The organism is Pantoea graminicola, from assembly GCF_048452665.1.
In the GTDB taxonomy this organism is placed as follows: Bacteria; Pseudomonadota; Gammaproteobacteria; order Enterobacterales; family Enterobacteriaceae; genus Pantoea.
The window spans coordinates 167,383-623,023 of sequence record NZ_JBLWSJ010000001.1; the positions used below are offsets into that span (position 1 = coordinate 167,383).

The following is a 455,641-nucleotide window of genomic DNA, read 5'->3' on the forward strand; positions in this document are numbered from 1 at the left end:
AACAAAAAGCTGCCTGAGAGCATCAGGGCGGCCGCCAGAGGCGATAACCCTCTGATTTTATTCATAAATAAACCTCTAGTGTCCGATATCAATTGGTCAATGGATCACAAACTGAAAACCCATTGCTGTGTCAAGTCGCAGGTCATGCTATGGTACATACATTCACAAATGTATGTAAACTTACCTGTTTGTAAAAAAAGCCCCCTATGGCACGAAAAACCAAAGCACAAGCACTTGAAACGCGGCATCAAATTCTTGATGCGGCCATCATTCTGTTTTCACAGCAGGGCGTCTCAGCCACTTCTCTGGCCGATATTGCAACCGCGGCCAGCGTCACGCGAGGCGCAATTTACTGGCACTTTAAAAATAAAGCCGATGTATTACACGAAATATGGCTTCGTTGTGATGCTGGTCTGGACGATGTGGAACTTGAGTATCAGACAAAATACCCGGGGGATCCACTCTCCGTGTTGCGCGCAATGCTGGTCTATATCTTTGATGCGACAGCAAAGGATCCGCAGCGCCGTGCTCTGATGGAGATCATTTTCCACAAATGCGAATTTGTAGGTGAAATGTCAACGCTGAAGAGTATGCAACAAAGTTTACTGCTGGAGTGCTATGACAAAATTGAAGATGTCCTGCGCCAGTGTATTGAAGCAGGACAACTGCCGGGCACTCTCAGTACGCGTCAGGCTGCGCTAATCCTGCGCGGTTATGTTAACGGCATGATGGAGAGCTGGCTGTTTGCGCCAGAGAGCTTTGATCTGGCCGCAGACGCGCCCACGCTGGTCAACGCCTTTATCGATATGCTGCGTCTCAGTCCGACGCTGACCGCCCGTCACTAAGCCGACGGGTGATCGCGCTTGTTCTCGAAATCGCGCTGTACCATCGCCAGCGCGGAGAGCACGGTTTCCACCGGCAGCTGATGCTCTTCCAGAAGCTGAATCAGATCAACGGCCAGTTTGACGTCATCAGGGGCATTTTCCAGGGACATCTTTTCTCCTAAATACGTAATCGGGCCACCACCAGCAGCATCAGCAGGGCGCCAAGTATCGCCATGCCCAGTGCGCCCGCGTGCAGTGTTGCCAGGCTGCCCAGGTCAAAGTAGGTGGCGATATAGCCGCCCAGCAGCGCGCCGATCATCGACAGTGTCAGGGTCGCCACCAGACCGCCGGGCCGTCCCGGCATCAGCCGCCGTTTCAGCCAGCCCAGCAGCAGCCCCGCTATCAGCCAGGTCACTAAACCCATCGTTCTTCTCCACGCAGAATTACACCCAGTATAGAAGCGCTTTTGTCACGCTGCGCTTTATTCGTCCCGGGCGCTGCCGCGCAGCGAGGCGGCCCACTCAACGGCGCGAATCGCCTGACGGCAGCGGGCCAGCCGGCCCTCCAGCGTCTCCAGGTCCTGTTTCAGCTGCTGCTGAACCGCCAGCGTTTCAGCCGCCGCCAGGCGCGCCTCACGCTGGGCGATCATCGTCAGCAGACGACGCTCGAATTCGCGATACTCCTGATATTTTGAGGTGCGCGGTTCCCGCAGCGGCTGTTCGCGTCGGAGGCGCAGCTGCTGGGTCGTCGCCTCACGCTGCAGGGCGGCAATCTGATCGACCAGCCGTTCCGCCAGCCAGGCGCTGCGGGCCAGATCGTGGCTGCTGTCGCGCAGCCGGGCGACATTCTCCTCCACCTCCTGCAGGTAGTCCGCCAGCCGCGTGCCCCGGGTGCGGAACAGCTGCGCATCAAAACGCGGCTGACGGCAGGCGCCATCGGGATGGCGGGCGATCTCCTGACGCAGCGCGGTCAGGAGCTGCGCCAGGCGCGCCTGGGTGACAATCGCACTCATAGCGTAACGCTCCGTTGTGTTAACGTAAGCAGATGAGAGGTGAGCTGGGCAGCATTTATGCAACGCATTCTGTTATTGACCCTCGGCTGGCTGGCGATTGTGCTGGGAACGCTGGGCATTGTATTACCTTTATTACCGACCACGCCATTCATGCTGCTGGCCGCCTGGTGTTTTGCCCGGTCATCGCCGCGTTTTCACCACTGGCTGCTGTGGAAATCGCCCTTTGGCCGCTATCTGCGCCACTGGCAGCAGCATCGTGCGATGCCGCCGGGCGCCAAAGTGCGCGCGGTCTGCCTGATCGTCGCGACCTTCAGCCTCTCCCTGTTTCTGGTTCATCAGTTCTGGGTACGCATTATGCTGCTGATCATGCTGGCGGCGCTGCTGCTGTTTATGTGGCGTATTCCGGTGGTGGCAGAAGCAGCGGACGCACCGCAACCGCCGCGATAAAGTTGCAATTAGCCGGTCATTTGCTTAGATTTGGGCGTCTTCATGCGTGGCTTCCCTCTGTGAATCAACTTCCGCTGAACCTTTTATCAGGTATTAGCGCTTTTGAAGCTGCGCGAAACAGAATTTTTTACCAGGCGTATCATTATGACCGACACTGCGCAGCAGCTTGAATTGATTGAAAACAGCATCAAAAGTATCCCCGATTATCCTAAGCCAGGCATCCTGTTCCGCGATGTCACCAGCCTGCTGGAAGATCCTCACGCCTATGCCACGTCGATTTCGCTGCTGGTTGAGCGCTACCGTAATAAAGGCATCACCAAAGTCGTGGGAACCGAAGCGCGCGGTTTCCTGTTTGGTGCCCCGGTAGCATTAGGACTCGGTGTGGGTTTTGTGCCGGTGCGTAAGCCAGGTAAACTGCCTCGTGCAGTCTACAGCGAATCCTATGAGCTGGAATATGGCACCGACACGCTGGAACTGCACAAAGATGCCATCCAGCCCGGCGACGTGGTGCTGGTGGTGGATGACCTGCTGGCGACCGGTGGAACGATCGAAGCGACCGTTAAACTGATTCGTCGCGCAGGCGGTGAAGTCAAGGATGCGGCTTTCATCATTAACCTGTTCGACCTGACCGGTGAATCCCGTCTTGAGGCGCTGGGCGTCGAGAGCTACAGCCTGGTCAAATTCCCCGGCCACTAAGCCACTCTTTCGGCCTTGCGACCCGGCAAGGCCGTCACGCCCCGGCGTCAAGATAACGAGTGCCAGCCAAAAGCGTAGCTGATAGACTACTGCAATCTTATACAGGGGTTGCAGAGCGTCTGCGCTCATCTTTCCATCCAACTTCGTCGAATCCACATGAGCTATCAGGTACTTGCGCGAAAATGGCGTCCCCAGGCTTTTGCTGATGTTGTCGGTCAGGAACATGTACTGACGGCGCTGGCGAATGGATTGTCTCTGGGACGCATCCATCATGCTTATCTCTTCTCCGGCACCCGTGGCGTCGGGAAGACCACCATTGCGCGTCTGCTGGCCAAAGGCCTAAACTGCGAAACGGGCATCACCGCCACCCCCTGTGGCGTATGTGATAACTGCCGGGAAATCGAGCAGGGCCGCTTTGTCGATCTGATCGAGATCGATGCCGCGTCGCGCACCAAAGTTGAAGATACCCGCGATTTGCTCGACAACGTGCAGTACGCCCCGGCGCGCGGCCGCTTCAAAGTCTATCTGATCGATGAAGTGCACATGCTCTCGCGTCACAGCTTCAATGCGCTGTTAAAGACGCTGGAAGAGCCGCCTGCGCACGTCAAATTCCTGCTGGCGACCACCGATCCGCAGAAGCTGCCGGTCACCATTCTTTCGCGCTGCCTGCAGTTTCACCTTAAAGCCCTTGATGTTGACCAGATTCGTCAGCAGCTTGAGCATGTCCTGAAGCAGGAAGAGATCGAAAGCGAAACACGGGCGCTGCAGCAGCTGGCCCGCGCCGCAGATGGCAGTATGCGCGATGCGCTGAGCCTGACCGACCAGGCGATTGCCATGGGGCAGGGCGCAGTGACCAGCAGCACCGTCAGCGTCATGCTCGGCACCCTGGATGATGAACAGCCGCTGGGGCTGCTTGAGGCGCTGGTGGACGGCGACGGTCAGCAGGTGATGAATCTGCTGAGTCAGGCCGCGTCACGCGGCGTGGAGTGGGAGGCGCTGCTGATCGAGATGCTGCGTCTGCTGCACCAGATTGCGATGGTGCAACTGTTACCGACCTCGCTCAACGACGACGATGAGAGCAATGCGATTCGCCTGCGTGAGCTGGCGCGCGTCGTGCCGCCAGCCGATCTGCAGCTCTACTATCAGACCCTGCTGATGGGCCGCAAGGATCTGCCGATTGCGCCCGATCGCCGCATGGGTGTCGAGATGACGCTGCTGCGGGCGCTGGCGTTTCATCCCAAAGCGGCGGTGGCGGAACCCATTGCGCGTCCTGCGCTGACCCAGCAGATGTCACCCGTTGCGCCTGGCGCGGCGGCCGAAACCGCCTCATCCCCGGTAATATCGACCCCGGCTGCGCGCGCCGCAACGCCGTCATCACAGGCCGCCTCACCGATGGCCCGGCAGGCCGCTCCTCAGCCCGCGCCGCGCCAGGTCGCCGCTCAGCCGCAGATGGCCGCGCCCGATCCGGCGCCGCACAGCGCACCGCCACCGGACGCGCCGCCGCCCGAGACAACCTCCGATTCCGCACTTTCCAGTTCCACCAGTCAGCTCCTGCAGGCGCGCACGCAGTTGTTGCGTCAGGGAGCGAACAAACCAAAAAAGAGTGAGCCGGCGGCGCCAGGTGCGCGGCCGGCCAACTCCGCGCTGGAGCGGCTGGCCTCGGTCACCGAGCGCAGCCAGCAGCGTATCCGCGATCGCGAACCGGCCGCCCCGGTAAAAGAGGAGGCCTATCGCTGGAAAGCGGTGAATCAGCCGGTGGAAGTGGCGGAGCCGGTGGCGACACCAAAGGCCTTGCGTTCTGCGCTGGAGCATGAGAAAACCCCAGAGCTGGCGGCGCGACTGGCGGAAGAGGCGCAGGCGCGCGACCCGTGGGCCGCAGAGATCCCCACGCTGCCGCTGCCGAAACTGGTGCAGCAGCTGGCGCTGAATGCCTGGAAAGAGGTCACCGAAACCGGCGTCTGCCTGCACCTGCGCAGCAGTCAGCGTCACCTCAATTCCCCCTCGGCGCAGCAGGTCTTAAGCGAGGCGCTGAGTCAGCGTGCCGGGCAGAGAGTTGAACTCTCGGTAGTTGAAGACGATAATTCATCGGTGTTGACGCCACTGGAGTGGCGTCAGGCCATTTACGAAGAGAAGCTGGCGCAGGCGCGTCAGTCGATCACCTGTGATACCCACATTCAGATGCTACAGCGCTTTTTTGATGCTGACCTGGATGAGGAGAGTATCCGACCTGTTTAGACACGCTGCGGCTATCTCAACGATAGCGCTGCAGCCTCAGCTGAGAGAGAAGACTATGTTTGGTGGTAAAGGCGGATTGGGCAACCTGATGAAACAGGCCCAGCAGATGCAGGAAAAAATGGCCAAAGCTCAGGAAGAGATCGCCGCAATCGAAGTCACCGGCGAATCGGGTGCGGGCCTGGTCAAAGTGACCATTAACGGCGCGCACAACTGCCGTCGCGTGGAGGTGGATCCGAGCCTTCTGGAAGATGACAAAGATATGCTGGAAGATCTGATCGCGGCCGCGTTCAACGATGCGGCACGTCGCATTGATGAAACCCAGAAAGAGAAAATGGCGTCTGTCTCCTCAGGCATGCAGCTGCCACCAGGCTTTAAGATGCCCTTCTGATGCAAACCAGCCCACTGCTTGAAGCATTGATGGAGTCGCTGCGCTGCCTGCCAGGTGTTGGGCCGAAGTCGGCGCAGCGCATGGCTTTTCAGCTGCTGCAGCGCGATCGCAGCGGAGGCATGCGGCTGGCCCAGGCGCTGACCCGGGCGATGTCGGAGATTGGTCACTGCGCCGATTGCCGGACCTTTACCGAGCAGGAAATCTGCACCATCTGCGCCAATCCACGGCGTCAGCAGAATGGTCAGATCTGCGTGGTGGAAAGTCCGGCGGACATTCACGCCATTGAGCAGACCGGCCAGTTTGGCGGACGCTACTTTGTGCTGATGGGCCACCTCTCGCCGCTCGACGGCATCGGTCCGGCCGATATCGGTCTGGACCGTCTGGAGCAGCGTCTGGAGAGCGAACCGCTGCAGGAGGTGATCCTCGCCACCAACCCGACGGTGGAAGGCGAGGCGACCGCCAACTACATTGCGGAGCTTTGCGGCCAGTATGGCGTCGATGCCAGCCGTATCGCGCACGGCGTGCCGGTGGGCGGTGAGCTGGAGATGGTCGACGGCACCACGCTATCCCACTCACTGGCGGGCCGCCAGAAGTTCAGATTTTAAGCATTTGCCGGTGTTGTGACAGACACCGGCTTGAAATTCTCCCTGTCATCCCCACATCAACCTCAACGTTTGTTCAACCTGTTTTGTTGAGGTAGCAATGACCATGAAAGGACAAGAGACCCGTGGCTTTCAGTCGGAAGTAAAACAACTTCTGCATCTGATGATCCATTCTCTCTATTCAAACAAAGAGATTTTCCTGCGTGAGCTGATCTCCAACGCCTCGGATGCGGCAGACAAGCTGCGCTTCCGCGCGCTGTCAGACTCCAGCCTCTATGAAGGTGATGGCGAGCTGCGCGTTCGTCTCTCTGTTGATAAGGACAACCGTACCCTGACGCTCAGCGACAACGGTATCGGTATGCGTCGCGACGAGGTCATTGAGAACCTCGGGACTATCGCCAAATCGGGCACTAAATCTTTCCTTGAATCCCTGGGCTCCGATCAGGCTAAAGACAGCCAGCTGATCGGTCAGTTCGGTGTAGGTTTCTACTCTGCCTTTATCGTGGCGGACAAAGTCACCGTGCGCACCCGTGCCGCGGGCGCAGCAGCGCATGAAGCGGTATTCTGGGAGTCGGCGGGCGAGGGCGAATATACCCTGGCTGAGATCGAGAAGGCCGATCGCGGTACCGAGATCACCCTGCATCTGCGCGAAGGCGAAGATGAGTTCCTGGATATCTGGCGCGTCCGCAACATCATCAGCAAATACTCCGATCACATCGCGCTGCCGGTGGAGATCGAAGCTAAAGATGAAGAGGGCGAGGGCACGCACTGGGAAAAAATCAACAAAGCCCAGGCGCTGTGGACCCGCAATAAATCTGACATCAGCGACGAAGAGTACAACGAGTTCTACAAGCATATCGCCCACGACTTCAGCGATCCGGTCGCCTGGAGCCACAACCGGGTGGAAGGCAAGCAGGAGTACACCAGCCTGCTCTACATTCCGGCGCGTGCCCCGTTCGATATGTGGAACCGCGATCATAAACATGGCCTGAAGCTCTATGTTCAGCGCGTCTTTATCATGGATGACGCCGAGCAGTTTATGCCGAACTACCTGCGCTTCGTGCGAGGCCTGATTGACTCCAACGATCTGCCGCTGAACGTCTCCCGTGAAATCCTGCAGGACAGCCGGGTGACCCAGAGCCTGCGCGGCGCGCTGACTAAGCGCACCCTGCAGATGCTGGAAAAACTGGCGAAAGATGACAGCGAAAAATATCAGACCTTCTGGAAAGAGTTTGGTCTGGTGCTGAAAGAGGGCCCGGCAGAAGATCACGCCAATCAGGAAGCGATTGCGAAGCTGCTGCGTTTTGCGACCACGCAGAGCGACGGCGCGGCGCAGACCATTTCCCTGGAAGATTACGTCAGCCGCATGGTGGAAGGTCAGGAGAAGATCTACTATATCACCGCTGACAGCTATGCCGCCGCGAAGAGCAGCCCGCATCTGGAGCTGTTCCGCAAAAAAGGCATCGAAGTGCTGCTGCTCTCCGATCGCATCGACGAATGGATGATGAGCTACCTCACCGAGTTCGACGGCAAAGCGTTCCAGTCAGTCAGCAAGGCGGACGAATCGCTGAGCAAGCTGGCGGACGAAGAGACCGAAGAGCAGAAAGAAGCAGAAAAGGCGCTGGAGCCGTTTGTTGAGCGGGTGAAAAACCTGCTGGGCGAGCGCGTGAAAGAGGTGCGTCTGACGCATCGTCTGACCGATACGCCTGCCATCGTGACCACCGATGCCAACGAGATGACCACCCAGATGGCGAAGCTGTTTGCGGCGGCCGGACAGGAGGTGCCGGAGGTGAAATATCTGTTTGAACTCAACCCGGATCACCCGCTGGTGAAACGCGTTGCGGATACCCAGGATGAAGCACGCTTCGGCGAGTGGATCGAGCTGCTGCTCGATCAGGCGCTGCTGGCAGAGCGCGGCACCCTGGACGATCCTAACCAGTTTATCCGTCGCATGAACCAGCTGCTGACGGCATAACGCTAAAAGCCGGTGAGATTCACCGGCTTTTTTTATGGCTGCGCGGCATCCTGCAGCCAGGCGCGAAACAGGCTGATCTCTCTGTCGTGACGCCGGCTCTGCTTCGTCATCATCCAGGTGGCGCGTTCCACCCGCACAAAACCTAATGGGGCGAGCAGCGTTCCCTCTTCCAGCTCCCGGCGCACCAGCAGACGCGGCGCCATCAGGATCCCGAGACCACTTCGCGCAGCCTGAATCCCCAGCGTCAGCGTTTCAAAATGCTGCCCCCCGGTAAACTGTCCCGTGCTTCCCGTTCTTTCTGCCCACTCCGACCAGGCGTGCCGCCGGGTATCTGCATGCAGCAGGGGCATCGTTGCCAGATCCCTGCTCGCCCGCAGCTGCGAGGCAAAGTGTGGGGCGCAGAGCGGGCCAATCTCCTCTTCGCTGATCAGGGTCGCATCAATGTCGGCTTCGGGGCGCTCACTCTGGCTCAGGATCAGCACATCCACATGTTCACTGTGCAGCTGTGCAACCTCTGCCAGCGGCTGAAAGTGAACGTCGATCTCCGGATAGCGCTGATAAAAGGTGGCGATACGGGGGATCAGCCATTGCGATAAAAAGCTGGGGGGACAGGAGATGCGGATCTGCTCCAGCAGGCCGGTCCGGATGTGCTCACAGCTGGTCCGCAGTTCGCTGAACGCCTGCTGACAGCTCAGCAGCAGCCGATCGCCGTGTGAGGTAAGCCTGACGCGGCCATTACTGCGTACAAACAGCGGCTTGCCCATCCAGCTTTCGAGCTGACGGATCTGATGACTGATGGCGCTGTGTGTGACATGCAGATGGACAGCCGCCACGCTAAAACTGCAGTGTAAGGCCGCCTGATGAAAATAGTGCAGCGCCCTCAGTGGCGGCAAACCGTTCATCCTTATCCCCTGTGCAAAAAACTAACAGGGATTGTCAGTTTATATCATTTTAAAGTCCAGCCGCATTGACCTACTCTACAGGGCAAATTCTGGCGGGTTGACTCAGCCTTATATCTGTGATTTTTCACGGATATTCCGCCTCGCTTAACCTGCGCTCACGCCGCACACTGACCAAAGCGAGACAGCCATGGCACACGGTTCTTCACCCTCTGAAACGTCAGCAGAGGCGCGCCATCGGTTACGTCTGGCGCTTTCACGCTTTTACAGTCTGGAGCAGTTCGATCTCTTCTTTGCCCCTTCGCTGCATGTGGCGAAAGTCCTGCTTTCTCAGCTGTTTCTGCGTCAGGAGCAGGCGCGCAACCAGCAGCGTTACGCCTCGCGCTATCCGATAACCGAACTGACGACGTTGCCCGCAGTGCCGCTGATTGCGGGCAGCATTATGCTGGTGCCGCATGTTGAACTGCCCAACGGGCGGGTGCGTCCGCTGCGCGACTGCCAGAATCAGGGGGTGACGGAGGCGAGCGAGAGTTTCGCCAGCGTGCTGCATCAGAAGCTGATCGATGAGGCGCATCTGTTTGTCACCCGACTGGATCGCCACGCCGAGATCTGCAGCGATCTGGTGCTGGTGGCGTTACGCACCCACGACTTCAGCACCCTGGTGCGCAGCGAACTACGCCTGTTTGAACAGGGACTGACCCTGACCGCGACCCAGGACGCCCTTCGCCGCCTCCGCGACCCGCAGTGGCGGCCTTACAACGCCGCGACCGTCGATGCGCTCTCTCTCTCCAGCCCGCTGCCGCTGAACTCCTGTCATCAGCCCGGCCTGCCCTTTGCCAGCTTTAACGTGCCGCCTGCCCTGATTTCGACGCTGTCAGACGCTGACGATGTAGTGAAATGGCCACAGCACTCCCGGCTGCAACTCAATGCGAACGTGCGCGGCAGCGGTAAAAAAAGCGTAAATATGACGCACCAGCTGAGCCGGCGGCTGCAGTTCCTGCTCGGTGCAGGCGGTAAATCTGAAAAAATGGCAGGCAGGCCCGGCGGGCCCGCTTCAGGACACTGAATCCCGTGAGATTGCCCGGTGCAATCCGCGCGCTTCCTTGTGATGCGCGGGTCATAATGGTATGTTCTTCGGCTTCGAAGATAGATCAATGCGATTCGCAAGGGGATTTACGCAATGCGTATTATTCTGCTCGGAGCTCCGGGCGCAGGTAAGGGGACTCAGGCCCAATTCATCATGGAGAAGTATGGCATTCCGCAAATCTCCACCGGCGACATGTTGCGTGCAGCGGTAAAAGCAGGCAGCGAGCTGGGCAACCAGGCGAAAGCCATTATGGATGCTGGCAAACTGGTGACCGATGAGCTGGTGATTGCGCTGGTGAAAGAGCGTATCACCCAGGAAGACTGCAAAAATGGTTTCCTGCTGGACGGTTTCCCACGCACCATTCCTCAGGCGGATGCAATGAAAGAAGCCGGGATCACCGTTGATCACGTTCTGGAGTTCGCTGTTCCGGATGAACTGATCGTTGAGCGTATCGTGGGCCGTCGCGTTCACACGCCATCTGGCCGCGTCTATCACGTCACCTTTAATCCACCGAAAGTGGAAGGCAAAGATGACGTGACCGGCGAAGAGCTGACCACCCGTAAAGACGATCAGGAAGAGACCGTGCGCAAACGCCTGGTGGAGTACCATCAGATGACCGCGCCGCTGATTGCTTACTACAGCAAAGAAGCGGAAGCGGGCAACACCGCCTATCACAAAATCGACGGCACCCGTAAAGTGACCGAAGTGAGTGCCGAACTGGCTAAGATCCTCGGCTAAGCGCAGTGGGGCCGGGATTACCGGCCCCTTTTGCAGTAATTGCTTTTACCTCCCACTAATTCCGCTACAATTTCCCTGTTTTCACGCATCTCCGTAGTCATCAAGGAACTCAAATGAGGCAAGATAAGCCCGGCGTATTACTGGTTAATTTAGGTACACCAGACGCCCCAACCACACCTGCAGTTAAACGTTATCTCAAACAGTTTTTAAGCGATCCGCGCGTGGTCGATGCGCCCCGCTGGCTCTGGTGGCCGGTGCTCAATGCTGTGATTCTGCCGTTTCGCTCGCCGCGCGTGTCGAAGCTCTACGCTTCAGTCTGGATGGAAGGTGGCTCCCCGCTGCTGGTCTACAGCCAGCGTCAGCGCGATGCCCTGGCGGCGCGTGTCGATATGCCCGTCGAACTGGGCATGAGCTACGGTAATCCGAGCCTGAAAAGCGCGGTCGATAAGCTGATGGCGCAGGGGGTTACCCGCCTGATCGTGCTGCCGCTCTATCCGCAATTCTCCTGCTCTACTGTGGCGGCCGTGTGGGATGGTCTGACAACGGTCTTCAGAGGCTACCGTTCGCTGCCCGACGTGCAGTTCATCCGTGACTACGCCGAACATCCGGCCTATATCGCTGCGCTGAAAGCGACGGTAGAGCGATCCTTTGAAAAGCATGGTCAGCCCGACCTGCTGGTTCTGTCGTTCCACGGCATTCCACAGCGGTTTGCCAACGAAGGCGATGACTATCCGCAGCGCTGCGCCGATACGACGGCGGCCCTGGTGAAAGCACTGGGCCTGCGCGACGATCAATATATGATGACTTTCCAGTCGCGCTTTGGCCGTGAGCCCTGGCTGATGCCTTATACCGACAAAACCATGGAGAGTCTGCCGGGTAAAGGGATAAAGCATGTGCAGGTGATGAGTCCGGGCTTCTCCTCCGACTGCCTGGAGACGCTGGAAGAGATCAGCGGTGAAAACTGCGAAATCTTCATGCACGCCGGGGGCGAGAAGTTTGAGTATATCCCTGCGCTGAACGCCGATGAGGCGCATATCGACATGATGGAACAACTGGTTAACGCTCGCCGTTAAAGCCAGGGCGGAGAGTGTGGTATCATTCTCCGCCTGTTTTCCAGACGGCACCTCCCGATGAAATTTCCCGGCAAACGCAAATCCAAACATTACTTTCCTGTCAGCGCACGCGACCCCCTGTTACAGCCTATTCAGCATGACGTTGATGCGGGCAGTTGGGTGGTGGGTATCGATCAGACGCTGGTCGATATTGAAGCTAAAGTCGATGACGCTTTTCTCGCCCGTTATGGCCTGAGCGCCGGGCACTCGCTGGTTATCGATAATGATGTCGCGGAAGCGTTGTACAGTGAGCTGATGCGCGACGCGCTGATTACCCATCAGTTTGCCGGTGGCACCATCGGTAACACGCTGCACAACTTCTCGGTGCTGGCCGATGACCGCTCGGTACTGCTGGGCGTGATGTGCAACAACATCCAGATCGGTGGTTACGCCTATCGCTACCTCTGCAACACCTCCAGCCGGGTCGATCTTAACTATCTGCAGGGTGTCGATGGCGCCATTGGCCGCTGCTTTACGCTGATTGGCGAACATGGCGAGCGAACCTTTGCGATCAGCCCCGGCCAGATGAATCAGCTGCATCCGGATAACGTGCCGGAAGCGGTGATCGCCGGTGCCTCTGCGCTGGTGCTGACCTCTTACCTGGTGCGCTGCGCCGAAGGGGAACCGATGCCGCAGGCGACGCTGAAGGCGATCGAGTACGCCAAACGTCACAACGTGCCGGTCGTTCTGACGCTGGGCACTAAACATGTTATCGCTGACAATCCTCAGTTCTGGCGCGACTTCCTGCGTGAGCACGTCAGCATCGTGGCGATGAATGAAGAGGAGGCGCTGGCGCTGACCGGCGAAGCCGATCCGCTGCTCGCGTCCAACATGGCGCTCGACTGGGTGGATCTGGTGCTCTGCACCGCGGGCCCCATCGGACTCTATATGGCGGGCTACACCGAGGATGAGTTCAAACGCAAAACCAACCATCCGCTGCTGCCTGGCGCGATTGCGGAGTTCAACCAGTATGAGTTCAGCCGGGTGATGCGCCAGCAGGATTGCCAGCAGCCGCTGCGCGTTTTCTCGCACATCGCGCCTTACATGGGCGGGCCGGAAAAGATCATGAACACCAACGGTGCCGGCGATGGTGCGCTGGCAGCGTTACTGCATGACATCACTGCCAATAACTATCACAGCCTCAACGTGCCTAACTCCAGCAAACATGCCCGTCCTTATCTGACCTACTCGTCGCTGGCGCAGGTCTGCAAGTATGCCAATCGCGTCAGCTATCAGGTGCTGAACCAGCACTCGCCGCGTTTAACCCGCGGCCTGCCGGAGCGGGAAGACAGCCTCGAAGAGTCTTACTGGGATCGGTAACGCCGGGCCTTGGGGCGATAAAAAAGGCCCTTCTCAACAGAAGGGCCTCAGAGGAAACCATCAGCAGCCTGCCAGGTTTTACTGAACAGGGATCAGCGCACCACATCGCAGGGCTGTAAATCTTCACCCTGTGTCATCTCATCCTGCAGGATCTGCAGCATACTGCTGGCAATCTCACGCTCACCCATCACCACGCGGGTCGCGCCCCGTTCCATGATGTACTCTACCTCGTCGTCATAGTGCGCCCGGGCGATAATCTCAATATCGGGATGTTTTTCCCGTGCGGCGGTGACCACTTCACCCGCTTCGTAGCCATTCGGGATCGTCAGCAGCAGCCAGCGTGCGCAGTCGAGCCGTGCCAGCTCCATCGTCTCCGCGCGTGCGGCATTACCCAGAACCGCCCGGATACCCCGTTCGCGCAGGGCTTCGACCCGGGTGCGGGAATTTTCCACCACCACCAGCGGGACATTTGCCTCCAGCAGTTTCTGACCAATCAGGCTGCCCACCCGGCCATACCCCACGATCACGGCGTGATTGCAGAAGTCGACCGGGATCTGTTTCTCCTCTTCGATCGCCTCTTCCAGGGTCTGCTCCTCCATGCTCTCCGTTTTCGCCAGGAAACGCTCCAGCAGGGTAAACAGGATCGGGTTAAGCATAATTGACAGGATGGCGGCGGCCAGCACCAGGTTGCGCCCCTCATCGCTCAGCAGCCCCAGCGAGATACCCAGACCGGCCAGGATAAAGGCGAACTCACCAATCTGCGCCAGGCTGACCGAGATGGTCAGGGCGGTACGGCGTGAATGGCCGAGCAGCGACACCAGCAGCCAGGCGGCGACCGACTTACCGACCACAATAATCACCAGCGCGCCCAGCACGGCCAGCGGCTGCGTCACCAGGATCGCCGGGTCGAACAGCATGCCGACCGAAACGAAGAAGAGCACGGCAAAGGCGTCGCGCAGGGGCAGGGTGTCGCGCGCGGCGCGATGGCTCAGCTCTGACTCGTTCAGCACCATACCGGCGAAGAACGCGCCCAGCGCAAAGGAGACATCGAAGAACTCCACCGCTCCGAACGCGATGCCCAGTGCCAGGGCCAGCACCGCCAGCGTAAACAGCTCACGCGAACCGGTGGCGGCGCTGCGGGCGAGGATCCAGGGCACTGCACGGCGTCCCACCACCATCATCAGCACCATAAAGGCCGCCACTTTCCCGATGGTCCACAGCAGATCCCAGGCCAGCAGTCCGGCGCTGGCGTTGCCCTGTTCCATCATGCCGGCAATCGCCGGCAGCAGCACCAGCGTCAGCACCATCACCAGATCTTCAACAATCAGCCAGCCAATCGCAATCTGCCCGCGCTGGCTGTCGATCAGCTGCCGCTCCTCTAACGCGCGCAGCAATACCACGGTACTGGCGGTGGAGAGACAGAGACCAAATACCAGGCCGGTCATCCACGACCAGCCCAGCGTCCATGACAGGCCCATTCCCAGTAACGTCGCGACCGCAATCTGTGCAATGGCACCGGGAATGGCGATCGACTTTACCGACATCAGATCTTTCATCGAGAAGTGCAGACCGACGCCGAACATCAGCAGGATAACGCCCAGTTCTGCCAGTTCAGGGGCCAGATTGGTATCGGCGACAAAGCCGGGGGTAAAGGGCCCCGCCAGTACGCCCGCTATCAGGTAGCCGACCAGCGGCGAAATACGCAGGCGATTCGCCAGCATCCCAAGGAGAAACGCCAGAACCAGTGCCCCGACAATGGTGGTGATCAACGGTGTGGTGTGATGCATGCCTGTCTCCTTGTATGCAAATGTATCCGCTTGTAACAAACGAGTTTAATGCAAAATCAATTCCTTCGCTGTGTAATTTGCGGGAATAGCTGCAAAAAATCGTAAAAAAAAGTGATATATGCAATCGAAAGGGCATTTTAGCGCATTATCCATAATGATGGCCGATTTGACGGTTTCAACCGGCCCAGACAAACAAAAATTATCCCCGTTAAACTCCCTGCCGATGGTCGGTTTAAGCAGAAAATGCGTCAGCCGTAAGGATAAAGCGGGTGAGCCGCCGTTTTACTGGCGTAAACAAACGATTAACATCAGAAATGCCAGCCCGCCCTGATAGTCGTTACAGAAACGGGCGCAGAGAAAAATGGCCTGACTTACAGGGCCAGACGCAGAAAAAACGGGCCAGCGATGAAAAGCGGCGCCTCTCCTGCAGCGCAAATGCGAGTTGGCCTTGAGTTCACCGGGGGAATGTGCGACACAGAGGGGCAAAGAGGCAGAAAATCGGGCCAGACGGTCATTAAGGAGAATCACAGTGTTGTTATCGAAATGGACAGGGGCGGGTGCGGCATTACTGATGGCTCTGATGCCGCTGTTGTCACAGGCCGCCGTGGCCGACCGCACCTATCGCTTCAGCCTGCTGCACACTAACGATGAGCACGGACATTTCTGGTTTAACGAGCAGGGCGAGTATGGCCTCGCGGCGCAGAAAACCCTGATGGATACGCTGCGCTACGATGTGCAGGCCAGAGGCGGGGGCGCACTGATCCTCTCTGCCGGTGATGTGAACACGGGCGTGCCGGAATCTGACGAGCTGGATGCCGAACCCGATTTCCGCGCCATGAACCTGATTGGCTACGATGCCATGACGCTGGGCAATCATGAGTTCGACAAACCGATTGCGGTTCTGCGCAAGCAGGAGAAGTGGGCGCGCTTCCCGCTGCTGGCCGCCAACGTTTATCAGAAAAGCAGCGGCCAGCGTCTGTTTAAGCCGTGGGCCGTTTTCAACCGTCTCGGACTGAAAATTGCGGTTGTCGGGCTGATCACGCCGGACACCGCAAAACTTGCCAATCCTGCGGGCCTTAAAGATACCGAGTTCCGCGATCCTGTCGCCGAAGCGGTGAAGGCGGTGAAGCAGCTGCGTGCGACGGAGAAGCCAGACGTGATTGTCGCGCTGACCCATCTTGGCCACTATGACAATGGCCAGCACGGCAGCAACGGTATTGATGATGTTACCCTGGCGCGCAGCCTGCCAGCCGGCACGATCGATCTGATTGTCGGCGGACATTCACATGACGCGGTCTGCATGGAAAAAGAGAACGTCAGCGTAAAAAATTATCAGCCCGGCCAGCCGTGTCAGCCTGATAAGCAGAACGGGATCTGGATCATGCAGGCCGACAAGTGGGGCAAATATGTCGGACGGGGCGATTTCACGTTCCGCAACGGTGAGGTGACGCTGGAGGCGTATCAGCTGGTGCCGGTCAACCTTAAGCATCCGGTGAAGAATGCGGATGGCAGCGAAACCTGGCTCAACTGGCAGGAGGAGATCCCAAAGAATACCGCCATGATGAAGCTGCTGATGCCGTTCCAGAAACGGGCCGAGGCGAAGTTAACCGAGAGCGTCGGCAGCGCCGATGGCAGCTTCAGCGGTGAAAAAGAGCAGGTCCGCTTTCAGCAGACCAGTCTGGGCCAGCTGATCCTGCGGGCGCAGATGGCACACACCAAAGCCGATTTCGGGGTGATGAGTGGCGGAGGTATTCGCACCTCGCTGAGGTCGGGCAAGCTGAATTGGCGCGATCTGCTGCAGGTTCAGCCGTTTGGTAATCAGGTGGTGTCGGTCAGCCTCACCGGTGCGGAAATTAAACGCTATCTGGCGGTGGTCGCGAACATTCAGCCTGACTCAGGCGGTTATGCGCAGTTTGCCGGCGTCGGCCTGACCGCCGATGGAAAAGGGGTCAGCAACGTCACAATTAACGGTAAGCCGATTGACGACGCGCAGCACTATCGCATGGCGACGAACAGCTTCAATGCGGCGGGCGGTGATGGCTATCCGCGACTGGACGATCATGCCGGTTATCTCAACACCGGCGCCGTCGATGCGCAGGTCCTGCGTGACTGGATCAGGACGCATTCGCCGGTGAAAGCCAGTGACTATCAGCCCAGGGGAGAGATCGTTCATCTGACCGATGAACAGATCCGGGCCAGGGATGAAGCGGCGGAAAAAGCGCGTAAGCGTAACTATCCAAAAATGATTCTGGCGTGGATCTGGCCGTGGGGAAATGAAACGGCCGCCTCGCACTGAACGCACCGGGAGGCGCCTGCGCCTCCCGTTTTTATGACGCCCGGCAGGGGTGACGTCTGATCCAGCGCTCGCGCAGTTTGTCCCAGACCCAGTTGTAGAGCATCGTGTAGGGCAGGAAGAAGAGGAAAAAGACGATTTCCACCAGCAGCGCCTGCCACAGGGAGATGTGCAGCATCGCGGCCGCAATCGGCAGGCCAATCAGGATAAATCCGCCTTCAAACCCCAGCGCATGCAGTATGCGCACGCCCGTGCCGCGCTTCTGGCCTGGCGCGTAGAGACGATCAAATCCGCTGTTATAGATCATGTTCCAGAGCATCGCGACGGTCGAGAGTATGATCGCCAGTGATCCCATCTGAAACAGGGGCTTATTCATAATCCAGGCCGCCAGGGGCGATACGGTCAGAATCGCCAGCGTTTCAAAACAGACAGCGTGCAGAATACGTTCTTTCAGTGAGCGGGTACGCATAACTCTATCTCCTTGCATAATGCGGCGCATTCTTACACGCCGGAATGCTAAGATAAAATGATTACCTATCGGAAAAAGCGATGGATTAAATGCGTTACTCCCCGGAATCTCTTGAGGCGTTTATGCAGACCGTGGCGAGCGGATCGTTCTCCGCTGCGGCGCGCGCGCTGGGTAAAAGTCAGTCCACCATCAGCGCGGCGGTCGCCAGTCTGGAGGACGATCTCGGCTTTGCGCTGTTTGACCGCGCGGGCCGCCAGCCGATGCTCACCGAGCAGGGACGCCGTGTCGTCCCGCAGATCCAGCAGATCCTGTCGGCGAGTGAGCGGCTGGATGCGCTGGCAATACGACTGTCGCAGGGCGTCGAGCCACGGCTCAGTTTTGCCATGTCCGATTTCTGGCAAACCGATCACCACGAACAGCTGCTCAGGCAGTTTGATGCCCGTTACCCGGAGATTGAGCTGGAAGTCATGATTGCTGAGGATGGCGATGTGCTGGATCTGCTGCAGGCCGGGCGGGTTCACCTGGGGGTGGTGCGGGCGCAGCCTGTTCTGCCGGTGGATATCGCAGTGGCACGCCTGCAGGTTGAGGCACAGATGGCGGTTTTTTTACATCGCGATCATCCGCTGGCCCGGCATAACACCCTCAGTGAAAGCGAGCTGGAAGGCGTCCGGCATCTGCGACTCAACACCTGGATAGAGGCCGCTGAACCCGCACCAACGGGGCGTATCTGGTCAGCGCCGACCTATCTGCTGCTGCTGGAGATGGCGGAGCAGGGATTTGGCTGGACGATCCTGCCGCGCTGGCTGGTGAAGCAGTTCGGGCATGGCGTCCTGAAGGAGCTGTCGATGCCGGGCTGGCCACAGCATATCGCGGTGGAGGTGGTCTGGTCACGACGCACGCCACCCGGCCCGGCGGGACGCTGGATGATCGATCAGCTCTGCGCTCAGCCACGGGTTTAGTCGTGGCGGGCAATATCGGCAAACGGCGCATCCAGCAGACGAGCCAGATCGTCAGGTGCCAGTTCGATATCCAGCCCGCGCTTGCCGCCGGAGATAAACATGGCGTTGAATGCGCGGGCGGAGTGATCGATCACCGTCGGCAGCCGTTTTTTCTGGCCGAGCGGGCTAATCCCGCCCACCAGATAGCCAGTCACCCGCTGTGCCAGCTGCGGATCGGCCATCTCTGCTTTTTTCGCGCCCAGGGCCTTAGCCACCTTTTTCAGATCCAGCTGGGTCGGCACGGGCGTCACCGCAACGGCTAACTGTTTCGCCTCACCGTTCAGCGCCACCAGCAGCGTTTTAAACACCTGACGTGCATCCAGATTGAGTTTCCGGACCGCTTCATCACCAAAATGGGTTTCGCTGCTGTCATGTTCATAAGGGTGAAGCGTGAAGCTGACTTTCTGTTTTTCCAGTAGTTTTACGGCGGGCGTCATACAGGTTCCTTACTCAGAAAAATCTTATTGCGCATAAACAGGAAAAAAGGTGGCGAAATTTTGTGCTTTGAGTGAAAATTGGCCGCGCGCCAGCAATCCGATTGCTGAGCGATAACCAGAATCATAAACACATTCCTCTTTGACGGGCCGATAATGTTATCGGCTCTCTTTTTTCAGGGCCGCTTCAGCATCTCCGGCAGATTGTCTTCGCCATAGAGGTGCAGGGCGCCGACCGCCACCACATAGTTTCCTGCCGTCAGCGTCTGCAGACGTTGACACCACTGCGCATTGCGCTGTCCGATCAGCGTCTCGTTCAGCGCCTGGCTGAAGGTGGCGGGCAGGGTGATTTCGGGCTGGCGTGGCGGCGTATCCAGCCACCAGCTCACCATCATCTGCAGCAGTCGCGCGTTGGTATGCCAGTGCTGCAGCGTATCCTGCAACAGCGCCATGCCATCATCCGGTAGCGCGGTCAGCAGGGCGATCTGCGCATCGGCCCCTTCCAGCTCAATTACCGGCTTGTTCAGCCCCTTTGCCGCCTGTAAAAGCTGATAATCGATGCCGTAGTCGGGTCGCAACCCCAGCCGCTGGGCCTGCTGAGCCTGCAGCATCAGCGCAACCTGCCAGGCCGGCAGATGGTCAAACAGGCTCAGATCCAGGCTCATCTCCTGGCACAGCGCCGTCAGGGTCTGCATCGCGTGGCTCTCCAGGCGGGCAGAGAGAGCCGGACGATCGCCGCGATGATCAAAGGGTGAGCCCCCCTGGGTTATATCGGCTTCCACAATCAGCGCATCCGCCTGCTGTAACTGACGCAGCAGACGGGCGGGGAGCGGCTGCATATCGCGCGTGCCCATATGGATGCTGCCAACCAGATGCAGATGACGATCGCCAAGCCGGACATCCATCGCAGGCCAGCGGTAACTGGCGGGAAAAAGTTGGCTGATAAAGCCGCGCAGTGAGCGCCAAACGTTGCCTGACATTCCCGTTCCTTAGCGATTCAAAACCCCATGCTAGCGACTTCAGCGTATGAAAAACAGCGCTGAAGCGGGATTACGGACGCGGCGGCCGGTAGCGCAGCAGCCGGTTGGCGTTGCTGACCACGGTGATGGAGGAGAGCGCCATCGCGGCGCCGGCTACAATCGGGCTGAGCAGGGTGCCGGTCAGCGGATAAAGCACTCCGGCCGCCACCGGAATACCGATACTGTTGTAGATAAATGCGCCAAACAGGTTCTGCCGGATATTGCGCAGCGTGGCAGAGGAGAGGGCTAATGCATCCGCCACGCCGTTGAGATCGGCGCGCATCAGCGTAATGCCCGCGGTTTCGACCGCCACATCACTGCCGCCACCCATCGCAATTCCCACATCGGCCTGCGCCAGCGCAGGCGCATCGTTGATGCCGTCGCCCACCATCGCGACGCGGCGACCCTGCTGCTGTAACTGCGCGATAGCCGCGGCTTTTCCTTCCGGCAGCACCCCCGCAATCACCTCATCAATTCCGGCTTCGTCAGCAATGGCACGCGCGGTCTTCTCATGATCGCCGGTCAGCATAATCAGGCGATAGCCCTGCTGATGCAGGCGTTTCAGCGCCGCACTGCTCTCCGGCCGCAGCGCATCACGTAATGCAATCAGACCAGTAAGCTGACCCTGTTCGGCCAGTAAGACCGGCGTGGCACCCTGTTGCGTCAGGCGCGCTATCTCTGCTTCTGCCATCCGGCAGTCCACGCCGTTGTCCTGCAGCAGCGCCGCGTTGCCCAGCAGCAGCGTTCTGCCTTCCAGCGTACCGCTGACGCCTTTGCCGCGTATTGTACGAAATTGCGTTAATTCGGGAGAGCGGGGCAGTTTCGCCGCCTCCACGATGGCTTTCGCCAGCGGATGACCCGAGGTCAGCTCCAGCGCCGCCGCCCGGTTCAGCACGGCTTCGCGGCGGGCTCCGTTCCAGGTCAGCACCTCCATGACCTGCGGTGTGCCTGCCGTCAGCGTGCCGGTTTTATCAAAGACCAGGGTGTCGATCTCGCTGGCACGCTGCAGGGCGTCCGCATCGCGCACCAGCACGCCCAGCTCGGCCGCGCGGCCCACACCGGCAATAATTGACATGGGAGTCGCCAGGCCCAGCGCGCAGGGGCAGGCGATAATCAGTACGGTTGTGGCAATCACCAGCATGTAGGCGATCTGCGGCTGCGGCCCGAACAGATACCAGACCGCGCCGCTCAGCAGGGCGATCAGCACCACAACGGGCACGAATACGGCAGAGATGCGGTCGGCCAGCCGCCCCACATCCGGTTTGCTGCTTTGCGCCTGACGTACCAGCCGGATAATGCGCGAGAGGGTGGTATCGTTGCCGGTCGCCCGGGCGACGAAGGTGACCGATCCATCCTGCACCAGGGTACCGGCAAAGATCGCCGCACCCGAACCTTTGGTCTGCGGCACCGCTTCGCCGGTCAGCATCGCCTCATCAAACCAGGCTTCACCGGTGCTGATTTCACCATCAACCGGTACCCGATCGCCGGTGACCAGGCGCAGCGTCATGCCGGACGTTACGGCACTGACCGGGATCATCCGGTCACCCCCGGGATCAACCAGACGCGCCTGGGCGGGCGTCAGGTCCAGCAGCCGCTCCAGCGCCTCAGACGATCGCTGACGTGCGCGCTGCTCAAGGGCGTGCCCCAGATTGATCAGACCCAGAATCATCACGCTGGCTTCGAAGTAGAGATGGCGCGCCTGAGGCGGGAAAAAGTCGGGCCACAGCACCACGCTGAATGAGTAGATCCAGGCGGCGCCTGTGCCCAACGCCACCAGCGTATCCATGGTGGCGCTGCCATTGCGCAGACTGCGCCAGGCGCTGCGATAGAAGTGGCTGCCGGTGAGCACCATGATCAGCAGGGTCAGCATCCCCAGTCCGCGCCAGAGGCCCTGATTGCTGTCGGTGAGCATCATGTTATCGCCCACCATGCCCCAGATCATCAGCGGCACCCCGAACGCCAGCGCGACCCCAGCCTGCCAGCTGAACCGGCGCATCGCGCTGCGGGCGCTGTGCTGCTGCTTTTCGCGGCGATCCTGTTCGTTGTCCACCACCTCTGCACCATAGCCCGCGGCATCCACGGCGGCCACCAGCTGCTGCGGGTCGGCGTGCCCCAGCACCAGCGCGCTGCGTTCGCCGAGGTTGACCCGCGCCTGGCTGACGCCTGTAACCTGCTGCAGCGCCTTTTCCACGCGACTGACGCAGCTGGCGCAGCTCATGCCCTCAATCAGCAGCATATAGGTGGACTGTGTGTTGTCTGCCGGATGAGAAGCGGACTCCGTTGTCAGCGCCTCCGGCGGCGGCTCCGATGCTGTCAACGGTTCAGGCTTTGGGGAAGCCGCCGGTTTCAGCGTGGCGTGATAACCCGCCTGCTCGATGGTGGCGATCAGCGCAGCGGCGTCCGCCTGACCGGAGACATGCGCCTCCTGCTGGGTGACATCGGCGTGATCAACATCGTCGCGCTGTTCCAGTGCCTCTTTGACGCGTTTGACACAGTGACCACAGGAGAGGCCATCAAGTGCCAGAGAAAGAGTATGTGACATCATCAACTCCCTGGTTAACAGATTTGACCCGCAGGCCAGTTTCGATTCATGCTTAAGCATAAACCTTCCATCAAGGGGAAGGTCAAGGGGACCAGAATGAACATCAGCGATGTGGCGAAGAAGACCGGACTGACCAGCAAGGCGATCCGTTTTTACGAAGAGAAGGGGGTCGTGACCCCGCCGTTACGCAGTGAAAATGGCTACCGCCGCTACAATGCGCATCATCTTGATGAGCTGAACCTGCTGCGCCAGGCGCGGCAGGTCGGCTTTACGCTGGATGAGTGCCGTGAGCTGGTGGCGCTGTTTAACAATCCGTCACGTCACAGCGCGGATGTGAAAGCCCGCACGCTACAGAAAGCGGATGAAATCGCGGCGCATATTGAAGAGCTGCATATGATGCGGGCGCGACTGCTGGCGCTGGCGGAGGCCTGTCCGGGCGATGAGGGAGCGGAGTGCCCCATCATCAACAATCTGGCCGGATGCGCGCATCAGCGGGGCTGAATACGCAGGGTGATCCCCTCTATGCCCACCACCACGACCGGCGTACCCGCGGGCAGATCCTGCTCCGCCTCTACCCGCCAGCTGCTGTCTCCGATGCGCACATGGCCGGTCCGGTTGTGCAGCGCGCTCTCCAGCGTCAGTTGCAGACCGACCATCTGCCTGCCGCGCGCGTTCAGGGCCGTGGGCGGCTGATGCGCTTCACGCTGGCGCATCCAGCGATACCACAGGAAAACGCAGACCAGCGTCAGTACGGCAAACAGCGAGCCCTGGGTGGTCCAGCTGAGCGGGACGATCCACTCAATGATGCCGACGATCAGCGCGGCCAGCCCGCTCCACAGGAGGTAACCGCTGGTACCCAGCATCTCTGCCGCCAGCAGTAATCCGCCCAGCGTCAGCCAGAACCAGTGTGGATGCGCAATGATCCCGACCAGCATCAGCGTGTCGACTCAGTGCGTGATTCCTTCAGCAGTTCACCAATGCCCGCAATCGAACCAAGCAGACTGCTTGCCTCCAGTGGCATCATCACCACTTTGCTGTTGTTGGCCTCGCCGATTTTCTGCAGCGCATCGGTGTATTTCTGCGCCACAAAGTAGTTGATGGCCTGAATATCACCGGCGGCGATCGCTTCCGAAACCATTTTCGTGGCATTCGCTTCAGCCTCAGCCTGACGTTCACGCGCTTCTGCCTGCAGGAACGCCGAGGTACGTTCACCTTCGGCCTTGAGGATCTGCGACTGCTTATCCCCTTCGGCTCGCAGGATCGCCGCCTGGCGCACCCCCTCGGCCGTCAGAATATCGGCGCGCTTGGTGCGCTCCGCTTTCATCTGTGCATTCATCGCCCCCACCAGCTCCTGCGGCGGACGCACGTCGCGGATCTCAATACGGGTGATCTTGACGCCCCACGGGTTGGTTGCCTCATCCACGATATGCAGCAGGCGCGTATTGATGCTGTCGCGCTGAGAGAGCATCTCATCCAGCTCCATGCTGCCCAGTACGGTGCGCATATTGGTCATGGTGAGGTTCAGGATCGCCTGCTCAAGATTGCTGACCTCATAGGCGGCGCGTGCGGGATCAACCACCTGAATAAAGCAGACGGCATCGATGGTCACATTGGCGTTATCTTTGGAGATAATCTCCTGAGAGGGGATATCCAGCACCTGTTCCATCATGTTGATCTTACGACCGACACGATCCATGAACGGGATCACCAGGCTCAGTCCTGGCGTCAGGGTGCGGGTGTAACGGCCAAAACGCTCAACCGTCCACTGAAAGCCCTGCGGCACAATTTTAACGGTCGCCCAGACCGCCACCAGCGCCAGAATAATCAGGGCGGGAATGACTGTAATCATATAACCTCCACATTGTCAGAGTGACGGGCCGAGTCGCTTCGGCCCGAGGTGATGCCGGTTAGTAGAGCAGGGAGTAGAGCTGACGGCGATAACGGGCGGCAAGTGCATCGCCGGTTCCCAGCGCCGCCAGAATCTCCTGCAGCATTTTACGCGCCTGGCCATCAGCGGCATTGAGATCGGATTTGAGGAAGCTGAACAGCAGTTCCAGGGCTTCTTCGTTCCGGCCAACCTGATGCAGCTGTAACGAGAGTTTAGCAGCCAGTCCAGCGTTAGTCGGATCCGCATCCAGCTCCGATTGCAGTTGCTGAATCTCTGGCGTGTCTGCGGCCTGCTTCAGCAGGTCGATCTGCGCCATCAGGCTCTGATAGCGGGTGTCCTGATCCTGAAGCGGTACGACCTTCAGCACCGCTTCCGCTTCATCACTGCGGCTCAGGGTAATCAGCACTTCAGCCAGCAGGAAACCGATCTCGCTGGCCTGATTGCTCAGCTGCCACGCCTCTTTCAGCAGCGGCAGCGCCTCCAGCGGTTTGCCTTCCTGCATCAGCAGCATCGCCTGCTGCGCCTTCAGCTCCTCTTCACGCGGCAGGACTTTTTCCAGCAGGGCGCGGATCGCCTCTTCCGGCTGCGGCCCCTGGAAGCCGTCAACCGGCTGACCATCCTGGAACAGATAGACGGTCGGGATGGATCGCAGACCAAACTGCGCCGCTACCCGCTGCTCTCTGTCACAATCCAGTTTTGCAAGAATAAACTGCCCCGCGTACTCCTGCGCCAGGCGCTCCAGCACCGGCGTCAGCTCCAGACAGTGCTGGCTGCGCTCAGACCAGAAGTAGAACAGCACCGGCAGCTGCATCGACTGCTCAAGGGTCTGCTGCAGGTTAGATTCGTTGATGTCGACGATCGAAGCTTGTGGTGACATGAATAAGTCTCTTTGCAAAAAGTGTTCTAAGGATATGGGGCCAACTGGCCCGGCTTCAAGCGTAATTGCGCCCGGTGAATCAGTGGCTGCGCAAAATGCGATCCAGCATCCAGCCAGGCAGTAACCGTTTCAGCAGGCTCATGACATGTGCGACCACTGTCACCGGATAGCGTAAACGCGGATGAGGGCTCTCGAGTGCGTGACGCAGTTTAGGCAGAATAGCCTCCGGTGGCAGGGTAAAGCGCGCTGCGATGCCGGGATTGCGCACCGGATTATGCTGTTCGCCCTGGGTCACGTTGTCAGTAAAGCGGGTCTCAATCGGACCGGGTTCAATCAGGCTGACCCGAATCCCGCTGCTGCGCACCTCAAGCCGCAGCGCATCGCTCCAGGCCTCCAGCGCATACTTACTGGCGGCATAGGCGCCACGGCCAGGCGTCGAGATCACTCCCAGCACCGAGCTGGTGTTAACAATGCGGCCATCGCCGCTGGCCTGCAGGGCCGGCAGGAGGCGCAGGGTCAGCTGATGAACGCCAAAGAAATTGCTGGAAAACTGCTGTTCCAGCTGCTGACGGGAAAGCGTCCGCAGCGGGCCATAGAGACCAAATCCGGCGTTGTTAAACAGCGCCGCCAGACGGTTGTCACAGAGCGCGAGCACGGCATCCGCCGCCTGATCCACGCTCTGCGGGTCGTCGAGATCCAGCTGTACGCCCGTAAACCCGAGCGTGTTCATGCGCAGGACATCGTCCGCTTTGCGGCAGGCGGCGATGACCCGGTAACCCCGTGCCAGCAGATCCTGCGCGGCGACCAGGCCAATACCGCTGGAACAACCTGTAATCAGAATGGTTTTTTGCATTTCTTTACCCTTTTTGCGCATCCAGGCGCGCTACGGCTGCTTAACTAAGGGAGCCAGTTCTCTGGCCATCAACCCGGCGATAAACGGCTGGGCATCGGGATTGGGATGAATGCCATCCTGCTGCATCCATTCGGGTTTCAGGTAGACCTGCTCCATGAAGAAGGGCACCAGAGGGATGTTATGCTGCTGCGCTAAGCCGGGATAGATGCCGCTGAACGCCTCGGTATAGCGGCGGCCATAGTTTGCAGGCAGGCGGATCTGCATCAGCAGCGGCTTCGCGCTGGCGGCCTTGATAGCGTCAATGGCCTTGCTCAGCGTCTGCGCAATGGTATCAGGCGGAAAGCCGCGCAGACCATCATTACCGCCCAGTTCGATTAACACCCACTGGGGCTGATGCTGTTTTAATAGCGCAGGCAGACGGGCCAGCCCCTGTGCGGCCGTGTCACCGCTGATGCTGGCGTTGACCACTTTCGGTTTCTGCTGCCACTGTTTATCAAGCAGGCTGGGCCAGGCTGCAGTGGCAGACATGCGATAGCCTGCGCTCAGGCTGTCGCCCAGCACCATCAGCGTATCGGCAGCCGCCAGACGCGACACCAGCAGAAGCATCAATAACAGGAAGGGATAATGCCAGCGGAAAACATTGTTGAAGTTCATCATCTTACTAAGTCCGTCGGTCAGGGAGAGCATCAGTTAACCATCCTTACCGGAGTTGAGTTGGTTGTCAAACCAGCCGAGACCCTTGCGTTGATTGGCGAGTCGGGTTCCGGCAAGTCTACCCTGCTGGGGATTCTGGCCGGGCTGGACGACGGCAGCAGCGGGGAGGTCCATCTGCTGGGGCAGCCGCTGCACCGGATGAATGAGGAGCAGCGCGCGGCCCTGCGCGCTAAACAGGTCGGTTTTGTGTTTCAGTCGTTTATGCTGGTGCCGACCCTGAACGCGCAGGAGAACGTGCAGCTGCCTTCGCTGCTGCGCGGTGACAGCGATCGCCAGAGCCGGGAGCAGGCGCGCGAGCTGCTGACGCTGCTTGGGCTGGGGGAACGTCTGCACCATCTGCCCGCCCAGCTTTCAGGCGGGGAGCAGCAGCGGGTCGCGCTGACCCGCGCCTTCAGCGGCCGTCCGGGCCTGCTGTTTGCCGATGAACCGACCGGCAATCTCGATCGTAAAACCGGTGACCGCATCGCCGATCTGCTGTTTTCCCTGAATCGCGACTTCGCCACGACCCTGATTCTGGTGACGCACGATGAGCAGCTGGCGGCGCGCTGCGACCGTCGCCTGCGGCTGCGTGATGGCAAGCTGTGGGAGGAGCAATGATCTGGCGCTGGTTCTGGCGGGAGTGGCGATCGCCCTCGCTGCTGATTGTCTGGCTGGCCCTGACGCTGGCGGTCGCCTGCGTCCTGGCGCTGGGATCGATCAGCGATCGCATGGAAAAGGGGCTGAATCAGCAGAGCCGTGACTTTATGGCGGGCGACCGTACGCTGCGCAGTAGCGCGGCGGTGCCGGAAGCCTGGCTGGCGAAAGCGCGTGAAACCGGCCTGACGGTCAGCCGTCAGCTGACCTTTATGACCATGACCTTTGCCGGCCAGTCGCCGCAGCTCGCCTCCGTCAAGGCGGTCGATGACGCTTACCCGATGTTCGGCACGCTGCAGACTAAACCGCCAGGTCTGAGGCCGCAGGCGGGCACCGCCCTGGCCGCGCCGCGCCTGATGGCGCTGCTGAATCTGAACGTGGGCGATGTGCTGGACGTCGGAGACACCCGGCTGCGCATCAGCGGCGTGGTAATTCAGGAGCCGGATGGTGGCTTTAACCCCTTTGAGATGGCGCCGCGTCTGCTGATCAACCAGGCCGATGCCGCGAAAACCGGGGCGATCCAGCCTGGCAGCCGAATCACCTGGCGCTACAAATTCGCCGGCAATCCCGACCAGCTGGCCCGCTACGACCGCTGGATTGAGCCGCAGATCAGGGCGGACCAGCGCTGGATCAGCACTGAGAACTCAGAGGATGCCCTGGGGCGTTCGATGCAGCGTGCGCAGCAGTTTCTGCTGCTGTCGGCCCTGCTGACCCTGATGCTGGCAATTGCGGCCGTGGCGGTCGCCATGAGCCACTACTGCCGCAGCCGCTACGATCTGGTGGCGGTGCTGAAAACTCTGGGGGCCACGCACGGCGCCTTGCAGCGTCTGATCATCGGTCAGTGGCTGGCGGTGCTGCTGCTGGCGGCGATAGCCGGTGGCCTGATCGGGCAGGGCGTGGAAGCGATTCTGATGGCGATGCTGAAACCGGTGCTGCCAGCCAGCTTACCGGCGGCCAGCCTCTGGCCGTGGGTCTGGGCGGTGGGCTCGCTGTTTGTGATTTCGCTACTGGTGGGGCTGCGTCCCTATCGTCTGCTGCTGGCGACGCAGCCGTTGCGGGTGCTGCGGCGCGATGCGGTAGCCAGCCTCTGGCCGCTGAAATTCTACATCCCGGTGATGGCCGCGGTTGTCATCACGTTGTTAGCCCTGCTGGTGGGCGGCAGTAAGATGCTCTGGGCGCTGCTGGCCGGTGTGGTGGTGCTGGCGGGCTTACTGGCCATTACCGGCTGGGGCACGCTGCTGCTACTTCGGCGGCTGGTGGTGCGCAGGCTGGCCCTGCGGCTGGCGATCAACCGGCTGCTGCGTCAGCCCGGCATGACGTTAAGCCAGCTCGCGGCCTTTTCGCTCTCGTTTATGCTGCTGGCCCTGCTGCTGGTGATGCGGGGCGATCTGCTGGATCGCTGGCAGCAGCAGTTACCGGCGGACAGCCCGAACTTCTTCCTGCTGAACATCAGTGCGGAGCAGGTGCCGCAGGTGCGGGATTTCCTGCAGGCGCACCAGATTAAGCCCGAAATCTTCTACCCGATTGCACGGGTAAGGCTCAGTGAGCTTAACGGTAAGCCAGCGGATCCTGGTCGGGATAACGCCCTGAACCGCGAACTTAACCTGACGGCGCTGGCCGAGCGTCCGGATCACAATCCGCTGGTGGCCGGTCACTGGCCGCCAGGGGCAGGAGAGGTGTCAATGGAGGTGGAGCTGGCGGAGCGGCTGGGCGTGAAGCTCGGTGACACCCTGACGTTCGAAGGCGATACGCAGACCTTCAGTGCCCGAATCTCCAGCCTGCGTAAAGTGGACTGGGAGAGCCTGAAGCCGAACTTCTTCTTTATTTTCCCGCCGGGGGCGCTGGACAGTCAGCCGCAGACCTGGCTCACCAGCTTCCGTATGGCGGCCGATCCGGTTCTGCTGGCCCAGCTGAACCGCGCCTTTCCGACGCTGAGTCTGCTGGATATCGGCAGCATTATGCGGCAGATCGGTCAGGTGCTGACGCAGGTCAGCCAGGCGCTGGAGATCATGGTGGTGCTGGTCACCGTCTGCGGTCTGCTGTTGCTGCTGGCGCAGATTCAGGTCGGGATGCGTCAGCGTCGGCAGGAGCTGGTCGTCTATCGCACGCTGGGGGCCGGTAAGCGCCTGCTGCGCACCACGCTATGGTACGAGTTTGCTCTGCTCGGCGTAGTCTCCGGCGTTGCGGCGGCGATGGGAGCAGAAGCGGCGCTGTGGGGATTACAGACCCGAATCTTTGACTTCCCGTGGCAGCCCGACTGGACGCTCTGGCTGGCGCTGCCGTTGTGCGGCGCGCTGCTGTTATCCCTCTGCGGCGGCTGGCTGGGAATCCGGTTACTGAAAGGAAAAGCTCTGTTCAGGAAGTTCGATGCGGCGTAGCGGTCAGATTCGGGGCAGGACAGGCCGCATCCCGCCCGTTTTTACCGCTATGCAGATCAACAGGCGGAAAACCGGAGTGAGGCGTTACGCAGGAAGGATGAATTCAATCCGCTAACGGACGCCCCTCAGGGATGAGGAGCGTTATCACGCGTGACGGGCGGGCAGGGGCGTTTTTGCGATCTTTTCCCGATGTCTGCTGCTGACTGAGAGAGAACGGCACCATCATGCTGAGCGGCCCGATCAGGCCGCCCTGCACTGTCGGTGGCGGCAATCAGAGCTTCTCAACTGCCCACGCAATACCGCTGGCGTACTCTGCAGGCAACTGGGGCACCAGCGCGTTCAGCGCCATCTTAAGCCGCTTCGTGTCGCTGTCGGTCAGATTGAGATGGCCCACTTTACGGCCCGGACGCACCTCTTTGTCATACCAGTGCAGATGCACCAGCGGCTGCTGCAGCCAGCTGAGGTTTACGGCGGTGCCAATCAGGTTGACCATCGCCGACGGGGCAAAGACCACCGGCTGCGGCAGCGGCAGGCTGAGAATGGCGCGCAGATGCAGCTCAAACTGGCTGATCGAGGCGCCGTTCTGCGTCCAGTGGCCGCTGTTATGGACACGCGGTGCCAGCTCGTTAATCAGCAGTCCGTCAGGCGTGACAAAGCACTCCATCGCCATCACGCCAACATAGTTCAGCGCATGCATAATCGCACTCAGCATCGCTTCGGCCTGCTGCTGCTGCGCCCGATCCGCCTGGGGCAGGGCGACGCTGGTGCGCAGAATGCCCTCCTGATGCAGGTTATGCGTCAGCGGATAGAACACGACGTTACCATCGTGGCCGCGCGCGCCCACCAGCGAGACTTCACCGGAAAAGTTAATGCCCTGTTCAACGATGCATTCGCCGTAGCAGGCATCCGGCAGCTGGTGCGTATCACCGGCGCGCAGACGCCACTGACCGCGTCCGTCGTAACCGCCGGTGCGGCTTTTCACTATCGCCAGCTCGCCCAGCGAGTCAAACACCGTCGGCCATTCGCTGTTGTCCGACAGCAACTGCCAGGGGGCAGTCGCCAGGCCAAGCTCGTCCAGCAGCTGCTTCTGCGTCAGGCGATCGGCCAGACGCGGAAAAATATCGCGGTTAACAAAGGCCGGATGGCTGGCCAGTTCACGCGTCAGCGCCGTCTCCGGCCAGCGTTCGATCTCGGCGGTGATCACGCTGTCGGCGATCGGCAGAGCGGCAGGATCGGCGTCCAGACCCACCGGGTAAACGGCAATGCCCAGGGGTTCACCCGCCTGACGCAGCATACGGCCTAACTGGCCGTTGCCCAGTACGCAAACCGGCTTCATGCCTCCTCCCGCGGATCGGGGTGGTTAAGCACTTCATCGGTCTGGCTCTGACGCCAGGTGTTGAGACGTGACGCCAGCGCACTGTCATGCAGAGCCAGAATCTGCGCCGCCAGCAGGGCGGCATTGGCGGCACCGGCTTTACCGATCGCCAGCGTGCCAACCGGAATACCGCGCGGCATCTGCACGATCGAGTAGAGGCTATCGACGCCGCTCAGCGCCGCGCTCTGCACCGGTACACCCAGCACCGGCACCAGGGTTTTGGCTGCCAGCATCCCCGGCAGATGGGCTGCGCCACCTGCACCCGCGATAATCACCTGAAAACCGTTGTCCGCCGCGGTTTCGGCGAAGCTGAACAGTTTATCCGGGGTGCGGTGCGCAGAGACCACTTCAACATGAAAAGGGACGTCCAGGCTGGTAAGAATGTCAGCGGCGAACTGCATGGTGGCCCAGTCACTTCTGGAACCCATAACAATGGCGATGCGAGCCGGGGCGTTGGATGACATGCGGTCAACTCCTGTGGATGAACAAACAGACCTGGCCGGGCGGACAGGTTTTGAAGGGCACCGAGAATAGCATGACAGACGCGGAAGGAAAACGGTTGCGTCACGCTTAATGCCGTCGGTTTGACGGCCGATCAGAAGTCAAATTCAGTGAGCTGAATGCCACTGGCGTCGAGCTGAATCATGGAACCCCGTTCGTGCCAGGCACCCAGTACCGCGCGCTGTGCCGTTTCGCCCTGCACCGCCAGCGTATGAATTGCCGGGCGGTGAGTGTGGCCATGGATCAGCAGCGGCACCTGCTGGCGCAGCAGGGTGGCGACGACCGCATCCGGGTTCACATCCATGATGCTCTGAGATTTGTGCTGGTTAGCCTGCTTGCTGTCGGCCCGCATCCGCGCGGCAATCCGCTTGCGGATCCGCAGAGGCAGCGCCAGAAAGAGCCGCTGGATCCAGGGATTATGTACTCTGGCGCGAAAGCGCAGATACCCCGCGTCGTCCGTGCAGAGGGTATCACCGTGCATGATCAGTACGCGCTGACCGTAGAGCGTCAAGACCTGCTCTTCCGGCAGCAGCGTCATGTTGCTGGCCCGTGCAAAGCGGCGGCCCAGCAGGAAATCGCGGTTGCCATGAATAAAGTAAACCGGCACCGGCAGGGCGCGCAGGGCATCGGCAACCTGCTGATGCAGCGGATTGGGATCGTCATCGCCTATCCAGGCTTCAAACAGATCGCCGAGAATATAGAGCGCGTCGCAGTGAGGAGCTTCGCGCGCTAAAAAATGCAGAAAACCGGCGGTAATCGCCGGTTCTTCCTGACACAGATGGAGATCTGCGATAAACAGCGTGCGCGACATTACTCGCTGACGGTCACTTTCTGGATAACGACGTCATCTTTTGGCACATCCTGGTGCATACCGCTGCGGCCGGTAGAGACGGCTTTGATCTTCTCTACCACATCCATGCCTTCAACCACTTCTGCAAACACGCAGTAGCCCCAGCCCTGAACGCTTTCATCACGGAAGTTCAGGAAGTCGTTGTCAGCGACGTTGATGAAGAACTGTGCGGTCGCAGAGTGCGGCGCAGAGGTACGCGCCATAGCCAGCGTACCTTTGGTGTTTTTCAGGCCGTTGTTCGCTTCGTTTTTGATTTCAGCTTTGGTCTCTTTCTGCTTCATGCCGGGTTCGAAACCGCCGCCCTGGATCATAAAGCCGTTGATGACACGGTGGAAAATGGTGTTGTCGTAAAAACCTTCACGGCAGTAATCCAGGAAGTTCTGTACGGTGGCCGGCGCTTTATCATCGAAAGTTTTGATTACGATATCGCCATGGTTCGTCTGGAAAGTTACCATTTTTGTTGTCCTGTAAAGGTTGTGATCAGTAGCTGAGGTCGCTCTGTTAACTGGCGTACCCCTTTTAGTCGACGGTTCTTATATCATAAATTCCGATGACGCGTCAGCAGCGCGGCGCAGTTGGCTTGCTTTGCGTCGCGCGAGCGATAAAAATACGGCACAATGTCTGGATACTTAAAAGTGTCAACCACACGCGAAAACGGAACCGTTCAATGCTTAAGATTTATAACACCCTGAGTCGACAGAAAGAGGAATTCAAACCCATTCATGCCGGTAAAATCGGCATGTATGTTTGCGGCATCACGGTGTATGACCTCTGTCACATTGGTCATGGGCGGACGTTCGTGGCGTTTGATGTGGTGTCGCGCTATCTGCGCTACCTCGGGTATGAGCTTAACTATGTGCGTAATATTACGGACATTGATGACAAGATCATCAAACGTGCCAATGAAAATGGCGAAAGCATCGAAACCCTGACCAATCGTATGATTGGCGAAATGCATAACGATTTTGCCGCCCTGGGGATCCTGCCACCCGATCAGGAGCCACGCGCGACCCGCCATATCGCAGAGATCATTGCGCTGGTTGAAACGCTGATCGCACGCGGGCACGCCTATGTCGCGGAAAATGGCGACGTCATGTTTGATGTGCTCAGCGACACCGACTATGGCGCGCTGTCGCGTCAGGATCTGGAACAGCTGCAGGCGGGCGCGCGGGTTGAAGTGGCCGACGTGAAGCGGAATCCGATGGACTTCGTGCTGTGGAAGATGTCCAAAGCGGATGAGCCCGCCTGGCCATCACCGTGGGGCAATGGTCGCCCGGGCTGGCATATTGAGTGCTCGGCGATGAACTGCAAACAGCTGGGCAGCCACTTCGATATTCACGGCGGCGGCTCCGATCTGATGTTCCCGCATCATGAAAACGAAATCGCCCAGTCGAGCTGCGCGCATGACGGTCCTTACGTCAATTACTGGATGCACTCCGGGATGGTGATGGTCGACCGCGAGAAGATGTCCAAATCGCTTGGCAACTTCTTCACCGTGCGTGACGTGCTGCAGCATTATGATGCGGAGACGGTGCGTTACTTCCTGATGTCCGGTCACTATCGCAGCCAGCTCAACTATGGCGAAGATAACCTGAATCAGGCGCGAGCGGCGCTGGAGCGTCTCTACACGGCGTTGCGTCATACGGACAGCAGCGTCCCTGCCAGCGGGGGTGAAGCGTTTGAAGCGCGATTCCGCGCGGCGATGGATGACGATTTCAATACCCCGGAAGCCTACTCGGTGCTGTTCGACATGGCGCGTGAGGTTAACCGCCTGAAAAGCGAAGAGGGCGCATCGGCCGATGCCCTGGCGTCGAAGCTGCGCGAGATGGCCAACGTGCTGGGCATCCTGCAGCAGGATCCTGAGCTGTTCCTGCAGAGTGGCGCGCAGGTGAATGACGAAGAGGTTGCCGAGATTGAGCACTGGGTGAAGGCCCGTGCCGATGCCCGTGCCGCCAAAAACTGGGCGGATGCAGATATCGCCCGCGACAAGCTCAACGCGCTGGGCGTGATTGTCGAAGATGGGCCACAGGGCTCAAGCTGGCGTCGGAAATAGGGCGGAAGGGGCGAGCAATCGCCCTTTTTTTGCGACTAACGGGCAGGTCGCTCTTTTTCGTACTGGCGGGCTGATACCGCGCAGACGCGCAGGGCTGACGTGGATGCTGCAACGGCGTCCCCGCAGGGACGCCAGCGCATCACTCAACGACCGTGGTGCGGAAACCGGAGAACTCGACGGTCTGACCGGCCACGATTTTGCAGCGCTTACGGGTTTCGACCGCGCCATCGACCTTCACTTCGCCCTCGGCAATCACGATCTTAGCCTGTGCACCGCTCTGAACCCAGCCTTCCAGCTTCAGCAGGTCACACAGATCGACATGCGGGAATTTTCCCAGTGAAAAATTTGCCATTTAAACAACCTCTTTATCGTGAAACTCTTCACACGCCTGCAGCGTGTTCTGGATCAGGGTAGCCACCGTCATCGGGCCAACGCCGCCCGGCACCGGGGTAATATAGGATGCACGCTCTGATGCAGTGTCGAAATCGACATCGCCCACGACTTTGCCGCTCTCCAGTCGGTTAATGCCAACGTCGATGACGATAGCACCGGGTTTGATCCACTCACCCGGAATAAAGCCCGGCTTACCGACCGCCACCACCAGCAGATCGGCGTGCTCAACGTGATGGCGCAGATCTTTGGTAAAGCGGTGCGTTACGGTGGTGGTGCAGCCTGCCAGCAGCAGCTCCATGCTCATCGGACGACCAACGATATTCGATGCCCCGACCACCACAGCGTTCAGGCCGTAGGTGTCGATGTTGTAACGCTCCAGCAGCGTGACAATCCCGCGCGGCGTGCAGGGACGCAGAGTCGGCGCACGCTGACACAGACGGCCAACGTTGTAGGGGTGGAATCCATCGACATCTTTGTCTGGCGTGATGCGCTCCAGCACTTTGACGTTATCGATACCGGCGGGCAGCGGGAGCTGAACCAGGATGCCATCGATCTCATCGTCCTGATTGAGAGTATCAATCAGCTCCAGCAGCTCAGCTTCGCGGGTCGAGGCGGGCAGATCGTAAGAGCGGGAATGGAAACCCACCTCTTCACAGGCGCGGCGTTTGCTGGCCACGTAGATTTGCGAGGCCGGGTTTTCACCCACCAGCACCACAGCCAGACCCGGCGCACGTTTTCCGGCCGCCAGACGCTGCTTCACTTTTTCCGCAACCTCAACGCGCACCTGCTGCGCAATCGTTTTACCGTCAATAATTTTTGCTGCCATCAGAGAGGAAATCCACTGTGTTGTGTTGAATCGGGGAAGGGGGCTATTTTGTCAGAAGCGGGGGCTGCTGTCAGTCACAGTTTCAGCCGCATACGCGCTTTCCGACTTTTCATCGCGACGAGTGGCTGCCTGCATGCGTATGATATCTGCAGAACTATCAGGGGAAGATGTCATGATCTGGATAATGTTTGCCACGCTGGCGGTGGTGTTTGTCGCCGGATTTCAGCTGCTCACCGCAGGCTCACGTCATGCCGTTCAGCGGCTCAGCAAGCGGCTGCAGTTGCCACCGGTTCAGGTGGAGTCGATGACCGCGATGATGGGCAAAGAGGCGGCGAAAGAGTTTACCGACTATCTGAGTCACGATAATGAAACGCATCTGCATAACGGTGCGGCGGTGTTGCTGATCTGGCAGGTGCTGATAGTGGACGGCAGCGAGGAGAACAGCCAGCGCTGGCATGGCATTCTCAGTCGCGCCGGTTTTTCGCCGCTGATCAGCCGCCAGCAACTGCTGCTCGCACTGGGCTTTCTGCGCCAGCTGGAGCCGGACAGCCAGGAGCTGCACGCGCTTCGCGAACAGTATAATGCGCGTTTCACACCGCAAGGGATTGAGCTGGAAGGAGAATCTGCCGCGACTCGCCAGGTCGTGTCGCTCAGCGAATGGCGCAGGCGTCATTGATGCGAATTGGTTAATCCCGCAGCACTTCGCTGCGCAGAAACGGCAAAAACGTTGACGTACCCGCTTCCGGACGTATAATCCGTGCCATCTCCATGCGCCCTTAGCTCAGCTGGATAGAGCACCGGCCTTCTAAGCCGTAGGTCACAGGTTCGAATCCTGTAGGGCGTGCCAAATAAATTCAAAGACTTACCTCCTTCCTCCGGCTGCCAGATTTTCCACATGGGACAGATTTGGGACGCGACTGCCAAAAATCGCATCAATTTGCCGTGCATGCTCCGTTAAGTGGTTAGGTGCAAGGTGAGCGTATCGCTGTACCATTTCAATGCTTTCCCAGCCTCCCATTTCCTGCAGTGCAGATAACGGAACGCCAGCCTGAATTAACCAGCTCGCCCACGTATGCCGAAGGTCATGGAACCGGAAATCTTCTATGCCAGCCCGTTTCAATGCTGCGCGCCATGCAGTGTTTGAGTCGACCCGCATCTTCCTGACGCTTGCCGTAGTGGTGCCGTCATTTCTCTTCACCGATTCGGTGTGAACAAATACCCAGTTGTGATGCCGGCCGATCTGTCGCCTCAAAACAGCTTCCGCCATTTCATTCAGTGCTACGCCAATAGCTCTGCCTGATTTGCTCTCTTCCGGGTATATCCACGCCACCTTTCTCTGCAGGTCAATCTGCTGCCACTTCAGGTCAACGATGTTCGAGCGGCGCAATCCTGTTGCAAGCGCGAACTCTACGGTAGACTTTAGGGGCTGCGGACACTCATCAATCAATCGCTTCGCCTCAGCGGGTTCGAGCCACCGTACCCGCTTATTTCTTTCCTGAGGCACTTTGATAACCGGCGACTTCTCGATCCACTTCCATTCACGTTCCGCTGCGCGCATCAGCGCCTTCATTAATGACAAATGCTTTGCCTTGGTGGAGGTGGAAACGGCCGCCGGTTTGTATTCCCCGATATCCAGCCCTCTCTTCGCCATCGACATGGCGCGCTGCTCCCAGCGCTCCTTTGCTTTGCGGTTGGTCATCCTGCTGACCGCGGCATAAATCTTTGCCTCACTGATATCCTTCAGCAACACACCTTCAAAGTGCATGAGCCAGAATCCGATCCGGCCCTTATCGGCATCGAGTGATTTCTTGTGCGCCTTTTCTTCCAGCCAGCGCAAGCATGCTTCTTCGAATGTCACGTCGGGGAAATCACCCAGCCGCTCTATTCGCCATAACTCAGCCTTTCGCCGGTCGTGAAGCTCCTGTGCTTGCTTTCGGTCCTCTGTGCCAAGAGATTCCTTAATGCGCTTCCCGCCTGGCGTCGTGTAACTCCCGTACCAGACGGAACCTCTGCGGAAGATCGACATGATTTATTCTCCTCATGTGCATCTGCCGCGCTCACGGCGACAGTGTGCATTGGATTGTTAAGAGCGGCAATACAGGCCTGACGGGTGAGGAGGTAGGGAGACTTCGGTTTGGACGGGTCTTTGCGCGTTGCCATGAGCCTGCCGGTCTTAATCCACTGCTGGCAGGTGGGGCGGGAAATCCCGAGGAACGCGCATGCCTCATCCATAGACAGGGCATAGGTTTCCATATCTACTCCTTATTCTGCCAGCCTCAGGCCAGCACGATATAAAAAAGGCGAGCCACAGAGTGAACTCGCCGGGAGGTGTCGGTGGTCGTTATCACTTCGCAGGATCTCTCTCCTGATCCACCTGCCGCACATAGAACGCCAGCCAGAGCTTTGCCGGGAATGTGCCAGGCGGGAGGCATTGAATTGTTTTGGCCTGCTTATCGAGAAGGGTGGTTATGATCTGGTCGTGTTCTGATTTAGGCCTGCCATCAGTCGCAGCTAGAATGTCGGTGCGGCATTTGCGCGCCACCGAGCGAAGCGCGTTTTCTGCTTCAGGAGACATTTGAACTCCGAAGTTTGGGCGTAAAAAAACCTGCCGGAGCAGGTTCCATAAAGTTGATAATTTATGGTCTGGTCGAAAAAATATAACCGACTTCGTCCCTTCCCGTATAATAAAAATCAACGTAAGAGCCTCCGTTTATACTTAGGCTCTGGAATTGGCGATATCCTAAATTACCGAATAAGACATCACTTACAGGACCGCGATCTACTTTAAGTTGATGCTCAACTATTTCGCCGCCTTTGCTGGGGATGATATGTTTATCATACTCAGCTTGCATATCAGTATTGCCGTTTTTTCTTTCAGTTACATTTACCTTCATCATTCTTCCTTTTGATAAACCGGGGTCGTTCCGCACTGCGGCAGCAGCGACGCTTAGCAATGATACAGCAGGCAATCCATTAAATATTAGGTACTAATCAATATCCAGACCTGTTAAGTCTTTTACTTTTTTCTTTGCAAAGCCCAGAGCCAAAGATTTTGACAGCCCCATCAGCGTGCTGATGCCCTCATCCTTAAAGTTGGTTTTGATAGTCTGCCACACATCTTGTTGCCTCAGATCTGCAATAAAATCATGCCCACGGGCAGTCAATCTGAGGGGAATGTCAAGCCAATAGTAACCTACCTCTTCACCTAGATTTTGGAACATTTCGTGACCAATTCCGGGCTTGCCATCAACTCTCATAATCAGACCATTGTCATGGAGTAGGCGCATATGAAAAATAAAATTTGCATCATCGTTTGGAAAACCTGATTTGGACAAATCATTGAGCGTAGTATCCGGCCCAACAGTATCCTCAAACGCAATGAGTAAATCTTTGAGGTATTGCTGATCGATTTTCATAAAAAGCCCCTTAATGGCGCTAAGAATTTTATGCAGTTGTATAAGGCAATTTATGATAATCACATGCTACTTCAATAAATTTTTGTAGCACTTCAGTTGTCATCCATGTTTTTTTGCTGATATGCCATACCCAATGTAAAATTCCTTGATGTGTAGAGCATTCTTCAAGCGGTATATGATATGGGTGATTTACATTGATTATTATTTCATTGCCTACAACCTTCACCTGTTCAGAAAGCTTGTTGGCATGTTCAAAGAAATCTTTCAAATCTTGACCGAAAATATTTGGCATTTTAACTCCATCAACTACCGTGACATGTCACGATAGTTATATCACCAGTTTCGTATCGTGACAGCTATTTGTTAGCCAGCTGGCGAACTCCCCTGGCATGGGCATTTGCTTACCGGCAGGCGATCGCCACACTTCCCGCACTTGCGCTTCGCCAGCGCTTCCAGCTGCTGCGCCAGCTCAGCCGCGTCCTTGCGGATAAGCATGGTGATGTACTCGTTCAGCTCATACGGCTCGCAGCCGGGGTGTCGTGCGGCGCAGTTCTGCGCCAGCATCTCCACTTCCTGACTATCCAGCTTCAGCTCCAGCTTTTTAACGCCGGCAGCGGCCTGGCGGGCACGCTGCGCTGCTTTGCGTTCGGTGGGGGGGTAAGGCATTTACACCTCCAGCACCATTTGCAGCGAAATGCGGTCTCGTTGCTCGCAATAGACGAGTGAGCCGGGGCTGTTATGCGACTCAATGCGCTCAACTAACAAGGCCGCACGTGTCTCTTTGGATGCTGGCGCGTATGCTCCAGACCATGCTTTATCGATACCGATGTTGCGCGCGACGTTTGTACTGTCAGCGCTCGCGAGCGGGAGCTTTGTAAAAATCTGCGGGTTAAGCATGCGCAGACCATGCAGCTTAGCGATTGGCTGTCCGTAAGCGTCGGTCACGTGGCGAATAAGGTCTTTCATCCGCGCAACAGCGAGGTTTGGCCGCTTCACGTCATACTCGCCACAGCTGCCGATCGCTACCCGCGGATACTCGTTGCAAAGCCGAATGAAACGCTCGTCACTTTCGTTCATGTGCCACACTGGAACGCCGTAGAAATCACCGTGCGGCCACTCATCCAGTAGCGCCTCGTTCTCAGCTTCTCCGCCGTCGATTACATCGGGGATGATCGCAAAATCGAAGCCTGGATGATTTTTCCAGCGCGCCACGAACTCGTAATAATCGGCCCAGTCGATTTTATTGCGGCCAGCTGCTTTCCACGCCGTAAACGCGCCGTTATCCAGCGCGAATGACTGGCAAGCTTCAGACGCCAGCCCAAGCTGCTCGGGATGGGCAAACGAGATAAAGGCGTGCCTGCCGCGCCAGGCTTTCAGCGCGGCAAGGTCAGGTGTAATCGGGCCCCCGTGATAGTGGATCATTACTCATTATCCTTGCCGGCGCTGCCGCGCAGCTGCCCGGCGAACTCTTCTGCATTGAGCATCAAACGCTCTAGTGTGATGGTGCTGTCCAGATCGCCGACGGCGGACAGTTGCTTACTGGCGAACATGATGATGCCTTCGGCGCGGATGCAGATACCGATTCACAGTCCCAGCCAGCGATATCACCACAGCAATAACAACAGAGGCGCAGATGAAGCAGGTAACGATGCTCACTGCGCTTATTTTTTGTGGGTGAATACCATCAACAATTACGGCAATGGTCAGCCAGAATGCGGCAATACACGAGCCATAGATAACTGCGTTAAGTTTCTTTTCTCTGAAAGCACATCTAAACCATGCAGTAAGCCTTCTGGCGCACTTCACCACCATGAGCGCCGCAACAATACCCACAAGCCAGTACAGCAATGGTGGCCACATGCGGGTCGCTATCACGACCATCATCACTGCAATCGTCATCTGAATAATCGGGTGCATAGCATTCCTCACAGTAATTAACAGCCATCACGGAGCGCGAAAATGGCCGATATTAACGCCAACGTAGTAATCAGCATGCCTTCGCAGTTATTCACTGCTGCCAGAAGCTTTCAAGCGTTGGCAAATGGTAAAATCTATATCGGCAAGCCAGATACCGATCCATCAATTCCTGATAATCAGATTCAGGTCTACATTGAAGGTGAGGGTGGTGACGCCATTCCGGTTGCTCAGCCGATTGTTATCAACAGCGGTGGATTCCCGGTTTATAACGGAAGCGTCGCCAAATTTGTTACTGTAAAAAATCACTCCATGGCTGTTTATGACAGCTTCGGCGTGCAGCAGTTTTATTTCCCGGACATCCTGAAATATGACCCTGACCAGTTCAAAGACCAGCTTGCAGAAAATAGCGGCGCTTCGGTCATTGGCACGGCGCAGGACGGAACAGTTCAGGACTTCATTGATAAACTCAAAAGTAACCAGGGTGCCGGAGTTATAAATGCCAGCGACGGCCGCGATTTGCAGGAGTGGCTTTTAGCGCTGGACTCTGCCGAGTATCGCCAAAAGAATATTTCAAAAACCGTCGCTTTCAATTTTAAGATTCGCATAAAAAGACCGGTAAGTATTGTATGCCAGGGTGATTCTATCACTGCCGGGTATGATGTTAATTCTACCGATATCACGCCGCCTGACATGGGGGACAGCAGCACACACGCATCAGTGACCTATCCCGCCGCGTTGCAGTCCATACTCTCATCAATAACGGGTTCTGCTGTATCAATCACCAAATACGCAGCCAGCGGACAGACTGCAGCTCAGGGACTGAACCAGTGGACGACTAACCCAAATGCTGACATTGCGGTCATCATGTACGGCATTAACGATGCAAATCAGGGGGTCAGCATTGACTCTTACCTTGCATCGATGGAAAAGCTCATTCGCCGGTATATCGACTGGGGCCATGCCGTCATCGTCATGACGTGCGCATCCAGCGGCTTTGGCTATGACAATCCTCTCTATCAGGTTTACTCACAGCAGGTTAAAACGCTGGCCACCCTGTATGGCTGCGCCCACATGGATGCGCATGAGGTTCAGTACAACGCACAGCTCGGTGTCACCGCTTCGGACTCGATCCACTTTAACTCATGGGGATACTATCGCCTTGGATGTGCGCTGGCCTTTATGATGTGCGCAGGCGGACTGGTAGAAGGTTATCGGCCAGTGAGCACTGAGCACATCATCTGGCCCGGAAAGCAAAGCAGCAGTATCGGGTTCTTTGACCCTAAAAGCTCAATTCAGATGACTTACGGGCCCGCGCTTAACCTGCAAGGAATTGTTGCCCGGGTTCCACCCAGCACGCCATCGCGGGTCACGTACTGTTTCTATCTTGATGCTGAGGCTGCCGAGGTTTATGTGAATGGTCGCTGGGAGGATATGCAGGTTCAGATCGACTTTGATAGCCCGCTTCCCTCTACCACGCTGGTCCGGCCCGCTTACTATGACATGCAGAATGAAGGTACGCTCCTGGCTTACGGACCCAACAAAAAGACCACTCGCCGCTACCTGAGGGAGAGAAGCGCCCATCTGTTTGACGGTAAGCCGCGTCTTGCAGGATGTCTTGTGGGAAGAGGGTGGCACAGCCTGACTATCTTCAATGATCAGACTACCGGATCAAACAATGAGTTCTTTATCCAGAACATAGTTGTGAATCCGGTCAGCTCTTCATTTGGTCAGGGGGATGCTGATGCATCAAGGGTTATTCGCAACACCAAAGAGAGCTATGTCTACAAATACCCTCAGGCAGGCGCGATTGATAATGCCTTCCCTACGGCAGTTGGCCTGGTGACGGCGCAGATTCCTTTGCCGGTAGCTCTCTATGGCTACACCTATAACCACCCAATTGACTCAGTGCCGGTTGAGGTCACAATCACTGCGTGTGGTGGAGACTATGGGGCAACGCCTCTGGTGTTCAAATACATCCTCTCCAGAAATACGCCTGACAATATCCTCCAGATAACCAAGGTTTATTCGACGGCGCAGGCATTTGTGATGAGCAAGGCATCAATCAGCACGGCCTTGAGGAAAACCACGTATGCGAAAGGAAGTCAGGGGAACGCGAATATGCCATTTGCTGACATCTACGCGGAGGATGTGCCAACTTCAGGAATTGCGACGTCACCTTATCGAAAGTACCTTTCTCTGGAGTTTACCGGTTCGCTGAAATCATACTGGGTAATAGAGGTATCTGGAGTGACGATTGGCCAGCAGGGTGCTATAGGCATGGCATCATAAAATAATAAAGGCATCTAAATAAGATGCCTTTGCTTTCGCTAAATAACCAACTTTCGTACATATTTTATTTTATGAAGTGCAGCGTAAAAGACAAGGCAGCATAGATATGTAGAGCATGCAATCATTGCCGCGCTTAGTAATACGCTGTGATTCTTCATTGCTGGCATCATAAGGAATACTTCAAGTGGCATCAGGTGGAACAAGTAAACGCAGAAACTTGATGCGCTAAGGTAGTTAAGCGGCTTGCTGGCGAATGCAATGCTGCTGTCTTTTATTTTACTAAGTAAGGAGAAGAGCAGGGAACTGACAATAAATATACCCACAGAGTTATACCAGGTAAAACCCTCACCATGCTCAAGAGCGCCTATGGATTTCAAATAATGTTGGATATAAAGCATTGCTGCGATTGAAGCGAGCAACATAGTCGCTAATGCCCATGCACTTATGTTTTTGGCTACATCTCTGTTGTGAATTAGGTAGCCTATAACAAAGTAAGCAAGGTAAGTGCCAAGAAATTCCCCATTAAATAGGGTGTAAAAAGGTTGACTTCCAAATATGATCCCTTGAGAAACTGGCAGGTAGTATGCTATCAGGCATAGGGCTAAATAAATGAAGGTCTCTTTAGTTGATAGTACAGAAAGCATCCTTCCTATAAAAGGAGCGACGAAGTATAGCCCAATGATGGTAAACATAAACCATAGCTGATACGCATGTGACATGTCGCCGTGAAATATTTTGTATTCTAGGTCACTAAATTTAAATTCGGCACCGTGAATGAATGATATGAATATATTTGTAGCGTAAAAGTAAAATATAAGAACCAAGAAAAACTGAGGTATGCGTTTTTTATAGAAGTTTAAAACACCAATGCTTCCTATCTTTGGTAGCACCAAGGCGCCAGATATCATTAGAAATATTGGAACTCCTGTTCTACCGATTATCCTGAAAATCTGATAGGCGGACCACTGTAATTCGCTCAAATCCCTGTGAGCCATCATAAGCTGATCAGTGGTATGCAGAGCAACAACAGTTGCCATAGCAAAAAAGCGCGCAAAGTCCATCCATGCGATTCTATTTGAATTCATTTAGTTGCCTTGAGAAATTAATTTACTGTTGCTTTTCTTTTTTTGCTGATCTGTGCCATTGGTACTCACCTGAAAGCCAAGCGATAACCATGATCAGATCCAGGTAGCTATTGTTTGATAGGTGTCGGGTAATGATTATTTGCGAAAGGCAAAAGATACCCATAACTCTAATGAGCAATCTAAGCACGGCCTAGCCTCATGGTGGATGCAGCAGAAAATCTGAAGAAAGGAAGATACATCAAAGAGCAAAGGTTGTGTAAGCCTTTTGTAAGGAATGGTAGAACCCTATTGCTGATTTCTCACGTAAGCGCACAAAAAAGCCCCGGCGACGGGGCAGAGGTATACCGCGCCTCTCTGAGCAGGCTGCGGGGTGGGTGATTTGAGATTAGTATCGACTGAATAAACTGGCTAACAAAAATCCCAGAACCATCAATGGCTTTACAGAACTGTTACCCGTTTCGGCTTGATCAAATCCGCCGAACAATATTACTGTTTATCCATACAGTATTTATCAGGGGGGGATTTGCCATGCCGCGAGATTATGAGATTAAAGACGCATTTATAAGCGCTATGCGACGAGTGCCGGGTGGAGGGGTGACAGTTACCACTCAGGAGTTCGTGCGCCAGCTGGAGCTGCTCAACTGGCACTTTAGCCTGAGAGAGGCCAATCAGTGGATAAATTCGAATACATCGACGTTCCGGGATATCTCTGAGCAGGAGGGTGAAGCTAAGACCTATAAGCAGTTCAACCCGAACGGTGGCATCTGATATGGGATTTCCATCGCCGGCGCAGGATTTTGTCGAGAGCCGCCTCGACCTGAACAAACTTTTTGCCCCGCATCCGGACAACATGATCCGCATTGAGACGCCGACAGGGTTCGCTCTGGTTGACCGGTCACTGACACCGGCGCCGGGCGACACCGTCGCATTCCAGCATGATGACTATCCTCAGCTGGGCAAACTCTTCAGGTCAGGAATTATCACTCAGGACGGCGAGACGATCGACGGGGAAGGGCTGGAGGGGATTATTGTGCTGGGGAAAGTCACTGCCGAGATTCTGGCCTTGTATGAGCCGCGGCGGCCGACGATCTGATGGGACAGATTTGAGACACGCAAAGGTTTGAAGCTCTTTTCAGGCCTTTGCATGTTTTCGCATCATGGGACGTGTGAGCGCGGCAGAATGCGGTAAGTTAATGTGTTAAAAGGTCATTCTAGGAACTTCTAAGCCGTAGGTCACAGGTTCGAATCCTGTAGGGCGTGCCAGATTCTCTTCTCTCTGTTCTTCATCCCTGAATTTTTCACTTTCTGTCGTATTACGATCTGACTGACCTCTCTGCTGAACGTGTCAACGAATTTTCGCGTCCAGATAATGTGACAACTCAACCATCCGGCTGTTCAGGCACTTTTCTGAGGCCCGGTCAGATTAACGTCTGATTAACCGACATCCGGGTGTTCATATCAGGCGAGGGATGACGCCCGCTGTAAAATTCTGGTTTGCTGTTGAGATGAATTATCTGCTGTAAAATGGCCGTTTATATCCGTTTTCGTCTGTCCGGCGACGGGTTAGCACGGGACTCTTACACTGTGCTATATTCCGCTCGTGTCGCAACGTCATTCAGGATGAATCAGATGAACGATTATGAGCAAAGGCTTCTCAGGAATGGTTTCTCAGCTAAAGACGTTGGGAAATTAAAAGCGATTCTTACCAGAGATGAAAATCAATCCGATACTCTGCAATCTCTTGTTCAGGAACTCAGTAAACGTTTCTGGGCGGGCATCATTTGCCTGATAATTTTAAGCGCTGTTTTCATTTATGGTCTGGCGAAGGGACATACTGAAAGCCTGATATCCTATGCTATTGTCCTGATAATGGGCGCTGTTATCGTCTATTTCGTGATACCCATGAATCTTGCCTGGAAAGCCTTCAGGTTTACACGAGAAAGTGGACGCTGATAATATTAAAAATTTCATTAATTATTATCTCTCCCTGTTACGGGTTTATCTGGTTTTATATTAGCCAGGTTGTCCGTCCGGGGAATTATGCGTGATTATCGGTTTTGCGTTTTTCCTTTTAACTGAAGATATTATGTCGTTATCAGGTAAGCGCTTTGATGTTAATGGATGGATGCTCTGATGACAGATTTTGAGGAAAAGCTTCTGGCCAGCGGTTTTTCTCAGAAAGATATACGCAAGCTAAAAAGCATTGTGCAGAAGGATAAATATCAGGAAGAGACACTTCAGCAACTTGTGAATGCGTTAAGTAAGCGATTCCTGGGTAGCCGCAGTCGGGGTTTCTGCCCGGTAATTCTGCCGTAAGCATGGTATTTCAGCCGTTACTTTCTACACCGGGCGCAAGAAGTCTGGCGGCGTGGAACTCTCTGAGATAAAGCGGCAGAAGGAGAACGCCCGTCTCCTGCAGCGCTCACAGTGGAATGGCCCATCTGAACTAACCAGAGCGTCCAGATGTGCCGACGGTGATAGAACGTAAATCCGCTATGCCTGGCCGTTTTAGTGCTGCGCACCACGCGGTATTAAGATCGACGACGCTTGCCGTTGTCGCTTGCTTATCACTCATTTGAAAAGCACAAGCCAGACGAGTCTTCTGCTCAATGACCAACACCAATACCTTATAGTTAGCGACAACCGGCACCATAGGCACCGCGGGTTCAGACCCGGAAGGTACCTCTGAATGCCTGTCGGTGATGAGCTGCTTTAATGTCTCTTAGTTATCTCTGATTAGCTTTGCGATAAAGCCAGACACCAATAAAGGCCAGCAGTAGAGAAAAAACTGCCTTGAGGAGAATCACGGTCAATTCGAAACTATCCATAGCGCTTTCTCCATCACCACTGATATGGCCTTCGACCAGCGATTTGATGAATCCTTCAGGAATAAAAATCCAGGAAGCGGATAGAATTATAATAAATATCAGTATTTTCATCGTGCAACACACTTTGTGAAATCAGGAATGCCACGAACATCAATGCGGCCATATGCTAATAAACCATGACTGCCCGGTACGACGACTTTTTTCCGCCGCAATAATGAATTGCGTAAAGTCTGGAATTCAGATGAGCGATAAAAAGTGATGCAACCCATGATACGCCAGAACCGTCGGTATTAAGTGGGTGAAGCCTGAAGCTGCCGCGCTTTACACCATTAACAAAAACGTAATCACTCATGGTTTTAGCACTGTATAAACCAAACTACTCTGAGTGATGATTTCGGTACATATGGGCCATATCTATCAACTCTGCCCGGGCGCGGTTCAGCAGGCTCCCTTCTGGTCTGTCTACAATCCAGTATGTTCCTGGCGGAATTGCGGCCTTCTCAATGTCCGAACAATCTGGATTATTGATATATCTTTCAATGCCAGACAAAACATCGAACGAGCCCACACCATAGCAGTTTAGCTTTACACGTTTTCCGTCACTGGAAAGTCGGCCATAATCCATCATGCATATTTGCATTGTAAATGCTCCCGTTGTCAATTCTCAGCCAATTTATGCTGTTTCTGGCGGGCGGCTTAAATGTCCCTTGCGACCCCTGATTCGAAAAGCGGTCTGGCTGCGTTTATATTGCCACACCCCGTATCCTGCAGTCACCGTTCACCGGTACCCGCAATATTAAATCATCTAATTTGCCGCTCCCCAATCAGAAGCGACATCCTTTCTCCTCTGCGCCACTTAACCGCAGACACACACTCCCTGAAGGCATAAATACTGTGATCAATCATTCCGGATAAACAAAATTCCACACCCTCCCGGCTCAGAAAATCGTCACACCTTTTTTTCCTCTCGCCGCAATGCCATGATAGCGGTTCTGTCATCATCGCGCTCCGGCCAACCCGCCCCGGAGCTTATAAACAGGACGTCATGACGCATGGAAAGTAAACATCTGGTTGATATTGCGGAAGCCTTTCCGCAGCTGGTCATCGATCTGAAATATGCCACCGCCGACAACATTGCGGGCCGGCCGATCTACCGCGACGCGCGTTGTCTGTTGCACACTGAAGCGGCTGATGCGCTGGCGAAAAGTATCAGCATTGCCAGGGTAGCTGGCTATACCTTACTGGTCCTGGACGCATACCGGCCACCGTCCGCCCAGGCCGTTCTCTGGGAGGCCTGCCCGAACCCGGACTATGTTGTCCCGCTGTCGCGCGGATCAAATCACAGTCGTGGCACGGCGATTGACGTTACGCTGATCGACGAGCATGGCGCGATTGTGGATATGGGCACCGGCTTCGATGAGATGAGTGAGCACTCTCATCCTTATCATCCTGCTGTGGCCCTCAAAGCTCAGCGCAACCGTCTGATGCTGAATGCCATTATGCTGGGGGGCGGCTTTACCAGCATCTCAACCGAATGGTGGCATTTTGAACTGCCCGGCGCAGAACACTATCCAGTGATTGACGGTGTCTTTGACTGCTATTCTTCTGCACAGGCGGAAAATATCGGCGCCTGAAAAGGACCAATTGCAATAAATGGTCGCCGGGATACGTTGAGCGAGCGCTATTTAAAATAACGTCAGTGAACTCAGGCAGATTAATGCGGGGTAGGGATTTCAGATAAAAATAAGCCGTGGCAGGCGCCACGGCTTTCACATCAGGCAGACTGCCACTCGCTTTCAACATCCGCTTTCGCTTTAGAAAGGATAACTTTATTGTCGTCCACTTCTTTCACCCAGCTGAATGGAATAATGTGGTGTTTGCCGCCCGCTTCAGGATCGCTTTTCGCCAGCTTAATTTTGTCGTCGCCTTCAAAATGGTCAACAATCCCGACATGTTCGCCATTCACATCAACAACCTGTGCGTGATCTAAAATCTCTGATTTATCTACCATGGTGGCTTAATCCTTATATTTAATGAGTGCTGTATTTCTCAGACAGAACAAGCCTGGTTGCTAAATGGGGTTTCCGCCAGACGATTAACAAAATGAAATATCTGAGTGTGCCGGATCTGATCGGCAAAGATTTATTTCTGACAGAAAGATCAACGCAAAGTCAGCAACGCCTGAAACAGCGATTTCCCCCTCTGATGTCCCGGCGGGGCAGGGCGCTGATCTGCCCGGCTCACCCGCGTCAGCGCGGTTGTCTGACGCTTTCTGCACAATCAACGCTATGATCATCAGATCGGTCGCTTCGCGGCAGAGCTGTCTGAACGCGCAGGACCTGGTTCACTTAAAGGAGTGTGGATAACAATGGTCAGTTCAATCATGTCTGAAGGCGGTGTCTGGATTAATCAGCCATCCGTTTACCGTCTGGAGGGCGATGTCCTGCAGTTTGAAACGGCCCAGAACAGCGATTTCTGGCAGCGCACCTGGTACGGCTTCGAACGTCACAGCGGCCACGCCTTTGGTTTCCAGGTCGAGGGTGATTTTACCGTGCAGGTGCAGGTGAGGGCGGACTTCAGCCAGCTTTACGATCAGGCGGGCCTGTTTATTCAGGATAACGAGACACACTGGGTAAAAGCGGGTATTGAGTTTAACGATGAGCAGCCAGCCATCGGCTGTGTTGTTACGCGTGAATTTTCCGACTGGTCAACCGGGGTGTTTCCCGGCGATGCGCGCCAGTTCTGGCTGCGCGCAACGCTGATTGATTCTGCATTAAGAATTCAGTACTCCAGCGATGGCGTGACCTGGCCGCTGTTACGGCTCTGCTCATGGCCTGGTCAGGGGCGACGTTTTGTCGGCGTGATGGGCTGCTCACCTGAGCGCGAGGGACTGGCGATCCACTTCAGCGACTTCAGGCTGAGCCCGCCGCTGGGCAAAGCGCTGCACGACCTCTCCTAGCATCGGCCAGATTGCATATCCTCCCGTAATCCGCTTAATTGTCAGCTTCGAATCTGCCGTGCTGCGTTGCCCGCATCGGGCGGCGCTTTTACAGGGAAAGCTATGCGTTCTGTTACCTCGTTTACCTCGCTGCTGGTGGTCGGTTGCTTTGCCGGAGTGCAGCAGGCCGCAGCCGATACCGTCTGGCTGAATAATGGCGACCGCCTGTCGGGCACTATCCGTTACCTCAGCGATGGCCGGCTGGCGATAGAGACAGCCTATGCGGGCACGGTCACGCTCGACTGGAAAGCGGTCAGTACACTTGCCAGCGATAATCCGGTGAATGTCGAAAACAAACAGACCGGCGAGCACTATCAGGTCCGGCTCTCCTCATCTGACCCCGGCTATGTCTGGGTGGAGCGTAATGAGCAGGAGCAGCAGGTTTCGATCAAGCGTATTGATGAGTTTATGAAGGCCAGAGTGCGCAGCGATCGGCTCGCCTGGAGCGGCAACGTGGATGCCGGTGTGAAAGTCAAAAAAGCCTCGACCAAAACCGACGACTACAGTTTTGCGCTTAACACCAAACTGAATCAGGGAAAATGGCGGCAGGATATCGGCGCGACCTACAATCGGGAGCAGGAAAATGAGAGCGTCAACACGGACAACTACAGTCTGCGCTACGCCGTTGACTATCTCTTCAGGGAGCAGTTTTTCTGGCAGGCCCGCGCGACCTACAAGCGCGACTGGGTAGAAAATCTCTCGCGCCAGGCGTTAATCGGCACCGGGCCCGGTTATCAGCTGTGGGATACCGAACTTAGTGCGTTCTCACTCTCCGTGCTGGCCGGTGCGTTTGAATATGGCTACAGCGAAGACAGGGATGAGCGGCACTTCGGTGGTTCACTGCGCTGGAACTACCAGCGCTATCTGCTGGGCAAGTCGGTCACGCTCTACAGCAACGGCGACGCAGGACATTCGCTGGATGACGATGGCGTCTTTATGCTGGATGCGGAAGTCGGCCTGCGCTACAGCCTCACCTCCTGGTCTACCCTGCATCTGGGCTATCACCGCAATCTGGTCAGCGGCATACCGGACACCCTGAACGAGGGCATCTTCTCCACCGGCCTGGGGCTGAAATGGTAACCCGCTGATCGCACAGCGCGGCAGCAAATCCTTACGGTTTTTCTGCGGTTACCGGCCCGCTATTGGCTAAGCTCCATGTAGTCATAAAACGGGAATGCAGATGATGATCGTAAGCAGCAGGGTGTACCGTCCGGGATGCGCGGGCGAAGAGGTCGGGGTTGACGATATCAGCGAAGTGATTAAAGAGCCGGAGGCGTTCATCTGGCTTGGACTATGGCAGCCCGACGCGGAGTTTATGGCGAAGATTAAAGAGGAGTTCGGCCTGCACGAACTGGCGGTTGAAGACGCGCTGAATGCCCATCAGCGACCGAAAATCGAACATTATGGCGAGTCGCTGTTTATCGTGGTCAAGACCGTATGTGTTAAGGATAACAACTGTGAAATGGGCGAAACCCATTTCTTTGTCGGCAAAAACTTTCTGATCAGCATCCGTCACGGCGCCTCTGAAAGCTATACGCCGGTGCGAAAGCAGGCATCTGAAAATCCGTCGCTGCTGAAATATGGCCCCGCCTGGCCGCTCTACTGTCTGCTCGATTTTATTGTCGATCGTTATGCCGAGCTGTCCACCTCGCTGAATGAGCGGGTCGGACAGATGGAGAACGAACTCTTCACCAGCGAATTTGATCGCCAGTCGGTGCAGCAGGTCTACACCATGCGGCGCCATCTGCTGACGCTGCGCAATGCCGCGCTGCCGCTGGAGGAGATCTGTAATCAGCTGATCCACCTGCATGAAGATCTGATCCCGCGTCCGCTGCGCGCCTATATCCGCGACGTGCAGGATCACGCCCGGCATGTGGTCACGGATGCCGAGGATATGCGCGAAATGCTGACCAGCGCCATGCAGGTCAATCTGGCGCTGGTGACGGTGCAGCAGAATGAGGTGGTGAAAAAGCTGGCGGGCTGGGGCGCTATCCTGGTGATCCCGACGGTGGTCTTCAGCATGTACGGCATGAACTTCGAGCATATGCCGGAGCTGAAGTCCCTGTATGGCTATCCGCTGGCGGTGGGACTGACGCTGGTGGCCTGTGGCGGACTCTGGGCCAGGCTGCGTCGCGCCGGCTGGCTGTAAGCGAACCCGTATATTTTCAATGCGAGGAGGAAATTAATTTCGCGCCTCGCTTAATTTTATTTATCCTTATTTAAGCGCAGCGGATAAAGCTGGCGTTAATCATTCTTCCTCCCTCACTTTCCTTTTTTTGATTAACTGCATTTCCGGCTGCGGCCTTATTATTCTTTTCGGATTGCTGGCTGACTGATTATTCTTTCACTACGATAATCCTATTACCTTGTTGAAAGGCTATTGCCTGACGAAATAATCGGAATGCTGAAAAAAGACCTGACTCTCCGGCATAGCCTCTCTTTAACCGGCGATCTCCAGATGGCTGAGGGTTGCGTAGCGGTTCAGGGCAGGCATGGCCCCGGTCCACGCTGTGTTGCCAGGAAAATTACCTATGAATGACAGTGACTGGGTTTTAATGCTCGCCCGTGCCCAGTTTGCCGTGACTATGGGTATGCATATTACGCTGGCGGCGCTGACGCTGGGACTGGCACCGTTTCTGGTCTGGTTTGAAGCGCGCTGGCTATGGGGAAAGCAGCAGGCTGCACGCGATGCCCTTCACTTCTGGCTGATACTTTTTTCTCTGACCGTGGCGATTGGTGCAGCCTCGGGTGTGGTGATGGAGTTTCAGTTTGGCACGCACTGGGCTCCCTTTTCACATCAGGTTGGCGGGGTGATTGGCCCTTTGATGTTTTATGAAGTGCTGATCGCCTTCTTTCTTGAGTCGGCCCTGACAGGGGTGATGCTGTTTGGCTTTAATAAGATCCGGCCCGGCGTCCATTTTGCGGTGACCTGTCTGGTCGCGATCGGTGCGTTATTCAGCGCGTTCTGGATACTGGCTGCCAATTCATGGATGCAGACGCCGGTGGGTTTCAGTCGCAATCCGCAGGGGGTTTTCCTGGCCGAAAGCTGGCGATCGATTCTTCTGGCACCCTCTTTTCCCTGGCGCTTTAGCCACATGGTTGTGGGGTCGCTGATTGCGGTAGCGGTGCTGATCATGGGCGTAGCCGCCTGGCGACTCCGCCGTTTCAGCGGAGAGCCCGCTTCGCGGTTGATGCTTAACAGCGCACTGACCTTTCTGCTGGTTGCCATGCCACTGCAGATCGTACTTGGCGATCTGCAGGGTGAAAATACCCGCGATTATCAGCCCGCTAAGCTGGCTGCGATGGAAGGGAGCTGGCATCGACCAGCGCAGGGCGAGGGGGAACCGCTTCGCCTGTTTGCCATACCGGATCAGCAGGCGCAGCGTAACCATCTGGAGCTTAGCCTGCCCGATCTGGGCTCGCTCTATCTGCGGCACAATCTCTCCGGGCATATCAACAGTCTCAGCGACTTTCCGGCAGATGCCATCCCTCCGGTGCTACCGGTCTTTTTCGCTTTTCGGCTGATGGTGGGGCTGGGAGTACTCATATTACTCACCACGATTGCCGCGAATGTTCAGCGCTGGCGTGGGCGACTGATGAGGTCAGGACGCTTACTGAACGGGCTGGTCTGGCTATCCCCTGCGGGCTTTATCGCGCTCCTGTCCGGCTGGGTCGTTACTGAAGTCGGACGACAACCCTGGACGGTCTATGGTCTGCTTCGCACCGCACAGAGCGTCTCTCCGCTGTCGCTCGGGGCTACGCTGAGTCTCTTTGTGGCGGTGCTGCTGATCTATGTGCTGGTTTTTGGTCTCGGCTTACGCTATCTGCTGCGCCGGGTTAAGGGCGCACTGCCATCGGGAGAACCGGTGGTGATAGTGCTCAAAACCCCGAATTAGGAGCCTGCAATGACCGATCTCTCTGCATTCGTTATCTGTCTCTCTCTGCTGCTCTATCTGCTTCTGGATGGCACGGATCTGGGGGTGGGGATGCTGTTCTGCTGGTTTCACGATGATGAACAGCGTGAGTTGATGACGCACAGCATCCTGCCGGTCTGGGATGCGAATGAGACCTGGCTGGTCCTGATGGCCGGCGGATTACTGGCGCTGTTTCCCCCGGTCTATGCACTTCTGCTGAGCGAGCTGAGTGTGCCGCTGTTCGTTATGCTGCTGGCGCTGCTGATGCGGGCGATGGCACTGGAATATCGCGCCCAGAGCTCCACGCGACTGCGTCCCTGGCTGGATCGCGTCATGGCTGGCTGTTCGGCAATGGCGACCTTTATACAGGGCTGGTGCGCCGGGATGGTAATCGGCGCACAGCCGCATACGGGTCTGCCGGATGGGCTGAGCCTGATACCGCTGATCAGCGGTATGGGCCTGATGGTGATCAATTCACTGCTGGCCTGTTGCTGGATCGGCTGGCGCATCGGTGACAGGGTACAGCCGCTGGCGGCGGCTCAGAGCGGGCTATGGTGGCTGCTGGCGCTGACAATTTTTCTTGCTGAGTGTTATTTCAACGCAGATATCTGGCGGCAAAGCTGGCTGCGGCCCCTGGGTAAGGTCGCAATCGGGGCAATTCTGCTGCTCTGGATTGCCCTGCCACTGGCTTTATGGCGGGCCCGGCCGTTGTGCCAGCTTATCCTGACTTTACTGCTGATCGGCGCAGTATTTACCGGATTGCTCTGTGGTCTTTATCCCTGGCTTGTGCCCTATCAGTTCACGCTCAGTAACAGCGCCTCATCACCCGTGACGCAGGGCTTTGTCCTGACGGGAGCCGTGATTGCCATGCCGCTGACGTTGCTCTACCACAGCTGGTCATTCTGGGTTGAGCGCCGGGCAAAATAATCCACCAGCTTGTCGCGTCAGGCGACCCGATCAGAGATCATCAATACATGAAAAAAGATCGCACAGAGAATCGGGATTACCCGGTAAAAGAGAATATCCTGTGGGTACGTCGCGAATGGCGGATACAGCGTGCCGGAGAGTACCTGTTAATTGTGCTGGTGCTGCTGGGGGCGTGCGGACTCTTCTCCAAAGGTTGGCTGAGTGACAGCCGGGTCCGCTCACCGGATGGCAACCTTGAGGTGGCGTATGAGCGGTTTGGCCGGATCGAAAGCAATATGGCTATGCGGATAGGCTATCGTGCTCCTGCAGGCGATCGTTTTACTCTCACTATCGGCAGCGGGGCACTGGATAGTCTGGAGATCCAGACGCTGCAGCCTCAGCCACGCGAGGCGGAGGCAATCGGTAGCGATCTGCGGCTGACCTTTGCTGTTGCGGATACCGGACCCGATCATGCGGTCTGGATCGGATTGCAGCCACGCCGTGCGGGCCGCATTCACGTTGCAATCTACGGCGATGATGCATCGCCGGTTCGTTTTACACAATGGATCTATCCCTGACAGAGGCGCGTTATGGAAACGGTATTACGGGCTGCGGCCATCTATCTGGTGCTGATGGTTGTGTTCAAAATTGCTGGCAGACGCACACTGCTGCAGATGACATCATTTGATCTGATTCTGCTGCTCATTATCAGCGAAGCGACCCAGCAGGCACTGCTGGGGGATGATTTTTCAGTAACCGGCGCAGCACTGACCATCATAACGCTGGTAACCATCGATATCGTGCTGGGTAAAGTGAAAAACCGTTTTCCGGTGGTAGAGCAGATTATTGATGGCGGCCCGGTGATTCTGGTGGATCATGGCAATCTGCTGACCGATCGCATGAAGATGAGCGGCATCAGTCCTGACGATGTACTGGAAGCGGCGCGCTCCGGTCCGGGACTGGAGCGGTTCGACCAGATTAAATATGCCGTGCTGGAGGTCAACGGTCATATCTCGATTATTCCCCGCACGGAAGCGTAGTCACGTTCCGGATGGCTCTCTGCGGCCATCACCTCGCGGCTGTCATCCTGTTCCTTGTAATTCTGCAGAATTGCGCCATGCTTAACACTTCACCCACGCATCATTATCTGAGCTGGCCTGACACTCAATCAGCGTTATGCTTCATAGTCAGGTTTATGTGAATGAATTCAACCGTTTTACCTTCTATCCCGTCACCGGCTGGCACATCGGGCCATTAAGCGATCATCAGGCGTTGGTACTGAAGCTCGGCTATGTCGATCCGGATGCACCGGATGACCAGGCGATGCAGGAAACGCGCTTTTTTGGCCTGACGATCGAAATGGCCAAATCGCTGGTCAGCCATCTCTCTGAACAGATCGCCAGTGCGGAAAAGGCAGCCAGTAACGTCACGAAGCAGTGACGGTGTGGCGAGGCGTCCGTTATCTGATCGGCGTGTGATCGTCTGTCCTGCATCTCTTCCGATGCGGCAGCGTTAAGCGTGCCGTTGTGACCGATCCTGATCATGGCACGCTTGACCCTACCAGGTTGCCGCAGGCGGGGTGCCGGGTAAAGCCTGCCGATCCAGAGCCACATCCTTCCGGGCCGGTAAAGCAAATTTTTGCGCCATCATGATGTCAAAATCGGTTAACAGAGGGCAGGGAGCAGTGATGCAGGCGGTCAGCCCTCCTGTTGTCTTCCCCGAATAGCTAACCCGATCGTCTACACTGCTAAAAGAGCGATCCATGTTAAGGAGAAGCGATGACAGAACACGACTTCAGAAAATGGTTAGCTGAACAGGGTTTTGACCAGCCACTGCTGGTGGAGCGCGCAGCCGCAACCGAGCTGGACAATCACGTTCACCCCTTTGAGGCGCTGGCACTGATTCTGGATGGCGATATCACCATCAGCACTGAACAGGGCGAAACCACCTATCACGCAGGCGACACCTTTCACCTGCAGCCGAACGAGCTGCATCGTGAGGTGTTCGGCCCCCAGGGGGTTCGCTATCTGGCAGGGCGCAAATATGAGTAACTGGCTTTCAGCATGACAGAGTATGACGACCTTTTTACCCGGCTGGCGCGCTCGCCGTTTCGCCAGCGTTTTCGTCTGGGACGCGCCGAATATGAGTATGCGTCCGGCAGAGGCGAGTCGGTTTTACGCCAGCACGCCAGCGAATTTGTGGCACAGCGCCTGGCTCCCGCCGAGCCGGAAAAGGATGGCAGGCAGACGCCGATGCGTGGCCATCCGGTGTTTATTGCGCAGCACGCCACGGCGACCTGCTGTCGCGGCTGTCTGAGCAAATGGCACCATATCGATCAGCATCAGCCGCTCAGCGCGGAGCAGCAGGCCTATGTGGTCGCGGTGTTGCTGCAGTGGATCCATCAGCAGATGCAGCTACCGGCACCCCCCGCTCGCGTCAGCCGCAGGAAACCGAAACCGGACGACGATCCGCAGCTCGCCCTGTGGTAATCGACAAAAACGCTACGGCCAGCGGCTTTTTCTGGTGAAAACTGGCCCTTTTTCATTCCTGGTTTATTCTTAAATCTTTCCTGGAAATGCTATGCCAGGATTAAAACCTACACGGCAACGATGAATACAGAGGGAATTATGAAGAAATCAATTATTGCACTGTCTGCTATTTTACTGGCTTCGCCAGTTTTTGCTGCTACCACCACAGACAACACCGTTGCGGAAGCGCACAAAGGCGCCGATACCGCAAAAGAAAAACTGCACAAGGCGCAGCATGAAGGCGAAGAGATGAAGCTGAAATCTGAGCACGCTGCCGAAGGCAAAAGCCACACCACCGGAAGCAAGATCACCGAAGGTGCGCAGAAAGGCTGGAACAAAACCAAAGAAGGCACCGAGAAAGGCTGGGATAAAACCAAGCAGGGTGCAGAAGATCTGAAAAACAAAGCGACCAACTGATTCGCGATTGTTTTCAGGAGAAAAAACCCACCCTACGGTGGGTTTTTTTATGGCTGAAGCGGATCAGGCTTTGTTTTCCGCTGCCTTTCTTTCTGTGGCTTCTCTTTCTGCCGCCGCGAGCGCGGAGACTTTGATTTCTGCTTCAGCAGCGGCTTCTGCCGCAGCGGAAGCCGCTTCAGCCGCCGCTTCCGCTGCGGTTTCAGACTGCTTCTTGCCCTCTTCGATCACTTCTTCGTCGATGACTTCGATATTTTCGCGGTTATCGCGGCCGGAGAGCAGATTCCAGCAGGCGATAAACAGCGCCGCTATGACCGGACCAATCACAAAGCCGTTGATGCCGTAGATCTCCATGCCGCCCAGCGTGGCGATCAGGATCATATAGTCAGGCATCTTGGTGTCTTTGCCCACCAGCAGCGGACGCAGAATGTTATCTACCAGCCCCACAATCACCACGAAGAAACCGACCAGGAAGAGCCCTTTCCAGAGTGCGCCGGTGGCGAAGAAGAAGATCGCCGCCGGCACCCAGATGATGGCAGAGCCGACCGCCGGAATCAGTGAGAGGAACGCCATCAGGGCTCCCCACAGCAGGCTGCCATCAATGCCGGTGAACCAGAAGGCCAGCCCGCCGAGAATACCCTGAACGATACCGACCACCACCGTACCTTTCACCGTTGCCCGCGCTACAGCCGCAAACTTCACCAGCAGATGATGCTTCACGTAGGTCGAAAGCGGCAGGGCTTCCAGGATCAGATGCACCAGATAGGAGCCATCTTTCAGCAGGAAAAACAGCAGATAGAGCATCACACCAAAGCCGATGGTGAAGCTGAAGGTCCCTTTACCGATGACAAAGGCGCTGCCCGCCACATACTGACCGCCCTTCAGCGCAAACGAGGAGAGCTTCTGCTGAATCTCTGCGGCGCTATCCAGATTGTTATCGGCCAGATAATGTTTCGCCCAGCGCGGCAGATGCTGCAACAGTTCGGCGAAGACCGCCGGGAACTGCGCCGAGTTGGTCTGCAACTTGTGATAGACCGCATTGGTTTCGACGACCAGTGATGAGGCGATAATCGCCAGCGGCGTGAACACAATCAGGCAGATACAGAGCAGGGTGAGCAGCGCGGCCAGGCCATTGCGGTCGCCCATGCGGTTCCGCAGGTACGTTTTCAGCGGGTGGAAAATGACCGCCAGAATCGCCGCCCACAGGATCGGCGAGAAATAGGGCGAAAGCACATCAAAAAAAGCGATGGTGGCGATCGCCAGAATCAAAAGGAAAAACCCGATGTTCAATCCTTTAAAACGCATTGAAAAACCTCATCTGTAACATGCTCTGATAAACCTGACGCGCGAATGATCGATGTCTGAGCGGGCTTACGCCGCTGCCATCTTATTGCTTATCGCTCAGGCTTAGCGCTAAAAACGCTGCCGGTTGCAGCGTCGTGCTGACTAACAGGTTGAAAGTTCAGGCAGAAAGCGTGAACGGGGCGTGCGCGTTCGCTGCGTGACTTTTGGCTGATAACAGGCTGCGGCAGGCTGCCGAGCGCAGAATCCTACATTAGCGTAGCGGTTTCGACCATTATTGGTAGTTCAGCGCCTCATGATCTCTGCAGGTGCTGCCGATAACCCGGTTAATCGGACAAAAAACAGGCAACAAAAAATGAACACACCACGGATCATCCTGCTGCTGGCGCTGGTCGTCACCGGCTGCGCCACCAAGCACTATCCGCAGGCGGCGGCGGTCACGCCGGAAGAGTCAGCGATGCTGAATTGCAGCGCACTGGATCAGGAGCTGGCTAAAGCGCACAGCGTGCAGAGTGATATTGAGCAGACCGGCCAGTTTGATGCGCTGACCGTGCTCGGTTTTGTCGGTGATTTCGGGCTGGGCAATGGTATCGCGAAATACAGTGCCAGCCAGAAGGCGGAGCGGCGGCTGAACCAGCTGCAGTCGCTGAAAGCCGCGAAATGCAGCCAGCGGCTTTCATAGCAGACTGCATCAGATCAGCCAGGCATCTGTTCGCTGAGATGCTGCTGCCGGACGCTCTCCGCCGCGCGTTTGCCGGCCAGGAAGGCGTGATCTGAATTGTAGTACTCCCACTCACTGTAGCGGCCCGACAGATGAATATCCTGCGTCAGGAGCCACTGACGTATCAGTGCGACGTTATCGCTGCGCGCATGGTCGTAGACCACGTATGCGTAAGGCATATCGACCTCTGAGGCGCAGAGCAGGGGATCCTCTGCGGTAATCATGCCGACGCGGATGCAATCCTGGCGGCAGCGCTCGATCAGGGCATCGCCTGTCAGCGGCAGCGGATGGGCAGCGTTATAGGTGATTTCGCAGGTTAAGCCAAAACCGCCCGGCGGATTGCAGTGCGGGCTGGCGTTGCCCTGCACAAAAATGCGATGAAACAGCGTATCGCCGGGATAGTAGATCCAGTGCTTTTCCGTCAGGTCAGCACGACCAATCCCCAGATTCACGCAGCGCACGGAGACAAACTGAAGCTGTTTTGCCGCCCGTTGCACACTCTCCGGCACCTCGTCGCCCATCAGTTTAATCAGCTCCGGCAGCGGCATGGTGCTGATCAACTGCTCATAGCGGTAGTGGCGGCCATCCGCCAGCAGCGCGACGTGCGCCTGGGGATAGAGGCGGGTCAGGGTGGTGTCTGTTTCCAGAGTACATTTCAGATGGGGTAAAAAGCCGGACATCAGCGCCTGGAAGCCACCGCGAAGCGGATAGCCAAAACGCGCGTTCGGACCCACAGGTTTCGCCAGCGGTTGCAGCGCCCCATCAATGATCTGTGCCAGGTCAGGCAGGGGAACCCGTCCACCCAGCCATGAGGTTTCCATGTCGGTCAGCGGCACTTTCCACAGTTTCTGGTTGTAGGGCAGGGCAAAATGACGCGCGATGCCTTTACCCCAGGTCCGCATAATGAAGTGCTGGAAATCCTCATCGCCAGCCACGTCACCCATGCTGCTGCCCTCATCGGGAATCGCACCATCCGCACAGCAGTCCCGCCGCGTCCGCGCCCGATCCAGCGGTGTGGCGACAGGGGTGGTTTCGCCGTAACGCGCCTCAATCGCCCCCAGCACACACTCTTTAACTATTCCGACCGGCAAGCCATGCAGCGCGGACTGGAAAGGATAGCGGGTATAGACGCCGTTGCTGTAGACCCAGGCTTCACGGGCCTGCCAGTGCAGATTGTCGCCCAGCAGCATCTCATAAAGCGCCAGGACATACGGGTCCTGCGAGAACATGATGTGCCCGGCATAATCGAAGGTAAAACCCCGATCGTCGATGGAGCGGCACCAGCCGCCGGGTGTGCTATTTTTCTCCAGCACCACTGCACCTTCGCCATAGTGATAACCGGCACTCAGCCCGGTCGGGCCTGCGCCGATGATCAGACAGGGCACCGCTTCACTTTCCAGCATCGCGGGCGTTAAGGGCATGACGTTCGCCTGAGCACTGACCCGATCTGCCGGCTCTGCTGCGGGCTGACGCTGCGTCAGCGCCTGCTGGATTAGCGTATGTATCTGCTCCGCCGTGCGATCCCATGAGGTGGCATCCACTTTATCCTGCATCCGTCCCGTCAGGGCCAGCCGGTCTGCGGCACTCATCGTCATTGCCTGTTCACAGGCGGTGATAAAGTCAGCGTGGTTCTCCGCTACCGCCACCTCCTCTGCGTAGTGGCGTGCCACATCGACAATGGCGGTACTCACAATCGGCAGTTGCGCCGCCATATACTCCAGCACCTTGGTGGGTGAGATGTAGCGGGTTGAGGCATTAATCGCAAACGGCATCAGGCAGACATCCCAGCCCGCCAGAAACTGTGGCAGCGCCTGATAGGGCTGCTGACCCATCCAGTGGATATTGGCACGCTGTGGCAGGCTGGCGGGATCGATTTTTACGACCGGCCCGACCATCACAATCTGCCAGTCAGGATGAGTGTCCGCCAGCGCCGCAATCAGGGGCAGGTCGATGCGCTCATCCAGCACGCCGTAATAGCCCAGGCGCCGCGGCGGGATCGCATCCTGCAGCGGATGACGATTGCTGCGATCGCGCGCCTGCTCAAAATGGACCGCATCGACGCTGCTGGGGAAGCAGCAGACATGCGGATGTTTGTCGCGTCTGGCTTCATAGAGGCTGGTGCCGCCGGTGAAGACCAGATCGGCGCGGGTCATCAGTGCCGATTCACGCTGCTGGAGCTGGCGCGGCGCATTCCGGAAGGCGGAAAGCTCATCCATGCAATCATATATCACCAGCGCCGGATCAAACGGCGTCAGCAGCGGCAGCGCCATCGGCGTGTAGAACCAGATCAGCGGCTGCTCATCCTCTTCCAGCAGCGGGGTCAGCAACGGCAGCAGCGGGGCGATCTGGCTGTCGTGAAAACCGGGTGCGTCGCTGTCCGTATGCGGCTGGATCACCGTGATATTGGCGGCAGGCGAACTCTGGTGCAGGCCCGGCGGTCCCGCCTGCCAGACCGGCTCTTCGACAAACACCACGCGATAGTGCTGCGCCAGACGTGTCAGTAGCTGCTGCGGACGCTGGAAAACAAATCCCCAGCGCAGATGGCTGAATACAAGCAGAACAGGTGGCTTCATGGTGTGCTCCTGGCGTTGATATTGTTGGGCGTGAAGGTGCTGCAAAAAGTGCTGTGACTGGCGGAGTGCCTGGGCATAGGGCTGCTGCAACTGGCGGGCGTAAGGATCGGGCCCCAGCCGATCGAGATCCCATAATCCGCTGCGGGTCCAGAAGGTGGTCTCCTCCCATAAGGGGCGATCAAGGATCGGATAGAGGCAGATGCCGAGTAGCTCAACGCCTGCCAGCTGGGCCTGCGCAACCTGCGCGGTGATCTCCTGGATCCAGGCCCCGCGTCCGCTGCCGACGTGGCTGGTTTCTGCCAGCAGCAGCGGGCGCTGGTAACGCTGCCAGACCTGCTGCAGCATCCGATGCAGCGGCTGGCGGCGACGGTCGCCCAGATGCCAGTGGAGTCGCTGGCCTGAGCCCTGCTCCCACTGGTTGTCGTGGTAATAGTTGACGCCCACCAGATCGAGATAGCGCGGGGCACCGCCCAGTTCCGGATTGCGTCGGCCGCTCAGCATATCCCACGCCTGAAACTGGGTGTCGCACATCGCGCGTGCCACGTCTGAGCCCGCAGGATCGGCGGGATCGGCCACGATGTGGATCAGGGGATCGCAGTGCAGCAGACGCGCGCGCGGATCGGCCTGCCAGATCGCTTCGCAGGCGGCCAGGGTCGCGCGTACCAGCTGCTGTTTGGCCGCATCCGCCGGATCCGGGCCCGGCCTGGCGTCACAGGCGAACAGCCCGACCGAGATCCCCCAGCTGACAAACGAGATCTCATTCATCGGTGAATAGACCGGAGGCTGCTGATATAAGGGAGCCAGAAAGCGGGCCAGTGCACCGCAGAACGTGGCGAAACGACTGACAAAATCGTGATCAAACAGCGTGACGCCCGCGGGCCAGCCATAGTGACAGATCGTCCAGCTCAGCTGGATGCCCTGTTGTTCGGCTGCCTGCATCCGGGCGGCGACGGAGGAGAAATCGTAGTGGCCGTCGCGCTCACACAACCGCCAGCCCACGCTTTCGCGCACGGTGCGAAAAGAGAAGGGGGCCAGGGCGGCATAATCCTCTGCTGCACGCGCCTGGTGCTGGTTCAGATCGTTCATCGACAGCGCAACGCCTGACGGATTGATATGATCGGCACCTTCGTAACCGGCCTGCCAGAAACTGGAAAAGGGCGTCATGACATCTCCCGAAAAAAGCCAACACGATCCCCGCTGACGAGCCGTTGCTGAACGGGTCAGGGAGTTGAGTATGCAAAGCAGAGCAGCCGCTCTGAACGGACGGGCGATCCTTGCCATAAGCCACAGTCTGTTCTGTGGAAAATGCATGAGTGAGATAGCAGGTGTTAACGGGTCGCGCTATCGGCAGGAAAAAGCGGATTTCCGGGCTGTTAACCGGTTTTCTGGAACGCTTACCGGAAAGTATAGGTTGGCAGGAATATATGGCAAGGTGTTGAAGAGAAAAGAAAAAAAGCGAAGCGGCAAAAGCATTCCAGCAGGATGCAGTTATATCCAGCTTCTTTTTTCCCAAAAAGCGAAATAAACGCAGCGTGAACCGGCCGGCGGCTATTTTCAGCTTTGTTAACCTTTTCCTCTACATGCGGTCAGGTCAGACTTACCGGCTTTCGCTCTGCTGCTTCGCTTGCCTTTTGCACGGCTGACGCCAGAATTGATTTATTACTGGCCTGAATCGCCGGATTATCAGCAAGCCTGTGAAGAGGCGCTTACTACAGGATGTTTAGCAGACTATGTTCTCATTCGACTGGCACCGATTTTTACTGAATGATCAACCGGCCACCTTTTTATTTGAGGTGATGGCACGGGTCCTGATCGCTTATCTGGTCGTTTTTACCTTTCTGAAAGTGTCAGGCCGTCGCGGTGTGCGTCAGCTGTCGCTGTTTGAACTGGTCGTGATTCTGACGCTGGGTTCGGCATCCGGTGACGTGACGTTTTACGACGATGTGCCGGTGTTGCCGGTCATCATGGTGTTTGTGGTGCTGCTGGCGCTCTATCGGCTGACTACCTGGCTGACGGCACACAGCCCGCGCTTTTCCCGGCTTATTCAGGGCGACGTCATCACTCTGATTCAGGAAGGGGTCTATGTGCTGGAGAGTCTGGATCGGCTCAATATTTCTGAAGATGAGTTTTATATGGAATTGCGTCAGAGCGGCGTTGAGCATCTGGGTCAGATCCGGCTGGCGCTGGTGGAGGTCGATGGTCAGCTCAGCCTCTATTTCTATGACGACGATGAGATGCGCGCCGGGTTAAGTGTGCTGCCTCCTGCGCACCGGCAGGATTACAGCCGCGTGCCAGTCAGTGCGCTCTACGCCTGCACCCATTGCGGTCAGACCCGGATGATTGAGGCGCAGCAGCAGGCCGTCTGTCCACGCTGTCAGCGGCAGCGCTGGTCTGCGGCACTCACCGTGCGCCGTCTGCATTAAGGACCCGTCACTGACCGGTTCATCGCCGCTAAACCGGTCGCAGTCTGTTGCTGCTCCCCACATAACTTTGCCTGTTACTGACAGAAAACGAAAACCTTTCGGGCAGCATAACCGCACCGTTTCTGCTGAGGTGTGCTTATGAAAGCCAGGCTGGCCAGTGCATTACTGTTTTTATTTCTCTCCTGTGGCGCGTTTGCACAACAGGTGATTGGTGAAAGTCATCCGCACTCGCGCAGCGCGCGATGGCTGGAGCAGGGGAGTCAGGTGGATACGGCGGATTCGCCGGATGAACATCTGCTGGAAAGGCGGGAGTGGCGGAGCAGCCTGCAACGCAGGCCGTCCTGACCCCGGTTCCCGGCAGAGAGCTCTGCCGGGAACGCAGGGGCGGCGTTAATCCCTCCGGGCCGGTGACATTTATATCGTCGCCTGCGTGGCTGTCATGCCGGGAACCAGAATGATCTTACGGCACTCCTCTTCGCGTCTGGCGAAGATGTCATAGCCGCGTGCGGCATCTTCCAGCGGCAGATGGTGGGTGACAATCTCTTCCGGCGTCAGATGCCCCTCTTCGATCAGCTTCAGCAGATCAGGCAGATAGGCGTGAACATGCGTCTGTCCCATTTTAAAGGTCAGCCCTTTGTCGAAGGCATCACCAAACAGGAAGCCGTGAATAAATCCGGCGTAGACGCCCGGCACGCTGACGATACCGCCACGACGGACCGCGGCAATACACTGACGCAACGCTTTACCGCTGCTGCCCTCCAGTTTGAGATTGGTGAGCACCGTCTCCGTCATGCTGCCTTTCGCCTCGAAGCCGACGGCGTCGATCACCGCATCCACACCCCGGTTGCCGGTGCTGTGTTCGATAATCCAGCCAGCCGGATCGTCGATATCGTCGAAGTTAATCGGGATGACGCCGTAGCGTTCGCGGGCAAAGTTCAGACGATAGTTATTGTGGTCAATCATGAAGATCTGCTCGGCGCCCTGCTGACGGGCGCAAGCGGCACTCAGCAGCCCCACCGGCCCGGCCCCGAAAATCGCCAGGCTGGAGCCCGGTTTTACTTCGGCATTCTTCACAGCCTGCCAGGCCGTGGGCAGAATGTCGGACAGGAACAGTACCTTCTCATCTGACAGCACCGAGGGCACCTTAAACGGGCCGGTGTTGGCCTTCGGCACCCGCACATACTCCGCCTGGCCGCCGGGCACGCCGCCATAAAGCTTACTGAAGCCAAACAGCGCCGCAGGGGGCGTGATGTTTTTACGGTTCAGGATAGCGCCCCGGCCGCTGTTGGTATTTTCGCAGGCAGCGTACTGGCTCAGCAGACAGAAAAAGCAGTCGCCACAGGCGATAACGAACGGGATCACCACCCGATCGCCTTTGGCGACGGCGGTCACGGCGCTGCCGGTCTCGACCACTTCCCCCATAAACTCATGACCAAAGATATCGCCATGCCCGGTTCCGGGGATCTTGCCACGGTAGAGGTGCAGATCGGAGCCGCAAATCGCGGTGGCCGTCACACGCAGAATGATGTCATCTGCGGCTTCCAGCCCCGGGTCCGGCACGTTGTCCACGCTGACTTTATGCGGACCGTGATAGGTTAATGCTTTCATCTGTTCATCTCCTGCTGATAGGGGAATGGCGGCCAGACCGGAGAGGCTGACAACCGGCGGGGAAGACTCAGGGAACCTGAAATCGAAACCTGCCTGAAGTGTAGTAACCCTTTGAGGAGTAAGCAGAGCGGCAGAGCAGACCGGGCGGTTTCAGCCGGGCTGGCAGGGCGGATGCAGCCGGGTGGAGGTCGCCGTCACGGCAGGGGGGGCGGGCTGCCAGCGCGTCAGGTCGGCCAGCGCCCGGCGGTAGTCCGTGTCGATCTGAGCCGGAACCTGTTCGATATAGTGATACGCGTGCGCCCGTGTCTCTCCCGTGAGCTGCTGCAGATAGCGGCGGGCCTCCTCCAGCGACGGGATCTGGCCTTCCACGCTACCCACACGGGCGGGCAGGCCGGTCCAGATCAGACCTTCAATGCCCTTTGCCTGAGCCCACACCGCCAGCGGCCCAGCGTCGCTATCGGTCACGGTCATCATGCCAATGCCGTCGACGCGGCGGTCCGGAATCGCCTCGCGAATGCGCAGGGCGCGGCAGGCGCTCTCCAGCGAGGCGGTATTCAGCCACGCCCAGAGCACCGGCACCGGACGGGCATTGAGGCAGATGGCTGTTGAGAGTTCGCCGCCGTCTGCGATGCGCACAAATTCAATCGGTACAGCAGGACCATCATGGTGCCACTGGCTGGCTACCGGCAGTGCGCCAGCTTTCCAGATTAGCGATCCCCATCCAAGGCAGGCAATTTTCATTCTCTTCTCCTGAGTACCGGTAAGCGTTATCGCGATACCGCCACTTAAAGCGTAGACCGTTGCGCTAATCCGTTACAGGGATCACCTTTCAGGGCGGTAATTCGTCAGCAAAGATGGCATGATCGCCGCGCAATGGCGTTGCACAACCTGACGGTTTTTTCAGCAATCCATGCGTGTTTGTCGGCATGGCTTGAACTTTTATCGTCAGGTAGTGTAAAAAGTGGCGCACGCAAACGATTACCTGTCCACGGGGCGGGTCAGCAGAATCGCTGATCCCTCCTGCGGCAGCTGAGGCGCAGGGCGGGGAAGATGACCTGCCTGGCGGCTCAGAATACTGGCGGCTTTTAACACGGAATATCTGATGAAAACCACGCAAACTGGCACGCTTGGCGCGCTTGAGAGGGACGTCGATACAGGATGGCGTAAAACCGACACCATGTGGATGCTGGGCCTCTATGGCACCGCGATAGGCGCGGGTGTGCTGTTCCTGCCCATCAATGCTGGCGTCGGCGGGCTGATCCCGTTGATTATCATGGCGATACTGGCCTTTCCGCTGACCTTTTACGCGCATCGCGCCCTGACACGGTTTGTGCTCTCCGGTAAAAACCCCGCTGGCGATATCACGGAGGTGGTCGAGGAGCATTTTGGCGTCGGCGCGGGCAAAGTCATTACGCTGCTCTACTTCTTTGCTATCTATCCGATCCTGCTGATGTACAGCGTGGCGATTACCAACACGGTGGAGAGCCTGATGGTCAATCAGCTCGGCCTGGTGCCACCGCCCCGCGCGCTGCTGTCGCTGCTGCTGATTGTCGGACTGATGACCATTGTGCGCTTCGGCGAAAAGATGATCGTCAAAGCGATGAGCGTGCTGGTTTATCCCTTCGTGGCGGTGCTGATGCTGATGGCCTGCTATCTGATCCCGCACTGGCACGGCGCTGCGTTTTCCACGCTGAGCGTTCAGCCTGCTGGCAGCAGCCTGTGGATGACGCTGTGGCTGGCGATCCCGGTGATGGTCTTTTCATTCAACCATTCGCCAATCATCTCCTCTTTTGCGCTGGCAAAGCGCGAAGAGTATGGCGACGCCGCTGAGAAAAAATGTTCGCGCATCCTGGCCTGCTCACACCTGATGATGGTGGTTACGGTGATGTTCTTTGTCTTCAGCTGCGTGCTGAGCCTGTCGCCGGAAGATCTGCATGCCGCCAAGGCGCAGAACATCACCATCCTCTCCTATCTGGCTAACCATTTTCAGGTGCCGATGATCGCCTGGCTTGGGCCGCTGATTGCTATCGTGGCGATCACCAAATCGTTCCTGGGTCACTATCTGGGCGCGCGCGAAGGGTTTAACGGCATAGTAAGTAAGGCGCTGCGCAGCCGGGGCAAAAGCCTTGCGCCCGCCCGGCTGAATCGCCTGACCTCTCTGTTTATGCTGCTGAGCACCTGGCTGGTGGCGACGCTGGACCCGAATATTCTCGGCATGATTGAGACGCTTGGCGGCCCGGTTATCGCCATGATCCTGTTCCTGATGCCGATGTACGCCATCCAGAAAGTCCCGGCGATGCGGCAGTACAGCGGCAGAATCAGCAACCTGTTTGTCGTGCTGGTTGGGCTGATAGCCATCTCCGCCATCTTCTATTCACTGGTGAAGTAACCCGAAAACAGGCACATCCCACCGCGCGAAGGTGTGCCTGCTGCCTTTCTCCCTTTTCCTGCCTGCAATCTGTCCCTTCACGACCATTATCACTGGCCGTGCACGCCTTTCAGACGCATCTGGTTAGCAATAGTTACATCTGTTACCGGTTCACATGGTAGAGTAAACGCGAATAGTTATTATTTCTTTAAAGGACAGGAGAAACATGAAACTCAGGATTGTTGCTGCCACCACACTTTTACTCTCTGCCGCCTGTGCCGCGACCACCTATCCGGTCACGGTGACCGACATGGATGGTCAGAAAATTACGCTGCAGAAAGAGCCGCAGCATGTGATTTTGCAGGATGGCCGCGACGTAATGGCGCTGGCGTTGCTGGATCGGCAGAACCCGTTTCAGCGGGTCGTGGCCTGGAACAACCTGCCGAAAAAGCAGGACACCCAGACCTGGGATCTGCTGAAGCAGCGCTGGCCACAGGCGACGTCGATTGTGGATATGGGCTTTAACGATCAGGGGCAGGTTAACCTGGAGAGCGTGCTGGCGAAGCAGCCCGATCTGATGATTGCCCAGCTGCGTGCAAAACCGGCGCTGGCCCAGTCGGGCGTCCTTGCCACCCTGAAAAATCTGCACATCCCGGTGCTGTTCCTGGATGATGAGCTGCACCCGAAAGAGAACACGCTGAAAAGTGTGAAAGTGCTGGGCACCGTGCTGAACCGCGAAACGGAGGCGAAAGAGTACGCCGATTTCTATCAGCAGCGCTGGGAGATGCTTCAGCGGAAGATTGCTCAGGTGCCGGAGAAGCCGACGGTCTTTATCGAACCGATCGCCGGTAACAGCGATAACTGCTGCTTTACCCACGGTCACAACGGCTGGGGTGCGCTGGTGGAAGCGGTTGGCGGAAAAAATATCGGCTCTTCGCTGCTGCCCGGCAGCTCAGGCTTTGTGTCGCTGGAGAAGATTATCGCCATGAAGCCGGATGTCTACATCATGACCGGATCGAAGCGCCCGAACAGCAACGTGCTGCCGTTTGGCTATGGCGCGAGTCAGACCGATGTGACCGCTACCTTCAACCGTCTGCAGAGCCGTACGGGTCTGGCGCAGATCGAACCGGTGAAACAGAAACGGGTTTATGGCGTTTACCACCATTTCTATAATCACCCTTACAACATCATCGGCATGGAGATCCTGGCAAAAGATCTCTATCCCGGGAGTTTCCGCGATCTCGATCCTGCAGCCGATTACCATCACATTGTGACGCGCTTTACCGGATTACCGGATGCCCCGGTGATCCTCAGCACGCCCTGAACGGAGCGCGCAGGGGCTGAGGCGTTTCAGCGTGACCAGCCGGATGGAAGTTTCTCTGTCCGGCTGGCCCTGAGAGGCCTGGCTCTGTTAAGAAAGCGATAAGCAAGCGTAATTCTTTGTAAGTTAATGGTTTTTAAGACTATTGCCGATGTTTCCTGCCTCAGTGATTGCCATGATGCCGCTTAACGGTGCCTGAATCGCCGTGATTTCGGAGACAAGATCATGAAAAAAACAACGTTAACGCTTATCGCTTCACTTTTGACATGCAGCACACTCTTCTCGCAGGCCGCACAGGCGGATGACCACGATAACGGACACCGTATGCCGGTACCGCATCAGAACAGCGATCGCGGACCGGACAGTCGCGATCACACGCCGAATCGTGGCCGCGACAATCCGGGTCATGGCGACAGAAACCCGCATGATCAGGGCCGGGATCGCCATGAAGATCACAGCCGTCGCGACAGAGACGATGCGCGCGATCATTTCGCCTGGCAGGGGCACGACTTCCGTCGCGGCCATCCCATCCCGCCGGAATATCGCGGCGACCATTACCGGGTAGACAACTGGCATGAACGCGGTCTGCGTGAGCCGCCGCGCGGTTATCACTGGGCAGACATCGACGGCAACTATGTCTTAATTGCGGCCGCAACCGGTGTCATTACCGCCCTGGTGCTGAACAGTGCCATGAACTGATTCTTCCGGGATGGCATCGGTCATCCCGCTTTCTTTCCGTTTTACGGCCCCAGCGTCTATTCTGAGACTCCATGCTGAACATTCCCTGTGTAAGGAGTCATGATGACGACGGTTAAGATGGTGGCGGTAGATATGGACGGCACCTTTCTGGACGATAGCAAGCAGTATGACCGATCCCGTTTTCTCGCCTGCTATCAGCAACTCATCGCCCGTGACATCAGATTTGTGGTGGCCAGCGGCAATCAGTATTACCAGCTCAAATCGTTCTTCCCGGCGATCGCCAGCGAGATCGCCTTTGTCGCAGAGAACGGCGCCTGGATTATCGACCGTGATGAGGAGCTGTTTTGCGGTGCCTTTGAACGCCGCGATGTGGAAGCTGTGATCGCCACCCTGAAAAACGGGGACTATCCGGGCCTGCGCTACCTGCTGTGCGGCCGGGAAAGCGCTTACTACTTCGAGGGCATGGATGAGACGTGGCTGAAGAAAATGCGGCATTACTGCCACCGGCTGAAGCCGATTAACAGGCTGGATGACGTGCAGGATGACCGGCTGTTCAAGTTCGCGCTGAACCTCTCGGATGACTACATCGAACCCTTAATGGCGGATATTGAGCGGCTGCATCAGGGCCGCATAGCCGCGACCTCAAGCGGTCACGGTTCGGTGGATCTGATCGTGCCCGGAAACCATAAAGCGCACGGTCTGGACCTGCTGGCCCGGCGCTGGAGTATTTCGCACGATCAGGTGCTGGCGTTTGGTGACGGTGGCAACGATCTGGAGATGCTCAGACAGTCGGGCTTCAGTTTTGCGATGGCTAACGCGCCCGAGCGGGTGAAGCAGGCGGCGCGCTATGCGGCCCCCGCCAATAACGAGCAGGGCGTGCTGCAGGTGATTGAGCAGATGCTGGCTGGCAGCGGACCCTTTAGCGCCACATCGGCTTAGCTGAGCGGCGCGGCAAACCGCACCACTCTGCAGCCGGAGATCGGCCTGACCAGCCGATCCCCGGCTATGGGGCGGGTTACTCTGTCACGGGCCAGGCCTGGGCGAGCATCTTCTGCATCTGCTCACGGCTGTAATCAATCAGTGAATTTTTACTGCTGGCGCGCGCCAGAATCCACTCCATCTCCGCATGGCTCAGCGACGGCCCATCCTGCCAGAAAGCCACGATCGCCTGCTGCTGCAGCCACTGCTTAAGGAACCGGGCCGGAGAATCTGTGGTTTCGTTAAAGAGCTCTGCATGCAGCTCGGCCATCAGCTGGCGCTGAAGCGGATGGCCGCTGTCGGCCAGCAGCTCCAGGAACGGAAAGAGCAGACGGCCGCACACTTCACCATGATGGAAGGGTTTAATCGCCCCCAGCTCACCGGCAATGCCGTGGATCACCCCCAGGCCGGCGCTGCTGAGGCTGACGCCGCCCAGCCAGGAGGCCATCATCATCGCGTCCCGTGCCCGATCGCCTGCGTCATCCTCCCGGTTCAGATCGGGCCAGGCCTGAATAAACTGACGCAGGCCGGTCAGGGCCAGCTGGCGAGTGAAGAGATTCCCCTTGCTGGAGAGATAAGCTTCAAACAGATGGGTAAAGGCGTCGATACCGCAGGTCGCCAGCACCCGATCCGGTGCGCCTTTCAGCAGGTCAGGGTCGAGAATCGCGACTTCCGGCACAAAGACCGGATGGCGCAGTGACGCTTTGATCTGAATATCACGCTGATCGGTCACCACCGCATTCTGGGTGACTTCACTGCCGGTTCCGGCGGTGGTCGGAATGGCGATCAGCGGCAGGGTGATGGGCTGAACCGCCGTGTCACCCACTTTTTCCAGATAGCGGGCGACAGGCAACGGATGCTGCACCATCGCGCTGAAAGCTTTCGCCGCATCCAGCACGCTCCCTCCGCCAATCGCGACTACCCGATCGACATGGCCGCGCCAGCGCGCCACCCAGCCATCAATGTCGGCGGGAGAGGCTTCATGGCTGACGATCTCGTAACCGATGATGTGATCGTTGAGTCCGGCTTTCAGCCTGGCGTAGGCCGGGCCCTGCAGAAAAGAGTGCCCGCAAAACAGCAGCGTAGGCTGCGGACGGGCGGCCAGCAGCGGCACCAGTTTATTCAGGCTCCCGCGGCCAAAGAGGGTTCGTTGATTACTGTACAGCTCACTCAGGTTCTCACTCACCAGCGCATCCTTTGTCTGTTTCGCTAAAATCTGAGTGTAACGAAAAGCGCCGGGCGGGCATTGGCAAACTTTCTGATAACGTACCGGCAAAAAGTTGATCACCTTCGCAAAACAGAAATTCACCCCGGCGGAGTGATGCTTTCATGCGGATGTTACCCTTAACATGTTATCGGTAACAGCGTTTGTCGGAATGTGTAAACCTTTTACAGACGCTCTGTTTTGTCGCCTTCAGGGGCTCACGATAATAAACGACACCGGATGCTGTCCGGTGCGCAAGGTGGAGAAAAGCTATGCCATTACTCTATGTGGCGATCGGCGTCGCGCTACTGCTGCTGCTGATGATTCGCTTTAAGCTCAATGGATTTATCGCGCTGATTCTGGTGGCGCTGGCGGTCGGTGTGATGCAGGGCATGCCGGTTAATAAAGTCATCACTTCAATCAAAGCGGGCGTCGGCGGCACGCTGGGCAGCCTGGCGCTGATCATGGGTTTTGGTGCCATGCTCGGGAAACTGCTGGCCGACTGCGGCGGTGCGCAGCGTATTGCGACCACTCTGATTGAAAAATTCGGTACGAAGCATATCCAGTGGGCGCTGGTGCTGACCGGCTTTATCGTCGGGTTCGCGCTGTTCTATGAAGTCGGTTTTGTGCTGATGCTGCCGCTGGTGTTCAGCGTGGCGGCCTCGGCGCGCGTGCCGCTGCTCTACGTTGGGGTGCCGATGGCGGCGGCTCTCTCCGTGACGCACGGCTTCCTGCCGCCACATCCGGGTCCGACCGCGATTGCGACGCTGTTCAACGCCGACATGGGTAAAACGCTGCTGTTCGGCACGCTGCTCGGGATCCCGACGGTGATTCTGGCCGGGCCGGTCTACGCCCGTTTCCTGAAAAACATCGACAAGCCGATTCCTCAGGGCCTCTATAACCCGAAAACCTTTACCGAAGCGGAAATGCCCGGCTTTGGTGTCAGCGTCTGGACGGCGCTGGTTCCGGTGGTGCTGATGGCGCTGCGTGCGGTGGCGGAGATGCTGTTACCTAAGGGCCACGCGCTGCTGCCTTACGCCGAGTTCTTTGGTGACCCGGTGATGGCTACGCTGATTGCCGTGCTGATTGCGATTTTCACTTTTGGCCTCAACCGTGGCCGCACGATGGAACAGGTTATGGATACCCTGACCGACTCCATCAAAATCATCGCCATGATGCTGTTGATCATCGGCGGTGGCGGGGCCTTTAAACAGGTTCTGGTCGACAGCGGCGTGGATAAATATATCGCCAGCATGATGCACTCGACCCAGCTTTCGCCGATCTTTATGGCCTGGTCGATTGCTGCGGTGCTGCGTATCGCACTCGGCTCGGCGACGGTCGCGGCGATCACCGCGGGCGGGATTGTGGCGCCGCTGATTGTCACCAGCGGTGCCAGCCCGGAACTGATGGTGATCGCGGTGGGTTCCGGCAGCGTAATCTTCTCTCACGTTAATGACCCGGGCTTCTGGCTGTTCAAGGAGTACTTTAATCTGACAATTGGCGAAACCATTCGCTCCTGGTCGGCGCTGGAAACCATCATCTCGGTGTGTGGACTGGTGGGCTGCCTGCTGCTCTCCTGGATGATCTAATCGCAGCCTGTCTGCACACGGGCGGGAGAGTGGCCTTTCCGGCCGGGATAAGAATGAGCCGATAACGATCGCAGAGCAGGGCATTGACCTGAAACGGGCCGCAACGTGCGGCCCGACATCTTTATCAGCCTGAATCAGGCGTCTCAGTAAGACGGTCCGAAACCGGCTTTCACCATCTCTTCCCGCAGTGCGCGTGCAATCTCGCGGTTGCCACCGGTGACCGGGTAGATAACGTTGTTCACCACATCATCAAGGTAATGCTCGTCAAATTCCTGCATCGTGAGCTGAGTGCCGCCTTCATCGTTGATGGCGAATGAACCTTTGATGTGATTACCGCTGTTTTTTGCCTTGAGGCTGTAGCGGCCCATGCTGGTATTAATCGTGCTCATAAGATCTCCTCGCAACTCATTTCAATCTGATCACTATTGAGGGCTGCCTTGCCGCCTAAATTTTAGCCAGGAGTCACCTGATTAACGAAAAAAGCGTGCCACTAAAAAGCGGTGTTGCGATCCTAATCTCAGAACTGGAATAAAAGCGAAAGTTGCTGAACTTATGAACAGTCGGCCTCTGAGTGAAGCGGCATAACAATTTTTTCTGTCTATACTGCTTACAGGAAAAGTGTTTAACCGATGAGGGGCAAAGGAAATGAAAATTATTCTGTGGATTATCGCAATCATCTTTATCGTAGGCTTGCTGACCCTGACAGGGGTATTCAAACTGATTTTCTGATGGCAGATGGCCGGAACAGCAGCAGCGGGCACCTAATCAGGTGCCCGCAATGTTTTCTGGCTGGCCAGGAGACACTGGCTGATTGGGTCCATCGGCGTATTGGGTAGCAGATCCTTCAAGCCCAGCGGCTTGTGGCAGCTTGCGCAACAGGCGCCATGAAAATTGCGCTGAGCTTCGCTGAAATCCGTGAAAACAAACCGGGCACTTCCACACTGCGTGCAGCGTATCTTCATTACCATTCTGTTTTACCCTCCTTTTTAATGCGCGTTTCTGCTGCGCGTCCCTGACCGGTTAAGCAGGCGTTATCTATTACCGGACAATATTATTTCGTGCTGCGACCAGAAACGTAATTTTTTCCAGACTGCAATGTTTGCTGTCAAATGCGAATTTGATGCTTAAAATAGTTTTCTTTGATATTGATCAACGCTTACTCATTGATGGATAAAATATCCGCGAATAGCGCGCCAGCACTGGCGTAAATGACGCAACTGGTTCATTTCTGGCCGGGCAGAAGCCGATTTGCGCTGAGATAAATCGGAGGGAGATGGCTGCTTTTTGATCTTTCGTGCTATGCCATACGTTTAACGTGGAAAAAATGGGCCTGCGTCAGGAAAAAGAGGCGCGCATTAACGGTAAAAAACAGCCTGCTGAGGTTCATCAGTGCCGCTAACCACAAAAATTCCTCCGAATAAGAATTTTCTTTTTAACATGCACTCCCCTTCACGCTGAAAACGGAAAAGCTCCGCCTTTCCAGCAGGTTAGCTAACAGAACGATTAACATCTCATCTTCCTCTTCTGGAGGGTTATGCAAGTCGAAAAGCAGGAAAGTGTGATGTGTGCACAGAAAGTCGATATTTATCACTTTTTCATCAAATCGTACTGGACAAATCCCTCCGCAATTGCTGTACTAGACCCCGACACAGTTTAGTGTCCATTTTTCATGTAAAGGTAATATAGATGTCTAAGATCAAAGGTAACGTTAAGTGGTTTAATGAATCTAAAGGATTCGGTTTCATTACTCCTGAAGATGGCAGCAAAGATGTATTCGTACACTTCTCTGCAATCCAGAGCAACGGCTTCAAAACTCTGGCTGAAGGTCAGCGCGTTGAGTTTGAAATCACCGACGGCGCGAAAGGCCCATCTGCTGCTAACGTTATCAGTCTGTAAGTTAACAGTCAGAATTCTAAAAACCCGCCTGATGGCGGGTTTTTTTATGGCTGCCATCCGCGCTTCTCCTCCCCACCTCTCACGCCCGCATCGCTACCACGCCGCACAAACTGCGTGACGCCTCACAATAAATCCTCATAACATATTTATAACAACCTGAAGTGCAGCTTTTTGGCGGGCAACGCTATATAACTGTGCGACAGAACCCGGTGTGAGGAGGCAGGATGAAGATACGACAGGCAGAGTTGAAAGACAGTTTTGCGCTGAGCGCCTTGCTGAGCGAGTTAGGTTATGGGAAAACAGAGGGCTTCATTGAACAGCGCCTGGCGCAATTGTGCAGCGATCCCAGCGAAGCCCTGCTGGTGGCAGAGCATGGCAGCCAGGTGCTTGGCTTTCTCTCCCTGCATTTCATCCCTCAGCTGGCACTGGCCGGTGATTTCGCCCGCATCAGCTATTTCTGCATCGCCGAGGGGGAACGCAGCAAAGGCGTTGGTCAGCAGCTGATTCAGCACGCCGAAACGCTGGCGGCGCAGCGTGGCTGCGATCGTATGGAAGTCCACTGTCATCAGTCGCGTCTCAAAGCCAACCAGTTTTACGCCCGCGAAGGCTACAGTGAGTCTCCCTGTTATCTGATCAAAGCGCTGTAAGCGGGGAGGGGGCACAGACGCGTAGCCCCGGTTTCTCTGTCTGCGCTGAAGGCCGAAGCTGCCGCCGGGTCGCCTCTCAGCCGTTTATGCTTTCCGCAGGGCGCTCAGCCAGCAGAAACCCTCAGCGGCGTTCTGCGGCACGCTTCATTTCCGGCGCTGTCTGTAACTGCCGCCGGGGGATTGGCCCTTCACAGGCCGTCACGGCAGCAGAGCGGTCACAGGCGAGCGGCTGCCGTAGCCGGAGACAGCGTGGAACAGACGGAATGCTGGCTGCGGTAAGCCATTCCCTTTCATCAGAACGGGGTAACAGGAGAAGAGAACAATGAAAGTCGCACTGGGGCAGTTTGCGGTGAGCCGTGAATGGCAGGAGAACGCCACAACCTGTCTGGATTTCATGCAGCGCGCGGCAGAGGCTGATGTTGATCTGCTGGTGCTGCCCGAAGCGGTACTGGCGCGCGATAACAGCGATCCCGATTTTGTGATTCAGGCGGCGCAGCCGCTGGAGGGTCCTTTTCTGAGCCGGTTGCTCGCCGCCAGCCAGCACAGCGCGCTGACTACCATTATGAGCGTGCATGTCCCCACCGGTCAGCAAAAAGTGCTTAACGTACTGGTGGCTATCCGCAACGGAGAAGTCATCGCCGCCTATGAAAAGCTCCATCTTTACGACGCCTTTGCGATGCAGGAGTCCCGGCGCGTCAATCCGGGCCATGCCGTGCCGCCGCTGATTGAGGTGGCAGGGATGAAGGTCGGTTTAATGACCTGCTATGACGTGCGCTTCCCGGAGCTGGCACGGCGGCTGGCGCTGGATGGCGCAGAGGTGCTGGTGCTGCCGGCCGCCTGGGTTAAAGGTCCGCTGAAAGAGATGCACTGGGAGCTGCTGACCCGCGCCCGTGCGCTGGAGAACACCTGCTATATGGTGGCGGTGGGTGAATGTGGCCCACGCAATATCGGCAACAGTCTGGTTGTCGATCCGCTGGGCGTGGCAATAGCGAATGCGGCTGAGTCGCCTGCGCTGCTGTTTGCCGACATCGATCCGGAACGCATTGCCTATGCGCGTCAGGTGTTACCGGTGCTGGAGAACCGGCGCTTTGCGCGTCCTGAACTCAACGGATCGCTATAAAGCCTGCCAGTCGCAGAAACAGGTGGTACACTCTCCACGCCGGACGCCGTTAGTGCGTTCGTCTGAAAGGGGGGCCGTGTCCCGGTCAGTCTGAGACTCCCCGGTCCGGCGCTGGCGATCTTACTCTGTTACAGATTGCAGTTGTCGACACTGGCAAACTGCGCGTAAATAACAGTCACCGTGATTCGATAAAGTTAAAAGGTTAAATATGGAAGGTATCAGTATTGCCAAGCTGCTGATCATCGGTGCGCTTATCGTACTGCTTTTCGGTACTAACAAGCTGCGCTCGCTGGGCGGCGATCTGGGCTCTGCCATCAAGGGCTTCAAAAAAGCCATGAAAGATGAAGACACCAGCGCAACCCGGACAACAGCCGAAGATGTGCCGGCAGAACGCGTCGTTCATAAAGATTAATCGGTTATTGGCTGCAAATAACTGTTACTTTTTATTTCGCGTACACAAAAAAACCAGACCGCAAAGTCTGGTTTTTTGTTTTCTGGCGTCTGAAAGGGCGCTTATTTCACTTCTTCGCCTTTCGCCTGCATGTCGGCATGATAAGAGGAGCGGACAAACGGCCCGCATGCCGCATGGGTAAAGCCCATCGCCATCGCCTCTTCTTTCATTTCATCGAATTCAGCCGGGCTGACATAACGCTGAACCGGCAGATGATGACGGCTGGGCTGCAGATACTGTCCCAGCGTCAGCATGGTGACGCCATGACGACGCAGATCGCGCATCACTTCAATGATTTCGGCGTTGGTTTCGCCCAGACCCACCATGAGACCCGATTTGGTCGGGACATCCGGATGTGCTTCTTTGAAACGCTCAAGCAGCTTCAGTGACCACTCGTAGTTGGCACCCGGACGCACCTGACGATAAACACGCGGAACGTTTTCCAGATTGTGGTTAAACACATCCGGTGGCGTTGCGGTGAGAATCTCCAGCGCACGATCCATACGGCCACGGAAGTCCGGCACCAGCGTTTCAATTTTAATGGTGGGGTTTTTTTCCCGGATGGCGCTGATACAGTCGGCAAAGTGCTGCGCACCGCCGTCTCGCAGATCATCGCGGTCAACCGAAGTGATCACCACGTAACGCAGGCCCATATCGGCAATGGTCTGCGCCAGTTTCGCGGGTTCATTGGCATCCGGTGCATTAGGGCGACCGTGGGCCACATCGCAGAACGGGCAGCGGCGGGTACAGATCGCGCCGAGGATCATAAACGTGGCGGTGCCGTGGTTGAAACATTCTGCGAGGTTCGGGCAGGAGGCCTCTTCACAGACTGAGTGCAGCCCGTTTTTACGCATCGCGGCCTTGATGCCCTGAATACGACTGGAGTCAGCCGGCAGCTTGATTTTCATCCATTCCGGCTTACGCAACATCTCCTGCCGTTCAACAGCCACGGTTTTCACCGGGATCAGCGCCATTTTGTCTGCGTCACGATATTTGACGCCGCGTTCCATCTGAATTGGTTTACTCATAAATCAGCGGGTTCCGGTCGGATTGCGATTTGAAAGCTTTCCCACTCAAACCGGGAAGGGGGCTTTCAACTTTATTTGAAAAAAGTGCAAAAATTATATCATCTCATCGTCTGCGAAGCAGCCACAGTCAGCGCAGATAAGTTACATATTTGTAAATCCGCACGCTGCGTTAAGGCTCAACAGGCAGATCGCCAGCTACCCATTCAACATTTTCATAACCTGCCAGCCGCGCAAAGGCGCTGACCAGCGGTGCCTGAACCTGAGCTGTGGTCACCTCAGGCTGAAAATGTTTAAGCTGAGTCATGCTCATTCCGGCATAGCCGCAGGGATTAATGCGCAGGAAGGGCGTGAGATCCATTGCCACATTGAGCGCCAGACCGTGAAACGAACAGCCTTTACGGATACGCAAGCCCAGAGAGCAGATCTTCTCGTCGCCGACATAGACACCCGGCGCATCGGCACGCGCCCGGGCGCTGACGCCAAAATTGGCCAGGGTGGCGATGACCGTCTCTTCCAGAATGGTCACCAGCTGACGCACGCCGAGCTTACGGCGTTTCACGTCGATCAGCACGTACATCACCTGCTGGCCTGGGCCGTGATAGGTGACCTGGCCGCCACGGTCACTCTGCACCACCGGAATGTCGCCCGGCATCAGCAAGTGCTCTGCTTTTCCCGCCTGGCCCTGGGTAAAGACCGGAGGGTGTTCGACCAGCCAGATTTCATCGCGACTGTGTTCGTCGCGCTGGTCCGTGTAGGCATGCATGGCGTCGGAAGCTGATTGCCAGTCGCACAGACCTGACTGGCGGACGAGAAGAGTTTCAGATGACAAAACAGGAGTCCGTTAAAGGGGATACGTTGAAGAAAATGTCGGCAAAGCGTCAGGCAGAGGCGTCTTGCCGACCCGCTAATTACAGAACCATCCGCACAATTTCGATTTTGCCCAGCTCTTCATACAGGCGTTCAACCTGTTCGATATGGGTGGCGGTGATAGTGATGTTAACGGAGTGATAGTTGCCTTTGCTGCTCGGCTTAACTTCAGGGCTGTAGTCGCCGGGCGCATGACGTTGCACCACTTCAACCACTTGATCAACCAGCTCCGGTTGCGCCAGACCCATCACTTTATAGGTAAAGGGGGTAGGAAATTCGAGCAGTTCATTCAGTTTGGTTTTCATATTTACTCCGGTGCATAAAAAACAGGCTCCCGCCTGAGCGGGAGCATCATAATATCTGGTAATGGGGGCGAAGGGGTGATTTTTCAATCACCCGCCACGCTTAACCGAACCAGTGATGGAACATCAGCTTGATGTAATCCACGATACGGCCAAAGAAGCCCCCTTCCGAAACTTCGTTCAGCACCACCAGCGGACGCTGTTCGATAGTCTTGCCATCCAGCTGGAAGTTGATGCTGCCGACGACCTGATTTTTCTTCAGCGGTGCATGCAGCTCCGTGTTGGTCAGCACATAGCTGGCTTTCAGATCTTTCATCCGGCCACGCGGAATGGTCAGGTAAGCATCTTTCTCCACACCCAGCTGCACACGGTCGTTATCGCCGAACCAGACCGGCTCAGAGGCAAACTCTTTGCCCGCTTTCAGTGGCGCAACGGTTTCGAAGAAGCGGAAGCCCCAGGTAAGCAGTTTCTTACTCTCGGTTTCACGACCTTTAAAGGTATGGCCGCCCATCACGGCAGAAATCAGGCGCATCTGGCCTTCGGTCGCCGACGCCACCAGGTTATAGCCTGCGGAGTTGGTGTGACCGGTTTTAATGCCATCTACGTTCAGACTGGTGTCCCACAGCAGACCATTACGGTTCATCTGACGGATGTTGTTGAAGGTAAATTCCTTCTCTTTGTAGATGGCGTACTCATCCGGCACGTCGCGGATCAGCGCCTGACCAATCAGCGCCATGTCGCGCGCGGAGCTGTACTGACCTTCAGCGTCCAGACCGTGTACGGTGCCGAAGTGGGTATTCTGCAGGCCAATTGCTTTAACGTAGTTGTTCATCAGGTTAACGAACGCATCCTGACTGCCGGCGACATAGTCCGCCATGGCAACACAGGCGTCGTTACCAGACTGCAGCACGATCCCACGGGTCAGCTGAGAGACCGGTACGCGGTCGCCAGGCTTCAGGAACATCAGCGAGGAGCCCTTGAATACCGGGTTACCGGTCGCCCAGGCATCCTGGCCCACGGTGACCATATCGTCCTGATGAATTTTGCCCGCTTTCACGGCCTGGCCAATGACATAGCTGGTCATCATCTTGGTCAGACTGGCAGGATCGCGGCGCGCATCGGCATTTTTCTCAGCCAGCACTTTGCCCGAGTTGTAGTCGATAAGGACATACGCTTCGGCATCAATGTCCGGCACGCCCGGAATCATGGTCTTGAGATTGACGTCATCAGCAATAGCAGCATGGCTGAGAGAGAAGGCGATCAGTGATCCCACTGTCAGGCGTTTCAGCAAACGAGATGATTTCAGCGTGTTCATGTGTAGGACTACAACATCCGTGAGTTTAAGGTTAAAAATGTCACTCATCATACCCAATGCCAGTTCATCTGGCACCGGGCGTGATGATTGGGTTGTTAGCAGACGTAACGTGCAGCGGTCTGATTAACGATTCAGCGACGCGTATTGGTAATAAATGAGGCGGTCTGCCCCTCACTGCTCAGGCGCTGTTGCAGGGCTGCCGCTTCAGCGCGGGAAGCATAGCCGCCAAGCTGGACGCGATAGACATTGTTGCCTGCCTCTTCGACCTTGCCGGGCACGCCGTAACGCTGGCTCAGGCTTTTCATCATCTGACGCGCGCGGGCCGGATCGTTCAGCGCACCCACCTGAACCACATAGCCTGCGGCTTCACCGCTGCTGGCGGCGGGCGCACTGCTGGCGGCGGGGACCACCGCCGGTGCGGCAACGGCGGCAGGGGCCGCAGCAGGCGGTTCACTGCCTTCCAGCACGCCATTCGCTAAGGGCTGAGGGGCGCCAAGGAAGCCGCTGCTCTGAACCGGCGCACCCATGTTGTCGCTGCTCTGCAGGGTACTGTTGCTGATGGCATCGACATTCTGCGCCGGCGGTTCGGCGTTAGCGGCGCTGCCGCCGTTCATCACGTTACCACCGCTCAGATCGGGACGCGCCGGCAGCGAGTAGCTCTGTCTGGCGACCACGGTGCCGATGGTGCCGGGGCCGGAAAGCGTGCCGTCCGGCGCGACGCTGATATAGTCGACCCGCACGCGCGAATTGTTGGAAATGTTCAGACGATCACCCGCCGCCCGCGACAGGTCGATAATGCGGCCCGGCGTGTAGGGGCCACGATCGTTGACGCGCACCACAATCTGACGACCGTTTGCCATGTTCGTGACCCGCACATAACTCGGCAGCGGCAGAGTAGGATGGGCGGCGGTCAGCGCATCGGGATCGTAGGCTTCGCCGGTGGCGGTGCGGCTGCCCTGCGCCTCTTCACCGTACCAGGCGGCGATGCCGATTTCGCTGTAGTTCGACGGATCCTTGATGATGCGGTAATTTTTGCCGTTTACGCTGTAATCCTGGCTGGTACCCGGATTGATCGGCTCATAACGTGGCTCAACGCCTGGGATCTCCACGACCGGCCCATTGTAAGCCGGTTGCGGCGGCGCCGTATTTTGGGGTTCCGGCGTGGTACAGGCCGCCAGAACCAGTGATGCCAGTGCAACGCCAAGCCATTCCTTACGCATCTGCAGCCTCTTAGACACTTTTAGATAACATTTTTCGGTGAGTGTGGATCGACATCACAATGCCGAATCCCGCCATAAGCACGATCAGCGCGGAGCCGCCATAACTGACCAGCGGCAGCGGTACGCCAACCACCGGTAAGATACCACTAACCATGCCGATGTTAACGAAAACATAAACGAATAAAATCAGCATTAAACCCCCGGCCATGACCCGGCCAAAGGTGGTCTGCGCCCGGGCCGCCACCACCAGTCCGCGCATAATCAGCAGCAGATAAAGCAGCAGCAGCAGCAGGACGCCCACCAGACCTAACTCTTCGGCCAGAACCGCAAAGATAAAGTCGGTGTGACGTTCCGGTAAAAACTCCAGCTGAGACTGGGTGCCCTGCAGCCAGCCTTTGCCGCGCAGTCCGCCCGAGCCGATGGCAATTTTCGACTGGATAATGTGATAGCCGGCGCCCAGCGGGTCGGTTTCCGGATCGAGCAGCATCATCACGCGGTCGCGCTGATAATCGTGCATCAGGAAGAACCACAGGATCGGGATAAAGGCCGCAACCAGCAGCACCGCGACGCCGATCAGTTTCCAGCTCATGCCGGAGAGGAAGAGCACAAACAGACCGGAGGCGGCCACCAGAATCGAGGTGCCGAGATCGGGCTGAGCGGCGACCAGCAGGGTAGGGACAAAGATCAGCAGCAACGCAATGCCGGTGTTTTTCAGCGTCGGCGGGCAGACGTCACGGTTAATAAAGCGTGCCACCATCAGCGGCACCGCAATCTTGGCGATTTCCGAAGGCTGGAAACGGACAAAGCCGAGATCCAGCCAGCGCTGCGCACCTTTACTGATCTGCCCGAAGGCATCGACCGCCACCAGCAGGATGACGCAGACGATATAGAGATAGGGCGCCCAGCCTTCATAGACGCGCGGTGGCACCTGCGCCAGCACAATCATGATCACCAGACCCATCGCAATCTGGCCCAGCTTACGCTCCATCATGCCAGGGTCCTGACCACTGGCACTCCAGATCACCACGGCGCTGTAGGTCAGCAGGCCGAGAATGATCAGCATAAACAGCGGATCGATATGGATGCGCATCCAGATCGATCGTTTCTGCGGACTATCTTGCATCGACATGTTTATTCACCTTCATAACCGGGCGGCACAGGTGCTGCGTCCGGCAGGACTGTATTGTTATCACCCAGCATGATGTGATCCAGAATCTGGCGCATCACGGTGCCGACAGCCGGACCGGCGCCACCGTTTTCCAGAATAATGGTCACGGCGACCCGAGGCTTATCAAAGGGGGCAAACGCGGTCATCAGTTTATGGTCGCGTAATCGTTCAGCAATTCTGTGCGCGTTATAGGTTTCGTTCTCTTTCAGGCCAAAGACCTGCGCCGTACCGGACTTGGCGGCGATTTTATAGGGCGCATCAGCAAAACTCTTGTGCGCGGTTCCGTTGGGCCGGTTCGCCACGCCATACATGCCATCTTTGGCGATCTCCCAGAAGCCGGAGTGGATATCGCCGATTGGCGCTTCCGGCGGCTGGCGATAGGGCACCAGGGTGCGCCCTTCGCGGGTCGCCCGCAGCATGTGCGGCACTTTGACCACGCCGTCGTTGATCAGAATCATCATCGCTTTGTTCATCTGCAGCGGGGTAGCTGTCCAGTAACCCTGACCGATCCCCACCGGAATGGTATCACCCTGATACCACGGCTTTTTAAAGCGTCTCATCTTCCAGTCGCGTGTCGGCATGTTACCGGCGCTCTCCTGCGGCAGGTCGATGCCGGTGCGGCTGCCGTAGCCGAATTTATTCATCCACTCCGACAGGCGGTCGATACCCATGTCATAGGCGACCTGATAGAAGAAGGTATCGGCGGACTCTTCGAGCGCCTTGGTGACGTTCAGACGGCCGTGGCCCCATTTCTTCCAGTCGCGGAACCGTTTTTCGGAGCCGGGTAACTGCCACCAGCCGGGATCGAACAGGCTGGTATTGCGGTTAATGACGCCTGCACTCATGGCGGAGACGGCCACATAAGGTTTCACCGTCGAGGCGGGCGGGTAGGCGGCCTGAATCGCACGGTTATAGAGCGGACGGTTTTCATCTTCCAGCAGGCCGCGGTAATCCTTACTGGAGATGCCATCAACAAACAAGTTGGCATCGTAGCTGGGCGTGGAAACCATCGCGAGGATTTCACCGGTGCGCGGATCGCTGACGACCACAGCCGCGCGACTGCCCGCCAGCAGCGTCTCGATATACTGCTGCAGTTTCAGGTCGATAGTCAGATAGATGTCGCGGCCAGCCTGCGGCGACTCCTCGTGCAGCTGACGGATCACCCGACCCCGGTTGTTGACCTCTACCTCTTCAAAGCCGGTTTTGCCGTGCAGCAAATCCTCATAATAGGCTTCGATCCCGAGCTTGCCGATATCGTGGGTATCGGCATAGTTGGCCATCTTGCCCTCTTTGTCGAGGCGGGCCACGTCGCGGTCGTTAATCTTGGAGACGTAGCCGACAACGTGGGTCAGCGTAGCGCCATAAGGGTAGTAGCGGCGCTGATAGCCTCTGACTTCCACGCCGGGAAAGCGGTACTGATTAACCGCAAAGCGCGCCACCTGAACCTCATTCAGACCCGTCTTGATCGGGATCGAGGTAAAGCGCGGCGCACGCTTGCGCTCTTTCTGGAAATTCTCGAGGTCATCATCCGTCAGCTCGAGAATCGGCCGCAGATTTTCCAGCGTCTCCTGCAGGTTATCGACTTTTTGCGGAACCAGCTCGGCCCGATAGATGGTGCGGTTCAGCGCCAGCGGCGTGCCGGTGCGATCGTAGATAATGCCGCGACTGGGCGCGACAGGCACCAGTTTGATGCGGTTCTGGTTGGAGCGGGTGCTGTAATCATCAAAGCGAAGGATCTGCAGATGGTAAAGGTTAACCACCAGGATTGAAGAGAGCAGTAAGATGCCGACGAAGGCGATAAACGCCCGACGGACAAAGAGTTTCTGTTCGGCGCTGTAATCGCGAAAGGCGTTGCTTTGTAATTTCATCCGCTACTTGTCATGTCTGAAGTGGGCTGATCGGTCATTCACGATGATAAGGATGATTTGTCGTCACACTCCAGGCGCGATAGAGACTTTCCGCTACCAGCACGCGCACCAGCGGATGGGGCAACGTCAATGCTGACAGCGACCAGCTCTGCTCTGCCGCGGCTTTGCAGGCAGGGGCCAGGCCTTCAGGCCCGCCAATCAGCAGGCTGACATCGCGACCATCCAGCTTCCAGCGCTCAAGCTGCTGCGCCAGCTGCGGGGTTTCCCACGGATGTCCGGGAATATCCAGCGTCACGATGCGATTGCCTTTGCCGACCGCCGCCAGCATCGCTTCGCCCTCTTTTTCAAGAATGCGTCTGATGTCGGCATTTTTACCGCGTTTTCCCGCGGTCACTTCGGTCAGCTCAAGCGGCATATCTTTCGGGAAGCGGCGCAGATACTCCATGAAACCGGTCTGCACCCAGTCGGGCATTTTTGTGCCGACGGCAACAAGTTGCAGTTTCACCGATTAGCTCCAGAGTTTTTCCAGCTCATACAGCTGGCGACTCTCTTCCTGCATCACATGCACGATCACATCACCGAGATCGACCACCACCCAGTCTGCCGCGCTTTTGCCTTCGATACCCAGTGGCATCAGGCCCGCTAAACGGGATTCCTGCTCAACGTGTTCTGCGATAGAGGTCACATGACGCGTCGAGGTCCCGGTGCAGATGATCATGAAGTCGGTGATGCTGGATTTGCCCTGAACGTCGATGGTGACAATGTCCTGGCCTTTGAGATCATCAATCTTATCAATAACGAACTCTTGGAGTGCTTTACCTTGCAAAAGGTTCCCCTTGAAATCTGGTAGTAACGAGCCGGCTGTAAGCCCGGAGAGTGCAGCCAAAAAATTAAGCGGCGCAGTATAGCATGCCTGGATCAGTCGCGATATAAGCCTTCGCGGTCGATATAATCGATAACCGACGCCGGCAGCAGATCGCCACAGGGCTGGTTCTGATGGCGACGGCGGCGAATTTCGGTCGCCGAAATATCATAGAGTGGGGTGTCCGCCAGCCAGATATGGCCCGCGGGTTGTTCGTGCAGCTGCCGGATATCGCGGGTGACATGGCGATCGAGCCAGTGCTGCATCGCTGGCGTGTCGAACCGGGTCGCGTAGCCGGGACGCTGGCAGACCAGCAGATGGCAGAGTGACAGCAGATCCTGCCAGCGATGCCATTTTGCCAGGCTCAGCAGCGAATCCTGACCGATGATAAATCCCAGGGGCTGTGTGGCACCGCGCTCCGCGCGCCAGCTCTCTAGCGTCGTTACCGTCCAGGAGGGGGTGTCGCGCTGCAGCTCGCGGGTGTCGACGTCAAACAGGGGCAGGTCGCGGATTGCGCAGCGCAGCATCGCCACCCGCTGCGCCGCCGTCGCTTCCGGCTGTGGCCGGTGCGGTGGCACGTTGTTGGGCAGCAGCGTCACGCGCTGCAGGCCGGTCTGCTGAGCCAGCGCCTCGACCGGACGCAGATGACCAAAATGGATGGGATCGAAGGTGCCGCCAAACAGCGCGTGTAGCTCAGACATGGGCGAAGCTCGTCGGGAAAGCACGGCTGCTGAGCAGCAGCGTCAGGGTCTGTAACTGCGGCCAGACCGACTGACCATAATCCTGCTTCAGAGTGATCTCAATCTGACTCAGCAGATGGATAGCCCGTTGCAGGCGCGTCCCCTCCAGTCGCTGCAGGGCATCGGTAAACAGCGTACGGCGGTTCTGCCAGATACGCTGCTGATCCATCAGCGTGCGCAGCGGCTGTTCATGCTGATGGCGCTGCAGATGCAGCAGCGTCAGCAGATCGCGCTGCAGCGTGCGCAGCAGAATCACGACTTCGCTCTCCTCTTTTTCCAGCTGATGCAGGATATGCAGGGCGCGACGGCTCTTGCCCGCCAGAAGGGCATCGACCCAGTGGAACGGCGTGAAGTGCGCCGCATCGCTGACCGCCTCTTCCACCCGGGGCAGGGTCAGTTTGCCGTCGGGCCACTGCAGCGAAAGCCGCTCCAGTGCCTGCGCCAGTGCCAGCAGATTGCCTTCATAGCAGTAACACAGCAGCTGGATAGCCGCATCATCCACCGACAGTTTCTGAGCCTTAGCGCGATTAGCGACCCAGCGCGGCAGTTGCGCCTGTTCCGGCGTCTGGCAGGGCACCAGCACCGCGGAGGCGGACAACGCTTTGAACCAGGCGCTGTTCTCCTGCGCTTTGGTGAGTTTTGGCATCCGGCAGATCAGCAGAATATCGGCGTGCAGCAGCTGAGCGAGCTTTACCAGCTGCTCGGCCATCGCGGCGTTGGGGCCATTATCGGGGAACTGTAGCGTCATGGTCTGACGCTGGGCAAACAGGCTCAGGGACTGGCAGCTGACGAACAGGCTCTCCCAGTCGGTCTGGGCGTCCAGCGTAAAACTGAAATGCTCTTCGAAGCCCTGCGCGGTGGCAGCGCTGCGGATCGCATCTGAACTTTCCTGCAACAGCAGCGGTTCATTGCCCGCTAACAAATAACAGGCGCGCAGCCCCTCACGGAGCTGCGCGCTGAGTTGCTCAGGATAAATCCTGATCATTGCAGGCTGGTAGCCGAGGACGACGGCGCTTCCTGCGAACGCTGACCCGGCACCGGAATCACGGAAGCCGGTAAGGTCTCTTTGCTGTTCATCTGCGCGGCATGCACCGTCAGCAGCTTACGGACCAGCTGTTCGGCAGCACGCTGACGCATCTCCTGCGCGATCAGATCCTGCTCGGCATCTTTCGCCAGCGCCGCGTTCGGGTTATCGAAGAACGAGCGATAAACCGTGGTGCTGATAGGGTAGAGGCCTTTGCCCGGCAGCAGAACCTGCGCCGTCAGGGTCATGACCATCTGGTACTCCGCAGAGGTGCCGCTGATAAAGACCGAGGCGGTGTTTCGTCCCTGCGCCTCAGGGCCCAGACGCAGCGTCGGAATATCGGTGCGATTCTGCTTGCTGTCCTCAACAATGGTGACATTGTTGATACGCAGCTGCTGACGTACCGTGCGCGCCAGCGGACCATAGGGATCGCCGGATGAAACAATCAGCGTCTTCAGTTCGCTGGGCACCTGCGTGGTGCCGCGCGGATGAAAACCACAGCCGGCGGTGATCACCACCGCCAGCATGACAAACAGCCTGATAATCGGATGTCGCACAGTTCCTCCTGAACTTAACCTACGACCAGGTTAAGCAGTTTGCCCGGTACATAAATGACTTTACGGATAGTCACGCCGTCCAGATACTTCGCCACCAGATGCTCCTGGGCAGCGCGTGCCTGAACCTGTTCCTGCGTGGCATCGGCTGGTACGGTAATCTTGCCGCGCACTTTGCCGTTCACCTGCACCACGACCAGCAGTGAATCTTCAACCATAGCGGCTTCATCCGCAACCGGCCAGCTCGCGTCGTCGATGGTGCCTTCACCGCCCAGCGTCTGCCACAGAACATAGCAGGCGTGTGGGGTAAACGGATAGAGCAGACGCACGACCGCCAGCAGCGCTTCCTGCATCAGGGCGCGATCCTGTTCGCTCTCCTGCGGCGCGCGGGTCAGTTTGTTCATCAGCTCCATGATCGCCGCAATCGCGGTGTTGAAGGTCTGACGACGACCAATGTCATCCGCCACCTTGGCGATGGTTTTGTGCAGATCGCGACGCAGCGATTTCTGCTCGTCGTTCAGGCTGTTCACATCCAGCGCCACGGTCGCACCCTGCTGGGTGTGTTCGTAGATCAGTTTCCAGACACGTTTCAGGAAGCGGTTCGCCCCTTCAACGCCTGATTCCTGCCACTCCAGCGTCATATCCGCCGGTGATGCGAACATCATGAACAGACGCACGGTGTCCGCGCCGTAACGCTCAACCATCAGCTGCGGGTCGATGCCGTTGTTTTTCGACTTCGACATTTTGCTCATGCCCGCATACACCACTTCGCGGCCCTGTTTGTCGGTCGCTTTGACAATGCGGCCTTTCTCGTCGCGCTCAACCTCTACGTCAACCGGTGATACCCAGTTGCGTTCGCCGTTGGCGCCAGAGTAGTAGAAGGCATCAGCCAGCACCATGCCCTGACACAGCAGACGTTTAGCCGGCTCATCAGAGTTCACCAGGCCCGCGTCACGCAGCAGCTTGTGGAAGAAGCGGAAGTACATCAGGTGCATGATGGCGTGTTCGATGCCGCCGACATACTGATCGACCGGCAGCCAGTAGTTGGCCGCAGCCGGATCCAGCATGCCCTCTTTATAACTGGCGCAGGTATAACGCGCGTAGTACCAGGAGGACTCCATAAAGGTGTCGAAGGTGTCAGTTTCGCGCAGCGCAGGCTGACCGTTGACCGTGGTCTTCGCCCACTCCGGATCGGCTTTGATCGGGCTGGTAATGCCGTCCATCACCACATCTTCCGGCAGGATCACCGGCAGTTGATCGTCCGGTGCTGGCATCACGGTGCCATCTTCCAGCGTCACCATCGGGATAGGGGCACCCCAGTAGCGCTGACGGGAGACACCCCAGTCGCGCAGGCGATAGTTAACTTTGCGTACGCCCACGCCTTTGGCGGCCAGCGAGTCCGCAATGGCGTTGAAACCTGCCGCGTGATCCAGTCCGTTGAATTCACCGGAGTTGAACAGCGCACCTTTGTCGGTCATCGCCGCGGCGCTGACGTCAGGGATAGAGCCATCCAGATTGAGGACGACCGGCTTAATCGGCAGATCATATTTGGTGGCGAATTCCCAGTCGCGCTGGTCGTGCGCCGGAACGGCCATCACGGCGCCGGTGCCATATTCCATCAGCACAAAGTTAGCCACCCAGACCGGGAGCTGTTCGCCGGTCAGCGGATGCGTCACCGCCAGACCGGTCGCCATGCCTTTCTTCTCCATGGTGGCCATATCGGCTTCGGCCACTTTGGTATTGCGGCATTCAGCGATAAAGTCAGCCAGCGCAGGGTTGTTCACCGACGCCTGGGTGGCCAGCGGATGACCGGCAGCCACGGCCACATAGGTCGCACCGATAAAGGTGTCCGGACGGGTGGTGTAGACGGTGACCTGCTCTTCGCTGTTGGCGACGTCGAAGGTGATCTCAACGCCTTCGGAGCGGCCGATCCAGTTACGCTGCATGGTTTTAACCTGTTCAGGCCACTCTTCCAGCGTATCCAGATCGTTCAGCAGCTCTTCCGCGTAATCGGTGATTTTGATAAACCACTGCGGGATCTCTTTGCGCTCAACTTTGCTGTCGCAGCGCCAGCAGCAGCCATCGATGACCTGCTCGTTCGCCAGCACCGTCTGATCGTTCGGGCACCAGTTCACGGCGGAGGTCTTTTTATAGACCAGGCCTTTTTCATACAGTCTGGCAAAGAACCACTGCTCCCAGCGATAGTATTCTGGCTGGCAGGTCGCGAGTTCACGACTCCAGTCATAGCCAAAGCCCAGCAGCTTGAGCTGGTTCTTCATATAGGCAATGTTGTCGTAGGTCCACGGAGCCGGAGCAGTGTTATTTTTAACCGCCGCGCCCTCTGCAGGCAGGCCGAAAGCATCCCAGCCGATAGGCTGAAGAACGTTTTTGCCGAGCATGCGCTGATAACGCGCGATTACGTCGCCGATGGTGTAGTTACGAACGTGGCCCATGTGCAGGCGGCCAGAAGGATAGGGCAGCATGGAGAGGCAGTAGTACTTCTCTTTCCCTTCCTGCTCAGTCACTTTAAACGTTTCGTTTTCATCCCAGTGCTGCTGCACACGGGATTCAATCTCTTCCGGGCGGTATTGCTCTTGCATGGCTGCCTGTGGTCCTTTGTGAATAACATTTTTCTGGCTCTAAGATCCGCATAGCATACCCATAAGGCCGCATCTCAACAACACTTCCCACTTTGGCTGCGACGATTTCTGCGGAAAGCGTCAGCGCTCTCACTCTTTTGTAATTCACTGTACAGACGACACGGCAACAGCCACATTGCGACTAAACTTACTTCAGCGAGGGTCTGCATAAAGGAGAATAAAATGAATAAAGTGGCTCAGGAATATCGCGAGTCGTTAGCCGTGTTGACCGAGCGTCTTCGTCAGGGCGATCGTAACCTTGATGAACTGATTGCCGGACGGCGACAGCAGCTGATGGCGCGCGAAACGTTAACGGAAGCGGAGATTGATCAGGCGCTGAGTTCCGTGCGCCGCGATCTGGGGGAGTTTGCACGCAGTTATACCGATGTCGAAGAGCCACTGGCGGATTCGCTGTTTATGCGCATTATCCGCGAGAGCGTCTGGAAAGAGCTGGCGGACATCACCGATAAAAGTCAGCTGGAGTGGCGCGAGGTCTTTCAGGATCTGCATCACCACGGGGTGTATCAGAGCGGAGAAGTGGTAGGGCTGGGCAATCTGGTGTGTGAAAAGTGTCAGTTTACCCGCGCTATTTACACGCCTGAAACCCTGTCGCGCTGTCCTGAGTGCGGCCACGACCAGTTCCAGCGTCAGCCATTTGAACCCTGACAGGAATGGGTGACTGAAAGGAAGCGGGTCACGCTGTGTGACCCGCCGGTTACGCAGATTAGTGCAGGATTTTAGCGAGGAACTCTTTCGCGCGGTCAGACTGCGGGTTATTAAAGAAATCATCCTTGTTGGTGTCTTCGATAATTTTCCCCTCATCCATGAAAATGACGCGGTTAGCCACTTTGCGGGCAAAGCCCATCTCATGCGTTACCACCATCATCGTCATGCCCTCCTGGGCCAGCTCAACCATGACATCCAGCACTTCGTTGATCATCTCCGGGTCCAGCGCCGAGGTCGGCTCATCAAACAGCATCGCGATGGGATCCATGCAGAGCGCCCGCGCAATCGCCACGCGCTGCTGCTGACCACCGGAAAGCTGGCCGGGGAACTTCTCCGCATGCGCCGCCAGACCCACGCGCTTCAGCAGTTTCAGCCCCTTTTCGCGGGCCGCCGCCTTGTCGCGCTTCAGCACTTTTACCTGCGCCAGCACCAGGTTATTGATGATGCTCAGATGCGGGAACAGCTCGAAGTGCTGGAAAACCATGCCAACCTGGCTGCGAAGCTGCGCCAGATTGGTTTTTTTGTTGTTCACCTCGGTGCCGTTGACGGCGATCACACCCTGCTGAATCGGCTCAAGGCCGTTCACCGTTTTAATCAGCGTCGATTTACCGGAACCGGACGGTCCGCACACCACTACCACCTCACCGGTTTTGACATCGGTTGAGCAGTCGGTCAGCACCTGAAAGTGACCATACCACTTAGAAACATTTTTCAGGCTAATCATTTAAACCGTCCTTTTTCTTTTGAGATAGCTGACCAGCAACGAGGCGCTCAGGCTGATAACGAAGTAGACCAGACCTGCAAACAGAACCATTTCAACCTGGGTTCCGTCGCGCTCACCGATAGTGGACGCGGTGCGGAAGAAGTCCGCCAGGCTTAAGACATAGACCAGTGAAGTATCCTGGAACAGCACGATACCCTGGGTCAGTAACAGCGGAACCATGGCGCGGAACGCCTGCGGCAGAATGATCAGCCGCATCGACTGCCAGGGTGTCATACCCAGCGCCAGCGCCGCATTACCCTGTCCACGCGAGATACTGATGATGCCCGCACGGATAATTTCCGAGTAGTAGGCCGCTTCAAACAGCGAGAAGGCGACCATAGCGGAAATCAGGCGGATATCGGTCTTCGGCGACAGCCCCAGCACCTGCTGCAGGAAGCTCGGCACCACCAGATAGAACCACAGCAGCACCATGACCAGCGGCACCGAGCGGAACAGGTTGACATAAATTTTAGCGAACCAGCTGACAGGCTTAATGCTCGACAGACGCATCACCGCCAGCAGGGTGCCCCACAGAATGCCGAACACCACGGCGGTCAGGGTGATCTTAAAGGTGATCACCAGGCCGTTAAGCAGATAGGGCATGCTGGGTACAATGGAACTCCAGTCAAACTCGTACATTACTTGCCTCCCGCATTGCCTGGCAGCCGGACTTTGCGTTCGACCAGACTCATCAAGAACATAATCACCAGGTTGATGGCGATATAGGCCAGCGTAATGGCAGTAAAGGATTCATAGGCGTGCGCAGAGTAGTCGAGCAGTTTGCCCGCCTGCGCCGCCATATCGACCAGACCGATGGTGGAGGCGATCGCGGAGTTTTTCACCAGGTTGAGCATCTCCGATGTCATCGGCGGCACAATCACGCGATAGGCATTCGGCAGTAGGACATAGCGATAGGTCTGCGGCAGGGTCAAGCCCATCGCCAGCCCCGCATTCTTCTGTCCCGTCGGCAGTGACTGAATGGCTGCGCGTACCTGCTCGCAGACGCGGGCGGCGGTAAACAGACCCAGACAGATCATCGAGGAGAGGAAGAACTGAATATTCGGGTCCAGCTCAGACTTAAACCACATGCCCAGCTTTTCGCCCACCAGTTCGGGCGCGACCAGATACCAGAAGAAGAACTGGACGATCAGCGGGATGTTACGAAACAGTTCCACATAGCAGGTGCCAAGGGTGGAAAGCAGGCGATTCGGCACCGTGCGCAGAATGCCGAAAAATGAACCTACGCAGAAGGCGATAATCCAGGCACAGCAGGAGACCGCAATAGTCACCTGAAAACCGGACCACAGCCAGCCAAGGTAGGTCGTATTACCGAACGGGGCCTGTTCGAGGAAAATGCCCCAGTTCCAATCGATACCCATAACGAGCTCCGGAAAAAAAGGGTAGCTAAGCTACCCTGAAGATTGATGAACGGCGTTTTATTGCCTGATTCAGGGGAACGACCCGAATCAGTCTGTCTGTCCATGCCGCGGTTTCAGCAATCGAGAGGGCAGCCAGGCCGCCCTTGTTATACCCGTTCTCTTTCAGGCTTCGTCTGGCCCGGTGCACGTATCCGCCGCGCTGACCTGGGTCACGCGCCGGGATACATGCGCCTGCCATAAGGCAACCTGAAATCCATTGGGTATTTTTTTTTGTTAATTCAGTGCCTTGTCGTTCGGCGTCTTGAACAGGGCTTTCATGTCGTCAGACAGCTCAAAGTTCATGTTCAGGTTCTTCGGTGGAATCGGCTGCTTGAACCAGGTATCGAACCATTTTTCGGCCTGACCCGAGGTCTGGGCTTTCGCGATGGTTTCATCGACCAGTGCTTTGAACTGCGGATCGTCTTTACGCAGCATACAGCCGTAAGCTTCTTTCGACTGTGGCGTACCTAAGATCTCCCAGTTGTCCGGCTTTTTAGCCTTGGCGCGTTCGCCGGCCAGCAGGGCATCATCCATCATAAAGGCCACGGCACGACCGGTTTCCAGGGTACGGAAAGAGTCACCGTGATCTTTTGCGCTGATAATGCGCATATCCATTTTCTGTTCGTCATTCAGTTTGTGCAGCAGCACTTCAGAGGTGGTGCCGGACGTCACGACCACGGTCTTGCCTTTCAGGTCGGCGAAATCCTTGATCGGGCCACCTTTCTTAACCAGCAGACGGGTGCCGATGACGAAGATGGTGTCTGAGAACGCGGCCTGTTTCTGGCGCTCAAGGTTATTCGTGGTCGATCCACACTCATAATCGTAGGTGCCGTTTTGCAGCAGCGGGATACGGTTTTGTGAGGTGATCGGGATCATTTTGACCTGCAGGTCAGGCTTGTTCAGCTTCGCTTTGATCGCGTCCACGATAGCATTGGAGTAAGCCTGCGAATAACCCACGACTTTTTGCTGGTTGTCATAATAAGAGAAGGGAACTGATGATTCGCGATGCCCGACCACAATGACGCCATTGTCATTGATCTTCTTCAGAGTGCCGCTGAGATCTTCCGCCTGGGCCGCTCCCGCCGCTGCGCCGATCAGCAGAAGAGATAATGCCACTTTGCGTAGTTGCATGTTCCAACTCCTTAGTATGGAAAAGGCACAGGTTATAACCTGCGCTGATTATGATGTTGTGTCTGTTTTGCTGCGCTTCTGCTCATACTGCGGTTTTCGTCGCCGCAGATGAGTGATTAACATAACGGATTGTTAACGCAATGAAACAAAAAAGTTTCTTTTTTGCGAGGTGATACGCACCAAAAAAAGGCAGTTTTTTCATTCTGCGCGTTTAGGGTGCAGCAGAAGTGACTGTTTTGGTGCAACCGGCCAGGCGACAGCGCCTGCAATCCGCCCGTTAGCGAAAAACAGTGAAATATTTAGCAATCATCGTGCCAGAAAGCGGTGCAGCCGGTGAAAGGCAGCAGCGTCTGCGGCCGGAGGAGAAGGAAATATCGGGAAATCAGTAAAAGTGGCGGGTCGGTAAGCGCGGCACGCATCGGGCAGTAACAGGGCTGTCAGGCGTGCGGGCAGAAGAGAAGCCATTCCGCGCCACAGCAGGCGCGGAATGCAAAAAGCAGTGTCTGAGTGTAAAGCGCCGGCTGCATCGCACAGCCGACCCCGCGGATGAGCGGTTAGCGCCGCCGGCGCAGCAGGGCAACCAGCGCCGCCAGCAGCGTCAGTGACCACACCGGCCAAAGGCCCGCGCGCGCATAAGGGGTAATCCCCTCGGTTGGCGTAACTTTACTGGTCAGCACGTCGCGGGTGAACTGGGGCAGCATCGCCTCGGTATCGCCCTGAGCATTCACCACCGCCGTCACGCCATTGTTGGTGCTGCGCAACAGCGGACGACCCAGTTCCAGCGCCCGCATTCTCGCCATCTGGTAGTGCTGCCAGGGGCCGATCGAGTGGCCAAACCAGGCATCGTTTGAGACGGTCAGCAGGAAACTGGTGTCGGGCCGGAAGTTGGCCCGAACCTGCTCACCCAGCACGATCTCATAACAGATGGCGCTGGTCAGGTTATAACCCGCGACGCGAAGCTGCGGCTGGAGGTAATTACCCCGGCTGAAGGCTGACATCGGCAGATCAAAGAACGGGGCCAGCGGCCGCAGCAGGTCGGCCAGCGGCACAAATTCGCCAAACGGCACCAGATGGTTCTTCTGGTAACGGTTATCGCTGAAGTAGTTGTAAGGCATCTTGCCGCCCAGCACGATAACGGTGTTGTAATCGTGATAGCGGTTCTGCTCCAGCCGGGAATCAACGATACCCGTGACCAGCGAACTGCCGCCCGCGCGCAGTTCATCATCCAGCGAACGCAGGAACGGCTGCTGATTGCTCTCCAGATCGGTAATCGCCGATTCCGGCCAGATGATCATCGGCGCTTTGCCGATCAGCGGCTGGCTCAGACCGGTGTAGATCCGCAGGGTATTGAGCAGCTGCTGCGGGTCCCACTTCATCGACTGCGGGATATTACCCTGGACCAGCGCCACCTCGACGGCACGGCCGGGGATCGGCTGAACCCACTGGATGTAGCGTAATGGCCACGGCAGCGCCAGCAGCAGCAGGGCGGCGACCAGACTTCTGACGTTGCGCTGCTGCAGGGCATACGCCAGCAGGCCCGCAACCACCATCAGCAGAAACGTCAGGGTCTCTACGCCCGCCAGCGGCGCAAGGCCTTTCAGCGGGCCATCGATCTGGCTGTAACCAAACTGCAGCCACGGAAAGCCGGTCAGCACCCAGCCGCGCAGAAACTCAGTGATCTGCCACAGCGCCGGTGCCGCCAGCGCCAGACGCCACAGCGTCGTGCGCGGCCACAGGCGGTTCAGGATGCCGGCAAACAGCGCCGGATAGACCGCCAGATAAGCCGCCAGCAGCGCCACGATAAAGACGTTAACCGGTCCGGGCATGCCGCCGAAAGTGGCGACACTGACGTAGACCCAGTTGATGCCGCTGCCGAACAGTCCCACGCCCCAGAAAAAGCCGATGGCGCTGGCCTGCGGGCTGGAGCGGTTCAGAGTCAGTAACTGTAAACCGCACAGCGAAAGCAGGGCGGCGGGCCAGAAATCGTAGGGGGAGAAGGCAAGGGTGCCTGCGGCACCCGTTAATACAGCCAGCAGCAGGCGAACCCGCTGACGCGGGTAGAGTGAGGCTAAAGCCATAGAGTTATTCGTCTTCCAGTTGAGGTTGTGGCGAATTTTCCGGAATAGTGACGTGAACCTGGATGATGCGGCGGCTGTCCGCCATCGCCACCTTGAACTGATAACCCTCGATCTCGATGCTTTCACCGCGGGCGGGCAGATGGCCGAAGCCCTGCATGACCAGACCACCAATGGTGTCGACCTCATCATCACTGAACTGCGTGCCGAACACCTCATTGAAATCTTCAATAGCGGTCAGGGCGCGCACCGTGAAAGTGTGGCGGTTGAGCTGACGGATATCACGATCTTCTTCATCGTCATACTCATCTTCGATCTCGCCGACGATCAGCTCCAGGATATCCTCAATCGTCACCAGACCGGAGACGCCGCCAAACTCATCAATCACGATCGCCATATGGTAGCGCTGTGAACGAAACTCTTTCAGCATCCGATCAACACGCTTACTTTCCGGCACCACGACGGCGGGACGCAGCACTTTTTCGATGCTGAAAGGCTCAGACTCGCTGCTCATAAATGGCAGCAGATCTTTCGCCATCAGAATGCCTTCCACATGATCTTTGTCTTCGCTGATCACCGGGAAGCGGGAGTGGGCGGAGTCGATGATGACATCCAGGCACTCTTCGAGGTTCTGATTGCGTTTCAGGGTGATCATCTGCGAGCGCGGGATCATGATGTCGCGCACACGCTGCTCCGCAATATCCAGCACCCCTTCAAGCATGTCGCGGGTGTCCTGGTCAATCAGCTCTTTGTGATTCGAGTCGCGGATCAGCTCCAGTAGCTCATCACGGTTTTTGGGTTCACCGTGAAAAAGCTGGTTGATTAACAGGGAAAAAAATCCCTTTTTACTACTGGGTGCATCGCTGTTTTGAGAATGGTCGTCGCTCATGGCGGTTTTTAAAGATCTCTCTGGTGAGGAAAGGGGGGCTGTCAGTCATCGTGACTCACAGCCGGATGGCCTGCGTTCAGCACTCAGGCGTCGTCTTTCTCCGAAATGTACGGATCAGGATAACCGAGAGCAAGCATTATCTCGGTCTCCAGTCCTTCCATCTCGTCGGCTTCATCGTCGTCGATATGGTCGTAACCCAGCAGATGCAGGGTGCCGTGCACCACCATATGCGCCCAGTGGGCTTCGACATGCTTGCCCTGTTCTGCGGCTTCCTGCTCAACCACCTGACGGCAGATGATCAGATCGCCCAGCAGGGGCAGTTCAATGCCGGGCGGTGCCTCAAACGGGAAAGAGAGCACGTTGGTCGGTTTATCTTTGCCACGGTAAGTCAGGTTCAGTTCATGACTCTCCGCTTCATCGACCAGACGCACGGTAACTTCGCTGTCGGGCTGAAATGGGGTGACCGCCGCGGTCAGCCAGCGGTGAAACTGGCTTTCATCTGGCAGGTCAGCGCTGTTTTCACAGGCGACCTGCAGGTCGAGAATGACCTCGCTCATTTGCTCTCCTGCGGGGCGCTCTGGGCAGCCAGCGCGTCGCGTTTACGTTCTTCTGCCTGCTGGTCACGGCGGGTCTGATCGGCCGCTTCCCAGGCTTCATAGGCGTTGACAATACGGGCAACCACCGGGTGACGCACCACGTCTTCGCTGTGGAAGAAGTTGAAGCTGATCTCTTCCACGTCCGCCAGCACCTCGATGGCGTGACGCAGTCCCGATTTAACGTGACGCGGCAGGTCAATCTGGGTGACGTCGCCGGTAATGACCGCTTTGGAGTTAAAGCCGATGCGCGTCAGGAACATCTTCATCTGCTCGATGGTGGTGTTCTGGCTCTCATCCAGGATGATAAACGCATCGTTCAGCGTGCGGCCACGCATGTAGGCCAGCGGCGCCACTTCGATGACGTTACGCTCCATCAGCTTTTCAACCCGCTCAAAGCCCAGCATCTCGAACAGGGCATCGTAGAGCGGACGCAGATAGGGATCGACCTTCTGACTCAGATCGCCTGGCAGGAAGCCGAGCTTTTCGCCCGCCTCTACCGCAGGGCGGGTCAGCAGGATACGACGGATCTCCTGGCGCTCCAGCGCATCCACAGCCGCCGCAACGGCCAGGTAGGTTTTACCGGTGCCCGCCGGGCCGACGCCGAAGGTGATATCGTGGTCGAGCACATTCGCGATGTACTGCGCCTGATTCGGCGTGCGGGGCTTGATTACGCCGCGCTTGGTCCTGATGTTGACCGCTTTGCCATACTCCGGCACGCTCTCGGCGGTCTGCTCCAGCACCCGGCTCTCTTTGATCGCCAGATGGATCTGGTCAGGCTCAATATCCGGAATTTCACCGCGCACAGGGGCGGTGTCGACATACAGGGTTTTCAGAATATCGGCTGCGGCATTGACGCTGAGCGCACGTCCCACCAGCTTAAAGACGTTGTCGCGACGATTGATCTCAATACCCAGACGACGTTCGAGCTGTTTCACATTATCGTCAAACGGTCCGCACAGGCTCATCAGACGACGGTTATCAGCCGGTTCAAGGGCGATTTCACGAGTTTCGATATTCAAACGAATCCTTTGGGTCCCTCAGGGCCAGTTATGGGATGTGTCTGACGCATCACAGGCGTTAACCGGATGCACCATAACGAAATTATTTATGCCGTAACGCCGGGGCGCAAGCTTAAGGAGAGATATTTGGGCAGCACGTCCGGAAACCAAGTGGCGCAGAGTGAAATTGGCGGCAACGCGATGCGCGCTGCCGCACAATAAAGCAGGTTTCACGGCTGGAAGAGGGCGACGCCGATGTCATTCTCTTTGCGGGTACGGGCAATCACCGAGGCCGGGCTCTGTGCCATGCGCAGTCCCATCTCCTCTTCGGTTCTGACCAGCCTGCCGCGCAGCGAGTTGGTGTAGACATCGACGATTTCCACATCCACGAAGCGGCCAATCATCTCAGGCGAGCCTTCGAAGTTGACCACGCGGTTATTTTCGGTGCGGCCGGAGACTTCCATGACGTTCTTGCGGGAGATGCCTTCCACCAGAATGCGCTGCACGGTGCCGAGCATACGGCGACTGATTGCCTGCGCCTGCTGGTTGATCCGCTCCTGCAGGATCCAGAGACGCTGCTTCTTCTCTTCTTCGCTGACATCATCCGGCAGATCAGCGGCGGGCGTGCCGGGACGGGCCGAGTAAACAAAGCTGAAGCTGACGTCGAAATTAATCTCGCCGATGAGCTTCATAGTCTGCTCGAAATCCTGCTGAGTCTCACCCGGGAAACCGATGATGAAGTCGGAGCTGATCTCGATGTCGGGACGCGCCGCGCGCAGCTTGCGGATAATCGCCTTGTACTCCAGCGCGGTGTGCGCACGCTTCATCAGGGTCAGAATGCGGTCTGAACCACTCTGCACCGGCAGATGCAGGAAGCTCACCAGCTCCGGGGTATCGCGATAAACATCGATAATGTCATCGGTGAACTCAATCGGATGGCTGGTGGTGAAACGGATACGGTCGATACCGTCGATGGCGGCGACCAGGCGCAGCAGCTCAGCGAAGGTGCAGATCTCACCGTCGAAGGTGGCGCCGCGATAGGCGTTAACGTTCTGACCCAGCAGGTTGACTTCACGGACGCCCTGCGCCGCCAGCTGCGCGATTTCCAGCAGAATGTCGTCGCTGGGACGGCTCACCTCTTCGCCACGGGTGTAGGGCACCACGCAGAACGTACAGTATTTGTTGCAGCCTTCCATGATCGAGACAAAGGCGGTCGGACCCTCTGCCCGTGGCTCCGGCAGACGGTCAAATTTTTCGATTTCCGGGAAGCTGATATCCACTACCGGACTCTTGCTGCCGCGGACGGTATTGATCATCTCCGGCAGGCGATGAAGTGTCTGCGGACCAAACACAATATCCACGCAGGGCGCGCGCTGGCGAATATGGTCGCCTTCCTGTGACGCGACGCAGCCACCCACGCCGATAATGACATCCGGGTTACGCTCTTTAAGCTTTCTCCAGCGTCCCAGCAGATGGAACACTTTCTCCTGCGCCTTCTCACGAATAGAGCAGGTATTGAGCAGCAGAATATCCGCCTCTTCAGGGACCTCGGTCAGCGTGTAGCCGTGCGTACTGTTCAGCAGATCAGACATCTTGGATGAATCATATTCATTCATCTGACATCCCCAGGTTTTGATATGCAGTTTTTTTGTCATCGCGCTAGCCATTGATTCAGTGCAGTGAAGTGCGGGGCGCACATTGTAATGCTTTGATGCTGTGGTGACCAGCCTGAGGGCTTTTCTGCCAGCCATCGGGTTTTCCGGTACACTTTGCCTTATTCAGACCCGTGTTGCGCTGGCAGTCGGGCTTACGAGAGGGACATTAGCAATGCAGGATAATCAGTTTGATGTAGTGATTGTCGGCGGTGGCATGGTCGGTGCCGCGCTGGCCTGTGGACTGACACAGCACCATTTTCGCGTGGCGGTAATCGAACGTGCCGAACCCGCGCCTTTCGATGCCGACAGCGATCCCGATCTGCGGATTTCGGCGATTGGGTCCGCGTCGGTGGGGCTACTGAAGCAGCTCAACGTCTGGTCACGGGTTGAGGCGATGCGCAGTGCGCCCTATCGTAAACTGGAAACCTGGGAGTGGCAGACGGCGCAGGTGAGCTTTGATGCGGCCTCGCTGGGGCTGCCGGAGCTGGGCTTTATGGTCGAGAACAGCGTGCTGCAGCGGGCGCTGTGGGAGGAGATGCAGTCGCTGGGCGTGACCTGCTACTGCCCGACCACGCTGGAGAACCTGCAGCCCGAAAATGGCGGCTGGCGGGTGGATCTCAGCGACAACGTGGTTCTGCATACCCGGCTGGTGGTGGGGGCCGATGGGGCGAACTCGCAGGTGCGTCAGATGGCCGGCATCGGTATTCACGGCTGGAGCTATGCGCAGTCCTGTTTACTGATCAGCGTCACCTGCGAACACCCGGCGGGCGACGCCACCTGGCAGCACTTCACGCCTCAGGGGCCGCGCGCCTTTTTGCCCCTGTATGGCAACCGGGCCTCGCTGGTCTGGTATGACGCGCCCGCCAGAGTCCGCCAGTTACAGGCGATGCCGCTGGCCCAGCTGGAAAAAGAGGTTGCCAGTCACTTCCCGGCGCGGCTGGGACGCTTCAAAGCGCACGCGGCCGGCGGCTTCCCGCTGGTGCGGCGTCATGCTTCGCAGTATGTTCTGCCGGGGCTGGCGCTGGTCGGTGATGCCGCCCATACCATCAACCCGCTGGCCGGGCAGGGCGTGAATCTGGGCTATCGCGATGTGGATGCTCTGATTGATGTGCTGGTCAGCGCGCGTGGAGCGGCGGAGGATTGGGCCTCCGAACGGGTACTGCAGCGTTATCATCGCCAGCGGCGTAAAGACAACATGCTGATGCAGGGGGGAATGGATCTCTTCTACTTCGCCTTCAGTAACCAGCTCGCACCGCTGCGGTTTGCGCGTAACCTCGGGCTGATCGCGGCAGAACACTCCGGCGTGCTGAAGCGGCAGGTATTGCGTTACGCGCTGGGATTGTAGTCGTGCTCTCAGGCTCGCCGCAGGGCGGGCCTGAATCAGGTATCAGGATAAGCAAAGCACAAAAACAACAAAGCCCGCAAAAGCGGGCTATGTTGTGCAATTTGGCTGGGGTGCAGGGATTCGAACCCCGGAATGCTGGTATCAGAAACCAGTGCCTTACCGCTTGGCGACACCCCAATAGGTGTTAATCAAATTGTCTTTGTATGGCTGGGGTGCAGGGATTCGAACCCCGGAATGCTGGTATCAGAAACCAGTGCCTTACCGCTTGGCGACACCCCAATTATATGGTGGCTACGACGGGAATCGAACCTGTGACCCCAGCATTATGAGTGCTGTGCTCTAACCAGCTGAGCTACGTAGCCAAATTGTACTGCATTTCAATGATGGCTGGGATACCTGGATTCGAACCAGGGAATGCCGGTATCAAAAACCGGTGCCTTACCGCTTGGCGATATCCCATTCGTCCGTTCTCAGCATCGAGAATCATCAAAATTGGCTGGGATACCTGGATTCGAACCAGGGAATGCCGGTATCAAAAACCGGTGCCTTACCGCTTGGCGATATCCCATCCACGCTGCCGAATAATGAAATGGTGCGGGAGGCGAGACTTGAACTCGCACACCTTGCGGCGCCAGAACCTAAATCTGGTGCGTCTACCAATTTCGCCACTCCCGCAAAAAAAAGATGGTGGCTACGACGGGAATCGAACCTGTGACCCCAGCATTATGAGTGCTGTGCTCTAACCAGCTGAGCTACGTAGCCATCTTTTTTTTCGCGTTACCTTCATCGGCGTTGCGGGGCGCATTATGCGGAGTTGACCTGACAGCGTCAACAATTTTTTTACCGATTTTTGCCAGATAATCGCTGTTTGACTGGCTTATAACCAGCCTGGGTGTTTATTCGGCAATTTTTCAGTGAATACAACGCCGATCGTCAAAAAAATGGGCCGCAGCGGGCCCATTCTGACGCTTTTCTGTTGCCTTATTTATAGGCGGATTGATGCACACCGACCGCACGGCCTGATGGGTCATCCATGTTTTTAAATGCTTCATCCCATTCAATCGCTTTGGCAGACGAGCAGGCCACGGATGGACCGCCTGGCACACACTCTGCTGCGCTGGCTAACGGGAACAGCTCTTCGAAGATCTCACGATAGAGATACGCTTCTTTTGAACCCGGCGTGTTGAACGGGAAGCGGAAATGGGCGGTTGCCAGCTGCTGGTCGCTGATTTGCTTCGCGGCCACCTCTTTCAGTGAGTCGATCCAGCTGTAGCCCACACCGTCCGAGAACTGCTCTTTCTGACGCCACGCCACGCTCTCTGGCAGGTAAGAGGAGAAACATTCACGCAGGATGTGCTTCTCCATTTTGCCGTTGCTGCCACACATCTTGTCGGCCGGGTTGATACGCATCGCCACATCCAGGAATTTTTTGTCCAGGAACGGCACTCGCGCTTCGACGCCCCAGGCGGACATCGCCTTGTTGGCACGGGCGCAGTCAAACATATGCAGCGCCTGCAGTTTGCGCACGTTTTCTTCGTGGAACTCTCTGGCGTTGGGGGCTTTATGGAAGTAGAGATAGCCACCAAACACTTCGTCTGCGCCTTCGCCCGACAGCACCATCTTGATGCCCATCGCCTTGATTTTACGCGACATCAGGTACATCGGCGTCGATGCCCGGATGGTGGTAACGTCATAGGTCTCGATGTGGTAGATCACATCGCGGATCGCATCCAGACCTTCCTGAACGGTGAAATGGATCTCATGGTGAACGGTGCCCAGATGCTCCGCTACGGATTTTGCCGCCTTCAGATCGGGTGAACCTTCCAGTCCGACCGCGAAGGAGTGCAGCTGAGGCCACCACGCATCACTTTTATCCTGATCTTCCACGCGCTTAGCGGCGAAACGCTTAGTCACGGCGGAGATGATAGAGGAGTCCAGACCGCCCGACAGCAGGACGCCGTAAGGCACATCGGACATCAGGTGGCTTTTCACTGACTCTTCCAGCGCATGTTTCAGACCGGCGGCGTCGGTGGTGTTGTGCTCAACGTTTTTGTATTCCATCCAGTCACGCTGCCAGTAACGACGGATTTCGCCATCGGTGCTGGAGAGATAGCTTCCCGGCGGGAACTCTTTGATTGAACGGCAGACCGGCACCAGCGCTTTCATTTCTGACGCGACATAGAGGTTGCCGTGCTCATCGTTGCCCATATAGAGCGGGATGATACCGATATGATCGCGACCGATCAGATAGGTCTGTTTCACGCTGTCATAGAGGATAAAGGCGAACATACCCTCCAGTTCGTCGAGGAAATCGACCCCCTTTTCCTGATAAAGCGCCAGGATCACTTCACAGTCAGAACCGGTCTGGAACGCGTAGCGATCGCTGAGTTCAGCGCGCAGCGCCTGATGGTTGTAGATCTCACCGTTGACCGCCAGTACGTGGGTGTGGTCGGCATTATAGAGCGGCTGTGCGCCGTTGTTAACGTCAACAATTGAGAGGCGTTCATGCGCCAGAATTGCATGGTCATCGGCGTAGACACCTGACCAGTCCGGGCCGCGATGACGCATTAAGCGTGAACATTCCAGCGCTTTCTTGCGCAGCTCAACAGGATCGCTTTTCAGATCCAGCACACCAAAGATTGAACACATAACTGACTCCTGATCTCACCTTACGGCGATGTTATCTTTTACTGTTTGTCCGGCAGCCTGACGCTGCGTGATACATAAGAAAATGCGCTATTTGGTGTGATCAATGCAAGAGGAATCGTGATTTACTGATAAAAATATTGCTCACATGGCAATAAAATTGAATAAACGATAATTAAAACGTTTTTTTATTGTTGGATCGGCAATGGATTGACTTTTTTGCGCAAAAAACAGGCGGCAAAGCCGGTGAGGAAAGGATAAAAAAGGGAGACGCATCACAGTACAGCCGGATGCGTCATAAGCAAACGCAATCAGAACAGGTCAATATCCGCCACGGAAGGGTAGATCCAGTCCGGTCGGAATGGCATGGCATCAATATCGCTGAGCGTTGAAACACCCGACAGCACCAGCACCGTCTCCAGACCCGCCTGGAATCCGGCCAGAATATCGGTGCGCAGATTGTCCCCGACGATCACCGTCTCTTCAGAGTGGGCCTGCATTTTGTTCAGGGCGGCGCGCATGATGTAGGGACTGGGCTTGCCGACCACAAACGGGCTGCGACCCGATATCTTCTCAATACCGGCACAGAGTGCGCCACAGGCGGGGATAAACCCGCGCGCGTGGGTGTCTGGATTGGTGGCGATAAAGCGCGCGCCGCTGGCCACAAAGAAAGCGGCTTTATGCATCATGTCCCAGTTGAACGAGCGCGTTTCGCCGACAATCACAAAATCGGGATTGACATCGGTAATGGTAAAACCGGCTTTATAGAGTTCATGAATCAGCGCGCCCTCACCAATCACATACGCCTTTTTGCCCTCCTGACGGCGCAGGAAGTCGGCAGTGGCCATGGCGGAGGTGTAGAAAACGGATTCCGGCACCTCGACGCCCGCCGAGGCAAAGCGGTTAGCTAAATCCTGCTCGGTTTGCGAGGGATAGTTCGTCAGCACCACCAGCGGCATCTCTTTGGCCAGAATACGCTGTAAAAACTCCTGTGCGCCGGGAACGGCCGTGTTGTCGTGCATCAGCACGCCATCAATATCACAAATTACGCTTTTAATGGTCATAGTCAGATCCGATGTGGCCCGCCATAGCAGCGGGATAGCTTAGTCTTCCAGAAGATGTTGCAGCAGAATGCCGTTAAGCATGGCACGTTTTGCCAGCGCAAACGCGCCAATCGCCGAGCGATGATCCAGGGTGGAGCGCACAACCGGCAGATTCTTACGGAACGCCGCCAGGGCCTGCGTATTGATGCAGCCCTCAATGGCGGGCAGCAGTACTTTCTCCGCCTCGGTGATCTCGCCCGCCAGCACCACTTTTTGCGGATTAAACAGGTTGATGGCGATCGCAATCGCTTTACCCAGATAGCGGCCAACGTGCTCAACCACTTCGCAGGCCAGCGCGTCACCCTGATTAGCCGCTTTGCAGATGTGGGCCATCTGACACGCCTCCAGCGTTAGCACGCTGGGGTAGCCCTGATTGAGCAGATGCCGTACCCGGTTCTCAATGGCACCATTGGCCGCAATCGTTTCAAGACAGCCAAAGTTGCCACAGTGACAGCGCTCGCCAAGCGGATCGACCTGAATATGACCGATTTCGCCCACGTTACCGTTGCTGCCGAGAAAAATATGACCATTGGCGATAATGCCTGCGCCGGTGCCGCGGTGTAAGCGCACCAGAATCGAATCCGCACAGTCGCGGCTTGCACCGAAGTAGTGCTCGGCCAGCGCCAGGCTGCGGATATCGTGACCGACAAAACTGGTGACGTTAAACCGCTTCTGCAGGCTGGCAACCAGCGGCCAGTGGCTGACAGAAATATGGGGCATATAGCGGATCACGCCATTCACCGGATCGACCAGCCCCGGCAGGATCACCGAAATTGCGATGAGTTCGCGGATTTTCCGCTGGTGCTGTTCAGTAAAGCTGGCGATGGCGTTGAACAGCGCATGTTCCAGCGTCTCCTGCGTGCGTTCCGGCAGCGCATAATCTTCCTGCGCCAGCGATTTGCCGCTGAGATCGAACAGGGTCAGGGTGGCGTCGTGGCGTCCGAGCCGGACGCCGATGGTGTGGAAGTTGCGGGTTTCAGTGATGATGGAGATGGCGCGGCGACCGCCGGTAGACGCCTGCTGGTCTACCTCTTTTATCAGGCCGCGCTCGATCAACTGGCGGGTAATTTTGGTGACGCTGGCGGGCGCGAGCTGGCTGAGTTCGGCAATCTGAATGCGCGATATCGGCCCCTGCTGGTCAATCAGCCGATAAACCGCTGCGCTATTAAGTTGCTTAACAAGATCGACATTTCCTATTTGTGACTGGCCGCCAGTGGTCATTCAGTGCTTACTCGCTCAGGACGTCGTCTCCGTTGACAAACGTCTTAATGATTTTAAAGTCGCGGGTAAACACAGTCAGGTTCGCGATTTTTCCTGCTTCGATCGAGCCTAACTGCCTTTCCACGCCCATCGCCCGTGCCGGGTAGAGTGTTGCCATGCGTAACGCTTCATCCAGTGCGATACCCACATGCTCAACGCTGTTCTGTACCGCTTCAATCATCGTCAGGGCAGAACCGCTCAATGTGCCATTTTCATCAACACAGAGCCCGTCACGATAGTAGATTGTTTTGCCTGCAAAAATAAACTCGCTGATGGCGGCGCCTGCCGGTGCGGTGGCATCGGTTACCAGCACCAGTTTGTCACCTTTAATCCGTTTTGCATTGCGCACGTTAGCGTAATGTACATGTAAACCATCTGCAATGATGCCGCAGTATACATCAGGCGCATCAAACAGCGCACCGATAAGGCCCGGTTCACGTCCGGCAAAGGCGGGCATCGCATTGTAGAGATGCGTGGCGAACCGGATCCCCGCAGAAAAACCCGCTTTCGCCTCTTCATAGGTCGCATTAGAGTGACCGGCTGAGACGATGATCCCGGCGTTGGTCAGCTGACGAATCACGTCGCTGCCGGCATTCTCGGGAGCCAGGGTTACTTTAGTAATGACGTCCGCATTGGCGCAGAGATACTCCACCATCTCTGTATCGGGCAGGCGAATCAGCGCCGGATCGTGGGTGCCTTTTTTCGCCTTGCTCAGCCAGGGACCTTCCAGATGCAGGCCCAGCGCCTGATGCTGATGTTTCTGCAGGTAGGCCCGCATGGTCTCAATCGCCCGCTTCATCAGGGCGTCACTGCTGGTGATGAGCGTGGGTAAAAAACTGGTGCAGCCCGACTTCTCATTCGCGCGCTGCATCGTTTCCAGCGTTTCCACGCTGAGCGCCTCAAGGCTGTCATTGAACTGCACGCCGCCGCAGCCGTTGAGCTGGAGGTCAATAAAGCCAGGCGCAATCAGCGCGCCCGCCATATCCCGCTGCTCAATGGTGGCCGGGATCGCCTCACGCGGGCAGACGCGCGCAATACGTCCGTCAGCAATCACGACCGCGTGATTATCCAGAACCTCGTAGCCGCTGTAGATTCGGCCGTTTACTAATGCGTACATCTCTCTTCTCCCGTCCAGGCCTGCTGTCACTCAGCGTAACAGCAGGTCACTGTTCTGTTACACGCCTTTCATATTTTCCGCTTCCATTTCGCGGAAATATTTCACGGTTTTCACTTTCAGTTCCATAGTGGCGGGTTCATCGCACACCACCACCGATTTTGCGTGCAGTTGCAGACAGCTGATGGTCCACATGTGGTTGACGTTGCCCTCGACCGCCGCCTGCAGGGCCTGCGCTTTCACATGGCCGGTCACCAGAATCATGACCTCTTCGGCATCCAGCAGGGTGCCGACGCCGACCGTCAGCGCATATTTAGGCACCTGATCAACGTCGCCGTTGAAGAAGCGAGAGTTCGCCACGCGGGTGTCATGGGTCAGCGTTTTAATGCGGGTACGGGAAGCCAGCGATGAAGCCGGTTCGTTAAAGGCGATATGGCCGTCATTACCGACACCGCCCATAAACAGGTGTATTTTACCCAGCGCGCGAATTTTCTCTTCGTACTGGCGACATTCTGCGTCAATATCGGGTGCATTACCATTCAGCAGATTGATATTTTCCGGTTGAATATCAACATGATCGAAGAAATTGCGATACATGAAGCTGTGATAGCTTTCAGGATGCTCTTTTGGCAGACCGACATACTCATCCATATTGAACGTGACAACATATTTAAAACTGACCTGGCCCGCTTTGTGCATAGCAATCAGGTGCTTGTACGCCTCCAGGGGCGTGCCGCCGGTCGGCAGCCCCAGGACAAACGGCCTGTCTGCCGTCGGGTTAAACGCGTTAATGCGGTTAACAATGTGTCGGGCCGCCCACTTGCCTACCTGAGTCGGGGTCGCTAAAGGAATCAGTCTCATGTTTCACCTCATTGAAAACAGAAAGGGGAGTGCTAAGCCGCTGCGTTATTCATCAGCCTGAACCTGGGGCTTATTCTCGCGGCGGCTCGCGCAGAATTCAATATTTCGAATCATAAAATAAGTTTGCGAACATAGCCAGATGTTGCCGTGTGATACGATGTTTTTTAGTGATAAAAATCACATTTACCAGGGTTTTAATTTGCGAGGCGAATTAATTTATCATTACACTTCGCTGCGTGATATGAAGTGTATTAACGATCTTTGCAGCTGACATAACAACATTAAGCGGCGCAAAGCGACAAGTCAGGTTCATAGGGGGAAGGGGTATGTTAGGTTACTTACAGAAGGTAGGGCGCGCACTGATGGTGCCGGTGGCAACCCTGCCAGCAGCAGCAATCCTGATGGGGGTCGGTTACTGGATTGACCCGGACAGCTGGGGGGCGGGCAATGCGCTGGCCGCACTGCTGATCAAGTCAGGTGCCGCTATTATCGAAAACATGTCAGTGCTGTTTGCGATTGGTGTCGCCTACGGTATGTCAAAGGATAAAGATGGTGCAGCCGCGCTGACCGGTTTTGTCGGCTTCCTGGTCGTTACCACGCTCTGCTCACCCGCCGCCGTGGCGATGATACAGAAGATGCCGGTCGATCAGGTGCCTGTGGCCTTTGGCAAGATTAACAACCAGTTTGTCGGTATCCTGGTCGGGATTCTGTCGGCTGAGGTGTATAACCGCTTCAGCCATGTCGAACTGCCCAAAGCACTCTCCTTCTTCAGCGGACGCCGGCTGGTGCCGATTCTGGTCTCGTTCCTGATGATTCTGGTCGCCTTTATCCTGATGTATATCTGGCCGGTGATCTTTAACGGTCTGGTCGGCTTCGGTGAACATATCCAGAAGCTTGGCTCTGTCGGCGCCGGTATCTACGCCTTCTTCAACCGTCTGCTGATCCCGGTGGGTCTGCATCACGCCCTGAACTCCGTGTTCTGGTTCGACGTCGCCGGTATCAACGACATTCCGAAATTCCTCGGCGGCGCGCAGTCACTGGCGGACGGCACGGCTACCGTAGGGATTACCGGTCGTTATCAGGCGGGCTTCTTCCCGATTATGATGTTCGGTCTGCCGGGTGCCGCGCTGGCGATCTACCACTGCGCACGTCCTGAGAACCGCGTCAAAGTGGGCAGTATCATGCTGGCTGCGGCATTTGCTGCCTTCTTTACCGGTATTACCGAACCGCTGGAGTTCTCCTTCATGTTCGTGGCACCGGTGCTCTATCTGATCCATGCGGTGCTGACCGGGCTCTCCGTCTTCATCGCCGCCAGCATGCACTGGATTGCCGGATTTGGTTTCAGCGCCGGGCTGGTGGATATGGTGCTGTCGACCCGTAACCCGCTGGCTACACACTGGTACATGCTGATCCCGCAGGGGCTGGTCTTCTTCGCCATTTACTATGTGGTCTTCCGCTTCACCATCAAAAAATTCAACCTGATGACGCCGGGCCGTGAGCTGGCTGTAGCGGGTGATGAAAGTGATGGTTATGACGTCAACGTGGACAAAACCGGAAACGATGAGACGGCGACTGAATCTCTGGCGCGTCGCTACATCGGTGCAGTAGGGGGCTCGACCAACCTGACCGGCATCGACGCCTGTATCACCCGTCTGCGCCTTAACGTGAATGACTCCGCCCAGGTAAATGAGGGTGTGGCGAAACGTCTCGGTGCCTCCGGCGTGATCCGCCTTAATAAACAGAGCGTGCAGATCATCGTCGGCACCCAGGCTGAAAGCATCGCATCCGCCATGAAAAAAGTGCTGACCAGGGGGCCGGTTGCGGCGACTGCGGCCGGCAGCGCGCCAGCAGAGCCGGACGTTAAGCCTCAGGCGGTACTGAACAGTGAGAAGCGGGTCATTGCGACCCTGCTGGCACCGGTCTCCGGTGAGGTCGTGGCGCTGGAGGCGGTGCCGGATGAAGCCTTTGCCAGCAAAGCCGTAGGCGACGGTCTGGCGATCAAACCCAGCGGCAAGCGGGTCGTGGCACCGATTGCGGGCACCGTAGTGAAAATCTTCAACACCAATCACGCCTTCTGTCTGGAGACGGACAACGGCGTGGAGATTGTAGTGCACATGGGGCTGGATACCGTTGCGCTCGACGGCAAAGGCTTTACGCGTCTGGTGGAAGAGGGGGCCAGCGTAGTCGCAGGTCAGCCTGTGCTGGAGATGGACCTTGATTTCCTTAATGCCAACGCGCGTTCAATGGTGAGTCCGGTCGTGGTCAGCAACAGCGATGATTTCGCCGGTCTGACGCTGCTGGCCCAGGGACAGGTCATCGCGGGCGAAACCCCGCTATACGAAGTGAAAGGCTAATCCCCGCAACAGAACCCCACAGGCAGGAAGCGATTCCTGCCTTTTTTGTTTTAAAGGCTTAACAAACGGTTGTTTCCCTCAGACGCTTTGTGGATCATACTCCGTTACTTCGTGGTACAAATCACCCGTTATTCGTATTGAGGATTTTTGAGATGAGTGAGGCTGAAGCCCGCCCAACTAACTTTATTCGTCAGATCATCGACGAAGATTTGGCGAGCGGTAAGCACAGCAGCGTGCATACCCGTTTTCCGCCAGAGCCCAATGGCTATCTGCATATTGGTCATGCGAAATCGATCTGTCTGAATTTTGGCATCGCCCAGGATTATCAGGGTCAATGCAACCTGCGTTTCGACGATACCAATCCGGTTAAAGAGGATATCGAGTTCGTTGAATCTATCAAGCGTGACGTCCAGTGGCTGGGTTTTGAGTGGAGCGGTGAAGTCCGTTACTCATCAGACTATTTTGATCAGCTCTATCACTACGCCGTTGAGCTGATTTCCAAAGGGCTGGCCTACGTCGATGAACTGAGTCCGGATCAGATCCGTGAATATCGCGGTACCCTGAAAGAGCCGGGTAAAAACAGCCCCTATCGCGATCGCAGCGTGGAAGAGAACCTGGCGCTGTTTGAGAAGATGCGCAACGGTGAGTTCGCCGAAGGCACCGCCTGCCTGCGCGCTAAAATCGATATGGCCTCGAACTTCATCGTAATGCGCGATCCGGTGATCTACCGTATCAAGTTCGCGGAACATCATCAGACGGGCAACAAGTGGTGCATCTACCCGATGTATGACTTTACCCACTGCATCTCCGATGCGCTGGAAGGCATTACGCACTCGCTCTGTACGCTGGAGTTCCAGGACAACCGCCGTCTCTACGACTGGGTACTGGATAACATCACCATTCCGGTGCATCCGCGTCAGTATGAGTTCTCGCGCCTGAACCTGGAGTATGCGGTGATGTCGAAACGCAAACTCACCCAGCTGGTGACAGAAAAGCATGTCGAAGGCTGGGATGACCCGCGTATGCTGACCGTGTCGGGCCTGCGTCGTCGTGGTTATACCGCCGCCTCTATCCGTGAGTTCTGCCGTCGCATTGGCGTCACTAAGCAGGACAACATCGTGGAGATGGCGTCGCTGGAATCGTGCATCCGTGACGATCTCAACGAGAATGCGCCACGCGCCATGGCCGTGCTGGATCCGCTTAAAATCGTCATTGAGAATCTGCCGGCGGGTCATAACGAAATTATCACCATGCCGAATCATCCGGGTAAGCCGGAGATGGGCACGCGTGACGTGCCGTTCAGCCGCGAAATCTGGATCGATCGGGCTGATTTCCGCGAAGAGGCGAACAAGCAGTATAAACGCCTGGTGCTGGGCAAAGAGGTGCGCCTGCGCAACGCCTATGTGATTCGTGCCGAGCGCGTCGCCAAAGATGAAGCGGGTAACATCACCTGCATCTACTGCACCAGCGACGTCGATACGCTGAGCAAAGATCCGGCCGATGGCCGTAAGGTCAAAGGGGTGATTCACTGGGTTTCTGCCGACCATGCGCAGCCTGCTGAGTTCCGCCTGTATGACCGTCTGTTCAGTGTGCCAAACCCGGGCGCGGCCGAGGACTTCCTGGCGGTCATCAATCCTGAATCGCTGAGCATCAAAAATGGCTTTGTCGAGCCGGGCCTGCGCGATGCGCAACCGGGCGAGCCGTTCCAGTTCGAACGCGAAGGCTATTTCTGCGCCGACAGTGTTTACTCGAAGCCGTCGCAGCTGGTGTTTAACCGCACCGTGGGCCTGCGCGATACCTGGGCAAAAACCGGCGAGTAAAACATTTTCGGGCTGACCCCATAAAATGGCAAAAGGGCGATTTATCGCCCTTTTTTATGGCCCCGATTTTCATCATCACCGACGTTTATTCTGCACTAACTGCAACTCCCCCTGCGCCCCCTGTGAGAGTAATCTGAGTTTAAAAAAATTAATCAATTTCAGAGTGTGAATTAGCCGCTTTCAGGTAGGCTATGCGCTCTCAACGGTCGCAAAGCGGGTTACAGAAGGAAAAAAAATGAACGCTCTCGCCCAGGAAGCCAAACACAGTGTCGTCGTTTTACATCAGCTCATTGAACGTATTTTTAATCAGGCAGCAGGCTCTGATGACAGTTTTGAGTTGCTGATGTCCTATTTCCATCCCGAATTTCGCATGGTGACGCCGAAGGGTAAAGAGTACAACCTCAATGACGTTGAGGATCTTTTCCGGCAGTTGCAGGGGCAGCGGGAGGGGATGCGCATCGCCACCTGTGAACATGTGATCCTGTCGCACCATGAAAAAGAGATCACGGTGCAGTATCGCGAAATGCAGATGATGAATGGCAATAATCAGAGCCGCATCTCCCTGGCGATTCTGGATTGCAGCAGTACTATCCCGCGCTGGCGTTATCTGCAGGAGACGCTGGTCGCCTGACCCGGCGGCAGTACGGACGAAAAAAAACCGGTGCATTCACCGGTTTTTTTGTATCCAGCCGCGCCAGAATTACTGGTCGTGCAGCGTTTCGTTTTCCCGGCAGTCGCCCACCGTGCAGTGGCCATAAAGATAGAGACTGTGGTTGGTCAGCTTGATGCCATGACGGGTCGCGATTTCGCGCTGACGCGTTTCGATCGACTCATCGCTGAACTCAATAACCTTGCCGCAATCCAGGCAGATCAGGTGATCGTGGTGATGCTGCTGAGTCAGTTCGAAGACAGATTTGCCGCCTTCAAAGTTATGGCGTGTGACAATGCCCGCGTCATCGAACTGATTCAGAACACGGTAAACGGTAGCCAGGCCAATCTCTTCGCCAATGTCGATCAGGCGTTTGTACAAATCTTCCGCACTGACGTGATGGCACTCAGGTTCCTGAAGCACTTCCAGAATTTTCAGTCTGGGCAGCGTCACTTTCAGGCCAGCCTTCTTTAATGCGGTGTTGTTGTCAGTCATGCGGATTTTGTCCTGTTACTAATATCACTTTTGTGGCTTGTCGCCTTGAATGTCGATCTGCGCTTATTCTCATTTGCGTCTCATTATAGAGCTGAAGCGATGAAATGAAAACCAGAGGGCGTGCCTGAATCATCATGGGCGAGAGGGGATACGTCACCGGGCCGGGGAGGATTCTGGCAGAGTCTGTTTGACCATCACTTCGTCTTACCGCCTGAGAAAATACGCGGAAGATCGATGCGGGTATTCTACAGATTAAACGGAGAAAGTTAAAAAAATGTGGCTATTATTTCTATAGGAATTTCCATTGCCTCAATGTGAGCTGGCGCTCACATTGAGGCATGCAGGATCAGGCTTCCAGAATCTCTTTCAGCTGCAGCTCATCGAAAATCTGCTTAACCCACTGCTCAACACGCTGGCTGGTCAGTTCAGGCTGGCGGTCTTCGTCGATCGCCAGGCCCAAAAAGTGCTTGTCATCTGCCAGACCTTTTGAGGCTTCAAAATGGTAGCCTTCGGTCGGCCAGTGGCCGACGATGACCGCACCGTGGGGTTCGATGATGTCGCGGATGGTGCCCATCGCGTCACAGAAGTACTCTGCGTAATCTTCCTGGTCGCCGCAGCCGAACAGCGCCACCAGTTTGCCGTTGAAGTCGATCTCTTCCAGCGTCGGGAAGAAGTCATCCCAGTCGCACTGCGCTTCACCGTAATACCAGGTCGGAATACCCAGCAGCAGGATATCAAACGCTTCCAGATCTTCTTTTGTGCTTTTTGCGATGTCATGCACTTCTGCAACGTCTTTACCCAGCTGCTTCTGGATCATTTTTGCAATGTTTTCGGTATTGCCGGTATCGCTGCCAAAGAAGATGCCTACGAGTGCCATGAGTAAAATAACCTCTTAAATCCTGATAATAAGATGTGTGCCGCAGCACAATTCAGCGAATAATAGCAGACGAGACAAACCCGCGGAACGGTTAAAGCCTCGACATTTGCTCCTGCGTGCGATTTGCCCGCGTTAATCCAGTTTGAGCTGTGCCAGCAGCATCTGTTCAATCAGTTCGCTGCGGCTGAGATTGCGCTGTTCGGCCAGCGTATTGAGTGCATCGACGGCTTCACTGTTCATTTTCAGCTCGACACGCCGAAGTCCGCGCCCTTTGTCGCGTTTCAGTTGATTGCGCTTGTTGATGCGCAGCTGTTCATCACGCGAAAGCGGACTGGTTTTGGGTCGACCCGGGCGGCGCTCATCAGCAAAGAGATCGAGCGTCGTGCGGTCAGTCTGTTCTTTTGCCATGGCTTAGTAAAACTGAATGGGTGCGGGTGTCAGACACTCACCGCGCAGATTATAAATTATTGGCCGCTGCCGCAGCAAAACTGACCTGCGGCAAAATTTTAGCGCGACATCATACTTCACGCTTACGCCCGACGCCAATCCTAAACCTTTACCGCCATCTGATTGCTTTTAAAGCGCAAAAAATCGACGAACTGCGCGCAAAACGGCATCGGGTTTTTCCGCATGGACCCAGTGTCCTGCGCCACCGATGACGTGCGCCTGCGCCGCCGGAAACTGCTGAAGCAGGGCATCGCGGTAACAATTATCCAGATAGCTGGACTCCCCGCCGCGAATAAACAGCGCCGGATGCGGCCAGGCGGGCACCGGCTGCCAGCCAGAAATCGTCGTGTAGTTGTCCCACAGCACCGGCACGTTAAAGCGCCATTCGCCCTCCTGAAACGACTTCAGCAGAAACTGGATGACCCCCTCTTCGTCGATCAGCGTACGCATAATGCGCGCCGCCTCGCTGCGCAGTGTCACGCCCGCGTCCGTCACGGCACGGATAGCGGCAAAGATGTCGTCGTGGCGGCGGGTCTGATAGTCCACCGGTGCGATGTCAATCATCACCAGCCGATCAATGCGGTCCGGTATCAGTGCACTCATCGTCATGGCAATTTTGCCACCCATCGAGTGACCGATCACCGCAACGCGGTTGATGCCGTGGGCATCCAGGGTATCGACCATATCCTGCGCCATTACAGCGTAGTTCATCTCGTCAGAACGGGGGGAAAGTCCGTGGTTACGGACATCGACCTGCAGCAGCGGACCAGCATCTTTCAGCCCGCGCGCCAGCACGCCAAGGTTATCCAGACTGCCAAACAGACCATGAATAAGCAGGATGGGCAGGGAATCAGCAGGAGATTGTTCAGTTTGCAGACGGGCGTTCAAAATCATAGCAAAGTTCTTAAGTTTGAGACCTGAGCTTAGGTTATCATGGTTTCACCTTTTCAGGCGCGCCGGTTCCGGCGGCATTAGGACATATTCTGACTTTTGCCCGTAAACCGTTTGATTACTAACAACCCGCCTGAATTTAACTTTATAATCCTGATGTTAGAACCCACACATCCTTTGAATCGCCCGACTATACTCAGGGCTTTTCAGGCAACAGGTGGTTCTGTCATGAGAAAGAACCGTACGGAATAAGATGAAAACGATCGAAGTTGACGAAGAGCTCTACCGTTATATCGCCAGCCACACGCAACATATTGGTGAAAGCGCATCCGACATTCTGCGCCGCATGCTGAAGTTCACCGCCGGTCAGACGGCGCCCGCGTCGCCTGCGCAGCCCGTTTCAAAAGATGCAGCGAAAGAGTCTCAGCCTGTGTCTGTAGGATCGCGCCCGCAGGATCGTGTTCGCGCGGTGCGTGAGCTGCTGCTGTCCGATGAATATGCGGAGCAGAAGCGGGCGGTAAATCGTTTTATGCTTATCCTGTCAACGCTCTATCGTCTCGACACCACAGCCTTTGCTGAAGCCACTGCCTCTCTGCAGGGCCGCACCCGCGTCTATTTTGCCGGTGACGAGCATACGCTGTTACAGAATGGCACCCATACTAAGCCGAAGCATGTGCCCGGCACGCCGTACTGGGTCATCACCAATACCAACACGGGTCGTAAATGTAGCATGGTCGAACACATCATGCTCTCGATGCAGTTCCCTGCGGAACTGACCGAGAAAGTTTGCGGCACCATCTAAAACTTAAGCGTCAGGGAGCAGCGCCAATGGCCAATCACCCACGTGCCGGGCAACCCGCCCAGCAGAGCGATTTGATTAATGTTGCACAGTTAACGTCACAATATTATGTCCTGAAGCCCGATGTGGCGAACCCGGAACATGCGGTGAAGTTTGGTACCTCTGGCCATCGCGGCAGCGCAGGGCGTCAGAGCTTCAACGAGATGCACATTCTGGCAATCGCCCAGGCCATTGCCGAAGAGCGCAAAAAGAACGGCATCACCGGACCCTGCTACGTCGGTAAAGACACCCATGCGCTGTCCGAACCGGCGATGCTGTCGGTGCTGGAAGTGCTGGCGGCTAACGGCGTTGATGTGATTGTGCAGCAGGACAACGGCTACACGCCGACCCCTGCGATCTCGAATGCGATTCTTGAGCATAACAAAGCGGGTGGCGCGCTGGCTGACGGTATTGTGATTACGCCGTCGCACAACCCACCGGAAGATGGCGGCATCAAGTACAATCCACCGAATGGCGGCCCGGCTGACACCAACGTCACGAAAGTCGTGGAAGATCGCGCGAATCAGCTGATGCAGGCGGGACTGAAAGAGGTGAAACGTCTGCCTCTGGAGCAGGCGCTGGCCAGCGGTCACGTTGTAGAGAAAGATCTGATCCAGCCTTATGTTGAAGGTCTGGCGGAGATCATCGACTTCCCGGCAATTCAGAAAGCCGGTCTGAAGCTGGGTGTTGATCCACTGGGCGGTTCCGGTATTGCTTACTGGCAGCGTATCGCCGAGCACTACAAGCTGGATCTGACGCTGGTGAATGACGCGGTTGATCAGACCTTCCGCTTTATGCACCTGGATAAAGATGGCGTTGTGCGTATGGACTGCTCCTCCGAGAGCGCCATGGCTGGCCTGCTGGCGTACCGTGACAAATTCGATCTGGCGTTCGGTAACGATCCCGATTATGACCGTCACGGCATTGTGACCCCGGCGGGTCTGATGAATCCAAACCACTACCTGGCCGTAGCGATCAACTACCTGTTCCAGCACCGTCCGCAGTGGGGCCAGGACGTTGCCGTTGGTAAAACGCTGGTGTCCAGCGCCATGATTGACCGCGTGGTCAACGACATCGGCCGTAAGCTGGTCGAAGTTCCGGTGGGCTTCAAGTGGTTTGTTGATGGCCTGTATGACGGCAGCTTCGGTTTCGGCGGCGAAGAGAGCGCAGGTGCTTCATTCCTGCGTTTCGACGGCACACCGTGGTCAACCGACAAAGATGGCATCATCATGTGTCTGCTGGCGGCGGAAATCACTGCCGTGACCGGTAAGAATCCGCAGGAGCACTATGACGAGCTGGCCGCGCGCTTTGGTGCACCGAGCTACAACCGTCTGCAGGCGTCAGCCACCTCCGCGCAGAAAGCCGCGCTGTCGAAGCTGTCACCGGAGATGGTGAGCGCGGATACCCTGGCGGGCGATCCTATCACTGCGCGTCTGACCGCAGCACCGGGTAACGGTGCGTCGATCGGTGGCCTGAAGGTGATGACGGAGAATGGCTGGTTTGCAGCGCGTCCGTCAGGCACCGAAGACGCCTACAAGATCTACTGCGAAAGCTTCCTGGGCGCCGAGCATCGCGCGCAGATCGAGAAAGAAGCGGTAGAGATCGTCAGCGAAGTGCTGAAAAACGCCTGATAAGTCGGGCAGAAAACGAGGCGCCTCTGGCGCCTTTTTTTATGGCATAAAGCGATAGCCAATGCCGGTTTCGGTCAGCAGATGGGCGGGCTGGGTCGGATTCGCTTCCAGCTTCTGCCGCAGATGCCCCATGTAGATCCGCAGATAGTGGCTGTGCTCCACTGCATTCGGTCCCCAGACCTGGCTCAGCAGCTGCCGCTGTGTCAGCACCTTTCCGGCGTTATTGAGCAGAATACTCAGCAGACGGAACTCGATCGGAGTGAGGTGGATCTCGCTGTCACCGCGCTGCACCCGCCGCGCCGCGAGGTCGACGCTGACGTCGGCAAAATGGATGCGGGCATCCGGCTGCGGGCGGCTGTGACGCCGCAGCGCGACCCGGACGCGCGCCAGCAGTTCACCAATACCAAAGGGCTTGGTCAGGTAGTCATCCGCGCCAGCATCCAGCGCGGCGATTTTATCCTGCTCATCGCTGCGCGCCGACAGCACGATGACCGGTATGGCGCTCCACTGGCGCAGGTCGCGAATAAAATCGGTGCCATCCCCATCCGGCAGGCCAAGATCGAGGATCACCAGGTCGGGCTTGCGGGTCGCCGCTTCGATCAGCCCGCGCTGCAGCGTGTCGGCATCCACTACTTTCAGCGCTTCATTTTCCAGCGCCAGCCGGACAAAGCGACGGATCTCTTTCTCATCTTCAACGATTAACACCGTGGTCACGCATTACCTGCCTTAAGTGAGGGCCGAAGCGTTACTTTATCAAGATTTCAGGTCGTCGTCCGCGTGCCTGGCGGGTGAGAATTTTAAACTCAACCGTAACCAGACAATAACCATTTTGTAACTTAGTTACAGGCTGATTCTTGAACAATAAAAAAGGCGGTAAATAAGTGGTCAGATGAGTAGTAAAATTACACAACCTGGCGTAAATTAAGACACAGATCACATTCACAGACTTATCATTGCCGGGAGGAGAAACCATGTATCAGGCTTATCCACGTTACAAAATTATTGCACGACGCACGCTGGTGATTCTTCTCGGCGTGCTGGCTCTGCCTGTTATGCTGTTCCGCCAGGACAGAGCGCGCTTCTACAGCTATCTGCATCGCATCTGGTGTAAAACCAGTGCCAAACCGGTCTGGCTGGCGCAGTCTGAAGCCGGTGGCGGGGCGTTCTGGTAATCTGCCCGCGCGCACGAGAGGCCTGGTCTGCTGACCAGGCTTTTTTTGCGTTTTTTCTGAGAATAAGCAGTTCTGAACTGCGTAATCGGGCTTTATTCCTGTCACTTTTGCGCTACACTTAAACCTCTACAAGATTTTGGAGGTTGTACAAGTATGGGCAAAAAAATCCCCGTTGGAATCAGTGCATGCCTGCTCGGCGACAGTGTCAGGTTTGATGGTGGCCATAAACGTCTTACTTTTGCGACTCAGGATCTTACCCCATTTGTCCGCTTCGAACCGATCTGCCCGGAAATGGCGATCGGCCTGCCTACACCGCGTCCGGCGTTACGGCTGGTAAAACAGGATGATGACGAACTGCATCTCTGTTTCAGCAAAGATGGCGGTGAAGAGGTGACGCAGGAGATGCGTGCCTGGTCTGCCGAACGGGTGAAATCGCTGCACCATCTGTCTGGCTATATCCTGTGCGCGAAATCGCCCAGCTGCGGCATGGAGCGGGTGCGGGTTTACGAGCCTGATAATAATAACAACCGCAAAGTCGGCACCGGTATTTTTGCGGCGTTCCTGCAGCGTGAGATGCCCTGGCTGCCGCTGGAGGAGGATGGTCGTCTGCATGACCCGGCGCTGCGTGAGAATTTTATCGGCCGCATCTGCGCGCTGCATGAGTTCAACGAGATGTGGGAAAACGGCCTGACCCGTCACGGACTGATTGCTTTCCACAGCCGCTATAAGCTGATGATGCTGGCGCACTCGCAGGAAAAATATCGCGAACTGGGTCCGTTTGTTGCATCGATGAGCCAGTGGGAGTCGCTGGATGCCTTCGCTTTTGAGTACCGCAACCGCATGATGGCGCTGATGTCCCGTCCGGCGTCACGTCGTAACCATACTAACGTGCTGATGCATGTGCAGGGCTACTTCCGCCGTCAGCTCAGTTCACCCCAGCGTCAGGAGCTGGCAACGCTGATTGACCGCTATCGTCAGGGGACGCAGCCGCTGCTGGCACCGATTACGATCCTCAAACACTACATGGCAGAGTATCCGCACCCCTGGCTGGCCCAGCAACGCTATTTCGATCCCTATCCCGAAGCCTTGTGCTTACGCTACGGACAGTAATTCAGGAGGCATATGACCACCCATCTGGTCTGGCTGCGTAACGATTTACGCATCAACGATAATCTTGCACTGCATGCCGCCTGCCGGGACAGCAAAGCAAAGGTGATGGCGCTTTTCCTTGCCACACCTGAGCAGTGGCAGCAGCATGATATGTCGCCAAAGCAGGCGGCATTTATTCATGCCAGCCTGACCGCGGTTCAGGATGCGCTGGCCGAACGCGGTATCGAACTGCACTACAAAGCGTGTAAAGCTTTTGGCGACAGCGTCGATGCGCTGGTGACGTTCTGCGACGAGCACAAGGTCGATCAGCTTTTCTACAACTATCAGTATGAAGTGAATGAGCGCGAGCGCGACGCCGAGGCTGAAAAGCGGCTTAACGACGCCGGTGTCACCTGTCAGGGCTTTGATGACAGCCTGCTGCTGCCACCAGGCAGCGTGCAGAGCGGCGATCGCTCGATGTACAAGGTCTTTACGCCGTTCAGCAAAGCCTTCGTCCGCCGTCTGCAGCAGGGATTACCGGAGTGCGTACCCGCACCGAAAGCGCGCGAGGGTGCGCCGCTGAAGACCACCCGGATCCCTGCCTTTGATTGCCCCTGTGAAGCGTTCGACGAAGAACGCTTTCCGGCAGGCGAAGAGGCCGCGCTGAAACGGCTGCGCCACTTCGCGGGCAAGCCGGTGGTCGATTATCCGGCTCAGCGCGACCTGCCGGCGCTGGATGCGACCAGCCGCCTGTCGGTCTATCTGTCGACTGGCGTGCTGTCGCCCCGTCAGTGTCTGCATCGTCTCCTGCACGAACATCCCGATGCGCTGGAAAATGGCCGTGCGTTCACCTGGCTGAATGAGCTGATCTGGCGCGAGTTTTACCGTCATCTGCTGGTCGCCTACCCGGCGCTGTGCCGCCATCAGCCGTTTATTGACTGGACGCGCAACGTCGAATGGCAGAAAAACCCGGCCCATTTTGAGGCCTGGAAAGCGGGCAGGACCGGTTTCCCGATTGTTGATGCGGCCATGCGTCAGATGAATCAGCTGGGCTGGATGCACAATCGTCTGCGGATGATTACCGCCAGTTTCCTGGTCAAAGATCTGCTGATTGACTGGCGCGAAGGTGAACGCTACTTCATGCAGCAGCTGATTGATGGGGATCTGGCGGCCAATAATGGTGGCTGGCAGTGGGCGGCCTCGACCGGCACGGACGCGGCTCCCTATTTCCGCATCTTTAATCCGACCACTCAGGGCGAACGCTTTGATCCGCAGGGAGAGTTTATCCGTCACTACCTGCCGGAGCTGGCCGAGGTTCCCGACAGCGATATTCATCAGCCGCATCAGTGGGCGGAGAAGCACAAGAAGAAACTCGATTATCCGGCACCAATCGTGGATCATAAGGCAGCCCGTAAAAAGACATTAGACGCCTTTGAGCGCGCGAAAAGCGCCGCCTGAGGCTTCGAAGGAGCCTGAATGAACCATTACGAACTGGAGACGCTGATCAATCAGCATCTCGACAGCCACAGCTTCAGCGATTATGCGCCCAACGGACTGCAGGTCGAGGGACGCAGCGAGATCAAAACCGTCGTCACCGGTGTGACCGCCTGTCAGGCGCTGCTGGATGAGGCGGTGGCCCGCCAGGCCGATGCGATCATCGTGCATCACGGCTATTTCTGGAAGAGCGAGCCGGCGGTGATCAAAGGCATGAAGCGTCGTCGTCTGCGGACCCTGCTGGCTAACGACATCAATCTTTATGGCTGGCACCTGCCACTCGATGCGCACCCTGAACTGGGGAATAACACTCAGCTGGCGAAGCTGCTGGAGATTGAGGTGCAGGGGGAAGTGATGCCGCTGGTGTTCCACGGTGAGCTGAGTGAGCCGCTTTCCGGCGATCAGCTGGCCCGCCGCATCGCTGAACGGCTGGGCCGCGAACCGCTGCATTGTGGTGACAACGCGCCTGCGCTAATCCGTCGCATCGCCTGGTGCAGCGGTGGGGGACAGGGCTTTATTGACCAGGCTGCCGCTGCGGGCGTCGATGCTTTTATCACCGGCGAAGTCTCCGAGCAGACCATCCATAGCGCCCGCGAGCAGGGGGTGCATTTCTTTGCCGCAGGCCACCACGCCACCGAGCGGGGCGGCGTAAAAGCACTGGGCGACTGGCTGGCGCAGCATCACGGCCTGGACGTCACCTTCATCGACATCCCTAATCCTGCCTGACCCTCTTCCCCGGTCCTGCGCGCCTGCGCAGGACTGAAATCGGTTGACACATCTCTGTCACTTTCGCATAACTATTTGCTTTAAGTCGATAAGCAAGGGGTCGATCCGGGCATCGGATCCGATCGGCCTGGCGCGATTTTAACCAGGCGGGAGGTGGCTGTTGCAACGAGCACGATGTTATTTATTGGGTGAACGCGCTGTCGTGCTGGAGCTGGAACCGCCGGTCTCGCTGGAAAGCCAGCAGCGTATCTGGGGGCTGACCCAGCGGCTGCACGCCTACGACAGCGTGCTGGAGGTGATCCCCGGCATGAACAACATCACCCTGCTCCTGCGTGACCCCCAGCAGAATGCGCTGGATGCCATCGAGCGGCTGCAGCGCTGGTGGGAAGAGAGCGAGGCGCAGCTGCCCGAGTCACGGCAGGTCGCAATCCCGGTGATCTACGGCGGCGAGGCGGGGCCCGATCTCGCGGTCGTGGCGGACCAGGCCGGGCTGACGCCCCCTCAGGTTGTTGAGCTGCACAGCAGCAGCGAGTATGTGGTCTTCTTTATCGGCTTCCAGCCCGGATTTCCCTATCTTGGCGGGCTGGATCCGCGTCTTCACACGCCGCGCCGGGCGGAACCCAGAGTCACTGTCCCCGCCGGATCGGTGGGTATCGGCGGCAGCCAGACCGGCGTCTATCCGCTCGCCTCGCCGGGTGGCTGGCAGCTGATTGGCCAGACGCGCACGGCACTGTTTGATCCGCAACGGCAACCGCCCGTTCTGCTCCGTCCCGGCGACCGGGTCCGCTTTGTGCCACAGCAGGAGGGCGTATGTTAAACATTCTGCGAGCCGGTCTGGCCGCCACCCTTCAGGATGCGGGACGATACGGCTGGCGCCAGTTCGGGATCAGTCCGTGCGGCGTTCTCGATCAGCCTGCGATGCTGACCGCCAACATGCTGGTGGGCAATGCCCCGGACAGCGCCGTGCTGGAGATCGTGCTCGGCCAGTTCAAAGCGGAGTTTACCCGCGACGGCTGGTTTGCGCTGACGGGCGCAGGGTGCCAGGCGCAGCTTGACGACAAGCCGGTCTGGACGGGCTGGCGCACCCCGGTGAAACGGGGTCAGGTCCTGTCGCTGGCGATGCCGCTGCGCGGGATGCGCAGCTATCTGGCGGTGCATGGCGGTTTTGCTATCCCGGCGATGCTGGATTCGGCCAGCACCGACCTGAAAGCGCAGTTTGGCGGGTTTCACGGACGCACCCTGCGGGATGGCGATCAGATCCCGCTGGGGAAACCGACGCGTCAGTTCGACCGTCAGGCTGGGGTGCGGCAACTGCTGTGGGGCAACCGCATCCGCGCACTGCCTGGCCCGGAGTATCACGAATTCAGCCGCGAGGCGCAGCAGGCGTTCTGGCGTACCGGCTGGAAGCTCAGCCCGCAGAGTAACCGCATGGGTTACCGGCTGGAGGGGCGTAAGCTGAAACGCGAAAGCCCGCGTGAACTGCTGTCGCACGGCGTGATGCCGGGTGTGGTTCAGGTGCCGCCTAACGGGCAGCCCATCGTGCTGATGGCCGATGCGCAGACCACCGGCGGCTATCCGCGCATCGCCTCGGTTATCGAAGCCGATCTCTATCACCTGGCGCAAATCCGGCTGGGTGAGCCGATTCACTTTATTCACTGCACCCTGCCGGAAGCGATGCTGGCCCGTCAGCATCAGCAGCGCGCACTGGATCAGATGATGTGGGGACTCAATGAAGATTGATTTAAATGCTGATCTGGGCGAGGGCTGCGCCAGCGATCAGGCACTGCTGCAGCGGGTCAGTTCGGCCAATATCGCCTGCGGCTTTCACGCCGGGGATGCGCAGACCATGCTGCAGTCGGTGCGCTGGGCACAGGCTGCCGGTGTCGCGATTGGTGCGCATCCCGCCTTTCCCGATCGGGAGAACTTTGGCCGAAGCGCCATGCAGCTCCCGCCGGAAACAGTCTACGGCCAGATGATCTACCAGATCGGGGCGCTGAAAACGCTGGCGGAAAGCGAGGGTGCGCAGCTGATCCATGTGAAGCCGCACGGGATGCTGTATAACCAGGCCGCGGCCGATCCGGTGCTGGCTGACGCCATCGCCCGAGCCATCCGCGCGGTCGACAGCCAGCTGATCCTGGTAGGGCTGGCCAACAGCGAATCGATTCGGGCCGCGGCGCATTACGGTTTACGCACCCGGGAAGAGGTCTTTGCCGACCGGGGCTATCTCCGTTCCGGCGCACTGGTGCCACGCAGTGAACCCGGTGCGCTGATTGAAGATGAGCAGCAGGCGATCGAGCAGACGCTGACGATGGTGCAGCAGGGCAGGGTAAAAAGCATCACAGGAGAATGGGTAGCGGTGAAGGCGCAGACCGTCTGCCTGCACGGTGACGGTGCGCATGCCCTGCGGTTTGCGCAGCGGTTATGTGAGGCGTTTGCCCGTCAGCAGATTCGCGTCACCAGTGACTGAATAACAACCTTTAACCCGGCCCGTGCCGGGTTTTTCACTCTGAGGGAAAATCATGGAGAGTGCCGTAAATCTCTGGCCATTACTGGGCATTGCCGCCATCGTGATCGGCTTCGTTCTGCGTTTTAATCCGGTGCTGGTGGTGATCATCGCCGGGTTCGTGACCGGGCTGGCCGCGCTGATGCCGCTGGCAGATATTCTGGAAAAGCTGGGCGCGGGCTTTCTGAACACCCGCAATCTGCCGCTGATCCTGCTGCTGCCGCTGGCGGTGATTGGCCTGCTGGAGCGTCACGGGCTGAAAGAGCGGGCTCAGGCGTGGATTGCGCAGATTAAAACGGCCACCGCAGGCCGTCTGCTGATCGTCTATCTGTTTGTACGCGAAATCACCGCCGCGCTGGGGCTGACCAGCCTCGGCGGCCATCCGCAGATGGTGCGTCCGCTGCTGGCGCCGATGGCGGAAGGGGCAACAGAGAATCGCTATGGCGAGATCACACCTGAGTTGCGCCACCGTCTGCGCGCGATGTCGGCGGCGACCGACAACGTCGGCCTGTTCTTTGGCGAGGATATCTTCGTCGCCTTTGGTGCGATTATCTTTATGCATAACTTCATGCAGGAGTCCGCCGGGATCCAGACCGAACCGTTGCACATCGCGTTGTGGGGGATCCCGACCGCGGTGGCCGCGTTCCTGATCCACTCGGCTCGTCTGGTGCGACTGGACCGCCAGCTGGCGCGTGAGCTGCAGCGGCTGAACAGCCAGGCGATGAAGACCAAAGGAGGCGCATAATGTTCCAGCAACAGTATCTGATGTGGCTGGCAGGCATCATGCTGCTGGTGGTGGCGATCCTCTCCTGGCGCGATCGCGCGAATCCGCGCCGCCTGACGACCGGCCTGTTCTGGGCGCTGTATGGCCTGATATTCCTGATCGGTGACTGGACGGCAGATCTGCTGGGCCAGGGGCTGGGGTCGGCAGCGGCGGGCACCCGCACGCTGCACATCGCTGTCGGGGTCGTGGTGGTCATCATGGCGCTGATTGCGGGCCTGGGCGGCGTCCGGCTGGGACGCTATCATCAGCGCAGCGAAGAGGAGAAGCAGGCCAGCGCACAAAGTCTGCGCAATAAACTCTTCCTGCCCGCGCTGGCGATCCCGGTGGTCACCGTGGTCGGCGTGCTGGTGTTTAACCATATTCCCGGCCTGCAGGATTCGGTATTCGGACCCGGTAATCATGCAACGCTGGTGACGCTCTTTTCGATGATGGTCGGCTGTGTAGCGGGCTGGCTGGTGGCCCTGAAACTGACCCATGAAAAACCGGTGCAGTCGATGCAGGAGACCCGCCGCCTGCTGGATTCGATAGGCTGGGCCTTTATCCTGCCGCAGATCCTCGCCACCCTGGGGCTGCTGTTTACCAGCGCCGGTGTTGGCAGCGCGATTTCACATCTGACCCAGACCTGGCTGGCGGTGGACAATCGCCTGATTGCGGTCATCGTCTATGCCGTGGGCATGGCGCTGTTAACCATGATCATGGGCAACGCCTTCGCCGCCTTTCCGATTATCACCGCCGGCGTCGGCATCCCGATTCTGGTACTGCAGCACGGCGGCAACCCGGCGGTGATGGCGGCGATCGGCATGTTCTCCGGCTACTGTGGCACGCTGATGACGCCGATGGCGGCCAACTTCAATATTGTCCCGGCGGCGCTGCTGGAACTGCCCAACCGAAACGCGGTGATCAGGGCTCAGATTCCGACCGGTGTGCTACTGTTAATCGTTAACATTTTTCTGCTCTATTTCCTGATGTTTCTGTGAGGCAGCATGAAAACGGTCCTGATAACAGCCTTTGAACCTTTTGGCGGTGAAACGATTAATCCTTCATGGGAAGCGGTGCGGACGCTGGAGGGCAAAGCGATCGGCGGGGCGAAGATCGTCATCCGCCAGTTGCCCGTGATCTTCCGTGAGGTCCTCGGCGTGCTGAACCAGGCGCTGGAGGAGATCAGACCGGATGCGGTGCTGTCGGTAGGGCAGGCGGGCGGTCGCAGCGACATTACCGTCGAGCGTATCGGTATTAATGTCGACGACGCCCGTATCCCGGATAACGCCGGGCATCAGCCCGTCGATGAACCCGTGGTTGCCGGCGGTCCGGCAGCCTATTTTTCGCGGCTGCCGATCAAAGCGATTGTCGCCGCGGTGCGGGAGGCGGGCATTCCGGCGTCGGTGTCGCAGACGGCGGGCACCTTTACCTGTAACCGGGTGATGTATGGCCTGCTGCACTGGCTTCAGCAGCAGGAGAGCCCGGCGCGGGGCGGCTTTATCCATATCCCTTATCTGCCTGAACAGGCGGCGCAGCACCCCGGCGCGCCGAGTATGGCGCTGGCGACCATTGTTCAGGCGCTGGAGATTGCTGTTCGGGTCACGCTGGAGACCGGTGACGATATTAAACAGGCTGGCGGTGCCACCCACTAAGAGGATGAAGGATGCCTGAAGGACCGGAAATCCGCCGCGTGGCGGATAAACTCGAAGCTGCCATTGTGGGGCAGCCGTTAACGGAAGCGTGGTTTGCGTTTCCACAGCTCAAAACCTATGAACCGGCATTAATTGGTGAGCAGGTGCAGGCCATTGAAACGCGGGGCAAGGCGCTGCTGACACATTTCAGCAACGGCCTGACGCTCTACAGCCATAACCAGCTTTATGGCATCTGGCGCATTGTAAAACCCGACACCGAACTCAATACCACCCGTCAGTTACGGGTACGGCTGGCGACAGCAGATAAAGCGATTCTGCTCTACAGCGCCTCCGATATTGAACTGCTTAACGCCGATACCCTGGGGGCGCACCCGTTCCTGAATCGCATCGGGCCGGATGTGCTGAGCAGTGCCCTGACCGTTGAAGAGGTGCGGGAGCGGCTGCTGTCGCCCCGTTTCCGGCGTCGTCAGTTCAGCGGTCTGCTGCTGGACCAGGCGTTTCTGGCCGGGCTGGGTAACTACCTGCGCGCCGAAATTCTCTGGCTGGCGCAGCTGCTGCCGCACCACCGGGCACAGGATCTGAGTGAAGATCAGCTGACTGCATTCAGCGAGGCGCTGCTGTCGGTGCCGCGGCACGCCTACCGGATGCGCGGCACCATGAAGAAATATCATGAGGAAGCGGCATTTCAGTTTGAGGTGTTTCATCGGCAGGGCAAAAAATGCCGGCGCTGTGGCACGGTCGTCGAGAAGGGCACGCTGTCGTCCCGGCCGTTCTACTGGTGTCCGGGGTGTCAGCGATAAGAAGAGGGATAAAGCGAGACGCGCAGGATCAGACGGTGGCAAAACGGGCGAAGTCTGCCGCGCGGGGAAGGGGGGCCGCTGAGAAAACCGTTCCGCGCCCGGAATAACACGCCGGGCGCGTTTTCAGATCGCGCAACGGACGCCCCTCTGGGCGGTGCGTAGCCCTGCGGAACGGGCGTGTCCGGGATAAGGGCTTTCACCCCTTTCCGAACTGCCCGTTCTCAGCGCAGGCGTACCGCGAAGCGTCCGGGTATGACAAACCCATCAGGCGGAGATCGCTCTCCGCCCTGGATCTTACTTCTTCAGCTGTGAGGTAAACTCGCGCTCGGTATAACCGGTGTAGAGCTGGCGCGGACGGGCAATCTTCATGCCTTCGTCGTGCATCTCTTTCCAGTGCGCAATCCAGCCAACGGTACGGGCCATCGCGAAGATCACCGTAAACATGGAGGAAGGAATACCCATCGCTTTCAGGATAATACCGGAGTAGAAGTCCACGTTTGGATAGAGTTTACGCTCGATGAAGTAGGGGTCGTTCAGCGCAATGTGTTCCAGCTCCATCGCCACTTCCAGCAGGTCATCCTTCATCCCCAGCTCATTCAGCACTTCATGGCAGGTATCGCGCATCACGGTCGCACGCGGATCGTAGTTTTTGTAAACGCGGTGACCAAAGCCCATCAGACGGAAGGAGTCATTCTTATCTTTGGCGCGCTTAATAAACTCAGGAATATGCTCAACGTTGCTGATCTCTTCCAGCATACGCAGGGTCGCTTCGTTGGCACCCCCGTGCGCCGGTCCCCACAGGGAGGCGATACCCGCGGCAATACAGGCAAACGGATTCGCGCCGCTGGAACCGGCGGTACGGACGGTTGAGGTGGAGGCGTTCTGCTCATGGTCCGCGTGCAGGATCAGGATACGGTCCATTGCGCGTTCCAGCACCGGGTTCACCTTGTACTCTTCGCACGGCGTGGCGAACATCATATGCAGGAAGTTACCTGCGTAAGAGAGGTCGTTGCGCGGATAGACAAAAGGCTGGCCGATAGAATATTTGTAACACATCGCCGCCATGGTCGGCATTTTCGACAGCAGACGGAATGCCGCGATTTCGCGGTGGCGCTCAATGTTTACATCCAGTGAATCGTGATAAAACGCTGCCAGTGCGCCGGTCACACCACACATGACGGCCATCGGGTGAGAGTCACGACGAAAACCGTGGAACAGACGGGTAATCTGCTCATGGATCATGGTGTGACGGGTAACGGTGGTACGGAACTCGTCGAACTGCTTCTGGTTCGGCGCTTCGCCATTCAGCAGGATGTAACAGACTTCCAGATAGTTAGAGTGGGTAGCCAGCTCAGAAATCGGGAAACCACGGTGCAGCAGGATGCCTTCATCACCATCGATGAAAGTGATTTTAGATTCGCAGGACGCTGTAGAAGTGAAACCGGGATCGAAGGTGAACAGGCCACTTGAACCCAGAGCGCGGACATCAACCACATCCTGGCCCAGCGTGCCCTTCAGCACGTCCAGCTCCACCGATGTTCCATCTTGCAGGGTTAGCGTTACTTTTTTATCTGTCATTTTCGTCTCCATAGCGCCTTATGTAGGTAAGGATCTTTAGACACCTGAAACGCGTTCATGTTGCGGTTGGCAAAACTACACAGTATCACTCTGCGGGGGTAAAGCGGGTGCAGGGTACAGAGTGAGCGGCGCGTTCCACGGGAGGAACCGGTGAGCCATGGACATGCTGCATATCGCGGTTGTTAAAGATCCGGTCAGGATATAACTTCTTGGTAACCAATAACCTGATGCTTTTTAATGCTCATTATCGCAATGTTACATAACTTGCGCTTAGGGGAAAGTGTATCCCCATAACTTTTGTGCATCATAGGAATTTACAGGCTTAGTTTGTAACTGAATTGTTGAACTATTGTCAAATCAGATAATTAAAATTGTATCAATTGTGAAAATCGTGAGTCTGATCACTGTTCTACCCAAAATATACCAAAGAGTTTGTAGGGGAATTGTAATCAGAATGTGATCCTCCTATACTTCCGCCAGGTCTCCGGAACACCCTGACACCAGGAGCCACCCAGCGTTTACTACCGCGTCACTTAACACTGGATGTTGCTTTTTTGGTGACGGTTAAAGTCTGCCACGCGTTGTGAATAGACTCCGCCTCAGGTCCGGAGGAAGCAAAATAAAAAAAGGCTGTGTGGGCAAAACCGTGAAAAAACAAAGACCTGTCAACTTGGATCTCTCGACGATCCGGTTTCCCGTTACTGCAATATCGTCCATTCTTCACCGCGTCTCCGGCGTCATCACCCTGGTTGCTATTGGCATCCTGCTGTGGCTGCTCGGTCTCTCTCTCTCCTCTCCTGAAGGTTTCCAGCATGCTGCGTCCATTATGGATGGCTTCTTCGCGAAGTTCATCATGTGGGGCATCCTGACTGCGCTGGCCTATCACGCGGTGAGCGGGATTCGTCATATGTTGATGGATTTTGGTTATCTGGCTGAAACGCTGCAGGCTGGTAAGCGCTCAGCGCATATATCTTTTGTGATCACTGTCGTGCTGGCAATTCTGGCGGGAGTCCTCGTATGGTAAGCAATGCATCCGCGTTGGGTCGCAACGGCATTCAGGACTGGCTGCTGCTGCGGGCAACTGCAATTCTCATTACACTCTACATCGTCTACATCCTCGGTTTCGTGGTGATGACAGACACGCTGACCTATGACCTGTGGCGTGGCTTCTTCGCTTCTGCCTTCACCAAAGTGTTCACGCTGCTGACGCTGTTTTCTATCCTGATCCACGGCTGGATTGGAATGTGGCAGGTGTTAACAGACTACGTTAAATCGCTGCCAACCCGTCTGTTGTTGCAGTTTGTGATTGTCGTGGCGCTGTTGTGGTATGCGATTTATGGCTTTGTTGTGGTGTGGGGTGTGTAAATGAGTTTGCCAATCAGAGAGTTTGATGCCGTGGTGATCGGCGCAGGTGGCGCAGGCATGCGTGCCGCACTGCAAATCTCCCAGGGCGGCCAGAGTTGTGCGCTGCTGTCTAAAGTTTTCCCGACCCGTTCCCACACCGTTTCTGCGCAGGGCGGTATCACCGTTGCGCTGGGTAACACCCATGAAGATAACTGGGAATGGCACATGTACGACACCGTCAAAGGTTCCGACTATATCGGTGACCAGGACGCGATCGAATATATGTGTAAAACCGGCCCGGAAGCGATTCTGGAGCTGGAGCACATGGGCCTGCCGTTTTCCCGTCTGGAAGATGGTCGCGTCTATCAGCGTCCGTTTGGTGGCCAGTCGAAGAACTTCGGTGGCGAGCAGGCAGCGCGTACCGCGGCCGCCGCTGACCGCACGGGTCATGCCCTGCTGCACACCCTCTATCAGCAGAACCTGAAGAACAAAACCACTATCTTCTCGGAGTGGTATGCGCTGGATCTGGTGAAAAACGCCGATGGCGCGGTGGTCGGCTGTACGGCTATCTGCATCGAAACCGGCGAAACGGTCTACTTCAAAGCGAAAGCAACCATTCTGGCGACCGGCGGCGCTGGCCGTATCTATCAGTCCACCACCAATGCCCACATCAACACCGGAGACGGCGTGGGTATGGCGCTGCGTGCAGGTGTGCCGGTGCAGGATATGGAGATGTGGCAGTTCCACCCGACCGGCATCGCGGGCGCGGGCGTCCTGGTGACCGAAGGCTGCCGTGGTGAAGGTGGCTATCTGCTGAACAAACATGGCGAACGCTTCATGGAGCGTTATGCGCCAAACGCTAAAGACCTGGCGGGCCGCGACGTGGTTGCGCGCTCGATGATGATCGAAATCCGTGAAGGTCGCGGCTGTGACGGTCCGTGGGGGCCGCACATCAAACTGAAACTCGACCACCTGGGTAAAGAGGTGCTGGAATCCCGTCTGCCGGGCATCCTTGAGCTGTCGCGCACCTTTGCGCACGCCGACCCGATTAAAGAGCCGATTCCGGTGATCCCGACCTGCCACTACATGATGGGCGGTATTCCGACCAAAGTGACCGGCCAGGCGCTGCGCGTCAATGAGCAGGGCGAAGATGTGGTGATCCCGGGCCTGTTCGCCGTCGGCGAAATCGCCTGTGTGTCGGTGCACGGTGCTAACCGTCTGGGTGGTAACTCACTGCTCGACCTGGTGGTCTTTGGCCGTGCGGCCGGCCTGCATCTGCTGGAGAGTATTCAGGAGCAGGGCGAACTGCGCGATGCCACCCAGGATGAGATTGATGTGGCGATGGCACGCTTCAACCGCTGGGAAAACAACACCACCGGTGAAGACCCGGTTGAAATTCGTAAAGCGCTGCAGCGCTGCATGCAGAACAACTTCTCAGTGTTCCGCGAAGGCGAGGCGATGGCCCAGGGACTGGAAGAGCTGAAAGAGATTCGTCAGCGCCTGAAATCCGCCCGTCTGGATGACCGCTCACCGGATTTCAACACCCAGCGTATTGAGTGTCTGGAGCTGGACAACCTGATGGAGACGGCGTATGCCACGGCGGTGGCGGCGAACTACCGCACCGAGAGCCGCGGTGCCCATAGTCGCTTCGACTTCCCGGATCGTGATGATGAAAACTGGCTGTGCCACAGTCTTTATGTCCCGGAAACCGAAAGCATGACGCGCCGTGAGGTGAACATGCAGCCGAAACTGCGCGCGGCCTTCCCGCCGAAAGTGCGTACCTACTAATTTCGGAGACGATCATGAGACTTGAGTTTTCAATTTATCGCTACAATCCGGACGTTGACGACAAGCCACGGATGCAGGATTACACCCTGGAATCGGAAGATGGCCGCGACATGATGCTGCTGGACGCGCTGATTCGCCTGAAAGAGAAAGATCCAACGCTGGCCTTTCGTCGCTCCTGCCGTGAAGGCGTCTGCGGCTCTGATGGCCTCAACATGAACGGCAAAAACGGCCTGGCCTGTATCACGCCGGTTTCGGCCCTGGGCAACGGCAAACAGAAAATTGTTATCCGTCCTTTACCCGGTCTGCCGGTGGTACGCGACCTGGTCGTGGACATGAGCCAGTTTTATGCTCAATATGAGAAAATTAAGCCTTTCCTGTTGAATAATGGGGAAAATCCGCCAGCACGCGAGCATCTGCAGTCACCGGATGAGCGTGAGCACCTGGATGGCCTGTATGAATGTATTCTCTGTGCCTGCTGCTCTACCTCATGCCCGTCATTCTGGTGGAACCCTGAGAAGTTCATCGGTCCGGCCGGTCTGCTGGCCGCGTATCGCTTCCTGATTGACAGCCGCGACACCGAAACTGAGTCGCGTCTCGACAATCTGAACGATGCGTTCAGCGTATTCCGCTGCCATAGCATCATGAACTGTGTGAGCGTCTGTCCGAAAGGGCTGAACCCGACGCGCGCCATCGGCCATATCAAGTCGATGCTGCTGCAGCGCGGCGCATAGTTACTCTCTGCCGGGAACCTCAGGTTCCCGGTGTTTTACGGAAGCCTCTGTAAGCGCGGTGATGACCACGTTTACAAAGGTTCCCTTACGGGCCACGCGCGCTGCGCAGAGTGCTCGTATCGCTGAACTCACTACGGCAAACCGCGAAAGCGGCAACAAATGAAACCTCAAAAAAGCATAGCAATGCTTAAGGGATCACAATGCAGAACAGCGCGATGAAGCCCTGGCTGGACTCTTCCTGGCTGGCCGGCGCGAATCAGTCTTACATAGAGCAGCTCTATGAGGATTTCCTGACCGATCCTGACTCTGTCGATGCAGTGTGGCGCTCGATGTTCCAACAGTTACCGGGCACCGGAATGAAACCTGAGCAGTTTCACTCCACCACACGTGAGTACTTCCGTCGCCTGGCGAAAGACGCATCTCGTTACACCTCATCTCTCTCCGATCCGGAAACCAACTCCAAGCAAGTGAAAGTGCTGCAGCTGATTAACGCGTTTCGTTTCCGCGGCCATCAGCATGCCAATCTTGATCCGCTCGGCCTGTGGAAACAGGATCGGGTCGCCGATCTCGATCCCGCTTTTCACGATCTGACTGAGGCCGATTTTCAGGAAAGCTTTAACGTCGGCTCTTTCGCCATCGGCAAAGAGACCATGAAGCTGGCCGATCTCTTCGAGGCGCTGACTCAGACTTACTGCGGCTCAATCGGTGCGGAGTATATGCACATCAACAACACGGACGAGAAACGCTGGATCCAGCAGCGTCTTGAATCCGTCGCAGGCCGTGCAGCGTTCAGCAACGAAGAGAAGAAAGGTTTCCTGAAAGAGCTGACCGCAGCAGAAGGGCTGGAGAAATACCTGGGCGCGAAATTCCCGGGTGCCAAACGCTTCTCGCTGGAAGGCGGCGATGCGTTAGTGCCAATGCTGCGCGAGATGATCCGTCACGCCGGTAAAAGCGGCACCCGTGAAGTCGTACTGGGGATGGCACACCGTGGCCGTCTCAACGTGCTGATCAACGTGCTGGGCAAAAAACCGCAGGATCTGTTCGACGAGTTCGCCGGTAAGCATAAAGAGCATCTTGGCACCGGTGACGTGAAGTATCACATGGGCTTCTCCTCAGACGTGGAAACCGAAGGCGGCCTGGTTCACCTGGCGCTGGCGTTTAACCCGTCGCACCTGGAGATCGTCAGCCCGGTGGTCATGGGATCTGTCCGCGCCCGTCTGGATCGTCTGGATGAGCCTGCCAGCAATAAAGTCTTACCGATCACCATTCACGGTGATGCGGCCGTGATCGGCCAGGGCGTGGTGCAGGAAACCCTGAACATGTCTCAGGCGCGCGGTTATGAAGTGGGCGGCACCGTTCGCATCGTCATCAACAACCAGGTTGGCTTCACCACCTCCAACCCGAAAGATGCGCGTTCGACCCCTTACTGCACCGACATCGGCAAAATGGTGCTGGCCCCGATCTTCCACGTCAACGCGGACGACCCGGAAGCGGTGGCGTTTGTCACCCGTCTGGCGCTCGACTACCGCAACACCTTCAAGCGTGATGTATTTATCGACCTGGTCTGCTATCGCCGTCATGGTCACAACGAGGCGGATGAGCCAAGTGCGACTCAGCCGCTGATGTACCAGAAAATCAAAAAGCATCCGACGCCGCGCAAAATCTACGCCGACCGTCTGGAAAGCGAAGCCGTTGCCACGCAGGAAGATGCGACCGAGATGGTCAATCTTTATCGCGATGCGCTGGATGCGGGCGAGTGTGTGGTGCCGGAATGGCGTCCGATGAGCCTGCACTCCTTTACCTGGTCGCCTTATCTCAACCATGAGTGGGACGAGCCTTATCCGGCCCAGGTTGAGTTAAAACGTCTGAAGGAGCTGGCGCTGCGTATCAGCCATGTGCCTGAAGAGGTGGAAGTGCAGTCGCGTGTCGCCAAAATCTATAACGACCGTCGTCTGATGGCTGAAGGTGAGAAAGCCTTTGACTGGGGCGGCGCGGAAAACCTGGCCTACGCCACCCTGGTGGATGAGGGCATTCCGGTACGCCTGTCGGGCGAAGATAGCGGTCGCGGCACCTTCTTCCATCGCCATGCAGTGATCCACAACCAGTCAAACGGTTCGACCTATACCCCTCTGCACCATGTGCACAGCGGCCAGGGTCAGTTCAAAGTCTGGGACTCCGTGCTCTCTGAAGAGGCGGTACTGGCGTTCGAATATGGCTACGCCACCGCAGAGCCGCGCATCCTGACCATCTGGGAAGCGCAGTTTGGTGACTTTGCCAACGGTGCTCAGGTTGTTATCGATCAGTTCATCAGCTCCGGCGAGCAGAAGTGGGGCCGGATGTGTGGCCTGGTTATGCTGCTGCCGCACGGTTATGAAGGTCAGGGCCCGGAGCACTCCTCGGCGCGTCTGGAGCGTTATCTGCAGCTTTGTGCAGAGCAGAACATGCAGGTCTGCGTGCCATCCACGCCAGCGCAGGTTTACCATATGCTGCGTCGTCAGGCGCTGCGCGGTATGCGTCGCCCGCTGATCGTGATGTCACCGAAATCGCTGCTGCGTCACCCGCTGGCAATCTCCACACTGGATGAGCTGGCGAATGGCAGCTTCCAGCCAGCCATTGGTGAGATCGACGATCTGGATCCACAGGGCGTGAAACGTGTCGTGCTCTGTTCCGGTAAAGTCTATTACGATCTGCTGGAGCAGCGTCGTAAAAACGAGCAGACCGATGTGGCTATCGTCCGCATCGAGCAGCTTTATCCGTTCCCGCACCAGGCGGTGCAGGAAGCATTAAAAGCGTATTCTCACGTACAGGACTTTGTCTGGTGCCAGGAAGAGCCGCTGAATCAGGGCGCCTGGTATTGCAGTCAGCATCACTTCCGTGAAGTTGTGCCGTTTGGTGCCACTTTACGTTATGCCGGCCGCCCGGCCTCGGCCTCACCGGCCGTGGGTTACATGTCCGTACACCAACAACAGCAGCAAGACCTGGTTAATGACGCGCTGAACGTTAATTAATTAAAAGGAAAGATAATGAGTAGCGTAGATATTCTCGTTCCCGACCTGCCTGAATCGGTTGCCGATGCCTCAGTGGCAACCTGGCACAAAAAACCAGGCGATGCCGTCACGCGCGATGAAGTGCTGGTTGAAATCGAAACCGATAAAGTGGTGCTGGAAGTGCCAGCCGCTGCTGACGGTATCCTGGAAGCCGTTCTGGAAGAAGAGGGCGCCACCGTCACTTCCCGCCAGATCCTGGGTCGCCTGAAAGAGGGCAACAGTGCCGGTAAAGAGACCAGCGCGAAGTCTGAAAGCAAAGAGTCTACCCCGGCTCAGCGTCAGACCGCGTCTCTGGAAGAAGAGAGCAACGATGCGCTCAGCCCGGCGATTCGCCGCCTGATTGCCGAGCACAACCTGGATGCCTCGCAGATCAAAGGCAGCGGTGTGGGCGGACGTCTGACCCGCGAAGATGTTGAAAAACATCTGGCGAACGCGCCAAAGGCCAGCAGCGCCGCACCGGCAGCGGATAGCGCCGCGGTCCAGCAGCCTGTTGCGAATCGCAGCGAAAAACGCGTGCCGATGACGCGTCTGCGCAAGCGCGTGGCCGAGCGTCTGCTGGAAGCGAAAAACAGCACCGCGATGCTGACGACCTTCAATGAAATCAACATGAAGCCGATCATGGACCTGCGTAAGCAGTATGGCGAGGCGTTTGAGAAGCGCCACGGCGTACGTCTGGGCTTTATGTCTTTCTACCTGAAAGCGGTAGTTGAAGCGCTGAAACGCTATCCGGAAGTGAATGCGTCTATCGATGGCGAAGATGTGGTCTACCACAACTACTTCGATGTCAGCATCGCCGTATCCACGCCGCGTGGCCTGGTGACACCGGTTCTGCGCGATGTGGATGCGCTGAGCATGGCGGACATTGAGAAGAAAATCAAAGAGCTGGCTGTGAAAGGCCGTGATGGCAAGCTGACCGTTGAAGATCTCACCGGCGGTAACTTCACCATCACCAACGGCGGCGTCTTTGGTTCACTGATGTCCACCCCGATCATCAACCCACCGCAGAGCGCCATCCTGGGTATGCACGCTATCAAAGATCGCCCGATGGCGGTCAATGGTCAGGTTGTCGTGCTGCCAATGATGTACCTGGCACTCTCTTATGACCACCGTCTGATCGATGGCCGCGAATCAGTGGGTTATCTGGTTGCAGTGAAAGAGATGCTGGAAGATCCGGCGCGCCTGCTGCTGGATGTCTGATTTTCACCGGGCGCGCCTCGCGCGCCCAACCTCATTACTCTTTTCAGACCTGAATGGATAGAACATCATGAACTTACACGAATACCAGGCGAAACAGCTGTTTGCACGGTATGGCATGCCGGCACCAACGGGTTACGCCTGTACTACACCACGCGAAGCGGAAGAAGCAGCCTCTAAAATTGGCGCAGGCCCGTGGGTAGTTAAATGTCAGGTTCATGCCGGTGGCCGCGGTAAAGCGGGCGGTGTGAAAGTGGTTAACAGCAAAGAAGAGATCCGTGCTTTTGCTGAGAACTGGCTGGGCAAGCGCCTGGTAACCTATCAGACAGATGCAAACGGTCAGCCGGTTAACCAGATTCTGGTGGAAGCGGCGACAGATATCGATCAGGAGCTCTACCTGGGCGCCGTGGTCGATCGCGCGACGCGTCGCGTCATTTTCATGGCCTCTACTGAAGGTGGCGTGGAAATTGAGAAAGTCGCGGAAGAGACCCCGCACCTGATCCACAAAATGGCGCTGGACCCGCTGACCGGGCCACAGCCATATCAGGGCCGCGAACTGGCCTTCAAACTGGGCCTGACCGGTAAGCTGGTTGGTCAGTTCACCAAGATCTTCATGGGTCTGGCGACGCTGTTCCTGGAGCGCGACCTGGCGATGGTTGAAATCAACCCGCTGGTCATCACTAAACAGGGCGATCTGATCTGTCTGGATGGCAAACTGGGTGCCGATGGCAATGCGCTGTTCCGTCAGCCAGAGCTGCGCGAAATGCGCGATCCAAGCCAGGAAGACCCGCGTGAAGCCCATGCTACGCAGTGGGAACTGAACTATGTTGCGCTGGAAGGCAACATCGGTTGTATGGTTAACGGCGCAGGCCTGGCGATGGGCACCATGGACATCGTTAAGCACCACGGCGGTCAGCCAGCCAACTTCCTGGATGTCGGCGGCGGCGCAACCAAAGAGCGCGTAACCGAAGCCTTCAAAATCATCCTGTCTGACGATGCGGTGAAAGCCGTCTTCGTAAACATCTTCGGCGGCATCGTACGCTGCGACCTGATTGCCGACGGCATCATCGGCGCCGTCGCTGAAGTGGGTGTGAACGTGCCGGTAGTGGTACGTCTGGAAGGTAACAACGCCGAGCTGGGCGCCCAGAAACTGGCGGACAGCGGTCTGAACATCATTGCAGCAACCAGCCTGACAGACGCCGCACAGCGTGTTGTTGCTGCCGCGGAGGGTAAATAATGTCCATTCTGATCGACAAAAACACCAAAGTCATCTGCCAGGGTTTCACTGGCGGCCAGGGGACTTTCCACTCTGAGCAGGCGCTGGCCTATGGTACGCAACTGGTTGGCGGCGTGACCCCAGGTAAAGGCGGCACCACCCATCTCGGCCTGCCGGTGTTCAACACCGTGCGCGAAGCGGTAGAAGCCACCGGCGCCACCGCCACCGTGATCTACGTTCCGGCGCCTTTCTGCAAAGATGGCATCCTGGAAGCGATCGAAGCGGGCATCAAACTGATCATCACCATCACCGAAGGCATCCCGACGCTGGATATGCTGACCGTGAAAATGAAGCTGGATGAAGCGGGCGTGCGGATGATCGGTCCAAACTGCCCGGGCGTCATTACTCCAGGCGAATGCAAAATCGGCATCATGCCGGGCCACATTCACCAGCCGGGCCGCGTCGGCATCGTTTCCCGTTCCGGTACCCTGACGTATGAAGCGGTTAAGCAGACCACCGATATCGGTTACGGTCAGTCCACCTGCGTCGGCATCGGCGGTGACCCGATTCCGGGCTCTAACTTCATCGACATCCTGAAAATGTTCCAGGACGATCCGCAGACGGAAGCGATCGTGATGATCGGTGAGATCGGCGGCAGCGCAGAAGAAGAAGCGGCTGCTTTCATCAAAGAGCATGTGACCAAGCCAGTGGTTGGCTACATCGCAGGTGTGACTGCGCCGAAAGGCAAGCGTATGGGTCACGCCGGTGCGATCATCGCCGGTGGTAAAGGCACCGCAGATGAGAAGTTTGCTGCGCTGGAAGCCGCAGGCGTGAAAACCGTTCGCAGCCTGGCGGACATTGGTGACGCGGTGAAAGCCGTTTTACCTGCTCGCTGAGTCTGATCGGCAGAGTGTAAGAAGCCACCTTCGGGTGGCTTTTTTTATGGGCGAAATGAACAGAACGACCGCCGTCAGCGGCGAGGGGAGGGGATGTCAGCTGACCATCACGCCCTCTGTTACGTTAACAGATAGTGACAATAGTAAATTATTATTCCACTCCATAGTTCATTAATGACATCTCATTAACAAGAAACCTACCCGACTCTATCTGGAAACTTATTGCGTTAATCCAGATCAATTAATCGCGATTTATATCCAACTATTCCGCTGGCAAAGCGCAGCGTTAAGGGCGTAAATTGCGCTGCATCAATCCAGCCTTTTACATACATTTTCAAACGTCTGCTCATCCCGGGATGACACCCGCTTTCTCCTGTTTAAGCACGCGTTAATGAAAGCGTGGATTGACAATTCTCAGAGCTGCTTTATTCGCGACTCCCCTGGTCGGGCAGCTCACAGCCCTGTTCTGCGGGTAATAAAAACTGGAATTAATAAACAGCTGTTCCTGACTCTGATTACGTCCGAATGTAACGCGCGCGTGACGGAGGCAAAAGCGAGGAGCAAGGAGTCCTTATGTTAGATATCGTCGAGCTGTCGCGGTTACAGTTTGCCTTAACGGCGATGTACCATTTTCTGTTCGTCCCTTTAACGCTGGGTATGGCGTTTTTGCTGGCGATCATGGAAACGGTCTATGTCCTGAGCGGCAAACAGATTTATAAAGATATGACCAAATTCTGGGGCAAGTTATTTGGCATTAACTTTGCGCTGGGTGTGGCCACCGGACTGACCATGGAATTTCAGTTCGGGACAAACTGGTCCTATTACTCTCACTACGTCGGCGATATCTTTGGCGCGCCGCTCGCTATCGAAGGGCTGATGGCGTTCTTCCTGGAGTCCACCTTCGTCGGCTTGTTCTTCTTTGGCTGGGATCGGCTGGGTAAAGTGCAGCACATGGCGGTCACCTGGCTGGTGGCGCTGGGTTCAAACATGTCTGCCCTGTGGATTCTGGTCGCCAACGGCTGGATGCAGAACCCCATCGCCTCTGAATTCAATTTCGAAACCATGCGCATGGAGATGGTGAGCTTTTCCCAGCTGGTACTTAATCCGGTGGCGCAAGTGAAATTCGTTCACACCGTGGCGGCGGGTTACACCACCGGGGCGATGTTTATTCTCGGCATCAGTGCCTGGTACATGCTGAAAGGCCGCGACCTCGCCTTCGCGAAACGCTCCTTCGCTATCGCGGCCAGCTTTGGCATGGCAGCAGTGCTCTCCGTGATTCTGCTGGGCGACGAATCGGGCTATGAGATGGGCGACGTGCAGAAAACCAAGCTGGCCGCTATCGAAGCGGAGTGGGATACCCAGCCAGCACCCGCCTCCTTCACCCTGTTTGGCCTGCCCGATCAGGCAACGCAGGAGAACCGCTATGCCGTGCAGATCCCCTGGCTGCTGGGTCTGATCGCCACCCGTTCTGTCGATAAGCCGGTGACCGGCCTGAAAGATCTGATGGCGCAGCATGAAGTCCGCATCCGTAACGGTATGAAAGCCTACACCCTGCTGAATGAACTGCGCAGTGGCAGCCAGGATCCGGCGGTGCGTGACGCCTTTAACCAGCACAAACAGGATCTCGGCTACGGCCTGCTGCTGAAACGCTATACCGACAACGTGGCGGATGCGACAGAAGCGCAGATCAAACAGGCAACGCAGGACTCCATCCCGCGCGTTGCGCCGCTCTACTTCGCGTTCCGCATCATGGTGCTGTGTGGCGTGCTGCTGCTGGGCATTATCACCCTCTCATTCTGGAGCGTAATACGTAATCGCGTAGGCAAAAACCGCCTGTTACTCAAGGCGGCGCTGTTCGGGATCCCGCTTCCCTGGATTGCCGTGGAGTCGGGCTGGTTCGTGGCGGAATATGGTCGTCAGCCCTGGGCAATCGGTGAGATCCTGCCGACCGCGGTAGCCAACTCCTCGCTGACCACCGGCGATCTGCTGTTCTCGATGATCCTGATCTGCGGACTCTACACGCTGTTCCTGGTGGCTGAGATGTATCTGATGTTTAAATTCGCCCGTCTGGGGCCGAGCAGCCTGAAAACCGGGCGTTATCACCATGAGCAGATCACGGCAACCCCCCGGCCGGTGCAGGGATAAGGAGAGCGACCATGTTTGATTATGAAGTTCTGCGCTTTGTCTGGTGGCTGTTGATTGGCGTGCTGCTGATCGGTTTCGCGGTCGCCGATGGGTTTGATATGGGCGTCGGGATGCTGACGCGTATCCTGGGACGCACCGACACCGAACGGCGCGTCATGATTAACAGCATCGCCCCTCACTGGGACGGTAACCAGGTCTGGCTGATCACCGCGGGCGGTGCGCTGTTTGCGGCCTGGCCGATGGTCTACGCGGCGGCCTTCTCCGGCTTCTATGTGGCGATGATTCTGGTGCTGGCGTCGCTGTTCTTCCGCCCGGTCGGCTTTGATTATCGTTCGAAGATTGAAGACACCCGCTGGCGCGCGGCCTGGGACTGGGGCATCTTCATTGGCAGTTTTGTGCCGCCGCTGGTGATCGGTGTGGCGTTCGGCAACCTGCTGCAGGGGGTCCCCTTCCATGCCGATGAGTATCTGCGTCTGTTCTACACCGGCAACTTCTTCCAGCTGCTGAATCCGTTCGGGCTGCTGGCGGGTGTGGTGAGCGTCGCGATGATTCTGGCGCAGGGCGCAACATATCTGCAGATGCGCACCACGGGTGAGCTGCATCTGCGCGCACGCACCGCCGCGCAGCTTGCCGCGCTGGTGATGATGGTCTGCTTTATTCTGGCGGGCGTCTGGGTCAACTATGGCATTCCGGGCTATGTCGTCACCAGCACAATGGATCACTTCGCGGCCTCGAACCCGTTGGGTAAAACCGTGGTGCGCGAAGCGGGGGCCTGGATGGTCAACTTCCGCCAGCATCCTGCGCTGTGGCTGTTCCCGCTGCTGGGCGTGGTGCTTCCGCTGCTGACGATTCTCTGCTCACGGATGGAGAAGGGCGCCTGGGCGTTCCTGTTCTCCTCACTGACGCTGGCCTGCGTCATCATGACCGCGGGCATTGCAATGTTTCCGTTTATTATGCCCTCCAGCACCGTGCCGGGCGTCAGTCTGACGATGTGGGATGCGACCTCCAGCCTGCTGACGCTGCAGACCATGACTGTGGCCGCCGTGATCTTCGTGCCGATCATTCTGGCTTACACCACCTGGTGCTACTGGAAGATGTTTGGCCGTATCACCAAAGAGCATATTGAAAGCAACAGTCACTCACTCTATTAATTAAGGAGATGTCGCATGTGGTATTTTGCCTGGATTCTTGGCACCCTGCTGGCCTGTGCTTTTGGTATTGTGACCGCGCTGGCGATTGAGCAGGCTGATGCACAGGATGAGCCGCGCTGATGCGTAAGCCCATCCGGATGCTCTACGACCTGATGGACAGGGGCCCGCTGCGGGCCCTTTCACTGCTGCTGGCGCTGGTCATGGCGGGGGCGGTGATGTGGGACCCGACGCGCTCTGGCAGCCAGGCGGGACCGTTGCCGGCGCTGCAGGGGCTGGTGCTGATCTGGGCGGTCTGCACCGGCGTGATCCACGGCGTGGGTTTCCGGCCACAGAAAAGCCGATGGCAGGCGCTCTTCACGCCGTTACCCGCCATGCTGGTATTGGGCCTGGCGCTTTACCGTTTTTACCTCTGAATCCCCGTCTCACCGGCGCTGACAGTGAATTTATGTCAGCGTCTGGTCAATAAATCTCCCTGAAATCGTTCCGTTTGTTACGGAGCGATAATTATTTTCGTCTGGCTCTGGCGACCCATTCCCAACCCCAATTCTCTTGCGTATAGTAGCAACGTTTAAAACGAGGCCGGGATGTAGAGTGAGTACAACGCTGTTTCGCTGGCCGGTTCGGGTCTATTACGAAGACACTGATGCCGGTGGTGTGGTTTATCACGCCAGCTATATCGCTTTTTATGAACGAGCACGTACCGAAATGTTGCGCCAGCACCATTTCAGTCAGCAGACGCTGTTAGAGCAGCAGGTCGCTTTTGTGGTGCGGCGTATAACGGTGGACTATCTGGCGGCGGCGCGTCTTGATGACCTTCTGGAGATCCAGAGCGAAGTGACATCAATGACACGGGCTACCATGACGTTCACGCAACGTATCGTGAATACTGAAGGCAAAGTGCTCAATGAGGCAGAAGTCCTGATTGCCTGCATTAACCCACATCTGATGAAGCCGATTGCGCTTCCCAAGTCTATTGTCGCGGAGTTCAAGCAGTGACTGACATGAACATTCTTGATTTGTTCCTGAAGGCGAGCCTTCTGGTCAAACTTATCATGTTGATTTTGATCGGCTTTTCTATTGCCTCCTGGGCCATCATTATTCAGCGCACACGCATTCTGAATGCGGCAGGCAGAGAAGCGGAGGCGTTTGAAGACAAGTTCTGGTCCGGCATCGAGCTTTCCCGTCTTTATCATGAGAGCCAGGAGCGTCGGGATGAGCTGGCAGGCTCTGAACAGATCTTCTACTCCGGCTTTAAAGAGTTTGCCCGACTGCATCGCGCCAACAATCATGCGCCGGAAGCCGTCATCGAAGGGGCCAGCCGTGCGATGCGCATCTCCATGAACCGCGAGCTGGAAGCGCTGGAAAGCCATATCCCGTTCCTCGGCACCGTGGGCTCCATCAGTCCCTATATCGGGCTGTTCGGTACGGTCTGGGGGATCATGCACGCCTTTATCGCGCTGGGCGCGGTAAAACAGGCGACGCTGCAGATGGTGGCACCCGGCATCGCCGAAGCACTGATTGCGACTGCGATCGGCCTGTTTGCCGCGATTCCGGCGGTCATGGCGTACAACCGTCTGAACCAGCGCGTCAACAAACTGGAGCAGGGCTACGACAACTTCATGGAAGAGTTCACTGCCATCCTGCATCGCCAGGCTTTCTCCAGCGATAGCGCTAAGTAAATAGAGGTTAATGATGGCCAGAGTACGTGGTCGCAAAAGCCGCGACCTGAAGTCGGAAATCAACATCGTTCCGCTCCTGGACGTCCTGTTGGTGCTGTTGCTGATCTTCATGGCAACGGCGCCCATTATTACCCAGAGCGTGGAAGTGGATCTGCCCGATGCGACCGACTCGAAAACCGTTTCCAGCGATGATAATCCGCCGGTGATTGTTGAAGTCGCGGGCGTAGGGCAATACAGCCTGGTCGTGGATCATGACCGCATGGATCAACTTCCGCCAGAGCAGGTGATCAGCGAAGCGCAGCGTCGGCTGGAGGCGAATCCTAAGACGGTCTTTTTAATCGGGGGCGCGAAAGAGGTGCCTTACGATGAAATTATTAAAGCGCTGAACCTGCTGCACCAGGCGGGTGTTAAATCTGTCGGTTTGATGACGCAGCCGATTTAAAATCGAACCGTTTTTTGGGAACCGAGTGTGTCGAAGGCAACCGAGCAAAACGAGAAGTTAAAGCGCGCGATAATCATTTCGGTGATTCTGCATATCGTGCTGATCGCGCTGCTGATATGGAGCTCGTTTAATGAGCACATTGACCCCAGCAGTGCGGGGGGCGGCGGCGGGGATATTGATGCGGTCATGGTCGATCCCGGTGCCGTTGTCAGTCAATACAATCGTCAGCAGAACCAGCAGAGCGACAGTCAGCGTGCTGAGCAGCAGCGTAAAAAGCAGGCGCAGCAGCAGGCTGAAGAGCTGCAGCAGAAACAGGCTGCTGAACAGCAGCGTCTGAAAGCGCTGGAGAAAGAGCGCTTAGCGGCGCAGGAAACGGCGAAAGAAGAGGCTAAGCAGCAGGCGGCCCAGCAGAAAGCGGCAGAAGAGGCGGCGAAGCAGGCGCAGGAGCAGCAGAAAACGGCTGAAGCGGCGGCGGCGAAAGCCAAAGCCGAGGCAAAAGCTCAGGCGGATGCCCAGGCCAAAGCCGCTGCCGAAGAGGCGAAGCAGGCGGCAGCCGAAGCAAAAAAGCAGGCTGATCAGCAGGCCAAAGCCGCCGCAGCGGCGGTGGCCAAAGAGAAAGCCGTAGCCGAAGCGAAGGCTAAATCGGAAGCGGATGCCAAAGCGGCCGCCGAAGCCAAAGCAAAAGCCGCTGCCGACGCGAAAGCCAAAGCGGCGGAAGAGGCCAAAGCGAAGGCCGCCGAAGCCAAAGCCAAAGCGGCGGAAGAGGCGAAAGAAAAAGCTGCCGAGGCAGCCAAAGAGAAAGCCGCCGAAGCGGCCAAAGCGAAAGCCGAAGCGGCGAAAGAGGCCGCGAAAGAGAAGGCCGAAGCCGCAGCGAAAGCCAAAGCGGATGCGGCCGCAAAAGCCAAAGCGGATGCCGCGGCAAAAGCCAAAGCTGACGCGAAAGCGAAAGCGGCCGCCGATGCGGCGAATGACAGCGACGTCGATGATTTACTGGGCGGCCTGACGTCCGGTAAAAATGCACCGAAAAGCGGTGCCTCCGGTGGCGCAGCAGGGCAGGGAAACCAGAAGAAAGCCGGTGCAACAGGCGCGGAAATCAACTCCTACATGGGACAGGTGGTCAGTGCGATTCAGAGCCGGTTCTATGATGCGGATCTCTATCGCGGAAAAACCTGTGATTTGCGGATTAAACTTGCGCCTGATGGATTGTTGATTGATGTTAAGGCAGAGGGGGGCGATCCTGCGCTCTGCCAGGCCGCGATTGCAGCCGCCAGACAGGCACGAATTCCGAAGCCGCCTTCGCAGGCGGTCTACGAAGTGTTTAAAAACGCCCCGATGCGTTTTAAACCGCAATAATGCAGTAACGGGCGGCAAGTTGATCTATGGTTAGCTTGCCGTACTAAGTCTTACTCGTGGTTTCCAGGAACAGTGCCAATTATCGTGGACTGAGGTTCAGATAAGGGAGATAAAATGAAGCAAGCTCTTCGCGTTACGTTAGGCTTTTTTATCCTGCTGTGGGCAGCCGTGCTGCATGCAGAGGTCCGGATTGAGATCACCCAGGGCGTGAACACCGCACGTCCGATTGGTGTGGTGCCGTTTAAATGGGCCGGCGCTGGCGCCGCGCCGGAAGATGTGGGCGGCATCGTGGCCGCTGACCTGCGCAACAGCGGCAAATTCAATCCGCTGGATCGCTCACGTCTGCCACAGCAGCCCACCAGCGCGCAGGAAGTGCAGCCTGCCGCCTGGAGCGCGCTCGGCATCGATGCAGTCGTGGTAGGTCAGGTCGCCGCTAACCCGGATGGCAGCTATCAGGTCTCTTACCAGCTGGTGGATACCGGCGGCGCGCCAGGGACCGTACTGGCTCAGAACTCCTACAAAGTGACGAAGCAGTGGCTGCGTTATGCGGCGCACACTGCCAGTGATGAAACTTTCCAGAAGCTGACCGGCATCAAGGGCGCTTTCCGCACCCGTATCGCCTATGTCGTACAGACTAACGGCGGGCAGTTCCCGTATGAGCTCCGCGTGGCCGATTACGATGGTTACAACCAGTTCGTCGTGCACCGTTCACCCCAGCCGCTGATGTCACCGGCCTGGTCTCCGGACGGCAGCAAAGTTGCCTATGTAACCTTTGAAAGTGGCAAGTCGGCACTGGTGGTTCAGACACTCTCTAACGGTGCGATCCGTCAGGTGGCTTCGTATCCACGCCACAACGGTGCCCCGGCGTTCTCGCCGGACGGTTCTAAGCTGGCGTTCGCGCTCTCTAAAACCGGCAGCCTGAACCTTTATGTGATGGATCTGGCCTCTGGTCAGACGCGTCAGGTGACCGATGGTCGCTATAACAGCACTGAACCGACCTGGTTCCCGGACAGCCAGACACTGGCGTATACCTCCGACCAGGCCGGTGCGCCTCAGATCTACAAAATTGGCGTTAATGGCGGCACGCCACAGCGTATTACCTGGGAAGGCGGTCAGAACCAGGACGCGGATGTCGCTACAGACGGTAAATCAATGGTGATGATCAGCACCAGCGGTGGTGCGCAACACGTCGCCAAACAGGATCTGGAAACGGGAGCCGTTCAAACGTTAACGGACACGTTCCTGGATGAAACGCCGAGCCTGGCACCAAACGGCACAATGGTAATCTACAGCTCTACTCAGGGTATGGGTTCCGTGCTGCATCTGGTTTCAACCGACGGCCGTTTCAAAGCGCGTCTTCCGGCAACCGATGGACAGGTAAAATTTCCTGCCTGGTCGCCGTATCTGTAATGTCTGATCCGTCAGACATCGCAAACAATAAACAATAATGGGATTTTTGAAATGCAACTGAACAAAGTGCTGAAGGGTTTGATGCTGGCTCTGCCGGTTCTGGCAGTAGCGGCTTGTAGCTCACACAAAAACAACAACAATGACCAGACTGGCATGGGCGCTGATGGCGCTTACGGTGCAAACTCTGGCATGAACGGCAACGGCGGCAACATGTCTTCTGACGAGCAGGCTCGTCTGCAGATGCAGCAGCTGCAGCAGAACAACATCGTGTACTTCGGTCTGGACAAATATGATGTCCAGTCTGATTACGCACAGATGCTGGATCAGCACGCAAGCTTCCTGCGCAGCAACCCGTCTTACAAAGTGACCATCGAAGGTCATGCGGATGAGCGCGGTACGCCGGAATACAACATCGCCCTGGGCGAACGTCGTGCTAACGCTGTGAAAATGTACCTGCAGGGTAAAGGCGTGTCGGCTGATCAGATGTCTATCGTTTCTTACGGTAAAGAGAAGCCAGCCGTTCTGGGTCATGACGAAGCAGCGTACTCTAAAAACCGTCGTGCCGTACTGGTCTACTAAGAGAATCACATGGTTAGTAACTTCAGACGTCATCTGTTGAGTCTGTCGTTACTGATTGGCGTAGCGGCCCCCTGGGCCGCTAATGCCCAAGCGTCAATCAGTAGCGTTGGCTCCGGCTCGGTCGAAGACCGTGTCACCACTCTTGAACGAATCTCCAATGCCCAGGCTCAGCTGATGCAACAACTGCAGCAGCAGATGAGCGATAACCAGCGTGATATCGATGCGCTGCGTGGGCAAATCCAGCAAAATACGTATCAGCTGAATCAGGTGGTCGAGCGGCAGAAGCAGCTTTACCAGCAGATCGACAGCCTGAGCAGCGCCAGCAGCAGCGGTGGTCAGCAGGCGGCCGGCGGCGATGCTGCAGCAGATACCGGCGCAGCAGCCACCGCAGGCGCGGCCGCATCGGCGCAGAGTGCTCCGGCGCAGACCGGTGACGCTAACAGCGATTACAATGCGGCTGTGGCGCTGATTCTGGAGAAGAAGCAGTATGACCAGGCGATCAGCGCGCTTCAGGCGTGGGTAAAACGTTACCCGGATTCGACCTATCAGCCGAATGCGAATTACTGGCTGGGTCAGCTGAACTACAACAAAGGTAAAAAGGACGACGCGGCTTACTATTACGCCACGGTAGTGAAGAACTATCCGAAGTCGCCGAAAGCCGCAGAAGCGCTGTTTAAAGTGGGCGTCATCATGCAGGAGAAAAAAGACACGGCGAAAGCCAAAGCGGTCTTCCAGCAGGTGATCAAACTTTATCCGGATAGCGATTCTGCGAAACAGGCTCAGAAACGTCTGGCAAGCCTGTAATCTGACCGGTTTTGACCAGATATCGTGTGATTTCTGGTCTTGCCGTATGAAAGGTAAGCAGTTGACGCCTCTGGCAGAAATAAGAGTTGCGCTACCTCGCTAAATCAGTAATATATGCCGCCGTTGCCGGGACACATTGCAGATGTGTCTGGTAAGCCTGAAGATGGGTCGTTAGCTCAGTTGGTAGAGCAGTTGACTTTTAATCAATTGGTCGCAGGTTCGAATCCTGCACGACCCACCATCTTCTTCAGACCCGCGTTAATCGCGCCGTGTTACGAAGAAGCCTTCAGCATCGCTTCACTGTCATAAGATGGGTCGTTAGCTCAGTTGGTAGAGCAGTTGACTTTTAATCAATTGGTCGCAGGTTCGAATCCTGCACGACCCACCATCTTATCTCAGCCGCCCGGCGTGCTGAACGATTGTAAGCCCCCCAGCGGGTCGTTAGCTCAGTTGGTAGAGCAGTTGACTTTTAATCAATTGGTCGCAGGTTCGAATCCTGCACGACCCACCAATTCAGAAAAAAGCGCCTTTAAGGCGCTTTTTTCGTTTCTGACGCACGGTGATAATCGTGCAGGATGAGAACCTGCCGCAGGTCCGACTGAATCGCCTGCGATTCAGGCTGATGCGTGAGCATCACCCGGAGGGCGAGGCCCGTAAGGGCCGATGGCAATCCTGCACGACCCACCCATTCAGAAGAAAGCGCCTTTAAGGCGCTTTTTTCGTTTCTGACGCACGGTGATAATCGTGCAGGATGAGAACCTGCCGCAGGTCCGACTGAATCGCCTGCCCGCCTCCTCACTGCCACCGTTACAGCTTTTTCTTCGTCTTCGCCACCGCCAGGCTCTCCCAGATATGCATCACCGCATAGCTGCGCCAGGGACGCCAGGCGAGTGAGCGCGCCTCGGCCTGTGAGGCCGTCATGCCGCCCAGATTATTGCGGATGGCGATATCCTCTTTAGGAAAGGCATCCGGCCAGCGCAGGGCGCGCATCGCAATATAGTGTGCGGTCCAGGGACCAATACCCGGCAGGCTGACCAGCTTCTTTATCACCTCGTCTGGTGACTGAGCGGCACTGAGCCGCAGATCGCCGCTGGCACAGGCCGTAGCAAAGGCGATGATGGCGCGGGAGCGCGCGGCGCTGACGATGCCGAGCGGCGCCACATCATCCACCGACGACGCAGCGATGCGTTCAGGCAGCGCCGTGTAGCGGGTCAGATCGGGAAAAGGCGTCTCACAGGGCTCGCCAAACGCGGCGGCAAAACGGCTGCTGACGGTGGTCGCCGCTTTAACCGTGACCTGCTGGCCGATAATGGCACGCACGCCCAGCTCAAAGGCGTCAAACGCGCCAGGCACGCGCAGCCCGGGATGAGCAAGCAGGCTGGGGGCCAGCAGCGGATCCTGAGACAGGCAGGCCGCGATACGCTGCGGCTGAGCATCCAGATCGAACAGATCGCGCAGGCGACGCAACAGCAGCGGCAGCACCGGTGTCAGCGAGGCAGAGAGCGTCACCTGCAGCGCATTCTTCTGCGGCAGATGCGACACGCTGACCCAGCCCCGACAGCGGCCCAGCGCCACAGTGCGCCGCCAGCTGCCATCCTCCACCGCTTCAACCTCTTTCATCAGGTGCGTCTGCAAAAACCAGAGCATCGCCGCCCAGTCATAGGGCGGGCGATAAGTCAGCCGCAGCGTAATGCGGTCGCCTGGCTGCGTAGCCTGAACTGCGGGCTCATCCCGGCGCAGCGCGCTGGGCGTCATCCGATAGCGCGCCTGAAAGACATCGTTAAAACGCCGCAGGCTGCGGAAACCGCTGGCGTAGGCGACCTCCGTGATCGGCAACCGGGTCTCCGTCAGCAGCTGTTTTGCCAGCAGCATACGCCGCGTCTGTTTCAGCTCCAGCGGCGATACCCCCAGCTCCTGCTGCACGATGCGCCGCAGCTGGCGCAGACTGAGTCCGAACTCCGCCGCAATCGCATCCAGCCCTTCGCGCTCCTCCAGCATCCCCTCCTCAATGCGCTGAACCAGCCGCTCCGCCACGCGATGAGGCTGATCGACCGGTGCGTTACCCGGCGCCAGCTCAGGGCGACAGCGCAGACAGGGGCGAAAGCGGGCTTTCTCCGCCGCCTCGGCGCTGCTGAAGAACAGACAGTTTTTAAGCATCGGGGCTTTCACCGGACAGACCGGACGGCAGTAGATGCCGGTGGAGGTGACGCCCACAAAGAAAACGCCGTCGAAGCGGGTATCGCGGGAGGTCAGTGCCTGGTAGGCAATGTCGGGACTGAGCATGGCATTTCTCCGGTAAAGAGCCGCAGTCTATACCGGCAAACGCCGTCAGACTGGCTGTTTTCGGACAGCACAATAGTTTAGCGCCATGACCGGAAACAGCCAGTCAGTCCACGGAAAAGTGCGATAATGGGCGACAGAATCGCGACGGGAGAATCACCATGTACTACTTCAGAATGATAGCCACCCCGGTGGGTGAGCTTAAACTGGTCGCCAGCGACAGCGGCCTGGCGGGTATCCTGTGGGAAAATGACGATCCGAAACGCACCCGATTTCTGCCGCAGGTGCAGGATGACGACCATCCTGTTCTGCGTGAAACCGGGCGTCAGCTTAAGGCATATTTTGCCGGAGAGCGGCGCGACTTCGAGCTGCCGCTTGATTTTGTCGGCACCGATTTCCAGAAAAAAGTCTGGCAGGCGCTGATAGCGATCCCGTTTGGCGAAACGCGCAGCTACAGCCAGATTGCGCAGGAGATCGGCCATCCGCTGGCCGTGCGTGCGGTCGGCGCGGCCAACGGGCGTAATCCGCTCTCGATTGTCGCGCCGTGCCATCGGGTTATCGGATCCAACGGCAAGCTCACCGGCTTTGCGGGCGGGCTGGAGATCAAAGCCTTCCTGCTGTCGCTGGAAAGCGCGCAGCCATCGCTGGCGCTGGCCGGGGAAACACCGCCGGCGGGACAGGCCTTATGACCCGCCAGGAATAAAAAGCTCACGACAGGGCCGTTTTTTTCCGCTATCGTGTTTAGCATACAAAACAAGATGGCGTTATCAACGTCATAAGTTGCCTGATAAGGCGATTTTCGTTAACTAGATAAAACGAGAGCTGTGTCATGAGTGTGATGTTCGATCCTGAAAGCGCCGTTTACCCCTTTCCGCCGAAACCTGCCCGTTTAGGTGACGATGAGAAGGCGTTCTATCGTGAGAAAATCAAAGCGTTGCTGAAAGCACGCAACGCGGTAATGGTGGCGCATTACTACACGGATCCGGAGATTCAGGCGCTGGCAGAGGAGACGGGCGGCTGCGTTTCCGACTCCCTGGAGATGGCACGCTTTGGCAGCAATCACGCCGCAACCACGCTGCTGGTGGCGGGTGTACGCTTTATGGGGGAAACTGCCAAAATTCTCAGCCCGGAAAAAACCGTGCTGATGCCTACCCTGCAGGCGGAGTGCTCGCTGGATCTCGGCTGCCCGATTGAGGAGTTCAATGCCTTCTGCGATGCGCATCCCGATCGCACCGTCGTGGTCTATGCCAATACCTCTGCCGCCGTGAAAGCGCGTGCCGACTGGGTCGTGACCTCCAGTATTGCGGTCGAGCTGATTGAGCACCTCGACAGTCTGGGCGAAAAGATCATCTGGGCACCAGATCGCCATCTTGGCCGTTACGTTACCCAAAAATCGGGCGCGGATGTGCTGTGCTGGCAGGGCGCCTGTATCGTGCATGACGAATTCAAAACCCAGGCCCTGCAGCGGATGAAGGCGCTCTATCCTGACGCGGCGGTGCTGGTACATCCGGAGTCGCCACAGGCGATTGTCGATCTGGCGGACGCGATTGGCTCGACCAGTCAGCTGATTCAGGCCGCGAAGTCGCTGCCGCATCCGCAGATGATTGTGGCTACCGATCGTGGCATCTTCTACAAAATGCAGCAGGCTGTGCCGGATAAAGAGCTGCTGGAGGCGCCGACGGCGGGTGAGGGGGCGACCTGCCGCAGCTGTGCACACTGTCCGTGGATGGCGATGAACGGCCTGAAAGCCATCGCAGAGGCGCTGGAGTCGGGTGGGGTGGAACATGAGATTCAGGTGGATGAGACGCTGCGTGAGGCGGCGTTACTGCCGCTTAATCGCATGCTATCCTTTGCAGCAGACCTTAAACTTAACGTGAAGGGCAACGCGTAAGCGTTTCCCGGACAGGTGCTCTGCATGGACTTCTTCAGCACACACAATATTCTGGTTCATATCCCCCTGGGGGCTGGCGGCTACGATCTCTCATGGATTGAGGCTATCGGCACCCTGGCGGGCTTACTCTGCATCTGGTTTGCCAGCCTGGAAAAAATCATCAACTACCCATTCGGCCTGCTTAACGTCACGCTGTTTGCGGTGATTTTCTTTCAGATCCAGCTCTACGCCAGCCTGCTGCTGCAACTCTTCTTCTTTGCCGCCAACCTCTACGGCTGGTACGCCTGGAGTCGTCAGACGGCCGATAACGAGGCGGCGCTGAAAATCCGCTGGCTGCCGCTGCCCAGGGCGCTGGCCTGGGGGGCGGGTTGTGTGATCGCGATTGCGCTGATGACCCGCTATATCGACCCGGTATTCGCGCTGCTGACCCGCGCGGCCGTTGCACTGATGAACGCGCTAGGTCTGGCGGTGGCGATGCCCGAACTGCAGCCGGACGCCTTCCCGTTCTGGGATGCCTGCATGATGGTGCTGTCGATTGCGGCGATGGTGCTGATGACGCGCAAATATGTTGAGAACTGGCTGCTGTGGGTGATCATCAATGTGATCAGCGTGATGATATTCGCCCGTCAGGGCGTGTATGCGATGTCGCTGGAGTATGCGATTCTGACGCTGATCGCGCTGAATGGTTCACGTATCTGGATCCGCAGCGCGCGGCAACAGGGTTCCCGCGCGCTGTCGGCTCAGTGAGTGTGCGCCTTGCCGCTGGCGTGAGCAGCATCATGCCTGTGGTCATGATCGTGCGCATGGTGATGGCCGCTGGCCGCCGCGCTGCTTAAGCCCAGTTCACAGTCGGCTCCGGTGCAGGGCTGATACTCCATCTGCACCGTGGCATGTTCAATCTGATAGTGCTTCCGCAGATAGTCGTGAATACGGTGCAGCAGCGCATCATGATCGTAAGGCGGGATCACCTGTGCGTGCAGCGTCAGCAGCGGCTTTTCCCCCACCTGCCACAAATGCACATGGTGAACATTGCGCACCTCGGCGATGTTCAGTGTAAGATCGCGCATCAGCCGGTTCACATCCAGCGAATGCGGGGCGCCTTCCAGTAACTCCTGCAGACTCTCCCGCAGCAGCGACCAGGCGCTGCGCAGCACCAGCAGCGAAACCAGCAGTGACAGAATCGGGTCGATAGGCATCCAGCCGGTCAGCAGAATGATCACCGCCGCGACAATCGCCCCCACCGAACCCAGCAGATCCCCCATCACATGCAGCGCGGCGGCGCGCACGTTGAGGTTTTTCTCTTCGCTGCCGTGATGCAGCAGCCAGAACGACAGAATATTGGCGACCAGGCCACCAATCGCAATCCCCAGCATCAGGCCGCCGGTCACCGGCTGCGGATCGGCAAAGCGGCGCACCGCCTCCCAGACGATCAGCGCGGTGATGCCCAGCAGCGCGATGGCGTTCACAAAGGCCGCCAGGGTGGTCAGCCGCAGCAGACCAAAGGTGTGGCGTGCGTTGGGTTTGCGCCGTGAAAACTGCACGGCCAGCAGCGCCATCAGCAGCGCGGCGGCATCGGTCAGCATATGCCCGGCATCGGCCAGCAGCGCCAGCGAGCCGGAGATCCAGCCGCCGATGACTTCGGCAACCATAAAGAGAACGGTCACCCCGAAGGCGGCCGCCAGACGCGTGCGATTACTGTCCTGCCCGCTATGAGTGTGGGTGTGTGCCATAAGATTCCAGTTTTTTGAGTAACCTGTCTGTTAATAATATCAGTGATTGCCATGTCTCAGAGGGATCCTGACGCGCGCCTGCCTGTTCCACCAGTTGCTGGCTGAGCTGTGCGCCCTGTTCCAGCCCCGCCAGCAGCCAGCTTCCTTTCATGCGGTGCGCCGCTGCGGCGAACGCGGGCCAGTCTGCCCGGGCATACGCCTCATGCATGGCTGCCAGGTCCTGTGTCAGTGTGCTATGCAGTGTACGGCTCAGGCGAGTGAGAAAGGTCTCATTCTGCTGTGCCAGCTGCCACAGATTGTCATCCAGCGCCGCCAGTGGATCGCGCTGAAACGCCGCCAGCAGTGCGCGAAGATCGGCTGACTGGACCGGTTTGATCAGTACCTGCTCCCGCGCCTCCAGGGTGCGCGTCAGCAGCTGCGCATCGGCCGAGCAGAGCACCCGCATCGCCTGCCGTCCCCGCTGGCGGTCACGCCGTCGCAGCAGGCGCAGCAGCAGCGTGCCGTCGGGCCGTGGCATCATCTGGTCGATAAACAGCAGGTCATACGGCTGCTGTGCATCGGCCCGCAACAGCGCACGTCCCTCTTCAAAAATATCAGCCTGAATCGCGAAGCGCGCCAGTTGCTGCTGCATTACCAGCAGGTTGGTCGGATGATCATCCACAATCGCCACCCGCAGTTCAGGAAAGGCGGGCAGGGCGGTCTCCTCTCTATGACCGGGCGGCGAAGCAGGTTCCAGCGGCAGCGTGACAGTCACCTGCGTTCCCTGTCCGGGTTCAGAGGCGAGCCGGATGTCGCCGCCCATCCGCAATACCATCTCACGACAGATAAACAGCCCCAGCCCGCTGCCCTGCACCGAAACAGATTTGCCGGACGGTGCCTGATACCAGGGATCAAACAGCTTCTGCTGCTCATCCGGCGGGATCCCGCTGCCGCTGTCGCTGACCGTCAGGATCAGCTGCTGCTCTGCGGCCAGGGTCAGGCGGATGGTACCGTGACGGGTAAATTTCAGCGCATTGGTCATCAGATTATTGACTACCTGCTGCAGGCGATCGGCATCGATCATTATCAGGTCAGGCAGCGGCGTCAGGGCCTCAACGATCAGGCGTGGCCCCTCTGCGCGCATTAACGGATGATAGAAGTGCTGCTGCTGATTAAGCCACTGCGCCAGCGCCAGCGGACGCGGCGCCAGGGTAAAACTGTTGCTCTCGATACGCGCGTGATCCTGCAGGTCATTCAGCAGGGTCAGTAACGACTGTGCGCTGCTGTGCAGCAGCGTCAGGTTCTGGCTGCTGCGCTGCTGCTTCTCCAGCTCCAGCAGCCCAAGAATTGCCTGCATCGGCGTACGCAGCTCATGGCTGACGGTTGCCAGAAACTGGCTCTTCATCGCGTTGGCGTGCTCGGCCTGTTCGCGCTGCTGTCGCTCCCGGCGCTGCTGCCAGTAGCGGCGGGCCAGCAGCAGCAGCAGCAGCACAATCGCCGCCCCCGCCACCGCCAGCACCATCATCGGCAGCGAACGCATCACCCTCACGCTGCCGGGCTGCGGCGGGGTAGACCAGCTGTCGCGCATCCGGCTCTGGGTGTCGGCCGGAATCTGCTGTAAGGCGCGATCGAGCAGGGTTCGCAGCACCGGCTCGTCAGGCGTTACGCCCAGCGCGACAGGCCAGGCGATGTCGCTGGCGGCAAAGGCGAGATGAATGCGCGCATCGTCGCGGCTGGCGATGCGCCAGCGGGCGGAGAGCACGTTATCAACCAGCGCATCGATCTCGCCCTTTGCCAGTGCGTCATAAAGGCTGTTGCGGTCGGCAAACGGCTGTGCCTGCAGATCCGCAGGCAGCAGCCTCAGTGCGAGATCCCCCTGCAACACGCCGATCCGCCTGCCGTGCAGATCGCGCCAGTGTGCGGGCGTATCGGTGCGGATGCTGTAGATCCCCCACAGCGCACGCCATACCGGCAGCGAGGTGCTCTGCATCGCATCACCGTCCAGCGGCTGCATCAGTTGCAGCATCGCCTGATGCTGCGCCATCAGCGCGCTGGCCTGGCGGGGATTACTGACCCAGACCGGTTCAAACTGCAAGCCGGTGCTCTGGGCCACTGCCTTCAGCAAATCGACGCTGTAGCCCCGGGCGATGCCGCTGGCGTCACGATAACTCCAGGGATAGTTGTCCGGTTCGGCGGCGTAGGTGATGCGCGGATGATTGGCTATCCAGGCGCGTTCCGTCGGACTGAGCATCAGGGTCTGCGTATCCTGATAGCGCGGCAGGCTGCTGCTCCAGCGCGCCTGCAGCGTGTTCATCAGTTCCGCAGGGAGCTGACGCAGGCTCTGATTAATCCAGTCGATCAGCTGAGGGTCGCGCGCAATCGCCCGCAGATTGAGTTGTCCGGCGTCGATGTGGGAGGCGATCTGGTAGATCTGCCCCTGCTGCAGCTGGCTCAGCAGGAAACCGGCGCTGGTCTCATCCGCCACCACATAATCATTCTGCTGATTTATCAGGGTATAGATCGCCTGCAGATCGCTGCTGTAGTGACGCCAGCTGTGACGGGCCGCCAGCCCGGGCGGGAGCTGCGCCAGGGTGCTGTCGCTGATCGCCAGCGAGGCGTTGTGGCTGTTGAACATCACGGCACGCTGGTTCTGCTGATTGCGATAGACCCGCAGCGGGCTGCTGTACCAGTTGTCACTGCTCAGGATGGCATCGGGCAGCGGCGAAACCCACATGCCCAGCGCAAAATCGAGCTGGCCGCTGTTCAGCGCCTCCAGCAGATGTGGCTGATCGCGGTAGAGGCTGAGCGTGAACTGTGCGCCGGTCAGCTGTCGCAGCGCAGAGAGGTAGTCGGCGTTGATGCCGTAGAGATCGTTGCCGACGCGCATCGTCCAGGGCGCATGGTTCTCTTCCAGCAGGCCGACACGCAGAATTTTACCCTGCATGGTGTCGGCATGCGTTACCGGCAGCATCATCGGCAGGTTCACGCTGCTCACCGGCCGCACCTCCGCCAGCGCCGGACCGCACAGCAGCAACAGGATCAGCAGGAGTGTTCTCACTGCTGCGCCTTCCACAGGTCAGCCAGCTCCACCACCGAGCGGGCACCGGTTTTTTCCAGAATGTTCTTTTTATGCGTGCTGACCGTTTTATTGCTGATATGGAGCTGATCGGCGATCTGCAGATTGGACAGGCCGCTGGCCAGCAGCGCCAGAATCTGCCGCTCTTTCTGCGTCAGCGGCAGTTCAGGTTCATCCTCCTCCATCGGCGGAAAAGCCGTCTGCCCGCCCAGCACTGCCAGGATGGCACTGAGCAGCTGCGCCATGCGCTGGCTTTTCACCACATAACCCGCCGCGCCCAGCGCCTGCGCGCGGCGCACATAGTGCCGCGTCTGTTGCGCAGAGTAGATCAGAACCGGGCAGTCGGGCCGGTGGATCTTCAGGCGGCGCAGGATCTCCAGCCCATCGCCATCCGGCAGGCCGATATCCAGTACGATGATATCCAGCGGCTGCTGAAGCAGAGGACGGGCGGCTTTTTCACTGCTGGCAGAGAGGAGCTGAACCGGAATGGGGGACTGGCTCAGCGCGGCTTCAAGTGCCACTTCGACCAGCGGGTGATCGTCAATCAAAAGCAAAACGGCCATGAAGGATTCCCTGTCAATTTAACAGGATTAGCATAGCGGAAGAGTCGGGCGGAAGGGAGAGAAACCAGGAGAGCGTGCGCTCTCCTGGATAAAACAGGATTACTGAGTGGTACCGTCGGTTTTCTTGTTCACGTCACCGCCGCCCACTTTGGTTTCAACCTTGCGGTTGATATTCGGACACTTGCCATCTTTACACTGGCTGTTCTGGTCGATCTCATCAGCCGTCATATTGCCCATGCTGGTGCTGCTGCCAGAGGTGGCCGGGTTCATATCCTGACCGGTGTTATTAATTTTGCTGTTATCAACCTTATTTGGCGGCAGATTTTCTTTTGCTCCGCCGGCTGCTGCGCCTGCACTGGCAGCCTGGTTCGCTGTCCCGTTGTTGCTGCCCTCAGCCAGGACCGCGCCACTGCTCAGTGTCATTGCTGCTGTCAAAAAGAGTAAGGCAAACTTTTTCATCATTATGCTCCCGTTAATCAATGAAGAGGCTTTAAGCCCAGAGGTGCAATTTCGGGTAAGAAAATCCCTGACGAAATAATATCCGCCAGTTTGCTTAAACAGGGTGATTAAATTGTGTAAGCGGGACGTTCCTCAGTGCTTACCATTAAAAAGTCTAGTCGGTAACCTGATTATTGCAAATATCACCCGCACAACTGTTCCGCTGCGGGAATTTACACCCCTGGCGCTTCGGGCTACATTGGGCGGGTTGTGTCCGGCGGGCGCCGGGCCAGAAATAATATGGAATCAGTATGAATTACCAGAACGATGACTTACGCATCAAAGAGATTAAAGAGCTGTTACCTCCGGTTGCGCTGCTCGAAAAATTCCCGGCGACCGATCGTGCTGCACAGACCGTTTCACAGGCCCGTCAGGCGATTCATCAGATTCTGCAGGGTCAGGACGATCGCCTGCTGGTGGTGATTGGACCCTGCTCCATTCACGATCCTGAAGCGGCGAAAGAGTATGCCGGTCGCCTGCTGACGCTGCGCGAGGAGCTAAAGGGCGAACTGGAAGTGGTGATGCGCGTCTATTTCGAGAAGCCACGCACCACGGTGGGCTGGAAAGGGCTGATCAACGACCCCTATATGGACAACAGCTACCAGCTCAACGACGGCCTGCGTCTGGCGCGCAAACTGCTGCTGGACATCAACGACAGCGGCTTACCGGCGGCGGGTGAGTTCCTGGATATGATTACCCCGCAGTATGTGGCTGACCTGATGAGCTGGGGCGCGATTGGCGCGCGGACCACCGAATCTCAGGTTCACCGCGAGCTGGCTTCCGGGCTCTCCTGCCCGGTCGGTTTCAAGAACGGCACCGATGGCACTATTAAGGTGGCAATCGATGCGATTAACGCGGCGGGTTCACCGCACTGTTTCCTCTCCGTGACGAAATATGGCCACTCGGCGATTGTCGAAACCAGCGGCAACGGCGACTGCCACATTATCCTGCGCGGCGGCAAAGAGCCGAACTACAGTGCGCAGCATGTGGCCGCGGTGAAAGAGGGGCTGGCGAAAGCGGGTCTGCCACAGCAGGTGATGATCGACTTCAGCCATGCCAACAGCAGCAAGCAGTTCCAGCGTCAGCTGGTCGTGGCAGATGATGTCGCGCAGCAGCTGAGCGGCGGAGAGCAGGCGATTGTCGGCGTGATGATCGAGAGCCATCTGGTGGAAGGCAATCAGAGCCTGGAGAGCGGTGAGCCGCTGGTCTATGGCAAAAGCGTCACCGACGCCTGCATCGGCTGGGAAGATACGGACAAAGTGCTGCGTCAGCTGGCGGCAGCGGTGAAACAGCGTCGCGGCTGATCGCAGAGGCTGAGAAGAGCCAATAAAAAAGGCCAGACGGACGTCTGGCCTTTTTGCCTTTCAGCGCGGAATTACTTCGCTTTACCCTGATTCGCAACGGCTGCGGCTTTCGCAGCAATCTCGTCCTGGTCGCCCAGGTAGTAGCGTTTCAGCGGCTTGAAGTTTTCATCGAACTCATACACCAGCGGTACGCCGGTCGGGATGTTCAGTTCGAGGATCTCATCTTCGCTCAGGTTATCCAGATATTTTACCAGCGCGCGCAGGGAGTTACCGTGTGCGGCGATGATCACTTTCTCACCGCTTTTGATGCGCGGCAGAATGGTGTCGTTCCAGTAAGGGATAACGCGGTCGATGGTCAGTGCCAGGCTTTCGGTGGTTGGCAGCTGCTCCGGGGTCAGTTTTGCGTAACGCGGGTCGTGGCCAGGGAAACGCTCATCGGCACGATCCAGCTCTGGTGGGGTGACGGCAAAGCCACGACGCCACTGTTTAACCTGCTCGTCGCCATATTTGGCAGCGGTTTCCGCTTTGTCCAGACCCTGCAGCGCACCGTAGTGACGCTCGTTCAGACGCCAGGTTTTCTCAACCGGCAGCCAGGCCTGATCCAGCTCATCCAGCACGTTCCACAGCGTGTGAATCGCACGCTTCAGTACGGAGGTGTAAGCGAAATCAAAAACAAAGCCCTCTTTCTTCAGCAGCTGTCCCGCTGATTTGGCTTCGCCACGACCTTTCTCAGAAAGGTCAACATCATACCAACCGGTAAAGCGGTTTTCGTTGTTCCACTGGCTTTCGCCGTGTCGCACCAGAACCAGCTTAGTTACAGCCATAGCTTAACTCCTTAATACTGTGATGTTTCTGTGAGATTGAAACCTGCTGCTGCCCGCCTGACACACGAGCTGATAGCGCCATACCATAACGGAAAAGCGGGCAGCGCGTAAGCCTGTGTGTGACGCACTGCGCGTTTTTCAGCCGGAGGCTCAGCGCGGCGTGAAGCGATAACGCGTTACGGCTTCCCAGCGGTCTCCCGGCTGCAGCCAGCAATCGGGCTGAGGCCACTCAGTGTGATTAGGTGAATCCGGTAAAAATTCACTCTCCAGCGCGATGCCCTGAAAGGCAGTATAGCTCCCCTGTTCGCGGGCACGGGTGCCAGCCAGATAGTTACCGGAGTAGAACTGCAGCGCCGGTGCTGAGGTGGTCACGCTGAGCTGAAGTTTGCCATCCGCCGACCAGAGTTCCGCTGCGGGCTGACTGTCGTCGCCTGCGCTGTTAAGCAGGAAGGCGTGGTCATAGCCCTTCACCGCCCGCTGATCCTCGTCTGCCAGGAAATCCTGCGCCACGACTTTGGCATGGCGGAAATCGAAGCTGCTGCCCGCCACGGCTTTCAGCGGCGCATTCGGAATGCCTTCGCTGTCGACCGGCAGATAGTGGTCAGCGTGCAGTTGTAAGCGATGCTGGCGGGCATCGCCATGATGCGCATCAAGGTTAAAGTAGGCGTGGTTAGTCAGGTTGACCGGGCAGGGCCGATCGCAGCGCGCCTCAAAATGGATGCTCAGGCAGTTCTGGTCATCCAGCTGATAGCGCAGATCGGCAATCAGATTGCCGGGAAAGCCCTGATCGCCATCCGGCGAGTCGATGCGGTAGTGCACCTCGCTGTCGCTCTGGCTGACGATCTGCCAGCGGCGCTTGTCAAAGCCTTCCGGTCCGCCATGCAGCTGATGCGCCCCCTGGTTCGCCACCAGCTGGCGATTCAGTTTATTGAGTTTTGCCCCGGCGATACGGTTGGCGTAACGGCCCACCGTTGCGCCCAGATAGGCATCCTGATGCAGATAGTCAGAGGGCGTGGCGCAGCCGAGCAGCGCCTCACGTACCGTGCCATCCTGCATCGGCACGCGGGCGGAGAGCCAGGTCGCGCCCCAGTCCATAAAGGTCACCAGCATACCGCTGGCATTGCGCAGCACGGTGATACGCCACGGCTGACCGTCGGGCGCGTGAGAGTTGACGTCATTCAGCATGGGCCCGCTCCTTCAGAGGCTTTGCAGACGTAGAAGGTCTCTTTGATGCCGGTCGCGGCTTCATACTGCTCCGCCACGGCCGCCTTCACCTGCTCAACGCGATCCTGCGGCATCAGGGCGACGATACAGCCGCCGAAGCCGCCGCCGGTCATGCGCACGCCACCGTGCCCGCCGATCTGCGCCTTAACGATCTCCACCAGCGTATCGATTGGCGGCACGGTGATTTCAAAATCGTCACGCATTGAGGCGTGCGATTCGGCCATCAGCTCGCCCATGCGCGTCAGGTCGCCCCGGGTCAGCGCATCGGCCGCTTCCAGCGTACGGGCATTTTCGGTCAGAACGTGACGCACACGTTTTGCCACCTGCGGGTCGAGCTGCGATTCTGCCGCTTCGAACTCCGCCAGCTCCACGTCACGCAACGCTTTTTTATTGAAGAAACGCGCGCCCGCTTCGCACTGCTCACGGCGGGTGTTGTATTCGCTGCCGACCAGGGTACGACGGAAGTTGGAGTTGATGATCACCACCGCAACATCGTCGGGCATCGAAACCGGACGGGTACCCAGCGTGCGGCAGTCAAGCAGCATCGCATGATCTTTCTGGCCCAGCGCCGAGATCAGCTGGTCCATGATGCCGCAGTTGCAGCCCACGAACTGGTTCTCCGCTTCCTGGCCATTAACCGCGATGGCCGCGCCATCCAGCGGCAGGTTATAGAGCTGCTGCACCACGGTGCCAACGGCCACTTCCAGCGAGGCGGAGGAGCTGAGACCCGCGCCCTGCGGCACGTTGCCGCTGATCACCATATCGATACCACCAAAATCGGCATGACGCTGCTGCAGATGCTTCACCACGCCGCGCACATAGTTGGCCCACATTGGCTCCTGTACGCTGACGATCGCCTCATCCAGCGAGAACGTGTCCTGCGCATTGTCATAGTCTGCGGCGATGACGCGGATCTGACGGTCGTCACGGCGGGCGCAGGCGATCACGGTCTGATAATCGATGGCGCACGGCAGCACAAAGCCATCATTGTAGTCGGTATGTTCGCCAATCAGGTTAACGCGGCCTGGCGCCTGAATAGTGTGCGTGGCGGCGTAACCGAAGGTGTCAGAGAAAAGCTGCTGCGTGATGGTTTTTAAGCTCATTGTTGTGCCTCACGGAAGTGAACGTCGCTGACAGAACGCAGACGTTCCGCCGCCTGTTCCGCCGTTAAATCGCGTTGGGTTTCGGCCAGCATCTCATAGCCAACCATGAATTTTCGTACCGTTGCTGAGCGCAGCAGGGGCGGATAGAAGTGCGCATGCAGCTGCCAGTGATCGTTGGCTTCGCCGTTGAACGGCGCGCCGTGCCAGCCCATGGAGTAGGGGAAGGAGCACTGGAACAGGTTGTCATAGCGGCTGGTCAGCTTCTTCATCGCCAGAGCCAGGTCCGTGCGCTGCGCCCCATTCAGGTCGGTCAGACGTCTGACGTGCGCTTTGGGCAACAGCAGCGTCTCAAACGGCCAGGCGGCCCACCACGGCACCACGGCCAGCCAGTGATCGGTTTCCACCACCGTCCGGCTGCCATCCTGCTGCTCGCGTGCGAGGTAATCGACCAGCATCGGTACGCCTTTTTTAGCGAAGTAGTCGCGCTGGTGGTCATCTTCGCGCTGCGCTTCGTTCGGCAGGAAGCTGTTGGCCCAGACCTGACCGTGCGGATGCGGGTTAGAGCAGCCCATCGCCGCGCCTTTGTTCTCGAAAACCTGCACCCAGGGGTAGTGCTGACCCAGATCGGCGGTCTGCGCCTGCCAGGTGCGCACGACCTCTTCCAGCGCGCTCAGTGACATCTCCGGCAGGGTTTTGCTGTGATCGGGTGAGAAGCAGATGACCCGGCTGGTGCCGCGGGCGCTTTCACAACGCATCAGCAGATCATCGCTCTCTGGCGCGTCGGGCGTGTCAGTCATCAGCGCCGCAAAGTCATTGGTGAAGACGTAGGTGCCGGGATAGTCCGGGTTTTTGTCGCCGGTAATGCGGGTGTTGCCGGCACACAGGAAGCAGTCGGGATCGTGGCTCGGCAATGTATTCACCGCCGGAGTTTCCTGTGCGCCCTGCCACGGACGTTTGGCCCGATGAGGTGAAACTAAAATCCATTGATCAATCAGTGGATTGTAACGGCGATGCGGATGATCGACCGGGTTAAATTTGTCCATGTGAGATCCTGGTAAGCGTCAAAAGCCAGAAAGGCATCTGTAAAAAATAACATATCAGCGCGACTGAAAGCGTGATCAAGTCTGGATAAATGGTATCGTTTACACAAGCTGACTAATCTTATTTTATGGCATTGCGTGAGGTAAAAGCAGAGTAAAAGAGAGCCGGCATGGTAACGCTTACATTCGGAGGCGACAGAACGCCGCCGCTGCGGCGTCTGCGCGGCAGGGCGCTAGCGCAGCGTCTCCTGCCGGTAGTGATAGCCCGTTTCGTACGGGACAAAGCTCAGGCGATGGGTAATGCAGCCGGGCGCATCTTCGGCATGATGGGAAACAAACAGCAGTTGAGTATGTCCCTCACCGATCAGCACATCGACAAAACGTCGCACCAGCTGGCGGTTAATCGGGTCCAGCCCCTGCAGCGGCTCATCCAGAATCAGCAGCGTCGGATGTTTCACCAGGGCGCGCGCAATCAGCACCAGCCGCTGCTGGCCCCATGACAGAGAATGGAAGGGCGCATCGCCCAGCCGGTCATCCATTCCCAGCAGCGTCAGCCACTGCCGCGCCAGTGCCTTCTGCCGGTCAGAGGCGGCCTGATAGAGGCCGATCGAGTCAAAAAAGCCTGACAGAATCACGGTCCGCACGTTGGTGCTGACGCGATAATCAAGATGCAGGCTGCTGCTGACATAGCCAATATGCTGCTTGATCTCCCAGATGGTTTCGCCACTGCCGCGACGGCGGCCAAACAGCGTGAGATCGTTGCTGTAGCCCTGCGGATGATCGCCGGTGATCAGGCTTAACAGGGTCGATTTCCCGGCACCGTTCGGGCCGACAATCTGCCAGTGTTCACCTGCGCTGACCTGCCAGTTCAGCCCCTTAATGACCGATGTATCGTGATAGGAGACGGTGCCGTCGCGCAGGATCACGCGCGGCGCGTCATCTGCCAGACGGGGAAGCTGGTCCGGCGCGTCCGCCTCCGGCAACGCCATCCCCATCAGCTGTTCACTGTGCGCCAGTTGTGCCACCAGCGCCTCGGTGAGAATGGCCCGGCGCGGCCCGCTGTGGGTCAGCGTACACTCTGCCAGCACGCCCACCTGCTGAATGAAATCGGGAATGTCATCAAAGCGATTGAGCACCAGCACCAGGGTAAAGTCCGGCTGTTGCAGGCTGCGCAGCGTATCGGCCAGGCTGGTGCGCGACGCCACATCCAGACCGTCGAACGGCTCATCGAGGATCAGCAGATCGGGCTGCTTCATCAGCGCCTGACAGAGCAGGGTCTTGCGGGTTTCGCCGGTTGAGAGGTACTTAAAGCGACGCGATAACAGCGGCACGATGCCAAACTGGCGCGCGAGCTGTTCGCACCGGCCAGGGTCGCTGACCTCCGCCTGGATCACCTCTGCCACCGTCAGCCCGGTATCCTCTTCTCCTTCGCTGAGCATATCGGTGTTATTGCGCTGCCACTCCTGCGCCACCAGCGTCTGCAACTGCTCCAGCGACAGCCGGACCGGCCGGCTGAACGTGCTGCGGACCGAACCGCTCAGCGGCGGAAGTTCACCGGAGAGCGCGCGCGCCAGTGAGGATTTGCCGCTGCCGTTGGCACCAACAAACGCCCAGCTCTCTCCGCGCTGCAGGTTCAGCGTATCCAGACGCAGAACCCGGGTATCACTCAGACGAAACGTGCCTTGCGAAATGTGCAATGAAGCCATGATCTGTTCCATTTTTTGCATCGTATGAGTGAGTTGTAACCATTGCCCGTGGTGAAGTCAAATCAGGCGCTAGAGCAGGCTGGCGACGATGGCCTCCTCCGCATTGAAACTGGCGAACACGGCATCGCCAGGCTGTAGCGCAAGCTGATGAAGCCGATCGTTGCTCAGGGTCGCGCACAGGGTTTCGCCGCTGGCGAGCTGCATCAGCAGTTCACTTCTCTGCTCACCGGGCTCAATGGCCGTCAGGGTGGCCGCCAGATGATTGTCCTGCTCAGTCGTGTCGCGACTGACGCGGATCCACGGCGCCTTGATCAGCACCAGCACCTCTTTACCGGCGGCCAGTTGCAGGCGATCGGCGCTGCGCTGGGTCAGCGCCACGCTGAGCCGGGTGACGCCATCGGCCAGCTGAATAATCAGATGCTGCACCACCTGGCGGGCATCGTTGCTGATCACGGTGCCAAAGAGCTGATTGCGGGCGCTGGTCTGCAGCGAGAAACGGGCGATGGCGGCCAGCAGACTGTCGAGCGGCAGCGTGTCCTGCTGCAGGGCATCAAAGGCTTTCTGCTGAATCTGCTCCATTAGCTGGAAAAGCTGAATCAGACGCTCTCCATAGCGGGTCAGGGTGGCACCGCCGCCGCCTTTACCGCCGGTGGCCCGCTCGACCAGGGTTTCATCCGCCATCTGGTTCATCTCATTGATCGCATCCCAGGCACTTTTGTAGCTGATGCCGGCCAGCTTCGCGCCCTGACTAATCGATCCGGTCTGCTGAATCTGTTTGAGCAGCGCAATACGTCGCGGATCGGCAAAAAGTTTCTGATGTAAACGGATGTGAAGGGACAGTTCGGCTTCCATGACAGCTCCGGCAAAGGGTAAAGGCAGAGGCCGATGATAGCGGCGTTTTGTGACCAAAGTAAAAGCACGAAAAGGGCTGCGCAAAATTTTACTGACCCGTTACAATCACTTCTTTGTTCGCAGAGTGAGACTCTCCATGCTGGAATTACTGAAAAGCCTCGCCGTGGCGATCCTGATGGTCCCTGTGGTGATGGCACTGATGCTGGGTATGATTTATGGCCTGGGTGAAGTGTTCAACATCTTCTCGAAAGTGGGGCACCGCGAAAAATCTTCCGCCCGTTCGCATAATTAATCTCTGCCACGCCCGCCGTCTGTGCGGGCGTGGTCGTTTCTTCCCCTCGCTTCTGCTCAATCTTCTCTCTCTTCTGCCGATAATTTCATGACGCTGCCCGAACCGGCGTTGTATCATCCGCTACACAACGAATAGCTGGAGAGCATCATGTCATTATCTTTTCATCGCTGGGGCCTTGCGGCGCTGGTGACCGTTTCGCTGGCCGGGCAGGCTGTGGCAGCCGATAACATTACCCTGTTTGCGGCGGCTTCCCTGACCAACGCCGTTCGGGACATTGCCAGCCGCTATCAGCAGGAAAAAGGGGTGAAAGTCGTCACCTCTTTCGCCTCCTCGTCAACGCTGGCGCGCCAGATTGAGCAGGGTGCGCCTGCCGATCTCTTTATCTCTGCCGATCAGCAGTGGATGGACGATGCGGTGGCGAAAAAAAGCGTGATTACCCGCAGTCGCTTTACCCTGCTGGGCAACGATCTGGTGCTGGTTGCCCCTCGCCGTGCCGCCGCCCGCGCGGTCACGCTGGACGCACAGACCGACTGGAAAACCCTGCTGCACGGCGAACGTCTGGCGGTCGGCGATCCGGACCACGTTCCGGCGGGGATCTATGCGAAAGAGGCGCTGCAGACGCTGGGGGCCTGGCCGGTGGTGGCACCCCTGTTAGCGCCTGCAAACAATGTGCGGGCGGCGCTGGCGCTGGTCGAGCGTAATGAAACCCCTTACGGCATCGTCTACGGCTCCGACGCGATCGCCAGTGATAAGGTGGCGGTGGTGGGGCATTTTCCGGCCTCCAGCCACAAGCCCGTGGAATATCCGCTGGCGATTGTGAACGATCGCGACACGGCCAGCGTAAAAGCGTTTTATGATTACCTGAAAGGGCCGCAGGCCGCGGCGATCTTCAAACATTACGGATTTACACCGACGAAATGATACTCAGCGATCCCGAATGGCAGGCGGTAGTGCTTAGCCTTAAAGTCTCTGGCATAGCCGTGCTTGGCAGTCTGCCGTTTGGCATCCTGATGGCGTGGATTCTGGTGCGCTGCCGTTTTCCCGGTAAGGCGCTGCTCGACAGCCTGATCCACCTGCCGCTGGTGCTGCCGCCGGTGGTGGTGGGCTATCTGCTGCTGATTACCCTGGGCCGCCGCGGCATCATCGGAGAAAAGCTCTACGACTGGTTCGGGTTCAGCTTTGCGTTCAGCTGGCGCGGAGCCGCACTGGCGTCGGCCGTGATTGCGTTTCCGTTGATGGTGCGCGCCATCCGTCTGGCGCTGGAGGCGGTGGATAGCCGGCTGGAGCAGGCGGCACGCACGCTGGGCGCCGGCCGCTGGCGGGTCTTCCTGACCATCACGCTGCCGCTGACTCTGCCGGGCGTGATCGTCGGCACGGTGCTGGCTTTTGCCCGATCGCTGGGCGAGTTCGGCGCCACCATCACCTTTGTCTCGAATATTCCCGGCGAGACGCGCACGCTGCCGCTGGCGATGTATACCCTGATCGAAACGCCCGGCGCGGAAGGGGCGGCGGCGCGGCTCTGCGTTATCGCTATCGTGCTGGCGCTCGCCTCGCTGCTGGCGTCGGAATGGCTGGCACGGCAGAGCCGCAAGCGGATGGGGAACTGATGCTATCACTTAACTTTACTCAGCAGCAGGGCGAACACCAGCTGGCGGTAGACCTGCAGATCCCGGCCAGGGGGATCACCGCCATCTTTGGTGTCTCCGGCGCCGGGAAAACCTCGCTGATCAACGCCATCAGCGGCCTGACGCAGCCGCAGCACGGACGCATCCAGCTGAAAGATCGTCTGCTGTTCGACGCGGAGCAGCAGATCTCGCTGCCACCGGAGAAGCGGCGCATCGGCTATGTGTTCCAGGATGCGCGGCTGTTTCCGCACTATCGGGTGCGGGGCAACCTGCAATATGGCATGGCATCGGGGATGAAAGCGCAGTTCGATAATCTGGTGTCGCTGCTGGGCCTGGAGGCGCTGCTGGCTCGCTTTCCCCGGTCGCTGTCGGGCGGGGAAAAACAGCGGGTGGCGATTGGCCGTGCACTGCTGACCGCCCCGGATATGTTGCTGCTGGATGAGCCGCTGGCGTCGCTGGATCTGCCGCGTAAACGGGAACTGATGCCCTATCTGCAGAAGCTGGCGAAGCAGGTCGACATCCCCATGCTCTACGTTTCGCACAGCCTGGAGGAGATCCTGCAGCTGGCCGATAACGTGCTGGTGCTGGATGCGGGCAAAGTCAAAGCTTTTGGTCCGCTGGAGCGGGTCTGGAGCAGCAGCGCGATGCGGCCGTGGCTGCCGGTGAGCGAGCTGACCAGCGTGCTGCGGGTGCAGGTGCTGGAACAGCATCCCGACTATCCGATGACAGCACTGTCGCTGGGCGATCAGCACATCTGGGTCAGCCGGGTGAACCAGCCGGTCAAAACGCCGCTGCGTATCCGCATCGCATCAGCCGACGTTTCGCTGGCGCTGCAACCGCCGCAGCACAGCTCGATCCGTAACATCTTACCGGCGCAGGTGGTGGAGCTGCTGGAGGTCGGGGATCAGGTCGAGGTGAAGCTGCGCATCGGCATCAGTGAACTCTGGGCGCGCATCACGCCGTGGGCGCGTGATGAGCTGGGCATCCGGCCCGATCAGTGGCTGTATGCCCAGATAAAGAGCGTCTCGGTGACGCCCTGATTACAGCACGTACCGATAGAGGGTATCGGCAATACCGGGTTCCAGGTTGGTGCCTATCACCACTTTCGCCCGCGCCCGGATCGCCTCATCGGCATTGCCCATCGCTACGCCGAGCCCGGCCGTTTCCAGCATGCTGAGATCGTTATAGTTATCGCCGAACGCAATCACATCATCCATGGTAAGGCCCAGTGATTCGACCCACTGCGCCAGCCGTCTGCCTTTGCTGTTACCCCCCTTCGCGATATCCACCTGATCGTGCCAGGACCACTCACACGCCAGGCCCAGCTCCGCTTCAACCGTGCGGGCGAACTGCTGCAGTTCGGGGATGTTTTCGTGCGACAGGGCAAACTTCCAGATCGCACCGGCGTCACGCGCGGCCTGCGCCAGGTCGGGCACCTGACGGAACAGCGGGCGCTGGTGGGGCGGCAGGGATTCGGCCCATTTCAGGGTGCGCGTCACATGACCGGTCGGGGTCTGATAGAGCATCGCGTCATCCACATAGAGCAGCCCGTGAATCTGCTGACGATCCAGCATCTCAATCACCTGTAAAGCCTGCGCCGGTTCCAGCGGATCGGCGGCCAGCACCTTTTTCGCCTGGTAATCATACAGGTAGGTGCCATTACAGCAGATTGCGGGTGTATCCAGTTGTAATGCCTGGTAAAAAGGGTGAATGGCGCAGTGATGGCGTCCGGTTACGATGGCGACATGCACGCCTGCCTGGCGTGCCTGGTGCAGGGCGTCAACAGACTGCGGCAGAATCGTTTTAGCTGGGGTCAGCAGCGTGCCGTCGAGGTCGAGGGCAATGACACGGTAGCGCATTAATCCTTCCATTTTTCCGGGTTTGCAGGGGGTAAAGTCTACACCTGACCACGGCCCGGAGACAAAAAACCGGACACAAATGATTTCAGCGTAGGGCCGTAAAACGCGCTACAGTGAGTCACAGATCATGAACAGGCAGCAAAAAAGGAGAATGCATGAAACAGGTTGTCTACACCGCCAGTCCCGAGAGCCAGCAGATTCACGTCTGGCAGATGAATGATGAGGGCGGGCTGACGTTGCTTCAGGTGACAGATGTCGCCGGCCAGGTTCAGCCGATGGTGGTGAGTCCGAAACGCGATTTTCTCTATGTCGGTGTGCGTCCCAATTTCCGCGTGCTGGCGTTTCGTATCGCCGCCGATGGCACGCTGACCGAGGCGGGCCAGGCGCCGCTGCCCGGCAGCCCGACTCACATCTCCACCGATCATCAGGGCCGGTTTCTGTTCTGCGGCTCTTACAATGATGCCTGCGTCAGCGTCAGCCCGATCGATGAAGAGGGCATTCCGCAGGCACCGCTGCAGGTTATTAACGGCCTTGACGGCTGTCACTCCGCCAATATCGATAACGACAACACGACGCTCTATGTTCCGGCACTGAAGCAGGATCGCATCTGCCTGTTTGCGCTGAATGAGGCGGGTCAGCTGACACCGCGCCCGCAGGCGCAGGTGACGACGGTGGAAGGTGCCGGTCCGCGCCATATGCAGTTCCATCCGGGCGGCCACTACGCCTACTGCGTTAACGAACTCGACAGCACGGTTGAGGTCTGGGCATTGAATAATGGTGAAGGCGAAGCCGAAAGCGTGCAGACGCTGGATATGATGCCGCCGGACTTTAGCGGCACGCGCTGGGCCGCCGATATTCATCTGACGCCCGATGGCCGCTTCCTCTACGCCTGCGATCGCACCAGCAGCACGCTGGCGATCTTCAGCGTCAGCGAAGCGGGCGATGAGCTGACCCTGGAAGGGTTCCAGCCGACCGAAACCCAGCCGCGCGGCTTTAATATCGATCACAGAGGACGTTTTCTGGTGGCCGCCGGGCAGAAATCTCATCACATCGAAGTCTATGCGATTAGCGAACCCAAAGGGCTGTTGCAGCCGCTGGGCCGTTATGCGGTAGGGCAGGGGCCGATGTGGGTGGTGATCCACGCACTGCAGGCGTAACCCGCCACGAAAGACGCCTCTCCCGGGCGGGAGAGGCGTACTGCACTACTGATAGTTCACGGTCAGCGAGGCACTTGCCAGCGCGTGGAAATGCACGTTAAAGCCGACCATCGCGCCGCTGGCGCCCTCATCTACCTCAATTGTCTCCACATCCAGCGCATGCACGGTGAAGATGTAGCGATGGGTTTCGCCCTGTGGCGGCGCGGCGCCACCGTAGCCCGCCTGACCGAAATCGGTACGGGTCTGGATCGCGCCTGCGGGCAGTGAGGCTTTGCCGGAACCGGCACCCTGCGGCAGTGACGTGGTGCTGGCCGGAATGTTTGCTACCACCCAGTGCCACCAGCCGGAGCCGGTCGGCGCGTCAGGATCGTAGCAGGTCACGACAAAACTTCGGGTGCCTTCGGGGGCCTCTTCCCAGGCCAGATGGGGAGAGATATTCTCGCCCTGATACCCCATGCCGTTGAAAACATGCTTTTCAGGCATCTTCTCGCCGTCATTAAAATCCTGACTCACAATGCGCATCACATCTCCTCGATTGTCGATGAATAGTCTTTCATCATAACCAAAAGCGCCACCTATGCCAGGGGGCCACCCGCCTCAGCCGCTAAAATGTTGCGGATGCGCCAGCGCGCCGCCAATCGCCTGCAGCAGCTGACTCAGCGCCTGCGGCGTAATGATATAGGGCGGCATCAGGTAGATGAGCCGGCCAAACGGCCGGATCCAGACACCCTGCTCCACAAAGAACTGCTGCAGCGCCGCCATATTGACCGGCTGATGCGTCTCTACCACGCCAATCGCGCCCAGCACGCGCACATCCGCCACCTGCGGTGAGCTGCGCAGCGGCAGCAGTTCGGCCCGCAGCTGCTGTTCGATACCCGCCACCTGCTGCTGCCAGTGCCCCTCGGCCAGCATCGTCAGGCTCTCTGCCGCCACCGCGCAGGCCAGCGGATTGCCCATAAAGGTCGGGCCATGCATAAAGCACCCGGCTGCGCTGCGGCTGATGGTGTCGGCCACCTCGCGGGTGGTCAGGGTAGCGGAGAGCGTCATCATGCCGCCGGTCAGCGCTTTGCCAACACAGAGGATATCCGGCGTGATGCCCGCATGTTCACAGGCAAACAGTTTGCCGGTGCGGCCAAAACCGGTGGCGATCTCATCGGCAATCAGCAGCACGCCATAGCGGTCACACGCCTCACGCACCTGCTGCAGGTAGCGCGGATGATAGAGACGCATGCCGCCTGCGCCCTGCACGATCGGCTCCAGGATCACCGCCGCCAGCTGCCGGTGATGCGTTTCGATAAGCCGGGCGAAATCGTCGAAATCGGCCGGGTTCCACGCCTCATCAAAGCCGCAGGCCGGTGCCGCCGCAAAGTGATGTTCGGGCAGATAGCCGCGCCACAGACTGTGCATCGAGTTCTCAGGATCGCACACTGACATCGCGGCAAAGGTATCGCCGTGATAGCCGCGTTTCAGCGTCAGAAACTGCTGGCGGGTTTCGCCCCGTCCCAGCCAGTACTGCAGCGCCATCTTCATCGAGACTTCCACCGCCACCGAGCCGGAATCAGCCAGAAAGACGCACTCCAGCGGATCGGCCGTCATCGCCACCAGCTGACGACAGAGCGCCACCGCCGCCGGGTGGGTAATGCCGCCAAACATGACGTGCGACATCTGTGAAGCCTGCTCCGTCAGCGCCCGGTTCAGACGCGGATGGTTGTAGCCGTGGATCGCCGCCCACCACGAGGACATACCGTCCACCAGTTCGCGCCCATCGGCCAGCTGCAGCTGAAAACCGTGTGCAGCGACCACCGGATAGCAGGGCAGCGGATCCTGCATTGAGGTGTAAGGATGCCAGATATGCTGGCGGTCAAAACGGGCATCGTCTGCGGAAAAAACGGCGGTAGTCATCGGAGTTGTAAACCAAAATAAAAAAATATAGTTTACAAGTATAACCCTGCTTTTCGTCGGGATGACACCCTTTTCTGGAGTAAGTAATGGCTCAACGCTGGACAATTGCACAGGCGCAAGCCCTGTTTGATGCACCTTTTCTTGAACTGATGTTTAAAGCGCAGCAGGTGCATCGTGAGCACTTCGATCCGCGCCAGGTGCAGGTCAGTACCCTGTTGTCGATCAAAACCGGCGCCTGTCCGGAAGACTGCAAATATTGCCCGCAGAGCGCGCGTTACAAGACCGGCCTGGAGTCGGAACGTCTGATGGAGGTGGAGGAGGTCCTGGCCTCTGCGCGTCAGGCGAAAGCCGCCGGATCGACCCGTTTCTGCATGGGGGCGGCGTGGAAAAATCCTCACGAGCGCGACATGCCCTTTCTGGAAAAGATGGTGGAAGGCGTAAAAGCGATGGGGATGGAAACCTGTATGACGCTGGGCACGCTCAGCGAGCAGCAGGCGCAGCGACTGGCGGGCGCGGGCCTGGATTTTTACAACCATAATCTCGACACCTCGCCGGAGTTCTATGGCTCCATCATCACCACCCGCAGCTATCAGGAGCGTCTGGATACGCTGGGCAAAGTGCGCGACGCCGGGATTAAGGTCTGTTCAGGCGGCATTGTCGGCCTGGGCGAAACCGTAAACGACCGCGCCGGGCTGCTGGTGCAGTTAGCCAATCTGCCGACGCCGCCGGAGAGCGTGCCGATCAACATGCTGGTCAAGGTCAAAGGCACGCCGCTGGCCGATAACGAGGATGTGGAGCCGTTCGATTTTATCCGCACTATTGCGGTGGCGCGCATCATGATGCCGACCTCGCACGTCCGTCTGTCGGCGGGCCGTGAGCAGATGAGCGAGCAGACCCAGGCGATGTGCTTTATGGCCGGGGCCAACTCGATTTTCTACGGCTGCAAACTGCTGACCACGCCGAACCCGGAAGAGGATAAAGACCGCGTGCTGTTCCGCAAGCTGGGACTTAACCCGGAACATACGCACACCCATCATGGCGATCAGCAGCAGGCGCAGGCACTCAGCGAGCAGCTTTTCCATGCCGACACTGAACAGTTCTACAACGCGGCGCTGTAATGAGCTGGCAGCAACGACTCCGGCAGGCGCTGGAGCAGCGCCGTGCGGCCGACGGCTGGCGGCAGCGTCGGATCATTGATCAGCAGTCTACCCGCACGCTGCGGAGCGGTGGCCGCGACTATCTCCACTTCTCCAGCAATGACTACCTCGGTTTAACCCGGCATCCGGCGGTGATCGCCGCCTGGCAGCAGGGCGCGGCGCTGGCGGGCGCGGGCGCGGGCGCCTCGGGGCATGTCACCGGTTATCACCGCCAGCACGCCGATCTGGAGGCGGAGCTGGCGGCGTGGCTCGGCTATGACCGGGCGCTGCTGTTCATCTCCGGTTTTGCGGCAAATCAGGCGGTAATCCATCTGCTGGGGGAGAAGGACGACCGTATTCTGGCGGACAGGCTCAGCCACGCCTCGCTGCTCGACGCCGCCAGCCACAGCCCGGCTCAGCTGCGACGTTTCACTCATAACGCGCCGGAGAGCCTGGCGGCCCGACTCGCCGCCCCCTGCGCCGGGGAAACGCTGGTGGTGACGGAAGGCATCTTCAGCATGGATGGCGACAGCGCGCCGCTGGCCGCCCTGGCGCAACAGACGCAGCAGGCCAGAGGCTGGCTGCTGGTGGATGATGCGCATGGCATCGGCGTGGTGGGCGAGCAGGGGCGCGGCAGCTGCTGGCAGCAGGGCGTTAAACCGGAACTGCTGGTGATCACCTTTGGCAAAGCGTTTGGCGTCAGCGGGGCCGCGCTGCTCTGCGATGGTGACACCGCCGACTACTTTTTACAGTTCAGCCGCCATCTCATCTACTCAACGGCGATGCCCGCAGCCCAGGCGGTCGCGTTGCAGGCGGCGCTGCGCGAAATTCAGCAGGGCGAGGCGCTGCGCCAGCAGTTACAGCAGAACATTGCACATTTCCGGCGCGGGGCGGCGTCGCTGCCGTGGCAACTGATGGCGTCAGCCAGTGCGATTCAGCCACTGCTGGTAGGGGAAAACAGCGAGGCGCTGGCGCTCTCACAGCGGCTGGCGGAGGCGGGCTGCTGGGTCAGTGCGATCCGGCCGCCTACCGTGCCGCCGGGCACCGCGCGGCTTCGCATCACCCTGACGGCGGCGCATCGCCCGGACGATATCGATCGTTTACTGGAGGCACTGCATGACGCTGCGGGTTGATAAACAGGCGGTGGCGCGCGCCTTTGGCCGGGCGGCAGGAGGATACGATGCTCACGCCGCGCTGCAGCGTCTCAGCGGAGATGCGCTGCTGGCGCGTGCGCCCGCGCAGAGCGGCCTGCAGCTGCTGGATGCCGGCTGCGGCACCGGCTGGTATAGCCAGCTGTGGCGTGAACGCGGCAAACAGGTGACGGCGCTGGATCTCTCTGTACAGATGCTGCAACAGGCACGGGATAACGATGCCGCGCAGCACTATCTGGTCGGGGACATCGACGCGCTGCCGCTGGCGGATAACTCGACGGACCTGGTGTGGAGCAATCTGGCGGTGCAGTGGAGTGACGATCTGCCCGGCGCACTGCGCCAGTTCCGGCGGGTACTCCGGCCCGGCGGCACGCTGCTGTTCTCCACCCTGGGCGATGGTTCGCTGCAGGAGGTGCATGAGGCCTGGTCACATCTGGATGCCATGCCGCACGCCAACCGCTTTCTCAGCGAGTCGCAGATTGCCGCGGCCTGTCATGCTCAGCAACTCGGCTGTTCCTCGGAGCGGGTGACGCTGCACTTTCCCGACGCGCTCAGCGCGATGCGCTCCCTGAAGGGGATCGGGGCAACCCATCTGCATCAGGGGCGCGACGGACAGATCCTGACCCGGCAACGGCTCAGCCAGCTGGAGGCGCACTGGCCGCGCGATCGGCACGGCTATCGCCTGAGTTACCATTTAATCTATGGAGTAAGTGCATCATGAAACGCCTGTTTATCACCGGGACTGACACCGAAGTCGGCAAAACGGTCGCCAGCGGCGCGTTGCTGCAGGCCGCCGCCGCCGCAGGCTACCGCTGTGCGGGCTATAAGCCGGTGGCCTCGGGCTGTGAGCTGACGCCGGAAGGGATCCGCAACAGCGATGCGCTGGCGCTGCAGCGCTACAGCAACGTGCCGCTGACCTATCAGCAGGTCAATCCTCTGGCGTTTATGGAGCCGACCTCGCCGCACATCGTCAGCGCCGAAGAGGGCAGGCCGATCACCCATCTGGCTCTCTCGGCGGGGCTGGCGGCGCTGGAGCCGCTGGCGGACTGGATTCTGGTCGAGGGGGCAGGCGGCTGGTACACCCCGCTGTCCGAAACGCACACCTATGCCGACTGGGTGGTCAGCGAACGGCTGCCGGTCATCCTGGTGGTGGGGATTAAGCTGGGCTGCATCAACCACGCCCTGCTGACCGCAGAGGCGATACAGGCGTGCGGCCTGCCGCTGGTGGGCTGGATCGCCAACACCGTCGAGCCACCGGGCAGGCGCTATGAGGAGTATCTCACCAGCCTGAAAAACCGTCTGCCTGCACCCTGCCTGGGCACACTTCCCTGGTTTACCGAGGCGGCGCAGCAGGCTGACTGTGGTCACTATCTGACGCTGCCGGAATAAGCGCCGGGCCAGGGCTTCATCGTCATCCTTACCGCGCAGCACAGCCTGTATGTCAGGCTGTGCTGCGCGGTCCGGCTCCCGCCCGTCAGGCCACGGTCAGCCACTTATCGACAGTGTAATCGTCAAGCTGCGCCATGCTGCCCTGCGCCACATTGCGGCCACGGTGCAGCAGCAGAAAATAGTCGGCTACCCGCCGGATCAGCGACAGACGCTGTTCCAGTAGCAGGATGGTCAGCCCGTAATCGAGGTTAAGCCGACGGATCAGGTTACCCATCTCCTCTTCCAGCCACGGCGACATGCCGTCGGTCGGCTCATCCAGAATCAGCAGCTTGGGTTGCAGCACCAGCGCGCGCGCCAGGGCCAGCTGCTGCTGCTGATCGATGGGCAGATCGCCGCTGCGCTGCTGACGCAGTGAGTAGAGCGCCGGAAAGAGATCGAAGACCATTTCGGGTATGGCGCGGTGGCGATCCTGCTGGCTGGCACCGGCCAGCAGCGCAATCAGCAGGTTATCTTCCACGCTCATCTGGGTAAAAATATGACGCCCCTGCGGAACATAACCAATGCCCATCTGGGCCCGCTGTTCAGCCGGTTGCAGCAGCAGATCTTCCGGCGGCGAACCATCCTCTTTCCAGGAGATGGAGCCGCTGTTAATCGGCAGTCTGCCCATGATGCAGTTCACCAGCGTGGTTTTACCCATGCCGGGCCGGCCCAGAATGCCGGTGCAGGTGCCAGGCGACAGATCCAGGTCCACATCCCATAGAATATGGTTCTGACCGTAAAATTGATTGACCGAACGTAAACTCAGCATCTGACACTCTCCTTCCCGATCATTAGCCTGATTGCTTCCGCTCTCTGTCGTCTGGCAACCCAGTCATCAGCAACGGTGGTCTCGCCATTGCCACTCAGTGCGCACAACATCCGGTGACGCGATGGAGTGCTGCAATTACCAGGCCAGGTCTGAAAATGGCCCTGTTTTGTGGCTGCGCTGGCCTGCCTGCGGGAGAAAATATGAGAAAAACTTATCAATTCCCCACGGCAATCACGCGCCTGCACTTTTGCAGTGCTGCGAAGCACTGTTTCTGGTGCAGACGGGCGGTAAAGAAGCAGGACATCTGATTAAGAATCTTAGTGGATCGGCGAAATTTTGCGTGACGGGCCGCGCGACAGCGTAAAATTGCAGAATTATCCGTCACTGCCTGGTGCGAAATTTAACGCAAAAAAAATTATTTTCGGGGTGACGGGAGGAGAGGGAAAAATTATACACAGCTGATGGCGGCGGGGCTGCCATCACTTATCCACCATTCCTGTGGATAACCTTGTGCATTAGGTCATGAAAACCAGTTGGAAGCGAGGAAATACGGGGCCTGGTAACATAATGACGAGAATCTGGCCTTATAAGCTTAATCTAATAAAATCAGTTGCTTATCAAAAAACAAGCCTGCGAATTTTCTGTCAGTTAACCGAACTGTAATTTTGTGACGCTCTATTGACAAATGTTAAATCTGATCCTCGCCTGGGGATAACATTGCGCAACACCCTTTACGCCGGTTCAGGTTGGGTATCGAAGCGGCAGAAATTGTGCCTCTCGCCTCTACACTGCATTATTACTGTTTTTATATCCAGTATTTTTTTCTGGCAAAATCACCATAGCAGAGTAAAATAAGTGCCTGCCCGCCGACTTCTCCAGCAGGAACTGCATTCATGAGTAAAGCCTTTAAATTGAATTCCGCCTTTAAACCTTCGGGCGATCAGCCCGAGGCGATCCGTCGCCTGGAAGAGGGGCTGGAGGATGGACTGGCCCATCAGACCCTGTTGGGGGTGACCGGCTCCGGTAAGACCTTCACCGTCGCCAACGTGATTGCCGATCTTAACCGGCCGACGATGGTGCTGGCGCCTAACAAGACACTGGCGGCCCAGCTCTATGGCGAGATGAAAGAGTTTTTCCCGGAAAATGCCGTGGAGTTTTTCGTTTCCTACTACGACTACTATCAGCCGGAAGCCTACGTGCCCAGCTCCGACACCTTCATCGAAAAAGATGCGTCGGTGAACGAGCACATCGAACAGATGCGTCTCTCGGCGACCAAGGCGCTGCTGGAGCGGCGCGATGTCATCGTAGTAGCCTCGGTTTCAGCGATTTATGGTCTGGGCGATCCCGATCTCTATCTGAAAATGATGCTGCACCTGACCCGCGGCATGATCATCGACCAGCGCAGCATCCTGCGTCGCCTCTCCGAGCTGCAGTACACCCGCAACGACCAGGCGTTCCAGCGCGGCACCTTCCGGGTGCGGGGCGAAGTGATCGACATCTTCCCGGCGGAATCGGACGATATCGCCCTGCGGGTTGAGCTGTTCGACGAGGAGGTGGAGCGGCTGTCGCTGTTTGATCCGCTGACCGGCCAGGTCGATTCGGTGGTTCCCCGCTTCACGATCTACCCCAAGACGCACTACGTGACGCCGCGCGAACGTATCCTGCAGGCGATGGAGGAGATCAAAGTGGAACTGGCGGATCGTCGCCGGGTGCTGCTGGAGAACAACAAACTGCTGGAAGAGCAGCGGATTACGCAGCGAACCCAGTTTGACCTGGAGATGATGAGCGAGCTGGGTTACTGCTCAGGCATCGAAAACTATTCGCGCTACCTGTCCGCGCGCGGGCCGGGCGAAGCGCCCCCGACGCTGTTTGACTACCTGCCTGCCGATGGCCTGCTGGTGGTGGATGAGTCCCACGTCACCATCCCGCAGATTGGCGGCATGTACAAAGGCGACCGGGCGCGTAAAGAGACGCTGGTGGAGTATGGTTTCCGCCTGCCGTCGGCGCTGGATAACCGTCCGATGAAGTTTGAAGAGTTTGAGGCGCTGGCCCCGCAGACCATCTATGTTTCGGCGACGCCCGGCAAATATGAGCTGGAGAAGTCGGGTAACGAGGTGGTGGATCAGGTAGTGCGTCCGACCGGCCTGCTGGATCCGATCATCGAAGTGCGCCCGGTAGGCACGCAGGTTGACGATCTGCTGTCGGAGATCCGCCAGCGTGTGGCGATCAACGAGCGTATTCTGGTGACGGTGCTGACCAAGCGCATGGCGGAAGATCTCACCGAGTATCTGACCGAGCACGGCGAGAAAGTGCGCTATCTGCACTCCGATATCGACACCGTCGAGCGTATGGAGATTATCCGCGACCTTCGCCTGGGAGAGTTTGATGTGCTGGTGGGCATCAACTTACTGCGTGAGGGGCTGGATATGCCGGAAGTGTCGCTGGTGGCGATTCTGGACGCGGACAAAGAGGGCTTCCTGCGCTCTGAGCGCTCGCTGATCCAGACCATTGGTCGTGCGGCGCGTAACATCAACGGTAAGGCGATTCTCTACGGTGATAAAATTACGCCGTCGATGGCGCGTGCGATTGAAGAAACCGAACGCCGCCGTGAGAAACAGCAGCTGCACAATGAGAAGCATAGTATCGTTCCGCAGGGCCTGAACAAGAAGATCACCGATATTCTGGAACTCGGCAACAACGTAGTGAAAACCCGGGGTAAAGCGAAGCCGGCCCGTCCTGGCGAAGCACAGGCCCAGGCCGATCTGCTGACGTTAACGCCGCAGGCGTTGCAGAAGAAGATCCACGAACTGGAAGGGCAGATGCAGCAGCATGCGCAGAACCTGGAGTTCGAGCAGGCGGCCAGCGTGCGCGATCAGCTGCATGAGCTGCGCACGCTGTTTATTGCGGCCTCGTAGTGCTGTCAAAACCCCTGAATGGCGTGTTCCAGCGCCACCCGTAACAGCTGGCGGTCGTGACGATAGCGGATGTCGGCGGCCTCCAGCGGTTCACGGACAATCAGGCGGTTTTCAATGCCCTGAGTTGCCACCGAGGGACCGACCACCACGGCATCAATCACCCGCTTGCCGATATAACGCTCCATCATCTGCAGCTTGTCAGCGACCGTCAGGCTGGCGGCGGCCGGGCTGAGTTCGCGGCCCAGATTGCCGATGAACACCATGGTCGCGGGCGTGCGGCGCAGCGCCTGCGCCATCTCCTCCATCAGCAGGATCGGCATCAGGCTGGTATAAAAGCTCCCTGGCCCGATCAGGATCAGATCCGCTTCACCGATGGCCTGCAGCGCCTCCCGTGTGGGCTGCACAGTGGGATGCAGCATCAGCTCCTGCGGCGGCTGCTTCATCTCGTCAATCGCCGTCTCGCCGTAAACCATATTGCCTTCGGCATCCATCGCCACCAGGTCTACCGGCTGCTCCGACATCGGGATTAAAAAAGCATCCACCTTCAGCAGATTACGGATGATGTTAATCGCCTCCAGCGGACGCACGCTCAGCTGATCCAGCGCCCGCAGCATCAGGTTGCCGAGGTTGTGTCCGGCCAGCTCGCCATTCCCGGAAAAGCGATACTCGAACATCGCCGACGCGACGCTGGGTTCGGCGATCAGCTGATTGAGACAGTTGCGCATGTCGCCCCAGGCGATGCCGCCCTCGGAGCGTCGGATACGGCCGGTTGAACCGCCGTTGTCGGTAGTGGTAACGATACCGGTCAGACGCGAGCCCAGCGGGGAAAGGGCAGACATCACGCGGCCTAAACCGTGTCCGCCACCCAGCGCCACAACGCGATCAAGATCGGCCAGTGTGCGATTCATACTTCTCCTTAAAATCTGTTCGCGTGGCGAGGCTCTAAACGCTAAGCCCGCGCGCATGACTTGCGTCAAAATCTGGCGGGTATTTTAACGTATCCTGTCGCGAAAATGCGGTGAAAATTCGCTATGTATAAGATTATATAGCGAAAACAGCACATGGAAGAGTGGCGTAAATCACGCTACCATCATGATTACCGCGCTGATCAAGGGGTCAGCGTACACTCAAGCCTGAATGCCTACGTCTGCGGATAGGGGATTCAGGCCGTAGCCTTAGAGCTGCCAGGGTGCAGGAAGAAATGACTGCATCTCCCAATCTGGAAAGGTGTTCTGGTGTCACAATTTACTGATGCATACGCGCGTAAGTTCTATTACCTGCGCCTGTCGGTCACGGATGTCTGTAATTTCCGCTGTACCTACTGTCTCCCTGACGGCTATAAACCGCAGGGAATTCGTAACAAAAGCTTTCTCTCACTGGATGAAATCCGTCGTGTCACGCGCGCCTTTGCCGCCGCCGGCACGGAAAAAGTGCGGCTGACCGGCGGTGAGCCGTCGCTGCGTCGCGACTTCACCGACATCATTGCGGCCGTACGTGAAAACGCCGCGATTCGTCAGATTGCGGTCACTACCAACGGTTACCGGCTGGCGCGTGATGTGAAGCAGTGGCGCGAGGCGGGGCTGACCGCGCTCAACGTCAGCGTCGACAGTCTGGACGCCCGTCAGTTTCACGCCATCACCGGTCAGGATAAGTTCCATCAGGTAATGAGCGGTATTGATGCGGCGCTGGACGCTGGCTTCCGCCAGGTCAAAGTCAACAGCGTGCTGATGCGTGATCTCAACAGCCGTAATCTCGCCACTTTCCTTGACTGGATCCGCACCCGGCCGATCCAGCTGCGCTTTATCGAGCTGATGGAGACCGGCGACGGCGGCACGCTGTTCCGCGATCAGCACGTTTCCGGCACCGTGATCCGCGATCAGCTGATCGCGCAGGGCTGGCAGCGTCGCGAAAGCGGCCGCAGTGACGGCCCGGCGCAGGTCTTTTATCACCCCGACTATGTCGGCGAAATCGGCCTGATCATGCCTTACGCCAAAGATTTCTGTGCCAGCTGCAATCGCCTGCGCGTGTCGGCGCAGGGCAATCTCCACCTTTGCCTGTTTGGCGATGGCGGCGTGCCGCTGCGCGATCTGCTGGCATCTGACGATCAGCAGGCCGAACTGCAGGCGCGGATCACCAGCAGCCTGGGGCAGAAAAAGCAGACGCACTTCCTGCATCAGGGCAACACCGGCATCACACAGAATCTCTCTTATATTGGTGGCTAATTTCAGGAGGAAGTATGGGTAAATCCGCCAGCGAATTTCAGACCGTACAGATTGCGGTGATGACGGTGTCCGATCGACGTGACGCCAGTAACGACACCTCCGGCGACTATCTGCGCGCCGCCGCCGCAGAAGCGGGCCATGAGGTGGTCGACCACGCCATCGTGCCGGAAAATCTCTATCGCATTCGCGCCACGGTGTCGCGCTGGATCGCCAGTGAAGATGTGCAGGTGGTGATCATCAATGGCGGAACCGGCTTTAACCTGAAAAACAGCACGCCGGAAGCGCTGCAGCCGCTGTTTGATCGCGAAATTGACGGGTTCGGCGAACTCTTTCGGATGATCTCCTATGAGGAGATTGGCGGTTCGACGCTGCAGTCACGCGCCGTTGCCGGTCTGGCTAACGGGACGCTGATCCTGGCCGTGCCGGGCTCCACCAGCGCCTGCCGCACAGCCTGGGAGCGGATTATCGCGGATCAGCTCGATGCGCGCACTGCGCCCTGCAACTTTGTCTCCCATCTGAAGAAACGGTAAGAACGGTAAGCATGTCTCAACTCACACACATTAACGCGGCGGGCGAAGCGCATATGGTGGATGTCTCCGCCAAAGCCGAAACCGTCCGCGAAGCGCGGGCCGAAGTGCTGGTGCTGATGCAGCCGGACACGCTGCAGATGATTATCGAAGGCAGTCATCACAAAGGGGATGTCTTTGCCACCGCGCGCATCGCCGGTATCCAGGCCGCGAAGCGCACCTGGGAGCTGATCCCGCTCTGCCATCCGCTGATGCTGAGCAAGGTGGAGGTCAATCTGGAAGCGGAACCGGTTCACAACCGGGTGCGCATCACCTCCCTCTGCCGTCTGACCGGCAAGACCGGCGTGGAGATGGAAGCGCTGACGGCCGCCTCGGTGGCCGCACTGACCATCTACGACATGTGCAAAGCGGTGCAGAAGGACATCGTTATCGACCAGCTGCGTTTAATCAGCAAAAGCGGCGGCAAAAGCGGCGATTTTCAGGCGGTGACGCATGATTAACGTACTGTTTTTTGCCCAGGTGCGTGAGCTGACCGGCACCGCGTCGCTTGAGGTGGCTGCGGACTATCCGGATGTGGCCACGCTGCGCGCGGCACTGGCCGATCGGGACGACCGCTGGGCGCTGGCACTGGAGCCGGGCAAACTGCTGGCTGCCGTGAATCAGACGCTGGTGCCGATGACCCATCCGCTGCATGACGGGGATGAAGTCGCCTTTTTCCCGCCCGTGACCGGAGGCTGAGATGGAGACGCAGATTCGGGTTGGCCCCGCGCCTTTCGAGATGGCAGAAGCCTATCGCTGGCTGGCGGCCTGTGATGAGGATGGGGCGGTCGTGACCTTCACCGGTAAAGTCCGCAATCATAATCTGGGCGATAACGTCGCCGCGCTGACCCTGGAGCACTATCCCGGCATGACCGAGAAAGCGCTGCAGGAGATCGTCGACGCGGCGCGTGAACGCTGGCCGTTGCAGCGCGTGACGGTGATCCATCGCGTTGGCGAGCTGTTTCCCGGCGATGAAATCGTGCTGGTGGGCGTCACCAGCGCCCATCGCGGCAGCGCCTTTTCTGCCGCAGAGTTCATCATGGATTACCTGAAGACCCGCGCGCCGTTCTGGAAGCGCGAAGCCACAGAGCAGGGCGACCGCTGGGTGGACGCCCGCGACAGCGATCACCAGGCCGCACGGCGCTGGGAGTAGGCTGTCAGGCTCAGCGGGACGCGCGTGCGGCCCGCTGACGATCCCGCCAGCCTGTTTAAGGCTGTTTCAGCTGCTCCGCCGGGCCAAATCCGGTCTGGCCGTGGCTGTGCTCACCGCCGCCCTCTGTGCGCTTAAGCTGAATCACCTGACCCTGCTGCCAGGCGTTGGCGCCCGCTGCCGCCGGATGCGCGACGATATCCGCCCGCCCGGCTCGGATCTGTTTAGTATCAACGTCAAACCGGCGATCGCGATCGGCCAGCAGTCGCGAGTCCATCTGCCCATCCGCGGTAAAGCCCATCATCAGCGCCGGAATGCCGATTGGCAGCGTTTTGTCGCGATCGGTGTGCCAGGTGTGCCAGGTTTTGCCGTAAGTGTTCACGATGCGCGTCATCAGGGCGTGGTCGGCGGCCTGCGGTAAGCCGGGTGCAATCAGCGTGCCCGATTTCACCTCATACTGGTGGCTGTGCCACAGCTTCTTCTCGTCGGGCGGCAGCGTGTTAAACAGCCGTTCGCTGATGATGTATTCGACCCCCATCAGCCGCGCGTCGCGCGTGTTGCCGTCATAGATCACCGCCTGCATCACGTCGTCGTTCAGGACGGTAACATAGTGGTGCGCCTCCATCTGACCGTTCTTATCGCCGTTGTAAAAATGGAAGCCGTCGAGGTAGGTATTGATAGCGTCAATCGGCGGGCGCGACTGCAGCACGCTGGCACCGCTTTCCAGCACCTTCAGCGAGGAGGAGGTGGGCGCACCCGGTGAGTGCACCTGCGCGGGCGTATTATTGGCGCCACAGCCGGTTAATATCAGGCTGAACGCCGCAACTGGCCAGAGTTTAAACATCGTAAGTTCCTTTACCGTTAAAAAAGCTAACCTTAGTTCAGTTCTCTCCTGCCTGCGCAGTGCGGGCGATGATAGAGTAGGGCTTTCGTCAATTCTGAGGACAGGTATGTCATTCACTCCGATACTGCAACGTCTGACGCTGGTCGCCGCACTGGTGCTGGCAGGCTGTAGCAGCAAAAAAACGCCTGAGGCCCCGGTCCGGCAGCCCGACGATGTCAAAGCGCAGATCCAGCGGCTGCTGCCACCGCACGTCAGCAATAAAGCGGCGTGGCGCGACGACATCTACACCACCTTCCGCACGCAGCAGATCGATCCCAGCGTCAGCAATCTCTGTGCGGTGATCGCCGTCGCGGATCAGGAGAGCAACTTCAGCGCCGAAGCCGCCGTGCCGGGCCTGTCAAAGATCGCCTGGGGTGAGATCGACCGCCGGGCGGCAAAAGTACACGTCCCCGCCTTCCTGGTGCGCACCGCGCTGCAGATTAAATCGCCGACCGGCGAGAGCTATGCCACCCGGCTGGATAACGTGCGCAGTGAAAAAGAGCTGAGCGCGATTTTTGACGACCTGATCGATATGGTGCCGATGGGCCAGACGCTGTTTGGTCATCTCAACCCGATCCACACTGGCGGGCCGATGCAGGTCAGCATTGCCTTTGCCGAAGCACATGCCAGAGGCTATCCGTGGCCCGTCGATGGCACCATCCGGCGGGAAGTCTTTACCCGCCACGGCGGGATCTACTTCGGCACGATGCATCTGCTTGGCTACCCGGCGGACTATACTCAGCCGCTCTATCGCTTCGCTGATTTCAACGCGGGCTGGTATGCAAGCCGCAACGCGGCGTTTCAGGCAGCGGTGGCGCGCGCGACCGGGATGAAGCTGGCGCTGGATGGCGATCTGATCCTCTATGGATCGGACGCGGCGGGCAGCACGGAGCTGGCGGTGCGGACGCTGTCGAAGCAGATTGATATGAGCAACAGCGCGATCCGACGCGATCTGGAAAAAGGGGATAAGGAAAGTTTCAGCGACAGCACGCTGTGGAAACAGGTCTTTACCCTGGCGGATAAGATGGCCGGCCGCCGGTTACCGCGCGAAATGCTGCCGGGCATTAAGCTCGAAAGCCCGAAAATCACCCGTAACCTCACCACGGCGTGGTTTGCGCAGCGCGTCGACAGTCGTTATCAGCAGTGTCTGTCGCGGCGCTAAGCGGCAGGTTGTGGCGCAGTTGAGCTGAGCTGTGCCACACTTAGAGATGGTGCCGGCAGGCGCGGCAGATGGCCGCCGTTCTGTTCCGCGCTCAGCCGCTTCCGGTCGTACAGACCGTGGAGGCTGACCCTGGCGGCCCCGCATTAAACCGGCTTCCTGCGGGAAGCGCGTTCCCATTTTAACAAGAGGTGCATCATGGACCGATATCCACGAAATGATTCTATCGTTCAACCCGCCTCGCGCGGGCTGCAGGCCTATATGGCTCAGGTCTATGGCTGGATGACATGCGGCCTGTTACTGACGGCATTTGTCTCCTGGTTTGCGGCCCGTACGCCAGCGGTGATGGAGCTGGTGTTCGCTAACCGCATCACCTTTTTCGGGCTGATTATCGCGCAGCTGGCGCTGGTGTTTGTCCTTTCCGGCATGGTGCATCGTCTGAGCGGGGCAGTGGCCACCGGACTGTTTATGCTCTATTCGGCGCTGACCGGCCTGACGATGGCGAGCATCTTCCTGGTTTACACCTACTCCTCTATCGCCAGCACCTTCTTCGTCACGGCGGGGATGTTTGGTGCGATGACCTTCTACGGCTACACCACTAAACGCGACCTGACCCGTCTGGGCAGCCTGCTGTTTATGGCGCTGATTGGTATCCTGCTGGCGTCGCTGGTGAACTTCTGGCTGAAAAGCCCGGCGCTGATGTGGGCGATTACCTATATCGGAGTGGTGGTGTTTGTGGGCCTGACCGCCTATGACACGCAGAAGCTGAAAAATATCGGTGAGCAGATCGATGCCCGCGACACGGAAAACCTGCGTCGCTACTCGATTATGGGCGCGCTGACGCTCTATCTCGACTTCATCAACCTGTTCCTGATGCTGCTGCGGATCTTCGGCAACCGCCGCTAAGCGGATAATGCACAAAAGGAGGCGCAGCGGCTGCGCCTCCTTTTTTTATTACGACTTCTGCAGCTTCTGCTCGTTCTTCTGACGCAGATGTTTTGCCCGACTCTCCAGCCCCAGATAGAGCACCAGCGCCAGCAGCAGCGGCAGAATAAAGTAGAGCACGCGATAGGCCAGCAGCGCCGCAATAATGGTGCCGTGCGAGGCGTGCTGACCGCTGAGCAGGGCGAGGAAGACCGCTTCCAGTACGCCGATGCCGGCCGGAATATGAATGATCACCCCCGCAATACTGCTGATCAGCAGCACGCCCAGCACCATCGGATACCCGACGTCACGCCCCAGCAGCAGCCAGATAATCGCGCCCATCACCATCCAGTTGGCACAGGAGACGGCGAACTGCAGCAGCGCCATGCGCAGCGAGGGCAGCTGCAGCGTCTGGCCTTTTATCGTCCAGCGGCGCTGCTTCGAGAAGGCGCAGGCCCAGAGATAGACCGCCACCAGCACCAGCAGGATGACGCCGATAAGACGCAGCGTGGTTTCGCCGATGAACCAGCCGCCGGGGATCGACACCATACCCGCGCTGAACACCACGCCCGCCAGCAGAATATAGCCGAGCCAGTTAGTGGCGATACTCAGGGAGAAGATGCGGGTGATGGTGCCGCTGTCGAGCCCCAGCCGGGAGTAGAGCCGGTAGCGCATGGCGACGCCGCCCACCCAGGTACTCAGCGTCAGGTTAAAGGCGTAACAGATAAACGACACCAGCATCACCTGTCGCTTCGCCAGTTTGTGACCGCAGTAGGCGCGGCCAATCAGGTCATAGCAGCCATAAACCAGGTAACTCAGCACTACCAGTCCGGCGGCTGTCAGTACCACAAAGCGGTTGTAGTTTACGATGACGTCATAAACATCTTCCCAGTTCACTTTGCGGGCGTAGACCACCAGCAGTACCACGACCGCGATGAAGAACAGCACGGTGAGGATTTTTTTGGCGAGTTGCCAGCGTGGATGTTTTTTTGCCATCAGGATTTCGCTCCCGGGTTGTCAGCTTCAATGCGATCCTGAGTTTCTATTTCAGGCTGAACCGGCGCGGCGACCTGCGCCAGACGCGGGGTATGCGCAGGCAGCCAGCCCGCGATGGCCGGGAAATGACGCAGAAAGTGGAACACCACCACGCTTTTACTCAGTTGCCACCAGTTACGTGGCGGCAGGCGATCTTCCTGCACACGCTGACAGTCGTGGGTTATCAGCGCATCCAGATTGTCACGCAGCGTCTGGTTAAAGAGGCGATCGTGGATGATCAGGTTAGCCTCCAGGTTCAGCGACAGGCTGAGCGGATCGAGGTTGCTGGAGCCAACGGTGGCCCAGTGATCGTCGCAGACCGCCACTTTGCCGTGCAGCGGACGACGGATATATTCATAGACCTCCACGCCGCCATCCACCAGATAGTTGTAGAGCAGTTCTGCGCCCACCTTTACAATCGGCATATCCGGCTCGCCCTGAACGATCAGCTTCACGCGGACGCCGCGCTGCGCGGCATTGCGCATCTCCCTCAGCAGCCGGTAGCCGGGGAAAAAGTAGGCGTTGGCGATAATCACCTCCCGTTTCGCCTTGCGCAGCATCTCCATGTAATGCTTTTCGATGTCATCGCGATGCTCGTCGTTGTCGCGATAGACGTAGAGCACCTGCGCATCGCCGGGTGTGGCGTTCACCGCCGGACGATGAGAGCGCCCGCCCCACCAGCGGCGGGTAGGCTGTTCGCTGCCGATCGCCTGCTGCAGATAGCGGGCGATATCGCCCACCACCGGTCCTTTGACCTGCACCGCGTAATCCTGCTTCGCCTCCGGGCCATAATCGGTGTTGTGCTCGGCGGAGAAGTTGATGCCGCCGACAAAGGCCACCACGTCATCCACCACCACGGTTTTGCGGTGCAGACGGCGAAACACGTTGGTGCGCATCCCCATCACCAGCGGACGTGGATCGTAATAGATAAAGCGCACGCCCACGCTGGTCAGGCTGTTCACGAACTGATCGGAGAGCTCGGCGGAGCCGTAACCGTCGACCATCACCTCGACCCGGACACCCCGCTGGGCCGCCGCCAGCAGTTCACGGTGCAGGGCGTTGCCCACCTCATCCTCGAACAGGATAAAGGTTTCGATGAGCACCGTACGCTCCGCCCGCTGGATCGCACCAAAGACCCGTGGGAAAAACGCTTCGCCATTCTCCAGCAACAGCAGCCGGTTGCCGTCCTGCCAGTTAAAATTCATAGGTGAATCTCCACCGCCAGCGGCGCGTGATCGGAAAGGTGTGACCAGGGTTTACGCGGCAGCGCCCACGGATGACTGACGGTGGCGTTGCGGACATAGATGCGGTCGAGCCGCAGGATAGGGAAGCGTGCCGGGAAGGTGCGCGCCGGGCGTCCGGTCTTCATGCTGAATACCTCTTTCAGGCCTGCGCCCTGTTTTAAAATGGCGTTAGCACGTCGCTGCCAGTCGTTGAAATCGCCCGCCACAACGACCGGGGCATCGGGCGGCAGAGAGGTCACCATTTCACAGATTTTTTTCATCTGCGCGTGACGATGGGCCTCCTTCAGACCCAGATGCACGCAGATAACGTGCAGCGTGCCGTGCGGCTCGGGCAGGGCGATCTGACAGTGCAGCATGCCGCGATTCTCGCTGCCCGCGACCGAAATATCGCGGTTCTCATACTCAGTAATCGGGAAGCGCGACAGCACCGCATTGCCGTGATGGCCCTCGGGATAGACGGCATTGCGCCCGTAGGCATAGTCGTTCCACATGGTGTCAGCCAGAAACTCGTAATGGGAGGAGGCGGGCCACGCTTCATGATTAAGCGAATGAATAGCGTGGGTGCCCATCACCTCCTGCAGAAAGACCACATCCGCCGCCGTGGCGCGAACGGCTTCGCGTAATTCCGGCAGGATGAAGCGGCGATTAAAAGGGGTGAAACCCTTGTGTGTATTGATCGTCAGGACTTTTATTGAAAATCCTTGCTGGTTTTGTGGCATACTCGCGACGCGCTCCTTTTCATCATCAACAGAAACAAAGTGTAGTCTTTGTCACAAATGGAGGGGGAAGGCGCGCGATATTTAGGGCGTTATCCGAAAATTGTTTTACATTGAGGAAACCGTTTCCGGCTTGTGCCGGTAGCACTTGGGCGACCTGTTGGGTCTGCCAGGAGAAATGAATGAAATGGTCTAATCGTATTCAAATCATTACGGGTCAGACGTTGATGCATATCGTGATGCATCTGCTGGTCGTCGCGGCACTCATCTGGGGCTGGCAGCATAAAGCGCTGGTGGATGTCTGCAGTGTGCTGGTGGCGATGTATGCAGTGGTGTTTGTTGCCATGCTGGTAACACAGCGCATCGCACGTTTACGGACGCTGGGTGATTATTTTGAAGAAGCGACCACCACTTACTACTTTGGCGCCGCCATGATGACACTGTTTCTGGTGTCGCGGATCTACCACAACAACCTGCTGCTGGCGTCTCTCGGGGTGGTGATGTTGCTGGGCCCGGCGCTGGTCTCGCTGCTGGCGAAAGAGCCGGCGCGGCGAATCGAAAACAAACGTAGCTAAGCTGAAGGCCACCGCGAGGTGGCCTTCCTGTTTTCAGCGCCTTAAGTTGTCAGTAAATGTGAGCTATCTCGCACACTTCATTTAAAGCTGCTACACTCGGCCGCTTACGCATCGTAGTTTGTGCCCTTTTCACGCGTCAGCCCCAGCTGCCGTCACTATCCCTCTGAAAACTACACCGTGAATCACGGTCAGAGCGGACCGGAGTAAACCACGTAATGTCTTTTGACTCTCTCGGCCTGAGTGCCGATATTTTGCGCGCGGTTGCCGAACAAGGCTACAGCGAACCGACACCTATCCAGCGCCAGGCGATTCCTGTGGTGCTGGCTGGCCGCGATCTGCTGGCGAGTGCCCAGACCGGCACCGGTAAAACAGCCGGTTTTACCTTACCCCTTTTACAGAAACTCTCTGCCAGCGCGAAACCCGTGCGCGGCCGTCGTCCGGTGCGTGCCCTGATCCTGACCCCGACCCGTGAGCTGGCCGCGCAGGTTGGCGAAAACGTCAGCGATTACAGCAAATACCTCACACTGCGCTCAATGGTGGTGTTTGGCGGCGTCAGCATCAACCCGCAGATGGTAAAACTGCGCGGCGGCGTTGATGTGCTGGTGGCGACCCCAGGCCGTCTGCTGGATCTGGCCCACCAGAATGCGGTTGACCTGTCGCAGGTCGAAGTGCTGGTGCTGGATGAAGCGGACCGGATGCTCGATATGGGCTTCATCCACGACATCCGCCGCGTGCTGGCGCGCCTGCCAGCCAAACGTCAGAACCTGCTGTTCTCTGCTACCTTCTCCGACGAGATCAAAGGTCTGGCGGAAAAACTGCTGACTAACCCGGAGATGGTGGAAGTGGCTCGTCGCAACACCGCCTCTGAGCAGGTGGCCCAGCAGGTACACTTCGTGGATAAGAAGCGTAAGCGGGAACTGCTGTCGCAACTGATTGGCGAAGGCAACTGGCAGCAGGTACTGGTCTTTACCCGTACCAAACATGGCGCTAACCACCTTGCCGAGCAGCTGGGCAAAGATGGTATTACCGCCGCCGCCATCCACGGCAACAAAAGCCAGGGTGCCCGTACCCGCGCGCTGGCCGACTTTAAGTCAGGCGCCATTCGCGTCCTGGTCGCCACCGATATCGCCGCGCGCGGCCTGGATATCGAAGAGCTGCCGCACGTCGTGAACTACGAGCTGCCGAACGTGGCCGAAGATTACGTTCACCGTATTGGCCGTACCGGCCGTGCGGCGGCCACCGGTTCAGCACTGTCGCTGGTCTGCGTGGATGAGCACAAACTGCTGCGTGATATCGAGCGTCTGCTGAAGCGCGAGATCCCACGCCTGGCGATTGCCGGTTTTGAGCCGGATCCGAGCATTAAAGCGGAACCGATCATCAACGGCCGTCAGCAGCAGTCACGCGGTGGTGCAGGCGGCGGCCGGGGTCGCGGCCAGGGCGGGCAGGGGGCAGGCGCACCACGCTCATCCGGCGAACGCCGCCCACAGGCGCGTCGTCAGGGTCAGCCTGCTCCGCAGGGCGATAAGCCCGCGTCCCGTCCGCGTCGTCCCGCTCCGAAGCGCACCGGGAACGTCTGATAATGCGGGTTTTACTGGCTCCGATGGAGGGCGTACTGGATTCACTGGTACGCCAGCTGTTGTCGGAAGTGAATGACTACGATCTCTGTATCACAGAGTTTCTGCGCGTGGTCGATCAGCTGCTGCCGGTAAAATCCTTTTATCGCCTCTGCCCCGAACTGCATCACGCCAGCCGCACGCCCTCCGGCACGCGGGTGCGTATGCAGTTACTGGGGCAGCATCCCGACTGGCTGGCCGAGAACGCCGCACGCGCGGTGGCGCTGGGCTCCTGGGGTGTCGACCTCAACTGCGGCTGTCCCTCTAAGCTGGTCAACGGCAGCGGAGGCGGCGCAACGCTGCTGAAAGATCCCGATCTGATTTATCGCGGCGCGAAAGCGATGCGCGAAGCGGTGCCTGCGGATTTGCCGGTGACGGTAAAAGTGCGGCTCGGCTGGGACTCCAGCGCCCGCAGTCTGGAGATTGCCGATGCGGTTCAGCAGGCCGGTGCCAGCGAACTGACGGTACACGGACGAACCAAAGAAGAGGGCTATCGCGCAGAGGCGATCAACTGGCAGGCGATTGGCGAAATTCGTCAGCGGCTGCGGATTCCGGTGATTGCCAACGGCGAGATATGGGACTGGCAAAGCGCGCAAAACTGTATGGCGGTGACCGGCTGCGATGCGGTGATGATTGGCCGTGGCGCACTGAACATCCCGAACCTGAGCCGGGTGGTGAAATATAACGAACCGCCGATGGCCTGGCCTGACGTGGTGCGTCTGTTGCAGAAATACAGCCGCCTGGAGAAGCAGGGCGACACCGGCCTCTATCATGTGGCACGCATCAAGCAGTGGCTTGGCTATCTGCGCAAAGCTTATGGCGAAGCAGACGGCTTATTCAGTGAAATCCGGGCGTTAAAGAACTCGGGCGACATCGCGCAGGCGATCGATCGTCACGCGAACGTTCACGGTTTGTGAAAAAAAATCTGGCGACCCACCGATCGCCTGACGGTATAGTGGGCCAAACTTCCTGACCCTCCAGGGCTGCTATGTCTGACACTGCCGGGTTGAGCAACAGCCAGCTCAACAAACGTATCCTTTCTGTCATCATCTTCACCTTCTTCTGTTATCTCTCTGTAGGGCTGCCGCTGGCGGTGCTGCCGGGCTTCGTTAAAAATCACCTGGGCTTCAGCTCTTTCATCGCCGGGCTGATTATCAGCATTCAGTATTTTGCCACGCTGCTCAGTCGTCCTCAGTCGGGTCGCCTGGCCGATCGCCTGGGGCCGAAGCGGGTGGTGATGCTGGGGCTGCTCTGCTGCGGTATGAGCGGGGTGCTGACCATTCTGGCCGCGCTGATGAGCAGCTGGCCGTGGCTGAGTCTGGCGCTGCTGGCCATTGGCCGGCTGTTTCTCGGGGTGGGGGAGAGCTTCAGCAGCACCGGCTCCACGCTGTGGGGGATGAATATTGTCGGGCCGCTGCAGACGGCGCGCGTCATCTCCTGGAATGGTGTCGCAACCTATCTGGCGATGGCCGTGGGCGCGCCGCTGGGCGTGCTGCTGAACAGCGCCGCAGGCATGAGCGGGTTTGCCGGGCTGATTGCGCTGATGGGGCTGGGCGGCTATCTGATGGCCAGCCGCAAACCGGCAGTCACGGTCAGCGTCGGTGAGCGCATCCCGTTTCATCGCGTCTTCTCCCGCGTCTGGCTTTATGGCCTGGCGCTGGGGTTTGGCACGATTGGCTTTGGCGTGATCGCGACCTTTATTACGCTCTATTTCGCCAGTCGCGGCTGGCAGGGGGCCGCCTATGCGCTGACGCTCTTCAGTCTGGGCTTTGTGCTGGTGCGACTGGGGTTTGGTCGCTTTATCATCCGCTTTGGTGGCCTGCGCGTTTCGCTCTGCTCTTTCCTGCTGGAGGCGCTGGGGCTGATGCTGATCTGGCAGGCGGACAGCGTCTGGCTGGTGGGCGCAGGCGCGTTTCTCACCGGTAGCGGGTTTTCGCTTGTCTTTCCTGCGCTGGGCGTGGAGGCGGTTAAGCGGGTCGAACGGCAGGACCAGGGCTCGGCGCTGGGCACCTATTCCGCCTTTCTCGATCTGGGTCTGGGATTAACCGGCCCGGTGGCGGGCGTGCTGATCGGGCACTGGGGGATGCAGTCGGTCTATCTGGCCGCCGCCATGATGGTGCTGGGCGCGCTGCTGATCACGCTGCGGCTCTGGCAGCAGCAGCGGCTCGCCGCCGGCTGAGCGGCGAGCCAGCGGCCGGTCAGAAATGGGTAAAGAGCCAGTAGAGCAGGGCGGAGAGCAGCACAGATACCGGCAGCGTTAAGACCCAGGCGACGGCCAGGTTACGCAGCGTCGAAAACTGCAGGCCGGAGCGGTTCGCCGCCATCGTTCCCGCCACGCCGGATGAGAGCACATGGGTGGTGGAGACTGGCAGGCCAAAGCCATCGGCTGCACCAATGGTAGCCATCGCCACCAGCTCGGCGCTGGCACCCTGGGCATAGCTCAGATGCGTTTTCCCGATCCGTTCTCCCACCGTCACTACAATCCGGCGCCAGCCCACCATTGTTCCCAGCCCCAGCGCAATCGCCACCACCACTTTCACCCACATCGGGATAAAGCGGGTGGCGCTGTCGAGTTCCGTTTTCACCGCTTTGAGGTTCCGCGCCGTCTCCGGCGGCAGAGCCACCTTCGCCGTCTGCAGATGTTTGATCGACTCTGAGGCGAGATACATCTGGTTGCGGGTGTTGGTCACCGCCTGCGCCGGAATATTGTCCATAGAGCCGTAGCGACGGATCTGATCGCCCACCTCGCTGAGCGTCTCCGCCAGCGCCGGTAGCACGCTGGCATTCATCCGGTTACTGCCGACAAAACCGGTCAGCACGTCACGGGCCACCGGCGACGGCGTGGCAGCCGGTTGCAGCTGCAGCAGCTGGTGGGCCGTTACTTCCGTCAGCGCGGCCACGCGCGGGATCTGATCGGCGGGCAGCGATCGGTTCAGGGCGTAGGCGATCGGCATGGTGCCGACCAGGATCAGCATAATCAGCCCCATCCCTTTCTGCCCGTCGTTGGAGCCGTGCGCAAATGAGACCCCGGTACAGGTCAGGATCAGCAGCCCGCGGATCCAGACCGGCGGTGGCTGATCGCTTTCCGGTGCCTGATAGAGCTGGCGATTGCGGATAAAGAGCTTCATGACCCAGAGCAGCAGTCCGGCGCAGACAAAACCGACCACCGGCGACAGTAGCAGCGCATAGCCGACCTTGAGGGCCTGATCCCAGTCCACACCGCTCACTCCGCTGCGCCCGTGCAGCATCGCGTTGGCGACGCCGACGCCGATAATTGAGCCAATCAGCGTATGGGAGGAGGAGGAGGGCAGGCCGAAATACCAGGTGCCGAGGTTCCAGATAATGGCGGAAAAGAGCAAGGCATAGACCATCGCGAAGCCATTGCCGCTGCTGGCCTGCAGGATCAGCTCAACCGGCAGCAGCGAGATGATGCCGAACGCCACCACGCCGCTGGAGAGCAGTACCCCCATAAAGTTACAGAAGCCGGACCAGATCACCGCCGCGCCCGGCGTCAGCGAATGGGTGTAGATCACCGTGGCGACCGCGTTAGCGGTGTCGTGAAAACCGTTGACGAACTCGAAGCCGAGCGCAATCAGCAGCGCCAGCCCCAGCAGAAAAAAGGGCAGGTAGCTGGTCACCGGCATATTGGTCTCTTCCACGTCATTGACCAGGTTCAGTCCGGCAAAGGCCAGTCCGGCGATCAGCAGAAGGAAAAACAGCGGTTTGCTGAAGCGGCTGTTTTTGCCGCTGAAGTCGGGGCGGCCGCGGGCGGATGAGGAGGAGAGACTGTTTTCGCTCATGGTGTACCTCAGGTCACTGATGCCGGATGCCGATTGCACCCGATCAAAGCAGTGTGATACGCGCTTTATATGACAGAAAAATGATGGGCGGGCGGAGAAAATACGCAGAAATTGCCTTAATTCAGGCAAAAAAAAGCCAGCGACGGGCGCTGGCTTCCGGAGGCAGAGAGGCTATTACGAGTTGCTGTTCGCCGGGGTTGCCGGTGCGGCCTGGGTGACCGGTGCCGCCGGTGCCGCGGTGTCGGCTGGCTGCTGCGGCTGGGCCGCATCGCTGTTCGCACCCTGTGGTGTCACCGGGGTCATCGGCTCTTCCTGTGGCTGCGCCTGTGAGTTTTCCGGTACCTGAACCGGCGCGGTCTGGATGTTGTTTTCCACACCGTTCACTTTCACTGGCATACCGGTACGGCTCTGAATCGCGCCATTGACCTGATCCTGGTTGACGCTGGCATCAACCAGCACTTTGCTCACGGCCTGGGTCAGCGTAATCGGCACCAGCTCACGGGAGTTAAACTGCTCTTCGGTGGTCGACAGCGGGTTGTGCACTTCGAGATAACGCGAACCGTCTGGCTCTACGGTCGCTTTCACCGGCTGGTCGACGAACTGAACGCGCGTGCCAACCGGCACGTTCTGGAACAGCCATTTGATGTCGTCGGCGCGCAGACGCACACAGCCGTGGCTGACGCGCAGGCCGATACCGAAGTTGGCGTTGGTGCCGTGAATCGCATAGAGGCGGCCGATGTAGAGGGCGTAGAGGCCCATCGGGTTATCCGGGCCGGCCGGGAAGACCGCTGGCAGCGTTTCACCGCGTGCCGCGTAGTCCGCATGCATGCCTTTGGTTGGTGTCCAGGTCGGGCCATCTTTCTTGCGTTCTACGGTAGTGGTCCAGTTGATCGGGGTATCTTTACCCAGCTCACCGATACCAATCGGCAGGACCACAACGGTTTTGCTGCCTTTCGGATAGTAATAAAGACGCATCTCCGCGCTGTTAATCACGATGCCTTCGCGCGGTGCGTCGGGCAGGATCAGCTGCTGTGGGATGATCATTTTACTGCCAGCCTTAGGCAGATAAACGTCAACGCCCGGATTGGCTTCCAGCATGTTGCTGAGGCCCATCTGGTATTGCGCCGCAAAAGCTTCCAGCGGCAGCTTGCTGTCTTCAGGGACAGTAATTTCAATATTTTCCCCGATCAGACGGCTGTTGGCCGGCGGTAACGGGTAAACCACAGCAAAGGCGGACTGGCTGAACGCCGCCAGAGCCAGTGCGATTGAAGCGAAAGCGCGAATGATTTTCATATTTTACAATTCTTTATCGCCATATTTCAGGCTGTTCAGTGTGTCGAATCTATGCCGGCCAATGTGACCTGCTGCGCATTATATGTTCATTAATCTGACGTTGTGAATCGGGATTTTAACCTGCCTGCAATACTTTACGTAAATTCACGGCGGATGTTAGCCCATTTCCGGAAAACCGGACGCATAAAATGGGGCTTTCCGGCGTGGCCGGGGGGGCTAAGGTTGCCACTGCGTCTGTTCACCGCTGAGTTTCCGGTTCAGGAAAAAGGCGGCACTGATCAGCGCCAGATGGGTCAGCGCCTGCGGGGTATTTCCCAGCGCATGACCGTGACTGTCGAACTCCTCTGCGTAAAGGCCCAGCGGATTGGCGTAACTCAGCAGTTTCTCAAATTCGAAATGCGCCTCCTGCACCCGGCCCGCGCGCGCCAGGCACTCGACATACCAGAAGGAGCAGGCACCAAAGGAGCCTTCGGTGCCATTCAGGCCATCGGCGGGCGTCTCATGGATATTGTAGCGTCGCACCATGCCGTCGCTGACCAGCTGGGTTTTGATCGCATCCAGGGTAGCAATCCAGTCCGGATCGGTGGCGCCGACGAAGCGCACCAGCGGCATCAGCAGCATCGAGGCGTCGAGGTAGTCCCCGTGCCGGGTCGAAACGAAGTGGCCGCGTTCGGCGTTCCAGAAGTTCGCCCAGATATCTTCCCGGATCGCCCGGCGGGCCCGATCCCAGCGCTCATAAGGCATCGGCAGCGATCGCTTCATGCCCAGGCGCAGCGCGCGGTCCATCGCCACCCAGCACATCAGGCGTGAATGAAGGAAATGCTGCGGCTCGCCGCGCATCTCCCAGATCCCGGCATCGGGCTGATCCCAGTTTTCGCTCAGCCAGTCGATCATGCTAACGACATACTCCCAGCCGCGCTGGGAGATCGCCTCGCCATATTTGTTCGCCAGATAGACCGCATCCATCAGCTCGCCATAGATATCCAGCTGGGTCTGCTGCCAGGCGTCATTGCCGATGCGCACCGGCCGTGAGTCGGCATAGCCAGAGAGATTGAGCAGCTCCATCTCATGCAGCTCCGTGCCGCTGTCCAGCCGGTACATCACCTGCAGACGCATCTCATCATGATGGCTGTTAGCGACGCAACGGCCCACCCATTCGGTAAAATGTTTGGCTTCATCGACGTAGCCCAGACGCATCAGGGCATACATGCTGAAGGAGGCGTCACGGATCCAGGAGGCGCGATAGTCCCAGTTGCGCTCACCGCCCAGCTCCTCCGGCAGGCCAAAGGTCGCCGCGGCTGCAATAGAGCCATGCTGATGTGAGGTCAGGAGTTTCAGCACCAGCGCCGAACGCTGCACCATCTCGCGCCAGCGGCCCTGATAAGTACTCTGTCCGCTCCAGTGTCGCCAGTATCTGAGCGTCTCTTCAAAGCAGTGTTCGGTGGCCAGCGCCTCGATATGCGCATCGTCCACGCTGCCAAATTCAAACTGCGCATGTTCACCCGCCTGCAGCGTGAACAGGGCTGACGCGCCATCCTCCTCCAGCGTCATCACCACGCTGGCCGCCAGCCGCAGCGACGGCTGCCCCTCGGCGTGAAAATCGATACAGCCGTTGTGCGCTTCCGCCCGTGTCTCTGCGCGGGCGTAGTCGTGGCGGGGAGAACAGCGCAGGCGAAAGGTTGCACTGCCGCGAACCATCTTCACCCGGCGGATGAGGCGCGGCAGCTTACTCCTGTCATCGCAAATCGGCATGTAATCGGTGATCTCAGCCACGCCTTTTTCATCAAGCCAGCGGGTCTGCAGAATATTGGTATCGGGCAGGTAGAGCTGCTGGCGCCGCGCATCGGGCCAGTCGGGTGCCAGGGAGAAAAGTCCGGCATCCTCGCCGTCGAGCAGCGCAGCGAAGACCGAGGGGCTGTCCAGTTCCGGCCAGCAGAGGTAATCAATGGTGCCATCACTGGCAACCAGCGCACAGGTGCGCAGATCGCCGATTACACCGTGCTCTTCAATCTTACGTTTTACCTTACTCATCCTAATCTCCCTGTCAGTGTCCCTTTAACTATAGCCGAGGCCGTCGATGCGGCTTCGTTTGCGCACAGAGGGTTAACGCCGGGGGCTGCAAAGGAAGAGGGGAAAGCAGGCCGGACGCCTGAAACGTCCGGCCCTGTGGCGGATTCTGCAGGAATGAGGAGGGAAGGCCGCAGCCGCGGTTACTGGTCGGCGCGACGGGTATGCCAGCGGCGGATCACCCAGCGCAAGACAAAGGCAAACACCACCGCCGCAATCAGCCAGAGCAGATGCTTGAAGTGCTGGTCGAGCTTGTGCAGCCACGGCGCGATAATGCCGCCCGCGAAATAGCCCAGCGTCACGAAGATCAGCGCCCAGATTGCCGCACCGATGACGTTAAGAATAAAAAACTTCATCGGGTTGAGGCGGCTGGCGCCGATAATGACCGGTCCAATCAGCCGGAAGCCATACATAAAGCGCACGCCAATCACAAACAGGCTGGGGCGGCGTTTAATCAGGCGGTTAGCTTTCACCACTTTATCCTGATGCTTTTTAAACCGGCGCAGGATCCGGGTGCCCCAGCGACGGCCGATCCAGTAGAGCAGCTGATCGCCGATGATTCCGCCGCCCATCGCCGCCAGCACGACGCCCGTGTAGTGCAGTAATCCCTCGTGCGCGGCAACGCCGCCCAGCAGGGTGAATGTCTCCCCCTCGGCGATACAGCCAATCAAAAGTGCCAGATAACCGTACTGCGTAATTAATGCGTTGATGTCCAGATGCAAAATGACACTCCCTGTTCAGTGGCTGTTTGTTCAAGTCTATACGCGATTTCGTTTCGCTTCCGCCCGCACCCACGGCTGCGTTTATTTATGCTGTTTTTTTGTCCGGTCGCCACGAAAATTTTGCTGCCGATTATACTTGAGAAGACGCTGCCCTTAAGACGCATGCTTCATCGGGCGGCCCACTGCATCAGAGGAGTGACTGTATGAACCATGTCTGGGGACTTCTGGCGCATCCGAACCTGGAAATGCGTCATATCAAGCAAGAGAACGAAAGCGTTTCGCATCACTACACCCACCATGTCCTGCTGATGGCGGCGATCCCGGTGATCTGCGCCTTTATCGGAACCACGCAGCTGGGCTGGAATCTGGGCGATGGGCAATATGTGCAACTGAATCTGGCCACCGGGATCGGGCTGGGCATCCTGTTCTATCTGATTATTCTGGGCGGCGTGGCTGTGATGGGACGCGTGATCCACTGGATGGCACGCGACTATCCGCAGCGGCCTGGCGTGCCGCGCTGTACGGTATTTGCGGGCTATGTGGCCACACCGCTGTTTCTCAGCGGGCTGGTGGCGCTTTATCCGCTGGTCTGGCTCTGTGTGCTGGCGGGTGCACTGGCACTGCTCTACACCGGCTATCTGCTCTATATCGGCATCCCGCTGTTCCTCAATATCGACCGTGAAGAGAGCCTGCGTTTCTCCGGCTCGACGCTGGCGATCGGCGTGCTGGTATTTGAGGTGTTGCTGGCACTGACCGTCGTGCTGTGGGGCTATGGACCGCATCTGTTCTGACCGACCGCTGCCGCCCTCTGGCGGCAGCGTGCTTTTTACGCCCGGAAACAATCTCGCCAGGAAATTTCTTAACCTTAAGCGTATGATACCGCAGCCAGCCCGCGCACTGACGTGACGGGAGCGGGCGGCCTGTGTCGGACTGACACAGTACATAATCATAACCGGGTTTTTTTCTACGATGCCTGCAAAAATTCGTTCCACCCTGCTTTCGCTGGCGCTGCTCGCTTCAGGGCAGATTGTGTCACTTCCGGCGCAGGCGACCACGTCGCTGTCGCAACTTGCGCCTATTGCTCAGCCGCAGATCGCTTCTGGCAGTGCGATGATTGTCGACCTCACCACCAATAAAGTGCTCTTTTCCAGCCACCCGGACCGGGTCAGGCCCATTGCGTCGATCACCAAACTGATGACGGCGATGGTGGTGCTGGATGCGCATCTGCCGATGAATGAGATGTTAACCGTCGATATCAGCCAGACGCCGGAAATGCGGGGCATCTTTTCACGCGTGAAGCTCAACAGCCAGATCAGCCGCCGCAATATGCTGCTGCTGGCGCTGATGTCCTCTGAAAACCGCGCCGCCGCCAGCCTGGCGCACGCCTATCCGGGCGGCTACAACGCCTTTATCCGGGCGATGAACGCTAAGGCACGCGCACTGGGCATGAAGCAGACCCACTATGTCGAACCGACCGGCCTGTCGACGCAGAACGTCTCCAGTGCCCAGGATCTGGTTAAACTGCTCAAGGCGACGCGGGAGTATCCGCTGCTCGGCGCGCTCAGCACCACCAAAGAGGAGACGGCGGTGTTTGCCCATCCGAACTATGCGCTGCCGTTCCGCAACACCAACCATCTGGTCTATAAAAATGACTGGCACATTCAGCTGACCAAGACCGGCTACACCGATCAGGCGGGCCACTGTCTGGTGATGCGCACGATGATCAACAATCGTCCGGTGGCGCTGGTGGTGCTGGACGCGTTTGGCAAATATACCCACTTCGCTGACGCCAGCCGTCTGCGCAGCTGGCTGGAAACCGGCAAAGCGGCACCGGTGCCTGCCGCCGCGCTGGCGTATAAAAAACAGAAGTCGGGCTAGGTGGCCAGCAACGGTGGCGGCACGACTGACGTAGAATAACAGCCGGATTGCGGCGCCACGCGCGCCGCTTTGACTGGCGGCGCTAACCAGCCGCCAGACCCGGCCGGGCCGCAGCCGATGTTCCGCTTCAGGCCGCTGTCCGCCCGGAATGCGCCTGAAAAATACCCGTTATTCCTATATTGCCATCCCTTGTAAAGCCCTAAACTACGCGCGAATGGCGAGGGACGATCGCCTGATTTAAGCTGCCGGAATCTTACTCATATGTTTATACGATCCCTTTTTGCATTGTTGATGCTGGTGCTGGTGGCGTTCACCCCGGCGCTGACGCTGGCCGCGGATGATACGGCCACTGCTGCTCAGGAACAGGATGCTGCGCCGAAGCTGAATGCCGCCGTAGAACTGCCGAAAATGCAGAAAATCCTCGATAAAATCAAAAGCCAGGTGTCGGGTGATGCCGGTGAAAACAAGCTGACTCAGCTGAATGAAATGGCGCTGGAGCTGTCGGGTAATGCTGATACGCTGGGTCAGGCGCTGGTGCCGGATCGGCAGCAGGTGGAGGCGCAATTGCAGGTGCTGGGCCCCGCGCCTAAAGCCGACAGCGGCGTCAAAGAGACGCCGGAAGTGACGCGTAAGCGTAATGCGCTGGAGAGTCAGAAAAGTAAGCTCGACGACCAGATTAAGCAGGCCGAAGGCATCAAAAATGGGGCGCTGACGCTCTCTTCGCAGATTGTCAACCTGCGTCGTGATCAGCTGAAAAGCCAGCTGGCGCTGAACTCCGGTACGATCCTGGGCGCGCGCTTCTGGTCACCGCTGCTCAACAGTCAGGATCTCGACGGCGAAAAAATCGCTGAATTCCTGCAGGAGCTGCAGGACACCGCCGCGCTCTCCTGGGAGCCAGGCTGGCGCGTGGGCAGCGTCATGTGGCTGCTGGCGGCGCTGCTGGTGATGACGGTGGGCCGCCGCTACGGGGAGGAGTTTCTCGCCTGGGTCAGCATTCACAAACTGCCGGAGGGCAAACTGCGCCGCAGCTTCCTGGCGGCCGCGATAGCCCTGACCACGCTGGCGGCGGTGGTGCTGACCTTTAACTTTATCGCGCTGGCCTTTACGCGCCGCGATGAGGTTTCTGAAAACGTGCAGGATTTTGTCGATCGGCTGGTGCAGCTCAGCGTCTTCTGCGGCCTGATCGCCGGACTGGGCCGCGCTTTTCTCTCTACGCGTCGCCCCAGCTGGCGGCTGCCGACCATCTCCAATGAGGTGGCGATGGCGTTAAAGCCCTTTCCACCGATTACCGCCGTGCTGGTCTTTATCTTCCAGACGGTGGAAGCCTTTAACTACAGTGTCGGCACCAGCCTGAACACCACGATTTTTGCCAACGGCCTGACCGCGCTGCTAATTGGCACTACTGCGCTGGCGATCAGTGTGCGGGTTAACCGCGTGCGCCGTCGTATGACGCTGGCGGGCACCCCGCCAGAGGCGCGCTCTACGCTGGTCGGGCTGATTCAGATGGGCCTGACGCTGACGGCAATCGCTATTCTGGTGTCGCTGCTGATCGGCTACGTGACCCTGGCGCGCTTCCTGAGTTACGAGGTGATCTGGTGCGGCCTGCTGTTTGGCTCGTTCTACTTCCTCAGCCACCTGCTGAATGATGGCTGTGAGAGTTTCTTCTCGACCAGTAATGCGACCGGTCGTCGCATTCAGAATTCGCTGAACATCAATGAACGTCACCTTCAGCAGGCGGCGACGCTGCTGACAGCCATCGGGAAAACGTTCCTGGTGCTGGTCGTGGCGCTGGCGCTGGTTAACGGGACCTTTGCCTCCTCCACGCCGATTGAGCTGCTGCAGAAAGTGATTGAATTCTGGGGCGGTAAAGGCCTGGAGTCGATGAATATCGTGCCGGCGCACATGGTCAATGCGCTGATCTGCCTGATCGTCGGCATCTATGTGCTGCGTTCGGTGCGCCGCTGGCTCGATACTGATTTTCTGCCGAAAACCACGATGGATGTGGGTATGCGGGTGTCGCTGGTAACGCTATTCAGCAACATCGGCTATGTACTGATCATCCTGCTGACCCTGTCGATTATGGGACTGCAGTGGAACAAGCTGGCCTGGATCGTCAGTGCATTGTCAGTCGGTATCGGTTTTGGTTTACAGGAGATTGTGAAGAACTTTATCTCGGGGCTGATCCTGTTAACCGAGCGGCCGGTAAAGGTGGGCGATCTGGTCAGCATCAGCGGTATCGAAGGGGATATTCGCCGGATTAACGTGCGCGCCACGGAAATTCAGCTGGGCGATAAATCCACGGTGATCGTGCCGAACTCACAGTTTATTTCGCAGAACGTGCGCAATGCGACGATGGGTAACGCACAGGGGGTGGTAACGATTACGCTGACCTTCCCGCTTAACACCGATCCGGGCAAGGTGCGCGATATTCTGCTGGAAGTGTATAACGAAAACGAACGTATTCTGGAGACGCCGGAACCCTCTGTGTCGTTTAAAGATCTGACACAGCAGGGGATTGTACTGAGCGTCACCGGCAACGTGGCGGGTCAGCGGCAGATCTCCGGTGCCAAAAGCGACCTGCTGTTCGACATTCTGACGCGACTGCGCAAGGAGGGCATCCTGCTCTCGACTCCGCAGACGATGATTATTGAGCGTCGTCAGATGCCGGGTGCGGAACCCGAAGAGAAGCTGGTTTAGCAGTAACATGGCCGACGTCTGTCGGCCATGTTATTTTTCAGGCAGAGGCTTCTTAGCCGCCTGCCTCCTGGCTCTCTAGAGCGTTTCGACGCGGCTGCTACGCTGGCCGTCGCGGCTTACCGAACGAACGGATACGCTCCCGCTGACCTGGGGGGGCTGGCGGGCATCGTAACGCTGCCAGTTAACGCCGTTGTCCAGGCTGTACTCCAGCGTCACGCCAGGTAAGGCCACGTTCATCGACAGAATGCCATCGACGATTTTTGCACCCGGCAACGGCAGGCGATAATCGATGCCCGCTTTGTCCAGTTTCATCAGTTCGCGCTGCCCCAGCAGATTGGCAAATCGCTGCCAGTCACGCAGACGTGCCTGCTGATCGACGAGATGCGTACTGCCGCCCGTGTACTCCTGACCCACCTGATAATCCCGCTCCCAGCTGGCCCGATGCCAGCTACGTTCTGCGACCGCAAAAAGGCGAGGGTAGAGCATATATTCCATCTGGGCATCCGTACGCACGGTTTCGCTCCACAGCTGCGCCGAGACCCCATAGGCCCCGCTCCAGGGCTTTACCGATTTGGCGCTGAACGCGTTGCCGTCACGGTCGACAGAAGTTTCCGCATTCTGCGGCAGGTTGTCGGGCGCGAAGCCAAAGATTTTGCGTTCATCGTTGAAGCGGGTGCCCCAGTAGTAGCCGCGCTCAAGCGGATTCACCTCATACGGAAAATCCAGATAGAGGTAATCAGGGCTGGAGATCACCACGTCATAGCCTTTCTGAGACCAGTCACTGGCACTGTCATAACCGCCCCAGTAGAGCGTATCCCAGAAATTGACCGCCACACGCGGCGTTGCAAAGGCGGCGGCATGGCTGACCTCTTTTAAGCCATCCTGCCAGGCCTGCATTTTGCCAATGCCGTGCCGGTTCACGATATCGCTGACGGCCAGGGCAAAATAGCCCGGCAGATGGGCCAGATTTTCCACTTTGCCGCTTTTCACAAGGGCCTGGCAGACCTGTGATTTCTGCCACGGCAGATCTTCGTGACGCTGGTCGCGCAGGCCGGTGCCCGGTTTCGGATCGTTTTTGTCCGAGTAGCCCGCACCCAGCCGGATATTCTTCGCCTCATCCCCGCCAAAATGCCAGACGGTGAGCGGTTGTCCCGCCTCCTGGTGCATGGCCTGGATTTCACCGATCACTTTATCGACGAAACGCTGTGAACTCTCAAGACAGGGATTCAGGTAGCTGGTGCGGTCATAGAACTGAACAGAGGTGGTCTGCGAATCATCGGTCGGGTCCATCAGACGATAGCGTGTGGCCTCTTCAGGTTTGCCCTCTGCCGTCAGCCGCTGGTAGCGGGCTTCCATGGCGATCACGGCGGCGCGGGCATGGGCGGGCATATCAATTTCCGGGATCACCTCAATATGCCGGGCCTGCGCATACTTCACTATCGCGATGTAGTCGTCACGACTGAAATAGCCGCTGCCACTGTTATCGCTGAACGGACCGGAACCGAGCTGCGGCAGCAGACAGCGCTGTTCGGTCAGGTCATGACAGCGTTTTGCACCCACCCCGGTCAGTTCGGGTAAGCCAGGAATGTCAATCCGCCAGCCCTCATCATCACTCAGGTGAAAATGAAAGCGGTTCATCTTCCATGCCGCCATCTGATCCAGCAGCCGCATGACCGCCTGTTTACTGTGAAAATGCCGGGCAACATCCAGCAATGCGCCGCGATAAGCAAAGCGCGGCGCATCGTGCGCTTCCAGGCTGGCAATACGGGGTGCATCTTCACCGGGTATCAGCGAAAACAGTGACATCAGGCCATAGAAAGCACCGGCCGCATCGTAGCCCGTTATGCTGGCACGACGGGGGGTAATATCCAGATCGTAGGCGCCCGATTTCGCCAGCACGCCGCTGAAATGCCCTGGCTTAACCTGCGTTGTGATGGCGAACCCCTCTGGCGACGTTTTCAGCCCGAGCAGCGTCAGGCGCTGTTTTACCGCCTCCACAGTTTCGCTGCTTAGTCCGCTCAGCGACAGCCTGACGCCCCGGCTGAGATCGGCATTCTGCGGGCGCAGTTTCACATCGAGCGGGGTGGGGGTTATTTGACCGCGCAGCGCGGAAGCGGGAAGGGTAACGACATCGTTGTTGCGATCAAAACGGCTGGCAGGCTGCATCAGGATATTGTGATCATCGGCGCTGCGCCGCCAGTGATCGCCCAGCGGCAAGACAAAACGACTGAGATCCTCATGATCGGTGCTGGCAATAATTTTTGGCGTGGCCTCGCCAGCCGTGACATACCAGCGCGGCATGACATCGGTTATGAAAAGCTGCCAGTACTCGTTAACGATGGGGATCTGCACCGATTCGCCCGCGCCGATGCCGGTGAACTTCTCTGTCGGCTCCAGCCGGGTTAAGTCGCCGACCAGATGGGTCATTTTAAACTGCTCGTTGTCGACCCGCAGCGTCTGATGAACGTTGCTCATGTAGATCGCCCAGTGCCGACTGTTCAGCGCGGGGCCATGATTGGTGAGGGTGATCGTGGCGCGGTTACAGGCGGCGTAGTCGGCGCCCAGGGCGGCACAGTCGGTGCCATGCAGGGCGGCCTGGTTGTCAGTGACCTGATAGGTCACGCCAAATTTGCTGATCTGATCCACCACCTGCTGATCGGACGGGCTGGCGTGGCCTGTCGTGGCCACGCCGAGCAGGGTAAACGCGATAAGGCTTAACTTAAACATAGTGATTCATCCTTGCTGCTGAAAAAGGTCCGTGTATGCAGGGCGTCAGAACACCGTAAACGGCGCAATAACCATAAACTTGATGTCCTTTTCGTCCTGGAACATATTGCCGTAACCGCCACTGTAACTGGGCAGGTCGCTGTGATTGTCGTAGCGGGTGTAGTGGAGTCTGAACTGTGTATCCTTCGCGCGGCCCTGCTGAATTTGATAGATCAGATCGAGGTTCCAGGCGGACTCCTTCAGCCGCTGGCTCTGATCAACGGTGGGCAGCGTAGAGGGTCTGGCATCCCAGCCCCAGACATAAGATGTTCCCACTTTCCAGCCAGCCAGCTGCCAGGGAGTGAGATCGAGCATCGCCCCGGCAAAGATCGCTTTCTCGCCATTGGCGTTCCAGTCTGAGCGGGCATCCCACCAGATATCCAGTCGTCCATTCGAGCTGGCATAGGCAGGCGTCATGCGCTGCAGAAAGAAACCCTGATTGCCTTCGGCTTTGACCCAGGTGCCTTCGAGGCGCAGATCAACCGGGCCGACGTTATAACCGAACGTAAGCGCCTGCAGCCAGGCCAGACCATCATAGACATCGCGGACATTCGCTGCCCCACCGGTAACGTGGTCATGTGCACCATAAAACTGATAGCTGGTATTAAGGGCATGGCCGCCCGGTGTGGCTGACCAGGACGCTTTAGCGAAATATTGATCCATATAATCTGCAGCCTGACCAAATGCCCCTTCCAGAACAAGACTATTTTTGAAGTCATATTTCATGCCGAACGAATGCAGGTAGCGAATACCCGTTTTACCATCTGCCTCGCGGAAATCATATAAATCCCGATACCAGGGGGCTTTATATTTGTCGCTCCATATCCAGGAGAGCGATAATTCTCCCGCCGCCTGAAAATCATACCGCGCACCTGTTTCGACGCCCCGATAAGTGCCGGGTAAAAAACTCCAGTGCGACGCAATCAGTGACTGACCGGTTGGCTGAATATAACCGGCACGTAACCAGTAGTCGTGATAGTTTAATTTGAGCGCCGCTTTATAAATGGCGGCGCCGCTGCTGTCGCCATTCCATTTCTCTTCCCAGCGCGTTCGTGCCTTGCTGAAGCCAATTTCGTTGGGTGCTGCGGGGCCGCTGCTGGAGAGCTCTGCGGCACCAAACAGGGCAAAGTCCAGTCCGATCCAGCCGCCGGCATAGCCGGACGTATAGTCGAGATTACTGTTGAGCGAGGCGTGATGCAGATTGGCCCGATATTCCCCGTGTGCATCGCTGGCGGGGTCGGTCTCTTTGCGATCCCGCTGTCGCTGCCAGTAAAAAACATTGCCTTTCAGCGACGCATCTTCAATAAATCCGGAAGCATAAGCCGGTAAAGCATTTATTGCGGTCAGCGCAAGCGTTGCCGCCGTTATTTCCATTAACGCGAGCGCGTAATTAATTTTACGCATCTTTATCCCTCCCTGGAAAAATTCATAATTAACATGCTGTGGCTATTTTCTGTCGGTAATTTATTTTTCGCGGCGCGAATTATCAATTGCGGGGGTGATGTTTTGTGAGGGGTTGCGCAGAACACGATCAGAGAAAATAAAGCAGGTGCAATCTGGGAAGGAAAATTAATTTTTTGATGAAAATTATGGCCATTAACGACGACAATAATAACATCGGAGGAACCCGATGCCCGGACGATCAGCCTGCTCAGAAAAGCAGGCTGACCGGAAACGCAGTTAACCCTGTTTCACCGCCCAGCCTTTCTGTTTGCTGGTTTTGCCGATGCCAGGATTGAAACTGTTGGTCGGATCGAGCTGGCGATAGAAGGCGGCCAGTTGCGGTTTAGCCTGATAGAGATGACCGACGTTGTGTTCAGCGGGATACTCCGCGCCGCGCGCCTGCAGAATCGCCAGCATCTGCGCTTTCAGCGCAGGCACATCGACCCCTTTTCTGACGATATAATCCTGATGGAATACGTGACAGAAGAAGTGACCATAGTAGAGTCGATGGCTGAGCGAGGCGCGGATCGCGTCAGGCAGATTTTCAAACCAGTCAGGGTCATTTCGACGCAGGGCGATATCCAGCGCCAGAATATCCTCCACCTCATCGGCATGCACGGCGTGGTAGCGTACTGCCGCGCCCGCCGCCGCAAATCGATGCAGAAAGGCGTGCGCGCCCTCTTTGCCTTCACACTCAAAGAACTCGCCACCGCCCTCACGGAAGTAGTCACGCAGATAGTTACGCGCTTCCGCCACACCCTCGCCAGACATCTTCAGCATCAGATGGTGTTCATATTTGTCGCGATACTGCTTCATGCGTCTGGGCAGATGGGCCGGGAACATCCTGCTCAGCCGCTGCAGCAGCCGGTCGCTGAAGTGGGGCTTAATGAAGGCGAATTTACTCAGCCAGGCATCGACCCGTCCCTTCAGCGTGAAAAACAGCGGCATTTTGTCGGTGCCCAGCTTGTCGATCATCAGGAAGGTATCTTTTCCGTAAACCTCCGCAATATCGTAGATGTCACGATGCATATATTCGCCAGCCACGGGCAGATGGGTAAAATGGGCCAGTATGTGACGGCGAAGCTCGGTAAGAACGCCGGGATCATTGGTGCCGATGTAGAAGACCTGCTGTTGGGGTTCGCTGGCGAAGGTATCAAGTCGCACGGCAAAGACCGCCAGCTTTCCGGCACAGCCGGACGCCTCGAACAGACGCCGCGCATCCGCGTTGTAGCGGGCGGGCGTGTCGGCATCGACCTCACGCACCCGATCGGCGTAGTCGTGATCGGAGGCGTGACGGCCATCATGCTGAACGTCGCCAGGCTGCCAGCGATCGTCATCCAGCCGCCCCAGAATCTCCTCCGGCGAGCTGCCCAGATCGATGCCGAGATGGTTCACCAGCTTCAGTTTTCCACTGGCGTCAATCTGCGCAAACAGCGCCATTTCGCTGTAGGCCGGACCGCGCTTAATCAGCGAGCCACCGGAGTTGTTGCAGATGCCACCCAGCACCGAGGCGCCGATGCAGGAGGAGCCAATGACCGAATGCGGTTCGCGTCCCAGCGGCTTGAGCGTTTTTTCCAGCTGATAGAGGGTACTGCCGGGGAACGCCAGCACCTGCTGGCCATTGTCGATCAGCTGCAGTTTGTCGAGCCGCAGGGTGCTGATAATCACCAGCGGGCGATCGTAGTCGTTGCCGTGCGGTGTGGAACCTTCGGTGAGGCCGGTGTTCGCCGCCTGCATCAGAATGATAACATCGGCTTTCACCAGCGTTTGCAGCACCCGCCAGAGCTCCAGCAGGGTACCAGGAAACACCACGGCCAGCGCCTCGCCGTCGCCAGAGCGAAAGCCTTTGCGATAACGGGCGGTCTGTTCAGGTTCAGTCAGGAGATGGGCCGGGCCGACGAGGCGGCGCAGATCAGAAAGCAGGGCAGAGGTTGGTATCATGAGCAATTCCCTTGTCTTATCAGTGCGACTTAACTGTAGCACGGCTGCTCACCTGAACGCAGTGTGACAGCAGCAGCTACCTGCTATTCTCATCTTGTGGCACACTGCCGCCTGTTTATTCGATATTGCGCAGTTACTTAAGAGAACCCAACCTGATGAAATGGATTTACTCTGTTAGTCTCGCTGTCTCCCTCGCGATGCAACCCGCACTGGCTGAGACAGTGCCAGGTAACCACCCGATGACCGAACAGGCGCGGGATGCCTTTGTCACTCAACTGCTTAAAAAAATGACGCTGGACGAGAAGATCGGCCAGCTGCGTTTAATCAGTGTCGGACCTGATAATCCGAAAGAAGCCATTCGCGACATGATTCAGAAGAGTCAGGTTGGCGCGATCTTTAATACCGTAACCCGTCAGGATATCCGGGCCATGCAGGATCAGGCGATGCAGCTCAGCCGCCTGAAGATCCCACTCTTTTTCGCTTTCGATGTCATTCACGGTCAGCGCACCATTTTTCCGATCCCGTTAGCCCTGGCCTCCAGCTGGGATCTGGATGCCGTAAAAGAGGTGGGGCGCGTGTCTGCCTATGAGGCGGCCGATGATGGCCTGAACATGACCTGGGCACCGATGGTGGATGTCAGCCGTGAACCGCGCTGGGGCCGTGGCTCCGAAGGCTTCGGTGAGGATACCTGGCTCACCAGCGAAATGGGGCGCAGCATGGTGCAGGCGATGCAGGGTAAGAGCGCCGCCGATCGCTACAGCGTGATGACCAGCGTAAAACACTTCGCCCTCTATGGTGCGGTGGAAGGTGGCCGCGACTACAACACGGTGGATATGAGTCCGCAGCGCATGTTTCAGGACTATCTGCCGCCTTATAAAGCCTCGCTGGATGCGGGCAGCGGCGGGGTAATGGTGGCGCTCAACTCCATCAACGGGGTGCCAGCCACCGCAGATAGCTGGTTACTGAAAGATCTGCTGCGCGATAAGTGGAAGTTCAAAGGCATTACCATCAGCGATCATGGCGCGATTAAAGAGCTGATCAAGCATGGCGTCGCCAGCGATCCGCAGGAAGCGGTGCGGATCGCCCTGAAGTCGGGCGTCGATATGAGCATGAGCGACGAATATTACAGTAAATATCTGCCGGATCTGGTGAAGCGCGGCGACGTCAGCATGGCGGAAATCGATGACGCGGCGCGCCATGTGCTTAACGTCAAATATGACATGGGCCTGTTCAACGATCCTTACAGCCACTTAGGGCCGAAAGAGAGCGACCCGCAGGACACCAACGCGGAAAGCCGCCTGCACCGGGCTGAAGCGCGCGACGTGGCGCGTAAGAGCATCGTGCTGCTGAAAAACCGGCTGGAGACGCTGCCGCTGAAAAAATCGGGCACCATTGCGCTGATCGGCCCACTGGCAGACAGCCAGCGTGACATCATGGGCAGCTGGTCCGCCGCGGGCGTGGCGAAGCAGTCCGTTTCGCTGCTGCAGGGGATGCGCAACGCCACCGAAGGCAAAGCGACGCTGCTCTATGAGAAAGGGGCTAACGTCTCTGACAATAAGGGGATTCAGGATTTCCTGAACCTGTATGAACCGGCGGTGTCGATCGACACCCGTTCACCGCAGCAGATGATCGATGAGGCGGTTGCCAAAGCGAAGCAGGCCGACGTCATCGTGGCTGCCGTGGGCGAAGCGCAGGGCATGGCGCATGAGGCCTCCAGCCGCAGCGATCTGATCATTCCGCCGAATCAGCAGAAGCTGTTAGCCGCGCTGAAAGCCACCGGTAAACCGCTGGTGATTGTGCTGATGAACGGACGCCCACTGTCGATAGTGAATGAGGACCGGATGGCCGATGCCGTGCTGGAAACCTGGTTCAGCGGCACCGAGGGCGGTAACGCCATCGCCGATGTGCTGTTCGGCGACTACAACCCATCGGGCAAGCTGCCGGTCTCCTTCCCGCGTTCGGTGGGTCAGATTCCGATCTATTACAACCATCTGCCAACCGGCCGCCCTTATAACTTTGCGAAGCCGAACAAATATACGTCGCACTACTATGACGCGGTCAATGGCCCGCTCTATCCATTTGGTTACGGCCTGAGCTACACCCGCTTCACCGTGTCACCGGTTAAAATGTCCTCCCCGACGATGGCGCACGACGGCAGCATTGAGGCCAGCGTGACGGTGACCAACAGCGGTCAGCGCGACGGGGCGACGGTGGTGCAGATGTACCTCAACGATCCGGTTGCTTCAATGAGCCGCCCGGTGCAGGAGCTGCGTGGCTTTAAACGCATCATGCTGAAAGCCGGTGAATCACAGACGGTGACCTTTAAGATCGATGTCGATGCGCTGAAGTTCTGGAATCAGCAGATGCAGCACGTTGCAGAACCCGGCCGGTTTAACGTGATGATTGGGCTCGACTCCGTTCGTACCCAGAATGGGCAGTTCAACTATCTCTAACCGTCAGCCCTTTCCCTGAATCCGGGGAGAGGGGGATGCGGCGTGTTGTCAGCGTCCTGCTGCCGCGCGCCGCATCCTATCCACTATCAGAGCCACCATTATGAATCTGCGTGACCGCATTCAGCAGCAGGTCTTCCGCCTTAATGGCCTGTCGATGAATGAATTTGACCTTTCTCAGCCGCCTGGCGATCCCGGCCTGTTTGGCCCGGACAGCGTGATCTGGCGCGTCCACGGCGATTTCACCGCCATGATGTGCGGGGGGATCAGCGCGCTGCTGCTGCAGATGCTGCATCCGGCGGCGCTGGCGGGCGTCTGGGATCACTCCAACTTCCGCGAAGATATGATGGGCCGTCTGCGCCGCACCAGTCAGTTTATTGCGGTGACGACCTACGGTAACCAACAGGATGCGCAGACGCTGATCGCGCGGGTAAAACGCATCCACCTTAAAGTCAGCGGCGTGGACAGTATGGGGAAGCCCTATGCGGCCAGCGATCCCCATCTGCTGACCTGGGTTCATGTCGCGGAGACCAGCCGTTTTCTGGCGGCCCATCTGCGCTATAAAAATCCGCACCTCACCCGTGCTGAGCAGGATCGCTATTATCAGGAAGCGGCGCTGATTGCCGAAGCCCTGGGAGCGGAGCGGGTGCCCAAAAGCGTCGTCGATGTGGCGGACTATCTGCAACAGATGCGGCCTGAGCTGCGCTTTGACGAGCGCACCGCAGAAGTCACGCGGCTGCTGATGAACGCTCCTGCGCCGAGCTGGCAGGCGAAACCGGTGATGAAAATCATGCTGAAGTCAGGTTTCGGGCTGATGCCCGCCTGGGCGCAGGCGATGTCCGGACGCGAGATCGGTCGTCTGCAGCAGACGCTCATCGATCAGAAGATTAATGCGATCGCGGTGGGATTGCGCTGGTCGATTCAGCGCGGGGCCTGGTATCGCGCGATGGTGAGGATGGGGCGCAACCCTGCATAGCCGAGCCGGGCATCCGGCGTGTCAGATGACGGCCTCTCTCCGGCGCGCGATGCGTGACCGCATCACCCTGCGCCGATGCGGATCGGCGCCTGAGCGGCGACATGGCGGGGACGTATCGCCCTGCCAGTGCTGCGCAGGGCGATCAGGCCATAGTGTAATCCCGTCAGGGCTTTAGCGGCGTGTTTCCATGGCCGTTTCTTCCCCGTTCTGCCCGGCGCTTAGCCGACAGAGCATTTCGCTGAGCGGCAGGGCGAGCGCATAAAAACCGATCAGGCTCTTACAGCCGGACTTCATCAGAATATTGTAGAGATGCGCATAGACCGTCTTCACATGTATTCGGAGCGTCAGGGCGATTTTCCGGGTGCTCATCCCGGACAGCCGCAGGGTCAGGATTTCACTCTCCCGTAAGGTCAGCGGTTTACAGGCACAGGGTGGCTGAGGCAGCGAATCTGCGGCAAATAATCGGCTGATCTCGCCCGGCGTGCTTTTCCTCTCCAGTTTAAAACAGCCCTCGCAGATTAAATCCATGATGTTTTTCTGTCCCGGACAGGAGATGATAAATCCGGCATCGGGAGGATAGTTACCGGGCCAGGCCAGCGAGGATGATTCAACACGGCCGGACCTGCACCATGAAACAAGGTCGATTAGCACGGTGCCTGTAAAAACCAGGCCCGCGGCATACTGTTCAGTGGTCACCTGCTGACACGCTATCCCTTCCCGTTCTGCGAGTGCAGTAAAACCCGAAGTAAAATAGATGTCATCGCAAATCAGCATGATTTTTTTTTAACGGATTGACGTTCTTCATAGGTTTCTCCTTATCGCGCCGGCATTGACGCTGTTTTCAACGCTAAAACGGAGAATCTCTGAAATCGAGCAGGTTATTATTAAGTTAAATTAAATTTTATCGCAGATAAAATGCACGGATTCTGTTTGTTCTGGTGAGGAATGATTAATTAACTTAAATTCTATTGAACGGATTTTTTTGCTGAGGAAATTCAACGGCTATCAGCAGGATCAATAAATACACGCTTTTTAAACAGTTATTTTTTCCAGGCTGGCATACGTGTCAGCTTATTCGGCCGCACGTCAGAGGCCGCAGATTTCAGGTTTACCGCCGGGAGGATGCGCGACCGGCCGACAAAAAAGATGCCGGAGATTTAAGAAACCTTGAGCTGGAGAGTCGTGCCGACGCGCGCTGAACAGCCGCGGAATCTTTTCAGAAAGTTATCCGGCAGGCCGGGGAATTACCAGACACACTCAGAGCGCGCCCTGAACTTTTCTTAACGCATAATCTCTGTATATCCTCGAGCGGTATCTCGCGTGACGTATGATCGACAGATAACCGGGATCGCAGGTGATCACAATCAGCTTCCTGAGTTCAGCCTCCATCTTTGTCCAGATATAAAGGCTGAGAGGGGAGGAGATATTTATCGTTTTCCGGAGTTTTTTCAGCAGCAGATCGATCTCTTTCTTTCCGGCACCGACATCAGCACCCTGCTGATGGGCCAGGGCAATCTTTTTAACAGAGAGGATATAATCGCAGGCTAACGCTTTCGCACTGCCGGGATAGAGTTCATTCATTTATTCAGTCTTCCGCCTCTCAGATAAAAAGCGCGTTGATTCTTTTCAATCCCATTTTTTGCAGGGCACTTGAACGGTGGTAATAAAACACCTTTTTTCGCGTTCTTTCCGTCTGTCTGCACAGGCTTTTTTCGCTCAGCGTCAGCGTCAGCGCGCGATATTCGCCCGGTGTAATGGAGGTGACCTCTTTCAGATGAGTGATAGAGGTTGTAAAGCCGGCCGAAGCGCGCTCCTCTGACTGGTTCTCATCCCGGCTTAAAATCGAAACCTTGCCGGGATGGGCATTCAGATAATAGAGCGCCAGCGGCATAAATTTTTCGCAGGTCAGGATAAACACTCTGTAGTAAGGGGTGTTTTCAATCACTCTGTTGACGATGATTTCACTGATGCTGTTTTTATTCAGCAATAAAAAAAGAGACTCCTCTAACCGGTTTTTCCGGACGGGAAGGCTATTCAGGTAAGAGCGGATGCCCTCTTCGAGAAAACTGTTTTCAGGCGGGTAAGCGTGAATTGTCATGTAAGGCTCCATGCCAGCGGGAGAGTGATTAAATTAAACAGGCCTTCCTGTCAGTATCCACCATAGGTTCATCGATTCTGGTTGTAAATAAAATCGCCATTACTTTTTATTTAATTTTTTTAAATAAAATTTTCCGATAAATTTATCTTTCTCATCGTGGGGCTGAGCGTCTGTGATGGTTGAAAATAAAACCTGGTTGGTTTTTAACTCTCTGATTTTGTTGTTTTTATAATGATGTGGCTCCGCTGGGGGCCGTGGCCTTTGCCATCACGGTTATCGTTTATCTCTCCGGGGTAGCGCTCTGCTTTTCTTAAAGGCTGCGTGCTTTTTTAACGAAAATAAAATCACGACGATCAATATCAGAATGAATAATAAAAGCATTGCGGTTCCTTTTTATTTAATGGGTGGGGCCATTATAGGAACCTGCTTTCCGAAGTCTCCTGGTAATTGTCTGTGTTTGGACGCAGGCGATAAAAAAATGCACGCCTGAATTTTTGTGAATATTTCCGTTTTAAAAAGCAGCTCGCGTGATCCCGATAAATAAAGGCCCGAGGTCAGGGACAGCCAGACCCGTCTCTTGATCCTCATTCTTTTTCTGATGATGTCAGCATTCGTTTCCTGCGTCATTACACCTGCGGCGATCAATAAATGCTGCTCTGCTTTTGATCATCGTCTGAATAGGGGTGAGGATGTACTGATGATTTTCAATCACAGAGGGTTGCCGTTTCGTCGCGCAGGGGCAGAACATCGGAGAACGCGGCTTTGGCCGGGCCGATCCCCGTGGGTTACCCCTAACCGCCCACACTTTGAGATTTTTACCCTTGTCTCAGATAGCGCCAGCCAGGATCCTGCTCTAATCTCGGGGAAAATGGATTCCTCCAGGCTTTGTCGAGGCACTATGACGTACAAATCCCTGATTGCTGAAGTCCACAATCAGCAGCGCACCCTGACCGCTATCGTTGAGCAGGATGCGCGCACCGCCTATTTCTATATCTGGCCAACCGACCTGTTCCGCAGTCAGTATGCGGTGCGGGGCTGCTGGCTGCGCAATCTGCTGCCGGCGCCGGCGCAGGAAGATCGTGAGGCGATGGAGCAGGGCATTGCGCCGCTGCTCAGCGCCGAATATTGCCGTAATCTGGAAGCGGAACCCGAGCTGGACCCGGCCGGTCTGCAGGTGCTGTGGGAGCCCAGCGATGATGGTGCGGCGCTGTGGTATTACGGCCAGCTACTGGCGGTGATCCCAGGCTGGAGCCTCTACCAGGAGAAGCAGGTGAGCTTCTCCGCAGGCTGCATTAAAAAGAATCGCCTCACGGCGCCGCTGGGTTCGGCCTCCACCAATGACTACTACGCCCGTGCGGAACATCAGCGCCAGTTCTGGCGCGAGTGGCACGACGGCAGCGAGTGGGACAGGGTCCAGCAGGATCTGATGGCCTGCTATCAGGCCCGATTCGGCGAGTCGGTGAAGTATTACGCGATCGACCAGGGGAGCTGGCCACCGATGGCGATCTCCCAGCACTGGCATCAGGGCGTCTGGTATTTCCTGACGATCGGCATGAGCATCCGCCCCATGCCACAGGTCGACTTTCTGTTTGATGAGCTGGCCCCGCAGTATCGTCGCATCGAGCTGGGCATGGCGGTGGACGGCGAGGTTATGACCGAAAGCAACGCGGTGCAGATGGCGAGTGCGCTGGCGGAGTTTGTGCATCTGCCGTGGGCACGGCTGACATGGCTTGGCGAGGGTCACACGCTGGCATCGGAAGTGGCGCCCGTTGGCTTTGAAAGCTTCCTGCTGGCGAATGAACTGGCCAGCGAACAGGCGCAGTTTGCCCTGCCCAAGCGCGAGGGTGATCGACCCACCTTACTCTGGACCACGCCGATTACGGAAGCGGAACGGCAGTTTGCGCAGGCCGACGAGCATGGTGGTCAGAAGTTACGGGAACGGTTAACCGCCGAGGGCAGTAATCATATTTTCCGCCCGCGCCATCAGGTCGTCAATCCGGAAGAGTAGGCCGGTTATTGCGCGACGTTTCACCTTACCCCTGCGCCTGCCAGGTGGTGATAGTCGCGCAATGAAATTAAATCCTCATGCAGATCAATTGTTTCTCAAATATGTGATCCCGCTCATCTCAAGTTCCTCTTTAACAAGCCGTTAACCCGGATCAGGCAATCGCGCCACACCAGGTTCAGGGGAACATAGATGTTTAAAACAACACAATCCCGCTTTACCGCAACAATGATCGCATTCTTTGTTGCGCTTTTACTCGTTACAGTTTGGGTCATCAATCAGTTCGTCGCGCCGCAGCTGGTCGACAGCGAAAGCCGTCTGGTTCGCTATCAGGTTGATTCGCTCGCCTCCGGCATCGTCGAACAGATGAACCGCGTTCAGGCGCAGCAAAGGGCCATCACCGAAGCTGCAGCGGTGATGGACAGCGCCACTATCGATACCCTGTTACCGACGCTGGTAAACCAGTATCAGGACAGCAACGTGTTTGGTGGCGGTATCTGGCCACTGCCGAATCGTCGCGATCCGGCTAAAGAGAAAGACAGCAGCTTCTTTGCCCGTAATGCCAGCAACGAACTGCAGGTTAACACCTACTGGAACTCCGATGCCGCCGACAAATACTGGGAACAACCCTGGTATAAAGATGGTCTGGCAGCGGCCAAAGGGCAGTGCGCCTGGGCTAAAGCCTATCAGGATGCCGCCAGCCCGCAGCCCCGCACCAACTGCGCTATGGCCATTTACCGCAATGGCTCAGCATGGGGTGTGGCAACCATCGACGTGACCCTGGGTTTCTTTAACCAGCTGGCGAAACAGATGGGCGAAACGATTCATGGCAACGTGCTGATCGTTGAGGCGGATGGCAAAGTCGTGGGTAACGGCGCGCTGGTGAATGCTGCACCGAAGCTGGAAAATCTGGCTGACGTGCAGATGCCTATGGCGGCCCCACTGAAAGCCCTGCTGAATGGCGTTGGCAGCCAGCCGCTGGAAACCACCTTTGACAGCAGCGAAGGCGAGCAGACGCTGTTTGTACAGGCTATCCCTGGCAGCCCCTGGTATCTCGCCAGTAGTCTGCCGACCAGCCTGCTGAAAGCGCAGTCGCACAACATGCTGACCCGCCTGGGACTGGTGCAGATCCCGCTGGCGGTGATCCTGCTGCTGGTATCACTGGGCTTTGTCCGGGCGATGATGAAACGTCTTGGCGTGCTGAATCGCAATATTGAAGCACTCTCGACCGGCGGGGCCGATCTGACCCAGCGTCTGCCCGCCAGCAACAGCCCGGAATTTAACGCCGTGGCGCAGAGTTTTAACCAGTTCATCAGCTACCTGCAGGGGCTGATGCAGCAGGTGGGTGACAGCGCACTGGCGATCACTGCGGCTTCGCGTGAGATAGCCAGCGGCAACGCTAATCTCTCCTCCCGTACGGAAGATCAGGCCAGTTCGATTGTAGAAACGGCCGCCTCAATGGAGCAGCTGACCGGCACCGTGCGTCAGAACGCCGACAACGCGACTCACGCTAACCAGCTGGCAGGCGATGCCTCACAGGTGGCGGCGCGTGGCACCGAAGTGGTTCGTCAGGTCGTCAGCACGATGGGTGAAATTCATCACTCGTCACGCAAAGTGGTCGATATCATCAGCGTCATCGACAGCATCGCGTTCCAGACCAACATCCTGGCCCTGAACGCTGCGGTTGAAGCCGCCCGGGCCGGTGAACAGGGGCGCGGTTTTGCCGTCGTGGCATCGGAAGTGCGCAACCTGGCGCAGCGCTCAGCCAATTCGGCGCGTGAGATTAAAAAGTTAATCGAGGAATCGGTGGCCAACATCGACACCGGCAGCGCGCTGGTTGAGCAGGCGGGGCAGACCATGGATGAGCTGATGCAGGGCGTGAGCAGCGTCACGACGCTGATGAGCGAAATCATGTCCGCCAGCCGTGAGCAGAGCATGGGTATCGAACAGGTTAACGTGGCGATTACGCAGCTTGATGGCACCACCCAGCAGAACGCCGTGCTGGTGGAGCAGGTTTCCGCCGCGGCGCAGGCGATGGAAGCGCAGAGCACTCAGCTGGAGCGGGTCGTTCAGAGTTTCCGGTTGTAATCCCTCTTCAGGCCAGCCTCGCTGGCCTGATTTTCTCTCTGCTTCATCTGCTTACCATCGTCCGACCCAGGCAAAAAATCCTCTGCAGAGCGCCCAAACCGCTAATCTTGTGCCAGAATAGATGGGATTAATCTCAAGGAAACGCCATGTCTGCTATTGAAGTTATCCTCGTTGACCACCTCGATCGTCCCACCGGCAAAATGGAAAAGCTGGAAGTGCATGAAAAAGGATTACTGCACCGTGCGGTGACGGTCTACGTCTTCAATTCCCGGCAGGAGCTCCTGCTGCAGCGGCGCGCCAGTGATAAATATCACTGTGGCGGGCTATGGAGTAATACCTGCTGCGGCCATCCCTATCCGCATGAGTCGACCCGTGACGCCGCCGAGCGCCGTCTGCGGGAGGAGATGGGGATGGTGCTGACGCTGACGCCGGTATTTGAACTGAGCTACAACCTGAAGCTGAGCAATGGCCTGACCGAACATGAATATGGTCACGTCTTTTTTGCCGTCTGCGACAGCCTGCCTGAGCTGAATCCGCAGGAGGCGGATGCCTGGGACTATCGCCCGATGGCGCTGATTGAGCAGCAGATGCAGCAGCAGCCACAGCAGTTTACGCCGTGGTTTATCCATACGTTTCCGCGCATCCCGGACTATCTGGCGCAGTTTCCTTTTCCGGCCGTGACGGCATAAAAAAACCGCACTGCGGTGCGGTTTCTCTGTCTGCGCGGGATCCTGCTTTCTCCGCGACGTTGCCATCCCTGGCCCGCGACGCTTAACAACGTACCGGGATGCCCCTCACGTTAAAGCCGCTAAGTGTCCTGACTGCCTTTCCGCCCTGACCATCACAACGGCCTGAAATCTTCCGCATCCACATCGTAGCCCGAGGGTTCCCAGCGGATCGCCAGCAGGGCCAGCAGACCGGCCAGCGGTGCCAGGAAGATCACCCAGAAGACGCCGGTGCCGAGCGCCGCAACCAGCACGGGAAACAGAAACAGTGAAACGGTCGAACTGCCGCGCATCAGCGTCTGATTGAAGCCGACGCCCACGCCGCGCAGCGAGGTCGGGTAGCTCAGCGAAGCAAAGGTCATGGTGTGTGACCCCGGTCCGAATCCCTGACCAAACAGGAACAGCGCCAGCATCGCGATAGCCAGCGCCGCCTCCTGTCCCCCTTCCGGGCGGCCAATCAGCGCCAGCCCGAGCAGCGCCACACACTGACAGCCATAACCTGCCACCGACATTTTCCACGCCCCCAGGCGCGGCACCAGCCGCACGGCCAGAATGCCGCCGACAAAGGCAAACAGCAGGTTCAGCGCCAGCGAGACCAGAATTGTGGTCAGCATCGACTGCGCAAGGAAACTGGAGATGATCACCGGCAGGCCAAAAGCGACGGCGTTATAGGCAAACGAGGAGGCGACAGAGGTGATGGTCGCCAGCAGTGTCCGGCGGCGATAAACCCCCTTCAGGAGCGCGCCATAGTTGCGCCAGCCTGCCTTGCGCACCGGCGTAGCAGGCGTCAGCCCGGCGTCGGTGGCCACCTGCGCGTTGATGTTCCAGGCACTGCGCAGAATCGCCGCCGCGCCGTTCAGGTCGCCCTGGTTCGCGGCCCAGACCGGCGATTCGCTCATGTAACGGCTGCGGATGGCGATGATGATAATCGCCGGGACGGCACCAAACCCCAGGATCAGCCGCCAGAGCCAGTCGGTGTGGCTTTCCGGCAGCACGGCATAGAGCAGCAGCACCAGCAGGTAGGAGATGCTGATCGCCGCATACCAGGTGGGACACCACATCGCCACGCTGGCCGCTTTGTTCCCCTTGCCGCGCAGTCTTGAAAACTCCGCCAGAAAGGCCATCGCCACCGGCAGATCGATGCCGACGCCCAGCCCCATGACAAAACGCGCAGCCGCCAGCACATACTCGTTGGGCGCGAACGCACAGGCGAAAGCCGCCACGACAAAAAAGAACATATCGGTCATAAACACCCGATAACGGCCAATTTTATCCGTGAGATAGCCGCCGATCAGGGCGCCGATGATGGCGCCGAAGGTAATGGCCGAGGCGACCATGCCGGTGCCGGAGGGCGTCAGGTTAAATTCGCGCGTAATGTCTTTCATGCCAAAGGCCAGCGCACCCAGGTCGTAGGCATCGAGAAACACGCCCCCCAGCGCAATCGCGATAACGATACGGGCGTTATTACGGGCGCTGTCGCCGCTGTTCACCAAACGGGAGACATCTGCTGCATTGCGGATCCACTGCGTTTCACCCGCAGGCGCACGGCCTGCCGTCGCCACATGGGCGGAAGAGATCAGGTCTGACATGATGTTCTGCATCTTTGATTATTTATACCAGGTCTGGAAGGATAGCCATTCAGACGTCCAGAAGTAAATTCATTTCAGCTATATGAAATAAGATTCTCATCTCAGAATGCTGTTCTGCTTCGAGAAAGTCCGCCGCATCACCCACAGGCCAGGCTACGCTTTTAAGGCAGAAACTCTCCGCTGCCGGGTCTGTCAGCCTGCGGCTGCGCGGCAGAAGAGCAGCCTGAACGCATAACGCCCTGCGCGGCGCAAAAACGACACACGAAAACGCGATAAGGAAAAGATCATGATCAGAACCCGGGGCTGGATCGGCGTCAGCGCTTTGCTGCTCAGTATGGGAATGGCACAGGCGGCAGATCCTGTGCGGGTCGGCTCAAAAATTGATACCGAAGGGTCGCTGCTGGGCAATGTGATCCTGCAGGTGCTGGAAAAGCATGGGGTCAAAACCGTCAATAAAATCCAGCTCGGTTCGACACAGGTGGTACGCGGTGCCATAACGGCGGGCGAACTTGATATCTATCCGGAATATACCGGCAACGGCGCCTTCTTCTTCAACGACGAGAAAGACAGCGCCTGGAAGAGTGCTACCGCCGGCTACGAGAAAGTGAAGAAGCTCGATGCAGAGAAGAATCACCTGGTGTGGCTGACCCCGGCACCGGCCAATAACACCTGGACCATCGCCGTGCGCAAAGAACTGGCGGAAAAAAATCAGCTCTCCTCGCTGGCCGATCTCAGTGCCTGGCTGAAAAAAGGTGGCACCTTTAAGCTGGCGGCGTCGGCAGAATTTATTGAGCGCAGTGATGCTCTACCCGCCTTTGAAAAAGCGTACGGCTTTAACCTGAAACAGGATCAGCTGCTGTCGCTGGCGGGCGGTGACACCGCAGTCACCATCAGCGCGGCGGCGCAGCAGACATCCGGGGTCAATGCGGCGATGGCCTATGGGACAGACGGGCCGGTAGCGGCGCTGGGCCTGCAGACGCTCAGCGATCCCAAAGGCGTTCAGCCGATCTATGCGCCGACGCCGGTTATCCGTGAATCGGTGCTGAAAGCCTATCCCGGCATTGAGGGGTGGCTGAAGCCGGTGTTCAGCGCGCTGGATGAGAAGACGCTGCAACAGCTCAACGCGAAAATCGCGGTCGACGGCCAGGATGCCAGCAGCGTTGCGACTGAGTGGCTGCAGCAGCAGAAGATCCTGTAACCGATGCCGATAGCGCGGGAAGCGATACGCCGTCCGGTGCAGCAGCCGGTGGCCTGGCTGCTGCTGACCCTGCTGAGTCTGGCGCTGATCGTGCTGCCGTTTCTCAACGTTGCCCCGAACCGGCTGGTGGCGGGCGAACCGCTGAGGCTCTGGCAGATCAGCCGCTTCGGGCTACTGCTGTTGCCGCTGGCGGCGCTCTGGCTGCTGCTGTGGCGTCGGCCCGGTCGCAGTACGCTGATGCTGGCGCTGCTGGCCGCAGAGGTGATGCTGGCACTCCTTATCTGGCTGGGCGGTCATCAGGCCACGCTGCTCAGTCAGCAGGGCAGTCGCCTGGCGCGCACCAGCTTCGCCAGCGGCCTGTGGTGCAGCGCCGCCACGCTATTGCTGCTGATCACCGATCTGGTGCGGCAATTAACCCGTCACCGGCTGGCTCAGCTGCTGCTTAATCTGCAGGTCTGGCTGCTGCCGCTGCTGTTGCTGTTCAGCGGTCAGCTGGCCGATCTCTCTTTGCTCAGGGAGTACACCAATCGCCAGGCCGTGTTTGATGCGGCCCTCAGCCGCCATCTCACTCTGCTGGCGGGTACGGTGCTGCCTGCGCTGCTGATCGCGCTGCCGCTGGGCGTGGCGCTGTTCCGGCGTCCGGGCTGGCAGGGCAGCGTGTTTGGCGTCCTGAATGTGATTCAGACGGTGCCCTCAGTTGCGCTGTTTGGCCTGCTGATCGCGCCACTGGCCGGACTGGCTCAGCACTTTCCCTGGCTGGGCGCGTGGGGCATCAGTGGCATCGGCATGGCTCCGGCGCTGATCGCGCTGGTGCTCTACGCGCTGTTGCCGCTGGTGCGCAGCGTGGTTGTCGGCCTGCAGCAGGTGCCGCAGCAGGTGCGCGAGAGCGCGCGTGGCATGGGGATGAGCGGCTGGCAGCAGTTCCGTGCGGTGGATGTACCGCTGGCGCTGCCGGTCTGGCTGGCGGGGCTGCGGGTAGTGGTAGTGCAGACGCTGGGGATGGCCGTGGTGGCGGCGCTGATTGGCGCAGGCGGCTTCGGTGCGATTATTTTTCAGGGGCTGCTAAGCAGTGCGCTGGATCTGGTGCTGCTGGGCGTAATCCCTGTGATTGCGCTGGCGGTGACAGTCGATGCGCTGTTCCGCCTGCTGATCTCACTGCTGGAGAGAAGAGATGATTGAATTCAGGGGCGTATCACGCGCGTTTAACGGCAAAGCGGCGGTGAAAGATCTGACATTGCAGGTGGCCGCCGGTGAGTTCTGCGTACTGCTCGGCACCTCCGGCTCCGGCAAATCGACCACCCTGAAGATGATTAACCGGCTGGTGGAGTTTGACAGCGGAGATATCCGCTTTGCCGGTGAGTCGATTCGCCAGCTGGATGCCCGCGCGCTGCGTCGCCGCATGGGCTACGCCATCCAGTCGACCGGCCTGTTTCCGCACTGGACGGTGCGGAAGAATATCGCCACGGTGCCGGTTCTGCTGGGCTGGCCGGCTGCGCAGATCAATGCGCGCATCGCGACGCTGCTGGGCCTGCTGAACCTGGACACACAACTGCTCGACCGCTATCCGCATCAGCTCTCCGGCGGACAGCAGCAGCGGGTTGGGGTAGCGCGTGCGCTGGCGGCGGACCCGGAAGTCCTGCTGATGGATGAGCCGTTCGGGGCGCTCGACCCGGTCACCCGCGGCATGCTGCAACAGGAGATGCTGCGCATTCACCGGCTTTCGGGCCGCACGATTGTGCTGGTGACCCATGATATCGACGAAGCGCTGACGCTGGCTGATCGCCTGGTGCTGATGGATAACGGCGAGATCGTTCAGCAGGGCAGGCCGGTGGAGCTGCTGACGCAGCCCATAAATGCGTTTGTGCGTGACTTCTTTGGCCGCAGCGAAATCGGGGTGCGGCTGCTGTCGCTGGAGCAGGTCAGCCAGGCTGTGCGTCACGGGGAGTGGCTGGCGGGCGAACCGATTGCGGCCGGGCTGACGCTGCGGGAGGCCCTTTCACAGTTTATCGCCCGGCGAACCGACCAGCTGCCGGTGGTCGACGCGCAGCAGCAACCGCTGGGCGTTCTCCACTTCAGCGATCTGCTGCAACGGCACGGGGCAGCCCCATGCGCAGGTTAAGGGATCCGCTGCTGTGGCTGGTGCTGCTCTATGTCGCGCTGCTGAGCCTGATGCCCTGGAGCGGGCCGCTGTTTCACCGCTGGTTTCCCGATCTGGCGCGGCCGCTCTATCAGCAGGAGAGCTTCTGGCAGCTCACCCTGGCGCATCTGTTTCTGGTGATCGCCGCCAGCCTGCTGGCGATCGTGACTGGCGTCGGCAGCGGCGTACTGGTGACGCGACGGGCAGGGCGCGCCTTCCGGCCGCTGACAGAGACGATTGTGGCCGCCGGACAGACGATTCCGCCGGTGGCGGTGCTGGCGATTGCGGTACCGGTGATGGGCTTTGGCGCGTGGCCTGCGGTGGTGGCACTGCTGCTCTATGGCCTGCTGCCGATTTTACAGGGCACGCTGGCGGGCATCGACAGTGTGCCGGAGAGCAGCCGGGAGATCGCAACCGGGGTCGGGATGAGTGCCTGGCAGCGGTTGTGGCAGGTTGAACTGGCGCTGGCTGCGCCGGTGATCATCGCCGGTATACGCACGTCGGTGATCATTAACATCGGAACCGCGGCCATCGCCTCGACGGTGGGGGCCAAAAGTCTCGGCTCACCGGTGATTATCGGGTTAAGCGGGTTTAACACGGCCTACGTGATTCAGGGGGCGCTGCTGGTGGCGCTGCTGGCTATCGTCAGCGATCGTCTGTTTGAACGCCTGCAACGCTGGCTTAGCGTGAGTGAACGATAAGGGAGTATCCCACCAGCATCAGACCGCTGGTGCCGCCGACGGCCATGATAAAAAAGAGCGTGGCGAAAAAGGCTTTTTTGACATTCATGGTTAAAACCTGAGCTTGTGAACAGTGAGGCGGGGATAATAGCGCGCGCAAGGCAGCAGGCAAAGCGCCCGGCGTGCGTTTTTGTTATCAGGCAGGTTCGTGCAGACGTACAGCGTAACCCTGTTCCTGCCAGTGTGTCAGCTGTTCCTGCTGGCGTCGGGTCAGTTTTTTACCGGTAAAGACAAACATATTCATGCCAGGAAAGAGTTCAGGACGCGGCACATCCAGCGGTTCAGCCAGCACATCAATCCGCCAGCCGTGCTGGGAGAGACGCCACCCTTCCAGCCAGATACGGGTCCGATCTTCGATACCCCAGCCGATTATCAGCGCATCTTTGCCTGACTTTTTGCGGCTGCCGGTCAGGCAGAAGGCCACATAGTCAATCAGTAACCCATCCAGCAGACTGCACATGGTGCGGGCGGTGTTCTGGTCCAGACTCAGCTTCTGGCGCACCGGCATAAAAACGTGGTCGATCAGCGCATCAATCGGATGTTCGCGGCCAATCGCGGCAATTTTGTTACGAAGTTTAGCGGGCCTGACGTGACGCAGGACGCTGATGAGCTCATCCTGTAATGTCGTCCAGCCATCATGCGCATCCACATCGCCACCTTCCAGCAGTGCCTTGACCTTGCCGACGGGCACGCCGCTTTCAATCCAGCGCATGATCTCTTCAATGCGCTGAACATCTTCTTCATCAAACTGACGATGTCCGCCTTCGGTGCGCTGCGGCTTCAGTAAGCCATAACGACGCTGCCAGGCGCGTAAGGTGACTGGGTTTATGCCACAGCGCTCGGCGACGTCACCGATACTGTATAAGGTCATAAAATCCTCTTTCGATTGGTCTGAGTGCAATTACCATAACGAAGCAATTTAAGTTGTACAATACATTTCGCTATGTACAACTTGACTGATACGGCATTTCCAGGCTACATCTCAAATATGAGAATATTTCCCACCTATGAGAATAACCCATGTCGGAGCTGAATACTGAGCAGCGACTGGCGGTGAGGCTGTCAGAATTACGACTGCAACGCGGCTGGTCATTAGATGAACTTTCTGTCGCCACGGGCATCAGCCGCGCGTCATTATCGCGTATTGAGCGAAGCGAGACCAGCCCCACGGCGGCACTGCTTAACCGGCTGTGTGCGGCTTATGGACTCACGATGTCGCGTCTGCTGAGTGAAGTCGAGGAGGAGTCCACTCTGCTGGTCAGAGCGGAACAGCAGCCGGTGTGGCAGGATGCCGCCAGCGGATTTGTCCGCCGCGATGTTTCACCGCCTGCCCTCTATTTTAGATGCGAACTGGTAGAGGGCAAGTTACGGCCCGGCGCGCGGATCGATTATGACACGCCGCCCGTTCAGGGACTGGAGCAGCATATCTGGCTGCGCGAGGGCGGCCTGACCATCTCGATGGGGCTGCAGCAGTGGACGCTGCAGCCCGGTGACTGCCTGCGGTTTCACCTGACGGGAAAATCCGCCTTTGAGGCGCACCTCACCGACGGGGCTCGTTATCTGCTGGTGGTGGCCAGACCATGATCGATTACACCCGCTTCAGCGCCACGCAGGCGCAGCAGCAGCTCAGTGACCTCAGTGCGCTCCTGCAGGCGTGCGTGGCGGAGGGTGCCAGCGTGGGGTTTACGGATGCCGCCGACCAGGAGGCGATCAGACACTTCTGGCAGCAGCGCATCCCCGCCCTGGCCGCCGGAGAGAGTCAGCTATTCGTCGCCCGTCAGCAGGAGACGCTCCTGGGCACGGTGATGATAAACCACAGTGCCATGCCGAATGGCCGCCACCGGGCGGAGATCGGCAAACTGCTGGTGCACCCGCAGGCGCGCCGTCAGGGCATTGCCCGGGCGCTGATGCAGCGTGCCGAACAGCAGGCGCGCGCAGAGGGCAAAACGCTGCTGGTGCTCGACACCCGCAGCGGCGATGTGGCCAGCGATCTCTATCGCTCGCTGGGCTGGCAGGTGGCGGGATCGATTCCGTTTTATGCGGAATCCACCGCGGGTGTGCTGGACGCTACTACCCTGATGTATAAAGTACTGACATAGCACGGCGGGAGCGCGCTGCGGCTCCCTGACTTCCGCTGAAATTTCCGACAGCGCACGAAAAATCCGGCCCGAAAGCTGACGCCGCCAGGATACTGTGTAAAAATACAGGCCATTTTTTCCGGTGTGGTAACGCTAATCATGGCCCTGACAGCCGCAATAAAAAGCCAGATAGCGGAGTGGTATAAAGCGCTTCAGCAGCAGGTGCCTGACTTCATTCCGCGTGCGCCGCAACGGCAGATGATCGCCGAAGTGGCGAAATGCCTGTCAGGTGACGACGCGCGCCATCTGGCGATTGAAGCGCCGACTGGCGTGGGAAAAACCCTCTCTTACCTGATCCCGGGCATTGCGGCCAGCCGCGCCCAGGAGAAGCGGCTGGTCATCAGCACCGCTAACGTGGCGCTGCAGGATCAGATCTTCACCAAAGATCTGCCGCTGCTGAAAAAAATTATCCCTGACCTGACTTTTACCGCCGCCTTTGGTCGCCGGCGCTACGTCTGTCCGCGCAATCTGGCCGCGCTGGCGGCAGATGATGACCAGCAGGGCGATCTGCTGCTCTGGCTGGACGATGACGCCGTCAGCAGCACCAAAGAGGAGCAGACCCAGTGTGGCCGGCTGCAGAAATCGCTGGATCGCTATCAGTGGGATGGCCTGCGCGATCACAGCGACGAGAACGTCAGCGACAGCCTGTGGCAGCGGCTCTCGACCGATAAAGCGAGCTGCCTCGGCGCGCACTGTCGCTGGTATCGCGAATGCCCGTTTTTCGTGGCGCGGCGCGAGATCGAGCAGGTGGATGTGGTGGTGGCGAACCATGCGCTGGTGATGGCGGCAATGGAAAATGAGTCGGTGCTGCCGCCCGCTAAAAATCTGATGCTGGTGCTGGATGAAGGACATCATCTGCCCGAGGTGGCCCGCGATGCGCTGGAGATAAGCGCCGATATCACCCCCGGCTGGAGCAGCCTGCAGCTCGACCTCTTCGTGAAGCTGGTGGAGAGCATTATGACGCAGATGCGGCCCAAATCCCCGCCGCCGCTGGCCAACCCGGAGCGGCTGAAAGCCCACTGCGACGAGCTGCGCGAACTGATGACGCTTACCGCCCAGGCGCTGAACCCCTTGCTGCCGCCGCATAACCAGCCGGGGGAGTTCCGCTTCGTGCTGGGCGCGCTGCCGCAGGAGCTGCTCGATCTCTGCGCCCGGCTGTTCAAACTCAGCGACGCGCTGCGTGGCCTGAGCGAAGGGCTGATCAATGCGCTGAGCGAGCAGACGGGTAAGGTGGATATGGTGCGGCTGCATCGTAATCTGCTGCAGCTCAACCGTCAGTATGGCTGGTTCGAATCCGTCAGTAAGCTGTGGCGGCTGGCGTCGATGGAGAAAGCCTCCGGTGCGCCGGTGTCGAAATGGATCACCCGCGAACTGCGCGAAGGCCAGGCGCATCTGCTGTTTCACTGCGCCGGTATCCGCGTCAGCGACCAGCTGGAGAAGATGCTGTGGCGCAAAATCGCCCATGTCGTGGTCACATCCGCCACGCTGCGTTCGCTCAACAGTTTTAACCGGTTGCAGGAGATGTCGGGCCTCAGCGAAAAGGCGGGCGACCGTTTTGTGGCGCTGGACTCCCCGTTTAATCACGTAGAGCAGGGCAGGCTGGTGATCCCGCAGATGCGCTATGAGCCGCTGATGAGCCATGAAGCCGAACATATCGCCGAGATGGCCGCCTTCTTCCGCCAGCAGATGGCAGAGAAAAAGCATAAAGGGGTGCTGGTGCTGTTTGCCAGCAACCGGGCGATGCAGCAGTTTGTCACCTGCCTGACCGATCTGCGGCTCTCGATGCTGGTGCAGGGCGATCAGCCGCGCAGCCGCCTGGTTGAGCTGCACCGTCAGCGCGTTGCCGGGGGAGAAACCAGCATTCTGATTGGCCTGCAGTCCTTTGCGGAAGGGCTGGATCTGAAAGGCGATCTGCTGAGTCAGGTACATATCCATAAAATCGCTTTTCCCCCGGTGGACAGTCCGGTAATTTTGACCGAAGGCGAGTGGCTGAAGAGCCTGAAGCGCTATCCGTTTGAGGTGCAGAGCTTACCCAGCGCCTCATTTACCCTGATCCAGCAGGTCGGACGCCTGATCCGCAGCCATCAATGCTATGGTGAGATCGTGATTTATGACCGCCGGTTGCTGAGCAAACCCTACGGCAGCCGGTTGTTGGCCGCGCTGCCGGTCTTTCCGATTGAGCAGCCGGCAACGCCGGAGCCGGCCGCGATACCGGCCAGTGTGGTGCCAAAAAATACCGTGCGTAAACGACGCCCCACGCGGCGCTGAGCGCACTTAACCGGAAGCGAGAGATGGAACTGAATAAAATTATTAAAGAGGTGGGCCGCGGTAAAAATCATGCCCGCGACATCGACTTTGATACTGCTGTGGCGCTCTATAGCGCGATGCTGGCGGGCGACGTGCCGGACCTGGAGCTGGGCGCTATTTTGATTGCGCTGCGCATTAAAGGCGAAGGCGAAGCGGAGATGCGCGGCTTTTACCAGGCGATGCAGGCGCAGATGATGTCGCTGCGGGCGCCGGAAAACCGGCCGATGCCGATTGTCATTCCCAGCTACAACGGCGCGCGCCGACAGGGCAACCTGACGCCGCTGCTGGCGCTGCTGCTGGCGAAACTCGGGTTTCCGGTGCTGGTGCACGGCGTCAGCGACGATGCAACGCGCATCACCAGCGAAGCGGTCTTTGCGGCGCTGGGGATCGCCCCGGTGACGACGGCGGCGGCAGCGCAGGCGAAACTGGAGCAGGGGCTGGCCTTTATCACCATCGATCACCTCTGCCCGCCGATGGCGAAACAGCTGTCGCTGCGCTGGCGGATGGGGGTGCGCAACAGCGCGCATACGCTGGCAAAGCTGGCGACCCCGTTTGCGGAGCGTGCGGCGCTGCGCCTGTCGAGCGTTTCGCATCCGGAGTATGTGCCGCGCGTGGCGAAATTCTTCAGTGACATCGATGCCCCGGCGCTGTTACTCAACGGCACCGAAGGGGAAGTCTATGCTAATCCGCTGCGCTGCCCGGCGATCAGCATGATCCAGGGCGCAGGCGCGGAAGCGGAAGTGTGGGTGGAGCGTCAGCCGGAGGTGGCCGTGGAGCTGCCGGCCGATAAATCGGCGGCGGTGACCGCGCGCTGGATCGAAGAGGTGCTGAACCAGCAGCGTCCGGTGCCTGCGTCGCTGCGACTGCAGCTCGCCTGCTGTCTGCGCGCCAGCGGTGAGTGTGACTCGCTGGACGCGGCAGAGCAGCGGATTCGCGCCGCCGGTTACTGAATCAGGCGACGGGCAGCGCCTGCTCGACCAGGTTCTGCCAGAAGCGGATGCCGATCGGCAGCAGCGCATCGTTGAAGTCATAGCGGGCGTTGTGCAGCGGTGCGGAGGGCGTGTCACCATCCGCACCCAGCCAGAAGTAGGCACCGGGACAGGCTTCCATCATGCAGGCAAAATCTTCAGACGCCATCGACGGATTTACCTGCCAGTGAACCTGCTCCGCGCCCAGCGTCGCCAGCGCCACGTCGCGCACCTGTTCCGCCGGGGCAACATGGTTGGCGGTGACCGGATAACCCGGCAGCCAGTGAATGTCACCCCTGACGCCAAACGGGCACGGCAGGGTCCCCACGAACTCATCAATCAGCCCGCGCACCTTTTCCCGTACGCTGGTCTGCAGACAGCGCACCGTGCCGCGCAGCACAATCTGTTCCGGGATCACGTTAATCGCTTCGCCACCGTGGATCTGCGTCACGCTGACCACCGCCGAGGCGAGCGGCGACAGACGGCGGGACGGGATGGTCTGCAGCGCCAGAATCAGCTCGGCTGCCACCACCATCGGGTCGGCTCCACTCTCCGGCATCGCCGCGTGGCAGCTTTTGCCGTGCAGGGTGATTTCAAACGAATCCAGCGACGCCATCATCGCGCCAGGATTGACCGCCAGCGATCCCAGCGGCAGCCCCGGCCAGTTGTGCATTGCATAGATGGCATCCATCGGGAAGCGCTGAAACAGGCCCTCTTCCACCATTTTGCGTGCGCCGCCCAGATTCTCTTCGGCGGGCTGAAAGATGAAATGCACCGTGCCGCTGAAGCGGCGCGTGGCGGCCAGCTGCCGGGCGGCAGCCAGCAGAATCGCGCTGTGGCCGTCGTGTCCGCAGGCGTGCATCACGCCCGGCGTCGCGGAGCGCCATCCGGCGTCCCCTTTTTCCGTAATCGGCAGCGCATCCATATCCGCACGCAGCCCGATCACCGGGCCGGGGCCGTTTTCCAGCGTGCCGATCACCCCGGTGCCCGCCAGACCACGAAACACCTGCAATCCGGCCCGCGCCAGCTCTTCTGCAATAAACTGGCTGGTGCCATGTTCCTGGTAACCGAGTTCAGGCTGGCGATGAAAATCACGGCGCCAGCGCAGGGCATCTTCAAGCAGGGCAGGGGAAAGGGTCATGCAGAGTCGCGCTCCATACAGAATGAGAAGATTTCACTTTAGAGATCGGGTGGCGCGGCGTCTATCGCCGTCGGGATGAAATCGGGCTATAGGCTAAACCAAAATGGAATAAGTAATAAGAAAGCGATGTCAGAGGCGGGCGAAACGGCGACGGGGATCAGAAGCGGGGTAAGCGGCTGCTTACCCCGTAAACAGCTATTTCAGCATCGGCAGGTTCAGGCCATGCTCTGACGCGCACTGCTGCGCCAGTTCATAGCCGGCATCGGCGTGACGCATTACCCCGGTGGCCGGGTCGTTCCACAGCACCCGACTCAGACGCGCATCTGCCTCTTTGCTGCCGTCGCAGACGATCACCACCCCGGCGTGCTGCGAGAAGCCCATGCCGACCCCGCCACCATGATGCAGGCTGACCCAGGTCGCGCCACCAGCGGTGTTCAGCAGCGCATTCAGCAGCGGCCAGTCAGAGACCGCATCCGAGCCATCTTTCATCGCTTCGGTTTCGCGGTTCGGTGAGGCGACAGAACCACAGTCGAGATGGTCGCGGCCAATCACCACCGGCGCTTTGAGTTCGCCGTTGCGCACCATTTCGTTGAAGGCCAGACCGGCCAGATGCCGCTCACCCAGCCCCAGCCAGCAGATACGGGCAGGCAGCCCCTGGAAAGCGATGCGCTCCTGCGCCATATCGAGCCAGCGATGCAGCGTTTTGTGGTGCGGGAACAGCTCTTTGAGTTTTGCATCGGTCTTGTAGATATCTTCCGGGTCGCCCGACAGTGCGACCCAGCGGAACGGGCCTTTACCTTCACAGAACAGCGGACGGATATAGGCCGGAACAAAGCCAGGAAAATCGAAGGCGTTGCTGACACCCTCATCCAGCGCCACCTGACGGATATTGTTGCCGTAATCCACGGTCGGGATGCCCATATGACAGAAGTCGAGCATCGCCTGAACGTGGACCGCCATCGAGGCGCGCGCCGCCTTCTCGACCGCTTTCGGCTGAGAAACGCGCTCCTGCTGCCAGCGCGCCAGATCCCAGCCAATCGGCAGATAGCCGTTGATCGGGTCATGCGCCGAGGTCTGGTCGGTCACGATGTCCGGCTTCGGCCCGCCCGCCTGCGCGCGTTTCACCAGCTCCGGCAGGATCTCCGCCGCGTTCCCCAGCAGGCCGACCGAGATGGCTTTCTTCGCCGCGGTCGCCTCGCCGATCATCGCCAGCGCCTCGTCCAGCGTCGTGGCCTTGTAGTCGACATAGCGGGTTCGCAGGCGGAAATCGATGCGCGACTCCTGACATTCGATCGCCAGCACACAGGCCCCGGCCAGCACGCCCGCCAGCGGCTGCGCGCCACCCATGCCGCCCAGTCCGGCGGTGAGGATCCAGCGTCCGCTGAGGTCGTTGTTGTAGTGCTGACGTCCCGCCTCGACAAAGGTTTCATAGGTGCCCTGCACGATGCCCTGCGCGCCGATGTAGATCCAGGAGCCGGCCGTCATCTGGCCATACATCATCAGGCCCGCTTTATCGAGCGCATGGAAGTGATCCCAGGTTGCCCAGTGGGGCACCAGGTTGGAGTTGGCCAGCAGCACGCGCGGGGCATCCGCATGGGTGCGGAAGATGCCGACCGGCTTGCCGCTCTGGATCAGCAGCGTCTCGTCGGGCTGCAGAACCTGCAGCGAGCGCAGGATCTGTTTGAAACAGGCCTGGTTACGCGCGGCCTTACCGATGCCGCCATAAACCACCAGATCTTCCGGCCGCTCGGCGACGTCGGGATCGAGGTTGTTCTGAATCATGCGGTAAGCCGCTTCGATCAGCCAGTTGGCGCAGTGCAGCGTGGTGCCGTGCGGCGCACGAATCTCGCGCGCTACAGCCTGAGAAAGGGTTTCGCTCATGAAAGATTCCTTTAATTAAGAAGTCGTGCGCATGCTCGGCAGCAGCGCGGTCAGTGCCTGAGGCCAGTCAGCGCGGCTTGCCCACTGACGCATCGCCTCAATATCGGGTGCCATCAGGCGGTCCGCCTCCAGAAAAGCGACCTGCTCGCGGAGGGTGGCCAGCGCCTGCTCAATCAGCGAGGAGCTTTGCAGCGGCCGGTTAAATTCAATGCCCTGTGCGGCGGCCATCGCCTCGATGCCGACAACCGCCGCACTGTTGAAGCACATGCTGCCGAGACGGCGCGCGGCGTAGGTGGCCATCGAAACGTGGTCCTCCTGGTTCGCGGAGGTGGGCAGGCTGTCGACGCTGCCGGGATGCGCCAGCGATTTGTTTTCCGAGGCCAGCGCGGCGGCGGTCACCTGCGCGATCATAAAGCCGGAGTTGACGCCGCCATCCCGCACCAGGAAGGGCGGCAGGCCTGACAGGCCGCTATCCAGCAGCAGCGCCAGTCGCCGCTCAGAGATGGCGCCCACTTCAGCAATTGCCAGCGCCAGGATATCTGCGGCAAAGGCCACCGGCTCGGCATGGAAGTTGCCGCCGGAGATCACATCGCCGCTGTCGCTGAAGACCAGGGGATTGTCAGAGGCGGCGTTGGCCTCAATTTCCAGGATCCGCGCCGCGTGGCATATATTGTCCAGGCAGGCACCCATCACCTGCGGCACGCAACGGATGGAGTAGGGATCCTGAACCCGGCCGCAATGGGTATGTGAAGAGAGGATCTCGCTGCCTTCGATCAGGGCGCTGACCGCCGCCGCCACGGCAATCTGCCCCTGCTGACCGCGCGCCTGATGGATGCGGGCGTCGAACGGTTTCAGCGAACCTTTAATCGCTTCCAGCGACAGGGCACCGGCCATCAGGCCCGCGGCAAACAGATTCTCGCCCTCAAACAGGCCGCGCAGCGCCAGCGCGGTCGAGACCTGGGTGCCGTTGAGCAGGGCCAGTCCCTCTTTCGGGCCGAGCACAAATGGCGACAGCCCGACGCTGGCCAGCCCCTGGGTTGCCGGGATCAGTTCGCCATTGTGGCGGACCTGACCTTCCCCCAGCAGCATCAGCGACATGTGCGCCAGCGGTGCCAGATCGCCAGACGCGCCCACCGATCCCTTCTCCGGGATGCAGGGCATCACACCCGCGTTAAACAGCGCCAGCAGCGCCTCGACCAGCTCGATGCGCACGCCAGAGTGGCCGCGCGCCAGGCTGATAATTTTGGTCGCCACCACCAGTCGGGTGACATTGTCGGGCAGCAGGTCGCCCAGGCCGACGCTGTGTGACAGCACCAGATTACGCTGCAGCTCCGCCAGACGACTGGCCGGGATCTGCGTCTGCGCCAGTTTGCCAAAACCCGTGTTGATGCCATACACCACGTTGCCGGAGGCAACAATCGTCTCTACGGTCTGCTGGGCTGCGGCAATCGCCTGACGCGCGCCCTCATCGAGTGTCAGTGTGACCTGACCCTGATAGATAGCGCGTAATGTGGCGAGATCCACCTCGCCTGGCACCAGGCGTAATGCCTGAAACGAACCTGACATAGTCTGCTCCTGTCTGTACGTGTGTGCTGGCGTGGCTGAGCTGCTCTCCTTGCCCTGACCAGCGGGATAATGCGAGTGAATCATAAGCCGTCATTCCTGTCTATGCTTGTCTATACAATTAAACAGATGAAGCAAGAGGCATGCCAGACCGATCACAAAAATGGATCGCCCGGCAGCGGCGGGGAAAGGGAGGATCGCCTTGCTGGCGCTGCACGATAAGGAGGCAGACGCTGCCCTGAAAAAGGCACAGCGCCCGCTACTGGATGTATATACATTCATGCTATGAGACAGTAAACTGAACGTATTATCAGCATAAGGAACAGCACATGGTTGAGCAGACGGCACTGGCACAACTGGCGGCGGCGATGAGCGACGAACCCGCGCCGATCTATCAGCGGGTCAAGCAGGCGATTATCAGTCAGATCCGCGAAGGATTATGGAAGGCGAATCAGCGCGTGCCGTCAGAGAGCGAACTGGTCAATGAGCTGGGCGTCAGCCGGATGACCATTAACCGGGCGCTGCGGGAACTCACCAGCGAAGGCTTTCTGGTGCGGATGCAGGGCGTCGGGACCTTTGTGGCGGAGATGAAGGGATATACCGCGATGCTGGAGGTGCACAATATCGCCGATGAGATCGCCCAGCGTGGTCACCAGCACAGCTGTAAAATTCTCGCTATCGGCCAGACCAAAGCCGATCCTGAGCAGGCCGCCGTGCTGGGCATGACCACCGGGCAGATGCTCTATCACTCGCTGATTGTGCACTATGAAAACGATCTGCCGGTGCAACTGGAGGATCGTCTGGTCAATCCGCTGGTCGCCCCCGACTACCTGACGCAGGATTATCAGCAGATGACCCCTTACACCTATCTGATGCGGGTCGCCCCCCTGACCGCAGGCGAGCACATTGTTGAAGCCGTATTGCCCGATGCGCGTCAGCGTAAACACCTGTCGCTGGATGAGCACGAACCCTGCCTGCTGATCCGGCGTCAGACGTGGAGCGACACCCGCATCGTGACCTATGCGCGGCTGCTCTATCCCGGCTCACGCTACAAGCTGCTGGGGCGCTTCAGGGGACACGGCTGAGGCGGGTAAACAGCAGTCTGGCATCCGCTTCGCACGGGCTGAGGCGGGTCTCTTCATCCACCCACCACAGGCCCTGCTGCGCGGTCAGCTTTTCCCCAGCCGCCGTCTGCCATCTGCCAGCCAGCACCCAGGCGACCCCGTGGAGACTGTGTACGGAGGTGGTGACCACCTCCACGCTGGCCTGCCACGCATCCCGCCGCGTCATGATATTAAAATCTTCGCTGACGCCGCCCTGCAGCTGAGCCGTTAAAGCCAGTTCACCGGCAAACGCCCAGGGCTGGTGAGGGAGCAGCAGCTGCTGCACATCGGGTGCGGTCAGTAACACCGGGTCGCCGTGCAGCAGGGTAATGACCCGATCGATGCCCGGAAAGGCGGAGAAGGGGCCATCCTGCGCGAGGGTGGCGATGCTGGCGCGCCAGCCGAAGCGTTCCTCACCTGGCGGAAAAGTGACGATTTCGCGGGTCTCGCCGCCGCCGTTACGCCAGCGGCTGACCTTCAGCGCCGGATAGGCAAAGCGGGCGATCATCGCAGCACCGCCATTGCCTGAGCAAAGCGCGCCGCACATGCCGCCTGCTGCGGATGAACCCCCTCTTTGATCACCGCCTTGCCCGCCACATAGACATCCCGAATCTGGTCGCGCTGCCCGGCAAAAAGCCAGCGGTTCAGCACCGCCCGGGAATCCACGCTGCCGAGCCAGGCCGCATCCCGCAGCACCAGCCAGTCGGCGCGCTGTCCCACCGCCAGCGTGCCCTGCCGGATCCCGCACGCCTGCGCACCGCCTGCGGCCGCCTGCTGCCACAGCAGATCACCTACCGACGGCTGGCCGGGCAGGGTAATCCGGTTGCGGCGCTGGTCGCGCAGCCGCTGGGCATACTCCAGCCAGCGCAGCTCCTCCTGCGCACTCAGCGAGACGTGGCTGTCGGAACCGATGCCCCAGCGTCCGCCCTGCGCGATATAGGCCACCGCCGGAAAGATGCCGTCACCGAGGTTGGCTTCGGTGGTCGGACAGAGACCCGCCACCGCGCCGCTGCGGGCGAGGCGGGTGCGTTCATCCTCATCCAGATGGGTGGCGTGGATCAGGCACCAGCGCGCATCCACCGCAAAGCGGTTCAGCAGCCAGGCGACCGGACGCTCGCCGCTCCACGCCAGCGAATCGTTGACCTCTTTCTGTTGCTCAGCCACATGAATATGCACCGGCAGCGCGGGATCGCTGGCCGCCAGCACCTCCCGCATCTGACTTTCACTTACCGCGCGCAGCGAATGGAAACAGAGGCCGCGATTCAGCAGCGGTCGCTGCTGCTGCCACTTCTCCAGCCTCGCCTGCTGTTGCAGATAACGATCGGTCTGCTGGATAAAGCGTTTCTGACCGGCCGTCGCGGGCTGGCTGCCAAAACCGCTGTAGCTGTAGAGCACCGGCAGCAGCGTCTGACCGATGCCGGCGATCCCGGCCGCGTCGATCAGCTGTTGCAGCATCCTGTCGTCGCTGTAAGGCGTCCCCTCGGGGTCGTGATGCAGATAGTGAAACTCCGCCACCTGGGTGTAGCCGCCTTTCAGCATTTCGATGTAGAGCAGGGCGGCAATGTCCCCCACCTGCGCTGGCGTCAGGCGCTCTACCATGCGGTACATCCGATCCCGCCAGGTCCAGAAGCTGTCCTGTGGATCGCCCGCGACTTCCGCCAGGCCCGCCATAGCGCGCTGGAAGGCGTGAGAGTGCAGGTTGGCGATCGCCGGGATCACTTCGCCGTCGAGCCGGATCGCCTGGTCCGCGTGGCTGTCCGGCGTGATCGCGTCGATAAAACCGGTCTCACTGACCGTGATCCGTACCTGCTGCTGCCATCCCGTCGCCAGCAGGGCGCGGGAAGCAAAAAAAGTCGCCATGGTTGATCCTCACTGGATGTGGTTGTATATACATATACATACTTTGAGGCAGCCTGTAAACGGCGGAGGCGGGAGCGCGCGATGGGAAATGAGATGCACGTAGAGACGGTGTGGACCGGGGCCGACCTGGTTACCATGCGTGACGGGAAGTACCATCTGATACCAGCGGGGGCGCTGGCGGTGCGGGCGGGCAGGCTGGTGTGGGTCGGGCCGGAGGCGGAGATGCCCGCCTTCGTCGCCGAGCGGCACCATCGTCTGCCGGGCGGCATCGTGACGCCGGGGCTGGTGGATTGCCACACTCACCTGGTCTTTGGCGGTGACCGCAGCCAGGAGTTTGAGCAGCGCCTGAATGGCGTCAGCTATGCGGAGATCGCCGCACAGGGCGGCGGCATCCTCTCGACCGTGCGCGCCACCCGTGCCGCCACCGAAGAGGCGCTGGTGGCGTCGGCCCGCTGGCGTCTCGATCGCCTGCTGGCAGAAGGGGTCACTACCGTTGAGATCAAATCCGGCTACGGGCTGGATGAAGAGAGCGAACTGCGGATGCTGCGGGCGATTCGTCAGCTCGGCGAGAGCGTGCCCGCCGATGTCCGGGCCTCCTGTCTGGCGGCCCACGCCTTTCCGCCGGAGTTCAGGCACGATCCGGAGGGCTGGGTCGATATTATCTGCGACACTCTGCTGCCCAGGGTGCAGGCGCTGGGGCTGGCGGACGCGGTAGATGCGTTCTGCGAGCACCTCGCTTTTTCGCCGCAGCAGGTGGCGCGGGTGTTTGATCGGGCAGTGGCGCTGGGGATGCCGGTGAAGCTCCATGCGGAACAGCTCTCCGCTCTGGGCGGGGCGGCGCTGGCGGCCCGCTATGGTGCACTCTCGGCGGACCATCTTGAATATGCCACCGAAGAGGACGCGCGGGCGATGGCGCAGCATGGCACTGTCGCGGTGCTGCTGCCCGGTGCCTTTTATCTGCTGCGCGAGACGCAGCGTCCGCCGGTCGATCTCTTCCGGCGCCACGGCGTGCCGATGGCGCTGGCCAGCGATGCCAACCCCGGAACCTCACCTGCGCTGTCGCTGCGCCTGATGCTGAACATGGGCTGCACCCTGTTTGGCATGACGCCGGAAGAGGCGCTGGCGGGCGTGACCCTGTGGGGCGCAAAGGCGCTGGGGCTCGCAGAGAGTCACGGCTCGCTGGAAAGGGGCAAGGTGGCAAACTTCGTTCACTGGCCGCTGGCCCGTCCGGCGGAACTGGTTTACTGGCTGGGCGGTGAACTGCCCTGTACCGTTGTCTATCGTGGAGAAATGCAATGAATCCCTTTGATTTTACCCAGGGCACGCTGCCGCTGCTGGTCAGTATCCCCCACGCCGGCACCCGGCTGACGCCGGAGGTGGAGGCGGGATTAAGTGAGGCCGCGCGCGGCTTACCCGACACCGACTGGCATATTCCGCTGCTCTACGATTTTGTCCGCGATCTGGGCGCCAGCGTCTTGATCGGTCACTACTCCCGCTTTGTGGTCGACCTTAACCGTCCGCCCGACAACCAGCCGCTCTACAGCAGCGCCACCACCGGCCTGTTTCCGGAGACGCTGTTCGACGGCACGCCGACCTTTGCGCCAGGCAAAACGCCGGATGCCACCACGCGGCAGGGCTACATCGACGGGATCTGGCAGCCTTACCATCAGCAGATTCAGCAGGAGCTGGCGCGGCTTAAGGCGCAGCACGGCTACGCGCTGCTGTTTGACGCGCACTCTATCGCCAGCGAAATTCCCCGGCTGTTTGAGGGACGGCTGCCCGACCTCAACATGGGCACCAACGATGGCGCCAGTTGCAAGCCTGAAATGAGCGCGGCCATTGAGGCAGTATGTGCAGCGCAGCAGGCGTACAGCTGGGTGATCAACGGACGCTTTAAGGGCGGCTATATCACCCGCGCTTACGGCCAGCCGCAACAGCGGATCGAGGCCGTACAGCTGGAGCTGGCGCAGCTCAACTACATGGATGAGAGGCCGCCTTACGCCTGGCAGCAGGCACGGGCGGCGCAACTCCAGAAAGTGCTGAAGGCGCTGATCCACGCCATGCTGGCACAGGCGGAATCGCGCTGAATCGTGGGCGGTCCACGTTCAGGATAAGCATGCTGACTGGCAGCCGGAAGCGGGGCCGCCAGTGTCAGACATCACTGGAAAGAGGGCAGGAGAAGCGCATCGGGCCGATGCGCTTGTGGCACGAGGATTACTTAGGGCGCGCGTCCGGGCGGACCAGATCAAAGCGCTGCGCCTCGCTGATGCCGTAATAGGCGCTGGGGCCGCCCGCGCGCAGAACCGGCTCGGCTCTGGCCGTCTGGTAGATCCCCTCTTCCAGCAGCGACTCATCGATGTGGATCGCCACCGCTTCACCCAGCACCAGCCAGCTGTCGAGCGGATTGCCGCTGGCATCCTGCAGCTGAATCAGCTGTGTCAGGCGGCACTCGAAGTTCACGGGGCTTTCGGCTACCAGGCTGGCAGCGACCTGAGAAGCCGCCAGCGGCGTTAAGCCGGCAAAGGCAAACTCATCCTGGTCGGCAGGCAGTGACGCTGAGGTTTCATTCATCGCTTCAGCCAGCGAGCGGGTCGCCAGGTTCCAGACAAACTCTTTCGTTTCTGCGATATTCCTGACGCTATCCTTCCAGCCGCTGCTGGCGAAACCGATAATCGGCGGCTGATAATTAAAGCAGTTAAAGAAGCTGTAAGGGGCCAGATTGCGCTGGCCGCTGGCACTGATCGAACTGATCCAGCCTATCGGTCGTGGCCCGATAATCGCATTCAGGGGATCGTGCGGCAGACCGTGCCCGGCACGGGGTTGATAGGAATAGCGCTTGGTGGTCATAACGTCTCCGGCAGAGGATTTTATTTATCTTAGCCCGACAGCATCGCCCACGAAAACAGAAAGCGGTTAGCGGATGGTGCGGGTTTATTTTCCGTCGCCTACAGCGTATTGTACGCGCGCCTGAATAACTGAGAGAACGTATGAAAAAGTCAGCCCGCACGTCGCCTTTCCACGCCCGCAATCGCCATCAGGGTGAATACGATTTTGCCGCGTTAACCGCTGCTCATCCGCCGCTGGCGGCGAAAGTGCGGCCTAACGGTTACGGCGTGCAGTCCGTGGATTTTGCGGATCCGGACGCGGTGATGCTGCTGAATCAGGCGCTGATTAAGCTTTTTTACGATATCGACTGGCAGCTCGCACCCGGTTCACTCTGTCCGCCGGTGCCAGGCCGTGCCGACTATCTGCACTATCTTGCCGATCTGCTGGCGCTGGACAATAACGGGGTGATCCCTGCCGCAGACATACTGGATATCGGCTGCGGGGCCAACTGCATCTATCCGCTGATCGGCGCGGCGGAATATGGCTGGCGCTTCACCGGCACCGATATTGACGAGGCCGCCATTAAAGCCGCAAACCGCATTGTCGCGGCCAATCCGCGCCTGACACGGCAGATCCGCTTGCGCCGGCAGAAAAACAGCGACGCGATTCTGGCCGGGGTGGTCAGTAAGAATGAATTTTTCAGCGCGGTAATGTGTAACCCGCCGTTCCATGCGTCGGCAGAAGAGGCGGCGATGGGGACGCAGCGTAAGGTGCGCAATCTCGGTCTGGATAAGAGCGCGCCGCTGAACTTTGGCGGGCAGCACAATGAGCTGTGGTATCCCGGTGGCGAAAAGGCGTTTATCGGTAAGATGATTGCCGAGAGCGTTGCGCTGGGTCGCCAGATTGGCTGGTTTACCTCGCTGGTGTCGCGCAAAGAGAACTTAGCGGCGCTGGAGAAACAACTACAGGCGCACGATGTGGCTGAACTGCGGGTAGTGAATATGGCGCAGGGACAGAAGCAGAGCCGCTTCCTGGCGTGGAGTTTTATGCCTGCCGCCGCGCGCAGCAAACTGCTGCGTCGCCAGTGAAGGCAGGGCGGGTAGCCGGTGCAGGCCCGGTATAAGTGCCGTGCCGGGCAATTGAGCCACTCAACAAAACGGGCCGCTAAGCGGCCCGTTATGATCAGGAGACGTGCTGCAGGAATTCGCGCAGACGTTCGCTGGGCGGATTACTGATCAGGCTGTCGGGGTCGCCATCTTCCGCAATCCGTCCTTTGTCGATGAAGAGCAGGCGCGAGGCTACTTTCTGTGCAAAGCCCACTTCGTGCGTCACAATCACCATCGTCATGCCTTCTTCCGCCAGATCCTGCATCACCTTCAGTACTTCATGGCGCAGCTCCGGGTCCAGCGCAGAGGTCGGCTCATCGAACAGCATCATCTTCGGCTTTACCGCCAGCGCACGGGCAATCGCCACACGCTGCTGCTGACCGCCAGAAAGTTCAGACGGGAAGTGGTGCGCCCGCTCGGCGAGACCCACTTTGCCCAGCAGCTCACGCGCCAGCTGGCGTGCCGCCTCTTTGCTGGCGCCGCGCACCCGAATCGGGCCAAACGCGACGTTATCCAGGGCGCTCATCTGAGGGAACAGGTGAAACTGCTGGAACACCATGCCCGCTTCCTGACGGATCAGGCGATCGTCTACCTTCGGATCGTTAACGTGCAGACCATCAACAATCAGGTCACCGCTGGTGATCTCTTCCAGCTTATTGATGCAGCGCAGCAGGGTTGATTTACCGGAACCGGATGGGCCGATAATCACCACCACTTCGCCCTGGTTAATCTTCAGATCGATATTGTGCAGCACCTGGGTCTGGCCAAAGTGCTTGGAAACGTTTTTAAACTCAATCACAGGATTTTCACCCTTTTCTCAATGCGGCGCAGCACAAAGCTCAGCACCAGCGTAATCACCAGATAGATAATCGCTACGGCGCTCCAGATCTCCAGTGCGCGGAAGTTGCCGGCAATGATCTCCTGACCCTGACGCGTCAGTTCAGCCACACCGATAACGATGAACAGCGAGGTATCTTTGATGCTGACAATCCACTGGTTGCCCAGCGGCGGCAGCATACGGCGCAGCGCCAGCGGCATAATCACGTAACGCAGCGTTTCGCGGCCCGACAGGCCCAGCGCCAGTCCGGCTTCACGGAAGCCCTTATTGATCGACAGCACCGCACCACGGGTAATCTCGGCAATATAGGCGCCGGAGTTGATCATGATAGTCACCACGGCCGCGGTGAAGGGGTCGATACGCAGGTCGGGGAACGCCATCGGCAGCGCAAAGTAGATGAACATTACCTGCACCACGATAGGCGTACCGCGGATAATTTCGATAAAGACCAGGGCGATATTGTTGGCAATCCAGCCACCGTAAGCGCGCGCAAAACCGGCGATCAGTCCGATGATCAGTCCACCAATCAGGCCAATGATTGAGATAATTAAGGTCAGTTTGGCGCCTTCAAGCAGCGCTGGCATGGCGGGCCAGATGACGCTCCAGTCAAACTCCATGGTGTCACTCCAGATAGGTTGCAATGGAAAAAAGCAGGGAAAAACTTTCCCTGCCGAAAGCCGGATACAGACATTTATTATTTAGGTTCGGTGCCGAACCATTTTTTATAAAGCGTGTTGTAGGTACCGTTCTCTTTCAGGGTCTTCAGCGCGCCGTTGACCTTTTCACGTAAATCGTCGCTGCCTTTCGGGAAGGCGATGCCGTACTGCTGTGCTTCGATCGAGTCGCCTACTGCTTTAAAGCGACCTTTACCGGCGGTGTGGATGAAGTAAAGGATGTTAGGCGTATCGTGCAGCACGGCGTCGGCACGGTTTGTACCCAGCTCCATGTAGGCGCTGTCGATGTTCGGGAACTGACGCAGATCTTTAGATTTGATATGGGCTTTCGCGTATTCCACCGAGCCGGTGCCGCTTTTCACTGCCACTACTTTGCCGTCGAGATCGCTGATGCCTTTAATATCGTTTTCGTTGTTACGCACCATCACCTGCAGACCACTTTTGTAGTAGCCGTCAGAGAACGCGATTGCTTTTTTACGCTCTTCGGTGATGGTGATGCCCGCCAGCGCCAGATCGACATTGCGCGTCTGCAGTGCAGGGATGATGCCGCTGAAATCCATCGGCTTCAGGGTGTAATCGAGCTTCAGCTCTTTCGCAATGGCATCCCACAGATCCACATCGAAACCGACATATTTGTCACCCTGTTTAAATTCAAACGGAACAAAAGCGGTATCTGTTGCAACAACCAGCTTCTTTTCTGCTGCAGTCGAAGAGAGGGAGAAGGCCAGCGCCAGCGCGGCCACAGAAACGTTAAACAGTGACTTCATCATTTTTTCCTTATAAGGATCAGGCGGCAGGGCCTGCGTTTGCGGCTTGTCATATGAAAGAATTATGCCAACTTTGCAAAATCCGCGAAATCAGAGAGTTAAACAACACAGCTGACACGATTTTGCAGTTAATTCTGCCTTTGCACCATTATGGTGATCAAGTTTGGTGCAGGTGACTGTTTTGGTGCAAGCGGTAGTTTGCCTGAGATGTTAAGGCTGTGAAGCAGAGGAGGGAAAAACTGTTAACAGGGTCATAAAATGCGGTAACGCAGACGTAAAAAAGGCGGATTTCCCCGCCTGATAGCTTCTGCTTACGCTTATTCAATGTTGGCTTCGATGAACCACAGGAATTTATCCAGGTCACGTGATGCCGCGGTGAAGATGTCAGCGGTATCTTCATCTTTGACTTCGTCGATCGCTTTGCGGGTGTCGTTAGCCACGACGCTGTAGCGGTCGGCCAGCGCTTTCAGGTGATCCTGAACGCTGTGAATATTCAGCGGATAGCTTTTCAGCGGGGTCTGGTCGTTAACCACCTGAGTCGTACCCAGTGCCACGCCGCCCAGCTGAACAACACGTTCTGCAATGGTATCCTGGTGATCGGTGATGGTGGTGCGGAAACCATCCAGCATCTCATGCACACCGATAAAGTTGGCACCGCGCATGTTCCAGTGCGCCTGCTTAGTGATCAATGACAGATCGATAAATTCGACAACCAGACGGTTCAGCACCGCAATCGTGGCTTTCTTTTCTTCATCGCTCACGTCGTTGCGGGTGTAAATCAGGTCGGAAGATTTAGTTTTAACCAATTTAGCGGTACTCATCGTTTCAGTCCTCTCTTTGATGGTTGTCCTAATCAAGTACCGGATAAGTATAGCAGCGCTTTTCGGTTTTGCAGGAACGGCTTCAACGATGACTGAAATAGCGTATTTCTTTACTCAGGACGCCGCGGAATCCGTAAGGTTAACTATTTGTTAAAATATAATAGCCTGTTTTATGTAATCAAATCAAAGCGTTATATTTAGTTGTCGCGTAAGAGTAAATGTCTGTTTCAAATAGAAAAAGTCGTTGAGGATGCAGAGGCGGGAATAATTCTCATGATAATCATGATTGTTATTCAGCCCATCGGCGGGATGGGCTGAAAGGCGTTATTGAGGTTTATCGTCTGATAATTCAACGCTGTTTAACTGGCTCTTTTTGGGTCGCATCGTCAGCGTTGATCCGGCCGACGCGGCAATGATCGCCAGCAGGGCAAGCCACTGCAGCGCAGTCAGGGTCTCACCCAGAAAGAGCATACCTGAAAAGGCGGCCATCGCCGGCTCCAGGCTCATCAGCGTGCCAAAGATACGCGCCGGTAAGCGGGTCAGTGCAATCATCTCCAGAGAGTAGGGGATGGCACTGGAGAGCAGAGCAATCAGCAGGGCGAGCGGCATGACTTCCCACTGCCAGAGGCCACTTTCTGCGAAAAACACGCCCAGCGGCACAAAAATCACCGAAGCGATCAGTGAACCGAGGGCGACCGTGGCCGGGCCATGCTCTGCGCCCGCCCGCTGACCTGCCAGAATATAAACCGCCCAGCAGGCACCGGCGCCGACGGCCAGCGCCGCGCCCAGCGGATCGATTGCCGTCATGTCGGAGCCAAACGGCAGCAGAAACCATAAACCCGCCACAGCGAGCAGCACCCAGATGAAATCCAGCGGCCGGCGCGACCCAAACAGCGCCAGCGCCAGCGGGCCGGTAAATTCCAGCCCGACGGCAACACCCAGCGGCACGGTGCGGATCGCCAGATAGAACATAAAGTTCATTCCACCTAATGCCACGCCATACATCAGCAGCGGCAGACGCTGTTCCCGCCGGAAGTGCAGACGCCAGGGTTTGAAGATGACGCAGAGAATCAGGGTGCCAAAGGTCAGACGCAGCGCGGTAATGCCGGTGGCCCCGACGGCGGGAAAGAGGCTTTTCGCCAGCGACGCGCCACCCTGAAGCGACAGCATCGCGATCAGCAGTACGGCCACAGGCATCACTATCGGGGTAAGATTTTTAGAAGCGGGAGAGGCAGACATCCTGTGTACTTTTCCTGGTCATCGACATAGTGAGAGAGCCAGTGTAAAGGAAATAACGAACAAAAAATCACAGTTTTGCGTTTTAAATTTGCGTTAACTGTACGATTTTTAGTCAGGATCAGGGCCATCAAGGTAAAGAAATGTCAGGATTTTTTAGGAATTTACTTAAAGCACGAAATGAGCACAAAATGATTGTTGCAGGAAGATGACGGATTTTATAAGAAAAATGAATGACATAGGATGTCGCATTAACTTCCTGTTACACCAAACATTCTATTAGACAACAAAATCCGGGCAGAGTTTCTCGCTATTTTTTGTTATATTTTTAGCGTTGTCAGGAGAGAAGTACTTTCACATTTGAGGTGGTTATGAAAAAAATTGCATGTCTTTCAGCATTAGCCTGTGTACTGGCAGTATCTGCAGGTTCAGCAATGGCACAGAGCACCGTAACTGGTGGTTATGCTCAGAGCGACTATCAGGGCGTGGCTAACAAAGCTAACGGCTTCAACCTGAAATACCGCTACGAAGACGGTTCTAACCCACTGGGCTGGATCGGTTCATTCACCTACACCGAAAAAGATCGCACTGACGCTGGCGTATACAACAAAGGTCAGTACTACGGTGTGACGGGTGGTCCTGCTTACCGTCTGAACGACTGGGCAAGCATCTACGGTGTTGTAGGTATCGGCTACGGTAAATTCCAGCAGAACGATACTGCATCACGCGCTAAAACTGATTCAAGCGACGTAGGCTTCTCTTACGGCGCAGGCCTGCAGTTCAACCCAATCGAAAACGTTGCACTGGATGTGGGCTACGAGCAGAGCCGTATCCGCAGCGTCGACGTGGGTACCTGGATTGCTGGCGTAGGTTACAGCTTCTAATCTTAGCTGACCTGCCAGAAAACGGCCCCTTGCGGGCCGTTTTTTATTGCCTGCAATTTATGTCCGCCTCTGGCGCGCACCGCTTTTTCCCTGTGCTACCTCAACGTACTTTTTGGACGTGACTGTGCCGCCGCTGAACGCGTTACCTTGTGCACTGAGAAAGAAATCTGAGAATGAGAAAGAAGAGGGGCCTCTCAGCCAGGGGCTGAAAGGCGCTGAATCATGCTTAGCCGCGCCAGATCAGATTCTGACAGCGGGGGTCGGCAGGCTTATGGCCCAGCAGTTTTTCAATCAACATCAGACGCAGTGTAAAGGGGGAACGCGTCAGCAGGCAGAGCCAGGATTTCATCTCTGTGGATGTTTTCTTCTCCATCTGGAAGCATTTGCTGCAATCCAGGCAACATTTCAGGGTGCTCATAGAATCACCTCCCAATCATTGTCGACGCAATCGTCAGCAGCCGGGGTGAGAGACATGCTCAACACCATTGTTACCGGGGATCCCGCAGGATCGTCGTTTTGCTGCTTACATTATCATCAAATATAGCACTGGCTATATCCCTTAGCCAAGGCTAATGACGAAAAATTTGAGCTTCTTTGCGGCTGGTTTACAATAAGCGCAGCTAAATCCGTACAGCCGCAGTCGTACGGAAAATAATAATGAGGAAACTTAATGAGTCGTCGTGCTAAGAGCGTGGTTTCTGCGCCGAAAGGACCACTGAAAGATATTGAAGAGCATGTCGAAGGGTTTCGGCAGGTGCGCGAAGCGCATCGTCGCGAGTTAATTGATGACTACGTTGAGTTAATCTCTGATTTAATTGGCGAATTTGGCGAAGCGCGTCAGGTTGATATGGCGGCCCGTCTGGGCGTTTCGCAGCCTACCGTAGCAAAAATGCTGAAACGGCTTGGCAGCGCCGGGCTGGTTGAGCAGGTGCCTTACCGCGGCGTCTTTCTGACCAGTGAAGGCGAAAAGCTGGCGGAAGAGAGTCGCGCCCGTCACCATATTGTGGAAAGTTTTCTGCTGGCGTTGGGCATCAGCCCTGAAACGGCCCGACGCGATTCAGAAGGTATTGAACATCACGTCAGTGATGAAACTCTGGCTGTATTTAAGAAATTCTCCGAAACCCGCTAACGCTAAGGCGTACCCTCATCATGCCTCAACTGCTTCGATCTTTTTTGCATGACTCAATTTTGCATTTATTAATCGTGATTGGTGTTGTTCTGGCATGTCTGGCGGATTTTCGCTGGGCTGATCTGCCGGGCGCCGTAGACTGGCACACCATTATTACGCTCACCGGCCTGTTAATTCTGACTAAGGGGCTGGAAACCAGCGGCTATTTTGATGTGCTGGGAAGCCGGCTGATTGCACGTTTCCGTCACGAACGGGCGCTGGCACTGTTTATGGTGCTGGCGGCGGCGCTGCTCTCTACCTTTCTGACCAACGACGTGGCGCTGTTTATCCTGGTGCCGTTAACGCTGACGCTGCGCAAGTTTTCGCATCTGCCGATTTCGCGTCTGATCATCTTTGAAGCGCTGGCGGTGAATGCCGGATCGCTGCTGACACCGGTCGGCAATCCGCAGAATATCCTGTTATGGAGCCACGGCAAACTCAGCGTGATCGCGTTTATCGTGCAGATGCTGCCGCTGGCCGTCTGGCTGCTGCTGAGTCTGGTGGTGTTGACCTGGTTCAGCTTTTCAAAGCGTTCGATTGATAAACATGACAACCCGGAACAGCCCCAGTGGCAGAAACCGCTATTTATCGTCAGCGTGGCTCTCTATCTGCTGTTTATCGCCGGACTGGAGCTCGAAATCACAGGCTGGATCCTGCTGCTGATTCTGGCCACTTTCCTTGTGATGGCCCGTCCGGTGCTGATGCGCATCGACTGGAGTCTGCTGGCGGTGTTTATCGCCATGTTTATCGATGTCTTCCTGCTGACGCGCCTGCCGGTGATGCAGGCTCATTTTGATGCGGTGTCACACTTTGGTCAGGGACAACTCTACCTGCTGGCGATTGGCCTGTCGCAGGTGATCAGTAATGTGCCCGCGACCATTCTGCTACTGCAAAAAGTGCCGCCAACGGATCTGCTTGCCTGGGCGGTTAACATTGGTGGTTTCGGTCTGCTACCGGGATCGCTCGCGAATCTGATCGCCCTGCGAATGGCGAAAGATCGGGCCGTCTGGTGGCACTTCCATCTCTTTTCCCTTCCTCTGCTGGCCTGGTCAATGGCCAGCGGCTGGCTGCTGCTGCGGCTGCTCAATTAGCACTGACACGTCCTGCCACCCCGCACAGGTGGCAGGATGTGCGCCATTTCTCAAGTTTCGTAAAGTTGCGCTGGATTTTGTCAGTTTCCGATATAAGGTTAACAGGACCTTTATGCCCGGAATCAGGGCCTTAGCCAGTGATGGAAACTATGAGCGAGAACAAGCAACGCGATCCACACCAGCAGGACGCAGATAACGAGACGGAGAACAACTCTCAGTCAGACGATAATCAGGACAACGACCAGCAGCCGGAGCGTAAACGCCCCGGTAAAAAGCCGCTGATTATTCTGGCGGTAGTGGTGGTGATTATGCTGATTGTCGGCTTCTGGTTCTGGTTTGCTAACCGGAATCTGGAAACCACCGATGATGCTTTCACTGAGGGCGATGCGGTGACCATTGCGCCTAAAGCGTCTGGCTACGTCGTGAAGTTACTGGTGAACGATAACCAGCGGGTGAAGAAGGGCGATCTGCTGGTAGAGATCGATCCCAGCGACAACCGTGCCCAGCGTGAACAGGCGCAGGCGCAGCTCGGTCTGGCCGTGGCGCAACTGCATCAGGCGCAGGCGCAACTGGCCCTGTCGCGGGTTCAGTATCCGGCGCAGCGCGATCAGGCGCTGGCTGAGCAGGCGAAAGCTGAGGCTAACCTGCTTAACGCGCAGGCGGATTACCGTCGCCAGCGCGGTGTTGATCCCCGGGCCACAAGCCAGCGCAATATCGACAGCGCCTCTGCGCAGTTACGTTCGGCGCAGGCGCAGCTCCAGAGCGCCAAAGCGCAGGTCGAAGTCGCCTCTCAGGTTGCCCTGCAGATTCGTCAGCAGCAGACCAATGTTGAAGCGCGTCAGCAGCAGGTTGAGCAGGCGAAAGCCCAGCTGAGCACCGCCGATCTCAATCTCTCTTACACCCAGGTGCGTGCGCCCTATGATGGGTTCATCACCAAACGTAACGTCCAGCTGGGTACGCTGGTGCAGGCGGGCTCCTCGCTGTTTTCACTGGTTTCACCCGATATCTGGATCACCGCGAATTTTAAAGAGTCGCAGCTGGAGCGCATGAATCCGGGCGACAAAGTGGAAATCAGCGTGGATGCCTGGCCGGACATGAAGCTGGAAGGGCATGTCGACAGCATCCAGATGGGGTCCGGTTCACGCTTCTCCACCTTCCCGTCTGAAAACGCTACCGGCAACTACGTGAAGATCGTACAGCGCGTGCCGGTCAAGATCGTCATCGACAAAGGTCTGGACCCGAACCATCCGCTGCCGCTGGGCCTCTCTGTCGAACCTAAGGTCACAGTGGAATGAGTACGGCGCAGAGCTGGAAACCCGCCAGCAATCCGTGGTTAGTGGCGATCACGGTGACGCTGGCGGTGTTTATGGAGATCCTCGACACCACCATCGTTAACGTGGCGCTGCCGCACATCGCCGGTTCACTCTCCTCCAGTTACGATGAGTCAACCTGGGTGCTGACCTCCTATCTGGTGGCGAACGGCATCGTCCTGCCTATCTCTGCGTTTTTCAGCCGACTGTTTGGCCGGAAACAGTTTTTCCTGATCTGCATCGTGATGTTCACCATCTGCTCTTTCCTGTGCGGTATCGCCACCGAACTGTGGCAGATCATTCTGTTCCGTGTGCTGCAGGGCTTCTTCGGCGGCGGTCTGCAGCCGGTTCAGCAGTCCGTGCTGCTGGACTACTTTAAGGCGGAGGATCGCGGCAAGGCCTTTGGTCTCTCCTCTATCGCCATTATCGTTGCGCCGGTCATCGGCCCGACATTAGGCGGCTGGATCACCGACAACTACAGCTGGCGCTGGGTATTCTTTATTAACATTCCGGTGGGCGTGCTGACGGTGCTGGCGATTTATCAGCTGCTGGAAGATCCGCCGTGGGAGCGTAAATGGGCCAAAGGCAAACTGAATATCGATTATATCGGTATCGGTCTGATTACCCTGGGGCTGGGCTGTCTGCAGGTGATGCTGGATCGCGGCGAGGATGAGGACTGGTTCGGCTCACACTTTATCGTTCTGTTTGCGGTGCTGGCGCTGGTCGGTATCGTCGGTGCGATCTACTGGCTGATGTATGCCCGCAAACCGGTGGTTGATATCCTGGTGATGAAGGACCGCAACTTCTGGGTCGCCGGGCTGCTGATGGCGGGTATGGCGATGATTCTTTATGGCAGCTCCGTGGTGCTGCCCCAGCTGGCGCAGCAGGATCTGGGGTATACCGCTACCTGGTCAGGTCTGGTGCTCTCGCCGGGTGCGATACTGATCGTTCTGACCATCCCGCTGGTCCTGAAACTGATGCCAGTCGTGCAGACGCGCTACATCATCGCCTTTGGTTTCAGCTGTCTGGCAATGGCGTTTTTCTACTCCTCGACCCTGACGCCGGATGTGGATTTCACTACGCTGGTGATGATGCGCAGCGCGCAGTCTATCGGACTGGGCTTCCTGTTTGTGCCGCTGACGACCATCGCCTTTATCACCATCCCGCAGCGGCTCAACGCTGACGCCTCGGCGCTGTTCACCATGTTCCGTAACGTGGCAGGATCCATCGGGATCTCGCTCTCAACGGCGGCAATTACAGAGCGCGAACAGGTACGGTCGGCTCACATGGTGCACAACATGACGCCACTGAACGAGCCGTTCAACATTACGCTGCAGCACTGGGCACAGGCGATCCGTGACTTTACTTCAGCGGTGGGCGATCCGATTACGCTGGCCACCGGTCAGCTCTATAAGGAGATGATCGTCCAGTCGCGCATTCTCGCTTATATCGATGTCTTCTCAGGCCTGAGTATTGTCGCCCTGATTTTGATTCCATTTTGTTGGCTGCTGTCGCCGATTAAGAGCGAAGGCAGTGCAGGAGCACATTAACATGAAGGTTTTTTACTCTCATCGCCTGAAACCCCTGAGCCTTCTGCTCGCCCTGGTGCTGGCGGGGTGCGCCGTCGGACCGGACTATCAGGCGCCGAAACCGGTGGTGCCGGGAAGCTATCACGGCTTGGATTCACAGGAGGGGTCGAAGCCGCAGACCCGCGCGATCAACACCCGCTGGTGGCGCAGCTTCAACGATCCGCAGCTCGACAGCCTGATCGAACGGGCAATAGCGGGCAACCTGAGCCTGCAACAGACGGTACTGCGCATTGCCGGTGCGCGTGAACAGCTGACACAGGCGCAGGGCAGCCTGTTCCCCAGCCTGGGCGGCTCAGCGAAGGTGACGCGTCAGCAGCTCGGGCTGAAAGGATTACTGGAGGCCAATGGTGCAACCGACCAGCTGGACAGCAGTGTGGCCAGCCAGCTTAACGGATTAACCCAGCCGGTTAACCTTTACCAGGGCAGTTTCGATGCCAGCTGGGAGCTCGATCTGTGGGGCAAAGTACGCCGCCAGGTTGAGGCTGCCAATGCTCAGCAGCAGGCGGCGATTGAGCAGCGTAACGACGCGCTGGTTTCACTGGAGGCGGAAGTGGCGCGCGCCTGGCTACAGCTGCGCGGCGCGCAGAGCACCATTCAGACGCTGCAGCAGCAGATTGATGTGGCACAGCAGACGACCGAGCTGACCCGGAGTCAGCAGCAGAATGGTCTGGCTCCGCTGACTGATGTAGAAAATGCGCGTGCCCAGCTCAGTTCGCTGCAGGCGCAACTGCCGCAGTATCAGTCACAGGCGCGGCAGGCGATGAATGGATTAGCGGTATTGCTCGGGAAAACGCCCGGAGCGCTGGATGCAGAGCTCGCGACCCCGAAAGCCCTGCCGACGCTGCCACAGTTTGTGCCGGTGGGCATTCCCGCCACGCTGGCCCGGCGTCGGCCCGATATTCGTCAGGCTGAAGCGACCTTGCATGCACAAACCGCGGAGATCGGGGTTTCTGTGGCGCAGCTTTTCCCGAGCCTGTCGCTGACCGGGCAGCTTGGGGTCCGCAACACCGACGTCAGTTATCTGGATAACTGGAGCAGCCATTTCTACAGTTACGGTCCATCGTTATCGATACCCATCTTCCAGGGGGGACAGCTGGTATCGAGCGTGAAGCTGGCGCGGGCGCAGCAGGCCAGCGCCGCGCTGGAATATCGGCAGACGGTTCTGACGGCGTTGCAGGATGTGGAGAACGCGCTGGTGAGCTACCGCGCCGATCAGCAGCGTGTTACGGCGCTGGATGAGACTACCGGCGCCCTGCAGCGCACCTTCGATCTTGCCAGCGACAGTTATCGTCAGGGGCTCTCCACCTTCCTGGAGGTGCTGGATGCGCAAAGGCAACTCGCCCAGGCGCAGGAGCAGGCGACACAGGCACGGATGCAGAGCGCGCTCGACCTTGTGGCGCTCTATAAAGCCCTGGGTGGCGGCTGGGAAACCTATCAGAACGTTGATATGCCGCAGTTCCCGGTCTTTGGCCCGGCCACGCAGGCGAATTAATCTTCTGGCGGTCGCGGCTGACAGGCCCTGACCGCCCGACCTCCTTCGCTTCACTCTCCCCGCTGATTTTCCAGGTTATTCTTACGCGAGTATTGATCTAACCTGTTGAATAAAGGGCCATCTCAGTGCAACTGCCCCGGCAGGTGACGAAAAATAACGCCGTGTAACGCACCCGTTTATTATCCGTCTCTGCCGCCCGGATTTATTTTTAAGTCACCGGCCTGTGTCGATTCAGGATTTTGAACCCTGTCACTTTTCTGAATTTATTTGCCTGAAGATTTGTTCAGTGCGCCTTAAGACTCCGTGAAGAGGAAGCCTGGCGCTATTCGTTCTGCGGCACCGGATGCGACTGTTATTGTCCTGCTTAGCAAACTGCGAATAATCTGACCCTGCCGGAAACCGCAGCGGCAGGAAAAAGTTAACAGGCGGTAAGTCGTATTATAAAAAAACCGCACAGCGTTAATTCTTTTGCGCTATTTACCGGCAGCGGGGGCGGTTTTTTAAGCATAATATGTAAGGTATTGTGACTGAGATCGCGTTTGCTACGCTTTTTTTATCGGTGCAGGCCGGGCCGTTGCACGAAATATTCTGGCTGCGCAGCCCGCTTTTTGCCACGCCGTTTTAAGACCCACAGGCGGGATAAAGAGGCTGAAATCGTTTTCAATCCCGGAGCAGAAACGCAGTTCGTTGTTAATTAGCCGTTAATAAAACGTCAGGCCAGCGCGATTTTAATAGTCCTGTTTCAGCGCAATTAATAGTTAAGAATTATCTGTAGCGTAAAAATAATTTATTTTTTTATTTGAATTAGGTAGTCTTGGCGCTACAGTTTTATTAACCCCCCTTAATCAAGGACATTGTGATGAGTGACGCATTTAAGGTTCTGAACAATATTCGCACATTACGTGCCCAGGCTCGTGAACTTCCACTTACCGATCTCGAAGAGATCCTGGAAAAATTAACCGTCGTTGTTACTGAACGCCGTGAAGAAGCAGAAGCGGAAGAGACGCAGAATCGCGAAAAAGAAGAAAAGCTGTCGAAATATCGCGAAATGCTGCTGGCTGACGGCATCGACCCTAATGAATTATTAGGCGCGCTGGAAAGCGGAAAAAAACGTACCAAGCGTGCGCCGCGTCCGGCTAAATATTCTTACACCGACGAAAACGGTGAGCAGAAATCCTGGACGGGTCAGGGCCGTACCCCGGCAGCGATTAAAAAAGCGCTGGATTCCGGCAAAACCCTGGAAAGTTTCCTGATCGATTGATCGACACAATCCTTGTAAGCGGGAGCCGGGGGGCCACAATGGCCTCCCGGCTTTTTTATTTCTGCCGGGATATCAATCGCCCCGCGAGGAATCCACGCCTGGCGCTGGCGTGCGCTGCGTCACATCTGGCATAATAGCCGCCGTTTTTTCATCCATTTCTTCACAAAGGTCAATGCCGTGTTAGTTAGCAGCAATATCACCATGCAGTTTGGCAGCAAGCCACTGTTCGAAAATATCTCCGTTAAATTTGGCGGCGGTAATCGTTACGGTTTAATCGGTGCGAACGGCAGCGGAAAATCCACCTTCATGAAGATTTTGGGTGGCGATCTGGTGCCGACAGGCGGCAACGTCTCTTACGATCCCAATGAACGCATTGGTAAGCTGCGTCAGGATCAGTTCGCCTTCGAAGAGTTCAGCGTTCTCGACACCGTTATCATGGGTCACCATGAATTATGGGAAGTGAAGCAGGAGCGCGACCGTATCTATTCTCTGCCGGAGATGAGCGAAGAAGAGGGATATAAGGTTGGCGATCTGGAGGCGCTTTACGGTGAGATGGATGGCTACAGTGCCGAGTCTCGCGCCGGTGAGTTATTACTCGGCGTGGGCATTCCGGTTGAGCAGCATTATGGCCCGATGAGTGAAATTGCGCCGGGCTTTAAATTACGTGTGCTTCTGGCGCAGGCGCTGTTTTCGAATCCCGATATTTTGTTACTCGATGAACCGACGAACAACCTGGATATCGATACCATTCGCTGGCTGGAGCAGGTGCTGAACGAGCGTGACAGCACCATGATTATCATTTCGCATGACCGTCACTTCCTTAATATGGTCTGCACGCACATGGCCGATTTGGATTATGGCGAGCTGCGCGTCTATTCCGGTAATTATGACGAATATATGACCGCGGCGACCCAGGCGCGTGAACGTCTGTTAGCCGATAACGCCAAGAAAAAAGCGCAGATTGCCGACCTGCAATCGTTTGTCAGCCGCTTTAGCGCCAACGCCTCTAAATCACGTCAGGCGACATCACGCGCTAAACAGATGGATAAAATTAAGCTGGATGAAGTCAAAGCCTCCAGTCGTCAGAACCCGTTTATCCGCTTTGAGCAGGACAAAAAATTGTTCCGTAATGCGCTGGAAGTGGAAGGAATAACCAAAGGGTTTGATAACGGTCCGCTGTTTAAAAATTTAAATCTGCTGCTGGAAGTGGGTGAAAAGCTGGCGATCATCGGGGCGAACGGTATTGGTAAATCGACACTGCTGAAAACGCTGGTGGGTCAGCTTACGCCGGAGAGCGGCAGCATTAAATGGTCAGAGAATGCGCGTATTGGTTATTACGCTCAGGATCACGCCGACGATTTTGCTAATGACCTGACGGTATTTGACTGGATGAGTCAGTGGAAGCAGCCCGGCGATGATGAGCAGACCATTCGCGGTATTCTGGGGCGTCTGCTGTTTTCCCAGGACGATATTAAGAAGCCGGCGAAAGTGCTGTCGGGTGGTGAAAAGGGTCGTATGCTGTTCGGTAAGCTGATGATGGAAAAACCGAACATCCTGATTATGGATGAGCCGACCAACCACCTCGATATGGAGTCGATTGAATCGCTCAATATGGCGCTGGAGATGTATGAAGGCACGCTGATCTTTGTTTCGCACGACCGTGAGTTTGTCAGCTCGCTGGCAACCCGCGTGATCGAGCTGAAAGAGGATCGTGTGATCGACTTCACCGGTAATTATGAGGATTACCTGCGGAGTCAGGGCATCGTCTGATGAAAACGGGGTGGCGCGGGCCACCCCGTTTTTTTTGGCTGATGAGTGGGGCAGCACAGGCTTTTCCCGGTTTAGTTGACCCAGGCTGAGCAATCGGCTGCTCCTGTGCGGGCTTCAGGAAGCATACGCCTTCCGCAAAGACGCAGTAGCGCCATCCCTGGCCCGCTATGCTTTTCTTCAGGCGTATGCTTCCCTGGCTTTGGACATTGAGCTGGCTGAAAAGGGCAGTGCGGGCGATGACATATCCCATCCCTGAGTTGCGCCTGTGGCCGGGCCCACGCAGGTTAAGCCCCATTGCCACAGACTTCACAGTGCGCGTCCTGCGCCACCTTCATGCTGCGGAATTCCGCGCTCATGGCATCGTACATCAGCAACCGGCTGGTGGCGGGTGAGCCAAAGTCGGTCAGCACCTTAATCGCCTCCATCGCCTGCATCGCGCCGACGACACCCACCAGCGGCGCCATGACCCCCGCTTCCACGCAGCTCAGCGTTTGCTCGCCAAACAGGCGGCTGATGCAGCGATAGCAGGGGGTGCCGGGCTGCCAGCTGAATACGCTAATCTGACCTTCCATCCTGATCGCCGCACCGGACACCAGCGGAACCTGCTGCTGACGACAGAGCCGGTTAAGCTGTTCGCGCACCGTAACGTTGTCGGTGCAGTCCAGCACCACCTGCTGTCGGGCAACCAGCGCCAGCAGAGCCGCATCGTCCAGCTGCCCGTTGATCGGATTGAGCTGGCAGTGGGGATTGATGGCGGCCAGACTCTGCGCGGCTGAATCCACTTTGGCACGGCCGATATCGGCATCATGATGCAGGATCTGCCGTTGCAGGTTAGAGTGCGAGACGGTGTCAAAGTCGAGCAGCGTCAGGTTGCCGACACCGGCCGCCGCCAGATAGGGCGCAGCGGCACAGCCCAGTCCACCCAGTCCGACGATAAGGGCATGACTCGCTTTCAGCCGCTCCTGCCCGTCAAAATCGAAGCCGCGCAGGACAATCTGCCGGTTATAGCGCAGCATCTCCTCATCGCTTAATTCGGGCAGCATTTACGCCTCCAGCAGGGTGTTGAACGGTTCCACCTCTACCCACTCACCCGGTTCCACGTTGCCGCGTTCCCGTTCCAGCACAATGAAGCAGTTTGCCTGAGCGAACGAGCTGAAGACGTGGGAACCCTGCATGCCGGTGGTTTCCACTTCCGGTTCACCCCGGGCGTTCTGCCGCAGGATGCCGCGCTGGAAGTCGAGCCGGCCCGGTGATTTTTTCAGGCGCGAGATGCACCGTACTTTCTGACGCGGCGGCAGAGCCGGTTTCTGCTGGCCGGTGAGGGTGGCAAGCAGCGGCTGCACCAGCTGATAGAAGGTGACGGCGGCAGAGACCGGATTGCCCGGCAGACCGCAGAACCAGCTGCTGCTGAGGCGGCCAAAGGCAAAGGGCTTACCGGGTTTGATCGCCAGTTTCCAGAAGCTGATGGCGCCCAGCTCTTCCAGCATACTTTTAGTGAAATCCGCTTCACCGACGGAGACGCCGCCGGTGCTGATCACCACATCCGCCTGCCGATCCGCCTCTTTAAACGCGGCGCGAAGCGCGGCGGGATCGTCTTTGATGATGCCCATGTCGATCACGTCGCAACCCAGCTTCTGCAGCATCAGCGACACCGCAAAGCGGTTGGTGTCGTAAATCTGGCCTTCCGCCAGCGGTTCACCGACCGGCCGGAGTTCATCACCGGTGGAGAAAATCGCGACCCGCAGTTTTCGCAGCACGCTGACCTGGGCGATGCCGAGCGAGGCGAGCAGCGGCAGCTCTGCTGCGCCCAGGCGCGTTCCCGCCGCCAGCACCACGTTGCCGGGCTGAATATCGTCACCCGTCAGGCGGATATTCTGTCCCGGACGCACCGGGGCGGTAATCACAATCGCGTTGCCCTCGGTTTCGGTCTGCTCCTGCATCACCACCGCTTCACAGCCTGCGGGAACCGGCGCGCCGGTCATAATGCGGATCACGCTGCCCGCTGGCCATTCACCGCTGAACGGAGCGCCGGCAAAGGCTTTTCCTGCCACGGGGAGCGGCTGACCGCTGCTGGCGTCGGCCAGCCGGACGGCGTAACCATCCATCGCGGAGTTATCAAAGGGTGGCACAGCAATCGGGGAGGTGACGGCACTGGCCGTAATACGGCCGGCGGCCTCCGCCAGCGTCACGCTGAGCGAGTCAGTGATGGGCGTCAGCTGTGACAGCATTTTTTGTTGCGCCTCCTCAAGGGAGATTAAACCTGCGGTAAAACTTTCCATGAACAGTCCAGCCTGGTGGTTTCAGATGCTGCCTATTATGGTGGGAATTGGCCGCTGAGTCACATCGGTGTCGGCCTGATGCCGCTGTTGTTATGGCAAAAATAACCGGGATGGTAAGAAAAGGTTATAACCCCGGGGAGAGTTTCCGCTTTACAACACTTAGCAGGCTTCCTATAGTCAAAATCCACCCAAAAAAGATGAAACTCATTTTAAATCAGTGTTTTTCGTCCGGATGCAACCACAGGACAGAGCCTTATGGTCAATGCAGTGATCGCCATTCATGGGGGCGCAGGTGCCATCACGCGCTCAGCAATGAGCGCCGAAAAGGAGCAGGCATTTCGTCAGGCGTTACAGGATATCGTCACCCAGGGGCAGCAGATCCTGGCGCAGGGCGGCAGCGCACTTGATGCGGTGACTGAGGCGGTGCGTCTGCTTGAAGAGTGTCCGCTGTTTAACGCCGGAAAAGGCGCGGTGTTCACGCATCAGGGCACGCATGAACTGGATGCCTGCGTGATGGATGGCCGGACGCAGAATGCGGGCGCGGTCGCGGGCGTCACGCGGGTGCGTAACCCGGTGCTGGCGGCGCGCGCGGTGCTGGAACACAGCGAGCATGTGCTGTTTATCGGCGAAGGCGCTGAGCAGTTCGCCCTGGCACAGGGACTGGAGCCGGTGGCGACTGACTTTTTCTCGACGCCGGCGCGCCGGGAGCAGTTACAGCGCGCTCTGAACAGTGATGCTGCGGTGCTGGATCACGATGGCGTCGCGCACAGCGATGACCCACTCGACCCGGACCGCAAGTTTGGCACCGTCGGCGCGGTGGCGCTGGATCTGGCGGGCAATCTCGCCGCAGCCACCTCGACGGGCGGCATGACCAATAAGCAGGCCGGACGGGTCGGCGACTCGCCCCTGCCGGGTGCGGGTTGCTATGCCAGCAACGACAGCGTGGCCGTCTCCTGTACCGGCACGGGCGAAGTCTTTATGCGTACGCTGGCCGCCTACGATGTTGCCGCGCAGATGCGCTACGCCGGACGCTCGCTGCAGCAGGCCAGCGTCAATGTCATTCATGACAGCGTGCTGGAACTGGGCGGCAGCGGCGGGCTGATAGCCGTGGATCGCGCTGGCAACGTGGCGCTGCCGTTTAACAGTGAAGGCATGTACCGGGCCGTGGCGCGGGTCGGCGAAGCGGCGGACGTCGCTATCTATCGCGAAAATTAAGGAGCTGAGATGAGCGACAGGCAAACGTTACCGCCGCTGGCACCGGATCAGGTGCTGGCAGTGCGCGATCTCAGTGTGCGCTTCCGGCACGAAAGCAGCGTGACGGACGCGGTGCGTCACCTGTCGCTCGATCTGTTTCGCGGCGAAACGCTGGCGCTGGTGGGGGAGTCCGGTTCCGGGAAATCAGTGACCTCGCTGGCGCTGATGCGCCTGATTGAGCAGGCGGGCGGAAGCGTCAGCGGCGATGTCCGGCTGCGCCGTCGCAACGGCGAGGTGCTGGATCTGATGCGGGCTTCTACCGCTCAGATGCGGCGGGTGCGTGGCGCAGACATGGCGATGATTTTTCAGGAGCCGATGACCTCGCTGAATCCGGTCTTCTCTGTGGGCGAGCAGATCGCCGAATCAATCCGGCTGCATCAGGGGCTGAGTCACGCCGGGGCGCTGGCGGAGGCGCGCCGGATGCTGGACCTGGTGCGCATTCCCGATGCGCAGCGTGTCCTGTCCCGTTTTCCGCATCAGCTGTCGGGCGGGATGCGCCAGCGCGTGATGATCGCGATGGCGCTCTGCTGCAAACCGGCGCTGCTGATTGCCGACGAGCCGACGACCGCGCTCGACGTGACGATTCAGGCGCAGATTCTGCAACTTATTCGCGTACTGCAGAAAGAGATGCAGATGGGCGTGATTTTCATCACGCACGATATGGGCGTGGTGGCCGAAATGGCGGATCGGGTGCAGGTGATGTATCGCGGCAACGTAGTCGAAAGTGCCCCGGTCGCCGATCTGTTCAGCGCCCCGCAGCAGCCCTATACCCGGGCGCTGCTGGCGGCGGTGCCAAAGCTTGGCTCAATGCAGGGCCAGCCTCTGCCAGCCCGATTCCCGCTGCTGCACGGCAACGCGGCGGATGAGCCCCCTCAGGACACCGTCCGTCGCCAGCAACCGCCCATCCTGCAGGTGCGCGATCTGGTCACCCGTTTTGATATTCGCGGCGGCCTGCTGAATCGAGTAAAAAGCCGGGTTCACGCCGTGGAAAAAGTCAGTTTTGATCTCTATGCCGGTGAGACGCTGGCGCTGGTGGGGGAGTCGGGCTGTGGTAAATCGACCACCGGACGATCGCTGCTGAAGCTGGTGGCCAGCCAGGGCGGCACCCTGACATTTGATGGACAGCGGATAGACCACCTCTCAGGGGCGGCGCTGGCACACCTGCGGCGCGATATTCAGTTTATTTTTCAGGATCCCTACGCCTCGCTCGATCCGCGGCTGACGGTTGGCTTTTCGATTATGGAGCCGCTGCTGGTACACAAGGTGATGCCGCGCCGCGAGGCCGAACAGCGTGTCGCCGCGCTGCTGGAGAAGGTCGGACTGCTGCCGGAGCACGCTCAGCGCTATCCGCATGAATTTTCCGGCGGACAGCGTCAGCGCATCTGTATTGCCCGCGCGCTGGCGCTGAACCCGAAAGTGGTGATCGCTGATGAGTCTGTTTCCGCGCTGGACGTGTCGATTCAGGCGCAGATTATTAATCTGATGCTCGATTTGCAGCGTGAGCTGGGCATCGCCTTCCTGTTTATTTCTCACGATATGGCGGTGGTGGAGCGTATCAGCCATCGCGTGGCGGTGATGTATCTCGGTCAGATTGTCGAGATGGGGCCGCGTCAGGCGGTGTTTGAGCGGCCTCAGCACCCCTATACCCGAAAACTCATGGCGGCCGTGCCGGTAGCCGATCCGGCTCACCGGCGTCGTGAACGAGCCTTACTGGTCGATGAGATCCCCAGCCCGATCCATGCGTTAGGGGATGAACCTGAAGTGGCGCCGCTGATAGAGGTGGCTCCGGGCCATTTCGTCGCCCGCCATGTTATCAGCGCGACCTGAACAGTGACGATGTCGCCCCGGCGACCAACCCGACAGGGATTACAGGAGAACAAGATGCAGATGACGATGCGTAAAGGGGTAGTGGCGGCTGGCGTGTTGAGCGCAATGACCCTGCCCGCCTGGGCAGCACAGGATGCGGTGATTGCCGTGGCCTCCAGCTTCACCACCCTCGACCCCTATGATGCCAACGACACGCTGTCGCAGGCGGTGGCGAAATCTTTCTATCAGGGACTGTTTGGCTTCGATAAAGAGATGAAGCTGACCAATGTGCTGGCAGAGAGTTATCAGGCGAGCCCTGATGGCCTGACCTACACCATAAAATTGCGCCCGGGCGTGAAATTCCAGGATGGCACCGACTTCAACGCGGAGGCGGTGAAGGTCAACCTCGACCGCGCCAGCAACCCGGACAATCACCTCAAGCGCTATAACCTGTTTAAAAATATCGCCAGCACGGAAGTGGTGGATCCGACCACGGTGAAGGTGACGCTGAAGACGCCATTCTCTGCCTTTATCAACAACCTGGCGCATCCGGCGGCGGCGATGATTTCGCCTGCCGCGCTGAAGAAATATGGCAAAGAGATCGGTTTCCACCCGGTGGGCACCGGCCCGTTTATTTTCGACACCTGGAACCAGACCGATTTCGTTAAGGTGAAGAAGTGGGATGGCTACTGGAAGAAAGGCTATCCGAAGCTGGACAGCATCACCTGGCGTCCGGTGGTGGACAACAACACCCGTGCCGCGATGCTGCAGACTGGTGAGGCGAACTTTGCTTTCCCGGTGCCCTATGAGCAGGCGAAGCGTCTGGAGAGCAACAGCAAGCTCGATGTGGTGACCACGCCGTCCATTATGCAGCGCTACATCAGCCTGAACGTGACGCAGAAACCGTTCGACAATCCAAAGGTCCGTGAAGCGCTGGAGTACGCCATCAACCGTCAGGCGCTGGCGAAAGTGGCCTTCTCCGGTTACGCCACGCCGGCCACCGGCATCGTGCCGCCCGCCATCGATTTTGCCCAGACCTATCCGGCCATCAGCTACGATCCGGCCAAAGCCCGGGCGCTGCTGAAAGAGGCGGGCTATCCGAATGGCTTTGAAACGACGCTCTGGTCGTCCCATAACCACAGCACCGCGCAGAAAGTGTTGCAGTTCACCCAGCAGCAGCTGGCGCAGATTGGTGTGAAGGTAAAAGTTACGGCGATGGATGCAGGTCAGCGTGCCGCCGAAGTGGAAGGCAAAGGCCAGAAAGAGAGCGGGGTGCGGATGTTCTACACCGGCTGGTCTGCATCCACCGGTGAGGCGGACTGGGCCCTGACGCCGCTGTTTGCGACCGCGGCCTGGCCACCGGCGATCTTTAATACCGCGTTTTACAGCAATCCAAAGGTCGACAAAGATCTGGCCGATGCGCTGAAGACCACCGACCGGGCAGAGAAAGCGCGCCTCTATAAAGACGCACAGGACACCATCTGGCAGGACCATCCGTGGATCCCGCTGGTGGTCGAACAGCTGGTTTCTGCCAACAGTAAAAACCTCAGTGGTTTTTATGTGATGCCCGATACCTCATTCAATTTCGATGAGGCCACTCTGAAGTAACGGAGCCGGCCAGCCCGTGTGGCTGGCCGCAGCTGCAGGATGTTACATGCTTAACTATTTTCTCAAACGGCTCTTAGGGCTGATCCCCACGCTGCTGATTGTGGCGGTGCTGGTGTTCCTGTTTGTCCATCTGCTGCCGGGCGATCCGGCACGTCTGATTGCCGGACCGGAAGCCGATGCCTCGGTGGTGGCGCTGGTGCGTCAGGAGCTGGGGCTGGATCTGCCGCTGCCGCAGCAGTTCGGGCACTTTATGCTGAACGCGCTGCAGGGCGATTTTGGTCAGTCGATGGTTTCGAAGCGGCCGGTTGCCGAAGAGATCGCCACACGCTTTATGCCGACTCTGTGGCTGACGCTGGCCAGCATGGTCTGGGCTGTGATCCTGGGTATGGCTATCGGCATCATCTCCGCCGTCTGGCGTAACCGCTGGCCTGACCGGCTGGGCATGACGCTGGCGGTGTCGGGCATCTCCTTTCCCGCCTTTGCGCTGGGGATGCTGCTGATGCAGGTCTTCTCAGTGGAGCTGGGCTGGCTGCCCACCGTCGGGGCGGAGAGCTGGCAGCACTACATCCTGCCCTCCATTACCCTGGGTGCGGCGGTGGCGGCCGTGATGGCGCGCTTTACCCGCGCCGCCTTTGTCGAGGTGATGCAGGAAGATTATATGCGTACCGCCCGGGCCAAAGGGGTCCGGGAGTCGCTGGTGGTTGTGAAACATGGCCTGCGCAACGCCATGATCCCGGTGGTGACGATGATGGGGCTGCAGTTCGGCTTTCTGCTGGGCGGCTCGATCGTCGTCGAAGTGGTGTTTAACTGGCCGGGTCTGGGGCGTCTGCTGGTGGACTCGGTGGCGATGCGCGACTATCCGGTGATTCAGGCCGAAGTGCTGCTCTTTTCGCTGGAGTTTATTCTGATCAATCTGTTTGTCGACATGCTCTATGCGGTGATCAACCCCGCTATTCGCTTTAAGGAGTCGCGATGAAAAACTGGCGACGTGAAGCGGCACTGAAAACGATGCCGCCCATCGCGGAGAACCGGGTGCGTACGCCGTGGCGTGAGTTCTGGCGGCGCTTCAGGCGTCAGCCGGTGGCGATGCTGGCGGGAGCCTTTGTCCTGCTGCTGATTGTCCTGGCAGTGATCGCGCCGTGGATTGCCCCTTATGATGCAGAAAACTACTTCGATTATGACCGGCTTAATGACGGGCCGTCGCTGATGCATCTGTTTGGCGTCGATTCACTGGGGCGCGATATCTTCAGCCGGGTGCTGGTGGGTACGCGCATCTCCCTGATTGCCGGCTTCTTCTCGGTGGTGATCGGCGCGCTGATTGGCACGCTGTTCGGGCTGCTGGCAGGCTATTACGAAGGCTGGTGGGATCGCATCACCATGCGCATCTGCGACGTGCTGTTTGCCTTTCCCGGCATCCTGCTGGCGATTGCGGTGGTGGCAATCATGGGCAGCGGCATGAGCAACGTGATTGTGGCGGTCGCGATTTTCAGTATCCCGGCCTTTGCCCGTCTGGTGCGCGGCAATACGCTGGTGCTGAAGCATCAGACCTATATCGAGTCGGCGCGCAGTATCGGGGCCTCAGACTGGACCATTCTGATGCGCCATATCCTGCCCGGCACCGTCTCGCCGATCGTGGTCTATTTCACCATGCGGGTCGGCACCTCGATTATTACGGCGGCCAGCCTGTCGTTTCTCGGCCTGGGGGCGCAGCCGCCCACGCCGGAGTGGGGCGCGATGCTCAATGAGGCGCGGGCCGACATGGTGATCGCCCCGCACGTCGCCATTTTCCCCAGCCTGGCGATCTTCCTCACTGTTCTGGCATTTAATTTACTCGGCGACGGGCTGCGCGACGCGCTTGATCCTAAACTGAAACGATGACAATAAAACCTTTTGATTATGACCAGGACTTCAGCACGATCGACTTCCGCCAGCATCCCGAACGTTATCAGGTCGGGCGTGGCGAGCAGGGTGTGCTGATGGTCGAGCCCTATAAGAGCGAAATCCTGCCGCACTGGCGATTTCGTACCGTTCCCATTGCTGAAGCGTCGGCAGAAAAGATCATGGCGCTGTTTGAGGCGTACCGGCGTCAGGATGATTTTGTTGGCATGGATATGGCCCGCAAATTTATCCAGATGGGCTACACCCGAGCGCGCCGCTACAGCAACCATAAAGGGGGACGAAAATATGATGCCGACGGCAGGGAGCTGCCGCGCGGCGTCAACGAAGAGAAGGCGGCGGCGGCGGCGATTTTCAAAAGCTACTGGGACAGACTGCGTGAGGATGAGGACTACCTGCGCCGCAAGAAGGCGCACCAGCAGCGGTATGGCTAACGGCGGAACCGGCAGGCTCTTTTCCTCCGTGCACGCGACGCCTCTGGCCGTGCGTCTCTGCATTCTCCTCTTTTCGCAGCCCCCCATGACCGTCTGAGCCAGCCACGCTGTCAGGGCCAGGGTGGCGCATAAAACGTTCCCCTGCGACCCTCCACGGCGTAAAGTAGTGAAAAAACGCGTAAAAGCCCGTCACCTGACCGGGAGAGCGATGAGGCAGGATTGCATCCCCTCATGTCCAGTAACCTGCGGTGCTGTAAAAAGAAATTGGCGCGAAAGCCTCTGAACGGCGGATAAGCGAAACGCTGACCGCCGTGGCGTTTTCGCGCTTACTGAAAAACGCGGGTTGATATTCACTTGTTTTCATTAATAATAAACCGGCTAACCCCACTGAGGGGGCTATGCCCCTCAGGTAATGAAATGGATAATGTGAGAGCTAAATAATGAAAGAGATCATCAACGGATTTCTGAATTTCCAGCAGAATGTGTTTCCTGAAAGGAAGGATCTTTTCAAAAGCCTGGCGTCAAATCAAAATCCGAAAGCGCTGTTCATCTCCTGTTCAGACAGCCGTCTGGTGCCTGAACTGGTCACGCAGCAGGAGCCAGGAGAGCTGTTCGTTATCCGCAATGCGGGCAACATCGTTCCCTCTTTTGGTCCCGAGCCAGGCGGTGTCTCGGCCACGATCGAATATGCCGTGGTGGCGCTGGGCGTGTCTGACATCATCATCTGCGGTCACTCCAACTGCGGCGCGATGAACGCTATCGCCTCCTGCGCCTGCATGGATACCATGCCTGCCGTTGAGCACTGGCTGCGCTACGCTGATGCGGCGAAAGCCGTGGTCGAGCAGCGTGAGTATGACTCGCCAGAGAAGAAGCTGAACGAGATGGTTAAAGAGAACGTTATCGCTCAGCTCAACAACATGAAAACCCATCCTTCGGTTTCCGTTGCGCTGCGTAACGGCAAGCTACGTCTGCACGGCTGGGTTTACGATATCGAAAGCGGCACCATTATGGCGCTGACCCAGGGCGGCAAGCAGTTCATCACCCTGTCTGACAACCCTGACACCTGCTTCGAATAGTGCCTCTTGCCCGCTGCAACCGGCAGCGGGCTTCCTGTTTAATCTTTTGTAAATCCTCAGGTTCACTGCACGGCGCGTGACTACGCTTAAGGGCACGCTATCCCGTCAGGAGAACCCTATGTCCCGTCTTTCAACTATCCTGCTGCTAGGCAGCACGCTGTTCTGCGTCTCGCCGCTGTTTGCTGCTGACGTCAACGTGGAGGTATTGCAGGATAAGTTACAACATCCATGGTCGGTTGCCTTCCTGCCCGATAATAAGACCCTGCTGATTACTGAACGCAGCGGCCAGCTGCGCAGCTGGAACCCGCAGGAGGGGCTGTCGCAGCCGATCGGGGGCGTGCCTGCGGTCTGGGCAGAGCGGCAGAGTGGCCTGCTGGATGTGGTGCTGGCACCCGATTTCGCCACCAGTCGTCACGTCTGGCTGAGCTACACCGAAGCGAACAGCAACGGCAAAGCGGGCGCGGTGGTCGGCGTGGGCACGCTGAGCCAGGATAACCGCAGGCTTAACGATTTCCGCGAGGTGATCCGTCAGACGCCACAGCTCTCCAGCGGCAATAACATCGGCACCCGGCTGGCATTTGATACCCAGGGCTACCTCTGGATCGCCTTTGGCGACAACTTCGTCAGCAGCGCAGCGCAGGATCTCGATAAGCTGCAGGGCAAACTACTGCGGCTTAACGCGGATGGCAGCGTGCCGGACGATAATCCGTTTGTGAAACAGCGTGGTGCGCGGCCAGAGATCTGGGCGTATGGCCTGCGTAATCCGCAGGGGCTGGCGCTTAATCCCTGGACCGGGATGATATGGGAGAGTGAGCATGGCCCGCGCGGCGGCGATGAAGTGAATATCATGGGCCGGGGAAAAAATTATGGCTGGCCACTGGCAACCTACGGCATCGATTACAGCGGTGATAAGGTGCCGGAGTCGCAGGGCACTCACGTTGCGGGCACCGAACAGCCTCTCTGGCACTGGAAGGTGTCGCCCGCGATCAGCGGCATGGCCTTCTACAACAGCGCCCGTTTTCCGCAGTGGAAAAACTCGCTGTTTATCGGCGCGTTAAAAGAGAAAAACCTGATCAGGCTGACGCTCAACGGCGAAAAAGTGGTAGAGGAGCAGCGCCTGCTGGACGATCAGAAGGCGCGGATCCGCGATGTGCGACAGGGGCCGGATGGGTATCTCTATGTGCTGACCGATGAGGCCAATGGTAAGCTGCTGAAGGTGGGTTTAGCGCAGGATGCTGGCGCGTCACGCGGCTAATCGCCTGTTTTATCTGTCAGTCCGGGCCGGACAGTGTTCACCCTCCCTGCGTGCAGGACGGGCTGTTTTGCGCGCTTCCTGCCCGGACCGTTTGCCAGTGCAGACTTCAGGTCAGCGCGACCAGTGGCAGACCTGCCATCCGCGGTTAACGGCTTCCTGATGCAGTTGTTCATCCGGGTTGATGACATGGGCGTGGTCGGCCTGCTCCAGCAGCGGCAGATCGTTCATCGAATCGCTGTAGGCCCAGGTGCGATCGAAGATCTCATCCTGCTGCAGCGCTTTCCAGTCGCCCAGCCGCGTCACTTTGCCCTGTTTGTAGGTCATAGTGCCGTAAGTGTTGCCGCTGTAGCGTTCGTCGACGATCTCCACGCCAATCGCCAGCGCGCCGCAGGCACCCAGTTTCTCCGCAATCGGCACCACCAGATGTTCACCGCTGGCGGAGATGATCATCACTCTGTCACCGCGCGCGCGATGCCACTCAATCCGTTCACGGGCGGCAGGGAAGACGCGGGGCAGGATGTCACGATGGATAAAGCGGCGCACCCAGCCTTCGACGGTCAGCGTTGCCATACCGGCCAGCGGGGAGAGGGTTGTGTTCATATACTCTTCAATCGACAGCGTACCGGCATAATAGTGACTCATTAATGCCTGTTCCTGATCGATCAGTTCGCTGGGGGCGAAACCCTGTGAGACCAGCCAGCGCAGCCACAGACTGGTGCTGTCTTCACAAATCAGGGTTTCATCGAGATCAAAAAGGGCTAAGTCCATGGTCGGTCTCCTCGGCTGAGTGGCTTTCAGGTTAGCCGAAAATTGTGACGGGCTTAACTCTTCTGCGAAAAATCGGAATTTCACGCAGTTCTGATGGCGCTACTATGGTGGCTGAGTACCCTGCAGCGGCGACCCTGTCAGGCTGATTCGACCGAACTTTAAAAAACTTTACGATTCGACGGTTTTTTTCGCCGCCGCCAACGGTTAGCGTTTGAGTGAGAATTTTCTGCCTCGGGAATTTCGTTTCAACAAGGACAATCCGGCCAAACCCATGACAAACACTCGCTTTACATCTCGCCTCCGGCACCTCGCTGCCACCTCCATACTGATCCTTGCCCCCGTCAGCGTATTTGCTGAGCAGGCCCCCGCCGCGCCAGGCATCGACGCGAAGGCGTGGATCCTGATGGACTACGCCAGCGGCAAAGTGTTAACCGAATCGAGCGCCGATCAGCGCCTCGACCCCGCCAGCCTGACGAAAATGATGACCAGCTACGTCGTCGGTCAGGCGATCAAGGCGGGCAAAATCAAGCCGGATGATATGGTCACCGTCGGTCAGGATGCCTGGGCTACCGGCAACCCTAAGCTGCGCGGCTCTTCGCTGATGTTCCTCAAGCCGGGCGATCGCATCCCGGTACACGAGCTGAATAAAGGTATCGTGATCCAGTCCGGCAATGACGCCTGTATCGCGCTGGCGGACTATGTGGCGGGCAGCCAGGACTCCTTTATCGGCCTGATGAATAACTACGTGAAGGCGATGGGGCTGCAGAATACCCACTTTATGACGGTGCACGGTCTGGATGCCGAGGGGCAATACAGCACCGCGCGCGACATGGCGCTGATTGCGCAGGCCCTGATCCGCGATGTGCCCGAAGAGTATGCGCTGAACAAAGAGAAAGAGTTTACTTTCAACAAAATCCGCCAGATTAACCGTAACCGCCTGCTGTGGAGCACCAACCTCAACGTGGATGGTGTCAAAACCGGGCATACTTCCGGCGCGGGCAATAACCTGGTGGCGTCGGCCACCGAAGGCGACATGCGTCTGATCTCGGTGGTGCTGGGCACCGCCAGCGATGCAATCCGCTTCCGGGAGAGCGAAAAGCTGCTGACGTGGGGCTTCCGTTTCTATGAAACCGTGACGCCGATTAAGGCCGATGCGCCTTTTGCGCAGCAGCGGGTCTGGTTCGGCGATCGCAGCCAGGTCAATCTGGGCGTGGCGAAAGATGCCGCGCTGACCATCCCGAAAGGGCAGATGAAGAACCTCAAGGCAAGCTACAAACTCACTACGCCGCAGCTGGAAGCGCCGCTGAAGAAAAATCAGGTGGTCGGCACCATCGATTTCCAGCTGGATGGGAAGACGATCGAACAGCGGCCGCTGGTGGTGATGCAGGATGTGCAGGAAGGGGGGTTCTTCAGCCGGATGTTTGACTTCGTGATGATGAAGTTCAACGGCTGGTTCGGGAAGTGGTTCTCATAAGTGAACAGGGACGCTGAGGCGTCCCTGCACCGGTGTAATTTCCCGATCAGAATCTGGTAACAGCGCAGGCGTTTATTATGCAGGTAATCGGGTCAGATGAGGAAAGCGGCCTGCGACAGTAACAGCACTTTCGCCTCCTTCCAGCCTGATCCCATTTCCGGTGCGGGCGTCACCTTACCGCCAGATGACGCCCCTTTTCCCGACAATCCAGGGGGACGCTATCGCGTCCCTTTCTTAATTCTGCGTCCAGCCTTTGCGAATCGGCACGGCAAACAGCGCCCGATAGAGCGGGTTGATCACCGCCAGCAGGCGTTCGCCGTAGAACTGCCACGCCAGATGCGAAGCCAGACAGCTCAGCAGACCCACCAGGAAGCCGCCCAGCATATCCATTGGCCAGTGCACGCCCAGATAGACCCGCGACCAGGCGATCGCGCAACCCACCACCATCAGCACTACACCTGACCAGAGGCGATGCCAGAAGATAAAGGCCAGCGCAAAGGTAAAGATGGTGGTGCCGTGATCGCTGGGATAGGAGTCATCGGCAGCGTGATGCAGGAACTGATAACCGAAACCAATGGCGAAAGGGCGGGGATGCGGTAACAGCTGGCCGACACACCAGGAGATTGCCAGCGCATAGATCAGCGCCATACCGGTTTTCAGGACCAGCACCCGCTGTGAAGAGACCTGATCGCGCGGGCCCCAGAGCCACATCGCCACGATTAACAGCGGAACGATAGCGATCAGATCTTTGGCAATAAAGGTCGCCAGGTGCAGTAACCAGGCAGGCGATGCTGGTGTGGCGTTGATGGCAGTAAACAGGGCGTGATTCAGCTCTTCCATTTCGGGATAAATTCCTCAGCAGGCAGTGCGGTTAACGACAGCGGACGACATGGCGTCGGCCCGCCCGATAACCACGGCAAAAACGATCGGCGACAGCGCGCTCCCCCAATTAATCAGCACAAATTGCTAATCAAACAGCGATCCATCCTGCTTTTAACGGCGCAGTTCGTCCATAGAAAGGCTCTTAATCTGGGGGGAAGTTGTGGAATGGTTTAAGTTTTATGACGGTTCAGAGACAGTAAGATGAGGAGCAGGCGGCGTCAGCGCAGGCTGGCGGCGAAAAAAAGCCATAAAAAAACCCGCCGGGAAAAAGACCAGCGGGCTCCACAATTTGGGGATTTTCAAAGAAAAGCAGTGGCACTTATTATGACTGCGGCTTAACAATAAAGTTCTGGACGCCGTCAAAATAATTTTATAAGGGCAATATCGGCCAGATAATCACAATCAGCGTGCCTGCCAGCGTCAGTAACACGTTGGCGATGGCATAGGTTCCGGCATAGCCCAGCGCCGGAATATTACTGCGCGCCGTGTCGCTGATGATCTCCATAGCGGGCGCGCAGGTGCGTGCGCCCATGATAGCGCCGAACAGCAGGGCGCGGTTCATCCGCAGCACGTAGGCCCCAAACAGATAGCAGATGATCACCGGCACCAGGCTGACCAGCAGCCCGCACAGCAGCATCAGCGCACCGTCGCTGCTGATGCCGTGATTAATGCCGCTGCCGGCACTCAGGCCGACGCCCGCCATAAATACCATCAGGCCGAACTCTTTAACCATCGTCAGGGCGCCCTGCGGAATATAGCCAAAGGTCGGATGGTTGGCGCGCAGGAAGCCGAGCATGATCCCGGCGAACAGCAGGCCCGCCGCGTTGCCGATACCAAAACTGAAGTTGCTGAACTGGAACGTAATCAGCCCAATCATCAGCCCGACAATAAAGAAGGCGCAGAAGGCCAGCAGATCGGTCATCTGACTGTGAATGGCGATAAAGCCGATGCGATCGGCCACGCTTTTCACCCGTCGCGCCTCGCCGCTGACCTGCAGCACATCCCCTTTGTTGAGCATGATGCTGTCGTCAATCGGCATCTCAATCTGACTGCGGATAACCCGGTTCAGGAAGCAGCCGTGATCGGTGAGATTTAACTTGCTCAGGCGCTTGTTCACCGCATTGTGGTTCTTCACCACGATCTCTTCGGTGACGATGCGCATATCCAGCAGGTCGCGGTCGAACACCTCTTTGCCGTTGCGGAAGCTGGGGTCAAGCCGGGCGTGGGCATCGGGATAACCGACCAGCGAAATATCATCGCCGAGCTGCAACACCGCATCTCCGTCGGGGCTGGCAAGAATCCCGTTGCGGCGGATGCGCTCAATGTAGCAGCCGGTCTGACGATAGATACCCAGCTCGCGCAGGTTTTTGCCGCCGCTCCACGCCACCAGCTCCGGGCCGACACGATAAGCGCGGATCACCGGCAGGAAGACTTTGCGCTGGCTGTCGGCATCCAGGCCACGCTCACGGGCAATCTGCTGGGCGCAGGTCGGGAGATCCTGATGTTGCAGGCGGGGCAGGTAGCGCGCGCCGAATATCAGGCTAACCAGCCCGATCAGATAGGTCACGGCATAGCCGAGACTCAGCTGATCCTGCATCATGCCGAGCTGTTTCGGATCGCCGATGCTCTGTCGCAGGGTGTCGCCCGCCCCGACCAGCACCGGCGTAGAGGTCATCGACCCGGCCAGCATCCCCGCGGTGAGGCCGATATCCCAGCCAAAAAGTTTGCCCAGTCCCAGCGCCAGTAATAGCGCGCTGACCACCATGACGATGGCGAGCATGAAATAGTTTTTGCCGTCGCGAAAGAAAATAGAAAAAAAGTTAGGGCCGGCTTCCACACCTACACAAAAAATAAACAGCATAAAGCCCAGACTCAGGGCATCCGTATTGATGGTGAAGTGCTGCTGGCCTAATAACAGGGAAACCACTAATACCCCAATTGAATTTCCCAGCTGAACCGAACCAAGGCGCAACTTACCCAGACAGAGGCCGAGCGCTAAAACGACAAATAATAACAAAATGTCGTTTCCGCTTAACAATCCTGCGACGTTAATATTCACTGTTTAACTTCTTGTTTACATGTAACCTGTTGAAGAGTGGCCTGTTTTTCGCTATCGTGAGCAGGCCGTTGAGGAACCGTTGTATCAGCACTGCAAAGGGAACCTTGAGTGCGGCGCTATTCTAATCACAAATATCATCCTCAGCCATTGGCTCTTTCTTTTCGTTGCCACGGCGAACTGTTTCTTTTTATTTCCATCTGAACGCATCAGGGTTAACAAGCAGGTTATTGTCAGAATTACTTTTACTCAGTGGGGTGATATGCCGCAGCGTTCTTATCTCTGGACTACCCGCCTGTGCGGCGTGGTGCTGTACAGTCTGGTGTTTGTCTTTACCTGTCATTTCTGGCAGGTCGGTCCCGGCCCGCTTCGGGGTCAGCCCGAACTTCTGCTTTTTATGTTACCCGGCATTGTAATGGCCCTGCTGCAGGTGGAAAGCCCGTTAAAAAGCACGCTGATGATGGGGTTGTGGGGAACGTTGCTGGGCGCACTGCTGTTAAATAACAGCCTGTTTGTTCACAGCAGCCCACTCTTTGTGCTCGCCTGGTGCCTGAGTGCACTCTTCTGGGCGGGCTGCGGTGCTCTGCTGGTACGGCTGATGCAGATCGTGATGGCGTCACTGCATTAATCGCTGCCGCTCATTTCCGGCGGCCAAAGAAAAAGGCGAGACAGGATTTCCTGCCTCGCCTTTTCTGTTTCTGAGATCACGGCTTACGCGACAAAGCCCAGATTTTCTTTGGTCCAGGCGGCAAACTCGGTATAGCCACCGATATGCTTCTCATCCACAAAAATCTGCGGCACGGTGCTGACCGGTTTACCGGCGCTTGCTTCCAGATCGGCTTTGGTGATGCCTTCCGCCTGAATATCAACATACTGGTAGCTGAAATCATCACGTTCAGCCGTCAGTTTATCGGCCAGTTCATGAGCACGGACACAGTAGGGACAGCCGGGACGGCCAAAAATTACAGCAATCATTGAGAACTCCTTACAGCGGCTATTATGTGATGGGTATCACACAACAAAACAGAGAATGGCAACCATGATGCCCGCTCGTATCGCTTAAAGAAAGCAGGAATTGCCTGTTAGTCTGATGCCCGCTCGCTATGACCGTGCGATCAGGAAGCGTCTGAATCTGATGCTTTTTCGTCCCGCGGCGCGGCGTATCCCGCGCAATTTTTGGGTTGTTGACCATAATTGACGCTCAGTCACCCGCGAAGGCAGGAGGTTGTGATGCAGAGTGTAGCCCGATTACCGCGTGTTGTGCTGCTGCTGGAGGCGGCTGGCGGCCTGCTCATCCTGGGCGCGCTGCTGCTGATCAATCACTGGCTGCCGCTGCCCGGTCAGATGGATGCCGGAACGCTGGCCACCGTGCTGTTTATGGCTGGCGTGCTCCTGATGCTGCCCGCGGCCTGGCTGTTAATGTGGCGCACCGCGAAAGCGATCGCTCCACAGCTGTTCAATCAGATTGATAAAAAAAGATAATATTGCTGGAGATTTTATGACACCGACCATCGATTTACTGTGTAGCCACCGTTCTATTCGTGCGTTTACTGACCAGCCGGTCAGCGACGCGCAGCGTGAGGCGATCATTACTGCGGCGCAATCGGCCTCCACCTCCAGTTTTTTACAGTGTTCTTCCATCGTCCGTATCACCGATAAGGCCCTGCGCGACAAGCTGGTGCCCCTGACCGGCGGCCAGACCTGGGTGGCGGACGCGGCGGAGTTCTGGATCTTCTGCGCTGACTTCAATCGTCACCTGCAGATCTGTCCGGATGCGCAGCTGGGCCGTGCCGAGCAGCTGCTGCTGGGCTGCGTGGACACCGCGCTGATGGCGCAGAATGCGATGGTCGCCGCCGAATCCCTGGAGCTGGGTGGCGTCTTTATCGGCGGGATCCGCAACAGTATCGCGGAAGTAACCGAACTGCTGGGTCTGCCAAAATTTGTTCTGCCGCTGTTTGGCTTCTGCCTGGGTCATCCGGAGTCAAAACCGGACGTCAAACCGCGTATGCCGCACGCGATGCTGGTGCATGAGAACCGCTATCATCCGCTGGATCCGGCGGTGCTGGCAGAATACGATAGCCGCACCGAACTCTACTATCAGCAGCGCGACAGTAACCAGCGTAGCGAAACCTGGAGCGAGCTGATCCAGCGCCTGATTATCAAAGAGACGCGCCCGTTCATGCTGGATTATCTGCATCAGCAAGGCTGGGCCACACGTTAAGTCTGAAACGGAGAGCGGAGATGAAGATAGCCATTCTGTCACGCGATGAGACGCTCTACTCCAGTCGGCGACTGCGTGACGAGGCGGCGGCGCGCGGCCATGCTGTGCAGATCATTGATCCGCTCTCCTGTTATATGAATATCAACCCGGCCTCTCCGGCGGTTCACTACCGGGGTGAACCGCTGGCCCATTTTGATGCGGTGATCCCGCGTATCGGTAACGCCATTACCTTTTATGGTGCGGCGGTGCTGCGGCAGTTTGAGATGTGCGGCAGCTATCCGCTTAATGAGTCCGCCGCCATTACCCGTACCCGCGATAAGCTGCGCTCGCTTCAGCTGCTGGCGCGGGAGGGGATCGACATGCCGGTCACCGGCTTTGCCTCTTCACCCGATGACACCCACGATCTGATCGCGATGGTGGGCGGGGCGCCGCTGGTGGTTAAACTGGTCGAAGGCACGCAGGGCATCGGCGTCGTACTGGCGGAAACCCGCCAGGCGGCGGAGAGCGTAATCGATGCCTTTCGCGGCCTGAATGCGCATATCCTGGTGCAGGAATTTATCAAAGAAGCTGAAGGGCGCGATATCCGCTGTCTGGTGATCGGCAATCAGGTGGTGGCCGCCATCGAACGGGTGGCGAAAGAGGGCGATTTTCGCTCAAACCTGCATCGTGGTGGCACGGCGCATCCGGTAACGATCACGCAGCAGGAGCGGCAGATCGCCGTGCAGGCGGCGGCAACGCTCGGGCTGGAAGTGGCGGGCGTCGATATTCTGCGCGCCCGTCGTGGCCCGCTGGTGATGGAAGTTAACGCTTCGCCTGGTCTGGAAGGCATTGAGCACTGCTGTGAGCTGAACATCGCCGGCCTGATGATTGCGCATATTGAGCAGCAGGCCATCCCCGGGCTCCGTCCTAAAACCGCTGGCTGACACGCGCTTTTCAGTAGTTTTCGTGGCATCGTCGTGCATTTTTCCGTAAGCTAAGTCGCCTGTTTATCACCCCACTGAGATTTTACGATGGATTCTCTTGTCGTTCCGGATATCGACCTGTTGCGTCGCTGGCTGGATCAGCAAAATATCACCTGGTTCGAATGCGATGCCTGTCAGGCACTTCATCTGCCACACATGCAAAACTTCGATGGGGTGTTTGACGCCAAAATCGATCTGGTCGACAACGTCATTCTCTTTTCGGCGCTGGCGGAAGTGAAACCGACGGCGCTGATCCCGCTGGTCGGCGATTTGTCGCAAATCAACGCCAGTTCACTGACGGTAAAAGCGTTTATCGACATTCAGGATGACAATCTGCCGAAGCTCATTGTCTGTCAGTCTATGGTCACGACTGCCGGATTGACCTTTGGTCAGTTCTCGCACTTTATGAAACAGAGCGAAGAGCAGATCTCTATGGTGATCCTGGAAGCCTTTGCCAACAATCTGCTGATTGTCGGCGAAGAAGAGGAGCACGTTCCGGTGACCAGCGTCCATTCCGTGCTGCACTAAGCCTGACACTGTCATCCACTCAGCCGTCCACGAGACGGCTTTTTTATACCCGCCGCCCGCCGTCGCCTTTTTTTATTCTGCATTTTGCCCTTTAATGCCAGATATTTGTCGTGGTTTATGCCATCAAAGCCGAACCTCATAGCTCAAACATGCATAAAATATCGGTTTCAGGCGTTTTTTACGCTGGGGTCTGGTACAGCCAGACCGGGGGGGCTATGCTTGCGGGGCTGTAACAGGCGCGTAACTTCGCCCCGGCTATAGGTTTTTGCTATTAAACTCCCGCTGAATAATGATTCATTGTGTCACTGACGTCTTGTACAGAACGCAATGCAGGGATCTCTGATTTGCAGCGTTGTAATGACCCGCTCAGGAGGATGGAAAATATGTTCAACTCACGTCAGAAATGGCTGTCAGCTGTGGTAGCTGCTGCGCTGATGGCCACCTCGGCCAGCAGCATGGCGGAAGATAAAACGCTGCATGTCTACAACTGGTCCGACTATATCTCGCCAGACACGGTGCCGAACTTCGAAAAGCAGTCCGGTATTAAAGTGGTCTACGATGTGTTTGACTCCAACGAAGTGCTGGAAGGCAAACTCATGGCGGGCAGCACCGGCTACGATGTGGTGGTGCCATCCTCCAGCTTCCTGGCGCGTCAGCTGCAGTCTGGCGTCTTCCAGCCGCTGGATAAGAGCAAACTGCCGAACTACAAAAACCTCGATCCGGCGCTGATGGAAAAAGTCGCGCAGCACGATCCGGGTAACAAATATGCCATTCCTTATCTGTGGGGCACCACCGGCATCGGCTACAACATCGACAAGGTGAAAGCCGCGCTGGGCGCGGATGCACCGGTCAACAGCTGGGATCTGGTGCTGAAGCCGGAAAACCTGGAGAAGCTGAAAAGCTGTGGTGTCTCCTTCCTGGATGCGCCAGAGGAGATCTTTGCTACGGTGCTCAACTATCTCGGCAAAGATCCGAACACTTCCGATGCGAAAGAGTATTCTGGTGCGGCCACGGATCTGCTGCTGAAGCTGCGTCCGAATATCCGCTATTTCCATTCGTCGCAGTACATTAACGATCTGGCGAACGGCAACATCTGCGTAGCGATCGGCTGGTCAGGCGATATTCTGCAGGCGAAAAACCGTGCCGATGCCGCGAAAAACGGTGTGCATCTGGGTTACAGCGTGCCGAAAGAGGGGGCGCTGGCCTTCTTCGACATGATGGCGATCCCGAAAGATGCGAAAAATCTGGACGGTGCCTACGCCTGGCTCAACTACATCATGGATCCGAAAGTGATCGCTGATGTCTCTAACAAAATGAACTATGCCAACGGCAACAAAGCCTCGCTGCCGCTGATCAACGCCGACATCCGCAACAATCCGGGTATCTTCCCGACGCCGGAAGCGATGTCGAAATTGTTTGTGCTGAAAGTCCAGGATCCAAAACTGGATCGTGTGCGTACGCGCGCATGGACTAAAGTAAAAAGTGGTAAGTAGTTCGTCCCGAGCGGATTGACCTGTCACGCATCAGCAACAGAGGCGCAGTGTCGGCCTCTGTTGTGCCATTTTTAGCGGCGGATTTTGCCGCCATGTTCCGCCTGGCTCCGGAGAGAACCCTTTGTGAACGATGCTATTCCCCGTCCTCACCATAAAACCGCAAAGGCATTAACGCCCCTGCTGGAAATTCGCAACCTGACCAAATCCTTTGACGGCCAGCACGCTGTGGATGATGTCAGCCTGACCATCTACAAAGGTGAGATTTTCGCGCTGCTGGGTGCCTCGGGCTGCGGAAAATCGACCCTGCTGCGCATGCTGGCCGGTTTTGAACCGCCCACCAGCGGTCAGATTGTGCTGGATGGTCAGGATCTGTCGCATGTGGCGCCCTATCAGCGCCCGATTAACATGATGTTTCAGTCCTACGCCCTGTTTCCCCACATGACCGTGGAGCAGAATATCGCCTTTGGTCTGAAGCAGGATCGGCTGCCGAAAGGGGAGATCGCCAGCCGCGTCGCCGAAATGCTGGCGCTGGTGCACATGCAGGAGTATGCGAAACGTAAACCGCATCAGCTCTCCGGCGGACAGCGTCAGCGTGTGGCGCTGGCCCGCAGCCTGGCGAAACGCCCTAAGCTGCTGCTGCTGGATGAACCCATGGGCGCGCTGGATAAAAAACTGCGTGACCGGATGCAGCTCGAAGTGGTCGATATTCTGGAGCGCGTCGGCGCTACCTGCGTGATGGTGACCCATGACCAGGAAGAGGCGATGACGATGGCAGGCCGCATCGCGATTATGAATCGCGGTAAGTTCGTGCAGATTGGCGAGCCGGAGGAGATCTATGAGCATCCGACCAGCCGCTACAGTGCGGAGTTCATCGGCTCCGTGAACGTCTTCGAAGGCTTACTGCGCGAACGTCAGGCGGATGGCCTGGTGATCGACAGTCCCGGCCTGATGCATCCGCTGAAGGTCGATTCCGATGTCTCCGTGGTGGATAACGTGCCGGTGCATGTCGCACTGCGGCCGGAAAAAGTGATGCTGTGCGAAGAGGTGCCTGCCGACGGCTGTAACTTTGCGGTGGGTGAAGTGGTGCATATCGCCTATCTCGGCGATCTTTCCATCTACCATGTTCGTCTGCACAGCGGACAGATGATCAGCGCACAGTTGCAGAACGCGCATCGCTATCGCAAAGGGTTGCCGACCTGGGGAGATGAAGTACGTCTCTGCTGGGAAAGCGACAGCTGCGTGGTGTTGACGGTTTAAGGAGCGGCTATGAGCCAGATTTTTCAACGCGCCAAAGCGCCTGCCCGCCTGGTTGGCACGCCGCTGCAGCGCTGGGCCACGCGGGTTAAAATGCAGCATGGCCGCAAACTGGTCATCGCCCTGCCTTATGTCTGGCTGGTGCTGCTGTTTCTGCTGCCGTTTCTGACGGTGCTGAAAATCAGCTTCGCCGACATTGCGCGAGCGATTCCCCCGTACACCGAGCTGGTGAGCTGGGCCGACGACCAGTTCAGCATCGTGCTGAATTTCGGCAACTATCTGACGCTGACTGACGATCCGCTCTATATCGACGCCTATCTGCAGTCGCTGAAAGTGGCGGCGATCTCCACGGTAATCTGCCTGCTGATTGGCTATCCGCTCGCCTGGGCGGTGGCGCACAGCAAGCCGTCGATGCGTACCATTCTGCTGCTGCTGGTGATCCTGCCGTCGTGGACCTCCTTTCTGGTGCGCGTCTACGCCTGGATGGGGCTGCTGAATAACAACGGGATTCTGAACCGCTTCCTGATGTGGCTTGGCGTGATCGACCATCCGCTGGTGATCCTCTACACCAACACCGCAGTCTACATCGGTATCGTCTACTGCTATCTGCCGTTTATGGTGCTGCCGATCTACACCGCGCTGACCCGCATCGACTACTCGCTGGTGGAGGCGTCGCTGGATCTGGGTGCGCGCCCGCTGAAGACCTTCTTCAGCGTGATCGTGCCGCTGACCAAAGGCGGTATTATTGCCGGCTCGATGCTGGTGTTTATTCCAGCGGTGGGGGAGTACGTGATCCCGGAACTGCTGGGCGGGCCGGACAGTATCATGATTGGCCGTATCCTGTGGCAGGAGTTCTTTAACAACCGCGACTGGCCGGTGGCCTCGGCGCTGGCGGTGATCATTCTGCTCATCCTGATTCTGCCGATTATCTGGTTCCACAAGCATCAAAACCGTGAAATGGGAGAGAAGGCATGACTAATCTGCCCACCATCCGCTCACCCTGGCGGACCGCCATCCTGGCCTGCTGTTTTCTGTTTCTCTATGCGCCGATGCTGCTGCTGGTGGTCTACTCCTTCAACAGCTCACCGCTGGTGACCGTGTGGGAGAGCTTCTCGTTCCACTGGTATAAGGTGCTGTTCCAGGACAGCGCGATGATCGATGCGGTGCTGCTGAGCCTGAGCATCGCCGGGCTTTCCGCGACGATGGCGGTGGTGCTCGGCACACTGGCGGCGGTGATCATCGTGCGCTTTGGCCGCTTTCGCGGGCACAACGGCTTTGCCTTTATGCTGACCGCGCCGCTGGTGATGCCCGACGTCATCACCGGCCTGTCGCTGCTGCTGCTGTTTGTCGCGATGGGTAACGCTTTTGGCTGGCCGTCTGAACGCGGTATGCTGACCATCTGGCTGGCGCACGTCACCTTCTGTACGGCGTATGTGGCGGTGGTGATCAACTCGCGTCTGCGTGAGCTGGACCGCTCAATTGAGGAGGCGGCGATGGATCTGGGTGCCACCCCGCTGAAGGTCTTTTTCGTGATAACGGTGCCCATGATTGCCCCGGCGATTGTCACCGGCTGGCTGCTGGCGTTTACCCTGTCGCTCGACGATCTGGTTATCGCCAGCTTTGTCACCGGGCCGGGGGCGACCACGCTGCCGATGGCAATCTTCGCCACCGTGCGACGCGGCGTTAACCCGGAAATCAATGCCCTGGCTTCCCTGATCCTGTTTGTGGTCGGCCTTGTCGGTTTTATCGCCTGGCGGTTTATGGCACACGAAGAAAAGCAACGTTTAAGCGATATTCAGAAAGCTAAACGTGGCTGAAATGGCTAACCTTTGCCACTATATGAACGGGCCGGTTTAACCGGCCCGTTTTTTGATCCGGTGGAGCCAGGGACTATGTCAGACATCTTCAAAAGCAGCGTTACGCTGGACAGCGCGCCGGTGCCGGTGACGGTAGCGGGCATTGCGATTATTGCGACCCGCTGCCTGAGCGTTCTGATGCTGGCAAACGAGCTGGGCTACAGCGAACTCGCCAACTTTGTGCACCGCAGCGCCCAGTCCTGGGACGCAACCCTGATCTTTATTGCCAGCCAGCTGATCTTCCTGTTTGAGCTGCGCTGCGCCTTTACCCTGATGCGCGGCAGTAACCGTGGACGCTGGGGCTATGTGGCGACCCAGGTGATTGTGCTGATCTACATGCTGTTTGCCTCGCTGGGTGGGATCTATCCGGAGATATTCAGTATTCATGGCGACAATAACGTCCAGATCATCCACCACACGCTGGCGCAGAAAATCCCCGATCTGCTGGTGCTGATGCTGCTGTTTCTGCCCGCCAGCAGCCGCGCATTTTTCGGAAAGCGGTGATAGAATCGCGCTCCGCCCGACCCGATCTTTAAGGCTTTACCATGCACTGCGCACTTTATGACGCTAACCGTTGCCGCTCCTGTCAGTGGCTGGAAAAACCCTATCCCACGCAGCTGAGCGACAAACAGGCAATCCTGGCGCAGCTACTGGCCGGGCAGCCGGTCGCGGCCTGGCTGCCGCCGGTGGCGTCCCCGCAGCAGGCGTTTCGCAATAAAGCCAAGATGGTGGTCAGCGGCAGCGTCGAGCGGCCGGTGCTGGGTCTGGTCCGGCCCGATGGCGAGGCCGTTGACCTCTGCGAATGTCCGCTCTATCCCGCCTCCTTTCAGCCACTTTTTGCGGCGCTGAAGCCGTTTATCGCCCGGGCCGGGCTGACACCCTATAACGTGGCACGCAGACGCGGCGAACTGAAGTTCCTGCTGATCACCGAAAGTCAGCAGGGGGGCGTGATGCTGCGCTTCGTTCTGCGTTCGGCCGCCAAACTGGACCAGCTGCGCGCCGCGCTGCCGTGGCTGCAGCAGCAGCTGCCACAGCTGACGGTGATCTCGGCCAATATTCAGCCGGTGCATATGGCGATTCTGGAAGGGGATGAGGAGATTGCGCTGACGCCCGCTCAGGCGCTGCCGGAGAACTTCAACGGCGTGCCGCTCTGGATCCGGCCGCAGAGCTTCTTTCAGACCAACCCGCAGGTGGCGAGCGCCCTCTATGCCACCGCGCGTGACTGGGTGCGGGCGCTGCCGGTCAGCAGCATGTGGGATCTCTTCTGCGGCGTGGGCGGTTTCGGTCTGCACTGTGCGACACCGGAGATGACGCTGACCGGTATTGAGATTAGCGCCGAGGCGATCAAATGCGCCCGGCGTTCCGCTGAGATGCTGGGGCTGGAAAAGGTGCAGTTTGCGGCGCTGGACTCCACAGCGTTTGCGACCACGCGTGATGCGGTGCCTGAGCTGGTGCTGGTGAATCCGCCTCGTCGCGGGATTGGTGAGGCGCTGTGTCACTATCTGAGCCAGATGGCCCCGGATTATCTGCTCTATTCGAGCTGCAATCCGCAGACGATGGCGCAGGACATTGCCCGGCTGGACGCCTATGAGATAACCAGGGTGCAGCTGTTCGATATGTTTCCGCATACCGCCCATTTTGAAGTGCTGACGCTGTTAACCCGCCGTCAGCACTGAGCCGGCCATGCGCCCGCATGGGGCGCGGCCTGACATTACTCCGGGAACCACTTCTGATTAAGCTGCTGCCAGCGACCGCTGGTTTTCAGCTCAGCCAGCGCCTGATTGAACTCATTAAGCAGCGCGGTGTTGCCTTTGCGCACGGCGATACCCAGGCCGGTGCCGAAATAGTCTGCATCGGTCACATGATCGCCGACTGTGGCAAGCTCCGGGTTGCTCTTCAGCCACTGATTCACGACTGCGCTGTCGCCAAATACGCCATCCAGCCGGCCACTCTTCATATCCAGAATCGCATTCTGATAGCTGTCATACGCCACGACTTTCACTTCAGGATGCTTATCCTGCAGGTACTTCTGGTGGGTAGTACCGTTCTCAACGCCGATACGCTTGCCTTTCAGGTCAGCGAAGCTGCTGAATTTATCTTTGGGGGCAATCACGATGGCGGAGTTCGCGTAATAGGGCTGGGTAAAATCGACCTGCTTGCTGCGCTCGGCGGTAATATCCATGCCGGAGATCACCGCGTCATAACGGCGGAACTTGAGTGACGGGATCAGGCTGTCGAAGGCGTTGTTGGTAAAGGAGCACTCCGCCTTCATCTGCTGACACAGGGCTTTGGCCAGATCGATGTCGAATCCCACCAGGTTATTCTCCTGGTCCAGCGATTCAAAAGGCGGATAGGTCGCTGAAGCGGCAAAGCGAATTTTTTCGGCGGCCTGGGCGCTGATAGCAAGGGAAACCAGTGCGGCGGCGATAATCCATTTTTTCATTTTATGAGTCCTGTGATGAGGTCAGCCAGAGAAGGCGATACCCTGCCATAAAATGAATTTCTATGCAATTGGTGTGATTTTTCAGGCGAAAAGGGCGGGGGATCCCGCCCGCCTGTCAGTGACGACGTTCAAACGCCAGGGCGCGCTTCTCGATCAGTCGCATCATCAGCGTCAGCAAGCCGTTAACGCAGAGATAGATCAGACCTGCTGCGGCATAGACCGTGATGTCATAGGTGCGGCCATAGAGCAGCTGACCGTGGCCCATGACTTCCATCAGTGTGATGGTGTAGGCCAGCGAGGTGCCCTTAAACACCAGCACCACCTCATTGGAGTAGGAGGAGAGGGCGCGTTTAAATGCATAGGGCAGCAGAATGCGCAGCGTATCTTTGCGGCTCATGCCGAGCGCCGCGCACGACTGCCACTGTCCGGCCGGAATGGCGCGCACGGCTCCGTAAAAGAGCTGCGTGGTGTAGGCGGCACTGTTGAGCGACAGTGCCAGCATGGCACAGAGCCACGGCTGCGACAGTAAGTGCCACAGCCACGGCACCTGCTGCAGCGAGGGGAATTGTCCCGGCCCGTAGTAGATCAGGAAGATCTGCACCAGCAGCGGCGTGCCGGTAAACAGCGTGATAAAGCCTTTGACCAGCGGCGAAAACAGCGGCGTTTTCAGGGACAGTACCACGGTGAAAAGCAGCGCAAGCAGCAGGGCGACGATCAGCGAGGCGGCTGTCAGCGTCAGACTGGTGTGCAGGCCTTTCAGGAGTTCGGGCAGATAGGCGAGCATCAGCTGTTCCCCCGTTCAAAGCGCGTCGTGCGCAGTTCGATGCGACGCAGCACCGCCTGGCTTAACAGGGTAATCACTAAATAGATCGCAGCGGCCACCAGAAACCAGGTAAAGGGCTCCTGGGTGCGGGTCGCGATACTTTTGGTCTGCAGCATCAGGTCATTCACGCTGATCAGCGACACCAGCGCGGTATCCTTGAGCAGCACCAGCCACTGATTGCCCAGACCGGGCAGGGCGTGACGCCACATCTGCGGCATAATCAGTCGCATAAAGATGGCCGACTTCTTCATGCCCAGCGCCTGACCCGACTCCCACTGTCCCACCGGCACCGCTTTCAGGGCACCGCGCAGGGTCTGCGAAGCATAGGCCGCATAGAGCATCGCCAGCGCAATCACACCGCACAGGAAGGGACTGACATCGAAGTTTTCGATCTGCATCTGAACCGGCAGCTGAAACAGCCCGAAGTTGAGCGTGAAGCCGTCGGAGAGCGTGAGCAGAAGCTGCGAGGCACCGAAATAGATAAACAGCACCACCAGGATTTCCGGCAGGCCGCGGATCAGCGTCACCAGTCCGGTGCCTGCCCACGCCAGCGGTTTCAGGCGCAGCGACTCCCAGCCAGCGAAAATCATCGCCAGCACCAGGCCAGCGATGAGAGCACAAACAGCAAGGCCGACGGTCATACCGGCGGCGCTTGCGAGGGTCATCATTTCATTCATCAGGAATTACTGCTGGAACCATTTGCTGTAGATGGTTTTGTAGGTTCCGTCGGCTTTGATCTTATCCAGCGCGCCATTGAATTTCGTCTGCAGATCGGTGTTACCGGTACGGACCGCAATACCCAGGCCGGTGCCAAAGTAGGCTTTATCCGTCACTTTGTCGCCAACGGCGGCCAGCGCAGGGTTCTTCTTCAGCCACTCGTTGACCACGGCGGTGTCACCAAATACCGCGTCGATACGGCCATTTTTCAGATCCAGCACCGCATTCTGATAGCTGTCGTAAGGAACGATGGTGATCTCGCTGTGTTTGTCCGTCAGGTATTTCTGATGCGTGGTGCCGTTCTGCACACCGACACGCTTGCCTTTCAGCGCGTCAACGCTGGCGACTTTGCCTTTCTGTGCCACAAACAGCGCCGAGTTGTCGTAATAAGGTTTAGTGAACAGCACCTGCTTTTCGCGATCCGGGGTGATATCCATGCCCGCCATCACCGCATCGAAGCGGCGGAATTTCAGGCTTGGGATCAGGCTGTCGAACGCCTGGTTGGTGAAGGTACAGGTGGCGTCGATCTCTTTACAGAGCGCATTGGCCAGATCGACATCAAAACCCTGAATCTTGTTGTCAGCGTCCACGAACTCAAAAGGAGGATAGGAGGCTTCGGTCGCAAAACGAATCGTCTGCGCCGCTGTGGCGCTCAGGCTGAAACCAGCAAGCAGTGCAGCAAGTACCATTTTTTTCATTTTTAGCATCCTGACTTAGTGCGAAAGATAGTGAGCAAACGCCTCGGTTTGCGGCTGTGTAAAACGGCTGGCATCGCCCTGTTCCACAATATGACCGTTCTCCATATAGACGACGCGGCTGGCCGTTTTGCGGGCCACTTCCACCTCATGGGTTACGATCACCTGGGTAATACGGGTCTGGGCCAGCTCGCGAATGATACTGACAATCTGTGCGGTAATTTCAGGGTCCAGCGCGGCGGTCGGCTCGTCGAACAGCAGCACCTGCGGCTCCATCATCAGTGCGCGGGCAATCGCCACACGCTGCTGCTGACCACCCGAGAGGTGCAGCGGAAAACGATCGCTGTAAGGGGTCAGACGCAGACGATCGAGCAGCTTGTCGGCGCGGGCGCGGGCCTCACCTTTACTGAGACCCAGGACCCGGCAGGGCGCTTCGATCAGGTTCTGCAGCACGGTGAGGTGCGGCCAGAGATTGTATTGCTGAAACACCATGCCGACATTCTGCCGCAGTTCGCGGATCGCGGCGTCAGAGGGTTTCTGGCTGAAATCAAACTGATTGCCGGCAATCTGCAACTGACCTGAACGGGGCTGCTCCAGCAGGTTAAGCACCCGTAACAGGGAGCTCTTCCCGGCACCGCTGGGACCCAGCAGCACAAGCGTTTCGCCTTGCGGACACTCAAGGTTGATGTCGAACAGCGCCTGATGAGCACCGTAGAAGCAGTTTATTGCGTTTAGTTGAATACTCATGCGCCAGATTTGAATAGCTATTAGTGTCGCGGATTTTAACGTCACCAGAATAGTTATGCAAATAAGGTGGGTTAAAATTTGTAAAACAGTCCTGAACACCTAAAGTTTAGCACAATATCGTGCGCTGTCTGACGCCATGGCGGGGCCGCCGACGGATGACAGACACAAAAAAAGCGCAGTGCCGGAGGGCAGCTGCGCTTTTCTGAGCGTCAGGCCGGAGATTATTTTTTCGCCTGCTCAAGCATCTGGCTCAGGCTGCCGCCGGTGGCGTGAGCAGGATTAGCCATATAGCGCACGTCATCCACGACCCAGCAACTGCCCTGGTGGATCATCAGCACTTCATCCTGCCACTTTTTACCGTCACGGCTCAGATCGACCCGCAACAGGATATTGCGCGCATCGCGGTTCGGGATCGTAGAGGCGTCAGCCACACTGGCCGCCGTCGGACCCTGTGACAGGCTGGAGAAGAGATCGCCGTTGCGCCACTGTGCGCCCACGGTGCCACTGCTGGCGGTCTGCAGCGAGTGGTAGAGCGCATCACTCAGGTAAGGGCGATATTTTGCCAGGGTGTTGCTGTCAGGCACCCCCTGGACAGGCTGCGCGATACGCAGATCGTAAAACTGCTGGGCCACCTGGTCAGGACCGCCTTCGATGCAGGGTGCGGTACGCGGGCCATTATCCTTTGTCACGGGCTCAACGGTCGTACAGGCGCTGAGCAGCAGCGCCGCTGGGATCAGGAGCGCAAACGCATTGTTTCTCATCTCGATTTCCTTATGGTTCTCTGGCAAGGTGCCCTTTTTAGCATAGAGTATAGTCGTGCTTTTTAGTCGAAAGAGCCCTGGTCCGGTTTTCAACGAGGAGAATAGGATGAAATTTTCAACAACCCCCACGCTGGAAGGTCACAGCATCAGCGAATATTGCGGTGTGGTCACCGGTGAAGCGATTCTGGGTGCCAATATCTTCCGCGATTTCTTTGCGGGCATCCGCGACGTGGTCGGTGGCCGTTCCGGTGCCTATGAGAAGGAGCTGCGCAAAGCGCGGGAGATCGCCTTTGAGGAGCTGGAGCAGCAGGCTAAATCGCTGGGCGCAAATGCGGTGGTCGGTATTGATATCGACTACGAAACGGTGGGCAAAGAGGGCAGCATGCTGATGGTCAGCGTTACCGGAACGGCGGTGATTATCCGTTGAAACGCGGCCTGCTGCTGATACTGGCGCTGCTGCTGGCAGGCTGCCACGCCGGAATGGAATCCCGTGAAGGCTACTGGGCCGATCAGCGTTATCCGGCCCAGGGGGCGCGGCCGCGGGTGAAAGTGATTGTGGTTCACTATACCGCTGAGGATTTCTCCTCATCGCTGGCAACTCTCACCGATCGTGAGGTCAGCGCCCACTATCTTATCCCGCGTAATCCGCCGCAGCGCGCCGGAAAAGGGATCATCTGGCAGCTGGTGCCGGAGCAGCAGCTCGCGTGGCACGCCGGTCCCAGCTTCTGGCGCGGGGCCACCCGCATCAATGACACCTCGATTGGCATTGAGCTGGTCAACCGGGGCTATCGCCGGACCCTGACGGGTCTGGAGTGGCAGCCCTTTACCGCTGCGCAGATCGCCGCGCTGGAGGCGCTGCTGCGCGACATTACGCAGCGCTACGGTATCGGGGCGGAAAACATTGTCGGCCACAGTGATATAGCGCCGCAGCGCAAGCAGGATCCGGGACCGCTGTTTCCCTGGCAGCAGCTGGCGCAGCACGGCATCGGTGCCTGGCCCGACGCCAGCCGGGTCGCCTTTTATCTGGCCGGGCAGGATCCGCATGCCGCGGTGCCGGCTGACGCCTTACTGGCGCGCCTGCAACGCTATGGCTATCCGGCTTCCGCCGGGATGAGCGCGCGTGAGGCGCAGAAGGTGATCGCCGCGTTTCAGATGCATTTCCGGCCTGCGGATTATCGCGGTCTGCCGGACGCAGAAACTGCTGCGATCGCCGCCGCGCTGCTGGAGAAGTTTGGCGCGGCGGAGTAGTGCGGTTAGCGCTGCTGCAGGAAAGCCTTCCAGTGGGCGACAACCTGCGTCAGCGCCGCCCGGTCCACATCCAGATGAGTGACCAGCCGGGTGCGGGTGCCGACACTGATTAACACGCCGTGCGCTTTCATCCAGTCACCCAGGGCGCTGACCTGATCTTCCGGCACCGCTACAAACAGCATGTTGGTCTGCTGATCGATGACGCTGACACCCAGCGCCTGTAACTGCTCGCCCAGCCAGGCGGCATTGTCATGATCCTCCTGCAGACGCGCCACATTGTGCCCGAACGCGTAGAGACCGGCGGCCGCCAGGATACCCGCCTGGCGCATGCCGCCACCGGTCATTTTGCGCCAGCGACGGGCGCGCTCAATCAGCGCCGTGTCGCCACACAGCAGGGAGCCAGCCGGTGTGCCGAGCCCCTTGGAGAGACAGATGGTCAGGGTGTCGCAGTAACGCGCGATCGCCGCCAGCGTAGTCTGCTGAGCGACCACCGCGTTGAAAATGCGCGCGCCATCAATATGCAGCGCCAGCTGATGCTGGCGGGTAAAAGCCCACGCCTGCTCCAGATAGGCCAGCGGCAGGACCTTGCCGTGATGGGTGTTCTCCAGGCTCAGCAGACGGGTGCGGGCAAAGTGAATATCGTCCGGCTTGATGGCAGCCGCCACCACGTCGAGCGGCAGTGTGCCATCCTCCGCGGCCAGCACAGGCTGTGGCTGAATGCTGCCCAGCACCGCCGCACCGCCCGCCTCATATTTGTAGTTGTGCGCCTGCTGGCCCACGATATATTCATCGCCCCGTTCGCAGTGACTCAGCAGCGCCACCAGGTTGGCCTGGGTGCCGGTCGGAAAAAACAGCGCGGCAGCTTTGCCGCTCAGCCGTGCCGCTTCCGCCTCCAGCGCATTCACGGTAGGGTCGTCACGATAGACGTCATCACCGGTTTCGGCAGACATCATGGCGCTTAACATGGCGGCGCTGGGCCGGGTCACGGTATCACTGCGTAAATCGATCACCTTATGCTCCTGAACGTGGCGGAAAAAAAAGGCGGGCCTCGCGCCCGCCCTGATGGCCTCTCTGTTTTACCGCAGCCAGTTGGTTTTCGCCAGTTCTACCACCTCGTCGCCACGGCCATTCATAATGGCGCGCAGCATATAGAGGCTGAAGCCTTTGGCCTGCTCCAGCTTGATCTGCGGCGGCATCGCCAGCTCCTCTTTGGCGGTGATGACATCCACCAGCACCGGGCCGTCATGGGCAAAGGCCTCTTCCAGCGCGCCGTTGAGATCCGACGCTTTTTCCACGCGGATCCCCCGGATGCCACAGGCCCTGGCGATAGCGGCGAAATCGGGATTACTTAGCTCCGTGCCGTCGGTCAGATAGCCGCCCGCCTTCATCTCCATCGCCACGAAGCCCAGCACGCTGTTGTTGAAGATCACGATCTTCACCGGCATGTTCAGCTGCGCCAGCGAGATAAAATCGCCCATCAGCATACTGAAGCCGCCGTCGCCGCACAGCGCGACGACCTGACGATCGCGATCGATCGACTGCGCCCCCAGCGCCTGCGGCATCGCATTCGCCATCGAGCCGTGGTTAAACGAACCCAGTAGGCGGCGTCTGCCGTTCATCTTCAGATAGCGCGCCGCCCAGACGGTCGGGGTGCCGACGTCGCAGGTAAAAATGGCGTCGTCGCTGGCGTAGTGGCTGATCTGCTGGGCCAGATATTGCGGATGGATCGCCTGCTTATCGTTGGGCTGCGCCAGCTCGTCCAGACTTTTACGCGCCTCGCCGTAGTGCTTCACCGCGCTGTCGAGATGGCGGCTGTCGCTTTTCGGCGTCAGCTGAGGGAGCAGCGCCTGCAGCGTGCTTTTCACATCGCCGACATAGGCCTGGTCGACGTGACAGTGCGACCCCAGGCTGCCAGGGTTGATGTCGATCTGGATAATCCGCGCCTTTTCCGGATAGAAGGCGCGATAGGGAAACTGGGTGCCCAGCAGCACCAGCGTGCTGGCGTTCATCATGGCGTGAAAGCCGGATGAGAAGCCGATCAGGCCGGTCATGCCCACATCATAGGGGTTGTCATATTCGATATGCTCTTTCCCGCGCAGCGCATGAACGATCGGTGCCTGCAGCGCCTCAGCCAGCGCGACCACTTCCTGATGCGCTCCGGCACAGCCACTGCCGCACAGGAGAGTAATCTCTGAGGCTTCGTTCAGCGTCTTGGCCAGCTGCGCCAGTTCGGCGGGCTGGGGCAGGACCTGCGGCAATTGCGGCGGATACCACTCCGCGCGGGCGCTTTCCGGCGCCAGCTGCAGGGCGATATCCCCTGGCAGTACCACCACAGAGACCCCGCGATTCAGGATCGCCTTTCGCATCGCGATACCCAGCACCTGCGGTAGCTGCTCCGGGTTCGACACCAGTTCACAGTAGTGGCTGCACTCACGGAACAGCTCCTGAGGATGCGTTTCCTGGAAATAGCCGCTGCCGATCTCGCTGGAGGGGATGTGTGCCGCGATCGCCAGGACCGGCACGCGATTGCGGTGGCAGTCGAACAAACCGTTGATCAGATGCAGGTTACCCGGCCCGCAGGAGCCGGCACAGACCGCCAGTTCTCCGCTGATATGCGCTTCCGCACCGGCCGCAAAGGCGGCGACCTCTTCATGACGTGTAGGCATCCATTCGATGGTGCCCATGCGATTCAGGCTGTCGCTCAGGCCGTTCAGGGAGTCCCCGGTGACGCCCCAGATGCGTTTTACACCTGCGCTTTCCAGCGTTTTAGCGACCAGTGCCGCTACGGTTTGTTTCATGCGCTTCTCCTTTATCGAGCCGTCCGGCAACGTGACGTGACCAGAACTGAAAAAAGAAGCGTAGACGACACGGCAGAAAAGCAGGCGTGAAAAAATGCGCTGGCAGGGCTGGCCGGATAACCGCAGGCGCTACTGGCAATCAGCCGCCGGACGCCAGAAGAAAGCGGAGCGGCTGATCCCGACCGCCCGATGACGCCCCCGGGTTTAAGGAGCGTCCGTAGCGGGGCTGGCTTGCGGTCAGGCGGAGAAGAGAGCGATAAGAATCGGCGCCAGCAGGCTCATCACAAAGCCATGCACGATGGCGGCCGGGACAATCTCATTGCCGCCCGCCCGCTGCAGCACCGGCAGGGTAAAGTCCATGGAGGTGGCACCGCACAGGCCCAGCGCGCTGGAGCGATGACGGCCAATCAGCGCCGGAATCAGCATGATCGCCACCAGCTCCCGAATCAGATCGTTAAAGAAAGCGGCGCTGCCGGTGACCGGGCCAAAGGCTTCGGTCATCAGGATCCCGGAGAGCGAGTACCAGCCAAAGCCGCTGGATAAGGCCAGCCCGGTTTTCACCGGCATCCCCAGTAGCAGCGCCGCGATCACGCCGCCGATAAGCGCACTGACCAGCACCACGCTGGCCACCAGCATACCGCGGCGATTGAGGATAATCTGGCGCAGCGTCATGCCGCTGCCGCGCAGCTGAATGCCCACCAGGAACAGCAGGAAAATCAGCGCATATTCGCTGGCCGTTGCGGCGTGATGCAGGAGGGGCCACTGGGTCAGGCCAAGCAGAAAACCGATGACCACGACGCCGCAGAGTTTCAGGGAGTCCAGCGCCATATTGAGCCGCGAGGGCAGCTTCTCCTGTCGGTGAAGATGCTGCCAGGGGACAAACTTTTCCAGACCGCGCAGCGCCAGCAGGTTGCAAAGCAGAATGCAGAAGGCCGCCACCAGCGCGGTGTGAAAGATCGCCAGCAGATTGCTGCCGAGGTTATCGAGAAACGCCAGGCTGATGCCCATAAAGAACAGGATGACATAGACCATCCAGCCCAGCAGCTGATTGACGCGGCGCAGCATCGCCGTCTGACGGAAGGGTAACAGCCAGCCCGCGATCAGGGGCAGCAGAATAATCAGAAGTCCGGAATACATAGCAGAAGCCATCCGTGGAGGAAAGAGGCCACACGCTAGCGAAAAAGCGTAACGGAGTAAACCCCGTTACTGCTTGACCGGCTGGCTGACGGCAACCATGCTCTTTATAACCGGAGGAAGGACGCCTATGATTCTGGAACATATCGACATTCGCGGTTTCCGCGGCATCAATAAGCTCTCACTGCCCCTGACCCGGACCAACCTGCTGATTGGTGAAAACGCCTGGGGGAAATCCAGCCTGCTGGATGCCCTGAGCCTGCTGCTTTCGCCCCATGAACCGGCCTACATCTTTACTCAGGGCGACTTTCACTTCACACCGGGCGACGTCACCGACGCCATGCGCCGCCTGTCGGTGGTGTTTCACTACCGGGACGATGGCCGCGATCCCGACGCGATCTTCTCCCCCTTCTGGCAGCAGGATGCGCAGGGCCAGCGCTGGCTCTGTTACAGCGTCAGTGCGACCTGGCGGGAGAGCGGCATCGAATCCCGTCGCCGTTTCGTGGACGTGAAGGGTCAGCGCTTACCGGAGCAGAACTGCGCGGCGGCGATTGCGCTGTTGCTGAAGCGCTATCCGGTGCTGCGTCTGCGCGACGCCCGCTTCAGTAAACGGACGCGGAATCGTGCGCCTGTCACCGCCGCCCATCCCGAGTTGCTGGCGGGCATGGAGCGTCTGGCGCGTGACCTGGAGCGCCATCCGCAACAGCTCAGCGATGAGGTGCTGCGGCAGGGGCTGAAAACCATGCAGCAGCTGATGCAGCACTACTTTCTGGTGCAGTCGCCGGAGGCCGTTAACGCGCCGCGCGACCGGGAATCGCACACGCGCGATGGCATGCACGGCTGGCGGGCGCTGGATCATCTGAATCAGCTGATTGCCGGCACCGATTCCCGCAGCCGTCAGCTGATCCTGCTGCAGATGTTTACCCTGTTGATAGCGGCGCGGGGAGAGGTGCCGCTGGCCGCCGATGCCCGGCCGCTGCTGCTGATTGAAGATCCGGAAACCCGGCTGCATCCGATTATGCTGTCAGTGGCCTGGAACCTGCTGAGGCTGTTACCCCTGCAGAAAATCGCCACTACCAATTCCGCCGAACTGCTGTCGCAGGTGCCGGTGGAGCACGTCTGCCGGCTGGTGCGCGGTCCGTCGCGCGTCGCGGCCTGGCGCATCGGCCCGGAAGGGCTGAGTGCAGAGGAGAGCCGTCGCATCGGTTTTCATATCCGGGTGAACCGGCCAGCCGCGCTTTTTGCCCGCTGCTGGTTGCTGGTCGAGGGCGAAACCGAGGTCTGGATCATGCATGAGCTGGCACAGCAGTGCGGCTACAACTTCGCCGCTGAAGGGGTGAAAGTGATCGAGTTTGCGCAGTCGGGCCTGAAGCCGCTGCTGAAATTTGCCCGGCGAATGGGCATAGCCTGGCATGTCCTGACGGATGGCGATCAGGCGGGTAATAAGTATGCCAGCACGGCGCGTGCGCAGCTGCAGCCCGGTGAGCCCGAACCCCGCTTTCTCACACAACTGCCCGCCCTGGATATGGAGAACTTTCTTTATCACCAGGGGTTTCAGGCTGTCTATCATCAGATGGCGCACCTGCCGTTAAACGTTCCGATGAGTTCCCGGCGTATTATTACTAAAGCTATCCATCGCAGTTCGAAGCCAGAACTGGCGATCGCCGTCGCCAGCGCCGCCGCAGAACGGGGCTCGCAGGCTATTCCGGCGCTGCTGCGGCAGATGTTTGAACGGGTCGTGGGGCTGGCGCAGGGGCAGGCAGACTAATGTCTGGTGCACAGGAAAATGCCAGCGGCACTGGCTGGCATTTGTGGATCGGGTTCAGCGACGGGCGGCGGTCAGGCGACGGCCTGTGCCTCAACCGGGACGATGAGGCTGGCGTGATTGCCTTTCGGGCCTTCATGCACATCGAACTGAACCTGCTGGCCTGCCTTCAGCGTTCGGTAGCCCTCCATCTGAATGGTGGAGTAGTGCGCAAAAATATCTTCGCCACCGCCGACCGGACAGATAAAGCCAAAGCCTTTGGAATTGTTGAACCATTTAACTGTGCCCGTTTCCATGCTTTTACTTCCCTCGCAAGACATTTTATAAGTAGGTGAGGTCTTTAGCGCTGTGAGTCGCATTTGATTAAAACTCAATCAGCCTGTGCAGGTAGAATGTAGAGTAAGCGCCGCTGGCGTCAAGCAAACCACCGGGCCAGGTGGGGAAAAATTCATCAAAATTTGAGGCAGTTAACGCTATTACGAATTTTGTGATGCAGGTCGCGCAGGGAAATTTCTGAATAAATTTTCAGCAGCGATCTGCCGCTTGACAGGCATGTTAAACTTGCAACATGAAGCCTCAGAAAGGCTAAAGCACAATCTCAACGGAACACTATGGCAAACACAAACGACTGGCTTAACTTTGAACATCTGGCCGAAGATAAAGTACGCGAAGGATTAAAGCCACCTTCAATGTATAAAGTCATTCTGAATAATGACGATTATACACCTATGGAATTTGTTATTGACGTTGTACAAAAGTTCTTTTCTTATGATGTTGAACGTGCAACGCAACTGATGTTGAAAGTTCACTATCACGGCAAAGCGATCTGTGGTGTATTTACTGCAGAAGTCGCGGAAACAAAAGCGGCCCAGGTGAACAACTATGCGCGGGAAAACCATCATCCGTTGCTGTGTACGCTGGAAAAAGCCTGAACCCGTCTCCATATAGGAAGCTGGTAAGGGCGATAATTGGGGGAGGTGCCTAATGCTCAATCAAGAACTGGAACTCAGTTTAAATATGGCTTTCGCCAGAGCGCGTGAGCACCGTCATGAGTTTATGACCGTCGAGCATCTGTTACTGGCGTTGCTCAGTAACCCGTCGGCCAGAGAGGCACTGGAAGCCTGTACGGTGGACATGGTGGCTCTGCGGCAGGAACTCGAAGCCTTCATCGAACAGACCACACCGGTGCTGCCCGCCAGCGAAGAGGAGCGCGATACCCAACCCACGCTCAGCTTCCAGCGCGTCCTGCAGCGTGCGGTTTTCCATGTCCAGTCATCCGGTCGCAGCGAAGTGTCCGGGGCAAACGTGCTGGTCGCCATCTTCAGCGAGCAGGAGTCGCAAGCGGCTTATCTGTTACGCAAACATGAAGTGAGCCGCCTTGATGTGGTGAACTTTATCTCTCACGGTACACGCAAAGATGAACCGGGCCAGGCGCCAGGCGCTGAAAATCCGGTTAACGAAGAGCAAGCAGGCGGGGAGGAGCGTATGGAAAACTTCACCACCAATCTTAATCAGCTTGCTCGCGTCGGTGGGATCGATCCACTGATTGGTCGCGATAAAGAGCTGGAACGTACCATTCAGGTCCTGTGCCGTCGTCGTAAAAATAACCCCCTGCTGGTAGGCGAATCGGGTGTGGGTAAAACCGCTATCGCAGAGGGTCTCGCCTGGCGTATCGAGCAGGGCGACGTTCCGGAAGTGATGAAAGAGTGCACCATCTACTCGCTGGATATTGGTTCCCTGCTGGCGGGCACCAAGTACCGTGGTGACTTTGAAAAACGTTTCAAAGCGCTGCTGAAGCAGCTGGAGCAGGACGAGCACAGCATCCTGTTTATCGATGAGATCCATACTATCATCGGTGCGGGTGCGGCATCAGGCGGCCAGGTCGATGCGGCTAACCTGATCAAACCGCTGCTCTCGTCGGGCAAGATCCGGGTAATGGGCTCCACCACCTATCAGGAGTTCAGCAACATCTTCGAAAAAGATCGTGCGCTGGCCCGTCGTTTCCAGAAGATCGACATCACGGAACCTTCTGTCGAAGAGACCGTGCAGATCCTGAACGGCCTGAAAACCAAGTACGAAGCGCATCACGATGTGCGTTATACCGCGAAAGCGGTGCGCGCCGCCGTGGAGCTGGCGGTGAAGTATATCAACGATCGTCATCTGCCCGACAAGGCGATTGACGTGATTGATGAGGCGGGTGCCCGTGCGCGCCTGATGCCAGCCAGCAAGCGTAAGAAAACCATCAACGTCTCTGACATTGAAACGGTCGTGGCGCGTATTGCCCGTATTCCGGAGCAGAGCGTGTCGGCAACCGACCGCGATACGCTGAAAAATCTGGGCGAGCGCCTGAAAATGCTGGTGTTTGGCCAGGACAACGCTATCGAGGCGCTGACCGAAGCGATCAAGATGAGCCGCGCCGGTCTGGGTCAGGATCGCAAGCCGGTCGGTTCCTTCCTGTTCGCCGGTCCGACCGGTGTGGGTAAAACGGAAGTCACCGTGCAGCTGGCGAAAGCACTGGGCATTGAGCTGCTGCGTTTCGACATGTCCGAGTACATGGAGCGTCACACCGTCAGCCGCCTGATCGGTGCGCCTCCGGGCTACGTCGGTTTTGATCAGGGCGGTCTGCTGACCGATGCCGTGATTAAGCATCCGCACGCGGTCGTGCTGCTGGATGAGATCGAGAAAGCGCATCCGGATGTCTTTAACCTGCTGCTGCAGGTGATGGATAACGGTATGCTGACCGATAACAACGGTCGCAAAGCGGACTTCCGTAACGTGGTGCTGGTCATGACCACCAACGCCGGTGTGCGCGAGACCGAACGTAAATCGATCGGCCTGATTCATCAGGACAACAGCAGCGACGCGATGGAAGAGATCAAAAAGATCTTTACGCCAGAGTTCCGCAACCGTCTCGACAACATCATCTGGTTCAGTCACCTGTCACCAGAGGTGATCCATCAGGTGGTCGACAAGTTTATTGTCGAACTGCAGGCGCAGCTGGATGCGAAAGGCGTGTCGCTGGAAGTCAGCGATGAAGCGCGCGACTGGCTGGCTGAGAAGGGCTATGACAAAGCGATGGGCGCCCGTCCGATGGCACGCACCGTTCAGGACAGCCTGAAAAAACCGTTAGCCAACGAACTGCTGTTTGGTTCACTGGTGGATGGTGGCTCAGTGTCAGTGGCGCTGGATCGTGAGAAGGGTGAACTGACCTATCACTTCCTGAGCGCAGAAAAACGTAAAACGGAAGGCACTGTGCACTAAGCCCCGCTGCAGAGATGAAAAAGGCCGGATGATTATCCGGCCTTTTTTTCGCTGCTTAACGCAAAGCGATGAGATTAATGCAAATTAGCGACTACGGAAGACAATGCGGCCTTTGCTCAGGTCGTACGGGGTCAGCTCAACGGTCACTTTGTCACCCGTCAGGATGCGGATGTAGTTTTTGCGCATTTTACCGGAGATGTGAGCAGTAACCACGTGTCCGTTCTCAAGTTCTACGCGGAACATGGTGTTAGGTAACGTATCCAGTACGGTACCTTGCATTTCAATATTGTCTTCTTTGGCCATCGAATCCTCTGGGTGTACTACCTTTCAGTTGAACCGGCAAGATAATGCCCAATCCAACGATTTATGTAAAGAACCGTCGGCGATTTTGCCAACGCTTTGCTGGGGTGCACGCCAGGGCGCGCATCCGGTAAAATTAGGGTGTTTATGTGACGTCTGCAGGGGATTAGCGGGCTAAGAATCTGTATCAACCGTTACACGCGCACGATTGAAAACAGTTCCGAGAGTGCGTTGAGATTCCCAGCCTGGCAATTCCGGCTCAGGAATGCGAAGCGCGGACGACATACCAAACTTGACCATTATACCACTTAACCGCCTTTATGTGTGCAAAACATCTCGACACGGCTAAAAAAGGGTTTGTGTCTGCCAGCAGCCTTCGCTGACCGGCTGGCTCGCAAGGCGTTGTACATACTGCAGATAGTCAGCCCGCGGGATCTCCTGTGCGCCCAGCGAGGCCGTATGAGGATTGAGCACCTGGCAGTCGATCAGCTGTCCCTGGTGTCGGATAAAATGCTGACAAAAGACCCAGAGTGCGGTTTTAGAAGCATTCTGCTGACGGCTGAACATCGATTCGCCGCAGAAGATTTGTCCCAGCGCAAGGCCATACAGGCCGCCGACCAGCTGCTGCTCATCCCAGACCTCGATGGAGTGTGCGTGGCCCAGTTCATAGAGTCGTAACCAGGCGCGTTTCATCTCAAAGGTAATCCAGGTGCCTTCATCGCGACCGCTGGCACAGCCCTCAATCACGGCGGCAAACGACTGATTCATGGTGACGCGATAGGGTGATCGGCTGTGAAACCGTTTCATGCTGCGGCTGAGATGAAACTGATCAGGCAGCAGCACCGCGCGGGGATCGGGTGACCACCAGAGAATTGGATCGCCGGACGAAAACCAAGGAAAGATGCCGTGCTGATAGGCGTTAAGTAACCGGGCAGGGGAGAGATCGCCCCCCATAGCCAGCAGACCATTCGGCTCGCGCAGGGCCATTTCAGGAGGGGGGAAGTGCAGAGATTCCCGTGACAGTTGAACCAGTCTCATTGCGTTATGTTACCCATCAGCGTTTCGCTATGACTATAACGCAATACGCTGCCGGAAACGCCAGTAGCGACCTGCTTTTGAGATTAATTCGGCATGGCTGCCCTGTTCGATAATTTCGCCATTATCCATCACGCAGATACGATCCATCTGTTCCAGACCGCTGAGCCGATGGGAAACCATTACCACAGTCTTACCTGCCGTTAACTGCTGCAGAAGCGCGAGGATGTGCTGCTCGGTAGTAGCATCCAGGCCTTCGGTCGGTTCATCCAGCAGCCAGAGATCGCCATCATGCAGCAGCGCGCGTGCCAGCGCGAGACGACGCAGTTCGCCGCCGGAAAGCGGGCGACCGCCTTCGCCCATCCAGGCGTTCAGCCCTTCCGGGGTCTCATGCAGACGCTGCAGGCCGACATCATTCAGGGCGCGGATAAGCCGGTCGTCGCTGGCGTCCGGGCAGGCCAGCAGGAGGTTATCGCGCAGGCTCTGACTGAAAAGGTGAACCCGCTGCGTGACCACGCTGATACGCTGACGCAGTTCAGACTCTGACCAGGTTGCAACGGGCCGATCGTTAAGGCTGATTACGCCGTGCTGACTCTCCCAGCCACGGGTTAACAGCGCCAGCAGCGTAGATTTCCCGCATCCGGTCGGCCCCAGAAGCGCAATGCGTTCGCCTGCACCCACCTCAAGGCTACAGCGGTTCAGCACCTTCTCCGGACGGCCGGGGTAGCTGAAGTCAACCTGGTCGATGTGGACGGTCAGGCTGCCGGGCCCGGCCGTTGAGTCTGCCGGAAAAGCGATCGTGGGGGGCTGATCGATCACCTCACTGACCCGCTGCGCGGCCGCGATCACCTGCGACATCGGCAAAAACGCCCCGGCGATCGGGGCCAGTGCTTCGAAGGCTGCCAGCGAACAAAACACCACCAGCGCAATCAGCGAACCGGGTAGCTGCTGGTCGCTGATGGTCGCGGCGCTGAGCCAGAGCAGCAGAGTGACCGTCACGCCGCTGATCAGCAGCAGCAAACTCTGTGCCGCCGCCTGCAGATGCTGTTGCTGGCGCTGAGCCTGCTGCCAGCGCTGTTCATCCTCATCGAGCTGCTGACGCCACGGCTGCGAAGCGCCATACAGCGTCAGTTCCGCCTGCGCCGACAGCCACTGCGTCAGCTGTAAACGCCAGCGGGCGCGGCCACGGGCAATTGCCGTGCCGGCAGGTGAGCCGAAGTGATAAAACAGCGCGGGCATCAGCACCAGGGTGGCGAGCATGATCCCGCCCAGCGTCAGTGCCAGCGGAACAGCGATCAGGCTCAGCCCGAGCGTCACCACCACAATCACCACAAAGGCGCCCGTCAGCGGCGAGATGACACGCAGATAGAGATGATCCAGCGTATCGACATCGGCCACAAAGCGGTTAAGCAGATCGGCCTGGCGGAACAGCGACAGCTGGCCCGGCGAGAGCGCCATCAGACGACCGAACGTATGAACACGCAGATGCTGCAGAACCCGGAATGTCGCGTCGTGGCTGACCAGGCGTTCGGCATAGCGTGCGGCCGTGCGAATGATCGCGGCTCCGCGTACGCCCGCCGCAGGCAGCATATAGTTAAAGGTATAGAGTCCGGCAACGCCCGCCACGGATGAGGCGGCAAGAAACCAGCCGGAAAGGGTCAGCAGGCTGATGCTGGCCAGCAGGGTCACCATCGCCAGCACGATACCCAGCGCCAGGCGGAACGGGTGGCGCTGCCAGAGACGAAGAAAAGGACGCAGGGCGGACATCACTGGAGCTCCTGTTGACGATGCTTCAGCATCTCGCTGAAGGCACCCGGCTGTTGCGAGAGTTGCTGCCAGCTTCCCTGCTGCACCAGTTTACCTGCTTCCATGACCCAGAGGGTCTGCCCGTGGCTCAGCGTGTCGATCTGATGGGTAATCATCAGCGTGGTCTGACGGGCTGCGGCCTGGTTCAGCGCCATCATCACATGACGTTCACTCAGCGCATCCAGGCTGGCGGCAGGTTCATCCAGCAGTAAAAGATGGGCGGACTTATAGAGTGCGCGCGCAACCGCGATGCGCTGCGCCTGGCCCACAGAGAGCTGATGGCTCCCTTCGCCTGGCGGCGTGTCGATGCCCTGCGGGAGACGGGGCAGAAACTCGGTAATGCCGCATGATTCAAGCAGTGCGTCAAAACGGTCGGGCTCACAGGCGGCACCCATCAGAATGTTGTCGCGCAGGGTGGCGGCCGGTAACTGAGGATTCTGCCCCACCCAGCTAAGCTGCTGATGCCAGTCCGTTCGCCGTATTTCACGCAGTTCCGTGCCATTGACCCTCAGGGATCCCTGATAGGGCAGGAAACCCAGCAGGGCGTTCATCAGGGCGGTTTTACCGGCCCCGCTCTGGCCAACCAGCGCAATCTGTTCATACGGGGCGATGGAGAAGGTGAGGGGACCACACAGCAGCTGGCCATCGGGGGCGCAGACGCGCAGATCCGTGGCGATCACCGAGACAGCGTCACTGGCGGAAAAGGGCTGCTGGCCCTCCTGCGGGGCGGCGTCGGGTGTGGCCTGCATAAAAGCTTCAAGCGCATCGGCACCGCCGACCGCCTGCGCTTTAGCATGATAGAACGTGCCAAGATCGCGCAACGGCTGGAAAAACTCCGGGGCGAGGATCAGTACCAGAAAACCGGCGAACAGAGTGACGCCCTGGCCGTAATCGCCGAAATGGAGTTCGCCCAGATAGGAGAAGCCAAAGTAGACGGCCACCACCGCAATCGCTAACGAGGCAAAGAACTCCAGCACCGCAGAGGAGAGAAAGGCGAGGCGCAGCACCTCCATCGTCCGCTGACGAAAATCGGTGGTCGCCGTGGCAACGGCCGCCTGCTCGGCTGCGCCGCGATTAAAGAGCCGCAGCGTTTCGCGGCCGCGCAGGCGATCGAGAAAGTTTCCGCTCAGCCGGGCCAGCACCAGGAAGTTGCGGCGGTTCGCCTCGGCTGCGCCCATTCCCACCAGCGCCATGAAGAGCGGAATCAGCGGCGCGGTAACAAACAGGATCAGACCGGCTGTCCAGTTCAGCGGAAAAACAGTCAGAAGAATGCAGCAGGGGATCAGCGCCGCCAGGGTCATCTGCGGCAGATAACGCGCGTAGTACTCCTGCATCTCTTCAATCTGCTCCAGCAGCAGCGTTGCCCAGCTTCCGGCGGGTTTTCCCTGAATCCATGCCGGGCCCAGCTCAGTCAGCCGATCCAGTACCTGCTGGCGTAACGCCTGGCGGATGGCCTGTCCGGCCCGGAATCCGGTCAGTTCGCGGGCATAGTTGATCAGGGCGCGCAGCACAAAGCAGAGCAGCAGCAGCAGGATGCTGAACGTCAGGGTTTCGCGCGGTTGCCCGTCGATAATCAGGGCCTGCAGCAGCGAGGCCAGCAGGGCCGACTGGGCGATAATCAGCAGGGCTCCTGCCATGCCCAGCAGCGTATTAAGCCGCAACCAGCGACCGGCGAAACGACGTTGCTGACGAAGCCAGCGGGTAAGATGCTGCTGCCGCGATTTGTCCATGCAAGACCATGATAAATGTCGATGAGGGGGAAAACAGCAAGCGCGTCTCGCGCGCTTCAGAGGCAAGAATCTAGCATGAGGGCAATAAAAAAGGCGACTGAAAAACCGTCGCCTGGAACATTTGAGATCAGAGAGTTAACAACTTACTGATCGTTTTTAACCAGTCCGTCAAGAAAACGCTCAGCGTCTAACGCAGCCATACAGCCAGTGCCCGCTGACGTGATCGCCTGGCGATAAATATGGTCCATTACATCGCCTGCCGCAAAGACGCCGGGGATGCTGGTCTGGGTGGCATTGCCGTGCAGACCTGACTGTACTTTGATGTAACCGTTCTCCAGCGCCAGCTGGCCCTCAAAGATGGCCGTGTTCGGGCTGTGTCCGATAGCGACAAAGAGACCAGCTACTTCCAGTGCTTCCGTCTCATCGCTGTTCTGGGTAGAACGCAGCGTCAGGCCGGTTACACCCATCTGATCGCCGGTTACCTCTTCCAGCGTGCGATGGGTGTGCAGCACGATATTGCCGTTACGCACTTTTTCCATCAGACGGTCGATCAGGATCTTCTCGGCGCGGAAGCTGTCGCGACGGTGAATCAGATGCACTTCAGCGGCGATGTTCGCCAGATAAAGGGCCTCTTCAACCGCCGTGTTACCCCCACCGATGACCGCCACTTTCTGATTGCGGTAGAAGAAACCGTCACAGGTTGCACAGGCGGAGACGCCTTTGCCTTTGAACGCCTCTTCAGAAGGCAGGCCCAGATAGCGCGCTGACGCACCGGTCGCGATGATCAGGGCGTCTGCGGTGTACTCGCCGCTGTCGCCCGTCAGGCGGAACGGACGGTTCTGCAGATCCACGGTGTGGATATGATCAAAAATGATCTCAGTATTAAATTTTTCGGCATGCTCGTGCATACGCTCCATCAGCGATGGACCTGTCAGATCGTGCGGGTCGCCCGGCCAGTTTTCCACCTCAGTGGTGGTGGTCAGCTGTCCGCCTTTCTCCAGACCCGTGATCAAGACCGGATTCAGGTTGGCGCGTGCAGCATAAACGGCTGCGGTATAACCCGCTGGGCCGGAGCCCAGAATGAGTAACTTACTGTGTTTGGCCGTACTCATGCGTTCCTCAGTTTCATTCGGCTGACATAGCCTGCGATTGTAGGGAATATCCGGCGGCAATGACAAGGCTTAGCCAATTTTGTTAACGATAGCTGCAAACGGCGTAGACGATGAGTGACCTTTTTGCCTGGCCAATGCGCCAATAGGGGGCAAAACTCGGGTTAAAGCGGTGCAGGAGTGGAAAAATACTCATTTAAAAACAGATACCCAGCGGTCTGTCTGGCATCTTGTCCTGAATTTGGTGATTTTACTTTGACAATCGCCTGCGCATTTGCGAAAACATTATCAGAAGTGAATAACATTTATCGGCACAAAACAGGTTTTCCTCGCCTGTTTTGCACGTAACGCCGGATAAAAGCAGCCTGATATGGATAATGACGCATGATGTGGACAGACAACATGCGTCATATCGATAGGTCTCACCACACAGGTTCTGTTAGCTCACTTCAGAAATGCCCCGAACAATGAGCGTTTTCAGGGCGTGGCAGGTAAAGGGAAGGAATTAAGAGAGACAATAATAATGGTAGACAATAAGAAACGCCCCGGGAAAGACCTCGACAGAATTGACAGGAACATTCTGAACGAACTTCAGAAAGATGGTCGCATTTCAAACGTAGAGCTTTCCAAACGCGTAGGCTTATCGCCTACGCCATGCCTTGAGCGCGTGCGCCGCCTCGAACGTCAGGGATTTATTCTTGGCTATACTGCGCAGTTGAACCCGCACTATCTGGATGCCTCTCTGCTGGTATTCGTTGAGATTACTCTGAATCGTGGCGCGCCGGATGTGTTTGAACAATTTAACGCCGCTGTGCAAAAACTTGAGGAAACTCAAGAGTGTCACCTCGTTTCTGGTGATTTCGACTACCTGCTGAAAACGCGCGTACCTGATATGTCTGCCTATCGTAAGCTGCTGGGTGAAACCCTGCTGCGCCTGCCGGGCGTAAACGACACGCGAACCTATGTGGTGATGGAAGAGGTCAAACAGAGCAATCGGCTGGTGATCAAAACCCGCTGATGCGGCGCAGGTGCAAAACCTGCGAGATTTCGGTACACTCCTGTGAATTCATACAGGATCAGCGTCGGGCTTGCCCGACGCTGTTGCTTCTTACTTTACAGGCACCTGGAGAGTCCTCTTGAGCCAGGAATATACAGAAGATAAAGACGTTTCGTTACAGTCGCTGAGCAGTGGACGCCGTCTGCTGGAAGCGATGCTCATTCTGGTGGCGCTGTTTGCCATCTACCTGATGGTTTCTCTGGTCAGTTTTAATCCTTCCGACCCGAGCTGGTCGCAGACGGCCTGGCATGAACCCATTCACAATCTCGGCGGCAGCCCCGGTGCCTGGCTGGCCGACACCTTACTCTTCATCTTTGGTGTGATGGCGTATGCCATTCCGCCCGTTATCCTGGGGCTGTGCTGGATTGCTTTCCGGCAGCGCGATAACCAGGACTATTTCGACTACTTTGCGGTCGGACTTCGCTTAATTGGAGTGCTTGCGCTGGTGGTGACAACCTGTGGTATGGCGGCGCTGAATGCCGATGATATCTGGTACTTCGCCTCCGGCGGCGTGATTGGCAGTCTGGTCAGTAATGCCATCGCCCCGTGGTTCAGCCCGGCGGGCGGCACGCTGATGCTGCTCTGCGTCTGGGCGGCGGGCATCACGCTCTATACCGGCTGGTCATGGCTTACCATTGCCGAGCGGATTGGTGGCGTGGTGATGGGCGTACTGACGTTTGCCAGTAACCGCTCACGTCACGATGAGCCGTGGCAGGAAGAGGATGACGAGCGCGATACGCGTGAATATGCCGATCTGCCTGAGATGAGCGGGGCGGATCAGGACGACGATGTCCTGCTCTCTGCGCCGCGCGCGGCGTCACAGCCCGATCCGCTGCTGGCGAAAGCCGCCGCAGCAACCAGCGCCGCCGTCGCAGCGACCACCGAAGCGGCTGGCGTCGCACCTGCCGTCGCCGCTCCGGCTGCTGCGGGCACACCTGCGCCTGCGGCTGTGGATACCGCGCCAGCGCCGGTTGCGGCAACCACACCAGCCCCGGTTGCCCCTGCTGCCGCTATTCCTGCCTCGCAGCCTGTGACTGCCGCCGGGCAGAGTGCGCCTGCGTCTTACAGTGCTCCAGCGGCTGCACCGAGCGCACCCGAACCTTACACTGCGCCAGTGGCTGCGGAAGCACCCGAACCTTACCGCGCGCCGTCAGCAGCGCAGACTGCATCTGCTCCGGCAACCTCTCCGCCGCTTTATCATTTCGAAATGCCGGACGAGGCACCCGCCGCGCCAGCGTTCAGTGCTTATGACGATGATGAGCCCCGGATGGGCAACTGGCGGGATGCGACTGCGGTCCCTGCCGCCGCGACCGCAACAGCGGCCGCAGCCGCAGCCGCATCGGCCACACGAACTGCGCCTGTGTTTGACTTAGCCCCTGAAACCCCGGTTAATCCGCAGGTTAAACAGGGCATCGGTCCAGCATTACCACGCCCTAACCCGGTCAAACTGCCTACCCGCCGCGAACTGGCTTCGTACGGTATCAAGCTGCCGTCTCAGCGCATGGCAGAAGAGAAAGCCCGGGCGGAAGAGCGTGAATCAGCACCGGCAGAGAGTCAGACTTCGGTTGCTGAGGCTGAAGAGGCGCAGCAGCAGGCTGAACTGCGCCAGGCCTTCCAGTCTGAACAGCAGCAGCGTTACGGCACCAGCTGGCAGCAGGATGAGGAAGAGGAGCAGGATGCACAGCAGCAGGATGCGCTGGCGCGTCAGTTTGCTGAGCAGCAACAGCAGCGCTATCAGCCTGACGTGAAGAAAGAGCCGGTACTCAATATCGATACCGCCTCTGCGTTTGATTTTTCACCGATGAAAGATCTGGTGGATGATGGCCCGACCGAACCGCTGTTTACAATCGCGGCGACACCGGAACCGGAAGCGCCAGCGGTTTCACATGAGCCCTGGCAGCAGGTGAGCGAGGTTGCAGAACCTCAGGCTGCGGCTCAGGTGCCTGCGCCGACCCGTTTAGCCCCTGCGGAGCCCGCTTACAGTGCCCCGGCTGAACCCGCTTACCGGGCACCGGTCGCGCCCGCTGCAGCGGACTATACGACGCCTGCGTCTTCGTCTGCGTATGGTGCACCTGCCGCGCCTGCGGCACCGGCATACCCGTCACCGGCTTATGGCACGCCAGCCGCGCCTGAACCTGTTGAAGAAGCGAAGCCGTCACTGCATGACAGCCTGATTCACCCGTTCCTGATGCGTCATGAACAGCCGCTGGAGAAACCCTCTACACCACTGCCTTCGCTGGATCTGCTGACCGCGCCTCCGGCAGAGGAAGAGCCGGTGGATATGTTCTCGCTGGAGCAGACTGCCCGTCTGGTCGAAGCGCGACTGGGCGATTATCGCGTGAAGGCGGAAGTCGTCGGTATCTCGCCCGGCCCGGTCATCACCCGGTTCGAGCTGGATCTGGCACCCGGTGTGAAAGCCGCGCGTATCTCCAATCTGTCGCGTGACCTGGCGCGTTCACTCTCCACCGTCGCCGTGCGCGTGGTAGAGGTGATCCCCGGAAAACCTTATGTGGGTCTGGAACTGCCGAACAAACATCGTCAGACCGTCTACCTGCGTGAAGTGCTGGACTGCCCTAAATTCCGCGATAACCCGTCACCGCTCTCTGTGGTGCTGGGTAAAGATATTGCCGGGCAGCCGGTCGTCGCCGATCTGGCCAAAATGCCGCACCTGCTCGTCGCCGGTACTACTGGTTCCGGTAAGTCTGTCGGCGTCAACGCTATGATTATCAGCATGCTCTACAAGGCGACGCCTGAAGAAGTGCGCTTCATCATGATCGACCCGAAAATGCTGGAGCTGTCGGTCTATGAAGGCATTCCGCATCTGCTGACCGAAGTCGTCACGGACATGAAGGATGCGGCCAATGCGCTGCGCTGGAGTGTGGGTGAGATGGAGCGTCGTTATAAGCTGATGTCAGCCCTGGGCGTGCGTAATCTGGCGGGCTACAACGAAAAAGTAGAGCAGGCAGAGGCGATGGGTCGTCCGATTCCCGATCCGTTCTGGAAGCCGGGCGACAGCATGGATATGACGCCGCCGGTGCTGGAAAAACTGCCTTACATCGTGGTGATGGTCGATGAGTTTGCTGACCTGATCATGGCCGTGGGCAAAAAGGTTGAAGAGCTGATTGCGCGTCTGGCACAGAAAGCCCGAGCCGCCGGTATCCACCTTGTGCTGGCGACCCAGCGTCCTTCGGTGGATGTGATTACCGGGTTGATCAAAGCGAACATCCCGACGCGTATCGCCTTTACCGTCTCCAGCAAAATTGACTCCCGTACCATTCTCGATCAGGGCGGTGCCGAATCTCTGCTGGGCATGGGTGACATGCTCTATATGCCGCCGAACTCCTCCCTGCCGATTCGCGTTCACGGTGCATTTGTGCGTGACCAGGAAGTGCATGCCGTGGTGCAGGACTGGAAAGCCCGTGGCCGACCACAATATATCGACAGCATTACCGCAGGCGAAGAGAGCGAAAGCGCGGGGGGGATGGACAGTGATGAAGAGCTGGATCCGCTGTTTGATCAGGCCGTCAGCTTTGTGATCGATAAACGCCGGGCGTCGATTTCAGGCGTTCAGCGTCAGTTCCGCATCGGTTACAACCGCGCGGCGCGTATCATTGAGCAGATGGAAGCGCAGGGTATCGTCTCTGCACCTGGCCACAACGGCAACCGTGAAGTGCTGTCGCCTCCGCCGCACGATATGTAGCAGGCGATATATTTTGAAACATGATTCAATGAGCCAGTTTCGACTGGCTCATTGTTTTCAGGGGGCTAACCCCCATATTTTAATCAGCTTTCGGTTTTTTCCTCTGTTCTGATGGCGGAACGGCGACCAGGCTTAATGCAGTAATCGATGGGAACGTTTAAATAAGGAATTGCAGCAGATGAAACTACGCGTAATCGCTCTGGGCCTGTTGGCCACCTTTTCTTCAGCCAGCGTTCTGGCTGATGCTTCCAGTGACCTGCAACAGCGTCTTAACAAGGTCAGCAGCTTCCATGCCAGCTTCACGCAAAAAGTGACCGACAGCAGCGGCGCTAACGTTCAGGATGGCGAAGGCGAACTGTGGGTGAAACGTCCCAGCCTGTTTAACTGGCATATGACTGCACCAGATGAAAGCATCATCATCTCCGACGGCAAATCGCTGTGGTTCTACAATCCGTTTGTTGAGCAGGCGACCGTCAGCCTGTTGCAGAATGCGACCAGCAACACGCCGTTTATGCTGATTGCCCGCAACCAGTCAAACGACTGGAAGCAGTACAACATCAAACAGCAGGGGGACAACTTCGAGCTGACGCCGAAAAACAGCGACGGCAATCTGAAGCAGTTCACTATCCAGGTTACGCCTGGCGGCACCATTAATCGCTTCAGCGCGATTGAACAGGATGGTCAGCGCAGCGACTACCAGCTGAAGAGCCAGCAGAACGGGGCTATCAGCCCGGATAAATTTACGTTCACACCGCCTAAAGGCGTCACGGTGGACGACCAACGTCAGTGAGGTCACGGTGAGTAACCTGTCCCTGGATTTTTCCACCGAAAATTTCAAACCTCTGGCCGCGCGGATGCGGCCAGAAACATTGAAACAGTACATTGGTCAGCAGCATCTGCTGGGCGCGGGCAAACCTCTGCCGCGCGCGATTGAAGCAGGGCACCTGCACTCAATGATCCTGTGGGGACCGCCCGGGACCGGCAAGACCACGCTGGCCGAGATCATCGCGCATTACGGTAACGCCGATGTGGAGCGCATCTCGGCGGTGACTTCTGGCGTAAAAGAGATCCGTGAGGCGATCGAACGCGCCCGGCAGAACAAACATGCCGGGCGGCGCACCATCCTGTTTGTGGACGAGGTGCATCGTTTTAACAAAAGCCAGCAGGATGCCTTTTTACCGCACATCGAAGATGGCACAATCACCTTTATTGGTGCGACCACCGAAAACCCCTCGTTTGAACTCAACTCGGCTTTGCTGTCGCGCGCTCGCGTCTACCTGCTTAAATCCCTGACGCAGGCGGATATTGAGCAGGTGCTGGATCAGGCGATGCAGGACAAAACCCGTGGGTATGGCGACAGTGACATCGTGCTGCCGGAGAATACGCGCCGGATGATCGCTGAACTGGTCAACGGCGATGCCCGCCGGGCGCTGAATACGCTGGAGATGATGGCGGACATGGCGGAAGCCGACGCCACCGGCCAGCGACAGCTGACGCCGCAGTTGCTCAATGAAGTGTCGGGTGAGCGCGCTGCGCGCTTTGATAACAAGGGCGACCGTTTCTACGATCTCATCTCGGCGCTGCACAAATCGGTGCGTGGCTCCGCACCCGACGCGGCGCTTTACTGGTATGCACGAATCATTACCGCAGGCGGCGACCCGCTCTATGTCGCGCGACGGTTGCTGGCTATTGCTTCAGAAGATGTTGGCAATGCCGATCCCCGCGGGATGCAGGTGGCGATTGCGGCCTGGGATTGCTTCACGCGCGTGGGACCGGCAGAAGGGGAGCGCGCGATTGCGCAGGCGATTGTTTATCTGGCCTGCGCACCGAAAAGTAACGCCGTCTACACCGCCTTCAAGGCCGCGATGCGCGATGCGCGCGACCATCCCGATTACGATGTGCCGGAACATCTGCGCAATGCGCCGACGAAGCTCATGAAAGAGATGGGGCTGGGTAAAGAGTACCGTTACGCGCATGATGAAACCCATGCCTACGCCGCGGGCGAAGTCTATTTTCCCCAGGAGCTGGCCGGTGCGCGCTATTACACCCCGACCACGCGCGGACTGGAGGGTAAGATTGGCGAAAAGCTAAGCTGGCTGGCTGAGCAGGATCAAAATAGCCCGACAAAACGCTACCGCTGAAACAGACGTTACGGTAATGTGAGCAATGTTTTCAACGCATTCCACGGAGTGCGCGCCTTCTTTTAACCAACTTTTAATACACAGGATAAGCATGCTCGATCCCAATCTGCTGCGTAATGAGCCAGACGCAGTCGCAGAAAAACTGGCACGCCGGGGATACAAACTGGATGTAGACACGCTGCGCTCGCTCGAAGAGCGTCGTAAGGTGTTGCAGGTGGAAACAGAAAATCTGCAGGCAGAGCGTAATGCCCGATCCAAATCCATCGGTCAGGCCAAAGCGCGTGGGGAAGACATCGAGCCGCTGCGTCAGGAAGTGAACGCACTGGGCGAACGCCTGGATAGCGCAAAAGCAGAACTGGACGAACTGCAGAATCAAATCCGTGACTTCGCGCTGGCGCTGCCGAACATTCCGGCAGATGAAGTGCCGCTGGGCAAAGATGACAGTGAAAACCAGGAAGTGAGCCGCTGGGGTACCCCGCGCGAATTCAGCTTCCCGGTTAAAGATCATGTTGAACTGGGCGAAGCAGCCAAAGGTCTGGATTTTGCGGCAGCCGTGAAGCTGACCGGCTCGCGCTTTGTGGTGATGCAGGGTCAGATTGCCCGTCTGCATCGCGCACTGAGCCAGTTCATGATCGACCTGCACACTGAGCAGCATGGCTACCTCGAAACCTACGTGCCTTATCTGGTAAACCATGAAACGCTCTATGGTACCGGCCAGCTGCCGAAGTTTGGCGAAGACCTGTTCCACACCCGTCCGCTGGAAGAAGAGTCAGACAGCAGCCACTATGCGCTGATCCCTACCGCAGAAGTGCCGCTGACTAACCTGGCGCGTGACGAGATCCTCGAAGAGGAGAGCCTGCCGGTTAAACTGACCGCGCATACGCCATGCTTCCGTTCTGAAGCGGGATCCTACGGTCGCGACACGCGCGGCCTGATCCGTATGCATCAGTTCGACAAAGTGGAAATGGTGCAAATTGTCAGCCCGGAGTACTCTATGGAGGCGCTGGAAGAGCTGACCGGTCACGCTGAGAAAGTGCTGCAGCTGCTGAACCTGCCGTATCGTAAGGTGCTGCTCTGCACCGGTGACATGGGCTTCGGGTCAACCAAAACCTACGATCTGGAAGTCTGGCTTCCGGCGCAGAATACCTACCGTGAAATCTCATCCTGCTCAAACATGGGCGATTTCCAGGCGCGTCGCATGCAGGCGCGTTGCCGCAGCAAGCAGGATAAGAAGCCACGCCTGGTGCATACCCTGAACGGTTCAGGCCTGGCTGTCGGCCGTACGCTGGTCGCGGTGCTGGAAAACTATCAGCAGGAAGATGGCCGCATTGCGGTGCCAGAGGTTTTACGCCCCTATATGAACGGCGTCGACATGATCGGCTAAGCGATACCGACACGCTAAACCCGGCTCCGGCCGGGTTTTTTTATGCGGACGGAACGCTGTGACCCGTCGAGCCAGACCAGAATTTATCACAAATAAACGTTATCGATATCAGACCCGCCCAAACGCTTAAAAATCTCATTTTTCATAGAGATAGCAATTAACCTCCCAATAGTTATAACGTTTGTAACCCACTGAAGATTAGTAAATTAAATTGTCGGGCAGCAAAATGTGCTGCGTTTAAATGTCGCCCATTGACTTTAAATAAGCGGATGGCAAACTGCGCGCAATTTCCTTTATCTGCTCTGGTTTTTATCCTCTATGTCAACCTGGTCACGCCCCGTGATATTTCTGCTTTGCGGCCTGATGTTAATGACCGTCGCCATCGCCGTGCTGAATACGCTGGTTCCTCTGTGGCTGACCCATGATCTTCTGACAACCTGGCAGGTCGGCATCGTCAGTTCCGCCTATTACACCGGAAATCTTGCCGGTACGCTGCTGGCGGGGTGGCTGATCAGTCGGTACGGTTTTAATCGCAGCTACTACCTGGCGACCGGGCTTTTTGCGCTGGCAACGGTGTGTCTGGCGATGATGCAGGGGTTCTGGATATGGAGCACGCTGCGTTTTATGGCGGGCGCAGGCTGTGCGCTGATGTGGGTGGTGGTGGAGAGCGCACTGCTTTGCAGCGGTACCGTCCGTAATCGTGGACGGCTGCTGGCAGCTTATATGATTGTTTATTACCTGGGCACCGTTGCCGGTCAGCTGCTGGTCAGCAGGCTTTCTACTGAGCTGTTGAGCGTGATCCCCTGGGTCACTGCGCTGGTGCTGTGCGCGGTATTACCGCTGGTCTTTACCCGGGTTTCCGCCAGTGGTGAAGCGGCGGAAGCGGCCCCGACGCGTATCTGGCCGATGCTTCGTCGCCGCAGTTCACGCCTGGGTATCAATGGCTGCATTATTTCCGGCATCGTTTTAGGCTCACTCTATGGCCTGATGCCGCTCTACCTGTCACATCAGGGCATGAGCGATGCGAATGTTGGTTACTGGATGGCACTGCTGGTGAGTTCAGGGATTGTCGGACAGTGGCCGGTAGGACGTCTGGCCGATCGCTTTGGCCGTATGCTGGTGCTGCGTGTGCAGGTCTTTGTGGTCATCCTCGGCGCGATGGCGATGTTAAGCAATGCCGCCATGGCTCCGGCCCTGTTTGTTCTGGGGCTGGCGGGCTTTACGCTCTATCCGGTGGCGATGTCCTGGGCGTGTGAAACCGTGGCACATCACGAGCTGGTCGCAATGAACCAGGCGTTACTGATGAGTTATACCGTGGGCAGCCTGCTCGGCCCGGCCATGACCTCGGTGCTGATGCAGAACTATTCTGATCGCCTGCTGTTTGTGATGATCGCCGCGGTGTCGCTGATCTATCTGGTGATGCTGCTGCGCAAAGCGGATCAGCATGCTACACCGGTGGCGCATGCCTGAGGGCTGAAACATAAAAAGGGAGCTCAGGCTCCCTTTTTGCGGTTAAGACGTCAATACATCACTTCATGGCCATAGCTGGCGAGAATATTTTTTACCCGCTCCATGGTCTCTTTGTTCGGTGGTTTGACCCCCTCCAGTTTGTACTCTTCACCCATCGCGATCCATTTGTGTTTACCCAGTTCGTGGTAGGGCAGCAGCTCAATTTTCTCTACGTTTTCCATATCCCGCGTGAACTCGCCCAGACGGTGCGCCGTGTCATCATCATCGGAATAACCTGGCACCACGACAAAACGGATCCAGGTGCGTTTTCCCTTTTTCTGCAGGTAGCGGGCAAAGTCCAGCGTACGGTGATTGGAGACGCCAACCAGAATCTGATGGACATCATCATTCATCTGCTTCAGGTCGAGCATCACTAAATCTGTCACGTCGAGCAGTTCATCGATCACCGGGTCGTAACGGCGGACAAAGCCGTTGGTGTCAAGGCAGGTATGGATGCCTTCTGCTTTACAGGCGCGGAACCAGTCGCGGACAAATTCAGCCTGAAGAATCGCTTCTCCTCCTGATGCCGTTACGCCGCCACCCGAGGCGTTCATAAAGTGGCGATAGGAGAGCACGTCGGCCATCAGCGCGTCGACGCTGATCTCTTTGCCGCCGTGGGTATCCCAGGTATCGCGATTGTGGCAGTAGAGGCAGCGCATCAGGCAGCCCTGGAAGAAGGTGATGAAACGGATGCCGGGACCATCGACGGTTCCGCAGGATTCAAATGAGTGGATACGACCGTTAACTGACATTGCGATGTTTTCTCCAGTAGGTCTGCCGGGACAGACGGCGCAATCTCTGTTGCGCTCAGGGCAGGAAATCGATTCTGGTAGGCACCCCGAAAAGATGACGACCAGAACAGACTTTTTAAATAAAAGGCTCCGCGAGGAGCCTTTTATCACTCAGAACGGTGATTACAGGGACTGTGTGAAGGTACGGGTAATCACATCCTGCTGCTGCTCTTTGGTCAGCGAGTTAAAGCGTACAGCGTAACCGGAGACGCGAATGGTCAGCTGTGGATATTTTTCCGGATGCTCCATCGCGTCCAGCAGCATCTCACGGTTCATCACGTTGACGTTAAGGTGCTGACCGCCTTCGATGCTGGCTTCGTGATGGAAGTAACCATCCATCAGACCGGCAAGGTTGGTTTTACGCACGTTGTCATCTTTACCCAGCGCGTTTGGCACGATAGAGAAGGTGTAGGAGATACCATCTTTCGCATAAGCAAACGGCAGTCTGGCAACGGATGTCAGCGAGGCTACGGCGCCTTTCTGGTCGCGGCCATGCATCGGGTTAGCACCGGGTCCAAATGGCGCACCCGCGCGGCGTCCGTCCGGGGTATTACCGGTTTTCTTACCATAAACCACGTTGGAGGTAATGGTCAGAACAGACTGTGTTGGAACAGCATTGCGATAGGTGGTCAGCTGCTGAATTTTCTTCATGAAGCGTTCAACCAGATCACAGGCCAGGTCATCCACCCGTGGGTCGTTGTTACCGAACTGCGGATATTCGCCTTCGATATCAAAGTCGATAGCCAGGCCATCTTCGTCACGTACTGGTTTCACTTTGGCATATTTAATGGCAGAGAGTGAGTCTGCAGCCACGGAGAGACCGGCGATACCGCAGGCCATGGTGCGGTAAACATCGCGATCGTGTAAGGCCATCAGTGACGCTTCATAGCTGTATTTATCATGCATGTAGTGAATGATGTTCAGTGAAGTCACATACTGCTTGGCCAGCCAGTCCATGAAGTGGTCCATACGCGCCATGACGGTATCGAAATCCAGCACGTCGTCGCTGATTTTGTCACCTTTTGGTCCAACCTGCATTTTCAGCTTCTCATCCACGCCGCCGTTGATTGCGTAGAGCAGGGTTTTTGCCAGGTTGGCGCGGGCGCCAAAGAACTGCATCTGTTTGCCGACGACCATCGGGCTTACGCAGCAGGCGATGGCGTAGTCATCGTTATCGAAATCAGGGCGCATCAGGTCATCGTTCTCATACTGCAGGGATGAGGTGTCGATAGAGACCTTAGCGGCATATTTTTTGAAATTAACCGGCAGTTTTTCAGACCACAGAATGGTCATGTTCGGCTCAGGTGAAGGCCCCATGGTGTAGAGGGTGTTCAGGAAGCGGAACGTGCTTTTTGAGACCAGGGTACGGCCATCGACGCCCATACCGGCCAGGGATTCTGTCGCCCAGATAGGGTCGCCTGAGAACAGCTCATCATATTCCGGCGTACGCAGGAAACGCACCATACGCAGTTTCATGACCAGATGGTCAATCAGTTCCTGTGCCTGCTCTTCTGTCAGCTTACCGGCTTTGAGGTCACGTTCGATGTAAACATCGAGGAAAGTCGAGACGCGGCCGAAGGACATCGCCGCACCGTTCTGTGATTTCACTGCGGCCAGGTAGCCGTAGTAAGTCCACTGCACGGCTTCCATCGCATTGGTTGCCGGGCCGGAAATATCGTGACCATATTTTGCCGCCATCTCTTTGATCTGCGCCAGCGCACGATGCTGATCGGAGATCTCTTCACGCAGACGGATAGTGGCTTCCAGATTGACGCCGTTCTCTAAATCCTGCTGCAGTGAGGTGAACTGAGCGAATTTATCGGCCATCAGGAAGTCGATGCCGTATAACGCCACACGACGATAGTCGCCGATGATACGGCCACGGCCATAGGCGTCAGGCAGACCGGTCAGAATACCTGATTTACGGCAGCGCAGAATTTCAGGAGTGTAGACATCGAAGACGCCCTGGTTGTGGGTTTTACGGTACTCGGTGAAGATTTTTTTGAGTGAAGGATCAAGTTCACGGCCATAGACTTTGCAGGAGCCTTCAACCATCTTGATGCCACCAAAAGGAATGATGGCACGTTTCAATGGTGCTTCAGTCTGCAGACCAACGATTTTTTCCAATGACTTGTTGATGTAACCGGCGTCGTGGGAAGTGATCGTTGAGGCGAGGTCGGTGTCAAAATCGACAGGAGCGTGAGTGCGGTTCTCAATTTTGATGCCTTCCAGCACGCTTTCCCACAGTCGGGTGGTCGCTTCAGTCGCGCCCGCCAGGAATGATTCATCACCTTCATAAGGGGTGTAGTTTTTCTGAATGAAGTCGCGCACGTTGACGCTATTCTGCCATTCGCCTTCAGCAAATCCTTCCCATGCTGAAGCCAGTTTTGCATTAAGTTCGGTCATAATATACCTGCCTTATATGAGGAGACTTTACGGTCGGGCACAGCTCTCGTTCTGTGCCGTCAGATTCAGAATCAGTGTGTCTGGCTGCCTTTGCGGAGATAGATAACCCAGTAGGTCAGCCCAACCAGCACGCCGCCGCCGATGATGTTGCCGATCGTCACAGGAATCAGATTGTCGAGAATAAAGTGACTGACGGTAAGCGATGGAAACTGTGCTGCCGATGAGCCAGCAGCCTGCCAGAACTCCGGTGTCGCGAAGTCGCGGATGGTAATGGCGTAAGGGATAAGAAACATATTGGCGATGCTGTGTTCGAACCCGCTGGCGACAAACATGCCAACAGGCAGAATCATCACAACCAGCTTATCGGTCAGAGTCCGGCCTGAATAACTCATCCAGACGGCGAGGCAGACCAGCAGATTAGCCAGCGTGCCTAAACAGACCGCTTCCAGAAACGTGTGATGCATCTTGTGATCGGCGGTTTGCAGGACGTTCAGACCCCATGCGCCGTTTGCCACCATGTGCTGACCGGCGAACCACATCAGCGCCACAAAGAAGAGGGCGCCTGCAAGGTTACCGGCGTAGACGTTAATCCAGTTGCGGGCCAGCTGGCCCCAGCTGATGCGTCCACTGGCTTTGGCGACCACGATTAGCACCGTAGAGGTGAAGAGGTCGGCACCGCAGACCACCACCAGCATCAGGCCGAGGGAGAAACAGACACCCCCAATCAGTTTGGCCAGGCCATAGGGCATCGCGCCACTGCCGGTGGTCGCTGTAATGTAAAATACGAACGCGATTGAGATAAATACGCCGGCGTTTATTGCCAGAAAGAAGGTGGTGAAGGGGGACTTGGTGGCTTTATAGATACCGGCCTCTTCGGCCACTTTCGCCATTGCGGCGGGTAATAAAAGATTAAAAGGGTTGTCAGTTTTCACACTAACTTACTCCTGAAGTTGTCTGAAAAAATACTAACAAAGGCGTAGTGGGTGGTAATTGATATAGATCATGTTTGCCGAAATGATCGACAGCGGAAAGCGGAGATGAAAAAGCAATAACTATCTAATTTATTGAAAATAATGAATTAAATAAATTTTAAAAATACAAAAAATATTTTAAAGGCTGGAGGCGGAACCTTTTACTGAAAGAGGGGGCGTCAGGATTGAAACGATTGCATGTTAAATAAAATGATGCACTGTAATAAATAAGAATTTTAATGACGCTAATGTTTCAGTAAAAAAAGAGGCGGGAATAATGGCACCAGATAAATCCGGTGCCATGTCGTGCTGATGGTGTCAGGTTGCCCTGTCAGGCATTACGCGTTTTTCCAGAACTGACGTTTAGCCGCTTGCAGTTTTTCGTAGGCGGCAAGCAGGGACTGATGCGCAGGGAATGCCTGCAGCGTGTCATCAACTGGCTGAAGGCCATAGAATGGACTCTCACCACTGATAGCCGCTGAAGCCGCCTCCATTGCACTTTCACCATACATCCGCAGGAAAGCGTGATGATACTGCAGCGGATCGCGCTCATCTTCCATCGCCAGTAACAGCAGCGTCTGCAGGCAACGATAATAGTTTGCCCGCTCAGGCGTGAAGATTGAGCTGTTGAATTCCATTGTCCATTCAGTCCAGATCAGCGCCTGATCCAGATCGCCGCCTGCCAGCGCCAGCATCGCTTTTAACTCGCCCACGCGCAGCGTGTACCAGCCATTGTCTTTACCGGTCGCCAGACCCAGCAGCTCACGCACGCGCGTGAAGTCGTCAAAGCCTTCATCGTCAAGCTGACCGATCAGGTCCAGATACTCTTCCGGATTCCAGTTGCTGTCAGGCAGGGAGAGCAGGGTTTCACGGATACCCGCGCCCATGCTGTTGTTCGCCAGCACCAGATCTTCCGCCGGATAGATGTCTGACATGCCCGGTACGATGATACGGCAGGCGTATACGCCCAGATGCTCGTAATCGGCGATGTAGACTTCCTGATCTTCAGCGGCAAAGATCGCCATCAGTGTGGCAAATTCCTGCTCGGTGCTGCCCGCAAATGACCAGTCAACAAAGTCGTAATCGGCCGTCTCTTTGAACAGATCCCAGGAGATCAGACCGCTTGAATCGATGAAGTGCGTTTCGAGGTTGGCATGTTCAGCGACCTCCTCGTCGTCAAAAGTCGGTGGCGTAAACACGTCCAGATCTTTGAGGCTGCGGCCCTGCAGCAGTTCGGTCACGGTACGCTCCAGCGCCACACCAAAATCCGGGTGCGCGCCAAAGGAGGCAAAACAGGTGCCATTGGCAGGGTTGAACAGCACCACGCAGATGACCGGGTATTTTCCGCCCAGCGAGGCGTCATAGGCGAAAATCGGGAAGCCTTCTGCTTCCAGACGGGCAATCGCTTCTGTCACGTCAGGATAACGCTGCATGACGGCATCCGGGATGGCAGGCAGACTGATGGCTTCAGCAATAATGCGATTTTTAATGTAGCGTTCAAACACTTCCGACAGGCCCTGAACACGCGCTTCATTCGCCGTGTTACCTGCTGACATGCCGTTTGAAACATAGAGGTTGCCGATAATGTTCATCGGGATGTAGACGGTCTGCTGGTCGGACTGACGGGTAAAGGGCAGGGCACAGATCCCCCGCTCGGTATGACCAGACTGCAGATCAATCAGGCCGGACGCCGTCAGCGCCTGGTCAGGATCGTAAAACGCCCGCAGGCGCGGGTCCAGAATCCCTTCAGGCAGTGACTCATCGTCAGGGACGGCGAACCATTTCTCATTGGGATAGTGCACGAAATCGCCGTTAGCGATCTCTTTTCCCAGCCAGAAGTCAGCAAAAAAGTAGTTGGTTGAGAGACGCTCAAAATATTCGCCCAGCGCAGACGCCAGCGCCGCTTTTTTGCTGGCCCCTTTGCCGTTGGTAAAACAGAGCGGGCAATCGCGGTCGCGGATATGCACTGACCAGACATGGGGAACAGGATTAAGCCAGGATGCTTCTTCAATATTAAAGCCAAGATCCTGCAGCTTGTTCTGGAAACGCGCAATGGAGTCTTCCAGTGCGGCATCTTTGCCCGGGATAAATGTTTGCGTCATTGTGGCGCTCTCTCAGTTGTCATAGGGTGCGTAAAGCGCGCCATGATACGGACTTTGCTGACTGACCGCTATCAGGGCGGATAATTTTACCGGCTTAGTTTTCATCAGGCCCGCCTGCCAGCCAAATGCGGATTCACGGGGCCGGATGACGCCTCACAAAATTCCGTGCCGGTTTGCATTGGTAACATAACCTCCGGCGAGCCGGATTCAGAAAATGTGACCGCGCCCTGATTTATGATTGCAGCTATCAGAATGCAGTGATAAAACCGGATGATTATTCATAACCGTTCGATATGACAGTGGTGAGGGGAAATGACGCAGGTTTATAATTTTAGCTCTGGCCCGGCGATGCTACCGGTTGAAGTCCTTCGTCGTGCAGAACAGGAGCTGACGAACTGGCGCGGTCTGGGTACCTCTGTAATGGAGATCAGTCACCGCAGCAAAGAGTTTATTCAGGTGGCTGAAGAGGCAGAACAGGACTTCCGTGATCTGCTAAAAATACCGTCGAATTACAAAGTTTTATTCTGTCATGGCGGGGCGCGTGCGCAGTTTGCCGCCGTGCCGGGGAACCTGCTGGGAAGTGCGACCCGCGCCGACTATGCCGACGGCGGCTACTGGGCGCATAGCGCAATTAAAGAAGCGGAAAAATATTGTTCTCCACGCACGCTGGATGTCAAAACGACCCGCGACGGCAAACGTGCCATTCTGCCGATGCGCGAGTGGGCGGTCAGTGAAGACGCCGCTTACCTGCATTTCTGCCCGAATGAAACCATTGATGGCATCGCCATTGATGAACAGCCCGACTTTGGCAGCAAAACAGTCGTTGCTGATTTCTCTTCGACCATTCTGTCACGCCCTATCGACGTCAGCCGCTATGGCGTCATCTACGCAGGTGCACAGAAAAATGTAGGGCCAGCCGGCTTAACCCTGGTGATTGTGCGCGAAGACCTGCTGGGCCAGGCGCACGCCTCCGTGCCTTCTATTCTCGATTACAAAGTGCTGGCCGATAACGATTCAATGTTTAACACCCCGCCCACTTTTGCATGGTATCTCTCCGGGCTGGTGTTTAAGTGGCTGAAAGAGAAGGGCGGTGTAGCCGAAATTGATCGCATCAACCAGGCAAAATCTGACCTGCTGTATGGGGTTATCGACCACAGCGGCTTCTATCGCAATGATGTGGCGGCGGAGAACCGTTCCCGCATGAATATTCCTTTCCAGCTGGCTGATGCTTCTCTGGATGCGCTCTTCCTGGAAGAGTCGTTCAGGGCGGGCCTGCATGCGCTGAAAGGGCACCGTGTCGTAGGCGGTATGCGCGCCTCTATTTATAATGCGATGCCGCTGGAAGGCGTAAAAGCGCTGACGGATTTCATGGTTGATTTCGAACGCCGTCACGGCTGATTATTAAGATCTCAGCAATTATGCTGATGCCAGACCTCGTCATACGGCGAGGTCTCTGTATTTTTTGAGGATTTCGTTTCACATGCAGGACTCCCTGACTCTCCAGCCCATTGCCCGCGTCAATGGCACCGTAAATCTGCCAGGCTCAAAGAGCGTTTCCAATCGTGCTTTGCTGCTGGCTGCGCTGGCTAACGGCACCACGCGTCTCACCAACTTACTCGACAGCGATGATGTCCGGCACATGCTGAATGCGCTGACCGCGCTGGGCGTGAGCTATACGCTTTCCAGCGATCGCACGGTGTGTGAAGTCACAGGTAATGCCGGGCCGCTGCATGCTGCACAGCCGCTGTCACTGTTCCTGGGGAATGCCGGCACCGCAATGCGTCCGCTGGCTGCGGCGCTCTGTCTGGGCGAGCACGATCTGGAGCTGACCGGCGAACCGCGCATGAAAGAGCGTCCTATCGGCCATCTGGTGGATGCCCTGCGTCAGGGCGGCGCGACCATCGAGTACCTGGAAAACGAAAACTATCCGCCGCTGCGTTTACGGGGTGGGTTCACCGGCGGTGACGTCAGTGTGGATGGCAGTGTCTCCAGCCAGTTCCTGACCGCACTGCTGATGACCGCACCGCTGGCGCAGCAGGATACCTGTATCACCATTAAAGGCGATCTGGTTTCCAAACCTTACATTGATATCACCCTGAACCTGATGCAGTGCTTCGGCGTCACTGTGGAGAATCAGAACTATCAGCGCTTCCTGATCAAGGGACAGCAGCAGTACCAGTCGCCAGGTGACTATCTGGTTGAAGGCGACGCCTCTTCCGCCTCCTATTTTCTGGCTGCAGCCGCCATCAAAGGTGGCACGGTGCGGGTCACCGGGATTGGTCGCCAGAGCGTGCAGGGCGATATCCGGTTTGCAGACGTGCTGGAAAAAATGGGCGCAACCATCGAGTGGGGCGATGATTACATTGCCTGTACTGCGGGGAAACTGCAGGCGATCGATATGGACATGAACCATATTCCGGATGCCGCCATGACCATTGCGACTACCGCCCTGTTTGCTGAAGGCACAACCCAGTTGCGTAACATCTATAACTGGCGGGTTAAAGAGACCGATCGACTGAGCGCCATGGCCACTGAGCTGCGCAAAGTGGGGGCAGAGGTTGAAGAGGGACATGACTACATTCGTATCACGCCGCCGGCCACGCTGATCCATGCCGATATCGGTACCTACAACGATCACCGTATGGCGATGTGCTTCTCTCTGGTGGCGCTCTCCGATACGCCGGTGACCATTCTGGATCCCGGCTGCACCGCTAAAACCTTCCCGGACTATTTTATTCAGCTGGCAAAAATCAGCCAGCCTGCCTGATATCTCCTCTCCGGTGCGGTTTCGCACCGGATCCCCCCGGTTTGATCTGGCTGTCATTCCGCAGAGATCCTCTGAATTAACTAAGATTTCGAACCCTGTCAGTGCGAAAGGGTAACCAAGCCATGCTATGCAGCGTATAATGCTATGCATTATTGGTGACCAGATGGTCATAAGGCACGCAGCAACAGGAGGGAATAATGACAGTAACTGCCCCGGTCATAACTATTGATGGGCCAAGTGGAGCGGGAAAAGGAACCCTGTGCAAAGCCATGGCGGAATCGCTGCAGTGGCATCTGCTGGACTCCGGTGCGATTTACCGCGTGCTGGCGTTAGCCGCACTGCATCATCAGGTGGATATCGAGTCTGAAGAAGCACTGGTGCCGATTGCAGCGCATCTTGATGTGCGTTTCGTGTCACAAAACGGTGAAATGCAGGTTATCCTCGAAGGCGAAGATGTTACCGGTGAAATCCGCACGCAGGAGGTGAGCAATACCGCTTCCCGCGTAGCTGCTTTTCCGCGGGTGCGTGAGGCGCTGTTGCGCCGTCAGCGTGGTTTCCGTGAAATGCCGGGCCTGATTGCAGATGGTCGTGACATGGGCACCGTGGTTTTTCCGGATGCGCCGGTGAAAATTTTCCTCGATGCCAGCCCGGAAGAGCGTGCTCAGCGCCGTATGCTACAGTTGCAGGATAATGGCTTTAATGTTAACTTTGACCGCCTTTTAGCCGAGATAAAAGAGCGCGACGACCGCGATCGCAATCGCGCAATTGCCCCTTTAGTGGCTGCTGCTGATGCACTGGTGCTGGACTCTACCGCGATGTCTATCGACCAGGTCATTGAAAAAGCACTACATTATGCCCGCGAAAAGCTGGGCATTCCGGCTTAACTGAATTTATCACCCCGTACCACGGACCCGGTGCAGGGCATGTGAAACAACCCCATCCGACATGAAGTCAGATGGACGTTAAATTGAAGAATCCTGAAGATTATCAATATGACTGAATCTTTTGCTCAACTATTTGAAGAATCCTTAAAAACAATCGAAACCCGCCCGGGTTCTATCGTTCGTGGCATCGTCGTTTCTATTGACAAAGATGTCGTTCTGGTTGATGCGGGTCTGAAATCTGAATCTGCAATTCCTGCAGAGCAGTTCAAGAACGCAGCCGGCGAACTGGAAATCCAGGTAGGCGACGAAGTTGATGTTGCTCTGGATGCAGTGGAAGACGGCTTCGGTGAAACCCTGCTGTCCCGTGAGAAAGCGAAGCGCCATGAAGCATGGATCACGCTGGAGAAAGCTTACGAAGACGCTGAAACTGTTACCGGTGTTATCAACGGCAAAGTTAAAGGCGGCTTCACAGTTGAGCTCAACGGTATCCGTGCGTTCCTGCCAGGTTCACTGGTAGATGTGCGCCCGGTGCGCGATACGCTGCACCTGGAAGGCAAAGAGCTTGAGTTCAAAGTGATCAAGCTGGATCAGAAACGCAACAACGTCGTGGTTTCACGTCGTGCGGTTATCGAATCCGAAAACAGCGCAGAGCGCGATCAGCTGCTGGAAAACCTGCAGGAAGGCATGGAAGTTAAAGGTATCGTTAAGAACCTCACTGACTACGGTGCATTCGTTGATCTGGGCGGCGTTGATGGCCTGCTGCACATCACTGACATGGCATGGAAGCGCGTTAAGCATCCTAGCGAAATCGTCAACGTGGGCGACGAAATCACCGTTAAGGTGCTGAAGTTCGACCGCGAGCGTACCCGTGTTTCTCTGGGTCTGAAGCAGCTGGGCGAAGATCCATGGGTGGCTATCGCTAAACGCTATCCGGAAGGCACCCGCCTGACCGGTCGTGTGACCAACCTGACTGATTACGGCTGCTTCGTAGAAATCGAAGAAGGCGTTGAAGGTCTGGTACACGTTTCTGAAATGGACTGGACCAACAAAAACATCCATCCGTCTAAAGTTGTTAACGTAGGCGACGTGGTTGAAGTTATGGTTCTGGACATCGACGAAGAGCGTCGTCGTATCTCCCTGGGTCTGAAGCAGTGCAAATCTAACCCATGGCAGCTGTTCGCTGAGACGCACAACAAAGGCGATCGTGTTGAAGGTAAAATCAAGTCAATCACTGACTTCGGTATCTTCATCGGCCTGGACGGCGGCATCGACGGTCTGGTTCACCTGTCTGACATCTCCTGGAACGCGACTGGCGAAGAAGCCGTTCGTGAGTACAAAAAAGGCGACGAAATCGCTGCCGTTGTACTGCAGGTCGATGCAGAGCGTGAGCGTATCTCTCTGGGCGTTAAACAGCTGGCAGAAGATCCGTTCAACAACTACATCACTCTGAACAAGAAAGGTGCCATCGTCACCGGTAAAGTGACTGCAGTTGACGCTAAAGGTGCTACAGTTGAATTAGCAGACGGCGTTGAGGGTTACCTGCGCGCTTCTGAAGCTTCACTGGATCGCATTGAAGATGCAACTCTGGTTCTGAACGTTGGCGACGACGTTGAAGCTAAGTTCACCGGCGTTGATCGTAAAAACCGTGTCGTAAGCCTGTCTGTCCGTGCGAAAGACCAGGCTGATGAGAAAGAAGCTATCAATACTGTTAACACCAAACAGGAAGAAGGCAATTTCTCCAGCGCCATGGCTGAAGCGTTCAAAGCGGCTAAAGGCGAGTAATCGACCTGAAGCACCGGGTGGGCAACCACCCGGTTTCGGTAAAAGCTGTCATTCATTCCAACAGGGATAAACCGGAGGTTACATGACCAAGTCAGAACTGATTGAAAGACTGGCGGGACAGCATACTCATATACCGGCGAAAGTCGTTGAGGATGCAGTAAAAGAGATGCTGGAGCACATGGCCACTACGCTGGCACAGGGCGAACGTATCGAAATCCGGGGATTCGGCAGTTTTTCTTTGCACTATCGTGCTCCGCGTACTGGACGTAACCCGAAAACGGGTGACAAAGTGGATCTGGAAGGTAAATACGTTCCCCACTTTAAGCCAGGCAAAGAGCTGCGCGATCGCGCAAACATCTACGGCTAAGCTGATACCGAACCAGATAAACGACATCTCCGGATGTCGTTTTTTTTTGCCTGCGATCCACCCTGTGGCCTGATAGCCGTCGCGCGGTCATCCGCAACCTCACTTTTTTTGCGAGGCATCCCGAACCTCCCCGATCCTCTCCTGTTTCTTTTCTGGCCTTTGCGCACAATAGCCGGAGTGAATGATGGGACGCGATTATGCTGACATGGACCGTTCTGGCGCGACTGGCAATCGCTGCCACACTCCCTTTACTGCTGATGCCCAGCCTGCCTTCGGGAGAGGTGATTGGGGCGCTGCTGCTTACAGGCCTGCTATTGCAGCATTCTCCTTATCCATCTATTCGTCTGGTCGCTATCACGCTGCTGTTGGTGGCATGGGCCTGCAACGATGCCCGCCTGATGGTGCGGGATATTGAGCGGCTCTCCGCACGTCCAGCAGCCTTTACGGTTCAGGTCAGTGAGGTTCGCACGGAGCGTAAACAGATTCGGGTTCGTCTGTTAACTGAACAGGAGAAGATGATCTTTCCGCCTCGCTTTGCCTGGATCGGGTTCGACGCTGACCTGGAAAATTACTGCCCGGGTCAGCGCTGGAAGATGCGGCTCACTCTGCGACCGATTCATGCCCGACTTAACGAGGGCGATTTCGATGCGCAGCGTTTTGCACTGGCTAACAATACGCCGCTACAGGGCCGCATTCTCAGCCAGCTTGCGGTCGATGAGCGTTGTGATGGCCGCTGGCGTTTCATTCTGAAGCAGCGTGAGAGAAATCGCGCTACCTCCACACAGGCGACGCTGGAGGCGCTGGCGTTTGGCATCAGGGATGGGATGAGCCCGCAGACGCGCCAGCTTCTGCGGGAAACCGGCACCGCGCATCTGATGGCGATATCCGGCATGCATATCGCGCTGGCCGCCAGCACCGGCTGGCTGATGGCGCGCGGCGTACAATTTTTTCTGCCCGCCCGCTGCATCGGCTATCTCTTTCCTCTTGTCGTGAGCTGGCTGATTGCGGCTCTCTATACCTGGCTTTCAGGTGCACAGCCTCCCGCTGAACGCTCGCTGCTGGCTCTGTCGCTGTGGGCGCTCACCCGGTTTGCCGGCGTTCAGCTGAACAGCTGGCAGGTCTGGACGTTCTGTATTGCGCTGCTGCTGGTGACGGATCCTTTAACGGTACTCTCCGACAGCTTCTGGCTCTCGGTGCTGGCTGTCGGCATGCTGCTGATCTGGTATCAATGGTTTCCGCTGCCGGCAGCGTTCCGTTTTCAGCGGCGCTGGCTGCCCCTGCAACTGCTGCATCTGCAGGCAGGCATGATGATTTTGATGGTGCCGCTGCAGGTGGCGATTTTTAACGGCATCAGCCTGACCGCGCTGGTGGCGAATGTTGTTGCGATTCCGATTGTCTCATTTCTCACCATGCCGCTGGTCACGCTCGCCATACTGATGCCGCTTGCTTCTCTGTCGGCTTTCTTCTGGCAGGCCGCCGATTACTCGCTGCGCGCCCTGTTTTATTGTCTGACACTACTGCCCGACGGATGGTGGCCCCTGAATGGCACCACCTGGTTTGCGGTGATGGTATGGGGCGGGCTGATTCTCTGGCGTGCGCAGCTCTTCTTTTCTCTGCCGTTCAGCAGTGGTGCGCTGGCGCTGTCAATGATACTGAGCCGCCAGCCCACGGCAGAGCAGGGCTGGCGAATCGACATGCTGGATATCGGCCACGGCCTGAGCCTGGTGATCAGCCAGGGCAATGAGGCCGTGATGTATGACACCGGCCCACGCTGGGAGAATGATAATGCGGGCAGCCGGATTATCGTTCCGTGGCTGGATCGCAGGCAGTTACGGTTAAAGCAGATCATCCTGAGTCATAAACATCTGGATCATACCGGCGGGCTGGCGGCGATCACGCAACGCTGGCCAGGCGCGCAGATCAGAAGTGCATTGGGAGAAAAGACGCATCTGCCCTGTGTGCGCGGCACCCGGTGGCAGTGGCAGCAGCTCAGTTTCCGGGTGGTCTGGCCGCTGACGGCTGCCGGGGCGGGCGATAATAACGACTCCTGTGTCATCATTGTCGATGATGGCCGGGTCCGGCTGATGCTGACCGGGGATATTGAGGCGAAAGCGGAGCGTCAGCTGGTCGCGCTGGAGAAGCAGGCGCTGAAGGTCGATATTCTGCAGGTCCCGCACCACGGCAGCCGCACTTCATCCACTTCGCTGCTGCTGCGTAAGACGGCAGGCCACACCGCTCTTGCCTCTCTGGCGCGCTACAATGCCTGGCGAATGCCAGCGAAAGGGGTGCTGGAAAACTACAGAAGGGCCGGTTTTCGCTGGCTGGATACCGGGCAGTCCGGGCAAATCACGCTCCGGATAGCGCAGGGCAGAGTGCAGATTTTTAGCCTGCGGGAACAATTAATGCCCCGCTGGTATCATCAGTGGTTTGGCGTCAAACGCGAATCCAGGTAGAATGGCCGGCTATTTCCAACAGCGTGAATAAATAATGCATCAAGATAAAGATCTCTCTACGTGGCAGACGTTTCGCCGACTCTGGCCGATGATCGCGCCTAATAAAGCGGGATTGATTGTGGCCTCGGTCGCCCTGATTATTAATGCTGCGGGCGACGCCTTAATGCTCTCCCTGTTGAAACCGTTACTGGACGATGGCTTTGGTAAAGCAGACAGGTCGGTGATGCTGTGGATGCCGTTAGTGGTAATTGGCCTGATGCTGGTTCGCGGCGTAACCAGTTATGTCTCCAGCTACTGCATCTCCTGGGTCTCTGGCAATGTCGTGATGAACATCCGCCGTCGGCTGTTCAGCCATATGATGGGCATGCCGGTGTCGTTTTTTGACCAGCAGTCCACCGGGACCCTGCTGTCACGCATTACTTACGACTCTGAGCAGGTCGCCTCATCCTCTTCCGGCGCACTGGTCACCGTAGTGCGTGAAGGGGCCTCCATCATTGGCCTGTTTATCATGATGTTCTACTACAGCTGGCAGCTGTCGTTAATCCTGATTGTTCTGGCGCCCATCGTCTCATTTGCCATCCGCACCGTCTCTAAACGCTTCCGCTCAATCAGCAAAAGCATGCAGAACACCATGGGACAGGTCACGACCAGCGCCGAACAGATGCTGAAAGGGCATAAAGAGGTGCTGATCTTTGGCGGTCAGGAGATTGAAACGGAACGTTTCTCCCGCGTCAGTAACCGTATGCGTCAGCAGGGTATGAAGCTGGTTTCGGCATCCTCCATCTCCGATCCGGTTATTCAGCTGATTGCTTCGCTGGCGCTGGCGTTCGTACTCTACGCCGCCAGCTTCCCCAGCGTCATGGATACCCTGACCGCCGGTACGATCACCGTCGTCTTCTCCTCAATGATCGCGCTGATGCGACCACTGAAATCCCTGACCAACGTCAATGCGCAGTTCCAGCGTGGCATGGCGGCCTGTCAGACCCTGTTCTCGATTCTGGACAGCGAGCAGGAAGTGGACAACGGTACGCGCGAAATAACCCGTGCGAAAGGGGATATCGAATTCCGCGATGTGACCTTTACCTATCCGGGCCGCGACATACCGGCGCTGCGCAATATTAACCTGTCGCTGCCGGCAGGCAAGACGGTGGCGCTGGTGGGCCGTTCCGGTTCCGGTAAATCGACGATGGCAAGCCTGCTGACCCGTTTTTATGACATTCAGGCGGGAGAGATCCTGCTGGACGGTCACGATCTGCGTGAGTACAGCCTGCGCTCGCTGCGTAATCAGGTCGCCCTGGTGTCGCAGAATGTCCATCTCTTCAACGATACCATCGCCAATAACATCGCGTATGCGCGCAGTGAGCAATACAGCCGTGAAGAGATCGAGCGGGCGGCCACTATGGCGCATGCCATGGACTTCATCAACAAGATGGACAAAGGTCTGGACACCGTGATCGGTGAGAATGGCGTGCTGTTGTCCGGCGGTCAGCGTCAGCGTATTGCGATTGCCCGTGCGCTGCTGCGTGATTGCCCTATCCTGATCCTGGATGAAGCTACCTCTGCGCTGGATACGGAGTCGGAACGTGCCATCCAGTCGGCACTGGATGAGTTGCAGAAGAACCGCACCTCCCTGGTGATTGCGCACCGGCTCTCCACGATTGAAAAAGCGGATGAGATCGTGGTGATCGAAGATGGTCAGATTGTCGAACGTGGCACGCATCAGGCGCTGCTGGAAGAGCGCGGTGCTTATGCCCAGCTGCACAAGATGCAATTCGGCCAATGATTGAACGTATCTGGAGCGGTCGCTCACCGCTGTGGCTGCTGCTGTGGCCCTTCAGCCTGCTCTATGGGGCGATCACGGCTCTGATACGGCTTAGTTACCGGCGCGGCTGGCGTAAAAGCTGGCGCGCGCCGCTGCCGGTGGTGGTGGTAGGAAACTTAACGGCAGGGGGCAATGGCAAAACGCCGGTCGTGATCTGGCTGGTCGACGCGTTGCAACAGCGCGGTCTGCGCGTGGGCGTCGTCTCACGAGGCTATGGCGGCAGGGCAGAACACTATCCTTTACTGGTCACCGCGCAGACCAGCACGAAACAGGCCGGGGACGAACCGGTCCTGATCGCCCAGCGCACTGCGGCCCCGGTTGCGGTTGCCCCGAAACGGCGACAGGCGATAGAGGCATTACTGGCGCAGGGCCCGCTGGATTTGATTATTACGGACGACGGCCTGCAGCATTATGCTTTGCAGCGCGATCGGGAAATTGTGGTGGTGGACGGTGTGCGTCGCTTCGGGAACGGCTGGTGGTTGCCTGCCGGTCCGATGCGCGAACGTGCCGACCGACTGCGGCAGGTCGATGCTGTGATCGTCAACGGAGGCGAAGCGCAGCCTGGCGAGATCACCATGCAGCTTCAGCCCGGCCTGGCCACCAACCTGCTGACCGGTGAAACCCGTCCGCCTGAAGAACTCGGAGAAGTGGTGGCAATGGCCGGGATCGGTCATCCTCCCCGTTTCTTCACCACGCTGAAACAGCAGGGCATAACGCCGGTGGCCGAGATCGCCTTTGCCGATCATCACGCCTACAGTAAAGAAGAGCTGACCCGACTGGTGCAGCCCAGCCAGCAGTTGCTGATGACTGAAAAAGATGCGGTGAAATGCCGCGACTTTGCTCAGCCAGAGTGGTGGTATCTGCCGGTCGATGCCCGTTTAACCGGCAACGCCGTCACACCGCTGCTGGACGATATCGAACAACTCTGCCGCCGTCAGCCCTGACGGCGTCACCCATTCAGGTAACGCCTGATAAGGAAGAGGATGAACACCCCGCATTCACTTTCGTTACAACAGGCACGTCACCTTCATCTCGCCGCGCAGGGCCTGCTGCGTCCGCCGGCAAAGCGTGCGGTTTATCAGGATCTGATTGACTGCATCTCCCGCATGTCGCTGCTGCAAATTGACACGATTCATGTGGTGGCCCGCAGCCCCTATCTGGTCCTCTTCAGTCGTCTGGGAGACTATCCTCAGGCCTGGCTCGAACAGGCGCTGGCCCAGGGTGAGATTTTTGAGTACTGGGCACACGAAGCCTGTTTTATTCCCCGGTCTGATTACAGGCTGCTGCGTCATCGTATGTTGTCACCGGAACGTCTGGGGTGGAAATATAATGCGCAGTGGGTTGCCGAACATCAACAGGAGATAGCGGAATTACTGCAACAGATCAGGGATAACGGCCCGGTGCGCGCCGCCGACTTCACCCGGACGGTTAAGACGCCAGCGGGATGGTGGGCATGGAAACCGCACAAGCGTCATCTGGAAAACCTCTTCAGCGCCGGTGAACTGATGGTCGCCGAACGCCGCAATTTCCAGCGCGTCTACGATCTGCGCAGCCGCGTAATGCCAGAGTGGCAGGATGCGAAACATGGCATCAGCGAGGCCGAAGCAACCCGTCAGATGCTGCTGAACAGTGCCCGCAGCTTAGGGGTTTTCCGCGCGGCCTGGCTGGCCGATTACTATCGCCTGAAACGGACCCCCGTGAACGCTTTTATCGCGGAGGCCGAAGCGGCGGGCGAGCTGGTCGCCGTTAATACCCAGAAGCTGGGTGCGATGTGGCTGCATCGTGACCTTGTGCCGCTGCTGGAAACGCCTCTGCAGGCGACGCACAGTGCGCTGCTGTCGCCGTTTGATCCGGTCGTATGGGATCGGAAACGCGCGCTGGAACTGTTTGGCTTTGACTACCGTATCGAGTGTTACACCCCGGCTGAAAAGCGCAAATTTGGCTATTTCGTTTTGCCTCTCCTTCATCGCGGCGAGATAAAAGGGCGGCTCGATGCCCGCATGGTGCGCCAGGCCAGACAGCTGGAGATTAAAAACATCTGGCTTGAAGAGGAGACGCGCGTTACGGCACGCTTTGGCACCGACATCCGGCGGGCCATTGAACGCTTTGCGGCCTGGCAGGGGGCGGAGAGCGTCACGCTCCTGCAGATGCCCGATTCACTAAAAGAACACTGGCCCGCGCACTGGACGCTGAGGTGAGCGTTTTTACGGCGGCCGCCGCCGAAGACGTTTTCCCCCATCCCGCCTGCGTCACGCTATGGTATGCTTGAGCTCTCAAGCATTCGGTCCCTGATGGAGGACATATGGATCATCGTTTACTCGAAATCGTTGCCTGCCCGGTTTGTAATGGCAAACTCTACTTCAACAATGCTCAGCAGGAGCTGATCTGCAAACCTGACGGCCTGGCCTTCCCGGTCAGAGAGGGCATTCCGGTGCTGCTGGAAACGGAAGCGCGCACCCTCTCTGTTGAAGAGATTCATCCATGAGTTTTACCGCCATCATCCCGGCGCGTTATGCCTCAACCCGCCTGCCTGGCAAGCCCCTGCTCGACATTCACGGTAAACCGATGGTGGTGCATGTGATGGAGCGTGCCCGCGAATCGGGCGCCAGCCGGGTCATTGTCGCGACCGATCATCCTGACGTGGCGCAGGCAGTGGAAGCGGCAGGCGGCGAAGTCTGCATGACGCGCGTCGATCACCAGTCCGGCACAGAGCGGCTGGCCGAAGTGGTCGAAAAATATCAGTTTGCCGACGATGAAATCATCGTCAACGTTCAGGGCGACGAGCCGATGATCCCGGCTGAGATTGTGCGGCAGGTGGCCACCAACCTGGCGGGATCGTCGGCCGGCATGGCGACGCTGGCCGTACCGATCACCGATGCCGAAGAGGCCTTTAATCCTAACGCGGTGAAAGTCGTGATGGATGAGAAAGGTTACGCGCTCTACTTCTCACGGGCGACCATTCCCTGGGATCGTGAGCGTTACGCCGCCTCGCGCGAACAGATCGGCGATACGCTGCTGCGCCACATTGGCATCTACGCCTATCGTGCCGGTTTTATCCGGCGCTACGTCGCCTGGGCGCCCTGTCCTCTGGAGCAGATTGAGCTGCTGGAGCAGCTGCGTGTGCTGTGGTATGGCGAAAAAATCCATGTTGCCGTAGCGAAAGCGATCCCCAGCGTCGGCGTTGATACGCCAGAGGATCTGCAACGCGTCCGCGAGGCGATGCAATCCTGAAAACCGGGGAGCCCGTCTCCCCGCTTCAGTGCAGAATTTTTGATCCGCCGCTAAACGCCCGACCTTCCTTCAGGATAGTGTGATCTTCATCTGAGGAGGATGCCGTATGGAACAACTCAAAACGGAACTCACGCTGGCGCTGGGTGAAACCATCAGCCGCCTCGAAGTTATCAGCGAACATCCGCCAACCCGGCTTTATGCGCTCTACGATCGGGAAGGGCGTCCGATGCCCGTGGTGGCCAGATATTTTCGTCATCAGGGCCGGGCGGCGATGGAAGCCAGAAAGCTGGCGCTGCTGGGGCAGGCCGGGCTGATCGCCGTGCCCGCCGTCTATGGTCTGGTGATGAGCCAGCGGCCACCCGTTCATGAAATGCTTCTGCTGGCGCGGCTGGATGGCGTGACGGCGGAAGCGCCTGCGCGGAATGCCGGACGCTGGGATCAGTTCTGCGAACAGGTGGTCGAGGGGCTGCTGGCCTGGCACCGCCTCGACAGTCACGGCCTGGTGGGAACGGTAGACAGCACGCAGCAGAATCGCTGGCCCGCCTGGTATGCGCAGCGGGTGGAGGTATTGTGGGCCACGCTGGGCTACCTGCGGCCGCCCGCCTTCACGCTGGAGGATCGGCAGGTGCTGTTTCGCTGCCGGGCACGGCTGGCGCATCTGTTCCGCGACTTCGACGATCCCTGCGTGATGGTGCACGGCAACGTACGGCTGCAGAGTATGCTGAAAAGCAGCCGCAGCGATCAGTTAATTGCAATGACGCAGCCGGGCACGATCCTCTGGGCGCCGCGTGAATATGATCTGATTCACCTGGGCGGCTCGCCCGCCGAAACGGCGCTGCTGCACGCTTATTTGCAGCGGGCACCGGTTTCCGAGGGCTTTCTCTGGCGGCGATGGCTCTATCAGCTCTGGGACTGCATCGATCAGATGATTCAGACCGGTCTTTTCGATCGTGCCCGTTTCGACCACGCGCGGGCGCAGCTACTGCCCTGGCTCGGTTGAGCCGACGTTTTCGCCTCTGAGCCGCTGCAGCAGCGTGCCCAGTGTTTCATAGACGGCCCGTTCACTGTGACTCAGCCAGATTGACGAGGGAATAGCCCGTTCCCATCCATTCAGGGGGGACGTAATCGCCAGCTGATTGGCGGGCGCGGCGATTGGCTGCAGCCCGACCGCGTGGAAAAAGCGGATGGCCCGCGGCATATGGTTCGCGGAGGTGACCAGCAGGAATGGGCGTCCACCCACCACCTCTTTTACCGCCCGGGCTTCATCCGCCGTGTCGCGCGGCTGATCGAGAATCTGAATATGTTCGCGGGCAACGCCCAGACTCTCCGCCACCTGCGCGGCCACCCAGGCGCTGCTTCTGGGATTGGTGCCACCGGCGGCGCCGGTAAAGATCAGGGTGGCCTGCGGATTTCGCTGCCACTGGCGGATGCCCTCCGCCACGCGCGGCAGGCTGTTATTGAGCAGGTTCGAGCTGGGTGCCCAGGCCGGGTTAAACGTATAGCCCCCGCCGAGCACCACAATGTAATCGACCTTCGCTGTACCATTCCAGGTCGGATAGCGGCTGTCCAGCGGCAGCAGCAGACGATCGGCCAGCGGTTGCAGGCTCAGCAGCAGCATGAGCAGCCAGCTGACGGAGATCACGGTTTTGCCGCTTTTCTGCCAGCCAGTAAACCAAAGCAGTAAAATGCCCAGCGCCATCAGCGAAAGCAGCAGCGGCAGGGGTAAAAGCAGCCCGCCAATGACTTTTTTCAGGGTAAATAACATCAAAAACGCGTCCTGTTGTCCGAAAATAGAGCACCCGGAAGGGAAGATGGGGATGAAAGGTTCATTCTTCTGGTGCCTGTGACAAAATAGCACAAGTCTCACCGCAGCATACCGGAGCGCATGCCATGCAGGATCGTAACTTTGACGATCTCGCGGATAAATTTTCGCAAAATATTTACGGCACCACGAAAGGGCGAATACGCCAGGCCATCCTCTGGGACGAGCTGGAAAAGATCGTGCCCAGCCTCTCTTCATCCCCGCTCACCGTGCTGGATGCAGGCGGCGGTGTGGGGCAGGTCTCCAGTGGCCTCGCCGCGCAGGGGCATCAGGTTCTGTTGTGCGATCTCTCTGGCGAAATGCTGCGCCGGGCCGAAGAAAATGCCGCAGCACAGGGTGTGAGCCACAACATGCAATTCAGACAAATCAGCGCTCAGCAGGTGGGCGAACATTTGGATAAGCCGGTGGATCTGGTATTGTTCCACGCTGTGCTTGAGTGGGTCGCTGAACCGGAGGCAGTGCTGAAGGCGCTGTTTGATTCGCTGCGTCCGGGCGGCGTTATGTCGCTGATGTTTTACAATCTGCACGGCCTGACACTGCGCACCCTGACGCTGGGAAACTTCGGCTATCTGCGCACGAATCTGACCAAACGCAAAAAGCGCACGCTGTCGCCTGATTATCCGCGCGACCCCGAACAGGTCTACCGCTGGCTTGAAGCGTGTGGCTTTGTGATTGAGCAGCGCGCCGGTATCCGGGTGTTCAGCGACTATATGAAGCCGCCCAAAGGCGAGCCGAAAAGCGACGATGAAATCATTGAGATGGAGCGGCGTTACTGCCGTCAGGAACCCTTTTTGAGCTTAGGGCGTTACATTCACGTAACCGCGCGTAAACCCGGGCAGAAGGACGAATTATGAGTGAATTTTCCCAGACGGTACCTGAACTGGTCTCCTGGGCGCGCAAAAATGACTTTTCTCTTGCGCTGCCGGTGGAACGTCTGGCCTTTTTGCTGGCTATCGCCACCCTCAACGGTGAGCGAATGGATGGCGAAATGAGCGAGGGCGATCTGATCGATGCTTTTCGCCACGTCAGTAAAGCTTTCGAACAAACCCATGAAACTGTGCTGGTCCGTGCCAACAACGCCATCAACGACATGGTGCGACAGCGTCTGCTCAACCGTTTTACCAGCGAGCTGACCGAAGGCAACGCCATCTATCGTCTGACGCCACTGGCAATCGGCATCACTGACTACTACATCCGCCAGCGTGAGTTTTCAACGCTGCGCCTGTCGATGCAGCTTTCGATTGTCGCCAGTGAGCTGAAACGGGCCGCCGATGCCGCTCAGGAAAATGGTGATGAGTTTCACTGGCACCGCAACGTTTTCGCGCCGCTGAAATATTCGGTGGCGGAGATCTTCGACAGCATTGATATGACCCAGCGTCTGATGGATGAACAGCAGCAGGCGGTGAAAAACGACATCGCCGAACTGCTGAACAAAGACTGGCGCGCGGCTATCTCCAGCTGCGAAATGCTGCTCTCTGAAACGTCCGGCACGCTGCGTGAACTGCAGGATACGCTGGAAGCGGCAGGGGACAAACTTCAGGAAAATCTGCTGCGCATTCAGGATGCCACGCTGGACAGTCCCGATCTGGGCTTCGTCGATAAGCTGGTGTTTGATCTGCAAAGCAAGCTCGACCGTATCACCAGCTGGGGCCAGCAGGCGATCGACCTGTGGATCGGCTATGACCGTCATGTCCATAAATTTATCCGTACCGCCATCGACATGGATAAAAACCGCGTCTTTGCGCAGCGTCTGCGGGTCTCGGTGCAGAACTACTTCGATTCCCCCTGGGCACTGACCTACGCCAACGCCGACCGCCTGTATGACATGCGTGACGAGGCGCTGACGCTGCGGAATGATGAAGTCATGGGCGAACTGCCGCCGGAGATGGAGTACGAAGAGATCAATGAAATTCGCGAACAGCTGGCAGCGATGATCGAAGAGGCGCTGCAGGTCTATAAAGCGCAACAGAAACCGCTCAACCTCGCGTCAGTGATGCGTGACTACCTGGCTCAGTACCCACGCGCCCGCCATTTCGATCTGGCGCGGATTGTGGTCGACCAGGCGGTGCGTCTCGGCGTAGCGGAAGCTGATTTAGCCGGTTTGCCTGTGGAATGGCAAGCCATCAATGATTACGGAGCCAAGGTGCAGGCACATGTCATCGACAAATATTGAACAAGTGATGCCGGTTAAACTGGCACAGGCACTGGCCAACCCGATTTTCCCAGCGCTGGACAGTCAGTTACGCGCCGGACGTCATATCGGTATCGAAGAGCTGGATAACCACGCTTTTCTGATGGATTACCAGTCATACCTCGAAGAGTTTTACACCCGCTATCACGTTGAGTTAATTCGTGCTCCGGAAGGGTTTTTCTATCTGCGTCCGCGTTCAACCACGCTGATCCCGCGTTCGGTACTCTCTGAGCTGGATATGATGGTCGGCAAGATCCTCTGCTACCTCTATCTCAGCCCGGAAAGGCTGGCCAATGAGGGGATCTTCACCCAGCAGGAGCTGTATGACGAACTGCTCTCTCTGGCCGACGAGAACCGTCTGCTGAAGCTGGTCAATCAGCGTTCGACCGGCTCCGATCTGGACCGCACCAAACTGCAGGAGAAAGTGCGCGCTTCCCTGAGCCGCCTGCGTCGCCTGGGCATGGTGTGGTTTTTCGGCAACGACAGCAGCAAATTCCGCATCACCGAATCGGTGTTTCGTTTTGGTGCCGACGTGCGCGGCGGCGATGACGCGCGTGAAGCGCAGCTTCGCCTGATTCGGGATGGCGAAGCCATGCTACTGGAAAACGCGACAGCAGCGGTCGACACCGACGAAGGTGAAGGGCAGGAAAGCGACGCGAGTGAGAACGCAGAGGAAGAACAGGCATGATTGAGCGCGGAAAATTTCGTTCGCTTACGCTGATCAACTGGAACGGCTTTTTTGCCCGTACCTTTGATCTTGATGAATTAGTCACCACGCTGTCCGGCGGTAACGGTGCAGGCAAGTCCACCACGATGGCCGCCTTCGTGACGGCGCTGATCCCCGATTTGACGCTGCTGCACTTCCGTAATACCACCGAAGCGGGCGCCACCTCCGGCTCCCGCGACAAAGGTCTGCACGGTAAACTGCGCGCCGGGGTCTGCTACTCGATGCTGGATGTGGTTAACTCACGTCATCAGCGTGTGGTGGTCGGCGTCCGCCTGCAGCAGGTGGCGGGACGCGATAAAAAGGTCGATATCAAGCCCTTCAGTATTCACGGCCTGCCCACCGACACCAATCCGACCGACATGCTGACGGAGGTGCTTAACAGCCGTCAGGCGCGCGTACTGCCGCTGAACGAGGTCAAAGAGCGCGTCGAGGCGCAGGAGGGCGTGCAGTTCCGCGCCTATAACTCAGTCACTGACTATCACGCCATGATGTTTGATCTCGGCGTGGTGCCGCGTCGTCTGCGCTCTGCCAGCGATCGCAGCAAGTTCTATCGCCTGATTGAAGCCTCGCTCTATGGCGGGATCTCCAGCGCCATCACTCGATCGCTGCGTGACTACCTGCTGCCTGAAAACAGCGGGGTGCGCAAAGCGTTCCAGGATATGGAAGCCGCGCTGCGCGAGAACCGCATGACGCTGGAAGCGATTCGCGTGACGCAGTCTGACCGCGATCTTTTCAAGCACCTGATCTCCGAGGCGACCAGCTACGTCTCAGCGGACTATATGCGTCACGCCAACGAGCGACGGGGGCACCTCGACAGCGCGCTGCAGCTGCGCAACGAGCTGTTCAGCAGCCGCAAGCAGCTGGCAACCGAACAGTATCGTCACGTTGAGATGGCGCGCGAACTGGCTGAGCACAGCGGCGCAGAAAACGATCTTGAAGTCGATTATCAGGCCGCCAGCGACCACCTGAACCTGGTGCAGACCGCGATGCGTCAGCAGGAGAAGATTGAACGTTACGACGCGGATATCGAAGATCTGACCCTGCGGCTGGAAGAGCAGACCGAAGTGGTCGCCGAAGCGCGCGAAATTCAGGAAGAGAACGAAGCCCGCGCCGAAGCAGCCGAGCTGGAAGTGGATGAGCTGAAAAGCCAGCTGGCCGATTTCCAGCAGGCGCTCGATGTGCAGCAGACCCGTGCTATCCAGTATCAGCAGGCCTTGCAGGCGCTGGAGCGCGCCCGGACGCTCTGTCAGCTGCCCGAACTGAACATTGATAATGCGGCAGAGTGGCAGGAGAGCTTCCAGGCTAAAGAGGAAGAGGCGACAGAACGTCTGCTCCATCTGGAACAGAAGCTGAGCGTGGCGGAAGCGGCGCACAGTCAGTTTGAGCAGGCGCTGGCGCTGGTCACCAGCATCGCCGGTGACGTGACGCGACAGGATGCGTGGCAGATCGGCCGCGAACTGCTGCGCGATGCGAGCAATCAGCGTCACCACGCCGAGCAGCTCTCGTCGCTGCGTCTGCGTCTTAATGAACTGGAACAGCGTCTGCGCGAGCAGCATGAGGCGGAGCGTCTGCTGGCCGAGTTCTGCAAGCGTCAGGGACAGCACTACGAACCCGATGCGCTGGCGGATCTGCAGCAGGAGCTGGAAGCCCGGATCGAGCAGCTGAACAGCAGCGTGTCGGACGCCGGTGAACAGCGCATGAAGATGCGTCAGGAGCTGGAGCAGCTGCGTGAGCGCATCACCAGCCTGACCGCCCGTGCCCCTCACTGGCTGGCGGCGCAGGAGATCCTGACGCAGCTCAGTGAGCAGACCGGTCAGGCGCTCAGCAGCAGCCAGGATGTCACCGAATATATGCAGCAGCTGCTGGAGCGTGAGCGTGAAACCACCGTCGAACGCGACGAAGTGGCTGCCAGCAAACGCGATATTGAGCAGCAGATTGAGCGACTGAGCCAGCCAGGCGGTGCGGAAGATGCGCGTCTGACCCAGCTGGCCGAACGGTTTGGCGGCGTTCTGCTCTCTGAAATTTATGATGATGTGACACTGGATGATGCGCCTTACTTCTCGGCGCTTTACGGTCCGTCGCGTCATGCGATTGTGGTGCCCGATCTCTCGCAGGTGCGCGAGATGCTGGACGGGCTGGAAGAGTGCCCGGAAGATCTCTATCTGATCGAAGGGGATCCGCAGTCGTTCGATGACAGCGTTTTCAGCGTCGATGAGCTGCAGAATGCCGTTGTCGTGAAGGTCGCGGATCGTCAGTGGCGCTACTCGCGCTTCCCGAAAATACCGCTGTTTGGCCGCGCAGCGCGTGAGAATCAGCTTGAGCAGCTGCACCTTGAGCGCGACAAACTGGCTGAACGCTACGCTACGCTGTCGTTTGATGTGCAGAAAACCCAGCGTCTGCATCAATCCTTCAGCCGCTTTATCGGTTCACATCTGGCTGTCGCCTTTGATGACGATCCGGAAGCGCAGATCCGTCAGCTGGGCGCGCGGCGGGGCGAGCTGGAGCGGGCGCTGAATCAGCATGAAAGCAACAACCAGCAGCAGCGTCAGCAGTATGAGCAGGCGAAAGAGGGCGTGTCGCAGTTAAACCGTCTGCTGCCTCGCGTTAATCTGCTGCTGGACGATACCCTGGCCGACCGCTGCGAAGAGATCCGTGAGCAGGTCGATGCCGCGCAGGACGCGGCGCGCTTCCTGCATCAGCATGGCGCTAAGCTGGCGAAACTTGAACCGATCCTCGCCGTATTGCAGAGCGATCCGGAGCAGCATGAGCAGCTTCAGGCCGATTATCAGCAGGCGCAGCAGCAGCAGCGCAGCGCACGTCAGCAGGCCTTTGCCCTGACCGAAGTGGTACAGCGCCGAGCACACTTCAGCTATGAAGACTCTGCGGGCATGCTCAACGGCAACAACGATCTCAGCGATAAGCTGCGCCAGCGTCTGGAACAGGCGGAAAGCGAACGCAGCCGCTGTCGCGATCGCCTGCGGGAACATCAGGCCCAGCTGACGCAGTTCACTCAGGTGCTCGCCTCGCTGAAGAGCGCCTGGGATGCCAAACGCGACATGCTGAAGGAGTTGCAGCAGGAGATGCAGGATATCGGCGTTCAGGCCGATAGCAGCGCAGAAGCCCGTGCACGCGTACGTCGTGATGAGCTTTACACGGCCCTGAGCCACAACCGTGCCCGCCGCAATCAGCTGGAAAAACAGCTGACCTTCTGTGAAGCGGAGATGGACAACCTGCAGAAGCGACTGCGTCAGCTGGAGCGAAATTATCATCAGGTACGTGAGCAGGTGGTCAGCGCGAAAGCGGGCTGGTGTACCGTGCTGCGTCTGGTCAAAGAGAATGGGGTGGAGCGCCGTCTGCATCGACGCGAACTGGCCTATCTGAGCGGCGATGAGCTGCGTTCGATGTCCGATAAAGCACTGGGTGCGCTGCGTCTGGCGGTGGCGGACAACGAACATCTGCGGGATGTGCTGCGGCTGTCGGAAGATCCCAAACGTCCGGAACGTAAAATTCAGTTCTTTATTGCGGTCTACCAGCATCTGCGCGAGCGTATCCGTCAGGATATTATTCGCACGGACGATCCGGTGGAAGCGATCGAACAGATGGAAATCGAGCTGAACCGGCTGACGGAAGAGCTGACTGCGCGTGAGCAGACGCTGGCGATCAGCTCCCGCAGTGCGGCGAATATCATCCGTAAGACCATCCAGCGTGAGCAGAACCGTATCCGCCAGCTTAACCAGGGCCTGCAGACCGTCAGCTTTGGTCAGGTTCGCAGCGTGCGGCTCAACGTGAACGTGCGTGAAACCCATTCAATGCTGCTGGACACCCTCTCGGAAGAGCATGAACAGCATCAGGATCTGTTTAACAGCAACCGCCTGACCTTCTCGGAGGCGCTGGCGAAACTTTATCAGCGCCTGAATCCGCATATCGACATGGGACAGCGCACGCCGCAGACCATCGGTGAAGAGCTGCTGGACTACCGCAACTATCTGGAGATGGAAGTGGAAGTGAACCGTGGGTCGGATGGCTGGCTGCGGGCAGAGAGCGGCGCGCTGTCAACCGGTGAGGCGATCGGTACCGGTATGTCTATCCTGGTGATGGTAGTACAGAGCTGGGAGGAGGAGTCACGTCGTCTGCGCGGCAAAGATATATCGCCATGCCGTCTGCTGTTCCTCGATGAGGCAGCCCGTCTGGATGCCCGCTCCATCGCCACGCTGTTCGAGCTGTGCGAGCGACTGGAGATGCAGCTGGTGATTGCCGCGCCAGAAAACATCAGCCCGGAGAAAGGCACGACCTATAAGCTGGTGCGTAAAGTGTTCAATAATACCGAGCACGTCCATGTGGTCGGGCTGCGCGGTTTTGCCGCCGATCCCTCACCGGTGCGGCCGGGCAGCGACGCGGATGCGCTGCCTGATTTAACTGCTGAAAATTCCCAGGCAGAGACGTAGTCAAAAACTGAACCATTGGTTAATCTGGTTACGGCATTTGTCACAGAAGGCAAATGCCGTTTTTGTTTGTATACTCAACATTATGAGTAGCAGCCCGAACGCAGTCGTTACAGGGAACGCTGCGTAGTTGAGAAGATAAGGGGGCAGGGATGTTGCTGGTAAAAAAGGTTAATCATCATCGCGTTGTATCATTGTTAGCGCTGGCGCTAACCGCTGTTCCATTTACGCTACCACAAGCCGCGATTATCGCTGCACTGCCCGGCAAAACGCATGCGGCACTCTCCGTCACTGAAAGTCAGCAACGTATCCGCCAGGCTTTTTCCGGCGCCGATCAGCCATTCTATCAGGCGCCGCTGGCGGCGCTCTATGCGTCCCGCAATATGCAGCCGCTCTGGCAGGATGCCCAGGCAGTAGAAAAATTTCAGCAGCAGCTGGCTGAGGTGGCGCTGTCTGGCGTTCAGCCGCAGTTCACGCGCTGGATTGAGCGTCTGACTAACCCGGCTATTACCGGCTTTGCGCGGGATGTAACCCTTTCCGATGCGATGCTGGGTTATCTGCAGTTCGTCTCCAGTGTTCCGACCCAGGGGGAAACCTGGCTCTACAGCAATGTTCCTTACCGGCTGACGCAGCCGTCGGTCGCGGTAGTCAATCAGTGGCAGAATGCGGTCAATGCCGGAGCGGCCAGCCACTTTATAACCTCACTGCAGCCGCAGCATCCCCAGTATAAGCTGATGCACGCTGCGCTGAAGACGCTGCTCAGCGACAGACAGCCCTGGCCACAGCTGAAAAGCAGTGAAACGCTGCGTCCGGGTCAGGTCAGCGATGATGTACCGGCACTGCGTGAAATATTGCAGCGCAGCGGCATGTTAACGGCGCAGGTAAATGCACCGGCACCCGATGACGATGCGGTGCCCGTCGCACCCTCGCCGGTAACGCATAGCGACCAGCCGGTGGCGGTCAGCCCTTCTGCTGCGCCGATCAGCAATCTGATTTCCCCTGCACCGCAGTCGCCAGGTAACGTCCGCAGCCAGACACTCGAAGGCAACACGGCCAATATTTACGATGAGACGCTGGTAGCGGCGGTGAAACGTTTTCAGCAGTGGCAGGGACTGGATGGCGATGGCGCTATCGGGGCCAGAACGCGGCAGTGGCTCAACGTCTCTCCGCAGATGCGCGCGTCGTTGCTGGCGCTGAATATTCAGCGACTGCGTCTGCTGCCGGACGATATGCATAACGGCATCATGGTCAACATCCCCAACTATTCGCTGATCTATTACAACAACGGCAATAAAATTCTCTCATCGCGGGTTATCGTCGGTCGTCCCGATCGCAAAACGCCGTTGATGCGCAGCGCGCTGAACAATGTGGTGCTCAATCCGCCGTGGAACGTGCCGACGACGCTGGTGCGCAAAGATATCATTCCTAAAGTGAAGCAGGATCCAACTTACCTCTACAAGCATGGTTATACCCTGCTGTCGGGCTGGAGTGCGGATGCTGAAGTCATCGACCCCAGCATGATCGACTGGCGCATGGTAACCGCCTCCTCGTTTCCTTACCGGCTGATTCAGGCACCGGGTGAAGCCAATGCGCTGGGGCGTTATAAATTCAATATGCCCAGCTCGGATGCGATCTATCTGCACGACACGCCTAACCACAACCTCTTCCAGCGCGATATTCGTGCGCTGAGCTCAGGCTGTGTCCGGGTCAATAAAGCCTCTGAACTGGCGGGTCTGTTGCTGCAGGATGCAGGCTGGAATGATTCCCGCATTTCCAGCACCCTGAAAGAGGGCGATACCCGCTATGTGCCGATTCGCCATCGCATTCCCGTCAATCTTTACTATCTGACAGCGTGGGTCGCAGATGACGGCAAACCCCAGTTCCGTACAGATATTTACAATTATGATGACACGGCGCGTTCGGGCAGCCAGGCGCTGAGCCGGGCAGAGAAATTGCTGCTCTAGTGATTGATTTTGCATCGTTAGCGGTGCAGGGAGAAGAGGCAGCCAGAGGCGATCCTGGTGCGGGTCGCCTCGCAAACTGCTGGTGGATGGGTTGACGCTCCACTGAGAGAAAGTTATGGTTCGGCCTGTGCGCTTTTTGCACATGACTATGGCTTGACTCTCAGGTAATCCGCTACATGTCTACTATTGATTCTTTTCGTCGCAAACTACTGTTATGCGGTAGCGCCGCCGCCGGACTGGCACTCCTGCCAGCTTCTGCCAGGGCCTCACTTTCAACGTCTCGTCCGCGTGTGTTGATGCTCAATAACCTTCACACCGGTGAAACCCTTAAAACTGAATTTTTTAATGGTAAGAGTTACGACAAGGATGAGTTGTCACGATTAAATCACTTCTTCCGGGACTATCGCGCCAACAAAGTAAAAAGTATTGACCCCCATCTGTTTGACCAAATCTTTCGCCTGCAGGCCCTGCTGGGGACGCGTAAACCCATTCAGCTGGTGTCGGGTTATCGCTCTCTGGCCACCAATAATATGCTGCGGGAAAGTGGTCCCGGGGTAGCCAAGCATAGCTATCACACCAAAGGTCAGGCGATGGATTTTCATATTGAAGGGATTTCGTTAGCGAATGTACGCAAAGCGGCGTTATCTCTGCGCGCCGGTGGTGTAGGATATTATCCCCGCAGTAACTTTGTGCACATTGACACCGGGCCGATCAGGCACTGGTAACGACACCGGCAACGCTGCGTGAGCCGGTCATGGAGCGTTATGAATTACCACATTATTCCTGTTACAGCGTTTGCTCAGAACTGTTCCGTTATCTGGTGCGAGACCACGCGTGAAGCCGCGCTGGTCGACCCCGGCGGCGATGCTGAACTGATTAAGCAAACGCTGGAACAGCTTAGTCTTAAACCCGCTCAGATCCTCCTGACGCATGGCCATCTGGATCATGTCGGGGCCGCCGTGGAGCTGGCCGCCTTCTATGATGTTCAGATTGTGGGGCCGCAAAAGCGCGATGCTTTCTGGCTGGAGGCGTTGCCCACGCAGAGCCGGATGTTCGGACTGGAAGAGTGCGCGCCTTTTACCCCCGATCGCTGGCTGGAAGAGGGCGAGAGCGTGCAGGTCGGTCTGACCACGCTGGAGGTGCTGCACTGTCCGGGACACTCGCCCGGGCATGTTGTGTTCTTTGATCGTCCGGGGCGCTTGCTGATCTCCGGTGACGTCATTTTCAATGGCGGCATCGGGCGCACTGACTTCCCGCAGGGCGATCACCAGCAGTTAATCGCGGCTATCCGCAGCAAACTGCTGCCGCTGGGCGATGACGTGACGTTCCTGCCTGGTCACGGCCCAGTCTCTACGCTGGGACATGAACGCATCAGCAACCCTTTCCTGCAGTAAAGCGTCAGCGGTTTTCCTGCCATAAAAAAATGGGCCATCCGGCCCATTTTTTCGTTACGTCGTCTGCGTTACAGCACAGCGACAATCGCTTCACACAGCGCCGACATATTGTCTGGCGTCATGCCCGCCACGTTCACGCGGCCTGAGTTGACGGCATAAACCCCGAACTCTTCCCGCAGGCGGATCACCTGATCTTTGGTTAGGCCGCTGAACGAGAACATACCGTTCTGTCTGATGATAAAGCTGAAGTCGCGCTGTGCACCTTTTTCCGCCAGGGTGTTCACAAACAGCTGGCGCATGCGCTGGATGCGCTGACGCATATCCGACAGCTCCTGCTCCCAGATCGTGCGCAGCGTGTCATTGCCCAGGATCGTGGCGACCACCGCCGCACCATGCGCTGGTGGGTTAGAGTAGTTGGAGCGGATCGTATATTTCACCTGGCTGAACGCGGTATCGGCTACGCCCGCCTCCGCGGCCACCAGCGTGATGGCACCCACACGCTCGTTGTAGAGACCAAAGTTCTTGGAATAAGAGCTGGCGACAATCAGCTCCTGATGTGAGGCGGCAAAGATGCGCAGGCCTTCAGCATCTTCCTCCAGACCACGGGCAAAGCCCTGGTAGGCGAAGTCGAATAACGGCAGCCAGCCCCTGGCCTGTGAAAGCTGCGCCAGCTGTTGCCACTGCTCCGCCGTCGGGTCAATCCCGGTCGGGTTATGGCAGCAGCCGTGGAACAGCACCACATCACCCGGCTGAACCTGCTGCAGCGACGCGATCATCCCTTCAAAGTCCAGCGAATGGGTCTCTGCGTCGTAATAGTGATAGTCGCAGACTTCAAGACCGGCAGCGTGAAACACGTTGTGATGATTCGGCCAGGTCGGATTGCTGATCCAGACCCGCTTCACCGTGGTCTGCGTAGCAAGAAAATCGGCTGCAACACGCAGTGCGCCTGTACCGCCCGGCGTCTGCGCGGTGCGCGCGCGGCTGGCGGTAATCAGGGGGCTCTGGTTGCCGAACAGCAGGGCCTGCGTGCAGCGGGCGAAATCCGCCAGACCATCAATGCTGAGATAGTTTTTTGTGGTTTCGTTTTCCAGCAGGTATTGCTCAGCCTTTTTAACACTGGTCAGCACCGGGGTCTTGCCGGTTTCGTCTTTATAAACGCCGATACCCAGATTGATTTTTTCAGGGCGGTCGTCGGCACGAAACAGATCGGCCAGCCCAAGAATAGGATCGGCGGGTGCAGCAGAGATCGATTCAAACATGTGTCAGGTCCATTAGCGTGAACTTAAGCAAGAGGACTCTCAGGTTAGCGCCCGGCCGGGCAAATGCCAACCGTTTGCGAGACAAATTCCTGCATTTTGCGCTGCAGATGACGAGAGGGTCAAACCAGCGTGAAGAAGCACGGGGGAAGGTGGTGTAAAACGCGGATATCTCAAATCGCAGCCATAAAAAAACGGGGCCAGAGCCCCGTTTTTCAACATGCTGAAGCAGGATTAGAACTGGTAAACGATACCAACACCCACCACGTCGTCTGTGTTCAGATTCAGGCGGTTGTTATCATCCAGCTGGTTGATTTTGTAATCAACGTAGGTAGACATGTTTTTGTTGAAGTAGTAAGTCGCGCCAACGTCGAAGTATTTGTACAGGTCAGCATCGCCGATACCTTCGATATCTTTGCCTTTCTGCTGTACGTAAGCCAGGGATGGACGCAGACCGAAGTCGAACTGGTACTGAGCAACTAACTCAATAGTCTGAGTTTTGTTAATGGTGGCATTCGCTGAAGCAGTAGTGTTAGGTGTGGTACCAGGAATGGTAGCGGTAAAGTATGAAGAGTTACGGCCTTCACCATACATTGCTGCCAGGTAAACGTTGTTCGCATCATATTTCAGCGCGGTTGCCCAGTTCTCAGCACGTTTGCCCTGTCCGATTACGTTACCATTGACATCAGTAACACCTGCTGCCTGTGAATCAGTACGGTCGCTGCTGCTGTAAGCACCTACGATACCAACACCGATTGGTGAGGTGTAGCTGGTTGATACGCCCCAGCCGTCGCCGTTAGCACGAGTAGTATCAGTACGGTCATTTTTACCCTGATACTGAACTGCGAAGTCCCAGCCATCAACCAGGCCGAAGAAGTTGGTGTTGCGGTAGGTCAGCAGACCGGTGCTGCGGCCGTTCATGAAGTTGTCTGAGCTGCCCCAGTCACCACCGAACACTGGCAGCATATCGGTCCAGCCGATTGCATCGTAAACCAGACCGTAGTTACGGCCGTAGTCGATTGAGCCGGCATCGCCGAATTTCAGACCGGCAAAGCCCAGACGGGTTTTAGTACCGTCAGTTGCGTCATCACCTTCAGATTTGTTGGCCTGAAGGTTGTATTCCCACTGGCCGTAACCGGTCAGCTGGTCGTTGATCTGGGTTTCGCCTTTGAAGCCAAAGCGAACATAAGAGTTATCGCCGTCATCGCCCGCGTTGTCCGAGAATGTGTGACGTGCGTCGACTTTACCGTACAGGTCCAGTTTGTTGCCGTCTTTGTTATAGATTTCGGCAGCATTGGCGGCGCCGGCGGCTAACAGAGCAGGGATAACCACTGCAAGAATATTGCGCTTCATCATTATTCATTACCCTCATTGGAGTTATTTGTACACCTGCCACTGCCGTCAGGAAATCTTTACGGAACCCTGAGCGAAGTTTGGTGTCTTCCTGTGTCTGCACGCATCTTTCCATCCCCCCCGCCGTAATTCTAGCGCGAAAATGCTACTAAACTCGTAATCTGGTTTCAAAAGGAAAATATGTATTACAAAATGTAAAAAATACGGAACTTTGTGAGACAACTCAAAATTTACAAAAATAAAAAAAGGCCGGCAGTGCCGACCTCTTTATATATATGAATTTCTTATATTTAATGCCGAATCTTAGAAGCTCGCGTTGCGTGGGGTACGCGGGAAGGGGATAACGTCCCTGACATTTTGTACGCCGGTAACATAGGCGATTAAACGTTCAAAGCCCAAGCCGAAACCAGAATGTGGCACGGTGCCATAGCGACGCAGGTCACGATACCACCAGTAATCTTCTTTATTCAGGCCCATCTCTTCCAGACGCGCATCCAGCACATCCAGACGCTCTTCACGCTGTGAACCGCCGATGATCTCACCGATGCCTGGTGCCAGAACATCCATCGCTGCCACGGTTTTGCCATCGTCGTTCAAACGCATATAGAACGCCTTGATGTCTTTCGGATAGTTTTTCACCACTACCGGTGCTTTGAAGTGTTTCTCAGCCAGATAGCGTTCATGCTCAGACGAGAGGTCGATGCCCCAGGAAACCGGGTTTTCGAAGCTCTGGCCGCAGTTCATCAGGATCTCGACCGCATCGGTGTAGTCGACCTGCGCGAAATCGGTGGTGATGAAGCGCTGCAGGCGTTCTACCGCCTCCTTGTCTACGCGCTCTGCAAAGAAGGCCATATCATCGGCGCGCTCTTCCAGAACCGCATTAAAGACATACTTCAGCATGGCTTCCGCCAGGTCAGCCGCATCATCCAGTGAGGCAAACGCAATTTCCGGCTCCAGCATCCAGAATTCCGCCAGGTGACGGCTGGTGTTGGAGTTCTCTGCACGGAACGTCGGGCCGAAAGTGTAGATTTTCGACAGGGCGCTGGCGTAGGTTTCGCCATTGAGCTGACCCGACACGGTCAGGAACGCCTCTTTACCAAAGAAATCTTCGCTGAAGTCAACATGGCCCTGATCGTTACGCGGCAGGTTTTCCAGATCCAGCGTGGAAACACGGAACATTTCGCCGGCGCCTTCGGTATCGGAGGCAGTAATCAGCGGGGTAGAGACCCAGAAATAGCCGTTCTCATGGAAGAAGCGATGCAGCGCCTGCGCCAGCGTATGACGAACGCGGGCGACCGCACCGATCAGGTTGGTGCGCGGACGCAGGTGCGCCACTTCGCGCAGGTATTCGATGCTGTGGCGTTTCGCCGCCATCGGATAGCTGTCGGGATCTTCGACCCAGCCCACCACCTCCAGGCTGGTCGCCTGAATCTCAAAAGCCTGGCCCTGACCCGGCGAGGCCACCACTTTACCGGTGACGATAACGGAACAGCCCGTGGTCAGACGCAGCACTTCATCCTGATAATTATTCAGAGAATTATTGACGACAGCCTGAACGGGATTAAAGCAGGAGCCATCATAGACGGCGATGAAGGAAAGACCGGCTTTTGAATCTCTTCGGGTACGCACCCAACCACGTACGGTGACTTCACTGTCAACCGCGACGCGACCGTGCAGTACATCCGCTACAGGCACTACGCTCATAAATATCTCTCTATATAGAAGAAGTGAGTAAAAAGTTGCCCCATCCGGGGTTTTGCTATGTTACTTGCGAGTCTTCAGGAAACAAGCAAAATTCAGGGGGAAAGCGGATTTATTACAGCAGAGGCGGGGCGCATCAACGCCCCGATTAAGAGGGATTCAGCTCGCTTTTTTCACCAGTGGCAGATCAAAGGCTTTGCGCAGGGCGCGGACAAAGGCTTTATCCTGGCAGATCGTTTTACCCGGACTGTCTGAGAGTTTCGCGACCGGCTTGCCGTTGCACTGCACCAGTTTGATCACGATATTCAGCGGCGTCACGCCCGGAATGTCGCAGGTCAGGCGGGTGCCGATGCCGAACACCACGTTGGTTCGCTGACCAAAATGACGATAGAGCGCCAGCGCTTTGTCGAGGTTCAGGTTGTCTGAAAAAACCAGGTTTTTGCTGAGAGGATCGATACCGAGTTTCTGATAGTGGGCGAGCGCTTTCTCTCCCCATTCGACCGGATCGCCGGAGTCGTGGCGCAGGCCCTGATAGCGACGGGCGAAGTGCGGCCCGAAATCACGCAGGAAGGCATCCATCGCAATACAGTCCGTCAGGGCGATACCCAGCTGGTCATCATACTCATCCAGCCAGGCCTGCAGCGCCGCACGCTGGCTGTTGGCCAGCACCGGGCTGATCTGCTGAAACGCCTGAAACCACTCATGCGCCTGGGTGCCCACCGGCGTCAGCGACAGACGACGGGCCAGATCATAGTTACTGGTGCCAATCAGCCACGGAAAATCCTGCTTCAGCGTGGAGACGATCGCCTCCTGCACATCCTGCGAATAGCGGCGACGGGTGCCGAAATCCATCAGGCGGAAGCGTGACATATCGAGATCAGCGACCTCGGTTTTAAAGGCGCTGAGTTTCTGGTGCAGATGGTCGACAGCCTGCTGAGTAGTGACCTGCGGCGTGCGATGACGATGCACAATCTCGCTGATCAGCGCCAGTAACGGCACCTCCCACATAATCACTTCACGCCACGGCCCCTGGATGCGGATATCCAGCATGCCGTGGTGATTGCGTACTTCAACCTGCTCCGGGTTATAACGAAACTGGCGCAGCCAGTGAAGATAATCCTGACGGAAAAAGGGAAGATGAGACAGCCAGGTCGCTTCTTCGTCAGTCAGCGCCAGGTCTTGCATTGTGGTGATCGCGTCACGAATGTCGTCAGCGTAGAGACCCAGCTGTTCGTCGCCGCGGCAGCGAAACTCCGCCTTCACCGTGACGTCATGATAACGGTGAAAAACGGCCTGCTGCATATGGAGCTTGTAGGCATCCGTATCCAGCAGCGAGGTCAGTATCGGGGAAGCATGTCCTGTCATGGCGCGTTTCAGCATCCTGTTCGGTGGCGCAGAGCCCGGTGTTGTACACAGTCATAAAGACGCGGAAGTATAATTCACTATCTGAAGCCGATCACAGCATATTTCAGTCGGAGAGGTCGAGGCCAATCTGTGCCTTTGTTAACAAACTGTAGCCATTTAGTCATTCCGGTGCTTTGTGCGTGGCAAGCTTGTAGTAACAAGCTTAGACTTTGCCGGTAAACTTATAACAACGCGAGACGCAATATGACGCAACAGCCCCAAATTAAGTATCGCCACGACTATCGTGCGCCCGATTACACCATTACTGACATCGATTTAACCTTTGAGCTGGATGCGTCGACCACGCTGGTCACGGCCATCAGCCAGGTTAAACGACTGGGCGACAGCCAGGCTGAGCTGCGTCTGGACGGCGAAGATTTAACGCTGATTGCGCTGGAGATCGACGGGCAGCCCTGGACCGCCTTCCGGGAAGAAGAGGGCGCGCTGATCATCAGCCAGCTGCCGGACAGCTTCACCCTGAAAATCGTCAACGAAATTCACCCGGACCAGAACACCGCGCTGGAAGGGCTCTATAAATCGGGCGAGGCGCTCTGCACCCAGTGCGAGGCGGAGGGCTTCCGTCATATTACCTGGTATCTCGATCGGCCGGACGTCCTGGCCCGCTTCACCACCACGATTTATGCCGACGGTAAGCGCTATCCGTTCCTGCTCTCCAACGGCAACCGGATCGACAGCGGCCGCGATGAGCAGGGCCGCAGCTGGGTGAAGTGGGAAGATCCGTTCCCGAAACCCTGCTACCTGTTTGCGCTGGTGGCCGGCGATTTCGACGTACTGCGCGACAGCTTCACCACCCGTTCAGGCCGTGATGTGGCCCTGGAGATCTTCGTCGATCGCGGCAACCTGGATCGTGCGGACTGGGCGATGACCTCACTGAAAAACAGCATGAAGTGGGATGAAGAGCGTTTCGGCCTGGAGTATGACCTCGACATCTTTATGATTGTGGCGGTCGACTTCTTCAATATGGGCGCAATGGAGAACAAAGGGCTGAACGTCTTCAATGCCAAATATGTGCTGGCGAAAGCGGAGACGGCGACGGATAAAGATTATCTGGGGATCGAAGCGGTCATCGGCCACGAATATTTCCACAACTGGACCGGCAACCGCGTGACCTGCCGTGACTGGTTCCAGCTCAGCCTGAAAGAGGGGCTGACGGTGTTCCGCGATCAGGAATTCAGTTCCGACCTGGGTTCACGCGCGGTCAACCGCATCGACAACGTGCGTATCGTGCGCGGTGCGCAGTTCGCCGAAGATGCCAGCCCGATGGCGCACCCGATCCGTCCGGATCAGGTTATGGAGATGAACAACTTCTACACCCTGACGGTGTATGAGAAAGGATCGGAAGTGATCCGCATGATGCATACCCTGCTGGGCGAAGCGAACTTCCAGAAGGGCATGAAGCTCTACTTTGATCGTCATGACGGCAGTGCCGCCACCTGTGATGATTTCGTGCAGGCGATGGAAGATGCCTCTAACGTTGACCTGTCACAGTTCCGCCGCTGGTACAGCCAGTCCGGGACGCCTGTGCTGACGGTGCGCGACGACTATAACCCGGAGCTGGAGCAGTATACGCTGCACGTCACGCAGCACACCCCGGCGACCGCCGATCAGAAAGAGAAGCTGCCGCTGCATATTCCACTGGATATCGAACTCTATGACGGCGAAGGCAAGGTGATCCCGCTGCAGAATAACGGGCATCCGGTCTCTTCGGTGCTGAATGTCACCGAGGAGTTCCAGACCTTTATCTTCGACAACGTCTACTTCCAGCCGGTGCCATCGCTGCTGCGTGAATTCTCTGCGCCGGTGAAGCTCGACTATAAATGGAGTGATGCGCAGCTGACCTTCCTGATGCGCCACGCCCGCAACGACTTCTCCCGCTGGGATGCGGCGCAGAGCCTGCTGGCAACCTATATCCGGCTGAATGTCGCCCGCTATCAGCAGGGCCAGCATCTGTCGCTGCCGCTACATGTGGCCGACGCCTTCCGGGCGGTGCTCCTCGATGCCGACAGCGACCCGGCGCTGACCGCGCTGATCCTGACGCTGCCGTCAGAGAACGAAATTGCCGAACTGTTCGATACCATCGATCCGCAGGCAATTGCCCTGGTGCGTGATGCGCTGCAGCGTACGCTGGCCCGCGAACTGGCCGATGAGTTCTATGCTATCTACAACGCCTGTCAGCAGCCTGAATACCGTGTGGAACATCAGGCGATCGGCCAGCGCAGCCTGAAAAATGTCTGCCTGACCTATCTGGCTTTCAGCGATGCGCAGCTGGCGGATAAGCTGGTGCAGACGCAGTATGAGCAGGCAACTAACATGACTGATGCGCTGGCGGCGCTTTCCACGGCTGTGGCGGCACAGCTGCCGTGTCGTGACGCGCTGCTGGCGGCGTATGATGAGCGCTGGCATCAGGATGGTCTGGTGATGGATAAGTGGTTTGTGCTGCAGGCGACCAGCCCGGCCGCGAACGTGATGCGTAACGTGCGTAATCTGCTGAACCATCGCTCCTTTACCATGAGCAATCCAAACCGCGTTCGCTCGCTGATTGGTGCGTTTGCCTCCGCTAACCCGGCCGCGTTCCATGCCCGGGATGGCAGCGGCTATAAGTTCCTGGTCGAGATGCTCACCGATCTCAACAGCCGCAACCCGCAGGTCGCGGCGCGGATGGTGGAGCCGCTGATCCGTCTGAAACGTTACGATGAAGAGCGTCAGGCGCTGATGCGTCAGGCGCTGGAGCAGCTGCTGGCGCTGGATAAGCTCTCCGGTGACCTCTACGAGAAAATCAGCCGGGCTCTGAACGCCTGATAGCAGAAAGGCGGAGCGTCTGAGACGGCCTCCGCCTTTTTTTAGCGCTGCTGCGCGTAACGTACCGGCGATACCGGCGCCGTACGCTGCATCACCCGTTCCAGCACCTCCGCCTCCAGCTCGGCCAGCCGCGCCGACCCACGTCGCCGTGGGCGTGGCAGATCCACCTGCAGATCCAGCCCGATCTCACCCTCTTCGATCAACAGGACACGATCCGCCATCATGACGGCTTCGCTGACATCGTGCGTGACCAGCAGCACGGTGAAGTGGTGCTGCTGCCACAGTGACTCGATCAGCCCCTGCATTTCAATGCGCGTCAGGGCATCCAGTGCCCCCAGCGGTTCATCCAGCAGCAAGAGACCCGGCCGATGGATCAGGGCTCTGGCCAGGGCCACGCGCTGTTTCTGGCCGCCGGAGAGCGCGGCGGGCCACTCGTCGGCCCGATCCGCCAGTCCTACCGCCGACAGCGCCGCCATCGCCGCGCTGCGCCATTCGCGTCCGCGCAGGCCAAGCCCGACATTGTCGATCACCTTTTTCCACGGCAGCAGTCGCGCATCCTGAAACATCAGACGGGTATCGTCACGCGCCGACGCCAGCGGCGCATTGCCCGCCAGCAGTTCACCGCCCGTACTCTGCTCCAGCCCGGCCAGCAGGCGCAGCAGGGTACTTTTGCCGCAGCCACTGCGACCCACCACCGCCACAAACTGACCGGAAGGAATATGCAGGTCGATGCTGTTGAGAATGGTGCGATTGCCGTAGCGTTTACTGACGCCGTTCACGCCAACCGGCGTGCCGCTGTTCAGGCGGGCCGGTGAGAAAGTCTGGCTCATGCGTTCTCCTCCTTCAGTTGATAAGCGGGATGCCAGCGCAGCCAGACACGTTCCAGCAGCAGTGCGGCGACATCTGCCAGTTTGCCGAGCAGGGCATAAAGAATAATGGCGACGACGACCACGTCGGTCTGCAGAAACTCACGGGCGTTCATGGCCAGATAGCCGATCCCCGCATTCGCCGAGATCGTCTCGGCGACAATCAGCGTCAGCCACATCAGCCCCAGCGCAAAACGCACCCCCACCATGATGTTGGGCAGCGCACCGGGCAGGATCACCTGAATAAACAGGCTCCAGCCGGAAAGCCCGTAGCTGCGCGCCATCTCGACCAGCCCGCGATCGATATTACGGATGCCGTGATAGGTGTTGAGATAGATGGGGAACAGCGTACCCAGCGCCACCAGAAAAATTTTGGCCGACTCATCAATGCCGAACCAGAGGATCACCAGCGGGATCAGGGCCAGGTGCGGCACATTGCGCAGCATCTGTACCGAGGTGTCCAGCAGGCGCTCACCGGTTCTGGAGGTGCCGGTAATCAGGCCGAGCACCAGACCAATCGAACCGCCGATGCTGAAGCCAATCAGCGCCCGCCAGCTGCTGATGGCCAGATGCTGCCAGAGCTCACCGCTGGCAGTCAGTTGCCAGAAGGTGGTCACGATTTTCTCCGGCGCGGGCAGAATACGGTTCGATAACCAGCCGGTCTGCGAAGCGATCTGCCACACCACGACCAGCACTATCGGCAGCAGCCACGGCACCAGCGTATCGGCAAGGCGTTTTCGGGTTCTGGCCATTCTCCTCTCCTTAGCCGCGGGCGACTTTTTTCTCAGGGGTGAAATCGTTGGCGACCGCTTCACCGTGCGCCTGAACCACGCGCGGCTGTGGCACCAGCGGAACCTGCAGATCAAGATGCGGGAACAGCAGTTCGCCGACGCGGTAAGCCTCTTCCAGATGCGGATAGCCGGAGAGGATAAAGGTTTCGATGCCCAGTGCTTCATACTCCTTAATGCGGGCGGCGACGGTCGGGCCATCGCCAACCAGTGCCGTGCCGGCGCCGCTGCGCACCAGTCCCACGCCTGCCCAGAGGTTCGGGCTGATCTCCAGTTTGTCGCGGCGGCCGCCATGCAGCGCGGCCATCCGGCGCTGACCCACAGAGTCTGCCCGCTGGAACGCCGCCTGCGCCTTCGCGATAGTGGCGTCATCGACATTGGCAATCAGCCGGTCGGCGGCCTGCCAGGCCTCTTCATTGGTTTCCCGCACAATCACATGCAGCCGGATACCGAAGCGTACCGTCCGGCCCTGCGCCGCCGCTTTAGCACGCACCTGATCAATCTTCTCTTTGACCTGGGCAGGGGGTTCGCCCCAGGTGAGGTAGACATCCACCTGTTCCGCCGCCAGCTCCTGCGCCGGTTCAGACGATCCGCCGAACCAGAGCGGCGGCCGAGGCTGCTGAACAGGCCTGAACATCAGGCGCGCGCCGCGAACCTTCACATGTTTGCCTTCGTAATCGACGGTTTCGCCTTCCAGCACCCGGCGCCAGACGCGGGTAAATTCTGCCGACTCCGCATAACGCTCGCGGTGATCGAGGAACACCCCGTCACCGGCCAGCTCTTCCGGATCGCCGCCGGTGACCAGATTGAACAACGCCCGGCCGTTCGAGAGGCGATCCAGGGTCGCGGCCTGGCGCGCCGCCTGGGTCGGTGAAATTACGCCAGGGCGCAGCGCCACCAGGAAGCGCAGACGCTGCGTCACCGGGATCAGCGAGGCGGCAACCAGCCACGCATCTTCGCAGGAGCGGCCGGTGGGGATCAGGACGCCACCAAAGCCAAGACGGTCAGCGGCCTGGGCCACCTGTTGCAGATAGGCGTGGTCAACCGGACGTGCGCCTTCGGCGGTGCCAAGATAGTGGCCGTCGCCATGCGTCGGCAGAAACCAGAAAATGGATACGCTCATTGTTGCTCCTTATTTCGTCAGGGTATGCGGTTGCCAGAGTCGATCCTGGATCGTCACTTTTACGGGCAACAGATGATTGGCATAGAAAAGGTCAGCGGTGCGCTGCTGCGCCGCGGCGGTTTCGGCACTGACCGGTGAAATCCGGGTCGGCGGCCGGTGGCTGAGATAGCTGGCGATGACCGGTTCAGGCAGGCCCATCGCCTGCGCCAGCAGCGTGATGCTCTGCTGCGGCTGGCTGATTGTCAGCGCGTCGGCCTCGCTGAAGGTGTTGAGCACCTTCTGGATAAATGCACCGTGCGCCTCGGCATAGCTGCGGGTCGCCAGATAGAAGGAGCCGGTCAGGTTGAGTGAGCTGCCATCCGTCAGCAGGCGCGAATTGCCCTGCAGCAGGACTGAAGAGTAGTAGGGGTCCCAGATCGCCCAGGCATCCACGTTACCCTGCTGGAAGGCGGCGCGGGCATCGGCTGGCGTCAGATAGACCGGCGTGATGTCTTTAAAGCTCAGACCCGCCTGCTGCAGGGCGCGCAGCAGTAAGTTGTGAGAGCTGGAGCCCTTCTGGAATGCCACTTTCTTCCCTTTCAGGTCGGCGACCTGTTTCAGGGGGCTGCTTTTCGGCACCAGAATCACTTCAGCTTTGGGTTTGGGCGGCTCCGAGCCGACATAGAGCAGATCCGCGCCTGCGGCCTGCGCAAACAGCGGCGGCAGATCGCCGGTACTGCCGAGATCGATGCTGTTAACGTTCAGCGCTTCCAGCATCTGCGGCCCCGCCGGGAACTCAATCCACTTAATCTGCGTATGGGGGAAACGTGTCTCCAGCAGATGGTGCGACTTTGCCAGCACCATGCTGACAGACCCCTTCTGATAACCGATGCGAATCTCTGCCGGATCGGATTCGGCGGCCTGAACCTGAAGGCCAGCCAGTAACAGCCCCGCGACCAGCCACTTTCCTAATCTCTGCTTCATGACGCTCTTCCTTATACCGCCTGCGCGACGGGGTAGTGGTGACGGGTCAGTGCCTGCCAGAAATCGGCGACGGCTTCATCCAGCCGCTGGGACAGCGCTTCCTGCAGCTCGGGCTGACGGTCGTAGTGATGAATCTGGTGATCCCCGGCGTAGACGCCATGCAGGATCTCCTGTGCCTTTAATGCGTTAAGTACCGGCTTCAGGGCATAGTCCATCGCCAGCATATGGCCGGCACTGCCGCCGCTGGCCAGCGGTAACACCACTTTATGTTCCAGGGCGCGCTCAGGCAGCAGGTCGAGCAGCGTCTTCAGCGCACCTGAAAATGAGGCTTTGTAGATTGGGGTTGCCACGATCAGACCCTCGGCCGACGCCAGGTCTTCACGCAGCGCCAGCAGCGCAGGGGCATCGAAGCGCGCATTGATCAGATCGTCCGGCTGGAAGTTATGAATATTCCAGGGAATGACCTCAACGCCCAGGGCCTCAAGCCTGTGCTGACAGATTGTCAGTAGCGAGGTTGAGCGGGAAGGGAATCGTGGGCTGCCTGCCAGCGTAATAACTCGCATCATTACTCCTTATAACTAAAAGTTATTGATTATCAAATGTTGAGAACTAATGTCCTCATACTGTCAGAGCTGTGGAGTGGGCTTAAATGATTTATCCGGCAAAGCAAGGGTGAAATGTGGAAATAGAGGCGGCAGGGTCTGAAAGGCAATTTTTCGCTTCCGATTATTCTTAAATCAGGCACAGGCAGGCGGGGGATTCATTAAAAGCATTGATATGAGATGCTTTTAATCAGCCCCGGGTGAAAAAAACGCGTTTTTGTCTGATTGCTTAATGCTTTATTTCGGATGCAGAAAGCGAATAAAACGAAGCGGCTGAAAAAAAGAGGCCAGTCAGGCAGCCGGAAATCAGCAACGGTGTGAAGATAACGAGAGAATATTGAGATAAATCGCAGAACGCATACTGTAATAAAAATGAAGGAATAGTGAATTTTTTCACCTTTTCAGATGTTCGCTTACGCTTTTCGCCATCTGGTTACAACTGCCTTGTCAGGCTATTTTAAATCGAACCTCAACGCTTTTAACATTATTTTGAGTTATAGATGCACTTTGGTTAACAGTGATCCGCCTGTGACGGGTTAAAAGATTTTTTACGGCTGGTCTTTTTTTGGATAACCGGTTTAAGATAATCAGGCTCAATTCAGTCAGTCATAATAACAGAGCCGTACTCTTTTCGACGTTTCGCCTCGGGTCAGGTCCTGCATCTGGCAGGTGAATCGTATTGTCATTTTCTAACAGCAGAGAATTGCACATGTCTGACATCCTGTTATCCGTTATTATTCCCACTTACAACGTTGAGAAATATATTGTTGAGTGTGTCGATTCATTATTACGCCAGGTTAAAGCGCCCAATGAAATCCTCATTGTGAATGACGGTTCCACCGACAGCACGCTGGCTCTGCTTGAACAGAATTATGCACATCTGCCTCAGGTGAAAATAATTACAACGGAAAACGCCGGTGCCGGTCATGCCCGTGATGTGGGGATTGAGGCGGCCAGCGGTCAGTTCCTGTTCTTCTGCGACCCGGATGATGTGGTAACGGACGGCCTGGTCACTGAACTGGCGATTGTTGCGGAAAAGCACCCTGAAACGGACCTGTTCTGCTTCAACTCCTCTGTCTATCGTGACGGTCAGATCGATGTCACTTCGCCAAAAGTGCGGCACGATATCTTTGGTCAGCAAAAGCCGCAGGAGGTCCTGTTACACCTGCTGCGAAACGGCAGATACACGTCGGCGGCCTGGAGTTATATCGTCAGTAAGCGGGTTGTTGAACAGCACAAATTACGCTTTGTGAAACGCGTGCATGAAGATCATAATTTTACCCTGTCCGCGTTTATCAAAAGTCAGCAGGCCTGGGTCAGTCGCCATGTCTATTATAAGCAGCGCATTCGTCACGGCTCACTCACCAACAGTACCAAAAGTAATGAGTTTTTTTACCAGCGTTATGATGCTTTTATGCACGCCTGGAATACCTTAACCGGTTCGCAGGTGAAATCTGCGTGGCGCAGTCAGCTGGAAAAAGCCTATTTAGTGCACTCATTTCGCCTGATGATCTATTTATCGCTCTATAACGGCACGCCGGTACCGGAATATGTGATTAACGCCATCCGCTTTATGGGGCAGAATGTGAAAACAGAGAACTTCAAAGAGTGGCTACTGTTCAACCGCCCTGAACTGTTTATTACACTGCAGCACTATAAAGTCAAAAAAGAGCTGAAACGCGCCGCCTGATTCTGAAAATCAGCCTGATTCTGAAAAGTGTGAAGCAATATTGTTTATGCCTTTGCGAAATGAGAAGGTGAGACATGCAATGTGTATAAGGTTGTTGCGTCATGGCAAAAGTTCTTGATAAAAGTCTGGTAATTAATATTTTCTCGCTGCTGGCTTATCGCGGCGCGTCGTTCCTGTTTCCGCTGGCCACGCTGCCTTATCTTGCCCGCGTTCTGGGGGTTGAGCAGATGGGTACGCTGGCGCTGGCCATCGCCTGTGTGCTCTATTGCAGTACCATCTCAGACTGGGGATTCAATGTCTTTACAACCAAAGATATTGCTCACCATCGTGATGATAAAGAGCGGGTCAGTCAGCTCTTCTGGTCAACGTTCAACGCCAAGCTGATGCTGCTGGTGCTCACCAGCGGCACGCTGCTGACCGCGACCTGGTTCAATCCTGCCTGGCATCCGCTGTTCTTTATTATCCTGGCGAACTGCACCACGCTGATTGGTTCTCTCTTCTCCTTCGGCTGGCTGATGCAGGGTTTTGAGAAGCTGGGCAAGACGGCAATGATCGCCACCTTCGGCAACTTCTGCGCCATTCCTCTGACCTTTCTGCTGGTTAAATCGCCGCAGGATACGTGGCTGGCCGCGCTGATCCCGGGCACGGTTTCGATCATCAGCGCCGCAATTACCCTGAAATTCGTGCTGGAGATGAAGGTCATTGGCCGCTATCGCTTCGAACCGCGCGAAATTAAGCAGCGTATCACCGACAGCCTGGATGTCTTTATCGCCATTGCCGGTGCAAACCTGTTCAACAGCGTCAACGTGGTGATCCTCGCTTCCTTTACATCGACCTATATGGTCGGGATCTATAACGGTGCAGACCGTCTGCGTAAAGCAGCGAACTCGGTACCCGAGCAGATCGGCAGCGCCTTCTTCCCGCGCGTCAGCCACCTCTTCGGCCGGGATAAACGTGCTGCGATAGCGGCGACCCGAAAAAGCCTGATGCTCTCGTTCGGGCTGAGTCTGTCGATCGTGATCTTCACCTGGGTCTTTGCCGACCTTGTGGTCTCTATCCTGCTGGGTAAAGACTTTATTCCGTCGGCAGATGTGCTGCGCGTCTTTGTGCTCTGCTTCCTGTTCGGCAACGTCGCTTATCCGGCTGGCTTACAGATCCTGATCCCTCATGGCCTGGCTCGCCAGCGTATGTGGGTCATGATGGCCGCAGGCGTGATTAACGTGCCGCTATGCTGTTTCCTGGCGTGGAAGTTCGGGGCGATCGGTGCGGCATGGTCGATGGTCGGCGCGGAAGCCTTTGTCTGCTTCGGTATCTTTGCCATCATGCATCGTCACGGCATCCTGCGGGAATACCTGTTTCCCTCTGAGGTGAAAAGCCAGCCGGTAAACGATTCCGCCGCGTAAGATCAAAGCAATTTACGTTAAGTTTCACTATCCCCGCAGTTCGATTTACTTTTGCGCCAGAGCACTTTACCATTCTGGCGCACAATTTCCCGTGCACCGACTTTAACGATTGCTTCCGTCTTTCAGGAGAGTGCATGTTTTATCCTATCGTCCGACCGGCGCTGTTTAAACTCGACCCTGAGCGCGCGCACGAACTCACCTTTCAGCAGCTGCGTTTCATGAACGGCACGCCGCTGGAACTGTTCTATCGCCAGAATCTTCCGTCACGTCCCGTCACCTGCATGGGGCTGACCTTTAAAAATGCGCTTGGCCTGGCCGCGGGTCTGGATAAGAACGCCGAATGCATTGATGCCTTTGCGGCGATGGGCTTTGGTTTCATCGAAGTCGGCACCGTGACACCCCGTGCGCAGGCGGGGAATGATAAGCCGCGAATGTTCCGGCTGGTTGAAGCTGGCGGCATTATTAACCGGATGGGATTCAATAATCTGGGCGTTGATCATCTGGTTGAGAATGTGAAGAAAGCGCGTTTTAACGGTGTGCTGGGAATCAATATCGGCAAAAATAAAGATACGCCGGTCGAGCAGGGAAAAGAGGATTATCTGATCTGCATGGAAAAGGTCTATGCCCATGCTGGTTATATCGCCATCAATATCTCCTCACCCAACACCCCGGGCCTGCGTTCACTGCAATATGGTGAGGCGCTCGACGATCTGCTCGCGTCCATTAAGCAGAAACAAAAAGAGCTGGAGCAGCGTCATCTTAAATATGTTCCGGTGGCCGTAAAAATCGCGCCCGATCTCTCGGAAGAGGAGTTAATTCAGGTCGCGGACAGTTTAGTTCGCCATCAGATTGACGGCGTGATTGCCTGCAACACCACGCTGGATCGTTCGCTGGTGAGCGGTCTCAGGCATGCGCAGGAAGAGGGTGGGCTGAGCGGGCGGCCAGTCCACTCGCGCAGCACCGCGGTCATTCAGCGCCTCTCTCAGGAATTGCAGGACCGTCTGCCGATCATCGGCGTGGGCGGCATTGACTCACTGACCGCCGCACGGGAAAAAATTGCCGCAGGCGCAACGCTGGTTCAGATTTATTCGGGCTTTATTTATCAGGGGCCAGGATTAATTAAAGACATCGTCACCCACCTCTAAGACAATTCTCACAATGACGGGCCGGGGGGTTTATTTCTCCTCCTGGCTCGTTTATATTTTGTCCTGTTGCACGCTTTTTCAGCTTTTTCCTTATATTTCTTTTTCGCTGAATTCTGCGCGATGTCTGGCGCAGCGGTAAATACAGGGCACAGGATGAACATTAAACCCGACGATAACTGGCGCTGGTATTTCGACAGCAGCCACGACCGAATGATGCTCGATCTGGCAGACGGTATGCTTTTTCGTTCCCGCTATTCCCGCAAGATGCTGACGCCGGATGCTTTCAGCGACACCGGCTTTTGTGTCGATGATGCCGCCCTCTATTACACCTTTGACGAAACCTGCCGGCAGTGCAGACTCAGCGGCAGCCATCGTGCGGAGCTGGTGCTGAATGCGCTGGTCGCCGCCCGCTTCCTGAAACCGCTGATGCCAAAAAGCTGGCACTTTGCCGCCTACGCCCCGGCGATGCAGCCGCGCGCCGGTGAAATGGTGCAGGTCACGCTGGCCGACGAGGGCGAGCAGGCCCGGTTGCTGGTGGTGGAGAGTGGTCATAACGCCGCGCTCTGCCTGCTGGCGCAGCCGGAGTTAATGCTGGCCGGTAAAAATATGGTGCTCGGCGACGCCATCAAGGTGATGAACGATCGCCTGCAGCCCTGGTATGAGGATGCCGCGCCGCGCTATGCCCGGGCGGTCTGATTATCGCCGTTTGATTTATCGCAGTTCGATGTCGCCCGCCGGGATACAGCTGCAGCTCAGCAGCGTGCCGTCCTGACGCACCACGCCCTGCTTCAGTGCTTTTACCTCACCGGCAACCAGATTCAGCCTGCAACTGCCGCAGAGTCCCGCCCGACAGGAGTAGGGGATGCGGAAACCCTGCATCTCCAGCTGATCCAGCAGCACCTGCTGATTATCGCCGGTAAACGTCTGACCCTTGTAAGTGATGGTCACGGCGTGGGGCGCCTGACGTTCGGTATGTAACTTTTCCACCACTACGCCTGCGCCATACGCGCGCGCTGTATGACGCTTCAGGATCTGCAGCTCATCACCGGCCCGCACCACCCCGCTGTTACGCGCGATCAGGTTCAGACCAAAATCGATATCCCCGCTCTCATCCTGCGCCGTGCGGAACGTCTGCAGCGTCGCCAGCGGATGACCATCGTGATGTTTGCGCCCGCTCTCAGGACTCACCGTCGTCAGCACGCAGCGGCTGCAGGGTTTCGTCACCTCAAAGATCACGTCGCCAATCTGAATCTCCGCCCAGCTGTCTTCGTCCCAGGCGGCCGCGCCGCTGACGACCAGATTCGGGCGGAACTGTTCAACGCGCACGCTGGCAGGGCAGCGCTGCTGCAGATCGTGCAGTGAGGCGCTGTTGACCAGCAAAAACGGGAAGCCATCGGCGAAGCTGAGCGGAATATGATCCCAGGCTTTTACCCGGCGGGTGGGCTGTGGGCCGATCCAGCGCAGCTCGACCGCGCGCGGAAAGAACTGACTCAGCCACTGATTAATCGCCGCAGGGGCGATGCGCGCGGTAAAACGGTTGCCCCAGACTTCGGTGGGGTGCGCTTCATCGGCGAAATCGCTGAAGCGGATCAGGGCGTGACTGCCATCGGGAGCGGTCAGCGACAGGCCATCCGGTAACAGCGCAGGCGTAAAGCGCACCATCTCCGGATACTGTCGCGCGGTAATAAAGGTGCCGTCGGTTTCCGTCACCATAAACAGTCGATCAAAGGCCAGCCCGCTGTCAGAGACCTGCGCATGCGACAGCGCCAGTCCCCGCATCGACTTTACCGGATGAATAAATAAGCGGGAAAGCGTGATCATGGTGTTCTCCTTGAAACCCGACGCGCAACACAAAAGAAGCTAACTTTATGACATAGGTCTCCGATTCGCTATAATGCGCGACAATTTTCTCAAGAGTTAAAAAGTGACGATATGAATTCTCTGTTTGCCAGCACGGCGCGTGGGCTCGAAGAGCTGTTAAAAAGTGAGCTGGACGCGCTGGGCGCGCAGGATTTGCAAGTGGTGCAGGGAGGCGTTCACTACGAAGCCGACGATCGCGTCATGTACCAGAGCCTGATGTGGAGCCGTTTAGCATCACGCATCCTGTTGCCGCTGGGGGAGTTCGGTGTCTACAGCGACCTGGATCTCTATCTGGGTGTGCAGAGCGTGGACTGGCCGGCCCTGTTCAGCAACGACAAAACCTTTGTCGTGCATTTCAGCGGCACCAACGAATCCATCCGTAACAGCCAGTTCGGTGCGCTGAAAGTGAAAGATGCCATCGTGGACAGCTTTACACGGCAGAATCTGAAGCGCCCCGATGTCGATCGCGAGCAGGCCGATATCCGTATCAACGTCTGGCTGAACGGCGACCGCGCCAGCCTTGCGCTGGATCTCAGCGGCAGTTCACTGCATCAGCGTGGCTATCGTCAGCAGACCGGCCAGGCGCCGCTGAAAGAGAATCTGGCGGCGGCGATCGTCCTGCGTTCCGGCTGGGAGCCTTCCACACCGCTGATCGACCCGATGTGCGGTTCGGGTACGCTGCTGATTGAAGCTGCGCTGATCGCCAGCGATCGCGCACCGGGCCTGCTGCGCACACACTGGGGCTTTACCGCCTGGAATCGCTTCGATGCGGCGTTGTGGCAGGCGGTCAAAACCGAGGCGCAGAGCCGTGCGCGGGCTGGCACCGCCGCCACCCAGGCGCGCTTCTTCGGCTATGATAACAATGGCCGGGTACTGGAGTGGGCACAGGCGAACGCCCGCCGGGCTGGTGTCTTTGAGCTGTTTACGTTTGCCCGGCAGGATCTGCTGAAACTGACCAATCCGGTCGATGCGGCCGTTCACGGCACGGTGCTGAGCAACCCGCCTTACGGTGAACGTCTGGAGAGCGAGCCCGCGCTGATTGCCCTGCACAGCCAGCTCGGACGTCTGATGAAGCAGCACTTCGGCGGCTGGAATCTCTCGCTGTTCAGCGCCTCGCCAGAACTGCTGAGCTGCCTGCAGCTGCGTGCCGATCGCCAGTTTAAAGCGAAGAACGGCCCGCTGGATTGCGTACAGAAAAACTATCAGCTGGCGGTTAACAGCAGCGAAAATGCCGGACAGATTGCGGAAGATTACGCTAACCGTCTGCGTAAAAACGTTAAGAAGCTGGAGAAGTGGGCGCGTCAGGAAGGCATTGAGTGCTACCGTATTTACGATGCCGATCTGCCAGACTACAACGTTGCGGTCGATCGCTATGCAGACTGGGTGGTGATCCAGGAGTACGCGCCACCGAAAACCATCGACCCCAACAAAGCCCGTCAGCGTCTGTTCGACGTGATCAGCGCGACGCTGAGCGTGCTGCAGCTGCCTGCCGATCGTCTGATTATGAAAACGCGTGAACGTCAGAAAGGCAAAGCGCAGTATCAGAAGCTCAATGAGAAAGGTGACTACTTCGAAGTCAAAGAGTTTAATGCGCGCTTCTGGGTGAATCTGACCGACTATCTTGACACCGGTCTGTTCCTTGATCACCGCATCGCCCGTAAAATGCTCGGTCAGATGAGCCAGGGCAAAGATTTCCTCAACCTGTTTGCCTATACCGGCTCTGCCAGCGTACACGCCGGTCTGGGGGGCGCACGTTCGACGACGACTGTTGATATGTCGCGCACCTATCTGGAGTGGGCGGAGCGCAACCTGCGCCTCAACGGCCTGACCGGGCGTCAGCACCGTCTGATGCAGGCAGACTGTCTGAGCTGGCTGAACGAGAGTGACGAGAACTTTGACCTGATCTTTATTGATCCCCCAACTTTCTCCAACTCAAAACGTATGGAAGAGAGCTTCGACGTTCAGCGCGATCATATGATGCTGATGCGTAACCTGAAGCGCCTGCTGCGTCGCGGCGGCACCATCATGTTCTCCAACAACAAACGCGGTTTTAAAATGGACATGGATGGCCTGAAAGCACTGGGCCTGCAGGCGCAGGATATTACCCAGAAAACACAGTCGCAGGACTTCGCACGTAACCGTCAGATTCACAACTGCTGGCTCATCACTCATGCCGGTAAGGAATAAGATTACATGTCATTAATCAGTATCCACGGTGCCTATCTCTCTTTCAGCGATGCACCGCTGTTAGATAATACCGAACTGCATATCGAAGAGAACGAGCGCGTCTGTCTGGTGGGCCGCAACGGTGCGGGCAAATCCACGCTGATGAAAATCATCAATGGCGAACAGCCGCTGGATGATGGTCGCATTATCTATGAAACCGATCTGGTGGTGGCGCGTCTGCAGCAGGATCCGCCGCGCAATATTACCGGTTCCGTCTATGACTTCGTGGCCGAGGGCGTGGAAGAGCAGGCCGAGCATCTGAAAGCCTATCACGCCATCTCCCATGTGGTGATGGAGGATCCCAGCGATAAGAACCTCAATGAGATGGCGCGCCTGCAGAGCATCCTTGACCATCAGAACCTGTGGCAGCTGGAGAGTCGCATCAATGATGTGCTGGAGCAGATTGGCCTAAAGCCTGATACCGAGCTCTCCTCGCTCTCGGGTGGCTGGCTGCGTAAAGCGGCGCTGGGCCGGGCGCTGGTGAGCAACCCGCGCGTCCTGATGCTGGATGAACCGACCAACCACCTGGATATCGAAACCATCGACTGGCTGGAGACGTTCCTTAAGAACTTCAGCGGCAGCATCGTCTTTATTTCGCATGACCGTTCATTCATTCGCAATATGGCAACGCGCATCGTCGATCTCGACCGAGGCAAGCTGGTCTCCTGGCCAGGGAATTACGATCTCTACCTGGAAGGTAAAGAGGAAGCGCTGCGCGTTGAAGAGATGCAGAATGCGGAGTTTGACCGCAAACTGGCGCAGGAAGAGGTCTGGATCCGTCAGGGCATCAAAGCGCGTCGTACCCGTAATGAGGGCCGTGTGCGTGCGCTGAAAGCGCTGCGTCGCGAGCACTCAGAACGCCGCGAAGTGATGGGCAAAGCCAACATGCAGGTGGGTGAAGCCTCCCGCTCCGGTAAGATCGTCTTTGAGCTGGAAAATGTCGGCTACGCGGTGGACGGCAAAACGCTGGTAAAAGATTTCTCTGCGCAGGTGCTGCGTGGCGACAAGATTGCGCTGATCGGTCCCAACGGCTGCGGTAAAACCACGCTGCTGCGGCTGATGCTGCAGCAGCTGAAAGCCGATCATGGACGTGTGCACTCCGGCACCAGGCTGGAAGTGGCTTACTTCGACCAGCATCGCGCCGAGCTGGACCCGGATCGCACCGTGATGGATAACCTGGCAGAAGGCAAGCAGGAGGTGATGGTCAACGGTAAACCGCGGCATGTGCTGGGCTATCTGCAGGACTTCCTGTTCCATCCCAAGCGTGCCATGACGCCGGTGCGTGCCCTTTCAGGCGGTGAACGTAACCGCCTGCTGCTGGCGCGCCTGTTCCTGCGTCCCAGCAACCTGATGATTCTGGATGAACCGACCAACGACCTCGACGTTGAAACGCTGGAGCTGCTGGAAGAGCTGATCGCCGGCTATCAGGGCACCGTATTACTGGTCAGCCACGACCGTCAGTTTGTCGACAACACGGTCACTGAGTGCTGGATTTTTGAAGGCAACGGTGAGATTGGTACCTTCGTCGGCGGCTATCACGATGCTCAGCAGCAGCGCGCGGCCTACCGACAGCACCGCGCTGCGGCACCGGCAAAAGCCGCCACGCCTTCCGCTAAGCCTGCTGCGGAAAAAAACGATGTTAAGCGTAGCGTGAATAAACTCAGCTACAATCTGACGCGTGAGCTGGAGCAGTTGCCGCAAAAACTGGAGCAGCTGGAAGCCCGCATCGGTGAGTTGCAGACGAAGATGAGTCATCCGGACTTCTTCAGTCAGGCACACGACCAGACACAACCGGTGCTGGATGAGCTGGCTCAGACCGAGCAGGAGCTGGAAACCGCTTTTGCGCGCTGGGAAGAGCTTGAATCGCTGAAAAATGGCGCGTAAGGCGGGGTGATCGGATGTGTTCAGCAGTGAAAAGTAACGCGTGGATGCTCTGTCCACAATGCGATTTAATGATTAAGCTGCCGGATATTCCCGTCGGCAGCCGAGCCTCATGCCCGCGCTGCCACACCACGCTGACGGCCAACTGGCACGAACCGCGTAAACGGCCAACGGGGTATGCGCTGGCAGCCCTCTTTATGCTGCTGCTGGCCAATCTGTTTCCTTTCGTCTCCATGAAAGTGGCCGGGCTGACCAGCCAGATTACGCTGGCTCAGATCCCGAAAGTGATGGTATCTGAGGATTACAGCAGCCTGGCGACGTTGTTCCTGCTGTTTGTACAGGCGGTCCCGGCCTTCTGCATGATCACCATTCTGCTGCTGGTCAATTCGATCCCTTTGCCTGTCTCACTCAGAGTCGGCCTGGCCCGCATTCTGTTCTGGCTCCGAAACTGGGGCATGGCAGAAATCTTTATGGCTGGCGTACTGGTCAGTTTCGTTAAGCTGATGGCCTATGGCGAGATCGGCCTTGAGACCAGTTTCTGGCCCTGGGTGTTATTCTGTCTGCTACAGCTGCGCGCTTTCCAGTGCGTTGACCGCCGCGAATTGTGGGACAGGATTTTACCCCAGCCCGCTTTGCCCCATCTGCCTGAAGCGGGCATCAGCGGATTAGAGCAGGGGCTGCGATCCTGTCCCTGTTGTATGGCTATCCTGCCCGCAGCGGATCATACCTGCCCGCGCTGCGGTGTCACCGCCCAGGCGCGCCGGAAGCACAGCCTGCAGTGGACGCTGGCGCTGCTGATGACTTCAGTGCTGATCTACATTCCGGCCAACCTGATGCCGATCATGGTGACGGAAACACTCGGCACCGCCTATCCTTCCAATATCATGGCGGGCGTCATTCTGCTGTGGGGGGAGGGTTCCTATCCGGTGGCGCTGGTTATCTTTATCGCCAGCATTATGGTGCCTTCACTGAAAATGGTGGCGATTGGCTGGCTCTGCTGGGATGCCAGCGGACGCGGCCAGCGCGACAGCCACAGGATGCACAAAATCTATGAGGTGGTGGAGTTTGTTGGCCGCTGGTCAATGATCGACGTGTTTGTGATTGCTGTGCTCTCTGCGCTGGTGCGCATGGGGCAGTTAATGAATGTTTATCCCGCGTGGGGAGCGGTACTGTTTGCGATGGTGGTGATTATTACCATGATTGCGGCCATGACCTTTGACCCGCGATTAACCTGGGATCGTGTACGCGAAAATAACAGGAAGGAGTCGCGCCTTGACGGAAACTAATCACGGCCATGCAAAGGTGGAGCAGATCAAGCGCTGGTCGCCGGTCTGGATTGTCCCCATCGTTACCCTATTGATTGGCGGATGGATCCTCTTCTATCACTTCAGCCATCAGGGCCCGGAAGTCACCTTAATCACCGAAAACGCTGAGGGCATCGTGGCGGGTAAAACCACGATCAAAAGCCGTAGCGTCGATGTCGGTGTGGTGGAGAGCGCGGTGTTAAGCGACGATCTTCACCATGTGGAAATTAAAGCGCGCCTGAATGCGGGCATGGAAAAGCTGCTGCACAGCGACAGTGTTTTCTGGGTGGTCAAACCGCAGGTCGGGCGTGAAGGCATCAGTGGTCTTGGCACCCTGTTGTCAGGTGCCTATATCGAATTACAGCCGGGCACCAAAGATCAGGCTCCGGAGCAGTTCAAGCTGCTGGATGCGCCGCCGTTAGCGCCACCGGATGCCAAAGGGATCCGTATCGTGCTGGACAGTAAGAAAGCTGGTCAGCTTAATCCGGGCGATCCGGTGCTGTTCCGCGGCTATCGCGTCGGCACGGTCGAAACCAGCGTTTTCGACACTGAGAAACGCATGATGACCTATCAGCTGTTTGTGGCAGCGCCTTACGATCGTCTGATCACCACTAACGTGCGCTTCTGGAAGGACAGCGGCATTGCCGTAGATATGTCCGCTTCGGGCATGCGGGTGGAAATGGGGTCGCTGACCACGCTGTTCAGTGGTGGTGTCAGTTTTGATGTGCCAGACGGCTGGGAGCTGGGTGAGCCGGCGAAGAATAAGTCGGACTACCATCTGTTTGACGATCAGCGCAGCATCCAGGATTCGCTCTATACCAACCATGTCGACTACGTGATGTTCTTCTCTGACTCCATCCGTGGCCTGCAGGCGGGCGCGCCGGTTGAGTTCCGTGGCATTCGTCTGGGGACGGTCGCAGAGGCGCCGCTGAGAAAAGCGGGGCTGGATCAGGCGCTCAACAACGACTATCGCGTGCCGGTGCTGATCCGTATCGAGCCGGATCGTTTTATCAACCGACTGGGTGAGAATTTCGATCTGGAACAGCATCTGCAGGATGGTAAGAAACGCGGCCTGCGTGCCACGCTGAAAACCGGCAACCTGCTCTCGGGCGCGCTCTATGTTGACCTCGACTTCTATGACAATGCGCCAGCCTACAAAGGACCGCAGAAAGTCTCGGGCTATGAGGTGATCCCAACGGTCAGCGGTGGTCTGAGCCAGATTCAGCAGAAACTGATGGCGGCGCTGGATAAGATCAACAGCCTGCCGCTGAATGGCATGGTCAATGAAGCCACCGGCACGCTGAAAGAGAGCCAGAAGACGATGCGTGATCTGCAGCGCACCATCGACAACATCAATAAAGTGACCGGCAGTCCGGCGATGAAAACGCTGCCTGAGGATCTGCAGCAGACGCTGCGTGAACTGAATCGCAGTATGAAAGGTCTGCAACCCGGTTCACCGGCCTACACTAAGCTGGTCGGCGATATGCAGCGACTGGATCAGGTACTGCGTGAGCTGCAGCCGGTGTTGAGAACGCTTAACACCAAGAGCAACGCGCTGGTATTCGAGGCGAAACCGGGACAGGATCCCCAGCCGAAGAGGGCGAAACAGTGAAGAAAGGATTGATACTTTCTGCCGCGCTGGTGTTGAGCGCGTGCAGCAGCAGCGTTAAAGACACCTGGTATCAGCTGCCCTCCGGGGCAGCCTCCATGCAGGTCAGCAGCAGTCAGCTGACCGAAGCACAGCCGATGCTGTGGGTGCAGCAGGTGACGGTGCCGGACTATCTGGCGGGCAACGGTCTGGTTTATCAGACCAGCGATGTCAAATATGTCATCGCCGCCAACAATCTCTGGGCCAGCCCGCTCGACCAGCAGCTGCAGCAGACGCTGATCACCAACCTCAGTAAGGCGCTGCCGGGTCGGCTGGTGGCCGGGTCACCGTTAGGCGCGCAGCACGACACGCTGAACGTGACCGTGACCGGTTTCCAGGGTCGCTACGATGGCAAAGCGATCGTCAGCGGCGAATGGACGCTGGAACATCAGGGCAAACTGACCAAACAGGCCTTTAACGTGGTACTGCCGCAGACCGAAGATGGCTATGACGCGATGGTCAGAACGCTGTCCGTCGGCTGGCAGCAGACGGCACAGAAAATCGCCAACAGTGTGGTTGCGTTAAATTAAGATTAATGTGAATAAATAAGCTAAGCTCCTGAGCAAAGGTCGCGATTTACCGACCAGGCCCAGGGGCTTTTTTATTAGCTGAATCAGAAGGATAGTGTTGTATTACGCATCACAATTCGGCATTAATTTTACCGATTAAGGTCACATTTATGACATGTGTATGAAGATTGGGCATTGATCTTTGCGGGCGCAGGGGGTAGAACATTAAAGGTGGTTGAACATTAATTCACCACTTTTCTTTCCACCAGATTCCACAGACCTTACATGAGGGACACGGAGTATGAAGAGACAGAAACGAGACCGCCTCGAACGCGCCCATTCACGTGGTTATCAGGCAGGCATTACTGGACGCTCAAAAGAGATGTGTCCGTATCAGTTGATTGACGCTAAGTCTCACTGGTTGGGAGGTTGGCGACAGGCCATGGAGGACAGGTCGGTCGCTGCATAACCGGCTGTCACTGAAAAGGGAAATAACCTCCGCCATGCGCGGAGGTTTTTGTTTCCGGGGAAACGTTTAGAAAGCGGCCGTATCTTTAAACAGACCGACTTTAAGATCGCTGGCGGTGTAGATCAGGTTGCCGTCAACCAGCACTTCACCATCTGCCACGCCCATCACCAGTTTACGGTTAATCACGCGTTTGAAATGAATGCGATAGGTCACTTTCTTCGCGTCCGGCAGAACCTGACCGGTGAATTTCACTTCGCCGACGCCCAGCGCACGGCCTTTGCCTTCGCCGCCCAGCCAGCCGAGATAGAAACCGACCAGCTGCCACATCGCATCCAGGCCCAGGCAGCCTGGCATGACCGGGTCGCCGATAAAGTGGCAGCCGAAGAACCAGAGATCAGGATTGATATCCAGCTCCGCTTCAACAAAGCCTTTGTCATATTTGCCGCCGTCTTCGGTCATTTTGACCACGCGGTCCATCATCAGCATGTTGCCAGATGGAAGCGGCGGACCATTTTCGCCAAACAGTTCACCACGACCTGACAGGATCAGATCTTCTTTGGTATAGGATTCGCGTTTATCTACCATGTTTTCAATAAGCCTTGTTTTAGTGAATCACGAATATTAGCGAACAGTTGTACGCTGAGCAAATCGGATTAACGGTGGTTGAACCAGTTAAGCCAGCGCAGCGCCCAGGGACGTGGTGGAACATCCGGCTGATTGAACTGGCTGATGCGCTCCTGGATGGTATTCAGCAGGCAATCGCCCAGGCCATCTTCGGTGCTCCAGATTTTACCGGTCAGCAGCGGCAGCGCCTCATCGGCGCGATCGATCGCCCAGATATGGAAACGGCCCTGTTCCACTGCACTCACCACCGCCTGGTTCAGGCTGAGATGGCGCACATTGCAGGCGGGAATAATCACACCCTGCTGACCCGTCAGCTCCCGCTGGTGGCAGATATCGAAGAAGCCTTCGATCTTCTCGTTCAGTCCGCCGACCGGCTGGACATTACCAAACTGATCGACGGAACCCGTCACGGCAATCTGCTGATTGATCGGCTGGTTAGCCAGCGCGCTGATCAGGGCACAGAGTTCGGCCAGCGAGGCGCTGTCACCATCCACCTCGGAGTAGGACTGCTCGAAAACCATCGAGGCGGAGAAGGGGAGTTGCTGATCGAGTTCCAGCTCGGCGATCAGGTATGCCTGCATAATCATCATGCCTTTGGCGTGGATGTTGCCGCCCAGCTCCGCTTTTCGCTCAATATCCATGAACTCACCATCGCCGGGATGCACCACGCAGGTAATCCGCGAAGGATCGCCCCAGGCACGGGGATGGCCAGGATATTCGACAACCGACAGACCATTAATCTGGCCGACCACTTCGCCTTCAGTTTCAATCAGGATCTGGCGCAGCAGGATTTCGTCACGCATCCGCTCGTTGAGGTAGTTCTCGCGCCACAGGCGCGCTTCCAGCGCATCACGCAGCGCTTCCCCATTCAGAGCATCACCCATCAGCGCTGACTCACGCATCTGCCGCTGCAGCCAGCGGGGACAGAGTGGCAGCGTTTCCTGGTCGCCGCTGTAGCGGACACCTTCTTTTATCAGCTCTGGCCAGAAGTCCTCTTCGGGCTGGGGCAGACCCGCCTGCTGCGCCAGATCGCTATTCCAGCGACACCAGGCCAGCATGTCATCCTCATCAAGAATCTGAATGTTCTCTTCAAATTCAGTATAGATGGCCATCTCGTGCGCTTCAGGGTCGAGTTCCTGAAACGCGGCCAGCGTCTCACGCTCGCCGCACAGGACCAGATTCAGTTTGAGTGGCAAAGGCGGAATCGATACAGGCAGCGGCCGGCGTTCATCCTGAGAGGTCCACTCCACATAGCCCTGCTCAATACACCTTTTCAGGCGTAACCAGAGAATCGGCTGCGCGACCAGACTGTGCAGTGACAGCAGCAGTGTGCCGCCGTTCGCCTGATGAATCAGCCCGGGCTCCAGCTGGATCCGGTCTTTATACTGGCGTACGCAGCCAAACAGCTGCTCCATCTCAACCCACTCGGCAAAGTGAATACCACCCTGGCTGGTGAAAGGACGCTGAGGATCGGAAGGGGGCTGAAGCGTGACGTTGTCAGCCATGATATGGTAATCGCCGCCCCATAGCGTAGTGCTATCGGACATGACCCGCTGTGCAGCCTGAGCAATCAGTGCCAGATAATCGCGATTCTCCTGGCTACGCACCAGCAGTAAGGGAAATCCCTGCGTCTGGTGATGCAGATGCGCCAGCGCATTCAGCAACCTGGGCTGCACCGTTGCCAGAGCATCAGTTTCTTCATCTGCAATTCGGGAGAAAATGGATTGGTATTGCGCGCTATCCGGCTGTAAGGTCTGCCACGTAAGTTGAGTGCTGGTCAAAATAATCGCATTTGTCAGTTTGAAGAAAAGCGAGATTATACAGGATTCACCTTTGTTAAGCACTGCAGACTTCCCGTCGAAGATGTGATGACGACAGCATGTTTTTCGTTGCTGCATCCGGGAAAAAAGCTGTTATTCTTAGCTCGTTACGTGATCACGATGAGATTCCGATGAAATACCAGCAACTCGAAAATCTTGAAAGTGGATGGAAGTGGAAATACCTGGTGAAGAAACATCGGGAAGGTGAACTGATCACGCGTCACCTTGAATTAAGCGCGGCGCAGGCAGCGGTCGATAAACTGCTGGCGATGGAGAACAATCCGGTGACGGTAAACGACTGGATTGCGGAGCATATTCATGCCGATCTTGATAACCGACTCAAGCAGACCATTCGTGCGCGGCGCAAACGTCATTTTAATGCTGAACACCAGCATACCCGTAAAAAGTCGATCGACCTGGAGTATCTGGTCTGGCAGCGACTGGCGGGTCTGGCACAACGGCGCGGCTGCACCCTTTCAGACACTATCGTTCAGCTCATTGAAGATGCCGAACGTAAAGAGAAATATGCGACGCAGATGTCGAGTCTGAAGCAGGATTTGCAGGCCATTCTGGGCAAGTCGGAAACAGAAAACGACTGACCGGGCAGGGCATCAGCCTGAGCGCTGAATAACATAGATAACAGCCATAAAAAAACCCCGCCGTAGCGGGGTTTTTTATTACGTTTTAACTTAAGCCTGTGGCTGAGTTACAACGTCTTTGATGCCTTTAACATCGATTTCTACGCGACGGTCCGGAGACAGGCAGTCGATCAGGGCGTTACGGCCTTTCACGCTGTCACAGGTGTTGCCGGTAACTGGGTTAGATTTACCCATACCACGTGCAGAGATCTTGTTAGAAGGGATACCTTTAGAAACCAGGTAATCTACGACTGACTGAGCACGTTTCTCAGACAGTTTCTGGTTGTACTGCTCTGAACCGATGCGGTCAGTGAAGCCCAGTACGACAACGGAACCATCTTTAGGATCCATTGAGCTCAGCTGGCTGTACAGCTGATCCAGAGCCTGCTGGCCTTCTGGCTTCAGGGTAGATTTGTTGAAGGTGAACAGAACGTCAGACTTCAGAGTGAAACGCTTGGTTTCAACAACTGGAGCTGGCGCTGGAGCTGGAGCCGGAGCCGGAGCAGCGACGTCATCCTGACCGAAGCGGTATGAAACGCCTACGCTCAGCATGCCGTTGTCTGGACGTGCACCAACAGTCTGCGCATCACCGATGTTGTTAACCCACTGGTAGTCCAGACGGGTAGCCCAGTTTTTGGTCAGTGCATATTCAACACCCACTGCTGCCAGCGGAGAAACGCCGGTGTCGTGGTCGCTGATGCGGCCAGTAGTTGGGTTAGTCTGCGTTGAATCTGCACGCCATACCATGCCGCCCAGACGGGTATAAACGTCCAGATCGTCATAAATTGGGTAGCTCAGTTTAGCAGCCAGCTGGATGCCCTGTGCTTTGAACGCGCCGTTGGTCACAGTACCTTTGTTAGGCATGCGGCCCAGCCAGTCATAGCCCATCTCGAAGCCCAGGTATGGGTTTGCCTGATAACCAACGAACGCACCTGCGCCCAGCTGGCTTTCATGAGTTGGACCGTTGTTGTTTTCGTAACCGTGACCGTAGTAGCCAGTGTCGTGATACTGAGACCAGCCCAGTTTAGCACCAGTGTACCAGGTGTCATCTTTAGGGGCGGCCTGCGCTACGGTAGCGAAGCCAGCCAGTGCCACTGCAATTGCGATAGCTGTCTTTTTCATTTTGCGCCTCGTTATCATCCAAATAGGCAATGAGCAAAAAGGTTGCTCTTGGTTTAAATCCTTCGCCGGGTCAAAACGCTCGCTTATGACTCTACCGCAAAAAACGGAGGTTATTGAGCACCCTGGCGAGATAAAGTCTACAACGAGATTGGAAACTTACAAGTATGATGTGAGACGCGACTGTAAAAAAACAGCGGTTTATACACAATTTCTAACAATTAGCCTGGCAGTATTGTCGCGGCAAAAAGCCCTGAAAACATGCTAAACCATTGTCAATACTCGAACTAACAGAATCAGTGGTTTAGCGACGACAGATAAGAAAAATAGCTTGGGAAACTTCTGATTTTTACTTAATGAAACAAATCCGACTGAATTTTTATGGCAGTTTGCGGTCTGAGTGGCGCTTCAGGCGTTCCACTTGCACGCAAAATCAACCCCATCGCCTCACCTTCAGCCGCTGCATTTTCGAGTTGACGCCGCTCATCTTCATCAAGCTCGTAAGGAATCCAGGCCAGAACGACACTGTAATTTCCGGTACGCAGTGCCTTGACCATCGCTTCCACAGCATTCAGACGTTCAGAATCAGCAATATGCATGCTTTTATCCAGAGGCAACCCCGACGCCTGCAGCCAGCTGCGATTCAGCTTGTGTGCCGGTGTTAACCATAGCTGCCAGCGCGATTGCTGACTCAGTTGCTGTAACAGAGGCAACAGTAACATCTGCATCATTCCGGGCTGCTCGCTGTAACGTAGCTCAGTAATTCCCCCTGGCTGCGAAGCCGGCAGAGATGAGGACGCATAATGATGAGCATAGCGTGCATTATCAGGATGTTGTGTTCGCATAAGTTAATCACCAGCAGTGGACTGTATGAATATACAGTACTGTCATCCTGAATAAAGATCAACCCAAATTTCTGAAAACGCCTCGCAAAAACGCGACAAGATTAGTAGAAGACCTATTTATTCGTTGAACCCACTGGCGCTTTTTTTTATCTTCTAATTGACTGATACCCAAGGCAATTTACAAGATAGTTCTTACAAGGAGGTGGTGTTGTGAAAAAGGTAAATCCGGTGGTGGAGCGCTCCAGAGCGTGCCTGGCCCCGTTAGGCCCGATAGAGTCCCGCACCCAGTTTGGGGGATATGCCCTGGCGGTGGAAAGTGTGGTTTTTGCCCTGATCAATAAAGACGAGCTTTATCTGCGCGCCAGTGAACCCCTGCGACAATATATTACCGAGCGTCCGCTTCAGCCGCTGATCTTCCGCAAGCGGGGCAAGCTCGTGAGCCTCAACTATTTTCGGGTTGATGAAACGTTGTGGCGCGACGCAGAACATCTGCTGGCGCTCTCGGCCGCCTCGTTGGAGACGGCACAGCTGGAGCTGGAAGATCGACACGCCTCGCCGCGATTAAAAGATTTGCCTAATCTCAGCGTGCGTATGGAGATGATGCTCTACGAAGCGGGAGTCCTGAGTGTTAACCATCTCTATCAGATGGGGGCCAAACGCTGCTGGCTGAAGCTAAAAGCAATCAACCAGCACGTTGGTTTTCAGACCCTGCTGGCGCTGCAGGGCGCGATCACCGGTCACCATGCCGCCGCGCTGCCACAGGCCACCCGGGCTGAACTTAATGCCTGGTTTCAGCGCACACTGTTATCCAGTGCCGATCCCAGAGGCGGCGAGGGCTGATCGGTAATCAGCGTGCGGCGCAGGCGCGCGATCTCGGGCATTAGCGCCACCAGCAAACCGAGCTGCTGGAGCACCAGCGGCGCACGCGTATCCGCATCTGCGGCCAGCTGGCTGATTCGATGAGCCAACTGATGACGCATCGTTTCAGCCTGTTCATCGCTGACCACATCCGTCTGAAGCACATCCTCGACATAGCAGACGGTATCGTCCAGCAAGGCCAGCAGCTCCGGCGCGGTAATCTTATCGCGGTGTGCGCCCAGCGCCGAGATGTAACTCAGGAATGAGTGGTTAGAGCAGAGCAGCTGGAAGGCTGATTCGCGCAGCTTCTGACTGGTGCGACTCTCACTGCTCATATTGGATACGACCGACGCCAGTTCGGCATCCGCATTGTGGGCGTCACGACGGGCAATGCGATAGGCCAGCCGATTATCTTTGCCCTGATGATATTGCTCCATGATCGCATCCAGATAGCGGCAGTTGGCCTTCAGCGTCCGTTCGGCCACCGCCGGTAGCTGACGAAAACGCCAGTCCGGCCAGATAAACGCGACGGCCAGCCAGGCCAGGCCACAGCCAAGTAATGTGTCCACGACCCGGGGCAGGGCAACCTCAAATCCTTCGCCCAGCAGGTTAAAGCAGAGCAGGACCAGCAGAGTAATAAAGAGGGTAGCCTGAGCATACTGAACCTGGCGGAAAGCGAAAAACAGCACGCCGGCAATAACAATCAGGATCAACTGACCTTCTGTAGAGGGCACCAGCCATAAAACCGGCAGGCCAATGGCAATCCCGGCCAGCGTCCCGCCAATACGCAGGGCCAGCCGTCGCTGCGTGGCGTTGTAGTTAGGCTGGCAGACGAACAGGCTGGTCAGCAAAATCCAGTACCCCCGCTCCAGCCCGGTAATCTGAATAAAACCGTAGCCGATGCAGAGCACTATCGACATGCGTACCGCATGCCGGAACAGGGGGGATGAGGGCGAGAGGTGACGGCTGAAGCGTAGCCGGATATCACTCCAGCCGCTCAATCCCTCCCGGGACAGCAGATTATCGCTGTGCTGAGGATCGTCACCGGCCAGCGTCTGCTCTGATTCAATGGACGCCAGCTGGGCGTCGATGGCGCGCAGATTGCGTAACAGCCAGAACAGCGCACCCGTATGCGCCGCTTCAGGTTCATGTCGTGCCAGACGTTCAATTGCTTTCTGCAGACGCTCAAAGGCGCGCTCAAACCGGCTGTCGTGAACCCATCGTTCGCGCATCAGAATGCAGTGCGACAGCTGACGACAGGCCTGAGCCTGCATATTGAGCAGGCGCTGAAAGCGAAACAGAATTTCGTTGTAGCGCCAGTCGCCGCGCAGCAGATGGTACTGCAGATGAGAAGAGCTGGCCCGCTCGTGAATATCCTGCGCGACAAAGTAGTAGTGCAGACTGCGTCGGGTGCCGCGCGAACCGCGATCGCCGCGAAGACGACTCTGCAGTGTGGTTTTGGTCAGATTAAGCTGGGCCACCAGCTGACTGTTGACCATTGCCGCATCAATAAACGCCGCATCATCATGATCGCCCGCATCCGGGTCGAACAAGTTGGCCTTGGCATCCAGATAACGGGCCAGCTGTGAAAAACTGCCCGCCAGCTGCTCCTGCACCGGCCGGACCGGAAACATCAGGTGCCCCAGTAACGTCAGCAGGTTGTACCACAGCGCGCCCACCAGCAGCAGCACTGGCTGCATATACCACTGGCTGAACAGGCCGATCCCGAGCATGGTGTAGACCGCAATCAGCAGCGCACCAAAGGCAATCGTGGCGTAGCGCTGGCCCAGCGCACCCAGCAGAATAAAGCCCCAGGTGGAGATCGCCAGTCCGGCCATAAACGCCAGCGGGTAGGGGAAAAGTAACTCGACAGACACCGAGGCGATGCAGAAGCAGAGCAGCGTAATCAGCAGATTCTTCAGGCGGCCGGTCAGCCGATCGTCGAGATCGGCCAGCGCAGCGGCCACCACACCCAGCGTCAGCGGAATCGTCCATTCGATCTGCTGCAGCCACCAGGGAATAGCCGCGCAGCCGCTCAGCGCAAACAGGATCCGCAGCAGATACCGCCAGGTACTGTTAAACAGGTATTTCCGCCAGCCTGGCAGACTCTGTGACATCATATTAATAGCGACGGGCATTGGCTTCGCGCGCCGCACGCGCCTCTTCCACCGACACGACACGACGACCCACCGGCCACAGAGCGATCGCGGCGATCTTAAAGTTGGCAATCCCGACCGGAATGCCGATGATGCTGAGACACTGCACAATGCCTACGGAGATATGGGAGAGGCAGAGCCACCAGCCGAAGAAAATCAGCCAGAAGATATTCAGGAAGGTGCCGCCAGTATTCATGATGGCGCTCTTACTTTCGGGCCGCAGCACATCGACATGCACCGCCTCATTGCCAAACGGCAGCAGCGAGATTTTAGTGATTTCCCAGCAGGATCGCGTCAGCGGCAGGGTAAAAATCAGCACGATGCTGATCAGGGTGGCAAACAGCCAGCTCAGGGTGGTGAAAAAGCCGCCCAGAACAAAATTGAGGATATTTAAAACGGTGCGCATGATCTTTTTTTCCTTTTGCATTCCGCAAGATGTGACGCCAAGTTTAGCCTGTTTTAAGGCTGGAGCGCCAAGGGTCTGACAGGTAAACTCCCCCTAATCCTATTCTCTGACGTTGGTGTCGGCGTGGAACTGAAAGCAACTTCGATGGGCAAACGGCTTGCCCAGCATCCTTATAATCGTGTTCGTCTTCTGACGGCGGGCGTCGAAGTCAGTGGCGATAAGCACGAGTATCTGATCCCTTTTAACCAGTTACTGGACATCGCCTGCAAACGCGGGCTGGTGTGGGGCGAGCTGGAGTTTTTACTGGCAGATGAAAAAGTGGTTCGCCTGCACGGAACGGAATGGCAGGAGACGCAGCGCTTTCACCACTATCTGATGCAGGTCTGGCAGCGCTGGAGCCTGGAGATGAGCGCGGTGTGCTGCGAGGTGCTGCAGACGTTGAGCGATGAGATCCGGACCTTCAGCGAGCAGGATCGCTGGCTGAACCGCCACGAGTTACAGGCGCTGAAAAGCCGCATCCTCAATCAGTTCGATGCCTTGCCTCTGCCGCTTGCCCGTTTAGATGCTTTTGCTGACTGCCGTGAGAACCTGGCGTTCTGTCAGCACTGGCTGGAGCAGGGCGAGGCGGCACTGCGGCAGCGCAATCGCGACTGGACGGCGGCCATGCTGACCCGCTATCAGGCCTTCTTCGCCAGCGTCGAAAGTACGCCGCTCAATCCTTCGCAGTGTGAGGCGGTGGTGAATGGCGAGGATTCTCTGCTGGTACTGGCCGGCGCAGGCAGCGGGAAAACCTCGGTGCTGGTCGCGCGGGCGGGCTGGCTGATGCAGCGTAATCTGGCCAGCGCCGGACAGATCCTGCTGCTGGCCTTTGGCCGGGAAGCCGCCGAAGAGATGAATGCGCGTATTCAGTCGCGACTGTCGGCCAGCGACATCCAGGCACGCACCTTTCACTCGCTGGCGTTGCATATTATCCGCGAAGGCAGCAGTAAACAGCCGGTCGTCAGCCGGCTGGAGAGTGATGCCGAGGCGCGGCGCACGCTGCTGATTCAGACGTGGCGGCAGCAGTGCCAGGAGAAAAAATCTCAGGCCAACGGCTGGCGGCAATGGTTACGCGATGAACTGGCGTGGGAAGTCCCGGAGGGGCCTTTCTGGGATGATGACAGGCTGGCAAAACGCCTGGCGTCACGGCTGGAGCGCTGGCTCGGTCTGATGCGCATGCATGGTGGCGCCCAGGCCGGGATGATTGCCGAAGTGCCGGAGGCGATCCGGGATGGCTTCAGCAAACGAATTAAGCTGATGGCACCCCTGCTGAAAGCCTGGAAGAGCGCGCTGAAAGAGGAAGGGGCGGTCGATTTTTCGGGTCTGATCCACCAGGCGATCGCCATTCTGGAAAAAGGCCGATTCATCAGTCCGTGGAAACATATTCTGGTGGATGAGTTTCAGGATATCTCACCCCAGCGTGCCGCACTGCTCAGCGCCCTGCGCCAGCAGAATAAGCGCACTGCGCTGTTTGCGGTGGGTGATGACTGGCAGGCGATCTACCGCTTCAGCGGTGCAGAGATGACGCTGACTACGGCGTTTCATCACTACTTCGGTGAGGGCGACCGTTGCGTACTGGACACCACCTACCGGTTTAACGATCGCATCGGCGACATCGCCAACCGGTTTATTCAGCAGAATCCACAGCAGCTGGCAAAACCGCTCAACAGCATCACCAAAGGCAATAAAAAGTCGATTGCGCTGCTGGCAGAGGATCAGCTGGAAGCCCTGCTGAACAAACTCAGTGGCTATGCGAAGCCGGATGAACGGATCCTGTTACTGGCCCGCTATCACTACCTGCGGCCCGACTTACTGGATAAAGCCCGGACCCGCTGGCCGAAGCTCAATCTGGAGTTTATGACGATTCATGCCAGCAAAGGCCAGCAGGCGGACTACGTCATTCTGCTGGGACTGCAGCAGGGAAAAGAGGGGTTTCCGGCGGAAGTCCGCGAATCAGTCATCGAACAGGGACTGTTACCGCAGCCAGAGCCGTTCCCCGATGCGGAAGAGCGCCGTCTGGCCTATGTGGCGCTGACGCGCGCGCGCCAGCAGGTTTTTCTGATGTTCGATAAAGCTGCACCTTCCCCTTTTGTTGACCATTTCCGCGAGCTGGGCGTGCCGGTGCTGCGAAAAGCCTGATTTATTTCAGGCGATCGGCCAGATAGCGCGCATAGTCCGGGATCTGAATATCCACGGGTTGTGCGAACAGGGGGGAGTGAATAATAAAGTCAGCCGTGGAGCGGTTCGTGGCGACCGGAATATTCCAGACGGTCGCCAGACGCAGCAATGCTTTCACGTCCGGATCGTGAGGCACCGCATTCAGCGGGTCCCAGAAAAAAATCAGCGCATCGATCTTTCCTTCTGAAATCAACGCGCCCACCTGCTGGTCGCCGCCCATCGGGCCGCTCAGCATCGCGGTCACGTTCAGGCCAGTATCACGATTGATCAGATTGCCGGTGGTGCCGGTAGCGTAGAGGATATGAGGTTCCAGCGCAGGCTGATTCTGTTTTACCCAGTCGAGCAGGGCGGCTTTGCAGTGGTCATGGGCGACCAGTGCGATATGTTTTTTTATGCCAAGGGTGCGGATAGTCTGTTCCATCGAAGCTTCCTCATTACGCCTGTCTGCTGGCGGAAAATCATGAGTTTACCTCTGGCGTTTCTGCGCTATCAACTTGTACGTAACATTTTGACCAGCGCCAGGAGCTGCTGACGGGTAGCTTCATCAAAGCGCTGGAACCAGCGCTGCAGCGAAGGCATTTCCGCCTGGGTTGTCCAGTCCAGATCGGCGGTGAACTGTACGGAAGAGGGAGTATCAGCGGCGGTGCGCGCAAAGCGGGGCACCGAGGCGATCTGACGGGTGCGATTGTAGTTCAGCATCGCCTTTTCCATATCGGCGAGCGTGGTGGCAGCCAGATGATCCCGCACGCTGCTGATCTCCTGCCCGTTTTCATCCACCAGCTGAAAGTTCAGGCTGCGATCAAAATGAACACGCTCACGCTTTGTCTCCAGCGCAGGCAGCCGGATAGTCAGCGTTCTGGCGGTGGCAGTGAAGGTGACGATCATCGGCAGGGACTGGTAGGCGATCACCCGGTCTTTATGGCCCTGGCGCTGCTGCTCTACCCGGAACAGAAACTGATGCTGACCGCGCTCCAGCTCCAGGCTGTCTGCGGCTTTAAGCAGCGAACCTGAAATCTTTCGACCATCCAGCACCAGCAGATCGATCTGTGGATCGAGCTTCAATGTGATGGCAGAACAGGACGCCGACACGAGGAGAGCCAGTAACCCCGTGACAGCCAGCGACAGCTTCATTTCAACTCCGGTAACCAGTGACAGAAAGGATATGTGTAGCAAATTTTTACATTGTGGCAGTTAATTTACATTTAAACATATTTATTCGTGCGCGGGCTCAATTAATTTCGCCAGAGGCTTACCCGGCAGCGGGCGCACGCATCTACACTCAACACTGGCCTGAAAGGAGATAAACATGAACGACCAGACAATTCGTGATGTGCTGACGCGCACCCAACGTATCGCCTTAGTCGGGGCAAGCGATCGTCCCGAGCGTCCCAGCTTTGGTGTGATGAAATATCTGCTCGATCAGGGCTATGACGTGATCCCGGTCAGCCCGAAACTGGCAGGCAAAACGCTGCTGGGGCAGCAGGCTTATGCCACGCTGGCGGAGGTGCCGGGCGAGATTGATATGGTGGATGTCTTTCGCAATTCTGAAGCCGCGTGGGGCGTGGCGCAGGATGCAATCGCGGCCGGGGCTAAAACCTTGTGGCTGCAATTAGGTGTGATCAATGAACAGGCGGCGGTACTGGCTCAGGATGCGGGACTGACGGTGATTATGGATCGCTGTCCGAAAATAGAGATCCCGCGTCTGGGGATCACGCGCTAAAAAGTGAATCGTGGCGGCAGAGCGTGCCGCCACAGATTAGTGCCGCAGATGCGGGGCCTGAAGCTGCTGACGCACTGATGCAGCCAGCTCATCCATTGAAGGCTGCTCGGGATGTTCCACGCTGGTTTCACCTGAAAGCTGGATCTCGGCAACGTAGGTGTGCACCTGATCGCCTTCTTCATCTTCCATTACGACGTGATACCAGGGCGCAGCGCGCATCTTCTCTTCCGCGCCCACGTCTTCGATTTTTGGCTCATCCAGTGAATATTCCGGATCGACATCGACAATAACGCCCAGTACGCCGGACAGACGATGACGAACCTGCTGACCAATACCAAACTTGCTGGCAATCATAGTGACCTCCGAAAAAAACGCTCTCCTTTCAATATGGGGGCAGGCGCCGATTTTTCAAGTCACATTACGCGGCAGGCGAAACCTTTCAGGTAGAGACCTTCCGGATAGCTGGCGATCACCGGGTGATCCGCCGCCTGACGGAACTGTTCGATGAACTGCACGTCACGACCGGCATCCAGCGCGGCATCGGCAATAATTTTCTGGAACAGTTCGGTCGCCATCAAACCCGAGCAGGAGAAGGTCATCAGGATCCCGCCCGGATTCAGCAGCTGAATGGCCAGCATGTTGATATCTTTATAGCCGCGACAGGCACCCATTAACTGGCTTTTATTCTCGACGAACTTGGGCGGATCCATAATGATCAGGTCAAATTTCTCGCCGCTGTCACGGTAACGGCGCAGCAGTTTGAATACGTCATCACGCTCAAAGCGCGCGCGGGAGAGATCCAGCTCGTTCAGCTCTACGTTCTGGCGCGCAACGTCCAGCGCCTCCTGCGAAGTATCGACGCTGATCACTTCCTGACAGCCGCCCATCAGGGCAGAAACAGCGAAGCCCCCGGTGTAAGAGAAGCAGTTAAGCACACGGGCGTCCTGCGCATAGCGACGCGTGGCCAGACGGCTGTCACGCTGATCCAGATAGTAGCCGGTTTTATGACCGCCCTGGATATCGACCAGCAGCTTCATACCGTGTTCGGTAATCGGCAGCAGCGGCGGCGGCAGTTCACCGGTCACGGTACCCTGTGCCAGCGCCAGACCCTCTTTCTTGCGCACGGCGACATCAGAACGGTCATAGATGGCGCAGGTCGGGAAGCACTGCTGCAGGGCGGTGACGATCGCCGCACGCTGATATTCTGCGCCTGCCGAGAGCAGTTGCAGCACTAAAAAGTTGCCAAAGCGGTCGATCGTGACGCCCGGTAAACCGTCAGACTCCCCGGCGATCAGGCGATAGCTGTCCAGACCATCGCGGGCTGCCAGCCATTGACGCCACTGCTGCGCCTGCTCAAAACGGCGGACAAAGAAGGCGATATCGATGGATTCATCGGCCTGCCAGCTCCAGACGCGGGCGCGAATCTGCGACGCGGGTGAATACGCGGCGCGTGCCAGCCACTTACCGTTGCTGTCACAGACGTCGATGGTTTCACCCTGTTGCGCTTTGCCTTCCAGACGCGCAACGGCACCGGAAAAGACCCATGGATGGCGACGGAGCAGGGACTTTTCACGTCCCTTTGCGAGAATCAATCTGACTGTCATAGTTTGCTATGCTTACCTGAAAAAATGAGGTGCCATTGTCCGGTGGATAACGGGAAATTGCAACGAACAGCAGCAGGAGAGAATCATGTCAGCAACCGGTTTTAAGGCCTGGGTGCATGGCCGCGTGCAGGGCGTCGGGTTTCGTTACAGCACGCAGGCGGAAGCCAGAACGCTGGGGGTGCTGGGCTATGCCCGGAATCTGGACGATGGCAGCGTGGAGGTTTTTGCCTGGGGCGAGGCGGAGCAGGTTGATGCGCTGCTCGCCTGGCTTAAAGCGGGCGGGCCCCGCAGTGCCCGGGTTGATCAGGTGCTGGTGGAGCCGCATCAGCCTGCTGAGCCGCCGCGCGATTTCCGCATCGGGTAATTACAGACACTTCGCGGGTTTAGGCAGGCCGGCGATTTTGGTTGCCTGCTTAGCCGGCCCCTCCGGAAACAAGCGGAACAGATAGCGACTGTTGCCTTTCTCCTCGCCATATTTCTGCGCCATCGCCTTTACCAGCATTCGCACGGCCGGGGAGGTGTTATATTCCAGATAAAATGCGCGCACAAAATGGACCACTTCCCAATGCGCCTCCGTCATGGCCAGGCCTTCCTGTTGGGCGATCTGCACCGCCAGAGCTTCACTCCAGTCGCCGGGGTGCTTCAGGTAGCCTTCGGCATCGACGGCGATTTCGTTACCGTTAAAATTCACGCGACATCCTCTTTATTAATGATGGTGCAGTTTATCAAACCTGGCAGTCAGAAAAAGCAAAAACCCCGCCGGAGCGGGGTTTTGACATGGAACCCGAGCGCACATCAGTTGCTGCGGGCAAATCCCAGCAGGCTGAGCAGGCTGACAAAGATGTTGTAGAGCGAAACATAGAGGCTGACCGTCGCCCGGATGTAGTTAGTTTCGCCGCCGTGAATGATGTTGCTGGTTTCCCACAGAATCGCACCGGCTGAGAAGAGAATAAACAGCGCGCTGATCGCCAGATGTAACGCGGGCAGCTGCAGGAAGATATTCGCGACGACCGCCACCAGCAGGACCACAAAACCGGCCATCATCATGCCGCCCAGGAAGGACATATCACGGCGGGTCGTCAGCACATAGGCTGAACAGCAGAAGAAGACCAGGGCGGTTCCGCCCAGCGCCAGCGCGATCACATCACCCATGCCTGCGGTTAAGAACGAGCTGAGGATAGGGCCCAGGCAGTATCCCAGGAAGCCGGTGAAAGCAAAGGCGGCCAGAATCCCAATCGGGCTGTTAGCCATACGGTACGTTAAGAACATCAATCCATAAAAGCCGACCAGCATCAGGATTAAACCCGGCGCAGGCAGGGCGAGCAGGGTGCTGGCGGTCGCCGTCACGGCCGAAAAGGCCAGCGTCAGGCCAAGCAGAAAATAGGTATTGCGCAGAACCCGGTGCGTTGACAGTAATGAGGACTGCGATGAGGTGACAATTCTTTCCATGTTGCGCTCCTTTAAGCAGAACACTAAATATGCGACGAGAATACGCAGGCTGTTAAAGAGGGAAAAGGCGTTTTACCCTTCTTTACGCGTTAATCTGCTAATTGTTTGAGCAGAGTGGCGATTTTCACAGCGAAAAATCACAATCTGACTGTTTTTCAGGCGAATAGACAGAATCATGCTTTACATCGCGAAACGGGGTGTTTATAGTGCGCGTCATTGCGGAGGGGTGGCCGAGTGGCTTAAGGCAGCGGTCTTGAAAACCGCCGATGGGAAACCATCCGAGAGTTCGAATCTCTCCTCCTCCGCCACTTTATCTTCCCTGTGTTAACAGCAGCGAGTAAAGCGGCAGGATCTGACGATTTTGCCGATGCAGTAAAGTTTTAAAACGGAGGGGTGGCCGAGTGGCTTAAGGCAGCGGTCTTGAAAACCGCCGATGGGAAACCATCCGAGAGTTCGAATCTCTCCTCCTCCGCCAGATTTTACAGGCCAGCACTCAGTGCTGGCCTGTTTCGTTTCTCTCCTCCCCTGATTAATTCCGCGTTAATAACCCTGCGGGTCTCCCGGTTACGCCACAGCGCACGCCTTTCTCCGTTCCATCTCTGCTATAGTCCACTCACTGTTTTTGCAAACATCTGGCGCTTTTCTGAGGCGAGCTGAGTTACACTGTTAATTACATCGCTCTGAGGCGAGCTAATCGGTTGATAGCCAGAGTGTTTCTTTACTGAATGAATGGAATAGGCACAATGATCAATAAACTGAGTCTTTGCGCATTGTCAGTACTCGCTGCATTGCCGGTCGGTACGGTAGCCCTGGCGGCTGACAGTGATATGCAGCTCCAGCAGGTGCTGATGTTAAGTCGTCACAATCTGCGTGCGCCGCTGGCTGATAATGGCAGCGTGCTGGAACAGTCGACGAAAAAAAGCTGGCCGCAGTGGGATGTTCCCGGCGGACAGCTGACCACCAAAGGTGGCGTGCTGGAAGTCTATATGGGTAACTATACCCGCCAGTGGCTGGCACAGCAGGGGCTGGTGAAAAACGGCAGCTGTCCTGACAGCAACAACGTTTTTGTTTACGCCAACAGCCTGCAGCGCACTGTGGCAACCGCCCAGTTCTTTGTTAATGGTGCTTTCCCTGGCTGTGACGTCGCTGTCACCCATCAGGATGAAATGGGCACCATGGATCCTATCTTCAATCCGGTCATCACCGATGGCAGTGAAGCATTCAATAAAAAAGCGCTGGCTGCGATGGCTGCCGCGAATGAGAAACTGTCGCTGAAGCCCGCCTTCCAGCGCCTGGAAAAGATTGTTGACTACAAGGCCTCACCGGCCTGCAACAATAAAAAGCAGTGCGATCTGAGCAGCGGCCAGAACACCTTCAGTGCAGAAAATGGCAAAGAGCCGAACGTCAGTGGCCCGCTGAAAGTGGGTAACTCACTGATGGATGCGTTCACCCTGCAGTACTATGAAGGTTTCCCGCTGGAGCAGGTGGCATGGGGCCAGATCAAGACGCCTGAACAGTGGAAAGAGCTGTCGGCCATCAAAAATGGCTATCAGGATGCGCTGTTCACCAGCCCGGATGTCTCCCGTGAAGTCGCGGCGCCGCTGGTGGATTACATCCGCAGTCAGTTAGTGGATCAGGACAAAGCCAACGCGCCGAAAGTGACGCTGATGGTGGGGCACGATTCCAACATCGCTTCGCTGCTGAGTGCGTTACAGGTCAAACCTTATGAACTGCCGGATACCTACGAAAAAACGCCGATTGGTGGTCAGGTTGTGTTTGAGCGCTGGCATGACGCGAAAAATGACAAGGATTTGCTGAAGGTAGAGTATGTCTATCAGAGCGCCGATCAGCTGCGTAATGCCGATGTGCTGAGCCTGAAGAATCCGCCGAAGCGTGTCACGCTGCAACTGGCGGGGTGTGAAACCGATGCAAACGGCTATTGCAGCTGGGAGCAGTTCTCGCAGGCGCTGAACAGCGCGCTGCAGGGAACGCCAATGCAGCCTGCGGCGGCGCCACAACCGGCAGCGGCTGCGCAGTCTGACGACAGCGCAGAGGCGGCAGCGACCCAGGATGCGGCGGCGGATAAAGCGCAGACGGATAAAGCCGCAGCGGCGAAAGCGAAGTCTGATGCCGATAAAGCGGCCGCTGAGAAAGCCAAAGCGGATAAAGCGGCGGCTGATAAGGCTAATGCAGACAAGGCAGCGGCGGATAAAGCGGCAGCCGAGAAGGCTAAAGCAGACAAAGCTGCGGCTGAAAAAGCGAAAGCGGACAAAGCCGCTGCCGAAAAGGCAGATGCAGCAGAAAAAGCCAAAGCCGATAAGTCACCGGCGGAAGCCGCAGGCAGTGATAAAGCGGACAACGCCGCGAACGCGCCTGCAGCCGCGAACAAGGACGAAACTAAGTCGGCAGCCGTGGCGACACAGTAAGCTCCCGCACCTGCTGATAATAAAAAACCCCGTCGAGACGGGGTTTTTTTATGGCGCCGGAACGGTTATCCCGCCACGACCACCAGCTTCTGGTTGGCAAACTCTTTGATGCCCAGGTCGGACAGCTCACGACCATAGCCCGAACGTTTCACCCCACCGAAAGGCAGTTCCGCAGAGGTATCGCTCTGCGAGTTGATGAAGACCATGCCGGTTTCGATGGCGGAGGCCAGCTGGCGGCCGCGTGCAATGTCGCGGGTCCAGACCGATCCCCCCAGGCCATAGTGGGAGTCATTCGCCAGCGCGATGGCAGCCTGATCGTCACCGACCACATAAACCTGCGCAACCGGGCCAAAGAACTCCTGATAGTAGGCCGGATTATCCGGGGTGATGCCGGTGAGGATCGTCGGCTGATAGAAGCAGCCTTCTCCTTCAACGGCTTTGCCGCCGATCAGCAGTTTTGCGCCGCTGGCGACCGCGTCATCGACCTGTTTTACCAGACGGTCACGCGCATCGGCAGAGGAGAGCGGCCCCAGTGTGGTTTTCTCATCCAGCGGATCGCCCAGCGTGGCAGCGCTCAGCGCGGCGCTGAACTGGCTGATAAACTGGTCAGCAATTTTTTCATGCAGGATAAAGCGTTTGGCGGCAGTACAGACCTGACCGCAGTTGCTGAGGCGCGCCTGCACCCCCTGCCGCACCGCTTCATCCAGATCCGCATCATCCAGTACCACAAACACATCGTTGCCGCCCAGTTCCAGCGTCGACTTTTTAAGATGCTTGCCTGCCTGCTCCGCGACGGCGCTGCCGGCACGTTCTGATCCGGTCAGGGCTACACCCTGCACGCGATCGTCGGCGATCAGATCGGCAACCTGCTCGTTAGAAATAAACAGGTTGGTCCAGGCCCCTTCCGGCGCCCCGGCTTCGCGAACCAGTTTCTCAAAGAGATCGGCGCAGTGCGGCACGATGTTGGCATGTTTGGCCAGCACCGGGTTACCCAGCGCCAGGTTTGGTGCCAGCACGCGCATCAGCTGATAGTAAGGGAAGTTCCACGGCTCGACGGCCACCAGCACGCCGATCGGATGATATTCGACCCAGGCTTCGCCCAGTGCACTGGGATAGGCTTCCGGCTGCAGAATGCGTTCGGCGTTCTCGGCGTAGTAGCGGGCGATCTGCGAGCAGATTTTCACTTCACCGCGGCTCTGACCGATCAGCTTGCCCATCTCTTTGCTGGCAATCGTCGCCAGCTCTTCCTCACGGCTATCAATCAGATCAGCCAGTTTTTTCAGGACCTGCAGACGCGGCTGGATCTCCCCCTTGCTCCAGGCGGAGTGGAACAGGCGGTCGGCCACCTCCAGCGCATGACTCACGGCGTCGGCGTCGTGTGACGGCCAGCTTTTCAGCAACTGGTTGTTCGCGGGATTAATGCTTTGATAGGAAGACATCGCGTACTCCTTGGTGAGCTAAAAAGAGGAGGGCGGGAAAGTCCCGCCCCTGAATCAGACGTTTTTGCGTTCGACAGGCTTGTCATCCCAGGTCAGCAGATCTTTATCGGTCTTTTCAAATGCGCGGATCAGGACATCATCGCTGCCCTGCTGACGCCAGATCTCTTCGGCCAGGCGTTCATCATAATCGGCCACTTCAAAAATGGCCTCAGCAATTTCAGGGGAGGTATGACGCAGACTGGCCCATTCGCCGACGTGATGTGCTTTCGATTGTTCAGTAGACATACTTTTCTCCTTTAATGAAATCAGCCCTTCAGTTTGACGGTCACACCGGCAACATGTTCACCCTGGAAACGGGCGATGTTAAGTTCCGCTTCGGTCGGCTGGCGCGAGCCATCGCCGCCCGCCAGCGTCGTCGCGCCGTAAGGCGTACCGCCGCGAACTTCAGAGATATCGAACAGCTCTTTAGTGCCGTAGCCGATGGGCACGATCACCATGCCGTGGTGCGCCAGGGTGGTCCAGACGGACGTAATGGTCTGTTCCTGCCCGCCGCCGGTGCCGGTAGAGGTAAAGACGCTGGCGACCTTGCCGTAGAGCGCACCTGACGCCCAGAGACCGCCCGTGCGATCCCAGAACGTACGCATCTGCCCGGACATGTTGCCAAAGCGGGTCGGGGTGCCGACGATAATCGCGTCGTAGTCTGGCAGAACGTCAGGCGTTGCTTCTGCTGCCCGCTGATCGGTTTTGCCGCCCACCTGTGCGAAGCGATCGGCCTCCATGGTTTCTGGTACCCGCAGGATATCCACTTCCGCGCCGGGAACCCGACGAGCACCTTCTGCAACCGCGTTCGCCATCGTTTCAACATGTCCATACATCGAGTAGTAAAGCACCAGAATCTTGGCCATAGATCTCTCCAGGTGGTTTTAACGTGCAAAAAAAGTATAGAAGAGCTTTTGTAATGTGGGGGCGAAGCGAAAGCGGAGGCAGAAAGGGTGGACAATAATTCAGCAGCTAATCGGTTGTTCAGCCACAGAATATGCGATTTTTAGTCAAATATATGGCGATTAATCTGTTGCTGAATGTGACTGTCAGCGGGATAAAAGCAGAATCTGGCTATTCTTTAAGCATGGGTGAGTGTGTAACCGGCACTTCAGCCCTCTGCGTTTTATTCTTATTTATCGCACTACGCGACAGGAGCAGATCATGGCCACACATCGTGGAGGTTCAGGCAATTTTGCTGAAAACCGTGAACGGGCCGCAGAAGCAGGACGCAAAGGCGGAAAAAACAGCGGCGGCAATTTTAAAAACGATCCGGAGCGCGCCGCGCGTGCCGGGGAGAAGGGCGGTCGCAGCAGTCCTAAAAAAGCGGACGCCTGACCTCACTCCGCCGCCGGGTGAGACCGGCGGTGAACGTCATTGCTTTTACCCCTGGCTCTCCTCACAATACTGTCCGGATACCCTATCAGGTGAATTATGTCGGACACATCCCGCGCGCTAACCCTGCGCCTGACGCGGCAGGAGCTGGTACTTCTTTTTATCACGATGATCTGGGGCGGAACCTTTCTGGTGGTGCATCGCGCGATGCAGCATTCGGGGCCGTTTTTCTTTGTCGGCCTCCGTTTCGCCACCGCCGCACTGCTGCTGGCGCTCTTTTTCCGGCGCTATCTGGCTGGCATCACCTGGCTGGAGGTAAAGGCGGGGGCGCTGATTGGTCTGTCGATTGCGGGCGGCTATGGCCTGCAGACCTGGGGGATGCAGACCATATCCAGCAGCCAGTCCGCGTTTCTTACGGCGCTCTATGTGCCGGTGGTGCCGCTGTTGCAGTGGCTGTTTCTGCGTCGTCCGCCCGGCCTGATGTCATGGCTGGGGATCGCGCTGGCCTTTACCGGCCTGCTGCTGGTGGCCGGGCCGCAGGATGGGCGCATCAGCCTGAACCAGGGTGAACTGGCGACGCTGCTGAGCACCCTGGCGATCGCCGCCGAGATCATCTTAATCAGCCGCTACGCCGGTAAGGTAGATGTCCGCCGCGTGACGCTGATCCAGCTGGCGGTGGCCTCACTGTGCGCCTTTGGGCTGATGATCCCCAACGGGGAAGGGGTGCCTGCACTCTCCACGCCGCTGCTGCTGAGCGCTCTGGGGCTGGGAGCCGCCAGCGCGCTGATTCAGGTCACCATGAACTGGGCGCAGCGCAGCGTTTCACCGACCCGCGCAACGGTGATCTATGCCGGGGAGCCGGTCTGGGCGGGCGTGGTGGGACGCATCGCGGGTGAACGTCTGCCCGGGCTGGCCTTGCTGGGCGGGGCGCTGATCGTCTGCGGGGTGATCGTCAGCGAACTGCGTCTGAAGCGAAAAAAAGCGGTGCAGCCTGCGGCCACACCGCTGGAGTAGCTAGCTCTGCTGTCGCGCCAGCGGCTCATCCTGCTGCTGCGCGGTGCGACGGTGCAGCAGCGCGTTAAGGATAATCGCGCCGAAGGTGGCCGTGCCGATCCCGCCCAGAGTGAAAGAGCCGATTTTCAGCGCGAAGTCGCCCGCGCCGAGCACCAGCGTCGTCGCCACCATAATCAGATTACTGTTCTGACCCAGATCGACATGGTTCTGCACCCAGATGCGTGCGCCTGCCACCGCAATCAGTCCGAACACCACAATAGAGGCACCGCCAATGACCGGTGCCGGAATGGTGTGGATCAGCGCACCAAACTTCGGCGAGAAACCGGCCAGAATGGCGATGACGGCGGCGGCGACAAACGCCAGCGTCGAGTAGACTTTGGTCACCGCCATCACCCCGATATTCTCAGCATAGGTGGTGACGCCGCTGCCGCCGACCGAACCGGAAAGCAGCGTGGCCAGACCGTCGCCCACAAAGGCGCGGCCCATCCAGGGATCGAGATTGCGGCCGGTCATGCCCGCCACCGCCTTTAAGTGGCCGAGGTTTTCCGCTACCAGAATGATCGCCACCGGCGCGATCAGCACCATCGCCTGCAGATCAAAGGTCGGGGCGGTGGTGTGCGGCAGGCCAAACCATGCGGCCTGTGAGAGCAGGGCAAAGTCGACCGGCTTGCCCAGCCCCAGAACGTTGGTCAGCAGCGCATAGAGTGCCCAGGCCAGGATCAGCCCGACCAGAATCAGCAGACGCTGTACCATCCCGCGGGTAAACACCGCCACCAGCCCGATGCAGAGCACGGTCATCACCGCCACCCAGCTGTCGAACGCCGAGGCGGAGACGCTGTGCACCGCAATCGGCGCCAGATTCAGGCCAATCGCCATCACCACCGCGCCAGTCACCACCGGCGGCATCAGGTTTTCGATCCAGCGCGTGCCGGACTTCATCACCACCAGCCCGATCAGCGTGTAGAGCAGGCCGCAGGCGATCACCCCGCCCAGCGCGACGCTGAGATGGGGATTCAACCCCTGACCGCTGAAACCGGTGACCGCAATCACCACACCGACAAAGGCGGCGCTCGACCCCAGATAGCTGGGCACCCGGCCGCCGGTAATAAAGAAGAACAGCAGCGTACCTGTACCCGAAACCAGAATCGCCAGATTCGGGTCCAGCCCCATCAGCAGCGGCATCAGCACCGTTGCGCCAAACATCGCCACCGCATGCTGCAAACCCAGCACCAGCGTCTGCCCCAGCGGCAGCGTCTCATCCGGGGCGATAATACCGTTTTCAGTTAATGCCGACTTCTTCTGCCATTGTGGAAACCAGGATTGTGCCATCGTCTACTCCAGAGCATCATGACTGCCGGTGGGGGGGCGAAAAAAACGTTAACGGGCTTCCTGCCGCTTCAGGGGATGGTATCCCCGGTCAAACCACGCCAGTCCGTGGTTGTCCTCACTGTGAACCACGTCCACGACTTCGCAGAACAGGGTGTCATGTGTGCCGACGCTGACAATCTGGGTAATGCGGCAGTCGAAAGAGGCGACCGCGCCGCGCAGCACGGGTGAGCCGGTGACGGCCGCTGACCACTCTGCGGCGCTGAAACGGTCAGCCATCGGGGTTTTGCCGCCGAACAGGCTGGAGAGATCTTCATGACCCGCCGCCAGCGTGTTGACGCAGAGCTGCATATTTTCGCGGAACACCGGATAAACCGAGGCGGCGCGGTTCAGGCAGACCAGCAGCGTCGGCGGCGAGTCCGTCACGCTGCACACGGCGGAGGCGGTAAACCCTGCGCGTCCGGCCGGGCCTTCGGTGGTAATGATGTTGACCGCGGCACCCAGCCGCGACATCGCATTGCGGAACGCCATCTTCTCAACGGTGGGGGTAAGGGTATCCAGGCTCATAATCTTCTCCGTAAAAGGTGAGAGCGACGCGCTCCAGCGGCTGCACGTCATCCGTCTGATCCAGCCACTGCAGCAGCAGGGCATTGAAGTGTTCGGCGTCGGTAACGCTCATGGCATGTCCGCCCCAGGCCATCCTCTCTTCGGTGGCGGCGGGCAGCGCCCGGGCCAGCGCGGCCGAGCAGCTCCACGGCACCAGCAGGTCGTCCTGACTGGCGATGACCAGCACCGGCTGGGTGATGGCCTCAGCCTGTTCGCTGAAGTCGGCATGCATCAGCGCCTGCAGCCGACACATCAGATTCTGCTGGCCCTGAAAGTGGGTGACGTGATGACGATCCTCCTCCTCCATCCGCGCCTGATGCTGCGCCATCCATTCCGCAGGATAGAGAAACAGCGGCTGCGCGCGGACAAAGGCTGCCACACCGCTGTTGAGCAACAGCGCCTGCCGCGCCTCAAAGCAGCGCCGGGTATGAGGATGCAGCGTCAGCCAGCCATTAATGACTACGATCCGTTCGATGCGCGTCGGGAAATCCAGCGCCAGCTGCAGTCCGATCAGACCGCCCAGCGCATGACCGACCAGGCTGAAGCGCAGGATGCCCCGCTGCGCCAGCGCGTCGGCCAGTTCGGCCGCCATCATCGCCATGCTGTACGCTTGCGGCAGACAGTCAGCACTGCGCCCGGTGCCGCGCTGGTCATAAAGCACCACCCGATAGCGCGCCGTCAGGGCCGCCAGTTGTGGCTGCCAGAACCCCGCCACGCCGCCCAGACCGGAGGCGAGCACCAGCGTCGGCGCATCGGGATCCTGCAGACCCAGAATATCCAGTTGCATCAGACCTCCGCGTGGCCGATGTGTGCCACAGAGGCGATCTCAATCAGCGCATCCGGCTTAACCAGTCCGCACTGAATGCAGAAGCGGGCGGGCTTGTCGCCGGGAAAATAGTCGGCATAGACCTGATTAACCGCCGTGTAGTTGGCCCAGTCGGTGATAAAGATCGAGTTGAAAGTCACATCCGCCAGGCTCCCGCCTGCGGTTTCGATGACCTTTTTAATGGTCTCCAGCACATGGCGGGTCTGCGCTGCGGCATCCCCGACGTGCACCACGTTGTTCTCCGCGTCAAACGGCAGGGTGCCGGAGACGTAGACCACCCCATCCGCCAGCGTGCCCGGCACAAAGGGGGCGATAGGCGTCGTGGTGCCTGGCGGTACAATAATCGTTTTCGGCATAGCGTCATCCTCGGGTTGAATTAGCGGGCATTCAGGCTTTCGCAGAAGGTGTCGACATCCGACACCCAGCCAAAAAAGGTTTCGATGTTGAACAGCGCGGCCTGCTGAGCCGACGGCGGGCCCGCCTGATACGTGGCGTCTTCCAGCACCACGCCGAAATATTCAAGGAAGAAGCCGTCGCGCAGTGTCGACTCCACGCAGACGTTGGTGGCAATGCCGGTAAAGATCAGATGTCGGATGCCGCGGCTGCGCAGCATGCTGTCGAGCGGGGTATTGTAGAAGCCACTGTAGCGCGATTTTGGCAGCACGATGTCGCCTGGCTGCGGCACCAGTTCATCGACCAGCGCATAATCCCAGCTGCCCTTCGACAGCAGCGAACCCTGCAGCTCGGGCCGTTTACGCATGGTTTTCAGCGCATTGGATTTGTGGAAGTTGGGCGAACCGGCGTCGCCCGCCTCGACATAATCACTGTCCCAGCCGTTCTGGAACCAGATGATCTGTACGCCTGCCGCGCGGGCTGCCGTTACCGCCTGATGGATCTTCGCGATGACCGGCCTGGTGGCGGAGACATCAAAACCCGCCAGATCGAGATAGCCGCCTTCCGTGGCGTAAGCATTTTGCATATCCACCACAATCAGCGCCGACTGCGCGGGGGGAAAGGCGATCGGTTCGGGACGCGCCGGCAGTTCGACCTGAGGAATATCCCGGATGTGAGCGCAGTAAACGGTCTTCATCACGCCACCTCCTGCTGTGCGTCCAGCAGGGCGCTGCGGCAGGCCATCAGCGGCTGAATATGCTGGCCGAAGTTCTCGATCCCCTGCAGGAAATCATCAAACGTCAGCAGCACGCCGTGAGTGCCTTCCACCTGCGCCACCTCATCCAGCATCTTCGCCACGCTGGCCCAGGAGCCGACCAGTGTCCCCATGTTAATGTTGACGGCTGAAACGGGATCCGCCATCTGGCGCACGTTGGTATCGCTGCCCGATTTGGTGTCCTGCTGGCTCTGGGTGGTGAGCCATGAGAGCGCCTCTTCATCCGCACCGGCTTTGTAATGTTCCCATTTCGCCCGCGCCTCTTCGTCGGTTTCTGCCGCGATGATCATAAACAGCACGTAGGAACCCACATCGCGGCCCGCTTTCTCCGCCGCCTGCTTCATACGCACCGATGTTGCGCTGAACGCCGCTGGTGTGTTGACGCCTTTGCCGAAGCAGAAGTTGTAGTCTGCATGCTGCGCCGAGAAGGCCATACCGGCGTCGCTCTGTCCGGCGCAGATCACCTTCATCGGGCGCTGCGGCTGCGGACTGACACGGCAGTCGTTCATGGTGAAAAATTCACCTTTGAAGTCTGAGCGGCCGGTGCCCCACAGGTCACGCAGCACGGTGACATATTCGGTGAGATAGGCGTAGCGGCTGCTGAAGTACTCATCGCCGGGCCACATATCCATCTGCTCATATTCCGGTTTCTGCCAGCCGGTCACCAGATTGACGCCGAAACGTCCGCCCGAAATTGAGTCGATGGTCGAGGCCATGCGCGCCACGATCGCCGGAGGCAGCGTCAGAGTGGCGGCGGTGGCATAGATCTCAATGCGCGAGGTGACGGCGGCCAGGCCAGCCATCAGGGTGAAGGACTCCAGGTTGTGATCCCAGAATTCGGTCTTTCCGCCGAAGCCACGCAGCTTGATCATCGAGAGCGCAAAGTCGAAATGGTAATGCTCTGCTTTCAGCACGATCGCTTTGTTCAGTTCAAAGGTCGGCATGTACTGCGGTGCGTTGGACGAAATCAGCCAGCCATTGTTACCAATCGGAATAAAGACGCCTATCTTCATGTGAAACCTCGTTGCGATGGGGGAAAGGTGTTTCACGCGCGGCACTGCATCCTGCTACGTCCCTGTGGGCTGCGCTCAGTCACAATTTTGCAAACTGTGTGCCACATTTTTTATTGTGATAAATAACAATGAGTTAAAATTAACCCGAAAGAGGTAAGTGGACTGCCGGGTCCATTTCAGACCGTTTGGTCAAAAATCACTGCACGTTTTGCATGCAGGCTGAACAAAAAAGGTGCAGGTGGGCCGTTAGGCAGCTCTCCCGGCCTTTGCTATGATGCGCTGACACCAGATGGATGAGGTAAACCTGTGAAAACCGATGAAAAAAAGCCAACACGCCGTTCGCGCGCCGTCGCGGCGAAGCGGGCCGCCATCCTGGAAGCGGCACTGACCTTCTTCTCACAATTTGGCATTCACGGCACCAGTCTCGACAGGGTGGCCGAGCTGGCCGACGTCTCCAAGACTAATCTGCTCTACTATTTTCCCTCTAAAGAAGCGCTTTATGTGGCGGTGCTGAAGGAGATTCTGGATGTCTGGCTGGCTCCGCTGCGTGCGCTGACCCATGACCAGGATCCGCTGATGGCCATCCGGCACTACATCCGGCTGAAACTGGAGGTCTCGCGCGACCATCCGCAGGCGTCCCGGCTGTTCTGCCTGGAGATGCTGCAGGGCGCGCCGCTGCTGAAAGGCGAGCTGGCCGGGGATCTCAAGCAGCTGGTGGATGACAAAGCGGCGATTATCGAACGCTGGATAGCGGAAGGGCGTCTGGCGGGCGTTCAGCCGCAGCACCTGATCTTTATGCTGTGGGCCACCACGCAACACTACGCCGATTTTGCCACTCAGGTCGAGGCGGTAACCGGTCAGACGCTCAGCGATCCGGCGTTTTTCGACCAGACCGTTGAGAATGTACAGCGCATGATCATCGAAGGTATTCGCGTGCGCTGAAACAGGAGCGCCCGACGACAGGGTAACGGGAGAAAGTAATGGATTCTGTGTCGCAGTTTGTGCTGGGTTCCGCTGTCAGTGTCGCGGTGATGGGGCGTCGGGTGCCGGTCTGGCAGGCCGCGCTGGCGGGCGGGATCTGCGGAACCCTGCCGGATCTGGATGTCTTTCTCGACCACGGTGATGCGATTCGCAATATGACCCTGCATCGCACCGACAGCCATGCGCTGCTCTGGCTCACGCTCGCCTCGCCGGTGATTGCCTGGCTGATGGCGGGGCTGTTTCGTCGCGGGGTGCGATGGCCGCAGTGGTGGCCCGCAATCTGGCTGGCGCTGATTACGCATCCGCTGCTGGATCTGATGACGGTCTATGGCACCCAGCTGGGGCTGCCGCTGACCGACTACCCTTATGCGGTCGGCAGTATCTATATTGTCGATCCGCTCTATACGCTGCCGCTGCTGGCCGGTCTGGGGGTGGCGCTCTGGCGGCGCAGCGACAGCGGGCTGCGCGCCAACCGGGCTGGACTCGCGCTGAGCACCCTTTATCTGGCGTGGAGTATGGTGATTCAGGCTGTTGCAGGCGGGCAGATTCACGATTCGCTGGTGCAGCAGGGGATCCCGACGGACAGGGTGCTGGTCACGCCCACGCCCTTTAACACCCTGGTCTGGCGCAGCGTGGTGATAACGCCCGACCGCTATGGCGAAGCCTGGTGGTCGCTGTTATCGCCGTCCCGCCCGCTGCAGGTGAGGTGGTATCCGCGCCATCCTGAACTGTTCGACCGTTTCCGGGGCAACTGGTACGCAGAACGCGTTGCCTGGTTCAGCCACGGTTTCTATGCCCTGCGCGAACAGGATGGGCAGACGACGATCGCCGATCTGCGCATGGGGGAAGGGGAGGCGTATACCTTTACCTTCGGACTCGGCATGCCTGAGCAGCCCGATCCGCGACCACAGCGTCTGCCTTACGCACGTCCGGCGCTCTCCGCCATTTTCTCAGCGCTGGCTGAACGGCTGTAAAAAAAAGCCCGGTCAGATGACCGGGCTTGTTGAGTGCGCTGACGATCAGCGGCTGCGACGACGGCGCAGCATCCAGCCTGCACCCAGCAGGGCAAACCAGAGCGGCGTTACCATCAGCGCCTGACGCGTATCCTCCTGCAGCGTCAGCAGCACCAGCACAAAGGCGAAGAAGGCCATGCAGACCCAGCACATGAATTTGCCCAGCGGCATCTTAAACGCTGACTCCGCGTGGCGCTGCGGATGCTTTTTCCGGTAGGCCAGGTAGCTGCACAGAATGATGGTCCAGACGAACATAAACAGAATGGCCGACACGGTTGTCACCAGGGTAAAGACCTTCATCACATCCGGGATCAGGTAGATCAACGCCACGCCCACCAGCAGGCAGAGGCAGGAGAAGAAGAGGCCGGTCGTAGGCACCGAACGGGCCGAGAGTCTGCCAAAGGCGCGGCTCGCCACACCCTGCTGTGACAGACCATAGAGCATACGGCTGGTCGAGAAGATGCCGCTGTTGGCCGAAGAGGCTGCCGAGGTCAGCACCACAAAGTTAACGATACTCGCCGCCGCAGGCAGGCCAATCAGAACGAACATCTCCACAAACGGGCTGCGATCGGCCATCACCTGGGTCCACGGCGTCACCGCCATAATGACCATCAGCGCCAGCACATAGAACATGATGACGCGCAACGGAATCGCATTAATCGCACGCGGTAAGACTTTATGTGGATCGTGCGTTTCTGCCGCGGCAGTGCCCACCAGTTCGATACCGACAAAAGCAAATACTGCAATCTGGAACCCGGCGAAGAAGCCGCTGATGCCTTTCGGGAACAGACCACCCTGATCCCAGATGTTGCTCAGCGCCGCCGTACCGCCACCAGGCGAGGGGTAGTGAAGACAAATCAGCACAACGCCGGTCACAATCAGCGCCACGATGGCGACGATTTTAATGATCGCGAACCAGAACTCCATTTCACCAAACAGTCTGACCGTGGCAATGTTCAGCGCCAGGAACACCACGACGCAGAGCAGGGCGCTCATCCAGATCGAGAAGCCCGGAAACCAGAGCTGAAAATAGGCGCTGATCGCCACTACGTCGGCGATGCCAGTCACGACCCAGCAGAACCAGTAGGTCCAGCCCGTAAAATAGCCCGCCCACGGGCCGAGCAGATCAGCGGCAAAATCACTGAAAGATTTGTATTCGAGGTTGGAGAGCAGCAGCTCCCCCATGGCGCGCATCACAAAGAACAGCATAAAACCGATGATCATATAAACGAAGATGATCGAGGGACCGGCCAGGCTGATCGTCTTCCCCGAGCCCATAAAGAGGCCGGTACCGATCGCACCCCCAATGGCGATAAGCTGGATGTGACGATTATGCAGATTACGCTGGAGCTTGTCGGACGCATCAGGTGCGCGCGTGGTTTCTTTAGATTGATCAACCATAGAATTGTCTTTCCTGTCTTGATGTTGTGTCAGCTCTGCTGGCTGTTAGTAAACGCGTCTGCCCGGAGGCAAGTCGGCATAAGATAGAGGAAGAGGGCCTGAATCGGGTAACGCTTTTTTATCAATTGTGAAGCCTCTGGTCCCGTGAGCGGTAATAACGCACAGTTTCGGTTACTCTTGCGTCAGTCTGGGTAATTATTCATCACGTTATGTCAGCCTCAGGGCAGAAACGGGGTTCTGCCTCTACACTTTTTATTTGTTAATCATCATGCTGCGAAGGGATCTATGCGCACGCTTATCCTGTTTTTGCTGTTAATCGCGCTGGGGTGGGGCAGCTTACCCTGGCTTAAGCAGCATCTGCCGCAGCAGTTCAATCCCTTTACCCCGCTCTCTGTGACCGATCCGCCCGGATGGATGACACAGCTTAAGATGAAACGCCTCGCCAGTGACGCCGGTGCCTGTCTGGACGTCATGCGCCGGGCGCAACAGGCGGGCTGGGTCAGCTTTACCGAGCGCCCGCCAGTCACCGGAACCTGCCCGATCAGCCAGCCGCTGCGGATTCAGAAACTGGGCCCGGTCAGCCTGAGCAGCAGTTTTCTGGCGAGCTGCCCGATGGCAGTGGCCAGCACCATGTATGCGCTGCGCAGCCGCCAGCAGACGCTCCGCGATATGCACAGTCCCCTGGTCCGGATCACCCATGTGGGCAGCTATGCCTGCCGTAATATCTACCATCGCGCGCAGGGACGACGCAGCGAACATGCCACCGCCGATGCCGTGGATATCACTGGCTTTCAGCTGGCGGATGGTCAGCGGCTGGAGGTCGGTCGTCACTGGCAGCAGCCGGCAGAGAAAGCGGCGATGCTGCATACGCTCTGGCGCGGAGGCTGTGAGGTCTTTGGTAATGCGCTGGGGCCAGACTATAACTCTGCGCACGCCTCACATTTTCATCTGGGCATGCGTGGTACAGGCTACTGCCGCTGAATCATCAGAAAGGATAAAGAACGGCGCTGATTTAATATTGACCGGACCAGCAGAAATAAAACCTCTGAATGATGGCCGTTCATCCTGCCTGACTTCATTCTCATCGGGGCAATGAGAAGGGGGAGCATGAAGAAGGTTATTTTTAGTGCCAGTTAATTTAACAGGAAAGTGCTGGCGGGCTAAACAAATTGATCAGATTTTCTGCATATTCCGATTGCGCCTGCGGCCAGCCGGATGAAATTATTTCAGAACAGCAGACGCGTGAATTAAGCTAAATTAATTGTTTATTTAAAAGGAATCGCTAAGAAATAAAAGGCGGTGTTTCCTGTGGAAAAATTATTCGCAAATGTGCCCGTAATGTGACTATCTTTAAAGTACTTTCTTTGACCGGAATAGCGCCAGTAAAGGCGTTGCTACCGTCGTGAATTGTGATCTCAGGCACATATTGCGGGCGGCAAGCTGAATTAAGTCAAATCAGGATGGGCGTGGCACTTTTCTGCAAATCAGATTATCCGTAGAGTAAAAAAAAGTATGGGTGCAGCTGGAGAGACAGGATGATACGCACTGGCGCAAAGAATAGCCTGTCACGCAGCCTGATTAAATAGCCAGCGATAACGCCAGCCATTCACTGCGGAAGCTGAGTCACTGGCGTCGTGCAAAACCGCCGGGGGCGCGGGCGGACAGCTATTCTCTCTCTGCCCGACGGAACGCTGCCCCGGCTGCAAAACAGAATGCGCTCACTGTCATCTGACTTAAGTCTTATTTCCTGATAAAAAATAGGTGGGTCATTCCCGTTACCGTTTCGCTTATCACGCCATAATTAACGCTTTGTTTACTCTTTATTTACGCAACAGGCGCATCCTTATACGCTATTTTCACAGGTAGTTTCAGGCTCAGGATTTTTTAAACAGCACTGGCAGGGATTGAAATCCTATCAGAAAAATCTTATTCTTTTAGGGTCATTGAAATTGCTGTGATCGGCCTCACATTGTACTGGCAGGGGCGGGTTTTCACTTCCTTATCACGGTGAAAGGTTAAATGTGCTGCAGAAGCGACGGCTTTGCGCCAGGAATAATTTAATCTTCTTCTGGTCATTTATTTTAACGGATGAATTCAACTGAATAACCCTGTAAGGGCGAGTGAAAAAAAACGCTGAGGCAATATGAGCACTGAAAACTATTTCGCCTGGCGAAGTGAGGTGAAAAAACAATTTCAGGCAGTAACGCTTTCTTCTGAACTGAAAACGTTACTGCAACACTTTACTGAATCTTTAGGCTTCGACTATTTTGCCTTTCTGATTCAGCATCCGGTGCCTTTTACCCGGCCGCGTATTCATTTGCATAGCACCTATCCCCGGCTCTGGGTAAAGCGTTATGAAAAGCAGAATTACTACGCTGTCGACCCGGTGCTCACATTATGTCAGCAGCCGGGCAGGGGGATGGCCTGGTCGAAAGAGCAGTTTGCTGACGCTGGCAACCTGTGGGATGAGGCGAGAGAATATGGGCTGCTGAGCGGTTTTTCGTGCTCTGCAATGGCACCAAATCGCGTCATTGGTATATTATCTATATCATCGAAACAGTCCATTCCTCTCCAGCTCTGTCATGCTGAGCTTGAGGTAAAACTACATCTTTTAGCGGAACTAAGCCTGGATACGCTGGAACGCATCCGCGATGATGCCATGATGGTATTGAAGAACGAGTTTAGTCAGCGTGAGCTGGAAATTCTGAAATGGACAGCCGAAGGGAAAACGGCGGCCGAAATTTCACTGATTTTATCTATCTCCGAACATACCGTTAACTTTCATCAGAAAAATATGCAAAAGCGTTTCAATGTTTCCAATAAAACGCAAATTGCCTGCTATGCAGCGGCAATCGGACTGATTTGAACTTAAACAACTGCCACTTTTAGCAGTTCCTTTGTTTGGATCAGTTGTCTACCCTGCGCCGGGACTTTGCCGGGCTGGCGCAAAGAATTCACAGCAACATGGGGATGTCAGAGGCGCATAATGAAAATAGTGCAAACGCAGTTAAAGGATATGCCATCCTCATTACTGGCCGAACTGGGCAGCTACCGTTACAGCGTCTTTGCGCGCGGCGAGGGGTGGTCTATTCCTCCCCGCCTCAGTACGCCAGGCCAGGAGTATGACCGGTACGATCGTTCAGACGTCACCTGGCTGATCGCCTGGAATGCCCGCTTCGGGATCAGTGGCTGTGCGCGTCTGATGCCGTGGTTCGAACCTGAACAGAGCGAAGGCATCGTATTGCCGTTCAGCCATGAGAAAGTGTGGGAGATGTCGCGCTTCTCAGCCCGGCTGGAAGTGGATGCTGAGCTGCCGCTCAATATTCTCTGGCACGCAGTACAGCTGGCAGAACTGAACGGCATGGAATATATCATCAGTTCGGCCACGCCGATGCTGGAGAAGATGTTTGAGCAGCATCAGGTGGTTTACGAACCGCTGACGCCGGGGCTCATTCTGTCGGAAGATAATCTGTTTGCGATCCGGATTCCGGTGGTCCAGCCTGCGCTGGCCGAGAAGTATCGTGGAACACGGCGTTTCAGCCCGGAAGAGGTGCTGCCGACGCTGGGTGTGTCGGTAAACTGGCAGGCACATAACTGACGAATTTGCCCCCGTCGCGGGGGGCAACATGCTTACTCTTACTGGCGGTAAGCGGTTTTAATCTGTTTGATGGTATTGCTGAACACTTCCGCCTGCGGCTTATCGCCCAGCGTCTGCACATAGCGTTCCATGTTAATAATGACTTTTCCGGCATCAGCCTGACCCATACCTTTGAGGATAAGGGTGATCATCATCTTCAGACCCGCGATTTCATCCGATAATTTCTGGGCTTCCTGCGAAGTGGCAAAATCTTCATCGCTCATGAGTTTCTCCTTGGTGAATGACAACGTAGCGGCTCACTGTCCGTACAGCAAAGCGTGAGTATATCACAGGGGCATGAAGTTGCTGACGCAACGGCTTCGCTTTGCCTTAAATAGCTGGTTTGTCCAGTGCAATTAATCAATCTCTGAAAGTAATTACTGCCGCCTCAGGCTGAGTGACTGCACCGACTTATCCGACCAGCGTCCGTTATAGAATATGATTAATCTGCTGATATACAGCAGGTTATCATTTTATTAAGCGGGCTGATTAGTTGTAAGAAAAGTCTGTTCAGGCGCCTGACGCCTGTTCGCCGTTAATCATGTAAAGCGTCCACTGTTTTACTTTGTTGATGTGCTTTTAAGGGAAAAGCGGGTATGATTACCTCTTGCAATCGTGAATTGCTTCCTCTTTTTTGGCCTCTGGAGTTTCCCCGTTGATCAGTGTGCTTCTTGTTGATGACCATGAACTTGTCCGTGCTGGTATCCGTCGCATCCTTGAGGATGTTAAAGGTCTGGCCGTGGTCGGAGAGGTGAATTGTGGCGAGGATGCGGCAAAGTGGTGCCGGACCAACCAGGTCGATGTGATCCTGATGGACATGAACATGCCGGGTATCGGTGGGCTGGAAGCGACGCGCAAAATTGTGCGCTATAACCCCGATATCAAAATCATCATGCTGACCATTCACACGGAAAATCCGCTGCCTGCTAAAGTAATGCAGGCGGGTGCCGCAGGCTACCTGAGTAAAGGGGCCGCGCCGCAGGAGGTGATCAACGCCATCCGCTCAGTGAATGCCGGGCAGCGTTACATCGCATCGGACATCGCTCAGCAGATGGCGCTGAGTCAGATTGAGCCGCAAAAAGCGGAATCCCCCTTCAGCTGTTTGTCGGAAAGGGAATTGCAGATTATGCTGATGATCACCCGTGGACAAAAGGTGACGGAAATTTCCGAGCAGTTAAATCTCAGTCCTAAAACCGTTAACAGTTACCGCTACCGGATGTTCAGTAAGCTGAATATCAGTGGCGACGTCGAGTTAACGCATCTGGCCATTCGACATGGCCTCTTCAATGCGGAGCCGTTAATCAGTAGTGAATGACGTTTTTGATTCTAAAGCCTTTCTGAGTACGGTAACCAGCAAGCCCGGTGTTTACCGCATGTATGACGCCTCAGGCACTGTCATCTATGTGGGTAAAGCCAAAGACCTGAAGAAGCGTCTGACCAGCTACTTCCGCACCCAGGTCGGCAGCCGCAAAACCGAAGCGCTGGTCAGCAATATCCAGCACATCGATGTCACCGTTACCCATACCGAAACCGAAGCGCTGCTGCTTGAGCATAACTACATCAAGCTCTATCAGCCGCGCTATAACGTGCTGCTGCGCGACGATAAATCTTACCCCTACATCTTTCTGAGCAGCGATACCCATCCGCGGCTGGCGATGCACCGTGGCGCAAAACATGCCAAAGGGGAGTACTTTGGTCCGTTTCCCAACGGCTATGCGGTGCGCGAAACCCTGGGGCTGCTGCAAAAAGTCTTTCCTATCCGTCAGTGTGAAAACAGCGTCTACCGCAATCGCTCCCGGCCCTGTCTGCAGTATCAGATAGGCCGCTGTCTGGGGCCCTGTGTGGCGGGTCTGGTCAGCGAAGAGGAGTATGCGCAGCAAACCGATTACGTGCGGCTGTTCCTGGCCGGTAAGGACGATCAGGTCCTGAACCAGCTGGTGAAACGCATGGAAGAGGCCAGCGTTGGCCTGCGCTTTGAAGAGGCGGCGCGACTGCGCGATCAGATTCAGGCGGTGCGCCGCATCACCGAGAAGCAGTTTGTCTCGAATCAGGGCGATGACCTGGATGTGATGGGCGTAGCCTATGAGGCAGGCATGGCCTGTCTGCATGTACTGTTTATCCGTCAGGGCAAGGTGCTGGGCAGCCGCAGTTACTTCCCGAAGGTGCCGGTGGATACCGACCTGGCCGAAGTCGTGCAGACCTTTGTCGGGCAGTTCTACCTGCAGGGCAGCGAGGCACGCACGCTGCCGGGTGATATCCTGCTGGACTTCACGCTGCCGGAGCGCGAGCTGCTGGCCGAGTCGCTCAGTGAACTGGCGGGGCGGCGGGTAAACATTCAGAGCAAGCCGCGCGGCGACCGCGCCCGTTACCTGAAGCTGGCGCGCACCAACGCTGCGACGGCGCTGACTACCCGGCTGTCACAGCACTCGACTATCCATCAGCGGCTGATGGCACTGGCGGAGTTTCTTGAGCTCGACAAAATCAAGCGCATGGAGTGTTTCGATATCAGTCACACCATGGGTGAGCAGACTATCGCCTCCTGTGTGGTGTTTGATCAGAACGGACCGCTGCGCGCCGATTATCGCCGCTACAACATCACCGGTATCACGCCGGGCGATGACTACGCTGCTATGAATCAGGTGCTGCGACGCCGTTATGGTAAGGCGATTGAAGAAGATAAGATCCCGGATGTGATTCTGATCGATGGCGGTAAAGGCCAGCTGGCCCAGGCACTGCAGGTTTTCGCCGAACTGGATGTGCCCTGGGACAAGAGCCGGCCCATTCTGCTGGGCGTTGCCAAAGGCAGCGATCGTAAAGCGGGACTGGAGACGCTGTTCTTCGAAGCGGAAGGTGAGGGCGTTTCCTTGCCGCCTGATGCCCCGGCGCTGCATGTGATTCAGCATATTCGTGACGACGCTCACAACCATGCAATTTCGGGCCACCGTAAAAAACGGGCCAAAGTGAAGAACACCAGCGCACTGGAAAGCATCGAAGGGGTGGGGCCAAAACGGCGTCAGCAACTGCTTAAGTACATGGGGGGCCTGCAACCGCTGCTGAATGCGTCGGTGGAGGAGATCGCCAATGTGCCCGGTATCTCGCACGCGCTGGCAGAAAAAATATACTACTCCCTGAAACACTAGCATTGAAACAGGGGGGGCAATGTAGGAACATAGGACAAATTCTACCTATATCCAGACAGTTACCGGCATATGCAATTAAACATCCCGACGTGTCTCACCCTGTTTCGAGTCGTGCTCATTCCGTTCTTTGTGCTGGCTTTCTATCTGCCGTTTTACTGGGCGCCGCTCGCGACCGCCTTAATCTTTGTTTTTGCAGCCATCACTGACTGGTTTGATGGCTTTCTGGCGCGCCGCTGGAAGCAGACGACACGCTTTGGGGCCTTTCTGGATCCGGTTGCCGATAAAGTGATGGTGGCGATTGCGCTGGTGCTGGTGGCCGAATACTTCCACGCCTGGTGGATTACGCTGCCCGCCGCGACCATGATTGCGCGCGAGATTATCATTTCTGCACTGCGTGAGTGGATGGCGGAGATTGGCAAACGCAGCAGCGTATCGGTTTCCTGGATTGGTAAAGTCAAAACCACTGCGCAGATGTTCTCCCTGTTTGCGCTGTTGTGGCGTCCTGATGCCACCGTTGTGGCCGTCGGCGTCGTCGCATTGTACATTGCTGCCGTGCTGACATTCTGGTCGATGTTCCAGTATCTGAGTGCCGCGCGTGGCGATTTGCTCGAACCGTGATCGATACGATTTAAAAAGCAGCAAACGGACGGATTGTGAGGATAATTTTATTGACTCAATCCGTCAGGTCAGTAGAATGCAACGCATCGAAAGGCAGCGAGTCTGCCAGAAGATAAGTAAAATCAGCAGGTTCGAAGAAAGTGCTGAAATTTGCGGGAATAGCTCAGTTGGTAGAGCACGACCTTGCCAAGGTCGGGGTCGCGAGTTCGAGTCTCGTTTCCCGCTCCAGATTCGCAGGTCAGGTTAGCCTGGCGGCACATCAGTTTAAGGCGCGTTGGCAGAGTGGCTATGCAGCGGATTGCAAATCCGTGTACCTCGGTTCGACTCCGGGACGCGCCTCCAGTTACACCCTGCCCGGGTGGTGAAATCGGTAGACACAAGGGATTTAAAATCCCTCGATCGTAAGGTCGTGCGGGTTCAAGTCCCGCCCCGGGCACCATATCGATTTACCAATAAAATCAATGATAAGCAGTGTCGTAAGCCGCCCCATAAGAGGCGGTTTTTTTGTGCCTGTTGTCAGATACCGCAATCCCTCTCAACGGCATTCTGTTCAGCCGCGCGAACTGAATACCAGCTCTTCATCTGTCTCACTCACCAGCACCATCTTTTGCGCCTCGCCGCTGGAGGAGACAAACGTCACTTCATTACCGATGCTGAGCGTATCGAACGCCTCCGTAGACTGTATCTGCTTCTGGATCTCCAGCACCATCCGTGATGTGAAGGGTTTTTCATTTACCTTATCAATATGATAGCTGGCGGTAAAATTGAGCTCAGGCTGATCAACGACGTAAAATTGTCCTGAAGGCATAGTTTGTACCTCGCGATAAAAGTGGCCTGACATTCTGGCCGGAACAGGTTGCCTTAAACGTAAGGTTAGCTGAATTATCACGCTGCACGGCTACCGCATATGATTTTTGCTTCCGGGTGCAGGGGGAAAAATAGCTGCCGCTTGCGCTTGCCTGTCCGGGGAGTAGCGCTACCCTAAACAGTAACGGCTGCCTTTTCAGGCACGCTGACTGGGCATGGTATAAAGGTATTACTGCAACTCAGAATGAGTTGACGATGCGGGTTCAATTCCTGCTGCCCGGTCCACTTCCTGCCTCCGGTCTCGAAGTGCACCCACTGGCATCCGGTTGTGTGTGCATTGCGGTTCAGACCGGCTTCGGCGACCCGAAACAGGGCTGAAAACGGCAACTTTTCCCTGATCGTCAGGCTTTGGGTTGCTGTCATACAGCATGTGAATCTTTATATTCCGATTTATCAGCGGCATTACCCTTCCAGGCCAGCCTGACATGCAGGCTGGCTGAGGTACATCAGGCCTGCGGTTGTCCTGACGGGGTCATGGTGCCGGGTGCGCCAGGCGGTGGTGGTGGTGCGTCTTTACCTGGCGGTGGCGGCGGGGGAGCGTCTCTCCCTGGTGGAGGCGGCGCACAGGCGGTGAGGGTTGCAAGAATAGCCAGTGTGGATAACAGATAAGCCGTAGGTTTCATCATATTTCCCTGATCGGTTAAGCGGAGCGTTAAGTATAGATAAGCGCCATAAAATCGCCTGAAACCGATGTGACCGCTGACAATCAGGAAAATCAGTCACGAATATTTTGAAACGCCTCGCAACTCACACACATTACCCATGCGTTTCACGATGGCCCGCGTTAAGGTAGCGCTTCATTTTAGAGGAGACGTTATGAATGGCATGATGAAGTTCGTCCGCGGCTGGCTGGTGTTCTCTGTTCTGTGGGGCGTATTCATGTGGTTTATGTCATGGCAGGCGCAGGGCAAAGAGCCCGGTCTGGCTGTTCTGAGCAGTCTCTACGCCGGCTTAATCTATCAGGCGTTGATCACGATGGTGGGCCGCTACCGGGCACGGCGGCAACAGGCGTAATCTGTTCTGCTGCCGGACCGGCAGCAGAACAGCCTCATTTAACCAAAGTTACCGGTCAGACGCTGATGAAAGTCGGTGCTGCGCGGATCCAGACCCTCAATCACCACTTCTGCACCATAACGCTGATAGCGATACTCAATGCCATCAAGCGCCGCGACACTGGAGGCATCCCAGATCTGCGCATGAGTCAGATCGATCGTCACCTTTTTTGGATCGTGGGCATAATCGAAATGCTCGAACAGATCGTTGCTGCTGGCAAAAAAGAGCGGGCCGCGCACCACATAGCGCACCGATTTGCCATCTGCGCTCAGCTCGCGTTCCGCATGGATAACATGGGCAATGCGGCGGGCAAACAGCAGCATGGCGAGAATCACGCCAGCCAGCACGCCCAGCGCGAGGTTCCCGGTCCAGACCGTCACCGCGACCGTCAGCACCATAATCAGCGTTTCGGACCACGGCATACGCTTCAGGGTAGCGGGCTGCAGGCTGTGCCAGTTTACGGTTTTCACGGCCACAACCATCATAATCCCGGCCAGCACCACCATCGGGATCTGCGCCATAATCTGGCTCAGCCCGGTCACCAGCAGCAGCAGAACCAGGCCAGCCGCAACCGTCGACACCCGACTGCGCGCCCGACCCAGCTCCACATTGACGATGGTCTGACCGATCATCGCGCAGCCGGCGATCCCGCCATAGAAGCCCGCCAGAATATTGGCGATCCCCAGCCCCCAGGATTCGCGACGCTTGCTGGATGGGGTGTCGGTCAGATCGTCCACCAGTTTAGCGGTCAGCAGAGACTCCATCAGGCCGACAAAGGCGATACTCAGCGCGGTGGGCCAGATAATCAGCAGCGTCTGAAGATTCAGGGGCACCAGCAGGCTATTGAAGCCCGGCAGACCCGGACTCATCGATCCCTCATCGCCGACATTCGGCATACGATAGCCCATCAGCAGGGCCACGGCCGTCACCACCACAATAGCGACCAGCGGAGAGGGAATACTCTTTATCAGCCGTGGTAGCAACAGCACGATAGCCAGCGTGACGGCAAAGAAAATCCAGACCAGTGAGGATTGCCCCCAGACGTGCGGCACCTGAGCAAAGAAGATCAGCACGCCGAGCGCATTCACAAACCCCAGCATCACGGAGCGGGGAATATAGCGCATCATGCGCGCCAGGCCTGCCACGCCAAACAGGATCTGAATCACGCCGCCCAGTACCACGGCGGGCAGAATATATTCCACGCCGTGCTGATGCACCATCGGGCCGATAACCAGCGCCACCGATCCGGCGGCCGCCGTCACCATCGCCGGACGGCCACCCAGAATCGACAGTGTCAGGCAGAGCACGACAGAGGCGATCAGGCTGACTTTCGGGTCCACGCCCGCGATGACGGAAAAGGAGATGACTTCAGGGATGAGGGCCAGCGCCGTAATCACCCCGGCCAGGCATTCGCGCGTCAGCAGCGCAGGCGAACGCAGAACGCGCCCCACGCTGATATCACCAGCCACAACCTCAGTTGCGGCCTTATCATTGGATTGAGTCATAAAGATTGCAGGCTCTTGAGTTATTTTGCTCCCGCGCGAGGGGCGGGAAAATAGTAATAGCAGGTGAGAGGCAGATATTACCGGGCGTGCAGGAAAGATACCAGAAAAAGGCGAACGACTCCCTCCGTGGAATCACTGTTATTACAATGAAAAATCGTCCGGCGTTTTGTGAACCACCAGGTCGAGCAGCTGCCGGTAGACATCCAGTAACGCCCGGTCACTTTCCAGCTCCAGCCGGTGAATCAGCTTTGAAATAATGGCTTTGTTATTCACGGGCATGCCGGACTGCAGGATTTCTGCAATCACAATACCCAGGGTTTCCATCTCGCTGGCAGGCCGGCTGGCCGCAGCATTAAAATAATCGGAAATTTCTTTTTCAGTCCGGGGAAGACTATCTTGCATGTGTAATCCCTTCAGAACAGCCCGATTCCGGTTCGGATGTCAGGACAAAAGCGATCAAAAAAACCATCACATGGACAGATGCGATGGTGCCAGCCCGGAAAGCGAGCAGATAAAAATAGCCTCTGAAGGTGGAAATCCACTGACACCTTCAGAGGCGACGCAAGTGCATCATTCGTTACAGAGTCGCATAACAACTCGTGGTAATAAAGTTATACAATGAACCCCAATCTGTACAATCGGATCCTTTGGCTAAACGTGCTATTTTTCACTTTTCAGCAGCTTATAAAGATTATTCCGAAACAAAATCTGTACAAATAACCTATACAAGCGGCCTGGCTGAATGGGCAGACGGGGAAAAAACGGGAAACCCTGTCCTGTTTCACGCCGGCAATATCAGCTGAAAAGTGCCAGTCTGGCCGTCAGCTTACGCAGGGCTTTTTTCTCACCGACAAGGGCTATACCCAGCAGACGCCATTGCTCCCGCGGCTGCGTCCGCAGCACGTCGCGTAAGGCCTGATAGTCGGTGGTGGTCTGACCCGCTTGCGGAAACAGCACCAGATCATAATCAGCCTGTTCGCAGGCTGCCCGCAGGGCATCCAGCTGCGGGTCGCTGGCGACCAGTACCGGAATACCGGTGGTGATCAGGCCGGGAGAGGAGCGAATCGCCGCATCCTCCAGAGGCTGGCCCACCAGCGACGGGTGTCGCTGTCCCAGGGTTAAGGCCATCACGGCTGCCGCGTTGGCGGCTTTACCGGGTGTCAGTATGCTGTTGAGTATCATCACACATCTGAGGTCCTGCACTACGCATCTCCTGTCCGAAAGGAAAAAACGTAGTGTGTCAGGAGGCTTAACCGGGGTCTGGAAGATTTGTGCAGGCGTGCTGATAACGCGCAGGCGACAGCTGGCAGGCACGCTTAAACCAGCGGCCCAGGTGACTCTGATCGGCAAAGCCCAGCGCGGCGGCTACATCGGCAACGGGCTCGCCCTGTGCCAGCCGACGACGCGCCTGACTCAGCCGCCACTGCACCAGCCAGGCGTGCGGGGGCAGTCCCCAGTGCGCCCGGAACAGGCGTGACAGCCGGAAACGATCCACCTGCAGGTGATGCGCCATCTGCGCCAGACCGGGGTTATCCGCATGATAAGCAATCAGCCAGTCACGCGCCTGCAGCGCCAGCCGGATATCCTGATCCTCAGGCTGGACCGGCTGGAACGCCTGGCGGTGCGGGGAGAGCAGTGCCGCGAGCCGATCGAGCGCCGCCTCTTTGATCAGGGCAGGGTGGTTGTGCCACAGGGCATCGAACGCATGCCAGACCGCATAAGCCAGCGGACGGTCGTCGCGCAATGTAGTGGCAAAATGCAGCTCAGGGTCGGCGACCCCGTCGGACGTGAGCGGAGGCAGGTGCTGCGCGATCTGCTGGGGCGAGAGATAGAGCATCCGGTAGGTGAAACCACTGTCATTGATGGCATCCCCGTCATGCAGCTCTTCCGGCTCCAGCATAAAGACCGTGCCGGGCCGACTCTGATGCTGTTTGCGTCGCGAATGAAACTGCTGTACACCTTGTTCGGTCACGCCAATCAGGTAGCTGTCGTGCCAGTGAGGATCGTAGGCGTGGCCGGTAAAATGGGCACGCAGCGCCTCGATACCGCTCGCGGCATCCCGGCGCAGGTCAACCCAGTTTGCTGATGGCTTTGGCATGGTATCCGGCTCCCGGTTGCGGTCTCTGGACATTCTGACGCGATACACTAATTTTTAACAGATCGGACGCTTTTCATTCGCGGATCGCTTTGCGTATAATAACGTCCATACTCAATTAGATATCTTACTATTAGGCTGCTAACATTTGTCTCAGCATACACGTACCTTTACCCACTTACTGCATCTGACCGCGCACGCCTGGCGCCTGGCGGTCGATCGTCACCTTAAAGATAGCGGCCTGAGCATGAGCAGCTGGATGGCTATCGGACTGATCGCCAGCGAACCACAACGGATGACCCAGACCGAACTGGCGCAGATGCTGGGGCTGGAAGATGCCAGCATGGTGCCGCTGGTCGATCGGCTGGTGAAACAATCTCTGCTGATGCGGGTCCAGCCGCCAGAGGATCGCCGCAAACGTCATCTGGTGCTGACTGAAAAGGGCAACGAAGCGTTCGCCAGAGTGAAAACAGAGGCTGATGCACTGCGAACCGAAATGCTGGCGGATATCGACCCTGAAGATCTGGCCGTCACCGAGCGCGTTCTGCAACAACTGCTGAGTCGTATGGGAAGCATGTAACAGTGGCAAAGCGAAATCCCTACGCTGCACGCGAGTGGTTGCCGCACGAAAAACCGATGCTGCCAGGTTCACCTTCGACCCCGCTGCATCCGATGCCAAAACGACTGGCATTTGGCCTGATTGGCCTGCTGATTTCGCTGACCGGTGCGCTGAGTAACGCGCTGGTCACGGCCAATCTGGTCAATCTGCAGGGGACGTTCGCGGCCTGGTCAAATGAGATTGCCTGGCTGCCCGCGGTTTACGTGATGGGCAATATCTCCATCAACCTGCTGCTGGTGAAGTTCCGTCAGCAGTTTGGCCTGCGGGTCTTTACCGAAGCGTTTCTGGTGCTCTATGTGCTGGTGGCGTTTTTCCATCTGTTTGCCAACGACCTTAGCTCCGCAATTATCGTGCGCACCGCCCACGGCATGGTGGCGGCGGCGCTCAGTTCGCTGGGGATCTACTATCAGGTGCAGGCGTGGCCCGCGAAACATCGTCTGAAAGCGCTGGTCATTGGCCTGACAGTGTCGCAGCTGGCGATCCCGCTGGCTCGCCTGTTCTCCTCCGAACTGCTGCAGCTCAACGAGTGGCGCGGTCTCTACCTGTTTGAACTCGGTCTGGCGCTGATTGCGCTGGGCGGGGTGCTGCTCGTCAAGCTGCCGCCCGGCGATCGCATCAAAACCTTTGAAAAGATGGATTTCGTCACCTTTGTTCTGCTGGCTCCCGGTATGGCGTTGCTGTGCGGCGTCCTGACGCTGGGGCGTATTGAGTGGTGGTTTACCACGCCGTGGCTGGGGATCTGTACCGCCATCGCCCTGACGCTGATCGTCGCGGCTATCGTCATTGAGCACAACCGGCGCAACCCGCTGATCAACACCCGCTGGCTCAGCAGCGGCATGATGGTGCGGCTCGGCATCGTAATGATTATGATCCGTATCGTACTGGCCGAGCAGAACACCGGCGCGGTCGGTTTTCTGCAGCAGATCGGCCTGCAGAACGATCAGATGCGCGGCCTGGCGCTGGCGATCATTGCCGGGGTGATCGTGGGTATCGCCGCCAGTGCGCTGACCATCAAACCTGACCGCCTTAACTGGCCGATTGTTGTCTCGCTGGTGGTGATGATTATTGCGTCGCTGATGGATGCGCAGTCCAGCCCGCTGACCCGCGCCACTGAGATGTATTTCAGTCAGTTTTTGCTGGGGTTCAGCAGCGCCTTTTTTATGGCGCCCGCCATGCTGATGGGGATCGGCAGCGTGGTGACGCAGCCAAAAAATCTGGTGAGCTTCGTGGTGCTGTTTGGCATGAGCCAGAACCTCGGCGGGCTGATTGGCTCGGCGATCCTCGGCACGTTTCAGGTCTGGCGTGAGAAGTATCACTCCAGCCTGCTGGGCGATCAGCTTTCACTGCTCGACCCCAACGTCACCGAACGCCTCAGCCAGTACAATGCCCTGTTTCATTCGCAGGTGGGTGACGACGTACTGCGCGGCGCGCAGAGCACCAGCCAGTTGCAGACGGTGGCCACGCTGCAGGCCAACGTCCTCGCCTATAACGACACTTACCTGTTAACCGCCGCGCTGGCACTCATTACCCTGATGTGGGTGATCTGGCGTTTAACCCGGCGTCGTTACCTCGACTGGCGTCAGGCACAATTTAACCTGCGTGAGCAGCAGATGGCCGCATTACAGGAATCAACGGAGAAACAATGAGTCAGCAGGATGAGCTTCAGGCGGCCGAACGCGAACGCGCCAATCGCCGCCGTATTCTTTCCATCGCCGCAGGCAGCGGCATCGTCGTCATTGGCGTACTGGTCATTCTCTATGCTTGGCAGCTCTGGCCTTTTACCAGCGCCATACAGAGCACCGAGAACGCCTATGTGCGCGGTCAGGTGACGTTTATCAGTCCGCAGGTCAATGGCTATCTCACGTCGGTAGAGGTGATCGATCTGCAGCCGGTGAAAAAAGGGCAACTGCTGATGACGATTGATGACCGTATCTATCGCCAGCGGGTGCATCAGGCGCAGGCGCAGCTGGCGATGAAGCAGGCGGCACTCAACAATAACCTGCAACAGCGTCGCAGCGCAGAAGCCACTATTCAGAGCAACAAGGCGGCGCTGGAGAATGCCAGAGCGCAGGCGCTGAAGAGCGGCTTTGACCTGAAGCGCGTCGAAAACCTTGCGGCAGATGGCTCGCTGTCGGTGCGCGAGCGCGATGCAGCCCGCGCCGCCAGCGCCCAGGCGCAGGCGCAGGTGCGTCAGGCCGCCGCCCAGATCGCTGTGGCTGAGCAGAACCTGCAAACCGTCATCGTCAACCGTGGTGCGCTGGAAGGTGATGTCGCCAGCGCCCGTGCCGCGCTGGAGCTGGCGGAGATCGATCTGGCGAATACCCGGATCACCGCGCCCGATGACGGGCAGCTCGGCCAGCTGTCGGTGCGCACCGGCGCCTACGTCACCGCCGGAACACGTCTGACCTCCGTGGTGCCGAATAACAAATGGATCATCGCCAATCTGAAAGAGACCCAGCTCGCGCATATTCGCCCCGGCCTGCCGGTAAGCATCCGGGTCGACGCCCTGGATGGCAAACGCTTTAACGGTCAGGTGGAATTTATCTCGCCAGCGGCCGGATCAGAATTCAGCGCCATCTCACCGGACAACGCCACCGGTAACTTCGTCAAAATCGCCCAGCGAATCCCGGTTCGTATCCGCATCCATGATCAGGATATGTCGCAGCTGCGTCCCGGGATGTCGGTGGAAGTGGATATCGACACCGCCGCGCAGCCCGCCGCAGAGGGGGCGCCATGAGGCATCGCACGCTTATCGCCGTGGTTACTCTCCTGCTGTCGGGCTGCGCGACCCAGGTTGAGAAGGCACCCGCCTCGCTGCTGATCCCTGAGGCCTGGCGCGGTCAGGTCGGGCCGTCAGCCGCGCCCGAGGCGGAGTGGTGGCGCGCGTTTCATGATGAGAATCTCAACCGTCTGGTCACTCAGGCGCTGCGCAACAATCCCGATATTCTCACGGCGCGATCGCGGGTGGATCAATACCGCGCCCAGCTGCGCGCAGCAGAGGGCGATAACTTTCCCAGCCTGAGCGCCGGGGTGGCCGCAACCCGTGAGCGCACACTCTCCTCGGTAACAGGCCAGCCGTATGAAACTGATATTTTTCAGGGGCTGCTGAAGGCGAACTACGATGTCGATCTCTGGGGCGCACGCAGCAGCAGCATCACGGCGGCGCAGGCAACCCTGGCGGCACAGCAGGCGGCCGCCTCTGCTGCCGAGCTGACGATCGCCAGTTCGGTGGCGTCCGGCTATTTCAACCTCTGCGCGCTGGATGAGCAGCTGCGGGTCACCGAGGCGACGCTGGCCAGCCGCAGTAATTCACTGAAGCTGGCCCGGCGTCAGTTTGAAACCGGCTACACCTCCCGGCTGGAGTGGATGCAGGCGGCATCGGAGTACCAGTCGGCCAGCGCCCAGCTGCCGCTGCTGCAGCATCAGATCGCCCGGCAGGAGAATGCCCTCAGCATCCTGGCGGGTATGAATCCGCGTAGCATCGCCCGCCGTCAGCAGTTTGACCTGATCTCACCGCAGCCGATGCCGTCGCTGCTGCCCTCTGCGCTGCTTAATCGTCGTCCGGATATCGTTCAGGCGCAGCGCCAGCTGCTGGCGGCTGATGCCAGCCTCGCCTCGTCGCAGGCGAAACTGCTGCCGGGCCTGAATCTCACTGCCACCGGCACCCTGCAGAGTTCAGTGCTGCATCAGCTCGCGGACAATCCGTTCCGGCTCTGGAGCGTGGGGGGAAGCATCCTTGCGCCGCTGCTGAACCGTGAAGCGCTGACGGCGCAGGTCGATGTTTCTATGGCGACGCGAAATCAGGCGCTCTATGGCTATGAAAAAGTGGTGCGAAACGCTTTCTCTGAGGTCAGTGATGCCGTGGACGCCATCAGGCAGCGTGAAGTGCAGCTGAAGGCGTTGCAACAGCAGGAAAATTATGTGAAGGAGGCGCTGCGCATTGCCCGTAACCGCTATCAGAACGGCTACGCCTCCTACCTGGATGAACTGGACGCGCAGCGCACCCTGTTTTCGACCCAGCTGAACCTGGTGACGGTGAAAAGCGATCTGCTGCTGGCGCAGATTGACCTCTACCGCGCGCTGGGCGGTGGCTGGAAAGCCACGCCAGCGTCATAACCTTTCAGGCCGTTCCAGCCGCAACCAGAGTACCGGAGGCGGGAGCGGCCTCCACGCTGTCGCGACGATGGCGCAGCTTCCCCGATTCCGATCCCCTGAATAAGCCCCAAAAACCCACGCAGACTTCTGCTTACCTGTCTTTACATTCGATGGTATCATGCGCGGGTTTTTTACCAGCCAGACGGAAAAGCGCACAAAAAGCTAAAGTTGCGCGCGGCGAGATATCCGTTTAACTCACTGATATTTTTGATAAAAGAAGGGAATCACGATGAACAAAAAAATGTTTCTGACGCTGGCAACGGTCGCGGTGTTACTGACTGGCTGTGCGCGTACTGCGCCGATTCATAATGTGAATCAGACCCTGACGCAGCGCTACAGCGACAATCAGATGAAAACGGCCATTATCGAAGCGGGTGTAGGCCGCAAATGGGTGATGACACCGGTTTCACCCGGCGTTATTAATGGCCGACTGGCTCAGCGTGATTTCGTGGCGACAATCCGGGTTTCGTACACCAGCCAGAACTACCGCATCGATTATGTCAGCAGCGAAAACCTGAAAGCCGGACAGGGTCAGATCCACAACAACTACAACCGCTGGATCGCCAATCTGGACCAGGATATTCAGCTGCGTCTGTCCGCACTGGCGGCCCGATAACGGCGTTACCGTCACGCTGTGTTGCCGTCAGGGCCCCGGCGTATAACGTTCGCCGCGCACCGGCCGATAAATCAGATGAGCTGCTATTGCTGAACCTTCGGGTAACCCTCTACCGTGAAGCCCGAGGCGGCCGCCGGTCGGGCAGCGCAGATCTGACGGGCTGAGCCGGGCGATCACCCGATGAACGCCGCCACCACATGCATGACGAAAAGAGTGTTGAGATGAGACTCACTTACTCGCTGGTCGACTGGCAGGCGCTGGCTCCCGGATTACACGGAAGCCAGGCCTGGCAGGACTGGGCGCAACAGGGCGCTGCGATCGATCCCGCAGGGGCGATCGCGAAGCCGCAGTTTTTACCGATGATGACGGCGCGTCGTCTGAGCGGTGGCAGTCGTGCGGCGGTAGAGTGCGGGCTGGCGCTGCTGGCGCGTCAGCAGGTTGACGCGATCGTGTTTACCAGTCGTCACGGTGAACTGGAGCGTAATCTGCGCATCCTCACCAGCCTGGCGGATCAGCAGCCGATGTCACCTACGGATTTCGCGATGTCGGTCCACAATTCTGCGGTCGGCAGCCTCACCATTGCGGCGAAAGCGCCGCTGGTCTCGACCTCCATCGCCGCAGGCATTGATTCCTTTCAGCAGGGGCTGGTTGAAGTCAGCGCCCTGCACCAGGCGGGCTATCAGCAGGTGCTGCTGGTCGATTTTGACGGCATCGTACCTGACTACTATCTGCCGTGGCTGGCGGATCACTCTGTGAACGTTCCCTATGCGGTGGCGCTGCTGCTGCGAGCGGGGGATGAGCTGCACTGCACGGGCCAGGCGGCAGCCGACACGGTGCCGTCGCAGGGATTGCCGCAGAGCCTGGCGTTTCTGCAGCAGTGGCTGGCGGGTTCGCCCGCCTTTTCTCTGTCGGGCGAACGCCTGACCTGGCACTGGAGGAGGCACGATGGCTGACTGTTCATCCTCTGCAGCGGGCAGGGGCAGCCGCCTGAACTACGCCTGGCGACTGGTGATGACGGCGGTAAGTTTTACGCTGTTTGGCCTCGGCGGACTGCTGCTGTCGCTGCTGGGTTTTAACCTGTTGTTGCTGGTTCAGCGCAATTCGCTGCGTCGCCGCCTGCTGGCGCGTCGTGCCATCGCCTTCAGCTTTCGCTGCTTTCTGCGTTTCTGCCGCATGACCGGGGTCTTTGACTACCGCATTGAAGGCGTCGGAGCGTTGCAGCAGGATCGCGGCTGTCTGATCGTCGCCAATCATCCGTCATTGATCGACTATGTGATGATCGCCTCCGTATTGCCGGAGATGGATTGTCTGGTCAAAGCCGATCTGCAAAAGAATCCGTTTGTGCGTGGGGTGATCCGTGCCGCGGACTACCTCATCAACAGTGAGGCTGAGACGCTGCTGCCGGACAGTCAGCGGCGACTGGCGCGCGGCGACACCATCCTGATCTTTCCGGAAGGGACCCGCACCCGCTATGGCCAGCCGCTGACGCTGCAGCGCGGAGCCGCCAATATTGCGGTGCGCGCCGGATGCGATCTGCGCGTGGTACACATTACCTGCAGCCAGCGTATGCTCGACAAACAGAGCCGCTGGTTTCAGATCCCGCCGGTTAAACCGCTGTTTACCGTGCGGGTACAGCATAAGATCGACAGTCAGTCGTTTTTTGAAAGTAACCCCGATGCGCAGCCGCTGGCCGCGCGTCGCCTGACCCGCCATTTACAGCAGGCGCTGGTCCCCGAGAACAGGTAAGACGAAAACCGGTATGGATGTATTAATTAACGATATCAAACAGATGATTATCGACACGCTGAATCTTGAAGATCTCAGCCCCGACGATATTGAAACCGACGCCGCGCTCTTTGGCGACGGGCTGGGGCTCGACTCGATTGATGCCCTGGAACTTGGCCTGGCCGTGAAAAACCGTTACGGCGTGGCGCTGTCTGCGGAGAGTGAAACCCTGCGTGCTCACTTCTTCTCTGTTGCGACGCTGGCCGCGTTCGTCAACCAACAGCGAGGCTGAAAGCGGAGATAACATTATGATGAATAAAGATGAAATCTATCAGGAAGTGGCCTCGCTGCTGACCAGCCTGTTTGAGATCGCGCCCGAGGATATTCAGCCTGAGGCACGTCTCTATGAAGATCTGGAACTCGACAGCATCGATGCCGTCGATATGATCGTTCACCTGCAAAAACGGACCGGCCGCAAAATCAAGCCGGAAACCTTCCGCGCGGTACGTACCGTGCAGGATGTGGTGGATGCGGTTGAACAACTGATGCGCGACGAAGCCTGATCCTGCCGTGCCTGCCGCCATACTTCGCCTGCTGAATCTGCTTACGCTGCTGGTCTGGCCGCTGCTGGTCTGGCTGGCCCTGACGCAGCCGCACTGGCAGGGACTCTTCTGGCTGCTGGCGCTGCTGTTTGGTCTGCGCTGGCTGCAGCTGCGTCGTCAGCACCATGCGATGGGGGCCGTGATGGGCTGGCTGGCGCTGCTTGGCGCGCTGCTCTGCGCCAGCAGCCAGCTACTGCGCGCACAGCATCTGCTGCTCTGGTATCCGGTCGCCGTTAATCTGGCGCTGCTGCTGGTCTCTGGCGGCTCCCTCTGGCGCGGAATGCCGCTGGTGGAGCGCATTGCACGGCTGCGTGAGCCCGATCTGCCTGCGGCGGCCGTGCGCTATACCCGCCGCGTGACACAAATCTGGTGTCTCTTTTTCATGGCCAACGGCAGCATGGCGCTGTTCACCTGCCTGTGGGGCGATCTGCGGCTCTGGACGCTGTGGAACGGCGGCATCAGTTACCTGTTAATCGGCCTGCTGATGGGCGCGGAATGGTGTGTCCGGCAGCGCGTGAGGCGCAAAGAGTGAGGGTAGCGACGTGGCTGACCGGCTCCGATCGCGAGGTCGCCTGGCGCGGCGATCGGCCTCTGATGCTGAGCAGCATGCACCGTCAGGTCGTGGCGCTCAGTCAGCGGCTGGCGGCCCGGCCCGGCACGCACTGGGCGCTCTGTTTTGATGACAGCTACCGCTTCTGCGTGGCGCTGTTAGCCTGCTGGTATGCCGGTAAAACGCCGGTGATGCCGGGCCACTGTCGCGCCGCCCTGCTGGAGGAGATGCAGGAGCAGCTTGATGGGGTGGTGTGCGATATGCCGCTGGCGGTGACCCTGCCGCAACTGGCGTGGGACGACGCCGAAGCGTCGGGGGCGCTGCCGCCGCTGCCTGAACGCGCAGAGCTGGTACTGTTTACCTCGGGATCGACCGGCACGCCGCGGCAGGTGGTCAGAACGCTGGCGGCGATGGAGCAGGAGAGCCACTGGCTCAGCACACTGTGGGGCGCGCGATTACCGGGCTGCCGGGTCATCGCCTCGGTCAGCCATCAGCATCTCTACGGCTTATCCTTCCGGCTGTTTCTGCCCATGATGCTCAGGCTGCCGTTTGCCGCCCAGCCGATCTTCTATGGCGAACAGCTGGCCGAGCTGCCGCGTGACGGGCGTTATCTCTTCGTCAGCAGCCCGGCCTTTTTGTCGCGGCTGGATGATGCGCTCGCCGCGCCCGTCTGTGAACGGATTATCTCTGCCGGCGGTGTGCTGCCCTGCGCCGATGCGCAACAGGTCTGGCAGCGTTTTGGCTGCCCGGTCAGTGAGATCTACGGCAGCACCGAAACCGGCGTGCTGGCCTGGCGTGTCTGCGATCGGCCGGCGCCGTCCTGGCGTGCGTTTCCTGAGGTCAGACTGGCGCAGACCGCCCCCGATCGCTGGCAGGTCTGGTCGCCGCTGATCGGCAAGGCCAGCGGGCTGCCGCTGGATGACCGCATCCAAATGGAGCCGGACGGCGGTTTCCGGCTGGCAGGTCGGCACGATCGCATCGTCAAAATCGGTGATAAGCGCCTCTCACTGAGTGAGATAGAGCGCCGTCTGCTCAGCCTGCCGGAGGTCACCGATGCGGCGGCGCTGGTGGTCACCCGTCATGAACGTCAGGCGATAGGCGTGGTGCTGTCGCTGAACACACCGCTGGATGATGCGGCACTGCACCGGCGCAGGCAGGAGTGGAAGCGGCAGCTTCAGCACTGGCTGGAACCGCTGGCGATGCCGCGTTACTGGCGGGTTGTCCCGGCCATTCCGGTGACGGCGCAGAGCAAACGCGCCTGGCCGCAAATAGAGGAACTTTTTCATGTTACCGATTGAACGCAGCCGACAGCAGCAGGGTGACAGCGTGATGCTGACCCTGCAGGTGGAGGCCGGACTGTTCTGGTTCCAGGGCCACTTCACGGACCTGCCAATTCTGCCTGGCGTGGCCCAGCTCAACTGGGTGATGCACTATGGGGTGTCGCTGCTGGCACCCGGTAAACACTTTTCCGTGATGGATAACATCAAATTTCAGCAGCCGGTGCTGCCCGACTCGCTGCTGCAACTGCGTCTCGACTGGGATGCAGAGAAATCCCGGCTGAGCTTCCGCTACAGCCTGCTGAAGGCGGAGGGCGAGCAGATCGCCAGCAGCGGGAAGATCCAGCTGTGTTAAACACGACCTTCTCGCCCTGCGTGGTGATCCCCTGCTACAACCACGGCGCGATGATGGCGTCGGTGATAGCGCGGCTGGCTCCTTTTAATCTGCCGGTGATCGTCGTGGATGACGGCAGCGATGCGGCCACCCAGCTTCAGCTGGCGACGCTGCACGCGCCGCAGCTCAGCCTGCTGCGGCTGGAACGCAATCAGGGCAAGGGCGCGGCGGTGATCCACGGTCTGCGGGCGGCGGCGGCGCGCGGCTTTACCCATGCGGTGCAGCTGGATGCTGATGGCCAGCATCAGGCAGAGGATCTGCCGCTGATGCTGGCGGAAGCGGCACGCTATCCTGACGCGCTGATCTCCGGCCAGCCGCTCTATGACGACTCGATCCCGAAATCCCGCCTGTATGGTCGCTATATCACTCACTTCTGGGTCTGGATCGAAACCTTGTCGCTGTCGATCCGTGACAGCATGTGCGGCTTCCGGGTCTATCCGCTGGCGGCGACGCTGGCGCTGTGTGACCGCCGGGCCATCGGCCAGCGCATGGATTTCGACACCGAGATCATGGTGCGGCTCTACTGGCAGGGCACCCGCAGCCGCTTTATCCCGACCCGCGTCACCTATCCGGCGACCGGCCTGTCGCACTTCGATGCGCTCTACGACAATCTGCGGATCTCCTGGATGCACACCCGGCTCTTTTTCGGCATGCTGCCACGCCTTCCCCGTCTGCTGGCGATGCGTAAGCCGCCCGCGCACTGGTCGGTGGAAAGTGAACGTCGCGGGCAGGGGGGATTGCGCTTTATGCTGGCGGTCTATCGCTACGGCGGGCGGCTGCCCTTTACGCTGCTGCTCTGGCCGGTGGTGGCGGTCTACTGGCTCAGCGGGCAGCGTGCACGGCGCGCCTCCCGGCAGTGGCTGGCGCAGGTCACCACGGCCGCGCAGCAGCAACAGGTTTCACTGCCGCCCCGGCTCAACAGCTACCGTCATTTTCTGCGCTTCGCCGGGGCGATGCTGGATAAAGTCGCCAGCTGGCGGGGCGATCTGCGCTGGGGCCGGGATATCGACTTTGCACCGGGCGCAGAAGCGGTGATCCGCGCACCCTCGCCACAGGGTAAGCTGATCCTCGCCTCCCATCTCGGCGACATCGAAGCCTGCCGGGCCATGGCGCAGCAGGTCAGCGGGCTGGTGATTAACGCCCTGGTCTTCACCGACAACGCCCGGCGTTTCCGGGAAGTGCTGGAAACGATCGCGCCACAGGCGGGCGTCAATCTGATGCCGGTCAGCGATATCGGGCCGGAAACGGCGATCCTGCTGCAGCAGAAGCTGGAGGCGGGGGAGTGGGTAGCGATCGTCGGCGATCGCACCGCGGTCAATCCGCAGCGGGGCGGTGAACGCCGGGTCATCTGGAGCGAGTTTCTGGGCCGTGCCGCGCCCTTTCCGCAAGGGCCCTTTGTGCTGGCGGCTGCCTTACGCTGTCCGGTGCTGCTGATGTTCGCACTGCGTCAACAGGGTAAACTGCGGGTTCACTGTGAGCCGTTCGCCGACCCGCTGCTGCTGCCCCGCGCGCAGCGTCAGCAGGCGCTGCAGGAGGCGGTCGATCGCTACGCGGCGCGACTGGCCCATTACGCACTGCTGGCGCCGCTCGACTGGTTTAACTTTTTCGATTTCTGGACGCTGCCTGATCCACAGGCATCTCACAAGGGGACTGACCATGACTGAACATCATGCTGAGGTTGTGCTGACTGTCTCATTCCACGACTGCGATCCCATGGGCGTGGTCTGGCACGGCAACTATTTCCGCTTTTTCGAAGTGGCGCGTGAGGCCCTGCTGCGCAGCATTAACTACAGTTACGGCGAGATGGCCGCCAGCGGCTATGTCTGGCCGGTGGTCGATACCCGGGTAAAATATCGCCAGCCCCTGCGCTGTGAAGAGACCATTCGCGTCAGTGCCCGGATTACAGAGTATGAGAACCGTCTGCGCATCGATTATGAGGTCCGCAACGCAGCCGGAGAGGTCACCACCAAAGCCCATACCCTGCAGGTGGCCGTTGAGCAGGCGACGCAGGCGTTGTGCTTCGTGTCGCCCGATATTTTACTGGAACGTTTAGGAGTGAAAGGATGCTGAAAATCGTGCTTACCGGCCTGCTGCTGTGGGCCAGTGCCGCCAGCGCGGTCACGCTGGACCAGCTGCAGCAGCGCTTTGCCAGCCAGCCGGTGATCCGGGCCGACTTTACCCAGACGCGCACCATCGCCGGGATGCGCCAGCCGCTGGTATCGCATGGACAGATGCTGATCGCTCGCGAGCAGGGATTATGGTGGCATCAGCAGACGCCGTTTGTGATGACGCTGCTGCTGGATGATAAACGCATGGTGCAGAGCCTCAGTGGTCAGAAGCCGCAGGTGATCACCGCAGAGAGCAACCCGCAGATGTTCCAGTTCAACCATCTGCTGCGGGCGCTGTTCCAGGCCGATCAAAAAGTCCTCAATGAAAACTTCAGCGTGGCGTTCAGCGATCGCGGCAACGGCGCCTGGACGCTGGATCTGACACCAAAGGCCGCGCCGCTCAACAAAATCTTTAACCGCATCTCGCTGGCGGGCAGCACCTTCCTGGACAGCATTAACCTGGATGACCGGCAGGGGGATAAAACCCGGATTGAGCTGAGTCAGACCCGAACCGAACCGCCGCAGCTGAGCGACGAAGAGAAGGCGCGTTTTGCCGGGCTGTAACGATCGCAGGCTGGCCCTCCTGTGGCTGCTGCTCTGTCTGCTGCTGGCGGCGGCGCTCGCTTTTCTGCTGCCGCGCAGCCAGCTTAACAGCAGCGTGCTGGCGCTGCTGCCGCAGCAGAATCTGGGTGCAGCGCCACCTGCGCTTCAGCAGGGCTTTATGCAGCGGCTGGATCGCCAGCTGGTCTGGCTGGTTTCGCCCGGTGAACAGGACGATCCTCAGATTGCAGCCTGGTGGCTGGCGCAATTGCGCGCGCTGCCTGACCTGAAACAGGTTGAAGGCGATCTCGATGCACAGCAGCAGCAGCAGTGGGGCCGTTTTGCCTGGCAGCACCGCAATGGATTACTTGATGAGGCGACCCGCAGCCGGTTGCAGAACGGCGGCGAGGCGCAGGCGACGTGGCTGCTGGGGCAGCTCTTTTCGGCCTTCTCTGGCGTCAGCAGTCAGGAGCTGCAGGGCGACCCGCTGATGCTGGTGCGGGGTTCGCAGCTGGCACTGGCCGGGAATGCCGGCCGTATGTCGCTGCATGACGGCTGGCTGACGGTCAGGGATGCGCAGGGAAAGCAGTGGTATTTTCTGCACGGTGAACTGGCCAGCAACGCTTTCAGCATTGAGCAGAGTCATGCGCTGGTGACCCGGCTCAGCGCGCTGGAGCAGCAGCTGAAACAGCGCTGGCCGCAGGCGTTACTGCTGACGCGCGGCACGGTGCTGTTCAGCGACAGCGCCAGCCAGCGGGCGCAGCATGATGTGAAGACGCTGGGCAGCGTGACGCTGGGCGGCGTGCTGCTGCTGGTGCTGCTGGTCTTCCGCTCGCTGCGGCCGCTGCTGCTGACGGTGACCTCCGTGGCGATCGGCGCGCTGGCGGGTACGGTGGTCACGCTGCTCTGCTTCGGTGAACTGCATCTGATGACGCTGGTGATGAGCCTGAGTATTGTGGGCATCTCGGCGGATTACACGCTCTACTATCTTACCGAGCGGATGGTGCATGGCGATCAGCAGACGCCGTGGCAGAGTCTGCGCAAAGTGCGCGGCACGCTGCTGCTGGCGCTTGCCACTACCGCCATCGCCTGGCTGCTGATGCTGCTGGCACCGTTTCCGGGACTGCGTCAGCTGGCGGTCTTTGCCGCCAGCGGATTAACCGCCTCCTGCCTGACGGTGATCCTGATTTATCCGTGGCTGGTTCGCGGCCTGCCGGTCCGCCCGGTGCCGCTGATGGTGACGCTGGCCCGCTGGCTGGCCGCCTGGCGTCGCCAGCGCGGGCTGCGCGTGGGGCTGCCGCTGGCGATGGCGATCGTTGCCCTGGCCGGGATCGCCCAGCTGAAGGTGGATGATGATATCGCGCATCTGCAAAGTGCCCCGGCCCGCCTGCTGGAGCAGGATCGCCAGCTGGCCAGCCTGACCGGACAGCGCGCCGATCAGACCTGGTTTGTCGTCTGGGGTCAGGATGCGCAGCAGACGCTGCAGCGGCTGGAAACCCTGGCCCCGGATCTGCAGCAGGCTCAGCAGCAGGGCTGGCTGCAGCACTATCGCCTGTTGCCGCTGTCGTCACTCGCCCGGCAGCAGCAGGATCTCCGGCTGCTTAACCAGGCCGCGCCGCACATCCGGGCCCGTCTGCAGCAGGCGGGGATGGCGCTGGCTGAACCGGATCTGAGCCCGATGCCGGTGACGCCAGCGGCCTGGCTGGCGAGCCCCCTGAGCGAAGGCTGGCGGCTGCTCTGGCTGACGCTGCCGGATGGACGCAGCGGGGTGCTGGTGCCCGTCAGCGGTGTCCGGGACAGCGCAGCTCTCGCGGCACTGGCGGCGCAGCATCCGGGCGTCAGCTGGATCGACCGCAAGGCGAGCTACGATGCGCTGTTCAGCTTCTGGCGCACTCTGCTCGGCGGATTACTGGCACTGGCGCTGGCGCTGATAACGCTGAGCTTTGTGCTGCGGCTGGGGCTCAGAGCGGGCCTGCGCAGCGCGCTGCCGTCGGTGCTGTCGCTGGCGATGGCGCTGTCGACCCTGGGCTGGACAGGCGCCTCGCTGAACCTGTTTGCCCTGCTGGCGCTGATTCTGGTGCTGGGCATTGGCATTAACTACACGCTCTTTTTCAGCAATCCGCAGGGCACGCCGCTGACCTCGCTGCTGGCGGTATCGCTGGCGATGATCACTACCTTACTGACGCTGGGAATGCTGGTGTTCAGCAGCACCAGCGCAATTGCCAGTTTCGGCACCGTTTTATGCAGCGGCATCTTCAGCGCGTTCCTGCTGTCGCCGCTGGCGATGCGACCCACCCGATCAAGGAGTAAACGATGATCCGTGCCGCCTCTGTTCTGCTGACGGCGCTGCTGCTCAGCGCCTGTGCCGGACCGGCCCCCGACAGCAGTCGTCCCACCGCCTGGCTGAAGCCGGGCGTGAAAGTGACCCTGCCGTCGCCGGGGATTGAACCCGCTTTTCAGCAGCAGCAGTTACTTACCGGGCAGGTGAAAGGGCGGAGCCAGTCGCTGCTGGTGCTGCTCAGCGCCGATAAGCAGCAGATCGATTTGGCGGGACTCTCCTCGGTGGGCATCCGGCTGTTCAGCCTGCGCTACGACGCCAGCGGTATCCACACAGAGCAGCTGATGCCGCTGCCGCAGATGCCGCCTGCCAGTCAGGTCCTGGCGGATATCATGCTCAGCTACTGGCCAGTGGCTCGCTGGCAGGCCGTGCTGCCGGCAGGCTGGACGCTGCAGGATCAGGGGTTAAAGCGAAAACTGATCGATGCCGATAACCATCTGGTGACCGAAATTGACTATCTGCAACGCGGTCATCAGCGCCAGCCGATCAGCATCCGGCAGCATGCTTTTGGCTATCAGATCCATATTCAACAGCTGGACGCCTCATGATCTATATTGCTGCCACCGGCATGCTGAATGCCCTGGGAAATAACAGCCAGCAGATTGCCGCGCATCTGAAAAAAGGGGAGGCGCCTGGCATGCAGCGCAGCCAGGGCTGGCTGAGCAGCGGCCGTGCCTGCTGGCTTGGCCGGGTCGAAGGGGCGTTACCGCCGATCCCTGCCGCCCTGCGCGCGCACAACACCCGCAACAATCAGCTGCTGCTGGCCGCGCTGGCGCAGATCCGTCCGGCGCTGGACGCGGCGATTGCCCGCTATGGTGCCAGCCGGGTCGCGATCGTGCTGGGCACCAGCACCTCGGGCGTGGATGAGGGCGACGAGCAGATCCGCGGCAGGCAGCCCGATTATCACTATCAGATGCAGGAGTTAGGCGATCCTTCCCGCTTTCTGGCGCACTATCTGCGTCTGGATGGCCCGGCTTATACTATTTCGACCGCCTGCTCCTCCAGCGCACGCGCCATCATGAGTGGCGAGCGGCTGATCGCGGCAGGGCTGGCCGATGTGGCGCTGGTGGGCGGGGCAGACTCGCTGAGCCGGATGCCGATCAACGGATTTGACAGCCTGGCTTCGCTCTCTGAACGACGCTGCGCACCCTTCAGCCGCGATCGCGACGGCATCTCGATTGGGGAAGGGGCGGCGCTGATGCTGCTGACGCGTGAGCCGCAGCCGCTGGCGCTGCTGGGCGCGGGGGAATCCTCTGACGCCTGGCATATGTCCGCGCCTCATCCCGAAGGCGAGGGCGCAGAACGGGCGATGCGCATGGCACTGCAGCGGGCCAGCCTGCTGCCGGAACAGATTGGCTATATCAATCTGCACGGCACCGCCACACCGCTCAACGACCAGATGGAAGCCGGGGTGATCCAGCGGCTGTTCGGCAACCGCATACCCTGCAGTTCAACCAAACATCTGACCGGCCATACGCTTGGCGCGGCGGGCGTGTGCGAAGCCGCTCTCAGCGCGCTGATCCTGCAGGAGAACCTGCTGCTGCCTGCGCAGGATTTCAGCGAGGCGGCGCAGGATGAGAGCCTGCCGGATTTCGGCCTGCTGTTACGGCCGCAGGCGCTGCAGCGGCCCGTCATCGCCTCTAACTCATTCGCCTTTGGCGGCAACAATACCTGTCTGATTCTGGGACGTGTTTCATGATTTTTCCTTCTCCTGCGGCACACTGGCTGCCGCACGCTGCGCCGATGCTGCTGCTAGACCAGCTGATCGCCGTCGATGATGTGCAGGTTCACTGCCAGGTTTCGACCGCTGCGGATGGCGTACTGGCGCCGTTTCTGACGGCGCAGGGTAAACTGCCTGCGTGGTTTGGCGTTGAGATGATGGCGCAGACCGTGGGCGTCTGGTCGGGCTGGCACGCCCGGCAGGGCGGCGCAACGCTGATCCCGCCCGGTATGCTGCTGGGCGGACGCGGCTGGCGGGCAGAGCAGCCGCTGTTTCCCGCGGCGGTCACACTGGATATCCGCATGACGCTGCTGATGCGCGACGATCGCATGGGCAGTTTTGAAGGTGAGATTCGCGCGGGCACGCAACTGCTTGCCAGCGGCCGCCTGAATACCTATCAACCCAATGAAGCAGAATTACAGCAATTAATGTTACAAGGAAAACAGCCATGACAGAGTCGGTATTAGTCACGGGCGCCAGTAAAGGCATTGGCCGCGCGATTGCGCTGCGTCTTGCTCAGGATGGCTTTCAGATTATCGTGCATTTCAATCGCGATCGCGCCGGAGCTGAGCAGTGCCTGCAGCAGATCGAAGCCGCAGGCGGCAGCGGCCGTCTGCTGGGCTTTGATGTCGCCGATCGGGCCGCAACCCGCGCCGCGCTTGAGGCGGATATCGAAGAGCATGGGGCCTATTACGGTGTGGTCAGCAATGCGGGCATTACCCGCGATGCGGCCTTTCCGGCCCTGACGGATCAGGAGTGGGACAGCGTCATCCACACCAATCTCGACAGCTTCTACAACGTCATTCAGCCCTGCGTGATGCCGATGATCGGCCTGCGACGCGGTGGCCGGATCATTACCCTCTCTTCGGTCTCCGGGATAATGGGAAATCGCGGGCAGGTCAACTACAGCGCAGCCAAGGCGGGCATTATCGGTGCCACTAAGGCGCTGGCGATTGAGCTGGCCAAACGTAAGATCACCGTTAACTGCATCGCGCCCGGCCTGATCGATACCGGCATGGAAGGGCTGGCACCGCAGGTGGTCGACGAGGCGATGAAACTTGTGCCGATGAAACGCATGGGCGCAGCCGAAGAGGTGGCGGGCCTGGCGAGCTATCTGATGTCCGATATCGCAGGCTACGTCACGCGTCAGGTCATTTCGATTAACGGAGGCATGTTGTGATGCAGCGCGTCGTTGTCACCGGAATGGGAGGCGTGACTGCCTTTGGTGAATCCTGGGCTGAGATCGCGGCCCGCATCCGTGCAGGACGCAACGCGGTGCGCTTTATGCCAGAGTGGCAGGTCTATGACGGGCTGCACACCCTGCTGGGCGCACCGGTGGATGATTTTACGCTGCCCGCTCACTACACCCGCAAGCGCATCCGGGCGATGGGCCGCGTGTCGCTGCTGGCGACCCGTGCAACCGAACTGGCGCTGACCCAGGCGGGCCTGATTGACCACCCGGTGCTGACCAGCGGCGAAACCGGCATCGCCTACGGTTCATCGACCGGCAGTACCGGGCCGGTCAGCGAGTTCTCCACTATGCTGACCGAGAAACACACCAACAATATTACCGGCACCACCTACGTGCAGATGATGCCGCATACCACCGCCGTCAACGCCGGGCTCTTTTTTGGCCTGCGCGGACGGGTCATCCCCACCTCCAGCGCCTGCACCTCCGGCAGCCAGGCGATTGGCTATGCCTGGGAAGCGATCCGTCACGGCTATCAGACGGTGATGGTGGCTGGCGGGGCGGAAGAGCTCTGTCCGTCGGAAGCGGCGGTGTTCGATACCCTGTTTGCCACCAGCCAGCGTAACGACGCGCCGCACACCACGCCAGCGCCGTTCGACCAGCAGCGCGATGGGCTGGTGATTGGCGAGGGGGCGGGTACGCTGATTCTGGAGTCGCTGGAGCATGCACAGGCGCGTGGTGCCACGATCTACGCCGAACTGACCGGCTTCCACACCAACTGCGATGCTGCGCATATTACCCAGCCGCAGCGGGAAACCATGCAGATCTGTATCGAACGGGCGTTGCAGAGCGCCGGGATCACGGCAGCAGAGATCGGTTATGTCAATGCGCACGGCACGGCGACCGAACGGGGTGACATGGCGGAAAGTCTGGCGACGGCTGCCGTGTTCGGTGAATCCACGCCCATCTCCTCGCTGAAATCTTACTTCGGGCATACCCTGGGTGCCTGCGGGGCGCTGGAAGCCTGGATGAGCATCGAGATGATGCGGGAAGGGTGGTTTGCGCCGACGCTTAACCTGACTCAGCCGGCCGCTGACGGCGGCGCGCTCGACTTCATCATGGGTGCGCCTCGCGAGATCGAGACTGACTATATCCAGAGTAACAACTTTGCCTTTGGCGGGATCAACACGTCACTGATCTTCAGACGCTGGCGCGGCAGCTGATCGCAGGCCCGTGCCACCCGGCACGGGCCCGTTTATTTTCATGGCGAAAGAAACAGACGGTTAACGCCCTTTCCTCTACACTGTCTCTCACCGCCCGGCGGACCCTTTTTTCACAGGACAGTTATGTCGTTACCCTTGCCGCCCGACGATCAGGACGAGCCGATCCGCCAGTCCCTTGATGATGCACACTTCGCGATTGTGGTGCTTGCGGTGACCTCCGTAACGCTTATAATCTTTGTGCTCATGATTACGCTCTGGATGAGCTGACACGCACAGCTTCAACGGATTGAATGAGGAGAAGGCGATGGACTCCGGAGATGATAAACTGATCGCAATTATTGGTTTACTGGCGGCCTGTCTGATCGGGGTAACGTTCCTGCTGACGATGGTCTGGCTGACCGACATTCGTCATCCTGTCGATCCCTCCCTGGACGTTCACTCCTGTACTCCCAAAACAAACCGGGCTCAGCACGCCTGATTTCGGGTGGTAAATTTAATCTGCTGACTGCGCAGTACCAGCGCTAACGCCTCATGCAGGTTGCGATTGCCGTTGGGATCGGCGAGTCCCAGCAGCGGACCGGGCGAACGCCGATCGTCGGCCCAGGCGGGATACTCCACTACCGGATAGAGCGAAATGCCCTCCACCGCGATGCCCTGATCCAGCGCCACCGTCACATTCTCTGCAACCTCCTGCAGCCAGGGCGCGCGTGCGTCACCCTCTGCGCCGGTTTCGGCGATCAGCATCGGGCGCTGATAACGCTCCCAGCAGCGGGCCAGCAGAATATGCAGCGGCACCCGCTCCGGGTCGGTCAGTGACATCGGCTGATCGGGGAAAAACCAGTGATTATCGGGATAGTAGTTCAGGCCGAGAATATCCAGACACGCTTCACTGCCGCCCAGCTCCTTATCGATCCGGCCCGCCAGCATATCCCAGGCTTCAAACTGCGCCTGATGCTGCGCATCGGCCCGGGGTTTACTGTCCGGGTTGTCAGGATGATGGGCAATCTGCACCAGTGGATCGGTCAGAACAAAGCGCGCATCGGGGTAAACCTCACGGATGGCATGAATCGCGGCAAGTGAGGCGCGGACCAGCTGACGTTTCAGCTCCCTGCCACGCCGGGCGGCATGAGGATTAAACCAGGCGACCTCCGCCCCGGCCCATGACCAGAAGGAGATCTGATTGATTGGGGTAAAGAAGGGGCGCTCAATGCCGCGGTCACGCATCAGCAGGGCCATCGCGCGGGCGAAACGGCAGAAGTGATCAACGAACTCCGCCTTCCAGATGTTCAGGTGGTCGGGGTAGCCGAAGTGGGCCAGCTCCCAGATGATCTCTATCTGCTGACGCTGTGCGGCATCCACCATCGGCAGAAAGCTCTGCCAGTCATACTGACCCGGGATCTTCTCGATCAGATGCCAGCGGGCGCCGTCGCGCGCGGTAAGCAGATGCTGGGTGGCCAGGGCGGCGTAATCTTTTTCCAGCAGCATGTCGTGTCCGCTGCTGATGACCATGTCGAGCCGTTTGCCGGGTGTGCGACAGGCGGCAGAGCAGGGAAAACTGCCCTGAAAAAAGCTGCGGAACAGGCTGGGATGGTAACGCGGGCCGGTATCTGTAAGGGGGTGATGAGACATATTCCTCTCCTGCCGGCCATTGCCGGTCACAGATCGTCCGGTTAAGTCTAGACTAAAAAACGCCCGCAACTTTCGCGCATTCGGAACAGCGGTATAGCGCCAGCGGTCGGACCGGGGAATAATAAAATAACAGCATCTTACAGGGAATTGTCATGACCGAAGCGTTTGAGCTCTCCCAGTCATCGGAACGTGCCAGCTGGCTGCAAAACCGGCTGGAACCCGTGTGTCAGCGCCATCCTGGGCTGAGCGGCATTCATCAACTCAGCGACGGACTGGATGCGTTTGCCGCCCGCTACCTGCTGATACAGAAAGCAGAGCGATCTCTCGATATTCAGTACTACATCTGGCAGAACGATCTTTCGGGCCGGTTGCTGTTCAGCGCCGTGCTGGAGGCCGCCCGGCGCGGGGTAAAGGTGAGGCTGCTGCTGGATGATAATAATACGCCGGGCCTGGACGACACGCTGGCGCAGCTTAACCGTCATCCCGGTATTGAAGTGCGTCTGTTTAATCCGTTCTCTTTCCGCACCCTGCGCGCGCTGGGTTATCTCACCGACTTCGCCCGGCTGAATCGCCGGATGCACAATAAAAGTTTTACCGTTGATGGGGTGACAACCGTGGTAGGCGGTCGCAACATTGGCGACGAATATTTCGGCACCGGCAATGAACCGCTGTTTGCCGATCTCGACGTGATGGCGATTGGTCCGGTAGTGAACGAAGTGGCCGACGATTTTGAACGCTACTGGCACAGCAAGCCAGTGTCGCCGCTACAGCAGGTGCTGGATGCCGGGGAGCCGGAGGAGGACAGCGTCAGTCTGCCTGCCGCGTGGCGTCACAGTGAACCGGTGCAGCGCTATCTGAAGCGTCTGGAAAACGCGTCGCTTCTGCAGGAGCTGGAGACGGGTACGCTGCCCCTGACCTGGGCCCGCGCACGTCTGCTGAGCGACGATCCGCGCAAGGGGCTGGGCAAGGCGCGCGCGCGGACGCTGCTGCCGCAGCGGATGCTGGAGGTGATCGGCACGCCGCAACAGCAGTTCGACATCATTTCCGCCTATTTTGTGCCGACCCGCGCGGGCGTGGCCCAGCTGCTGGCGCTGAAGCGCAAAGGGGTCAAAATTGCCATTCTGACCAACTCGCTGGCGGCTAACGATGTCTCGATTGTCCACGCCGGATACGCCAAGTGGCGTAAAAAATTGCTGCGTCACGGGATTGCACTGTATGAGCTGAAACCGCAGGCGACCCTGCAGGATGCCCCGCACGACCGGGGATTAACCGGTAATTCCGGCTCCAGCCTGCATGCCAAAACCTTTTCGGTGGATCAGCAGACGCTGTTTATCGGCTCGTTTAACTTCGACCCGCGATCGGCGATGCTGAATACCGAAATGGGGCTGGTAATCGAGAGTGCGGCGCTGGCCGGAGAGACGCATCAGCGTTTCAGTCAGTCGATGCGTGACCGGGCCTGGACGCTGCGGCTGGATAAGTGGGGGCGGGTTAACTGGCTGGAGTATCCGGGCGAAGCGCAGCAGATTGTGCACAAACATGAACCGGGCTGCTCCTGGTGGCAGCGGCTGCAGGTGCGATTAGTGTGGCGGCTGCCGATTGAGTGGCTGCTGTAAGCGCCTCGCGGCCTCAGTGAGCCTGCATCCCGGCAAAAAACGCAGAACCTGCCATCCTGGGCAGGCTCAGTAAGGGCGATTGCGCCCCTCATCCCTGAGAGGCGGCTGGCGCGAGCGCCCGGCACGTTAAGTCTCTGCACGCTTTGCCTTAAGGCCGGAAGTCACGGCTCGCGCTTATTGCGCCTGTTTACGTTCAGATTTCCCCGAGAACAGGAAGCGCAGCAGCGGGATGCGCAGATGGATCTCATAGAGCAGAAACGCGATGCCAAATACCATCAGCAGACCCATGAAAAAGCCCAGCGTGTTATTTTCAATCCGTGGCGTGACATAGATGCCATACAGCAGCGTCAGCGGATGGTGCACCAGATAGATAAACAGCGACGCGTTGACCAGATACAGGATGCGCGGCGAATGGGAATTGAGCAGCTTGTGACCCAGGCAGAAGCAGACGTTCAGCATACAGAGCCCCATCAGCGTCGTGATAATGGCATCCGTCTCATATAACCAGCCGTCGCCGCTGCCCAGACGCTGATTGGTGCAGTAGGCGACAAACAGCAGCAGCGCGCCGAACCACATCACCGGATTAAACCGCACAAACAGCGCCTTCAGCGGTGGATGCTTCCACGCCAGCGCCCCCAGCATAAAGAACGGCAGATAGAAGAGGGTCTGCATCACCACGATGTTGAACAGGCCATCCATCAGCCAGTTGGGCTGGAAGATAAACACCAGACGACGGAACAGACACCACACCAGCGCCCACGCCAGCACGCTGCCCGCCAGGGCACCCCAGCCGACCCGTGAGTAGTCGATTGTACGGTGCTGATCGCGCAGCCAGCGAAACGTCACCATGCCCAGGGTGGTGAGCATCACCAGCACGACCAGGAACCACAGGTGTGAGATCAGCTCCCACATCAGGTTGTTAAACTTCTGATAGGGGGTGAAGCGGGGCCAGTCAACCAGTTTATCGGTCCAGGCCTTGAGCATGAAAAACTGCGGCAGGGTGATGAGTGGAACCGCCGTCAGCATCGGGATCCCGACCCGCTCCAGCCGCACCTTCAGGAAACGCCGTGGCTGATAGCGCAGATAGAGCATGTAGGAGAAGTAGCCCGAGATGACAAAAAAGACCTGCATGCGGAAGGAATGAATAAAATCATTCAGCAGCGTCAGCCACAGTGACGCCTCCTGGCTGTTCACTGCCCATTTCTGCGCAGAGTAGATGAGGGAAACGTGAAACGGAACCCCCAGTAACATCAGACAGGCGCGAATGGAGTCGAGGAAGTATTCACGTTCAGGTTTTACAGTACTCATAAAGTTCCAGTTCGTTAGTACGGTTGGCCGGTTTCACCCTGAAACCGGATTATCATCGGATGAAATTCTAGCTGCGATAAAGCGGGTATACTATCAGTAGAATCCGGAGTGTCTAATTGTCCTAAACTGGCGTTAAGCCTGCTGAAATGCAGGAACAATCTTGCGCATAAGCTGTCGGAAAACCGAATAATCCTTTAAGATAAACGGGTTTGATTTAAGCACACGAAAGGGGGGGATGTGCTGACTAAAGAAAAAAATAAAGCCGGACTGATGAAGGTACGCTGGATGGGTACTGCGGTTCTGCTGGCGTTGTATGCCAACAACAGTTGGGCGTTTAATATTGATGATGTCGCAGTTCAAGCCAAAGCGTTGGCAGGGAAAAGCTTCGAAGCGCCTAAAAGCAATTTACCCTCTCAGTTTCGTGAAATGAAATTTGCTGACTATCAGCAAATCCAGTTTAACCACGATAAAGCGTACTGGGGCAAACTGCGCACGCCATTCAAGCTGGAGTTCTATCATCAGGGGATGTACTTCGATACCCCGGTGCAGATCAACGAGGTGACCGCCAGCGCGGTGCGCGAGATTAAATACAACCCCGATTATTTCAATTTCGGTAACGTAAAACATGACGCCGATGCGGTGAAAAACCTCGGTTTTGCCGGTTTCAAAGTGCTTTACCCGCTGAACAACAAGGGTAAAAGCGATGAGATCGCCAGCTTCCTGGGTGCCAGCTACTTCCGCGTCATCGGTGCCGGTCAGGTCTATGGCCTGTCTGCGCGTGGACTGGCCATCGACACGGCATTGCCGTCCGGTGAAGAGTTCCCGCGCTTTAAAACGTTCTGGATTGAACGGCCGAAGCCGCAGGATAAACAGCTGGTGATCTATGCGCTGCTCGACTCGCCGCGTGCGACCGGCGCGTATCGCTTTGTGCTGCGTCCGGGTGAGGCGTCAACCGTAGACGTACAGTCGAAGGTTTACCTGCGTGACAACGTCGGCAAGCTGGGGATCGCCCCGCTGACCAGTATGTTCCTGTTTGGTCAGAATCAGCCGTCTGCGGTGAACAATTTCCGTCCGGCGCTGCACGATTCAGACGGTCTCTCCATCCACAACGGCAATGGAGAGTGGATCTGGCGTCCGCTGAACAACCCGCGTCATCTGGCGGTCAGCACCTATACCATCGAAAATCCAAAAGGCTTTGGTCTTCTGCAGCGCGGACGTGACTTCAGCAACTATCAGGATCTGGATGATCGTTACGACCTGCGTCCAAGCGGCTGGGTTGAACCGTTAGGCGACTGGGGTAAAGGCCGGGTGGAACTGGTTGAGATCCCGACGGCGGATGAAACCAACGACAACATCGTTGCATTCTGGACGCCGGAGAAACTGCCAGAGCCTGGCAAAGAGATGAACTTCAAATATCGTCTGCACTTTTCGCGCGACGAAAATCAGCTGCACTCTGACGATATCGCCTGGGTCAAAAATACCCTGCGTTCGGCAGGCGATGTGAAGCAGTCTAATCTGGTGCGTCAGCCGGATGGCACTGTGGCTTTCACCATCGACTTCGTGGGTAAAGACATGAGTAAGATGGCTGAAAACAGTCAGGTTGCGCCACAGGTCAGCGTTGGCAAGAATGCCGATGTGGTTGAGCAGAGCGTACGTTATAACCCGGTCACCAAAGGCTGGCGTCTGGTGTTGCGTCTGCGCGTGAAAGATGCCAAACAGTCCACCGAAATGCGGGCGGCGCTGGTCAGCGGCGACAAGACATTGACGGAAACCTGGAGCTATCAGTTACCTGCCAATGAATAAATCGACTTTTACACCTCAACGTTATGTGGACTCTCTGCCGCTGGATGCGGCAGGGAAGGCACGTCTCAGCGGTTCTTTACAGAATGCCGGGGCGTTCCACTTCATCCATGATGCGCTGGGCAGGGATGTCGCCGCCAGCGATCGCCCCGACGATGCACCGTTAAAATCGGTCTCATCGCGGGTTGAAATGGCCTGGCCGGATTCACTGGCCGACGGCCAGCAGCTGGGCAAGGATGATCTCGATCGCACCACGCTGAAGGCGATGCCGAAAGTCAAACGCTCCCTGATGTTCCCGGAAGCCTGGCGAACCAACCCGGTCGCCCGTGCCTGGGACTCACTGCGTGGACACAAAACGGTACCGCGTTACGCCAATGCGGAAGAGCAGCGTGCAGAAGAGAAGTGGCGTCATGTCGGTTCGATTCGCCGCTATATCCTGCTGATCCTGACCCTTTTCCAGACCGTGGTCGCCACCTGGTACATGAAGAGTATTCTGCCGTACCAGGGCTGGACGCTGCTGGATCCGATGGAGATGATCAACCAGAACTGGCAGCAGTCTGTGATGCAGATTCTGCCGTATGTGTTGCAGACCGGTATTCTGTTCCTGTTTGCGATCCTGTTCTGCTGGGTCTCTGCCGGTTTCTGGACGGCTCTGATGGGCTTCCTGCAGCTGCTGATCGGACGGGATAAATACAGTATCTCCTACTCGACCGTCGGGGATGAGCCGCTGAATCCGGCGCATCGGACCGCGTTGATCATGCCTATCTGTAACGAAGATGTGGAGCGTGTTTACGCGGGTCTGCGTGCGACCTGGGAATCCGTGGTTCGCACCGGTAACGCCGATCACTTCGATGTCTACATCCTGAGCGACAGCTACGATGCGGATATCGCCATCGCCGAACAGAAAGCCTGGATGGAGCTGGTGCGCGATGTCGGTGGCGCAGGCCGGATCTTCTATCGCCGCCGCCGTCGTCGTGTGAAGCGTAAAAGCGGCAACATCGATGACTTCTGCCGTCGCTGGGGCAGCAACTACAGCTATATGGTCGTGCTGGACGCCGACAGCGTCATGAGCGGTGAGTGTCTCACCGGCCTGGTGCGCATGATGGAAGCCAACCCGAACGCCGGGATCATCCAGTCGTCGCCGAAAGCTTCCGGTATGGACACGCTCTATGCGCGCTGTCAGCAGTTTGCGACCCGCGTCTACGGTCCGCTGTTCACCGCCGGTCTGCACTTCTGGCAACTGGGCGAGTCGCACTACTGGGGTCACAACGCCATTATCCGCGTGAAACCCTTTATCGAGCACTGCGCACTGGCGCCGCTGCCGGGTGAAGGCTCGTTTGCCGGTTCCATCATGTCGCATGACTTCGTAGAGGCTGCGCTGATGCGTCGTGCCGGCTGGGGCGTCTGGATTGCCTACGATCTGCCAGGCTCCTATGAGGAGCTGCCGCCGAACCTGCTGGATGAGCTGAAACGTGACCGCCGCTGGTGTCACGGTAACCTGATGAACTTCCGCCTGTTCCTGGTGAAAGGGATGCACCCGGTTCACCGCGCGGTGTTCCTGACCGGTGTGATGTCCTATCTCTCGGCGCCGCTCTGGTTTATGTTCCTGGCGCTGTCTACCGCCCTGCAGGTGGTGCACACGCTGATGGAACCGACCTACTTCCTGCAACCGCGGCAGCTGTTCCCGGTCTGGCCGCAGTGGCGTCCGGAGCTGGCCATCGCGCTCTTCTCGACCACGATGGTGCTGCTGTTCCTGCCGAAGATGCTGAGCGTGGTATTGATCTGGTTTAAAGGATCGAAAGCCTATGGCGGCCCGCTGCGCCTGCTGGCGTCGCTGGTGCTGGAAACGCTGTTCTCGGTGCTGCTGGCACCGGTGCGCATGCTGTTCCATACGGTCTTCGTGGTCAGCGCCTTCCTGGGCTGGGAAGTGGTGTGGAACTCGCCACAGCGTGATGATGATGCGACGCCGTGGAGAGAGGCATTTAAACGTCACGGTTCACAGATGGCACTGGGTCTGGTGTGGGCGATTGGTATGGGCCTGCTGGATCTCAATTTCCTCTGGTGGCTGGCACCGATTGTCTTCTCACTGATCCTGTCGCCGTTTGTTTCGGTGATGTCGAGTCGCGCCACGCTGGGGCTTAAGAGCAAGCGCGCGAAGCTGTTCCTGATCCCGGAAGAGTACGCACCGCCGCAGGAGCTGGTGGACACGGACCGCTATCTGGAGCTGAACCGTGAACGCGCACTGGAAAATGGCTTTATGCACGCTGTGTTCCACCCTGCGTTCAACGCGCTGGCCACGGCGCTGGCGACCTCACGTCACAAGCAGAGTCAGTTACTGGACTATGCCCGTGACCGTCGTGTGGACCAGGCGCTGAGCGATACGCCGGAGAAACTGAGCCGCGACCAGCGTCTGCAGCTGATCAGCGACCCGGTGGTACTGGCCCGCGTTCACACCCGGCTGTGGGAAGAGGCGGACAAGTATCATCAGTGGGTGGAGAGTTATCAGAAACTCTCCCTTAACCCTCACGCGCTGAAAAACGCGTAACCTGAAAAAGCGGCAGCGATGCCGCTTTTTTTTCGGATAAAAACCGGCACACAGTGGTAGATTGAGGTCTTACCGTCACCGCAACGCGTGTGACGACGTTAACGGCTGTCCGGGGCGGGTATCAGTGGTGAAAGGGTTTTTGAAGGCGGGCCTTATCGGTGTAGCCGTGCTGTGCTTAAGCGGCTGCGGCAGTATTATCAGCCGCACTTTTCCGGGGCAGGGGCACGGTAATCAATACTATCCCGGCGTGCAGTGGGATATCCGCGACAGCGGATGGCGGATCCTGACGATCCTCGACCTGCCGCTGTCGCTGGTGGTGGATACCCTGTTGCTACCCGTGGATGCCCGGCACGGGCCTTACGAGTAGCTGCGATCGGAATCGCTGTTGTCGTCTTCCCACTCCTGGGCCGCAGCTTCACCCTCTTCGGTGTCCAGCGGCGGTTCCAGCTGGAATTCTCCATCATCCCACTCATGCAGGGTGTTTTCCGCTAACCACTCCTGACGCAGTTCCACTTCGTCAAAGTCAGCATCAAAAATGGCCTGAGCGGCTTCACCGCTGCGGTATGGCATGCACTCCCCGGTATCCCCTTCATCTTCCAGGAACTCAGCCTGCCACATGATATCGCCATCCTGCATTACATACTTTTGCAGACCAAACTGGCTGATCGATGCATCCTCTTCCTCAAGCTCCGGATGATTCGCGAGGAACTCTTCTCGTGCAGCATCAATGGCTTCCTCTAACGTACTGTACATGCTCATTGCGCTTCTCCTTTACGGGTTCATTGACTGCGGGTTGATTTGATTTCAGTGAAGGATAGACGAAATTCAGGGGAGGGAAAGGCGCGGGCAGTGCAACTGGCGGGAAATAAGTCATTTCTCGCCAGTGAGCATCAGATCATCTTTTGCGGAAAGTGCAGAACCGGCTGAACAGACTCATGGATCACTGGCGCTGAGTAGCGGATACAACATTTTATACAGGGCTTCACCTTCTTAAAATTAATTCTGGCGATGGAAAGCGCCTGACTCAGATTATATAACGTACCGATAAAGATCACCGAATCCTTATCCGGCATCCGTTTGCACCCTTTACGATGGAGGAAGTGATAATTTTCCTGATCGGTGCCGATAGTAACGTAATAGTAGAGACCTTTATTCATATTATCTGTCCCGTTAGAGGTTTGCTGTGTGTGCTTTTTTTATAATTTTGTCAGAACCGTTAAAGGTCTGACGGTTAACCCCGAAATTACCGGGAACGATGAATTTCTTCAAATGCCATAACGGTCTATCGGGCTGTTAAAAAAATGTAAAATGGAATATAAGCCAAATCAGGTCAGCAATTCACTGTAAAATAAGTTAATTTTCATCAATTCATAAGAGGCGGGATACCATTAAGCGCGGCTAAATAGGATTAGGCCTGGCACGGGAAATAATCAGCACCAGAGTAAATTAAATATATTCTGCAGCAGGCGTAATGAATTAAAAGCCGAAAGGCACACATGCCGCCTGCGCTATTCTGAATTGATAAGACGATGTTATTTTAAACCCGCAGTGGGGCGGTTAATTATGCGTATGTGTATTTATGACTGGCTCTGCTGATGAATGAGAAAAAGGGCGGGACTGATTTATCTGGCAGGGAATGGCAACAGAAGCGCGCCAGATGCCTGTCAGACATCTGGCGCGAAAAGACTAATAACGCGAAGGTTCGCCTTCCGGGCGCGTTTTGAAACGGCGATGGAGCCACATGTACTGTTCCGGCGCCAGCAGCACGCCTTCCTCAACCACTTTGTTCATTCTGGCTGCGGTGACTTCGTCGCTTTCCAGGGTAAATTCACCGCTGATATCAGGCAGAATCATCAATTCATAGCCGCGACCGTCAGGCAGACGACGAGGCACGAAAGGAATGACGGCGGGCTTACCGGTACGGATCAGCAGATGCGTACCCACCGTGGTGGCGGCCTTTTCGACGGCAAAGAAGGGCACAAAGACGCTGCTGCGCGGACCATAGTCGTGATCGGGTGCGTACCAGATAATTTCACCCTGCTTCAGAGCGCGGATCATCCCCTTGAGATCTTTACGATCGATCATGCTCTTATTCGACCGCATCCTGCCTTTAACCTGCAGCCAGTCGATCAGCTTATTGTCATTCGGACGGTAAACGCCAATCCCGGGATTGTGGATACCAAACATGCGTGCACCAATTTCCAGCGTCAGAAAGTGCATGCCGATAAGCAGAATGCCGCGCTGGCTGTCGTGAGCCTGCTGAATATGCTCCAGACCTGAAGGCTTGTGCCATTTATTGATCCGCCAGTCGGGCCAGAACCACGCCATACCGGTTTCAATCAGGCCCATGCCGACCGATTCAAAATTGTGCTTGATCATCGCTTCGCGTTCATTCACCGGCATATCCGGGAAGGTTAATTCCAGATTCCGGCGGGCGATGCTGACGCGGCGCTTCATAAAACGCATCCCGATGCGGCCAATATTGCAGCCGAGAACATAGAGCAGGGGATAAGGAAGTAGCACCAAAAGATAAAGAGAAGCGACACCCAGCCAGGCCAGCCAATAGCGCGGGTGAAGCAGTTCTCGTGAAAACTGAGGCAACTGAGTCATATGAAGGTTAATTTTCCTGCGTCGCGCACCGTGCGGTGCTGATATTTCATTAATTTCTGCCATTGTGCCAGTTTTTATCGTGCGCATAAATATCGGTGACAGCACAGCCGACTGCGTAATCAATGCCAACGGCCCGGCTGTGATGATAAAAACAGCAACTGACGATCATTCCCGACACCGGCCTTTGCATCTTAGTGAAATCAGGTATCATGTTGCCGCTAAATTTCACCTATTGATAACAGGAAAGAACACCATGCCAGTGTTACATAACCTCGTTTCCAATAAAGAGCTGAAGGCGCGCATGCTGGCTGAAACGGAGCCGCGCACGACAGTCTCTTTTTATAAGTATTTTCAGATCGCCGATCCTAAAGCCTTTCGCGACGCGCTTTATGTTGGTCTGACCGCGCTCAAAGTTTTTGGCCGAGTCTACGTGGCGCACGAAGGGATCAATGCGCAGATCAGCGTGCCCGCCAGTCAGTACGAAAAGATGAAAGCGTGGCTCTATGCGTTCGACCCGGCGCTGGATAATCTGCGGATGAACATCGCCCTGGATGATGATGGGAAATCGTTCTGGGTACTGCGTCTGAAAGTGCGCGATCGCATCGTTGCCGATGGGATTGAGGATGAGACGTTTGATGCCAGCGATGTGGGCCACTACCTGAAAGCGGCCGACGTTAACGCCATGCTGGACGATCCTGACGCGCTGTTTGTGGATATGCGCAACCACTACGAATATGAAGTGGGCCGCTTCGACAACGCGCTGGAAGTGCCAGCCGATACGTTTCGCGATCAGCTGCCGATGGCGGTTGATATGCTGAAGGATAAGAAAGACAAGAAGATCGTCATGTACTGCACCGGCGGTATCCGCTGTGAAAAGGCGAGTGCCTGGATGCGCCATAACGGCTTTGAGGATGTTTACCACATTGAAGGCGGTATTATCGAGTATGCCCGCCGTGCCCGTGAGCAGGGATTACCGGTTCGCTTCAAAGGCAAAAACTTCGTGTTCGATGAGCGTATGGGTGAGCGGATCTCCGATGATGTGCTGTCGAACTGCCATCAGTGCGGTGAACCCTGCGATACCCACGTTAACTGCGTGAATGACGGCTGTCATCTGCTGTTTATCCAGTGTAAAGCGTGTGCAGAGAAGTTTGAAAACTGCTGTAGCCCGCTCTGTCAGGAAGAGGCAAAACTCTCGCCGGAAGAGCAGCGTGCCCGCCGGGCAGGACGTGAGAATGGTAATAAGATTTTTAACAAGTCCCGTGGCCTGTTAAACATGACGATTCCCGCGCCGCAGAAGAAATAAGCGTGGCCGCCTGAAGTGCGCTTCAGGCGGCTTGCCGTTTTACTGACGAATTCCTTCAACCGAGATCATCAGCTGAACCTTCTGTGAAGCAGGCCCCAGATCTTTGGTGATATTAAAATCCTTCAGGGCAATTTCGCCTTCCGCTTCAAAGCCTGCGCGATAGCCGCCCCACGGATCTTTTCCTTCGCCCAGCATTTTCGCCTCCAGCGTCACCGGTTTCGTCACGCCGTTCAGCGTCAGATCGCCGGTAATCTGCAGTTCATCGCCCTCTTTTTTCACCGCTGTCGATTTGAACGTCGCCTGCGGGTTTTTGCTGCTGTTCAGAAAGTCCGCGCTGCGCAGATGCTTGTCACGCTCGGCGTGATTGGTATCGACGCTGGCAGTATCAATCGTCACCTCGACCTTGTCTGCCGCCGGGTTCTTCTCATCAAAGGTAAAGCGGCCATCAAAGGTTTTAAAGGTGCCATACAGCCAGCTGTAACCCAGGTGCT

At 57.8% G+C, this 455,641-nt stretch carries 431 protein-coding genes, 17 tRNA genes, 1 other RNA gene, 2 pseudogenes, 1 riboswitch and 1 other annotated feature (2 of these 453 running past the window's edge); of the genes and pseudogenes, 256 read left to right on the forward strand and 195 right to left on the reverse strand.

Features of this window, described 5'->3' with window-relative positions:
* A protein-coding gene (locus tag ACNY69_RS00845) for an efflux RND transporter periplasmic adaptor subunit (RefSeq protein WP_111140305.1) crosses the window boundary here: on the reverse strand, positions 1-65 show its start. It extends 1,132 nt beyond the left edge of the window; only the first 65 of its 1,197 coding nucleotides appear in the window; the start codon lies at positions 63-65; its stop codon lies off the left edge, out of view.
* Between the two features lie 141 nt (positions 66-206).
* On the opposite strand from ACNY69_RS00845, the gene acrR reads away from it, so the two are divergent.
* Entirely contained in the window at positions 207-845 is a 639-nt protein-coding gene (gene acrR / locus ACNY69_RS00850) for a multidrug efflux transporter transcriptional repressor AcrR (protein ID WP_111140306.1), read from the forward strand.
* On the opposite strand, the gene rsmS is transcribed toward acrR, so the two are convergent.
* From rsmS to priC, 3 genes are read right to left on the reverse strand one after another with little or no spacing between them, the layout of a single operon-like run.
* The gene (gene rsmS / locus ACNY69_RS00855) at positions 842-994 is read right to left on the reverse strand and encodes a pleiotropic regulatory protein RsmS (RefSeq protein WP_111140307.1); all 153 of its coding nucleotides are present in this window, start codon (positions 992-994) and stop codon (positions 842-844) included. The two genes, acrR and rsmS, sit on opposite strands and share 4 nt — an antisense overlap.
* An 8-nt stretch (positions 995-1,002) precedes the next feature.
* Positions 1,003-1,248 (reverse strand): GlsB/YeaQ/YmgE family stress response membrane protein, encoded by a 246-nt coding sequence (locus ACNY69_RS00860; RefSeq protein ID WP_111140308.1) that lies wholly within the window; start codon positions 1,246-1,248, stop codon positions 1,003-1,005.
* A 57-nt stretch (positions 1,249-1,305) separates the two neighbouring features.
* A complete protein-coding gene (priC, locus tag ACNY69_RS00865; protein WP_418797146.1) occupies positions 1,306-1,836 on the reverse strand; it encodes a primosomal replication protein PriC in 531 nt (176 codons plus the stop codon).
* A gap of 57 nt (positions 1,837-1,893) precedes the next feature.
* Between priC and ACNY69_RS00870 the strand changes: the two genes are divergently transcribed.
* The 6 genes from ACNY69_RS00870 to htpG all read left to right on the forward strand — a co-directional run bounded on the left by ACNY69_RS00870 (position 1,894) and on the right by htpG (position 8,179).
* Complete coding sequence (locus tag ACNY69_RS00870) at positions 1,894-2,283, forward strand: DUF454 family protein (RefSeq protein WP_111140325.1); 390 nt, start codon at positions 1,894-1,896, stop codon at positions 2,281-2,283.
* Positions 2,284-2,427: 144 nt separating this feature from the next.
* Complete coding sequence (apt, locus tag ACNY69_RS00875) at positions 2,428-2,979, forward strand: adenine phosphoribosyltransferase (RefSeq protein WP_111140326.1); 552 nt, start codon at positions 2,428-2,430, stop codon at positions 2,977-2,979.
* A 156-nt stretch (positions 2,980-3,135) separates the two neighbouring features.
* Positions 3,136-5,214, forward strand: a complete 2,079-nt coding sequence (gene dnaX, locus ACNY69_RS00880; protein ID WP_111140310.1) for a DNA polymerase III subunit gamma/tau — start codon at positions 3,136-3,138, stop codon at positions 5,212-5,214.
* Positions 4,556-4,617: a sequence feature (DnaX frameshifting element), on the forward strand. It overlaps the preceding gene by 62 nt.
* Positions 5,215-5,269: 55 nt before the next feature.
* On the forward strand, positions 5,270-5,602 hold the full coding sequence (locus tag ACNY69_RS00885) for a YbaB/EbfC family nucleoid-associated protein (protein ID WP_111140311.1): 333 nt from the start codon (positions 5,270-5,272) through the stop codon (positions 5,600-5,602).
* On the forward strand, positions 5,602-6,207 hold the full coding sequence (gene recR, locus ACNY69_RS00890) for a recombination mediator RecR (protein WP_111140312.1): 606 nt from the start codon (positions 5,602-5,604) through the stop codon (positions 6,205-6,207). The genes ACNY69_RS00885 and recR overlap by 1 nt, the downstream gene beginning before the upstream one ends.
* Positions 6,208-6,304: 97 nt before the next feature.
* On the forward strand, positions 6,305-8,179 hold the full coding sequence (htpG, locus tag ACNY69_RS00895) for a molecular chaperone HtpG (RefSeq protein ID WP_111140313.1): 1,875 nt from the start codon (positions 6,305-6,307) through the stop codon (positions 8,177-8,179).
* 32 nt (positions 8,180-8,211) lie between these two features.
* Here the strand turns inward: htpG and ACNY69_RS00900 are convergent, their stop codons facing one another.
* Positions 8,212-9,081, reverse strand: coding sequence for a LysR substrate-binding domain-containing protein (locus ACNY69_RS00900; protein WP_111140314.1), 870 nt, complete (start codon positions 9,079-9,081; stop codon positions 8,212-8,214).
* A gap of 187 nt (positions 9,082-9,268) precedes the next feature.
* Here ACNY69_RS00900 and ACNY69_RS00905 point away from each other — a divergent pair, with 187 nt between their 5' ends.
* The 4 genes from ACNY69_RS00905 to ACNY69_RS00920 all read left to right on the forward strand — a co-directional run bounded on the left by ACNY69_RS00905 (position 9,269) and on the right by ACNY69_RS00920 (position 13,335).
* Positions 9,269-10,144 carry a DUF6024 family protein gene (locus ACNY69_RS00905; RefSeq protein WP_293770829.1) on the forward strand — a complete coding sequence of 292 codons (876 nt, stop codon included), beginning with the start codon at positions 9,269-9,271 and terminating at the stop codon, positions 10,142-10,144.
* A gap of 114 nt (positions 10,145-10,258) precedes the next feature.
* Positions 10,259-10,903: an adenylate kinase gene (gene adk, locus ACNY69_RS00910; RefSeq protein ID WP_111140316.1), complete on the forward strand. Its 645-nt coding sequence runs from the start codon at positions 10,259-10,261 to the stop codon at positions 10,901-10,903.
* A gap of 113 nt (positions 10,904-11,016) precedes the next feature.
* Positions 11,017-11,976 (forward strand): ferrochelatase, encoded by a 960-nt coding sequence (gene hemH, locus ACNY69_RS00915; protein WP_111140317.1) that lies wholly within the window; start codon positions 11,017-11,019, stop codon positions 11,974-11,976.
* A 57-nt stretch (positions 11,977-12,033) separates the two neighbouring features.
* Positions 12,034-13,335: an inosine/guanosine kinase gene (locus tag ACNY69_RS00920; RefSeq protein ID WP_111140318.1), complete on the forward strand. Its 1,302-nt coding sequence runs from the start codon at positions 12,034-12,036 to the stop codon at positions 13,333-13,335.
* Positions 13,336-13,427: 92 nt separating this feature from the next.
* Here the strand turns inward: ACNY69_RS00920 and ybaL are convergent, their stop codons facing one another.
* A complete protein-coding gene (gene ybaL / locus ACNY69_RS00925) occupies positions 13,428-15,122 on the reverse strand; it encodes a YbaL family putative K(+) efflux transporter (protein WP_111140319.1) in 1,695 nt (564 codons plus the stop codon).
* A 571-nt stretch (positions 15,123-15,693) separates the two neighbouring features.
* Between ybaL and ushA the strand changes: the two genes are divergently transcribed.
* Entirely contained in the window at positions 15,694-17,418 is a 1,725-nt protein-coding gene (gene ushA, locus ACNY69_RS00930) for a bifunctional UDP-sugar hydrolase/5'-nucleotidase UshA (protein ID WP_418797357.1), read from the forward strand.
* Between the two features lie 31 nt (positions 17,419-17,449).
* On the opposite strand, the gene ACNY69_RS00935 is transcribed toward ushA, so the two are convergent.
* Entirely contained in the window at positions 17,450-17,884 is a 435-nt protein-coding gene (locus ACNY69_RS00935; protein ID WP_111140321.1) for a multidrug/biocide efflux PACE transporter, read from the reverse strand.
* 89 nt (positions 17,885-17,973) lie between these two features.
* Here ACNY69_RS00935 and ACNY69_RS00940 point away from each other — a divergent pair, with 89 nt between their 5' ends.
* On the forward strand, positions 17,974-18,843 hold the full coding sequence (locus ACNY69_RS00940) for a LysR family transcriptional regulator (protein WP_111140322.1): 870 nt from the start codon (positions 17,974-17,976) through the stop codon (positions 18,841-18,843).
* On the opposite strand, the gene ybaK is transcribed toward ACNY69_RS00940, so the two are convergent.
* The 3 genes from ybaK to copA form a co-directional block, all read right to left on the reverse strand.
* Positions 18,840-19,319: a Cys-tRNA(Pro)/Cys-tRNA(Cys) deacylase YbaK gene (ybaK, locus tag ACNY69_RS00945; protein WP_111140323.1), complete on the reverse strand. Its 480-nt coding sequence runs from the start codon at positions 19,317-19,319 to the stop codon at positions 18,840-18,842. The genes ACNY69_RS00940 and ybaK overlap by 4 nt on opposite strands.
* Before the next feature lie 173 nt (positions 19,320-19,492).
* On the reverse strand, positions 19,493-20,296 hold the full coding sequence (locus ACNY69_RS00950; RefSeq protein ID WP_111140324.1) for a TraB/GumN family protein: 804 nt from the start codon (positions 20,294-20,296) through the stop codon (positions 19,493-19,495).
* Between the two features lie 70 nt (positions 20,297-20,366).
* Positions 20,367-22,877: a copper-exporting P-type ATPase CopA gene (gene copA, locus ACNY69_RS00955; RefSeq protein ID WP_418797358.1), complete on the reverse strand. Its 2,511-nt coding sequence runs from the start codon at positions 22,875-22,877 to the stop codon at positions 20,367-20,369.
* A gap of 96 nt (positions 22,878-22,973) precedes the next feature.
* On the opposite strand from copA, the gene cueR reads away from it, so the two are divergent.
* Entirely contained in the window at positions 22,974-23,378 is a 405-nt protein-coding gene (cueR, locus tag ACNY69_RS00960) for a Cu(I)-responsive transcriptional regulator (RefSeq protein WP_293770819.1), read from the forward strand.
* On the opposite strand, the gene ACNY69_RS00965 is transcribed toward cueR, so the two are convergent.
* From ACNY69_RS00965 to tesA, 5 genes are all read right to left on the reverse strand, one after another.
* The gene (locus ACNY69_RS00965; protein ID WP_111138978.1) at positions 23,366-23,812 is read right to left on the reverse strand and encodes an NfeD family protein; all 447 of its coding nucleotides are present in this window, start codon (positions 23,810-23,812) and stop codon (positions 23,366-23,368) included. The two genes, cueR and ACNY69_RS00965, sit on opposite strands and share 13 nt — an antisense overlap.
* Entirely contained in the window at positions 23,812-24,726 is a 915-nt protein-coding gene (locus tag ACNY69_RS00970) for an SPFH domain-containing protein (RefSeq protein ID WP_111138979.1), read from the reverse strand. Before ACNY69_RS00970 ends, ACNY69_RS00965 begins: the two co-directional genes overlap by 1 nt.
* Before the next feature lie 58 nt (positions 24,727-24,784).
* Entirely contained in the window at positions 24,785-25,642 is an 858-nt protein-coding gene (locus ACNY69_RS00975; protein ID WP_111138980.1) for a co-chaperone YbbN, read from the reverse strand.
* Between the two features lie 79 nt (positions 25,643-25,721).
* The gene (locus ACNY69_RS00980) at positions 25,722-26,495 is read right to left on the reverse strand and encodes an SDR family oxidoreductase (protein WP_111139036.1); all 774 of its coding nucleotides are present in this window, start codon (positions 26,493-26,495) and stop codon (positions 25,722-25,724) included.
* A gap of 30 nt (positions 26,496-26,525) precedes the next feature.
* Complete coding sequence (tesA, locus tag ACNY69_RS00985; RefSeq protein WP_367396146.1) at positions 26,526-27,152, reverse strand: multifunctional acyl-CoA thioesterase I/protease I/lysophospholipase L1; 627 nt, start codon at positions 27,150-27,152, stop codon at positions 26,526-26,528.
* Here tesA and ybbA point away from each other — a divergent pair.
* Entirely contained in the window at positions 27,120-27,806 is a 687-nt protein-coding gene (gene ybbA / locus ACNY69_RS00990) for a putative ABC transporter ATP-binding protein YbbA (RefSeq protein ID WP_418797148.1), read from the forward strand. The genes tesA and ybbA overlap by 33 nt on opposite strands.
* Positions 27,803-30,220 (forward strand): putative ABC transporter permease subunit YbbP, encoded by a 2,418-nt coding sequence (gene ybbP, locus ACNY69_RS00995; RefSeq protein ID WP_111138983.1) that lies wholly within the window; start codon positions 27,803-27,805, stop codon positions 30,218-30,220. Before ybbA ends, ybbP begins: the two co-directional genes overlap by 4 nt.
* A 271-nt stretch (positions 30,221-30,491) precedes the next feature.
* Here ybbP and purK read toward each other — a convergent pair whose 3' ends face one another.
* The 4 genes from purK to ppiB all read right to left on the reverse strand — a co-directional run bounded on the left by purK (position 30,492) and on the right by ppiB (position 33,401).
* Positions 30,492-31,556, reverse strand: coding sequence for a 5-(carboxyamino)imidazole ribonucleotide synthase (gene purK, locus ACNY69_RS01000; RefSeq protein ID WP_418797150.1), 1,065 nt, complete (start codon positions 31,554-31,556; stop codon positions 30,492-30,494).
* Complete coding sequence (gene purE / locus ACNY69_RS01005; RefSeq protein WP_293770807.1) at positions 31,553-32,059, reverse strand: 5-(carboxyamino)imidazole ribonucleotide mutase; 507 nt, start codon at positions 32,057-32,059, stop codon at positions 31,553-31,555. The genes purK and purE overlap by 4 nt, the downstream gene beginning before the upstream one ends.
* A 131-nt stretch (positions 32,060-32,190) precedes the next feature.
* Positions 32,191-32,907 (reverse strand): UDP-2,3-diacylglucosamine diphosphatase, encoded by a 717-nt coding sequence (gene lpxH, locus ACNY69_RS01010; RefSeq protein WP_418797151.1) that lies wholly within the window; start codon positions 32,905-32,907, stop codon positions 32,191-32,193.
* Positions 32,907-33,401 carry a peptidylprolyl isomerase B gene (gene ppiB / locus ACNY69_RS01015; protein ID WP_111138987.1) on the reverse strand — a complete coding sequence of 165 codons (495 nt, stop codon included), beginning with the start codon at positions 33,399-33,401 and terminating at the stop codon, positions 32,907-32,909. The genes lpxH and ppiB overlap by 1 nt, the downstream gene beginning before the upstream one ends.
* Positions 33,402-33,613: 212 nt before the next feature.
* Here ppiB and cysS point away from each other — a divergent pair, with 212 nt between their 5' ends.
* Positions 33,614-34,999, forward strand: coding sequence for a cysteine--tRNA ligase (cysS, locus tag ACNY69_RS01020; RefSeq protein ID WP_288475745.1), 1,386 nt, complete (start codon positions 33,614-33,616; stop codon positions 34,997-34,999).
* A 139-nt stretch (positions 35,000-35,138) separates the two neighbouring features.
* Here cysS and ybcJ read toward each other — a convergent pair whose 3' ends face one another.
* Together ybcJ and folD are read right to left on the reverse strand one after the other, a co-directional pair.
* Positions 35,139-35,351 carry a ribosome-associated protein YbcJ gene (ybcJ, locus tag ACNY69_RS01025; protein WP_111138989.1) on the reverse strand — a complete coding sequence of 71 codons (213 nt, stop codon included), beginning with the start codon at positions 35,349-35,351 and terminating at the stop codon, positions 35,139-35,141.
* A complete protein-coding gene (gene folD / locus ACNY69_RS01030; RefSeq protein WP_111138990.1) occupies positions 35,352-36,218 on the reverse strand; it encodes a bifunctional methylenetetrahydrofolate dehydrogenase/methenyltetrahydrofolate cyclohydrolase FolD in 867 nt (288 codons plus the stop codon). It abuts the gene before it with no gap.
* Positions 36,219-36,390: 172 nt separating this feature from the next.
* Between folD and ACNY69_RS01035 the strand changes: the two genes are divergently transcribed.
* Together ACNY69_RS01035 and ACNY69_RS01040 are read left to right on the forward strand one after the other, a co-directional pair.
* A complete protein-coding gene (locus tag ACNY69_RS01035; protein ID WP_111138991.1) occupies positions 36,391-36,894 on the forward strand; it encodes a DUF1198 family protein in 504 nt (167 codons plus the stop codon).
* 94 nt (positions 36,895-36,988) lie between these two features.
* Positions 36,989-37,065 (forward strand) — tRNA-Arg (locus ACNY69_RS01040).
* Positions 37,066-37,080: 15 nt separating this feature from the next.
* On the opposite strand, the gene ACNY69_RS01045 is transcribed toward ACNY69_RS01040, so the two are convergent.
* The 10 genes and pseudogenes from ACNY69_RS01045 to ACNY69_RS01090 all read right to left on the reverse strand — a co-directional run bounded on the left by ACNY69_RS01045 (position 37,081) and on the right by ACNY69_RS01090 (position 41,551).
* A complete protein-coding gene (locus ACNY69_RS01045; RefSeq protein WP_418797152.1) occupies positions 37,081-38,244 on the reverse strand; it encodes a tyrosine-type recombinase/integrase in 1,164 nt (387 codons plus the stop codon).
* A 137-nt stretch (positions 38,245-38,381) separates the two neighbouring features.
* Positions 38,382-38,471: pseudogene (locus ACNY69_RS01050) on the reverse strand (helix-turn-helix domain-containing protein); the annotation flags it as partial.
* Positions 38,472-38,562: 91 nt separating this feature from the next.
* Positions 38,563-38,793: a hypothetical protein gene (locus ACNY69_RS01055; RefSeq protein WP_418797153.1), complete on the reverse strand. Its 231-nt coding sequence runs from the start codon at positions 38,791-38,793 to the stop codon at positions 38,563-38,565.
* Between the two features lie 61 nt (positions 38,794-38,854).
* Complete coding sequence (locus ACNY69_RS01060) at positions 38,855-39,115, reverse strand: hypothetical protein (protein ID WP_418797154.1); 261 nt, start codon at positions 39,113-39,115, stop codon at positions 38,855-38,857.
* 90 nt (positions 39,116-39,205) lie between these two features.
* Positions 39,206-39,634 (reverse strand): DUF2513 domain-containing protein, encoded by a 429-nt coding sequence (locus tag ACNY69_RS01065; RefSeq protein WP_418797155.1) that lies wholly within the window; start codon positions 39,632-39,634, stop codon positions 39,206-39,208.
* A 28-nt stretch (positions 39,635-39,662) separates the two neighbouring features.
* A complete protein-coding gene (locus tag ACNY69_RS01070; RefSeq protein WP_418797156.1) occupies positions 39,663-39,926 on the reverse strand; it encodes a hypothetical protein in 264 nt (87 codons plus the stop codon).
* A gap of 36 nt (positions 39,927-39,962) precedes the next feature.
* Positions 39,963-40,300 (reverse strand): annotated as a pseudogene (locus tag ACNY69_RS01075) (hypothetical protein).
* A complete protein-coding gene (locus tag ACNY69_RS01080) occupies positions 40,301-41,056 on the reverse strand; it encodes a hypothetical protein (RefSeq protein ID WP_418797157.1) in 756 nt (251 codons plus the stop codon).
* Complete coding sequence (locus ACNY69_RS01085; protein ID WP_418797158.1) at positions 41,056-41,184, reverse strand: hypothetical protein; 129 nt, start codon at positions 41,182-41,184, stop codon at positions 41,056-41,058. Before ACNY69_RS01085 ends, ACNY69_RS01080 begins: the two co-directional genes overlap by 1 nt.
* A complete protein-coding gene (locus ACNY69_RS01090; RefSeq protein WP_418797159.1) occupies positions 41,171-41,551 on the reverse strand; it encodes a hypothetical protein in 381 nt (126 codons plus the stop codon). The genes ACNY69_RS01085 and ACNY69_RS01090 overlap by 14 nt, the downstream gene beginning before the upstream one ends.
* A gap of 42 nt (positions 41,552-41,593) precedes the next feature.
* Here ACNY69_RS01090 and ACNY69_RS01095 point away from each other — a divergent pair, with 42 nt between their 5' ends.
* Positions 41,594-43,840, forward strand: coding sequence for an SGNH/GDSL hydrolase family protein (locus ACNY69_RS01095; RefSeq protein WP_418797161.1), 2,247 nt, complete (start codon positions 41,594-41,596; stop codon positions 43,838-43,840).
* Between the two features lie 38 nt (positions 43,841-43,878).
* Here the strand turns inward: ACNY69_RS01095 and ACNY69_RS01100 are convergent, their stop codons facing one another.
* Positions 43,879-44,925: an acyltransferase gene (locus tag ACNY69_RS01100; RefSeq protein ID WP_418797162.1), complete on the reverse strand. Its 1,047-nt coding sequence runs from the start codon at positions 44,923-44,925 to the stop codon at positions 43,879-43,881.
* A gap of 594 nt (positions 44,926-45,519) precedes the next feature.
* Here ACNY69_RS01100 and ACNY69_RS01105 point away from each other — a divergent pair.
* The 4 genes from ACNY69_RS01105 to ACNY69_RS01120 all read left to right on the forward strand — a co-directional run bounded on the left by ACNY69_RS01105 (position 45,520) and on the right by ACNY69_RS01120 (position 47,241).
* Positions 45,520-45,693: a DNA polymerase V gene (locus ACNY69_RS01105; RefSeq protein WP_418797163.1), complete on the forward strand. Its 174-nt coding sequence runs from the start codon at positions 45,520-45,522 to the stop codon at positions 45,691-45,693.
* 1 nt (position 45,694) lies between these two features.
* Entirely contained in the window at positions 45,695-46,018 is a 324-nt protein-coding gene (locus ACNY69_RS01110) for a S24/S26 family peptidase (RefSeq protein ID WP_418797164.1), read from the forward strand.
* 536 nt (positions 46,019-46,554) lie between these two features.
* Positions 46,555-46,878, forward strand: a complete 324-nt coding sequence (locus tag ACNY69_RS01115) for a hypothetical protein (protein ID WP_367396149.1) — start codon at positions 46,555-46,557, stop codon at positions 46,876-46,878.
* A 180-nt stretch (positions 46,879-47,058) separates the two neighbouring features.
* Positions 47,059-47,241, forward strand: coding sequence for a hypothetical protein (locus ACNY69_RS01120; protein ID WP_146240828.1), 183 nt, complete (start codon positions 47,059-47,061; stop codon positions 47,239-47,241).
* Positions 47,242-47,651: 410 nt separating this feature from the next.
* Here the strand turns inward: ACNY69_RS01120 and ACNY69_RS01125 are convergent, their stop codons facing one another.
* Positions 47,652-47,864: a hypothetical protein gene (locus tag ACNY69_RS01125; protein WP_111138994.1), complete on the reverse strand. Its 213-nt coding sequence runs from the start codon at positions 47,862-47,864 to the stop codon at positions 47,652-47,654.
* Between the two features lie 265 nt (positions 47,865-48,129).
* A complete protein-coding gene (locus ACNY69_RS01130; protein WP_418797165.1) occupies positions 48,130-48,393 on the reverse strand; it encodes a tlde1 domain-containing protein in 264 nt (87 codons plus the stop codon).
* A gap of 412 nt (positions 48,394-48,805) precedes the next feature.
* On the opposite strand from ACNY69_RS01130, the gene ddpX reads away from it, so the two are divergent.
* The gene (ddpX, locus tag ACNY69_RS01135) at positions 48,806-49,387 is read left to right on the forward strand and encodes a D-alanyl-D-alanine dipeptidase (protein WP_128084138.1); all 582 of its coding nucleotides are present in this window, start codon (positions 48,806-48,808) and stop codon (positions 49,385-49,387) included.
* Positions 49,388-49,527: 140 nt separating this feature from the next.
* On the opposite strand, the gene ACNY69_RS01140 is transcribed toward ddpX, so the two are convergent.
* On the reverse strand, positions 49,528-49,764 hold the full coding sequence (locus tag ACNY69_RS01140) for a DUF2171 domain-containing protein (RefSeq protein WP_003854080.1): 237 nt from the start codon (positions 49,762-49,764) through the stop codon (positions 49,528-49,530).
* 357 nt (positions 49,765-50,121) lie between these two features.
* Between ACNY69_RS01140 and ACNY69_RS01145 the strand changes: the two genes are divergently transcribed.
* The 11 genes from ACNY69_RS01145 to ACNY69_RS01195 all read left to right on the forward strand — a co-directional run bounded on the left by ACNY69_RS01145 (position 50,122) and on the right by ACNY69_RS01195 (position 58,516).
* Positions 50,122-50,712, forward strand: a complete 591-nt coding sequence (locus tag ACNY69_RS01145; protein ID WP_418797166.1) for a DUF1349 domain-containing protein — start codon at positions 50,122-50,124, stop codon at positions 50,710-50,712.
* A 102-nt stretch (positions 50,713-50,814) separates the two neighbouring features.
* Positions 50,815-51,831 (forward strand): DUF481 domain-containing protein, encoded by a 1,017-nt coding sequence (locus ACNY69_RS01150; RefSeq protein WP_293770733.1) that lies wholly within the window; start codon positions 50,815-50,817, stop codon positions 51,829-51,831.
* Between the two features lie 103 nt (positions 51,832-51,934).
* Positions 51,935-52,900: a magnesium and cobalt transport protein CorA gene (locus tag ACNY69_RS01155; RefSeq protein WP_418797359.1), complete on the forward strand. Its 966-nt coding sequence runs from the start codon at positions 51,935-51,937 to the stop codon at positions 52,898-52,900.
* A 382-nt stretch (positions 52,901-53,282) separates the two neighbouring features.
* Positions 53,283-54,647, forward strand: coding sequence for a cytochrome ubiquinol oxidase subunit I (locus ACNY69_RS01160; protein ID WP_418797167.1), 1,365 nt, complete (start codon positions 53,283-53,285; stop codon positions 54,645-54,647).
* 9 nt (positions 54,648-54,656) lie between these two features.
* The gene (locus tag ACNY69_RS01165) at positions 54,657-55,592 is read left to right on the forward strand and encodes a cytochrome d ubiquinol oxidase subunit II (protein ID WP_111138998.1); all 936 of its coding nucleotides are present in this window, start codon (positions 54,657-54,659) and stop codon (positions 55,590-55,592) included.
* A gap of 47 nt (positions 55,593-55,639) precedes the next feature.
* Positions 55,640-56,149 (forward strand): hypothetical protein, encoded by a 510-nt coding sequence (locus ACNY69_RS01170; RefSeq protein WP_111138999.1) that lies wholly within the window; start codon positions 55,640-55,642, stop codon positions 56,147-56,149.
* A 12-nt stretch (positions 56,150-56,161) separates the two neighbouring features.
* A complete protein-coding gene (locus ACNY69_RS01175) occupies positions 56,162-56,611 on the forward strand; it encodes a DUF421 domain-containing protein (protein ID WP_111139000.1) in 450 nt (149 codons plus the stop codon).
* A gap of 157 nt (positions 56,612-56,768) precedes the next feature.
* Positions 56,769-57,011, forward strand: a complete 243-nt coding sequence (locus tag ACNY69_RS01180; protein ID WP_111139039.1) for a hypothetical protein — start codon at positions 56,769-56,771, stop codon at positions 57,009-57,011.
* Positions 57,012-57,349: 338 nt separating this feature from the next.
* Positions 57,350-57,622: a cupin domain-containing protein gene (locus tag ACNY69_RS01185; RefSeq protein WP_418797168.1), complete on the forward strand. Its 273-nt coding sequence runs from the start codon at positions 57,350-57,352 to the stop codon at positions 57,620-57,622.
* A gap of 12 nt (positions 57,623-57,634) precedes the next feature.
* A complete protein-coding gene (locus ACNY69_RS01190; RefSeq protein WP_111139002.1) occupies positions 57,635-58,060 on the forward strand; it encodes a DUF4186 domain-containing protein in 426 nt (141 codons plus the stop codon).
* 138 nt (positions 58,061-58,198) lie between these two features.
* Positions 58,199-58,516: a hypothetical protein gene (locus tag ACNY69_RS01195; RefSeq protein ID WP_111139003.1), complete on the forward strand. Its 318-nt coding sequence runs from the start codon at positions 58,199-58,201 to the stop codon at positions 58,514-58,516.
* Between the two features lie 63 nt (positions 58,517-58,579).
* On the opposite strand, the gene ACNY69_RS01200 is transcribed toward ACNY69_RS01195, so the two are convergent.
* Positions 58,580-59,818, reverse strand: a complete 1,239-nt coding sequence (locus ACNY69_RS01200) for an AI-2E family transporter (protein WP_293773599.1) — start codon at positions 59,816-59,818, stop codon at positions 58,580-58,582.
* Positions 59,819-60,170: 352 nt separating this feature from the next.
* Here ACNY69_RS01200 and ACNY69_RS01205 point away from each other — a divergent pair, with 352 nt between their 5' ends.
* Positions 60,171-60,497 carry a hypothetical protein gene (locus ACNY69_RS01205; protein ID WP_111139005.1) on the forward strand — a complete coding sequence of 109 codons (327 nt, stop codon included), beginning with the start codon at positions 60,171-60,173 and terminating at the stop codon, positions 60,495-60,497.
* Between the two features lie 14 nt (positions 60,498-60,511).
* On the opposite strand, the gene ACNY69_RS01210 is transcribed toward ACNY69_RS01205, so the two are convergent.
* Positions 60,512-64,273: an NAD(P)-binding protein gene (locus ACNY69_RS01210; protein WP_418797169.1), complete on the reverse strand. Its 3,762-nt coding sequence runs from the start codon at positions 64,271-64,273 to the stop codon at positions 60,512-60,514.
* Between the two features lie 70 nt (positions 64,274-64,343).
* Here ACNY69_RS01210 and ACNY69_RS01215 point away from each other — a divergent pair, with 70 nt between their 5' ends.
* From ACNY69_RS01215 to ACNY69_RS01225, 3 genes are all read left to right on the forward strand, one after another.
* Positions 64,344-64,634, forward strand: coding sequence for a hypothetical protein (locus tag ACNY69_RS01215; RefSeq protein ID WP_418797170.1), 291 nt, complete (start codon positions 64,344-64,346; stop codon positions 64,632-64,634).
* Between the two features lie 205 nt (positions 64,635-64,839).
* Complete coding sequence (locus tag ACNY69_RS01220; protein WP_111139007.1) at positions 64,840-65,532, forward strand: DUF421 domain-containing protein; 693 nt, start codon at positions 64,840-64,842, stop codon at positions 65,530-65,532.
* 138 nt (positions 65,533-65,670) lie between these two features.
* Positions 65,671-65,877, forward strand: coding sequence for a hypothetical protein (locus ACNY69_RS01225; protein WP_111139008.1), 207 nt, complete (start codon positions 65,671-65,673; stop codon positions 65,875-65,877).
* A 69-nt stretch (positions 65,878-65,946) separates the two neighbouring features.
* Here the strand turns inward: ACNY69_RS01225 and ACNY69_RS01230 are convergent, their stop codons facing one another.
* Both ACNY69_RS01230 and ACNY69_RS01235 read right to left on the reverse strand, forming a co-directional pair.
* Complete coding sequence (locus ACNY69_RS01230) at positions 65,947-67,140, reverse strand: zinc-dependent alcohol dehydrogenase (RefSeq protein WP_111139009.1); 1,194 nt, start codon at positions 67,138-67,140, stop codon at positions 65,947-65,949.
* A 150-nt stretch (positions 67,141-67,290) separates the two neighbouring features.
* The gene (locus tag ACNY69_RS01235; RefSeq protein WP_418797172.1) at positions 67,291-67,881 is read right to left on the reverse strand and encodes a hypothetical protein; all 591 of its coding nucleotides are present in this window, start codon (positions 67,879-67,881) and stop codon (positions 67,291-67,293) included.
* A gap of 361 nt (positions 67,882-68,242) precedes the next feature.
* Between ACNY69_RS01235 and ACNY69_RS01240 the strand changes: the two genes are divergently transcribed.
* The 4 genes from ACNY69_RS01240 to ACNY69_RS01255 all read left to right on the forward strand — a co-directional run bounded on the left by ACNY69_RS01240 (position 68,243) and on the right by ACNY69_RS01255 (position 72,467).
* Positions 68,243-69,529, forward strand: coding sequence for an HAAAP family serine/threonine permease (locus ACNY69_RS01240; RefSeq protein WP_111139011.1), 1,287 nt, complete (start codon positions 68,243-68,245; stop codon positions 69,527-69,529).
* 205 nt (positions 69,530-69,734) lie between these two features.
* Positions 69,735-70,832, forward strand: coding sequence for an ABC transporter substrate-binding protein (locus ACNY69_RS01245; protein WP_367396155.1), 1,098 nt, complete (start codon positions 69,735-69,737; stop codon positions 70,830-70,832).
* A 222-nt stretch (positions 70,833-71,054) separates the two neighbouring features.
* The gene (locus ACNY69_RS01250; RefSeq protein ID WP_111139013.1) at positions 71,055-71,528 is read left to right on the forward strand and encodes an RcnB family protein; all 474 of its coding nucleotides are present in this window, start codon (positions 71,055-71,057) and stop codon (positions 71,526-71,528) included.
* Between the two features lie 102 nt (positions 71,529-71,630).
* Positions 71,631-72,467 (forward strand): Cof-type HAD-IIB family hydrolase, encoded by an 837-nt coding sequence (locus ACNY69_RS01255; protein WP_418797360.1) that lies wholly within the window; start codon positions 71,631-71,633, stop codon positions 72,465-72,467.
* A 76-nt stretch (positions 72,468-72,543) separates the two neighbouring features.
* Here ACNY69_RS01255 and ACNY69_RS01260 read toward each other — a convergent pair whose 3' ends face one another.
* The gene (locus ACNY69_RS01260; protein ID WP_418797173.1) at positions 72,544-73,692 is read right to left on the reverse strand and encodes an iron-containing alcohol dehydrogenase; all 1,149 of its coding nucleotides are present in this window, start codon (positions 73,690-73,692) and stop codon (positions 72,544-72,546) included.
* Positions 73,693-73,982: 290 nt separating this feature from the next.
* Between ACNY69_RS01260 and gntT the strand changes: the two genes are divergently transcribed.
* Entirely contained in the window at positions 73,983-75,299 is a 1,317-nt protein-coding gene (gene gntT, locus ACNY69_RS01265) for a gluconate transporter (protein WP_111139015.1), read from the forward strand.
* Positions 75,300-75,442: 143 nt separating this feature from the next.
* On the opposite strand, the gene ACNY69_RS01270 is transcribed toward gntT, so the two are convergent.
* On the reverse strand, positions 75,443-75,688 hold the full coding sequence (locus ACNY69_RS01270) for a hypothetical protein (protein ID WP_111139016.1): 246 nt from the start codon (positions 75,686-75,688) through the stop codon (positions 75,443-75,445).
* A 256-nt stretch (positions 75,689-75,944) separates the two neighbouring features.
* Between ACNY69_RS01270 and ACNY69_RS21665 the strand changes: the two genes are divergently transcribed.
* The 5 genes from ACNY69_RS21665 to tatE all read left to right on the forward strand — a co-directional run bounded on the left by ACNY69_RS21665 (position 75,945) and on the right by tatE (position 79,374).
* A complete protein-coding gene (locus tag ACNY69_RS21665; protein WP_019105993.1) occupies positions 75,945-76,028 on the forward strand; it encodes a small membrane protein YohP in 84 nt (27 codons plus the stop codon).
* Positions 76,029-76,985: 957 nt separating this feature from the next.
* Complete coding sequence (gene cspE / locus ACNY69_RS01275) at positions 76,986-77,195, forward strand: transcription antiterminator/RNA stability regulator CspE (RefSeq protein ID WP_006118399.1); 210 nt, start codon at positions 76,986-76,988, stop codon at positions 77,193-77,195.
* A 224-nt stretch (positions 77,196-77,419) separates the two neighbouring features.
* The gene (locus ACNY69_RS01280) at positions 77,420-77,842 is read left to right on the forward strand and encodes a GNAT family N-acetyltransferase (RefSeq protein WP_111139019.1); all 423 of its coding nucleotides are present in this window, start codon (positions 77,420-77,422) and stop codon (positions 77,840-77,842) included.
* A 322-nt stretch (positions 77,843-78,164) separates the two neighbouring features.
* Positions 78,165-78,962, forward strand: coding sequence for a deaminated glutathione amidase (locus ACNY69_RS01285; protein ID WP_111139020.1), 798 nt, complete (start codon positions 78,165-78,167; stop codon positions 78,960-78,962).
* A 208-nt stretch (positions 78,963-79,170) separates the two neighbouring features.
* On the forward strand, positions 79,171-79,374 hold the full coding sequence (tatE, locus tag ACNY69_RS01290) for a twin-arginine translocase subunit TatE (protein ID WP_003854033.1): 204 nt from the start codon (positions 79,171-79,173) through the stop codon (positions 79,372-79,374).
* 101 nt (positions 79,375-79,475) lie between these two features.
* Here the strand turns inward: tatE and lipA are convergent, their stop codons facing one another.
* The 13 genes from lipA to leuS all read right to left on the reverse strand — a co-directional run bounded on the left by lipA (position 79,476) and on the right by leuS (position 92,961).
* Positions 79,476-80,441, reverse strand: coding sequence for a lipoyl synthase (gene lipA, locus ACNY69_RS01295; RefSeq protein WP_111139021.1), 966 nt, complete (start codon positions 80,439-80,441; stop codon positions 79,476-79,478).
* Between the two features lie 169 nt (positions 80,442-80,610).
* Positions 80,611-81,270 carry a lipoyl(octanoyl) transferase LipB gene (gene lipB, locus ACNY69_RS01300; protein WP_418797176.1) on the reverse strand — a complete coding sequence of 220 codons (660 nt, stop codon included), beginning with the start codon at positions 81,268-81,270 and terminating at the stop codon, positions 80,611-80,613.
* 79 nt (positions 81,271-81,349) lie between these two features.
* Positions 81,350-81,613 (reverse strand): DUF493 family protein YbeD, encoded by a 264-nt coding sequence (gene ybeD / locus ACNY69_RS01305; protein WP_031377758.1) that lies wholly within the window; start codon positions 81,611-81,613, stop codon positions 81,350-81,352.
* Positions 81,614-81,713: 100 nt separating this feature from the next.
* A complete protein-coding gene (dacA, locus tag ACNY69_RS01310) occupies positions 81,714-82,925 on the reverse strand; it encodes a D-alanyl-D-alanine carboxypeptidase DacA (protein ID WP_418797177.1) in 1,212 nt (403 codons plus the stop codon).
* A 131-nt stretch (positions 82,926-83,056) separates the two neighbouring features.
* Positions 83,057-84,145, reverse strand: a complete 1,089-nt coding sequence (rlpA, locus tag ACNY69_RS01315; protein ID WP_111139024.1) for an endolytic peptidoglycan transglycosylase RlpA — start codon at positions 84,143-84,145, stop codon at positions 83,057-83,059.
* Positions 84,146-84,155: 10 nt separating this feature from the next.
* Complete coding sequence (mrdB, locus tag ACNY69_RS01320; protein ID WP_111139041.1) at positions 84,156-85,268, reverse strand: peptidoglycan glycosyltransferase MrdB; 1,113 nt, start codon at positions 85,266-85,268, stop codon at positions 84,156-84,158.
* Between the two features lie 8 nt (positions 85,269-85,276).
* Entirely contained in the window at positions 85,277-87,181 is a 1,905-nt protein-coding gene (gene mrdA / locus ACNY69_RS01325; protein ID WP_111139025.1) for a peptidoglycan DD-transpeptidase MrdA, read from the reverse strand.
* Positions 87,182-87,215: 34 nt separating this feature from the next.
* Positions 87,216-87,686 carry a 23S rRNA (pseudouridine(1915)-N(3))-methyltransferase RlmH gene (gene rlmH / locus ACNY69_RS01330; RefSeq protein ID WP_111139026.1) on the reverse strand — a complete coding sequence of 157 codons (471 nt, stop codon included), beginning with the start codon at positions 87,684-87,686 and terminating at the stop codon, positions 87,216-87,218.
* 3 nt (positions 87,687-87,689) lie between these two features.
* Complete coding sequence (rsfS, locus tag ACNY69_RS01335) at positions 87,690-88,007, reverse strand: ribosome silencing factor (RefSeq protein WP_111139027.1); 318 nt, start codon at positions 88,005-88,007, stop codon at positions 87,690-87,692.
* Between the two features lie 92 nt (positions 88,008-88,099).
* Positions 88,100-88,744 carry a nicotinate-nucleotide adenylyltransferase gene (nadD, locus tag ACNY69_RS01340; RefSeq protein WP_111139028.1) on the reverse strand — a complete coding sequence of 215 codons (645 nt, stop codon included), beginning with the start codon at positions 88,742-88,744 and terminating at the stop codon, positions 88,100-88,102.
* Entirely contained in the window at positions 88,737-89,768 is a 1,032-nt protein-coding gene (gene holA / locus ACNY69_RS01345; protein ID WP_111139029.1) for a DNA polymerase III subunit delta, read from the reverse strand. Before holA ends, nadD begins: the two co-directional genes overlap by 8 nt.
* Positions 89,765-90,364, reverse strand: a complete 600-nt coding sequence (gene lptE, locus ACNY69_RS01350) for an LPS assembly lipoprotein LptE (RefSeq protein WP_111139030.1) — start codon at positions 90,362-90,364, stop codon at positions 89,765-89,767. The genes holA and lptE overlap by 4 nt, the downstream gene beginning before the upstream one ends.
* A gap of 14 nt (positions 90,365-90,378) precedes the next feature.
* Positions 90,379-92,961, reverse strand: a complete 2,583-nt coding sequence (gene leuS / locus ACNY69_RS01355) for a leucine--tRNA ligase (protein ID WP_288475783.1) — start codon at positions 92,959-92,961, stop codon at positions 90,379-90,381.
* Positions 92,962-93,183: 222 nt separating this feature from the next.
* Here leuS and ACNY69_RS01360 point away from each other — a divergent pair, with 222 nt between their 5' ends.
* Positions 93,184-93,666: a zinc ribbon-containing protein gene (locus ACNY69_RS01360; protein WP_111139032.1), complete on the forward strand. Its 483-nt coding sequence runs from the start codon at positions 93,184-93,186 to the stop codon at positions 93,664-93,666.
* 58 nt (positions 93,667-93,724) lie between these two features.
* Here the strand turns inward: ACNY69_RS01360 and ACNY69_RS01365 are convergent, their stop codons facing one another.
* The 9 genes from ACNY69_RS01365 to miaB all read right to left on the reverse strand — a co-directional run bounded on the left by ACNY69_RS01365 (position 93,725) and on the right by miaB (position 103,251).
* On the reverse strand, positions 93,725-94,450 hold the full coding sequence (locus tag ACNY69_RS01365; RefSeq protein WP_111139033.1) for an amino acid ABC transporter ATP-binding protein: 726 nt from the start codon (positions 94,448-94,450) through the stop codon (positions 93,725-93,727).
* Positions 94,451-95,128: a glutamate/aspartate ABC transporter permease GltK gene (gene gltK / locus ACNY69_RS01370; protein WP_111139034.1), complete on the reverse strand. Its 678-nt coding sequence runs from the start codon at positions 95,126-95,128 to the stop codon at positions 94,451-94,453.
* The gene (locus ACNY69_RS01375) at positions 95,128-95,868 is read right to left on the reverse strand and encodes an amino acid ABC transporter permease (protein WP_111139035.1); all 741 of its coding nucleotides are present in this window, start codon (positions 95,866-95,868) and stop codon (positions 95,128-95,130) included. The genes gltK and ACNY69_RS01375 overlap by 1 nt, the downstream gene beginning before the upstream one ends.
* 273 nt (positions 95,869-96,141) lie before the next feature.
* Positions 96,142-97,038, reverse strand: a complete 897-nt coding sequence (locus ACNY69_RS01380) for an amino acid ABC transporter substrate-binding protein (RefSeq protein ID WP_128086250.1) — start codon at positions 97,036-97,038, stop codon at positions 96,142-96,144.
* A gap of 554 nt (positions 97,039-97,592) precedes the next feature.
* Positions 97,593-99,116, reverse strand: coding sequence for an apolipoprotein N-acyltransferase (lnt, locus tag ACNY69_RS01385; RefSeq protein WP_293773637.1), 1,524 nt, complete (start codon positions 99,114-99,116; stop codon positions 97,593-97,595).
* Between the two features lie 4 nt (positions 99,117-99,120).
* Positions 99,121-100,002 (reverse strand): CNNM family magnesium/cobalt transport protein CorC, encoded by an 882-nt coding sequence (gene corC / locus ACNY69_RS01390; protein ID WP_111142186.1) that lies wholly within the window; start codon positions 100,000-100,002, stop codon positions 99,121-99,123.
* An 83-nt stretch (positions 100,003-100,085) separates the two neighbouring features.
* Complete coding sequence (gene ybeY / locus ACNY69_RS01395) at positions 100,086-100,559, reverse strand: rRNA maturation RNase YbeY (protein WP_111142185.1); 474 nt, start codon at positions 100,557-100,559, stop codon at positions 100,086-100,088.
* A complete protein-coding gene (locus ACNY69_RS01400) occupies positions 100,556-101,617 on the reverse strand; it encodes a PhoH family protein (protein ID WP_111142184.1) in 1,062 nt (353 codons plus the stop codon). Before ACNY69_RS01400 ends, ybeY begins: the two co-directional genes overlap by 4 nt.
* Before the next feature lie 209 nt (positions 101,618-101,826).
* On the reverse strand, positions 101,827-103,251 hold the full coding sequence (miaB, locus tag ACNY69_RS01405; protein ID WP_128085766.1) for a tRNA (N6-isopentenyl adenosine(37)-C2)-methylthiotransferase MiaB: 1,425 nt from the start codon (positions 103,249-103,251) through the stop codon (positions 101,827-101,829).
* 172 nt (positions 103,252-103,423) lie between these two features.
* Here miaB and ubiF point away from each other — a divergent pair, with 172 nt between their 5' ends.
* Positions 103,424-104,596 carry a 3-demethoxyubiquinol 3-hydroxylase gene (gene ubiF / locus ACNY69_RS01410; RefSeq protein WP_418797178.1) on the forward strand — a complete coding sequence of 391 codons (1,173 nt, stop codon included), beginning with the start codon at positions 103,424-103,426 and terminating at the stop codon, positions 104,594-104,596.
* Positions 104,597-104,698: 102 nt separating this feature from the next.
* Here the strand turns inward: ubiF and ACNY69_RS01415 are convergent.
* The 12 genes from ACNY69_RS01415 to nagB form a co-directional block, all read right to left on the reverse strand.
* Positions 104,699-104,773, reverse strand: a tRNA-Gln gene (locus ACNY69_RS01415).
* A gap of 27 nt (positions 104,774-104,800) precedes the next feature.
* A tRNA-Gln gene (locus tag ACNY69_RS01420) sits at positions 104,801-104,875 on the reverse strand.
* 6 nt (positions 104,876-104,881) lie between these two features.
* Positions 104,882-104,958, reverse strand: a tRNA-Met gene (locus ACNY69_RS01425).
* A 22-nt stretch (positions 104,959-104,980) separates the two neighbouring features.
* Positions 104,981-105,055 (reverse strand) — tRNA-Gln (locus ACNY69_RS01430).
* A 34-nt stretch (positions 105,056-105,089) separates the two neighbouring features.
* Positions 105,090-105,164, reverse strand: a tRNA-Gln gene (locus tag ACNY69_RS01435).
* 22 nt (positions 105,165-105,186) lie between these two features.
* Positions 105,187-105,271: transfer RNA gene (locus ACNY69_RS01440), tRNA-Leu, on the reverse strand.
* A 10-nt stretch (positions 105,272-105,281) separates the two neighbouring features.
* Positions 105,282-105,358, reverse strand: a tRNA-Met gene (locus ACNY69_RS01445).
* A 219-nt stretch (positions 105,359-105,577) separates the two neighbouring features.
* Positions 105,578-107,245, reverse strand: a complete 1,668-nt coding sequence (gene asnB, locus ACNY69_RS01450) for an asparagine synthase B (RefSeq protein ID WP_293773651.1) — start codon at positions 107,243-107,245, stop codon at positions 105,578-105,580.
* A gap of 308 nt (positions 107,246-107,553) precedes the next feature.
* A complete protein-coding gene (locus ACNY69_RS01455) occupies positions 107,554-108,306 on the reverse strand; it encodes an HAD-IIA family hydrolase (RefSeq protein WP_111141045.1) in 753 nt (250 codons plus the stop codon).
* A gap of 39 nt (positions 108,307-108,345) precedes the next feature.
* Positions 108,346-109,566, reverse strand: coding sequence for a DNA-binding transcriptional regulator NagC (nagC, locus tag ACNY69_RS01460; protein WP_111141043.1), 1,221 nt, complete (start codon positions 109,564-109,566; stop codon positions 108,346-108,348).
* Between the two features lie 7 nt (positions 109,567-109,573).
* Positions 109,574-110,722 carry an N-acetylglucosamine-6-phosphate deacetylase gene (gene nagA, locus ACNY69_RS01465; protein WP_367396161.1) on the reverse strand — a complete coding sequence of 383 codons (1,149 nt, stop codon included), beginning with the start codon at positions 110,720-110,722 and terminating at the stop codon, positions 109,574-109,576.
* A gap of 57 nt (positions 110,723-110,779) precedes the next feature.
* Entirely contained in the window at positions 110,780-111,580 is an 801-nt protein-coding gene (nagB, locus tag ACNY69_RS01470; RefSeq protein WP_418797180.1) for a glucosamine-6-phosphate deaminase, read from the reverse strand.
* A gap of 326 nt (positions 111,581-111,906) precedes the next feature.
* Between nagB and nagE the strand changes: the two genes are divergently transcribed.
* The 3 genes from nagE to ACNY69_RS01485 all read left to right on the forward strand — a co-directional run bounded on the left by nagE (position 111,907) and on the right by ACNY69_RS01485 (position 116,385).
* Complete coding sequence (gene nagE, locus ACNY69_RS01475; RefSeq protein WP_418797181.1) at positions 111,907-113,934, forward strand: N-acetylglucosamine-specific PTS transporter subunit IIBC; 2,028 nt, start codon at positions 111,907-111,909, stop codon at positions 113,932-113,934.
* Between the two features lie 152 nt (positions 113,935-114,086).
* A complete protein-coding gene (gene glnS / locus ACNY69_RS01480; RefSeq protein ID WP_111141035.1) occupies positions 114,087-115,754 on the forward strand; it encodes a glutamine--tRNA ligase in 1,668 nt (555 codons plus the stop codon).
* Between the two features lie 235 nt (positions 115,755-115,989).
* The gene (locus ACNY69_RS01485) at positions 115,990-116,385 is read left to right on the forward strand and encodes a hypothetical protein (protein ID WP_111141033.1); all 396 of its coding nucleotides are present in this window, start codon (positions 115,990-115,992) and stop codon (positions 116,383-116,385) included.
* Between the two features lie 69 nt (positions 116,386-116,454).
* Here the strand turns inward: ACNY69_RS01485 and fur are convergent, their stop codons facing one another.
* From fur to ybfF, 4 genes are all read right to left on the reverse strand, one after another.
* A complete protein-coding gene (gene fur, locus ACNY69_RS01490) occupies positions 116,455-116,898 on the reverse strand; it encodes a ferric iron uptake transcriptional regulator (RefSeq protein WP_111141031.1) in 444 nt (147 codons plus the stop codon).
* Between the two features lie 346 nt (positions 116,899-117,244).
* On the reverse strand, positions 117,245-117,775 hold the full coding sequence (fldA, locus tag ACNY69_RS01495) for a flavodoxin FldA (protein ID WP_111141029.1): 531 nt from the start codon (positions 117,773-117,775) through the stop codon (positions 117,245-117,247).
* 132 nt (positions 117,776-117,907) lie between these two features.
* Positions 117,908-118,183, reverse strand: coding sequence for a LexA regulated protein (ybfE, locus tag ACNY69_RS01500; protein ID WP_003852811.1), 276 nt, complete (start codon positions 118,181-118,183; stop codon positions 117,908-117,910).
* Between the two features lie 168 nt (positions 118,184-118,351).
* The gene (gene ybfF / locus ACNY69_RS01505) at positions 118,352-119,116 is read right to left on the reverse strand and encodes an esterase (protein WP_111141027.1); all 765 of its coding nucleotides are present in this window, start codon (positions 119,114-119,116) and stop codon (positions 118,352-118,354) included.
* 250 nt (positions 119,117-119,366) lie between these two features.
* Between ybfF and seqA the strand changes: the two genes are divergently transcribed.
* Together seqA and pgm are read left to right on the forward strand one after the other, a co-directional pair.
* Positions 119,367-119,915, forward strand: a complete 549-nt coding sequence (seqA, locus tag ACNY69_RS01510) for a replication initiation negative regulator SeqA (protein ID WP_111141026.1) — start codon at positions 119,367-119,369, stop codon at positions 119,913-119,915.
* A gap of 26 nt (positions 119,916-119,941) precedes the next feature.
* Positions 119,942-121,582: a phosphoglucomutase (alpha-D-glucose-1,6-bisphosphate-dependent) gene (gene pgm, locus ACNY69_RS01515; RefSeq protein ID WP_111141025.1), complete on the forward strand. Its 1,641-nt coding sequence runs from the start codon at positions 119,942-119,944 to the stop codon at positions 121,580-121,582.
* 39 nt (positions 121,583-121,621) lie between these two features.
* Here pgm and kdpE read toward each other — a convergent pair whose 3' ends face one another.
* A complete protein-coding gene (kdpE, locus tag ACNY69_RS01520) occupies positions 121,622-122,296 on the reverse strand; it encodes a two-component system response regulator KdpE (RefSeq protein WP_111141024.1) in 675 nt (224 codons plus the stop codon).
* 257 nt (positions 122,297-122,553) lie between these two features.
* Between kdpE and ACNY69_RS01525 the strand changes: the two genes are divergently transcribed.
* The 11 genes from ACNY69_RS01525 to nei all read left to right on the forward strand — a co-directional run bounded on the left by ACNY69_RS01525 (position 122,554) and on the right by nei (position 131,781).
* On the forward strand, positions 122,554-122,754 hold the full coding sequence (locus ACNY69_RS01525; RefSeq protein WP_111141023.1) for a YbfA family protein: 201 nt from the start codon (positions 122,554-122,556) through the stop codon (positions 122,752-122,754).
* 153 nt (positions 122,755-122,907) lie between these two features.
* Complete coding sequence (locus tag ACNY69_RS01530) at positions 122,908-123,864, forward strand: YbgA family protein (RefSeq protein WP_111141021.1); 957 nt, start codon at positions 122,908-122,910, stop codon at positions 123,862-123,864.
* Positions 123,865-123,876: 12 nt separating this feature from the next.
* Entirely contained in the window at positions 123,877-125,301 is a 1,425-nt protein-coding gene (phrB, locus tag ACNY69_RS01535; RefSeq protein WP_418797184.1) for a deoxyribodipyrimidine photo-lyase, read from the forward strand.
* 18 nt (positions 125,302-125,319) lie between these two features.
* A complete protein-coding gene (locus ACNY69_RS01540) occupies positions 125,320-126,063 on the forward strand; it encodes a type 2 GTP cyclohydrolase I (RefSeq protein ID WP_367396164.1) in 744 nt (247 codons plus the stop codon).
* A 160-nt stretch (positions 126,064-126,223) separates the two neighbouring features.
* Complete coding sequence (gene pxpB, locus ACNY69_RS01545; protein WP_111141015.1) at positions 126,224-126,880, forward strand: 5-oxoprolinase subunit PxpB; 657 nt, start codon at positions 126,224-126,226, stop codon at positions 126,878-126,880.
* Positions 126,874-127,803, forward strand: a complete 930-nt coding sequence (gene pxpC / locus ACNY69_RS01550) for a 5-oxoprolinase subunit PxpC (RefSeq protein ID WP_111141013.1) — start codon at positions 126,874-126,876, stop codon at positions 127,801-127,803. Before pxpB ends, pxpC begins: the two co-directional genes overlap by 7 nt.
* The gene (gene pxpA, locus ACNY69_RS01555; RefSeq protein WP_418797186.1) at positions 127,793-128,530 is read left to right on the forward strand and encodes a 5-oxoprolinase subunit PxpA; all 738 of its coding nucleotides are present in this window, start codon (positions 127,793-127,795) and stop codon (positions 128,528-128,530) included. Before pxpC ends, pxpA begins: the two co-directional genes overlap by 11 nt.
* Before the next feature lie 52 nt (positions 128,531-128,582).
* Entirely contained in the window at positions 128,583-129,311 is a 729-nt protein-coding gene (locus tag ACNY69_RS01560; RefSeq protein ID WP_111141009.1) for a DUF969 domain-containing protein, read from the forward strand.
* Positions 129,311-130,327, forward strand: a complete 1,017-nt coding sequence (locus tag ACNY69_RS01565) for a DUF979 domain-containing protein (RefSeq protein WP_293773691.1) — start codon at positions 129,311-129,313, stop codon at positions 130,325-130,327. The genes ACNY69_RS01560 and ACNY69_RS01565 overlap by 1 nt, the downstream gene beginning before the upstream one ends.
* Before the next feature lie 6 nt (positions 130,328-130,333).
* The gene (gene pcp, locus ACNY69_RS01570) at positions 130,334-130,981 is read left to right on the forward strand and encodes a pyroglutamyl-peptidase I (protein WP_111141005.1); all 648 of its coding nucleotides are present in this window, start codon (positions 130,334-130,336) and stop codon (positions 130,979-130,981) included.
* Between the two features lie 11 nt (positions 130,982-130,992).
* Positions 130,993-131,781, forward strand: coding sequence for an endonuclease VIII (nei, locus tag ACNY69_RS01575; protein WP_293773695.1), 789 nt, complete (start codon positions 130,993-130,995; stop codon positions 131,779-131,781).
* A 294-nt stretch (positions 131,782-132,075) separates the two neighbouring features.
* Here the strand turns inward: nei and ACNY69_RS01580 are convergent, their stop codons facing one another.
* Positions 132,076-133,359: a citrate synthase gene (locus ACNY69_RS01580; protein ID WP_111141768.1), complete on the reverse strand. Its 1,284-nt coding sequence runs from the start codon at positions 133,357-133,359 to the stop codon at positions 132,076-132,078.
* Between the two features lie 634 nt (positions 133,360-133,993).
* Here ACNY69_RS01580 and sdhC point away from each other — a divergent pair.
* The 23 genes from sdhC to ACNY69_RS01695 all read left to right on the forward strand — a co-directional run bounded on the left by sdhC (position 133,994) and on the right by ACNY69_RS01695 (position 153,825).
* Entirely contained in the window at positions 133,994-134,383 is a 390-nt protein-coding gene (gene sdhC / locus ACNY69_RS01585) for a succinate dehydrogenase cytochrome b556 subunit (protein WP_111141770.1), read from the forward strand.
* The gene (sdhD, locus tag ACNY69_RS01590; protein ID WP_009091417.1) at positions 134,377-134,724 is read left to right on the forward strand and encodes a succinate dehydrogenase membrane anchor subunit; all 348 of its coding nucleotides are present in this window, start codon (positions 134,377-134,379) and stop codon (positions 134,722-134,724) included. Before sdhC ends, sdhD begins: the two co-directional genes overlap by 7 nt.
* Complete coding sequence (gene sdhA, locus ACNY69_RS01595; RefSeq protein ID WP_111141772.1) at positions 134,725-136,491, forward strand: succinate dehydrogenase flavoprotein subunit; 1,767 nt, start codon at positions 134,725-134,727, stop codon at positions 136,489-136,491.
* A 14-nt stretch (positions 136,492-136,505) separates the two neighbouring features.
* Complete coding sequence (locus ACNY69_RS01600; RefSeq protein WP_009091413.1) at positions 136,506-137,222, forward strand: succinate dehydrogenase iron-sulfur subunit; 717 nt, start codon at positions 136,506-136,508, stop codon at positions 137,220-137,222.
* A gap of 200 nt (positions 137,223-137,422) precedes the next feature.
* A complete protein-coding gene (gene sucA, locus ACNY69_RS01605; RefSeq protein ID WP_418797189.1) occupies positions 137,423-140,230 on the forward strand; it encodes a 2-oxoglutarate dehydrogenase E1 component in 2,808 nt (935 codons plus the stop codon).
* A gap of 15 nt (positions 140,231-140,245) precedes the next feature.
* Positions 140,246-141,466 carry a 2-oxoglutarate dehydrogenase complex dihydrolipoyllysine-residue succinyltransferase gene (gene odhB / locus ACNY69_RS01610; RefSeq protein ID WP_111141776.1) on the forward strand — a complete coding sequence of 407 codons (1,221 nt, stop codon included), beginning with the start codon at positions 140,246-140,248 and terminating at the stop codon, positions 141,464-141,466.
* 67 nt (positions 141,467-141,533) lie between these two features.
* Positions 141,534-142,700, forward strand: coding sequence for an ADP-forming succinate--CoA ligase subunit beta (gene sucC, locus ACNY69_RS01615; protein ID WP_003853151.1), 1,167 nt, complete (start codon positions 141,534-141,536; stop codon positions 142,698-142,700).
* A complete protein-coding gene (gene sucD, locus ACNY69_RS01620) occupies positions 142,700-143,575 on the forward strand; it encodes a succinate--CoA ligase subunit alpha (RefSeq protein WP_111141778.1) in 876 nt (291 codons plus the stop codon). Before sucC ends, sucD begins: the two co-directional genes overlap by 1 nt.
* Before the next feature lie 573 nt (positions 143,576-144,148).
* The gene (gene cydA / locus ACNY69_RS01625) at positions 144,149-145,720 is read left to right on the forward strand and encodes a cytochrome ubiquinol oxidase subunit I (RefSeq protein ID WP_293773711.1); all 1,572 of its coding nucleotides are present in this window, start codon (positions 144,149-144,151) and stop codon (positions 145,718-145,720) included.
* 11 nt (positions 145,721-145,731) lie between these two features.
* On the forward strand, positions 145,732-146,871 hold the full coding sequence (gene cydB, locus ACNY69_RS01630; protein WP_293773714.1) for a cytochrome d ubiquinol oxidase subunit II: 1,140 nt from the start codon (positions 145,732-145,734) through the stop codon (positions 146,869-146,871).
* Between the two features lie 15 nt (positions 146,872-146,886).
* Complete coding sequence (cydX, locus tag ACNY69_RS01635; RefSeq protein WP_111141599.1) at positions 146,887-146,991, forward strand: cytochrome bd-I oxidase subunit CydX; 105 nt, start codon at positions 146,887-146,889, stop codon at positions 146,989-146,991.
* Complete coding sequence (ybgE, locus tag ACNY69_RS01640; RefSeq protein WP_293773717.1) at positions 146,991-147,284, forward strand: cyd operon protein YbgE; 294 nt, start codon at positions 146,991-146,993, stop codon at positions 147,282-147,284. The genes cydX and ybgE overlap by 1 nt, the downstream gene beginning before the upstream one ends.
* Positions 147,285-147,462: 178 nt before the next feature.
* The gene (gene ybgC, locus ACNY69_RS01645) at positions 147,463-147,867 is read left to right on the forward strand and encodes a tol-pal system-associated acyl-CoA thioesterase (RefSeq protein WP_111141603.1); all 405 of its coding nucleotides are present in this window, start codon (positions 147,463-147,465) and stop codon (positions 147,865-147,867) included.
* Positions 147,864-148,550 carry a Tol-Pal system protein TolQ gene (gene tolQ, locus ACNY69_RS01650; RefSeq protein WP_111141605.1) on the forward strand — a complete coding sequence of 229 codons (687 nt, stop codon included), beginning with the start codon at positions 147,864-147,866 and terminating at the stop codon, positions 148,548-148,550. Before ybgC ends, tolQ begins: the two co-directional genes overlap by 4 nt.
* Before the next feature lie 13 nt (positions 148,551-148,563).
* Positions 148,564-148,992, forward strand: coding sequence for a colicin uptake protein TolR (tolR, locus tag ACNY69_RS01655; protein ID WP_013357153.1), 429 nt, complete (start codon positions 148,564-148,566; stop codon positions 148,990-148,992).
* 27 nt (positions 148,993-149,019) lie between these two features.
* A complete protein-coding gene (gene tolA, locus ACNY69_RS01660; protein ID WP_418797190.1) occupies positions 149,020-150,345 on the forward strand; it encodes a cell envelope integrity protein TolA in 1,326 nt (441 codons plus the stop codon).
* Positions 150,346-150,459: 114 nt separating this feature from the next.
* On the forward strand, positions 150,460-151,755 hold the full coding sequence (tolB, locus tag ACNY69_RS01665; protein ID WP_111141609.1) for a Tol-Pal system beta propeller repeat protein TolB: 1,296 nt from the start codon (positions 150,460-150,462) through the stop codon (positions 151,753-151,755).
* 51 nt (positions 151,756-151,806) lie between these two features.
* Positions 151,807-152,334 carry a peptidoglycan-associated lipoprotein Pal gene (gene pal / locus ACNY69_RS01670; RefSeq protein WP_111141611.1) on the forward strand — a complete coding sequence of 176 codons (528 nt, stop codon included), beginning with the start codon at positions 151,807-151,809 and terminating at the stop codon, positions 152,332-152,334.
* A 9-nt stretch (positions 152,335-152,343) separates the two neighbouring features.
* A complete protein-coding gene (cpoB, locus tag ACNY69_RS01675; protein WP_111141613.1) occupies positions 152,344-153,138 on the forward strand; it encodes a cell division protein CpoB in 795 nt (264 codons plus the stop codon).
* Between the two features lie 165 nt (positions 153,139-153,303).
* Positions 153,304-153,379 (forward strand) — tRNA-Lys (locus ACNY69_RS01680).
* Between the two features lie 71 nt (positions 153,380-153,450).
* Positions 153,451-153,526 (forward strand) — tRNA-Lys (locus ACNY69_RS01685).
* 47 nt (positions 153,527-153,573) lie between these two features.
* Positions 153,574-153,649, forward strand: a tRNA-Lys gene (locus ACNY69_RS01690).
* Positions 153,650-153,692: 43 nt separating this feature from the next.
* Positions 153,693-153,825: non-coding RNA, RtT sRNA (locus ACNY69_RS01695), on the forward strand.
* A gap of 120 nt (positions 153,826-153,945) precedes the next feature.
* On the opposite strand, the gene ACNY69_RS01700 is transcribed toward ACNY69_RS01695, so the two are convergent.
* Complete coding sequence (locus tag ACNY69_RS01700; protein ID WP_293773728.1) at positions 153,946-155,421, reverse strand: AlkA N-terminal domain-containing protein; 1,476 nt, start codon at positions 155,419-155,421, stop codon at positions 153,946-153,948.
* 158 nt (positions 155,422-155,579) lie between these two features.
* Between ACNY69_RS01700 and ACNY69_RS01705 the strand changes: the two genes are divergently transcribed.
* From ACNY69_RS01705 to pnuC, 3 genes are all read left to right on the forward strand, one after another.
* The gene (locus ACNY69_RS01705; protein WP_418797192.1) at positions 155,580-156,107 is read left to right on the forward strand and encodes a methylated-DNA--[protein]-cysteine S-methyltransferase; all 528 of its coding nucleotides are present in this window, start codon (positions 155,580-155,582) and stop codon (positions 156,105-156,107) included.
* A 140-nt stretch (positions 156,108-156,247) separates the two neighbouring features.
* On the forward strand, positions 156,248-157,309 hold the full coding sequence (gene nadA / locus ACNY69_RS01710) for a quinolinate synthase NadA (RefSeq protein WP_418797193.1): 1,062 nt from the start codon (positions 156,248-156,250) through the stop codon (positions 157,307-157,309).
* A 24-nt stretch (positions 157,310-157,333) separates the two neighbouring features.
* Positions 157,334-158,056, forward strand: coding sequence for a nicotinamide riboside transporter PnuC (gene pnuC / locus ACNY69_RS01715; RefSeq protein ID WP_111141621.1), 723 nt, complete (start codon positions 157,334-157,336; stop codon positions 158,054-158,056).
* Here the strand turns inward: pnuC and zitB are convergent.
* The 4 genes from zitB to ACNY69_RS01735 all read right to left on the reverse strand — a co-directional run bounded on the left by zitB (position 158,050) and on the right by ACNY69_RS01735 (position 163,119).
* Positions 158,050-159,039 carry a CDF family zinc transporter ZitB gene (gene zitB, locus ACNY69_RS01720; protein ID WP_367396171.1) on the reverse strand — a complete coding sequence of 330 codons (990 nt, stop codon included), beginning with the start codon at positions 159,037-159,039 and terminating at the stop codon, positions 158,050-158,052. The two genes, pnuC and zitB, sit on opposite strands and share 7 nt — an antisense overlap.
* Complete coding sequence (locus ACNY69_RS01725; protein ID WP_418797194.1) at positions 159,017-162,091, reverse strand: ATP-binding protein; 3,075 nt, start codon at positions 162,089-162,091, stop codon at positions 159,017-159,019. Before ACNY69_RS01725 ends, zitB begins: the two co-directional genes overlap by 23 nt.
* Positions 162,073-162,657: a response regulator gene (locus ACNY69_RS01730; RefSeq protein WP_367396173.1), complete on the reverse strand. Its 585-nt coding sequence runs from the start codon at positions 162,655-162,657 to the stop codon at positions 162,073-162,075. Before ACNY69_RS01730 ends, ACNY69_RS01725 begins: the two co-directional genes overlap by 19 nt.
* 99 nt (positions 162,658-162,756) lie before the next feature.
* Complete coding sequence (locus ACNY69_RS01735; RefSeq protein WP_199560045.1) at positions 162,757-163,119, reverse strand: YbgS-like family protein; 363 nt, start codon at positions 163,117-163,119, stop codon at positions 162,757-162,759.
* Between the two features lie 287 nt (positions 163,120-163,406).
* Between ACNY69_RS01735 and aroG the strand changes: the two genes are divergently transcribed.
* On the forward strand, positions 163,407-164,459 hold the full coding sequence (gene aroG / locus ACNY69_RS01740; protein WP_111141954.1) for a 3-deoxy-7-phosphoheptulonate synthase AroG: 1,053 nt from the start codon (positions 163,407-163,409) through the stop codon (positions 164,457-164,459).
* Positions 164,460-164,530: 71 nt separating this feature from the next.
* On the opposite strand, the gene gpmA is transcribed toward aroG, so the two are convergent.
* The 6 genes from gpmA to modE all read right to left on the reverse strand — a co-directional run bounded on the left by gpmA (position 164,531) and on the right by modE (position 171,208).
* The gene (gpmA, locus tag ACNY69_RS01745; protein ID WP_009091367.1) at positions 164,531-165,283 is read right to left on the reverse strand and encodes a 2,3-diphosphoglycerate-dependent phosphoglycerate mutase; all 753 of its coding nucleotides are present in this window, start codon (positions 165,281-165,283) and stop codon (positions 164,531-164,533) included.
* Positions 165,284-165,433: 150 nt separating this feature from the next.
* Entirely contained in the window at positions 165,434-166,468 is a 1,035-nt protein-coding gene (galM, locus tag ACNY69_RS01750) for a galactose-1-epimerase (RefSeq protein WP_111141955.1), read from the reverse strand.
* Positions 166,462-167,610, reverse strand: a complete 1,149-nt coding sequence (gene galK / locus ACNY69_RS01755; RefSeq protein ID WP_367396175.1) for a galactokinase — start codon at positions 167,608-167,610, stop codon at positions 166,462-166,464. The genes galM and galK overlap by 7 nt, the downstream gene beginning before the upstream one ends.
* A complete protein-coding gene (gene galT, locus ACNY69_RS01760; RefSeq protein WP_418797195.1) occupies positions 167,607-168,653 on the reverse strand; it encodes a galactose-1-phosphate uridylyltransferase in 1,047 nt (348 codons plus the stop codon). Before galT ends, galK begins: the two co-directional genes overlap by 4 nt.
* 230 nt (positions 168,654-168,883) lie before the next feature.
* Positions 168,884-170,356, reverse strand: coding sequence for a molybdate ABC transporter ATP-binding protein ModF (modF, locus tag ACNY69_RS01765; protein WP_418797196.1), 1,473 nt, complete (start codon positions 170,354-170,356; stop codon positions 168,884-168,886).
* Between the two features lie 69 nt (positions 170,357-170,425).
* On the reverse strand, positions 170,426-171,208 hold the full coding sequence (modE, locus tag ACNY69_RS01770; protein ID WP_111141959.1) for a molybdenum-dependent transcriptional regulator: 783 nt from the start codon (positions 171,206-171,208) through the stop codon (positions 170,426-170,428).
* 136 nt (positions 171,209-171,344) lie between these two features.
* On the opposite strand from modE, the gene ACNY69_RS01775 reads away from it, so the two are divergent.
* From ACNY69_RS01775 to modC, 4 genes are all read left to right on the forward strand, one after another.
* Positions 171,345-171,500, forward strand: a complete 156-nt coding sequence (locus ACNY69_RS01775; protein ID WP_098051177.1) for an AcrZ family multidrug efflux pump-associated protein — start codon at positions 171,345-171,347, stop codon at positions 171,498-171,500.
* 147 nt (positions 171,501-171,647) lie between these two features.
* On the forward strand, positions 171,648-172,421 hold the full coding sequence (gene modA, locus ACNY69_RS01780; protein WP_418797197.1) for a molybdate ABC transporter substrate-binding protein: 774 nt from the start codon (positions 171,648-171,650) through the stop codon (positions 172,419-172,421).
* Positions 172,418-173,107, forward strand: a complete 690-nt coding sequence (gene modB, locus ACNY69_RS01785) for a molybdate ABC transporter permease subunit (protein WP_293773750.1) — start codon at positions 172,418-172,420, stop codon at positions 173,105-173,107. The genes modA and modB overlap by 4 nt, the downstream gene beginning before the upstream one ends.
* On the forward strand, positions 173,107-174,165 hold the full coding sequence (modC, locus tag ACNY69_RS01790; RefSeq protein ID WP_418797198.1) for a molybdenum ABC transporter ATP-binding protein ModC: 1,059 nt from the start codon (positions 173,107-173,109) through the stop codon (positions 174,163-174,165). The genes modB and modC overlap by 1 nt, the downstream gene beginning before the upstream one ends.
* Here the strand turns inward: modC and ACNY69_RS01795 are convergent, their stop codons facing one another.
* Complete coding sequence (locus ACNY69_RS01795) at positions 174,166-174,984, reverse strand: pyridoxal phosphatase (protein ID WP_418797199.1); 819 nt, start codon at positions 174,982-174,984, stop codon at positions 174,166-174,168.
* A 155-nt stretch (positions 174,985-175,139) separates the two neighbouring features.
* On the opposite strand from ACNY69_RS01795, the gene pgl reads away from it, so the two are divergent.
* Positions 175,140-176,141: a 6-phosphogluconolactonase gene (gene pgl, locus ACNY69_RS01800; RefSeq protein WP_418797201.1), complete on the forward strand. Its 1,002-nt coding sequence runs from the start codon at positions 175,140-175,142 to the stop codon at positions 176,139-176,141.
* Positions 176,142-176,186: 45 nt separating this feature from the next.
* On the opposite strand, the gene ACNY69_RS01805 is transcribed toward pgl, so the two are convergent.
* Both ACNY69_RS01805 and bioA read right to left on the reverse strand, forming a co-directional pair.
* Positions 176,187-176,663, reverse strand: coding sequence for a kinase inhibitor (locus ACNY69_RS01805; RefSeq protein ID WP_111139815.1), 477 nt, complete (start codon positions 176,661-176,663; stop codon positions 176,187-176,189).
* Positions 176,664-176,738: 75 nt separating this feature from the next.
* Positions 176,739-178,043, reverse strand: a complete 1,305-nt coding sequence (bioA, locus tag ACNY69_RS01810) for an adenosylmethionine--8-amino-7-oxononanoate transaminase (protein ID WP_418797203.1) — start codon at positions 178,041-178,043, stop codon at positions 176,739-176,741.
* Positions 178,044-178,129: 86 nt separating this feature from the next.
* Here bioA and bioB point away from each other — a divergent pair, with 86 nt between their 5' ends.
* Genes bioB through bioD form a run of 4 tightly spaced genes read left to right on the forward strand, consistent with a single transcriptional unit; the run spans position 178,130 to position 181,719 of the window.
* Positions 178,130-179,161 carry a biotin synthase BioB gene (gene bioB, locus ACNY69_RS01815; RefSeq protein ID WP_418797204.1) on the forward strand — a complete coding sequence of 344 codons (1,032 nt, stop codon included), beginning with the start codon at positions 178,130-178,132 and terminating at the stop codon, positions 179,159-179,161.
* On the forward strand, positions 179,161-180,312 hold the full coding sequence (bioF, locus tag ACNY69_RS01820) for an 8-amino-7-oxononanoate synthase (RefSeq protein WP_293773760.1): 1,152 nt from the start codon (positions 179,161-179,163) through the stop codon (positions 180,310-180,312). The genes bioB and bioF overlap by 1 nt, the downstream gene beginning before the upstream one ends.
* Positions 180,296-181,051, forward strand: coding sequence for a malonyl-ACP O-methyltransferase BioC (bioC, locus tag ACNY69_RS01825; RefSeq protein WP_418797205.1), 756 nt, complete (start codon positions 180,296-180,298; stop codon positions 181,049-181,051). The genes bioF and bioC overlap by 17 nt, the downstream gene beginning before the upstream one ends.
* Positions 181,048-181,719 carry a dethiobiotin synthase gene (gene bioD, locus ACNY69_RS01830; protein WP_111139820.1) on the forward strand — a complete coding sequence of 224 codons (672 nt, stop codon included), beginning with the start codon at positions 181,048-181,050 and terminating at the stop codon, positions 181,717-181,719. The genes bioC and bioD overlap by 4 nt, the downstream gene beginning before the upstream one ends.
* A gap of 85 nt (positions 181,720-181,804) precedes the next feature.
* Here bioD and ACNY69_RS01835 read toward each other — a convergent pair whose 3' ends face one another.
* Positions 181,805-182,527, reverse strand: a complete 723-nt coding sequence (locus ACNY69_RS01835) for an ABC transporter ATP-binding protein (protein ID WP_111139821.1) — start codon at positions 182,525-182,527, stop codon at positions 181,805-181,807.
* A gap of 893 nt (positions 182,528-183,420) precedes the next feature.
* Between ACNY69_RS01835 and uvrB the strand changes: the two genes are divergently transcribed.
* Entirely contained in the window at positions 183,421-185,442 is a 2,022-nt protein-coding gene (gene uvrB / locus ACNY69_RS01840) for an excinuclease ABC subunit UvrB (protein WP_418797206.1), read from the forward strand.
* A gap of 5 nt (positions 185,443-185,447) precedes the next feature.
* Here the strand turns inward: uvrB and ACNY69_RS01845 are convergent, their stop codons facing one another.
* Positions 185,448-186,350, reverse strand: coding sequence for a gluconeogenesis factor YvcK family protein (locus ACNY69_RS01845; protein WP_111139823.1), 903 nt, complete (start codon positions 186,348-186,350; stop codon positions 185,448-185,450).
* 204 nt (positions 186,351-186,554) lie between these two features.
* Positions 186,555-186,688, forward strand: a riboswitch (molybdenum cofactor riboswitch).
* On the opposite strand from ACNY69_RS01845, the gene moaA reads away from it, so the two are divergent.
* From moaA to moaE, 5 genes are all read left to right on the forward strand, one after another.
* Positions 186,678-187,664, forward strand: a complete 987-nt coding sequence (gene moaA, locus ACNY69_RS01850) for a GTP 3',8-cyclase MoaA (RefSeq protein ID WP_418797207.1) — start codon at positions 186,678-186,680, stop codon at positions 187,662-187,664. Its footprint overlaps the riboswitch before it by 11 nt.
* A 14-nt stretch (positions 187,665-187,678) precedes the next feature.
* Complete coding sequence (gene moaB / locus ACNY69_RS01855) at positions 187,679-188,194, forward strand: molybdenum cofactor biosynthesis protein B (RefSeq protein WP_111139825.1); 516 nt, start codon at positions 187,679-187,681, stop codon at positions 188,192-188,194.
* Between the two features lie 11 nt (positions 188,195-188,205).
* The gene (moaC, locus tag ACNY69_RS01860; RefSeq protein WP_111139826.1) at positions 188,206-188,691 is read left to right on the forward strand and encodes a cyclic pyranopterin monophosphate synthase MoaC; all 486 of its coding nucleotides are present in this window, start codon (positions 188,206-188,208) and stop codon (positions 188,689-188,691) included.
* The gene (gene moaD, locus ACNY69_RS01865; protein WP_111139827.1) at positions 188,684-188,929 is read left to right on the forward strand and encodes a molybdopterin synthase sulfur carrier subunit; all 246 of its coding nucleotides are present in this window, start codon (positions 188,684-188,686) and stop codon (positions 188,927-188,929) included. Before moaC ends, moaD begins: the two co-directional genes overlap by 8 nt.
* A gap of 1 nt (position 188,930) precedes the next feature.
* Complete coding sequence (moaE, locus tag ACNY69_RS01870) at positions 188,931-189,383, forward strand: molybdopterin synthase catalytic subunit MoaE (protein ID WP_111139828.1); 453 nt, start codon at positions 188,931-188,933, stop codon at positions 189,381-189,383.
* Positions 189,384-189,438: 55 nt separating this feature from the next.
* Here moaE and ACNY69_RS01875 read toward each other — a convergent pair whose 3' ends face one another.
* On the reverse strand, positions 189,439-190,224 hold the full coding sequence (locus ACNY69_RS01875; RefSeq protein ID WP_111139829.1) for an OBAP family protein: 786 nt from the start codon (positions 190,222-190,224) through the stop codon (positions 189,439-189,441).
* Positions 190,225-190,330: 106 nt separating this feature from the next.
* On the opposite strand from ACNY69_RS01875, the gene ACNY69_RS01880 reads away from it, so the two are divergent.
* The gene (locus ACNY69_RS01880; protein WP_111139830.1) at positions 190,331-191,425 is read left to right on the forward strand and encodes a DUF1615 domain-containing protein; all 1,095 of its coding nucleotides are present in this window, start codon (positions 190,331-190,333) and stop codon (positions 191,423-191,425) included.
* 195 nt (positions 191,426-191,620) lie between these two features.
* Positions 191,621-192,328, forward strand: coding sequence for a Bax inhibitor-1/YccA family protein (locus tag ACNY69_RS01885; protein ID WP_111139831.1), 708 nt, complete (start codon positions 191,621-191,623; stop codon positions 192,326-192,328).
* A gap of 48 nt (positions 192,329-192,376) precedes the next feature.
* Here ACNY69_RS01885 and ACNY69_RS01890 read toward each other — a convergent pair whose 3' ends face one another.
* From ACNY69_RS01890 to ACNY69_RS01900, 3 genes are read right to left on the reverse strand one after another with little or no spacing between them, the layout of a single operon-like run.
* Positions 192,377-193,342 (reverse strand): lysylphosphatidylglycerol synthase domain-containing protein, encoded by a 966-nt coding sequence (locus ACNY69_RS01890; RefSeq protein WP_111139832.1) that lies wholly within the window; start codon positions 193,340-193,342, stop codon positions 192,377-192,379.
* Positions 193,342-194,586, reverse strand: a complete 1,245-nt coding sequence (gene clsB / locus ACNY69_RS01895; RefSeq protein ID WP_418797210.1) for a cardiolipin synthase ClsB — start codon at positions 194,584-194,586, stop codon at positions 193,342-193,344. The genes ACNY69_RS01890 and clsB overlap by 1 nt, the downstream gene beginning before the upstream one ends.
* Complete coding sequence (locus tag ACNY69_RS01900; protein ID WP_418797211.1) at positions 194,583-195,344, reverse strand: endonuclease/exonuclease/phosphatase family protein; 762 nt, start codon at positions 195,342-195,344, stop codon at positions 194,583-194,585. Before ACNY69_RS01900 ends, clsB begins: the two co-directional genes overlap by 4 nt.
* Before the next feature lie 179 nt (positions 195,345-195,523).
* Here ACNY69_RS01900 and ACNY69_RS01905 point away from each other — a divergent pair, with 179 nt between their 5' ends.
* The 4 genes from ACNY69_RS01905 (at position 195,524) to ACNY69_RS01920 (ending at position 199,708) form a co-directional block, all read left to right on the forward strand.
* A complete protein-coding gene (locus ACNY69_RS01905; protein ID WP_111139835.1) occupies positions 195,524-195,916 on the forward strand; it encodes a YbhQ family protein in 393 nt (130 codons plus the stop codon).
* A gap of 215 nt (positions 195,917-196,131) precedes the next feature.
* Entirely contained in the window at positions 196,132-197,493 is a 1,362-nt protein-coding gene (rhlE, locus tag ACNY69_RS01910) for an ATP-dependent RNA helicase RhlE (protein WP_111139836.1), read from the forward strand.
* Positions 197,494-197,495: 2 nt separating this feature from the next.
* Positions 197,496-198,446, forward strand: coding sequence for a tRNA dihydrouridine(16) synthase DusC (gene dusC / locus ACNY69_RS01915; RefSeq protein WP_418797212.1), 951 nt, complete (start codon positions 197,496-197,498; stop codon positions 198,444-198,446).
* A gap of 71 nt (positions 198,447-198,517) precedes the next feature.
* Entirely contained in the window at positions 198,518-199,708 is a 1,191-nt protein-coding gene (locus ACNY69_RS01920) for an MFS transporter (RefSeq protein ID WP_418797213.1), read from the forward strand.
* A 19-nt stretch (positions 199,709-199,727) separates the two neighbouring features.
* Here ACNY69_RS01920 and ACNY69_RS01925 read toward each other — a convergent pair whose 3' ends face one another.
* The 4 genes from ACNY69_RS01925 to ACNY69_RS01940 all read right to left on the reverse strand — a co-directional run bounded on the left by ACNY69_RS01925 (position 199,728) and on the right by ACNY69_RS01940 (position 205,411).
* Positions 199,728-201,329, reverse strand: a complete 1,602-nt coding sequence (locus ACNY69_RS01925) for an inorganic phosphate transporter (protein WP_418797214.1) — start codon at positions 201,327-201,329, stop codon at positions 199,728-199,730.
* A 174-nt stretch (positions 201,330-201,503) separates the two neighbouring features.
* Positions 201,504-202,622: a L,D-transpeptidase family protein gene (locus ACNY69_RS01930; RefSeq protein WP_111139842.1), complete on the reverse strand. Its 1,119-nt coding sequence runs from the start codon at positions 202,620-202,622 to the stop codon at positions 201,504-201,506.
* A gap of 216 nt (positions 202,623-202,838) precedes the next feature.
* A complete protein-coding gene (locus ACNY69_RS01935; protein ID WP_418797215.1) occupies positions 202,839-204,653 on the reverse strand; it encodes a glycoside hydrolase family 15 protein in 1,815 nt (604 codons plus the stop codon).
* A 179-nt stretch (positions 204,654-204,832) separates the two neighbouring features.
* Positions 204,833-205,411 (reverse strand): DedA family protein, encoded by a 579-nt coding sequence (locus ACNY69_RS01940; protein ID WP_111139844.1) that lies wholly within the window; start codon positions 205,409-205,411, stop codon positions 204,833-204,835.
* A gap of 203 nt (positions 205,412-205,614) precedes the next feature.
* Here ACNY69_RS01940 and ACNY69_RS01945 point away from each other — a divergent pair, with 203 nt between their 5' ends.
* The 3 genes from ACNY69_RS01945 (at position 205,615) to ACNY69_RS01955 (ending at position 209,986) form a co-directional block, all read left to right on the forward strand.
* Positions 205,615-206,202, forward strand: coding sequence for a Yip1 family protein (locus ACNY69_RS01945; protein WP_111139845.1), 588 nt, complete (start codon positions 205,615-205,617; stop codon positions 206,200-206,202).
* Between the two features lie 178 nt (positions 206,203-206,380).
* Complete coding sequence (gene pbpG, locus ACNY69_RS01950) at positions 206,381-207,289, forward strand: D-alanyl-D-alanine endopeptidase (RefSeq protein ID WP_418797216.1); 909 nt, start codon at positions 206,381-206,383, stop codon at positions 207,287-207,289.
* Between the two features lie 261 nt (positions 207,290-207,550).
* Positions 207,551-209,986, forward strand: a complete 2,436-nt coding sequence (locus ACNY69_RS01955) for a DUF3772 domain-containing protein (protein ID WP_111139847.1) — start codon at positions 207,551-207,553, stop codon at positions 209,984-209,986.
* A gap of 75 nt (positions 209,987-210,061) precedes the next feature.
* Here ACNY69_RS01955 and ACNY69_RS01960 read toward each other — a convergent pair whose 3' ends face one another.
* The 3 genes from ACNY69_RS01960 to dld form a co-directional block, all read right to left on the reverse strand.
* Positions 210,062-212,713, reverse strand: a complete 2,652-nt coding sequence (locus ACNY69_RS01960) for a beta-N-acetylhexosaminidase (protein WP_418797217.1) — start codon at positions 212,711-212,713, stop codon at positions 210,062-210,064.
* A gap of 45 nt (positions 212,714-212,758) precedes the next feature.
* A complete protein-coding gene (gene chiP / locus ACNY69_RS01965) occupies positions 212,759-214,156 on the reverse strand; it encodes a chitoporin ChiP (RefSeq protein WP_111139849.1) in 1,398 nt (465 codons plus the stop codon).
* 276 nt (positions 214,157-214,432) lie between these two features.
* A complete protein-coding gene (gene dld / locus ACNY69_RS01970; RefSeq protein ID WP_111139850.1) occupies positions 214,433-216,136 on the reverse strand; it encodes a D-lactate dehydrogenase in 1,704 nt (567 codons plus the stop codon).
* Between the two features lie 155 nt (positions 216,137-216,291).
* Here dld and bglX point away from each other — a divergent pair, with 155 nt between their 5' ends.
* Positions 216,292-218,589: a beta-glucosidase BglX gene (gene bglX, locus ACNY69_RS01975; RefSeq protein ID WP_111139851.1), complete on the forward strand. Its 2,298-nt coding sequence runs from the start codon at positions 216,292-216,294 to the stop codon at positions 218,587-218,589.
* Between the two features lie 97 nt (positions 218,590-218,686).
* Positions 218,687-219,562 carry an oxygenase MpaB family protein gene (locus tag ACNY69_RS01980; RefSeq protein ID WP_293774049.1) on the forward strand — a complete coding sequence of 292 codons (876 nt, stop codon included), beginning with the start codon at positions 218,687-218,689 and terminating at the stop codon, positions 219,560-219,562.
* 171 nt (positions 219,563-219,733) lie between these two features.
* Here the strand turns inward: ACNY69_RS01980 and ACNY69_RS01985 are convergent, their stop codons facing one another.
* The 3 genes from ACNY69_RS01985 to ACNY69_RS01995 form a co-directional block, all read right to left on the reverse strand.
* Positions 219,734-220,090 carry a helix-turn-helix domain-containing protein gene (locus ACNY69_RS01985; RefSeq protein ID WP_158527488.1) on the reverse strand — a complete coding sequence of 119 codons (357 nt, stop codon included), beginning with the start codon at positions 220,088-220,090 and terminating at the stop codon, positions 219,734-219,736.
* A 729-nt stretch (positions 220,091-220,819) separates the two neighbouring features.
* Positions 220,820-221,143, reverse strand: a complete 324-nt coding sequence (locus ACNY69_RS01990; RefSeq protein ID WP_111139854.1) for a hypothetical protein — start codon at positions 221,141-221,143, stop codon at positions 220,820-220,822.
* Positions 221,144-221,162: 19 nt separating this feature from the next.
* The gene (locus ACNY69_RS01995) at positions 221,163-221,672 is read right to left on the reverse strand and encodes a hypothetical protein (protein WP_146240843.1); all 510 of its coding nucleotides are present in this window, start codon (positions 221,670-221,672) and stop codon (positions 221,163-221,165) included.
* An 886-nt stretch (positions 221,673-222,558) separates the two neighbouring features.
* Here ACNY69_RS01995 and ACNY69_RS02000 point away from each other — a divergent pair.
* The 3 genes from ACNY69_RS02000 (at position 222,559) to idi (ending at position 226,442) form a co-directional block, all read left to right on the forward strand.
* Positions 222,559-223,668 carry a suppressor of fused domain protein gene (locus ACNY69_RS02000; RefSeq protein ID WP_293773797.1) on the forward strand — a complete coding sequence of 370 codons (1,110 nt, stop codon included), beginning with the start codon at positions 222,559-222,561 and terminating at the stop codon, positions 223,666-223,668.
* Positions 223,669-223,857: 189 nt separating this feature from the next.
* Entirely contained in the window at positions 223,858-225,753 is a 1,896-nt protein-coding gene (locus ACNY69_RS02005) for a methyl-accepting chemotaxis protein (protein ID WP_293773799.1), read from the forward strand.
* Between the two features lie 146 nt (positions 225,754-225,899).
* Positions 225,900-226,442 carry an isopentenyl-diphosphate Delta-isomerase gene (gene idi, locus ACNY69_RS02010; protein ID WP_111139858.1) on the forward strand — a complete coding sequence of 181 codons (543 nt, stop codon included), beginning with the start codon at positions 225,900-225,902 and terminating at the stop codon, positions 226,440-226,442.
* Positions 226,443-226,594: 152 nt separating this feature from the next.
* On the opposite strand, the gene ACNY69_RS02015 is transcribed toward idi, so the two are convergent.
* Positions 226,595-228,067 carry an MFS transporter gene (locus tag ACNY69_RS02015; protein WP_418797218.1) on the reverse strand — a complete coding sequence of 491 codons (1,473 nt, stop codon included), beginning with the start codon at positions 228,065-228,067 and terminating at the stop codon, positions 226,595-226,597.
* A gap of 286 nt (positions 228,068-228,353) precedes the next feature.
* Here ACNY69_RS02015 and osmF point away from each other — a divergent pair, with 286 nt between their 5' ends.
* From osmF to ACNY69_RS02035, 4 genes are read left to right on the forward strand one after another with little or no spacing between them, the layout of a single operon-like run.
* Complete coding sequence (gene osmF / locus ACNY69_RS02020) at positions 228,354-229,265, forward strand: glycine betaine ABC transporter substrate-binding protein OsmF (protein ID WP_111139859.1); 912 nt, start codon at positions 228,354-228,356, stop codon at positions 229,263-229,265.
* A 3-nt stretch (positions 229,266-229,268) separates the two neighbouring features.
* Complete coding sequence (locus ACNY69_RS02025) at positions 229,269-230,444, forward strand: ABC transporter permease (protein ID WP_418797220.1); 1,176 nt, start codon at positions 229,269-229,271, stop codon at positions 230,442-230,444.
* A complete protein-coding gene (locus tag ACNY69_RS02030; protein WP_418797221.1) occupies positions 230,437-231,384 on the forward strand; it encodes an ABC transporter ATP-binding protein in 948 nt (315 codons plus the stop codon). Before ACNY69_RS02025 ends, ACNY69_RS02030 begins: the two co-directional genes overlap by 8 nt.
* The gene (locus tag ACNY69_RS02035) at positions 231,372-232,103 is read left to right on the forward strand and encodes an ABC transporter permease (protein ID WP_418797222.1); all 732 of its coding nucleotides are present in this window, start codon (positions 231,372-231,374) and stop codon (positions 232,101-232,103) included. The genes ACNY69_RS02030 and ACNY69_RS02035 overlap by 13 nt, the downstream gene beginning before the upstream one ends.
* A 175-nt stretch (positions 232,104-232,278) precedes the next feature.
* Here ACNY69_RS02035 and ACNY69_RS02040 read toward each other — a convergent pair whose 3' ends face one another.
* Positions 232,279-233,013 carry a MerR family transcriptional regulator gene (locus tag ACNY69_RS02040; protein ID WP_111139863.1) on the reverse strand — a complete coding sequence of 245 codons (735 nt, stop codon included), beginning with the start codon at positions 233,011-233,013 and terminating at the stop codon, positions 232,279-232,281.
* Positions 233,014-233,162: 149 nt separating this feature from the next.
* Here ACNY69_RS02040 and ACNY69_RS02045 point away from each other — a divergent pair, with 149 nt between their 5' ends.
* The 4 genes from ACNY69_RS02045 to ybiB all read left to right on the forward strand — a co-directional run bounded on the left by ACNY69_RS02045 (position 233,163) and on the right by ybiB (position 237,537).
* Positions 233,163-233,726 carry a helix-turn-helix domain-containing protein gene (locus ACNY69_RS02045; RefSeq protein WP_418797223.1) on the forward strand — a complete coding sequence of 188 codons (564 nt, stop codon included), beginning with the start codon at positions 233,163-233,165 and terminating at the stop codon, positions 233,724-233,726.
* Complete coding sequence (locus ACNY69_RS02050; RefSeq protein WP_418797224.1) at positions 233,723-234,241, forward strand: GNAT family N-acetyltransferase; 519 nt, start codon at positions 233,723-233,725, stop codon at positions 234,239-234,241. The genes ACNY69_RS02045 and ACNY69_RS02050 overlap by 4 nt, the downstream gene beginning before the upstream one ends.
* A gap of 138 nt (positions 234,242-234,379) precedes the next feature.
* The gene (gene dinG, locus ACNY69_RS02055; protein WP_418797225.1) at positions 234,380-236,548 is read left to right on the forward strand and encodes an ATP-dependent DNA helicase DinG; all 2,169 of its coding nucleotides are present in this window, start codon (positions 234,380-234,382) and stop codon (positions 236,546-236,548) included.
* A gap of 23 nt (positions 236,549-236,571) precedes the next feature.
* The gene (gene ybiB, locus ACNY69_RS02060; RefSeq protein ID WP_293773814.1) at positions 236,572-237,537 is read left to right on the forward strand and encodes a DNA-binding protein YbiB; all 966 of its coding nucleotides are present in this window, start codon (positions 236,572-236,574) and stop codon (positions 237,535-237,537) included.
* A 1-nt stretch (position 237,538) separates the two neighbouring features.
* On the opposite strand, the gene ACNY69_RS02065 is transcribed toward ybiB, so the two are convergent.
* The 3 genes from ACNY69_RS02065 to hutH all read right to left on the reverse strand — a co-directional run bounded on the left by ACNY69_RS02065 (position 237,539) and on the right by hutH (position 242,143).
* On the reverse strand, positions 237,539-238,696 hold the full coding sequence (locus tag ACNY69_RS02065) for a M20 aminoacylase family protein (RefSeq protein WP_418797227.1): 1,158 nt from the start codon (positions 238,694-238,696) through the stop codon (positions 237,539-237,541).
* A gap of 195 nt (positions 238,697-238,891) precedes the next feature.
* Positions 238,892-240,577, reverse strand: coding sequence for a urocanate hydratase (gene hutU / locus ACNY69_RS02070; RefSeq protein WP_418797229.1), 1,686 nt, complete (start codon positions 240,575-240,577; stop codon positions 238,892-238,894).
* A gap of 15 nt (positions 240,578-240,592) precedes the next feature.
* Positions 240,593-242,143 carry a histidine ammonia-lyase gene (hutH, locus tag ACNY69_RS02075; protein WP_111140577.1) on the reverse strand — a complete coding sequence of 517 codons (1,551 nt, stop codon included), beginning with the start codon at positions 242,141-242,143 and terminating at the stop codon, positions 240,593-240,595.
* A 326-nt stretch (positions 242,144-242,469) separates the two neighbouring features.
* On the opposite strand from hutH, the gene hutC reads away from it, so the two are divergent.
* A complete protein-coding gene (hutC, locus tag ACNY69_RS02080; RefSeq protein WP_418797230.1) occupies positions 242,470-243,225 on the forward strand; it encodes a histidine utilization repressor in 756 nt (251 codons plus the stop codon).
* Here the strand turns inward: hutC and ACNY69_RS02085 are convergent.
* Together ACNY69_RS02085 and ACNY69_RS02090 are read right to left on the reverse strand one after the other, a co-directional pair.
* Positions 243,209-243,751 (reverse strand): HutD/Ves family protein, encoded by a 543-nt coding sequence (locus ACNY69_RS02085; protein WP_418797231.1) that lies wholly within the window; start codon positions 243,749-243,751, stop codon positions 243,209-243,211. The two genes, hutC and ACNY69_RS02085, sit on opposite strands and share 17 nt — an antisense overlap.
* A complete protein-coding gene (locus ACNY69_RS02090; protein WP_418797232.1) occupies positions 243,748-245,103 on the reverse strand; it encodes a formimidoylglutamate deiminase in 1,356 nt (451 codons plus the stop codon). Before ACNY69_RS02090 ends, ACNY69_RS02085 begins: the two co-directional genes overlap by 4 nt.
* An 81-nt stretch (positions 245,104-245,184) precedes the next feature.
* On the opposite strand from ACNY69_RS02090, the gene hutI reads away from it, so the two are divergent.
* Together hutI and hutG are read left to right on the forward strand one after the other, a co-directional pair.
* Positions 245,185-246,402 carry an imidazolonepropionase gene (gene hutI / locus ACNY69_RS02095; RefSeq protein WP_418797233.1) on the forward strand — a complete coding sequence of 406 codons (1,218 nt, stop codon included), beginning with the start codon at positions 245,185-245,187 and terminating at the stop codon, positions 246,400-246,402.
* Complete coding sequence (hutG, locus tag ACNY69_RS02100; RefSeq protein WP_418797234.1) at positions 246,399-247,190, forward strand: N-formylglutamate deformylase; 792 nt, start codon at positions 246,399-246,401, stop codon at positions 247,188-247,190. Before hutI ends, hutG begins: the two co-directional genes overlap by 4 nt.
* A 127-nt stretch (positions 247,191-247,317) precedes the next feature.
* Here the strand turns inward: hutG and ACNY69_RS02105 are convergent, their stop codons facing one another.
* Positions 247,318-247,950, reverse strand: a complete 633-nt coding sequence (locus ACNY69_RS02105) for a flavin reductase family protein (RefSeq protein WP_111140571.1) — start codon at positions 247,948-247,950, stop codon at positions 247,318-247,320.
* A gap of 140 nt (positions 247,951-248,090) precedes the next feature.
* Here ACNY69_RS02105 and rlmF point away from each other — a divergent pair, with 140 nt between their 5' ends.
* Positions 248,091-249,017, forward strand: coding sequence for a 23S rRNA (adenine(1618)-N(6))-methyltransferase RlmF (rlmF, locus tag ACNY69_RS02110; protein ID WP_111140570.1), 927 nt, complete (start codon positions 248,091-248,093; stop codon positions 249,015-249,017).
* A gap of 94 nt (positions 249,018-249,111) precedes the next feature.
* On the opposite strand, the gene glnQ is transcribed toward rlmF, so the two are convergent.
* The 5 genes from glnQ to rhtA all read right to left on the reverse strand — a co-directional run bounded on the left by glnQ (position 249,112) and on the right by rhtA (position 253,374).
* Complete coding sequence (gene glnQ, locus ACNY69_RS02115; protein ID WP_111140569.1) at positions 249,112-249,834, reverse strand: glutamine ABC transporter ATP-binding protein GlnQ; 723 nt, start codon at positions 249,832-249,834, stop codon at positions 249,112-249,114.
* Positions 249,831-250,490, reverse strand: coding sequence for a glutamine ABC transporter permease GlnP (gene glnP, locus ACNY69_RS02120; protein WP_111140568.1), 660 nt, complete (start codon positions 250,488-250,490; stop codon positions 249,831-249,833). Before glnP ends, glnQ begins: the two co-directional genes overlap by 4 nt.
* 77 nt (positions 250,491-250,567) lie before the next feature.
* A complete protein-coding gene (glnH, locus tag ACNY69_RS02125) occupies positions 250,568-251,314 on the reverse strand; it encodes a glutamine ABC transporter substrate-binding protein GlnH (protein ID WP_111140567.1) in 747 nt (248 codons plus the stop codon).
* Positions 251,315-251,631: 317 nt separating this feature from the next.
* Complete coding sequence (gene dps, locus ACNY69_RS02130; RefSeq protein WP_111140566.1) at positions 251,632-252,135, reverse strand: DNA starvation/stationary phase protection protein Dps; 504 nt, start codon at positions 252,133-252,135, stop codon at positions 251,632-251,634.
* A gap of 324 nt (positions 252,136-252,459) precedes the next feature.
* Positions 252,460-253,374 (reverse strand): threonine/homoserine exporter RhtA, encoded by a 915-nt coding sequence (rhtA, locus tag ACNY69_RS02135; RefSeq protein WP_111140565.1) that lies wholly within the window; start codon positions 253,372-253,374, stop codon positions 252,460-252,462.
* A 368-nt stretch (positions 253,375-253,742) separates the two neighbouring features.
* Between rhtA and ompX the strand changes: the two genes are divergently transcribed.
* Positions 253,743-254,255 (forward strand): outer membrane protein OmpX, encoded by a 513-nt coding sequence (gene ompX / locus ACNY69_RS02140; protein ID WP_111140564.1) that lies wholly within the window; start codon positions 253,743-253,745, stop codon positions 254,253-254,255.
* 226 nt (positions 254,256-254,481) lie between these two features.
* On the opposite strand, the gene ACNY69_RS02145 is transcribed toward ompX, so the two are convergent.
* Positions 254,482-254,673 (reverse strand): hypothetical protein, encoded by a 192-nt coding sequence (locus ACNY69_RS02145; protein WP_111140563.1) that lies wholly within the window; start codon positions 254,671-254,673, stop codon positions 254,482-254,484.
* A gap of 252 nt (positions 254,674-254,925) precedes the next feature.
* On the opposite strand from ACNY69_RS02145, the gene mntR reads away from it, so the two are divergent.
* The 7 genes from mntR (at position 254,926) to ACNY69_RS02180 (ending at position 263,936) form a co-directional block, all read left to right on the forward strand.
* The gene (gene mntR, locus ACNY69_RS02150) at positions 254,926-255,384 is read left to right on the forward strand and encodes a manganese-binding transcriptional regulator MntR (RefSeq protein ID WP_003850512.1); all 459 of its coding nucleotides are present in this window, start codon (positions 254,926-254,928) and stop codon (positions 255,382-255,384) included.
* A gap of 20 nt (positions 255,385-255,404) precedes the next feature.
* Positions 255,405-256,514 carry an SLC13 family permease gene (locus ACNY69_RS02155; RefSeq protein WP_418797236.1) on the forward strand — a complete coding sequence of 370 codons (1,110 nt, stop codon included), beginning with the start codon at positions 255,405-255,407 and terminating at the stop codon, positions 256,512-256,514.
* Positions 256,515-256,663: 149 nt separating this feature from the next.
* Entirely contained in the window at positions 256,664-257,809 is a 1,146-nt protein-coding gene (locus tag ACNY69_RS02160) for an HlyD family secretion protein (protein ID WP_111140561.1), read from the forward strand.
* Positions 257,806-259,374 (forward strand): DHA2 family efflux MFS transporter permease subunit, encoded by a 1,569-nt coding sequence (locus tag ACNY69_RS02165; protein ID WP_111140560.1) that lies wholly within the window; start codon positions 257,806-257,808, stop codon positions 259,372-259,374. Before ACNY69_RS02160 ends, ACNY69_RS02165 begins: the two co-directional genes overlap by 4 nt.
* 1 nt (position 259,375) lies before the next feature.
* Complete coding sequence (locus ACNY69_RS02170) at positions 259,376-260,905, forward strand: efflux transporter outer membrane subunit (RefSeq protein WP_111140559.1); 1,530 nt, start codon at positions 259,376-259,378, stop codon at positions 260,903-260,905.
* An 859-nt stretch (positions 260,906-261,764) separates the two neighbouring features.
* Positions 261,765-262,166 (forward strand): H-NS family histone-like protein, encoded by a 402-nt coding sequence (locus ACNY69_RS02175; RefSeq protein WP_111140558.1) that lies wholly within the window; start codon positions 261,765-261,767, stop codon positions 262,164-262,166.
* 177 nt (positions 262,167-262,343) lie between these two features.
* Complete coding sequence (locus tag ACNY69_RS02180; protein WP_111140557.1) at positions 262,344-263,936, forward strand: ABC-F family ATPase; 1,593 nt, start codon at positions 262,344-262,346, stop codon at positions 263,934-263,936.
* Positions 263,937-264,220: 284 nt separating this feature from the next.
* On the opposite strand, the gene moeB is transcribed toward ACNY69_RS02180, so the two are convergent.
* Both moeB and moeA read right to left on the reverse strand, forming a co-directional pair.
* Positions 264,221-264,979, reverse strand: a complete 759-nt coding sequence (moeB, locus tag ACNY69_RS02185; protein ID WP_418797239.1) for a molybdopterin-synthase adenylyltransferase MoeB — start codon at positions 264,977-264,979, stop codon at positions 264,221-264,223.
* On the reverse strand, positions 264,980-266,215 hold the full coding sequence (gene moeA / locus ACNY69_RS02190; protein ID WP_418797241.1) for a molybdopterin molybdotransferase MoeA: 1,236 nt from the start codon (positions 266,213-266,215) through the stop codon (positions 264,980-264,982).
* Positions 266,216-266,470: 255 nt separating this feature from the next.
* Between moeA and ACNY69_RS02195 the strand changes: the two genes are divergently transcribed.
* The 8 genes from ACNY69_RS02195 (at position 266,471) to ACNY69_RS02230 (ending at position 275,544) form a co-directional block, all read left to right on the forward strand.
* A complete protein-coding gene (locus ACNY69_RS02195; protein ID WP_111140554.1) occupies positions 266,471-267,430 on the forward strand; it encodes an isoaspartyl peptidase/L-asparaginase family protein in 960 nt (319 codons plus the stop codon).
* A 9-nt stretch (positions 267,431-267,439) separates the two neighbouring features.
* Positions 267,440-269,296, forward strand: a complete 1,857-nt coding sequence (locus ACNY69_RS02200; RefSeq protein ID WP_418797243.1) for a dipeptide ABC transporter ATP-binding protein — start codon at positions 267,440-267,442, stop codon at positions 269,294-269,296.
* A 54-nt stretch (positions 269,297-269,350) separates the two neighbouring features.
* The gene (gsiB, locus tag ACNY69_RS02205; RefSeq protein WP_293773840.1) at positions 269,351-270,883 is read left to right on the forward strand and encodes a glutathione ABC transporter substrate-binding protein GsiB; all 1,533 of its coding nucleotides are present in this window, start codon (positions 269,351-269,353) and stop codon (positions 270,881-270,883) included.
* A 46-nt stretch (positions 270,884-270,929) separates the two neighbouring features.
* On the forward strand, positions 270,930-271,859 hold the full coding sequence (gene gsiC, locus ACNY69_RS02210; protein WP_111140551.1) for a glutathione ABC transporter permease GsiC: 930 nt from the start codon (positions 270,930-270,932) through the stop codon (positions 271,857-271,859).
* The gene (gene gsiD / locus ACNY69_RS02215; protein WP_111140550.1) at positions 271,856-272,761 is read left to right on the forward strand and encodes a glutathione ABC transporter permease GsiD; all 906 of its coding nucleotides are present in this window, start codon (positions 271,856-271,858) and stop codon (positions 272,759-272,761) included. The genes gsiC and gsiD overlap by 4 nt, the downstream gene beginning before the upstream one ends.
* A 2-nt stretch (positions 272,762-272,763) precedes the next feature.
* On the forward strand, positions 272,764-273,213 hold the full coding sequence (locus ACNY69_RS02220; protein ID WP_418797361.1) for a DUF4385 domain-containing protein: 450 nt from the start codon (positions 272,764-272,766) through the stop codon (positions 273,211-273,213).
* A gap of 440 nt (positions 273,214-273,653) precedes the next feature.
* Positions 273,654-274,289 (forward strand): carbonic anhydrase, encoded by a 636-nt coding sequence (locus ACNY69_RS02225; RefSeq protein ID WP_128085280.1) that lies wholly within the window; start codon positions 273,654-273,656, stop codon positions 274,287-274,289.
* 118 nt (positions 274,290-274,407) lie between these two features.
* Positions 274,408-275,544 carry a PQQ-dependent sugar dehydrogenase gene (locus ACNY69_RS02230; RefSeq protein ID WP_367396204.1) on the forward strand — a complete coding sequence of 379 codons (1,137 nt, stop codon included), beginning with the start codon at positions 274,408-274,410 and terminating at the stop codon, positions 275,542-275,544.
* Between the two features lie 111 nt (positions 275,545-275,655).
* Here ACNY69_RS02230 and ACNY69_RS02235 read toward each other — a convergent pair whose 3' ends face one another.
* Positions 275,656-276,312: an HAD family hydrolase gene (locus ACNY69_RS02235; protein WP_293773845.1), complete on the reverse strand. Its 657-nt coding sequence runs from the start codon at positions 276,310-276,312 to the stop codon at positions 275,656-275,658.
* A gap of 271 nt (positions 276,313-276,583) precedes the next feature.
* On the opposite strand from ACNY69_RS02235, the gene ACNY69_RS02240 reads away from it, so the two are divergent.
* On the forward strand, positions 276,584-277,786 hold the full coding sequence (locus tag ACNY69_RS02240) for a serine hydrolase (protein WP_111141209.1): 1,203 nt from the start codon (positions 276,584-276,586) through the stop codon (positions 277,784-277,786).
* Positions 277,787-278,020: 234 nt separating this feature from the next.
* Here ACNY69_RS02240 and ybjG read toward each other — a convergent pair whose 3' ends face one another.
* A complete protein-coding gene (ybjG, locus tag ACNY69_RS02245) occupies positions 278,021-278,626 on the reverse strand; it encodes an undecaprenyl-diphosphate phosphatase (protein ID WP_111141210.1) in 606 nt (201 codons plus the stop codon).
* 412 nt (positions 278,627-279,038) lie between these two features.
* Positions 279,039-280,727, reverse strand: a complete 1,689-nt coding sequence (locus ACNY69_RS02250; protein WP_293773849.1) for an aspartate:alanine antiporter — start codon at positions 280,725-280,727, stop codon at positions 279,039-279,041.
* Positions 280,728-280,986: 259 nt separating this feature from the next.
* Between ACNY69_RS02250 and ybjM the strand changes: the two genes are divergently transcribed.
* On the forward strand, positions 280,987-281,352 hold the full coding sequence (ybjM, locus tag ACNY69_RS02255; RefSeq protein ID WP_111141212.1) for an inner membrane protein YbjM: 366 nt from the start codon (positions 280,987-280,989) through the stop codon (positions 281,350-281,352).
* 83 nt (positions 281,353-281,435) lie between these two features.
* Here ybjM and ACNY69_RS02260 read toward each other — a convergent pair whose 3' ends face one another.
* The gene (locus ACNY69_RS02260; protein WP_111141213.1) at positions 281,436-281,699 is read right to left on the reverse strand and encodes a GrxA family glutaredoxin; all 264 of its coding nucleotides are present in this window, start codon (positions 281,697-281,699) and stop codon (positions 281,436-281,438) included.
* 255 nt (positions 281,700-281,954) lie between these two features.
* Between ACNY69_RS02260 and ACNY69_RS02265 the strand changes: the two genes are divergently transcribed.
* The 10 genes from ACNY69_RS02265 (at position 281,955) to rlmC (ending at position 290,714) form a co-directional block, all read left to right on the forward strand.
* Complete coding sequence (locus ACNY69_RS02265) at positions 281,955-282,206, forward strand: DUF1418 family protein (RefSeq protein WP_293773851.1); 252 nt, start codon at positions 281,955-281,957, stop codon at positions 282,204-282,206.
* A gap of 16 nt (positions 282,207-282,222) precedes the next feature.
* On the forward strand, positions 282,223-282,945 hold the full coding sequence (nfsA, locus tag ACNY69_RS02270) for an oxygen-insensitive NADPH nitroreductase (protein ID WP_111141215.1): 723 nt from the start codon (positions 282,223-282,225) through the stop codon (positions 282,943-282,945).
* Positions 282,946-282,965: 20 nt separating this feature from the next.
* A complete protein-coding gene (gene rimK / locus ACNY69_RS02275; RefSeq protein ID WP_111141216.1) occupies positions 282,966-283,868 on the forward strand; it encodes a 30S ribosomal protein S6--L-glutamate ligase in 903 nt (300 codons plus the stop codon).
* A gap of 87 nt (positions 283,869-283,955) precedes the next feature.
* Entirely contained in the window at positions 283,956-284,435 is a 480-nt protein-coding gene (locus tag ACNY69_RS02280; protein ID WP_111141217.1) for a YbjN domain-containing protein, read from the forward strand.
* A 383-nt stretch (positions 284,436-284,818) separates the two neighbouring features.
* Positions 284,819-285,928 (forward strand): spermidine/putrescine ABC transporter substrate-binding protein PotF, encoded by a 1,110-nt coding sequence (gene potF, locus ACNY69_RS02285; protein ID WP_111141237.1) that lies wholly within the window; start codon positions 284,819-284,821, stop codon positions 285,926-285,928.
* Positions 285,929-286,051: 123 nt separating this feature from the next.
* Positions 286,052-287,185, forward strand: a complete 1,134-nt coding sequence (gene potG / locus ACNY69_RS02290; RefSeq protein WP_111141218.1) for a putrescine ABC transporter ATP-binding subunit PotG — start codon at positions 286,052-286,054, stop codon at positions 287,183-287,185.
* A gap of 9 nt (positions 287,186-287,194) precedes the next feature.
* Positions 287,195-288,157 carry a putrescine ABC transporter permease PotH gene (potH, locus tag ACNY69_RS02295; protein ID WP_111141219.1) on the forward strand — a complete coding sequence of 321 codons (963 nt, stop codon included), beginning with the start codon at positions 287,195-287,197 and terminating at the stop codon, positions 288,155-288,157.
* Positions 288,154-288,999 (forward strand): putrescine ABC transporter permease PotI, encoded by an 846-nt coding sequence (gene potI, locus ACNY69_RS02300; RefSeq protein ID WP_111141220.1) that lies wholly within the window; start codon positions 288,154-288,156, stop codon positions 288,997-288,999. The genes potH and potI overlap by 4 nt, the downstream gene beginning before the upstream one ends.
* A gap of 75 nt (positions 289,000-289,074) precedes the next feature.
* Positions 289,075-289,542, forward strand: coding sequence for a YbjO family protein (locus ACNY69_RS02305; protein ID WP_111141221.1), 468 nt, complete (start codon positions 289,075-289,077; stop codon positions 289,540-289,542).
* A gap of 41 nt (positions 289,543-289,583) precedes the next feature.
* The gene (rlmC, locus tag ACNY69_RS02310) at positions 289,584-290,714 is read left to right on the forward strand and encodes a 23S rRNA (uracil(747)-C(5))-methyltransferase RlmC (RefSeq protein ID WP_111141222.1); all 1,131 of its coding nucleotides are present in this window, start codon (positions 289,584-289,586) and stop codon (positions 290,712-290,714) included.
* A gap of 35 nt (positions 290,715-290,749) precedes the next feature.
* Here rlmC and ACNY69_RS02315 read toward each other — a convergent pair whose 3' ends face one another.
* From ACNY69_RS02315 to ACNY69_RS02340, 6 genes are all read right to left on the reverse strand, one after another.
* Positions 290,750-291,481 carry an arginine ABC transporter substrate-binding protein gene (locus ACNY69_RS02315; protein ID WP_111141223.1) on the reverse strand — a complete coding sequence of 244 codons (732 nt, stop codon included), beginning with the start codon at positions 291,479-291,481 and terminating at the stop codon, positions 290,750-290,752.
* A gap of 115 nt (positions 291,482-291,596) precedes the next feature.
* Positions 291,597-292,265 (reverse strand): arginine ABC transporter permease ArtM, encoded by a 669-nt coding sequence (gene artM, locus ACNY69_RS02320; protein ID WP_111141224.1) that lies wholly within the window; start codon positions 292,263-292,265, stop codon positions 291,597-291,599.
* Positions 292,265-292,981 (reverse strand): arginine ABC transporter permease ArtQ, encoded by a 717-nt coding sequence (gene artQ, locus ACNY69_RS02325; protein WP_111141225.1) that lies wholly within the window; start codon positions 292,979-292,981, stop codon positions 292,265-292,267. The genes artM and artQ overlap by 1 nt, the downstream gene beginning before the upstream one ends.
* A 6-nt stretch (positions 292,982-292,987) precedes the next feature.
* Positions 292,988-293,719: an arginine ABC transporter substrate-binding protein gene (gene artJ, locus ACNY69_RS02330; protein WP_111141226.1), complete on the reverse strand. Its 732-nt coding sequence runs from the start codon at positions 293,717-293,719 to the stop codon at positions 292,988-292,990.
* A 15-nt stretch (positions 293,720-293,734) separates the two neighbouring features.
* On the reverse strand, positions 293,735-294,463 hold the full coding sequence (gene artP / locus ACNY69_RS02335; protein WP_367396210.1) for an arginine ABC transporter ATP-binding protein ArtP: 729 nt from the start codon (positions 294,461-294,463) through the stop codon (positions 293,735-293,737).
* 221 nt (positions 294,464-294,684) lie between these two features.
* The gene (locus ACNY69_RS02340; protein ID WP_418797246.1) at positions 294,685-295,224 is read right to left on the reverse strand and encodes a lipoprotein; all 540 of its coding nucleotides are present in this window, start codon (positions 295,222-295,224) and stop codon (positions 294,685-294,687) included.
* A 106-nt stretch (positions 295,225-295,330) separates the two neighbouring features.
* Between ACNY69_RS02340 and ACNY69_RS02345 the strand changes: the two genes are divergently transcribed.
* On the forward strand, positions 295,331-295,651 hold the full coding sequence (locus ACNY69_RS02345; protein ID WP_111141229.1) for a heavy metal-binding domain-containing protein: 321 nt from the start codon (positions 295,331-295,333) through the stop codon (positions 295,649-295,651).
* Positions 295,648-296,472, forward strand: a complete 825-nt coding sequence (locus tag ACNY69_RS02350; protein ID WP_418797247.1) for an N-acetylmuramoyl-L-alanine amidase — start codon at positions 295,648-295,650, stop codon at positions 296,470-296,472. Before ACNY69_RS02345 ends, ACNY69_RS02350 begins: the two co-directional genes overlap by 4 nt.
* A gap of 5 nt (positions 296,473-296,477) precedes the next feature.
* Here the strand turns inward: ACNY69_RS02350 and ltaE are convergent, their stop codons facing one another.
* From ltaE to ACNY69_RS02365, 3 genes are all read right to left on the reverse strand, one after another.
* Positions 296,478-297,482 carry a low-specificity L-threonine aldolase gene (ltaE, locus tag ACNY69_RS02355; RefSeq protein WP_293773866.1) on the reverse strand — a complete coding sequence of 335 codons (1,005 nt, stop codon included), beginning with the start codon at positions 297,480-297,482 and terminating at the stop codon, positions 296,478-296,480.
* Positions 297,483-297,548: 66 nt separating this feature from the next.
* Entirely contained in the window at positions 297,549-299,270 is a 1,722-nt protein-coding gene (gene poxB, locus ACNY69_RS02360; RefSeq protein ID WP_111141232.1) for a ubiquinone-dependent pyruvate dehydrogenase, read from the reverse strand.
* Between the two features lie 237 nt (positions 299,271-299,507).
* A complete protein-coding gene (locus tag ACNY69_RS02365) occupies positions 299,508-300,407 on the reverse strand; it encodes a LysO family transporter (protein ID WP_111141233.1) in 900 nt (299 codons plus the stop codon).
* A 127-nt stretch (positions 300,408-300,534) separates the two neighbouring features.
* On the opposite strand from ACNY69_RS02365, the gene ACNY69_RS02370 reads away from it, so the two are divergent.
* Entirely contained in the window at positions 300,535-302,172 is a 1,638-nt protein-coding gene (locus ACNY69_RS02370; RefSeq protein WP_418797248.1) for a DUF2813 domain-containing protein, read from the forward strand.
* Positions 302,173-302,243: 71 nt separating this feature from the next.
* Here ACNY69_RS02370 and cspD read toward each other — a convergent pair whose 3' ends face one another.
* Positions 302,244-302,465, reverse strand: a complete 222-nt coding sequence (gene cspD, locus ACNY69_RS02375) for a cold shock-like protein CspD (protein ID WP_111141235.1) — start codon at positions 302,463-302,465, stop codon at positions 302,244-302,246.
* Positions 302,466-302,780: 315 nt separating this feature from the next.
* Between cspD and clpS the strand changes: the two genes are divergently transcribed.
* Together clpS and clpA are read left to right on the forward strand one after the other, a co-directional pair.
* Complete coding sequence (clpS, locus tag ACNY69_RS02380; RefSeq protein WP_003849318.1) at positions 302,781-303,101, forward strand: ATP-dependent Clp protease adapter ClpS; 321 nt, start codon at positions 302,781-302,783, stop codon at positions 303,099-303,101.
* A gap of 52 nt (positions 303,102-303,153) precedes the next feature.
* Positions 303,154-305,430 carry an ATP-dependent Clp protease ATP-binding subunit ClpA gene (clpA, locus tag ACNY69_RS02385; protein ID WP_293773874.1) on the forward strand — a complete coding sequence of 759 codons (2,277 nt, stop codon included), beginning with the start codon at positions 303,154-303,156 and terminating at the stop codon, positions 305,428-305,430.
* An 84-nt stretch (positions 305,431-305,514) separates the two neighbouring features.
* Here clpA and infA read toward each other — a convergent pair whose 3' ends face one another.
* The 5 genes from infA to trxB all read right to left on the reverse strand — a co-directional run bounded on the left by infA (position 305,515) and on the right by trxB (position 311,413).
* On the reverse strand, positions 305,515-305,733 hold the full coding sequence (gene infA / locus ACNY69_RS02390; protein ID WP_002211347.1) for a translation initiation factor IF-1: 219 nt from the start codon (positions 305,731-305,733) through the stop codon (positions 305,515-305,517).
* Between the two features lie 342 nt (positions 305,734-306,075).
* The gene (aat, locus tag ACNY69_RS02395; protein WP_111138825.1) at positions 306,076-306,768 is read right to left on the reverse strand and encodes a leucyl/phenylalanyl-tRNA--protein transferase; all 693 of its coding nucleotides are present in this window, start codon (positions 306,766-306,768) and stop codon (positions 306,076-306,078) included.
* A gap of 33 nt (positions 306,769-306,801) precedes the next feature.
* The gene (cydC, locus tag ACNY69_RS02400) at positions 306,802-308,532 is read right to left on the reverse strand and encodes a heme ABC transporter ATP-binding protein/permease CydC (protein ID WP_418797249.1); all 1,731 of its coding nucleotides are present in this window, start codon (positions 308,530-308,532) and stop codon (positions 306,802-306,804) included.
* A complete protein-coding gene (cydD, locus tag ACNY69_RS02405) occupies positions 308,532-310,301 on the reverse strand; it encodes a heme ABC transporter permease/ATP-binding protein CydD (protein ID WP_418797250.1) in 1,770 nt (589 codons plus the stop codon). Before cydD ends, cydC begins: the two co-directional genes overlap by 1 nt.
* 143 nt (positions 310,302-310,444) lie before the next feature.
* Positions 310,445-311,413 (reverse strand): thioredoxin-disulfide reductase, encoded by a 969-nt coding sequence (trxB, locus tag ACNY69_RS02410; protein ID WP_111138822.1) that lies wholly within the window; start codon positions 311,411-311,413, stop codon positions 310,445-310,447.
* Positions 311,414-311,933: 520 nt separating this feature from the next.
* Here trxB and lrp point away from each other — a divergent pair.
* The 6 genes from lrp (at position 311,934) to ACNY69_RS02440 (ending at position 321,162) form a co-directional block, all read left to right on the forward strand.
* A complete protein-coding gene (gene lrp / locus ACNY69_RS02415) occupies positions 311,934-312,428 on the forward strand; it encodes a leucine-responsive transcriptional regulator Lrp (protein WP_006118610.1) in 495 nt (164 codons plus the stop codon).
* 118 nt (positions 312,429-312,546) lie between these two features.
* A complete protein-coding gene (locus ACNY69_RS02420; protein WP_418797252.1) occupies positions 312,547-316,167 on the forward strand; it encodes a DNA translocase FtsK 4TM domain-containing protein in 3,621 nt (1,206 codons plus the stop codon).
* A gap of 178 nt (positions 316,168-316,345) precedes the next feature.
* On the forward strand, positions 316,346-316,957 hold the full coding sequence (lolA, locus tag ACNY69_RS02425) for an outer membrane lipoprotein periplasmic chaperone LolA (RefSeq protein ID WP_031376650.1): 612 nt from the start codon (positions 316,346-316,348) through the stop codon (positions 316,955-316,957).
* A gap of 7 nt (positions 316,958-316,964) precedes the next feature.
* Entirely contained in the window at positions 316,965-318,308 is a 1,344-nt protein-coding gene (locus tag ACNY69_RS02430) for a replication-associated recombination protein A (protein ID WP_418797253.1), read from the forward strand.
* Positions 318,309-318,399: 91 nt separating this feature from the next.
* Positions 318,400-319,692 (forward strand): serine--tRNA ligase, encoded by a 1,293-nt coding sequence (serS, locus tag ACNY69_RS02435; protein ID WP_418797254.1) that lies wholly within the window; start codon positions 318,400-318,402, stop codon positions 319,690-319,692.
* A 318-nt stretch (positions 319,693-320,010) separates the two neighbouring features.
* The gene (locus ACNY69_RS02440) at positions 320,011-321,162 is read left to right on the forward strand and encodes an MFS transporter (protein WP_111138818.1); all 1,152 of its coding nucleotides are present in this window, start codon (positions 320,011-320,013) and stop codon (positions 321,160-321,162) included.
* 50 nt (positions 321,163-321,212) lie between these two features.
* On the opposite strand, the gene pflA is transcribed toward ACNY69_RS02440, so the two are convergent.
* The 4 genes from pflA to ycaO all read right to left on the reverse strand — a co-directional run bounded on the left by pflA (position 321,213) and on the right by ycaO (position 327,471).
* Positions 321,213-321,953 carry a pyruvate formate lyase 1-activating protein gene (pflA, locus tag ACNY69_RS02445; RefSeq protein ID WP_111138817.1) on the reverse strand — a complete coding sequence of 247 codons (741 nt, stop codon included), beginning with the start codon at positions 321,951-321,953 and terminating at the stop codon, positions 321,213-321,215.
* Between the two features lie 162 nt (positions 321,954-322,115).
* Positions 322,116-324,398 carry a formate C-acetyltransferase gene (gene pflB / locus ACNY69_RS02450; RefSeq protein WP_111138816.1) on the reverse strand — a complete coding sequence of 761 codons (2,283 nt, stop codon included), beginning with the start codon at positions 324,396-324,398 and terminating at the stop codon, positions 322,116-322,118.
* A gap of 71 nt (positions 324,399-324,469) precedes the next feature.
* The gene (gene focA, locus ACNY69_RS02455) at positions 324,470-325,330 is read right to left on the reverse strand and encodes a formate transporter FocA (protein WP_111138815.1); all 861 of its coding nucleotides are present in this window, start codon (positions 325,328-325,330) and stop codon (positions 324,470-324,472) included.
* Between the two features lie 377 nt (positions 325,331-325,707).
* The gene (ycaO, locus tag ACNY69_RS02460) at positions 325,708-327,471 is read right to left on the reverse strand and encodes a 30S ribosomal protein S12 methylthiotransferase accessory factor YcaO (RefSeq protein ID WP_111138814.1); all 1,764 of its coding nucleotides are present in this window, start codon (positions 327,469-327,471) and stop codon (positions 325,708-325,710) included.
* Between the two features lie 312 nt (positions 327,472-327,783).
* Here ycaO and serC point away from each other — a divergent pair, with 312 nt between their 5' ends.
* From serC to ACNY69_RS02520, 12 genes are all read left to right on the forward strand, one after another.
* Positions 327,784-328,869, forward strand: a complete 1,086-nt coding sequence (serC, locus tag ACNY69_RS02465; RefSeq protein ID WP_293773889.1) for a 3-phosphoserine/phosphohydroxythreonine transaminase — start codon at positions 327,784-327,786, stop codon at positions 328,867-328,869.
* Positions 328,870-328,951: 82 nt separating this feature from the next.
* Complete coding sequence (aroA, locus tag ACNY69_RS02470; protein WP_367396216.1) at positions 328,952-330,238, forward strand: 3-phosphoshikimate 1-carboxyvinyltransferase; 1,287 nt, start codon at positions 328,952-328,954, stop codon at positions 330,236-330,238.
* Positions 330,239-330,435: 197 nt separating this feature from the next.
* Entirely contained in the window at positions 330,436-331,122 is a 687-nt protein-coding gene (cmk, locus tag ACNY69_RS02475) for a (d)CMP kinase (RefSeq protein WP_111138811.1), read from the forward strand.
* A 108-nt stretch (positions 331,123-331,230) separates the two neighbouring features.
* Positions 331,231-332,904, forward strand: coding sequence for a 30S ribosomal protein S1 (rpsA, locus tag ACNY69_RS02480; protein ID WP_003849352.1), 1,674 nt, complete (start codon positions 331,231-331,233; stop codon positions 332,902-332,904).
* 82 nt (positions 332,905-332,986) lie between these two features.
* Entirely contained in the window at positions 332,987-333,271 is a 285-nt protein-coding gene (ihfB, locus tag ACNY69_RS02485) for an integration host factor subunit beta (RefSeq protein ID WP_003849360.1), read from the forward strand.
* Positions 333,272-333,468: 197 nt separating this feature from the next.
* Positions 333,469-335,724: a DNA internalization-related competence protein ComEC/Rec2 gene (locus ACNY69_RS02490; RefSeq protein ID WP_418797255.1), complete on the forward strand. Its 2,256-nt coding sequence runs from the start codon at positions 333,469-333,471 to the stop codon at positions 335,722-335,724.
* 34 nt (positions 335,725-335,758) lie between these two features.
* Positions 335,759-337,507 carry a lipid A ABC transporter ATP-binding protein/permease MsbA gene (gene msbA / locus ACNY69_RS02495; protein WP_111138809.1) on the forward strand — a complete coding sequence of 583 codons (1,749 nt, stop codon included), beginning with the start codon at positions 335,759-335,761 and terminating at the stop codon, positions 337,505-337,507.
* Positions 337,504-338,490, forward strand: a complete 987-nt coding sequence (lpxK, locus tag ACNY69_RS02500; protein WP_293773895.1) for a tetraacyldisaccharide 4'-kinase — start codon at positions 337,504-337,506, stop codon at positions 338,488-338,490. Before msbA ends, lpxK begins: the two co-directional genes overlap by 4 nt.
* Positions 338,491-338,529: 39 nt before the next feature.
* Entirely contained in the window at positions 338,530-339,744 is a 1,215-nt protein-coding gene (locus ACNY69_RS02505; protein ID WP_418797257.1) for a winged helix-turn-helix domain-containing protein, read from the forward strand.
* Between the two features lie 104 nt (positions 339,745-339,848).
* The gene (locus ACNY69_RS02510; RefSeq protein ID WP_009091101.1) at positions 339,849-340,031 is read left to right on the forward strand and encodes a Trm112 family protein; all 183 of its coding nucleotides are present in this window, start codon (positions 339,849-339,851) and stop codon (positions 340,029-340,031) included.
* Entirely contained in the window at positions 340,028-340,777 is a 750-nt protein-coding gene (gene kdsB, locus ACNY69_RS02515) for a 3-deoxy-manno-octulosonate cytidylyltransferase (RefSeq protein ID WP_111138806.1), read from the forward strand. The genes ACNY69_RS02510 and kdsB overlap by 4 nt, the downstream gene beginning before the upstream one ends.
* A gap of 106 nt (positions 340,778-340,883) precedes the next feature.
* Positions 340,884-341,777 carry a phosphotransferase gene (locus tag ACNY69_RS02520; protein ID WP_111138805.1) on the forward strand — a complete coding sequence of 298 codons (894 nt, stop codon included), beginning with the start codon at positions 340,884-340,886 and terminating at the stop codon, positions 341,775-341,777.
* Here the strand turns inward: ACNY69_RS02520 and elyC are convergent.
* Positions 341,757-342,542: an envelope biogenesis factor ElyC gene (gene elyC / locus ACNY69_RS02525; RefSeq protein WP_111138804.1), complete on the reverse strand. Its 786-nt coding sequence runs from the start codon at positions 342,540-342,542 to the stop codon at positions 341,757-341,759. The two genes, ACNY69_RS02520 and elyC, sit on opposite strands and share 21 nt — an antisense overlap.
* A gap of 125 nt (positions 342,543-342,667) precedes the next feature.
* On the opposite strand from elyC, the gene cmoM reads away from it, so the two are divergent.
* The 7 genes from cmoM to ACNY69_RS02560 all read left to right on the forward strand — a co-directional run bounded on the left by cmoM (position 342,668) and on the right by ACNY69_RS02560 (position 353,317).
* Positions 342,668-343,453, forward strand: coding sequence for a tRNA uridine 5-oxyacetic acid(34) methyltransferase CmoM (gene cmoM, locus ACNY69_RS02530; protein WP_293773903.1), 786 nt, complete (start codon positions 342,668-342,670; stop codon positions 343,451-343,453).
* Complete coding sequence (mukF, locus tag ACNY69_RS02535) at positions 343,450-344,772, forward strand: chromosome partition protein MukF (RefSeq protein ID WP_111138802.1); 1,323 nt, start codon at positions 343,450-343,452, stop codon at positions 344,770-344,772. The genes cmoM and mukF overlap by 4 nt, the downstream gene beginning before the upstream one ends.
* A complete protein-coding gene (gene mukE, locus ACNY69_RS02540) occupies positions 344,753-345,478 on the forward strand; it encodes a chromosome partition protein MukE (protein ID WP_111138801.1) in 726 nt (241 codons plus the stop codon). The genes mukF and mukE overlap by 20 nt, the downstream gene beginning before the upstream one ends.
* A complete protein-coding gene (gene mukB / locus ACNY69_RS02545; RefSeq protein ID WP_367396218.1) occupies positions 345,475-349,962 on the forward strand; it encodes a chromosome partition protein MukB in 4,488 nt (1,495 codons plus the stop codon). Before mukE ends, mukB begins: the two co-directional genes overlap by 4 nt.
* A 149-nt stretch (positions 349,963-350,111) precedes the next feature.
* Entirely contained in the window at positions 350,112-351,923 is a 1,812-nt protein-coding gene (gene ldtD / locus ACNY69_RS02550) for a L,D-transpeptidase (RefSeq protein WP_111138799.1), read from the forward strand.
* A 176-nt stretch (positions 351,924-352,099) separates the two neighbouring features.
* Positions 352,100-352,648, forward strand: a complete 549-nt coding sequence (gene mepK / locus ACNY69_RS02555) for a peptidoglycan L,D-endopeptidase MepK (protein ID WP_111138798.1) — start codon at positions 352,100-352,102, stop codon at positions 352,646-352,648.
* 39 nt (positions 352,649-352,687) lie between these two features.
* Positions 352,688-353,317: an MBL fold metallo-hydrolase gene (locus ACNY69_RS02560; RefSeq protein WP_418797259.1), complete on the forward strand. Its 630-nt coding sequence runs from the start codon at positions 352,688-352,690 to the stop codon at positions 353,315-353,317.
* Positions 353,318-353,385: 68 nt separating this feature from the next.
* Here the strand turns inward: ACNY69_RS02560 and ACNY69_RS02565 are convergent, their stop codons facing one another.
* From ACNY69_RS02565 to pncB, 4 genes are all read right to left on the reverse strand, one after another.
* A complete protein-coding gene (locus ACNY69_RS02565; RefSeq protein WP_111138796.1) occupies positions 353,386-354,576 on the reverse strand; it encodes an amino acid aminotransferase in 1,191 nt (396 codons plus the stop codon).
* Positions 354,577-354,807: 231 nt separating this feature from the next.
* Complete coding sequence (locus tag ACNY69_RS02570) at positions 354,808-355,929, reverse strand: porin (RefSeq protein ID WP_418797260.1); 1,122 nt, start codon at positions 355,927-355,929, stop codon at positions 354,808-354,810.
* 300 nt (positions 355,930-356,229) lie between these two features.
* Positions 356,230-357,630, reverse strand: coding sequence for an asparagine--tRNA ligase (gene asnS / locus ACNY69_RS02575; protein WP_111138794.1), 1,401 nt, complete (start codon positions 357,628-357,630; stop codon positions 356,230-356,232).
* A gap of 156 nt (positions 357,631-357,786) precedes the next feature.
* Positions 357,787-358,992, reverse strand: coding sequence for a nicotinate phosphoribosyltransferase (gene pncB, locus ACNY69_RS02580; protein WP_418797261.1), 1,206 nt, complete (start codon positions 358,990-358,992; stop codon positions 357,787-357,789).
* 243 nt (positions 358,993-359,235) lie between these two features.
* On the opposite strand from pncB, the gene pepN reads away from it, so the two are divergent.
* A complete protein-coding gene (pepN, locus tag ACNY69_RS02585; RefSeq protein ID WP_418797262.1) occupies positions 359,236-361,851 on the forward strand; it encodes an aminopeptidase N in 2,616 nt (871 codons plus the stop codon).
* Positions 361,852-361,892: 41 nt separating this feature from the next.
* Here pepN and ssuB read toward each other — a convergent pair whose 3' ends face one another.
* The 5 genes from ssuB to ssuE are packed head-to-tail and all read right to left on the reverse strand — an operon-like array spanning position 361,893 to position 366,154.
* Complete coding sequence (gene ssuB / locus ACNY69_RS02590) at positions 361,893-362,681, reverse strand: aliphatic sulfonates ABC transporter ATP-binding protein (protein WP_111138791.1); 789 nt, start codon at positions 362,679-362,681, stop codon at positions 361,893-361,895.
* Positions 362,678-363,469 (reverse strand): aliphatic sulfonate ABC transporter permease SsuC, encoded by a 792-nt coding sequence (ssuC, locus tag ACNY69_RS02595; protein ID WP_111138790.1) that lies wholly within the window; start codon positions 363,467-363,469, stop codon positions 362,678-362,680. Before ssuC ends, ssuB begins: the two co-directional genes overlap by 4 nt.
* Before the next feature lie 10 nt (positions 363,470-363,479).
* Positions 363,480-364,628 (reverse strand): FMNH2-dependent alkanesulfonate monooxygenase, encoded by a 1,149-nt coding sequence (gene ssuD, locus ACNY69_RS02600; protein ID WP_293773918.1) that lies wholly within the window; start codon positions 364,626-364,628, stop codon positions 363,480-363,482.
* 9 nt (positions 364,629-364,637) lie between these two features.
* Positions 364,638-365,591, reverse strand: a complete 954-nt coding sequence (locus tag ACNY69_RS02605; RefSeq protein WP_111138788.1) for a sulfonate ABC transporter substrate-binding protein — start codon at positions 365,589-365,591, stop codon at positions 364,638-364,640.
* Between the two features lie 11 nt (positions 365,592-365,602).
* Positions 365,603-366,154 (reverse strand): NADPH-dependent FMN reductase, encoded by a 552-nt coding sequence (gene ssuE / locus ACNY69_RS02610; protein ID WP_111138787.1) that lies wholly within the window; start codon positions 366,152-366,154, stop codon positions 365,603-365,605.
* A 748-nt stretch (positions 366,155-366,902) separates the two neighbouring features.
* Here ssuE and ACNY69_RS02615 point away from each other — a divergent pair.
* From ACNY69_RS02615 to ACNY69_RS02630, 4 genes are all read left to right on the forward strand, one after another.
* Complete coding sequence (locus tag ACNY69_RS02615; RefSeq protein ID WP_111138786.1) at positions 366,903-367,883, forward strand: glycosyltransferase family 2 protein; 981 nt, start codon at positions 366,903-366,905, stop codon at positions 367,881-367,883.
* A 101-nt stretch (positions 367,884-367,984) separates the two neighbouring features.
* Complete coding sequence (locus ACNY69_RS02620; RefSeq protein ID WP_111138785.1) at positions 367,985-369,286, forward strand: flippase; 1,302 nt, start codon at positions 367,985-367,987, stop codon at positions 369,284-369,286.
* Positions 369,287-369,420: 134 nt separating this feature from the next.
* Positions 369,421-370,431 carry a quinone-dependent dihydroorotate dehydrogenase gene (gene pyrD / locus ACNY69_RS02625; RefSeq protein WP_111138784.1) on the forward strand — a complete coding sequence of 337 codons (1,011 nt, stop codon included), beginning with the start codon at positions 369,421-369,423 and terminating at the stop codon, positions 370,429-370,431.
* A 153-nt stretch (positions 370,432-370,584) separates the two neighbouring features.
* The gene (locus tag ACNY69_RS02630) at positions 370,585-371,127 is read left to right on the forward strand and encodes a cell division protein ZapC (RefSeq protein WP_111138783.1); all 543 of its coding nucleotides are present in this window, start codon (positions 370,585-370,587) and stop codon (positions 371,125-371,127) included.
* A 15-nt stretch (positions 371,128-371,142) separates the two neighbouring features.
* Here the strand turns inward: ACNY69_RS02630 and ACNY69_RS02635 are convergent, their stop codons facing one another.
* Positions 371,143-372,252, reverse strand: a complete 1,110-nt coding sequence (locus ACNY69_RS02635) for a YcbX family protein (protein ID WP_418797263.1) — start codon at positions 372,250-372,252, stop codon at positions 371,143-371,145.
* Between the two features lie 111 nt (positions 372,253-372,363).
* Between ACNY69_RS02635 and rlmKL the strand changes: the two genes are divergently transcribed.
* The 6 genes from rlmKL to rmf all read left to right on the forward strand — a co-directional run bounded on the left by rlmKL (position 372,364) and on the right by rmf (position 380,328).
* Complete coding sequence (rlmKL, locus tag ACNY69_RS02640; protein ID WP_418797264.1) at positions 372,364-374,478, forward strand: bifunctional 23S rRNA (guanine(2069)-N(7))-methyltransferase RlmK/23S rRNA (guanine(2445)-N(2))-methyltransferase RlmL; 2,115 nt, start codon at positions 372,364-372,366, stop codon at positions 374,476-374,478.
* Between the two features lie 6 nt (positions 374,479-374,484).
* The gene (locus tag ACNY69_RS02645) at positions 374,485-376,401 is read left to right on the forward strand and encodes an ABC transporter ATP-binding protein (protein WP_111142042.1); all 1,917 of its coding nucleotides are present in this window, start codon (positions 374,485-374,487) and stop codon (positions 376,399-376,401) included.
* A gap of 14 nt (positions 376,402-376,415) precedes the next feature.
* On the forward strand, positions 376,416-377,684 hold the full coding sequence (gene pqiA, locus ACNY69_RS02650) for a membrane integrity-associated transporter subunit PqiA (RefSeq protein ID WP_111142043.1): 1,269 nt from the start codon (positions 376,416-376,418) through the stop codon (positions 377,682-377,684).
* On the forward strand, positions 377,671-379,314 hold the full coding sequence (gene pqiB, locus ACNY69_RS02655; protein ID WP_111142044.1) for an intermembrane transport protein PqiB: 1,644 nt from the start codon (positions 377,671-377,673) through the stop codon (positions 379,312-379,314). The genes pqiA and pqiB overlap by 14 nt, the downstream gene beginning before the upstream one ends.
* Positions 379,311-379,880: a membrane integrity-associated transporter subunit PqiC gene (pqiC, locus tag ACNY69_RS02660; protein WP_111142045.1), complete on the forward strand. Its 570-nt coding sequence runs from the start codon at positions 379,311-379,313 to the stop codon at positions 379,878-379,880. The genes pqiB and pqiC overlap by 4 nt, the downstream gene beginning before the upstream one ends.
* Positions 379,881-380,160: 280 nt before the next feature.
* Positions 380,161-380,328: a ribosome modulation factor gene (gene rmf, locus ACNY69_RS02665; protein WP_008925875.1), complete on the forward strand. Its 168-nt coding sequence runs from the start codon at positions 380,161-380,163 to the stop codon at positions 380,326-380,328.
* Positions 380,329-380,394: 66 nt separating this feature from the next.
* On the opposite strand, the gene fabA is transcribed toward rmf, so the two are convergent.
* The gene (gene fabA, locus ACNY69_RS02670) at positions 380,395-380,913 is read right to left on the reverse strand and encodes a bifunctional 3-hydroxydecanoyl-ACP dehydratase/trans-2-decenoyl-ACP isomerase (protein ID WP_009091047.1); all 519 of its coding nucleotides are present in this window, start codon (positions 380,911-380,913) and stop codon (positions 380,395-380,397) included.
* 68 nt (positions 380,914-380,981) lie between these two features.
* Complete coding sequence (locus ACNY69_RS02675; RefSeq protein WP_418797265.1) at positions 380,982-382,850, reverse strand: AAA family ATPase; 1,869 nt, start codon at positions 382,848-382,850, stop codon at positions 380,982-380,984.
* Positions 382,851-382,903: 53 nt separating this feature from the next.
* Between ACNY69_RS02675 and matP the strand changes: the two genes are divergently transcribed.
* Positions 382,904-383,371, forward strand: coding sequence for a macrodomain Ter protein MatP (gene matP / locus ACNY69_RS02680; RefSeq protein WP_418797267.1), 468 nt, complete (start codon positions 382,904-382,906; stop codon positions 383,369-383,371).
* Positions 383,372-383,461: 90 nt separating this feature from the next.
* Here matP and ompA read toward each other — a convergent pair whose 3' ends face one another.
* Positions 383,462-384,532, reverse strand: coding sequence for a porin OmpA (gene ompA / locus ACNY69_RS02685; RefSeq protein ID WP_111141680.1), 1,071 nt, complete (start codon positions 384,530-384,532; stop codon positions 383,462-383,464).
* Positions 384,533-384,882: 350 nt separating this feature from the next.
* Complete coding sequence (sulA, locus tag ACNY69_RS02690) at positions 384,883-385,374, reverse strand: SOS-induced cell division inhibitor SulA (protein WP_418797268.1); 492 nt, start codon at positions 385,372-385,374, stop codon at positions 384,883-384,885.
* A gap of 210 nt (positions 385,375-385,584) precedes the next feature.
* On the opposite strand from sulA, the gene ACNY69_RS02695 reads away from it, so the two are divergent.
* A complete protein-coding gene (locus tag ACNY69_RS02695) occupies positions 385,585-386,214 on the forward strand; it encodes a TfoX/Sxy family DNA transformation protein (protein ID WP_111141676.1) in 630 nt (209 codons plus the stop codon).
* On the opposite strand, the gene yccS is transcribed toward ACNY69_RS02695, so the two are convergent.
* Together yccS and ACNY69_RS02705 are read right to left on the reverse strand one after the other, a co-directional pair.
* Positions 386,166-388,370, reverse strand: a complete 2,205-nt coding sequence (gene yccS, locus ACNY69_RS02700; RefSeq protein WP_418797270.1) for a YccS family putative transporter — start codon at positions 388,368-388,370, stop codon at positions 386,166-386,168. The genes ACNY69_RS02695 and yccS overlap by 49 nt on opposite strands.
* Positions 388,354-388,794: a YccF domain-containing protein gene (locus ACNY69_RS02705; RefSeq protein WP_128084443.1), complete on the reverse strand. Its 441-nt coding sequence runs from the start codon at positions 388,792-388,794 to the stop codon at positions 388,354-388,356. The genes yccS and ACNY69_RS02705 overlap by 17 nt, the downstream gene beginning before the upstream one ends.
* Positions 388,795-388,917: 123 nt before the next feature.
* On the opposite strand from ACNY69_RS02705, the gene helD reads away from it, so the two are divergent.
* On the forward strand, positions 388,918-390,972 hold the full coding sequence (helD, locus tag ACNY69_RS02710; RefSeq protein ID WP_418797271.1) for a DNA helicase IV: 2,055 nt from the start codon (positions 388,918-388,920) through the stop codon (positions 390,970-390,972).
* 1 nt (position 390,973) lies between these two features.
* On the opposite strand, the gene mgsA is transcribed toward helD, so the two are convergent.
* Together mgsA and ACNY69_RS02720 are read right to left on the reverse strand one after the other, a co-directional pair.
* Positions 390,974-391,432, reverse strand: coding sequence for a methylglyoxal synthase (gene mgsA, locus ACNY69_RS02715; RefSeq protein ID WP_111141669.1), 459 nt, complete (start codon positions 391,430-391,432; stop codon positions 390,974-390,976).
* A gap of 68 nt (positions 391,433-391,500) precedes the next feature.
* Complete coding sequence (locus tag ACNY69_RS02720) at positions 391,501-392,142, reverse strand: YccT family protein (protein WP_418797272.1); 642 nt, start codon at positions 392,140-392,142, stop codon at positions 391,501-391,503.
* A gap of 175 nt (positions 392,143-392,317) precedes the next feature.
* Here ACNY69_RS02720 and ACNY69_RS02725 point away from each other — a divergent pair, with 175 nt between their 5' ends.
* Complete coding sequence (locus ACNY69_RS02725) at positions 392,318-392,731, forward strand: CoA-binding protein (protein ID WP_111141665.1); 414 nt, start codon at positions 392,318-392,320, stop codon at positions 392,729-392,731.
* 36 nt (positions 392,732-392,767) lie between these two features.
* Here the strand turns inward: ACNY69_RS02725 and hspQ are convergent, their stop codons facing one another.
* Together hspQ and rlmI are read right to left on the reverse strand one after the other, a co-directional pair.
* The gene (hspQ, locus tag ACNY69_RS02730; RefSeq protein WP_111141663.1) at positions 392,768-393,085 is read right to left on the reverse strand and encodes a heat shock protein HspQ; all 318 of its coding nucleotides are present in this window, start codon (positions 393,083-393,085) and stop codon (positions 392,768-392,770) included.
* Positions 393,086-393,144: 59 nt separating this feature from the next.
* Positions 393,145-394,335, reverse strand: a complete 1,191-nt coding sequence (gene rlmI, locus ACNY69_RS02735) for a 23S rRNA (cytosine(1962)-C(5))-methyltransferase RlmI (RefSeq protein WP_111141661.1) — start codon at positions 394,333-394,335, stop codon at positions 393,145-393,147.
* Positions 394,336-394,420: 85 nt separating this feature from the next.
* On the opposite strand from rlmI, the gene yccX reads away from it, so the two are divergent.
* Positions 394,421-394,699 (forward strand): acylphosphatase, encoded by a 279-nt coding sequence (gene yccX / locus ACNY69_RS02740; RefSeq protein WP_111141659.1) that lies wholly within the window; start codon positions 394,421-394,423, stop codon positions 394,697-394,699.
* Here the strand turns inward: yccX and ACNY69_RS02745 are convergent, their stop codons facing one another.
* Entirely contained in the window at positions 394,700-395,026 is a 327-nt protein-coding gene (locus ACNY69_RS02745; protein WP_418797273.1) for a TusE/DsrC/DsvC family sulfur relay protein, read from the reverse strand. It abuts the gene before it with no gap.
* 104 nt (positions 395,027-395,130) lie between these two features.
* Positions 395,131-395,784 carry an FtsH protease modulator YccA gene (gene yccA / locus ACNY69_RS02750; protein WP_418797274.1) on the reverse strand — a complete coding sequence of 218 codons (654 nt, stop codon included), beginning with the start codon at positions 395,782-395,784 and terminating at the stop codon, positions 395,131-395,133.
* Positions 395,785-396,004: 220 nt separating this feature from the next.
* Between yccA and ACNY69_RS02755 the strand changes: the two genes are divergently transcribed.
* The 3 genes from ACNY69_RS02755 to agp all read left to right on the forward strand — a co-directional run bounded on the left by ACNY69_RS02755 (position 396,005) and on the right by agp (position 398,210).
* A tRNA-Ser gene (locus tag ACNY69_RS02755) sits at positions 396,005-396,092 on the forward strand.
* Between the two features lie 79 nt (positions 396,093-396,171).
* Positions 396,172-396,259 (forward strand) — tRNA-Ser (locus tag ACNY69_RS02760).
* Between the two features lie 268 nt (positions 396,260-396,527).
* Positions 396,528-398,210 (forward strand): bifunctional glucose-1-phosphatase/inositol phosphatase, encoded by a 1,683-nt coding sequence (agp, locus tag ACNY69_RS02765; RefSeq protein WP_199560058.1) that lies wholly within the window; start codon positions 396,528-396,530, stop codon positions 398,208-398,210.
* A gap of 65 nt (positions 398,211-398,275) precedes the next feature.
* On the opposite strand, the gene ACNY69_RS02770 is transcribed toward agp, so the two are convergent.
* From ACNY69_RS02770 to wrbA, 3 genes are read right to left on the reverse strand one after another with little or no spacing between them, the layout of a single operon-like run.
* The gene (locus ACNY69_RS02770; RefSeq protein ID WP_418797275.1) at positions 398,276-399,649 is read right to left on the reverse strand and encodes an NAD-dependent succinate-semialdehyde dehydrogenase; all 1,374 of its coding nucleotides are present in this window, start codon (positions 399,647-399,649) and stop codon (positions 398,276-398,278) included.
* A gap of 54 nt (positions 399,650-399,703) precedes the next feature.
* Positions 399,704-399,934, reverse strand: coding sequence for a YccJ family protein (locus tag ACNY69_RS02775; protein ID WP_009091011.1), 231 nt, complete (start codon positions 399,932-399,934; stop codon positions 399,704-399,706).
* 20 nt (positions 399,935-399,954) lie between these two features.
* On the reverse strand, positions 399,955-400,554 hold the full coding sequence (wrbA, locus tag ACNY69_RS02780; protein WP_293773933.1) for an NAD(P)H:quinone oxidoreductase: 600 nt from the start codon (positions 400,552-400,554) through the stop codon (positions 399,955-399,957).
* Positions 400,555-400,852: 298 nt separating this feature from the next.
* Here wrbA and ACNY69_RS02785 point away from each other — a divergent pair, with 298 nt between their 5' ends.
* Positions 400,853-401,026, forward strand: coding sequence for a con-10 family general stress protein (locus tag ACNY69_RS02785; protein WP_111138563.1), 174 nt, complete (start codon positions 400,853-400,855; stop codon positions 401,024-401,026).
* Positions 401,027-401,122: 96 nt separating this feature from the next.
* Positions 401,123-402,037 carry a DMT family transporter gene (locus tag ACNY69_RS02790; RefSeq protein ID WP_111138564.1) on the forward strand — a complete coding sequence of 305 codons (915 nt, stop codon included), beginning with the start codon at positions 401,123-401,125 and terminating at the stop codon, positions 402,035-402,037.
* Here the strand turns inward: ACNY69_RS02790 and rutG are convergent, their stop codons facing one another.
* Genes rutG through rutA form a run of 6 tightly spaced genes read right to left on the reverse strand, consistent with a single transcriptional unit; the run spans position 402,038 to position 406,976 of the window.
* Positions 402,038-403,366, reverse strand: a complete 1,329-nt coding sequence (gene rutG / locus ACNY69_RS02795) for a pyrimidine utilization transport protein G (RefSeq protein ID WP_418797276.1) — start codon at positions 403,364-403,366, stop codon at positions 402,038-402,040.
* A gap of 48 nt (positions 403,367-403,414) precedes the next feature.
* Complete coding sequence (gene rutF, locus ACNY69_RS02800; protein ID WP_111138566.1) at positions 403,415-403,930, reverse strand: NADH-dependent FMN reductase RutF; 516 nt, start codon at positions 403,928-403,930, stop codon at positions 403,415-403,417.
* Positions 403,899-404,756 (reverse strand): pyrimidine utilization protein D, encoded by an 858-nt coding sequence (gene rutD / locus ACNY69_RS02805; RefSeq protein WP_111138567.1) that lies wholly within the window; start codon positions 404,754-404,756, stop codon positions 403,899-403,901. The genes rutF and rutD overlap by 32 nt, the downstream gene beginning before the upstream one ends.
* The gene (gene rutC / locus ACNY69_RS02810; protein WP_111138568.1) at positions 404,756-405,151 is read right to left on the reverse strand and encodes a pyrimidine utilization protein C; all 396 of its coding nucleotides are present in this window, start codon (positions 405,149-405,151) and stop codon (positions 404,756-404,758) included. Before rutC ends, rutD begins: the two co-directional genes overlap by 1 nt.
* A 20-nt stretch (positions 405,152-405,171) precedes the next feature.
* Entirely contained in the window at positions 405,172-405,885 is a 714-nt protein-coding gene (gene rutB / locus ACNY69_RS02815; protein WP_111138569.1) for a pyrimidine utilization protein B, read from the reverse strand.
* The gene (gene rutA / locus ACNY69_RS02820; RefSeq protein ID WP_418797277.1) at positions 405,885-406,976 is read right to left on the reverse strand and encodes a pyrimidine utilization protein A; all 1,092 of its coding nucleotides are present in this window, start codon (positions 406,974-406,976) and stop codon (positions 405,885-405,887) included. The genes rutB and rutA overlap by 1 nt, the downstream gene beginning before the upstream one ends.
* Before the next feature lie 306 nt (positions 406,977-407,282).
* On the opposite strand from rutA, the gene rutR reads away from it, so the two are divergent.
* On the forward strand, positions 407,283-407,918 hold the full coding sequence (gene rutR / locus ACNY69_RS02825; RefSeq protein ID WP_111138571.1) for an HTH-type transcriptional regulator RutR: 636 nt from the start codon (positions 407,283-407,285) through the stop codon (positions 407,916-407,918).
* Positions 407,919-407,956: 38 nt separating this feature from the next.
* On the forward strand, positions 407,957-408,931 hold the full coding sequence (locus tag ACNY69_RS02830) for a metal-dependent hydrolase (RefSeq protein WP_418797279.1): 975 nt from the start codon (positions 407,957-407,959) through the stop codon (positions 408,929-408,931).
* Between the two features lie 45 nt (positions 408,932-408,976).
* On the opposite strand, the gene cycA is transcribed toward ACNY69_RS02830, so the two are convergent.
* Complete coding sequence (gene cycA / locus ACNY69_RS02835) at positions 408,977-410,371, reverse strand: D-serine/D-alanine/glycine transporter (RefSeq protein WP_418797281.1); 1,395 nt, start codon at positions 410,369-410,371, stop codon at positions 408,977-408,979.
* 285 nt (positions 410,372-410,656) lie between these two features.
* Here cycA and ACNY69_RS02840 point away from each other — a divergent pair, with 285 nt between their 5' ends.
* The 3 genes from ACNY69_RS02840 to ACNY69_RS02850 all read left to right on the forward strand — a co-directional run bounded on the left by ACNY69_RS02840 (position 410,657) and on the right by ACNY69_RS02850 (position 413,969).
* Positions 410,657-411,352, forward strand: coding sequence for an extensin-like domain-containing protein (locus tag ACNY69_RS02840; RefSeq protein ID WP_418797283.1), 696 nt, complete (start codon positions 410,657-410,659; stop codon positions 411,350-411,352).
* 1,162 nt (positions 411,353-412,514) lie between these two features.
* Positions 412,515-413,237 carry a transcriptional regulator SdiA gene (sdiA, locus tag ACNY69_RS02845; protein ID WP_111138575.1) on the forward strand — a complete coding sequence of 241 codons (723 nt, stop codon included), beginning with the start codon at positions 412,515-412,517 and terminating at the stop codon, positions 413,235-413,237.
* A gap of 120 nt (positions 413,238-413,357) precedes the next feature.
* Positions 413,358-413,969 carry an acyl-homoserine-lactone synthase gene (locus tag ACNY69_RS02850; protein ID WP_111138576.1) on the forward strand — a complete coding sequence of 204 codons (612 nt, stop codon included), beginning with the start codon at positions 413,358-413,360 and terminating at the stop codon, positions 413,967-413,969.
* Between the two features lie 38 nt (positions 413,970-414,007).
* On the opposite strand, the gene ACNY69_RS02855 is transcribed toward ACNY69_RS02850, so the two are convergent.
* Positions 414,008-414,232 carry a DUF2594 family protein gene (locus ACNY69_RS02855; protein ID WP_111138577.1) on the reverse strand — a complete coding sequence of 75 codons (225 nt, stop codon included), beginning with the start codon at positions 414,230-414,232 and terminating at the stop codon, positions 414,008-414,010.
* 431 nt (positions 414,233-414,663) lie between these two features.
* Between ACNY69_RS02855 and uvrY the strand changes: the two genes are divergently transcribed.
* The 6 genes from uvrY (at position 414,664) to ACNY69_RS02885 (ending at position 418,205) form a co-directional block, all read left to right on the forward strand.
* On the forward strand, positions 414,664-415,323 hold the full coding sequence (uvrY, locus tag ACNY69_RS02860; protein ID WP_111138578.1) for a UvrY/SirA/GacA family response regulator transcription factor: 660 nt from the start codon (positions 414,664-414,666) through the stop codon (positions 415,321-415,323).
* The gene (gene uvrC / locus ACNY69_RS02865; RefSeq protein WP_111138579.1) at positions 415,316-417,148 is read left to right on the forward strand and encodes an excinuclease ABC subunit UvrC; all 1,833 of its coding nucleotides are present in this window, start codon (positions 415,316-415,318) and stop codon (positions 417,146-417,148) included. Before uvrY ends, uvrC begins: the two co-directional genes overlap by 8 nt.
* A 69-nt stretch (positions 417,149-417,217) precedes the next feature.
* Positions 417,218-417,766, forward strand: coding sequence for a CDP-diacylglycerol--glycerol-3-phosphate 3-phosphatidyltransferase (pgsA, locus tag ACNY69_RS02870; RefSeq protein WP_111138580.1), 549 nt, complete (start codon positions 417,218-417,220; stop codon positions 417,764-417,766).
* Between the two features lie 152 nt (positions 417,767-417,918).
* Positions 417,919-417,994 (forward strand) — tRNA-Gly (locus tag ACNY69_RS02875).
* Between the two features lie 40 nt (positions 417,995-418,034).
* A tRNA-Cys gene (locus ACNY69_RS02880) sits at positions 418,035-418,108 on the forward strand.
* Between the two features lie 10 nt (positions 418,109-418,118).
* Positions 418,119-418,205: transfer RNA gene (locus ACNY69_RS02885), tRNA-Leu, on the forward strand.
* A gap of 111 nt (positions 418,206-418,316) precedes the next feature.
* Here ACNY69_RS02885 and ACNY69_RS02890 read toward each other — a convergent pair.
* Positions 418,317-418,574, reverse strand: coding sequence for a hypothetical protein (locus tag ACNY69_RS02890; protein ID WP_111138581.1), 258 nt, complete (start codon positions 418,572-418,574; stop codon positions 418,317-418,319).
* 208 nt (positions 418,575-418,782) lie between these two features.
* Between ACNY69_RS02890 and ACNY69_RS02895 the strand changes: the two genes are divergently transcribed.
* Positions 418,783-418,858 (forward strand) — tRNA-Leu (locus ACNY69_RS02895).
* A 591-nt stretch (positions 418,859-419,449) separates the two neighbouring features.
* Positions 419,450-419,647, forward strand: coding sequence for a DUF6404 family protein (locus ACNY69_RS02900; protein ID WP_111138582.1), 198 nt, complete (start codon positions 419,450-419,452; stop codon positions 419,645-419,647).
* 38 nt (positions 419,648-419,685) lie between these two features.
* On the opposite strand, the gene ACNY69_RS02905 is transcribed toward ACNY69_RS02900, so the two are convergent.
* The 4 genes from ACNY69_RS02905 to ACNY69_RS02920 all read right to left on the reverse strand — a co-directional run bounded on the left by ACNY69_RS02905 (position 419,686) and on the right by ACNY69_RS02920 (position 423,289).
* The gene (locus ACNY69_RS02905; protein WP_199559962.1) at positions 419,686-421,191 is read right to left on the reverse strand and encodes a SulP family inorganic anion transporter; all 1,506 of its coding nucleotides are present in this window, start codon (positions 421,189-421,191) and stop codon (positions 419,686-419,688) included.
* Positions 421,192-421,332: 141 nt separating this feature from the next.
* Positions 421,333-421,593, reverse strand: a complete 261-nt coding sequence (locus ACNY69_RS02910; protein WP_111138583.1) for a biofilm/acid-resistance regulator YmgB/AriR — start codon at positions 421,591-421,593, stop codon at positions 421,333-421,335.
* Positions 421,594-421,986: 393 nt separating this feature from the next.
* Entirely contained in the window at positions 421,987-422,394 is a 408-nt protein-coding gene (locus ACNY69_RS02915) for a DUF2000 domain-containing protein (protein WP_111138584.1), read from the reverse strand.
* Positions 422,395-422,440: 46 nt separating this feature from the next.
* On the reverse strand, positions 422,441-423,289 hold the full coding sequence (locus ACNY69_RS02920) for an AraC family transcriptional regulator (protein ID WP_418797287.1): 849 nt from the start codon (positions 423,287-423,289) through the stop codon (positions 422,441-422,443).
* Positions 423,290-423,434: 145 nt separating this feature from the next.
* Here ACNY69_RS02920 and ACNY69_RS02925 point away from each other — a divergent pair, with 145 nt between their 5' ends.
* From ACNY69_RS02925 to ACNY69_RS03035, 23 genes are all read left to right on the forward strand, one after another.
* Complete coding sequence (locus tag ACNY69_RS02925) at positions 423,435-423,866, forward strand: MarR family winged helix-turn-helix transcriptional regulator (protein ID WP_111138586.1); 432 nt, start codon at positions 423,435-423,437, stop codon at positions 423,864-423,866.
* Between the two features lie 2 nt (positions 423,867-423,868).
* Positions 423,869-425,551: an MFS transporter gene (locus tag ACNY69_RS02930; protein WP_111138587.1), complete on the forward strand. Its 1,683-nt coding sequence runs from the start codon at positions 423,869-423,871 to the stop codon at positions 425,549-425,551.
* Entirely contained in the window at positions 425,548-426,642 is a 1,095-nt protein-coding gene (locus ACNY69_RS02935) for an HlyD family secretion protein (protein ID WP_111138588.1), read from the forward strand. Before ACNY69_RS02930 ends, ACNY69_RS02935 begins: the two co-directional genes overlap by 4 nt.
* A complete protein-coding gene (locus ACNY69_RS02940; protein ID WP_293773955.1) occupies positions 426,639-428,021 on the forward strand; it encodes an efflux transporter outer membrane subunit in 1,383 nt (460 codons plus the stop codon). The genes ACNY69_RS02935 and ACNY69_RS02940 overlap by 4 nt, the downstream gene beginning before the upstream one ends.
* A 268-nt stretch (positions 428,022-428,289) precedes the next feature.
* Positions 428,290-428,676, forward strand: coding sequence for a hypothetical protein (locus ACNY69_RS02945; protein ID WP_111138590.1), 387 nt, complete (start codon positions 428,290-428,292; stop codon positions 428,674-428,676).
* Positions 428,677-428,897: 221 nt separating this feature from the next.
* Positions 428,898-429,629 carry a beta-ketoacyl synthase chain length factor gene (locus ACNY69_RS02950; RefSeq protein ID WP_111138712.1) on the forward strand — a complete coding sequence of 244 codons (732 nt, stop codon included), beginning with the start codon at positions 428,898-428,900 and terminating at the stop codon, positions 429,627-429,629.
* Positions 429,622-430,422: a lysophospholipid acyltransferase family protein gene (locus ACNY69_RS02955; protein WP_111138591.1), complete on the forward strand. Its 801-nt coding sequence runs from the start codon at positions 429,622-429,624 to the stop codon at positions 430,420-430,422. The genes ACNY69_RS02950 and ACNY69_RS02955 overlap by 8 nt, the downstream gene beginning before the upstream one ends.
* Before the next feature lie 13 nt (positions 430,423-430,435).
* Positions 430,436-430,693, forward strand: a complete 258-nt coding sequence (locus tag ACNY69_RS02960) for a phosphopantetheine-binding protein (protein WP_111138592.1) — start codon at positions 430,436-430,438, stop codon at positions 430,691-430,693.
* Between the two features lie 16 nt (positions 430,694-430,709).
* Positions 430,710-430,964, forward strand: a complete 255-nt coding sequence (locus tag ACNY69_RS02965) for an acyl carrier protein (protein WP_111138593.1) — start codon at positions 430,710-430,712, stop codon at positions 430,962-430,964.
* Between the two features lie 7 nt (positions 430,965-430,971).
* On the forward strand, positions 430,972-431,535 hold the full coding sequence (locus tag ACNY69_RS02970) for a COG4648 family protein (protein WP_111138594.1): 564 nt from the start codon (positions 430,972-430,974) through the stop codon (positions 431,533-431,535).
* The gene (locus ACNY69_RS02975) at positions 431,532-432,851 is read left to right on the forward strand and encodes an AMP-binding protein (RefSeq protein WP_367396235.1); all 1,320 of its coding nucleotides are present in this window, start codon (positions 431,532-431,534) and stop codon (positions 432,849-432,851) included. Before ACNY69_RS02970 ends, ACNY69_RS02975 begins: the two co-directional genes overlap by 4 nt.
* Positions 432,838-433,185: an ApeI family dehydratase gene (locus tag ACNY69_RS02980; RefSeq protein WP_111138596.1), complete on the forward strand. Its 348-nt coding sequence runs from the start codon at positions 432,838-432,840 to the stop codon at positions 433,183-433,185. The genes ACNY69_RS02975 and ACNY69_RS02980 overlap by 14 nt, the downstream gene beginning before the upstream one ends.
* Complete coding sequence (locus ACNY69_RS02985) at positions 433,179-434,888, forward strand: glycosyltransferase family 2 protein (RefSeq protein ID WP_111138597.1); 1,710 nt, start codon at positions 433,179-433,181, stop codon at positions 434,886-434,888. Before ACNY69_RS02980 ends, ACNY69_RS02985 begins: the two co-directional genes overlap by 7 nt.
* Positions 434,881-435,294: an acyl-CoA thioesterase gene (locus ACNY69_RS02990; RefSeq protein ID WP_293773964.1), complete on the forward strand. Its 414-nt coding sequence runs from the start codon at positions 434,881-434,883 to the stop codon at positions 435,292-435,294. The genes ACNY69_RS02985 and ACNY69_RS02990 overlap by 8 nt, the downstream gene beginning before the upstream one ends.
* Positions 435,288-435,896 (forward strand): LolA family protein, encoded by a 609-nt coding sequence (locus ACNY69_RS02995; RefSeq protein ID WP_418797288.1) that lies wholly within the window; start codon positions 435,288-435,290, stop codon positions 435,894-435,896. Before ACNY69_RS02990 ends, ACNY69_RS02995 begins: the two co-directional genes overlap by 7 nt.
* Entirely contained in the window at positions 435,883-438,189 is a 2,307-nt protein-coding gene (locus ACNY69_RS03000; RefSeq protein WP_418797289.1) for an MMPL family transporter, read from the forward strand. The genes ACNY69_RS02995 and ACNY69_RS03000 overlap by 14 nt, the downstream gene beginning before the upstream one ends.
* The gene (locus tag ACNY69_RS03005; protein WP_293773970.1) at positions 438,186-438,758 is read left to right on the forward strand and encodes a DUF3261 domain-containing protein; all 573 of its coding nucleotides are present in this window, start codon (positions 438,186-438,188) and stop codon (positions 438,756-438,758) included. Before ACNY69_RS03000 ends, ACNY69_RS03005 begins: the two co-directional genes overlap by 4 nt.
* Positions 438,755-439,909, forward strand: coding sequence for a beta-ketoacyl-[acyl-carrier-protein] synthase family protein (locus ACNY69_RS03010; RefSeq protein ID WP_111138602.1), 1,155 nt, complete (start codon positions 438,755-438,757; stop codon positions 439,907-439,909). The genes ACNY69_RS03005 and ACNY69_RS03010 overlap by 4 nt, the downstream gene beginning before the upstream one ends.
* On the forward strand, positions 439,906-440,382 hold the full coding sequence (locus ACNY69_RS03015; protein WP_418797290.1) for a hotdog family protein: 477 nt from the start codon (positions 439,906-439,908) through the stop codon (positions 440,380-440,382). The genes ACNY69_RS03010 and ACNY69_RS03015 overlap by 4 nt, the downstream gene beginning before the upstream one ends.
* Positions 440,379-441,110, forward strand: a complete 732-nt coding sequence (locus ACNY69_RS03020) for a 3-ketoacyl-ACP reductase FabG2 (RefSeq protein ID WP_367396239.1) — start codon at positions 440,379-440,381, stop codon at positions 441,108-441,110. Before ACNY69_RS03015 ends, ACNY69_RS03020 begins: the two co-directional genes overlap by 4 nt.
* Complete coding sequence (locus tag ACNY69_RS03025; protein ID WP_418797362.1) at positions 441,110-442,342, forward strand: beta-ketoacyl-ACP synthase; 1,233 nt, start codon at positions 441,110-441,112, stop codon at positions 442,340-442,342. Before ACNY69_RS03020 ends, ACNY69_RS03025 begins: the two co-directional genes overlap by 1 nt.
* Positions 442,343-442,465: 123 nt before the next feature.
* Positions 442,466-442,609, forward strand: a complete 144-nt coding sequence (locus tag ACNY69_RS03030) for a hypothetical protein (protein WP_167498268.1) — start codon at positions 442,466-442,468, stop codon at positions 442,607-442,609.
* A 37-nt stretch (positions 442,610-442,646) separates the two neighbouring features.
* A complete protein-coding gene (locus ACNY69_RS03035; RefSeq protein ID WP_199559963.1) occupies positions 442,647-442,820 on the forward strand; it encodes a hypothetical protein in 174 nt (57 codons plus the stop codon).
* Here the strand turns inward: ACNY69_RS03035 and ACNY69_RS03040 are convergent.
* Entirely contained in the window at positions 442,808-443,971 is a 1,164-nt protein-coding gene (locus ACNY69_RS03040) for a glycoside hydrolase family 1 protein (protein WP_293773976.1), read from the reverse strand. The two genes, ACNY69_RS03035 and ACNY69_RS03040, sit on opposite strands and share 13 nt — an antisense overlap.
* A 152-nt stretch (positions 443,972-444,123) precedes the next feature.
* Between ACNY69_RS03040 and ACNY69_RS03045 the strand changes: the two genes are divergently transcribed.
* Positions 444,124-445,584 carry a phospholipase D family protein gene (locus tag ACNY69_RS03045; protein ID WP_111138607.1) on the forward strand — a complete coding sequence of 487 codons (1,461 nt, stop codon included), beginning with the start codon at positions 444,124-444,126 and terminating at the stop codon, positions 445,582-445,584.
* 174 nt (positions 445,585-445,758) lie between these two features.
* On the opposite strand, the gene mdoC is transcribed toward ACNY69_RS03045, so the two are convergent.
* A complete protein-coding gene (mdoC, locus tag ACNY69_RS03050) occupies positions 445,759-446,892 on the reverse strand; it encodes a glucans biosynthesis protein MdoC (protein WP_418797292.1) in 1,134 nt (377 codons plus the stop codon).
* 267 nt (positions 446,893-447,159) lie between these two features.
* Between mdoC and ACNY69_RS03055 the strand changes: the two genes are divergently transcribed.
* The 3 genes from ACNY69_RS03055 (at position 447,160) to ACNY69_RS03065 (ending at position 451,604) form a co-directional block, all read left to right on the forward strand.
* A complete protein-coding gene (locus ACNY69_RS03055) occupies positions 447,160-448,695 on the forward strand; it encodes a glucan biosynthesis protein G (RefSeq protein WP_199559964.1) in 1,536 nt (511 codons plus the stop codon).
* Positions 448,688-451,237 (forward strand): glucans biosynthesis glucosyltransferase MdoH, encoded by a 2,550-nt coding sequence (mdoH, locus tag ACNY69_RS03060; protein WP_111138609.1) that lies wholly within the window; start codon positions 448,688-448,690, stop codon positions 451,235-451,237. The genes ACNY69_RS03055 and mdoH overlap by 8 nt, the downstream gene beginning before the upstream one ends.
* A gap of 127 nt (positions 451,238-451,364) precedes the next feature.
* On the forward strand, positions 451,365-451,604 hold the full coding sequence (locus ACNY69_RS03065) for a YceK/YidQ family lipoprotein (protein ID WP_111138714.1): 240 nt from the start codon (positions 451,365-451,367) through the stop codon (positions 451,602-451,604).
* On the opposite strand, the gene ACNY69_RS03070 is transcribed toward ACNY69_RS03065, so the two are convergent.
* The 3 genes from ACNY69_RS03070 to ACNY69_RS03080 all read right to left on the reverse strand — a co-directional run bounded on the left by ACNY69_RS03070 (position 451,595) and on the right by ACNY69_RS03080 (position 453,847).
* Positions 451,595-451,996, reverse strand: a complete 402-nt coding sequence (locus ACNY69_RS03070; RefSeq protein ID WP_111138610.1) for a MysB family protein — start codon at positions 451,994-451,996, stop codon at positions 451,595-451,597. The genes ACNY69_RS03065 and ACNY69_RS03070 overlap by 10 nt on opposite strands.
* Positions 451,997-452,127: 131 nt before the next feature.
* Positions 452,128-452,394 carry a hypothetical protein gene (locus ACNY69_RS03075; RefSeq protein WP_111138611.1) on the reverse strand — a complete coding sequence of 89 codons (267 nt, stop codon included), beginning with the start codon at positions 452,392-452,394 and terminating at the stop codon, positions 452,128-452,130.
* Between the two features lie 529 nt (positions 452,395-452,923).
* On the reverse strand, positions 452,924-453,847 hold the full coding sequence (locus ACNY69_RS03080) for a Kdo(2)-lipid IV(A) acyltransferase (RefSeq protein WP_111138612.1): 924 nt from the start codon (positions 453,845-453,847) through the stop codon (positions 452,924-452,926).
* 253 nt (positions 453,848-454,100) lie between these two features.
* Here ACNY69_RS03080 and trhO point away from each other — a divergent pair, with 253 nt between their 5' ends.
* The gene (trhO, locus tag ACNY69_RS03085) at positions 454,101-455,150 is read left to right on the forward strand and encodes an oxygen-dependent tRNA uridine(34) hydroxylase TrhO (protein WP_111138613.1); all 1,050 of its coding nucleotides are present in this window, start codon (positions 454,101-454,103) and stop codon (positions 455,148-455,150) included.
* 39 nt (positions 455,151-455,189) lie between these two features.
* On the opposite strand, the gene ACNY69_RS03090 is transcribed toward trhO, so the two are convergent.
* On the reverse strand, positions 455,190-455,641 hold the 3' portion of the coding sequence (locus ACNY69_RS03090; protein WP_111138614.1) for a YceI family protein. 124 nt of this gene lie beyond the right edge of the window; 452 of the gene's 576 nt are visible here — the last part of the coding sequence; its start codon lies off the right edge, out of view; its stop codon occupies positions 455,190-455,192.

Bases quoted from the DNA above. Each gene is read 5' to 3' on its own strand.
- folD (WP_111138990.1), bottom strand. From the start codon at position 36,218: ATGGCAGCAAAAATTATTGACGGTAAAACGATTGCGCAGCAGGTGCGC.
- ACNY69_RS03075 (WP_111138611.1), bottom strand. From the start codon at position 452,394: ATGAATAAAGGTCTCTACTATTACGTTACTATCGGCACCGATCAGGAA.
- elyC (WP_111138804.1), bottom strand. From the start codon at position 342,542: ATGTTATTTACCCTGAAAAAAGTCATTGGCGGGCTGCTTTTACCCCTG.
- ACNY69_RS03070 (WP_111138610.1), bottom strand. From the start codon at position 451,996: ATGAGCATGTACAGTACGTTAGAGGAAGCCATTGATGCTGCACGAGAA.
- cycA (WP_418797281.1), bottom strand. From the start codon at position 410,371: ATGGTTGATCAATCTAAAGAAACCACGCGCGCACCTGATGCGTCCGAC.
- ACNY69_RS01565 (WP_293773691.1), top strand. From the start codon at position 129,311: ATGTTCCAGCAACAGTATCTGATGTGGCTGGCAGGCATCATGCTGCTG.
- ssuB (WP_111138791.1), bottom strand. From the start codon at position 362,681: ATGAGCCAGACTTTCTCACCGGCCCGCCTGAACAGCGGCACGCCGGTT.
- lolA (WP_031376650.1), top strand. From the start codon at position 316,346: ATGAAACTACGCGTAATCGCTCTGGGCCTGTTGGCCACCTTTTCTTCA.
- ACNY69_RS02775 (WP_009091011.1), bottom strand. From the start codon at position 399,934: ATGTCTACTGAACAATCGAAAGCACATCACGTCGGCGAATGGGCCAGT.
- ACNY69_RS01540 (WP_367396164.1), top strand. From the start codon at position 125,320: ATGAACCATTACGAACTGGAGACGCTGATCAATCAGCATCTCGACAGC.
- pflA (WP_111138817.1), bottom strand. From the start codon at position 321,953: ATGTCAGTTAACGGTCGTATCCACTCATTTGAATCCTGCGGAACCGTC.
- rhtA (WP_111140565.1), bottom strand. From the start codon at position 253,374: ATGTCTGCCTCTCCCGCTTCTAAAAATCTTACCCCGATAGTGATGCCT.
- ACNY69_RS01220 (WP_111139007.1), top strand. From the start codon at position 64,840: ATGTTCTCATTCGACTGGCACCGATTTTTACTGAATGATCAACCGGCC.
- ybjG (WP_111141210.1), bottom strand. From the start codon at position 278,626: ATGGAAGAGCTGAATCACGCCCTGTTTACTGCCATCAACGCCACACCA.
- ACNY69_RS02995 (WP_418797288.1), top strand. From the start codon at position 435,288: ATGCTGAAAATCGTGCTTACCGGCCTGCTGCTGTGGGCCAGTGCCGCC.
- galT (WP_418797195.1), bottom strand. From the start codon at position 168,653: ATGGACAAATTTAACCCGGTCGATCATCCGCATCGCCGTTACAATCCA.
- modB (WP_293773750.1), top strand. From the start codon at position 172,418: ATGATACTCAGCGATCCCGAATGGCAGGCGGTAGTGCTTAGCCTTAAA.
- fldA (WP_111141029.1), bottom strand. From the start codon at position 117,775: ATGGCACTCGTAGGCATCTTCTTTGGCAGCGATACCGGCAATACCGAA.
- ACNY69_RS02370 (WP_418797248.1), top strand. From the start codon at position 300,535: ATGATTCTGGAACATATCGACATTCGCGGTTTCCGCGGCATCAATAAG.
- ACNY69_RS01360 (WP_111139032.1), top strand. From the start codon at position 93,184: ATGAATAAAGTGGCTCAGGAATATCGCGAGTCGTTAGCCGTGTTGACC.
- rsmS (WP_111140307.1), bottom strand. From the start codon at position 994: ATGTCCCTGGAAAATGCCCCTGATGACGTCAAACTGGCCGTTGATCTG.
- ACNY69_RS02040 (WP_111139863.1), bottom strand. From the start codon at position 233,013: ATGACCTTATACAGTATCGGTGACGTCGCCGAGCGCTGTGGCATAAAC.
- ACNY69_RS02905 (WP_199559962.1), bottom strand. From the start codon at position 421,191: ATGACTCAATCCAATGATAAGGCCGCAACTGAGGTTGTGGCTGGTGAT.
- mukE (WP_111138801.1), top strand. From the start codon at position 344,753: ATGTCATCGACAAATATTGAACAAGTGATGCCGGTTAAACTGGCACAG.
- ACNY69_RS01945 (WP_111139845.1), top strand. From the start codon at position 205,615: ATGAACCATGTCTGGGGACTTCTGGCGCATCCGAACCTGGAAATGCGT.
- ACNY69_RS01905 (WP_111139835.1), top strand. From the start codon at position 195,524: ATGAAATGGTCTAATCGTATTCAAATCATTACGGGTCAGACGTTGATG.
- aroA (WP_367396216.1), top strand. From the start codon at position 328,952: ATGCAGGACTCCCTGACTCTCCAGCCCATTGCCCGCGTCAATGGCACC.
- ACNY69_RS02155 (WP_418797236.1), top strand. From the start codon at position 255,405: ATGCCTCAACTGCTTCGATCTTTTTTGCATGACTCAATTTTGCATTTA.
- pflB (WP_111138816.1), bottom strand. From the start codon at position 324,398: ATGACCGAACTTAATGCAAAACTGGCTTCAGCATGGGAAGGATTTGCT.
- trxB (WP_111138822.1), bottom strand. From the start codon at position 311,413: ATGAGTACGGCCAAACACAGTAAGTTACTCATTCTGGGCTCCGGCCCA.
- ACNY69_RS02855 (WP_111138577.1), bottom strand. From the start codon at position 414,232: ATGAGCGATGAAGATTTTGCCACTTCGCAGGAAGCCCAGAAATTATCG.
- ppiB (WP_111138987.1), bottom strand. From the start codon at position 33,401: ATGGTAACTTTCCAGACGAACCATGGCGATATCGTAATCAAAACTTTC.
- ACNY69_RS02565 (WP_111138796.1), bottom strand. From the start codon at position 354,576: ATGTTTGAATCGATCTCTGCTGCACCCGCCGATCCTATTCTTGGGCTG.
- ACNY69_RS01805 (WP_111139815.1), bottom strand. From the start codon at position 176,663: ATGCGCATTGTGAGTCAGGATTTTAATGACGGCGAGAAGATGCCTGAA.
- bglX (WP_111139851.1), top strand. From the start codon at position 216,292: ATGAAATGGATTTACTCTGTTAGTCTCGCTGTCTCCCTCGCGATGCAA.
- pepN (WP_418797262.1), top strand. From the start codon at position 359,236: ATGACGCAACAGCCCCAAATTAAGTATCGCCACGACTATCGTGCGCCC.
- ACNY69_RS01255 (WP_418797360.1), top strand. From the start codon at position 71,631: ATGACGACGGTTAAGATGGTGGCGGTAGATATGGACGGCACCTTTCTG.
- ACNY69_RS02280 (WP_111141217.1), top strand. From the start codon at position 283,956: ATGGATTCTCTTGTCGTTCCGGATATCGACCTGTTGCGTCGCTGGCTG.
- ACNY69_RS01560 (WP_111141009.1), top strand. From the start codon at position 128,583: ATGGAGAGTGCCGTAAATCTCTGGCCATTACTGGGCATTGCCGCCATC.
- bioD (WP_111139820.1), top strand. From the start codon at position 181,048: ATGAAACGCCTGTTTATCACCGGGACTGACACCGAAGTCGGCAAAACG.
- dinG (WP_418797225.1), top strand. From the start codon at position 234,380: ATGGCCCTGACAGCCGCAATAAAAAGCCAGATAGCGGAGTGGTATAAA.
- ACNY69_RS02365 (WP_111141233.1), bottom strand. From the start codon at position 300,407: ATGTATTCCGGACTTCTGATTATTCTGCTGCCCCTGATCGCGGGCTGG.
- lnt (WP_293773637.1), bottom strand. From the start codon at position 99,116: ATGGCTTTAGCCTCACTCTACCCGCGTCAGCGGGTTCGCCTGCTGCTG.
- ACNY69_RS01920 (WP_418797213.1), top strand. From the start codon at position 198,518: ATGTCTGACACTGCCGGGTTGAGCAACAGCCAGCTCAACAAACGTATC.
- ACNY69_RS01375 (WP_111139035.1), bottom strand. From the start codon at position 95,868: ATGGGTATCGATTGGAACTGGGGCATTTTCCTCGAACAGGCCCCGTTC.
- ACNY69_RS01955 (WP_111139847.1), top strand. From the start codon at position 207,551: ATGTTTATACGATCCCTTTTTGCATTGTTGATGCTGGTGCTGGTGGCG.
- clpA (WP_293773874.1), top strand. From the start codon at position 303,154: ATGCTCAATCAAGAACTGGAACTCAGTTTAAATATGGCTTTCGCCAGA.
- ACNY69_RS01045 (WP_418797152.1), bottom strand. From the start codon at position 38,244: ATGTCGATCTTCCGCAGAGGTTCCGTCTGGTACGGGAGTTACACGACG.
- ACNY69_RS01250 (WP_111139013.1), top strand. From the start codon at position 71,055: ATGAAAAAAACAACGTTAACGCTTATCGCTTCACTTTTGACATGCAGC.
- ybjM (WP_111141212.1), top strand. From the start codon at position 280,987: ATGCCGCAGCGTTCTTATCTCTGGACTACCCGCCTGTGCGGCGTGGTG.
- ACNY69_RS02990 (WP_293773964.1), top strand. From the start codon at position 434,881: ATGACTGAACATCATGCTGAGGTTGTGCTGACTGTCTCATTCCACGAC.
- sulA (WP_418797268.1), bottom strand. From the start codon at position 385,374: ATGCGAACACAACATCCTGATAATGCACGCTATGCTCATCATTATGCG.
- ACNY69_RS02105 (WP_111140571.1), bottom strand. From the start codon at position 247,950: ATGACCACCAAGCGCTATTCCTATCAACCCCGTGCCGGGCACGGTCTG.
- pgm (WP_111141025.1), top strand. From the start codon at position 119,942: ATGGCCAATCACCCACGTGCCGGGCAACCCGCCCAGCAGAGCGATTTG.
- chiP (WP_111139849.1), bottom strand. From the start codon at position 214,156: ATGCGTAAAATTAATTACGCGCTCGCGTTAATGGAAATAACGGCGGCA.
- hutG (WP_418797234.1), top strand. From the start codon at position 246,399: ATGAATCCCTTTGATTTTACCCAGGGCACGCTGCCGCTGCTGGTCAGT.
- ACNY69_RS01130 (WP_418797165.1), bottom strand. From the start codon at position 48,393: ATGCAAATATGCATGATGGATTATGGCCGACTTTCCAGTGACGGAAAA.
- galM (WP_111141955.1), bottom strand. From the start codon at position 166,468: ATGCTGAATGACGTCAACTCTCACGCGCCCGACGGTCAGCCGTGGCGT.
- pnuC (WP_111141621.1), top strand. From the start codon at position 157,334: ATGGACTTCTTCAGCACACACAATATTCTGGTTCATATCCCCCTGGGG.
- ACNY69_RS01245 (WP_367396155.1), top strand. From the start codon at position 69,735: ATGAAACTCAGGATTGTTGCTGCCACCACACTTTTACTCTCTGCCGCC.
- yccA (WP_418797274.1), bottom strand. From the start codon at position 395,784: ATGGAAAGAATTGTCACCTCATCGCAGTCCTCATTACTGTCAACGCAC.
- ACNY69_RS02785 (WP_111138563.1), top strand. From the start codon at position 400,853: ATGGCCACACATCGTGGAGGTTCAGGCAATTTTGCTGAAAACCGTGAA.
- ybbP (WP_111138983.1), top strand. From the start codon at position 27,803: ATGATCTGGCGCTGGTTCTGGCGGGAGTGGCGATCGCCCTCGCTGCTG.
- cysS (WP_288475745.1), top strand. From the start codon at position 33,614: ATGCTTAAGATTTATAACACCCTGAGTCGACAGAAAGAGGAATTCAAA.
- ACNY69_RS01085 (WP_418797158.1), bottom strand. From the start codon at position 41,184: ATGTTCGCCAGTAAGCAACTGTCCGCCGTCGGCGATCTGGACAGCACC.
- ybaL (WP_111140319.1), bottom strand. From the start codon at position 15,122: ATGCATCACACCACACCGTTGATCACCACCATTGTCGGGGCACTGGTT.
- ACNY69_RS02175 (WP_111140558.1), top strand. From the start codon at position 261,765: ATGAGTGACGCATTTAAGGTTCTGAACAATATTCGCACATTACGTGCC.
- phrB (WP_418797184.1), top strand. From the start codon at position 123,877: ATGACCACCCATCTGGTCTGGCTGCGTAACGATTTACGCATCAACGAT.
- ACNY69_RS01700 (WP_293773728.1), bottom strand. From the start codon at position 155,421: ATGCTCAGTCCCGACATTGCCTACCAGGCACTGACCTCCCGCGATACC.
- lpxK (WP_293773895.1), top strand. From the start codon at position 337,504: ATGATTGAACGTATCTGGAGCGGTCGCTCACCGCTGTGGCTGCTGCTG.
- poxB (WP_111141232.1), bottom strand. From the start codon at position 299,270: ATGAAACAAACCGTAGCGGCACTGGTCGCTAAAACGCTGGAAAGCGCA.
- ACNY69_RS02920 (WP_418797287.1), bottom strand. From the start codon at position 423,289: ATGCCAAAGCCATCAGCAAACTGGGTTGACCTGCGCCGGGATGCCGCG.
- ACNY69_RS02965 (WP_111138593.1), top strand. From the start codon at position 430,710: ATGATGAATAAAGATGAAATCTATCAGGAAGTGGCCTCGCTGCTGACC.
- ACNY69_RS00975 (WP_111138980.1), bottom strand. From the start codon at position 25,642: ATGTCACCACAAGCTTCGATCGTCGACATCAACGAATCTAACCTGCAG.
- yccX (WP_111141659.1), top strand. From the start codon at position 394,421: ATGTCAGCAACCGGTTTTAAGGCCTGGGTGCATGGCCGCGTGCAGGGC.
- mrdA (WP_111139025.1), bottom strand. From the start codon at position 87,181: ATGAAATTACAAAGCAACGCCTTTCGCGATTACAGCGCCGAACAGAAA.
- ACNY69_RS01120 (WP_146240828.1), top strand. From the start codon at position 47,059: ATGACAGATTTTGAGGAAAAGCTTCTGGCCAGCGGTTTTTCTCAGAAA.
- ACNY69_RS01930 (WP_111139842.1), bottom strand. From the start codon at position 202,622: ATGAAAATCATTCGCGCTTTCGCTTCAATCGCACTGGCTCTGGCGGCG.
- priC (WP_418797146.1), bottom strand. From the start codon at position 1,836: ATGAGTGCGATTGTCACCCAGGCGCGCCTGGCGCAGCTCCTGACCGCG.
- nagA (WP_367396161.1), bottom strand. From the start codon at position 110,722: ATGTACGCATTAGTAAACGGCCGAATCTACAGCGGCTACGAGGTTCTG.
- ACNY69_RS01835 (WP_111139821.1), bottom strand. From the start codon at position 182,527: ATGCTGAGTTTACGTTCGGTCAATCAATTTTACGGTCAGAACCATATT.
- ACNY69_RS01485 (WP_111141033.1), top strand. From the start codon at position 115,990: ATGAACGCTCTCGCCCAGGAAGCCAAACACAGTGTCGTCGTTTTACAT.
- ACNY69_RS00885 (WP_111140311.1), top strand. From the start codon at position 5,270: ATGTTTGGTGGTAAAGGCGGATTGGGCAACCTGATGAAACAGGCCCAG.
- ACNY69_RS02490 (WP_418797255.1), top strand. From the start codon at position 333,469: ATGCTGACATGGACCGTTCTGGCGCGACTGGCAATCGCTGCCACACTC.
- ACNY69_RS02305 (WP_111141221.1), top strand. From the start codon at position 289,075: ATGTCAGACATCTTCAAAAGCAGCGTTACGCTGGACAGCGCGCCGGTG.
- clsB (WP_418797210.1), bottom strand. From the start codon at position 194,586: ATGAATTTTAACTGGCAGGACGGCAACCGGCTGCTGTTGCTGGAGAAT.
- wrbA (WP_293773933.1), bottom strand. From the start codon at position 400,554: ATGGCCAAGATTCTGGTGCTTTACTACTCGATGTATGGACATGTTGAA.
- glnH (WP_111140567.1), bottom strand. From the start codon at position 251,314: ATGAAGTCACTGTTTAACGTTTCTGTGGCCGCGCTGGCGCTGGCCTTC.
- ACNY69_RS02085 (WP_418797231.1), bottom strand. From the start codon at position 243,751: ATGATCGCCCGCTTTGCCTATCCGGCGCTGAAGGTCAGCCGCTGGCGT.
- sdhA (WP_111141772.1), top strand. From the start codon at position 134,725: ATGAGTTTGCCAATCAGAGAGTTTGATGCCGTGGTGATCGGCGCAGGT.
- cspD (WP_111141235.1), bottom strand. From the start codon at position 302,465: ATGGAAACGGGCACAGTTAAATGGTTCAACAATTCCAAAGGCTTTGGC.
- bioF (WP_293773760.1), top strand. From the start codon at position 179,161: ATGAGCTGGCAGCAACGACTCCGGCAGGCGCTGGAGCAGCGCCGTGCG.
- ACNY69_RS01995 (WP_146240843.1), bottom strand. From the start codon at position 221,672: ATGGAGCCTTACATGACAATTCACGCTTACCCGCCTGAAAACAGTTTT.
- dnaX (WP_111140310.1), top strand. From the start codon at position 3,136: ATGAGCTATCAGGTACTTGCGCGAAAATGGCGTCCCCAGGCTTTTGCT.
- ACNY69_RS01115 (WP_367396149.1), top strand. From the start codon at position 46,555: ATGAACGATTATGAGCAAAGGCTTCTCAGGAATGGTTTCTCAGCTAAA.
- ACNY69_RS02840 (WP_418797283.1), top strand. From the start codon at position 410,657: ATGCGCACGCTTATCCTGTTTTTGCTGTTAATCGCGCTGGGGTGGGGC.
- ACNY69_RS01530 (WP_111141021.1), top strand. From the start codon at position 122,908: ATGGGCAAAAAAATCCCCGTTGGAATCAGTGCATGCCTGCTCGGCGAC.
- hutH (WP_111140577.1), bottom strand. From the start codon at position 242,143: ATGTCAGGTTCGTTTCAGGCATTACGCCTGGTGCCAGGCGAGGTGGAT.
- ACNY69_RS01210 (WP_418797169.1), bottom strand. From the start codon at position 64,273: ATGACGCCCTTTTCCAGTTTCTGGCAGGCCGGTTACGAAGGTGCCGAT.
- sdiA (WP_111138575.1), top strand. From the start codon at position 412,515: ATGAGCACTGAAAACTATTTCGCCTGGCGAAGTGAGGTGAAAAAACAA.
- asnB (WP_293773651.1), bottom strand. From the start codon at position 107,245: ATGTGTTCAATCTTTGGTGTGCTGGATCTGAAAAGCGATCCTGTTGAG.
- ACNY69_RS02345 (WP_111141229.1), top strand. From the start codon at position 295,331: ATGAAATTTTCAACAACCCCCACGCTGGAAGGTCACAGCATCAGCGAA.
- dps (WP_111140566.1), bottom strand. From the start codon at position 252,135: ATGAGTACCGCTAAATTGGTTAAAACTAAATCTTCCGACCTGATTTAC.
- ACNY69_RS02620 (WP_111138785.1), top strand. From the start codon at position 367,985: ATGGCAAAAGTTCTTGATAAAAGTCTGGTAATTAATATTTTCTCGCTG.
- ACNY69_RS02160 (WP_111140561.1), top strand. From the start codon at position 256,664: ATGAGCGAGAACAAGCAACGCGATCCACACCAGCAGGACGCAGATAAC.
- fur (WP_111141031.1), bottom strand. From the start codon at position 116,898: ATGACTGACAACAACACCGCATTAAAGAAGGCTGGCCTGAAAGTGACG.
- ACNY69_RS01095 (WP_418797161.1), top strand. From the start codon at position 41,594: ATGGCCGATATTAACGCCAACGTAGTAATCAGCATGCCTTCGCAGTTA.
- ACNY69_RS02145 (WP_111140563.1), bottom strand. From the start codon at position 254,673: ATGAGCACCCTGAAATGTTGCCTGGATTGCAGCAAATGCTTCCAGATG.
- ybeD (WP_031377758.1), bottom strand. From the start codon at position 81,613: ATGAAAACCAAACTGAATGAACTGCTCGAATTTCCTACCCCCTTTACC.
- ACNY69_RS00905 (WP_293770829.1), top strand. From the start codon at position 9,269: ATGGCACACGGTTCTTCACCCTCTGAAACGTCAGCAGAGGCGCGCCAT.
- ssuE (WP_111138787.1), bottom strand. From the start codon at position 366,154: ATGCGAGTTATTACGCTGGCAGGCAGCCCACGATTCCCTTCCCGCTCA.
- rutB (WP_111138569.1), bottom strand. From the start codon at position 405,885: ATGAAGACCGTTTACTGCGCTCACATCCGGGATATTCCTCAGGTCGAA.
- nei (WP_293773695.1), top strand. From the start codon at position 130,993: ATGCCTGAAGGACCGGAAATCCGCCGCGTGGCGGATAAACTCGAAGCT.
- ACNY69_RS00965 (WP_111138978.1), bottom strand. From the start codon at position 23,812: ATGCTGGTCGGGATCATTGCGCATCCACACTGGTTCTGGCTGACGCTG.
- ACNY69_RS00870 (WP_111140325.1), top strand. From the start codon at position 1,894: ATGCAACGCATTCTGTTATTGACCCTCGGCTGGCTGGCGATTGTGCTG.
- purK (WP_418797150.1), bottom strand. From the start codon at position 31,556: ATGAAGCCGGTTTGCGTACTGGGCAACGGCCAGTTAGGCCGTATGCTG.
- glnP (WP_111140568.1), bottom strand. From the start codon at position 250,490: ATGGAGTTTGACTGGAGCGTCATCTGGCCCGCCATGCCAGCGCTGCTT.
- ompX (WP_111140564.1), top strand. From the start codon at position 253,743: ATGAAAAAAATTGCATGTCTTTCAGCATTAGCCTGTGTACTGGCAGTA.
- nagB (WP_418797180.1), bottom strand. From the start codon at position 111,580: ATGAGACTGATTCCTTTAGCGACCCCGACTCAGGTAGGCAAGTGGGCG.
- ACNY69_RS01140 (WP_003854080.1), bottom strand. From the start codon at position 49,764: ATGGTAGATAAATCAGAGATTTTAGATCACGCACAGGTTGTTGATGTG.
- ACNY69_RS02260 (WP_111141213.1), bottom strand. From the start codon at position 281,699: ATGATTGCTGTAATTTTTGGCCGTCCCGGCTGTCCCTACTGTGTCCGT.
- seqA (WP_111141026.1), top strand. From the start codon at position 119,367: ATGAAAACGATCGAAGTTGACGAAGAGCTCTACCGTTATATCGCCAGC.
- msbA (WP_111138809.1), top strand. From the start codon at position 335,759: ATGCATCAAGATAAAGATCTCTCTACGTGGCAGACGTTTCGCCGACTC.
- ACNY69_RS00940 (WP_111140322.1), top strand. From the start codon at position 17,974: ATGCGTTACTCCCCGGAATCTCTTGAGGCGTTTATGCAGACCGTGGCG.
- ACNY69_RS03035 (WP_199559963.1), top strand. From the start codon at position 442,647: ATGGACTCCGGAGATGATAAACTGATCGCAATTATTGGTTTACTGGCG.
- corC (WP_111142186.1), bottom strand. From the start codon at position 100,002: ATGAGCGACGACCATTCTCAAAACAGCGATGCACCCAGTAGTAAAAAG.
- ybcJ (WP_111138989.1), bottom strand. From the start codon at position 35,351: ATGGCAAATTTTTCACTGGGAAAATTCCCGCATGTCGATCTGTGTGAC.
- ACNY69_RS03010 (WP_111138602.1), top strand. From the start codon at position 438,755: ATGATCTATATTGCTGCCACCGGCATGCTGAATGCCCTGGGAAATAAC.
- ACNY69_RS01070 (WP_418797156.1), bottom strand. From the start codon at position 39,926: ATGCCAAATATTTTCGGTCAAGATTTGAAAGATTTCTTTGAACATGCC.
- gsiD (WP_111140550.1), top strand. From the start codon at position 271,856: ATGAAAAACTGGCGACGTGAAGCGGCACTGAAAACGATGCCGCCCATC.
- ACNY69_RS01170 (WP_111138999.1), top strand. From the start codon at position 55,640: ATGAAAAAAGATCGCACAGAGAATCGGGATTACCCGGTAAAAGAGAAT.
- moaB (WP_111139825.1), top strand. From the start codon at position 187,679: ATGGGTAAATCCGCCAGCGAATTTCAGACCGTACAGATTGCGGTGATG.
- asnS (WP_111138794.1), bottom strand. From the start codon at position 357,630: ATGAGCGTAGTGCCTGTAGCGGATGTACTGCACGGTCGCGTCGCGGTT.
- pgl (WP_418797201.1), top strand. From the start codon at position 175,140: ATGAAACAGGTTGTCTACACCGCCAGTCCCGAGAGCCAGCAGATTCAC.
- ACNY69_RS02570 (WP_418797260.1), bottom strand. From the start codon at position 355,929: ATGATGAAGCGCAATATTCTTGCAGTGGTTATCCCTGCTCTGTTAGCC.
- ACNY69_RS21665 (WP_019105993.1), top strand. From the start codon at position 75,945: ATGAAAATTATTCTGTGGATTATCGCAATCATCTTTATCGTAGGCTTG.
- ACNY69_RS02265 (WP_293773851.1), top strand. From the start codon at position 281,955: ATGCAGAGTGTAGCCCGATTACCGCGTGTTGTGCTGCTGCTGGAGGCG.
- hspQ (WP_111141663.1), bottom strand. From the start codon at position 393,085: ATGATTGCCAGCAAGTTTGGTATTGGTCAGCAGGTTCGTCATCGTCTG.
- rutA (WP_418797277.1), bottom strand. From the start codon at position 406,976: ATGAAGATAGGCGTCTTTATTCCGATTGGTAACAATGGCTGGCTGATT.
- ssuC (WP_111138790.1), bottom strand. From the start codon at position 363,469: ATGGCCAGAACCCGAAAACGCCTTGCCGATACGCTGGTGCCGTGGCTG.
- ACNY69_RS01875 (WP_111139829.1), bottom strand. From the start codon at position 190,224: ATGTTTAAACTCTGGCCAGTTGCGGCGTTCAGCCTGATATTAACCGGC.
- ybgE (WP_293773717.1), top strand. From the start codon at position 146,991: ATGCGTAAGCCCATCCGGATGCTCTACGACCTGATGGACAGGGGCCCG.
- ACNY69_RS01230 (WP_111139009.1), bottom strand. From the start codon at position 67,140: ATGAAAGCATTAACCTATCACGGTCCGCATAAAGTCAGCGTGGACAAC.
- recR (WP_111140312.1), top strand. From the start codon at position 5,602: ATGCAAACCAGCCCACTGCTTGAAGCATTGATGGAGTCGCTGCGCTGC.
- ACNY69_RS02440 (WP_111138818.1), top strand. From the start codon at position 320,011: ATGTCAACCTGGTCACGCCCCGTGATATTTCTGCTTTGCGGCCTGATG.
- ybfF (WP_111141027.1), bottom strand. From the start codon at position 119,116: ATGATTTTGAACGCCCGTCTGCAAACTGAACAATCTCCTGCTGATTCC.
- ACNY69_RS02770 (WP_418797275.1), bottom strand. From the start codon at position 399,649: ATGTCTTCCTATCAAAGCATTAATCCCGCGAACAACCAGTTGCTGAAA.
- ACNY69_RS02170 (WP_111140559.1), top strand. From the start codon at position 259,376: ATGAAGGTTTTTTACTCTCATCGCCTGAAACCCCTGAGCCTTCTGCTC.
- aat (WP_111138825.1), bottom strand. From the start codon at position 306,768: ATGAGACTGGTTCAACTGTCACGGGAATCTCTGCACTTCCCCCCTCCT.
- ACNY69_RS02945 (WP_111138590.1), top strand. From the start codon at position 428,290: ATGAACAAAAAAATGTTTCTGACGCTGGCAACGGTCGCGGTGTTACTG.
- ldtD (WP_111138799.1), top strand. From the start codon at position 350,112: ATGTTGCTGGTAAAAAAGGTTAATCATCATCGCGTTGTATCATTGTTA.
- ACNY69_RS02005 (WP_293773799.1), top strand. From the start codon at position 223,858: ATGTTTAAAACAACACAATCCCGCTTTACCGCAACAATGATCGCATTC.
- modC (WP_418797198.1), top strand. From the start codon at position 173,107: ATGCTATCACTTAACTTTACTCAGCAGCAGGGCGAACACCAGCTGGCG.
- nagE (WP_418797181.1), top strand. From the start codon at position 111,907: ATGTTAGGTTACTTACAGAAGGTAGGGCGCGCACTGATGGTGCCGGTG.
- ACNY69_RS01285 (WP_111139020.1), top strand. From the start codon at position 78,165: ATGAAAGTCGCACTGGGGCAGTTTGCGGTGAGCCGTGAATGGCAGGAG.
- ACNY69_RS02235 (WP_293773845.1), bottom strand. From the start codon at position 276,312: ATGGACTTAGCCCTTTTTGATCTCGATGAAACCCTGATTTGTGAAGAC.
- ACNY69_RS01065 (WP_418797155.1), bottom strand. From the start codon at position 39,634: ATGAAAATCGATCAGCAATACCTCAAAGATTTACTCATTGCGTTTGAG.
- ACNY69_RS01035 (WP_111138991.1), top strand. From the start codon at position 36,391: ATGATCTGGATAATGTTTGCCACGCTGGCGGTGGTGTTTGTCGCCGGA.
- tatE (WP_003854033.1), top strand. From the start codon at position 79,171: ATGGAAGGTATCAGTATTGCCAAGCTGCTGATCATCGGTGCGCTTATC.
- trhO (WP_111138613.1), top strand. From the start codon at position 454,101: ATGCCAGTGTTACATAACCTCGTTTCCAATAAAGAGCTGAAGGCGCGC.
- infA (WP_002211347.1), bottom strand. From the start codon at position 305,733: ATGGCCAAAGAAGACAATATTGAAATGCAAGGTACCGTACTGGATACG.
- cydA (WP_293773711.1), top strand. From the start codon at position 144,149: ATGTTAGATATCGTCGAGCTGTCGCGGTTACAGTTTGCCTTAACGGCG.
- mrdB (WP_111139041.1), bottom strand. From the start codon at position 85,268: ATGCAAGATAGTCCGCAGAAACGATCGATCTGGATGCGCATCCATATC.
- dacA (WP_418797177.1), bottom strand. From the start codon at position 82,925: ATGAACACGCTGAAATCATCTCGTTTGCTGAAACGCCTGACAGTGGGA.
- ssuD (WP_293773918.1), bottom strand. From the start codon at position 364,628: ATGAGCGTATCCATTTTCTGGTTTCTGCCGACGCATGGCGACGGCCAC.
- ACNY69_RS02030 (WP_418797221.1), top strand. From the start codon at position 230,437: ATGATTGAATTCAGGGGCGTATCACGCGCGTTTAACGGCAAAGCGGCG.
- ACNY69_RS00860 (WP_111140308.1), bottom strand. From the start codon at position 1,248: ATGGGTTTAGTGACCTGGCTGATAGCGGGGCTGCTGCTGGGCTGGCTG.
- ACNY69_RS02090 (WP_418797232.1), bottom strand. From the start codon at position 245,103: ATGGCGACTTTTTTTGCTTCCCGCGCCCTGCTGGCGACGGGATGGCAG.
- miaB (WP_128085766.1), bottom strand. From the start codon at position 103,251: ATGACAAAAAAACTGCATATCAAAACCTGGGGATGTCAGATGAATGAA.
- cydC (WP_418797249.1), bottom strand. From the start codon at position 308,532: ATGTCCGCCCTGCGTCCTTTTCTTCGTCTCTGGCAGCGCCACCCGTTC.
- cpoB (WP_111141613.1), top strand. From the start codon at position 152,344: ATGGTTAGTAACTTCAGACGTCATCTGTTGAGTCTGTCGTTACTGATT.
- artM (WP_111141224.1), bottom strand. From the start codon at position 292,265: ATGCTCGCCTATCTGCCCGAACTCCTGAAAGGCCTGCACACCAGTCTG.
- ACNY69_RS01365 (WP_111139033.1), bottom strand. From the start codon at position 94,450: ATGATTAGCCTGAAAAATGTTTCTAAGTGGTATGGTCACTTTCAGGTG.
- ACNY69_RS02340 (WP_418797246.1), bottom strand. From the start codon at position 295,224: ATGAGAAACAATGCGTTTGCGCTCCTGATCCCAGCGGCGCTGCTGCTC.
- ACNY69_RS03025 (WP_418797362.1), top strand. From the start codon at position 441,110: ATGCAGCGCGTCGTTGTCACCGGAATGGGAGGCGTGACTGCCTTTGGT.
- ACNY69_RS01580 (WP_111141768.1), bottom strand. From the start codon at position 133,359: ATGACAGATAAAAAAGTAACGCTAACCCTGCAAGATGGAACATCGGTG.
- hutU (WP_418797229.1), bottom strand. From the start codon at position 240,577: ATGAGCGAAACCCTTTCTCAGGCTGTAGCGCGCGAGATTCGTGCGCCG.
- pxpC (WP_111141013.1), top strand. From the start codon at position 126,874: ATGTTAAACATTCTGCGAGCCGGTCTGGCCGCCACCCTTCAGGATGCG.
- ACNY69_RS02015 (WP_418797218.1), bottom strand. From the start codon at position 228,067: ATGTCAGACCTGATCTCTTCCGCCCATGTGGCGACGGCAGGCCGTGCG.
- pcp (WP_111141005.1), top strand. From the start codon at position 130,334: ATGAAAACGGTCCTGATAACAGCCTTTGAACCTTTTGGCGGTGAAACG.
- ACNY69_RS02000 (WP_293773797.1), top strand. From the start codon at position 222,559: ATGACGTACAAATCCCTGATTGCTGAAGTCCACAATCAGCAGCGCACC.
- uvrB (WP_418797206.1), top strand. From the start codon at position 183,421: ATGAGTAAAGCCTTTAAATTGAATTCCGCCTTTAAACCTTCGGGCGAT.
- tesA (WP_367396146.1), bottom strand. From the start codon at position 27,152: ATGATGAACTTCAACAATGTTTTCCGCTGGCATTATCCCTTCCTGTTA.
- rlmI (WP_111141661.1), bottom strand. From the start codon at position 394,335: ATGACAGTCAGATTGATTCTCGCAAAGGGACGTGAAAAGTCCCTGCTC.
- ACNY69_RS01100 (WP_418797162.1), bottom strand. From the start codon at position 44,925: ATGAATTCAAATAGAATCGCATGGATGGACTTTGCGCGCTTTTTTGCT.
- ACNY69_RS01185 (WP_418797168.1), top strand. From the start codon at position 57,350: ATGACAGAACACGACTTCAGAAAATGGTTAGCTGAACAGGGTTTTGAC.
- leuS (WP_288475783.1), bottom strand. From the start codon at position 92,961: ATGCAAGAGCAATACCGCCCGGAAGAGATTGAATCCCGTGTGCAGCAG.
- ACNY69_RS02560 (WP_418797259.1), top strand. From the start codon at position 352,688: ATGAATTACCACATTATTCCTGTTACAGCGTTTGCTCAGAACTGTTCC.
- rlmF (WP_111140570.1), top strand. From the start codon at position 248,091: ATGAAAAAGTCAGCCCGCACGTCGCCTTTCCACGCCCGCAATCGCCAT.
- ybeY (WP_111142185.1), bottom strand. From the start codon at position 100,559: ATGAGCGAGGTCATTCTCGACCTGCAGGTCGCCTGTGAAAACAGCGCT.
- bioC (WP_418797205.1), top strand. From the start codon at position 180,296: ATGACGCTGCGGGTTGATAAACAGGCGGTGGCGCGCGCCTTTGGCCGG.
- ACNY69_RS01705 (WP_418797192.1), top strand. From the start codon at position 155,580: ATGTACTACTTCAGAATGATAGCCACCCCGGTGGGTGAGCTTAAACTG.
- ACNY69_RS02630 (WP_111138783.1), top strand. From the start codon at position 370,585: ATGAACATTAAACCCGACGATAACTGGCGCTGGTATTTCGACAGCAGC.
- cydX (WP_111141599.1), top strand. From the start codon at position 146,887: ATGTGGTATTTTGCCTGGATTCTTGGCACCCTGCTGGCCTGTGCTTTT.
- cmoM (WP_293773903.1), top strand. From the start codon at position 342,668: ATGCAGGATCGTAACTTTGACGATCTCGCGGATAAATTTTCGCAAAAT.
- ACNY69_RS02510 (WP_009091101.1), top strand. From the start codon at position 339,849: ATGGATCATCGTTTACTCGAAATCGTTGCCTGCCCGGTTTGTAATGGC.
- sucD (WP_111141778.1), top strand. From the start codon at position 142,700: ATGTCCATTCTGATCGACAAAAACACCAAAGTCATCTGCCAGGGTTTC.
- ACNY69_RS03020 (WP_367396239.1), top strand. From the start codon at position 440,379: ATGACAGAGTCGGTATTAGTCACGGGCGCCAGTAAAGGCATTGGCCGC.
- artQ (WP_111141225.1), bottom strand. From the start codon at position 292,981: ATGAATGAAATGATGACCCTCGCAAGCGCCGCCGGTATGACCGTCGGC.
- ACNY69_RS02980 (WP_111138596.1), top strand. From the start codon at position 432,838: ATGTTACCGATTGAACGCAGCCGACAGCAGCAGGGTGACAGCGTGATG.
- ACNY69_RS02615 (WP_111138786.1), top strand. From the start codon at position 366,903: ATGTCTGACATCCTGTTATCCGTTATTATTCCCACTTACAACGTTGAG.
- rpsA (WP_003849352.1), top strand. From the start codon at position 331,231: ATGACTGAATCTTTTGCTCAACTATTTGAAGAATCCTTAAAAACAATC.
- rutF (WP_111138566.1), bottom strand. From the start codon at position 403,930: ATGAGCCTGGATACCCTTACCCCCACCGTTGAGAAGATGGCGTTCCGC.
- ACNY69_RS01060 (WP_418797154.1), bottom strand. From the start codon at position 39,115: ATGATGAAGGTAAATGTAACTGAAAGAAAAAACGGCAATACTGATATG.
- ACNY69_RS01200 (WP_293773599.1), bottom strand. From the start codon at position 59,818: ATGCGTTTTAAAGGATTGAACATCGGGTTTTTCCTTTTGATTCTGGCG.
- ACNY69_RS01215 (WP_418797170.1), top strand. From the start codon at position 64,344: ATGCAAAGCAGAGCAGCCGCTCTGAACGGACGGGCGATCCTTGCCATA.
- serS (WP_418797254.1), top strand. From the start codon at position 318,400: ATGCTCGATCCCAATCTGCTGCGTAATGAGCCAGACGCAGTCGCAGAA.
- ACNY69_RS00900 (WP_111140314.1), bottom strand. From the start codon at position 9,081: ATGAACGGTTTGCCGCCACTGAGGGCGCTGCACTATTTTCATCAGGCG.
- pgsA (WP_111138580.1), top strand. From the start codon at position 417,218: ATGCAATTAAACATCCCGACGTGTCTCACCCTGTTTCGAGTCGTGCTC.
- ybaK (WP_111140323.1), bottom strand. From the start codon at position 19,319: ATGACGCCCGCCGTAAAACTACTGGAAAAACAGAAAGTCAGCTTCACG.
- ACNY69_RS01985 (WP_158527488.1), bottom strand. From the start codon at position 220,090: ATGGATTTAATCTGCGAGGGCTGTTTTAAACTGGAGAGGAAAAGCACG.
- adk (WP_111140316.1), top strand. From the start codon at position 10,259: ATGCGTATTATTCTGCTCGGAGCTCCGGGCGCAGGTAAGGGGACTCAG.
- ACNY69_RS00950 (WP_111140324.1), bottom strand. From the start codon at position 20,296: ATGTCAGGCAACGTTTGGCGCTCACTGCGCGGCTTTATCAGCCAACTT.
- ACNY69_RS02315 (WP_111141223.1), bottom strand. From the start codon at position 291,481: ATGAAAAAATGGATTATCGCCGCCGCACTGGTTTCCCTTGCTATCAGC.
- htpG (WP_111140313.1), top strand. From the start codon at position 6,305: ATGACCATGAAAGGACAAGAGACCCGTGGCTTTCAGTCGGAAGTAAAA.
- odhB (WP_111141776.1), top strand. From the start codon at position 140,246: ATGAGTAGCGTAGATATTCTCGTTCCCGACCTGCCTGAATCGGTTGCC.
- idi (WP_111139858.1), top strand. From the start codon at position 225,900: ATGTCTGCTATTGAAGTTATCCTCGTTGACCACCTCGATCGTCCCACC.
- hutC (WP_418797230.1), top strand. From the start codon at position 242,470: ATGGTTGAGCAGACGGCACTGGCACAACTGGCGGCGGCGATGAGCGAC.
- zitB (WP_367396171.1), bottom strand. From the start codon at position 159,039: ATGGCACACACCCACACTCATAGCGGGCAGGACAGTAATCGCACGCGT.
- moeA (WP_418797241.1), bottom strand. From the start codon at position 266,215: ATGGAAAGTTTTACCGCAGGTTTAATCTCCCTTGAGGAGGCGCAACAA.
- sdhD (WP_009091417.1), top strand. From the start codon at position 134,377: ATGGTAAGCAATGCATCCGCGTTGGGTCGCAACGGCATTCAGGACTGG.
- gltK (WP_111139034.1), bottom strand. From the start codon at position 95,128: ATGTACGAGTTTGACTGGAGTTCCATTGTACCCAGCATGCCCTATCTG.
- ACNY69_RS01900 (WP_418797211.1), bottom strand. From the start codon at position 195,344: ATGCCACAAAACCAGCAAGGATTTTCAATAAAAGTCCTGACGATCAAT.
- mukB (WP_367396218.1), top strand. From the start codon at position 345,475: ATGATTGAGCGCGGAAAATTTCGTTCGCTTACGCTGATCAACTGGAAC.
- ACNY69_RS01110 (WP_418797164.1), top strand. From the start codon at position 45,695: ATGGGATTTCCATCGCCGGCGCAGGATTTTGTCGAGAGCCGCCTCGAC.
- mgsA (WP_111141669.1), bottom strand. From the start codon at position 391,432: ATGGAACAGACTATCCGCACCCTTGGCATAAAAAAACATATCGCACTG.
- osmF (WP_111139859.1), top strand. From the start codon at position 228,354: ATGATCAGAACCCGGGGCTGGATCGGCGTCAGCGCTTTGCTGCTCAGT.
- gntT (WP_111139015.1), top strand. From the start codon at position 73,983: ATGCCATTACTCTATGTGGCGATCGGCGTCGCGCTACTGCTGCTGCTG.
- ushA (WP_418797357.1), top strand. From the start codon at position 15,694: ATGGCTCTGATGCCGCTGTTGTCACAGGCCGCCGTGGCCGACCGCACC.
- ACNY69_RS02645 (WP_111142042.1), top strand. From the start codon at position 374,485: ATGTCATTAATCAGTATCCACGGTGCCTATCTCTCTTTCAGCGATGCA.
- ACNY69_RS03040 (WP_293773976.1), bottom strand. From the start codon at position 443,971: ATGTCTCATCACCCCCTTACAGATACCGGCCCGCGTTACCATCCCAGC.
- ACNY69_RS03030 (WP_167498268.1), top strand. From the start codon at position 442,466: ATGTCGTTACCCTTGCCGCCCGACGATCAGGACGAGCCGATCCGCCAG.
- ACNY69_RS02910 (WP_111138583.1), bottom strand. From the start codon at position 421,593: ATGCAAGATAGTCTTCCCCGGACTGAAAAAGAAATTTCCGATTATTTT.
- gpmA (WP_009091367.1), bottom strand. From the start codon at position 165,283: ATGGCTGTAACTAAGCTGGTTCTGGTGCGACACGGCGAAAGCCAGTGG.
- mukF (WP_111138802.1), top strand. From the start codon at position 343,450: ATGAGTGAATTTTCCCAGACGGTACCTGAACTGGTCTCCTGGGCGCGC.
- ACNY69_RS02225 (WP_128085280.1), top strand. From the start codon at position 273,654: ATGAAAGAGATCATCAACGGATTTCTGAATTTCCAGCAGAATGTGTTT.
- modF (WP_418797196.1), bottom strand. From the start codon at position 170,356: ATGGCTTCATTGCACATTTCGCAAGGCACGTTTCGTCTGAGTGATACC.
- sucA (WP_418797189.1), top strand. From the start codon at position 137,423: ATGCAGAACAGCGCGATGAAGCCCTGGCTGGACTCTTCCTGGCTGGCC.
- ACNY69_RS02050 (WP_418797224.1), top strand. From the start codon at position 233,723: ATGATCGATTACACCCGCTTCAGCGCCACGCAGGCGCAGCAGCAGCTC.
- ACNY69_RS02065 (WP_418797227.1), bottom strand. From the start codon at position 238,696: ATGACCCTTTCCCCTGCCCTGCTTGAAGATGCCCTGCGCTGGCGCCGT.
- ACNY69_RS01775 (WP_098051177.1), top strand. From the start codon at position 171,345: ATGCTGGAATTACTGAAAAGCCTCGCCGTGGCGATCCTGATGGTCCCT.
- nfsA (WP_111141215.1), top strand. From the start codon at position 282,223: ATGACACCGACCATCGATTTACTGTGTAGCCACCGTTCTATTCGTGCG.
- ACNY69_RS01125 (WP_111138994.1), bottom strand. From the start codon at position 47,864: ATGAAAATACTGATATTTATTATAATTCTATCCGCTTCCTGGATTTTT.
- modA (WP_418797197.1), top strand. From the start codon at position 171,648: ATGTCATTATCTTTTCATCGCTGGGGCCTTGCGGCGCTGGTGACCGTT.
- cydD (WP_418797250.1), bottom strand. From the start codon at position 310,301: ATGGACAAATCGCGGCAGCAGCATCTTACCCGCTGGCTTCGTCAGCAA.
- pyrD (WP_111138784.1), top strand. From the start codon at position 369,421: ATGTTTTATCCTATCGTCCGACCGGCGCTGTTTAAACTCGACCCTGAG.
- ACNY69_RS01960 (WP_418797217.1), bottom strand. From the start codon at position 212,713: ATGTTTAAGTTAAGCCTTATCGCGTTTACCCTGCTCGGCGTGGCCACG.
- tolB (WP_111141609.1), top strand. From the start codon at position 150,460: ATGAAGCAAGCTCTTCGCGTTACGTTAGGCTTTTTTATCCTGCTGTGG.
- ACNY69_RS03015 (WP_418797290.1), top strand. From the start codon at position 439,906: ATGATTTTTCCTTCTCCTGCGGCACACTGGCTGCCGCACGCTGCGCCG.
- ACNY69_RS03005 (WP_293773970.1), top strand. From the start codon at position 438,186: ATGATCCGTGCCGCCTCTGTTCTGCTGACGGCGCTGCTGCTCAGCGCC.
- pxpA (WP_418797186.1), top strand. From the start codon at position 127,793: ATGAAGATTGATTTAAATGCTGATCTGGGCGAGGGCTGCGCCAGCGAT.
- ybbA (WP_418797148.1), top strand. From the start codon at position 27,120: ATGCCAGCGGAAAACATTGTTGAAGTTCATCATCTTACTAAGTCCGTC.
- nagC (WP_111141043.1), bottom strand. From the start codon at position 109,566: ATGACCACTGGCGGCCAGTCACAAATAGGAAATGTCGATCTTGTTAAG.
- ACNY69_RS01730 (WP_367396173.1), bottom strand. From the start codon at position 162,657: ATGGCCGTTTTGCTTTTGATTGACGATCACCCGCTGGTCGAAGTGGCA.
- ACNY69_RS02025 (WP_418797220.1), top strand. From the start codon at position 229,269: ATGCCGATAGCGCGGGAAGCGATACGCCGTCCGGTGCAGCAGCCGGTG.
- ACNY69_RS02240 (WP_111141209.1), top strand. From the start codon at position 276,584: ATGACAAACACTCGCTTTACATCTCGCCTCCGGCACCTCGCTGCCACC.
- rlmC (WP_111141222.1), top strand. From the start codon at position 289,584: ATGCACTGCGCACTTTATGACGCTAACCGTTGCCGCTCCTGTCAGTGG.
- ACNY69_RS01225 (WP_111139008.1), top strand. From the start codon at position 65,671: ATGAAAGCCAGGCTGGCCAGTGCATTACTGTTTTTATTTCTCTCCTGT.
- ACNY69_RS02955 (WP_111138591.1), top strand. From the start codon at position 429,622: ATGGCTGACTGTTCATCCTCTGCAGCGGGCAGGGGCAGCCGCCTGAAC.
- ACNY69_RS02950 (WP_111138712.1), top strand. From the start codon at position 428,898: ATGAGACTCACTTACTCGCTGGTCGACTGGCAGGCGCTGGCTCCCGGA.
- potF (WP_111141237.1), top strand. From the start codon at position 284,819: ATGTTCAACTCACGTCAGAAATGGCTGTCAGCTGTGGTAGCTGCTGCG.
- ACNY69_RS00980 (WP_111139036.1), bottom strand. From the start codon at position 26,495: ATGCAAAAAACCATTCTGATTACAGGTTGTTCCAGCGGTATTGGCCTG.
- ddpX (WP_128084138.1), top strand. From the start codon at position 48,806: ATGGAAAGTAAACATCTGGTTGATATTGCGGAAGCCTTTCCGCAGCTG.
- ACNY69_RS01205 (WP_111139005.1), top strand. From the start codon at position 60,171: ATGAACACACCACGGATCATCCTGCTGCTGGCGCTGGTCGTCACCGGC.
- cydB (WP_293773714.1), top strand. From the start codon at position 145,732: ATGTTTGATTATGAAGTTCTGCGCTTTGTCTGGTGGCTGTTGATTGGC.
- ybiB (WP_293773814.1), top strand. From the start codon at position 236,572: ATGGAACTGAATAAAATTATTAAAGAGGTGGGCCGCGGTAAAAATCAT.
- artJ (WP_111141226.1), bottom strand. From the start codon at position 293,719: ATGAAAAAAATGGTACTTGCTGCACTGCTTGCTGGTTTCAGCCTGAGC.
- ACNY69_RS01600 (WP_009091413.1), top strand. From the start codon at position 136,506: ATGAGACTTGAGTTTTCAATTTATCGCTACAATCCGGACGTTGACGAC.
- ubiF (WP_418797178.1), top strand. From the start codon at position 103,424: ATGCAGGATAATCAGTTTGATGTAGTGATTGTCGGCGGTGGCATGGTC.
- ACNY69_RS01455 (WP_111141045.1), bottom strand. From the start codon at position 108,306: ATGACCATTAAAAGCGTAATTTGTGATATTGATGGCGTGCTGATGCAC.
- aroG (WP_111141954.1), top strand. From the start codon at position 163,407: ATGAATTACCAGAACGATGACTTACGCATCAAAGAGATTAAAGAGCTG.
- pal (WP_111141611.1), top strand. From the start codon at position 151,807: ATGCAACTGAACAAAGTGCTGAAGGGTTTGATGCTGGCTCTGCCGGTT.
- gsiB (WP_293773840.1), top strand. From the start codon at position 269,351: ATGCAGATGACGATGCGTAAAGGGGTAGTGGCGGCTGGCGTGTTGAGC.
- ACNY69_RS01925 (WP_418797214.1), bottom strand. From the start codon at position 201,329: ATGAGCGAAAACAGTCTCTCCTCCTCATCCGCCCGCGGCCGCCCCGAC.
- ACNY69_RS02165 (WP_111140560.1), top strand. From the start codon at position 257,806: ATGAGTACGGCGCAGAGCTGGAAACCCGCCAGCAATCCGTGGTTAGTG.
- mepK (WP_111138798.1), top strand. From the start codon at position 352,100: ATGTCTACTATTGATTCTTTTCGTCGCAAACTACTGTTATGCGGTAGC.
- pqiA (WP_111142043.1), top strand. From the start codon at position 376,416: ATGTGTTCAGCAGTGAAAAGTAACGCGTGGATGCTCTGTCCACAATGC.
- ACNY69_RS01240 (WP_111139011.1), top strand. From the start codon at position 68,243: ATGAAAACCACGCAAACTGGCACGCTTGGCGCGCTTGAGAGGGACGTC.
- tolR (WP_013357153.1), top strand. From the start codon at position 148,564: ATGGCCAGAGTACGTGGTCGCAAAAGCCGCGACCTGAAGTCGGAAATC.
- ACNY69_RS02890 (WP_111138581.1), bottom strand. From the start codon at position 418,574: ATGCCTTCAGGACAATTTTACGTCGTTGATCAGCCTGAGCTCAATTTT.
- bioA (WP_418797203.1), bottom strand. From the start codon at position 178,043: ATGACTACCGCCGTTTTTTCCGCAGACGATGCCCGTTTTGACCGCCAG.
- ACNY69_RS01845 (WP_111139823.1), bottom strand. From the start codon at position 186,350: ATGAATCGCACACTGGCCGATCTTGATCGCGTTGTGGCGCTGGGTGGC.
- ACNY69_RS01195 (WP_111139003.1), top strand. From the start codon at position 58,199: ATGAAGAAATCAATTATTGCACTGTCTGCTATTTTACTGGCTTCGCCA.
- lpxH (WP_418797151.1), bottom strand. From the start codon at position 32,907: ATGTCGCGCACGCTGTTTATCGCAGATCTCCATCTGTGTCAGGAAGAA.
- clpS (WP_003849318.1), top strand. From the start codon at position 302,781: ATGGCAAACACAAACGACTGGCTTAACTTTGAACATCTGGCCGAAGAT.
- ACNY69_RS01735 (WP_199560045.1), bottom strand. From the start codon at position 163,119: ATGATGAAAAAGTTTGCCTTACTCTTTTTGACAGCAGCAATGACACTG.
- ACNY69_RS02850 (WP_111138576.1), top strand. From the start codon at position 413,358: ATGAAAATAGTGCAAACGCAGTTAAAGGATATGCCATCCTCATTACTG.
- ACNY69_RS02675 (WP_418797265.1), bottom strand. From the start codon at position 382,850: ATGCAGCAACGAAAAACATGCTGTCGTCATCACATCTTCGACGGGAAG.
- ACNY69_RS02790 (WP_111138564.1), top strand. From the start codon at position 401,123: ATGTCGGACACATCCCGCGCGCTAACCCTGCGCCTGACGCGGCAGGAG.
- ACNY69_RS02605 (WP_111138788.1), bottom strand. From the start codon at position 365,591: ATGAAGCAGAGATTAGGAAAGTGGCTGGTCGCGGGGCTGTTACTGGCT.
- ACNY69_RS02230 (WP_367396204.1), top strand. From the start codon at position 274,408: ATGTCCCGTCTTTCAACTATCCTGCTGCTAGGCAGCACGCTGTTCTGC.
- apt (WP_111140326.1), top strand. From the start codon at position 2,428: ATGACCGACACTGCGCAGCAGCTTGAATTGATTGAAAACAGCATCAAA.
- ACNY69_RS00970 (WP_111138979.1), bottom strand. From the start codon at position 24,726: ATGATTACAGTCATTCCCGCCCTGATTATTCTGGCGCTGGTGGCGGTC.
- ihfB (WP_003849360.1), top strand. From the start codon at position 332,987: ATGACCAAGTCAGAACTGATTGAAAGACTGGCGGGACAGCATACTCAT.
- ACNY69_RS02830 (WP_418797279.1), top strand. From the start codon at position 407,957: ATGGATTCTGTGTCGCAGTTTGTGCTGGGTTCCGCTGTCAGTGTCGCG.
- nadA (WP_418797193.1), top strand. From the start codon at position 156,248: ATGAGTGTGATGTTCGATCCTGAAAGCGCCGTTTACCCCTTTCCGCCG.
- ACNY69_RS01280 (WP_111139019.1), top strand. From the start codon at position 77,420: ATGAAGATACGACAGGCAGAGTTGAAAGACAGTTTTGCGCTGAGCGCC.
- ACNY69_RS02035 (WP_418797222.1), top strand. From the start codon at position 231,372: ATGCGCAGGTTAAGGGATCCGCTGCTGTGGCTGGTGCTGCTCTATGTC.
- mdoH (WP_111138609.1), top strand. From the start codon at position 448,688: ATGAATAAATCGACTTTTACACCTCAACGTTATGTGGACTCTCTGCCG.
- rutD (WP_111138567.1), bottom strand. From the start codon at position 404,756: ATGCAACTGGATATTCTGGGTCTGCAGGATCCCGATGCGCCGACGCTG.
- ACNY69_RS01090 (WP_418797159.1), bottom strand. From the start codon at position 41,551: ATGCACCCGATTATTCAGATGACGATTGCAGTGATGATGGTCGTGATA.
- ACNY69_RS00935 (WP_111140321.1), bottom strand. From the start codon at position 17,884: ATGCGTACCCGCTCACTGAAAGAACGTATTCTGCACGCTGTCTGTTTT.
- moaD (WP_111139827.1), top strand. From the start codon at position 188,684: ATGATTAACGTACTGTTTTTTGCCCAGGTGCGTGAGCTGACCGGCACC.
- ACNY69_RS01235 (WP_418797172.1), bottom strand. From the start codon at position 67,881: ATGAAAATTGCCTGCCTTGGATGGGGATCGCTAATCTGGAAAGCTGGC.
- rmf (WP_008925875.1), top strand. From the start codon at position 380,161: ATGAAGAGACAGAAACGAGACCGCCTCGAACGCGCCCATTCACGTGGT.
- mntR (WP_003850512.1), top strand. From the start codon at position 254,926: ATGAGTCGTCGTGCTAAGAGCGTGGTTTCTGCGCCGAAAGGACCACTG.
- pbpG (WP_418797216.1), top strand. From the start codon at position 206,381: ATGCCTGCAAAAATTCGTTCCACCCTGCTTTCGCTGGCGCTGCTCGCT.
- acrR (WP_111140306.1), top strand. From the start codon at position 207: ATGGCACGAAAAACCAAAGCACAAGCACTTGAAACGCGGCATCAAATT.
- ACNY69_RS01150 (WP_293770733.1), top strand. From the start codon at position 50,815: ATGCGTTCTGTTACCTCGTTTACCTCGCTGCTGGTGGTCGGTTGCTTT.
- matP (WP_418797267.1), top strand. From the start codon at position 382,904: ATGAAATACCAGCAACTCGAAAATCTTGAAAGTGGATGGAAGTGGAAA.
- ACNY69_RS02505 (WP_418797257.1), top strand. From the start codon at position 338,530: ATGAACACCCCGCATTCACTTTCGTTACAACAGGCACGTCACCTTCAT.
- ACNY69_RS02720 (WP_418797272.1), bottom strand. From the start codon at position 392,142: ATGAAGCTGTCGCTGGCTGTCACGGGGTTACTGGCTCTCCTCGTGTCG.
- lipA (WP_111139021.1), bottom strand. From the start codon at position 80,441: ATGAGTAAACCAATTCAGATGGAACGCGGCGTCAAATATCGTGACGCA.
- ACNY69_RS01155 (WP_418797359.1), top strand. From the start codon at position 51,935: ATGATCGTAAGCAGCAGGGTGTACCGTCCGGGATGCGCGGGCGAAGAG.
- ybfE (WP_003852811.1), bottom strand. From the start codon at position 118,183: ATGGCAAAAGAACAGACTGACCGCACGACGCTCGATCTCTTTGCTGAT.
- ACNY69_RS02705 (WP_128084443.1), bottom strand. From the start codon at position 388,794: ATGCGCACCGTTTTAAATATCCTCAATTTTGTTCTGGGCGGCTTTTTC.
- purE (WP_293770807.1), bottom strand. From the start codon at position 32,059: ATGTCATCCAACGCCCCGGCTCGCATCGCCATTGTTATGGGTTCCAGA.
- potH (WP_111141219.1), top strand. From the start codon at position 287,195: ATGAGCCAGATTTTTCAACGCGCCAAAGCGCCTGCCCGCCTGGTTGGC.
- ACNY69_RS01080 (WP_418797157.1), bottom strand. From the start codon at position 41,056: ATGATCCACTATCACGGGGGCCCGATTACACCTGACCTTGCCGCGCTG.
- ACNY69_RS02195 (WP_111140554.1), top strand. From the start codon at position 266,471: ATGGTCAATGCAGTGATCGCCATTCATGGGGGCGCAGGTGCCATCACG.
- copA (WP_418797358.1), bottom strand. From the start codon at position 22,877: ATGTCACATACTCTTTCTCTGGCACTTGATGGCCTCTCCTGTGGTCAC.
- ACNY69_RS03045 (WP_111138607.1), top strand. From the start codon at position 444,124: ATGACCGAAGCGTTTGAGCTCTCCCAGTCATCGGAACGTGCCAGCTGG.
- cspE (WP_006118399.1), top strand. From the start codon at position 76,986: ATGTCTAAGATCAAAGGTAACGTTAAGTGGTTTAATGAATCTAAAGGA.
- modE (WP_111141959.1), bottom strand. From the start codon at position 171,208: ATGGAAGCCGAACTGTCCCTTCACATCCGTTTACATCAGAAACTTTTT.
- ACNY69_RS02725 (WP_111141665.1), top strand. From the start codon at position 392,318: ATGAACGACCAGACAATTCGTGATGTGCTGACGCGCACCCAACGTATC.
- fabA (WP_009091047.1), bottom strand. From the start codon at position 380,913: ATGGTAGATAAACGCGAATCCTATACCAAAGAAGATCTGATCCTGTCA.
- rlpA (WP_111139024.1), bottom strand. From the start codon at position 84,145: ATGCGTAAGGAATGGCTTGGCGTTGCACTGGCATCACTGGTTCTGGCG.
- rhlE (WP_111139836.1), top strand. From the start codon at position 196,132: ATGTCTTTTGACTCTCTCGGCCTGAGTGCCGATATTTTGCGCGCGGTT.
- ACNY69_RS01890 (WP_111139832.1), bottom strand. From the start codon at position 193,342: ATGGCAAAAAAACATCCACGCTGGCAACTCGCCAAAAAAATCCTCACC.
- ompA (WP_111141680.1), bottom strand. From the start codon at position 384,532: ATGAAAAAGACAGCTATCGCAATTGCAGTGGCACTGGCTGGCTTCGCT.
- ACNY69_RS01885 (WP_111139831.1), top strand. From the start codon at position 191,621: ATGGACCGATATCCACGAAATGATTCTATCGTTCAACCCGCCTCGCGC.
- rutC (WP_111138568.1), bottom strand. From the start codon at position 405,151: ATGCCGAAAACGATTATTGTACCGCCAGGCACCACGACGCCTATCGCC.
- rimK (WP_111141216.1), top strand. From the start codon at position 282,966: ATGAAGATAGCCATTCTGTCACGCGATGAGACGCTCTACTCCAGTCGG.
- artP (WP_367396210.1), bottom strand. From the start codon at position 294,463: ATGAGTATTCAACTAAACGCAATAAACTGCTTCTACGGTGCTCATCAG.
- ACNY69_RS01160 (WP_418797167.1), top strand. From the start codon at position 53,283: ATGAATGACAGTGACTGGGTTTTAATGCTCGCCCGTGCCCAGTTTGCC.
- ACNY69_RS01525 (WP_111141023.1), top strand. From the start codon at position 122,554: ATGTATCAGGCTTATCCACGTTACAAAATTATTGCACGACGCACGCTG.
- ACNY69_RS01795 (WP_418797199.1), bottom strand. From the start codon at position 174,984: ATGCGCTACCGTGTCATTGCCCTCGACCTCGACGGCACGCTGCTGACC.
- agp (WP_199560058.1), top strand. From the start codon at position 396,528: ATGATCAATAAACTGAGTCTTTGCGCATTGTCAGTACTCGCTGCATTG.
- ACNY69_RS01175 (WP_111139000.1), top strand. From the start codon at position 56,162: ATGGAAACGGTATTACGGGCTGCGGCCATCTATCTGGTGCTGATGGTT.
- cueR (WP_293770819.1), top strand. From the start codon at position 22,974: ATGAACATCAGCGATGTGGCGAAGAAGACCGGACTGACCAGCAAGGCG.
- pncB (WP_418797261.1), bottom strand. From the start codon at position 358,992: ATGACAGGACATGCTTCCCCGATACTGACCTCGCTGCTGGATACGGAT.
- ACNY69_RS02520 (WP_111138805.1), top strand. From the start codon at position 340,884: ATGGAACAACTCAAAACGGAACTCACGCTGGCGCTGGGTGAAACCATC.
- gsiC (WP_111140551.1), top strand. From the start codon at position 270,930: ATGCTTAACTATTTTCTCAAACGGCTCTTAGGGCTGATCCCCACGCTG.
- dusC (WP_418797212.1), top strand. From the start codon at position 197,496: ATGCGGGTTTTACTGGCTCCGATGGAGGGCGTACTGGATTCACTGGTA.
- holA (WP_111139029.1), bottom strand. From the start codon at position 89,768: ATGATCAGGATTTATCCTGAGCAACTCAGCGCGCAGCTCCGTGAGGGG.
- cmk (WP_111138811.1), top strand. From the start codon at position 330,436: ATGACAGTAACTGCCCCGGTCATAACTATTGATGGGCCAAGTGGAGCG.
- ACNY69_RS02935 (WP_111138588.1), top strand. From the start codon at position 425,548: ATGAGTCAGCAGGATGAGCTTCAGGCGGCCGAACGCGAACGCGCCAAT.
- galK (WP_367396175.1), bottom strand. From the start codon at position 167,610: ATGAGCTTAAAAACCATCACGCAGCAGCTTTTCTCTGACACCTTCGGT.
- ACNY69_RS02900 (WP_111138582.1), top strand. From the start codon at position 419,450: ATGAATGGCATGATGAAGTTCGTCCGCGGCTGGCTGGTGTTCTCTGTT.
- ACNY69_RS02045 (WP_418797223.1), top strand. From the start codon at position 233,163: ATGTCGGAGCTGAATACTGAGCAGCGACTGGCGGTGAGGCTGTCAGAA.
- lrp (WP_006118610.1), top strand. From the start codon at position 311,934: ATGGTAGACAATAAGAAACGCCCCGGGAAAGACCTCGACAGAATTGAC.
- moaE (WP_111139828.1), top strand. From the start codon at position 188,931: ATGGAGACGCAGATTCGGGTTGGCCCCGCGCCTTTCGAGATGGCAGAA.
- ACNY69_RS01990 (WP_111139854.1), bottom strand. From the start codon at position 221,143: ATGAATGAACTCTATCCCGGCAGTGCGAAAGCGTTAGCCTGCGATTAT.
- glnS (WP_111141035.1), top strand. From the start codon at position 114,087: ATGAGTGAGGCTGAAGCCCGCCCAACTAACTTTATTCGTCAGATCATC.
- ACNY69_RS02940 (WP_293773955.1), top strand. From the start codon at position 426,639: ATGAGGCATCGCACGCTTATCGCCGTGGTTACTCTCCTGCTGTCGGGC.
- serC (WP_293773889.1), top strand. From the start codon at position 327,784: ATGACGCAGGTTTATAATTTTAGCTCTGGCCCGGCGATGCTACCGGTT.
- yccS (WP_418797270.1), bottom strand. From the start codon at position 388,370: ATGCCCGTCGCTATTAATATGATGTCACAGAGTCTGCCAGGCTGGCGG.
- dld (WP_111139850.1), bottom strand. From the start codon at position 216,136: ATGATACCAACCTCTGCCCTGCTTTCTGATCTGCGCCGCCTCGTCGGC.
- moaC (WP_111139826.1), top strand. From the start codon at position 188,206: ATGTCTCAACTCACACACATTAACGCGGCGGGCGAAGCGCATATGGTG.
- ACNY69_RS02200 (WP_418797243.1), top strand. From the start codon at position 267,440: ATGAGCGACAGGCAAACGTTACCGCCGCTGGCACCGGATCAGGTGCTG.
- potI (WP_111141220.1), top strand. From the start codon at position 288,154: ATGACTAATCTGCCCACCATCCGCTCACCCTGGCGGACCGCCATCCTG.
- hemH (WP_111140317.1), top strand. From the start codon at position 11,017: ATGAGGCAAGATAAGCCCGGCGTATTACTGGTTAATTTAGGTACACCA.
- ACNY69_RS01145 (WP_418797166.1), top strand. From the start codon at position 50,122: ATGGTCAGTTCAATCATGTCTGAAGGCGGTGTCTGGATTAATCAGCCA.
- ACNY69_RS01380 (WP_128086250.1), bottom strand. From the start codon at position 97,038: ATGCAACTACGCAAAGTGGCATTATCTCTTCTGCTGATCGGCGCAGCG.
- ACNY69_RS01935 (WP_418797215.1), bottom strand. From the start codon at position 204,653: ATGAGTAAGGTAAAACGTAAGATTGAAGAGCACGGTGTAATCGGCGAT.
- ACNY69_RS01055 (WP_418797153.1), bottom strand. From the start codon at position 38,793: ATGTCTCCTGAAGCAGAAAACGCGCTTCGCTCGGTGGCGCGCAAATGC.
- bioB (WP_418797204.1), top strand. From the start codon at position 178,130: ATGGCTCAACGCTGGACAATTGCACAGGCGCAAGCCCTGTTTGATGCA.
- ACNY69_RS01880 (WP_111139830.1), top strand. From the start codon at position 190,331: ATGTCATTCACTCCGATACTGCAACGTCTGACGCTGGTCGCCGCACTG.
- ACNY69_RS01270 (WP_111139016.1), bottom strand. From the start codon at position 75,688: ATGAGCACGATTAATACCAGCATGGGCCGCTACAGCCTCAAGGCAAAA.
- ACNY69_RS01190 (WP_111139002.1), top strand. From the start codon at position 57,635: ATGACAGAGTATGACGACCTTTTTACCCGGCTGGCGCGCTCGCCGTTT.
- mdoC (WP_418797292.1), bottom strand. From the start codon at position 446,892: ATGAGTACTGTAAAACCTGAACGTGAATACTTCCTCGACTCCATTCGC.
- ACNY69_RS00920 (WP_111140318.1), top strand. From the start codon at position 12,034: ATGAAATTTCCCGGCAAACGCAAATCCAAACATTACTTTCCTGTCAGC.
- nadD (WP_111139028.1), bottom strand. From the start codon at position 88,744: ATGTCTGAGCTACACGCGCTGTTTGGCGGCACCTTCGATCCCATCCAT.
- sucC (WP_003853151.1), top strand. From the start codon at position 141,534: ATGAACTTACACGAATACCAGGCGAAACAGCTGTTTGCACGGTATGGC.
- ACNY69_RS02635 (WP_418797263.1), bottom strand. From the start codon at position 372,252: ATGATCACGCTTTCCCGCTTATTTATTCATCCGGTAAAGTCGATGCGG.
- ACNY69_RS01165 (WP_111138998.1), top strand. From the start codon at position 54,657: ATGACCGATCTCTCTGCATTCGTTATCTGTCTCTCTCTGCTGCTCTAT.
- moeB (WP_418797239.1), bottom strand. From the start codon at position 264,979: ATGCTGCCCGAATTAAGCGATGAGGAGATGCTGCGCTATAACCGGCAG.
- kdsB (WP_111138806.1), top strand. From the start codon at position 340,028: ATGAGTTTTACCGCCATCATCCCGGCGCGTTATGCCTCAACCCGCCTG.
- ycaO (WP_111138814.1), bottom strand. From the start codon at position 327,471: ATGACGCAAACATTTATCCCGGGCAAAGATGCCGCACTGGAAGACTCC.
- ACNY69_RS03080 (WP_111138612.1), bottom strand. From the start codon at position 453,847: ATGACTCAGTTGCCTCAGTTTTCACGAGAACTGCTTCACCCGCGCTAT.
- hutI (WP_418797233.1), top strand. From the start codon at position 245,185: ATGGGAAATGAGATGCACGTAGAGACGGTGTGGACCGGGGCCGACCTG.
- rutG (WP_418797276.1), bottom strand. From the start codon at position 403,366: ATGGCACAATCCTGGTTTCCACAATGGCAGAAGAAGTCGGCATTAACT.
- ACNY69_RS02960 (WP_111138592.1), top strand. From the start codon at position 430,436: ATGGATGTATTAATTAACGATATCAAACAGATGATTATCGACACGCTG.
- rlmKL (WP_418797264.1), top strand. From the start codon at position 372,364: ATGAATTCTCTGTTTGCCAGCACGGCGCGTGGGCTCGAAGAGCTGTTA.